Annotated in this window: 411 protein-coding genes, 2 tRNA genes and 2 other RNA genes (2 of these 415 running past the window's edge); 142 read left to right on the top strand and 273 right to left on the bottom strand. The window is 54.8% G+C overall.

Annotated elements, in window-relative coordinates:
* A protein-coding gene (locus QEN58_RS08290; RefSeq protein ID WP_280106633.1) for a CocE/NonD family hydrolase crosses the window boundary here: on the bottom strand, window positions 1-815 show its 5' end (the start). Its footprint begins 1228 nt before the window's first position; 815 of the gene's 2043 nt are visible here — the first part of the coding sequence; the start codon lies at window positions 813-815; its stop codon lies beyond the left edge, outside the window.
* 60 nt (window positions 816-875) lie between these two features.
* Window positions 876-2177, bottom strand: a complete 1302-nt coding sequence (locus QEN58_RS08285; protein WP_280106632.1) for an ATP-grasp domain-containing protein — start codon at window positions 2175-2177, stop codon at window positions 876-878.
* Between the two features lie 301 nt (window positions 2178-2478).
* Between QEN58_RS08285 and QEN58_RS08280 the strand changes: the two genes are divergently transcribed.
* A complete protein-coding gene (locus QEN58_RS08280) occupies window positions 2479-3297 on the top strand; it encodes an amidohydrolase family protein (protein ID WP_280106631.1) in 819 nt (272 codons plus the stop codon).
* Between the two features lie 210 nt (window positions 3298-3507).
* Here the strand turns inward: QEN58_RS08280 and QEN58_RS08275 are convergent, their stop codons facing one another.
* From QEN58_RS08275 to QEN58_RS08255, 5 genes are all read right to left on the bottom strand, one after another.
* Window positions 3508-4164, bottom strand: coding sequence for a DUF2238 domain-containing protein (locus tag QEN58_RS08275; RefSeq protein WP_280106630.1), 657 nt, complete (start codon window positions 4162-4164; stop codon window positions 3508-3510).
* A 1-nt stretch (window position 4165) separates the two neighbouring features.
* On the bottom strand, window positions 4166-6916 hold the full coding sequence (locus QEN58_RS08270; protein ID WP_280106629.1) for an HAD-IC family P-type ATPase: 2751 nt from the start codon (window positions 6914-6916) through the stop codon (window positions 4166-4168).
* Between the two features lie 120 nt (window positions 6917-7036).
* A complete protein-coding gene (locus tag QEN58_RS08265; protein ID WP_280106628.1) occupies window positions 7037-7231 on the bottom strand; it encodes a hypothetical protein in 195 nt (64 codons plus the stop codon).
* Window positions 7232-7302: 71 nt separating this feature from the next.
* Entirely contained in the window at window positions 7303-8289 is a 987-nt protein-coding gene (locus QEN58_RS08260; protein ID WP_280106627.1) for a zinc-dependent alcohol dehydrogenase family protein, read from the bottom strand.
* A 181-nt stretch (window positions 8290-8470) separates the two neighbouring features.
* Entirely contained in the window at window positions 8471-8974 is a 504-nt protein-coding gene (locus QEN58_RS08255) for an Hsp20/alpha crystallin family protein (RefSeq protein WP_280106626.1), read from the bottom strand.
* 754 nt (window positions 8975-9728) lie between these two features.
* Between QEN58_RS08255 and QEN58_RS08250 the strand changes: the two genes are divergently transcribed.
* Window positions 9729-10010, top strand: coding sequence for a PepSY domain-containing protein (locus tag QEN58_RS08250; RefSeq protein ID WP_280106625.1), 282 nt, complete (start codon window positions 9729-9731; stop codon window positions 10008-10010).
* 13 nt (window positions 10011-10023) lie between these two features.
* A complete protein-coding gene (locus tag QEN58_RS08245; protein ID WP_280106624.1) occupies window positions 10024-10593 on the top strand; it encodes a cytochrome b/b6 domain-containing protein in 570 nt (189 codons plus the stop codon).
* A 380-nt stretch (window positions 10594-10973) separates the two neighbouring features.
* Here the strand turns inward: QEN58_RS08245 and QEN58_RS08240 are convergent, their stop codons facing one another.
* A complete protein-coding gene (locus tag QEN58_RS08240; protein ID WP_280106623.1) occupies window positions 10974-12386 on the bottom strand; it encodes an ATP-binding protein in 1413 nt (470 codons plus the stop codon).
* Entirely contained in the window at window positions 12383-13045 is a 663-nt protein-coding gene (locus QEN58_RS08235) for a response regulator (protein WP_280106622.1), read from the bottom strand. Before QEN58_RS08235 ends, QEN58_RS08240 begins: the two co-directional genes overlap by 4 nt.
* A 258-nt stretch (window positions 13046-13303) precedes the next feature.
* Between QEN58_RS08235 and QEN58_RS08230 the strand changes: the two genes are divergently transcribed.
* Together QEN58_RS08230 and QEN58_RS08225 are read left to right on the top strand one after the other, a co-directional pair.
* Window positions 13304-14509 carry a glycosyltransferase family 9 protein gene (locus QEN58_RS08230; RefSeq protein ID WP_280106621.1) on the top strand — a complete coding sequence of 402 codons (1206 nt, stop codon included), beginning with the start codon at window positions 13304-13306 and terminating at the stop codon, window positions 14507-14509.
* A 387-nt stretch (window positions 14510-14896) separates the two neighbouring features.
* On the top strand, window positions 14897-15265 hold the full coding sequence (locus QEN58_RS08225; protein WP_280106620.1) for a hypothetical protein: 369 nt from the start codon (window positions 14897-14899) through the stop codon (window positions 15263-15265).
* Window positions 15266-15529: 264 nt separating this feature from the next.
* Here the strand turns inward: QEN58_RS08225 and ffs are convergent.
* The 3 genes from ffs to QEN58_RS08210 form a co-directional block, all read right to left on the bottom strand.
* An RNA gene (gene ffs, locus QEN58_RS08220) (signal recognition particle sRNA small type) lies at window positions 15530-15626 on the bottom strand.
* Window positions 15627-15678: 52 nt separating this feature from the next.
* Window positions 15679-15755 (bottom strand) — tRNA-Met (locus tag QEN58_RS08215).
* Between the two features lie 88 nt (window positions 15756-15843).
* Entirely contained in the window at window positions 15844-16779 is a 936-nt protein-coding gene (locus QEN58_RS08210) for a choline ABC transporter substrate-binding protein (protein ID WP_425270325.1), read from the bottom strand.
* Window positions 16780-17008: 229 nt separating this feature from the next.
* Here QEN58_RS08210 and betI point away from each other — a divergent pair, with 229 nt between their 5' ends.
* The 11 genes from betI to QEN58_RS08155 all read left to right on the top strand — a co-directional run bounded on the left by betI (window position 17009) and on the right by QEN58_RS08155 (window position 31638).
* Window positions 17009-17629: a transcriptional regulator BetI gene (gene betI / locus QEN58_RS08205; RefSeq protein ID WP_280106618.1), complete on the top strand. Its 621-nt coding sequence runs from the start codon at window positions 17009-17011 to the stop codon at window positions 17627-17629.
* Between the two features lie 28 nt (window positions 17630-17657).
* Window positions 17658-19127 (top strand): betaine-aldehyde dehydrogenase, encoded by a 1470-nt coding sequence (betB, locus tag QEN58_RS08200; RefSeq protein ID WP_280106617.1) that lies wholly within the window; start codon window positions 17658-17660, stop codon window positions 19125-19127.
* A 9-nt stretch (window positions 19128-19136) separates the two neighbouring features.
* The gene (gene betA, locus QEN58_RS08195; protein ID WP_280106616.1) at window positions 19137-20810 is read left to right on the top strand and encodes a choline dehydrogenase; all 1674 of its coding nucleotides are present in this window, start codon (window positions 19137-19139) and stop codon (window positions 20808-20810) included.
* A 228-nt stretch (window positions 20811-21038) separates the two neighbouring features.
* Window positions 21039-23525, top strand: a complete 2487-nt coding sequence (locus QEN58_RS08190; protein WP_280106615.1) for an acyl-CoA dehydrogenase — start codon at window positions 21039-21041, stop codon at window positions 23523-23525.
* A 236-nt stretch (window positions 23526-23761) separates the two neighbouring features.
* Window positions 23762-24859: an ABC transporter ATP-binding protein gene (locus QEN58_RS08185; RefSeq protein ID WP_280106614.1), complete on the top strand. Its 1098-nt coding sequence runs from the start codon at window positions 23762-23764 to the stop codon at window positions 24857-24859.
* A complete protein-coding gene (locus tag QEN58_RS08180; protein WP_280106613.1) occupies window positions 24852-25952 on the top strand; it encodes an ABC transporter ATP-binding protein in 1101 nt (366 codons plus the stop codon). The genes QEN58_RS08185 and QEN58_RS08180 overlap by 8 nt, the downstream gene beginning before the upstream one ends.
* On the top strand, window positions 25945-26829 hold the full coding sequence (locus tag QEN58_RS08175) for a carbohydrate ABC transporter permease (protein ID WP_280106612.1): 885 nt from the start codon (window positions 25945-25947) through the stop codon (window positions 26827-26829). The genes QEN58_RS08180 and QEN58_RS08175 overlap by 8 nt, the downstream gene beginning before the upstream one ends.
* Window position 26830: 1 nt before the next feature.
* Window positions 26831-27727: a carbohydrate ABC transporter permease gene (locus QEN58_RS08170; RefSeq protein ID WP_280106611.1), complete on the top strand. Its 897-nt coding sequence runs from the start codon at window positions 26831-26833 to the stop codon at window positions 27725-27727.
* A 12-nt stretch (window positions 27728-27739) separates the two neighbouring features.
* Window positions 27740-28012: a DUF2160 domain-containing protein gene (locus QEN58_RS08165; protein WP_280106610.1), complete on the top strand. Its 273-nt coding sequence runs from the start codon at window positions 27740-27742 to the stop codon at window positions 28010-28012.
* A gap of 93 nt (window positions 28013-28105) precedes the next feature.
* Window positions 28106-29872, top strand: coding sequence for an ABC transporter substrate-binding protein (locus QEN58_RS08160; protein ID WP_280106609.1), 1767 nt, complete (start codon window positions 28106-28108; stop codon window positions 29870-29872).
* A 122-nt stretch (window positions 29873-29994) separates the two neighbouring features.
* The gene (locus tag QEN58_RS08155; RefSeq protein WP_280106608.1) at window positions 29995-31638 is read left to right on the top strand and encodes a glycerol-3-phosphate dehydrogenase/oxidase; all 1644 of its coding nucleotides are present in this window, start codon (window positions 29995-29997) and stop codon (window positions 31636-31638) included.
* A 72-nt stretch (window positions 31639-31710) separates the two neighbouring features.
* On the opposite strand, the gene glpK is transcribed toward QEN58_RS08155, so the two are convergent.
* The 4 genes from glpK to QEN58_RS08135 all read right to left on the bottom strand — a co-directional run bounded on the left by glpK (window position 31711) and on the right by QEN58_RS08135 (window position 37526).
* Window positions 31711-33195 (bottom strand): glycerol kinase GlpK, encoded by a 1485-nt coding sequence (gene glpK / locus QEN58_RS08150; protein ID WP_280106607.1) that lies wholly within the window; start codon window positions 33193-33195, stop codon window positions 31711-31713.
* A gap of 123 nt (window positions 33196-33318) precedes the next feature.
* The gene (locus tag QEN58_RS08145; RefSeq protein ID WP_280106606.1) at window positions 33319-34077 is read right to left on the bottom strand and encodes a DeoR/GlpR family transcriptional regulator; all 759 of its coding nucleotides are present in this window, start codon (window positions 34075-34077) and stop codon (window positions 33319-33321) included.
* Between the two features lie 125 nt (window positions 34078-34202).
* Entirely contained in the window at window positions 34203-36161 is a 1959-nt protein-coding gene (locus QEN58_RS08140) for an SLC13 family permease (RefSeq protein ID WP_280106605.1), read from the bottom strand.
* Window positions 36162-36548: 387 nt separating this feature from the next.
* The gene (locus QEN58_RS08135) at window positions 36549-37526 is read right to left on the bottom strand and encodes an NADPH:quinone reductase (protein ID WP_280106604.1); all 978 of its coding nucleotides are present in this window, start codon (window positions 37524-37526) and stop codon (window positions 36549-36551) included.
* A gap of 226 nt (window positions 37527-37752) precedes the next feature.
* On the opposite strand from QEN58_RS08135, the gene QEN58_RS08130 reads away from it, so the two are divergent.
* The 3 genes from QEN58_RS08130 (at window position 37753) to QEN58_RS08120 (ending at window position 40922) form a co-directional block, all read left to right on the top strand.
* On the top strand, window positions 37753-38508 hold the full coding sequence (locus tag QEN58_RS08130; RefSeq protein ID WP_280106603.1) for a glycerophosphodiester phosphodiesterase family protein: 756 nt from the start codon (window positions 37753-37755) through the stop codon (window positions 38506-38508).
* Window positions 38509-38551: 43 nt separating this feature from the next.
* Complete coding sequence (gene nfo / locus QEN58_RS08125) at window positions 38552-39394, top strand: deoxyribonuclease IV (protein WP_280106602.1); 843 nt, start codon at window positions 38552-38554, stop codon at window positions 39392-39394.
* Window positions 39395-39506: 112 nt separating this feature from the next.
* On the top strand, window positions 39507-40922 hold the full coding sequence (locus QEN58_RS08120; RefSeq protein ID WP_280106601.1) for an amidase: 1416 nt from the start codon (window positions 39507-39509) through the stop codon (window positions 40920-40922).
* A 68-nt stretch (window positions 40923-40990) separates the two neighbouring features.
* On the opposite strand, the gene QEN58_RS08115 is transcribed toward QEN58_RS08120, so the two are convergent.
* Window positions 40991-41428, bottom strand: a complete 438-nt coding sequence (locus tag QEN58_RS08115) for a hypothetical protein (protein WP_280106600.1) — start codon at window positions 41426-41428, stop codon at window positions 40991-40993.
* A gap of 293 nt (window positions 41429-41721) precedes the next feature.
* Between QEN58_RS08115 and QEN58_RS08110 the strand changes: the two genes are divergently transcribed.
* From QEN58_RS08110 to QEN58_RS08085, 6 genes are all read left to right on the top strand, one after another.
* Window positions 41722-43440: a proline--tRNA ligase gene (locus QEN58_RS08110; protein WP_280106599.1), complete on the top strand. Its 1719-nt coding sequence runs from the start codon at window positions 41722-41724 to the stop codon at window positions 43438-43440.
* Window positions 43441-43486: 46 nt separating this feature from the next.
* Entirely contained in the window at window positions 43487-44017 is a 531-nt protein-coding gene (locus QEN58_RS08105) for a transglycosylase SLT domain-containing protein (RefSeq protein ID WP_280106598.1), read from the top strand.
* A 188-nt stretch (window positions 44018-44205) separates the two neighbouring features.
* Entirely contained in the window at window positions 44206-44895 is a 690-nt protein-coding gene (locus QEN58_RS08100; RefSeq protein ID WP_280106597.1) for a cupredoxin domain-containing protein, read from the top strand.
* 47 nt (window positions 44896-44942) lie between these two features.
* Window positions 44943-47312, top strand: a complete 2370-nt coding sequence (locus QEN58_RS08095; protein ID WP_280106595.1) for a putative bifunctional diguanylate cyclase/phosphodiesterase — start codon at window positions 44943-44945, stop codon at window positions 47310-47312.
* Window positions 47309-48187 (top strand): DUF3034 family protein, encoded by an 879-nt coding sequence (locus QEN58_RS08090; protein WP_280106593.1) that lies wholly within the window; start codon window positions 47309-47311, stop codon window positions 48185-48187. Before QEN58_RS08095 ends, QEN58_RS08090 begins: the two co-directional genes overlap by 4 nt.
* A 10-nt stretch (window positions 48188-48197) precedes the next feature.
* Window positions 48198-48671: a group I truncated hemoglobin gene (locus tag QEN58_RS08085; protein ID WP_280106592.1), complete on the top strand. Its 474-nt coding sequence runs from the start codon at window positions 48198-48200 to the stop codon at window positions 48669-48671.
* A 346-nt stretch (window positions 48672-49017) separates the two neighbouring features.
* Here the strand turns inward: QEN58_RS08085 and ccoM are convergent, their stop codons facing one another.
* Together ccoM and QEN58_RS08075 are read right to left on the bottom strand one after the other, a co-directional pair.
* Window positions 49018-49140, bottom strand: a complete 123-nt coding sequence (ccoM, locus tag QEN58_RS08080; RefSeq protein WP_280106591.1) for a cytochrome c oxidase subunit CcoM — start codon at window positions 49138-49140, stop codon at window positions 49018-49020.
* A 142-nt stretch (window positions 49141-49282) separates the two neighbouring features.
* Window positions 49283-49801: an FKBP-type peptidyl-prolyl cis-trans isomerase gene (locus QEN58_RS08075; RefSeq protein ID WP_088701645.1), complete on the bottom strand. Its 519-nt coding sequence runs from the start codon at window positions 49799-49801 to the stop codon at window positions 49283-49285.
* 114 nt (window positions 49802-49915) lie between these two features.
* Between QEN58_RS08075 and QEN58_RS08070 the strand changes: the two genes are divergently transcribed.
* Window positions 49916-51277 carry an AmpG family muropeptide MFS transporter gene (locus QEN58_RS08070; RefSeq protein ID WP_280106590.1) on the top strand — a complete coding sequence of 454 codons (1362 nt, stop codon included), beginning with the start codon at window positions 49916-49918 and terminating at the stop codon, window positions 51275-51277.
* 35 nt (window positions 51278-51312) lie between these two features.
* On the opposite strand, the gene QEN58_RS08065 is transcribed toward QEN58_RS08070, so the two are convergent.
* The gene (locus QEN58_RS08065) at window positions 51313-53130 is read right to left on the bottom strand and encodes an SEC-C metal-binding domain-containing protein (protein ID WP_280106916.1); all 1818 of its coding nucleotides are present in this window, start codon (window positions 53128-53130) and stop codon (window positions 51313-51315) included.
* Between the two features lie 145 nt (window positions 53131-53275).
* Between QEN58_RS08065 and QEN58_RS08060 the strand changes: the two genes are divergently transcribed.
* Window positions 53276-53869, top strand: a complete 594-nt coding sequence (locus tag QEN58_RS08060; protein WP_280106589.1) for a GNAT family N-acetyltransferase — start codon at window positions 53276-53278, stop codon at window positions 53867-53869.
* A gap of 12 nt (window positions 53870-53881) precedes the next feature.
* On the opposite strand, the gene QEN58_RS08055 is transcribed toward QEN58_RS08060, so the two are convergent.
* On the bottom strand, window positions 53882-55120 hold the full coding sequence (locus tag QEN58_RS08055; RefSeq protein WP_280106588.1) for an ABC1 kinase family protein: 1239 nt from the start codon (window positions 55118-55120) through the stop codon (window positions 53882-53884).
* A gap of 191 nt (window positions 55121-55311) precedes the next feature.
* Between QEN58_RS08055 and QEN58_RS08050 the strand changes: the two genes are divergently transcribed.
* Window positions 55312-57237, top strand: coding sequence for a DNA topoisomerase III (locus QEN58_RS08050; RefSeq protein ID WP_280106587.1), 1926 nt, complete (start codon window positions 55312-55314; stop codon window positions 57235-57237).
* A 105-nt stretch (window positions 57238-57342) separates the two neighbouring features.
* Here QEN58_RS08050 and QEN58_RS08045 read toward each other — a convergent pair whose 3' ends face one another.
* Both QEN58_RS08045 and QEN58_RS08040 read right to left on the bottom strand, forming a co-directional pair.
* Window positions 57343-57858 (bottom strand): MgtC/SapB family protein, encoded by a 516-nt coding sequence (locus QEN58_RS08045; protein WP_280106586.1) that lies wholly within the window; start codon window positions 57856-57858, stop codon window positions 57343-57345.
* Window positions 57859-58031: 173 nt separating this feature from the next.
* Window positions 58032-58937 carry a LysR substrate-binding domain-containing protein gene (locus QEN58_RS08040; protein WP_280106585.1) on the bottom strand — a complete coding sequence of 302 codons (906 nt, stop codon included), beginning with the start codon at window positions 58935-58937 and terminating at the stop codon, window positions 58032-58034.
* A 119-nt stretch (window positions 58938-59056) separates the two neighbouring features.
* Between QEN58_RS08040 and QEN58_RS08035 the strand changes: the two genes are divergently transcribed.
* Complete coding sequence (locus QEN58_RS08035; protein WP_280106584.1) at window positions 59057-59758, top strand: FMN-dependent NADH-azoreductase; 702 nt, start codon at window positions 59057-59059, stop codon at window positions 59756-59758.
* A 53-nt stretch (window positions 59759-59811) separates the two neighbouring features.
* Here the strand turns inward: QEN58_RS08035 and QEN58_RS08030 are convergent, their stop codons facing one another.
* The 7 genes from QEN58_RS08030 to QEN58_RS08000 all read right to left on the bottom strand — a co-directional run bounded on the left by QEN58_RS08030 (window position 59812) and on the right by QEN58_RS08000 (window position 66513).
* On the bottom strand, window positions 59812-60774 hold the full coding sequence (locus QEN58_RS08030; protein WP_280106583.1) for a GGDEF domain-containing protein: 963 nt from the start codon (window positions 60772-60774) through the stop codon (window positions 59812-59814).
* Window positions 60775-61161: 387 nt separating this feature from the next.
* Complete coding sequence (locus QEN58_RS08025; RefSeq protein ID WP_035578737.1) at window positions 61162-61401, bottom strand: hypothetical protein; 240 nt, start codon at window positions 61399-61401, stop codon at window positions 61162-61164.
* 68 nt (window positions 61402-61469) lie between these two features.
* Window positions 61470-62777, bottom strand: a complete 1308-nt coding sequence (locus QEN58_RS08020) for a S8 family serine peptidase (RefSeq protein ID WP_280106582.1) — start codon at window positions 62775-62777, stop codon at window positions 61470-61472.
* A 183-nt stretch (window positions 62778-62960) separates the two neighbouring features.
* Entirely contained in the window at window positions 62961-64337 is a 1377-nt protein-coding gene (locus QEN58_RS08015; protein ID WP_280106581.1) for a CHAD domain-containing protein, read from the bottom strand.
* 52 nt (window positions 64338-64389) lie between these two features.
* Window positions 64390-64791, bottom strand: coding sequence for a DUF2784 domain-containing protein (locus tag QEN58_RS08010; RefSeq protein ID WP_280106580.1), 402 nt, complete (start codon window positions 64789-64791; stop codon window positions 64390-64392).
* A 77-nt stretch (window positions 64792-64868) separates the two neighbouring features.
* Window positions 64869-65666 (bottom strand): M48 family metallopeptidase, encoded by a 798-nt coding sequence (locus tag QEN58_RS08005; RefSeq protein ID WP_280106579.1) that lies wholly within the window; start codon window positions 65664-65666, stop codon window positions 64869-64871.
* 154 nt (window positions 65667-65820) lie between these two features.
* Window positions 65821-66513 (bottom strand): hypothetical protein, encoded by a 693-nt coding sequence (locus QEN58_RS08000; protein WP_280106578.1) that lies wholly within the window; start codon window positions 66511-66513, stop codon window positions 65821-65823.
* A gap of 332 nt (window positions 66514-66845) precedes the next feature.
* Here QEN58_RS08000 and QEN58_RS07995 point away from each other — a divergent pair, with 332 nt between their 5' ends.
* The 3 genes from QEN58_RS07995 (at window position 66846) to QEN58_RS07985 (ending at window position 68962) form a co-directional block, all read left to right on the top strand.
* Window positions 66846-67265 (top strand): hypothetical protein, encoded by a 420-nt coding sequence (locus tag QEN58_RS07995; RefSeq protein ID WP_280106577.1) that lies wholly within the window; start codon window positions 66846-66848, stop codon window positions 67263-67265.
* Between the two features lie 280 nt (window positions 67266-67545).
* Window positions 67546-68301, top strand: a complete 756-nt coding sequence (locus QEN58_RS07990; protein ID WP_280106576.1) for a phosphatase PAP2 family protein — start codon at window positions 67546-67548, stop codon at window positions 68299-68301.
* A gap of 127 nt (window positions 68302-68428) precedes the next feature.
* Window positions 68429-68962 carry an invasion associated locus B family protein gene (locus QEN58_RS07985; protein WP_280106575.1) on the top strand — a complete coding sequence of 178 codons (534 nt, stop codon included), beginning with the start codon at window positions 68429-68431 and terminating at the stop codon, window positions 68960-68962.
* A 287-nt stretch (window positions 68963-69249) separates the two neighbouring features.
* Here QEN58_RS07985 and QEN58_RS07980 read toward each other — a convergent pair whose 3' ends face one another.
* Window positions 69250-70347 carry a hypothetical protein gene (locus tag QEN58_RS07980; protein WP_280106574.1) on the bottom strand — a complete coding sequence of 366 codons (1098 nt, stop codon included), beginning with the start codon at window positions 70345-70347 and terminating at the stop codon, window positions 69250-69252.
* Window positions 70348-71065: 718 nt separating this feature from the next.
* Window positions 71066-71860, bottom strand: a complete 795-nt coding sequence (locus QEN58_RS07975; RefSeq protein ID WP_280106573.1) for a 2OG-Fe dioxygenase family protein — start codon at window positions 71858-71860, stop codon at window positions 71066-71068.
* Between the two features lie 255 nt (window positions 71861-72115).
* On the opposite strand from QEN58_RS07975, the gene QEN58_RS07970 reads away from it, so the two are divergent.
* The 6 genes from QEN58_RS07970 to QEN58_RS19485 all read left to right on the top strand — a co-directional run bounded on the left by QEN58_RS07970 (window position 72116) and on the right by QEN58_RS19485 (window position 79810).
* The gene (locus QEN58_RS07970; protein ID WP_280106572.1) at window positions 72116-73984 is read left to right on the top strand and encodes a putative bifunctional diguanylate cyclase/phosphodiesterase; all 1869 of its coding nucleotides are present in this window, start codon (window positions 72116-72118) and stop codon (window positions 73982-73984) included.
* 645 nt (window positions 73985-74629) lie between these two features.
* Window positions 74630-75454, top strand: coding sequence for an AraC family transcriptional regulator (locus tag QEN58_RS07965; protein WP_280106571.1), 825 nt, complete (start codon window positions 74630-74632; stop codon window positions 75452-75454).
* Window positions 75455-75533: 79 nt separating this feature from the next.
* The gene (locus QEN58_RS07960; RefSeq protein ID WP_280106570.1) at window positions 75534-76523 is read left to right on the top strand and encodes a TAXI family TRAP transporter solute-binding subunit; all 990 of its coding nucleotides are present in this window, start codon (window positions 75534-75536) and stop codon (window positions 76521-76523) included.
* Window positions 76524-76596: 73 nt separating this feature from the next.
* Window positions 76597-78468 (top strand): TRAP transporter permease, encoded by a 1872-nt coding sequence (locus QEN58_RS07955; protein WP_280106569.1) that lies wholly within the window; start codon window positions 76597-76599, stop codon window positions 78466-78468.
* Window positions 78468-79310 carry a PhzF family phenazine biosynthesis protein gene (locus tag QEN58_RS07950; protein ID WP_280106568.1) on the top strand — a complete coding sequence of 281 codons (843 nt, stop codon included), beginning with the start codon at window positions 78468-78470 and terminating at the stop codon, window positions 79308-79310. Before QEN58_RS07955 ends, QEN58_RS07950 begins: the two co-directional genes overlap by 1 nt.
* An 11-nt stretch (window positions 79311-79321) precedes the next feature.
* Complete coding sequence (locus QEN58_RS19485; RefSeq protein ID WP_425270311.1) at window positions 79322-79810, top strand: RidA family protein; 489 nt, start codon at window positions 79322-79324, stop codon at window positions 79808-79810.
* Between the two features lie 541 nt (window positions 79811-80351).
* Here QEN58_RS19485 and QEN58_RS07945 read toward each other — a convergent pair.
* The 4 genes from QEN58_RS07945 to QEN58_RS07930 form a co-directional block, all read right to left on the bottom strand.
* A complete protein-coding gene (locus QEN58_RS07945) occupies window positions 80352-80741 on the bottom strand; it encodes a hypothetical protein (protein ID WP_280106567.1) in 390 nt (129 codons plus the stop codon).
* Between the two features lie 1024 nt (window positions 80742-81765).
* Complete coding sequence (locus QEN58_RS07940) at window positions 81766-82257, bottom strand: arsinothricin resistance N-acetyltransferase ArsN1 family B (RefSeq protein ID WP_280106566.1); 492 nt, start codon at window positions 82255-82257, stop codon at window positions 81766-81768.
* Window positions 82258-82373: 116 nt separating this feature from the next.
* Complete coding sequence (locus tag QEN58_RS07935; RefSeq protein ID WP_280106565.1) at window positions 82374-82964, bottom strand: O-methyltransferase; 591 nt, start codon at window positions 82962-82964, stop codon at window positions 82374-82376.
* 53 nt (window positions 82965-83017) lie between these two features.
* Entirely contained in the window at window positions 83018-83644 is a 627-nt protein-coding gene (locus QEN58_RS07930; protein ID WP_280106564.1) for a LysE family translocator, read from the bottom strand.
* A gap of 999 nt (window positions 83645-84643) precedes the next feature.
* Here QEN58_RS07930 and QEN58_RS07925 point away from each other — a divergent pair.
* The gene (locus QEN58_RS07925) at window positions 84644-85570 is read left to right on the top strand and encodes a ketopantoate reductase family protein (protein ID WP_280106915.1); all 927 of its coding nucleotides are present in this window, start codon (window positions 84644-84646) and stop codon (window positions 85568-85570) included.
* On the opposite strand, the gene QEN58_RS07920 is transcribed toward QEN58_RS07925, so the two are convergent.
* The 9 genes from QEN58_RS07920 to QEN58_RS07880 form a co-directional block, all read right to left on the bottom strand.
* Window positions 85567-86193, bottom strand: a complete 627-nt coding sequence (locus QEN58_RS07920; protein WP_280106563.1) for a glutathione S-transferase family protein — start codon at window positions 86191-86193, stop codon at window positions 85567-85569. The genes QEN58_RS07925 and QEN58_RS07920 overlap by 4 nt on opposite strands.
* Window positions 86194-86342: 149 nt before the next feature.
* Entirely contained in the window at window positions 86343-87245 is a 903-nt protein-coding gene (gene mmsB, locus QEN58_RS07915; protein ID WP_280106914.1) for a 3-hydroxyisobutyrate dehydrogenase, read from the bottom strand.
* A gap of 30 nt (window positions 87246-87275) precedes the next feature.
* Complete coding sequence (locus QEN58_RS07910; protein ID WP_280106562.1) at window positions 87276-88391, bottom strand: enoyl-CoA hydratase/isomerase family protein; 1116 nt, start codon at window positions 88389-88391, stop codon at window positions 87276-87278.
* Window positions 88392-88408: 17 nt separating this feature from the next.
* Window positions 88409-89563, bottom strand: a complete 1155-nt coding sequence (locus tag QEN58_RS07905; RefSeq protein ID WP_280106561.1) for an acyl-CoA dehydrogenase family protein — start codon at window positions 89561-89563, stop codon at window positions 88409-88411.
* A 215-nt stretch (window positions 89564-89778) separates the two neighbouring features.
* A complete protein-coding gene (locus QEN58_RS07900; RefSeq protein WP_280106560.1) occupies window positions 89779-90771 on the bottom strand; it encodes a branched-chain amino acid ABC transporter permease in 993 nt (330 codons plus the stop codon).
* Window positions 90772-90773: 2 nt separating this feature from the next.
* Window positions 90774-91661, bottom strand: coding sequence for a branched-chain amino acid ABC transporter permease (locus QEN58_RS07895; RefSeq protein ID WP_280106559.1), 888 nt, complete (start codon window positions 91659-91661; stop codon window positions 90774-90776).
* 100 nt (window positions 91662-91761) lie between these two features.
* On the bottom strand, window positions 91762-92985 hold the full coding sequence (locus QEN58_RS07890) for an ABC transporter substrate-binding protein (RefSeq protein WP_280106558.1): 1224 nt from the start codon (window positions 92983-92985) through the stop codon (window positions 91762-91764).
* 103 nt (window positions 92986-93088) lie between these two features.
* The gene (locus tag QEN58_RS07885) at window positions 93089-93832 is read right to left on the bottom strand and encodes an ABC transporter ATP-binding protein (protein ID WP_280106557.1); all 744 of its coding nucleotides are present in this window, start codon (window positions 93830-93832) and stop codon (window positions 93089-93091) included.
* Window positions 93829-94635, bottom strand: coding sequence for an ABC transporter ATP-binding protein (locus QEN58_RS07880; protein WP_071692939.1), 807 nt, complete (start codon window positions 94633-94635; stop codon window positions 93829-93831). Before QEN58_RS07880 ends, QEN58_RS07885 begins: the two co-directional genes overlap by 4 nt.
* A gap of 326 nt (window positions 94636-94961) precedes the next feature.
* Here QEN58_RS07880 and QEN58_RS07875 point away from each other — a divergent pair, with 326 nt between their 5' ends.
* The 12 genes from QEN58_RS07875 to QEN58_RS07820 all read left to right on the top strand — a co-directional run bounded on the left by QEN58_RS07875 (window position 94962) and on the right by QEN58_RS07820 (window position 109841).
* The gene (locus tag QEN58_RS07875; RefSeq protein ID WP_280106556.1) at window positions 94962-95429 is read left to right on the top strand and encodes a MerR family transcriptional regulator; all 468 of its coding nucleotides are present in this window, start codon (window positions 94962-94964) and stop codon (window positions 95427-95429) included.
* Window positions 95430-95516: 87 nt separating this feature from the next.
* On the top strand, window positions 95517-96686 hold the full coding sequence (locus tag QEN58_RS07870) for an isovaleryl-CoA dehydrogenase (protein WP_280106555.1): 1170 nt from the start codon (window positions 95517-95519) through the stop codon (window positions 96684-96686).
* 11 nt (window positions 96687-96697) lie between these two features.
* Window positions 96698-98305 carry a carboxyl transferase domain-containing protein gene (locus QEN58_RS07865; protein ID WP_280106554.1) on the top strand — a complete coding sequence of 536 codons (1608 nt, stop codon included), beginning with the start codon at window positions 96698-96700 and terminating at the stop codon, window positions 98303-98305.
* A gap of 13 nt (window positions 98306-98318) precedes the next feature.
* Window positions 98319-99143: an enoyl-CoA hydratase/isomerase family protein gene (locus QEN58_RS07860; RefSeq protein WP_280106553.1), complete on the top strand. Its 825-nt coding sequence runs from the start codon at window positions 98319-98321 to the stop codon at window positions 99141-99143.
* On the top strand, window positions 99140-101194 hold the full coding sequence (locus QEN58_RS07855) for an acetyl/propionyl/methylcrotonyl-CoA carboxylase subunit alpha (protein WP_280106552.1): 2055 nt from the start codon (window positions 99140-99142) through the stop codon (window positions 101192-101194). Before QEN58_RS07860 ends, QEN58_RS07855 begins: the two co-directional genes overlap by 4 nt.
* A 9-nt stretch (window positions 101195-101203) precedes the next feature.
* Window positions 101204-102109 (top strand): hydroxymethylglutaryl-CoA lyase, encoded by a 906-nt coding sequence (locus QEN58_RS07850; protein WP_280106551.1) that lies wholly within the window; start codon window positions 101204-101206, stop codon window positions 102107-102109.
* 85 nt (window positions 102110-102194) lie between these two features.
* Window positions 102195-103898 (top strand): AMP-binding protein, encoded by a 1704-nt coding sequence (locus QEN58_RS07845; protein ID WP_280106550.1) that lies wholly within the window; start codon window positions 102195-102197, stop codon window positions 103896-103898.
* Window positions 103899-103901: 3 nt separating this feature from the next.
* Window positions 103902-104726, top strand: a complete 825-nt coding sequence (locus tag QEN58_RS07840) for a class I SAM-dependent methyltransferase (protein ID WP_280106549.1) — start codon at window positions 103902-103904, stop codon at window positions 104724-104726.
* 76 nt (window positions 104727-104802) lie between these two features.
* Window positions 104803-105366 (top strand): hypothetical protein, encoded by a 564-nt coding sequence (locus QEN58_RS07835; protein ID WP_280106548.1) that lies wholly within the window; start codon window positions 104803-104805, stop codon window positions 105364-105366.
* A 211-nt stretch (window positions 105367-105577) separates the two neighbouring features.
* A complete protein-coding gene (locus QEN58_RS07830) occupies window positions 105578-107722 on the top strand; it encodes a type VI secretion system Vgr family protein (RefSeq protein WP_280106547.1) in 2145 nt (714 codons plus the stop codon).
* Between the two features lie 2 nt (window positions 107723-107724).
* Window positions 107725-108636, top strand: coding sequence for a hypothetical protein (locus QEN58_RS07825; RefSeq protein ID WP_280106546.1), 912 nt, complete (start codon window positions 107725-107727; stop codon window positions 108634-108636).
* Between the two features lie 8 nt (window positions 108637-108644).
* Window positions 108645-109841, top strand: a complete 1197-nt coding sequence (locus QEN58_RS07820; protein ID WP_280106545.1) for a WD40/YVTN/BNR-like repeat-containing protein — start codon at window positions 108645-108647, stop codon at window positions 109839-109841.
* A gap of 212 nt (window positions 109842-110053) precedes the next feature.
* Here the strand turns inward: QEN58_RS07820 and QEN58_RS07815 are convergent, their stop codons facing one another.
* The gene (locus tag QEN58_RS07815) at window positions 110054-111946 is read right to left on the bottom strand and encodes a monovalent cation:proton antiporter-2 (CPA2) family protein (protein ID WP_280106544.1); all 1893 of its coding nucleotides are present in this window, start codon (window positions 111944-111946) and stop codon (window positions 110054-110056) included.
* Between the two features lie 96 nt (window positions 111947-112042).
* Between QEN58_RS07815 and QEN58_RS07810 the strand changes: the two genes are divergently transcribed.
* The 3 genes from QEN58_RS07810 to QEN58_RS07800 are packed head-to-tail and all read left to right on the top strand — an operon-like array spanning window position 112043 to window position 114416.
* Window positions 112043-112315 carry a Trp family transcriptional regulator gene (locus QEN58_RS07810; protein ID WP_280106543.1) on the top strand — a complete coding sequence of 91 codons (273 nt, stop codon included), beginning with the start codon at window positions 112043-112045 and terminating at the stop codon, window positions 112313-112315.
* 2 nt (window positions 112316-112317) lie between these two features.
* Window positions 112318-113739 (top strand): anthranilate synthase component I family protein, encoded by a 1422-nt coding sequence (locus tag QEN58_RS07805; RefSeq protein ID WP_280106542.1) that lies wholly within the window; start codon window positions 112318-112320, stop codon window positions 113737-113739.
* Window positions 113736-114416: an anthranilate synthase component II gene (locus QEN58_RS07800; protein ID WP_280106541.1), complete on the top strand. Its 681-nt coding sequence runs from the start codon at window positions 113736-113738 to the stop codon at window positions 114414-114416. Before QEN58_RS07805 ends, QEN58_RS07800 begins: the two co-directional genes overlap by 4 nt.
* 30 nt (window positions 114417-114446) lie before the next feature.
* On the opposite strand, the gene QEN58_RS07795 is transcribed toward QEN58_RS07800, so the two are convergent.
* The 8 genes from QEN58_RS07795 to cysM all read right to left on the bottom strand — a co-directional run bounded on the left by QEN58_RS07795 (window position 114447) and on the right by cysM (window position 124638).
* Window positions 114447-114722 (bottom strand): DUF1294 domain-containing protein, encoded by a 276-nt coding sequence (locus QEN58_RS07795; protein ID WP_280106540.1) that lies wholly within the window; start codon window positions 114720-114722, stop codon window positions 114447-114449.
* 26 nt (window positions 114723-114748) lie between these two features.
* A complete protein-coding gene (gene rluF / locus QEN58_RS07790; protein ID WP_280106539.1) occupies window positions 114749-115828 on the bottom strand; it encodes a 23S rRNA pseudouridine(2604) synthase RluF in 1080 nt (359 codons plus the stop codon).
* A gap of 36 nt (window positions 115829-115864) precedes the next feature.
* Window positions 115865-116410, bottom strand: a complete 546-nt coding sequence (locus tag QEN58_RS07785) for a DUF924 family protein (protein ID WP_280106538.1) — start codon at window positions 116408-116410, stop codon at window positions 115865-115867.
* 32 nt (window positions 116411-116442) lie between these two features.
* A complete protein-coding gene (gene ppc, locus QEN58_RS07780; RefSeq protein ID WP_280106537.1) occupies window positions 116443-119091 on the bottom strand; it encodes a phosphoenolpyruvate carboxylase in 2649 nt (882 codons plus the stop codon).
* A gap of 38 nt (window positions 119092-119129) precedes the next feature.
* Entirely contained in the window at window positions 119130-119969 is an 840-nt protein-coding gene (gene mazG / locus QEN58_RS07775; RefSeq protein ID WP_280106536.1) for a nucleoside triphosphate pyrophosphohydrolase, read from the bottom strand.
* Window positions 119969-122245, bottom strand: coding sequence for a GTP diphosphokinase (relA, locus tag QEN58_RS07770; RefSeq protein WP_280106535.1), 2277 nt, complete (start codon window positions 122243-122245; stop codon window positions 119969-119971). The genes mazG and relA overlap by 1 nt, the downstream gene beginning before the upstream one ends.
* Window positions 122246-122317: 72 nt before the next feature.
* Window positions 122318-123715 carry a TRAM domain-containing protein gene (locus QEN58_RS07765; protein ID WP_280106534.1) on the bottom strand — a complete coding sequence of 466 codons (1398 nt, stop codon included), beginning with the start codon at window positions 123713-123715 and terminating at the stop codon, window positions 122318-122320.
* Between the two features lie 2 nt (window positions 123716-123717).
* Window positions 123718-124638, bottom strand: coding sequence for a cysteine synthase CysM (gene cysM / locus QEN58_RS07760; protein WP_280106533.1), 921 nt, complete (start codon window positions 124636-124638; stop codon window positions 123718-123720).
* 90 nt (window positions 124639-124728) lie between these two features.
* Here cysM and QEN58_RS07755 point away from each other — a divergent pair, with 90 nt between their 5' ends.
* The gene (locus tag QEN58_RS07755) at window positions 124729-127497 is read left to right on the top strand and encodes an ATP-binding protein (protein ID WP_280106532.1); all 2769 of its coding nucleotides are present in this window, start codon (window positions 124729-124731) and stop codon (window positions 127495-127497) included.
* 29 nt (window positions 127498-127526) lie between these two features.
* Here QEN58_RS07755 and acpS read toward each other — a convergent pair whose 3' ends face one another.
* From acpS to rpoE, 12 genes are all read right to left on the bottom strand, one after another.
* Complete coding sequence (acpS, locus tag QEN58_RS07750; RefSeq protein WP_280106531.1) at window positions 127527-127916, bottom strand: holo-ACP synthase; 390 nt, start codon at window positions 127914-127916, stop codon at window positions 127527-127529.
* Window positions 127917-127949: 33 nt separating this feature from the next.
* Entirely contained in the window at window positions 127950-128774 is an 825-nt protein-coding gene (gene pdxJ / locus QEN58_RS07745; RefSeq protein WP_280106530.1) for a pyridoxine 5'-phosphate synthase, read from the bottom strand.
* Between the two features lie 54 nt (window positions 128775-128828).
* On the bottom strand, window positions 128829-129524 hold the full coding sequence (recO, locus tag QEN58_RS07740; protein WP_280106529.1) for a DNA repair protein RecO: 696 nt from the start codon (window positions 129522-129524) through the stop codon (window positions 128829-128831).
* 8 nt (window positions 129525-129532) lie between these two features.
* Window positions 129533-130432, bottom strand: a complete 900-nt coding sequence (gene era / locus QEN58_RS07735) for a GTPase Era (RefSeq protein ID WP_280106528.1) — start codon at window positions 130430-130432, stop codon at window positions 129533-129535.
* The gene (gene rnc, locus QEN58_RS07730) at window positions 130429-131121 is read right to left on the bottom strand and encodes a ribonuclease III (protein WP_280106527.1); all 693 of its coding nucleotides are present in this window, start codon (window positions 131119-131121) and stop codon (window positions 130429-130431) included. Before rnc ends, era begins: the two co-directional genes overlap by 4 nt.
* A gap of 67 nt (window positions 131122-131188) precedes the next feature.
* Window positions 131189-131992, bottom strand: coding sequence for a signal peptidase I (gene lepB / locus QEN58_RS07725; protein ID WP_280106526.1), 804 nt, complete (start codon window positions 131990-131992; stop codon window positions 131189-131191).
* 15 nt (window positions 131993-132007) lie between these two features.
* On the bottom strand, window positions 132008-133825 hold the full coding sequence (lepA, locus tag QEN58_RS07720) for a translation elongation factor 4 (protein ID WP_280106525.1): 1818 nt from the start codon (window positions 133823-133825) through the stop codon (window positions 132008-132010).
* 195 nt (window positions 133826-134020) lie between these two features.
* Window positions 134021-135433, bottom strand: a complete 1413-nt coding sequence (locus QEN58_RS07715; protein ID WP_280106524.1) for a DegQ family serine endoprotease — start codon at window positions 135431-135433, stop codon at window positions 134021-134023.
* Between the two features lie 72 nt (window positions 135434-135505).
* Window positions 135506-135970 (bottom strand): SoxR reducing system RseC family protein, encoded by a 465-nt coding sequence (locus QEN58_RS07710; protein ID WP_280106523.1) that lies wholly within the window; start codon window positions 135968-135970, stop codon window positions 135506-135508.
* Between the two features lie 34 nt (window positions 135971-136004).
* Window positions 136005-137033 (bottom strand): MucB/RseB C-terminal domain-containing protein, encoded by a 1029-nt coding sequence (locus tag QEN58_RS07705; protein WP_280106522.1) that lies wholly within the window; start codon window positions 137031-137033, stop codon window positions 136005-136007.
* Window positions 137034-137103: 70 nt separating this feature from the next.
* Window positions 137104-137838 carry a sigma-E factor negative regulatory protein gene (locus tag QEN58_RS07700; protein ID WP_280106521.1) on the bottom strand — a complete coding sequence of 245 codons (735 nt, stop codon included), beginning with the start codon at window positions 137836-137838 and terminating at the stop codon, window positions 137104-137106.
* A gap of 315 nt (window positions 137839-138153) precedes the next feature.
* Window positions 138154-138753: an RNA polymerase sigma factor RpoE gene (rpoE, locus tag QEN58_RS07695; RefSeq protein WP_071692906.1), complete on the bottom strand. Its 600-nt coding sequence runs from the start codon at window positions 138751-138753 to the stop codon at window positions 138154-138156.
* A 394-nt stretch (window positions 138754-139147) separates the two neighbouring features.
* On the opposite strand from rpoE, the gene QEN58_RS07690 reads away from it, so the two are divergent.
* Window positions 139148-140224 (top strand): 3-deoxy-7-phosphoheptulonate synthase, encoded by a 1077-nt coding sequence (locus tag QEN58_RS07690; protein WP_280106520.1) that lies wholly within the window; start codon window positions 139148-139150, stop codon window positions 140222-140224.
* Window positions 140225-140262: 38 nt separating this feature from the next.
* On the opposite strand, the gene dinG is transcribed toward QEN58_RS07690, so the two are convergent.
* Together dinG and rhlB are read right to left on the bottom strand one after the other, a co-directional pair.
* The gene (dinG, locus tag QEN58_RS07685) at window positions 140263-142392 is read right to left on the bottom strand and encodes an ATP-dependent DNA helicase DinG (RefSeq protein WP_280106519.1); all 2130 of its coding nucleotides are present in this window, start codon (window positions 142390-142392) and stop codon (window positions 140263-140265) included.
* A gap of 5 nt (window positions 142393-142397) precedes the next feature.
* Window positions 142398-143672: an ATP-dependent RNA helicase RhlB gene (rhlB, locus tag QEN58_RS07680; protein WP_071692903.1), complete on the bottom strand. Its 1275-nt coding sequence runs from the start codon at window positions 143670-143672 to the stop codon at window positions 142398-142400.
* 144 nt (window positions 143673-143816) lie between these two features.
* Between rhlB and QEN58_RS07675 the strand changes: the two genes are divergently transcribed.
* Together QEN58_RS07675 and xthA are read left to right on the top strand one after the other, a co-directional pair.
* Window positions 143817-144074, top strand: coding sequence for a hypothetical protein (locus QEN58_RS07675; RefSeq protein ID WP_071692902.1), 258 nt, complete (start codon window positions 143817-143819; stop codon window positions 144072-144074).
* On the top strand, window positions 144074-144901 hold the full coding sequence (xthA, locus tag QEN58_RS07670) for an exodeoxyribonuclease III (protein WP_280106518.1): 828 nt from the start codon (window positions 144074-144076) through the stop codon (window positions 144899-144901). The genes QEN58_RS07675 and xthA overlap by 1 nt, the downstream gene beginning before the upstream one ends.
* A 147-nt stretch (window positions 144902-145048) precedes the next feature.
* On the opposite strand, the gene QEN58_RS07665 is transcribed toward xthA, so the two are convergent.
* The 14 genes from QEN58_RS07665 to QEN58_RS07600 form a co-directional block, all read right to left on the bottom strand.
* Window positions 145049-146128, bottom strand: coding sequence for a tetratricopeptide repeat protein (locus QEN58_RS07665; protein ID WP_280106517.1), 1080 nt, complete (start codon window positions 146126-146128; stop codon window positions 145049-145051).
* A 4-nt stretch (window positions 146129-146132) separates the two neighbouring features.
* Window positions 146133-146894, bottom strand: a complete 762-nt coding sequence (locus QEN58_RS07660; RefSeq protein ID WP_280106516.1) for an energy transducer TonB — start codon at window positions 146892-146894, stop codon at window positions 146133-146135.
* On the bottom strand, window positions 146891-147298 hold the full coding sequence (locus tag QEN58_RS07655; RefSeq protein WP_022523852.1) for an ExbD/TolR family protein: 408 nt from the start codon (window positions 147296-147298) through the stop codon (window positions 146891-146893). The genes QEN58_RS07660 and QEN58_RS07655 overlap by 4 nt, the downstream gene beginning before the upstream one ends.
* A complete protein-coding gene (locus QEN58_RS07650; RefSeq protein WP_035578586.1) occupies window positions 147291-147833 on the bottom strand; it encodes a MotA/TolQ/ExbB proton channel family protein in 543 nt (180 codons plus the stop codon). The genes QEN58_RS07655 and QEN58_RS07650 overlap by 8 nt, the downstream gene beginning before the upstream one ends.
* Window position 147834: 1 nt before the next feature.
* Window positions 147835-149181, bottom strand: a complete 1347-nt coding sequence (locus QEN58_RS07645; RefSeq protein WP_280106515.1) for a MotA/TolQ/ExbB proton channel family protein — start codon at window positions 149179-149181, stop codon at window positions 147835-147837.
* Window positions 149178-149960, bottom strand: a complete 783-nt coding sequence (locus tag QEN58_RS07640; RefSeq protein ID WP_280106514.1) for a DUF3450 domain-containing protein — start codon at window positions 149958-149960, stop codon at window positions 149178-149180. Before QEN58_RS07640 ends, QEN58_RS07645 begins: the two co-directional genes overlap by 4 nt.
* A gap of 213 nt (window positions 149961-150173) precedes the next feature.
* A complete protein-coding gene (locus tag QEN58_RS07635; protein ID WP_280106513.1) occupies window positions 150174-150575 on the bottom strand; it encodes an NUDIX hydrolase in 402 nt (133 codons plus the stop codon).
* A 63-nt stretch (window positions 150576-150638) separates the two neighbouring features.
* Window positions 150639-151610, bottom strand: a complete 972-nt coding sequence (gene nrdF, locus QEN58_RS07630) for a class 1b ribonucleoside-diphosphate reductase subunit beta (RefSeq protein WP_280106512.1) — start codon at window positions 151608-151610, stop codon at window positions 150639-150641.
* A gap of 134 nt (window positions 151611-151744) precedes the next feature.
* Window positions 151745-153952, bottom strand: coding sequence for a class 1b ribonucleoside-diphosphate reductase subunit alpha (nrdE, locus tag QEN58_RS07625; protein ID WP_280106511.1), 2208 nt, complete (start codon window positions 153950-153952; stop codon window positions 151745-151747).
* Window positions 153934-154368 carry a class Ib ribonucleoside-diphosphate reductase assembly flavoprotein NrdI gene (gene nrdI / locus QEN58_RS07620; RefSeq protein WP_280106510.1) on the bottom strand — a complete coding sequence of 145 codons (435 nt, stop codon included), beginning with the start codon at window positions 154366-154368 and terminating at the stop codon, window positions 153934-153936. Before nrdI ends, nrdE begins: the two co-directional genes overlap by 19 nt.
* A 9-nt stretch (window positions 154369-154377) precedes the next feature.
* A complete protein-coding gene (gene nrdH / locus QEN58_RS07615) occupies window positions 154378-154599 on the bottom strand; it encodes a glutaredoxin-like protein NrdH (RefSeq protein ID WP_008956787.1) in 222 nt (73 codons plus the stop codon).
* Window positions 154600-154849: 250 nt separating this feature from the next.
* Window positions 154850-155461, bottom strand: a complete 612-nt coding sequence (locus tag QEN58_RS07610) for a superoxide dismutase (protein WP_280106509.1) — start codon at window positions 155459-155461, stop codon at window positions 154850-154852.
* A 200-nt stretch (window positions 155462-155661) separates the two neighbouring features.
* Complete coding sequence (locus QEN58_RS07605; RefSeq protein WP_280106508.1) at window positions 155662-156588, bottom strand: electron transfer flavoprotein subunit alpha/FixB family protein; 927 nt, start codon at window positions 156586-156588, stop codon at window positions 155662-155664.
* A 42-nt stretch (window positions 156589-156630) separates the two neighbouring features.
* The gene (locus QEN58_RS07600; protein ID WP_280106507.1) at window positions 156631-157380 is read right to left on the bottom strand and encodes an electron transfer flavoprotein subunit beta/FixA family protein; all 750 of its coding nucleotides are present in this window, start codon (window positions 157378-157380) and stop codon (window positions 156631-156633) included.
* A gap of 490 nt (window positions 157381-157870) precedes the next feature.
* On the opposite strand from QEN58_RS07600, the gene QEN58_RS07595 reads away from it, so the two are divergent.
* Window positions 157871-159535, top strand: a complete 1665-nt coding sequence (locus QEN58_RS07595) for an electron transfer flavoprotein-ubiquinone oxidoreductase (protein ID WP_280106506.1) — start codon at window positions 157871-157873, stop codon at window positions 159533-159535.
* A 71-nt stretch (window positions 159536-159606) separates the two neighbouring features.
* Here QEN58_RS07595 and QEN58_RS07590 read toward each other — a convergent pair whose 3' ends face one another.
* The 18 genes from QEN58_RS07590 to QEN58_RS07505 all read right to left on the bottom strand — a co-directional run bounded on the left by QEN58_RS07590 (window position 159607) and on the right by QEN58_RS07505 (window position 176881).
* On the bottom strand, window positions 159607-161790 hold the full coding sequence (locus QEN58_RS07590; protein WP_280106505.1) for a putative bifunctional diguanylate cyclase/phosphodiesterase: 2184 nt from the start codon (window positions 161788-161790) through the stop codon (window positions 159607-159609).
* Between the two features lie 109 nt (window positions 161791-161899).
* Window positions 161900-162337: a phosphate ABC transporter substrate-binding protein gene (locus QEN58_RS07585; RefSeq protein WP_280106504.1), complete on the bottom strand. Its 438-nt coding sequence runs from the start codon at window positions 162335-162337 to the stop codon at window positions 161900-161902.
* Between the two features lie 11 nt (window positions 162338-162348).
* Window positions 162349-163578, bottom strand: a complete 1230-nt coding sequence (locus tag QEN58_RS07580; protein WP_280106503.1) for a porin — start codon at window positions 163576-163578, stop codon at window positions 162349-162351.
* Between the two features lie 161 nt (window positions 163579-163739).
* Window positions 163740-165950: an ATP-dependent helicase gene (locus QEN58_RS07575; protein ID WP_280106502.1), complete on the bottom strand. Its 2211-nt coding sequence runs from the start codon at window positions 165948-165950 to the stop codon at window positions 163740-163742.
* Complete coding sequence (locus QEN58_RS07570) at window positions 165947-166519, bottom strand: DUF1285 domain-containing protein (protein WP_280106501.1); 573 nt, start codon at window positions 166517-166519, stop codon at window positions 165947-165949. The genes QEN58_RS07575 and QEN58_RS07570 overlap by 4 nt, the downstream gene beginning before the upstream one ends.
* A gap of 38 nt (window positions 166520-166557) precedes the next feature.
* Entirely contained in the window at window positions 166558-167388 is an 831-nt protein-coding gene (locus QEN58_RS07565; protein ID WP_280106500.1) for a TatD family hydrolase, read from the bottom strand.
* Window positions 167389-167458: 70 nt separating this feature from the next.
* The gene (locus QEN58_RS07560; protein WP_280106499.1) at window positions 167459-167794 is read right to left on the bottom strand and encodes a PilZ domain-containing protein; all 336 of its coding nucleotides are present in this window, start codon (window positions 167792-167794) and stop codon (window positions 167459-167461) included.
* 52 nt (window positions 167795-167846) lie between these two features.
* Entirely contained in the window at window positions 167847-168833 is a 987-nt protein-coding gene (locus QEN58_RS07555; RefSeq protein WP_280106498.1) for a DNA polymerase III subunit delta', read from the bottom strand.
* Window positions 168824-169477 (bottom strand): dTMP kinase, encoded by a 654-nt coding sequence (tmk, locus tag QEN58_RS07550; RefSeq protein ID WP_280106497.1) that lies wholly within the window; start codon window positions 169475-169477, stop codon window positions 168824-168826. The genes QEN58_RS07555 and tmk overlap by 10 nt, the downstream gene beginning before the upstream one ends.
* A 34-nt stretch (window positions 169478-169511) precedes the next feature.
* Window positions 169512-170519, bottom strand: coding sequence for an endolytic transglycosylase MltG (gene mltG, locus QEN58_RS07545; protein ID WP_280106496.1), 1008 nt, complete (start codon window positions 170517-170519; stop codon window positions 169512-169514).
* Between the two features lie 48 nt (window positions 170520-170567).
* Entirely contained in the window at window positions 170568-171380 is an 813-nt protein-coding gene (pabC, locus tag QEN58_RS07540) for an aminodeoxychorismate lyase (protein WP_280106495.1), read from the bottom strand.
* A 6-nt stretch (window positions 171381-171386) separates the two neighbouring features.
* Window positions 171387-172625 carry a beta-ketoacyl-ACP synthase II gene (gene fabF, locus QEN58_RS07535; RefSeq protein WP_280106494.1) on the bottom strand — a complete coding sequence of 413 codons (1239 nt, stop codon included), beginning with the start codon at window positions 172623-172625 and terminating at the stop codon, window positions 171387-171389.
* 192 nt (window positions 172626-172817) lie between these two features.
* Window positions 172818-173051, bottom strand: a complete 234-nt coding sequence (gene acpP, locus QEN58_RS07530) for an acyl carrier protein (RefSeq protein WP_040481615.1) — start codon at window positions 173049-173051, stop codon at window positions 172818-172820.
* A 124-nt stretch (window positions 173052-173175) separates the two neighbouring features.
* Entirely contained in the window at window positions 173176-173919 is a 744-nt protein-coding gene (gene fabG, locus QEN58_RS07525) for a 3-oxoacyl-ACP reductase FabG (protein ID WP_280106493.1), read from the bottom strand.
* A 58-nt stretch (window positions 173920-173977) separates the two neighbouring features.
* On the bottom strand, window positions 173978-174937 hold the full coding sequence (fabD, locus tag QEN58_RS07520; RefSeq protein WP_280106492.1) for an ACP S-malonyltransferase: 960 nt from the start codon (window positions 174935-174937) through the stop codon (window positions 173978-173980).
* 113 nt (window positions 174938-175050) lie between these two features.
* On the bottom strand, window positions 175051-176100 hold the full coding sequence (gene plsX / locus QEN58_RS07515) for a phosphate acyltransferase PlsX (protein ID WP_280106491.1): 1050 nt from the start codon (window positions 176098-176100) through the stop codon (window positions 175051-175053).
* A 43-nt stretch (window positions 176101-176143) separates the two neighbouring features.
* Window positions 176144-176314, bottom strand: a complete 171-nt coding sequence (gene rpmF / locus QEN58_RS07510) for a 50S ribosomal protein L32 (protein WP_007114757.1) — start codon at window positions 176312-176314, stop codon at window positions 176144-176146.
* Between the two features lie 36 nt (window positions 176315-176350).
* Complete coding sequence (locus QEN58_RS07505; RefSeq protein WP_071692875.1) at window positions 176351-176881, bottom strand: YceD family protein; 531 nt, start codon at window positions 176879-176881, stop codon at window positions 176351-176353.
* A 257-nt stretch (window positions 176882-177138) separates the two neighbouring features.
* Between QEN58_RS07505 and QEN58_RS07500 the strand changes: the two genes are divergently transcribed.
* Window positions 177139-177714, top strand: coding sequence for a Maf family protein (locus QEN58_RS07500; RefSeq protein WP_280106913.1), 576 nt, complete (start codon window positions 177139-177141; stop codon window positions 177712-177714).
* A 20-nt stretch (window positions 177715-177734) separates the two neighbouring features.
* On the opposite strand, the gene sppA is transcribed toward QEN58_RS07500, so the two are convergent.
* Genes sppA through QEN58_RS07485 form a run of 3 tightly spaced genes read right to left on the bottom strand, consistent with a single transcriptional unit; the run spans window position 177735 to window position 180522 of the window.
* Window positions 177735-178898: a signal peptide peptidase SppA gene (sppA, locus tag QEN58_RS07495; RefSeq protein WP_280106490.1), complete on the bottom strand. Its 1164-nt coding sequence runs from the start codon at window positions 178896-178898 to the stop codon at window positions 177735-177737.
* A 9-nt stretch (window positions 178899-178907) separates the two neighbouring features.
* Window positions 178908-179552 (bottom strand): HAD family hydrolase, encoded by a 645-nt coding sequence (locus tag QEN58_RS07490; protein ID WP_280106489.1) that lies wholly within the window; start codon window positions 179550-179552, stop codon window positions 178908-178910.
* Between the two features lie 28 nt (window positions 179553-179580).
* The gene (locus QEN58_RS07485) at window positions 179581-180522 is read right to left on the bottom strand and encodes an RluA family pseudouridine synthase (RefSeq protein ID WP_280106488.1); all 942 of its coding nucleotides are present in this window, start codon (window positions 180520-180522) and stop codon (window positions 179581-179583) included.
* 708 nt (window positions 180523-181230) lie between these two features.
* Here QEN58_RS07485 and rne point away from each other — a divergent pair.
* The gene (rne, locus tag QEN58_RS07480; protein WP_280106487.1) at window positions 181231-184575 is read left to right on the top strand and encodes a ribonuclease E; all 3345 of its coding nucleotides are present in this window, start codon (window positions 181231-181233) and stop codon (window positions 184573-184575) included.
* A 102-nt stretch (window positions 184576-184677) separates the two neighbouring features.
* Here rne and murB read toward each other — a convergent pair whose 3' ends face one another.
* The 7 genes from murB to QEN58_RS07445 form a co-directional block, all read right to left on the bottom strand.
* A complete protein-coding gene (gene murB / locus QEN58_RS07475; protein WP_280106486.1) occupies window positions 184678-185688 on the bottom strand; it encodes a UDP-N-acetylmuramate dehydrogenase in 1011 nt (336 codons plus the stop codon).
* Window positions 185689-185713: 25 nt separating this feature from the next.
* Window positions 185714-186178, bottom strand: a complete 465-nt coding sequence (locus QEN58_RS07470; RefSeq protein ID WP_280106484.1) for a low molecular weight protein-tyrosine-phosphatase — start codon at window positions 186176-186178, stop codon at window positions 185714-185716.
* 9 nt (window positions 186179-186187) lie between these two features.
* Window positions 186188-187000 (bottom strand): 3-deoxy-manno-octulosonate cytidylyltransferase, encoded by an 813-nt coding sequence (gene kdsB, locus QEN58_RS07465; RefSeq protein WP_280106483.1) that lies wholly within the window; start codon window positions 186998-187000, stop codon window positions 186188-186190.
* Window positions 187000-187245, bottom strand: coding sequence for a Trm112 family protein (locus tag QEN58_RS07460; RefSeq protein WP_280106482.1), 246 nt, complete (start codon window positions 187243-187245; stop codon window positions 187000-187002). Before QEN58_RS07460 ends, kdsB begins: the two co-directional genes overlap by 1 nt.
* A 13-nt stretch (window positions 187246-187258) precedes the next feature.
* Window positions 187259-188287 (bottom strand): tetraacyldisaccharide 4'-kinase, encoded by a 1029-nt coding sequence (lpxK, locus tag QEN58_RS07455; protein WP_280106480.1) that lies wholly within the window; start codon window positions 188285-188287, stop codon window positions 187259-187261.
* A 38-nt stretch (window positions 188288-188325) separates the two neighbouring features.
* Window positions 188326-190062: a lipid A export permease/ATP-binding protein MsbA gene (msbA, locus tag QEN58_RS07450; RefSeq protein WP_280106479.1), complete on the bottom strand. Its 1737-nt coding sequence runs from the start codon at window positions 190060-190062 to the stop codon at window positions 188326-188328.
* A gap of 71 nt (window positions 190063-190133) precedes the next feature.
* Complete coding sequence (locus tag QEN58_RS07445) at window positions 190134-192413, bottom strand: DNA internalization-related competence protein ComEC/Rec2 (RefSeq protein WP_280106478.1); 2280 nt, start codon at window positions 192411-192413, stop codon at window positions 190134-190136.
* 97 nt (window positions 192414-192510) lie between these two features.
* On the opposite strand from QEN58_RS07445, the gene QEN58_RS07440 reads away from it, so the two are divergent.
* The gene (locus QEN58_RS07440) at window positions 192511-193068 is read left to right on the top strand and encodes a DUF2062 domain-containing protein (RefSeq protein WP_280106477.1); all 558 of its coding nucleotides are present in this window, start codon (window positions 192511-192513) and stop codon (window positions 193066-193068) included.
* Between the two features lie 16 nt (window positions 193069-193084).
* On the opposite strand, the gene QEN58_RS07435 is transcribed toward QEN58_RS07440, so the two are convergent.
* A complete protein-coding gene (locus tag QEN58_RS07435) occupies window positions 193085-193837 on the bottom strand; it encodes an ABC transporter ATP-binding protein (RefSeq protein WP_425270324.1) in 753 nt (250 codons plus the stop codon).
* A 31-nt stretch (window positions 193838-193868) separates the two neighbouring features.
* Window positions 193869-195110, bottom strand: a complete 1242-nt coding sequence (locus QEN58_RS07430; protein ID WP_280106476.1) for a lipoprotein-releasing ABC transporter permease subunit — start codon at window positions 195108-195110, stop codon at window positions 193869-193871.
* Between the two features lie 179 nt (window positions 195111-195289).
* Between QEN58_RS07430 and QEN58_RS07425 the strand changes: the two genes are divergently transcribed.
* The gene (locus QEN58_RS07425) at window positions 195290-196342 is read left to right on the top strand and encodes an agmatine deiminase family protein (protein ID WP_280106475.1); all 1053 of its coding nucleotides are present in this window, start codon (window positions 195290-195292) and stop codon (window positions 196340-196342) included.
* Window positions 196343-196352: 10 nt separating this feature from the next.
* Window positions 196353-197255 (top strand): carbon-nitrogen hydrolase, encoded by a 903-nt coding sequence (locus QEN58_RS07420; protein WP_280106474.1) that lies wholly within the window; start codon window positions 196353-196355, stop codon window positions 197253-197255.
* Between the two features lie 104 nt (window positions 197256-197359).
* Here QEN58_RS07420 and QEN58_RS07415 read toward each other — a convergent pair whose 3' ends face one another.
* The 4 genes from QEN58_RS07415 to QEN58_RS07400 form a co-directional block, all read right to left on the bottom strand.
* Complete coding sequence (locus QEN58_RS07415) at window positions 197360-198316, bottom strand: Nudix family hydrolase (protein ID WP_280106473.1); 957 nt, start codon at window positions 198314-198316, stop codon at window positions 197360-197362.
* Between the two features lie 82 nt (window positions 198317-198398).
* The gene (gene argJ, locus QEN58_RS07410) at window positions 198399-199628 is read right to left on the bottom strand and encodes a bifunctional glutamate N-acetyltransferase/amino-acid acetyltransferase ArgJ (protein WP_280106472.1); all 1230 of its coding nucleotides are present in this window, start codon (window positions 199626-199628) and stop codon (window positions 198399-198401) included.
* A 55-nt stretch (window positions 199629-199683) separates the two neighbouring features.
* On the bottom strand, window positions 199684-202416 hold the full coding sequence (gene secA, locus QEN58_RS07405) for a preprotein translocase subunit SecA (protein WP_280106471.1): 2733 nt from the start codon (window positions 202414-202416) through the stop codon (window positions 199684-199686).
* 85 nt (window positions 202417-202501) lie between these two features.
* Window positions 202502-202864: a hypothetical protein gene (locus QEN58_RS07400; RefSeq protein WP_280106470.1), complete on the bottom strand. Its 363-nt coding sequence runs from the start codon at window positions 202862-202864 to the stop codon at window positions 202502-202504.
* Window positions 202865-202976: 112 nt separating this feature from the next.
* Here QEN58_RS07400 and QEN58_RS07395 point away from each other — a divergent pair, with 112 nt between their 5' ends.
* Window positions 202977-203438 (top strand): DUF721 domain-containing protein, encoded by a 462-nt coding sequence (locus tag QEN58_RS07395; RefSeq protein ID WP_280106469.1) that lies wholly within the window; start codon window positions 202977-202979, stop codon window positions 203436-203438.
* 136 nt (window positions 203439-203574) lie between these two features.
* Here the strand turns inward: QEN58_RS07395 and lpxC are convergent, their stop codons facing one another.
* The 17 genes from lpxC to rsmI form a co-directional block, all read right to left on the bottom strand.
* Window positions 203575-204486 carry a UDP-3-O-acyl-N-acetylglucosamine deacetylase gene (gene lpxC, locus QEN58_RS07390; RefSeq protein ID WP_071692854.1) on the bottom strand — a complete coding sequence of 304 codons (912 nt, stop codon included), beginning with the start codon at window positions 204484-204486 and terminating at the stop codon, window positions 203575-203577.
* 134 nt (window positions 204487-204620) lie between these two features.
* Window positions 204621-205796: a cell division protein FtsZ gene (ftsZ, locus tag QEN58_RS07385; RefSeq protein WP_280106468.1), complete on the bottom strand. Its 1176-nt coding sequence runs from the start codon at window positions 205794-205796 to the stop codon at window positions 204621-204623.
* Window positions 205797-205830: 34 nt separating this feature from the next.
* Entirely contained in the window at window positions 205831-207120 is a 1290-nt protein-coding gene (ftsA, locus tag QEN58_RS07380; RefSeq protein ID WP_022523899.1) for a cell division protein FtsA, read from the bottom strand.
* A gap of 313 nt (window positions 207121-207433) precedes the next feature.
* Window positions 207434-208147, bottom strand: a complete 714-nt coding sequence (locus QEN58_RS07375) for a cell division protein FtsQ/DivIB (RefSeq protein ID WP_280106467.1) — start codon at window positions 208145-208147, stop codon at window positions 207434-207436.
* A 40-nt stretch (window positions 208148-208187) separates the two neighbouring features.
* Window positions 208188-209129: a D-alanine--D-alanine ligase gene (locus QEN58_RS07370; RefSeq protein WP_280106466.1), complete on the bottom strand. Its 942-nt coding sequence runs from the start codon at window positions 209127-209129 to the stop codon at window positions 208188-208190.
* Entirely contained in the window at window positions 209126-210538 is a 1413-nt protein-coding gene (gene murC, locus QEN58_RS07365) for a UDP-N-acetylmuramate--L-alanine ligase (protein ID WP_280106911.1), read from the bottom strand. The genes QEN58_RS07370 and murC overlap by 4 nt, the downstream gene beginning before the upstream one ends.
* Window positions 210539-210588: 50 nt before the next feature.
* Window positions 210589-211686, bottom strand: coding sequence for an undecaprenyldiphospho-muramoylpentapeptide beta-N-acetylglucosaminyltransferase (gene murG / locus QEN58_RS07360; RefSeq protein WP_280106465.1), 1098 nt, complete (start codon window positions 211684-211686; stop codon window positions 210589-210591).
* A 33-nt stretch (window positions 211687-211719) separates the two neighbouring features.
* A complete protein-coding gene (ftsW, locus tag QEN58_RS07355; protein WP_280106464.1) occupies window positions 211720-212901 on the bottom strand; it encodes a putative lipid II flippase FtsW in 1182 nt (393 codons plus the stop codon).
* Entirely contained in the window at window positions 212898-214286 is a 1389-nt protein-coding gene (gene murD, locus QEN58_RS07350) for a UDP-N-acetylmuramoyl-L-alanine--D-glutamate ligase (protein ID WP_280106463.1), read from the bottom strand. The genes ftsW and murD overlap by 4 nt, the downstream gene beginning before the upstream one ends.
* Window positions 214287-214358: 72 nt before the next feature.
* On the bottom strand, window positions 214359-215441 hold the full coding sequence (gene mraY, locus QEN58_RS07345) for a phospho-N-acetylmuramoyl-pentapeptide-transferase (protein WP_280106462.1): 1083 nt from the start codon (window positions 215439-215441) through the stop codon (window positions 214359-214361).
* Between the two features lie 14 nt (window positions 215442-215455).
* Window positions 215456-216808 (bottom strand): UDP-N-acetylmuramoyl-tripeptide--D-alanyl-D-alanine ligase, encoded by a 1353-nt coding sequence (locus QEN58_RS07340; RefSeq protein ID WP_280106461.1) that lies wholly within the window; start codon window positions 216806-216808, stop codon window positions 215456-215458.
* Entirely contained in the window at window positions 216808-218301 is a 1494-nt protein-coding gene (locus QEN58_RS07335; protein ID WP_280106460.1) for a UDP-N-acetylmuramoyl-L-alanyl-D-glutamate--2,6-diaminopimelate ligase, read from the bottom strand. The genes QEN58_RS07340 and QEN58_RS07335 overlap by 1 nt, the downstream gene beginning before the upstream one ends.
* A gap of 17 nt (window positions 218302-218318) precedes the next feature.
* The gene (locus QEN58_RS07330; RefSeq protein WP_280106459.1) at window positions 218319-220025 is read right to left on the bottom strand and encodes a peptidoglycan D,D-transpeptidase FtsI family protein; all 1707 of its coding nucleotides are present in this window, start codon (window positions 220023-220025) and stop codon (window positions 218319-218321) included.
* Window positions 220022-220357 carry a cell division protein FtsL gene (gene ftsL, locus QEN58_RS07325; RefSeq protein WP_022523909.1) on the bottom strand — a complete coding sequence of 112 codons (336 nt, stop codon included), beginning with the start codon at window positions 220355-220357 and terminating at the stop codon, window positions 220022-220024. The genes QEN58_RS07330 and ftsL overlap by 4 nt, the downstream gene beginning before the upstream one ends.
* 8 nt (window positions 220358-220365) lie before the next feature.
* The gene (gene rsmH / locus QEN58_RS07320; RefSeq protein ID WP_280106458.1) at window positions 220366-221322 is read right to left on the bottom strand and encodes a 16S rRNA (cytosine(1402)-N(4))-methyltransferase RsmH; all 957 of its coding nucleotides are present in this window, start codon (window positions 221320-221322) and stop codon (window positions 220366-220368) included.
* 67 nt (window positions 221323-221389) lie between these two features.
* An RNA gene (gene rnpB, locus QEN58_RS07315) (RNase P RNA component class A) lies at window positions 221390-221760 on the bottom strand.
* Between the two features lie 32 nt (window positions 221761-221792).
* Window positions 221793-222650 (bottom strand): 16S rRNA (cytidine(1402)-2'-O)-methyltransferase, encoded by an 858-nt coding sequence (gene rsmI / locus QEN58_RS07310; protein WP_280106457.1) that lies wholly within the window; start codon window positions 222648-222650, stop codon window positions 221793-221795.
* A gap of 114 nt (window positions 222651-222764) precedes the next feature.
* Here rsmI and QEN58_RS07305 point away from each other — a divergent pair, with 114 nt between their 5' ends.
* From QEN58_RS07305 to QEN58_RS07290, 4 genes are all read left to right on the top strand, one after another.
* Entirely contained in the window at window positions 222765-224273 is a 1509-nt protein-coding gene (locus tag QEN58_RS07305) for a penicillin-binding protein activator (RefSeq protein ID WP_280106456.1), read from the top strand.
* Window positions 224263-224634, top strand: coding sequence for a YraN family protein (locus tag QEN58_RS07300; RefSeq protein WP_280106455.1), 372 nt, complete (start codon window positions 224263-224265; stop codon window positions 224632-224634). The genes QEN58_RS07305 and QEN58_RS07300 overlap by 11 nt, the downstream gene beginning before the upstream one ends.
* A gap of 48 nt (window positions 224635-224682) precedes the next feature.
* Window positions 224683-225273: a phosphoheptose isomerase gene (locus tag QEN58_RS07295; protein WP_071692837.1), complete on the top strand. Its 591-nt coding sequence runs from the start codon at window positions 224683-224685 to the stop codon at window positions 225271-225273.
* Between the two features lie 90 nt (window positions 225274-225363).
* A complete protein-coding gene (locus tag QEN58_RS07290) occupies window positions 225364-225936 on the top strand; it encodes a BON domain-containing protein (RefSeq protein WP_280106454.1) in 573 nt (190 codons plus the stop codon).
* Between the two features lie 89 nt (window positions 225937-226025).
* On the opposite strand, the gene QEN58_RS07285 is transcribed toward QEN58_RS07290, so the two are convergent.
* The 8 genes from QEN58_RS07285 to zapE all read right to left on the bottom strand — a co-directional run bounded on the left by QEN58_RS07285 (window position 226026) and on the right by zapE (window position 232425).
* A complete protein-coding gene (locus QEN58_RS07285) occupies window positions 226026-226535 on the bottom strand; it encodes a ClpXP protease specificity-enhancing factor (protein WP_280106453.1) in 510 nt (169 codons plus the stop codon).
* Between the two features lie 66 nt (window positions 226536-226601).
* Window positions 226602-227228 (bottom strand): stringent starvation protein SspA, encoded by a 627-nt coding sequence (gene sspA / locus QEN58_RS07280; protein WP_007114711.1) that lies wholly within the window; start codon window positions 227226-227228, stop codon window positions 226602-226604.
* Window positions 227229-227378: 150 nt separating this feature from the next.
* The gene (locus QEN58_RS07275; protein WP_280106452.1) at window positions 227379-228146 is read right to left on the bottom strand and encodes a cytochrome c1; all 768 of its coding nucleotides are present in this window, start codon (window positions 228144-228146) and stop codon (window positions 227379-227381) included.
* Complete coding sequence (locus tag QEN58_RS07270) at window positions 228146-229405, bottom strand: cytochrome b (protein ID WP_280106451.1); 1260 nt, start codon at window positions 229403-229405, stop codon at window positions 228146-228148. Before QEN58_RS07270 ends, QEN58_RS07275 begins: the two co-directional genes overlap by 1 nt.
* On the bottom strand, window positions 229405-230004 hold the full coding sequence (petA, locus tag QEN58_RS07265) for a ubiquinol-cytochrome c reductase iron-sulfur subunit (RefSeq protein WP_280106450.1): 600 nt from the start codon (window positions 230002-230004) through the stop codon (window positions 229405-229407). Before petA ends, QEN58_RS07270 begins: the two co-directional genes overlap by 1 nt.
* Window positions 230005-230212: 208 nt before the next feature.
* Complete coding sequence (rpsI, locus tag QEN58_RS07260; protein ID WP_022523918.1) at window positions 230213-230602, bottom strand: 30S ribosomal protein S9; 390 nt, start codon at window positions 230600-230602, stop codon at window positions 230213-230215.
* A 13-nt stretch (window positions 230603-230615) separates the two neighbouring features.
* Window positions 230616-231044 (bottom strand): 50S ribosomal protein L13, encoded by a 429-nt coding sequence (gene rplM / locus QEN58_RS07255; RefSeq protein WP_022523919.1) that lies wholly within the window; start codon window positions 231042-231044, stop codon window positions 230616-230618.
* A gap of 184 nt (window positions 231045-231228) precedes the next feature.
* Window positions 231229-232425, bottom strand: coding sequence for a cell division protein ZapE (zapE, locus tag QEN58_RS07250; protein WP_280106449.1), 1197 nt, complete (start codon window positions 232423-232425; stop codon window positions 231229-231231).
* Between the two features lie 208 nt (window positions 232426-232633).
* Between zapE and QEN58_RS07245 the strand changes: the two genes are divergently transcribed.
* Window positions 232634-233092, top strand: a complete 459-nt coding sequence (locus QEN58_RS07245; RefSeq protein ID WP_280106448.1) for a Z-ring associated ZapG family protein — start codon at window positions 232634-232636, stop codon at window positions 233090-233092.
* Between the two features lie 56 nt (window positions 233093-233148).
* Here the strand turns inward: QEN58_RS07245 and QEN58_RS07240 are convergent, their stop codons facing one another.
* A complete protein-coding gene (locus QEN58_RS07240) occupies window positions 233149-233910 on the bottom strand; it encodes a Nif3-like dinuclear metal center hexameric protein (RefSeq protein WP_280106447.1) in 762 nt (253 codons plus the stop codon).
* A gap of 128 nt (window positions 233911-234038) precedes the next feature.
* Here QEN58_RS07240 and QEN58_RS07235 point away from each other — a divergent pair, with 128 nt between their 5' ends.
* Complete coding sequence (locus QEN58_RS07235) at window positions 234039-235304, top strand: Do family serine endopeptidase (RefSeq protein WP_280106446.1); 1266 nt, start codon at window positions 234039-234041, stop codon at window positions 235302-235304.
* Between the two features lie 83 nt (window positions 235305-235387).
* Here QEN58_RS07235 and hisD read toward each other — a convergent pair whose 3' ends face one another.
* From hisD to QEN58_RS07190, 9 genes are all read right to left on the bottom strand, one after another.
* Window positions 235388-236704 (bottom strand): histidinol dehydrogenase, encoded by a 1317-nt coding sequence (gene hisD / locus QEN58_RS07230; RefSeq protein ID WP_280106445.1) that lies wholly within the window; start codon window positions 236702-236704, stop codon window positions 235388-235390.
* Window positions 236705-236729: 25 nt separating this feature from the next.
* Complete coding sequence (hisG, locus tag QEN58_RS07225) at window positions 236730-237383, bottom strand: ATP phosphoribosyltransferase (RefSeq protein WP_280106444.1); 654 nt, start codon at window positions 237381-237383, stop codon at window positions 236730-236732.
* Window positions 237384-237430: 47 nt separating this feature from the next.
* Entirely contained in the window at window positions 237431-238693 is a 1263-nt protein-coding gene (murA, locus tag QEN58_RS07220) for a UDP-N-acetylglucosamine 1-carboxyvinyltransferase (RefSeq protein ID WP_280106443.1), read from the bottom strand.
* 10 nt (window positions 238694-238703) lie between these two features.
* Window positions 238704-238955 carry a BolA family protein gene (locus QEN58_RS07215; RefSeq protein WP_007114696.1) on the bottom strand — a complete coding sequence of 84 codons (252 nt, stop codon included), beginning with the start codon at window positions 238953-238955 and terminating at the stop codon, window positions 238704-238706.
* Between the two features lie 93 nt (window positions 238956-239048).
* On the bottom strand, window positions 239049-239387 hold the full coding sequence (locus QEN58_RS07210) for an STAS domain-containing protein (protein WP_280106442.1): 339 nt from the start codon (window positions 239385-239387) through the stop codon (window positions 239049-239051).
* The gene (locus tag QEN58_RS07205) at window positions 239384-240025 is read right to left on the bottom strand and encodes an MlaC/ttg2D family ABC transporter substrate-binding protein (protein WP_425270323.1); all 642 of its coding nucleotides are present in this window, start codon (window positions 240023-240025) and stop codon (window positions 239384-239386) included. The genes QEN58_RS07210 and QEN58_RS07205 overlap by 4 nt, the downstream gene beginning before the upstream one ends.
* 101 nt (window positions 240026-240126) lie before the next feature.
* The gene (mlaD, locus tag QEN58_RS07200; RefSeq protein WP_280106440.1) at window positions 240127-240591 is read right to left on the bottom strand and encodes an outer membrane lipid asymmetry maintenance protein MlaD; all 465 of its coding nucleotides are present in this window, start codon (window positions 240589-240591) and stop codon (window positions 240127-240129) included.
* Between the two features lie 16 nt (window positions 240592-240607).
* Window positions 240608-241408: a lipid asymmetry maintenance ABC transporter permease subunit MlaE gene (mlaE, locus tag QEN58_RS07195; protein WP_280106439.1), complete on the bottom strand. Its 801-nt coding sequence runs from the start codon at window positions 241406-241408 to the stop codon at window positions 240608-240610.
* A gap of 49 nt (window positions 241409-241457) precedes the next feature.
* Window positions 241458-242282, bottom strand: a complete 825-nt coding sequence (locus QEN58_RS07190) for an ABC transporter ATP-binding protein (protein WP_280106438.1) — start codon at window positions 242280-242282, stop codon at window positions 241458-241460.
* 307 nt (window positions 242283-242589) lie between these two features.
* On the opposite strand from QEN58_RS07190, the gene QEN58_RS07185 reads away from it, so the two are divergent.
* From QEN58_RS07185 to QEN58_RS07140, 10 genes are all read left to right on the top strand, one after another.
* Window positions 242590-243576 (top strand): KpsF/GutQ family sugar-phosphate isomerase, encoded by a 987-nt coding sequence (locus QEN58_RS07185; protein ID WP_280106437.1) that lies wholly within the window; start codon window positions 242590-242592, stop codon window positions 243574-243576.
* 43 nt (window positions 243577-243619) lie between these two features.
* A complete protein-coding gene (locus QEN58_RS07180; protein ID WP_280106436.1) occupies window positions 243620-244162 on the top strand; it encodes a KdsC family phosphatase in 543 nt (180 codons plus the stop codon).
* Window positions 244163-244732 (top strand): LPS export ABC transporter periplasmic protein LptC, encoded by a 570-nt coding sequence (gene lptC, locus QEN58_RS07175; RefSeq protein WP_280106435.1) that lies wholly within the window; start codon window positions 244163-244165, stop codon window positions 244730-244732. It begins immediately after the preceding gene.
* A gap of 11 nt (window positions 244733-244743) precedes the next feature.
* On the top strand, window positions 244744-245253 hold the full coding sequence (gene lptA / locus QEN58_RS07170; protein WP_280106434.1) for a lipopolysaccharide transport periplasmic protein LptA: 510 nt from the start codon (window positions 244744-244746) through the stop codon (window positions 245251-245253).
* A gap of 11 nt (window positions 245254-245264) precedes the next feature.
* A complete protein-coding gene (gene lptB / locus QEN58_RS07165; RefSeq protein ID WP_280106433.1) occupies window positions 245265-246014 on the top strand; it encodes an LPS export ABC transporter ATP-binding protein in 750 nt (249 codons plus the stop codon).
* A gap of 129 nt (window positions 246015-246143) precedes the next feature.
* The gene (locus tag QEN58_RS07160; RefSeq protein WP_280106432.1) at window positions 246144-247559 is read left to right on the top strand and encodes an RNA polymerase factor sigma-54; all 1416 of its coding nucleotides are present in this window, start codon (window positions 246144-246146) and stop codon (window positions 247557-247559) included.
* A 98-nt stretch (window positions 247560-247657) separates the two neighbouring features.
* On the top strand, window positions 247658-247966 hold the full coding sequence (gene hpf, locus QEN58_RS07155; RefSeq protein ID WP_007114683.1) for a ribosome hibernation-promoting factor, HPF/YfiA family: 309 nt from the start codon (window positions 247658-247660) through the stop codon (window positions 247964-247966).
* A gap of 4 nt (window positions 247967-247970) precedes the next feature.
* Window positions 247971-248441: a PTS sugar transporter subunit IIA gene (locus QEN58_RS07150; protein ID WP_280106431.1), complete on the top strand. Its 471-nt coding sequence runs from the start codon at window positions 247971-247973 to the stop codon at window positions 248439-248441.
* A gap of 87 nt (window positions 248442-248528) precedes the next feature.
* A complete protein-coding gene (rapZ, locus tag QEN58_RS07145) occupies window positions 248529-249461 on the top strand; it encodes an RNase adapter RapZ (RefSeq protein ID WP_280106430.1) in 933 nt (310 codons plus the stop codon).
* A 45-nt stretch (window positions 249462-249506) separates the two neighbouring features.
* On the top strand, window positions 249507-249776 hold the full coding sequence (locus tag QEN58_RS07140; protein ID WP_280106429.1) for an HPr family phosphocarrier protein: 270 nt from the start codon (window positions 249507-249509) through the stop codon (window positions 249774-249776).
* Between the two features lie 16 nt (window positions 249777-249792).
* On the opposite strand, the gene pmbA is transcribed toward QEN58_RS07140, so the two are convergent.
* Window positions 249793-251133, bottom strand: a complete 1341-nt coding sequence (gene pmbA / locus QEN58_RS07135) for a metalloprotease PmbA (protein WP_280106428.1) — start codon at window positions 251131-251133, stop codon at window positions 249793-249795.
* Between the two features lie 123 nt (window positions 251134-251256).
* Here pmbA and yjgA point away from each other — a divergent pair, with 123 nt between their 5' ends.
* Complete coding sequence (gene yjgA / locus QEN58_RS07130) at window positions 251257-251778, top strand: ribosome biogenesis factor YjgA (protein WP_280106427.1); 522 nt, start codon at window positions 251257-251259, stop codon at window positions 251776-251778.
* Between the two features lie 37 nt (window positions 251779-251815).
* On the opposite strand, the gene tldD is transcribed toward yjgA, so the two are convergent.
* The 7 genes from tldD to QEN58_RS07095 all read right to left on the bottom strand — a co-directional run bounded on the left by tldD (window position 251816) and on the right by QEN58_RS07095 (window position 261713).
* Entirely contained in the window at window positions 251816-253267 is a 1452-nt protein-coding gene (tldD, locus tag QEN58_RS07125) for a metalloprotease TldD (protein ID WP_280106426.1), read from the bottom strand.
* Window positions 253264-257118 (bottom strand): YhdP family phospholipid transporter, encoded by a 3855-nt coding sequence (locus QEN58_RS07120; protein WP_280106425.1) that lies wholly within the window; start codon window positions 257116-257118, stop codon window positions 253264-253266. The genes tldD and QEN58_RS07120 overlap by 4 nt, the downstream gene beginning before the upstream one ends.
* Window positions 257119-257120: 2 nt before the next feature.
* The gene (gene rng / locus QEN58_RS07115) at window positions 257121-258584 is read right to left on the bottom strand and encodes a ribonuclease G (protein WP_280106424.1); all 1464 of its coding nucleotides are present in this window, start codon (window positions 258582-258584) and stop codon (window positions 257121-257123) included.
* A gap of 71 nt (window positions 258585-258655) precedes the next feature.
* Window positions 258656-259237, bottom strand: a complete 582-nt coding sequence (locus QEN58_RS07110) for a Maf family protein (RefSeq protein WP_280106423.1) — start codon at window positions 259235-259237, stop codon at window positions 258656-258658.
* The gene (mreD, locus tag QEN58_RS07105) at window positions 259234-259722 is read right to left on the bottom strand and encodes a rod shape-determining protein MreD (protein ID WP_280106422.1); all 489 of its coding nucleotides are present in this window, start codon (window positions 259720-259722) and stop codon (window positions 259234-259236) included. Before mreD ends, QEN58_RS07110 begins: the two co-directional genes overlap by 4 nt.
* A complete protein-coding gene (mreC, locus tag QEN58_RS07100) occupies window positions 259722-260651 on the bottom strand; it encodes a rod shape-determining protein MreC (protein ID WP_280106421.1) in 930 nt (309 codons plus the stop codon). Before mreC ends, mreD begins: the two co-directional genes overlap by 1 nt.
* Before the next feature lie 24 nt (window positions 260652-260675).
* Window positions 260676-261713, bottom strand: a complete 1038-nt coding sequence (locus QEN58_RS07095; protein ID WP_007114671.1) for a rod shape-determining protein — start codon at window positions 261711-261713, stop codon at window positions 260676-260678.
* Between the two features lie 229 nt (window positions 261714-261942).
* Between QEN58_RS07095 and gatC the strand changes: the two genes are divergently transcribed.
* From gatC to gatB, 3 genes are all read left to right on the top strand, one after another.
* On the top strand, window positions 261943-262230 hold the full coding sequence (gatC, locus tag QEN58_RS07090) for an Asp-tRNA(Asn)/Glu-tRNA(Gln) amidotransferase subunit GatC (RefSeq protein WP_022523948.1): 288 nt from the start codon (window positions 261943-261945) through the stop codon (window positions 262228-262230).
* Window positions 262231-262324: 94 nt separating this feature from the next.
* Window positions 262325-263785: an Asp-tRNA(Asn)/Glu-tRNA(Gln) amidotransferase subunit GatA gene (gene gatA / locus QEN58_RS07085; RefSeq protein ID WP_280106420.1), complete on the top strand. Its 1461-nt coding sequence runs from the start codon at window positions 262325-262327 to the stop codon at window positions 263783-263785.
* The gene (gatB, locus tag QEN58_RS07080) at window positions 263785-265239 is read left to right on the top strand and encodes an Asp-tRNA(Asn)/Glu-tRNA(Gln) amidotransferase subunit GatB (RefSeq protein ID WP_280106419.1); all 1455 of its coding nucleotides are present in this window, start codon (window positions 263785-263787) and stop codon (window positions 265237-265239) included. The genes gatA and gatB overlap by 1 nt, the downstream gene beginning before the upstream one ends.
* 154 nt (window positions 265240-265393) lie before the next feature.
* On the opposite strand, the gene sixA is transcribed toward gatB, so the two are convergent.
* The 4 genes from sixA to QEN58_RS07060 form a co-directional block, all read right to left on the bottom strand.
* Window positions 265394-265873, bottom strand: a complete 480-nt coding sequence (gene sixA / locus QEN58_RS07075; protein WP_280106418.1) for a phosphohistidine phosphatase SixA — start codon at window positions 265871-265873, stop codon at window positions 265394-265396.
* On the bottom strand, window positions 265866-266993 hold the full coding sequence (locus tag QEN58_RS07070; RefSeq protein ID WP_280106417.1) for an NAD(P)H-dependent glycerol-3-phosphate dehydrogenase: 1128 nt from the start codon (window positions 266991-266993) through the stop codon (window positions 265866-265868). Before QEN58_RS07070 ends, sixA begins: the two co-directional genes overlap by 8 nt.
* A 103-nt stretch (window positions 266994-267096) precedes the next feature.
* Window positions 267097-269031 (bottom strand): molecular chaperone HtpG, encoded by a 1935-nt coding sequence (htpG, locus tag QEN58_RS07065; protein ID WP_280106416.1) that lies wholly within the window; start codon window positions 269029-269031, stop codon window positions 267097-267099.
* Window positions 269032-269183: 152 nt separating this feature from the next.
* On the bottom strand, window positions 269184-269516 hold the full coding sequence (locus tag QEN58_RS07060) for a YkvA family protein (protein ID WP_280106415.1): 333 nt from the start codon (window positions 269514-269516) through the stop codon (window positions 269184-269186).
* A 137-nt stretch (window positions 269517-269653) separates the two neighbouring features.
* Here QEN58_RS07060 and QEN58_RS07055 point away from each other — a divergent pair, with 137 nt between their 5' ends.
* Window positions 269654-271603: a transglycosylase SLT domain-containing protein gene (locus tag QEN58_RS07055; protein WP_280106414.1), complete on the top strand. Its 1950-nt coding sequence runs from the start codon at window positions 269654-269656 to the stop codon at window positions 271601-271603.
* Between the two features lie 36 nt (window positions 271604-271639).
* On the opposite strand, the gene QEN58_RS07050 is transcribed toward QEN58_RS07055, so the two are convergent.
* On the bottom strand, window positions 271640-272296 hold the full coding sequence (locus QEN58_RS07050) for a LysE family translocator (protein WP_280106413.1): 657 nt from the start codon (window positions 272294-272296) through the stop codon (window positions 271640-271642).
* A gap of 133 nt (window positions 272297-272429) precedes the next feature.
* Between QEN58_RS07050 and QEN58_RS07045 the strand changes: the two genes are divergently transcribed.
* On the top strand, window positions 272430-272633 hold the full coding sequence (locus QEN58_RS07045; RefSeq protein ID WP_007114660.1) for a cold-shock protein: 204 nt from the start codon (window positions 272430-272432) through the stop codon (window positions 272631-272633).
* Between the two features lie 71 nt (window positions 272634-272704).
* Here QEN58_RS07045 and QEN58_RS07040 read toward each other — a convergent pair whose 3' ends face one another.
* The 4 genes from QEN58_RS07040 to QEN58_RS07025 are packed head-to-tail and all read right to left on the bottom strand — an operon-like array spanning window position 272705 to window position 277672.
* Window positions 272705-273439 (bottom strand): hypothetical protein, encoded by a 735-nt coding sequence (locus tag QEN58_RS07040; RefSeq protein ID WP_280106412.1) that lies wholly within the window; start codon window positions 273437-273439, stop codon window positions 272705-272707.
* A 44-nt stretch (window positions 273440-273483) separates the two neighbouring features.
* Entirely contained in the window at window positions 273484-274443 is a 960-nt protein-coding gene (gene yegS / locus QEN58_RS07035) for a lipid kinase YegS (RefSeq protein WP_280106411.1), read from the bottom strand.
* Between the two features lie 53 nt (window positions 274444-274496).
* The gene (gene pepN / locus QEN58_RS07030) at window positions 274497-277127 is read right to left on the bottom strand and encodes an aminopeptidase N (RefSeq protein ID WP_280106410.1); all 2631 of its coding nucleotides are present in this window, start codon (window positions 277125-277127) and stop codon (window positions 274497-274499) included.
* 59 nt (window positions 277128-277186) lie between these two features.
* A complete protein-coding gene (locus QEN58_RS07025) occupies window positions 277187-277672 on the bottom strand; it encodes a YajQ family cyclic di-GMP-binding protein (protein WP_007114656.1) in 486 nt (161 codons plus the stop codon).
* Window positions 277673-277922: 250 nt separating this feature from the next.
* Between QEN58_RS07025 and cobO the strand changes: the two genes are divergently transcribed.
* Complete coding sequence (gene cobO, locus QEN58_RS07020; RefSeq protein ID WP_280106409.1) at window positions 277923-278522, top strand: cob(I)yrinic acid a,c-diamide adenosyltransferase; 600 nt, start codon at window positions 277923-277925, stop codon at window positions 278520-278522.
* A 68-nt stretch (window positions 278523-278590) separates the two neighbouring features.
* On the opposite strand, the gene QEN58_RS07015 is transcribed toward cobO, so the two are convergent.
* The 11 genes from QEN58_RS07015 to QEN58_RS06965 form a co-directional block, all read right to left on the bottom strand.
* Window positions 278591-279886, bottom strand: coding sequence for an adenylosuccinate synthase (locus QEN58_RS07015; RefSeq protein WP_280106408.1), 1296 nt, complete (start codon window positions 279884-279886; stop codon window positions 278591-278593).
* A complete protein-coding gene (locus tag QEN58_RS07010; protein WP_280106407.1) occupies window positions 279886-281082 on the bottom strand; it encodes an ATP phosphoribosyltransferase regulatory subunit in 1197 nt (398 codons plus the stop codon). The genes QEN58_RS07015 and QEN58_RS07010 overlap by 1 nt, the downstream gene beginning before the upstream one ends.
* 174 nt (window positions 281083-281256) lie before the next feature.
* Window positions 281257-282153 carry a protease modulator HflC gene (gene hflC, locus QEN58_RS07005; protein ID WP_280106406.1) on the bottom strand — a complete coding sequence of 299 codons (897 nt, stop codon included), beginning with the start codon at window positions 282151-282153 and terminating at the stop codon, window positions 281257-281259.
* A complete protein-coding gene (gene hflK / locus QEN58_RS07000; protein ID WP_280106405.1) occupies window positions 282154-283419 on the bottom strand; it encodes an FtsH protease activity modulator HflK in 1266 nt (421 codons plus the stop codon). It abuts the gene before it with no gap.
* 147 nt (window positions 283420-283566) lie between these two features.
* The gene (gene hflX / locus QEN58_RS06995; RefSeq protein WP_280106404.1) at window positions 283567-284877 is read right to left on the bottom strand and encodes a ribosome rescue GTPase HflX; all 1311 of its coding nucleotides are present in this window, start codon (window positions 284875-284877) and stop codon (window positions 283567-283569) included.
* 37 nt (window positions 284878-284914) lie between these two features.
* Window positions 284915-285163 carry an RNA chaperone Hfq gene (hfq, locus tag QEN58_RS06990; RefSeq protein ID WP_280106403.1) on the bottom strand — a complete coding sequence of 83 codons (249 nt, stop codon included), beginning with the start codon at window positions 285161-285163 and terminating at the stop codon, window positions 284915-284917.
* A gap of 193 nt (window positions 285164-285356) precedes the next feature.
* Window positions 285357-286295 (bottom strand): tRNA (adenosine(37)-N6)-dimethylallyltransferase MiaA, encoded by a 939-nt coding sequence (gene miaA, locus QEN58_RS06985; RefSeq protein WP_280106402.1) that lies wholly within the window; start codon window positions 286293-286295, stop codon window positions 285357-285359.
* A 75-nt stretch (window positions 286296-286370) separates the two neighbouring features.
* Window positions 286371-288278 carry a DNA mismatch repair endonuclease MutL gene (gene mutL, locus QEN58_RS06980; protein WP_280106910.1) on the bottom strand — a complete coding sequence of 636 codons (1908 nt, stop codon included), beginning with the start codon at window positions 288276-288278 and terminating at the stop codon, window positions 286371-286373.
* Between the two features lie 32 nt (window positions 288279-288310).
* Entirely contained in the window at window positions 288311-289774 is a 1464-nt protein-coding gene (locus QEN58_RS06975) for an N-acetylmuramoyl-L-alanine amidase (RefSeq protein ID WP_280106401.1), read from the bottom strand.
* Window positions 289765-290271: a tRNA (adenosine(37)-N6)-threonylcarbamoyltransferase complex ATPase subunit type 1 TsaE gene (tsaE, locus tag QEN58_RS06970; protein ID WP_280106400.1), complete on the bottom strand. Its 507-nt coding sequence runs from the start codon at window positions 290269-290271 to the stop codon at window positions 289765-289767. Before tsaE ends, QEN58_RS06975 begins: the two co-directional genes overlap by 10 nt.
* Window positions 290272-290282: 11 nt before the next feature.
* The gene (locus QEN58_RS06965; protein WP_280106909.1) at window positions 290283-291755 is read right to left on the bottom strand and encodes an NAD(P)H-hydrate dehydratase; all 1473 of its coding nucleotides are present in this window, start codon (window positions 291753-291755) and stop codon (window positions 290283-290285) included.
* Between the two features lie 97 nt (window positions 291756-291852).
* Here QEN58_RS06965 and queG point away from each other — a divergent pair, with 97 nt between their 5' ends.
* Window positions 291853-292986, top strand: a complete 1134-nt coding sequence (gene queG, locus QEN58_RS06960; RefSeq protein WP_425270310.1) for a tRNA epoxyqueuosine(34) reductase QueG — start codon at window positions 291853-291855, stop codon at window positions 292984-292986.
* Here queG and orn read toward each other — a convergent pair whose 3' ends face one another.
* Window positions 292987-293592 (bottom strand): oligoribonuclease, encoded by a 606-nt coding sequence (orn, locus tag QEN58_RS06955; protein ID WP_280106399.1) that lies wholly within the window; start codon window positions 293590-293592, stop codon window positions 292987-292989.
* Between the two features lie 156 nt (window positions 293593-293748).
* Here orn and rsgA point away from each other — a divergent pair, with 156 nt between their 5' ends.
* From rsgA to asd, 3 genes are read left to right on the top strand one after another with little or no spacing between them, the layout of a single operon-like run.
* Complete coding sequence (gene rsgA / locus QEN58_RS06950; RefSeq protein WP_280106398.1) at window positions 293749-294768, top strand: small ribosomal subunit biogenesis GTPase RsgA; 1020 nt, start codon at window positions 293749-293751, stop codon at window positions 294766-294768.
* Window positions 294769-294786: 18 nt separating this feature from the next.
* Window positions 294787-295629, top strand: a complete 843-nt coding sequence (locus QEN58_RS06945) for a sulfurtransferase (protein WP_280106397.1) — start codon at window positions 294787-294789, stop codon at window positions 295627-295629.
* Window positions 295630-295639: 10 nt separating this feature from the next.
* On the top strand, window positions 295640-296473 hold the full coding sequence (gene asd / locus QEN58_RS06940; RefSeq protein ID WP_280106396.1) for an archaetidylserine decarboxylase: 834 nt from the start codon (window positions 295640-295642) through the stop codon (window positions 296471-296473).
* A gap of 20 nt (window positions 296474-296493) precedes the next feature.
* On the opposite strand, the gene QEN58_RS06935 is transcribed toward asd, so the two are convergent.
* Window positions 296494-297156: a TetR/AcrR family transcriptional regulator gene (locus QEN58_RS06935; protein ID WP_280106395.1), complete on the bottom strand. Its 663-nt coding sequence runs from the start codon at window positions 297154-297156 to the stop codon at window positions 296494-296496.
* A gap of 183 nt (window positions 297157-297339) precedes the next feature.
* On the opposite strand from QEN58_RS06935, the gene QEN58_RS06930 reads away from it, so the two are divergent.
* Together QEN58_RS06930 and QEN58_RS06925 are read left to right on the top strand one after the other, a co-directional pair.
* A complete protein-coding gene (locus tag QEN58_RS06930) occupies window positions 297340-298515 on the top strand; it encodes an HlyD family secretion protein (RefSeq protein WP_280106394.1) in 1176 nt (391 codons plus the stop codon).
* A 38-nt stretch (window positions 298516-298553) separates the two neighbouring features.
* On the top strand, window positions 298554-300062 hold the full coding sequence (locus QEN58_RS06925) for a DHA2 family efflux MFS transporter permease subunit (RefSeq protein WP_280106393.1): 1509 nt from the start codon (window positions 298554-298556) through the stop codon (window positions 300060-300062).
* 28 nt (window positions 300063-300090) lie between these two features.
* Here QEN58_RS06925 and epmA read toward each other — a convergent pair whose 3' ends face one another.
* Window positions 300091-301071, bottom strand: a complete 981-nt coding sequence (epmA, locus tag QEN58_RS06920; protein ID WP_280106392.1) for an EF-P lysine aminoacylase EpmA — start codon at window positions 301069-301071, stop codon at window positions 300091-300093.
* Window positions 301072-301157: 86 nt separating this feature from the next.
* Window positions 301158-301724 (bottom strand): elongation factor P, encoded by a 567-nt coding sequence (gene efp / locus QEN58_RS06915; RefSeq protein ID WP_280106391.1) that lies wholly within the window; start codon window positions 301722-301724, stop codon window positions 301158-301160.
* Between the two features lie 151 nt (window positions 301725-301875).
* On the opposite strand from efp, the gene epmB reads away from it, so the two are divergent.
* From epmB to QEN58_RS06900, 3 genes are all read left to right on the top strand, one after another.
* The gene (gene epmB / locus QEN58_RS06910; RefSeq protein WP_280106390.1) at window positions 301876-302910 is read left to right on the top strand and encodes an EF-P beta-lysylation protein EpmB; all 1035 of its coding nucleotides are present in this window, start codon (window positions 301876-301878) and stop codon (window positions 302908-302910) included.
* 247 nt (window positions 302911-303157) lie between these two features.
* A complete protein-coding gene (locus QEN58_RS06905; protein ID WP_280106389.1) occupies window positions 303158-303523 on the top strand; it encodes a hypothetical protein in 366 nt (121 codons plus the stop codon).
* Window positions 303524-303533: 10 nt separating this feature from the next.
* Window positions 303534-305558 (top strand): pyrroloquinoline quinone-dependent dehydrogenase, encoded by a 2025-nt coding sequence (locus tag QEN58_RS06900; RefSeq protein WP_425270309.1) that lies wholly within the window; start codon window positions 303534-303536, stop codon window positions 305556-305558.
* Window positions 305559-305640: 82 nt separating this feature from the next.
* Here QEN58_RS06900 and QEN58_RS06895 read toward each other — a convergent pair whose 3' ends face one another.
* Genes QEN58_RS06895 through QEN58_RS06885 form a run of 3 tightly spaced genes read right to left on the bottom strand, consistent with a single transcriptional unit; the run spans window position 305641 to window position 309404 of the window.
* Window positions 305641-306759, bottom strand: a complete 1119-nt coding sequence (locus QEN58_RS06895; protein WP_425270322.1) for a hypothetical protein — start codon at window positions 306757-306759, stop codon at window positions 305641-305643.
* 34 nt (window positions 306760-306793) lie between these two features.
* The gene (leuA, locus tag QEN58_RS06890; protein ID WP_280106387.1) at window positions 306794-308497 is read right to left on the bottom strand and encodes a 2-isopropylmalate synthase; all 1704 of its coding nucleotides are present in this window, start codon (window positions 308495-308497) and stop codon (window positions 306794-306796) included.
* A 19-nt stretch (window positions 308498-308516) separates the two neighbouring features.
* A complete protein-coding gene (locus tag QEN58_RS06885) occupies window positions 308517-309404 on the bottom strand; it encodes an ion transporter (RefSeq protein ID WP_280106386.1) in 888 nt (295 codons plus the stop codon).
* A 174-nt stretch (window positions 309405-309578) separates the two neighbouring features.
* Between QEN58_RS06885 and QEN58_RS06880 the strand changes: the two genes are divergently transcribed.
* The 6 genes from QEN58_RS06880 to QEN58_RS06855 are packed head-to-tail and all read left to right on the top strand — an operon-like array spanning window position 309579 to window position 315434.
* Window positions 309579-312416 (top strand): monovalent cation/H+ antiporter subunit A, encoded by a 2838-nt coding sequence (locus QEN58_RS06880; protein ID WP_280106385.1) that lies wholly within the window; start codon window positions 309579-309581, stop codon window positions 312414-312416.
* Window positions 312416-312748, top strand: a complete 333-nt coding sequence (locus QEN58_RS06875; protein WP_280106384.1) for a Na+/H+ antiporter subunit C — start codon at window positions 312416-312418, stop codon at window positions 312746-312748. Before QEN58_RS06880 ends, QEN58_RS06875 begins: the two co-directional genes overlap by 1 nt.
* A complete protein-coding gene (locus QEN58_RS06870; protein WP_280106383.1) occupies window positions 312745-314256 on the top strand; it encodes a monovalent cation/H+ antiporter subunit D in 1512 nt (503 codons plus the stop codon). The genes QEN58_RS06875 and QEN58_RS06870 overlap by 4 nt, the downstream gene beginning before the upstream one ends.
* Window positions 314253-314750, top strand: coding sequence for a Na+/H+ antiporter subunit E (locus QEN58_RS06865; protein ID WP_280106382.1), 498 nt, complete (start codon window positions 314253-314255; stop codon window positions 314748-314750). Before QEN58_RS06870 ends, QEN58_RS06865 begins: the two co-directional genes overlap by 4 nt.
* On the top strand, window positions 314744-315013 hold the full coding sequence (locus QEN58_RS06860; RefSeq protein ID WP_008958594.1) for a K+/H+ antiporter subunit F: 270 nt from the start codon (window positions 314744-314746) through the stop codon (window positions 315011-315013). The genes QEN58_RS06865 and QEN58_RS06860 overlap by 7 nt, the downstream gene beginning before the upstream one ends.
* Before the next feature lie 34 nt (window positions 315014-315047).
* Complete coding sequence (locus QEN58_RS06855) at window positions 315048-315434, top strand: Na+/H+ antiporter subunit G (protein WP_280106381.1); 387 nt, start codon at window positions 315048-315050, stop codon at window positions 315432-315434.
* Window positions 315435-315569: 135 nt separating this feature from the next.
* Here QEN58_RS06855 and serB read toward each other — a convergent pair whose 3' ends face one another.
* The 4 genes from serB to pgi form a co-directional block, all read right to left on the bottom strand.
* Entirely contained in the window at window positions 315570-316496 is a 927-nt protein-coding gene (gene serB / locus QEN58_RS06850; RefSeq protein WP_280106380.1) for a phosphoserine phosphatase SerB, read from the bottom strand.
* A 3-nt stretch (window positions 316497-316499) separates the two neighbouring features.
* Window positions 316500-318752: a DNA topoisomerase IV subunit A gene (gene parC, locus QEN58_RS06845; protein WP_280106379.1), complete on the bottom strand. Its 2253-nt coding sequence runs from the start codon at window positions 318750-318752 to the stop codon at window positions 316500-316502.
* A 6-nt stretch (window positions 318753-318758) separates the two neighbouring features.
* The gene (gene parE, locus QEN58_RS06840; RefSeq protein ID WP_280106378.1) at window positions 318759-320654 is read right to left on the bottom strand and encodes a DNA topoisomerase IV subunit B; all 1896 of its coding nucleotides are present in this window, start codon (window positions 320652-320654) and stop codon (window positions 318759-318761) included.
* Window positions 320655-320860: 206 nt separating this feature from the next.
* On the bottom strand, window positions 320861-322543 hold the full coding sequence (pgi, locus tag QEN58_RS06835; RefSeq protein ID WP_280106377.1) for a glucose-6-phosphate isomerase: 1683 nt from the start codon (window positions 322541-322543) through the stop codon (window positions 320861-320863).
* Window positions 322544-322702: 159 nt separating this feature from the next.
* Between pgi and cmoA the strand changes: the two genes are divergently transcribed.
* Together cmoA and cmoB are read left to right on the top strand one after the other, a co-directional pair.
* A complete protein-coding gene (gene cmoA / locus QEN58_RS06830) occupies window positions 322703-323446 on the top strand; it encodes a carboxy-S-adenosyl-L-methionine synthase CmoA (protein ID WP_280106376.1) in 744 nt (247 codons plus the stop codon).
* A gap of 1 nt (window position 323447) precedes the next feature.
* A complete protein-coding gene (cmoB, locus tag QEN58_RS06825; RefSeq protein ID WP_280106375.1) occupies window positions 323448-324455 on the top strand; it encodes a tRNA 5-methoxyuridine(34)/uridine 5-oxyacetic acid(34) synthase CmoB in 1008 nt (335 codons plus the stop codon).
* Window positions 324456-324495: 40 nt separating this feature from the next.
* Here cmoB and QEN58_RS06820 read toward each other — a convergent pair whose 3' ends face one another.
* The 8 genes from QEN58_RS06820 to QEN58_RS06785 all read right to left on the bottom strand — a co-directional run bounded on the left by QEN58_RS06820 (window position 324496) and on the right by QEN58_RS06785 (window position 334176).
* On the bottom strand, window positions 324496-325722 hold the full coding sequence (locus QEN58_RS06820; RefSeq protein WP_280106374.1) for a WD40 repeat domain-containing protein: 1227 nt from the start codon (window positions 325720-325722) through the stop codon (window positions 324496-324498).
* Window positions 325715-327610, bottom strand: coding sequence for an alpha/beta hydrolase (locus QEN58_RS06815; protein ID WP_280106373.1), 1896 nt, complete (start codon window positions 327608-327610; stop codon window positions 325715-325717). Before QEN58_RS06815 ends, QEN58_RS06820 begins: the two co-directional genes overlap by 8 nt.
* Window positions 327607-328413 carry a DUF4123 domain-containing protein gene (locus QEN58_RS06810; protein WP_280106372.1) on the bottom strand — a complete coding sequence of 269 codons (807 nt, stop codon included), beginning with the start codon at window positions 328411-328413 and terminating at the stop codon, window positions 327607-327609. Before QEN58_RS06810 ends, QEN58_RS06815 begins: the two co-directional genes overlap by 4 nt.
* Window positions 328404-330503 (bottom strand): type VI secretion system Vgr family protein, encoded by a 2100-nt coding sequence (locus QEN58_RS06805; RefSeq protein ID WP_280106371.1) that lies wholly within the window; start codon window positions 330501-330503, stop codon window positions 328404-328406. Before QEN58_RS06805 ends, QEN58_RS06810 begins: the two co-directional genes overlap by 10 nt.
* Before the next feature lie 206 nt (window positions 330504-330709).
* Window positions 330710-331384 carry a zinc metallopeptidase gene (locus tag QEN58_RS06800; RefSeq protein WP_064236477.1) on the bottom strand — a complete coding sequence of 225 codons (675 nt, stop codon included), beginning with the start codon at window positions 331382-331384 and terminating at the stop codon, window positions 330710-330712.
* A 115-nt stretch (window positions 331385-331499) separates the two neighbouring features.
* On the bottom strand, window positions 331500-332618 hold the full coding sequence (locus QEN58_RS06795; protein WP_280106370.1) for an App1 family protein: 1119 nt from the start codon (window positions 332616-332618) through the stop codon (window positions 331500-331502).
* Window positions 332618-333181, bottom strand: a complete 564-nt coding sequence (locus QEN58_RS06790; protein WP_280106369.1) for a type 1 glutamine amidotransferase domain-containing protein — start codon at window positions 333179-333181, stop codon at window positions 332618-332620. The genes QEN58_RS06795 and QEN58_RS06790 overlap by 1 nt, the downstream gene beginning before the upstream one ends.
* Window positions 333182-333288: 107 nt before the next feature.
* Window positions 333289-334176, bottom strand: a complete 888-nt coding sequence (locus tag QEN58_RS06785) for a substrate-binding domain-containing protein (protein ID WP_280106368.1) — start codon at window positions 334174-334176, stop codon at window positions 333289-333291.
* Window positions 334177-334347: 171 nt separating this feature from the next.
* On the opposite strand from QEN58_RS06785, the gene QEN58_RS06780 reads away from it, so the two are divergent.
* The 3 genes from QEN58_RS06780 to QEN58_RS06770 are packed head-to-tail and all read left to right on the top strand — an operon-like array spanning window position 334348 to window position 336634.
* Complete coding sequence (locus QEN58_RS06780) at window positions 334348-335052, top strand: ABC transporter permease (RefSeq protein ID WP_280106367.1); 705 nt, start codon at window positions 334348-334350, stop codon at window positions 335050-335052.
* Window positions 335049-335780, top strand: coding sequence for an ATP-binding cassette domain-containing protein (locus QEN58_RS06775; protein WP_280106366.1), 732 nt, complete (start codon window positions 335049-335051; stop codon window positions 335778-335780). Before QEN58_RS06780 ends, QEN58_RS06775 begins: the two co-directional genes overlap by 4 nt.
* Before the next feature lie 44 nt (window positions 335781-335824).
* Window positions 335825-336634, top strand: a complete 810-nt coding sequence (locus tag QEN58_RS06770; RefSeq protein WP_280106365.1) for an ABC transporter substrate-binding protein — start codon at window positions 335825-335827, stop codon at window positions 336632-336634.
* Window positions 336635-336716: 82 nt separating this feature from the next.
* On the opposite strand, the gene cysN is transcribed toward QEN58_RS06770, so the two are convergent.
* From cysN to QEN58_RS06740, 6 genes are all read right to left on the bottom strand, one after another.
* Entirely contained in the window at window positions 336717-338159 is a 1443-nt protein-coding gene (gene cysN, locus QEN58_RS06765) for a sulfate adenylyltransferase subunit CysN (protein ID WP_280106364.1), read from the bottom strand.
* Window positions 338159-339157 carry a sulfate adenylyltransferase subunit CysD gene (gene cysD, locus QEN58_RS06760; protein WP_425270308.1) on the bottom strand — a complete coding sequence of 333 codons (999 nt, stop codon included), beginning with the start codon at window positions 339155-339157 and terminating at the stop codon, window positions 338159-338161. Before cysD ends, cysN begins: the two co-directional genes overlap by 1 nt.
* 176 nt (window positions 339158-339333) lie before the next feature.
* Complete coding sequence (locus tag QEN58_RS06755) at window positions 339334-340098, bottom strand: phosphodiesterase (protein WP_280106363.1); 765 nt, start codon at window positions 340096-340098, stop codon at window positions 339334-339336.
* Complete coding sequence (locus QEN58_RS06750; RefSeq protein WP_035566543.1) at window positions 340098-340544, bottom strand: DUF1249 domain-containing protein; 447 nt, start codon at window positions 340542-340544, stop codon at window positions 340098-340100. The genes QEN58_RS06755 and QEN58_RS06750 overlap by 1 nt, the downstream gene beginning before the upstream one ends.
* 2 nt (window positions 340545-340546) lie before the next feature.
* Window positions 340547-341251, bottom strand: coding sequence for an NUDIX domain-containing protein (locus QEN58_RS06745; RefSeq protein WP_280106362.1), 705 nt, complete (start codon window positions 341249-341251; stop codon window positions 340547-340549).
* Window positions 341252-341323: 72 nt separating this feature from the next.
* Entirely contained in the window at window positions 341324-341983 is a 660-nt protein-coding gene (locus tag QEN58_RS06740; RefSeq protein WP_280106361.1) for a tetratricopeptide repeat protein, read from the bottom strand.
* A gap of 172 nt (window positions 341984-342155) precedes the next feature.
* Here QEN58_RS06740 and greB point away from each other — a divergent pair, with 172 nt between their 5' ends.
* Window positions 342156-342686, top strand: a complete 531-nt coding sequence (gene greB, locus QEN58_RS06735) for a transcription elongation factor GreB (RefSeq protein ID WP_083570937.1) — start codon at window positions 342156-342158, stop codon at window positions 342684-342686.
* Window positions 342687-342737: 51 nt separating this feature from the next.
* On the opposite strand, the gene QEN58_RS06730 is transcribed toward greB, so the two are convergent.
* The 3 genes from QEN58_RS06730 to QEN58_RS06720 form a co-directional block, all read right to left on the bottom strand.
* Window positions 342738-343466 carry an SIMPL domain-containing protein gene (locus tag QEN58_RS06730; protein WP_280106360.1) on the bottom strand — a complete coding sequence of 243 codons (729 nt, stop codon included), beginning with the start codon at window positions 343464-343466 and terminating at the stop codon, window positions 342738-342740.
* A 146-nt stretch (window positions 343467-343612) separates the two neighbouring features.
* A complete protein-coding gene (locus QEN58_RS06725) occupies window positions 343613-344632 on the bottom strand; it encodes a methyltransferase (RefSeq protein WP_280106359.1) in 1020 nt (339 codons plus the stop codon).
* On the bottom strand, window positions 344629-345468 hold the full coding sequence (locus QEN58_RS06720; RefSeq protein WP_280106358.1) for a methyltransferase domain-containing protein: 840 nt from the start codon (window positions 345466-345468) through the stop codon (window positions 344629-344631). Before QEN58_RS06720 ends, QEN58_RS06725 begins: the two co-directional genes overlap by 4 nt.
* A gap of 287 nt (window positions 345469-345755) precedes the next feature.
* Here QEN58_RS06720 and QEN58_RS06715 point away from each other — a divergent pair, with 287 nt between their 5' ends.
* The 5 genes from QEN58_RS06715 to QEN58_RS06695 all read left to right on the top strand — a co-directional run bounded on the left by QEN58_RS06715 (window position 345756) and on the right by QEN58_RS06695 (window position 351489).
* Window positions 345756-347495 carry an HD domain-containing phosphohydrolase gene (locus tag QEN58_RS06715; protein ID WP_280106357.1) on the top strand — a complete coding sequence of 580 codons (1740 nt, stop codon included), beginning with the start codon at window positions 345756-345758 and terminating at the stop codon, window positions 347493-347495.
* A gap of 144 nt (window positions 347496-347639) precedes the next feature.
* Window positions 347640-348656: a LacI family DNA-binding transcriptional regulator gene (locus QEN58_RS06710; protein WP_280106356.1), complete on the top strand. Its 1017-nt coding sequence runs from the start codon at window positions 347640-347642 to the stop codon at window positions 348654-348656.
* Window positions 348657-348740: 84 nt separating this feature from the next.
* Window positions 348741-349724, top strand: coding sequence for a sugar kinase (locus tag QEN58_RS06705; protein ID WP_280106905.1), 984 nt, complete (start codon window positions 348741-348743; stop codon window positions 349722-349724).
* Window positions 349725-349801: 77 nt separating this feature from the next.
* Window positions 349802-350776 (top strand): 2-hydroxyacid dehydrogenase, encoded by a 975-nt coding sequence (locus tag QEN58_RS06700; protein ID WP_280106355.1) that lies wholly within the window; start codon window positions 349802-349804, stop codon window positions 350774-350776.
* Entirely contained in the window at window positions 350773-351489 is a 717-nt protein-coding gene (locus QEN58_RS06695) for an HAD family hydrolase (RefSeq protein ID WP_280106354.1), read from the top strand. Before QEN58_RS06700 ends, QEN58_RS06695 begins: the two co-directional genes overlap by 4 nt.
* A gap of 34 nt (window positions 351490-351523) precedes the next feature.
* Here QEN58_RS06695 and QEN58_RS06690 read toward each other — a convergent pair whose 3' ends face one another.
* The gene (locus QEN58_RS06690) at window positions 351524-352732 is read right to left on the bottom strand and encodes an amino acid deaminase (RefSeq protein WP_280106353.1); all 1209 of its coding nucleotides are present in this window, start codon (window positions 352730-352732) and stop codon (window positions 351524-351526) included.
* A 110-nt stretch (window positions 352733-352842) separates the two neighbouring features.
* Between QEN58_RS06690 and QEN58_RS06685 the strand changes: the two genes are divergently transcribed.
* The 4 genes from QEN58_RS06685 (at window position 352843) to QEN58_RS06670 (ending at window position 357241) form a co-directional block, all read left to right on the top strand.
* Complete coding sequence (locus QEN58_RS06685; RefSeq protein WP_280106352.1) at window positions 352843-353706, top strand: MurR/RpiR family transcriptional regulator; 864 nt, start codon at window positions 352843-352845, stop codon at window positions 353704-353706.
* Between the two features lies 1 nt (window position 353707).
* Window positions 353708-355195 (top strand): N-acyl-D-amino-acid deacylase family protein, encoded by a 1488-nt coding sequence (locus QEN58_RS06680; RefSeq protein WP_280106351.1) that lies wholly within the window; start codon window positions 353708-353710, stop codon window positions 355193-355195.
* Entirely contained in the window at window positions 355192-355584 is a 393-nt protein-coding gene (locus QEN58_RS06675; RefSeq protein WP_280106350.1) for a RidA family protein, read from the top strand. Before QEN58_RS06680 ends, QEN58_RS06675 begins: the two co-directional genes overlap by 4 nt.
* A gap of 157 nt (window positions 355585-355741) precedes the next feature.
* Window positions 355742-357241: a sodium:solute symporter family protein gene (locus tag QEN58_RS06670; RefSeq protein WP_280106349.1), complete on the top strand. Its 1500-nt coding sequence runs from the start codon at window positions 355742-355744 to the stop codon at window positions 357239-357241.
* Window positions 357242-357334: 93 nt separating this feature from the next.
* Here the strand turns inward: QEN58_RS06670 and uxuA are convergent, their stop codons facing one another.
* The 8 genes from uxuA to QEN58_RS06630 all read right to left on the bottom strand — a co-directional run bounded on the left by uxuA (window position 357335) and on the right by QEN58_RS06630 (window position 366041).
* Window positions 357335-358513 (bottom strand): mannonate dehydratase, encoded by a 1179-nt coding sequence (gene uxuA / locus QEN58_RS06665; protein WP_280106348.1) that lies wholly within the window; start codon window positions 358511-358513, stop codon window positions 357335-357337.
* A 15-nt stretch (window positions 358514-358528) separates the two neighbouring features.
* Complete coding sequence (locus tag QEN58_RS06660; protein ID WP_280106347.1) at window positions 358529-360001, bottom strand: mannitol dehydrogenase family protein; 1473 nt, start codon at window positions 359999-360001, stop codon at window positions 358529-358531.
* Window positions 360002-360004: 3 nt separating this feature from the next.
* Window positions 360005-361285 carry a TRAP transporter large permease gene (locus tag QEN58_RS06655; RefSeq protein WP_280106346.1) on the bottom strand — a complete coding sequence of 427 codons (1281 nt, stop codon included), beginning with the start codon at window positions 361283-361285 and terminating at the stop codon, window positions 360005-360007.
* Between the two features lie 2 nt (window positions 361286-361287).
* Complete coding sequence (locus QEN58_RS06650; RefSeq protein WP_280106345.1) at window positions 361288-361866, bottom strand: TRAP transporter small permease; 579 nt, start codon at window positions 361864-361866, stop codon at window positions 361288-361290.
* A gap of 102 nt (window positions 361867-361968) precedes the next feature.
* Window positions 361969-362937 (bottom strand): TRAP transporter substrate-binding protein, encoded by a 969-nt coding sequence (locus tag QEN58_RS06645; RefSeq protein ID WP_280106344.1) that lies wholly within the window; start codon window positions 362935-362937, stop codon window positions 361969-361971.
* Between the two features lie 85 nt (window positions 362938-363022).
* A complete protein-coding gene (locus QEN58_RS06640; RefSeq protein WP_280106343.1) occupies window positions 363023-364045 on the bottom strand; it encodes a Zn-dependent oxidoreductase in 1023 nt (340 codons plus the stop codon).
* A 14-nt stretch (window positions 364046-364059) separates the two neighbouring features.
* Window positions 364060-365271, bottom strand: a complete 1212-nt coding sequence (gene manD, locus QEN58_RS06635) for a D-mannonate dehydratase ManD (RefSeq protein ID WP_280106342.1) — start codon at window positions 365269-365271, stop codon at window positions 364060-364062.
* Window positions 365268-366041: a GntR family transcriptional regulator gene (locus tag QEN58_RS06630; RefSeq protein WP_280106341.1), complete on the bottom strand. Its 774-nt coding sequence runs from the start codon at window positions 366039-366041 to the stop codon at window positions 365268-365270. The genes manD and QEN58_RS06630 overlap by 4 nt, the downstream gene beginning before the upstream one ends.
* A 360-nt stretch (window positions 366042-366401) precedes the next feature.
* Here QEN58_RS06630 and QEN58_RS06625 point away from each other — a divergent pair, with 360 nt between their 5' ends.
* From QEN58_RS06625 to QEN58_RS06590, 8 genes are all read left to right on the top strand, one after another.
* Window positions 366402-367964, top strand: a complete 1563-nt coding sequence (locus tag QEN58_RS06625) for a sensor domain-containing diguanylate cyclase (protein ID WP_280106340.1) — start codon at window positions 366402-366404, stop codon at window positions 367962-367964.
* Between the two features lie 44 nt (window positions 367965-368008).
* Window positions 368009-368674: an ABC transporter ATP-binding protein gene (locus QEN58_RS06620; RefSeq protein WP_280106339.1), complete on the top strand. Its 666-nt coding sequence runs from the start codon at window positions 368009-368011 to the stop codon at window positions 368672-368674.
* Window positions 368671-371172, top strand: coding sequence for an ABC transporter permease (locus tag QEN58_RS06615; RefSeq protein ID WP_280106338.1), 2502 nt, complete (start codon window positions 368671-368673; stop codon window positions 371170-371172). The genes QEN58_RS06620 and QEN58_RS06615 overlap by 4 nt, the downstream gene beginning before the upstream one ends.
* Complete coding sequence (locus QEN58_RS06610) at window positions 371169-372368, top strand: lipocalin-like domain-containing protein (RefSeq protein WP_280106337.1); 1200 nt, start codon at window positions 371169-371171, stop codon at window positions 372366-372368. Before QEN58_RS06615 ends, QEN58_RS06610 begins: the two co-directional genes overlap by 4 nt.
* Before the next feature lie 115 nt (window positions 372369-372483).
* Window positions 372484-373404 (top strand): beta-keto acid cleavage family enzyme, encoded by a 921-nt coding sequence (locus tag QEN58_RS06605; RefSeq protein WP_280106336.1) that lies wholly within the window; start codon window positions 372484-372486, stop codon window positions 373402-373404.
* A complete protein-coding gene (locus tag QEN58_RS06600) occupies window positions 373401-374354 on the top strand; it encodes an L-carnitine dehydrogenase (RefSeq protein WP_280106335.1) in 954 nt (317 codons plus the stop codon). The genes QEN58_RS06605 and QEN58_RS06600 overlap by 4 nt, the downstream gene beginning before the upstream one ends.
* Entirely contained in the window at window positions 374354-374809 is a 456-nt protein-coding gene (locus QEN58_RS06595) for a thioesterase family protein (RefSeq protein WP_280106334.1), read from the top strand. Before QEN58_RS06600 ends, QEN58_RS06595 begins: the two co-directional genes overlap by 1 nt.
* A gap of 13 nt (window positions 374810-374822) precedes the next feature.
* Window positions 374823-375641 carry an alpha/beta fold hydrolase gene (locus QEN58_RS06590; RefSeq protein ID WP_280106333.1) on the top strand — a complete coding sequence of 273 codons (819 nt, stop codon included), beginning with the start codon at window positions 374823-374825 and terminating at the stop codon, window positions 375639-375641.
* A gap of 68 nt (window positions 375642-375709) precedes the next feature.
* Here the strand turns inward: QEN58_RS06590 and QEN58_RS06585 are convergent, their stop codons facing one another.
* Together QEN58_RS06585 and QEN58_RS06580 are read right to left on the bottom strand one after the other, a co-directional pair.
* Window positions 375710-376693, bottom strand: coding sequence for an ABC transporter substrate-binding protein (locus QEN58_RS06585; protein ID WP_280106332.1), 984 nt, complete (start codon window positions 376691-376693; stop codon window positions 375710-375712).
* A gap of 107 nt (window positions 376694-376800) precedes the next feature.
* Window positions 376801-377781: a GlxA family transcriptional regulator gene (locus QEN58_RS06580; RefSeq protein ID WP_280106331.1), complete on the bottom strand. Its 981-nt coding sequence runs from the start codon at window positions 377779-377781 to the stop codon at window positions 376801-376803.
* A 253-nt stretch (window positions 377782-378034) separates the two neighbouring features.
* On the opposite strand from QEN58_RS06580, the gene QEN58_RS06575 reads away from it, so the two are divergent.
* Together QEN58_RS06575 and QEN58_RS06570 are read left to right on the top strand one after the other, a co-directional pair.
* The gene (locus QEN58_RS06575; protein WP_280106330.1) at window positions 378035-378523 is read left to right on the top strand and encodes a pyridoxamine 5'-phosphate oxidase family protein; all 489 of its coding nucleotides are present in this window, start codon (window positions 378035-378037) and stop codon (window positions 378521-378523) included.
* Entirely contained in the window at window positions 378516-379076 is a 561-nt protein-coding gene (locus QEN58_RS06570; protein ID WP_341870838.1) for a CAP domain-containing protein, read from the top strand. The genes QEN58_RS06575 and QEN58_RS06570 overlap by 8 nt, the downstream gene beginning before the upstream one ends.
* A 15-nt stretch (window positions 379077-379091) precedes the next feature.
* Here the strand turns inward: QEN58_RS06570 and QEN58_RS06565 are convergent, their stop codons facing one another.
* The 3 genes from QEN58_RS06565 to QEN58_RS06555 form a co-directional block, all read right to left on the bottom strand.
* The gene (locus QEN58_RS06565) at window positions 379092-379580 is read right to left on the bottom strand and encodes a CreA family protein (RefSeq protein WP_280106328.1); all 489 of its coding nucleotides are present in this window, start codon (window positions 379578-379580) and stop codon (window positions 379092-379094) included.
* Between the two features lie 173 nt (window positions 379581-379753).
* Window positions 379754-380125, bottom strand: coding sequence for a hypothetical protein (locus QEN58_RS06560; RefSeq protein ID WP_280106327.1), 372 nt, complete (start codon window positions 380123-380125; stop codon window positions 379754-379756).
* A 114-nt stretch (window positions 380126-380239) separates the two neighbouring features.
* Entirely contained in the window at window positions 380240-381082 is an 843-nt protein-coding gene (locus QEN58_RS06555; RefSeq protein WP_280106326.1) for a 3-oxoadipate:acetyl-CoA acetyltransferase, read from the bottom strand.
* Between the two features lie 395 nt (window positions 381083-381477).
* Here QEN58_RS06555 and QEN58_RS06550 point away from each other — a divergent pair, with 395 nt between their 5' ends.
* The gene (locus tag QEN58_RS06550; protein ID WP_280106325.1) at window positions 381478-382281 is read left to right on the top strand and encodes an SDR family NAD(P)-dependent oxidoreductase; all 804 of its coding nucleotides are present in this window, start codon (window positions 381478-381480) and stop codon (window positions 382279-382281) included.
* Between the two features lie 72 nt (window positions 382282-382353).
* Here QEN58_RS06550 and QEN58_RS06545 read toward each other — a convergent pair whose 3' ends face one another.
* From QEN58_RS06545 to QEN58_RS06460, 17 genes are all read right to left on the bottom strand, one after another.
* Entirely contained in the window at window positions 382354-384135 is a 1782-nt protein-coding gene (locus tag QEN58_RS06545) for an ABC transporter substrate-binding protein (RefSeq protein ID WP_280106324.1), read from the bottom strand.
* A 141-nt stretch (window positions 384136-384276) separates the two neighbouring features.
* Entirely contained in the window at window positions 384277-385014 is a 738-nt protein-coding gene (locus QEN58_RS06540) for a sulfite exporter TauE/SafE family protein (protein WP_280106323.1), read from the bottom strand.
* A 122-nt stretch (window positions 385015-385136) separates the two neighbouring features.
* Window positions 385137-385727, bottom strand: coding sequence for a malonic semialdehyde reductase (locus tag QEN58_RS06535; RefSeq protein ID WP_280106322.1), 591 nt, complete (start codon window positions 385725-385727; stop codon window positions 385137-385139).
* A 59-nt stretch (window positions 385728-385786) separates the two neighbouring features.
* Complete coding sequence (locus tag QEN58_RS06530) at window positions 385787-386650, bottom strand: intradiol ring-cleavage dioxygenase (RefSeq protein ID WP_280106321.1); 864 nt, start codon at window positions 386648-386650, stop codon at window positions 385787-385789.
* Window position 386651: 1 nt separating this feature from the next.
* Window positions 386652-387590 (bottom strand): NAD(P)-dependent oxidoreductase, encoded by a 939-nt coding sequence (locus QEN58_RS06525; RefSeq protein ID WP_280106320.1) that lies wholly within the window; start codon window positions 387588-387590, stop codon window positions 386652-386654.
* The gene (locus QEN58_RS06520) at window positions 387587-388972 is read right to left on the bottom strand and encodes an amidohydrolase family protein (protein ID WP_280106319.1); all 1386 of its coding nucleotides are present in this window, start codon (window positions 388970-388972) and stop codon (window positions 387587-387589) included. Before QEN58_RS06520 ends, QEN58_RS06525 begins: the two co-directional genes overlap by 4 nt.
* A complete protein-coding gene (locus QEN58_RS06515; RefSeq protein ID WP_280106318.1) occupies window positions 388969-390036 on the bottom strand; it encodes a maleylacetate reductase in 1068 nt (355 codons plus the stop codon). The genes QEN58_RS06520 and QEN58_RS06515 overlap by 4 nt, the downstream gene beginning before the upstream one ends.
* Before the next feature lie 72 nt (window positions 390037-390108).
* A complete protein-coding gene (locus tag QEN58_RS06510; protein ID WP_280106317.1) occupies window positions 390109-391665 on the bottom strand; it encodes a sugar ABC transporter ATP-binding protein in 1557 nt (518 codons plus the stop codon).
* A complete protein-coding gene (locus tag QEN58_RS06505) occupies window positions 391662-392621 on the bottom strand; it encodes an ABC transporter permease (protein ID WP_280106316.1) in 960 nt (319 codons plus the stop codon). Before QEN58_RS06505 ends, QEN58_RS06510 begins: the two co-directional genes overlap by 4 nt.
* Before the next feature lie 16 nt (window positions 392622-392637).
* Window positions 392638-393585: an ABC transporter permease gene (locus QEN58_RS06500; RefSeq protein ID WP_280106315.1), complete on the bottom strand. Its 948-nt coding sequence runs from the start codon at window positions 393583-393585 to the stop codon at window positions 392638-392640.
* A gap of 236 nt (window positions 393586-393821) precedes the next feature.
* Window positions 393822-394760, bottom strand: a complete 939-nt coding sequence (locus tag QEN58_RS06495; protein WP_280106314.1) for a sugar ABC transporter substrate-binding protein — start codon at window positions 394758-394760, stop codon at window positions 393822-393824.
* A gap of 1048 nt (window positions 394761-395808) precedes the next feature.
* Entirely contained in the window at window positions 395809-397017 is a 1209-nt protein-coding gene (locus tag QEN58_RS06485; RefSeq protein WP_280106313.1) for a hypothetical protein, read from the bottom strand.
* Between the two features lie 347 nt (window positions 397018-397364).
* Window positions 397365-399404, bottom strand: a complete 2040-nt coding sequence (locus QEN58_RS06480) for an AAA family ATPase (protein ID WP_280106312.1) — start codon at window positions 399402-399404, stop codon at window positions 397365-397367.
* 160 nt (window positions 399405-399564) lie between these two features.
* Window positions 399565-399849: a hypothetical protein gene (locus tag QEN58_RS06475; RefSeq protein WP_280106310.1), complete on the bottom strand. Its 285-nt coding sequence runs from the start codon at window positions 399847-399849 to the stop codon at window positions 399565-399567.
* 1160 nt (window positions 399850-401009) lie between these two features.
* Window positions 401010-401086: transfer RNA gene (locus tag QEN58_RS06470), tRNA-Arg, on the bottom strand.
* 92 nt (window positions 401087-401178) lie between these two features.
* Complete coding sequence (locus QEN58_RS06465; RefSeq protein ID WP_280106309.1) at window positions 401179-402126, bottom strand: AEC family transporter; 948 nt, start codon at window positions 402124-402126, stop codon at window positions 401179-401181.
* Between the two features lie 140 nt (window positions 402127-402266).
* The gene (locus QEN58_RS06460; protein WP_425270307.1) at window positions 402267-404288 is read right to left on the bottom strand and encodes a diguanylate cyclase; all 2022 of its coding nucleotides are present in this window, start codon (window positions 404286-404288) and stop codon (window positions 402267-402269) included.
* A gap of 350 nt (window positions 404289-404638) precedes the next feature.
* Here QEN58_RS06460 and rfaH point away from each other — a divergent pair, with 350 nt between their 5' ends.
* Window positions 404639-405163 (top strand): transcription/translation regulatory transformer protein RfaH, encoded by a 525-nt coding sequence (gene rfaH / locus QEN58_RS06455; RefSeq protein ID WP_280106308.1) that lies wholly within the window; start codon window positions 404639-404641, stop codon window positions 405161-405163.
* Window positions 405164-405190: 27 nt separating this feature from the next.
* On the opposite strand, the gene pgm is transcribed toward rfaH, so the two are convergent.
* The 8 genes from pgm to QEN58_RS06415 all read right to left on the bottom strand — a co-directional run bounded on the left by pgm (window position 405191) and on the right by QEN58_RS06415 (window position 413536).
* Window positions 405191-406786 carry a phosphoglucomutase (alpha-D-glucose-1,6-bisphosphate-dependent) gene (pgm, locus tag QEN58_RS06450; RefSeq protein ID WP_280106307.1) on the bottom strand — a complete coding sequence of 532 codons (1596 nt, stop codon included), beginning with the start codon at window positions 406784-406786 and terminating at the stop codon, window positions 405191-405193.
* A gap of 252 nt (window positions 406787-407038) precedes the next feature.
* Entirely contained in the window at window positions 407039-408163 is a 1125-nt protein-coding gene (locus tag QEN58_RS06445) for a porin (RefSeq protein ID WP_280106306.1), read from the bottom strand.
* 264 nt (window positions 408164-408427) lie between these two features.
* Window positions 408428-409159 (bottom strand): ProQ/FINO family protein, encoded by a 732-nt coding sequence (locus tag QEN58_RS06440; RefSeq protein ID WP_280106305.1) that lies wholly within the window; start codon window positions 409157-409159, stop codon window positions 408428-408430.
* Window positions 409160-409179: 20 nt separating this feature from the next.
* Window positions 409180-409737 (bottom strand): dihydrofolate reductase, encoded by a 558-nt coding sequence (locus QEN58_RS06435; protein ID WP_280106304.1) that lies wholly within the window; start codon window positions 409735-409737, stop codon window positions 409180-409182.
* Complete coding sequence (locus QEN58_RS06430) at window positions 409734-410552, bottom strand: thymidylate synthase (RefSeq protein ID WP_280106303.1); 819 nt, start codon at window positions 410550-410552, stop codon at window positions 409734-409736. The genes QEN58_RS06435 and QEN58_RS06430 overlap by 4 nt, the downstream gene beginning before the upstream one ends.
* A 111-nt stretch (window positions 410553-410663) precedes the next feature.
* Window positions 410664-411461 (bottom strand): prolipoprotein diacylglyceryl transferase, encoded by a 798-nt coding sequence (gene lgt / locus QEN58_RS06425; protein ID WP_280106302.1) that lies wholly within the window; start codon window positions 411459-411461, stop codon window positions 410664-410666.
* A gap of 66 nt (window positions 411462-411527) precedes the next feature.
* Window positions 411528-412313 (bottom strand): sulfite exporter TauE/SafE family protein, encoded by a 786-nt coding sequence (locus tag QEN58_RS06420; RefSeq protein WP_425270306.1) that lies wholly within the window; start codon window positions 412311-412313, stop codon window positions 411528-411530.
* A gap of 8 nt (window positions 412314-412321) precedes the next feature.
* Complete coding sequence (locus QEN58_RS06415) at window positions 412322-413536, bottom strand: response regulator (protein WP_280106300.1); 1215 nt, start codon at window positions 413534-413536, stop codon at window positions 412322-412324.
* A 230-nt stretch (window positions 413537-413766) separates the two neighbouring features.
* Between QEN58_RS06415 and QEN58_RS06410 the strand changes: the two genes are divergently transcribed.
* On the top strand, window positions 413767-414567 hold the full coding sequence (locus tag QEN58_RS06410) for an NRDE family protein (RefSeq protein ID WP_280106299.1): 801 nt from the start codon (window positions 413767-413769) through the stop codon (window positions 414565-414567).
* A gap of 14 nt (window positions 414568-414581) precedes the next feature.
* On the opposite strand, the gene ptsP is transcribed toward QEN58_RS06410, so the two are convergent.
* Entirely contained in the window at window positions 414582-416843 is a 2262-nt protein-coding gene (gene ptsP, locus QEN58_RS06405; protein ID WP_280106903.1) for a phosphoenolpyruvate--protein phosphotransferase, read from the bottom strand.
* Window positions 416844-416931: 88 nt separating this feature from the next.
* Window positions 416932-417423 carry an RNA pyrophosphohydrolase gene (rppH, locus tag QEN58_RS06400; protein ID WP_280106298.1) on the bottom strand — a complete coding sequence of 164 codons (492 nt, stop codon included), beginning with the start codon at window positions 417421-417423 and terminating at the stop codon, window positions 416932-416934.
* A gap of 220 nt (window positions 417424-417643) precedes the next feature.
* On the opposite strand from rppH, the gene QEN58_RS06395 reads away from it, so the two are divergent.
* The gene (locus tag QEN58_RS06395; protein WP_009288657.1) at window positions 417644-418300 is read left to right on the top strand and encodes a histidinol-phosphatase; all 657 of its coding nucleotides are present in this window, start codon (window positions 417644-417646) and stop codon (window positions 418298-418300) included.
* A 100-nt stretch (window positions 418301-418400) separates the two neighbouring features.
* Here QEN58_RS06395 and QEN58_RS06390 read toward each other — a convergent pair whose 3' ends face one another.
* Window positions 418401-419375, bottom strand: coding sequence for a malate dehydrogenase (locus tag QEN58_RS06390; RefSeq protein WP_022519687.1), 975 nt, complete (start codon window positions 419373-419375; stop codon window positions 418401-418403).
* 272 nt (window positions 419376-419647) lie between these two features.
* On the opposite strand from QEN58_RS06390, the gene QEN58_RS06385 reads away from it, so the two are divergent.
* Window positions 419648-420766: an efflux RND transporter periplasmic adaptor subunit gene (locus tag QEN58_RS06385; RefSeq protein ID WP_280106297.1), complete on the top strand. Its 1119-nt coding sequence runs from the start codon at window positions 419648-419650 to the stop codon at window positions 420764-420766.
* Window positions 420750-423821 (top strand): efflux RND transporter permease subunit, encoded by a 3072-nt coding sequence (locus tag QEN58_RS06380; protein WP_280106296.1) that lies wholly within the window; start codon window positions 420750-420752, stop codon window positions 423819-423821. Before QEN58_RS06385 ends, QEN58_RS06380 begins: the two co-directional genes overlap by 17 nt.
* A 177-nt stretch (window positions 423822-423998) precedes the next feature.
* On the opposite strand, the gene rsd is transcribed toward QEN58_RS06380, so the two are convergent.
* Window positions 423999-424487: a sigma D regulator gene (rsd, locus tag QEN58_RS06375; protein ID WP_280106295.1), complete on the bottom strand. Its 489-nt coding sequence runs from the start codon at window positions 424485-424487 to the stop codon at window positions 423999-424001.
* Window positions 424488-424930: 443 nt separating this feature from the next.
* On the opposite strand from rsd, the gene QEN58_RS06370 reads away from it, so the two are divergent.
* The 5 genes from QEN58_RS06370 (at window position 424931) to QEN58_RS06350 (ending at window position 429529) form a co-directional block, all read left to right on the top strand.
* Complete coding sequence (locus tag QEN58_RS06370) at window positions 424931-426073, top strand: ABC transporter substrate-binding protein (RefSeq protein WP_280106294.1); 1143 nt, start codon at window positions 424931-424933, stop codon at window positions 426071-426073.
* A gap of 63 nt (window positions 426074-426136) precedes the next feature.
* Window positions 426137-427057, top strand: coding sequence for a branched-chain amino acid ABC transporter permease (locus QEN58_RS06365; protein WP_280106293.1), 921 nt, complete (start codon window positions 426137-426139; stop codon window positions 427055-427057).
* Window positions 427050-428111 (top strand): branched-chain amino acid ABC transporter permease, encoded by a 1062-nt coding sequence (locus QEN58_RS06360; RefSeq protein ID WP_280106292.1) that lies wholly within the window; start codon window positions 427050-427052, stop codon window positions 428109-428111. The genes QEN58_RS06365 and QEN58_RS06360 overlap by 8 nt, the downstream gene beginning before the upstream one ends.
* Window positions 428104-428856 carry an ABC transporter ATP-binding protein gene (locus QEN58_RS06355; RefSeq protein ID WP_280106291.1) on the top strand — a complete coding sequence of 251 codons (753 nt, stop codon included), beginning with the start codon at window positions 428104-428106 and terminating at the stop codon, window positions 428854-428856. The genes QEN58_RS06360 and QEN58_RS06355 overlap by 8 nt, the downstream gene beginning before the upstream one ends.
* The gene (locus QEN58_RS06350) at window positions 428849-429529 is read left to right on the top strand and encodes an ABC transporter ATP-binding protein (protein WP_280106290.1); all 681 of its coding nucleotides are present in this window, start codon (window positions 428849-428851) and stop codon (window positions 429527-429529) included. The genes QEN58_RS06355 and QEN58_RS06350 overlap by 8 nt, the downstream gene beginning before the upstream one ends.
* A 4-nt stretch (window positions 429530-429533) precedes the next feature.
* Here QEN58_RS06350 and QEN58_RS06345 read toward each other — a convergent pair whose 3' ends face one another.
* The 5 genes from QEN58_RS06345 to QEN58_RS06325 all read right to left on the bottom strand — a co-directional run bounded on the left by QEN58_RS06345 (window position 429534) and on the right by QEN58_RS06325 (window position 435399).
* Window positions 429534-430406 (bottom strand): alpha/beta hydrolase, encoded by an 873-nt coding sequence (locus QEN58_RS06345; RefSeq protein ID WP_280106289.1) that lies wholly within the window; start codon window positions 430404-430406, stop codon window positions 429534-429536.
* 11 nt (window positions 430407-430417) lie between these two features.
* Complete coding sequence (locus QEN58_RS06340) at window positions 430418-430927, bottom strand: disulfide bond formation protein B (RefSeq protein ID WP_280106288.1); 510 nt, start codon at window positions 430925-430927, stop codon at window positions 430418-430420.
* Window positions 430924-432564, bottom strand: coding sequence for a glutamate--cysteine ligase (gene gshA, locus QEN58_RS06335; protein WP_280106287.1), 1641 nt, complete (start codon window positions 432562-432564; stop codon window positions 430924-430926). The genes QEN58_RS06340 and gshA overlap by 4 nt, the downstream gene beginning before the upstream one ends.
* Before the next feature lie 148 nt (window positions 432565-432712).
* On the bottom strand, window positions 432713-435070 hold the full coding sequence (locus QEN58_RS06330; protein ID WP_280106286.1) for a Tex family protein: 2358 nt from the start codon (window positions 435068-435070) through the stop codon (window positions 432713-432715).
* A gap of 98 nt (window positions 435071-435168) precedes the next feature.
* Entirely contained in the window at window positions 435169-435399 is a 231-nt protein-coding gene (locus QEN58_RS06325) for a DUF1127 domain-containing protein (protein ID WP_280106285.1), read from the bottom strand.
* Between the two features lie 122 nt (window positions 435400-435521).
* On the opposite strand from QEN58_RS06325, the gene QEN58_RS06320 reads away from it, so the two are divergent.
* On the top strand, window positions 435522-436385 hold the full coding sequence (locus QEN58_RS06320; RefSeq protein ID WP_280106284.1) for a LysR substrate-binding domain-containing protein: 864 nt from the start codon (window positions 435522-435524) through the stop codon (window positions 436383-436385).
* Here QEN58_RS06320 and QEN58_RS06315 read toward each other — a convergent pair.
* From QEN58_RS06315 to yrfG, 5 genes are all read right to left on the bottom strand, one after another.
* The gene (locus tag QEN58_RS06315) at window positions 436372-437571 is read right to left on the bottom strand and encodes an alpha-hydroxy acid oxidase (protein ID WP_280106283.1); all 1200 of its coding nucleotides are present in this window, start codon (window positions 437569-437571) and stop codon (window positions 436372-436374) included. The genes QEN58_RS06320 and QEN58_RS06315 overlap by 14 nt on opposite strands.
* Before the next feature lie 129 nt (window positions 437572-437700).
* Window positions 437701-439257: a phosphoenolpyruvate carboxykinase gene (locus tag QEN58_RS06310; protein WP_280106282.1), complete on the bottom strand. Its 1557-nt coding sequence runs from the start codon at window positions 439255-439257 to the stop codon at window positions 437701-437703.
* A gap of 301 nt (window positions 439258-439558) precedes the next feature.
* Window positions 439559-440434, bottom strand: a complete 876-nt coding sequence (gene hslO / locus QEN58_RS06305; protein ID WP_280106281.1) for an Hsp33 family molecular chaperone HslO — start codon at window positions 440432-440434, stop codon at window positions 439559-439561.
* A gap of 81 nt (window positions 440435-440515) precedes the next feature.
* The gene (locus QEN58_RS06300; protein WP_280106280.1) at window positions 440516-440905 is read right to left on the bottom strand and encodes an RNA-binding S4 domain-containing protein; all 390 of its coding nucleotides are present in this window, start codon (window positions 440903-440905) and stop codon (window positions 440516-440518) included.
* Window positions 440902-441594 carry a GMP/IMP nucleotidase gene (gene yrfG, locus QEN58_RS06295; protein WP_280106279.1) on the bottom strand — a complete coding sequence of 231 codons (693 nt, stop codon included), beginning with the start codon at window positions 441592-441594 and terminating at the stop codon, window positions 440902-440904. Before yrfG ends, QEN58_RS06300 begins: the two co-directional genes overlap by 4 nt.
* 77 nt (window positions 441595-441671) lie before the next feature.
* Here yrfG and nudE point away from each other — a divergent pair, with 77 nt between their 5' ends.
* A complete protein-coding gene (gene nudE, locus QEN58_RS06290; protein WP_280106278.1) occupies window positions 441672-442313 on the top strand; it encodes an ADP compounds hydrolase NudE in 642 nt (213 codons plus the stop codon).
* A 79-nt stretch (window positions 442314-442392) separates the two neighbouring features.
* Here nudE and QEN58_RS06285 read toward each other — a convergent pair whose 3' ends face one another.
* From QEN58_RS06285 to nrdR, 13 genes are all read right to left on the bottom strand, one after another.
* Window positions 442393-443451, bottom strand: coding sequence for an oxidoreductase (locus QEN58_RS06285; RefSeq protein ID WP_280106277.1), 1059 nt, complete (start codon window positions 443449-443451; stop codon window positions 442393-442395).
* A gap of 56 nt (window positions 443452-443507) precedes the next feature.
* Window positions 443508-445352, bottom strand: a complete 1845-nt coding sequence (gene ilvD / locus QEN58_RS06280; RefSeq protein ID WP_280106276.1) for a dihydroxy-acid dehydratase — start codon at window positions 445350-445352, stop codon at window positions 443508-443510.
* Between the two features lie 224 nt (window positions 445353-445576).
* Window positions 445577-447811, bottom strand: coding sequence for a methyl-accepting chemotaxis protein (locus QEN58_RS06275; RefSeq protein ID WP_280106275.1), 2235 nt, complete (start codon window positions 447809-447811; stop codon window positions 445577-445579).
* A gap of 169 nt (window positions 447812-447980) precedes the next feature.
* Window positions 447981-450143 carry a methyl-accepting chemotaxis protein gene (locus QEN58_RS06270; protein ID WP_280106274.1) on the bottom strand — a complete coding sequence of 721 codons (2163 nt, stop codon included), beginning with the start codon at window positions 450141-450143 and terminating at the stop codon, window positions 447981-447983.
* Window positions 450144-450331: 188 nt separating this feature from the next.
* Window positions 450332-452845, bottom strand: coding sequence for an endopeptidase La (gene lon / locus QEN58_RS06265; RefSeq protein WP_280106273.1), 2514 nt, complete (start codon window positions 452843-452845; stop codon window positions 450332-450334).
* Between the two features lie 115 nt (window positions 452846-452960).
* Window positions 452961-454217, bottom strand: coding sequence for a DUF945 family protein (locus tag QEN58_RS06260; RefSeq protein WP_280106272.1), 1257 nt, complete (start codon window positions 454215-454217; stop codon window positions 452961-452963).
* 78 nt (window positions 454218-454295) lie between these two features.
* Window positions 454296-454769: a phosphatidylglycerophosphatase A family protein gene (locus tag QEN58_RS06255; protein ID WP_280106271.1), complete on the bottom strand. Its 474-nt coding sequence runs from the start codon at window positions 454767-454769 to the stop codon at window positions 454296-454298.
* The gene (thiL, locus tag QEN58_RS06250; RefSeq protein WP_280106270.1) at window positions 454766-455755 is read right to left on the bottom strand and encodes a thiamine-phosphate kinase; all 990 of its coding nucleotides are present in this window, start codon (window positions 455753-455755) and stop codon (window positions 454766-454768) included. The genes QEN58_RS06255 and thiL overlap by 4 nt, the downstream gene beginning before the upstream one ends.
* A gap of 36 nt (window positions 455756-455791) precedes the next feature.
* Window positions 455792-456286 carry a transcription antitermination factor NusB gene (gene nusB / locus QEN58_RS06245; RefSeq protein ID WP_007114491.1) on the bottom strand — a complete coding sequence of 165 codons (495 nt, stop codon included), beginning with the start codon at window positions 456284-456286 and terminating at the stop codon, window positions 455792-455794.
* On the bottom strand, window positions 456283-456771 hold the full coding sequence (gene ribH, locus QEN58_RS06240) for a 6,7-dimethyl-8-ribityllumazine synthase (RefSeq protein WP_007114490.1): 489 nt from the start codon (window positions 456769-456771) through the stop codon (window positions 456283-456285). Before ribH ends, nusB begins: the two co-directional genes overlap by 4 nt.
* Before the next feature lie 4 nt (window positions 456772-456775).
* Complete coding sequence (gene ribBA, locus QEN58_RS06235) at window positions 456776-457942, bottom strand: bifunctional 3,4-dihydroxy-2-butanone-4-phosphate synthase/GTP cyclohydrolase II (RefSeq protein ID WP_280106269.1); 1167 nt, start codon at window positions 457940-457942, stop codon at window positions 456776-456778.
* An 87-nt stretch (window positions 457943-458029) separates the two neighbouring features.
* The gene (ribD, locus tag QEN58_RS06230; RefSeq protein ID WP_280106268.1) at window positions 458030-459205 is read right to left on the bottom strand and encodes a bifunctional diaminohydroxyphosphoribosylaminopyrimidine deaminase/5-amino-6-(5-phosphoribosylamino)uracil reductase RibD; all 1176 of its coding nucleotides are present in this window, start codon (window positions 459203-459205) and stop codon (window positions 458030-458032) included.
* Window positions 459202-459705, bottom strand: a complete 504-nt coding sequence (nrdR, locus tag QEN58_RS06225; RefSeq protein WP_280106267.1) for a transcriptional regulator NrdR — start codon at window positions 459703-459705, stop codon at window positions 459202-459204. The genes ribD and nrdR overlap by 4 nt, the downstream gene beginning before the upstream one ends.
* A 210-nt stretch (window positions 459706-459915) precedes the next feature.
* On the opposite strand from nrdR, the gene QEN58_RS06220 reads away from it, so the two are divergent.
* Window positions 459916-461373, top strand: the 5' portion of a protein-coding gene (locus QEN58_RS06220) for a sugar phosphorylase (RefSeq protein ID WP_280106266.1). Its footprint extends 333 nt past the window's final position; only the first 1458 of its 1791 coding nucleotides appear in the window; its start codon is at window positions 459916-459918; its stop codon lies off the right edge, out of view.

Here is a 461373-nt window from a genome sequence, read left to right as displayed (position 1 = left end):
TTGTGCGCCCAAGGCCCAACCAGACCCTTGCGTGGCACATCAAGCCCTTCAAGCAGCCGGAAAACAGCGTTGCAGTAGCCGTCGGCCCAGCCGCTGACGGCATAGACCGGGCAACGAATGCGCGAGAATTCTTCGCAGACCGAGCCATGCTTCCAGTAGTCGTCGCGGCGCTGGTGCTGGAGCCAGGTCGCCAACCACAGCCCGCTTCCCTCGAGGCGCTCCAGCCACATGTCCCGCCAGCGTTCGCCGACCAACTGCGGGTCGGGCGGACAGGTATTGCCATCGAACATGGTCGAAGCCCATGACAGATTGTCGCCGAGCAGGCAGCCCCCCATGTGGTGAACATCATCGGCGTAGCGATCGTCGGTCGAGCACAGCGTAATGACTGCCTTCAGCTCGGGCGGCTGCAGCGCCGCGATCTGCAGTCCATTGAACCCTCCCCAGGAGATGCCGATCATACCTATATCTCCGGTGCACCAGGGCTGCTGAACTAGCCAGCGCAGAACTTCGACCCCATCGTCCAGTTCCTGCTGCAGGTATTCGTCGGTCAGCACGCCGTCTGACTCGCCGCTGCCGCGGATATCTACCCGTACCCCGGCATAACCATGACCCGCCCAGTAGGCGTGCGTCTGAACATCGCGCATTGCCGTTAGATCGCGCTTGCGATAAGGCAGATATTCAAGAATTGCAGGCACCGGATCGTTCTCAGCATCCACCGGGCGCCAGATACGGATGCCCAGCCGACACCCATCGGATAGGGTGATCCAATCTTCCTCTTCCTGCACCTTGCGGGGCAAATCGCTGACGATATGCATGACCTTCTTTCCTTTTCCGTGACGGGATTTCTTATAATGAGGGCCTGCAAAGAGAGCACGTCAACCGACGATGTCCTCAAACGCGAAATGTAGCTGCTCGGCTAGTCTTGCATAGTTATCTTCCAACGTAATTACGTCGTCTGCGCCCATCCACACATAAGCCAAGGCAAAACTGTAACTGTCTTGCTCAGGCAAAGATGACAGGCGCATGCCTATCTCGACCTGTAGCGTGATCATAGTGCCGGGAAATGCTTGTTGAAGTGCCTCGATCTCCTCAACGCTGGGTACTTGGCTGACGGTGGCATCGGTAAAGAACACACGATAGAAGAATTTGGCTGCGACGTTGAAGTCGCCTTGGCGGTAAGGCATATCTGGCAACTGCCCCAGCGCCAGGTCTACCATTACTTGCTGATGGCTGACCCCATCGACCTTTTCGAACAGATCACAATGCGATTGTGCAACGCGGGTGTTGATCTCAAGTAGCCAAATACGATCTTGCACTTCGTCCCAGAAATATTCGATGTTGAAAGCCGCATTGTCGTAGCCGATGTGGGCCATAATGCTACGCGTCAACGCTTGCATTTTTTCCTGAATATTAGCGGGGAGCAGCGAAGGATAGCGATAACAGAAAAAACTCAGCACTTGTGGATAGCGAAGCGAATCGACGATGCCATAAGGGACAATATCACCTTGGAAGACGTATCCTTCGAGCGTACATTGCCACCCACCAATAATTTCCTCTGCCATACAGTGCCCGCCATCGACCAAGCGTACTTCATCAGGCAAAGTGGCGTGCTCAAGCACGTAATTGAAAGGCTCTGAAATCGTCCCGATGTCTTCGCATAACCGCTCTACAGCCTGGACGAAATCTTCAGGGCTGTCGATGCGAAAGCCCAGCCTAGAGCCTGACGATTTGATGGGTTTGACGAAGAACGGAAAATACAGCCCCGCCTCCCCAATACGTTGAAGTGCTTGGTTATCGAAGGGATCAAAGGCGGTAAAACGGGGAATGTAATCGGCAATCACTTCATGCTGAACGAGCCGACTCCAATACTTGTGCTCGCATTTGAGCAAACTTTCGAGACTGGTGGAGCGCGTACCCAGCCGCTCACAGAGTATCGGCAGCATGGTCGAGACAGGAAAATCCATGTAGCCAACGATGGCATCGACAGGCTCACCAAATGCTATCAGTTGGGTTTCGGCCCGAGCGAGCATGTCCTCGATAGGAAAGATCTCCGTGTCATTGACTTCGGCGGGTTCGATCACGCCGTGGAAACGGTAGTTTTCAGCCCCGCGTAAATGCGCGAGACGTTGGCGATTATGCTCATCCAACCCGACAACAAAAATATTCCGAACACTCATGACCGCCTCCTGGCGTAAGCTCGGCTGTCGCACTACTCGCTGCTGGAGCATTCAGGCTCCAGGCGTGGGAAAGGCTTCATATCGAAGCATAGCGGATTATCGTTGCTGCGCTGGGACAATATGCAAGAGAGTAGAAACGCCACTGCTTCATAGCAGAGACTTGGTCAGCCAAAGGGGTGGTTATTAAGCTGGCTGGGGTGGTTTTCAGCTGTTATAAGTGAAGATGTGGGTTAAATCCTCATGCGTTCCCTAAAAGCGTCGCTGGGCGGCGAATGAAATATGGCGTCACATCACCACACCGTTGCTGGCCAAAGTGCGCGGGCTCAAGGCCGACGGCATATCGGCTTTCATGTATACCGGTGCCTATCGCGTCCCACCCCCCACGTTGACTGGCGACATTCAGCGCGACCTGGCCTGGATTCCTGAAGTCATCGGTCTGGGCGAAATCGCCATTTCGGACCATCGTTCGAGCCAGCCACGGCAGGATGAAATAGAGCGGCTTGTAAGCGATACCAGAGTTGGGGCCATGCTGGCCGGCAAACGAGGAATATGCCATTTCCACGTCGGTGACGTAGAACGGGGGCTGGAGCCGCTGCGTCGATTACTCTCCGAGACCGAGATTCCCGCCGATCAAGTGATCCCCACCCATGTGAACCGCCACCCTGCCCTGCTTGAGGAAGCTGCTGACTACGCATTGACCTATTGCGCCAGTGTCGACGTCACGGCATTCGAAGACGCTGGCGACGGCCTTTCCGGCTTTGATGCCGTGTCACGATTACTCGAGCTAGGCGTACCACCAGAGCGCATCACTATGAGCTCGGATTGCAATGGCAGCTTGCCGGAATTCGATGCCCACGGGGCATATATGGGAATGAAGGTAGCCAAAAACACGACACTGATTGCGGATTGGCAACGTCTCATTCATGAAGGTGTGTTGCCTCTCGAATCAGCATTGGGCCTGATTTCCGCGAAAGTGGCCTGGGTGCTCGGTTTACACACCAGCAAGGGCCGTATAGCTACCGGCTTCGACGCTGATGTGACGTTACTCAATAGCGAACTTCAGCCGCAGCAGACGTTCGTGGCAGGGACATGTATCTATGACACGAGCCGGACGGAATAGCCAAAAAACTCTCTGAAGTGCGATAACTCAGCGCCAGAACCGGGCAAATACGGGGTCAGGCGCTCTAATACAAATCCTTTGCGATGAGCAGGCTGGCTAAGATATTTGGATCAACTCATGAATTCTGGTTTTGCCTTATATAAAAAGAGGGGTTCACCCTCTGACCGATACTTGGCGATTACTTAAGTTAAGGGGTGATTGTTGAATTGATTAGGGCTTTGCAAATTGCCGTTTCATAAAACAAACAACACACGCTATTAGTGCTCCCATAAGTGCCAGTGCCATATCTTTTTGAGCATCCCAGATATCTCCTTGTGCACCCAGATAGGCTTGGCCTAACTCGTCGCCAAATACTTCTACTGAAAGCCATTCAATAAGTTCATAGAGCGATGAATGAGACATAATAATCATCACCGGAATAAGCCATCGCAAGCAGGAATCCAGGGGGAAAAGCCTTTCCATCAGCTCTGCCACAAGTGGCAATATTAATAAACCATAGAGGAAATGCACCCATCGATCATACTGATTACGCTCGAAGCCAAGGCTTTGATCTAAAGAGAAACCAAACAGTTTTTGCCACCATAGATCATATGGCACCTCAGAATAAGTGTAATGTGAACCGATTTCATGGAATACCAAGAAGAGAAAAATACAACTCCACGCTAGACGTGAGATATTTCCCCAATACCAGATCCATCCCAGCACAGGCACTGCTATAAAAACCAATATATTCTCAAGTAACCAATCCGACCGGTAATGGGGCTCAAACGCTAACCATCCCCAGATGAACACGAAGCCAAAGAAGAGCCAAAGAGGATAAGGGTCACGCTTTAAGCACCGAGGATTTATTTGTTCACTCTTCGACAAACTATTCTCTCTCTATTCGATGATCGAACCAACCGCCCTTTCGCACCAGAACCTTCTCGGCCTCCAGCACAAACATCATGGCGATTCCCATGCCGATGACTAATAAACCATCCATAAAATCTAGCGGCCGAGTATCGAATAGGCTATGCATGATCGGCAGATATGTGAACCCCAGCTGAGCAATAAAAACCACAGTGACTGCTATCAACACAGCAGGGGTACCCAGCACACCACGCCAGTTAAATGAGCTCATGTGCAGGTAACGCACGTTAAATAGATAAAAAATCTCTAGTACCACGATGACATTGACCACCAGAGTGCGGGCCAGTGCAAGCTCATCGCCTCGACTAAGCGAGTAAAAGAAAATACCCAGCGCCGCTGCTAAAAACAAAAATGACACCAGCACAACGCGCCAGATTAGAAAAGGGGTCAGCAAACCTTGCTTAGCAGGCCGGGGACGGCGATGCATCACGTTGGGCTCGGCTGGCTCAAACGCCAGAGCCAGACCGAGCGTACCCGCCGTGACAAGATTGACCCATAAAATCTGAACGGCTGACATCGGCATGGCGAAATTGAAAATAATTGCGGTAATGACGGCCAATACCTCGCCACCATTCGTGGGCAGCGTCCAGGCCACTACTTTGCGGATATTATCATAGACCACTCGGCCTTCATGTACGGCCGCCACGATAGAAGCGAAATTGTCGTCCAGCAGAACCATCTGTGACGCTTCTTTCGCTGCGTCGGTACCCTTGTGGCCCATGCCAACCCCGACATTCGCTTGCTTCAACGACGGCGCATCATTAACGCCATCTCCGGTCATCGCCACGATGGCGCCTGTCGATTGCAGCGCTCGAACAATACGCAGCTTGTGTTCCGGATTGGTTCGGGCAAAGACACTGGTTTTGTCAACCATACTCGGCAGGTCACTATCGGCAATGTCGTCGATTTCACACCCTGTGAGTACGCTGGGGTTTTGATCCAGCCCCAATTGGCGGGCAATAGCCGCTGCCGTTTCCGCATGGTCGCCGGTAATCATCTTCACTTCGATACCGGCAGAATGACACTCCTCAATGGCCGCCATGGCCTCCTCCCTAGGCGGGTCAATGAACCCGACTAGGCCAACAAAAACCAATCCGTCCTTGAGATCAACGAAGTCTACTTGATTTACCTCCGTCTGTGCTGACTTGACGGCGAAGCCAAGCACGCGCTCACCCTGATCAGCCGCCGCCGTAATCCGAGCCGTCCAAGCCTCTCGATCCAGCGGCACAGCTGCCTCGCCATTCGCCTGGGTGGAGCATAACAGCAGTATTTCGTCAGGCGCGCCCTTGACGAAAATCTGATACCCACCACTCACATTGAAGTTTAGCGTGGCCATCAAGCGATGTTGGGCATCGAACGGTATCTCATCAAGGCGTGCCCACTCATGCCGTTTGCGCTCCGGATTCAAACCAGCTTTGATGGCCAACGTCACCAGCGCACCCTCCATCGGATCACCGATAACATGCCAATCTCCACCTGCTTCATGCAATTGGGCATCGTTGCACAGCAGCCCTGCCAGAATCAGACTATCGGTTTCCATTAGCCGCTTATCATCAGGGACATTACCGGCTGACTCTATTTCCAACTGCCCTTCCGGTACATAGCCGGATCCGGTCACCATGACTCGGCCACTAGGGATTTCCAGCCTTCTCGCGGTCATTTCGTTGCGCGTCAGCGTGCCGGTCTTGTCGGAACAGATCACCGAGGTAGCCCCCAGCGTTTCCACCGCGGGCAACTGACGGATTGCGGCGTTACGCCGCGCCATGCGCTGCACCCCGATGGCCAGTGTGATAGTGATAACTGCCGGTAACCCTTCAGGAATGGCCCCTACCGCTAACGCCACCACGGCAACTAACGCCTCTGTCCAGATATAGCCGCGTACGAACACTGCAAAAGCGAACAGTAAGGCCGCCACCCCTAACGTGATCCAGGTAAACTGCGTTCCAAAGCGATTGATTTGCTGCAGAAGAGGCGTGGTCAATGGTCGAACTTCGCGCAGCAAGGTACTAATTCGCCCGATTTCGGTATCGCTACCGGTGGCCACCACTACCCCTGTCGCCTGCCCAGTGGCTACTAACGTCCCCGAGTACGCCATTGAGTAACGGTCACCGAGCGCTGCCTCTATCGGCGCTGGCAACGCCTGCTTTTCAGCGGCCATCGATTCACCGGTTATGATGGCCTCCTCAATGCGCAATGAGCTGGTACGGATAAGCCGAAGATCAGCAGGTACTATATCCCCAGCCTCCAGCGATACGATGTCGCCGAGAACGATTTCTTCGACAGGCACTTTGACACGCCGTCCTTCTCTTAAAAGCTGTGCATGGGGCGCTATTAGGCTGCGAATAGTATCCAGTGCCTTTTCTGCCTTACCTTCCTGAACGAAACCAACCACGGCATTGACTAACACCACCGCAACAATGACCGTCGCATCAACAAGATGCCCCAATAACGACGCAGCCACGGCCGCCGCCAAAAGAAAATAGATCAATGCGTTGTGAAAATGAGCGAAAAAGCGAGACAGCGGGTGGCGGCCAACCACTGCCGGTAACTGGTTACGCCCGTAACTAGCCAGACGCTTATTAGCTTCGTCTGCCGTTAGCCCCGTTGGTGACGTCTTCAGAAGCGCAATGACCTCATCGCTATGCCAAGCATGGATATCCTCGAGTGGGATATCTGATGAGAAACCGAAATCGTCAGTGGGTGACTCCATACCTGCTCCTTGGCAGTCGGAATAAGAAGAGAACAACACAGTCGAGTATCTGCTGCATGAGGCGGTAGCCAAGCCCTGTTCCCTTCATACTATCGGCAACCGCAATGGGACAATTCAAGACTAAAATTGCATCCGCTTCGCGCTCATCAAGTAATACGCCAGGTGCGTCTGCATAACGTTGGCGAGGGCAACATTATGGATATCGACGGGGTTAGCATGCGACCACGCCTCTGGCAGCAACTCATCAACCGCCAACACACCCACACCGTTGGTAAGGATAGCCAGCCGGTCACCTTCCGGCTTTAGAACACTCAATCTGTTCGCTGTTTCACCATGATTGCACTAGGGAGCTGGTTCCGAGAAAGTGCCTTTCCTTTACAGTTATTCTAAGACATAACTAATACAGCAGCACCCGTCAGCTTACCCTCACGAAGATGCATGAGTGCTTCATTAGCGGCAGTAAGGGGATAACACTTCACCTTGGTGTTAACTCTCGTCTTGGAAACCAGCTCCAAAAATTCCTTACCGTCTTTACGGGTTAGGTTGGCAACCGTGCGCAGTTGGCGCTCGCCCCAGAGCAACGAATAAGGAAAGGAAGGAATATCGCTCATATGAATGCCGCCGCAGACCACCACGCCGCCTTTCCGCACTGAACGTAGTGCAGCGGGTACAAGTTCACCGACGGGCGCAAAGATAATGGCTGCATCCAACGACACATCAGGAAGCTGGTTGGAGCTTCCTGCCCACGTTGCCCCTAGTTGACGCGCAAACTGCTGGGCTTGCTCGTCTCCCGGACGAGTAAAAGCATATAGCTCGACACCCTGCCCCAGCGCCACTTGAGCGACTATATGAGCGGCAGCGCCAAAGCCGTAGATACCTAGTCGGTGCAGATTATCGCCACACATACGCAAAGAGCGATAACCAATTAATCCTGCACACATAAGAGGTGCTGCTTGCGCTGCACTGTAGGTGGAACTGATAGAAAAGCAAAAACGGTGATCCGCCAGAGTATATTCAGCAAAGCCACCATCTATCTGATAACCCGTAAAGCGAGCCTGATCACATAGGTTTTCCTGCCCTTCTAAGCAATACCTACATACGCCACAGCTATACCCTAACCATGGCACACCCAGACGCATCCCATGCGGTAACGTAACGCCAGGGCCACAATCAACCACACGACCAATGATTTCGTGTCCTGGAACAATGGGGTAATGAGTTTCCGGTAGTTCACCATCAAGTAAATGCAGATCAGTGCGGCATACAGCGCAGGCTTCAACCTTAAGCAATACTTGCCCCGGCCCAGGCATAGGAATAGGCCGTTGCCGCTCTTGCAATGGACCATCTCGGTTTTCAAGCACCATGACCTTCATGCTTTTTTCCTGAACTCTGGTAGTCGTTAGATAAGCTAGCACTAAGCCTTAGCAGGTCGTTAGTCGTCTACTTTCCAGATGAACCATAAATATTGAATAGCCGTCCATGGCAATGACATTGACTAGCGCTATCCATTTTCAAATTGGCGTCGGCATCGTTGTCTTCACCGGCGTCATGTCTCTACTTAACCTCTAGTTTGCGCCGCTGATCCTGTTTCGCCTTTGGCAATGCGATAGTCAATATGCCATCCTTAAACGTAGCATCAGCATGTTTCGTATCGACATCAACAGGTAGGGCAATGGTTCGGGTGAATGAGCCATGCCACATTTCCGAATGGTAGTATTTATCCTTTTCCTCCATAGTTTCGCCGGAGCGGTGCCCTTTGAGCATCAAAGAATGGTCGGATATTTCAATATCTAACTCTTTTCGGTCTACTCCCGGCATTTCTGCGCGTACGATGATTTCTTTATCACGATCAATGATGTCAATTTTGGGGGTAGATTGACCGAAAAAGCCTAAACGCTCCTTTAAAACTTCATCTTTGAAAAAGGGTTTCAACCAACTTCGCTCAAAGAACCCTTCAATCATGCGATCAAATTCTTCAAAAGGTTTCAATGATTGATTTTCCTGCACTGAAGCAGACTTCTCGCTAGTTTTTACAGGATGAGAGGCAGGCTTGTTCATGGCAGCACTCCTTTTCCTCGTATACTTAGGAAGGTTGCAATATGGTTTGAACATCCATATTACCGTGGTGCATATGTCTCAATCGAAACATAGCCTCACGATATTTATAATTATAGCGTGAAGCCTTTCTCTGAAAACCTTTCTGAAGTAAAGAAAAGCACAATGAGAAGAAAAATTGATCCAGCTCAAGTAATTTTCATTCAAAATACATCTTTGTTAATCATTAAAAATTTATTATGAATTATTAACAAACAAAAACGACCAAAACGAACACTTCAGCATGAAGATTTTCATAAAAATCAATCATTCATCGACAGTACTATCAATATTATAACTCTCCATATTTCTACACTAGATTATTTGATAACAATGCGTTTTAACCGCACGGACGATAAATGTGAAATCCTCATTAACCTTTATCACCATTATGAAGCTAAAAAATAAACGTAGTGACGGAGATCAAGAATTTCTCAAGAGATCTTGCATTGCCGATATCAATTCTTGAATGAGTAGCGCTATGTTTAAGCGCCCGCCCCTGCTGGCAAGGATGTTTGACATGAAAAGAACTTGCGTGAAGAAAAGACCACTTGCTTTAGATAAAGTAGAAGTGAGGCGATTCAGTATGACCCAAAGTGCTGCGGCTATTCTATGAGCCCAAGCTTAAGCCTGCCATAAGTTACCTCATTTAAGATGATCCTTGTGCCAGACACAGCTGTCCGGCACAGACACCCATCATCGAAAAGAGGTATCACTTATGCAAACTCACATCACCAGGATTATTACATCGGCGTTGTTACTGACCGCTAGCTCGGCTGTGCTGGCCGAGACCCATTGTACTGATGCCCCCAGTGACGAATGGATCAGCCAAGCTGATATGGAAGAACGTATCCGCGAAATGGGTTACAGGATCAAAGAATTTAAGGTCACAGACGGAAACTGCTACGAGATATACGGCTGGGATGAGCAGGAACGCCGGGTAGAGATCTATTTCAACCCAGTAGATGCCAGCATCGTGAAGCAGGAAGTCGAAGACTGATCAGGGGGTGACCATGACCGATAATACCCGTATCTATGTTTGGGACCCGTTGATCAGGTTGGTACATTGGGCTTTGGTCGCTGGCGTAGCCGTCAACCTATGGCTAACCGAAGAAGGAGGGGATATACACCAGTGGGTCGGTTATTCCTTGGTGGCATTAATCGTCGTGCGCATCCTTTGGGGATTTATCGGCCCGTGGAGTGCACGCTGGCGGAGCTTTTGGCCTACGGTGAGCCGACTTCAATGTGCGCTGCGCGGTCGCTGCAGCAAGACAGAGCAAACCGGCATTACCCATACACCGCTGGGCGCCATCATGATGCTGGTGCTGCTTGGGCTAATACTCGGTCTGGGACTGACTGGCTACATGATGGAAGAAACTGATCGTTTCTGGGGGGTTGACTGGGTTGAAGAAACCCACGAATTCCTGGCCAACGCGATTCTTTTTCTAGTACCAGTGCATGTATTGGGTGCTGTGGTAGAAAGCATCAAGCAAGGCGATAATTTGATCGCTAGCATGTTGCATGGCTATCGCCGCCGCCCTACCTCTAACCCCAACACTAAGGCTCATGATGTTCAGTCTTAATATACTGTTAAGGCAATACCATGATAGTGGCCACTCGTTAATTTTTGCACGAGTGGCCTTTTCAAGACGCTAGTCACCCACCTACACCGTCACAACACTATGCGCAGACTGTGCAAGGCGCTTGAAAAGGGTGCGAAAGCTTGGCTCTATCGACAATTCGCTACTTCAGCTGAGGCCACTACCACACACCCAGCCGCATTGAATGACGTTAAGCGGGCAATAACTTCATTCTCTGCATACAGTTTCTGCTGAATACGTCGCACGGCTAGCTTGATGGTGCTTATAGCTGTTGGCCTTCAAAGCTTCATTTTTGGTGCGTATAACGGTTGAAATGCATTTAGATTCAATTACTTGATCCGAAAACAAAACCAGCAAGCTACTCAATGATCGTGATGTTTTTTTTGCTCCCACACCACACTAACCGCCAAGCCATTGGGCGTACGATTGCTAAGCGTAAGGCGTGCATTCTGGCGCTGGGCCAACTCCGAGACAATTGATAAACCCAACCCACTGCCGGTGGTGCCCTGGCCAGACGCGCGCCTGAAGCGCTCGGTGACTTTATCCAACAGCCCCTCTGGGAGTCCGGGGCCAGTGTCACTCACCGTGAGCTGAGGCAACTCCTCCCAAAGCGCTAACTCTACCTCCACTTGACCGCCTTCCGGCGTATAGCGCAAGGCGTTATCCAGCAGGTTACGAAATAGAATGCCCACCTCGACTTCGTCGGCGCAAACCTCCAGCCGAGTTAAGCCGGTTAGCCTCAAGTGCTGATCTCGCTCTTCCGCGAGTGGCCATAGCTCGGCTACCAATTCAGCAATAATCGGATAAAGATCGATAGTGGTCGGTGGGGTTGTGGCAACTTGATCCAAACGAGCCAAAATGAGCAGTTGTTCAACTACCCGCTGAAGCCGCTCAACCCCGACATAAGCCTTTTGTAATGATTGCTCTCCCCCAGCCTGCGCATTATCTAAGTGGATTCTCAGCGCTGCCAAGGGCGTGCGTAATTCATGGGCCGCATCTGCAGTGAAGCGCCGCTCGCGCTCTAACGTCGCTTTCAAGCGGGCGATAAAGTCGTTTAGCGATTGACGTAATCCATTAAGCTCTTGAGGAACCGTATTCTCGATTTGACGCAGGTCGCGGGCGGAGCGACCTTGTACCTGGCTGGAAAGCGCTTGAATGGGAGCAATACCCCGCAGGATAATTCGGCTCATCAGCCAAAGAAGGAGTGGCAGCAACAGGAGCATCGGCAACAAATTGTTCCAGGTGATGCGCTCTACCACTTTATCGTGAAACGAACCTCGCAGCCCCATGCTGATCCAGATATCGCTGGCAACATCGAACATGCTGAAAACCCGCCAGCGATGGCCATCGTAGCTTTCCCAGCGAAAACCCTCCTCTAAAGGCGCGGGGAAAGGGCCTGCATCACTCCATTTGCCCCCTAACAGCCTGGGTGAGCCATCGGCATTCCAAAAACCAAGGACTAATTTAAGCTCTTCCTCGTGGTAGAGTTTAGGACCTGATTCAGAGCTAATCACGGGCACTGCGTTACCGTCGAGATATAGCTGAGCCGGATGGTCTGGAAGACCCATGCGTGAAGCCAGGCGAGCATAGTCGTCCATAGTAGCGTTTGGATCGAGTTGGCCAGCCACAATCCGGCTGTGCAGACTGAGCTGTGTATCGAGAATTTCTTCTAGCTCGTGATCGGTAATTAAGTAAGCCGCGGTAACCGCCACGCCCCCAGCGACAACCATTGTAATGGCTAGCGTGCGAAGCAGATAACGCCGTATGGATCTCATTGCGCTTGGCTATCCAGCCGGTAGCCAATCCCGCGCACGTTAATGATCAGATGCTTTTCAAGCTTTTTACGCAGATGATGAATGTGAACTTCTACCGCATTGGACTCCACCTCTTCACCCCAGCCATAAAGCAGATTTTCTAAACGAGGGCGTGATAGCACTCTGTCCGGGTGCCTAGCTAGCTCTAACAATAAGGCATACTCGCGTCGGCCCAACTTTACGTCTTTGTCCCGCCAACTCACCGCATGACGGGCCTCATCGATGCTCAGCGCTCCTATCGTCAAAATCTGCGAGGCGCGGCCCTCAGCGCGCCGCATTACGACACGCAAACGGGCGAGTAGCTCCTGCAAATTGAAAGGCTTGAGCACATAGTCGTCCGCCCCCGCATCTAAACCACCAATACGGTCTTCCATCGCATCGCGGGCCGTCAAAATCAGGATAGGCAAAGCGGATTGCTGACGGAGTAAATGCAGTACTTGCATACCGTCCATATCGGGCAGCCCAAGATCCAAAATAATCACACTGAAGGTCTCACTGCCGATAGCGCTGATTGCCTCGCGGCCCTGCATAAACCAATCGACCGCATAGCCCTCGCGCTCTAGCGCCGTCTTGATGCCATCCCCGAGCAAGGGGTCATCTTCTATTAGTAGTGCGCGCATGTTGATCCACTCAATCGACAAACCGCTATCTTGGCGACCAAAACTTAAGCTTTTCTTAAATATGGAAACTTACTTCTCAAAAAGCTTAGTCATCTGAATTCCACCAGTAAGCTGACCACCCTACCTTTACAAACTTCTTACGCAGTTTAACTCTTCTTTAAGTTATTTAGGCTCAAGCTGCCTCTTTCGCCATGGGCAAAGCTAAAGCAGCGCCTTCACTGGCGGTCATTTTCTATTAACTTAACAGAGCGCCAGAGCATGCATTTACTAACCCTTCTTAGAACAAACTATTATTTAAAAATAATGGCCCGTATTTTAGAAAAAAGAATGAAGCAATATTTACTGGGAGGCATACGATATATCCTCAAAGCGCCTGCACCAGAAACCATTGACAGCCTTGTGGGCATAGAAAAAATTCTCATTATTCGTCCCAATTTTCGTATGGGCAACGCGCTAATCAGTACCCCTGTCATCGATGCTTTTCGTGACCGTTTTCCTTCCGCGCGCATAGACTATTTAGCGACTGATAAAACATGGCCACTGTTGCAGCAACGTCCTGTTGATCATTTTCATTTATTGTCGAGAGCCGCCATTCTCCGTCCTTGGCAATGTGTGACACTATTAAGACGTTTACGGGCACAACACTATGATTTAGCGGTACAAGTGAGCGGAGGATCAACGAGCGGTTTTATAGTGACCCGGTTAATAGGGGCGCGGTACAGCATGGGGTCAGGTAAAGGTCACCAGCGCTGGTACAGCATTGAGACGGAAGGTAAGTCATCACATGCCTACGATGGCATCGTTAATCTGACACGTCCGCTCGGTGTTGCTTGCCGTAACCGGCCATTGCTCCAGATAACAGAGCAGGAACGCTATCAGGCAATGAAGGAAATACAACAGCTAGTTAGCCTTCATCGCGAAGATCCATCAAACACTAATTTTATTGCGATCTTCGTTGGCGGGCATCAAAACAAACGTTGGCCGTTGGCATTTTGGTTAATGCTCATCGATGCCATGGAAGCCCGCAAAATACGTTATGTTGTATTTCTTGGACCGGAGGAATTTAGGCTTCTAGCACCAATTCAGCGGCGTTTGCTGTCATCGCTTTATGGCAGCTTATGCCCACCACTTCCTATCCGCCAATTTGCCGCCGTTTTGGAACGTGCGCGGTTACTCGTGACGCCAGACTCAGGGCCTATGCACTTAGCGGCAGCACTCGATGTCGCCACCATTTCCCTAGTACGTCAGAAAAAATCACTCGCTTTTGTACCTCGAGAAGCCTATGACACCATTTTGTGGCGCCCAGAGATCAGGACGGTAATAGAAGCCATACGCGCTAATCTTGACGGACAAAGCTCAACGGCTCCCGCTCATTCGGTCTCGTTAACAAACCAACCAACACAGCGGGCAGCAGCATCGATTCCACCACTACACAGTGCTGATTACTTACATTCTAGTTACTGAATTAACGCACATAGAGGTAATGTTCTGCTTCCTTCTCTACCTGCTTGGGTCAAGTAATTGAGACGTTAAAGCGTCAGGATGACTACGCCATTGCCCCCAGACGAACGGGCGCATGGGCCTATTGTTTGGTGGCTATCCAGCGCATTTTCACAGCAGCAAGGGCTTGATAAGGACTGCTTACGCCAAGTCTCTGATCAAGCCGTCTCGCACGATAATTTATTTCACAGCGTGCTGGGTTTGCTTAACGTAACAACAGACGTTTACCAGCAGTCAAAAGATATTAGCCACACGTGCCGGCACCTCGCCAATTAATAAATACTTAAGTGATCGTTAAGTATTAAATGGCAAGCTGTTCCCCACTCTGCTCAACTATTCTGGTGTATACCCATGGTTTTATCGCATTTATTGGACTCCAGCCAAGGTTTTTGGAGACGGCTTCTATCCAAAAAAATGGCAACTTCGGAGGGCTGGGTAGGAGGCATCAGTACATCCCTTCCTTCTGCTAAATGGCTTTCCTTTAGAGCCAGCGTTGTTTTGATTACTTTGCTAGCGACTCTGCTGTGGTTAACAGGAATAGAAAACATCGAGATCACCATCGCCGTATTAAGTTTAACGTCAAATGGCATATCGCAGTTACTTGGACGCTATTACTCTTTCAATGTATTGAAAATAGTTGAAAATGATTTAATAGATACGCTCGAAGCATTAGGAGCTGCAGGAGTTGGAACATTAATAATTTTATATTTATTGGATTAGTAAACTCAATATTTAATCTAGGGATATAGATCCCTTGTTTATGCAGCTAGGTAAAAACTAAAGAATAAAGATAATGGCGGATGCATAAAATGCCTGCAGCGACTCAGCAGTTATTACTATTATGGGTTTTGCGCTACAAATTTATAGAATTTTTGAAACGGAGGTGACGGAGCTTAAGTCTATACATGACACCATCCCATTTCGTAGGATTACTACAAAAATAGGTTATGTCACAACAGACTCGAAACGCCAAAATGGAGGCGGCCCCAAAAGCCACATCCCGGCACACGCAGCCACCACTACCGTTGCTCCCTTCCGGGCCTGGCGGGGTTCGCAGTTTAGCGTTGCGGGAGGACCTAAGGGGCCACCATAACGGCACACTCTGTTATTAAGTGAGTGTGCTAATGCTGATGTGGTGGCTACGCCCTGATTTGAACAGGGGACCCCATCATTATGAGTGATGTGCTCTAACCAGCTGAGCTACGTAGCCTTTTCCCTCATCAACGGGTGCAGATTATGCCTATCTTGATAACGAAAGGCAAGCCGGATCCCGGCTTGCCACAATCATTGAAACAAGCTTACTGAATAGCGGCGCGCACAGCCTCTAAACCGGGCTCGCCATCACGAGTTGTTACGCCGTCTAACCACTCGTCCAGCACACTATCATTGGCCTTCAAGTAATCACGCGCGGCATCACGGGGATCTTCACCATCATCCATGATCGAGCTCATTAGCTGATTTTCCATCTCCAGCGTAAAGGTCATATTGCGCAGCAAAGTACCTACGTTCGGGCACTCTTCCACGAACCCTGCCCGGGTATTGGTGTGTACGGTCGCGCCACCTAAATCTGGGCCGAAATAGTCATCGGCATCCGACAGATAGGCCATCTCGAAGTTAGAGTTCATGGGGTGCGGCTCCCAGCCTAAAAACACCATCCACTGCTCATTGGGCACTCGAGCGCGCAGTTCCGCCAGCATTCCCGCTTCACTGGAATCAATAACCTGCCAATCGCCTAATCCGTATGCGTCGTCATCGATCATCTGATCGATTAGCTCGTTGCCGTCATTGCCCGCTTCTATGCCGTGTACGCTGCGGTCAAACTGATCAGCATGCTCCGCTAAATCGTTAACCGACGTTACACCCGCATCATAAACATATTGGGGTACTGCAAGAGTGTACTTCGCCCCTTCCAGATTGGTTGCCAAACGCTCAACTTCACCGCGCTCGATGTAGGGGTCACTAATAGAAGCCATCGACGGCATCCAATTACCCAAAAAGACATCGAAGTCATTGTTACGCATACCGGCGTAGGCAATCGGCACAGAAACCGTGTCGACACTGGGCTCATAGCCAAGCCCTTCGAGGACTTCGCTGGCGAGCGCAGTGGTGGCGGTAATATCCGTCCAGCCCACTTCGGCAAAGCGCACGCTGCTGCACTCGTTTGCAAAAGCCGCCGTTGGCAGACCCGCTGCCAACAATAAAGCACCTGCGTAGCGTGAAGAAGTTCTGCTCATCATTGTTGTCCCCTTTATAAGCTTATTGCCAATACGTATTGCTAAACGTATTACCAAAACATGGATACGAACACTCAGTTGTGACGTGGTCGCAGTGCGTAGAAATCATCGGCGTCTTTTTATTGATTGAACGTTCAATAAAAAAATGCCATCATTGTTAGGTAATCATGTCTACGCCTGGGTTTCAAGCAGTGACCCTGTTAGGCATTCAACGAATTAGGAGAGCGCTGTGCCAAAGGTGGGAATGGAACCGATACGCCGCCAGCAGTTAATTAATGCGACCATGGCAGCCATTGATGAGGTCGGCCTGGCTGAAACCACCGTGATGCGCATTGCGCGCCATGCGGGTGTTTCAGCGGGCATTATCAGTCACTACTTTGGCGGCAAGGATGGCCTGCTCGAAGCGACGATGCGGCAAATCCTGACCGACCTTTCTAGAGCCGTTGCGGTTCGTCGCTATGCGTTGGAAGACGACTCTCCCCGCGCCCAGATCGGTGCCATTATTGAGGGCAACTTTGACCGCACCCAAGTCACCGGCCCCGCCGCCAAGACGTGGTTAGCGTTCTGGGCCAGCAGCATGCATAAACCTATGCTGCAGCGGCTGCAAAACGTCAATGATCGCCGGCTTTACAGCAATTTATGTCACCAGTTCCGACGTGTTATGCCCCGCGCAGAAGCCCGCAACGCAGCACGCGGCTTAGCCGCCATGATTGATGGCCTATGGCTGCGCGGCGCGCTAACGCCAGAAGGCCTCGATGCTGCAGAAGCACGCGTTCTTGCTCACACCTATCTCGATCAACTTTTTGCTCACTATGGATGCCCAAAGACTGCATCCAACACTTACAGCTAATTCTATTACCTTACTGGAGGAGACCTACATGGCCGCTCAAGACGTACAGCCACTTTATATTGATGGTCGCCAGGTAGCCGCCACTTCAGGCGATACTTTTACCGTTACCAACCCCTTCGATGGCAGCCTGCTGGCCACTATCGGCCAAGCCAGTCAAGCGGATGTTGACACCGCGGTCGCCGCAGCCCATCGCGGCCAACGCGAGTGGGCCGCGATGAGCGGCATGGAGCGTTCACGCATCATGCTGCGCGCCGTTGCGCTATTAAGAGAGCGCAACGACGAGCTTGCCGAGCTTGAAACCCGCAATACCGGTAAGCCGATCAGCGAAACCGCCAGTGTCGATATCGTTACCGGCGCGGATGCGTTGGAGTACTACGCTGGTTTGGCGCCTGCTATTGAAGGTAGCCAGATTCCCCTGCGCGATAGCTCATTTGTGTACACCCGCCGTGAGCCGTTGGGCGTGATTGGCGCGATTGGCGCCTGGAATTACCCGATTCAAATTGCCTGCTGGAAAGCCGCCCCGGCGCTGGCGGCAGGCAACGCGGTGGTGTTTAAGCCCAGCGAAGTTACCCCACTCACCGTGATGAAACTGGCGGAAATATTCACCGAGGCTGGACTACCTAACGGCGTCTTTAACGTAGTGCAGGGAGACGGCCGTGTAGGCTCCATGCTTACCGGGCACCCCGGCATCGCTAAAGTCTCGTTCACTGGCGAAGCCGGCACCGGCAAAAAAGTCATGGCCGCCGCCGCTAGCTCTACGCTCAAAGACGTCACCATGGAACTGGGCGGCAAATCTCCGCTACTGGTCTTTGCAGATGCTGATCTTGATCGCGCTGCTGATGCCGCCATGATGGCCAACTTCTACTCCAGCGGCCAAATTTGCACCAATGGCACGCGGGTATTTGTTGAACGCAGCGTTAAAGAGGCCTTTGAAGCCAAGCTGGTAGAGCGCGTTAAGCGCATCAAAGCAGGCGACCCAATGGATCCCAGCGTCAACTTTGGCCCCCTGGTCAGCTTTGAGCATCAGGAGAAAGTGCTCTCCTATATTGACCTGGGCAAAGAGCAAGGCGCTCGCCTGCTCGTGGGTGGCGACGACTGGAACACAGGTAGCTTTGCCGATGGCGCCTGGGCCGCCCCCACCGTGTTTACCGACTGCACTGATGAGATGCGTATCGTGCGCGAAGAGATCTTTGGCCCAGTGATGTCGGTACTCGCCTTTGATGACGAAGCAGAAGTCATTCGCCGCGCCAATGACACCACCTACGGCCTGGCCGCCGGTGTCTTCAGCGAAAGCCTGAACCGCGCCCACCGCGTGATTCACCAGCTGGAAGCGGGTATTTGCTGGATCAACACCTGGGGCGAGTCACCTTCCGAAATGCCGGTAGGCGGTTACAAAGAGTCTGGCATTGGTCGTGAAAACGGTATCGAGACACTTAATCACTATACCCAAACCAAGTCCGTACAGATTGAAATGGGCCCGTTTGAGTCGGTGTTTTAAGGAGTTTTTATGCCTCAACCACGCGAATTTGATTACATCATTATCGGCGCAGGCTCGGCGGGCAACGTGCTCGCTACTCGCCTCACCGAAGACAGCAGCGTCAGCGTACTGCTGTTAGAAGCGGGTGGGCCGGATTATCGCTTCGATTTCCGCACCCAAATGCCCGCCGCCTTGGCTTACCCACTACAGGGCAAGCGCTACAACTGGGCGTTTGAAACCGACCCCGAGCCGCATATGGATGGTCGCCGCATGGAGTGTGGCCGCGGTAAAGGCCTTGGCGGCTCCTCATTAATTAACGGCATGTGCTATATCCGCGGCAATGCACTCGATTACGACAACTGGGCCAAACAGCCGGGGCTTGAAGATTGGGATTACTTAAACTGTCTGCCCTACTTCAAAAAGTGCGAAACCCGCGACATCGGCGCCAACAGCTACCATGGCGGCGACGGCCCGGTCAGCGTGGCCACGCCCAAAGCGGATAATAACCCGCTATACCGCACCTTTATTGAAGCCGGTAAGCAGGCTGGCTACCCGGAAACAGAAGACGTTAACGGCTACCAGCAAGAGGGCTTCGGCCCTATGGATCGCTTCGTTACGCCCAAAGGCCGCCGTGCATCAACGGCCCGCGGTTACCTGGACACCGCCAAACAGCGCCACAACCTCACCATCGAAACGCATGCCGTTACCGACGTGATCGAGTTTGAAGGTAAACGGGCGGTGGGCGTTCGCTATGAGCAGAAAGGCGAAAAACAGCAGGCCTATGTGCGCCGCGAAGTAATTCTGTGTGGGGGCGCTATCGCCTCGCCGCAAATTCTGCAGCGCTCTGGCATCGGCAACCCTGAACTGCTGAAGGAACTGGGTATCGAGACGGTGCACGCCCTGCCCGGCGTGGGAGAAAACCTCCAGGATCACCTGGAGATGTACATCCAGTACGAGTGCAAAGAGCCTATTTCACTCTACCCAGCGCTGAAGTGGTATAACCAGCCCAAAATTGGCGCCGAGTGGCTGTTTAATGGTACCGGCGTCGGCGCCAGCAACCAGTTTGAATCCTGTGGCTTTATCCGCAGCCGCGACGAAGAAGAGTGGCCTAATCTGCAGTATCACTTCCTGCCCATCGCCATTAGCTACAACGGCAAGAGTGCGGTACAGGCCCATGGTTTCCAAGCCCACGTTGGTTCCATGCGTTCCGAAAGCCGCGGACGTATCCGCCTGACGTCAAAGGATCCACACGCCGCGCCCAGCATTCTGTTCAACTACATGGCCAAAAACAAAGATTGGCAGGAATTCCGCGACGCCATACGCCTCACCCGCGATATCATCGCCCAACCAGCGTTTGATAAATATCGTGGTCGCGAGATAGCACCAGGGCCCGACGTACAGTCGGATGACGAGCTCGACACCTTCGTCAAACAGCACGCCGAAACTGCCTACCACCCCTGCGGTAGCTGCCGCATGGGAGAGGGTGAAATGGCCGTCACCGACGGCCAGGGTCGCGTGCATGGAATTGAAGGTCTTCGCGTCGTAGACGCTTCACTATTCCCGGTGATTCCTACCGGCAACTTGAATGCGCCCACTATTATGCTGGCCGAAAAAATCGCCGACCGTATCAAAGGTCACGAGCCGCCCCCACGCGCCAGCGTCGACTACTATATAGCTAACGGCGCTCCGGCCAAACGCGCCTGAACATTTACTCGGTTTACCACTCCAAACGCCATGGCCTGCCGCCATGGCGTTTTTTTTATGAGCGCCTCGCATTAGCAGCGTTAAACATGCCTAAATACTTGCACGAGGCGGCTTCCATCTGCCAATATTCAAACAAGTGTTCGATTAACGGTTTTGTTGCCGTTTCTGACTCAGATTTATCTAACAACAGCTGGCCAGCAATAAAGGCCAACAACAGAGAGAGACTCTATGCTCACCCTACTCCTTATCGTGCTCGCCATTGCTGGCTTGCTCGTCGTAATGCGTCGCGAAGCAGGTGCCCCAGCGGCACTAGCGGTGCTTGGCGTATTGGGCCTTGTTGGCCTGCTGTTTGACGCGGAAGTCATTGGTGTTCTGCTGCTGATTGGCGCAGCAGCCGTGGCAGTAGCTGGCTTGCCCGCACTGCGCCGCAAGTGGCTCACGCCGCGCTTATTCGCCACCTTTAAGAAAGTCGCCCCCAAGGTTTCCGCCACCGAGCGCACGGCTCTGGAAGCAGGTAGCGTTTCCTGGGACGGCGAACTATTTTCAGGCAAGCCCCAGTGGGAAAAGCTGCTCGCCTTTAAAGACGATGGTCTACGCGACGATGAAAAAGCCTTCCTAGCCAATCAGTGTGCGAAAGCCGCTGGCATGTGCAACGCCTGGGATATCGCCCAAGAGCGCGCCGACCTGCCCCAGCAGCTGTGGGACTTCCTGAAAACAGAAGGCTTCTTCGGCATGATTATTCCGAAGGAGTACGGCGGCCTTGGCTTCTCAGCTAAAGCGCAGTCCATGGTGCTGCAAAAGCTCTCCGCCAATGAAACCCTGATGGTCACTGTGGGCGTACCCAACTCCCTCGGCCCTGGCGAGCTGCTACTTAAATACGGTACCCAAGAGCAGAAAGACCACTACCTGCCGCGCTTATCCGATGGCCGTGAGATCCCCTGCTTTGGCCTCACCGGCCCTCGTGCAGGGTCTGATGCCACTTCGCTGCCCGATACCGGCGTAGTGTGCAAGCAAACCATTAACGGCGAAGAAGTGCTTGGCCTGCGTCTTAACTTCGAAAAACGCTGGATCACCCTGGCACCTATCGCCACTGTGGTCGGCCTTGCCTTCCGCCTGTTTGACCCGGAAAAATTGCTCGGTGACGAAGAAGATCGCGGTATTACTCTGGCGTTGATCCCACGCGATACCGACGGCATGGAAATTGGCCGACGCCACCACCCCATCGGCAGCCCGTTTATGAACGGCCCGATCATTGGTAAAGATGTCTTTGTGCCGCTGGACACCATCATTGGCGGCCCGGACATGATCGGCCAAGGCTGGCGGATGCTGGTTGAGTGCCTTTCTATTGGTCGCTGCATCACCCTGCCCTCAGGCGCGACTGGCACCGCGCGTTACGCCCTGGGCTGGAGCGGCGGCTTCACCCGCGTTCGTCGCCAGTTCAACGTGCCGGTGGCCGAGATGGAAGGTGTGCAAGAGCCCCTCGCCCGCATGGCAGCGCTTGCCTATATTTCCCAGGCTACCGTTTATCAAACCGCCAATATGATCGACCACGGCGAAAAGCCTGCGGTACCCTCGGCGATTCTGAAAAGCCAGTTGACCGAGTTCCAGCGTGTACTGCTCAGTGACGCCATGGATGTTCACGGCGGCAAGGCGGTTACCCTTGGCCCGCGCAACTACCTCGGTATCGGCTATAGCGCCAATCCGGTGGCGATCACCGTGGAAGGTGCCAACATCATGACCCGCAACCTGATGATCTTCGGTCAGGGCGCGATCCGCTGCCACCCTTACGTACTTGATGAGTTGGCCGCCAAGGATGCCAACGACATGAAGGCGTTCGATAAAGCCTTCTTCGGTCACGCAGGCCTGATCTTTGGCAACGCCGCGCGGGCCTTTACCCTCGGCTTTGGCATCGGTAAAGCCAGCGTACCCTTCGATGGCCCTGCGGCTGTCTATGCCCAGGATATTGCCCACCTTTCCGCTGGCTTTGGCCTATGTGCCGACGCCGCCATGGCAAGCCTTGGCTCAGCGCTGAAGAAACGCGAAATGATCTCTGCGCGGCTGGGTGATGTGCTGTCTAACCTCTACCTGACCTCCATGGTGCTCAAGCAGTGGCAAGCGGGCAGTAAAGTAGAGGGCGAAGAAGCGCTGCTGCATTACAGCTGTCGTTTCCTGCTCCAGCGTGCCGAACAGGCGTTCGTGGAGATTTTTGATAATCTACCCAACCGTGCTTTAGGCAAAACGCTAAACGCCGTAGTGATGCCCACCGGCCGCCGCTGGAACAAACCCCACGACGACCTGGCGCGTGATATCGCTAAGCGCGTTTCTACGCACAGCGCCCTGCGTACCAAGCTACTGGAAAACACCTGGGATGCGGACGACGGTGAACAGCGCAACCCGCTGGCACGCTACAACGCCCTGCTGGTCGATTATGACCGCGCCGAGGCGATCTACCGCACGCTGAACAAGGCTTATGCCAAAGGCGAGCTACCGCAGACGGCACTGCACCCTGAAGCACGCGTTGAGGCTGGCCTGGAAAAAGGCCTGATCAGTGCCGAGGACGCCGAGTTCATGCGCACCTTCGAGGTCGAAGTTCTGGAAATGCTCACCGTGGACGATTTCGCCTACGATGCCTTTGCCAAGGATAAATCCACGCTGATCGATCACAACTCAACACCGGCGCCAGCACCAAAGCAGGCCGAGGAAAACGTTAAGTAATACTTACTTTTCAAAGTGTTAGCTGTAATGACAGCCGACTCCTGGCACGCAGGAGTCGGCTTTTTTGTGTTCACTTTCTACGCCTAAATGCGTAGACCCATGAAGTAAAAACGCGTTGCAAGTTCGCAAACGATCAACTAGCCTTTCGTAAACGAAAGCGATTAACCCTAAAAATCGCATTTAAATAGCACTCTCCAATCGCTATTTCCAAAAACAATGACGCTAGCGAGATCGGCATGTCCTTACATTTGCAAAATATCGATCACATCGTTAACGGTGTGCCGCATATCAGTGAGATCGACTTAGCCCTTGAGCCAGGCTCCTTCAACGTGCTTCTTGGGCGAACGCTCGCCGGAAAAACCACTTTGATGCGCCTAATGGCAGGGCTCGAGCCACCCACTCGCGGCAAAATCATCATGGACGGCAAAGACGTAACAAACGTTTCCGTGCGCAAACGAAACGTTTCCATGGTCTACCAGCAGTTTATCAACTACCCCAGCCTCACTGTTTACGACAACATTGCCTCGCCGCTTAAACTGGCCAAGCAGCCTAAAAGCGAAATTGATAAACGAGTTGGCGAAATTGCTGAAATGCTGCATATCGAACATCTGCTCAAACGCTACCCCCAGGAACTCTCCGGCGGCCAACAGCAGCGTACCGCCATGGGCCGCGCACTGGTTAAGGATGCTGACTTAATTCTGTTTGATGAGCCACTGGTCAACCTGGATTACAAACTGCGTGAAGAGCTGCGCGATGAATTACGTGACCTGTTTAAAGCGCGTAACTGCATCGCGGTATATGCCACCACCGAGCCCAATGAAGCGCTAGCGCTGGGTGGTAACACTGCGGTGCTACATGAAGGGAAATTACTCCAGTACGGTTCCACCGAGCAGGTCTATCGCGAACCCAATGGCCGCTTTAGCGCAGAAATGTTCTCCGAGCCGCCGATCAATATCGTTCCCGGTCAGCTTACCGATACCGAGATCACCTTCGATCAAACGCTACACTTCCCTTGCGATGACAAGCTAAAGCGCCTTGAACCGGGCGATTATGATTTTGGCGTGCGGGCTTCGCACCTCACTCTACAACCCCAGCGGGACGATGACCTGGCGCTAGATGTGCATGTGGATGTAGCAGAAATTAGCGGCTCTGAAACCTTTCTGCATGTTCACCACGAACGTTTCCCCTTAGTGCTGCACTTAGCGGGCATTCACCAGTTTAATGTTAATGAACCCTTGAAAGTTTACTTCCCTACCCACCAACTTTACGCCTTCGATAAACAGGGCCACACAGTACATATTCCTGTGAATCAGGGAGGAGCTGCCCATGGCTGAGATCACTTTAAAAGGCTTGGCGCACTCCTATGAAAAAACACCTAAGGATGCCGCGGATTACGCCATTCGCCATATGGAGCACGTATGGCACCAGGGCGGCGCCTATGCGCTATTGGGTCCATCGGGATGCGGTAAATCGACCCTCCTGAACATTATTTCGGGCCTACTTGAACCCTCAGAGGGAGACGTGCTTTTCGACGGTCAGCGGGTCAATGAGCTACCCCCAGAAGAGCGCAACATTGCCCAGGTGTTTCAGTTTCCGGTGATATACGACACCATGACGGTGTTCGACAACCTCGCCTTCCCCCTGCGCAATATGAACACTCCCGAGTACCGGGTAAAACCCAAGGTGCTTGAAGTCGCTGATATCCTTGAATTGACACCCCTGTTGGATCGCAAAGCCAAAAACTTAACCGCCGATGAGAAGCAGAAAGTCTCCATGGGTCGCGGGCTGGTGCGCGATGACGTCACGGCCATCCTGTTTGATGAACCGCTTACCGTTATCGACCCGCAGCTTAAGTGGAAACTTCGCCGCAAGCTCAAAGAGATTCACGAGCGCTTTAACATCACCATGATTTACGTGACCCACGATCAGCTAGAGGCCTCTACTTTCGCGGATAAAATTGCCGTGATGTATGAGGGGCAAGTGGTTCAATTCGGCACGCCGAGAGAGCTGTTCGAGCGCCCCGCGCATACCTTCGTGGGTTACTTTATTGGCAGCCCGGGCATGAACTTTATGGCCGTGGAACACCGAGACGGTCAAGTGATGTTCGGTTCACAGCCGCTGCCGGTTAGCGATCAGATGAAACACGCAGTCGCCAATGCTAGCTCTAACAACATTAAGCTGGGTATACGCCCCGAGTTTATCGCTATTTCCTCAAGCGAAGTGGCTGATAGCGTGCCGATTCAAGTGACCAGCGTGCAAGACCTGGGCACCTACTCTTTGCTGACGTTCAAACTCGAAGGACAAACCTTTAAAGCACGCCTGCCTGAAGGCCATCCGCCAGCCAGTGAAGCTGCATTTGCGCACTTCGACGATGCTCACGTTGCGCTGTATATCGATGAATACTTGGTGGAGGCTGGCCATGAATAAAGTATATAACAACCGTGCCTGGCTACTTGTGTTGCCAATGCTCATTCTGGTGGCGTTCTCCGCCATCATTCCGCTGATGACCGTAGTCAACTACTCGGTGCAGGACGTGCTCGGCCCCAACGCGAGCTTTTTTACCGGCACTGAGTGGTTTAAAACCATGCTCAATGACGAGGCACTACAGGCGGCGTTTCTGCGCCAGATTTCGTTCTCGCTAATCATTCTCGCCATTCAGATTCCGCTGGGGATTGGCATCGCGTTGATTATGCCCAAACGCGGCTGGCAAGCCTCGGCAGTGTTGATCCTGATTACCCTACCGTTGCTAATCCCTTGGAACGTGGTGGGCAGTATCTGGCAAATCTTTACCCGTGGCGATATCGGCTTGATGGGCTGGGGGCTACGTGAACTGGGTATCGAATACAACATTACTCGTAATGCAGGCGACGCCTGGGTAACGATCATTTTAATGGACGTGTGGCACTGGACGCCGCTGGTGGCCATGCTGTGCTACAGCGGCCTGCGCTCGATTCCCGAGGCCTATTACCAAGCAGCACGTATTGACCGTGCGTCTAAGTGGGCGATTTTCCGCTATATCCAGCTACCTAAGCTAACCAACGTGCTGGTAATCGCTGTGCTTCTGCGCTTTATGCACTCCTTTATGATCTACGCCGAACCCTTTGTACTGACGGGTGGCGGACCGGGCAGCGCCACCACCTTTTTAAGTCAATCGCTGACCACCATGGCAGTCGGCCAACAGGACTTAGGCCCTTCTGCAGCGTTCTCGCTGATCTACTTCCTGGTCATTCTGCTGGTGAGCTGGGTGTTCTACACCACGATCATGAATATGCAGAAAGACAAACCGCCGCATGGAGGTGCTTAACATGAGCTATCAACTCGAAAATACCCAGCGCGGTGAAAAGTACAACACGATTTTTAGCAAGGTTTCACCCGCAAAGCGGCGTAACCGCACTGCCCGTGCGCACTGGCGCTCGCGTCTGCTGCTGGGCCTTTATCTGGCGCTGATGATTTTGCCCATTTACTGGCTGATCAATATGTCGCTCCAGACCAACAGCGAAATTCTCGGCTCTATGACGCTGTGGCCCCAGAACCTTACCTTTGATAACTACATCGGCATTTTTACCGACTCAAGCTGGTACATGGGCTACGTCAACTCGATGCTCTATGTGGCGATGAATATGCTCATCACCATCAGCGTGGCATTACCGGCCGCCTACGCCTTCAGTCGTTACACCTTTATCGGCGACAAGCACCTGTTTTTCTGGCTGTTAACCAACCTAATGGCGCCACCTGCGGTGTTTTTGCTGCCCTACTTCCAGCTCTACTACTCTGTGGGCCTGTTCGATACCCACATCGCCGTAGCGCTGGCTCACTGCCTGTTCAATATCCCGCTGGCTATTTGGATTTTAGAGGGTTTTATGAGCAGTGTGCCCAAGGAGATCGATGAAACCGCCTATATCGACGGTTACAGCTTTCCGCGCTTCTTCGTCAAGATTTTTATCCCCATGATCCGCTCTGGCATTGGCGTCACGCTGTTCTTCTTGTTCATGTTCTCCTGGGTAGAGCTGTTGCTGGCACGCACATTGACCGCCACCGACGCCCAGCCCATTGGCATGATCATGACGCGAACTTCAACGGCCTCGGGGATCGATTGGGGCACCCTGGCCGCCGCCGGTGTACTGACCATTATTCCCGGCATTCTGGTGGTTTACTTCGTTCGTAACCATATCGCCAAGGGCTTTGCCCTGGGCCGTACCTGAGGAGATCTCGCTATGTCTTGGATGGTATGGACAGTGCCCACCGCCATATTCTTTTCATCCATTGCCGCCATGCTGGCCGGTATGACGGTTTGGGAAATTTTGTCACCCACTATTGAGCGCAAAGGGTTTTTACCCATTGCTACCACTCGCGGGGATCGGCTGTTTATCGGCCTGCTCTCGGCTGCCTATATCCACCTGGGTGTGATTGGCTTCACCTCACTATCCATTTGGATTGCACTAGCAGTATCAGCCGTATGGCTGCTGGTTTTAATGCGCTGGGGATAGCCCTTAACAGGTTTTTAAAAAAGCTCGCCAGCGGTTAGTCGGTATCAAGGAAGGCAAAGCCATCAAGGAAGAACACAACAAAACGAGGTCACCATGCAAAAGCACTACAACAAGTCCAGACTGACTAAGTTCAAACTGACAACTCTCGCCGCCGGCTTGTTGCTGGCATCGGGTACGCTGTCAGCGCAGGAAGAGGATACCCGCGCCATCGCTGAACGCTTGGTCGATGAGCACTTCCAAAACTCCACCCTTAGCCGCGAAGAGCAGATCGAAGAGCTGATGTGGTTTGCCAAAGCCGCTGAGCCTTTCCGCGGCATGGATATCCAAACCGTGGCCGAAGGTCTCACGACTCACGTTTATGAAAGCGAGGTGTTGGCCGAAGCCTTCAGTGAGCTCACCGGCATTAACCTGACCCACAACATCATCGGTGAAGGTGATGTGGTGGATACCATGCAGAACCAGATGCAGTCGGGTAACAGCATCTACGACGGCTTCGTCAACGACACTGACTCCATCGGCACGCATATTCGTTATGGCACCACCATCAACCTCACTGAAGCGATGGAGAATGAATGGGCCGACTACACCCTGCCCACCCTGGATCTAGATGACTTTATCGGTTTGCAATACGGCACTGGGCCGGATGGCAGCCTCTATCAACTGCCCACCCAGCAGTTTGCCAACCTCTACTGGTTCCGTCATGACTGGTTCCAACGCGAAGATTTACAGGAGCAGTTCCGGGAGATTTACGGCTATGACTTAGGGGTGCCCACCAACTGGACAGCCTATCAAGACATTGCCGAGTTCTTTTCCGAACACGTTGGTGAAATTGACGGAACCAAGGTGTATGGCCATATGGATTATGGCCGCCGCGACCCGTCATTGGGCTGGCGTTTCCACGACTCCTGGCTCTCGATGGCAGGTATGGGCAGCCCCGGCGTGCCGTCTGGCAACCCGGTGGATGACTGGGGTATCCGCGTCAATGAAGATAGCCAGCCGGTAGGCGCTAGCGTCAGCCGTGGCGGTGCTACCAACTCGCCGGCCTCGGTATTTGCGATGCAAAAAGCCGTCGATTGGCTACGTGACTTTGCCCCACCTGAAGCACAGGGCATGACCTTCGGTGAAGCGGGTCCGGTGCCTGCGCAAGGACACATTGCCCAGCAGATTTTCTGGTATACAGCCTTTACCGCCGACATGACTGACCCCGCGGTTGCGGTAACCGATGACGAGGGCAATCCGCTGTGGCGCATGGCACCTTCCCCAACCGGCCCTTACTGGGAAGAGGGTATGAAGGTCGGCTACCAAGACGTGGGTGCATGGACGTTCTTCGACTCAACACCAGAAGATCGTCGTACCGCGGCATGGCTGTTCGGTCAATTCACCGTGTCTAAAACGGTGTCGCTGGAAAAACTCATGCACGGTTTAACGCCAATTCGTGAATCTGACATCTTCTCTGAGCAGATGACCGAGATGGCGCCGAAGCTGGGCGGCTTAGTTGAGTTTTACCGCAGCCCCAACGAGTCGAATTGGACGCCTACCGGCACCAACGTACCTGACTACCCACGTATGGCGCCGCTATGGTGGCAAAACCTAGCGCCAGTAATGAGTGGTGAAGTTACGCCACAGGAAGGTCTCGATAAGCTGGCGGCGGATATGGACAGCACGATGAACCGCCTGGCTCGGGCCAACGTGTTCGACAGCTATGCGCCAGTACTTAACGAAGAGCAAGATCCTCAGTTCTGGCTCGATCAGGAAGGCGCCCCGAAAGCCAAGCTAGATAATGAAATGCCGCAGGGCACCACCGTTCCTTACGATGAAATGATGGAAGCCTGGATGGCAGCTGGTACACGCCAAGAGTAACGACGCGTAACGCTAGCAGGGCGGGCTCCCGCTCGCCCTGCTAGGAGTTTCATTGGCGGTATGCCAGAGCACAAGAGAACACCCACTTAAACGGGGCTATTTATTGGTTAATTGGATCCGCTATGAAACTGCGAAATCGAAACATTGAAAAACTACCTACCGAGACCTTTGATGCCCTTATTATCGGGGGCGGTATTAATGGCGCAGCCACCGCAGCGGCGCTGGCGGGTAAAGGGGCTAAAGTTGCCCTGATTGATCGCGGCGACTTCGCTGGCAGCACCAGTATGCACTCCTCCAACTTAGTGTGGGGAGGCATTAAATACATGGAAAGCAAGGACTTTGCACTCGTCCGCAAATTGTGCAAAAGCCGTAACCACTTGATAAAGAGTTATCCTTCTACGGTGCAGGAGATTCGCTTCCTGACCACTATTTCAAAAGGTTTCCGCCATTCACCGCGCTACTTGTGGGCGGGCACCTGGCTTTATTGGCTGATGGGCAACGGCTTCACGAAACTACCGCGCCTGCTCTCGCCGAACAAGATTAAGCAGCAAGAACCGATTATTGATGTTGAGGGCTCGGTTGGAGGCTTTGAGTACTCCGACGCCTACCTTCACGATAACGACGCCCGGTTTGTGTTCAACTTTGTCCGCCACGCGCTCAATTATGGGGCGATTGCCGCCAACTACGTCGAGTCACTCGGCGCCGAGCGCGACGGCGACCTATGGGTGACCAAAGCGCGCAACGTGATGGATGGCAACACCTTCGATATCCGTGCCAAGGTGTTGATCAACGCCGCAGGTCCCTGGGTGGACCAGCACAACGAGCTGACCGGCCAAAAAACTACCCATCATCACCTCTACTCCAAGGGCATTCACCTCATCGTTCCGCAGCTAACCGACTCTCAACGGGTGCTGGCATTTTTTGCCGACGATGGAAGACTGTTTTTTGTAATACCGATGGGCAATCGCACCTGTATCGGAACCACCGATACCCATATGGAGCACCCAGAGGTGGACGTTACCGCTGACGATATCGCCTTTGTGCTGGAAAATATCAATAAGCGCCTAACCCTAGCTAAACCGCTTACCCAGGATGACATTATCTCAACGCGTTGCGGCGTACGGCCATTAGCTATCAAAGATGATCAGGGCGATGACCGCGACTTTCTACAGCTCTCTCGCAAGCACGTGGTCGACACCAATATCGAAAGCGCCCATATCAGCATTTTTGGCGGCAAACTGACCGACTGCTTGAACGTTGGCGATGAGATTGCCGAAGAGATGAGCCGACTGGGCGTTTCATTATCTGACCCCAACTTTCAGTGGTACGGCGAACCGCCCAAGCCAGTGAAACAGCAGTTTATGGATCAAGCCAAGCGTATGAACCTGGATGCCATGACCGCTTCTACCTCATCGGAGCTGCTCTCCACTCGCTTGTGGCGGCGCTACGCTGATCAAGCCATCCAGATGCTAGAGAAAATTCGTCAGGATCCCGCTCAGGGCGAAATTTTAATTGAAGGCACTGAATATATCCGCTGTGAGATTGAGCATGCTCGTGATCACGAGATGATCACCCAGCTTGAGGATTTCCTGCGCCGTCGTGCCAAAGTTTCGCTGGTGGTACCTCACGAGCAGTTACGCCAGTCAACAGGGTTAAAAGAGGCGTGTCGCGTGCTGTTTGGCGACGATGCGGACGAGCGTTTTAACTGCTATTTTGAACAAAACCGCGATACCGCGTTGCCGCCTACTTCTTCATCTACGGTTTGACATTATTCAGTGATTAAACTTAAAAAAAGCCCCCTCAACTAATGAGGGGGCACGTTTTTTTCTGATCCTGATCTAGGTAGAACGCACGCGTGAAACGGCATCCAGCCAGCCCTGATACAGCTGCTCACGAGTGGTCTCCTCCATCGCAGGCATAAAGCTTTTCTCGCAGCGCCACAGCTGCTCGATCTCTTCCAGTGTTTGATACCAGCCGAGACGCAGCCCGGCCAAGTACGCAGCTCCCAGCGCGGTGGTTTCCAAGATGGTGGGACGATCTACCTGAACTCCCAGCATATCGGCAAGAAACTGCATTACCCAGCTGTTTTTCACCATGCCGCCGTCGACACGTAAAGTGCCCGGAGGGGCCTCCATATCGTCGTTCATGCAGTGCTGCAGGTCGCGGGTTTGATAGCACACCGCCTGCAGGCCTGCGGCGACTATTTCAGCAATACCGGTATCGCGGGTTAACCCAAAAATAGCGCCGCGTGCTTTGGGGTCCCAGTGCGGGGCGCCTAGGCCGGTAAAGGCGGGCACCAGATAAACGCTGTGGCCGCTACGGGTCTCCTGGGCCAAGGCTTCGGTTTCCGAGGCATCGGCAAACAGGTTCAAGCCGTCACGCAACCACTGCACCGTCGCCCCCGCTACGAAAATACTGCCCTCCATGGCGTAGGTCGGCTTGCCGTTAAGCCGGTAGCCAATGGTGGTCAGCAGACGATTGCGCGACAGAGACGGGGTTTCGCCGGTATTCACAATCATAAAACAGCCGGTACCGTAGGTACTTTTACCCATCCCCGGTTGAAAGCACGCCTGCCCCACTAAAGCAGCCTGCTGGTCCCCCGCTACTCCAGCAATGGGCAGTGCAGCGCCCAGCCAGTGCGTTTCGGTGGTGCCAAAATCATCGCTGGAATCTTTCACGTCCGGCATAAGATTCGCGGGGATATTAAACAGCGTCAGCAGCTCTTCATCCCACTCCTGGGTATGGATATTAAACAGCGCCGTACGGGAAGCGTTGGTGGCATCGGTAACATGCTGCTGCCCACCGGTCAGCCGCCAGATTAAAAAGCTATCTACCGTTCCGAACGCCAGCTCGCCCCGCTCTGCAAGCTGCCGTGCGCCCTCAACGTTGTCCAGTATCCAGGCAAGCTTGGTAGCTGAAAAGTAGGGGTCAATCAACAGGCCCGTTTTAGCCTGAACGACATCGGTGTGACCTTTATCACGCAGCGATTGGCACAAATCTGAGGTGCGACGATCCTGCCAAACGATGGCGTTATAGAGGGGTTTACCCGTTTTCCGATCCCACAGAATAGTGGTTTCCCGCTGGTTGGTAATGCCGATTCCGGCTATTTGGTCGGCGGTAACCTCTGCGTTGTGCATCACATCCCGGCAGGTCGCTACCACTGTGTCCCAAATATCTTCGGGGTTGTGCTCAATCCATCCGTCGTGGGGAAAGTGCTGAGTGAATTCCTGCTGGGCAACAGCGGTCACCTGGCCTTGGCGGTCAAACAGAATGGCGCGGGAACTGGTGGTACCTTGATCAATGGCGAGTATAAAAGAGGACATATCGAGTTCACTTTGTTGTATTGTCTTTCGATTTTGTATACTTACTTTCGCTTTATTATGATTCAAGGCTACTCTAGCCGCCTGAAATGCTCAAGGCTGAAACTGGCTCATTAAGCGATCTCATCAAGCAATGTACAGCGCCACATCGTGTTGCGTCAGCAAGCGCTGAATTGCTTCTGGCGGTTTGCGGTCGGTAAATAGCGCATCCAGCTGTTCCAGATTGCCTTGCCGCACGACCGGATTACGATGAAATTTAGAGTAATCTGCCGCCAAATAAATACGCCGCGAATTGGCAATAATCGCTTGAGCAACGCGAACTTCCTGGTAGTCAAATTCCAGCAGCGAGCCATCCTCGTCGATACCGCTGATACCGATAATGCCGTAGTCCACCTTGAACTGATTTATAAAGTCGATTGTGGCTTCACCGATAATGCCGCCGTCGCGAGAGCGCACCTGCCCACCGGCGATAATCACGGTGAAATCCTCTTTATGCTGCAATATGGCGGCAACGTTAAGGTTATTGGTAATGATCTCAAGGCCCTGGTGCTCTAGCAGCGCTTGAGCAATCACTTCATTGCTGGTGCCGATATTAATAAACAGTGAGGAGTGATTAGGAATGTGCTGGGCTAAGCAGCGGGCAATACGCTCTTTCTCTTCCAGATGCAGTGTCTTGCGCGTGCTGTAGGCGGTATTCACCGTACTCGACTCGATCCCCACCCCGCCATGAACTCGCCGAACCCGACCTTCATCAGCCAGGGTATTCAAATCACGTCGGATGGTTTGCGGTGTCACAGCGAAATGATCGGTGAGCTGCTCGATGCTCATATAGCCGCACTGACGAACCAGCTCGACAATGGCATCCTGACGAAATTGTTGATTCATAAGCCCAGCCTGTTCGATTTTTGTTGATATCTGAACATAATCTAGCAAAATTTTCGAAATCTAATAGCTTTGATCACGCAATTCGGCTGACACCGAACCGACAGACCGAACGGTGATATCGCTTATTATAGAGGCCATACCAATAAAATCATGGGGATAGCAACCACCAGCACGGCTAGCGACAGCGGCAGGCCTAGCTTCCAATAATCGCCAAAGCGGTAGCCACCAGGCCCTAGCACCAGCGTATTGGATTGGTGCCCGATAGGGGTTAAAAATGCACAGGAAGCGCTAACAGCCACTACCATCAAAAACGGGTCGAGTGAGACATCAAAGCCATTGGCTAAGCTCACCGCAATAGGCGCCATCAGCAGCGCAGCCGCCGCATTGTTGACCACGTTAGAGAGCAGCATCGAGAGTAAAAATAGGACAATCATCGTAACGACCACCGGCCAGTCGCTGCCAAAGCCCAACAGGGCGTTGGCAATCAAGTCCGCGCCGCCGCTGGTTTCTAATGCCTCACCCACGGGTATCATCGCGGCTAGCAGCACTATGACGGGGCCATCAATAGCTTGATACCCCTCTCGTAATGGTAATACGCCAATTAGTAGCGAAATCAGTGCAGCAGTGCTCATGGCCACAGCAGCCGGGAGTAGATCAAACAGCATGGCCACGATCGCCAAAGCAAAAATGGCAATGGATATAGCCAGCTTGCGAGGCTGGCCCAGGTGCAATTCGCGGCTCGCTAGTGGCAGACAGCCCAGCGAGGCTAAGCTATCCGCAATTTCATTTTCACTGCCCTGGAGCAGCAAAACATCGCCGTTTTTAAAACGAATATCCCGCAACCGCTGTTTCAGACGTCCACCGTCACGGGCAACCGCTACCAGATGGAGACCAAACTGATGGTTCAAGCGTAGCTGGCGTACGCTGCGGTTAATCATCATCGAGTCATTGCGAACGACGGCTTCGACCAACTGCAGGCCCTCGATATCAACGGACTGTTGATCCTGTGCAGCGTCTTTCTTTTTTGCCTTATCTGCATCTTTGTGCCTAGCTGGATGCTCAGCATCGTTCACTTCTGGATCGCCATCGGATTCCTCCTCCAGTTCAGCGATCGCGCTAAGCCCCACCTTGTCTTCCAGCATCTGGAGCTCATCAGGCCCTGCCTCTAACAACAGAATATCGCCCTCCTCCAAGGCCCCGTGGAAATTATAGCCAGCCCGACGGTTGTCATCGCGCACCACCGCTAAGACGGGGATGGTTTCGTCCAGTTCGTCGCGCAACTGCTGTAATGTTAAGCCTTTAGCTTTCGACTCTTCGCCTACTTTCAACTCGACTAAATAGTTGGCGGTATCGAACATTTCATCCGTGGAAGCTTGGCCGCTACGCTTAGGCGTCAAGCGCCAGCCCACCAGAACGATAAACGCTAACCCCGCCAGTGCTACCGCAATGCCCACGGGCGAAAAGCTAAACATACTAAACGCCTCGCCCGTTACATCCCGGCGATAACTGGAAATAATGATATTCGGTGGGGTGCCAATTAACGTTGTCAGTCCCCCGAGCAAAGAACCAAATGCCAACGGCATCAGCAGTAAAGAAGGCGAAGTATTGTGTTCTCGAGCAAGCCGCATGGCCACTGGTAACAACAGCGCCAGGGCACCCACGTTATTCATAATGCCCGACAGCAAAACAATGGTTCCCACCAGCACCAGAAGTTGGAGCAGCAGGTTCTCCCCCACCTTAAGCACTTGGTTGGCAATAATATCCACCACTCCCGAGCGCTCAAATCCACGGCTAAGCACCAATACAGCGGCCACGGTAATCACCGCCGGATGGCCGAAACCAGCAAAAGCGCTTTCGGCTGGCACAAGCCCAAGCATGACCGACCCCAACAACGCAGCCAGCGCCACTAAGTCATAACGAAAGCGGCCCCAGATAAACGCGGCGAGCGTTAGTCCAAGTACGATAAACACCAGTGTGCTAGGTGTAAGCGTTAACCAGCCAAGATCCAATGCTTCAATACTAACGTTTTCAATACCGGAGCCCTCAGCGCTTGAGCCCTCAACACTTATGTCCTCAGCCGACATCCTTTTCTCACTCCCTTGCTGGCGTTTGAAAGTTCACCCGCGATAGTTGCTCGCCACGCATTAACATGGCAATTTCTTCTGCACATTAGACGTTTACTATACAGAGGTATAGAACCTTAATACGCAAAGCCTATAAACACATAACTAAAAGGTAAAAAAGCTCGGCAAAGCCGAGCTTCATAACGGTAGAAAAACGAAGAGTTAAACGGGCTAATAAAAGCGCCTACCTTACTTTTGGTGCTCAACAATAATACGAGCAATAACCATCTTATAGCGATGCACGCAGCCTTCGAGAAATAGGGCACTGCCTGGCCCTGGCACAAACCACCTCTTCAGGCTGAATCTGTTCCTCCTCTCAACGCTCTACCGTCGGCTAAAACTAACTCACTACGGCAACAGAACGGTAGACCCGGTGGTTTTGCGGCTTTGCAGGGCGTCTTGGGCTTTGCCCGCTTCTGCAAGTGGGTAGCGGTTAGCGATATCGATGTTGACCTTACCGCTTTCAATCATGGCGAAAAACTCTTCGCACATCATTTCCAAACGCTCGCGGGTGTCGGCGTAGCCATTAAGGCTGGGGCGGGTCACGTAGAGCGCCCCCTTCTGGTTAAGAATACCGATATTAACGCCATCCACCGGGCCAGAAGCGTTGCCAAAGCTGACCATCAGCCCACGGGGCTTTAAGCAGTCCAGTGACATTTCCCAGGTGTCTTTGCCCACCGAGTCGTACACTACATCGCACATATCGCCGTTGGTCAGCTCGCGTACGCGCTCCACCACGTTCTCTTCGCTGTAATTAATGGTCGCCCAGGCACCGTTGGCCATGGCTAGATCCGCTTTTTCCTGTGAACTGACTGTGCCGATCAGCTTAACGCCTAGTGACTTCGCCCACTGGCAGGCAATCGAACCAACGCCACCCGCTGCGGCATGAAACAGAATGGTTTCGCCACCTTTCAATTCATAGGTTTGGCGTAGCAGATACTGCACGGTGAGCCCCTTGAGCATACTCGCCGCAGCGGTTTCGAAATCAACGAAGTCGGGGAGCTTAATCACTTTAGCCGCAGGCAGCACATGCAGCTCTGCGTAGGCGCCCAAAGGGCCTTGGGCATAAGCCACGCGATCGCCAACGTTTAAGTGTGTCACCCCTTCGCCAACCGCATCGACTACGCCTGCGCCTTCGGTGCCTAGCCCCGAAGGCATAGAGGGAGCTGGGTAAAGCCCGGTGCGGAAATAGATATCGATAAAATTAAGACCGACAGCCTTATTGGCGATACGCACTTCCCCCTGGCCGGGTTCAGTTGGGGAAACGTCGACCAGTTCAAGCACTTCAGATCCGCCGGTGTGGGCAAATTGAATACGCTGAGACATTAGGACTCCTTATTGTGTAATTTGCTTAATATTCAGTTGATACGCCATCTCCGAACAATGACAGGCATGGCAACAGGTGCTGCTATACAAGCGCGTCGCGGCGTTTAAATCAAGCTAGCACGCTAGCGTATTGTTACCCATTAGAACGCGAGGCAATGCAATCCCGCTGTCATGTGCCCATGCTAGTATTAGTGCTCTTTTATCGTCTAAGGCTTAGAGATTTGTCATGACGCATCCCGCTATTCAACTCCCCGCGCTGATCGCCCACCGCGGCTACTCCGCCGCTGCCCCTGAAAATACCCTAGCGGCGGTGCGCGCCGCTCATCAAGCGGGAGCCACATGGGTAGAGCTGGATGTGCAGCTATTGGGTGACGGCACCCCGGTGATTTGGCACGACGGCGATGTCGCACGCTGTTCAAACGGGCGAGGCAGACTCGCCTCAATGAATTGGGCCAAGGCCCAAACACTGGATGCCGGGGGGTGGTTCGATGATCGCTTTGCGGGTGAGAAGATGCCTAGCCTTAGCGAGATGTTGGCTCTGCTTAACGAGCTGAAAATGGGCGTCAATATGGAAATCAAGGTCAATAAAGGCCGCGACCCCATCGCGCTGGTGGGGCGTGCACTGCCGGAGATGCTCGATACTCTTCCCCCAGAGCGCTTGATTATCTCCTCCTTCAGTGCCGCTGCTCTTGGCCACTGCCGTCAATTTGCCAGCAAGGACCGGCTGGCCCTGGGTGTGCTGTTCAGTAGCGTGCCCAAAAGCTGGCGTGAGCAGTGCGAAGCCATTGAAGCTTTCAGCGTGCACCCTCACTGGCCGCGCTTGAAGCGCGCCCAAGCCGATGCTATGCAGCGCGATGGCTATCAAATATTGTGCTATACCGCCAATGACCCCAGTGCTTTCCATAGCCGCTGGGAGTGGGGTATCGGCAGTGTCATCACCGATGAACCAGCCGCGTTCAAACGTTTTTTAGACAGCCATTGACCAGTAAAGCGTGATACGTTCAAACACTGACAAGGAGTCCACCGTGAAGTACCTAGGAGCCCATGTGAGCGCCGCTGGCGGCGCAGACCAAGCCGTTCACCGGGCGGTGGAAATCGGCGCGGATGCCTTTGCGCTATTCACCAAAAATCAGCGTCAGTGGAAAGGCAAGCCGCTAACCGATGAGGCAATTCAAGCCTTTCGTGATGCCTGCACCGAGCACAACTTCTCTTCAGAGCAGATTTTGCCCCACGACAGCTATCTGATTAATCTCGGCCACCCCGAGCAGGAAGGCCTGCGCAAATCCCGGGATGCGTTTCTAGATGAAATGCAGCGCTGCGAGCAACTGGGACTGACGCTGCTTAATTTCCACCCTGGCAGCCATTTGAACAAAATCAGCGAAAGCGACTGCTTAAAGCGTATCGCTGAGTCCGTTAACGAAGCGTTAACGCATACCCAGGGGGTTACGGCGGTGATTGAAAATACCGCTGGGCAAGGCACTAACCTGGGCTGGCGCTTCGAGCATTTAGCCGAAATCATTGCCCACGTGGACGATAAAACTCGCGTGGGGGTGTGTATTGACACCTGCCACGCCTTCGCGGCGGGCTATGATTTGCGCACGGCAGAGGCCACCCAGGCAACGCTCGATGAGTTAGGTAGCGTGGTGGGCTTTGAGTATCTGCGTGGCATGCATTTAAACGATGCCAAAAGCAACCTTGCCAGCCGCGTAGATCGCCACCATAGCCTGGGCAAAGGCAACATCGGCCTGCCCGCTTTTACCACCATTATGCAGGAACAGCGGATTAACGGCATTCCAATGATCCTGGAGACCATCGAACCCGAGATATGGGCCGATGAAATAGCCTGGCTACGCGCTCAAAACGCCTAAGCGATAATTTCATAGTGTCATCCTGCGGTGCAGCGGTTTTTTGCACGCCCGGCAATGCTTGCCTACGCTTAAACTCCTTTACCCAAGCCCCAGCCTACGTAAGGAGTGTGCAATGAGCGATACCGATCTCGGCAGTTTAGATGCCCAGACACTAGCTCACTTGTTTGAAAGCAGAGAGGCCTCTCCGCTAGAAGCGACCCGTGCCGCCCTTGAGCGAATCGAGCGCTTCAATCCAGATGTTAACGCCTATGTATATGTGGATGCTGAAGGTGCAGAATCGGCGGCCAAAGCCTCGGCACGGCGATGGGGTCAAGGCAAGCAGCTAAGCCCCATTGATGGGGTGCCGGTATCGCTTAAAGACCTGACCCAAGTGGCGGGCATGCCCTGCAGGGAAGGCTCGCTCACCACTTCTGACGCGTTATGCGACACCGATGCGCCTCCAGCGCGCATGCTACGTGAAGCGGGGGCCATCCTGCTAGGCAAAACCAACACACCCGAATTTGGCTGGAAAGCAGTCACCGACAACCGTGTCTTTGGCGCCACGGCTAACCCCTGGGATACACGCTTAACCCCCGGCGGCTCTTCCGGCGGGGCCGCCGCTGCCGCCGCGCTCAATATGGGTGTGCTGCACCAGGGCGGCGATTCAGGCGGCTCCATACGCATCCCGGCGGCGTTCACCGGCGTCTTTGGCTTCAAACCCACCTTTGGCTGGACGCCCCAATGGCCGCCGGCTAAAGAGCCCAGCTTATCGCACTTGGGGCCGCTAACACGTACCGTGCGCGACGCCGTCAGCATGCTCAATGTGATGGGCCGCTACGACTACCGTGACCCTTATGCCACCCGCGGTCAGCCAGAATGCTGGGGCGTAGATTTGGATAAAGGCTTAACCGGGCTGCGGATTGGCTACTCCGCCGATCTTGGCTACGCCAAGGTAGACCCCCAGATTGCCGAACGCGTGCGCGAAGCGGCCGGCAGGCTGGAGGCGTTAGGCGCGGAAGTTGTCGAAGTGCATCCCGGCTTTTCATCACCATTGGATACCTTCCGCAAGCTTTGGTTTACCGCCTCTCTAGAGCAGTGGTCTCAAATGGATAACCATCAGCGTACGCTCCTGGATTCAGGCATGGTGGCCAATGCCCGTGAGGCCGAACCCTGGAAAGCCGTTGAACTGTTTCGTGCCTTGGCAGATCGTGCTGAATTAACCCAGTGCTTGGAGCACTTTAACCAAGAATACCACCTGCTGATGACGCCCTCGGTGGCTATTCCGCCGTTTGAAATTAACCAGGAAGTTCCCCCGGGCAGTGATATGCGGGACTGGGAAGAGTGGGCACCCTTTAGCTACCCGTTCAACCTCAGCCAGCAGCCTGCAGCATCGGTACCCTGCGGTTTTACCGACAACGGGTTGCCGGTAGGTTTTCAGCTTGCGGGGGGTAAATTTGATGATGTGCGGGTTCTGCGCGCCTGCCACGCCTACATGGAAGCACACCCACCACGTTTTCCCAGCGTGCCCAACCCTGCACAATATGCTTAACAGCTGATCAGCATAAAAAAACCCAGCAAAGTTTAGCGCTCGGCTGGGTTTTAGCGGTCGATAGGGCGTTACATCGCCGAAAGCTTTTCTTGGTCTAGCACGCCCGACATGCGCACCATAGCCAACGCTTCATCCAGGCTACTCATCTCTTCAATCATGACCAACTCGCTCTCTAGGCTCACCGGCTGACCGGCTGTTTCAGAGAGCAGTTTTTCCAGAGAGGCTACATCCATAGCGTCGTCTAAGTGGTGAACATCTACTGATGAGGCGTTGTTGCGGCCCGGCAAATAGATGGTGCCATTAGAGAAATCCACGGCATAAGCGATCACTCCGGGTACGATAAAGAACAGCAAGCCAACCCCATTAGCGACAGCAATGACCGGATCAATATCACCGCTCATTTGGCCCTTACGCTCTGGGTGAAAAAGCGTACCGCAACCACTCAGTGACACGATGGAAGCGCCAATGACGGCGCCAGTCAACCAGCGACGAACTGCTTGGTGCATGAAGGTTCCCTCAAACTGAAATAATAACGACAGTCTATATAGCAAACTGCGCTTGTTTTTTTGTACCGACCAATTTTTTTGTACCGACTAATAACGCGCCGTAAAACGTGATCAGTTTAGCACAGCTATCCAAAAGCATAGATCATTTGAACATAAGCACTATTTTGCCGCTTTAACCGCTAGGCCGTACAATGTTCCCATTCAACGCTTCCAAGCACTTACTCAAGAATCCAGTTTTCAAAAAACAGTTTTCAAAACCCCTGTTTTCAAAAACCCAAGGAATGCTCACGCCCATGCGCGCCAGCCAATTACTGATTGCCACTCTCAAAGAAACCCCAGCTGACGCCGAAGTCATTAGTCATCAACTAATGCTCCGCGCTGGCATGATTCGCCGCTTAACCTCTGGGCTATACACTTGGCTGCCACTTGGCCTGCGCACCCTGCGCAAAGTGGAAGCCATTGTGCGCGAAGAGATGAACCGTGCAGGCGCTCAAGAAGTACTGATGCCCGCCGTGCAGCCCGCAGAACTTTGGCAGGAGTCTGGCCGTTGGGAGCAATATGGCCCTGAACTGTTACGCCTGAAAGATCGCCACGAGCGCGACTACTGCGTCGGTCCGACCCATGAAGAAGTCATTACCGATCTGGTCCGCAAAGAGATCGCCAGCTATAAACAGCTGCCGGTCAATTTCTACCAGATTCAGACCAAGTTCCGTGACGAGATTCGCCCACGTTTTGGGGTAATGCGTTCCCGCGAGTTCATCATGAAGGACGCTTACTCTTTTCACCTGGATGAAGCTTCGCTGAAACAGACTTACCAGGATATGTACGATGCCTACACGCGCATTTTCACGCGTTTAGGGCTTAACTTTCGTCCCGTTATTGCTGACAACGGCTCGATCGGTGGCACCGGTTCCCATGAATTCCACGTGCTGGCCGACTCGGGCGAAGACGATATCGTGTTCTCCACCTCCTCCGACTACGCTGCGAACATGGAAAAGGCCGAAGCCCTGCCAGCTCCCCTGGGTAGCGACATACATCGTGAAGCGCCTACCCAAGAGATGCATCTGGTAGATACGCCTAACGCCAAAACCATCGCCGCATTGGTGGAGCAGTTTGGGCTACCAATAGAGAAAACCGTTAAAACGTTGATGGTTCACGCAGCAGAAGGCGGTTTAATCGCGCTGCTGGTTCGCGGTGATCACGAGTTGAACGAGGTAAAAGCAGAAAACCTATCTCAAGTTGCTGCACCGCTGACCATGGGCAGCGAAGAGGAGATTCGCGCTGCGGTGGGAGCTGGGCCCGGTTCGCTCGGCCCGGTGGGCTTGAAAATGCCGGTGATTATTGACCACAGCGTCGCGCTGATGAGCGACTTCGGAGCCGGTGCCAATGTGGATCACAAACACTACTTCGGCATTAACTGGGAGCGCGATGTAGCCCTACCTGAGGTTGCCGATCTACGTAATGTGGTGGAAGGCGATCCGTCTCCCGATGGCCAAGGCACGCTGTCTATCAAACGCGGCATTGAAGTCGGTCACGTCTTCCAGCTTGGCCAAAAATACTCTCAGGCGATGAACGCCAACGTGCTCGGCGACAACGGCAAAACCAGCCACCCGTGGATGGGATGCTACGGCATCGGCGTGACTCGCGTGGTTGCTGCCGCCATTGAGCAGAACCATGACGAATCCGGCATTATTTGGCCCAACGCCATTGCCCCCTTCCAGGTGGCGCTGGTGCCGATGAATGCGCACAAATCCCAACGCGTTCGCGAAGAGTCTGAGCGTCTTTACCAAGCGCTCACGGCCGCAGGCTTAGATGTCTTGCTGGATGACCGCGATACCCGCCCCGGGGTTAAGTTTGCTGATTTGGAACTGATGGGCGTTCCTCATCGCCTGGTAATCGGTGACCGAGGCCTGGACAACGGTGAATTGGAATATAAAGGACGCCGGGATAGCGAAGCCACCATGGTGCCTGCGGAGCAAATTATCGACTTTTTGCGTGAGAAAGCTAGCTAAGGCCGTAACGCTTAGCGGACTATTGCTGAGCGGCGCTGGGCTAGTAATGACCAGCCCAGCTGCGGCTCAGACGCTACCTCAAACGCTGCGGCCTACGCTTGATTCTGCCAATCAGCAGCATCAGACGGCTCAACAGCTGTGGGTAGCGCGTCAGTGGCGTGAACGCATGAACACGCCGCTAGCGCGCTTTATCGATGATGCGGCTCAGCGCCAGACACTGCTAACACGTATCTACCAAGAAGCCAGACTGGCAGGTTTGCCGCCTGACTTGGTGTTAGCACTGATTCAGGTGGAAAGTGCCTTCAAAGCGGATGCTATCTCCTCGGCAGGCGCCGTCGGCCTGATGCAAATCATGCCTTTTTGGGTCAGCGAACTTGGGCTACCGATTGACGACTTAACCTACCCGCCGCGCAACCTGCGCTATGGCTGTACCATTTTGGCGCACTACCTCGCTATCGAGAATGGCGACTTTACCCGCGCGCTAGCGCGCTATAACGGCAGCTTGGGCGAAACCTGGTACCCGGAGCGGGTCATGCACGCCTGGCGGAATACTTGGCGCCAACCAACATTGCGTTAAACAACGCACCCTCTCACCTCATCTCATCGGTACAAGCTAACCTGGTCGCCAGCGCCAGTGCTTGGCTAAGGGTTGAGGAGAAAGTAAAAGTGTTGGCTTACCGTTAAGCCAAACGCATGACTTTCTTGCACAATCCATCCACTATTAAACTTAACAATTTGTCAGCTTAATGCGGGATACCGAACTCGATGCCACAACCAATACGACAACAGCGTCCTTTTATGGGTTTTATCAGTGCATACGCAGCCCCGCTATTGGTACTGGCGATAATAACCCTACTTGGCTCCACTGCTAACGCCGCACAGATAAGCATCCGCAGTGCTGATGGCCAACCGCTTGAGGATGCAGTCGTTGAGGTTTACTACGATTCGGCGGTGAGCAGTCCGCCTCAAAAAGAGAACATCTATCAGCGTGAGGCCGCCTTTCACCCCAAGGTACTAACCGTCCCTACCCACAGCTACGTGGCATTTCCCAACCAAGATACAACCCGTCATCACGTCTACTCTTTTTCACCGGCCAAAACCTTTGATTTAAATCTCTACCGACAAGAAACGCCCCCACCGGTTCAATTCGACCAACCCGGCATTGTCGTTTTAGGGTGTAATATTCACGACCATATGCAGGCATTTATTGTCGTCAGCGACGCCCCTTTCGCAGCAACAACGGGTGTCGATGGCATGCTTAACCTGCCGACGCTACCGGCTGGTCAGCACCGAGTGCGCGTTTGGCACCCGCTTCTGGATAATAGCCAGCAAGTCTGGTGGGAAGGCATGATTACCGATACTGACCAACTGAACGTCAACTTGGAACTCAACGCCCTGCCACCGCCAGCGCCAACCCTTACACCTCTGCAGCAACGCTTTAAAGATGCCACTTAAGTGCCTAACAATCAGGAGATGGCGTTCCGCCACTTAGTGAGGTTGCTATGCGCTTTAGAACGCGCCTGATGCTCGTACTACTGACAGTGGTGATTGTCTCGCAACTCGCCACCGGGGTAGCGTTTCTTCGCGCGACCCAAAACGACGTCATTGCAAAAGGCTCCCAACGTTTAGAAGTGGGCGCCAAGGTATTGGAACAACTGCTGGAGGCGCGCGGTGAGCAGTTAGCCAATAATGTCGCTATCCTCGCTCACGACTTCGGTTTTAAAAGCGCCGTTTCCACCCAGGACACCGAGACGCTCTACTCTGTCCTGGCCAACCATGGTGATCGAGCCAAGGCAGACATCGTGTTACTTAGCGACCTAGATGGCCATATTTTAGCCAGCAGCCATCACGCGCAAAATAGCCCGATGCCTTTCCCGCAGCTATTCGACCGGGCTCGCCAAGAGGGCGAAGCGGTTAGCGTCGTCATCGCCGACGGTCAGCCTTATGTGTTTGCGCTGCTGCCCGTTCGTGCCCCCAATCTAATCGGCTGGGTCGGCATGGGCTTTTTAATTAATGAGTCGGTGACGCAGGAGGTTAACGCATTAACGGGGCTGGATATTAGCATTGTTAACTTTCTTGATAGCAGTGAGATCAGCTACCTTGAAAGCACTCATGATGAGCAGTTAGCTCAAGAGTTAATGAGCGGGCGAGGTAATGAGTTAATCAATGGCGAATACTCCTTACACAGCCAGATGACACCGGATGCGGAGTATCTCTCCTATGCAAGCCAACTCAATTCCGGCGATAGTAATCACACCTATGCACTACTCCAAATATCCCGCAACGAGCTACTCGGCGCTTACCGCTCACTGCAGTGGCAACTGCTGGGAATCATTGCCCTGATTCTGCTATTTACCGTGCTCATCGCCATGTGGAGTGCACGGAGCATGAGCAAACCGTTAATGGAGCTATCGCAGGCGGCGCAGCGCATTGGGCGCGGCGAGCGTTTTACAGAATTACCGATGGGTAGCGAGCGCAGCGAAACCGGCCTTTTGGCGTCGACACTACTCGCCATGCAGGAGGGCATCGCTCAGCGCGAGGCCACACTTCATCATCAGTCCCGTCACGATTTACTCACCGACCTACCCAATCGCATCAGTGCCCAGGAAGATATTAGCCTTTTGATTCAACGCGGCGAGCCATTTACCCTGCTGCGGCTTGCGATTAATAACTTTCGCGACATTAACGACACCTTCGGCTACGCGCTGGGGGATCATGTACTGGTCACACTGGCCAAGCGTTTGCAGCATTTTGATGACACTGGGAGCACTGCCTACCGTCTTGATAGTGACGAGCTGCTACTTCTGGTCAAGCAGTCAAGAAGCGACTTTGCCTGGCGAACCCGTCTGTTCACGACGCTGCACCACCCGATCGATCTTGATAAATCTCCCATCACCCCCTCACTTTCAGCCGGTGAAACCAACTACCCCGACCATGGCGACAGCCCGCAACTGCTGCTGCGGCGATCAGATATAGCACTGGACATGGCGCGCCGCCACCGACACCTACACCAACGCTACCTGGAGGGCCAGGATGAGCACCATCTGCGCCAGCTCACATTGATTCGCGATCTACAGGACGCGGTAGGCAACGGTGAGCTGTGGATGGCCTACCAGCCCAAAGTAGACACACGTAACGGCCGTGTCGATCAGTGCGAAGCGTTAATGCGCTGGCGTCACCCCTCGCTGGGCTTTGTACCACCCGATGAATTTATTAGCCTGGCCGAGCGCTCGGGAAGTATCGGCATGCTTAGCCACTGGATGTTGGCCAATGTCTGCGCTCAACTGCATGCCTGGCAGCAGCGGGGTTACCACCTATCGGTGGCCGTCAATCTCTCCTCCAGTGATGTGATGGATCGCCAATTAGCGACTTATTTGGCTAGTTTACTTGAACGCTATCGCCTTGCCCCTGGCCGGCTGAGTATCGAAGTCACTGAAAGTGCCGTTATGCAGGACGTTGATGCCGCTATGGCCACCCTAACGGAAATCAACCAATTGGGGCTGCGTATCGCAATTGACGATTACGGCACCGGCTACTCCTCCCTGGCGCAAATCAAACGCCTACCCGTGGATGAGCTAAAGATCGATAAGTCTTTTGTGTTGGCAATTGATTCCCAAAAAGATGACTTAACCATTGTCAGCTCGACCATCGAAATGGGCCATAGTCTGGGCCTGCGCTTAGTGGCCGAGGGAGTTGAGAATCGCGCCAGCGCCGAACTGCTGAGCAAGCTCGGCTGCGACTATTTACAGGGGTATTGGATTGCTAAACCGATGCCTGCTGACGAGCTCCCCGCTTGGTTGGATAGTTTTACGTCGCTGTCATTGCCACACCCAATGTCTTCCCTGCTAAAGACTCTCCAGAGAAAGCCATGATGTTATTGCAATTCCTCTTTGCACCGCCCAGCAGGCTCTTTCGGCACGCCCTTTTCACCAGTCTAGCGCTCTGTTTAGCGTTTTCGGCCGCGCCCTCTTTTGCCGGTAGCCGTATTCTAGGAACCGGTGGCGTGAGTGCCATTGAAGGGGCCGCGGGAGGCGGTTTATCGCCTTGGGCTGTGCTTTCAAGCACCGCTAGCGAACAGGAAATTGGCATCACGGCCGCCGCTACCCGTGCATGGGTGGACGATTATCGACTAACGGTGACCGGCGCCAGCCTGAATATTTATGATCGTGTTGAAGTCTCTGTGGCACGTCAAACGCTTGATTTGGATACTCTGGGTGGCGAGCTAGGACAGGATATTTACGGCGCCAAGGTGCGCTTACTCGGCGATGTGCTCTATCACCCGTGGGGCATTTGGAGTGTTGGAATACAACATAAACGGCTGGTTGATGGCACCATTCCCACTGCCCTCGGCGCCAATGAAACAAGCGGCACCGATGTGTACCTAAGCGCCAGCAAACTGCTGTTTAGTGCTTTTGCTGGGCGCAATGTGCTGCTCAACGCCACCCTGCGCAATACAGACGCCAACCAGGGCGGCCTACTCGGTTTTGGCGGCGATAAGGATAGCCGTTCGTGGGTAGCCGAGGGCGGCGTGGGCGTTTTTATTACCCCGCAATGGATTGTCGGCGCCGAGTATCGTCAGAAACCCGATAACCTAAGCGTATCTGAAGAGGATGATTGGCAAAGCTTCTACACTGCCTACTTCTTTAATAAGCACTTATCACTCACAGGCGCTTGGTTAGACTTGGGCGATATTGCCGGTCTACCCTCTCAACGCGGCGGCTATCTTTCACTTCAAGCAGCTTTTTAAGCGGGGCGCCATGAGCTTTTCACGCAAACACGATCGTACACGCCGTTCTTTAATAGCGTTTACCTTTATAGCGGTGGCATTTTCGCTCACAGGCTGCGCTTATCAATCAGTAACTCAATCAACAAATACAACGCTTTACGAACGGCTTGGCGGTCAGAACACTATCGATACCGTGGTCGAGAATCTCTTATACCGGATTGCGGATGACCCCGAGGTAGTGGTGTTTTTTACTAATACAAACATCGATTTATTTGCCGCGTCGCTAGCCAGCCAGCTGTGTGATGTGAGCAACGGCCCCTGCCGCTATGAAGGCCCGCCGATGGATCGTGCTCATCAACATATGGGCCTGACGGATGTGCATTTTAATCGCTTAGTGGAACATCTCGACGCTGCTATGCAGGAGGAAGGTATTGCCCTTGGCGCGCGGAATGAGCTATTGGGCCGACTCGCCCCTATGTACGAAGACGTTATGCGTCTTCAGTAACCTGTCAGCCATCACCACTTCGCCTCTATGCTACGAATCATCCAGATCCAGACGTTGAACTCGCGCAAGTTTTCAACGTCTCGATCGCCATGTCGCGCCCATGGGCGGCGGTGTAAGGCCACTGTGTTGATGGCATAGCTTCCTGGTCTGTTCATTCATCCAGCGGACGTTACCAGGGCAGCCTTGCCTTGCTCCTCAACACAACCTATGTACTTTCAACTCACTCGCTTATTAGATTTCAAAAAAAAGCCAGCCCAAAATGGGCTGGCAACAGGAGGCTTACTAAGCTAGTAAAACTAAGCTAGCAAACCCCCTCCCCTGACAAGGTTTACATGAACTGGGAAAGCTACTTCTTGCGCTTATCTTTACGAAGATGATCGCGAATCACGAAGCCCACCCAACCCACCATAAATGCGATTACTAACGCGACGGTGGCTAAGCCGAAGATAATTGTGTCATCCCAATACATGCTGAATCCTCCCGCCGTGGTGTATGCGCCCATACTAGCTACTCAACGGCGGAAGAATGCTGACCTGGGTCAAGTTACGGCAGGCGGGGGAAAGTGGTTGAAGAGGAAATTGATACCGATCAATTTTTGAATGCTATTAACGCTACAGCACCTTGCGGTCTTCGACTTTGCTGTGTTCGGTGCCCGGTGGCAGCGGGTGGCCTTTGGCTAATTCTGCACGGGTAGCTTCGCGCACGTCTAAAATGGTCACTTTATAGTTAAGCGTGCGCCCCGCCAGGGGGTGGTTGGTATCGACGGTAACACGGTCGCCATCGACTTCCAGAACCGTGACGATTTGCGGCCCGGCTTCACCTTCGGTTTGAAAGCGGCTGCCCGGTTCCAACTCGGCGTTACCAAACGAGCCGCGGCTGACTTCTTGAACCAGGGCTTCATTGCGTACACCGTAGGCATCGGCGGGCATGAGTTGAACGCTCAGCTCGGCCCCAGCCGTTTGACCCGCTAATGCACTCTCCAACCCTGGCACGATATTGTCGTGGCCATGCAAGTACTCGAGCGGCTTATTGCGCGCCTGGGAGTCGTCCAATACCTGCTTGCTGCCATCGTTGAGCACATCGCTAAGAACATAGTGCAAGGTAACGACCTGATGCGCCGTAATCGACATGGAAAACTCCTCTCCGGTAAGCTGTCGGTTTTGTGATAGTACTTTTGTGATAGAACACTGCTTCAGTTTATCACTTGGCCGTTGCCAGCGTCTTTCCACTAGGAGTAGCGTTTAATGTTAAGCCCCACCCCCCAGCGCAGTTGGCTTGCTGCGCTGGCTGTTTATTGTCGTGCGCCCGTTATTACCATGCTGTTTTTGGGGTTTTCCGCAGGCTTACCATTTCTGCTGGTATTCTCAACGCTTTCGGCCTGGCTGCGCAGCGATGGTGTTGAGGTCGCGGCGATTGGCTTTTTTGCCTGGATCGGCATGCTCTACTCGATCAAGTTTTTCTGGGCACCGGTGGTGGACCGGTTGGCACTACCGCTGTTGACCCGCACCTTTGGTCAGCGCCGCGGCTGGATGCTACTAGCCCAAAGCATGATTGCCGCGGGGCTGGTGGGGCTTGCTGGCTTGAGCCCAGTGGGTAACCTCGGCTGGGTGGCTCTCTTTGCACTGCTAGTGGCGTTTGGCTCCGCGACGCAGGATATTGCTATCGACGCCTACCGTATTGAGTCCGCCGATGACGATGTTCAGGCCGCCATGGCCTCCACCTATATTATTGGCTATCGCGGTGGCTTACTTGCCGCCGGTGCCGGCGCGCTGTATATCGCAGCGTCTGCCTCTTGGGATGTGGCGTATATGAGCATGGCGGCACTAATGGGCATTGGCGTACTTACCGTGCTGCTACGCCCCGAGCCAAAGCGCGCCTCGCTCTCTATTCAACTTATCCACGAACCTAAGGTGCGGGCGTTTATTCGTGCCAGCCGGGGCAAACCCAAACTATTACGCCGCCTGGGAGCCTGGAGCATTGGTGCGCTCGTCTGCCCTTTTACCGATTTCTTTAGACGCTATGGGGTGAAGGCGCTGTGGATTTTGATGTTTATTGCCGTATTTAGAATCAGCGATTTAGCCATGGCCTCCATGGCCAATCCGCTGTATATCGACCTGGGCTTTTCGCTCGCAGAGATTGCTAACGTGACCAATATATTTGGCATTGCGATGAGCATTACGGGTGGGATGTTAGGCGGGCTATGCGTAGCACGCTACGGCATCGGCCCACTGCTGATTTTCGGCGCGGGGTTGGTGATGGTGACTAACCTGCTGTTTGCAGTGCTTGCCGTGGTGGGTAATCAGCTGCCCATGCTGGTGATCACGATCATCGGCGATAATCTCGCCAACGGCTTAGCCAGCGCGGTGTTTATCGCCTTTCTCTCCAGCCTAACATCACGCGCCTACACGGCCACGCAGTACGCGCTGTTTTCATCATTAATGACGTTGCCGGGAAAATTTTTAAGCGGGTTTGGCGGGCTGGTAGTTACCGCGCAGGGCTACCCGAGCTTTTTCGTTATCGCCACATTGCTGGGTGTGCCAGCGATTGTTTTAGCGGTCTGGATTAGCCGAGATAAAGAACTAGTGCCAACCCCCAAGCCTGCTTAAACAGGCTTGAAGGATTAGCCGAGTGAAGGTTTAGACTAGCGGTGGGCTTCCAACCACTCCAACGCCCCTGGTGTAGTGCGCCACTGATCGCGCATCAAGGTGCGGTACTGCCACGCTTCCGCCCGGGAGCCAGGGTCAACCTGGCCATCTGGGTGGGGCATGGAGGGTCGGGGATTTTCGGCACAAATCAGCTCTAGCGCATAGCGGTTATGGCCAAGCACATCGCCAAGCGCGGTCTCAGCCGCTTCACGCTGCTCCAATCGATAAAGCGCCAGGGTTTTGCCCATTAGCAGTCCGAGCACCAGCGAGCCGTCGTCGTCACTCTCTTCGGCTAACGCCAGCGCTTCTTCGTTGCGATCATCACGCAGCAGTTGATCAAGCACCAGCTCGCGCAGGCCCAAGCTATCTTCCTGGTCGATCAGCAGTAGCTCTTCGGCGAGCTCCCTGGAGTGCTGACGCGCGCCGCGCTCCATACCGACTACAAGCGCTAGCCCCGTGCGTAGCAGCATGGCGTTGTTGGCATCGTCCCAGCACAGATTGCCGTTGCCTTCTGCTCGGGCTTGTTCCAACCAGCGCGAGAGGCGCAGCGCCAGTGGCTCCAGCAGGGTTGGGGCCATCCACGGCAGGCTGCCAAAGCGGCTGGTGAGCGCCAAGGTTAAGTCTTGCACTACCTGCGGGGCGTCCAACCACTCGGGATGCGCGCAGAGTGCTGACATCCACTCTATGGCGTTGCCCCAGGGGTCATCGCGGAAGCCCAGCGCCACATCTTCATCCACCAGCACCTGAAACTGCTCATGCCAGGCGGCAAACAGCGTCGCTTCACGAGCACTGGTGTTATAGAGCAATCGGCCGCTTTCAGGGTCGGCGCTTACATCGATTTTGGGGGCGGTAGGCAACGCGGCCAGCAGTGCCTGAAGAGACACCAGCGGCGTGGCAAGATCCTCTTCCGCGCTGAGCAGCTGGTCAGCAAGCGTCGCGCCGGGGTTATCCGCCAGCGCGGCTAAGAAATCCAACTGATCTTCATCCAGCTCACCCTGGCGAACCAGGCGGCGATACCAGAAGTTGGCGCGCTCTTTGGCTTCCTGTTCGTGGCCTTCATGCAGTAACAGCATGGCCTCAATGTAGGCCAACGTGGGCGAATCGGGTAGCGCCTGCTGGGCCTTTACAAAGGCACCGCGGGCACTATCCAGGTCATCGTTATCCAGGTGCATCAGGCATAAACGCTCAAGAGCCACGCCGCGTAAGAACAGCGGCCCGCGCTCCATCACATCATCAAGCAGGTCGGCGCGTTTACGGCTAAAGCCGCGCTCTTGGTAAATATCCAGCAGGATTTCAAAGGCGGGTTCGGCCTGTTCGGGCAGCCGTGACCAATCGCTGCCATCGAACAGCGATTCAAGGATTTGCATAGCGCGGCCCGTCTGGCCACTTTCAGCGGCAATCAGCCCGGCTTCCAGGAGCGCTTGAGCTGGTGCCTGTTGGCTTTCCAGTGCGGCCTTCAGGGTGGCGCCCTTCCATTCGCGTAGCGAGAGCATCCACATCATCTGATCGGGAATCTCGGTAGGAAACTCAACCTGGTAGCAGCACTGTTTGAATTTGCGCCCGGAGTCGCACCAGCAAGGTTCATTACGACCCGGCGTGGCGAGAGGCTCACAGGCAAAGTCGAGCCTCTCCAGCGGGGTTTGCGACCAAAGCACCGGCGCCAGCGCCTGGGCCATGGCCACATCGCCTTCAAAGGAATCCGCGCCTTTGGCGCGCACCCAGGTCATAAAATCCGGATAGTGTTCTTGTTGCCTGATTGCCGAGAGTGCCCCGGAGGCAAATCCCAGCAGCTGATCGACCCATACCGCCAGCATTGCCGTCTCCACTGTGTTAAAAGCGGCATAGTTTAGCATGACCCTAAGGGTTCCCGCAGAGAGGATTGGCGACAACCGTAGGGGCTTGCTAAAGTACAGCGATTTGAGCGAACCATGCAGCGTTTGAATCGGCTGGAGCGATGCAATGAGCGAACTGACAGTTATTCTCTGCCAAGGTCAGGCGATATCCCCCCATTTGCCAGCGCTTGCCCGCCTTCGCATTCGGGTATTCCACGATTTCCCCTACCTCTACGATGGCGAACTCAGCTACGAAGCGGATTATTTAGGTCGCTATGCAGAGAACCCGAATAGCTTGTTCGTCCTGGCCTTCGACGGAGAAGAACTGGTGGGGGCCGCCACTGGACAGCCTCTTCAGGATGAAGTAGACGAATTCCGCCAGCCGTTTGAGACCAACGGTATCAAGCCCGAGCGCGTCTTCTATTATGGAGAATCCGTGTTACTCCACAGCTACCGCGGCAGCGGAACGGGTAAACGCTTTTTGGCCGAGCGAGAAGCCCACGCCGAACGAGAGGGGTTTGATTTAGCGGCTTTCTGTGCGGTAGAGCGGCCAGTTGATCATCCATCTAAGCCTGCCGACTACCAATCGCTTCACGGTTTCTGGAACGCCCATGGCTACCAGCGCCACGGCGAGCTAGCCACCACCTTCGCTTGGCGAGATATTGGCGAGCAGACGGAAAGCCATAAGCCAATGGTATTTTGGCTAAAGCCCCTCCGCTAGGCAATTACTCGCTTATGCCCATTTAAGCAAAGGTCGGGTTCGCTCGTGCATGTCCAACCGCGCCCCTATACGCACTAAATTCCAGTAGTGACCGTTCAGCGCCCGGGAGAGCAGCAGCGTATCTGCGGGGGGCTGCAGGCGATCCATCGCTGCCCACACCTTAGGGGTTAGCTCGCGTAAGCGGCGGTGCACCCGTACATCGCTGAAATCCTGCTCCCCCGGTTCAAACAGTGGCGCGATACATTCAGCGGATTCACGATAGAGCGATAGCGGCGCGCCCTGCCCCTGGCGGCCGCCCATTTGCATCAGCGCTTCATCCATCCCCATAGGGTCCTGCTTCAAGGTGGCATCCAGCAGTTGCATCATTGCTTTCAAGCGCGCATCGGGTACTGCTATTACCGCACCTAAATCGTAGATCACCAGCCGGCCTTGGGCATCAGCAGCGAAATTCCCCGCATGGGGGTCGGCGTGCAGCTCGCCATAGGTAAACAGTTCTTGGGTAATCCAGTCCGCTAGCGTCTCGGCAATGCCCTGGCATGTCGCATCATCTGCATCGACTAATTCGCGCATCGGTGTACCTTCCACGTAGCGCATCGCCAGCACGTGAGGGCCTGAAAGCGCTGGCAAAGGCTCGGGAATCACGAGCCGCGGGTCATCCTTATAACGCTCGCGGTAGCGGGCCAGGGCATCGGCTTCGGCGTGGTAATCCAGCTCCCCACGCAGGCTTTCGGCGAGCTCTTCAAACAAGGCATCCAACCGCGCCTGGGGCACTTTAAACCAGCGGCCTAAACGCATAATGCGCCGTACCTGGATCAAATCGCTCTCCAATACCTCGGCAAGGCCGGGGTACTGCACCTTGAGTACGACCGTTTCGCCCTCGTGGGTGGTCGCGCGGTGAACCTGGCCCATAGAGGCGCTGGCAAAGGGTCGCTCCTCGACTGTGCTGAAATAGTGGTCAATGTCGCCATATTGCTGAATCAGCGCTTCGTGAATACGCGGCCAGGGCATCGGCTCTGCTTGCCGCTGCAGGCGGGCAAGTTCCTCAGCGAGATCGGGAGGCAGCAAGTCATCCCACTGGGACATGATTTGGGCAAGCTTCATGGCCGGGCCTTTAAGCTCTGAAAGCCCCTCAAACAAGGCTTCACCCAGGGCACGCCAATCCGCTTGGCCGCCTAAGCGGGTTTTCAGCAGCGCCCCACCGGTGCGCGCACCCAATCCCATTAAACGCCGTGTTCTGCCGCGATCACGCATTTGATGTCTCCCCTGGTTACTCAGCCCACCACTTAACTAAGCAGAATTAATCTATACAAAACATATACAATAAAAATGCTTTGGAAATAGTTAGCATCACTATACACCCCCCTGCGACTCCTTGCTCTATATAGATCAATGTGTCTGCTACCATAGGCGTCATCCAAGGATACGATGAAGGCTTCGCTGCTATGCGCCTGATAATTGCCGAAAAACCCAGCCTCGCCCAAGCCATTGCCGAGGCGTTACCAGGCACTAGCAAACGCCAGGATGGCGCCATGGTGTGTGGCGACACCACTGTCACCTGGTGCCTGGGGCACTTATTAGAGCAAGCGCCGCCGGAAGCTTACGACCCCGCCGACAAACAGTGGCGGCTTGACCGACTGCCTATCGTGCCGCAGCAGTGGAAACTGATGCCGCGCCCCAAGGCACGGGGCCAGTTGGCTGTGATTCGCAAGCTGATCAAACAAGCAACGGATGTGGTTCACGCGGGTGACCCTGACCGCGAGGGCCAACTGCTGGTACAGGAAGTGATCGAGTACATGAAGTATCGCGGCCCGGTACAGCGGCTGCTGATCAGCGACCTTAATAAACCTGCAGTAAGCCGGGCGCTTGCCAAGCTACACTCCAACAACGAATACCAGCCGCTGTTTCAAGCGGCCCAGGCTCGCTCCCGCGCCGACTGGTTGTACGGCATTAACCTAACCCGCGCCTGGACACTCACCGGCCGTCAAGCGGGCCATGACGGCGTGCTTTCTGTCGGCCGTGTGCAAACCCCGGTGCTGGGGCTGATCGTACGCCGCGATAACGCCATTCGGGATTTCAAACCCCATCCATTCTACCCGCTGTGGGTGGATCTCAAGGTTGCCCAGGGCCAACTGCGCGCCTGGTGGGCACCCAAAGAGCACCAACCCCTTGATGATCAAGGCCGCTTGATTGACCACAGGCCCGCCGATGAACTGGCGGCTCAGTTACCCGGCGCATCAGGGCGCCTGACCAAGCTCGACCAGCAGGAAAAACGCCAAGCGCCGCCGCTACCCTACTCGCTATCGGCCCTGCAGGTAGACGCCGCCCGCCGCCACGGGCTTTCCGCGCAGATGGTGTTGGATATTTGCCAACGGCTATATGAGCGCCACAAACTGATCACCTACCCGCGATCGGACTGCCGCTACCTGCCGGAAGAGCACCTTCAGCTTGCTCAACGTAGCTTAACCAGCGCCTGCCAAAACGATGATGCACTTCAGCAGTGGCTAAAGGGCGCGGACTTCACGCTGCGCTCCAAGGCGTGGAACGATAAGCAGGTCGGTGCCCACCACGCCATCGCCCCTACCGGCAAGCCCGCTGATTTCAGCCAGCTCTCCGCAACCGAAGGCCATGTGTTCAGATTGATCGTGCGCAACGTGATGGCGCAGTTTTACCGCCCGCTGCGCACCTTCGAAGTAAAAGCGGAGTTTACTCTGCTCAATGAGGCCTTCCGCGCCCGGGGTCAAAGCATTCTGGACCCCGGCTGGAAACCGCTATTCACAACCCGCGACGAGACACCACCGCTGCCGCCGCTGACCCAAGGCGAGCCCTGCCAGGCGATGGGCGCAGGCGTAGAGGAGAAGGAAACCCGCCCGCCAGAGCCTTTCACCGACGCCAGCCTGATCAAGGCGATGATGAACATTGGACGTTATGTGGATGACCCCAATGTTCGCCGAACTCTACGCGACACCGACGGCCTGGGCACCGAAGCCACCCGCGCAGGCATTATCGAAACCCTGGTACAGCGCGGCTACCTGGTGCGCCAGCAAAAAGCCCTGCGTGCCACCAAGCTGGGAAGCGCACTGATCGCCGCCCTGCCCAGTGCCGTAAGCACGCCTGAACGCACCGCGCTTTGGGAACAGCGCCTGCGAGCGATTTCCGAACAGCAAGACGACCCAGGCGCGTTTCAGCAGGCGCTATTGGATGATTTACACGGCTTGCTCACTCACAGCGATGCAGCCAAGCTCAGGCAGAGCCTGCAAAGCGCCCAGGGTGAGGCCGGCGGCCCGGCCAAGCGTACGAGTAAGACAAGGAAGAGTTATAGCAAGACAAAAAGCAGTGGGGTAAGAAGGAAAAGATCCAGCCAAAAATGAGCGGCTTCCACTTGGCCGCATAACTGTCGCCGAAAAGACCACTTTTACCAGTAAGTCTAACGCTTTACTCAGTCGAGCCAACGAGTGCTTTGTAGCCGGATCTCATCAAATTCTCGGGTTATCTTCCCTAGTTTCTGAACGTACTGACTTTTTCTTACTAATTGAACGTGAAAAGAAAGGCACCACATAAAGTACCACCCAGGCTAACCCTGTACATAATACCGCCGTCTGCTCCCGGCCCAATCCAACAGCTATACCAATGGCAGCCGTAAACCAAATGCCTGCCGCTGTGGTTAGCCCTGTTGCGCCTTGTTTATCATTGCCGGTCATAATGGTACCGGCGCAAAGAAAGCCAATCCCTGCAATGACGCCTTGAATAACCCGGCTCATCTCCGAGTCTGAAATACCGGCTTGTTGAGGAATTAAGATAAATAACGCCGCGCCCATACACACCAGCATATGGGTGCGTATACCGGCAGGTTTACCGCTTTGTTCGCGTTCGAGTCCGAGTAGCCCGCCCAGCAGGGCCGCTATCAATAGCCGAACTACCACAACAACAAATTCGCTCAAGTCATTAAAATCCGAAAACTCGGCGACGATGATATCGCTGATCACTTCCATCGAATCGCTCCTGTAGGTGGCTAATTAAAAGTTACCGCTGACCACAACTGGACAGCTCTCCTTGCTTTGATCACCATTTTGCCAACATTGATTCGCACAGTGTCGGCTAGGAGCACAAGAATACCCAGCCATGATGAATCACAAGATAACGGTATAAAGCTATTTACGCTTTGTTAATGAGATAACGTACATAGCCCGCCAGGCACAGCCAACACCCAATCGCGTATAGCCAGAACTGTCGGATCATGCCGTCGACTTTCGGGGTAGACCAGAAAGAACGGTTTGCCTTCGAGCTCCGGGCCAAAGGGCTGTACCAAACGCCCCTCTTCCAACTCATCCTGAATCAACTGGCGGCTCATCAGCGCCACACCCTGCTCACCTACAGCGGCCGAAATAGCGTGGGTCTCGTCAGAAAATACCAGCCCGGCACTCACGTCCAGCCCAGTCACTTTTGCTTGCCTTTGCCATAAAGCCCAGTTTATGGGTGCAGCTACAGACTCCTGCGGGTGAAAGTGAATCAGTGAGTGTGACGTTAGCTGGCTTACCTCATGCAATCCAAGTTGAGGACTGCAGGTAGGGATGAAGGTGTTATCAAACAGTTTCTCAGCCATTAGCCCCGGCCAGCGGCCATCGCCATAGCGAATGGCAATATCTGCCGTTACCCCGTCCAGCGCTACCGGCTCATGAGAAGCATGAATACGTAGATCAATACCCGGATGAGAGTCACGCAGAATACACACCCAGGGCAGCAACCAGCGTACCGCAACAGCTGGCGTTGTAGAGAGTGTAACGGTTTGGCGAACAGGTACAGCGCTTAGCCGCTCGACGACACTGCTGATGCTATCAAAGGCTGTTTCCAACACCTGTTGTAGCTCCCGGCCCTGAGGTGTCAGCTCCAATTGACGGGGTTTACGCAAAAAAAGCGAGACACCCAGCGCCTCTTCGAGTGCTCGGACTTGGTGGCTAATAGCGGTAGCGGTGACCGACAACTCTTGTGCGGCCTGCTTTGCGCTTTCGTGGCGGGCAGCCGCTTCAAAAGCGCGAAGTGACGAAAGAGAGGGTAATCGGCGATGGTTCATGAATGAGATCTACTCATCTATAGCGGCAAGAAAAGATCGTTTGTTTAGGCTTAAAGGCACAGTCTAAGCTAAGCCTGTTGTTAATCATAGATGAGTTAAACTCATATTAGGAGGTCACCATGACACACATCCTGCATATAGACGCTAGCGCCCGCCCCGGCATTGCTGGCACAGATAACCACGGTTCGCATAGTCGCCATTTAACCTATCAGTTTGTCAGCCAGTGGCAATCAGGCCGGCCGCAAGACACGGTTACCTATCGCGACATAGGTCAAAACCCGCCGTCGATTATCAACCACGACTGGATTGCGTCTGCTTTCACACCCGAGTTGAGCCTAGAACCCTGGATGAAGGACGCGCTTGCAGAAAGCAATCAGCTAGTTGATGAGCTAATTGCTGCTGATATTGTGGTAATCGGAACGCCGCTATACAACTTCGGTATGCCTGCCGCCCTTAAGGCGTGGATCGACCAAGTAGTGCGCGCTGGCCGAACAGTGGATATTGATGAGAGCAACCCGACCGATCCTTTCATTCCAAAACTGGATGATCGGCCAAGGCATGCGATTATTCTTACAGCCAGAGGCGGCATAGGCTTTGACCCCGGTGGAGAGATGGCCCATATGAATCACTTGGAGCCAAATCTGGCCACAGCACTTGGTTTTATCGGCATTACCCGCCTTCACTACATAGCTATCGAAGGCCAAGAAGTGGGCGGCGAGGTATTGGAGACTTCCGTTGTCGAGGCGTTAGGTAAGGTTGAAGCTCTGGTTGCTGACTTACAAGAGGTATTAATGCAGGAGGCAGTAGCCGAATCGGCCTAATAAACGATTCAATAACCTAGATCTAAACTGTCTTTTGTTTAGTGCGGAGATCGCTAGCCCAGGATATCCGCACCTTTATGGCCTTCTGCTAACACCGCTCGGTTACGCCCTTCTTGCTTGGCACGATAAAGCGCCTTATCGGCGCGGCTGATAACTTCGTCAATGCTCTCATTCTGACGGTGAAGCGCCACCCCAAGGCTCACTGTAATCGCCAAGTTACCTGCAGAGGTGGCAAAGACTGGTTCAGCCACTGATCGACGTACCTTTTCTGCTACCGCCAGAGCGCTCGTTGTGGTGGCGTCAGACACTAGCAGCAGGAATTCTTCTCCGCCCCAACGGGCGACCCAATCTCCACCGCGAAGGGTGGCGGTGAACCGGCTGGCAAGGATAGTGAGCACCTCATCACCTATCTCATGGCCATACTGGTCATTAACAGCTTTGAAGTGATCCAGATCGGCCATCAACACAGCAAAGCACCGCTTGTCGCGTTTAGCGCGGCTCCACTCTGCTTGAAGCTGTGTTTGCATGGAGCGGCGGTTAGGCAAGTCGGTCAGCGCGTCAGTCAACGCATTATGCTCAAGCTGCTGGCTGGCCATAAAAGTACGCAGTTGTTCCTGGTGCAGCATAGTCGCAATGACTGCGCCTATGCCCATGGCAGTAGGAATGAAGATTAAATGAATGGGGTTATCGGGAAACGTGCTGCCTGTAAAAGCTAGAAAAATTACTACTGCCAGAAGAGGCAGGCCGTAGATGATAGCCAGATCTCTAGTACCGAAAACAGTGGCCGTCGCTACGGCGATAATACCCATGGTGAGACCCTGGGAAATATAGATAAGATGCACGCCTTGCTCCGAATAGTGTAAAGCGAACATGGTAGCCATCATCCCCACCAGGGAAAGATTCAACGCCATCAGCAGCAGATAAGCCCAGTAGCCCTGGGTTTTATAGTGGTGGAGCACCAGAAAGATGATTGCCAGAATGACGGTGGGCAAGCGTAGGAGAATATGTTTACACACTGACCCCTCGTTTGAATAACTGACTAGTGTCGCGTCGAAAATGGTAAAAACGGGCAATAACACCAGTACAACGCAGGACAACAAGTAGCCAAGTCGACGCGAAAGGGAATATTGATTAAGAAGAAAATTGGCCCGCAATTCAGCAGGTATTGGTACATGCTTTCTCATCATCTGTTTCCGGTACTGGATAGCTTTACGCCACCCACCACCAGAGATATCAGATTTTTTCTGGCGCGGGTAATGGGCACTTACATACTGTAACATATGAGTTGCAGTGCTCATAATGCCCTAGTTAAACCGCCAAATGGTGTTCTTAGCGGGGATCGTCATGTCACTTCTCTATTGAAGCCATGATTCACATAACACCGAGCGAAATATTAATGGTGCTTACCAAGTTTCCTCAGAGCCCGGTGGCCCCATATCGATCTGCATATCAGGCGCTATATCCACTACGCCTTTGATCTTTTTCAGCCGTTCCGCCGTGGCATCGTCAGCCGAGCCGGTAATACAGCCAATCTCCTCCAGCACCTCCTGGATGGTTAACCCTTCAGCGCTGAGGCGCGTTGCCATTTCATTTATTGGTTGATCGCTGGAAATAGTGATCAACCATAGCGCTACCGTTGGCATCTGGCATATCTCCATAGTAAGTGCACGGGGACGCCTGAAATGAGCGCCTGCCCAGCGCGCGTCCAGCATCAGGGAGCTTGCACTAACCCTGCTCCCACGTCGGATTCCGGTGATGGCAGCTCTTGCACCGAAGCCACCAGTTGCTCCCAGAGTTTCCTTCCCCTCAATGAGGCATCAGATTGCGCCCACAGTGCCGCGCAGCCTGCCACATGTGGTGCCGCCATGCTGGTGCCACTAATCGTCTTATGGCGAGTGGGCCGGGGCCATGAGGAGAAAATATCGCGCCCAGGCGCGGCAATCTCAATCTTGCCATGATTGGAAAAGCTGGAGGGGTTCAGGTTCGGATCCAAAGATGCCACCGACATTACGGTAGGCGAGTTGGCAGGCGCCCCTGTATTGGTTGCTGAATTACCTGCCGCAGCGATAACGAGGCACCCATTACGCAGTGCCGCTTCACCAGCATGGGTGTAAGCGGCCTGCACAGGGCTCTGGCTGCCAAGCGACATCGAGATTACTTCACACCGGTTGGCGATGGCCCAGTTCAGGCCAGCGAGCACACCCGCCCCGGTACTGCTGCCCGAGTTGGTCAGTACCTTGCCGACGAAGACCTGCGCTTCATACGCGACCCCGTAACGGGGCGTGTTGCCGCCGGGTGATTGGGGGCCACAGGCCGTGCCGATACAGTGTGTTCCGTGGCCGTTGATATCCTGAACCGGCTCCCCGACGAATGAGCGGGTTACGAGCTCCCTTCCCTCAAAATCCGGGTGACCTAGATCCATCCCGGTATCCAACACGGCAACTTTTATACCCGCACCGCTCCAGCTACTTTGCGGCACTTTGCAGCGGTTTAACCCCCAAGTTGACCGAAGGGCGTCCTTTTCAAGGTTCTCTTCGCCCTCATCCAGCTCAACGCCCAGGTCACGGGCGATAGTGCTGGCTGCCCGCAAAAAACCCCGCAGATATTCAGAATTTTCAGAAAAGGCGAAATACTCTGGCTCAATAATTTCGATGGGGCTATCCGCGGCGACCTTACCCAGCGCACTAAGGCCGTGCTGCTGTAGAGCATCGCCGCCTACCAGGGCCACGCCAAGCTCTGGAAATACCATTGCCTCAGCGTCACCAGAATCCTCCAGGCTAACGGCTTGGTCAGTGAAGTCCCGCGCATCGGCCACGCGAAAGTTCTGAGCTTTAAGGTATTTAATCCCCTCTTCCACTCGCCCCTCACGATAGCTAACCAGAAATCGCCCGGTTTCCAGGCAACTGCCGCCACGCTCTAGGGCTGCCAATAGCAATTTTTCGATGCCACATGAGACAGTGGCGAGTGACTCACCCGCTGGTGTGCTGCCGTTTCCATTACCTATCGGTTTTTTCGCCATCGTAGACTTCCTTTTCGTTTAGCTGTTTAGCGATATGGGATAGCTGAATCATAGACACCATACGAGAGAAAGCATGCCTGACTATGCCACACCCATGATTTCAGCTTAATTCACCTAATGCGCTTCGCCAGATGGATTGCGAACCGTTTAGGCTATTAATCAATACGTGTGACGTCTTAAAGGTTACGTCTTAACATCAGCCAGCGGTGTTAACGCCAATACATCTTCGCGAAGACGCTGCTTCTTCACCTCTATAGAGGCGCGCCATGCCTCGCACTCCTGCTTCTGCTGTGCATCGCTATCGAGGCTTTCAGCGAAGGCCTCAATCCAGGCCTGACGCGTACACAGGTCTTGATAGTTACCAAGCAGGCTCTGGCGACGCTTCAATTCGGATAGAAATAGCGGGGTAGTTGCTGGGTTGAGATCGGCCAGGTAGCGGATGCGTTTTACGCGTTTGCGCAGCGTATGAAAGGGAGTATCACCGGCGTCCAACGAGAGGGCTGCCAGATCGTTATCGTGGCCAGCTATGCGCTCGCTCAACACCGTATTGATACGCTTTGGCGTGAGCTTAGAGAGCGCCTTCCCAAAGTCATTGGAAGCAAGAAAGGTCTGCCAGCCCTGCAACTCTTCGGCGTACTCCGGCGAGTTTAGCTGCTGGCACAGTGCTTTATGCTGCTCCTGCCGACAGCCCTGTAGCCATTGCTTAAGGCCCTGGCGAGCGCGCGCTGAAAGCTGAGGTGGAGACTTGCTCAGGTGTTTCAGAAACACATCAAGGTCGCGGAGGTCACTGGTGGCGTTCGCTCGATGCTTGAGCCGCTTAAGCATCTTCTTAAGGCCAGGGACCTTGGTGGTAGATAGTACCGCTTCGCCAACGGCTCGGCTGCGGCGCAGATTAACGCGGTACTGATGCAAAAATTCAGGATCGACGCCCGCGATGACCCCAGCCTCTAAAGCCCTGACGGTCAGATATTGTTGCTCCAACTGATTACGAATATGGTTGGCCGTCTCAGCGTTGCACTTGTCAGGCGGCTTCGGGGCATCAAGGCGCTGGAAAAATGGATAGCTGGCTTCCTTGGGTGTCAGGCTATCCACTAACTCAGCACAGCCCCGCTCCATGGCTGCCCACGGAGTATTTGGCAGGGAGAAATGCAGCATGCTGCCGGTCGGCAGCGCGTCAGGTGCCTCTTCGCAGAGCCAACGGGCTAGATCGAGCAAGGCGGGATTGTGGCCAATCACCAATACGCTATTGGCCTTGTTGGGCAGAGTTTTGAGCCACGCCAGTAGCGCTTCGCCATCGAAGGTGTAAAGGGCTTTATCGAAGTGAACATGTTTGGCCAAATTAGCTTCAGGTAGCTGCTTTAGGTTCTTATCGAAGGTCTTCCTGGTGCGAACCGCCGTGCTGACGTAAACCTCCCCTTCCAACGCCTGCCAGCGATGAAGTACAGGCGCCATGGCAGCGGCCTGATGCTTACCTCGCTTCCGTAGTGGCCGTTCATGATCGGTCATATCACCGCTGGGCTGTTTGGCCTTGGCGTGGCGCATCAGGTATAGGTGCCGCATGGGTTTGCTCCCAATCACGGTAAGTTATGCCAAGTTTAGTACACACCCTATTCTAGGGAGCGCGCTGACGAGGCTTCACCACAAACCAGCTTGCCAACACTAAGGTGCCGAACAGGGTGTAAACCACGATAAACACCCACTCAGGAGCGCTGTAATAAAGCAGGCTCTGCAGCCAATGCTGAATAAACGAGCCCGAATAGGTAGCGGTTCCCGCCTTAGCCCTTAGCGCCATTTCCCAGTTGGTTAACGGGCAAACCACGCCCAACCAGGCCTGAACCACCACATAGCCAATGGCACACAGGTGCACGATGCGGAACGCTCGATTGCGCACCCACTGCCAGTTCAGGAAATAGCCCACATACACAGCGAATAAGCCCAATACCACGAAGGCCACAAACAGTACGTGGAGAATTAAGAGTGCGTCGGCGAGCAGGATGAGCAGAGATGGGGGCATCGGGAGCGATCACCTACCGTCGGAGCGTGTACCGTGGCAATTCTCGTTATTTTATCAGCAACGAGATGCCACTCACCTCAACATTCCGCAGGCGTTACCGTGCGATAGGTGGTCGTGGCCTTTTCCAACCCTTGCTGTAATGCGCGAATGCGAGAGTCATGGGCGGGGTGCGTAGAGAGAAATTCAGGCGGCTGACTACCACCGGCAGCAGCCATGTTGCGCCACAGGGTCACGCTCTGCTGCGGGTCAAATCCCGCACGGGCCATAATCTCGAGGCCCATCAAATCGGCCTCTTCCTCATGGGTACGGCTGAAAGGCAGGCTAATGCCCAACTGGGCACCAATACCCAAGGCCTGCATCAATTGCTGGTTGCCAAACTCCTCTTCCCCTAATAACCCCACCACCAATAACACGGCTTTAATGCCAAGTTGCTGGGTAAGCCGCTCATTGCCATGGTCCGCCAACACATGCCCCACCTCGTGCCCAATCACCGCCGCTAGCTGGGCTGGCGTCTCAGCCACTCGCAGTAGGCCGCTATGCACCCCGATGCGTCCACCGGGCAGAGCAAACGCATTGGGGGAAGCATCTTCAAATACGACCACTTCCCAGCGCTCGGGGAAAGCGAGCCCTGGGTAACTTTCCTCAGCGCCAGCCACCACTTTTTCGGTCACGCACTGGACCAATTGATTAGCCTGCGTATCGCGATTGAGCGGCTGACTATTGCGTAGCTGATTAAAGGTATCTTCCCCCATGTCAGCCATTAGCGAGTTCGGCACTAATGCCAGCTGGGAGCGCCCGGTGGGCGTTTCCCCGCAGCCAGCCAGCGAGACCAGCAAGCCCAAGAGATAAAGAGGTAACAGAAATCGCCGATGCATCGGATAGTATCGCCTGGATTAAGAAACGTTCAGTAGAGTGTAAGACGCTTCGCAGCCATAGCGCTTGTCGCGCTCATCAACGCTAGCGCCGGTTGTTATCGTAGGCCGCAAACAGGCGATCATCATCCAACTCGGTACGAAGCTCTAGCGAGCCTTAAGGCGTTTGCGCTTCGTCGCGCATCACTCTGAGCGAGTTGATTTCAATGGTGAGCGCATCACGCGTTTCTTCTAAATCACTTACCTGTTCACCCACTGCGGCAAGCTGGGAATTGGCCTCTTCAATCTCGGTGTTGAGCGCTTCAAGGTTTGCTTCAGCCTCACTGCGTGCGTCTTCTGCGTCTTGACGAGACTGTTGAGCAGCATCACGGGCGGCTTCTGCCTCTTCTTTCTCTTTTTCTACCTCGGCGTAGGTCTGATTCAGCTCTTCAAGGCGGCTCTCTCGTTCGTCTATCTGCTCATTGAGGGCTTCCACTTCTTCCTCGCGGGTTTCACTCTCACCGCGTAACGCGGACAAATCCTCTTCAGCATTGGCAATGTCTGCGCGCGTTGAAGCAAGCGCGGCTTCCGCCTCGGCTTGTTCAGCCTCAAGGGCATTCATCCTCTGCTGCAATGTTGCCAAGTCCAGCTCCGCCGCTTCAACCTCGGACATCTGCGCCTGAATCTGCTGATGCTCACGCTCGGTTTCAGCCAGTTGCGTTTCGAGTGCTTCCAAATTGTCTTGACGCGACCCAGCAATGGTCTGTGCCACCACGGCCCAGACCACGGCAATAATCGCGATGACCAAGATCACCTTTACGCGGTTATCGCGTAACAGTCCCAACGTTGATGGCTTATTAGTCCCTGTCATTGGTGCAACCCTCTTGCTTAAGCGCTATCGCTATTATGGTGGCTAACGTATGTATGCCAGCGGGAAGTCATCCGACCCATTGTTAATATGCAGGAAAGTTGCCAATTCGGCTAGGAGGGGTTCAGTCGCACAAATGCAATGTCACTGGCATAACTGGCCTTAGCATGTGCAATAGTCCTTTCAGATCGGTCGATGCAGTGACGTAACCACGACTAGACTTGCGAGTGGAGTAGCAAGCAACGCAGTGTAGCGACAAAGTTCCGTCTAGGGACTACCCTCCTAGGAACGTCTGACCTTGCCGGACCACCCTAAGCTGAATAAAGGTGCGACGCATGACCCAAATAACGTTAAACGCAGACGATAGCCAGTTGTTTGTCCAGGCCGTCGACACGGCCATTGCCGTATATCGTGAAGCGGCAACCCGGATGAATGGAGGGCTGCCCCCGTTAGGGATGGATGATCATCCCCCGACTGACGTTGACTATACGCCGGACCCCATTGTGGTCACTGGGTTGTTGACCACGCTGCGAAGCCTAACGGATTTGCGCGACGCTATTCGCCAGCCCAGCAGCCAACAATCTGCCATCACGGTGGAAGTTGATGTTGATGAGCTTGGACGCGACCTCATTACGTTATTGGTGCCAAGCCCTATCGCCATCAACGACGCCGACAACCTGCTCATGCAAGCGATCTACTATGCCAACGCCAAGACCCAAAACCATGAGGTTTTGCGGCTTATAGAGCGAATGTAATAGCCATCCTGCTTATGGGCTCGCTCTTAATAGTTCAGAAGATGAGGGAGATAATAGCTCATCGATGTAGCTGTTATTGAATTAGACTAGCCGCGCCAATGCCCCGGTTCGGGCAACTTCACGTGCTGGCGTTCTCGGATCACCGGCCCCCTTTTAGGCAGCATCGAGAAGGTCCGACTCACGTGTACCGGGCTCATTCCCAGCGCGTCGCTAATCACTTTGAACCGGCGTTGCGTATCATTTATTAGTTGAATTCAGGATCAAAGCAAAGGAGTTGCCAATGAAGCACGATGGAAAAATTAGACAGGTTGGACGCCATAGCGTTTCCTTGCTGGCTCGGCTCGGCCGCTACGAGCTAGCGATGCTGTTATGCGTCGCGGTACTTTCTGGCGGGGTTTGGGGGTTCGTCGCACTGGCCGACGAAGTCACCGAGGGGGACACCCAGAGCGTCGATGAGAGCCTGCTGCTCGCCCTTCGCAACCCCGCGGATCTTAGCGACCCAATCGGGCCGGGCTGGGTCGAAGAAATGGGGCGGGACTTTACCGCGCTTGGCGGTGTCGGCGTGCTGGTCCTCATCACGCTAGGCGCTCTGGGTTACTTGTTACTTGCCAGACGCTATCGAGCCGCCCTCTTTGCCTCAATTGCAGTGCCCGGCGGCATACTACTCAGTACCGTGTTGAAGATGGGCTTTGATCGCCCTCGCCCGGATCTCGTGCCTCATGAAGCCATGGTCTACACCGCGAGCTTTCCCAGCGGCCACTCAATGATGTCTGCCGTGACCTACCTCACCCTGGCTGCGCTACTCAACCTCGTTCAGCCCGCGCTGAGGCTGAAGGCTTACCTTCTGATACTGGCGATATTGCTGACGCTGTTAGTGGGCATGAGCCGCGTTTATCTTGGCGTCCATTGGCCGACCGATGTACTTGCCGGCTGGACAGCAGGGGCGAGCTGGGCAGCGCTGTGCTGGATCGTGATGCGCTGGATGCAGCGACGCGGACAGGTAGAGATGGAAGAGAGCTTGTCGGATACCGAATAAACCGGTTCAAGCGGAGTTGAGCCGCCCAACTACCCTTTCGTAAACCAAGGGGCTCGACCTCAAGCGAACAAGCAGGCATGGTGAGTGTTATTATCCACCATCAACGAATCAACAGGAGGTTACGCCAATGCCGCACAATCTTACTAAAAACCTATGCAAGATAGGGCTATTATCGATCTTGGTGTTGTCTACCAATGCCTTCAGCCAACAACAACCGGGGGCGGCTTCCGGTAATAATGTCACCACCGAGTCGTTCCAGGACTGGGAGGTTCGTTGCCAGCGTAATGCCGGGGGTCCGACCCCTTGTGCGATGTCGCAACTGATCACTCAACCTGGCAGCAACCAGCCCTTGATGCAGGTGATTCTCGACTATCCGCCCCAGATCGATGACCCCGTGATGAGCTTCTTCGTGCCGTTGGGAGTACGTCTGGCCGCGGGCTTGCAATTGAGTGTGGATAACGGTGAGCCAATACAGTTCCCCTATCAGGTCTGCCAAGAGCAAGGGTGCCGTGCTGACGCGCCCATTCAAGCGTCGATGCTGCAGCAACTCCGCAGTGGCAGTACGGCAACCCTCAGCATGATTGATCCACGCGGTGAACGCATGGACCTGGATATTTCGCTTTCCGGCTTTACCGATGCCAGTACCCGCATAGCTCGCTGATCTTAGGGACCTTCCCCGACACAGCCGGCCCGCAAGGGTCGGCTAGTCTCCCCATCCACTGCACAAACTACCCTTACCACGTAGCATTCCTGCACGATTGTCTGTGCTTTGAACGATACGGTAGATGACGCCTGCAAATGGCAGAACAGACAGAAGTTTGATATTGACAAAAGTCGGCCGATGTTAGTCCGTGTCGAAATCGGCCAAAATCGCACATATCCTGCAAAGCTTATCGAATGTGTGTGTCTCCAAACTCAACACATAGTCATCGCCAATGGAATAAAAGCCTACTGATAGTAACTACATGAGTAGCCTCTATCAGTTTTAGTACATCTGTCATAAGTTCTCTCAACATGCCAACTATCGCCACTGATTCTGAAGGATGTCCAAGTCCAGCCATTAAAAAGAGTACTAGTATTAAACACGGAGGCAATTTGCTGCATCATTCCAGAACCAGTCATTGTTGCATCGGCGCGATATCGACATAAAACGTTACCCTCATCGGCAATCATACAGTGGTCTATCGTGACCGAGGTGACTTCCACATTACCCGTTCTGGAATTCATAGTTCCACCGCCAGAAAATAAACACATCAAAGCAGCAAAAGAATCGTTATCACGCCGATAGGTCTTACATTGTTCGCCCATTGCATCGAGGGTTCTAAATGACTCGTCCATTTGAGCTTGCAGCGCACTCATGATTTTCTCTTCTCTTGAGGGTCGATGCGTATCCCTACGGTGCTGGGCAATCGCATTTTGTGTCTGCAATTCTTCGGCAGCCGCAGTGTATGACGGTAGTGCCGTGTCATAGAACTCCTGAGCTTTGCCGTGCATCCAATTAGGCGTTTCATCTGGTGTTAGCAGAGCGGTAGGTGGTCTGATGCGACTTGGGTCATCTGCCAAGCGGCTGTCGACTCTGAGGGTAAATGGGTCCCCACTGGGTCGGCCTGTATTGGGGTCAAAGTCCCGCATCTTGTTAACAATGGTCAGCCGTAAAGCGGAGAAAAAATGTGTAGGATTGCGATTATTGACGAAATTCTCTAGGTCATCTGAAGACTCAGTATCAAACTCCAAGACGACAATGTTGGGACGTGTACGCAAGTCGCAACCGTCTTTCCTGGGAATCGAATTGTCAAATATTCTTTGCTGCGTAGCTCTACAGCTTTCCATAAAACGTTTAGTGACATAAAGATGAGCTATCCCACATGAGTCTCGCTCTGTTTCAAAGTGATATTCACTTGAGCAGTCAGGCAAAATGTCTGATGAGTCCAAACCAATGGCTAGCGAGTTGGAAGAGAACAAAAAAGCTAACAGAGGCAGTAAGGTAGCGGCGCAGTATGTGGCGAGTCCCTTATTCATCTCAACAAACAAGAGTTTAATTTGCATGGGGCCTCCGCTAGGGTGTAGGCGTTATATCTCCAAAGTATAGAAAGAAAAGCCACTCAAAAAATTGCCAAATCGATGTTTTTAGAAAAACAGTAAAGCTTAACTACGACTATTGCCGTGTTTGATCCCGTACAGTAATGATTAGGATCGTCATAAAACGCGTCAGTCGATTTATGATATTACGCAATGATAAAACCAATCGATGTTTTGCTTTTGAGCTCCCTGAGTGATCAATGTGGAACCTCTGACGGGCCATGATCACAATACTGGCTCGATACGGCGAGCTTTATGCCAATGACGAGTCCATACAATAAAAAGTCCTGTTTGTTAGCTAACTTGTTCTGCGTAATTCCGGCTGTTTTGGAGCCTTGCCCAATACGTTGTATGTGTGCGGCACAATTCAAGTGTTATTGCGTGGCCTCCTCATAGCTCCTCAACGGCAACTTATAGGAGCTGGGACACTCCGCGTTCCGGGCGGGCTAAAGTCACCTATCGGCCAAAAGCGGTCTTTTAGGCGACTCTGACATAATGCGGAGCGGAGCGCTGTGCTGGCCGGAACCCGCTCTTCGAGCTTTCGTCGGATGTTGCGCTCTCTGCAAGCTTGAAGATCTTGCGGACACGCTGTATCAGGCGCTACGCACCATCCCTGGCGCACAACCAAGACGCCCCCGGAGTTCGGGGGCGTGGGTGTTGCTAGGTTCTCAATGTACCGAGAGTGTCAGGAGCTCTCATTGAGGACCGCTTCCGGGAAGTGGCGACGCAACACACGGTTCTGGAAGTCGTCCACGAAGCGGCTGTTGATGATGATAATGAATCGCTCGAAGGGTGCCTCGCTGTCGAGCTGCTCGATCCCGTCGACACTGTGGAATATCCGGTCATCGTTCAGATGAAGGATATCACCTGGATTCAGGGTGATATCGACCAAGGGTTGCGTGCCAGCCTTGTCTGCGTAGAGGTGGTTTTCGCCGCCCGCCACGTTTTCCCGATTGATGACCAGAATGCTTAGGGCCTTGCAGCCATCGGCATGAATTCCCTGTCCCTGAAGAGGGTCGATGCTGCCTTCTCCGCGAACCCCGGTGATCTGCATTAGAATGGGTTCGTGCACACCAATACTCCACAGACTTGCCCAGGCGCGAACAAAGGCCTTCACATCGGGGCGTACCATGAATTCCCGAGTCAGCGGATCATAGTACCGCAGGCGATCCGCCATGCTTTCCGCGTCGTTGAAAGCCCCCCCTTGGGCCATGGGGCATTGGCCCATATCCTCGACATCGCCCTGATCATTCAGGGAGAGCCATGACATCCGCTTCCATCGCTGGTTAACGTAGGGATCGCGCGGCAGGTCAGTGGTAAACCCCTGCCAGGCGGTCAGATCGATGCGTTCCCGAATACTGGTTTTCGCCCAATCCTGATGCCTCAGCGCCTCTGTCACTCCCGGATTCCAATAATCGGCGAGTGAATTGGCAGGCATGGAGGCGAGGTCGAAACCCTGCTTGAGTGTATCCAGTTTCATGTTGGTATTCTCCTGTTAACTGGGCGGATTTGCCCGGTGTTGCCGGTGTAAACACAACGGTCAACAGGAGGAAAATGAAAAGATTTGCAACAATATGTCAAAGAAATGTACTAAAAAAATAGTGATTTTGTTGAAAACGGGATCAGACCTTTGATGACGTATATGTGTAGGTTATCTCCTACAAGGTGTAGGATAATCACAACAAAGTGCCTATTGTTGCCCCTATGATGGCTTTTGATAGTTTAAGTGGACCCCATGGCTGCCAGCGATTTCCGACATCACAGAGATCCGGAACGCCTGAAGAAGAACCGCAGGGAGTTTTCCGGTGCGCTCGTGTTGAAGGCGTCAAAGACACCTTCAACTAATGGCATTGATTCGCATAATGCCAGCAGGGAAGAAGTCGAGTTAGTACGTCGCCAATATCTGGAGAGTGAGCAGCGATTCCGCGCCCTGCTGGAGAGTCTGCCGAAGGTGGCGGTTCAGGGTTATGATCGTGATCGGCGAGTGATTTACTGGAATGAGGGAAGCACTCGTCTCTATGGTTATACCGCTGAGGAAGCCCAGGGACAGTTACTGGAAGATCTGATCATTCCTGCTTTCATGCGTGACGGGGTGATCCAGGCGCATGATGCCTGGATCAAAGATGGGGTCGATATACCCGCCGATGAACTCCAGCTCAAGCACAAAACCGGTGAACTGGTATCGGTCTTTTCGCAGCATCTGATGCTCAATGAGCATACCGACTCCCCCCTGTTGTTCTGCGTGGATGTCGATCTTTCCGACCAAAAGCGCGCCCACCGCGACCTGGAATTCGCCACCCGTTTCGACAGCCTCACCCATCTCCCTAACCGCCAAACATTCGAGGTCGACCTGGACAGTCTGCTGGATTCCTGTCGACGCCTGGGCAATGGCCTGACAACCATCTACCTGGACATTGATCACTTCGTCGAGATCAATGATGCCCTTGGCTATGATCAGGGCGATCACCTACTCATTGAGCTGACTCGGCGACTGAGAGAGTGCCAGCGAGTCACTGACCTGGTGTCCCGTGTCTCTAGCGATGAATTCGTGCTGGCCTTTCCCGGCGTCCACTTAGCCCCCGATGCCAGACGGGTCGTGCGTCATGTCCAGAATGTCTTTCGGGAACCTTTCGTCCTGGATGGCCGGGAGTGTCAGGTCACGGCCTGCCTGGGTGTGGCCCTCTTTCCCGAGAATGGTGAATCGTCACGCGAATTGATCCGTAATGCCGATGTTGCCAAGAATCGTGCCAAACTGGATGGTCGGGGTGCTGTACGTTTCTTCCAACAGAAGCTCCATGATGAGCTGGTTCGCCAGCACTATCTCTCGGCGCGGCTCGAGGAAGCCATGGATAACGGTGAATTCTCCCTCCACTACCAGCCCCAGGTCTCGGCGGCCAGTGGGCGAATAGAGAATCTCGAGGCCTTACTACGCTGGGAGCCTGCCGAAGGCCCGCCAATCTCGCCTGCCGAGTTTATCCCGCTGGCCGAGCGCACCGGTGTGATCCATCGTCTGGGCGACTGGGTCATCGAAGAGGCTTGCCGCCAGCAGGTGGAATGGCGTGCCAAGGGATTTCATGAGCACCGCATCGATATCAATGTATCGGGTCGTCAACTGCTACGGCCCGAAGCCCTCAAGAGCTTCGAGGACACGCTGCAGCGACTCGGCCTAAGTCCGCAGGATATCGGCATCGAATTAACCGAGAATGTCCTGATAGAAGCCGAGGAGACCGTCCTCGAGGATCTGTGGCGCCTCTATCATCGCGGTATTCGCATTGCTATCGACGACTTCGGAACCGGTTACTCCTCCCTGAGCTATCTCAAACACTTTCCAGTCACCGCCCTGAAGATTGATCGCTCCTTCATCCACGACGCTCCCACACAGCCGAAGGATCGGGCGATTTTGGAGGGTGCCATCTTCATCGGTCATCGATTGGGACTCGAAGTGGTGGCAGAGGGCGTCGAGAACGCCGAACAGTTGTCATTGCTTCGCGAAATGCATTGCGACCTCATCCAGGGTTTCTTCTTCTACCGTCCGATGCCTGCCAAAGAAATCGAACGACTGCTGGGCGGTTTCGTGCCTGGTCACGAAGGGCTGTCGAGCTGAGCCTCGTCGTGATTTGACGTACTATCCCCGGGATTGTCATACCCTGGAGACTTTGTGAACACCCAGATGTCCCCCCTATCACTGGGACTGCCCCTGTGGCGCCAAACCTAGCCCATGGCCATCGGTGTGCTCTCCCTCATGGTTTCTTAGTTGGTCGACAGTGCCTTTATCGTACACCTAGGAACGGCACCCTTTGCCACTCAGTCATTCACCTTTCCACTATCGATGGCAGAACAAACAGAAGTTTGATGAGAATAAACGAAGACCTATTTCAGGCCGTCGCTTATCGGCCAGAAGCAGACAATTAGTTAAAGCTGATTTAGGCTTATGATTAGATAAAATTCTTATTTAAACACTTTAATTCACCAATCTGGGGATCCCCTTACACTGCAAACATAAGGCCAGGTGTTGTCTAAAATTTCGGGGCGATTCACGGTGACTTCGAACCTAGTGAAGCAGACTGGTGTATAACTGAGAGATGACGCTTGATTCGCTGTGTATGCAGCCCTGCGTGGCATATTGTCTGAAGGTAAATGTGATCGTTTTACACCCTTACGAGGCTTAGCATACTGCCACTTTTGGCATGAGTATGCGGATAAGCCTAGGTATATAAGTCATATCTGAAATGAATAGTCAGGAGCTCACATGGTCGATCTCAGCAACGTCGAGAGGCTTCACTCGATACTTGAAACCATTCCTAGTTACCAGATGGGACTGCATAGCCATGAGGACCATACGATGCTCCTTTTTCCTACATGGGGCACATTCAAAGTAGCGGCCGACGAGTTTGATACTCACCGTTGGACGATGCAAAGCAACGTTCTTATTATTCCTGCTGGGATCTGCCACAAAACTTTGTCCATTACACAAAAACAACGACATATTGCAATTTATTTGCACAAAGACTTCGAAGAATATCTGTTGAAACACTCGGGTCTAGGAAGCAAACATACGAGAAGCGGAGTTTGGCAACTCAGTAAAGACGCGACAGTACTTCTCGGTGTTCTAGAACGTAACCTGGATAACAAATCCGGTAACCTGGCAAATAAGTGCTCTGATATTGCGGACATCCTGATCCAAGACTGCCTTGCACGCAGCATTATTTCTAGAGATACAGGGACATCGCTTGTTGCTGAGCATGGCCGACATATCGCTCATGCAGTAATTAACTCTTTAACAGAGGACCTCAGCATGGACGTTGATCTAGATCTGCTATCGAGTAAGTTAGGGATTTCACGAAGACACCTTACTCGGCTTTTTCGGGAACACACTGGGTATTCAATCGGAGAAATACATCTTAAATTGCGCTTTAGGGAAGCAAAGCGACTGCTATCGAGCACCGATTTATCAATTCAGTTAATCGCGCTTGAGGTAGGTTTCGAAAACGCGTCGAGTTTCACGCGCGCTTTCAGACGTCATCTCGGCTGCACACCCCGTGAAATTCGAATGGCCCGATCGGCACAAAGTTAAGGCCCGCCGAGCAAATCACAAGCCAAAGTATTTTAGTAAAGTCTTCTCTAAATCAAACAAATAACCGAGAGAACTTTATATGAAATATTTTGCGTTAACAGCGGTCCTGCTTTCCACATCTTTCGCAGTAGATGTCGAGGCACAGAATCTTACTCTGGCCACAGGGTCTTCTGGTGGAACCTACTACCCAGTAGGTGTTGCCTTATCCACGCTTGTATCCGAACAGCTCGCCGATCAGTCGGTGCGGATGTCGCCGATCACTACTGGTGGATCAGCCGAAAATATTGAGTTGATCGCGCGCGACGAAGCACAGGTCGCGATCATGTTCGGCATCTACGGACGAGACGGCTACCGTGGCATAGGCCTGCGCGAAGGGCGACCGCCAGTCGAGGGACTGCGTTCAATCATGTCACTCTGGCCTGATTACGACCAGTTTGTCATCCACAAGGACTACGCTAAAACCGGCACCTTGTCGGATATGGCGGAGCTCGGGGGTGCCTTCTCGATCGGGCCGCGTAACTCGGGCACCGAAGGTACAACCCGACTGTTGTTAGAAGCCGTCGACATAGACCCCGAAAATGCCTTCTCAGTTACTAACATGCAATACAACGCCGCGGCGGAAGCTTTCCAGAACGGGCGAATAGCGGGCATGAGCGCAGCAGGTGGCATTCCTACGCCTGCAGTTTCACAAATCTTTTCCACCTCAGCCAAGGACACCGTCATCCTCGAAGTGACAGATGATCAGGTGGAGCAGATATCGGAGGCTACGGACGGCCTGTTTGCAAGGGTCGAGATCCCGGCGGGGACATATCCGAATCAGAACAAGGCGATCCAAACAATCATGCAACCGAATTTTCTCGCCGTGCATGCCGATGTGCCCGAAGAGGTGGTCTATGCAATGACCAAATCGATATTCGAAAATCTCGACGTGCTTCACGCTGCTAGCAGCGCCGCCAAGGTTATTAGCCTCGATACAGCGCTTGACGGTCTTCCAGTGCCACTGCACCCCGGATCGGAAAGGTTCTACGCAGAACAAGGCATCACGATCCCGGATCGTCTGCAGAACTAAACCTTAAACGACGTCCAAGGCGACCTCTCCATACAGATAGTCGCCCCTCCGAATACCAATAAGAGCTTATCCTATGATATCCCTCACCCAATACGGCCGGAAGGTGTGGACGACCTTAGCCTGCGCCGCGGTGGTCCTGCACCTCACACTCATTATCTTCATCCCAACATCCGATTCCACGATTAATGCCTGGCACCTGTCGACAATCCTCGCGCTAGGTTTTGGCCAGCTCGCGCTGGAAAGCCGCTCCCGTATCGCCGGAATCTTGTTGTTGCTTGCGGCGATCGCGGGAGCTGTGACAGGTGTCTATTTCCTGCTCAATGTCGACCAAGTCTTCGCTAGGTACGGCCTGAACCTAATGGATCAGGTCATGGCCGCTACGGCTGTTGCATCAGTGCTAGCTTTGGCCTATTACCTTGCAGGCTGGGTAATCCCTCTAATCGCCACCGTTACGGGGATCTATGTCTTAGGTCTGGGACGGCTGTTCGATGGGATGTTCTTCTTCAGCGGTCTGACTCCCTACCGAATGAGCTATCGTATGTTCTGGCAGGACGGGGCACTGCTAGGATCAACAACCACTATTTCGGCCACGATCATCTTCATGTTCGTGCTGCTCAGTACCCTGATGCGTTCCGCGGGTGCGACCCAGTTCATCATTTCGGGTGCCATCCGCCTGATGCGGCGCATTCCTGGAGGATCAGCGCATGTAGCTGTGCTCTCCAGCGCAATTATGGGCACTGTTAGCGGAAGCGCCGTCGCCAATGTCGCCGGAACAGGAACGCTGACAATCCCGATTATGAAACGCTCCGGGCTTTCGAAAGAGAGCGCAGGTGCAGTGGAGGCTGCCGCATCGACCGGATCTCAACTCATACCGCCGGTAATGGGTGCTGGCATCTTCATTATGGCGGATTGGACAGGGGTGCCCTACAGCGAACTAGTGATGATCGCGATCATACCTGCACTGCTTTATTTCCTATCGATATCCTTCACAGTCCATCTCGAACTGAAACGCGAAGGCCTGCTGGATCGACAAGCACAGCCTGATGGAGATGCACCTCGAATGAACATTACCGAGGGGTTGTCATTTCTCGGGCCAATACTGCTGCTGATCGGTATGCTGATTGCCAGCTACTCTCCAGTCTATGCGGCCGGATGGGCTTGCGCAGCAGTTGTCGTATGTAGCTGGTTCGGGCCACACCGTATTGGGTTGAAACAGATCCCAAGTATTTGCCGTGAGACGTTTCGAACATTGCTGCCGACTGCCGCTGTCTTGATCTGCGCGGGTATCATCGTAACCTGTGTAGAGACCTCCGGTCTGGTCGTGGCGATGGCACAGTCGCTGAATATGCTCGGGCAGGCCAATTCCCTATTGATTATCGCGCTTCTTGCCGTCATCTCGCTGTTCCTAGGTATGGGATTGCCGGTTACGGCTTCCTACATCATCGTGGCAAGCTTTGGGGCACAGGCGCTAATCTCGCTCGGAGTCTCGCCCGTCGCCGCACATATGGCCATGTTCTGGCTTAGCCAGGATTCGCTGCTGACGCCCCCGGTCTGCCTCGCCGCCTATGCTGCCGCCAGCATATCGGGAGGAAGTCCGTCAAGGACAGGTTTAAAGGCCATGCTTATGGGCAAGGGTCTTTACATTATGCCGCTACTGTTCGTCTACCATGGCTTGCTTTTCGATCAAGGCGCAAACCAAGCGCTCATAGGAACTGCTAGCGGACTGGCTGCCCTAGCCACCATTGCGATGGTCGGAACCGGCCAAGCCTTCGGCCGGTTGGGAGCAACGTCCCGCACTGTTCTAGCGCTGTGCGCCGGCTGCATTCTCTGGCCTGAACCCTCGGCACAGTTGGCCGGTGTTGCTGTCGTTTGTCTCGTGCTAATCCATAACCGCCTGGCACAACGTGACATAACTTCCTTCAACGCAACGAAAAGGATTAAATAATGACCTCGCCCACCATGTATCTGCCGTCCGTTTTTACTGCTGGTTCAGGAGGTGGTAATCCGGCACCGATATGGCTTGATGCAGACTCCATGTCCTCTGCTTTGATGCTTGCAGAGACGAAGGCCCAAGGCTTCGAGAGCGCATATGTCCTACGCCCAGAAAGCTCCGAAAACCATCTTCGCCTGCGCTTCTTTGTTCCTGAACATGAGATGTCCATGTGCGGTCACGCGACTATCGGCGCGCTTTGGATCCTGCGCGAAATTGGACGCCTACCCAGAGTGGAAGTGCTTAGAATCGAGACGCCCTCTGGCTTAGTCACGGCCAAGGTTTCACGCGCTCCAGAAGCAATTTCAATCTCGCAACCTTGGGGAGAGGTTCAAGTTCTGTCTGACACGAACCTACAAGACATAGCCAGAGTGCTACAGATAGCCCCAGGCACCATCGGTTTCGTCGCGAATGCGAAGACCAGTCGCGTGAAAACCGTCGTGGAGCTGAAATCGGTCGCAGACTTGCAGAACCTAAAGCCAGACTGGGCTGCAATTGGACCTCTTTGCCAGAAGCTGGAAACGACGGGGCTCTATCCATTTGCCAAGGGCGATGCTCCATGGCTTTTCCATGCGCGACAGTTTCCCAACAATTCCGGATATCCCGAAGATGCAGCGACCGGTATTGCAGCAGCTGCTCTTGCCTGTGCCCTAAGTCAAAGCAGCAGCTTGCTGGCTGACTCTGGTCTCGTGCGGGTCCGGCAAGGCGAAACGATGGGACGCCCCTCCGAAATAGGGGTATACATAAACGCAAGTGAAAAGACTTGCTGGATCTCAGGGATTTGCACTCTAGACTAGGCGCCGCAAATATGAAAGTGTCACGCGAACAGATGATACAACGACTAAGAGAGCTAGGATACGACATGTGTGTGCCAGTTGCTCAGGGACGCTACATGCCAGCACAAATTTCCGGCGACCTTATCTATACTGCTGGACAGCTGTCGCGATTTGACGGTGGAGTATTGAGCGGACGCCTAGTCGATGATAAAGAAATCGCCAGCGCGATACGGGCAGCAGAATTATGCGCCGGTCGCTGCCTAGTCGCGGCGGCTTCGGTCCTTCCCGAGCGAGGTAGAATCGTAGGGCTATTACAGATGCGAGGTTTTCTGAATGCTTCGGACGCATTTACAGCGCACTCGAGAGCCCTGGATGCTGCTTCGACCCTATGCGAAGAAGTCTTAGGGAGCGATTGCCAGTTCGTTCGTACCGCCATTGGTGTCGCAGGACTGCCTGCAAATGGTACTTGCGAGATGGAGTGCATCTTCCGATACGAAAAATTAGCAAGTGTTTCTCTTTAGTAACGACAAGATTGGTTGTCATTAATATTGCCAACCGAAAGAAAGTACACTTCATCCTAATTTTTGGTTAGTGCCTCAATTAGCTTTGTATAGTCGCAGTGCGCCTGCTTGAAACCTACAGTTCAATCTAGTTTTCAAGCTGACTTCAGCCAAATTGTTTAAGAGGGGCTCGTTTCTACAAGTGGCTTTAAGGATGATCGCATTCAGGGTTTGAGCCGGATGTTTTGAATAAGCTATTTTCGATAAACCTTGAGTATACAATTCCGCCCTCGAATATTCGTACCGGAGTTTCAAAGTCTAGCCGCCGTTTACCTTTGAGAACAGCCCCGCGACATGAAGCCGGGAATCTGAAGCGCCATCCTCAGCGTCTGCGGTTCGTGCACACTCTGCGCGACATGCACCTCAGAGAACCTTCGCCTGTCATCAGCCTACTGCAAACCTAACGCCACATTAAGAGGCAAAAAATTGTTGGCTAAAATTATCGACTAAGGAGCAAAAGCCAACTATTTTTTGTCCTTTTAAACGACTTGTTATATTCACGTTAGCCTAGCCCTCCCAAGAATTGGGGCAACATTGCCAAACTCCTTACATTTTCCACTTCGCGTTGAGTTAAATTACGACACACATAAGGATAAGCTTTAATTAAAATCTCTTTTTCTTGGTCGAATATCTCTTCACTATATTGGATTTTAGGGTCATTCAGTTCGTTACAAAAGGCCATAACCGCTTTCAAATACAAGGTGGGAGTAAAGTAGTCTCTAAGTTCAGCCCAAGCGTCTACATATCCATCAGTGAAAAAACGTTTGGATAAAGTGCGGTCACAATCACCACCACAACACACATATTGATTTCTAATTTTCTTAACTAAACCTTCATCTGTTTCTTCATACTTCCCCCATGAAGTAACAATTCTTCGATTATCAAAATCCAAAACAGAATTACAAAGGTGGCACTTAAATGATTCATGATCTGAAAAAATTTGTGCGGGCTTTGGATTTTCATCTGCCCAACTTTTGAATGATTCGGGAAAATATCTCTTTGCTAAATCGAGACATTTAGGATTCGTCAGTAGAGCTTGCTCTATTTTTGACGAGTCAAAAACTGATGTTCGATTTCTTGAATGCTTTCAACTTTTGTAACTAGACCTGATGATGGTAGCGTAGAGTAAAAGCCTATGAATCCTGTACATTTGTGTGCTCTCAATGAATCAGATATTTCAGGTTCATTAGTTTTTGACACAGATGAACATGGGTGTGCTTTATGCTTACAGCTCACTAACCATCTAACTTCTGTATTATTAGCAATACCTTTTCGAGTCTCGATTAAAAATTAAATCTTTATCTCCGTCAGCACCTCTTCCAGGAGTTGAGTGAATTTCATACCCAATTACTTCAAAAAGTCTCTGGCGAATAATTCAAACTTATTTTGCTCTCCTCCACTTTTATGAGGCATTGGAATCTCTTTAAAATCTAGAATGGACATATATGACTCTGTTTAATGAATATAACCATGATTATACCCCCCTCTACATAACCTGAATGAACCCGCCGGCGCGTTCATTCAGGTTATACAGCCCTTTATTCATGATCTATCCCATTGAAATTAAAATAAATTAAGTATAAAAAGTCAGCATAGCATAGATTATTGTGCTGGCTGTATAACATCTGAAACAGCATGCCGCTTTCGCCGGAAGGGCCGCTTTAGGTCGAAAGCGGGCTCCTAGCAAGGCGCCTCATAGCAGTAATAGACTGCGTTTAGTCTTATTCAATCAGCATGTAATTGGCCAAATTTTCTTAGCCTCAACGCTACCAGACTATGCTGACTGCCGTCATTAGTAATTAGTCGCCCAGAAAACGGCTTTCTCACCATTGCCCCCAACGCACAAGTCGGGCTGGGAACGCGGGGTGTTTTCAGAGCCGATGTTTGAGAGCCCCATAGACAGGCGTGAGTTACGATCAGCTATTCAAGTTTAGCTGCCAGTAGCCTACGTCATGCCACTGGTCGAACTTGAAGCCTACCTTTTCAAAATGGGCTACTTTTCTCATGCCCATTTTTTCATGAAGTGCGACACTGGCGGGATTGGGAAGCGTAATGCCGCCAATCACCGTATGAATCCCGCCCTCTTTGAGCTTGGCAAAGATAGTTTCATACAGTTTTGCGCCTAAGCCCCTACCGCGCATCTGGTTGGAAAGATAAACGCTGGCTTCGACTGAAAATCGGTAGGCGCTTCTCTCCTTCCATTTAGTCGCGTAGGCATAACCCACCACAGCATCATCTTCCATTGCCACCATCCAGGGTAAACCCGCTCCCTGAACACTCTCTAGCCTACGCTCGATATCGCTACCTGATACTGGCGTTTCTTCGAATGAGATAGCGGTATTTTCAATGTAGTTATTATAAATATGCGCTATGGCTTCTGAATCGCCCTTTACGGCATCTCTGATCATGGTTATTTCCGTTTATGTTCTGATGAGTTACGTTTATCGAGCAGCGAATTCAGCCACCGCTTAAGGGGCAGCTAGTGTGCCTTCTGGCTAAGCCAAACCGTGAGGGTGGCAGCCCTTCAATCCCCGGCTCGCGTTGCTAGAAACTCGCCATTACCGACGGGAACGGTGCAGGTGGTGAAATTGGGATCGTCCGATACCAGCGCTATAAAGGCAGCCATTTCATCCGCATGGGAAGTGGCGTTATCCACCACAAGAAGCCCGCCTACCCGTAAAACGCGCTGGATATTCGGCCACCAGTGCACATAATCAGAGCGTTTCGAGTCTAAAAAGACCAGATCAAAACAGGCGTCGTCCAGCCTCTCAAGCAGACCACCCGCCTCCCCTCGATGCTGGGTGATGACATCAGAGAGGCCCGAGCGCTCAAAATTCCACGCGGCCATCTCAAGCTTGTATTCGGAAAGTTCAACCGTAGTAACGTGCCCACCAATCAACTGCGCCGCCTGGGCTAGCAACAAGGTGGAGTAGCCGTTCGAGGTGCCAATTTCCAGCACTCGCTGCGCGTTGGTTGCTTGAACAAGCACCGATAGAAACTCCCCCGTATCACGGGTGATATTCAGCACTCTTCGTGGGCGTTCAGAAATGGCGGCATCGTTTTGTTGGCCAAAGTGCTCCAGTTCCGTCAGCAGCTTTTGAAGGGGTTCACTCACAGTTGTCTCCCGATACGAACAACGTTCTCATAATCAAATTTACCGGCTTTTGCTTACACGGGCCGCTTAGCCAGTAGTGCCCAGACACCCGCTGAAGAGAGTAACGTCCCGCCAACCAAGTTAAAGCGTCGCTGGGCACGCCGCGATGTAAGCATCTTGCGCACCGATGACGCGAACACGGCGTAGAGAGTGGCATTCAGCGTTGCCAAGGCCACGAACGTGACGGCAAGAATCCACAGCTGCTGCCCTGCATCGGCGTTCGGGCTGACGAATTGCGGTAAAAAAGCGACGAAGAAGATAATGCCCTTCGGGTTGAGCGCTGTAACGAGGTAGGTATTGGTGAAGAGCTTCCAGCGAGAACCTGATACGGCCGGTGTGACCGGCTGCACCGACGATATGCCAGCACGCAACAGCTTTATGCCCATATAGAGCAGGTATAAACCGCCTATCCATTTGATAACCGTGAACCAAAAGGCCGAGGTAGCTAACACCGCCCCCAGGCCAAGTAATGAAAAAAGCAGAGCCGTTGAATCACCCAAGGCCACCGCAGCGACAAGCGGAATATTGGCGCGCCTACCCTGGGCAATGGAGTAGCTGACCACGGTTAATATCGTCGGCCCAGGAATCGCGAGCAAGGCCACGGATGCGAGAGCAAAGGCAAACCAGATTTCAATAGACATGGGGCGCTTCCTAGCAAGTGGTTAACGCTAAGTTAGCATAAGCTTTACGAAGGGTGGAGTATTCCACTAGCCGTTTAATAAGGTTTCTATCATTCTGTTTTTTTGCCATCACCAAGATCAAAACGCTCATAATGGCCTCACACTGGATTACCGCCCCTGGCGCCATTGGCCGCTTGCCTGCGTATTCGCTTTCGGCACTACTGCTTACCACGCAAAATATTCGAATTGCTCATACCATGCTCATGAAATAGCTCTAAACCTTATGCACTACTTTTCGGTTGAGATTCACTAACATTTGGCTATGAGAAAAAAGTGATTATTCATTTGGAAAATCAACAACCTACTCTTACTTGAAAGCAATTTATGTCCAGACTTTTTTATGCGCAGAATCGAACTTTATCGATCAGCATTTCTGATGTGGCCGGGTAACTTTCCGGTTCAACAATTTCTTTCATTTATTTTTAGTAGGGTAATCATTATAACAATGCGCAGTGACGATTTGTGCGCTAATATCAACTCTCAAAAGCTGGCTTTATGCAGCTCCATTTTGGTCAATCTGTGGATTAATAAAGGTAAATATCATGAGCAAAGGGCAAGACAGTAAAAAGAATACCAAGAAGAAACCACTTTTAACGGCAAAAGAAAAGAAAGCTGCAAAATCAACAAAGAAAAGCGAGACCAATGTGCTAGGAAATTAATCAACGCCTAGCTAATCAAGTACTACGGTGCCCTGCCAAGCCTAATATCGAAAACTCGACATTGTCTAGGCACCGATGTTAATAAGCGAACAACTTCATCACCTATAGCAACTTTAAACTTTTACTTTCCGCTTTAGCCTTTCAGTTTTAATGCAGGCTCACTTTTAGAAAAAAAGCATACCTCCCTTTTTTGCGAGACAGCAAAGTAGCAAAGCGTTCTACTGGCCTTTGTCATCTTACCCAGCATAAGTGAACACGGTATGCTTGGTGCCAATACCACTGAGGAGTAACGCACTCAATGATGGCTTCCCATTGGATACTCGGCCCTGGTGCCATTGGCCGCCTATTGGCCCATTCGCTCTCACCCCTAGCAGCCACCACGCTAATAGGTCGCCGAGCGCTACCAGAGCGGCAAGCACTCACCACGCCCGAAGGTGAACTGCGGGCGCAGTTTCTTAATATACTTACAGTTGCCCAACTGGCTTCTGAAACGCATGAGCCCCCTGCCTTTTTGCATATCACCACTAAAGCAATGGCCGCTGAGGCGGCGCTTGAAGGTATTGCTAACGCGATTCCCTCCTCTACTCCGCTGGTGCTGTGGCAAAACGGTTTTTTGGCGCAGCCGCGTATTACCCAGACGTGGCCAGGGCCGGTGTTATGCGCAACAACGACTGATGGGGCTTACCTAAGCGGTGATGATAGCGTGGTACATGCCGGGCGCGGACATACCTTTGTCGGCGATTTGAATAACCAGCACGACGAGTTGGCAGAAGCACTGGCGCAGACATTAACCCAAGCTGGGCTTGCCGCCACCCAGGTGGCTGATATTCGCCAACGCCTGTGGCAAAAGCTGGCGGTGAACGCGGCGATTAACCCACTGGTGGCGTTACATGGCGTTCGTAATGGTGAGCTACGCGGTGAAGCTTATGCGGGGCGTGTGATAGCCGTGGTAAAGGAAGTTGCAGCGATTATGCTTGCCGAGGGTATTACGCCACCCAACATCGGTCAGGGAGAAGAAGCATGGCTGGCGTTGGTTTGGCAAGTAGTGGAGAACACCGCGAACAACAAGGCCTCGATGTTGCAGGACGTGGAGGCCAGACGCCCCACCGAGCGCGGGGCGATTTTAGGGCCATTGATTGAGAGCGCCCAGCGCCACGGGTTAGCGTGCGAGGAGCTGCGGGGGCTGGATGATGAGCTAGCGACGTTGGAAGAGAGTTTTAACCGTTAAGTCACCGGGATCATCACGACCTTTTGGAAGCTGGGTATTTCGGTAAGCTGTTGGTACCAGCGTTCCAGGTTGGAATGGGTTTGCCAGGTTAGGCCGCTGTTGAGCATGTTGTAAACGAAAGGCGCGAGGGCGATGTCGGCCAGCCCAAAGGCCTCGCCGGAAAACCAGGCCTGATCTGCCAGCGCGTTATCCATTATTGCAAAGAGTGCTTCGCTCTCTTTAACCGCTGCTTCGATGGCGGCGTTATCGCGCTTTTCGGGCGGTGTTCTGACAAACCCCATCAATATTTTGCGATGATTTGGTGTCAGTGTACTGTTGGCCCACTCCATCCACTTTTCCATTTGCGCGCGCTTGGCGGGTTCTTCAATCCATAGTTTGCTCTGGCCATACTGGGCGGCCAAGTAGCGAATAATGGCGTTGGACTCCCACAATAGACTATCAGTGGCATCGTCTTTAAGTAGCGGCACCAGGCCATTGGGGTTCATGGCCAGGTAGTCCGGAGTGTTGTTAACCCCGTGCTGAAGACCGGCCTGGATTTGCTCAAAAGGCAGTTCCAGCTCTTCTAGCGCCCAGCGCACTTTTTTGACGTTGGTGGAGTTGTTGCGGCCCCAAAGCGTAATCATGGTAATCCTTTTGTTTGCGCACAGAGAGGAAGTTGAGTTTGCCCGCCCTTATAGTCAGAGACAAGCTAGGGCGGCGGAACCGCCCTATCGCGAAACGCATTACCACGCTCTACAAAATCCTTTCAATTCTCTCCATTTACCATTTACGACTAACCCTCTTTATCCTGGTAAAATTGCATCAGGCTTGAGAAGTCGAGTTTACCGTTGCCTTTGGCTTTATGCAGGGTGAACAGTGAGCGAGCGGCTGAGCCCATGGGTACCGCGGAGGCGCTTTGCTGGCTGACATCCATGGCAAGGCCAAGGTCTTTGATCATCAGGTCGACTTGGAAACCACCCTGATAATCTTTGGAGGCCGGTGCATTTTCCATTACGCCTGGGTAGGGGTTGTACACATTCAACGCCCAGTTACCGCCGGAGCTCTGCTTCATGATTTCAGACAGCACCGCGGGGTCCAGGCCATTTTTGACGCCCATATTGATCGCTTCGCAGGTGCCCGCCATCAAAATAGACAGCAGCATGTTGTTGCATACCTTGGCTACCTGCCCCGCGCCGTGGTCACCGGCGTGAAAGATATTTTTGCCCATTACGTCCAGCACCAGCCTGGCCTGTTCGAACTGGGCTTCTGAGCCGCCGACGATAAACGTCAGCGTGCCCGCCTGGGCGCCGCCAACCCCGCCGGAAACCGGTGCATCCACGAAGCCGATACCCAGCTTCTCGCCTTCAGCGGCAACGCTACGCGCGGTGTCGGCATCAATGGTGGAGCAGTCGATCACCAACGCACTTTTTTTGATCACTTCAAAAAGCGGTGTATCACCCTCTACGTAGAGCCCGCGCACGTGCTTACCTGCTGGTAACATGGAGATGACATAATCCGCACCGGTGGCGGCTTCTTGGGCGGAAAAAGCCACTTCGCAGCCATTGGATTTGGCGGTCTCCAGTGCCTCTTCAGAAAGATCAAAGGCGCGAACGTTAAAACCCGCTTTTGCTAAGTTGGCGGCCATTGGGCCACCCATATTACCTAAACCGATAAAAGCTACAGTCGTCATCTTTATTGTCCTTGTTAGCGTGTTTGGAAAATTAAGTTAGCGCAGATCCGAGAGAGGATTTTGCGACCAGGGAGAGGACAACAGTTCGTTGATAAAACTCTCTTCCACCGAGGCCACATCCGGGTAAGTCCACGCTGGCTGACCATCTTTATCAACCAACAGCGCACGTACGCCTTCGGGAAACTCGCGGTGGCGGCAGCACTGTACTGACAGCGCCATTTCGGACTGGAACACTTCCGCCAGCGACATATGTTTAGCGCGCTTTAGCTGCTCATCGATCAATTTGACCGACACCGGGCTGCCGTGGGCGAGCGTTTTCTGCGCTTTGCTAAACCACTTATTGTCGCTTTTTACCGCCGTAATAGCGGCGACAATCTGCTCCACGCTGTCGTGATCCATCAACTCACGAATCAATGGTGAGTGCTGGTAAACGGGCGCTTCCAACTCGGCGAATACAGGCTGCGAAGTTTGCTCAAGCTCACGCATGATGCGATTAACCACACCGTTGGCATCGGTGTTATCACCGGCGCCCCAGTGTGCGTCAGTCAGCTGCTGCAACAGGGCATCACGGTGGTGGCTGGCGATACAGCGGTCAGCCAGGCCAAGGTGTACGGCATCTGGCGCATTGATCTGGCAGCCGGTCATGGCTAAAAAGCGCCCCGCGCCGTTGGGCAGGCGGTTCAAAAACCAGCTGGCGCCCACATCTGGGTAGAGGCCGATAGTGACTTCGGGCATTGCCAGCCGCGAAGTTTCGGTCACAACGCGGTGGCTGCTGGCGCTTAACAGCCCCATGCCGCCGCCCATCACAATGCCATTGCCCCAGCAGATCACCGGCTTGGGGTAGGTGTGCAAGAGGAAATCGAGCCGATACTCGGTTTCGAAAAAGCGCTCCGGAAAGCTGGGGTCGCCCTCGCCGGTAATCGTTTTATACAGATTCACCACGTCGCCACCGGCACAAAAGGCTTTTTCGCCTGCGCTATCCAGCACAACCGCCACCACCCGCTCGTCGGTGGCCCAAGCGCGCAAGCGGGGCAACATCTCTTCACACATTTCAAGCGTCAAGGCGTTGAGCGAGCGCTCGGCATTGAGCTTAACCTCGGCAATAACGTGGCCATCTTGGGTGGGGTGTTCTGTAAACAGTACGCTGCTCATTGGTATTCCTTATTCGCTTACAGCTCGGTGGCGCCATCTGCCAGTACCCGGCGGGAGATGATCAGCCGCATGATTTCATTGGTACCTTCCAGTATCCGGTGTACCCGGGTATCGCGCACATAGCGCTCCATGGGGTACTCCTTGATATAGCCGTTGCCGCCGTAAAGTTGAAGCGCTTCGTCGCACACCTTGAAGCCCACATCGGTTGCAAAGCGTTTGGCCATGGCACAGTAGGTGGGTGCGTCGGCGTGGCCTGCATCCAGCTTGGTTGCGGCCATACGCACCAGCTGCCGTGCAGCGACCAACTCGGTGACCATATCGGCCAAGCGGAATTGCAGCGCCTGAAACTCGGCTAAGCGTTTACCAAACTGTTTACGCTCGAGCATATATTCGCGCGCTTTGTTGATCGCCTGTTGGGCGGTGCCGATAGAGCAGGTAGCAATGTTGATCCGCCCACCGTCGAGGCCCTTCATGGCGATTTTAAAACCGTCGCCCTCGTTGCCTAATAGATGATTGGCGGGTACCCGAACGTCTTCAAAGGTGATCATGCGGGTTGGCTGACTGTTCCAGCCCATCTTCTCTTCCTTACGCCCGTAGCTGATACCGTCACTCTTGGCATCCACTGCAAACGCCGAGACGCCGCTGGCACCCTCTCCACCAGTGCGCGCCATTACCACCAGAAAATCGGTGCTGCCAGCGCCGGATATAAACATTTTGCTGCCATTGATGACATAGTCGTCGCCATCGCGCTTGGCGGTGGTTTTAAGCGAGGCGGCATCAGAGCCCGAGTTGGGTTCGGTTAAACAGTAAGAGCCCAGCAGCTCGCCGGTGGCCAATCTTGCGCCCCACTGCTCTACCGCTTCCGGCGTGCCAAAGTCTGCCAGCATCCAGGTGACCATGTTGTGAATGGTCAGATAGGCGGTAGTAGAGGTGCAGCCCATGGAGAGCTGCTCGAAAATGATGCTGGCATCCAACCGCGAAAGACCCAACCCGCCCACGCTTTCCGGCGCATAAAGCGAACAGAAGCCCAGTTCACCCGCTTTGCGAATCACATCCACAGGGAAAAACGAGGTTTGATCCCACTCGGCGGCGTGGGGCTCTAGCTCATTTTGGGCAAACGCCCGCGCCATATCGGCAAAGGCGACTTGGTCTTCATTGAGCTCAAAATTCATGGCGTATCTCCGCAAATGTGCGTACACACTGGCTGTTGTCGTTGTAATTGACGTTTACGTTAACTTATCTATTTACCCGACCACAAGCAACCAGCTAGTGCTTGCGACCTTAGGTGTAGGTGTTCAACGGTTAGATGGAAAAAAGGGCGCCAAACGGCGCCCAACAGAAAGTATTTATAAGTACGGGACAGAGAGAGTGCTGCTATAGAAAGCGTTTACTTAAAGTTTTTGCGATACATCTTGTCCAGCTCACCGACTATGCCGCTACGGAAACTGATTACACAGACCACAAAAATGATGCCAAGGATAACGCTTACCCAATTCCCCAGCGGCGACTGCGCCAGGATGTGCTGCAGGCTGACGACAATACCTGCGCCCATTAAAGGACCCAGTAAGGTGCCCACGCCGCCCAGCAGGGTCATCAAAATCACCTCACCCGACATGTGCCAATGCGCATCGGTCAGCGAGGCCAGCTGGAAGACCACTGTCTTGGTCGAACCTGCCAAGCCTGCTAAACCTGCAGAGATGACAAACGCCACAAGTTTGTAAGCATCGGCGTTGTAGCCCAGCGATACCGCGCGGGGCTCGTTTTCACGAATCGCTTTTAGCACTTGGCCAAACGGCGAGTGCACCGTGCGCTGGATAAGCGCGAAGCCAAAGATAAAAATCGCGAACACGAAGTAGTACATCGCTAGGTTGCTACTGAGGCTGATAAAACCAAACAGCTCGCCGCGGGGCACGCCATGCAAGCCATCTTCACCGCCGGTAAACGGCGACTGCACAAACATGAAGTAGACCAGTTGGGCGATCGCCAGCGTCACCATGGCAAAATAGATGCCCTGCCGACGAATGGAAAGCACCCCAAACAGCACCCCTAGCAGGGTTGCTAGCAAAGTACCGGCGATAATGCCCAGCTCCGGGGTTAATCCTGGGTAGCTTGCCAACAGGTAGCCGGTGACGTAGCCACCGGTGGCCAAGAATGCCGCATGGCCGAAAGACAACAGACCCGCATAGCCAAGCAGTAGGTTAAACGCACAGGCAAACAGCGCAAAACAGAGCACTTTCATTAGGAATACGGGGTAGGCTAAAAACGGCGCTATCAGCCCCACTACAATCAGCGCCAGATAGAACATGGTGCGGCGAAACTTCGCCCGCTTCTGGCGTTCCAGTACCGCGGATGGTGACGCGATTGTTTGAGATTCCGTCATGCTTATGCCTCCTTACCGAACAGCCCAACGGGGCGCAACATGAGCACGAGGATCATGACAAGAAAGATCACTGTATTAGCGGCTTCCGGATAGTAGACCTTGGTCAGCCCTTCGATAATGCCCATACCGAGACCGGTAATAATAGCGCCTAGAATCGAGCCCATACCGCCAATCACTACCACTGCAAACACCACGATCAGCAAGCTTGAACCCATGGTCGGCGATACCGGATAGAGCGGCGCTGCCAACACACCGGCAAAGGCTGCCAGACCCACCCCAAACCCATAGGTGAGCGTTATCAGCAGCGGCACATTAACGCCAAACGCCTGCATCAGCTGCGAGTTTTCAGTACCCGCGCGCAGGTAAGCCCCCAACCGCGTACGCTCGATCATAAACCAGGTAAACAGGCACATCGCCAGCGCCGCCACCAGCACCCAGGCGCGGTAAGTGGGTAGGAACATAAAGCCCAGGTTCAAACCTCCCTGAAAAATTTCCGGCGTAGCGTAGCGCGCCCCTGAAACACCGAAGAAGTTGACCAGCGTGCCCTCAAAAATCAGCGCTAAACCAAAGGTTAACAACAGCCCGTAGAGGTGGTCTAAATGGGCAATACGGCGCAGCAAGAAGCGCTCCAGCAGCACACCAAAACCACCGACGACTAGCGGCACTAAAAACAGCGCCAGCCAGTAATTAATACCCAAATAACGAAAGCCTAACAGCGCGGCGAAGGCTCCCAGCATGTATTGCGCCCCATGGGCAAAGTTGACGATCTTCAACAGACCGAAGATGACCGCCAGGCCCAGGCTAAGCAGTGCGTAAAAGGCGCCATTCACAAGACCCAGCGTTAGCTGGCCCATGAAGACGGCCATTGGCACGCCGAATATCATCATCATGATACGACTCTCCTCGCCGTCAAACGGTTGGCGGCAACTTGCCGCCAACCGGTTCTACACGTCACTTGAGATTGCCATCGGTTCCAAGCCAGCCTGGAAATCAGTTTTGCACCAATTTGCACTGGCTTTCAGATAGCGGGCGGTAGGCTTCTTCGGCGGGAATGGTGCTGAGGATTTCGTAAAGATCCCACTCGCCGGTGGACTCATCCGGCGTTTTCACCTGGGCGAGGTACATATCGTGGATCATGCGGCCATCTTCACGAATGGAGCCGTTGCGGGCAAAGAAGTCTTCAATAGGCATCTCGGCCATTTGCGCGCGCACCGTTTCCGGGTCGTCGGTGCCAGCGGCTTCAACGGCTTTCAGGTAGTGCATGGTGCTGGAGTAAATGCCCGCTTGAACCATGGTCGGCATGCGGCCAACTTCATCAAAGTAGCGCTGCGCCCATTCGCGGGACTGCTCATCCATATCCCAGTACCAACCGGTAGTTAGCAGCAGGTTCTGGGTGGCTTCCAGACCAAGGGCGTGCACGTCATTCAAGAAAATCAACAGACCTGCTAGCTGCTGGCCGGATTGAGTCAAGCCAAACTGGCTGGCCGTGGTGATCGCGTTAACGGTGTCGGCACCGGCATTCGCCAAGCCTACAATTTTCGCGCCGGAACCTTGCGCCTGGAGAATGTACGACGAGAAGTCGTTAGTCGGGAATGGATGACGAACGCCGCCCACAATTTCACCACCATTAGCTTCGACAACGCTGGTTACATCGGCTTCCAGGGCGTGGCCGAAAGCATAGTCCGCGGTCAGCATAAACCAGCTATCGCCGCCCTGATCTACGACTGCTTTAGCGGTACCGTTAGCGAGCGGATAGGTGTCGTACACCCAGTGAATATGGTTTGGGGTGCAGTGTTCGTTGGTAATACTAGAAGCCGCCGAGCCGGAAACGATACCCAGGCCGTTGTTCTCTTCCAGCACGTTGGTCACCGCAATGGACACGGAAGACGCGACAAGACCGCCCACCATATCGACGTTGTCCTGGTCGATCCAGCCCCGCACGGTATTAGCGCCGACGTCAGCGCTATTGCGATCATCCGCACTGGAAATAACGATGGGCGCGCCATTTACGCTGCCGCCAAAATCGGCTACCGCCATCTCCATGGCGGTCAAGCCGCCTGGGCCAGCGAGGTCGCGATAAGTACCGGACATATCGGCCAGGTAACCAATGCGGACTTCACCATCGCTCATATCCGCCTGGGCGGTGGAAATAGCGAGGCTTGAAGCTGCCGCAACGGCGATACTGGCAGTCAGCGTTTTTTTCATAAAGGTCATGTTCGTCTCCGGGCCCTTGAGGCCTTTGTTGTTGTGTAGTTGTTATATAACGACGTACTAAGCATCGATTGCTTTCTTGCGATGGTGAGCGTCTATCGGTGCGCTATACCCCTAGCATTGAGTTGAGGTGTTCCCGGCGCGATGGTAGCTGCGCGGCGCTGATTTCTTCGACTATCTGACCGTGATCCATCACGAAGTGGCGATCCGCAAGCGGCGCCGCAAAGCGAAAGTTCTGCTCCACAAGCACGATGGTCATACCGCGCTCTTTTAGTTGAACCAGCACTTCGGCAAGTTTCTGCACAATGACGGGGGCAAGCCCCTCAGTGATTTCATCGAGCAGCAGCATTCGCGCTCCTGTGCGCAAGATACGCGCCATGGCTAGCATCTGCTGCTCCCCTCCGGAAAGCCGCGTGCCCTGGCTTCTACGCCGCTCATAGAGGTTTGGAAACATGGCGTAGATTTCGTCGAGACTCATACCGCCGGAGCGAACCGTTGGCGGCAACAAGAGATTTTCATGCACATCCAAGCTGGCAAAAATACCGCGCTCTTCCGGGCAGTAACCCACCCCTAGACGCGGAATATGGTGCGGCTTCATGCGCAGTGTTTCATTACCGTTAATCACAATAGAACCCGTTCTGCGCCCCACCATGTTCATTATCGATTTCAATGTAGTGCTACGCCCGGCGCCGTTGCGCCCCAGCAGCGTTACCAGCTCGCCACGCTTCACATCAAAATTGACGCCGTGCAGGATGTGCGACTCGCCATAAAAGGCGTGTAGATCCTGCACCCGCAGCATTTCCAGGCTTTGCGTGTTTTCAACCGGCGCTTGGGCTTCAGCGATATTCATACGGCAGCTCCCTCTTTTTCAGAACCATCCTCTTCCGCGGCGTCGCTGCCCATATAGGCTTCGCGTACCAATGGGTTCCGAGAGACAGCATCGTAATCGCCCTCGGCCAAGACAGCGCCTCGCGCCAACACGGTGATGCGATCACACAGGCGGCTAACAACGCTTAGGTTATGCTCCACCATTAATACAGTACGTCCTTGGGATACGCGCTTAATCAGCGCCACGATGCGGTCAACGTCTTCCGCGCCCATACCTTGAGTAGGCTCATCCAGCAGCATCATGGTGGGATCAAGCGCTAGCGTGGTGGCCAGTTCAAGCGCTCGTTTACGCCCGTAGGGCATCTCTACCGTTAGCGTATCGGCGTACTCACGCAGCCCCACTTCTTCCAGTAGTTCAAGCGCACGCTCATTGAGGTGGTCCAGGGATTTCTCTGACTTCCAGAAATGAAACGAGGTGCCCAGTTTTCGCTGTAGCGCTACCCGCACATTCTCCAACGCCGTCATATGAGCAAAGACGGCAGAAATCTGAAATGAGCGCACTAATCCTAACTGGGCAATTTCGTTGGATTTTTTACTGGTAATCGACTTGCCGCGGTACAAAATGTCGCCATGGGTAGGCGGCAAAAACTTGGTCAGCAGATTAAACACCGTGGTTTTACCAGCGCCATTGGGGCCAATCAGTGCGTGAATGTGCCCTTCCTGTACCTGAAGATTGACGTCGTCCACAGCAGTAAAGCCGCGAAACTCTTTGGTCAGCCCTCGGGTTTCGAGGACAGGTCCCTGAAGGACATCGTTTGCACTCATAGAGTGGCAAGCCTCTTATTGTTGTTGTGCTAAAGCTTTACAGGTAACGCAGAAACGCCTGCCGCCGCCTTACCTGAACGTAAGGTGTATGTGCAAACTAGCAACTCTAGCTATGGCAATACAATTACAACTTTGGTCTATTGATGATTTTTCCGTGAATTAACAAACGCATCTAAAACATAAATATCAGCTACTTAGATTATTTCAACGCTTTTCAACCGCTAACAACTATTGCTTTACGTTAACGTAAACTTGTTTTAGCCTCGATGGCAGTGTTCCATGGGCGTCATATATTGGGAACAACGACTTTGTGAGAGAACGTCACTATGAGCAAAACTTACTCGATCAGTGAACTGGCCAGCGAGTTTGATTTAACCACCCGCAGCATCCGCTTTTATGAAGATCAGGAGTTGCTTCATCCCACCCGTCGCGGTCAAACCCGGGTATATAGCAGCAAAGATCGTGTGCGGCTCAAGTTAACCATTCGCGGCAAGCGGCTGGGGTTTTCGCTGGCTGAAATTCGCGAGCTATTCGAGCTCTGGGACGAAACCCGCAGTGGCAGTAAAAAGCAGCTGCATCTAATGCTTAGCAAAATAGGCGAGCGCCGTGCAGCGCTAGATCAACAAATGAAAGACATCACCATGGTTCAGCTTGAGCTTGAGAGCGCTGAAATCCGCTGCCGCCAGGCGCTCGAAGAACTACTCGAAAAAGAGCCCCAAGAGAAACAGGACGAAGAGGAGCATGCAGGTTCGTCCGATAAAGCCTCTGCCGCCTCCTCCGCCACCATGCATTGACTCGTCGTGCGATATAGCGCCAGCGCGACTCGCCGCCACAAATAGCTAACACAAGCTAATACAAAAATCTGCAACAGGTGATTGACCATGTTTTCACACTACTCAGAACTTAATTTTGGCCTCGATGACGAGCTCAACATGCTGCGTGAGCAGGTCAACGCCTTTGCGGCCAGCGAGATTGCCCCACGCGCTGCCGAAATCGACCGCAACAACGAGTTCCCTAACGATTTGTGGAAGAAGTTTGGCGATATGGGGCTGCTGGGCATTACCGTTTCTGAAGAGGATGGCGGCAGCGGTATGGGCTACCTCGCTCACTGTATCGCCATGGAAGAGATCTCTCGGGCCAGCGCATCGGTAGCGCTCTCTTACGGCGCCCACTCCAATCTGTGTGTTAACCAGATCAAGATCAACGCCACTTCTGAACAGAAAGCCAAGTATTTGCCTAAGCTGATCAGCGGCGACCACGTGGGCGCTTTAGCGATGTCGGAACCCGGCGCAGGCTCTGATGTGGTCTCAATGCAGCTGCGCGCCAAGCAAAATGGCGACCACTACATCCTTAACGGCAATAAAATGTGGATCACCAACGGTCCCGATGCTGACGTGCTGGTGGTCTACGCCAAGACCGACCCCGAAGCAGGTTCAAAAGGCATTACCGCCTTTATTATCGAAAAGGGTATGCCCGGTTTCTCCACCGCCCAGAAGCTCGACAAGCTGGGCATGCGCGGTTCCAACACCTGTGAATTGGTATTTCAGGACTGCGCGGTTCCCGCTGACAACATTCTCGGTGGGGAAGGCAAAGGCGTACGTGTCCTCATGAGCGGGCTGGACTACGAGCGTACCGTACTGGCCGCTGGCCCGATCGGCATTATGCAGGCCGCTATGGATGTGGTGATGCCCTATATCCATGAGCGCAAGCAGTTCAATCAGTCGATTGGTGAATTCCAACTGGTGCAAGGCAAAGTGGCGGATATGTACACCACCCTGAATGCCTGCCGCGCTTATTTATACGCCGTCGCCGGTGCCTGCGACCGGGGCCAGACCTCGCGCAAAGATGCTGCTGGCGTCATTCTCTACTGTGCCGAAAAGGCCACGCAGGTGGCGCTGGACTCCATTCAACTGCTCGGCGGCAATGGCTACATCAACGAATATCCCACAGGGCGCCTGCTGCGCGATGCCAAGCTGTATGAGATCGGCGCGGGTACCAGCGAGATTCGGCGAATGCTAATTGGCCGCGAACTGTTTACTGAAACCAAATAAAAGGCCGCGCCATGAGCACTGTGAATAGCCAGGTCAATCCGCGCAGCGAGGTGTTTCAAGCCAATGAAGCCTCTATGCTGGGTGAAGTGAACAAACTGCGTGAGCTAACCGCCGCCGTCGCCCAAGGTGGAGGCAGCAAAGCCCGCGAGCGCCACGAAAGCCGGGGCAAGCTGTTTGTCCGCGACCGCATCGATCACTTGATCGATGAAGGTTCGCCGTTTTTAGAGTTCTCCGCCCTGGCGGCGCACAACATATACGATAGCGAGATCCCCGCTGCTGGTGTGGTCACCGGTATCGGTCGGGTTTCCGGAGTGGAGTGCGTGATCGTCGCTAACGACGCCACGGTAAAAGGTGGCACCTACTTCCCGCTCACTGTGAAAAAACATATTCGCGCCCAGGAGATCGCCCGTAAGCATCGCCTGCCGTGCATTTATTTGGTCGATTCCGGCGGTGCTTTCCTGCCCCGCCAGGATGAAGTATTCCCCGACCGCGATCACTTCGGGCGCATCTTCTATAACCAGGCGACCATGTCTGCCGAAGGCATTCCGCAAATTGCCGTGGTGATGGGTTCCTGCACCGCAGGCGGCGCATACGTGCCTGCCATGGCGGATGAGTCGATCATCGTTAAAGAGCAGGGCACGATTTTCCTGGGTGGCCCGCCCTTGGTAAAAGCCGCCACCGGTGAAAGCATTAGCGCAGAAGATTTAGGCGGTGCAGATGTTCACGCCAAAGTCAGCGGCGTGGCCGACCACTACGCGGAAAACGACGCCCACGCGCTGCAGCTTGCCCGCGCCTGTGTGTCGCGGCTGAACTGGCAAAAACGTGGCAAGCTCGCCATGCAGGCGCCCAAGCCACCCAAACTCGACCCTGCGGAGCTGTATGGGATTGTCGGCACCGACCTGAAAAAGCCCTACGACGTGCGCGAAGTCATTGGCCGCATCGTCGACGACTCCGATTTCGACGAGTTCAAGCGCTACTACGGTGAAACCCTGGTCACTGGCTTTGCGCATATCCATGGCTACCCGGTGGGGATCGTGGCCAACAACGGCGTGCTGTTTTCCGAAAGTGCCGTGAAAGGAGCACACTTTATCGAGCTCTGCGCCCAACGCAAGATTCCATTGATTTTTCTCCAGAACATCACCGGCTTTATGGTCGGCTCCAAGTACGAGCACGAAGGCATCGCCAAACACGGCGCCAAGCTGGTCACCGCCGTGGCCTGCGCCAAGGTGCCCAAATACACCGTGCTGATTGGCGGCAGCTTCGGCGCCGGAAACTACGGTATGTGTGGCCGCGCCTACGACCCCAACCTGCTGTTTATGTGGCCCAATGCGCGTATTTCCGTCATGGGCGGCGAACAGGCGGCGGGTGTTCTGGCCCAGGTTAAGCGCGAGCAGCACGAACGCGAAGGCCGCGAGTGGAGCAAAGAGGAAGAAGAGGCCTTCAAGCAGCCCACCCGCGAGCAGTACGAGCATCAAGGCCACCCCTATTACGCCAGCGCTCGCTTGTGGGACGACGGCGTGATCGATCCGCTGCAAACCCGTGATGTGTTGGGGCTTTCATTAGCTGCCGCAATGAATGCAGAAATTGAAGAGACGCGCTTCGGCGTGTTCCGGATGTAAAGGGGCAATCACCATGGCTTACTCAACGCTGATGATAGAAGAGGGTGTCGCGCGCCTGACCTTAAACCGTCCCGAGGTGCATAACGCTTTTGACGACAGCCTGATCGCTGAACTGAACGCACACCTAGAGCAGCTTCACACCCTTGCTGAGGCGGGTGATGTGCGCGTCGTGGTGCTGGGTTCCGAAGGCAAGAGTTTCTCTGCGGGTGCCGATCTGAACTGGATGAAGCGCATGGTCGATTACGACCTGGAAGATAACCTCGCCGATTCCCGTAAGCTTGCCTCGCTGATGCATGGCCTGGATACGCTGCCCTGCCCCACGGTTTGCCGTGTTCAAGGCGCCGCCTTTGGGGGCGCAGTGGGCTTGGCCGCTTGCTGCGATGTGGTGATCGCCTCGGGCAAAGCCAAATTCTGCCTTTCGGAAGTCAAAATCGGCTTATCGCCCGCGGTCATCAGCCCCTACGTGCAGCGGGCCCTGGGCGAGCGCCAGATGCGCCGCTATGCGTTAACCGCCGAAGTAATGGACGCCGAAATAGCGCTCGCGCTGGGTTTAGTCCATTTGGTGGTGGAGCACGATAAGCTAGACGACGAAGTGGACGCCATGCTGGCCACTCTGTTAGCCGGCTCACCCCAAGCCCAGCGCGCCACCAAGGCGCTAATGGCCAAGGTTGCTCAAGCGCCTGACAGTGACGCCACCCGCGAACATACCTGTCAGGTGATCGCCAAGCTGCGAGTAAGCCAAGAAGGGCAAGAGGGTTTATCCAGTTTCTTTGAAAAGCGCCGCCCCGCCTGGGCCGATTCTAATAACACACCCCACGCTTCGGAGCGTCGCTCATGAAAAAACACGAAAAAGCCGCTCGCACGACGCCTTTTGACACTCTGCTGGTCGCCAACCGCGGTGAAATTGCCTGCCGGGTGATGCGTACGGCCCGCCGTATGGGCCTGAAAACCGTCGCGGTTTATTCTGATGCCGATGCCAGCGCACGCCACGTACGTGAAGCCGACGAGGCCGTGCGCCTAGGCCCTGCCGCCGCGCGGGAAAGCTATCTGAATATCGATGCGGTGATCGAAGCCGCCAAGCGTACGGGCACTGGCGCTATTCACCCCGGCTACGGCTTTCTTTCCGAAAACGGCACCTTCGTCAGAGCCCTTGAAGAAGCGGGCATTACCTTTGTCGGCCCGCCTGCCTCGGCGATTGCCGCCATGGGTGACAAATCCGCCGCCAAAGCGCGCATGGCCAATGCGGGCGTGCCGCTGGTGCCGGGCTATCACGGCGATGATCAGGACGACGTCCTGCTGCGCAGTGAAGCCGACAAAATTGGCTACCCGGTGATGCTCAAAGCCAGCGCGGGTGGCGGCGGCAAAGGCATGCGCGTTGTTGAATCAGGCGATGGTTTTCAGGCCGCGCTAGACGGCTGCCGCCGTGAATCAAAAGCCGCCTTCGGCGACGACCGCATGCTGATCGAGAAGTATCTGGTGCAGCCGCGCCATGTGGAAGTCCAGGTATTTTGCGACCGCCACGGCAACGGCGTTTATCTGTTCGAGCGTGATTGCAGCGTTCAGCGCCGCCATCAAAAAGTAATCGAAGAAGCCCCCGCCCCCGGCATGACGTCGGAGCTGCGCAGCGCCATGGGTGATGCCGCCATACGCGCCGCCCAGGAGATTGGCTACGTGGGCGCAGGCACCGTCGAGTTTCTGCTAGACCTTGATGGCTCGTTCTACTTCATGGAGATGAATACCCGTCTTCAGGTCGAGCACCCGGTCACCGAGATGATCACCGGCCAGGATCTGGTCGAGTGGCAGCTACGCGTGGCCATGGGCGAGCCGCTCCCTTGCACCCAAGACGATCTGACGATTACCGGGCATAGCTTTGAAGCGCGTATTTACGCCGAAGACCCGGATCAGGATTTTCTACCCGCCACCGGCCTGCTCACCCGCTTCGCACTCGACTTAGAAGGCGCTGGCCTAAGCGGCGATCAAGTTCGCCTTGATAGCGGTGTAGAGAGCGGCGATACGGTGTCAATGCACTACGACCCCATGCTCGCCAAGCTGATCGTTCACGGTGCCGACCGCGATGCGGCGCTGGCTACGCTTAACCGTGCCTTGGCGGCGCTGGATGTACAGGGCGTGGTGACTAACCGCGCCTTCCTAATGCGCCTGGCAACGCATCCCGGCTTTAAGAACGTGGAGCTGGATACCCGCTTTATCGAGCGCAACGAAGCGACGCTGTTTGCTCCACGTACTCACAGCATGGAGGCCTACGCCAGCGCCGCGCTGATTGGCCTGCATCAACTTGCCCAGGAGTGCGAAAGCGACTCGCCCTGGGATCGACACGACGGCTTCCGCCTCAACGCGCCGCACACCATTCGTATTGCGCTCTGCGACCCGGCAAGTGCGCAAGCGCCCGATAGCGATGAAGCGGTAGTGATCGTTGAAGGTAAACGCAGCGCGGGTGAATCGCTGTGGAACCTCACCATTGGCGATGAAACGCTAACTGCCAGTCTGCAGCCGCTTACTGGCGATGCAGTCGCCGTTACCTTGAATGGTCACCGTCGCCGCCTGCAGGCACGCCGCGATGGCCATGTAGTGGTCATGGCCGACCCAAGCGGCGAAACCCGTTTATTCTGGCGGCGCATTGATGCCATCGACCACGGCCACCACGAAGCGGAGTCGACCCTCACTGCCCCCATGAACGGCACAGTGGTTGCCCTGCTAGTGGAGCCTGGCGCTGTCGTCGAAAAAGGCATGCCGCTGATGGTGATGGAAGCCATGAAAATGGAGCACACCATGAACGCCCCCGCCGATGGCAGCGTGGAGACGTTTCACTTCCAGGCCGGCGACACCGTGAGCCAAGGTGCCATATTGCTCGACTTTTCGGCCAACGAATAGGAGTCTCCGATGCCATTACCTATTTCCGTTAAGCTGTTTGAAATGGCTCCCCGTGACGGCCTGCAGAATGAGCCGGGGGACATCGTGCCCACCGGGACTAAAATTGCTCTGATCGAGCGGCTTGCTAAAGCGGGTATCACGCATATTGAATCCGCCAGCTTTGTGTCACCTAAATGGGTGCCGCAAATGGGCGATGCCATTGAGGTGATGGGTGGCATTAAACGCCAGCCTGGCGTGGTCTATTCGGCACTAACGCCCAATCTAAAGGGGCTTGAAAACGCCCTAACCGTGGGTGTTGAAGAGGTTGCGGTATTTGGTGCCGCTTCTGAAGCCTTCTCGCAAAAAAACATCAACTGTTCGATTGCCGAGTCACTGGCACGCTTCGAGCCGGTGCTAAAGCGCGCGGGGGATGCTGGCGTGCGCGTGCGCGGCTACGTTTCGTGCGTATTGGGCTGCCCCTATGAAGGCGAAATCGCTCCCGCCAAAGTGGCTGAAGTGGCCAAGGCGCTTTATGAAATGGGCTGCTACGAAGTCTCTCTGGGCGACACCATTGGCGTGGGTACGCCGCTGGCGGCTAAGCGCATGATTGAGACGACGCGCCAACAGGTGCCCATTGAGTTTCTGGCCGTCCACTTCCACGACACCTACGGCATGGCGCTAGCCAATCTTTATGCCGTCCTAGAAGAAGGCGTTAGCGTTATCGACGCCGCTACCGCGGGGCTTGGCGGCTGCCCCTATGCCAAAGGTGCCTCCGGCAATGTAGCCACCGAAGACGTGCTCTACCTGCTGGAAGGGCTAGAGATTGAAACGGGCATCGACCTGCAGGCGGTGATAGATACCGGCTACTGGATCACCCACGAGCTAGGCCGCAAGCCCGGCTCCAAGGTGGCCCTGGCAAAAGGCTCTAGACGTTAAATAAAACGTGAATAATAAAAATTAAAAGCAGCGAGTTATCCCCTGCCTTCCCGTTCGGACAAGAAAAATATCGGAGAGATACACCATGGCATCACCTGCTCTTACCCAACCCAGCTACTCCAGCAGCATGGCGAAAAAGCCGCTTCTGGGCATGACGATCGGCGATAAATTTGACCAAATCGCGACGCAATACGCTGATAACGATGCGCTGATTGTATTGCACCAAAACATTCACTGGAGCTATCGCCAGCTCCAGGAAGAGGTCAATCGCTGTGCCCGTGCGCTGCTCTCCATCGGCGTCAATAAAGGCGATCGAGTGGCCATTTGGGCTCCCAACTGCAGCGAATGGACGTTAACGCAGTTTGCTACCGCCAAAATTGGCGCCATTCTGGTCAACATTAATCCCTCTTACCGTACCCATGAACTTGAGTACGCGCTCAACCAATCCGGCGCGCGTTTTCTGGTCACCGCCAATAGCTTCAAAAGCTCCGACTACAGCGCCATGCTGTATGAACTGGCACCCGAATTAAACGCCAGTAACGAAGGTGAGCTGAACTCGCAAAAGCTCCCCGACCTTGAGTGCATTATTAATTTAAGCAGCGAAAAGCTGAGCGGCATGTGGCGCTGGTCTGACCTGATGCAAGAAGCCAGCAAGGTTAGCCAAACCGACGTTGAGGACTTGCAAGCAACGCTGCAGTTTGATGACGCGATCAATATTCAGTACACCTCTGGCACCACGGGCTTCCCTAAAGGCGCGACGCTTTCCCACCATAACATTCTCAACAACGGCTTCTTCGTGGCGGAAAGCATGGGCTTTACCAGCGAAGACCGTTTGGTGATTCCAGTACCGCTTTACCACTGTTTTGGTATGGTCATGGGCAACCTGGGCTGTATGACCCACGGCGCCACCATGATTTACCCGGATGAGGGCTTCGATCCCGGCAAAGTACTTAAAGCGGTGCACGAGCAGAAAGCCACCGCGCTTTACGGCGTGCCCACCATGTTTATCGCCGAGCTTGATCATCCTGATTTCCCCGGCACCGATCTCTCCTCCCTACGCACCGGCATTATGGCGGGCTCTATCTGCCCTGCGGAAATCATGAAACAGGTCATCAGCAAGATGAACATGAAGGGCGTGCAGATCGCCTACGGCATGACGGAAACCAGCCCGGTCTCTACCCAGACGGGCGCCGACGACAGCATTGAGAAGCGTGTTTCCACCGTAGGTCGCACTCAACCGCATCTGGAAAATAAAATCGTCGACCCCGGTAACGGCGGCATTATCCCCCGCGGTGAAATTGGCGAGCTGTGTACCCGTGGCTATAGCGTAATGCTGAAGTACTGGAACAACGATAAAGCCACCGCTGAAGCCATTGATGAAGCGGGCTGGATGCACACCGGCGACCTAGCCACCATGGATGAAGAGGGCTACATCCAGATCGTGGGGCGCATTAAAGACATGGTCATTCGCGGCGGCGAAAACGTTTATCCCAAGGAAATTGAAGAGTTCCTTTATGCCCACCCGTCGATTTCAGAAGTACAGGTCACCGGCGTACCGGATAAGAAGTACGGTGAAGAGCTGATTGCCTGGGTAAAACTCAATAGCACTGCGGACGAAGTCACTGGTGAAGAGCTACGCGAGTACTGCAAAGGCAAAATTACCCACTTCAAAATTCCGCGCTACTTCAAGTTCGTTGACGAATTCCCGATGACCGTCACCGGCAAAATTCAAAAATTCAAAATGCGCGAAATTTCCATTCAGGAGCTAGGTTTGGATCAAGAGTCATAAGCAATGGCTCCCTTTAACCCTTTAATTGACCACTATCAGCGTGCCCTGCGCGCTGATGAGGTACTGGCGCAGATAGATGCCCACTACCCTGCTGGCCCCACGCTGCATCAACTGGCCCCCTTGGATCAGTTGCATATCGGTGGCGTAGCGGCCTCCATTCGGCTGCTTGAACGGCTCAAGCCTGACACCCACCGCAAGGTACTGGATATTGGCGCTGGGCTAGGTGGGCTGATGCGCCAGGGGGCCTCACTTGGCTTTAGGATGACCGGGTTGGACATTACCCACGGTTTCTGTGCGCTAAATAAATCGCTGAGCTCGCGGGTAAACCAGCCTGACTCGATACCTCTAACCTGGGTAACCGGTAACGCGAGCGCGCTGCCCTTTGCCGATAACAGCTTTGATGCTGTGCTGTTTCAACACAGCCTGATGAATATGCCAGATGCCGCCAAAGTCATCGCTGAAAGCCACCGCGTGCTGTGTCCTGGCGGGCAAGTAGTCATGCATGAAGTGGTCAGCGGCCCTAACGTGGCGCAACTTCTCTATCCAGTACCATGGGCAGCCTCTTCCGAGCATTCCCATCTAATGCCCCTTGCCGAGCTGACTGGATTGCTGGAAACAGCCGGTTTTCGACTTGAACACACGGAAGACTGGAGCAAAATAGCCTTGGAGTGGCGCCAGCGACAACGACAAAAAGAGCAGACGACCCGTCAAGCGGTGCTATCTCCCCAGTGGGTATTTGGCGAGCGCTTTATCACAATGGGTATAAATTTAGTCGATAACTTAGCCGAGGGCGCAATTAAAGTGGTGGAAATCCAAGCCAGTTGCTAGTCTGAATGGGATAGCTTTTTTTCTCCCTATCCATGTTCGCCCTATCAATGGGTAGACAACAATAGGTGTACGCAAAATGCCAATCAAACGCTTGGCAAGCACCCTGCTCTGCTGCTCTGTTCCTTGGTTTAGCAGCTACGCCGACGATACCCCGCCGGTAATGGCCTATACCGCACCCAATAGCGAACTCATGCAGCTTGATAACGGCGTTATCTTGGAAGGCAGCGACCTGCAAAGCCTTGATAACTATACCAGCGGCTTTCGAGTCACCGCTGGCTTCAGCCCCTGGCGACTCCCCCAGCTTGATATCGGCGCTGAAATTGCCTACCGGGAAAGCGAAGAAATCCTCACTTCCTCCAGTGTCAATCCGTTGATTATGGATACGCTGAGTTTGGGCGGTGCCGTTGTTGCCGGTGTTCGCATGGGCGCCTTCAGCGTTTATGCGAAGTCCGGCATCACGGAATGGCGTGGTGAAAGCGAACTGGAAGGTGTCGATGAAAGCGGTACAGCGATGCTACAGGGCTTCGGGGCGACCTTAACGATCAACAGGCTTATTAGCCGACTGGAGTACGAGCGCATCGACGCTCCAACGCTCAGCCATCTCAATATGCTAAGCGCCTCTCTGCATCTGCCGTTTTAATTTTCTCTTTTAACTCTCTTCTACACCTAGTTAGGCTATAGTTCTCTTCTCAACTACTCATGCTTGTAAGCCATCTCTTAAAATTTTGTAAGATATGTCTTACAAACGTGTACGAGATCACGGTGACTTCTCCTACCTAGGTTGTGCTCTCCCTCTGTGTCGCTATTCTGATCGTTTCTTATTAGTAGATGACGATCCATGGAGCGCGGCGATGGCAGACAATACTGGGGCAAATGGCTCCGGCCTGCAGTTTACTGTAACGCTATCCGGCATTGACGATATCGCAGTATTAGATTTCACCCACCGTGAAGCGCTCTCCCAGCCCTTTGAGCTGGCGCTTAACCTGGCTAGCCGGAATGGCAGCCTGGATGCCACCGAGCTGCTAGACCGCGACGCCGCCCTGACCATTTGGCAAGATGGCCAACCGCTGCGTCGGATACATGGCATTGTGAGTGAATTTGGCCGGGGAGATCGCGGTCACCGCCGCACTTTCTACTCCCTGGTATTGCGCCCTGCCCTGTGGCGGCTTTCGCTGCGCCAAAACTCGCGTATCTTCCAGAAAGTCGACCCGCTCACCATCATTAATACCCTATGCGACGAGCGGGGCATTACCGATGTGAGTTTTGCGGTTAAGCGTGATTTAGCCGAGCGCGAGTACTGTGTGCAGTACCGCGAGAGCGATCTCGCCTTTATCGAACGCCTGGCCGCAGAAGAGGGCCTGTTCTATTTCCATGAATTTGACGAGAACAGCCACCGGTTGGTCTTCGCCGATGACCCGCAGGTACTTACCAATGTCGGAGAACGGCACTACAACAGTCGCGCTGGTGGCACAGCTCCTACCCGCCACGTACGCAAGCTTAGCCACAAAGCGCGAGTGGCTGCCGCTTCTGCCACACTCAAAGATTACAGCTTTAAAAACCCCGCTTACGCACAGCTACACGAACACCTGGGCCGTGAAGTAGCAGCCCATGGCCAAAATACCGACTACGAACATTACGACTACCCCGGCCGTTATAAGCAGGATGCTTCCGGCGAGCCTTTTACCCGTATTCGTTTAGAGCATCTGCGCCGCGAGGTTATTACCGGCCAAGCGGAAAGCGACCTACCCGAACTCACCCCTGGCCTGCGCTTTACCCTGACCGATCACGATACCGATAGCCTCAACCGGGACTGGCAGGCCATTAGCGTCATCCACCACGGCGAGCAGCCCCAGGCGCTGGAAGAGGATGGAATGACGCAGGTCGATGCCAACGGCATGACCCGCTACTATAACCAGCTCACGCTGATTCCCGGCGACACCCCCTGGCGGGCGACGCCCAACCCTAAGCCTAGAGTAGACGGCCCCCAAGTGGCCTTTGTGGTGGGCCCCGAAGGCGAAGAGATTCACTGCGACGAAAACGGCCGAGTCAAAGTACAGTTTCCCTGGGACCGCTACGCCGAACCCAACGACACGGCCAGTTGCTGGGTACGGGTCGCTCAAGGTTGGGCAGGCGGCGGTTACGGCAGTATCGCCATTCCCCGTATTGGCCATGAAGTGATTATTTCATTTTTAGAAGGCGACCCGGATCAACCGCTAATCACCGGGCGCACCTATCACGCCGTTAATACCGCGCCCTACCCGCTGCCGGAGCACAAAACCAGCACGGTGATCCGCACCCAAAGCCACAAGGCCGAAGGCTTCAACGAGCTACGCTTTGAGGATGAAGCGGGCGAAGAGCAGATTTGGCTCCATGCCCAGAAAGACCTGGAGCTGTTAACCCTTAACGACCGCACCGAAGAGATCCAGCGCGACAGCCACCTCAAGGTACACAACGACCGCATCACCGAGATCGACAACGACGATCATCACACGGTGCATAACAACCGCCATACCCAGGTAGATGGCGACGACCACCTGATCATCGACGGTAGCCGTCATGAGAAAGTCGGCCAGGCGCAATTGCTGGAAGCCGGGCAAGAAGTACATCAAAAATCAGGCGGCAAAACGGTCATCGATGCGGGGGCAGAAATCACCCTCAAAGCCGGCGGAAGCTTCGTTAAGCTCGACCCCAGCGGCATTACGATCGTCGGCGCTCAGGTGAAGATCAACTCTGGCGGTAGCCCTGGTGTGGGAAGTGGGCAAGCCGTACTCGAACCATTAAAGCCTCGAGGTGGCGAAAGTGGTTTGGGTAATTACAACCAATCATTCGTTGCTATGTGGAGCGGCACTCAAATACCCGCTGCCAATATGCGTTACCGCATTACCGATGCACAAGGTGGTGTCGTTAAGGAGGGCCGCACGAACGAACTGGGAGAAACGGGGCTGACCGAAAGCGACGTCCCTGGCCGCTTGCATATCGACATTTTAGGAGACTAAACGTGGCTGCCGACGATATTTTAGGCGCTGCTGATGCAGCTTATACACCCACCGATGACACACAGCCCGTCGCCGTCAACTTACATATTTGCGATAAGGAAGTGCCCTCCGCCAATGCAAGCTTTTTAGGCAACTGCGAGTTCTATTACCGTCCACTACATGATGAATTTATTGATAAAACCGGCGTAGCCACCTGGGAAACCATAAGGGCATGGGCCACACGGTGGAACCCGTTCGATGACGTCGATGTGATGCGCCGATTACTGGCAAATCGTGATGTGCTGATCGCCCCAGATAGTACCCATCAGCATTGGTCGAGACACGCTAACTTCATGATGCGCCACATCGGCTGCGGACATCAGCCCCCCGACTATTACATTAGTTACGGCTATTATTATTGCTATACCTACGGAGAGCGTTTGAGGCCGAGACTCGGTGACCAAGGTGGTGATTGGTTAGATGAAGCTCGCTATCTGTTACAAAGAAACATTGAGCTCGGTCTTAAAGACAATATGAAGGGAGAAGAAATCAATGTGGTATGTCGTCGCTACCCCAACCGCACTGTTCAAATGACGGTTCCCAAACAGGAATTGGAAACCGATAAAGCCACCTTTAAAACCTTTGCCTTTAACACTCATGTTCCGGCCTATTTAGACGCGGGATTAGCCGATCTGCCCATCAACGATTTGATGCGAATTGGGACTCAACCCAATGTGGAAGAGTGGCTGGATGGAGAAACCTGGAACCAAGCGATCGACAGCGGCATTGAAGTGGCACGAGATAAAGCTATTGCCGCGAGAAATGCCATCTCAAGCGGAGCACAAGCAGCGGCAGAAGCCGTGGATGCACGAGTGAATGAAGGCGTCAGTGCTGTAGAGCAAGCGCTCTCACGGTTGATGAATCATCTACGTTAGGAGCGAATATGCGCCGTTTTCGTTGGGCAATGGCGGTACTGGTCATTTCGATAACAGGATACGTAATAGGGAGTGGTGGCATGTGGGAGCGCGTCAGTAACGATTTCATGAAAGAAGATACACCCTATGGCCCAGGGGACTTCCGCATCCGGGGTGAAAAAGTAATTTCTATGAAACTTACGAACCCCGAGACGACCTTCAAACCACGCGAGGAAAGAAGTGATCCTAATAGAGCCGAGCCTACCGAGCCATGGATGGGCGATGTAAGTGAAATAGCGAACCGCCGTACAGTACGTATCCTGGCCGGTGATACCGAAAATGGCGTCGAGCGACGCTTCGAAGAGGGAGCCCAGCAGGCCGACTGGTGGCTCTCCCCTGATTGGAATACCCTCTATCTCTCGACAGGATGGATGGACTATCACATGGAGCCTGCTCCGGGCGAGCGCTACACGCCGCAGCTCACCCAGCTATTTAAATCCACCGACCAAGGGGAATCTTGGGAAAAATTGCGCTGGCCCGAAGATCAGAATATATCGACATTTCGCTTTCTCGACGCCCAGCGAGGCTACCTGATTGGTTGGGGACCACATATATGGCGTACCGAGAATGGTGGTGAGCACTGGGAGGAAATCCCTGTGCCAGCAGAAGCGCGTGATCCGGAAAATGAACGGGAGCGTTTCGATCTAGTTGCCCTAGGTCAGGATAACGTACTGCGCATGGCATTTTTCGATCAGGCTCGTGGCGAAAGCGTTATCTACTCACTACCGTGGGGAGAAACCGAGCCACGCTTCGAGGTCGCGATAGGCGATTACGGTGTTAACGATATTGCCGCGAATGAGCAAGGTGAGGTCTATATACTGGCCCGCAAAGGGCGCCCCATGTCGCTGATGCCCAAGGAACAATTAGCACACCATCCTACGTCTATCTGGCACTGGAATGGAGAGCAACTGGCTGAACTACACGAGTTCGATAGCGATCTAGTGGGCTATGCCTTATACATCACCCCGGAAGAAGGATTGCTGTTTGATGGGGTTAACGAAGGCAGCCTGCTGGGCAAAGACGTTACCGCCGTTAGCTACGATGGCGGTGCTGACTGGCGGATAGAGAATGAAGGTCGTAGCGCCCAAGGGGGTTACTACGACACCCGCACGGGTGAGCGGTGGCGGGTGGCTGGCTATTCACTTTACCGGCGGGAGATTCCCTAAATAAAACGACGCTAATACAGTGGTCAGCTGCACGGCATGAGTGCACCAAGCCTGGATATGGAAATTGCCCTAGAGCGAGGTGCCAAAAGTGCCGTCAGTGAAAAGCAGTACCAATACGACACCCGGGGCCGGAATAAGCTTTCTCATGAATGTGATCTTCACTTAATAAATCAGCGCACCAAAGCAAACCGTCATTATTTACGTCATTCCTATCACTTGGGCCCCTGATCAATTTCAGGCGGTGTCCAGATCGGCACATCTTCCCGTTGTGGTTCGTGCCAATCTTGCTGCATGGCGCTATTCAGCGCTTCCTCTAGCTTCATAAACAGCTCACCGTAGCGGGGGCTGAAGCTAATTCCCCCGTCTATCTCTTTCCAAGCCTCAAACAGCTCATCCTCATGGGCTTCTTCATTCTGCACAAAGGCCCAGGTCATCTGCTTGGCACGCATGGGGTGTACGCCCATAGCCGTCAATGCGTGGCCGCCAAGCTCCAGCGCTGAATGGTAGGTTTCACTGACAACATCATCAGCACCCGCGTCACGTAGCTGATAGCCATGCCCACGGTCAAAGGCACGGGCCAGCACCCAAACATGGGGGTAGTACTGCTTAACATGTTTGACCATTTGTACGGCGCGATCACGGTCGTCCAAAGCAATCACGATCAAACGAGCATGCTCTACACCCGCCGTTTCAAGCAGGTCGGAGCGGCTGGCATCACCAAAGTAGCTTTTGATGTTAATTTTGCGCAGATTTTCGATCTGCTCAATCTCGAGATCCAGCGCCACGATGGGGATATTATTAGCGCGCAACAAGCGGCAGATAATTTGTCCAAACCGCCCCACCCCCGCGACGATAACCGGGGCCTGTTCTTCAATGGTATCGGCCTCTCGGTCATCATTTTTGGCTGTTTGGTAGCGTGGAAGTACTAACCGGTCATAGGCTATAAACAGCAGTGGGGTTAAGAACATCGATAGCGCCACGACTAGCGAAAGCACCTGGGAGATATCGGTAGGAATCACGTTGTTTTGAACGCTGTAGGTCAGCAGCACAAAGCCGAATTCACCGGCTTGGGCAAGGCTTAACGTAAATAGCCAGCCGTTGCTGCCATGCACTCGGAATAGCAGCGCCAAGCCCAGCAAAATAGCACCTTTGACAACGATAACCGCCACGCCTAACGAAAGTACCGTGCCCCACTCCGCCGCCAGAATCGAAAAGTTGATGCCCGCGCCGACGGTAATAAAGAACAGCCCCAGCAGCAGCCCCTTAAAGGGTTCGATATTGGCTTCCAGTTCGTGCTTGAACTCACTATTGGCAAGCACTACCCCCGCCAGGAAGGCACCCAGAGCGGGGGACAGATTGACCAAACTCATCAGCGCAGCAATACCAATCACTAGCATCAAGGCCGTCGCGGTAAATACTTCGCGTAGCCCAGAGCCAATCACATAGCGGAACAGCAGTGGCACTAAATAGTAGCCGCCGACGATGACACTCACGATGGCACCCACGACTACTAAAGCGTGCGCCCAGCCGGGCAAGTGGGCGACCCAGCTTAAGCTGGCATGGCCATCATCGCCGCCCGTGCCCATCAACTCAGGCAGCGCTAGAAGCGGGATTAGCGCCAGCATCGGGATCACCGCAATATCCTGAAATAGAAGCACCGAGAAAGCGCTGCGCCCACCCTCCGTTTTGGCGAGCCCCTTTTCATTGAGTGTTTGTAGCACAATCGCCGTGGAGGAAAGCGCAAAAATCAGCCCCACCGCCAGGGCTGTTTGCCAGACAAGCCCCAACCACCAGGCAATAGCGGCGCCCGCAGCGGCGGTTAACAAAACCTGAAGCCCACCCAAACCCAGCAGACGCACGCGCATGGCCCAGAGTCCCTTGGGGTCAAGCTCCATGCCCACCAAAAACAGCATCATCACCACGCCAAACTCGGCAAAGTGCTGAATAGTCGTGGTCTCCTGACCCACCAGCCCCAGGATTGGACCAATCACTACCCCAGCAACCAGGTAACCCAGCACAGAACCCAGGCCAAAATGCTTGGCAAGCGGTACTGCAATTACCGCGGCTACAAGATAAATAAACGCCTGAATGAAATAACTGGTCATCGGGACTCCTCAAAAAGAAACGCGCTGCTTGACTTCCCAGAGCAATCAGGTAGCGTACTAGTACGCTAGTACAACGCATATTACCTGGTGGCACATATGACAACAGACGATAACTACCAGGCTGAACTCATTCGCCATTTGCTCTCCATTGACTCACCTAAAGCAATGGATGCCGCGCTGGCTAGCCTGTTAACGCCTGCAGAGTACCAAGAAATCAGTAAACGCCTACAAATTTTTAAGCTGCTGCGTGAAGGCGTGCCCCACCGCAAAATTGCCGAAACCCTGGGCGTGGGTATCGCCACGGTTTCACGGGGCTCTCGTGCGCTTACCACGTTACCTTCTTCAAGCCCTTCTTCACGGACTGATTGATCATGACCACTGCTGAAACGCACGCCTCACCAGGCCCGCAGCCTTTTACGCTGCCACGCAAACCACATTACGTGACTTTGGCGGCGGACTGCGACTTCTTTGCCTTGTTTCAGAAGATCGAGCGTCGATTTGATACCTGCTACATGCTGGAGTCTTTGGGCGAAGATAGTCATATGGCGCGCCACTCGATCATCGGCTTCGACCCCGAATACACGCTCTACGCCAACGGCAACACGCTGACCATTGAAGACCGCAACGGGAATGCCAACCACTACCCGAGCGACAACCCCTACGAACTGCTGCGCAGCCTGATCCCGCAGAATATTATTTCCCGCAAGTACGCTGGCGGGCTAAGCGGCTATCTTAGCTATGACGCCATGCAGTACTTCGAGCCATCGCTTACCTTAAAAGCCAGCGATGATTTCGATACCTTCCGCTTTGGGCTCTACAAAGATGGCCTGATCCTCGACAAGATGACCGGGGAAGTCACCTACTTCTATTACGACAACAGCCGCTATGACTTTTTGCAGACGTTGATCAATGCTGACGACGAGCCAGCAGGCCCGCTGCAAATCACCGCGCTGGGCGACACCATGAGCCAGGCAGAGCACGCCGAGGCGGTGGCCAAGGTGAAGCAGGATATTATCGACGGTAAGGTGTTCCAGTGCGAAGTCGGCTTTAAAAAGCGTTTTAGTATCAAAGGCGATACCCTGGCGCTGTACGACCAGTTACGCACCATTAACCCCTCGCCGCAGATGTACTACGTCAAATTTGGTGAACAGAAGCTGATTGGCGCCAGCCCCGAGCTTCTGTTCCGGCTGCGCCAAGGGGAAATGGAAACCTTCCCCCTGGCGGGCACCACGCTGCGTGGCCAAACGCCCCAGGAGGATACCCAGCTCGCCCGGGCTCTGCTCAACGACCCCAAAGAGATCGCCGAGCATAATATGATTGTGGATCTACACCGCAATGATATTGGCCGGGTAGCCCAGTTTGGTACGGTGAAAGTGCGCAGCTTGATGGATATCAAACGCTTTAGCCACGTGCAGCATATCTCCAGCGAGATCGTCGGCATTATCGCCGAAGGCGAAGATATGTTTACCGCGCTGGCCAGCAACTTCCCCGCGGGCACCCTCACCGGCGCACCCAAAATTGAGGCGATGAAAATCATCGATGATCTGGAAACCGACGGTCGCGGTCCCTACGGCGGCGCAGTGGGCCAGTTCTCGTTTAACGGCGACTGCACCTTTGCGATACCCATTCGCACCGTGTTTGTGAACGGCGAGCGCGCTTACGTGCAAACCTGCGGCGGCAACGTGTATGACAGCAACGCCGAAGATGAATATGAAGAGATTCGCCGCAAATTTGCTGGCACTCGCAAGGCCTTGACCCCCTTTATGAGCACGGAAACGGAGAGCCCCACATGAAGGTGCTGATCATCGACAACTACGACTCCTTCACCTATAACCTCTACCAGTTCATAGGTGAGATTCTAACCACGGAGAAGAATCGCGGCGGGCTGGCCAATTTCGAGATACTGGTTAAGCGCAATAATCAGATCGATTTCCAGACTATCGAAGCCATGGCCCCGGATCGCATTATCATCTCACCTGGCCCCGGCTCGCCGGATGACCCACGCTACTTTGGCGTGTGCGCTGAGGTGATCGAAAAACTGGGTAAGACTACCCCGCTGCTGGGTGTGTGCCTGGGCATGCAGGGCATTGTGCATGTATTTGGCGGCAAAGTAGTGAAGGCGCCGTTGCCGATGCATGGCAAGATCAGCCCGATCAACCACAATAACGCCTCGGTGTTTAACGGCGTGCCCGACCAGCTTGAGGTAATGCGCTACCACTCACTAATTGCCGATGCGACCACCCTGCCCGAGTGCCTGGAAGTGACCGCCACCGTGGGCGCACTTGAAGCGAATAACTTTGAGCAGCGCGGCCGCTGGCAGGCACTGGGTGAATTCGAACTGATGGGCGTTAAGCATCGGGAGTACCCGATTCACGGCATCCAGTTCCACCCGGAATCGTTTGCCACCGAAGGCGGCAAAGAGCTGATCGCTAATTTTCTTTTCGCGCCCGGCAATCACACTAGAACGTAGGCACCCAGCATAGGGTGGCTAATCGGGTGGCTAAATGAGGTTCAATGAAACCATTAGCCACCCTACACAGACCAGATTTACGACAACCGTCAGCCAGAACGTCACTTGAAAGGCGGTTTTCTGGGTTTTATGCCGCAGCCGCTGTTGGGCCAGAAGCGCACCCGGCCAGCCCCCCACTACCCCAAGTAGATGTAGCGACTTCTCACTTACCCGACGGCGGTTTTTAATAGCCGCCTTTTTATCGATAGCATAAGTGATATAGGCGATAACGCTAATCACAGCGTAAAAGACGACAATTGGAATCACAGTTGAGACTCTTGAATGGTTAGGAGCTACTTGCGTCGCTGAGAAGCCTTGCCACCCACCGCTGGCTTACCGCGGCCTTTACCAACGGGCTTACCTTTAGCGCCAGGCTTGCTTTTAGCACCGGGCTTACCGGGGGCTTTACCAGCCTTGGGGTGCGGTTTGCCTGGTGCACTGCCTTTCAGGCCGGTACCTGTTTTTCCACTGACTTTTCCGCTGGCGGCTTTCTTACCCTTGACGGGTGGTTTAGCTCCGGCAGCTTTGGCATCAGCCGACTTCGCGCCCGCTTTGGCCGGGCGCCCTTTCGCGGAAGGCGGTTTTGCCTTTCCTGCCCCTGAGCTGTAGTTGGGCCTTTCCAGCTTAGCTTTACTTTTCTTATCGGGTGCCGCCTCTGAGCGTTCAGTCAGGGCGATAATGGTATCGATCTCTTTAGGCGTGAGATCGCGCCAGTCGCCCAGGGCCAAGCCTTTGAGCGGCACATTCATAATGCGCGTGCGAATAAGCTGGGTAACCTCGTAGCCGAAGTATTCGCACATACGGCGAATTTGCCGGTTGAGCCCCTGCACCAAGGTAATAGTGAAAACAAAGGTGGACTCTTTTTGCACCTTGCAGCGCTTGGTCACCTTGCCAAGAATCGGCACACCGCTCTGCATGCCGTCGATAAACTCGTCGGTGATCGGCTTGTTAACCGTCACCTGGTACTCTTTTTCGTGGTTGTTATTGGCGCGCAGAATTTTATTAACCAGATCGCCGTTATTGGTTAAAAAAATCAGCCCCTGGGAGTCTTTATCGAGCCGCCCGATGGGGAAAATACGCACACCATGCTTCACAAACTCAACGATATTGTCCTTTTCGCTGGACTCCGTGGTACTGACAATGCCCACCGGTTTATTCAACGCAATAAGGACTAAATCTTCCTCTTCCTGAGGCTCGATCTCCTGACCGTTTACTTTAACCAAGTCCCCCGCCACCACTTGATCACCGGTGGTGGCACGGCGACCGTTAATCCACACGTTGCCCTGCTCCACAAAGCGGTCGGCTTCACGGCGAGAGCACATCCCGCTCTCGCTAATATATTTATTGATACGGGTAGATTTTCGAAACGACATAAAACGCCACGTGGCTGAAAGAGGATAAGCAAACAGTTAAAAAGAGGAGCCGGGCTCCTTTAAGAAGGCCAACTCCTCGTCGGTAGAGTCCCGCCCCAACAAAGCATTGCGGTGAGGGTAGCGCCCAAAGCGATCAATAATCGCCTTATGGCGCACTTCAAAGTCGTAGTTATTCTCTAACCCCGGCTGGTCAAACAGCTGCATCGCCACTTCATGGATGGCCGCTGACTCGCTATGCATATAGGGCATATACAAAAACGCCCGCTGCTGACTCGTTAACTCAGCGTCGGCACTAACGGACACCGCCTGCTGGGCTAGCACTAGCGCTAAGGCATCGGTGGCAAAGGCGCGGGCGTCATCGCGGTAGATATTGCGCGAGAACTGGTCCAACACAATGATTTCCGCAAGCCGCCCTTGGGCACTTTCACGCCATGCGTAACATTCGCACCGCGCGGCTTGGGCATGCAGTGCGCCAAACCGCTGCGAGATCGTACGATCCATTTCAGGGTCTTTTTTAAACCACTGAGCAGGCGTCAAGGCTTCAAACCAAAAGTCGAGTACCGCTTGAGCATCTGAGGACATCGACGCCTCCTGGTCATTAAATACGGTTATGCCTAGCCGGTATTACGCAATCCTGCCGCAATGCCTGCCATGGTCACCATCAGCGCTCGGGAAAGATCGGCGCTAATCGCCCCGTCGGCGTCGCGATTACGCTGCAATAACTCCGCCTGAAGGCCATGCAGCGGGTCGATGTAGGGGTTGCGCACATCGATCGCCTGGCGAATCAGCGGCGTGTTCTCCAGCAGCTTCTCCTGCTGAAGAATGTCCAGCACGGCTTCTTCCAAGGATGCGAAACGATGGCGTAACTTTTTACCCAGTGCCTTCAGCGAGGGCTCATCGACCAAGCGATGCTCATAGTAAGCGGCAATGGCGACATCGGCTTTGGCCAGCAGCATCTCCAGCATGTCCAGGTAAGTGCCGAAGAAGGGCCACTCATTGCGCATCTCTTGCAGCACATCCCGGCCGCCAGGCTGCTCTAAACGCCGCGAGAAGGCTTCGCCGCTGCCCAGCCAGGCGGGTAGCATCAGGCGAATCTGCGTCCAGGCGAAAATCCATGGAATAGCGCGCAGGGTCTCCACCCCGCCATCCTGACGCCGCTTGGTAGGGCGTGAACCTAACGGCAGCCTACCCAATGCGCCTTCTGGTGTGACCGCGCGGAAATAAGGCACGAAGTCAGGGTCTTCACGGACGACGCCCACATAGGCGCCATGCGCTACTTTGGCGAGCTGATCCATCTCCTCACGCCAGTGCGGTTCTGGCGCACGGGGCGGCAATAACGTGGCTTCCAGCACCGCGCAGGCGTAGATCTCCATGGAGCGCAGAGCAATATCGGGCTGCCCAAACTTGAAGCGAATCATCTCGCCCTGCTCGGTCACCCGCAGGCTGCCGTTTACCGAGCCGGGGGGCTGGGAGAGTATCGCCGCGTGGGCCGGGCCGCCACCACGGCCAACGGTGCCGCCGCGGCCGTGGAACAGGGTTAAATCGACGCTGTGTCGATTACACACATTCACCAGCGACTCCTGGGCTCGGTACTGCGCCCAGGCAGCGGCCAACTGGCCGGCATCTTTTGCCGAGTCAGAGTAGCCAATCATAACCTCCTGACGGTCATCGATCAGCGAACGGTAGCCCGGTATCGACAGCAGTTGATCCACCACATCGCCTGCGTGATCCAGGTCGTTAAGGGTTTCAAACAGCGGTGCGATAGGTAGCGTTACCTGCCCCCCGACCTCTTTCATCAGCAGTGCCACGGTGAGCACGTCGGAAGGCTCAGCGGCCATGGAGATAATATAAGTCCCCAGCGCTTCGGAATGCTCCTGGGCGATGACTCTGAAGGTATCCAGCACTTCGCGAGACTCGGCGGAGCACTCCCAGCGGCGCGGAATCAGCGGGCGACGGGAGGTCAGCTCTTCAAGCAGAAATTCCTGACGTTTGGCTTCGTCCCACTCCTGGTAGTGGCCCAGACCAAGGGCGCTGGTCAGCTCTTCAATGACCTGGGCATGGCGACTGGCTTCCTGACGTAGGTCGAGCTTGGTCAGCGTTACACCAAACACCGCTACCCGACGCAGGGTATCCAGCAGCGCGCCGTTGGCGATGGTGTCAAGGCCCACATCACATAGCGAGCGGTAGCAGGCGAGCAGCGGCGAGTAGAGCTGATCGCGGGTTTCGATAATCGGCCCGCCGTCATAGTTGCGCCCTTCCAGTTCGGCCTTGGCCCAATCGCGGGTCGACTCCATCTTCGCCAGCAGGCGTTTCAATACTTCGCGGTACGGCTCGGCTACGTCACCCGCCTCGGCTTTGAGCGCGCTATTAGCCTTCCACATGGAGAGTTCGGTTTTGAGCTGCTCAAGATCACGCAGATAGAGATCAGCGGCCATCCAGCGGCCAAGCAGCAACACTTCACGGGTCACTCGGGCGGTCACGTTGGGGTTACCGTCGCGGTCGCCGCCCATCCAGGAGGCGTAACGTATCGGCGCGGCATCCAGGGGCAGGCGTTCACCGGCGGTATCCAGCAGCAGGTTATCCAAATCTCTATGAAAATCTGGTACCGCCTGCCACAGCGAATTTTCAATCACCGCAAAGCCCCACTTGGCTTCATCCACCGGGGTGGGCCGCTCGTGGCGAATCTCGTCGGTGTGCCACGCCTGGCTAATCAGCTCTTCCAGGCGACCCTGGGCGCGGGTGCCACGCTCCGGGTAATCCTCGGAGCTCTCAATGGCGGTTAAGCACTCATCGATAGCATCATATTTCTGGATCAGGGTTCGGCGAATAACTTCGGTGGGGTGCGCGGTGAGCACCAGCTCAACGCGCATATTGGCGAGGGTCTCGACCAATTTGCGCGGTGAGTTGCCTGCCTGTTCGGCACGCGCAAGCAGCTCACCCAACACCGGCTGGGAGCCGGGCTTGTAATCTTCTACCCGGCGAAAGCGCGCCCGATAGTGCTGTTCGGCGATATTCGCGAGGTTTAAGAACTGGTTAAACGCTCGGGTGACCGGCAACAGATCCCGCTCGGGCAGCTCACGCAGGTACTCGATCAATTCTCGCTGCTGCAGCGAGTCGCCCTGCCGCCCGCGCTTGGCGTGGGCGCGAATGGTTTCAATTTTATCGACAAATGCTTGGCCCAAATCGTCGGCAATGGTTCGCCCCAGGCTATCGCCCAGAATACGCACGTTATCGCGCAGAGATTCGTGTAGGTCGTGACTCATTGGCATGGCCTCCTTGCAGGGGTCGCGTCATTATTAGATCAGGAATGGGTAGATTGTTTTTCTTCTGCTTTGGCTGCCTGCCAGTGAACTTCCATTTCGTCTAGGGAAGCCTCTGTTAATGGCCGCTGGGCAGCGCTAAGCTCGCGCTCGACAAAACGAAAACGGCGCTCGAACTTGGTATTGGTAGCGCGCAGGCACTGTTCAGGGTCGGCATTAAGCGTGCGGGCAAGATTGGTCACCGCAAACAGCAGGTCGCCGACTTCTTCCTGGGCGTGCTGTTTATCACCGGCGGCGAGCGCCTCTTCTACTTCCGCCAGCTCTTCACGAATTTTAGCCACCACACCGCGCGCATCAGGCCAATCGAAGCCTACCCGAGCCGCGCGCTTGGACAGCTTGGCAGCGCGGCTAAGGGCCGGCAGCGTACGCGGCACATCGTCGAGCACAGAGGGTTTCTCAACGGCTCTCTCGGCACGTTCCTCAGCCTTCAAAGACTCCCAGCGGCTGTTGACCTGCTGGGTTTGCACCTCTTGGGCACTCACTCCTGGTGGGCGGCGGGAAGCCAGGGTGCCCTCCGGAAATACGTGGGGATGGCGGCGCAGCATTTTGGCGGTCAGCGTATCGACGATATCGGCAAAGTCGAAGCGCTGCTCTTCGGCGCCGAACTGGGCGTAGTAGACCACTTGAAAGAGCAGATCGCCCAGCTCACCGGGTAGCTCGTCAAAAGCGCGTCGGTCTATGGCGTCGGCGACCTCGTAGGCCTCTTCCAGGGTGTGGGGCACAATGCTGTCCCAATCCTGCTGGAGATCCCAGGGGCAGCCTTGTTCCCGGTCGCGCAGCACTTGCATCAAGGTCAGCAGGTCGTCGATACCGTGGCGCATTATGCTCCTCCCTTGCGAGCTTGTTGATCTGGGTCAGCATTGCGCAAACGGCGCACTTCGGTAACGTTGGGCAACTGCTGGATGCGCGAGAACAAACGCCCCAGGGATTCAAGCCCGTCGACTTCCAGAGTAATACGCAGCCGGGCAATGCCTTCATCGGTATCGGTGAGCGTGTTCACAGCAAGTACGTTGACTTTTTCATTACCTAGCAGGCCCGTGACATCGCGCAGCAGCCCGGAGCGATCCCAGGCCTGAATTTCAATAGTCACCGGGTAACGGGTCTGGGCGCGTTCGCCCCACTCCACTTCGATAATGCGCTGGGGTTCGTCCAGCTGCAATTGCAGAATATTACTGCAGTCCTGGCGGTGGACGGTGACGCCACGGCCTTGAGTGATAAAGCCGATAATCGGCTCGCCGGGCACCGGACGGCAGCAGTTAGCCATACTGGTTTTCAGATTGCCGACACCGAGCACGGTGATATCGCTTTTGGTGGCTTTACTGGATTGGCGCTTAGGTTTGGCGAGCAGGCGATCGAGCTGCTCTTGGTCATCGGTTTCACCAAACAGCTGCTGAGCCTGGTGCAGCACCTGGCCGATACGCAGGTCACCGGCGCCGATGGCGGCGTACATGTCCTCGGCATTTTGGTAGTTGACCGCCTTGGCCAGCTTGGGCAGATCTAGCCCCTCGACATCCAGGCGGCGCATTTCACGATCAAATAGTACGCGCCCCTCGTCCAGGTTTTGATCCCGCGCCTGGTGCTTGAACCACGCCTGGATTTTGGCCCGCGCCCGAGAAGTACGCACATAGCCTAAGCTGGGATTTAACCAGTCACGGCTAGGCCCACCTTTGGTGGCGGTCAGAATTTCGATCTGCTGGCCGGTTTTCAACTTGTAAGTGAGCGGCACAATGCGCCCATTTATTTTCGCACCCCGGCAGCGGTGGCCAATTTCGGTATGCACCCGGTAGGCAAAATCGATCGGCGTGGCAATGCGCGGTAAATCGATCACGTGACCATCGGGGGTAAACACGTAAATACGGTCAGGGGCAACATCACTGGAGAGCCCTTCGCGCAGATCGCCAAAGCCGCCCACTTCGTCCTGCCACTCCAACACCTGACGCAGCCAGGCAATTTTCTCTTCGTAGCTACGGCTTTTGGCGTTGGTATCATGGCCTTTGTAACGCCAGTGGGCGCAAACGCCCAGCTCCGCTTCGTCGTGCATGGCGAAGGTGCGAATCTGGATTTCGAGCACCTTGTTTTCCGGCCCCATCACGGCGGTATGCAGCGACTGGTAGCCGTTCTTTTTGGGGTTGGCGATATAGTCGTCAAACTCATTCGGCACGTGGTGCCAGCGCGAGTGAATAATCCCCAGCACGGTGTAGCAGTCAGCCACTTCCGGCACCAAAATACGTACCGCACGCACGTCATGAACTTGCGAGAAGTCGATCCGCTTACGCTTCATTTTGCGCCAGATCGAATAGATATGCTTGGCCCGCCCGTCCACGTCATAGCGGTGAATATGCTGGGCTTCCATCAAGCCTTTGATGGTTTCGACCACATCGTGAATATAGCGGTCGCGGTCAAGACGCTTCTCCGCCAATAGCTTGGCAATCGCCTTGTACTCATCTTCATGCAGGTAGCGAAACGATAGATCTTCCAGCTCCCACTTAAGCTGACCGATGCCCAGGCGGTGGGCCAGCGGCGCGTAAATATCGGCGACTTCCCGAGCCACCTGTAAACTTTTTTCCCGGGGAGCGTCTTTTACCTGGCGTAGCGCGCAGGTGCGTTCGGCAATTTTTATCAGCGCCACGCGCACATCGCCGACCATATTGACCAGCATCTTGCGCAGGTTTTCCTGCTGATTGTGTTGGCCCATGCCATGGTCAGGCGCCAGCGGGTAGCTGATAGCGGCCATTTGCAACACGCCATCAATCAGGCTGGCCACTTCTTCGCCAAAGCGCTTTGTTACGGACTCAAGGCTTAGCAGCCCTTCCCGCACCGCGCGGTAGAGAACGGCAGCCTCAAGCGTGGCTTGGTCCAGCTTTAACTCGCCAAGTATATCGGCCATTTCCAGGCCCATGCGAAAGCTAGAACCTGGCGATAGCCATACGCGATGGGTGCGCGGGGCCTCAAGCTCCAACTTCTCGGCGAGTTCACAGGCATCGACTAAACGCTCCGGCTCACGTAGGCGCACATCCTCCTGCAGGCGCGTTAACCATTGTTGTATGTCCACCTTTCCGCTCGCAGTTAGCGGCTGGTCTTCACGCACTTTCACCATGACAATCACTCATCCTTTCAGGGAGACGGTCTCTACACGGCCGTCACCGTGGCTTGATGCGATGGGAAATATCTAGTCCCCGTACTCGAACAGCATCAGCGTTTCCATATGCGCAGTGTGAAGGAACATATCCGCCACTACTACTTGCCTGACCCGGTAGCCCGCATGCACAAGATGTGCCGCATCCCGGGCAAGCGTCGCAGGATCACAGGAAATATAGACCACCCTGGGCACCGGATGATGCGCCAGCGCCTGGCAAATAATTTCAGCGCCACTACGTGGCGGATCGAGCACCAGCGCATCACTGTCACCATGAACAGTTAACAGCTCATTAACGCTGGCAGCGTGGCTTAAATCGGCCTGCTGGCCGCTGACCATCAGCTGGTTACGCTTAGCATTAATGGCAATGCGCGCCACCATGGCGGGGTTACCTTCCACTGCATGAACCTCAGCACCCGCTGCTGCTATGGGTAGGCTAAAATTACCAATACCGGCAAACAGGTCGAGTAGTTTTTGCCCTGATTTAGGCGCTAACCACCGGATGACCTGGTCGACCATTTGCTGGTTAACAGGGGCGTTGACCTGTAAAAAATCTCCCGGTGCAAAACTTAAGTTAAGCGCTGGTTGGCCGGTAACGGTTAACGACTCTTCAAGCGCTGGCGCTGCGCCATGCCAGTGCAATGTGGGTGTTTCACGCCCCAACCAAGTGCCCAGTGCCACTTCCTGCTGTTGTGCAAAGGCTTGCCAGCGTTCGGCGTCCCCGGCGTGCTCTTTTAACTGACGAACCAACACGACCTGCGTGGTCGCTGTTGCCAATAATTCGATGTGCCCTACCTGACGCGGCGCCTCTAACGTACCCAGCAGCTCACGCAGAGGTGTTAAAAGGCGCTGTAAGGGATCGACCAACACCGGGCAGCGTTCAATATCCACCAAGCGGTGGCTATGGGCGGCACGAAAGCCCAGGCGCGTTGTGCCCTGGCTGTCGACTTTGACCCCCAGCCGGGCACGACGCCGATAGCCCTGATCGCTGCCTTGAATCGAGCCGATCTCGCTAAGCGTTATACCCTGGCGAGAAAACAGATCGCGCACCACCTCACGTTTATGGTCGCGCTGGGCGTCAACACTTAGGTGCTGCAGATCACAGCCGCCGCAGTGGCCAAAATGCGGGCAAGGCGGTGTGACGCGCTGCTCCGATGTCGTCAGCAGCGATTTGATATGCGCTTCGTCAAAGCGTTTGCGGGTAGTATGAATCGCCACGTCCACCTGTTCACCGGGCAGCGCCTGATCCACAAAGACCGTTTTACCATTGGCGGAGTGGGCCACGCCACGCCCATCATGAGCCAAACGTTCAATGACCAGCGGCGATGCATCCTCTAAAGCGGTATGCGGAGCCTTACCACCCGGCGTACGCGCTAGCCCAGAGTGACCTGACGCGGGCCTGGGCGGCCGCCGTTTTCCCAACATGGCCATGGTTATACTCCTGGGGCAAATAGGCCAGTGGAAAGGTAGCGGTCACCACGGTCACAGACGATAAACACAATCACCGCATTTTCGGTTTGCTCAGCGATGCGTAACGCGCCGGCTAAGCTGCCCCCCGATGAGACCCCAGCCAGAATGCCCTCTTCACGGGCCAGACGGCGCATATGCTCTTCGGCCTCTTGCTGACCAATATCGAGGGTGACATCTACCCGTGGCGCTTCGAAAATAGCCGGCAAGTACGCTTCGGGCCAACGCCGTATACCGGGAATACTCGCGCCATCAGCGGGCTGTAAACCGACAATTTGAATGGCTGGGTTTTGCTCTTTTAAATAGCGCGACACGCCCATGATGGTACCCGTCGTCCCCATGGAACTGACGAAGTGAGTCACCTCGCCGCCGGTTTGCTTCCACACTTCTGGCCCTGTGGTGCGGTAGTGCGCTAACGGGTTATCTGGGTTGGCGAACTGATTCAGCGGTTTACCCTCCCCACTGGCGATCATGCCATCCGCAATATCCCGCGCCTCCTCCATGCCGCCCGTTTTGCTCGCAGAAATTAACTTAGCGCCATAGGCAGCCATCGCCTGCTTACGCTCTTCCGAGGCGTTTTCGGGCATTACCAGCACCATCTGATAGCCTTTAATCGCCGCCGCCATGGCTAGCGCAATACCGGTATTACCTGAGGTTGCCTCAATCAGCGTATCGCCGGGGGTAATATCACCCCGGGCTTCTGCCTCATTGATCATGGAGAGCGCGGGACGGTCTTTAACCGAGCCAGCGGGGTTATTGCCTTCGAGCTTAGCCAATAGGGTATTGTTACGCCCAGCGCTAATACGCTTCAGGCGTACCAGGGGCGTGTTGCCAACCACATCTTCTAGCGTGGGGTAGCCCTTGAGATTGCCCTTAAGATCTTTCATGAATGTTCCTTATCGTCGCCGTTATGCTGCATTATATCGGTGCTGCCTTGGGCTGGACAGGCAACCTCATTGAATCAACGAGTTCTTTTCATGTCTTTGAACACCCGTCTTCTCTATGCCTTACTCGGTTTTCCGCTGCTGGTATACGCCATGATGGCCGTACTGTTGGTCATACAGAGTGATACGGAAGCTCGCACAGCACAGCAAGCACGCTTAGAAAGTGCCGTTGAGTTATTAGCCCCAAGCCTTGCTACCGCGGTTGCAGAGGCTGATGCTCAGCGCCTGGAGGCCTTGGCTCGCCAACTCCTCAATGTGAAAGGACTGAGATCGGTTGCGCTATTTAATCAACAAGGCGATCGCCTCATATTATTGGGTCATTCCAACTCACCCCTGCTCGATGCCCCAACTGATCACCAACTCATCATGAATGAGGATGTTTGGCGATTGCGTTTGCCGCTAGTTACGCCTCTGTTCAGTACAGGCCAGCTTAATACAAGACAAGTGAGCCCAGACCAGGTTAGAGCAAGCGATAGTAGCGTTGGCTGGTTAGACATCGAAATGGACCCCCGGGCACTTACCCTAGTGCGCTATAAGCTGATTGCCAGTCTCAGTTTAGGCGGCATGCTGCTAGGCCTGCTGCTGTTTTTAGTCGCTTTCGCCATCAGCCGCTATGCCACCCGCCCTATCGAAGAAGCTAACCAAGCTCTTTATCGCCTGTCCCGCGGTGATTACCGATTACGTTTGGCGCCCTCTAATGCGGCAGAACTTCACCACCTGAGTAGCCATATTAACGCCCTGGCCGAGCACTTTCAGCAGGCCCAGCGGGATATGCAAACGCAAATCGAACAGGCCACCAGCGAGCTGCAGGAGTCAATGGAAACCATTGAAGAGCAGAATATCAAGCTCGATTTGGCCCATCGCAGCGCGCTGCGAGCTAACGCAGTGAAGTCTGAATTTTTAGCCAATATGAGCCATGAAATCCGCACGCCGCTAAACGGGATTATCGGCTTCTGCCGATTACTGGGGCGCTCGTCAATGGATACAAGACAGCAGGAATGGCTTCAGCACGTGCACCGCGCTTGCGACAATCTGCTCATGCTGGTTAACGACGTACTCGACTTTTCCAAGCTTGAAGCTAATCGCCTCACCCTGGAAGAAGCAGATATCGATATTGTCGCACTGGTTGACGAGGTTGTTGGGCTGCATGCTCCAGAAGCCCAGCGCAAGCAGCTACATTTGGTGGCTATGGTGTATGACGACGTCCCTACACCGCTGACCGGCGACCCGCTACGTATTCACCAGGTATTGAATAACTTAATTGGCAATGCGCTTAAATTCACCCATGCAGGCGACGTGATCGTTCGCGTCATGCTGGACAACCTTGAAGGCCAGCATGTGGTGCTCAATCTCAGTGTCAGTGACACGGGTATTGGCCTAAGCGACGCTCACCAGGAGGCCCTCTTCAGCGCTTTTTCCCAAGCAGAACCCAGCCATTCGCGGCAATTCGGTGGCAGCGGCCTTGGCCTTACGATCTGCCGACAATTGATTGAGCGCATGGGCGGAGAGATAGAGGTCGAAAGTGAGCTGGGTATAGGCACTACCTTCTCGTTCACGCTGCCCATGCTTGCGCACAAGGCGATCGAACGGCCACCGGAAATCAGTCTGGCCAACCCGACTATTCGCTTATATGAAACTCACGCGCCTACCCGTCATGTACTCGAGCATTTACTGGAACGCTGGGAAGCACAGCCGATTGCGTTTGATGCCCCTGAGCCAGCGAAACTAATGATATTAGGGTTAGAACACGGCGATTTTACCCCAGAACGGCACTCCTACTGGCAAACGGTGATTGATCAAACGCCCTACCCCACATTGATTTTAGCCAATGGCAATAGCTTTGACCTGCCGCCGCTACGCTTAACCCATGGCGGGGAGACACTCTACAAACCCTTTTCCCGCGCTCAGCTGCTGGCATCGCTTAAACAACTGCTACTACCTGAACTTACACCGTATAAAAGCGATGCGGCACTACTAGCGCCACCGGCGTCATCCCAGCCACTCAAACTACTCATTGTCGACGATAATGCGCCGAACCGAGACTTACTCAAAAGCATGCTTGAAGATCCAACACTGCATGTTATTACGGTAGATAGCGGGCATAAGGCGCTCGAATTCGCGCGCACCGATAATGCTGACATGGTGTTAATGGACATTCGTATGCCGGGGATGGATGGCGTGCAGACCACCCAGGCGCTGCGCCGACTCAGCAGCACTTGGGCCCGCTGTCCCATTATTGCTGTTACCGCCCATGTGCTAAGCAGTGAGCGCCAGCAGTGGCTTGCGGAAGGCCTTGATGACGTGCTGACAAAACCGATTGACGAGGTACAGTTAGATCAGTTGCTAAATCGCTTTTTGGGGGTTACCCATCGGCTGACCGCCGCTAGCGCAACGACGTTTTATTCACAGCGCGGCAGTAACACCGTCAATAAGCCACGCTTTAGCCACACGGCACCCGCCACGTTACCCGTCGTTGATCTTGAAATGGGCGCCCGCCTCGCTGGGGGTAAAGAGCATTTAGCTCGGGAGCAGCTAAAACGCCTGATCGACAGTTTCGAGGAGAGTGAACAGCATATGCGCACTGCTTTTGCCCAAAAAAACTTACCCACGCTGCTCGATTGGGTACATGGACTCAATGGCGCCAGCCGCTACTGCGGTGCACCTGAGTTGGCATTGCTGGTAGAGACTCTGGAAACCCGCCTACGCACCAGCGGCTTAGACCATGTTGAGGGGCTATTGGAAGATTTATATCAGGCAATGGCTAGGCTACGTTCGCACCGGCCGCTGCTGCTTAGGCATTAAATTAAATGAGCATTGATCAAAACTTAACGTTAGTCTTGTGCTTCACGCTCTAATACAACAAAAGCCACCGCATACTCGGCTTCATCGCTCAACGTAACGTGGCTGTTGGTGACTCCTGCGGCTTGCAGGAGACGTTCAGCTACCCCGTTAAGCAGGAAATAGGGCTTACCCAAGGCATCGTTCAGCACCTGAATATCACACCACTGCACTCCCTGACGTAGGCCTAACCCCAGCGCTTTAACGAACGCCTCTTTGGCAGCAAAGCGTTTGGCCAGAAACGCGGCGGGCTGGGATTTCTGCTGCCATAGCGCATGCTCTTCAGGGCCTAAAATGCGTAGCGCAAAGCGCGGGCCATGCCGCTGCATGGCCCGTGCAAAGCGCTCTACGCGAGCAATATCCGAGCCAATCCCCACAATCATCGCCTAAATAAACCTCTGAATGGAAACCTTTGATTAGTGCCCGCAGCAGCCATTATGCACATGCTCTGAGTGATCTTCATGATCATGGTCGTGGGCGTCGAGAGCGGCCATTAAACCTGCCTCCTGGCCAGCGATGATCAAGCGCTTCATCTCCTGCACGGCCTCTTTCAGGCCAACAAACAGCGCACGGGCAATAATGGCATGGCCGATATTGAGTTCGTTAACGCCGGGCAGTGCCGCAATCGCCTCAACGTTATGGTAGTGCAGGCCGTGACCGGCGTTGACGACCAGCCCCAGTGAAATAGCGTGGGTAGCGGCGGCGGTTAAGCGGTGATACTCGGCGTTCGCGGCATTGCTGCCGGGGCGAGCTTCTGCGTAAGCGCCCGTATGCAGCTCAATAGTCGGCGCTCCAGCGCGCTGGGCAGCATCAATCTGCTCCACCTCTGGGTCGATAAACAGGGACACATCGCAACCCGCCGCACTTAGCCGCTGGCAGGCGCTGGCAATAGCGTCGAAGCCGCCGACAACATCGAGACCGCCTTCGGTGGTCAGCTCTTCGCGTTTTTCCGGCACTAAACAAACATGGGCGGGGCGTACTTCTTCGGCCAGCGCCAGCATCTCTTCGGTAACCGCCATTTCCAGATTCATGCGTGTATTAAGCACTTCGGCCAGAATGCGAACATCCCGAGGCTGAATATGGCGACGGTCTTCACGCAGATGCACCGTAATGCCATCGGCACCCGCCTCTTCGGCCACAAGGGCGGCTTGCACAGGGTCCGGATAGCGGGTACCTCGGGCTTGGCGAAGTGTCGCAATGTGGTCAATATTGACGCCTAACAGAATCCGAGGGGGGTGCATAATGCCTCCAGCGCAGCGATAAAATAAGAGTGTGTGAACAGAACATTCAAAACATTAAGGGCGATGGCGACGCCGCGCTAAATCGAGCATCAGCTCTCGCGAACGCAAAACAGTGGAGCCAAGATGAGGTGCCAGCGCTGCTCGCATTACCGCCTTCAATGCATTGGCAAGGCCTTCATGCTGCCAATCACCCTGCTCAATGTAGCGCAGCGTTCTGCCGTCGAGCCCTCGCTCAGCTGGCATAAATGCGCGGCTGGCGGCGTCAAAACGGTAGCGGAGCTGGGGATCCAGAACGCCACCCTCCGGCGTCGTAAACTGCGGCGTGGCCTCAAGCGCCTCTAGCAGCGACCACTCATAGCGGCGAAGTGCCAATGCGCGTTCCGCGGGCGCTGGTAGCGCTTCGAGTAGCGCGGTATAAAACGCGAAAACCTCAGGGGCTGGAAGCTCTAACGGTAGCAGCCGGGTGGCGATCTCATTGGCGTAGAGCCCACATAAAAGACCTTCACCGGCTAGCAGCGCCGTCTGCCCGCGCGACTCCATTAGCGTAAGCCGCTTTAAATCACGATTGCCCTGCCAACTCACGAATAGCGGTGTGAACGGCTGGAGCCGCTGGCGCGATTTTGAGCCAGGCCGCTGCCCTCCATGGGCAACGGCGCGCACCCTACCGTAATCAAGCGTTAATAGATCCACCAGCGCACTGGTTTCGCGATATGGCCGACGATGAAGTAAAAAAGCCGGCTCTGGCGTCATCGCTACCTTCAATCGAGGTCGTAACCCAGGCTTTTCAGGGCGCGCTCGTCATCTGACCAACCACGCTTCACTTTCACCCATAAATTGAGCATGACCTTAGTCCCTAGCGCGCGCTCCATATCCAGGCGCGCTTCGCGGCCAATACTCTTGAGTCGATCGCCATTTTCACCAATCAAAATGACCTTTTGTCCCTGGCGTTCAACAAGAATGAGCGCGCTGATATGCGTTACACGTTCGGTCTCGCGGAACTCTTCAATTTCAACGGTCATCTGGTAGGGCAACTCATCGCCCAACTGGCGCATGACTTTTTCACGCACCAGCTCGGCGGCCATAAAGCGCAGGCTTTTATCGGTAATCTGGTCTTCAGGGAAGAAGTGAACGCTCTCAGGCAGGTGTTTGGCCACCTCCTCTTCCAGGGTATCTACCTGGGTGCCGTGCTTGGCTGAAATCGGCACGATGGCGGCGAAGTCCCGGCGAGCGCCAACCTCCGCAAGCCAAGGCAATAAATCGCCCTTTTCGCCTAAACGGTCGACTTTATTCACCGCCAGAATTATCGGCGCTTTAACGTGTTCCAGGCGTTTTAATACCGCCTGGTCCTCTTCCGTCCAGCGAGTGCGGTCGATAATAAACACCACACAGTCGACATCGCGCAGCGCCTGGGTGGCTGCCTGATTCATAAAGCGGTTAATCGCTTTATTGCGATCCTTGGACATGATATGCATGCCTGGGGTATCGACATAGATAAACTGCGTCTCATCGACCGTTTTAATACCCATGACCTTATGGCGCGTGGTTTGTGGGCGCCGTGAGGTAATCGATATTTTCTGCCCCAGAATACGGTTCATGAGGGTCGATTTGCCCACGTTGGGTCGGCCGACAATGGCAACGAATCCGCAGGTTTGGCTCATGATTTATCTCCAGGGCTTTTTTCGAGGTACGACAACGCTTCTTCTGCCGCTTGCTGTTCAGCATGGCGGCGGCTAGGACCTTTACCAGTGGTATGCTCTGCTAAAAGATCAATGTAGCACTCCACGGTAAAGGTCTGGGCATGCGCCTCTCCCTTCACGCAGACAACTTCATATCGCGGCAACGCGGCTTGGCGCGACTGCAAAAATTCCTGTAGCCGCGTTTTGGGGTCTTTCTGAGTATCTTGTAACGAGATGTTATCCAGCCTTTCTGCATACCAATCCAACACACGCTCACGCACCACGTCCATCCCGGCATCCAGATAGATAGCGCCAATAATGGCTTCTACCGCATCCGCCAGAATAGATTCACGCCGATGCCCGCCGCTTTTCATCTCGCCAGAGCCTAACCGCAAGCATTCGCCATACTCCATTTCTCGGGCCAGCTCCGCCAGGGTTTGCCCCTTCACCAGGCGTGCGCGCAGGCGTGAGAGCTGCCCTTCTCGGGCCTGGGGAAAGCGCTGAAACAGCGCTTCGGCGATGACAAAGTTAACGATGGAGTCACCTAGGAACTCCAGGCGCTCATTGTTGCGACCACCGAAGCTACGGTGGGTCAAGGCCAATTCCAATAGCGTATCATCACCAAAGGTATGGCCGATTCGTCGGCAAAAAGCGTTCAAGGAATTACTCACAGCTCTCCTACGTCATTGACGTTAACTAAAGTGACATAACTAACTAAATTCAGCGTAAGCAGCGTCTTCATTCAATGTGACGCACGCTGGTAAAGCTTGGCAACCCGCCATCCCAATGCATCCACACTGCAAACGCTTGGCCGACAATATTTTCTTCCGGCACAAAGCCCCAATAGCGGCTGTCGTTGGAGTGGTCACGGTTGTCACCCATCATGAAATAGTGACCTTCAGGTACTTCCACTTCACGCATTTGTGGGCCAGGGTCGCGCGGATTGTTATAAATAAAGTGCTCGGCGTCGCCAAGGCGCTCTTCTAACAGTCGCTGCTGGGGCGAACCTTCTGGACTCTCTTCGATCAGTTCCTTGGTCACTGGCTCACCGTTAACGTAGAGCTGCTTGCCTTCATAACGGATACGATCACCAGGAATACCAACCACACGCTTAATGAAATTCACCGAGGGCTCTTCAGGAAAGCGAAACACCATTACATCGCCACGCTCTGGGTCATCTACTTCGATAAAGCGGGTATTCACCACCGGCAAGCGTAGGCCATAGGCAAACTTGTTGACCAGGATAAAGTCACCCACTTCAAGCGTAGGCCGCATTGAACCCGAGGGAATCTGAAAGGGTTCAATGATAAAACTACGCACCACCAACACTACCAGTAGAACTGGAAAAAACGAGCGCGCGTAGTCGACCGGCCAAGGTTCTTTAAGTAGTTTTTCGCTGGTAACTGGATCCAGCCCCTCCTGGGTGTTGGCCTCCGCTGCGGCGAAGCGTTGGCGTCGCTTGGGCTTTAATAGCCACACGTCCAACAGGTAAATAACGCCCGAGAGCGCAACGGCAAGTACCAGTAATAATGAAAAATCCATGAGTGGCGTTCTTTCCTAGTCGTTAACCTTGAGCACAGCAAGGAAGGCATCCTGGGGAATTTCCACACGCCCCACTTGTTTCATGCGTTTCTTACCCGCTTTCTGTTTCTCGAGCAGTTTTTTCTTACGGCTGACATCGCCGCCATAACACTTGGCCGTCACGTTCTTGCGCAGCGCTTTCACAGTGGAACGAGCCACCACCTGGCCGCCAATGGCAGCCTGAATCGCCACATCAAACATCTGCCGTGGGATCAACTCTTTCATTTTTTCCACCAGCAAACGGCCGCGCTGGTGAGCATGGTCACGGTGGATAATGACGGCTAATGCATCGACTTTATCGCCGTTAATCAGTACGTCTAAACGCACCAATTTGGCCTCTTCAAAGCGTTCGAAGTTGTACTCAAGCGACGCATACCCCTTCGAGATAGATTTCAGGCGATCAAAGAAGTCCATGACGACTTCCGACATCGGCAGCTCATAGGCCAGTTGAATCTGGTTGCCCAAGAATTGCATATCCCGCTGTGTACCGCGGCGCTGTTCACACTCGGTAATAACGTTACCGACGTACTCCTGGGGGACCAAGATGCTTGCGCGGACAACCGGCTCGCGCATTTCATCTACGTCGGCCATATCGGGCAGCTTTGAAGGATTGGAAACGTACTCAACGTCGCCATTTTTCATCGCTAATTCGTAAACCACCGTTGGCGCAGTGGTAAGCAGATCAATATTATACTCGCGCTCCAGGCGCTCCTGGACAATCTCCATGTGTAGTGTGCCAAGAAAGCCCACACGGAAACCGAAACCAAGGGCGTCGGAATTCTCTGGCACATATTCAAGAGAGGCATCGTTAAGCGCCAGTTTTTCTAGCGCATCGCGGAAGTCTTCGTAATCATCCGCGCTAACCGGGAACATACCGGCATAGACCTGCGGCTTCACTTTTTGGAAACCAGGCAAGCGGGCGACATCAGGGGTTTTAGTATGGGTAATCGTATCGCCCACCGGTGCCCCGTGAATCTCCTTGATGCCAGCGACAATAAAACCGACTTCACCGGCACGCAGGATATTCGTCTGTTTACGCTGGGGGGTAAAAATACCCACTTCCGTGGTGCCCCAATCGCGGCCCGTCGATTTAATACGGATCTTATCGCCTTTGCGCAGCGTTCCATCAAACAGACGAACCAGCGAGACTACGCCGAGATAGTTATCAAACCAGGAGTCGATAATAAGCGCTTGTAAGGGTGCATCCGGATCGCCTTTGGGCGGCGGAATATCGCGCACCAAGCGTTCAAGCAGGGCGTCAATGCCAATACCGCTTTTAGCCGACACACGGCAGGCATCGGTAGCATCAAGGCCGATGATCTCCTCGATTTCCTGAGAAACCTTGTCACAATCGGCCTGGGGTAAATCGATTTTGTTAAGCACCGGCAGAACTTCCAGGCCTTGCTCGATCGCGGTATAGCAGTTGGCCACCGACTGGGCTTCGACGCCTTGCGCTGCATCTACCACCAGCAGCGCACCTTCACAGGCGTAGAGCGAGCGCGACACTTCGTAGGAGAAGTCGACATGGCCAGGCGTATCGATAAAGTTCAACTGGTAAACCTGACCGTCGGCAGCCGTGTAATCCAGCGTCACCGACTGCGCCTTGATGGTAATACCACGCTCGCGTTCTATGTCCATGGAGTCGAGCACTTGCTCTTTAAGCTCACGCTCGGTTAACCCTTCGCAGGTCTGGATCAGGCGATCAGATAGCGTCGATTTACCGTGGTCAATATGTGCGATTATCGAGAAATTGCGTATGTGCTTAAGCTTTCCGTTGGGAACGTCTTGGGACATCGAGTCTGTTCTGCCTTAGTGGTACGCAAGCGGCCGCATTAGCAGGCCGCTTCGAGAGTTCAAAGCTCGAAAACAGCTGCCGTTTACAAATAAGGGCCATTTCCGACAAAAAGATATCCGCTATTGTAGCGATATGCGCAGGCTAGGAACAGCGGTCCGGCGAGAACCGCCGGACCAGGAGTGAAAATAGGTGGGTTATTCCAGACGCAGCGCGACGAATAGTGAATGCCCGTCGCGGAACAGACGTACTGGGATAGCGCGGTCAGTTGGCAACGTCTCAACGATCTCTACCAGTTCGTCGGAAGAGGAAACACTGCGGTGATCGATGCTCACCAACACATCCCCAGTGCGAATACCCGCTTCAGCGGCCACGCTGCCAGACTCTACTTGGCGAACGATTACGCCACCCGGAATATTCAACTGCTCGCGCATGGCCTCATCAAGTTCAGCGACCATCACGCCAAGACGGGATTGATTATTGCTGCTGGCTTGGTCCGTTTGCTCCTCGGCATTTGGCCAACTACCTAACTCGACTGACTCGGTCAGCTCTTCCCCGTCACGCATTAAGGTGAGCTCCACTTCGGTGCCTGGCGCACCTTTGCCAATCAGACGCGGCAGTGAGCTTGAACGCTCAACCTCTTCGCCATTGACTTCAAGAATGACATCGCCAGCCTGAAGTCCTCCTTGGGCTGCGGGGCCTTCGGGATCAAGGTCGGCAATCAAGGCGCCAATCGCATTATCCATCCCAAAAGATTCGGCCAGATCTTCAGAAACGGGCTGAATCATGACGCCTAGCCAGCCGCGATCCACCCGACCGCCTTCACGCAGTTGATCCGCAACATCCATGGCAACATTGATAGGGATGGCAAACGAGACGCCCATAAAGCCGCCACTGCGGGTAAAGATTTGCGAGTTGATGCCTACCACTTCTCCGTCTAGGTTGAAGAGCGGGCCACCGGAATTACCAGGGTTGATTGCCACATCGGTCTGAATAAACGGCACATATGCATCGCGGGGTAAAGTACGGTTAATCGCACTGACAATCCCCGCAGTCACTGAATGATCAAAACCAAAAGGTGAGCCAATGGCGGCTACCCACTCACCTACTTTGAGCTCATCAGAATCACCCAAGGTAAGCGTGGGCAAGTCACTGGCATCGATTTTTAGTAGCGCGACATCGGTTTGAGGATCACTGCCAATCACTTCCGCGCTCAATTCTCGCCGATCATTGAGCCGCACAAGAATCTCATCGGCATCCTGCACGACATGCGCATTGGTCATCACATAGCCATCGTCACTGATGACGAAACCCGAGCCTAATGACTGACGCTCCTCCGTTCGCCCCTGACCATTACTGGGTGGAGCCGGAAAGCTATCACCAAAGAAGTGCCGGAAAATCTCTGGGATTTCCTGACCACCGAACCCGCCAAAACCCGGCGCGCTGCTACGCTGAACCGTTCTGCTGGTCGATATATTCACCACCCCAGGGGCGGCGTCTTCAACCAACTCGGTGAAATCAGGCAAACCCTGCGCACTGGCGGCCTGGCCAAACGTTAGTAATGCCACCACACAAACCCATAGTGTGGAAGGGAGAATCAAGCGCTTCATGCAAGAGCTCCTACTTATCAATGTGATAGTAATCTAAGGCAGGTCAATAACTCACGGCAAAATGCCGGTGAACTAATTGACCAAGCGTGGGCGAAAGCGTTCCCCTCGACCGCGCATTAGGCATTTAATACTTAGCGCACCGCCCACCAAAGCGATAAAAAAGAACAGTGGCGCCAGCCAAATTGTATTACTGACGAGCGAAACAAGGCCGGATAGCAACAGTGCAAGCAGAAGCGGCAACCCATAAACAAAAAAAGCCAGCAGCGTGACTGAGGCGCGCGGCAGGCTGATGGTGACCTGGCTTCCTAGCGGGTAGTTTCGTTCAGAGCTGTGCGTTTTTGAGGAAAGCGTTACGGCAACTCGCTGGTTGCGCTGGCGCGCCAACAACCCGAGCCCGCACCCTCGCCCCTGAGCACACTGCTCGCAGCCCTGTTGGGCTGAAACCTCTACGATAAGCCCCTGCTGGACATGGTCGACAACCTTGCCAGAGCGAAGCAGTGGCATACCAAGTAAGGAGCGATAGGGAGCGGAAGTCATGATTTATTGTCCTTCCATGCACACATATCTAACACTAGCGCTCAATCTCATCGTCATTCTCAAGAACTTGGCCTTCAGGCGAGTCGAAAGTAATTGAGCGAACGATACGTTGCAGCGTGGCTACTGGCAGTTCACCAATGGCCACCAACTGCCAGCGCCCTTCAGCGGTGATGGTGTGTTCAATGGCTACGGCAGACACGCCCAACTGCTTAACACCTTCCTGCAAGGCCGTCGTTTCTCCAGACGCAAGAGGTTCCGCAAAGATACTCACGGTGGCTAAGCCATCGCTATAGACACGTTTATGTAAATCATCACCTGCGAAAGTAACCGGTTGCGCTACAAAACCATCGGGTAGCCAAGTGCTGCGCCAAGGGGTATTGATGATAACGCTGGGCGCATTCCCTCGCACGTTACCGGTGTACTTTTGAGGCGATTGGAGCTGGGTAATTTGGAAGGTTTCAATGATCCTGTCCTGCTGATCAATGAGTACATGCTTAAGCAGCAAACCAGTATCTCGGTCTAACCACCATTCACGAGAAAAACGCCATTGGTCAAGGGGCTCAAAAATCAATTTAACCGCATCGCGACCCGCTACCCGAGCATTATCCTCAAGCTCAAGAGCGTAATATTTCTCAAGATGAGCCGCCCATCTTGCTGGTGAGGGGAGCTCACCGTTGCTGTGTTCTTGAGTCCAGGCCAACCTACCTACCGGCGAACGACGCTCAATGCTGACAGAGGGGCCATCTAAATACTGAACCACCTGCTGCCGAATACCGTCCTGAATGCGGTGTGATAATGCTAGCGTGCGTACATCGACAGCATCGATTGCCACCGCTCTAGCTTGAAACGCATAACAGTGGCTAGCCCATAAACCCCGCTCAAGCCACTGCGTTGCACTATTAGCGGTCGCTTCGAATTCCACCGCACACTCATAGCCTGTCTGTCGATCCGGCTGGCTAACGTCGGAAGAGCTATCGGCGATTTCCGCATGCGCTTGGAACGAGAGCGTAACAACTCCTACCGCCAGCACCCATGCGCACTTCGCTCGCTGGGGACTCATCATGTTACACACCCCCATTCTGAGCTCCCTTCTTACCTAACATGCAGCATCAAAAAAAGAACGACATTATCGTTTAGCGCTTGCCCAATGGCTCTGCGACTGCCGATGAGCGCATTAGTGGCATCCAGCTGTCACCACTGCCGTAAGCGGCGCTCTGAGTATGTTGCTCTAAATAGGACTGCAATAAGCCAATCTGATCAATATCAATATTAGTACCTTGGGAAGCGGTCACTCCCTGGGGTGTCTGGGCCGAAAAGCCAGCTTCGCTAATATTCATCAAGCCACTCTGACCCGACTGACCGCTAAGCCGAAACGGCGTAGGCTCAAACATGGGTATGTCCGCTCGTGTAGCTACTGCAGAAGCAGACTGAGAAGCTAGGCTAACGGGCTCCACTTGAGTAGCTCCGTTAGCACCGGGCGCAGTCGTCGCAACGTCACTGCTGCCCTGGCGAACGGATGAGTCATTGCCGAAGAACTGTACGCCAGAGATCACCATCAGGGACACTGCAGCGGCAACGCCGGCACCGCGGGCAAACGATATGCCACCTGAGCGATGGGCCACAGGTTCGGCACCTTGCACCGCCGGAGCAGGTTCTTCGCGCAGGCGGGCCATAATGCCTGAAGAAAGATCGACACTTACATCGACGCCCTGCTCGCGCTGCATCATGCTGCGGGCAAGATGATATCGACGCCATGTGTCTGCCGCATCTTCATCATTTGGCAGTGCCTTCAACACTCGGCGAAGCTCAAGCTCATCACTCTCGCCATCCATTAACACCGAAAGTGATTCCCGTGTGTTTTGACTCATACTTCACACCCTCACACTGTTTAAAAGAAGTACTGGGATGATGGCATATAGTGATATGCATCCATCATTCCGACGACTTCCAAGGCCAAGGCTCCTTTGCAAGCTAATTAAATTGACGAAGCTAATTAGTTTGCAATGCTAAGCTCTATGGCGCTTCGCACGGTGATATACCACGTAATGACATATCCAACGTGCTCATCAAGATAGTCAGGCTTTATGACGCTTTACATGCCAGACAGTTCACAAAAAAAATAAAACCTTCATTTTTTATGCTGGCACTCTTTAGCGACGATATAGCCTTACCACTACTGACCGCTACTCATCGCGACTGTTCCGCGCCGTCGAAACTAATGGGCGAATATGTTCATCAACCGCCTCGCGAGCACGGAAAATTCGCGATCGAACGGTGCCTACGGGGCACTGCATGACCTGCGCAATATCTTCGTAAGCAAGGCCGTCCAGCTCGCGTAAAGTAATTGCCGTGCGCAGGTCATCGGGCAGGTTTTCAATCGCCTGATAAACCGCGGCCTCGAGCTGGTCTCTGGCAATCGCCGCTTCCGGTGACTCGGAATCTGCTAACCGTCCGCTTTGATCAATAATTTCAGCGTCGACAATATCCATATCGCTTCCCGGCGGGCGCCTTCCCCGCGAGACCAGATAGTTTTTCGCCGTGTTAATCGCGATGCGATACATCCAGGTGTAGAACGCACTTTCTGAGCGAAACTTGCCCAAGGCGCGATACGCCTTGATAAATGCCTCCTGGGCCACATCCTGAACTTCAGAGTGGTCATGAACATAACGACCAATCAGGCCGATAATTTTGTGCTGGTATTTCTTTACCAGCAGATCAAAAGCGCGCGTATCACCTTTTTGGGCACGTTCAACAAGCTGTTGGTCTGTTTCCCGAGTGCCCATTCACACGCTCCTCCAGCTCGTACGGCGCGCGCCGAGCCCCATTCCTATTAGCCCTGACAAGTGGGCGTTCACAGCAAGCAGCATAGCGTCCCTTGGGCATTGATTAATCATAGAGTGAATAAAAGAGCGAAAACCTCGCCCGAATGTGTTGCTGCATTTTATAACGGTACTGAATTTTAACGACCTAAATTTCAACAACACAGGCCCCAGTGTTACGCGTTCCGCGCAGCGCATCAAGCGCTTACCCCCTTTCGCAAAACCCTGCGGCTGACACTTTTAATGTCGCTGTAGTTCCACAACAATTGATTTTTACCTACTCGGCAAGCGATAGTAGGTGCCACTTTTATCGCCCCCGTCACTTTTTCTCACAAATAGTGCAAGCACAGGTAGCAAGATGTCAGAACAGCAGGTTAATAACCTTAACGTCCTCGCTCAAGACGTTCTCACCACGCCAGAAGCGCTCAAGAGCGCCGTGCCGTTAACTGAAGCGGCAGAGCGCACCGTGATCGAAGGTCGTCAAACCATTCAGAATATCCTCGATGGCAACGACCCCCGACTGCTGGTAGTGGTCGGCCCATGCTCAATCCACGATGTGGAAGCCGCCCTCGACTACGCCCGCCGCCTGCGTGCGCTGGCGGACCAAGTCAGCGACAGCCTGTATATCGTGATGCGTGTCTATTTCGAAAAACCGCGCACAACGGTTGGCTGGAAAGGCCTGATCAACGACCCGCACCTCAACGACTCTTTCGAGATCGATGAAGGCCTGCATATCGCCCGTAAATTGCTGGTCGATCTGGCCGAAATGGGCTTACCGCTCGCTACCGAAGCCCTCGACCCTATCTCGCCACAGTACCTGCAAGACTGCATCAGTTGGTCAGCGATTGGCGCCCGCACCACGGAGTCCCAGACCCACCGGGAAATGGCGTCTGGCCTCTCCTGTCCGGTCGGCTTTAAAAACGGTACCGACGGCAGCCTGGACGTGGCGATTAACGCGCTTCAGTCAGTGGCCAGCCCGCACAATTTCCTGGGCATTAACCAGGCGGGTCAGGTAGCGATTATTCGCACTCGCGGCAACGCCTACGGCCACGTCGTTCTACGCGGTGGCAACGGTAAGCCCAACTACGACAGCGTAAGCGTTGCCCTGGCGGAGAAAGAGCTCGAGAAAGCCAAGCTATCGCCCAACATCATGATCGACTGCTCCCACGCCAACTCCAACAAAGACGCCGCGCTACAGCCGTTAGTGCTTGAGAATGTTACCAACCAGATTTTGGAAGGCAACACCTCGATTATCGGCCTGATGGTTGAATCCAACATTGGCTGGGGCAATCAAAAACTGACCCAAGACCTTAGCCAACTGAAGTATGGCGTTTCCATCACCGATGCCTGCATCGACTGGGACACCACGGTGGAAACCTTCAACCGCATGAACGACAAACTTGCCGCCACTCTGGCAAAGCGCATCGCCAAGTAATCCGAGAACCCCGCTGCGGCGGGGTTTTCTATTACCTTCTAGCGACTAATTTCGCGCCGAAATGGCGGCAGTGCGTCCAGCAGTGCTTGCCCGTAGCGGCGGGTAATCACCCGTTTGTCCAGCAAGGTGATCGTCCCACGATCACTCTCTTTGCGAATCAAGCGTCCGCAGGCCTGCACCAGCTTAATAGACGCATCAGGCACGCTAATGCGCATAAACGCATTGCCACCCTGGCTCTCTATCCACTCCGCTAACGTAGCGCCCACCGGGTCATCGGGTACCGCAAAGGGTAGCCGCGTAATCACCACGTGCGTCAAATAGTCGCCGGGAAGATCGATCCCCTCGGCAAAGCTCGCCAAGCCAAAGATGATACTCCCCTCGCCCCTATCCACGGCCGCCCGATGGCGCTCGATAAGCTCACGCTTAGGCAACGCATCCTGAGCGAGCACGCGCTCCTTCACACTGGCGGGCAAGGCTTTATCGACCGCGCGCAGCTGGGCACGGGAAGAGAACAGCACCAGCGCCGCCTCTTTATCGGCCAATTGCGAGACAAAAGTCACAATTGCCCGCTCGTGGGCCTCCCTGTCGCCAGGATCGGTGGCCTCTTTGGGAACACGCAGCACCGCATTGGCGTAATCAAAGGGGCTCGGTAGCGCCTGATAGCGGTAGCGATTCGCCAGACCTGCACGCTCCTGCAGACGCTCAAAGCGCCCTAAAGCGGTCAGGGTTGCCGAAGTAACCACCGCACCGTGACAGCGTCCCCATAAATGCTTGGCCAAGGTATGCGCTGCTGAAACGGGGCTAGCCGAAAACTCAACTTCCGGCTCCCCCGCTACACGGCTTAGGGTAATCCAACGGGCGCTGGGCGCCTCATTAGCAACATCCTGCTCGCTAAACGCCTGCCACAGCGCATGCGCTTCTAGCGCTCGGCCATGAAGCAACGCGACGAGCGGCAGCCAGGTTTCTGCCTGCTCACGATCGAGGCCGGTCTGCTTATCGGGATCAAGACTTTCGCGCAGAATATCACTGATGCTTTCCAAGCAGCGCGACAGTGAAGCAAACATCACCAACAGCTGCTGCGCCTGTTCACGAAGAGCATCGGGCACTTGCCCCTTCTCAAAGCGCGATTGATGGGTGGCCTCTTCATCAGCCAAACCATTTGGCCGCTCCGCCAATTGATGCCCCATGCTAAACACATCGCCCAGCGCGGGTTCCAGGTTATGAATCAGCTCAGGCAAGCTGACTAACAGCCGCGACACCGTTGGCTGAATGGCTAACGCTTGGTGAAGGTCGGTCAAACTGCTTTTCAGCGTTTTCAGCCAGCGCAAGCAGCCGTGCACTGCAAAGCGGTGGGCGAAATGGGAAAGCGCCTTCTCGGGCAGGTGGTGGCCTTCATCGAAGACAAAAATGCAGTCCGCGGGGTCAGGCAGAATAGCGCCACCGCCCAAGGCTAGATCGGCCAGCACAAGGTCATGATTGGCGACGATCACATCGGCGTTTTCAAGCTCACGACGGGAACGAAAAAACGCGCAGGCACCAAAGTGCCCGCAGCGCCTGCCCGTGCATTGGCGATGATCAACCGTCAGCCGCCGCCAGTGGGCATCGTCAATCGCCTCAGGCCAGTTATCACGATCCCCTTCCCATTCGCCCTGACCGTAAGCTTGCGCCATATCGCTGGCAATGACCGTAAAATCACTGCTTTGCGTTTGCAGCGACTGCTCAAACAGCGAGAGCGTCGGGTTGGGTTCAATACCTTCGAGCGCCTGATCCAAACGCGCCACGCACACATAGCGGCCACGCCCTTTGGCTAATGCATAGCGAAAGGCGATACCGCTGTGGCTGGCGAGTGAAGGCAAGTCCTGATTCAGCACCTGCTCTTGGAGGGCGACCGTGGCCGTCGAGATAATCAGCCGCTTGCCACGCGCTTTCGCGATCGGCAAGGCGGCGATCAGATAAGCCAGCGTTTTCCCGGTACCGGTGCCTGCTTCAAGCACACAAACATGGGTATCGCTGGTTCGCCTACCCTCGCCGTCGCTCTCTATATTACCCAGCGTCCGGGCGATTTCAGCGATCATCATGCGCTGGCCGTAGCGTGGGGTCAGCTCAAGAGTGTCCACCACGCGACGGTAAGCGTCTTGAATCTCGCTTTTGAGGGCTGTATCGAGCATGCGGCTTAGAGCATACCTTCCGGCGGATGCACGCAGGGCAGCTTGTCGTTGATATAGCGTTCGATTTCCGGCAGCGAGAAGGCATCCTCTTCACCGACGAAGCTAATCGACACACCCTTGGCACCAGCGCGACCGGTACGACCGATACGGTGTACGTAGTCTTCCGGGTCTTCCGGCAGGGTGTAGTTGATGACGTGACTGACGTCTTCAATGTGGATCCCACGGCCAGCAACGTCGGTTGCGACCAACACCTGAATCTCGCCTTCACGGAAGCTTTCCAGTGTCTTGATGCGCTGATTCTGAGGCACATCCCCCGACAGCATCGCCGCACTGACACCGGCTTTTTTGAGCAGGTCGTCAAGCTTGCGCACTAAGTCACGGCGGTTACCAAAGACCATGACGCGCTCAAAGCTTTCCTGCTGGAGTAGATTAACCAGCAAACGCTGCTTGTCGTCATCAGACACCAAATACACGCGCTGATCGATATCCGCCTGATTCTCGACGGTCACTTCGATCTCAACGTGGGCAGGATCAAGCGTCCACTGACTGGCAAGATTCAAGATGTCGTCAGTAAAGGTGGCCGAGAAGAGGAAGGTTTGACGCTCCTCTTTCTTCGGCGTGTAGCGAATAATTCGCTTCACGTCGGGGATAAAGCCCATCGACAACATACGGTCGGCTTCATCCAACACCAATACTTCGACTTCATTGAGGTCGATATCGCGCTTCTGATGGAAATCCAACAGGCGCCCAGGTGTCGCCACCAGAATATCGATCTTGCTGCCCAGGCTTTCACGCTGCTTCTGGTAGTCCATACCGCCGACCACACTCGCCACGTTGAGCTGGGTGAAGCGCGCTAACGCTTTAGCATCTTTTTCGATCTGCAGTGCCAGCTCGCGGGTGGGCGCAATAATCAAGGCGCGCGGCGCACCTGGTTTTTGACCATTGGGTGTTGGCTCTTCCAGGAAGTAGGCCATCACAGAGATCAAAAAGGCCGCGGTTTTACCGGTTCCCGTTTGCGCTTTGCCGACAATGTCGCCACCCAATAGCGTTTGGCGCAGGGCCTCGGCTTGAATAGGCGTGCAGTACTCAAACCCTTGGGCATGAATAGCGCGCATTAAAGGCAGCGGCAAATCAAAGTCATGAAAGCGCCACTTGCCGGCCACGGCGGGCACCTGAAACTGACGAAGATCCCAGCTCGACTGGCGACGACGCGGTTTACGACGGCGACGTTTTGGCTTGCGATTCTGGGCCGGTGCTGTGGTCTGTTCCGACTCGCTCATAGGCTGTCTATCTGTCCATTGCTGTGGAAGTTGGCATTACGAAGTGCGCATTGTACCAGGGCTTGGCGATAAGAGCGCGTCCTGCTGTCGAAGGAGTCCCAAGGCCTGTTAGAATAGCCGTCAAATCGACGTAAGGAGCGCGACATGACGCGTAAGAAAAAAACTCGTTCACTGGCTGATAAGGTGACAATCCGTACCGGCCGGCGTAAAGATTATAAAAAGTGGCGCCATGACAACCCAGACCAGGTCGCCCCTTCGCGCCGCTTTGTGGCTAAAAAACAGCAGCAGCGCAAGCTTCAGGCGGTGAGAAAACTCGCCCGCCAGCAGAACGGTCAGGATATTGCCATTCATCCTGATAAAACTGATAGCGGCACTAACAAGCCTCAGGGGGACGACTCGTAATGCGCTTGGTTTCGTTCAACATTAATGGCATCCGAGCACGGCTTCACCAGTTACAGGCGTTGATCGACACTCAGCAGCCGGACGTGATTGGGCTTCAGGAAACCAAAGTGCAAGACAGCGAGTTCCCCATCGCCGACGTGGAAGCCATGGGTTACCACGTTTTTTATCACGGCCAAAAAGGCCACTACGGCGTTGCCTTGATGTGCCGCCAGGCGCCCGCTGAAGTTTTTTACGGCTTCCCCGACGATGAGGAAGATGCCCAGCGCCGCATGATTGGCGTCCGCTTGCTGGCGGAAGATGGCGACACAGTAACGGTATGGAACGGCTACTTCCCTCAGGGTGAAAACGTTACTCACCCGACCAAATTCCCCCATAAAGAGCGCTTTTATGGCCAGCTAGCGCGATTGCTCAACGACCAGCACCGTCCTGGCGAGCGATTGGCGATCATGGGCGACTTTAATATTTCACCGGAAGACCAGGACATCGGTATCGGCGACGCTAACCGCAAGCGCTGGCTGCGCGAAGGCAAAACCAGCTTTCAACCCATTGAGCGCGAATGGCTCGAAGGCATCAAAGCCTGGGGGCTTACCGATAGCTATCGCCTCTGCTATCCACAAAGCGATGACCGCTTTAGCTGGTTCGACTACCGCTCAAAAGGGTTTAACCAGGAGCCCAAGCGCGGCCTGCGTATCGACTATATTCTAGTCACCAAGGCGCTAGCCGATCAGGTGACTGCCGCTGGCATCGACTACGACCTGCGCGGCATGGAACGCCCCTCTGATCACGCGCCTACCTGGAGCGACTTCGCTCTCACGCTTAAAATCTAGACCTCCCTGCATACGGCGTTAGGGCGCCGCGAGGGCGCTGTGAACCCATCCATGGGCGCTACTTTTTCCATCCTTGGAAAAAGACCCTCGCTTTACCCTATCGCCGATCCACAGTACTGGACGAACATCTTTTGTACGTGAGATTAACTAGTTAAAGCTGGCCAGCCACTGCTCCGCCTCCTCGTCACCTAGCGACGAGGCGCGGGCAAAGGCTTGTTTCGCTTGCCCATCCTCACCCCAGGCGTAAGCGAGCTGGCCATAGGTCCGCCAGTCGGCGGCAGCTTGCGTATTCAGAGCCAAGGCGTGCCAGGCATTTAGGGCCTTCTCAACGTCTTTCGCCTGCCGCCAGGCGTTGGCAAGCAAACGCAGATGGGATTCATCGCGGACAATATCACCCTCATCAAGCGCCTGTTCTAAATGCTCTGCCGCTCTTGCGGGGGTTCCGCCCGCGACATGGAGCTGTATCAACAGCCAGAAATCTTCCTGCTCGGTTAGCTTGCCTAATTGCCACGCCGTCTCCCACAGGCCAGCGGCTACCCCAGTCTGACCGGCCTGCTGGGCAAGCCCAGCGGCTTGGCGCCAATCGGCGGCGGCGCTTTGCGCGCTCAAGCCATCCAGCAGCCAACCCAATGCCTTATCACCCTGCCCTGCATTGCGAAACACGGCAAGCGCCAGAGCCTGCTGCGTCTCAGTTAGCGCTGGTGTTTCATTAAGTGCCTGCTCAAGCCAATCGGCAGCTTCCTCCCAGCGCTCCTGCTGTGCCAACAGGCGGATTAACTGCCAAACAGCCTCAATGTCTTGTTGACTGGACAACCACTCACTGAATAACTCAATGGCCTGATCACGCTGACCGGCAGCACGGCGCAGTGAGGCCTCCTCACGAAGCCAGCGGGCTGCTTGGGCACTATCGACACCGTTTAAACCACGGGCAATCGCCAGCCGATCCGCTGCCGCAGCGTGCTGATCCTGACGCGCCAAGGCGCCTGCCGCCAACTGCTGATAGAGCGCGCTGGCCCACTGATCCGATTGGTTGCCGGATGCCAACCACTCTGCCTGGGCAGTTGCCCGCTCGACGACTTGAGCCAACGTACCCTCTTGCGACTGGCTCTCTTTTAACTGGCTTTGCAGCGCATGGAGGTCAGCAATCACATCACCTTGTAGCGCTGGACTGGCCTGTGATGAGAGAGGCCAAACGCTTAATAATAAAAGGCATACAAGACGCTTCATTCCGCTACCTCAACTGAAACTCGATCCGCTGGGTGGCATTGCGTAACCGATCACTGGGTTCAAATTGCCACTGGCTAATTGCATCCCGTGCGGCATCGTCAAAAACACGACGCGGCTGTGCATTGGTGACGCGAATAGAGGAAGCCTCAACACTGCCATTGCGGCGAATCGTAAACGCCACCTCCACAAACCCCTCCATACCCCGCCGTTGCGCGCGCGCAGGGTAGCTAGGATTCACCCGACTGGTCGGCGTGGCTTGACCAACGCTAACCGGCTCGTTAGAGAGAGCGGGCTCAGCCGCTGGGGCTGCCTCACGCTCAGCAGGTTCACTCTGCTCAGCCGTCGTAGCGGCGGGCGCTGGCTCGGCAGGCGCTTCTCTCGGCGCTGGTTCTGGAGCAGGTTCAGGCTGTGGCTCAGGTTCCGGCTCAACTTCGGTAAGCTCGGGGAGCTCGCTGTCCATTTCGACAGACTCAACGGGCTCATCCGGCAGTTCTACTTCCGGCAAACTAATCGTGCTTTCCGCCACCGGAGCTGGCTCGGGTGCGGGCATAGGAGGCGGCGCCTGCTGTGGCGCGGCTTCTACAGGTTGAGGCGTAGGCACCTCTTGTTCAGGTGCGACCTCCGGCGCTTCGACCATCGTCATCGCCATGCTCATGGTCAGCTCTTCGGGCTCCCGCTCGGGGGGTGCAACCAGCTGCGCCAGCAGCCAGAACAAGCCCACCGCTAGCACCACGCCTCCCAATAACGACAGCAGGTGGCGCATCATGACCCGCTCCGACTCGCCGCCACCGCCACTTGGTCAACGCCCGCTTCACGCAGGCGATCCATTACCTCGATCAGCAAGCCCGTAGTGGATTCACGGTCCGCCTGGATAACCACCGAGCCATCGTCACTCAGCATATCGGCGACCTGTTGGCCGACCCGGTGGGCATCCACGGGACTGCCATCTACCCACACCGCGCCTTCCGGGGAAATCGCCACGAGCACCTGGGCGTCCGGGCGCGGGGTGGCGGCGCTGGATTCCGGCCGCTCAATCTCGACACCGCTCTCTTTGACAAAGCTGGTGGTGACGATAAAGAAAATCAGCATGATAAATACCACGTCGAGCATGGGGGTGAGATTCACCTCATTACTCTCAGCAGTGGCATCAATGGAACGACGTCTACGCATCACTCTCCTCCAGTGCCCGCGCCAAGCGATCATGCAGCCGCTGGTCTTCACGACGGATGACGTGCTCTAAGCGACTAATAAATAGCAGCCCCACCACGGCAATGGCCATGCCGGTCAAGGTCGGCAGCGTCGCCCTGGCGACCCCGTCTGCCATGGCGCGGGCTTGATGGGTCTCGCTCAGTGAAAGGCTATCGAATACGCTAATCATGCCCGTCACCGTGCCTAATAACCCGAGTAACGGACATAGCGCGACTAATAGTTTTAACCATGGCAAGGGTTTGCGTAGCCTGGCGACTAGCGCCTCCGCCCACACTTGACGCAGTGTGCGGGCACTCCAACTGGTGTGGTCGCTGCGCGCCGCCCAGCGCCGCAGCAACTGACGCCGCGCTATACGCCAGGTAATCCGGTAGTACCACCAACGCTCCATGGCCATGGCAAATACCAATACGGCTACGACGGCCAAAACAACCAGTACAGCGCCTCCCGCCTCCACTAAGCGCTCAACGGGTTCGAGCCAGAGAGGAAGAGTGGACATATTAATTCACCACAGGCGTGTGAGATTCCAGATGATCCGCCAATGTCGCGCTCGCCTGCCCTTCAATCACATGAGTTAGGTAACGGCTGCGGCCTGCCAGAGCGGTCTGCACAAACAGCAGTGGCACGGCGGTAATCAGACCTAGCACGGTGGTCACTAGCGCCTGACTAATACCCCCAGCCATTAGCTGCGGGTCGCCGGTGCCAAACACGGTAATCGCTTGGAAAGTCACGATCATGCCGGTTACCGTGCCCAGCAGGCCGAGCAATGGCGCAATCGCGGCAAGCAACTTCACCATTGGCTGGCTACGCTCCAACCTGGGCAGCTCGGCCAATACCGCTTCATCCAAGCGCGCCTCCAGCGCTTCCGGAGTTTGATGTTTATCCATGCCTTCAAAGCGTAGCAGCACCCGGCCCAGCGGGTTATTGTCCTGCAGTTGATCGAGGGATTGCCGCTGACGTTTTACGCGCAGGCTAACCACCACCAGGTAGAGGTACTGCCCCAGCCCGATGATCATGCCCAGAATACCCAGCGCCACGACAACGTAGCCAACATAGCCGCCCTGCTGGAAACGCTCCCACAGGCTGGGCTGTTGGGCCAAGGCTTCTAGCACGCTGCCCTGGGTAGGGTCAATGGCAAAGACGCTGCTTTCGCCTTGATAGTAATCCGTCAGCAACCCGCCAATGGCATCGGGGGTGCGCGGGAGAACTACGAGGTTGCCGTCATTTTCACCGCGCTCTAATAGCTCATCCTCAGTAAAGGCCGCAAAATCGCCCAACCGCATCAACTCACGTTCAGTGACCTCGCCATTAGCATCGGCGACTGGCATTGAAAGCCGCTCGGCACGACCGGTGCGCGCGGTTAACGTCGCCAAGCGGTCCACCACGTTTTCCAACTGATGGCGCTCAAGTACTTCCACGTCATCCAGACGCGGCGGCAGTGAACTCTCTTCCAGGGTTAATAGGCTCTCTTCGCCAAGCGTGTTGCGAACCTCAGAGCTGTGGCGGGCAAGATTGGCCAACAGACCCGAAAGCGCTGCGCCCTGCTCTGCCTGGCGTTCACTCAGCTCGCTGGCTCGATCTGTTTGCTCTGCCTGCTGCGCCTGAAGTGCTTCATGCTGCTGCTGAGCATTTTCATGCTCGGCGCGCGCCTGCTCCAGGGCAGCTTCCAGTGCTTCCTGGTCATCCAGAAAGCCCATTAAACGCTGCTGGTCACGCGCTTCAGCCGCCTCACGGGCTTCACGCAGAGAAGTCGCGCTTTCGGCTTGCGCCATTGAGACACCACTTACCGCTACCAGCCCCAATACAACGCAGGCATAGCCCAATTGACGAAGTGTTAGCCGACTCATGGTTGCTCTCCCTGCAAGTCATTGGCACTGATCGAGAGCGGCAAGGTTAATAGATCCGGGGCGCGCTGATCTTCCGCCATACGCAGACCACTGCGCACTTCACGCAGGTACTCGTCATCCAGCGGCTGCCATGCGCCGTTCTCAGCGCTCCACACACCGCCCTCACGGCCATCGGGGGTTAGGTAATAAAAGCCGATACGCCCGATACGCAAGAAATCCACTTCGCGCTCGCGGCCATCCTGACTTAAACGCCCTCGCCAGCTATCCATCTCCTGCCCATAGTCGAGCTCAACGCGCCAGGCCTCTAGCAGTCCATTAATACGCTCAATGGTGTTTTGTCCCTGCTCATCGGGTTGACGCTCAACCCGCGCCAACCGCTCCTCACGTAAAAACGGCAGGTCACGCTCAATCCAGCTGCTAAGCTGCTCGGCCATATTCTGTTCGATCACGGGCAGCGCTGCGCGGGTTTCTTCCAGCGTATCCAGCGCCGTCGCCAACCGCTGCTGACGCTCGGCCTCTTCCGCCAAGCGCCCGGTCAGTGAGGCGTTTTCAGCCTTCAACTGCCGGGTTTCACGTTCCAGTCGGCGCAGCTCTTTAAGTTGCTCACGGGTCTGCTCATCGGCAGCATCAATCTGCTCTTGAAGCGCTGCCTGGGTTTGCTGGGCTTCGACACTTTCGGCCGCTTGAGCCACTGCTTGTTTACTTGCCAACAGCGTGCCACTGGCCAGCACTCCCGCTAGCCACCATCCACGCAAGGCAAAGAAAGGCCTGTTCAGCACGTCGACTCTCCGTCACTGAGTAGCGGGCGGCGGGCACCGCCCTACTAGAAACTAATTGGGTATTAGAACGATTTGCGTTTAACTTTTACGCTGCCTAGCCTACCACTAATATAATAAATGACAATATTTATCATTAAGAATCAGCCGATTTCACTTACCTAGCACGCATAAAAAAAGGCGCCCATCGGCGCCCTTTCATCAAAATGTTCAACATCAGTGCTTCACTACTACATACTCTTTCGTCAGCGGCGCCAGCGGAAGTTGCCAAGCCTCTTCACGGGTCACCCATCTTGCTTCGGCGATTTCAGCCGCTGCCTCGACAGGCTCGTCAATCACAATACTAAACAGATGGGCTTTCACCGACATTCCTGGCTCATTGGCAGCTTGAGCGGCATGTACGCCCAACGGAGACAGTTGATCGCTGTTCACACTCAAGCCCAACTCTTCTTTCAGCTCACGGCAAAGCGCCTCTAACGCGCTCTCCCCCGCATCGACCTTACCGCCGGGCTGCATAAAGAAGGACGTATTGTGCTTACGCACCAGTAGCAAACGACCATCGGGATCGCTCACTATTGCTGCGGCAATTTTCAACACGTTAGCGGGGTTGTCTGGCATACCTCCTCCTTTATGCGCCTTTATCTATACCACCAGCTTATCTACTACCCACTCCTACGGCCATTAAAACGCCCAGTCGTCGTCTTCGGTAGCGACGGCTTTGCCGATCACGTAGGAGGAACCGGAGCCTGAGAAGAAGTCGTGGTTCTCGTCGGCGTTGGGTGAAAGTGCGGCCATGATGGTGGGATCCACATCGGTGACGCTGCTGGGGAACAGGGGCTCGAAGCCAAGGTTCATCAGCGCCTTATTGGCGTTGTAGTGAAGGAATTTTTTGACGTCTTCACTTAGGCCTACCTCGTCATAAAGTGACTCGGTGTAGCGCACTTCGTTGTCGTAGAGCTCAAGCAGCAGCTCGTAGGCGTAATCTTTAACTTCCTGCTGACGCGCTGGCGTCGCTTCCGCCATTGCCTGCTGGAATTTGTAGCCAATGTAGTAGCCGTGTACCGCTTCGTCACGAATGATCAGACGAATCAGGTCAGCGGTATTGGTCAACTTGGCATGGCTGGACCAGTACATCGGCAGGTAGAAGCCGGAGTAGAACAGAAACGACTCAAGAAATACGCTGGCGACTTTGCGCATGAGCGGGTCATTCGAGCGGTAGCGCTCTAAAATCAGCTGGGATTTTGCCTGCAGCGTGGGATTCTCTTCACTCCAGCGAAAGGCATCGTCCACATCACAGGTGGTACAGAGCGTCGAGAAAATCGAGCTGTAGGAGCGCGCGTGCACCGATTCCATAAAGGCGATATTGGTATAAACCGCCTCTTCGTGGGGAGTGCGAGCATCTTCCATTAATACCGGTGCCCCAACGCTGCTTTGGATGGTGTCCAGCAGTGTGAGGCCCGTGAATACGCGGATCGTCAGCTGCTTTTCTTTTTCGGTTAGAGTGTTCCAGGACTGAATATCGTTAGACAGCGGGACTTTTTCCGGCAGCCAGAAATTACTGGTCAAGCGGCTCCAAACTTCCAGGTCTTTATCATCCTGAAGCCGGTTCCAGTTAATCGCGTCAACCCGCGATAAACGTTGCATGGTATTCATATCACTCTCTCGAAGCCCGACTATGAGAGCCCGGCTGTGACAGCCGGGCTAGCAAAGCTTGTTTATAAAAAGCTGGGTTATAAAAACGAATGCTCAATAACAGACACAAGGCGAATCGGCAGAAATCAGTGCCATTACAGCGTGCAGGAAACGCAGCCTTCTACCTCGGTACCTTCTAACGCGCTCTGGCGCAGGCGAATGTAGTAAAGCGTTTTGATACCTTTGCGCCAGGCATAAATCTGCGCCTTATTGATATCGCGTGTGCTTGCGGTGTCCGGGAAAAACAGCGTCAGCGATAGGCCTTGATCGACGTGCTGCGAGGCTTCCGCGTAGGTATCGATGATCTTTTCCGGGCCGATTTCGTAGGCGTCCTGGAAGTAGTCAAAATTCGCTTCATCCAGGAAAGGCGCCGGGTAATAAACACGCCCCAACTTGCCCTCTTTACGAATCTCGATTCTCGCCGCCACCGGGTGAATGCTGGAGGTGGAGTTATTGATGTAGGAGATCGACCCCGTCGGCGGTACCGCCTGCAGGTTACGGTTATACAAACCGTGGGCCATCACCGATGCTTTTAGCTCCTGCCAATCGTCCTGGGTCGGCAGCGCGATACCGCTGCGCTCAAACAGCCCACGTACTTTATCGGTGCGTGGTAGCCACGCCTGATCGGTGTACTTATCGAAGAAGGTGCCCGAAGCGTAGGCAGAATCGGCAAAGCCCGCAAACGTATCGTTGTGCTCAATCGCCAAGCGGTTCGAGGCACGGATCGCATGGAAGGCAACGCAGTAGAAGTAGAGATTGGTAAAATCCAAGCCCTCGTCAGAACCGTAGTAGATATGCTCACGCGCCAAATAACCGTGCAGGTTCATCTGACCCAAGCCAATCGCCCGCGACTTGGCATTACCTTCGGCAATAGAGGGCACGCTGCGCAGGTTACTCATTTCAGACACAGCGGTGAGACCACGAATAGCGATTTCCACACTGGTACCGATATCACCTGCGTCCATCACCTTGGCAATGTTCATGGAGCCCAGGTTACAGGAGATGTCCTGACCGATTTGGCGATAACCAAGGTCGTCGTCATACTCGGTAGGCGTATTGACCTGAAGAATTTCAGAGCAAAGGTTACTCATGTTGATACGGCCAGCAATCGGGTTGGCGCGATTAACCGTGTCTTCGAACATGATGTATGGGTAGCCCGACTCAAACTGCAGCTCGGCTAGGGTCTGGAAGAAGGCCCGTGCATTGATCTTATGCTTGCGAATGCGCGCATCCGCAACCATCTCTTGGTACTTCTCGGTAACGCTGATGTCGCCAAAGGGCACGCCGTAAACACGCTCTACATCGTAGGGCGAGAACAGGTACATGTCGTCGTTGCGCTTGGCAAGCTCAAAGGTAATATCCGGAATCGTCACGCCCAGAGAGAGCGTTTTGATACGGATTTTCTCGTCGGCGTTTTCCCGCTTGGTATCCAAAAAGCGCAGAATATCCGGGTGGTGAGCGTTCAGATACACCGCCCCTGCGCCCTGGCGCGCGCCCAGTTGGTTGGCGTAGGAGAAGGCATCTTCCAGCAGCTTCATAATCGGGATGATGCCCGATGACTGGTTCTCGATACGCTTGATGGGCGCACCCGACTCACGAATATTACTGAGCAGAAACGCCACGCCGCCGCCGCGTTTGGAGAGTTGAAGAGCCGAGTTAATCGAACGGCCAATCGACTCCATATTGTCTTCGATACGCAGTAGGAAGCATGACACTAGCTCGCCACGCTGCTGCTTGCCGCAGTTCAAAAAGGTGGGGGTAGCAGGCTGGAAGCGGCCGCTAATGATTTCATCCACCAGTGACTTCGCCAGCGTTTCGTCGCCCCGCGCCAGGGTCAGCGCGACCATGCAGACGCGGTCTTCATAGCGCTCTAAATAACGCTTGCCGTCAAACGTCTTCAGCGTGTAGCTGGTGTAGTACTTAAACGCACCCAAGAAACTAGGAAAGCGAAACTTATACGCATAGGCCTGCTCGAACAGCGCCTTGATAAAGGCGAAGCTGTACTGGGCCAGCATCTCGGCTTCGTAGTACTGCTCTTCGACCAGGTAATCGAGCTTTTCCTCTAACGAGTGGAAAAACACCGTGTTCTGGTTAACGTGTTGCAAAAAGTACTGGCGGGCCGCTTCGCGATCTTTATCCAGCTGTAGCTCGCCATTGGCACCGTACAGGTTGAGCATGGCGTTAAGAGCATGATAATCCAGCGTGCGCGCTTCGGAGGTCGCTGCAGGCCGTTTTGGCTCTACGCTTTTAGCGGCTAAGTCGTTTGAGACTGAGTCTTTCGGCGCTAGGTTTGTCGTTTCCAAAACTCTTCTACTCCTTTGCGGACGTTGGCCACGTCGTCGTCGGTACCAAACAGTTCGAATCGATACAGCAGCGGCACGCTGCACTTTTTCGCGATAATACGGCCAGCAAGGCCATACGCTTCGCCAAAATTGGTATTTCCCGCTGCAATGACCCCCCGCAGGAGGCTTCGATTATGTGTGTCGTTAAGAAAATGGATCACCTGCTTGGGCACCGCACCCTGCTCACTTCCCCCCCCGTAAGTGGGGGTAACTAAAATATACGGCTGGGTGACACGTGGAACAGGCTCTTCTCGATTCAGCGGCAGTCGCTTTGCGGTAAAACCAAGCTTTTCTACAAAACGATGGGTATTACCTGATTTAGTAGAGAAGTACACCAACGTGCCGACTTCGGGTGTAGGTGCGCAACTTGCCAGCATTTGGATGACTTACGCCAGCGCTTGAATGCGGTCTGGGCGGAAACCCGACCAGTGATCCTCGCCGACGACTACGACGGGAAGCTGCCGATAGCCCAGCGCTTCCACTTCTTCTTGGGCGCCGGATTCAGCAGTAATATCAATAACGGTGTAATCGAGCCCTTGCTTGTCTAGCGCACGATAAGTCGCGGTGCACTGTACGCATGCTGGCTTGCTATAAATTTGAATTTCCATGGATGATCCCCTTTTCATAGCGGCATTTTTCGGGTAGAGCACATCTAGTGCTCGCCCCCTCTAGAAGACACAACGCATACTATATATAGACCATGTGAAAATCAATTCAAGCATATGTGGTATTTTTCATCCACAGGATATTGACAGCTAATGCCCTACTCTATCCCAGGCAACAAAAAAACCGCCCACTAAAAAGTGGGCGGTTTTTAACAGCGCCGGGAACCGGCGCGTCTAGCGGGTCATAGCAATTTTAGCTAATCGCAGCTTGGTAACGACGCTCAACGTCTTCCCAGTTTACAACGTTGAAGAACGCAGCAATGTAGTCAGGACGCTTATTTTGGTACTTCAGGTAGTAGGCATGCTCCCAAACATCCAGACCAAGCAACGGCGTATTGCCGTGCATCAACGGGCTGTCTTGGTTCAGGGTATTTTCTACCACCAATTTCTTTTCAGGGGTCATGGATAGCCATGCCCAACCACTGCCGAAACGGCCAACGGCAGCTTTTTTGAACTCTTCTTTAAAGGCTTCCAGACCGCCCAGCTCAGAATCGATCGCTTTTGCAACATCGCCCTGGGGGCTGCCACCGCCGTTAGGTGACATCATTTGCCAAAACATAGAGTGGTTGGCGTGACCGCCACCGTTATTGATAACGGCTTGACGCTTGGCTTCTGGAACGCGATCTAGATTGGCGACCAGCTCTTCAACCGGTACATCTTCAAGCCCTGTGCCTTCAAGCGTGGCGTTCAGGTTATTGATGTAGGTTTGATGGTGACGAGAGTGGTGAATTTCCATCGTCATCGCATCGATGTTTGGTTCGAGAGCATCATATGCGTACGGCAATTCGGGTAATGTATGTGCCATATCATCATCTCCTTGAGTGGCTTTCGTTGCTTTCAATTACCTATGTGCGGTCAGCCCGCAGCTTTTTCAACCACCGGGGTGGTTTTTCTTACCTTTTGCCCCAGTACTTTAGTCAACTATTGGCAGTTTACCTAATAGACCCGGCACAAAAAAGCCGACTTCTGGCGAAGTCGGCTTTTAGGACTTGGTAGTTCAAGCGCTTACAGCTTGCTCTCAAGCTCCGGCAGGATCTCGAACAGATCCCCCACTAAGCCGTAGTCCGCCACCTGAAAAATCGGTGCTTCGTCGTCTTTGTTGATCGCAACGATCACCTTGGAGTCCTTCATACCGGCCAGGTGCTGGATGGCACCAGAGATACCCACGGCAATATACAGATCCGGCGCAACGATTTTGCCCGTCTGGCCAACCTGCATATCGTTGGGTACAAAGCCTGCGTCTACCGCGGCCCGGGAAGCACCGATGGCGGCACCCAACTTGTCGGCAATGCCGTCGAGTAGCTTGAAGTTTTCGCCGTTGCCCATACCACGGCCCCCGGAGACCACCACCTTGGCACCGCCCAACTCGGGGCGATCCGACTGCGCCAGCTCTTCTTTGACAAAGCTGGACTGACTGTTTTCTACCACGGTATCGACCGTTTCAACCGTTGCGCTGCCGCTGGTGCCGACCGCATCAAAGCCGGTGGTGCGCACGGTGATCACCTTCAGCGTATCGTCGCTTTTCACCGTCGCAATGGCGTTTCCGGCGTAGATCGGACGCTTGAAGGTATCGGCGCTGTCCACGGCGATAACGTCCGACAGTTGGCTGACGTCTTTTAGCGCGGCTAAACGCGGCAACACGTTTTTGCCGGTGGTGGAGGCACTGGCCAGCACGTGGGTGTAGCCATCGGCCAGTTCGACCAGCAGTGCGCCCATGGGCTCGGCGAGCTGGTGGGCGTAAACGGCGTTATCCGCGACGCGAACTTTGCTTACGCCGTCGAGTTTGGCGGCGGCTTCGGCGGCGGCTTGAACGCCTTCACCGGCCACCAGAACGTCAATATCGCCACCAATGGCTTGGGCGGCCGCCACGACGTGGGCGGTGGCAGCGGCCAGTTGGCCTTCGTGTAGATCCGCAAGTACCAGAATGCTCATGGCATCAACTCCTTTCAAAGCGCTTGTAGCAAAGTACTTGTCTCAAAGAACTTTGGCTTCGTTTTTCAGTTTGTCGATCAGCTCGTCTACCGAGGCGACTTTGACGCCGCCTTTGCGCTCGGCGGGCGACTCCACTTTGAGCAGACTGACCTTGGAGGCAACCTCGACGCCGAAGTCGGCGGGGGTTTTCACATCCAGCGGCTTTTTCTTGGCCTTCATGATGTCGGGGAGCTTGGCGTAGCGCGGCTCATTCAAGCGCAGGTCGGTAGTGACAATCGCCGGTAGCGTCAGCGCGATGGTTTGCAGGCCGCCGTCGATTTCACGCGTCACGCTCACCTTGTCGCCGTCCACAGCCACTTCAGAGGCGAAGGTGCCTTGGGGCAGGCCGGTCAGCGCGGCGAGCATTTGGCCGGTCTGGTTGTTGTCGGTGTCGATGGCCTGTTTACCCAACACCACCAACCTCGGCTGCTCTTCTTCGACCACTTTGGCCAGCAGCTTGGCCACGGCCAGGGATTCGGCGCGCTCGTCGGTTTCGATATGGATGGCGCGGTCTGCCCCCAGCGCCAGCGCGGTACGCAGCTGTTCTTGGGCGGTTTTGGGCCCTACCGTGACGGCGACGACTTCTGTCGCCACGCCCTTCTCTTTCAGGCGTACCGCCTCTTCCACGGCAATTTCGCAGAAGGGGTTCATGGCCATTTTGACGTTGGTAAGATCAACGTCAGAGTGATCCGCTTTAACGCGGATTTTGACGTTATAGTCGATGACGCGTTTCACCGCGACGAGTACTTTCATAGGTTCCTCGCTTGGCTTGTCGTAAAGCCGTTACCCTGAGACGGCACCCGCCCGGCGGATACCCTTTTTTAAGATGTGTATCGGAGACTTACTGGCAATTTCCCAACAACGATTCGCCTGCCCCAATACGGGCGCTGCCAATAGAAATGGCGGCGCTTTTAAATTCAATCAAGCGTTTGATAGGTGCGCAATTGAAAAACCCTGCCAATTTGCCATAGCCTGCCACAAAGCGACAACACCTTATACTGAATAGTCCTCTACGGCCTTAGTCGTAGCACTGAAAGATGTTTGGCGAAGCAAACTGCCAATAAATGCCCCTTTCACCATCGTAGGCGTGACCTGACACAGGTATTATGCCTATCATGGGGCATAATCAGAAGCAAACGACCGTTTTAACTTAAGGCCGACTTTTTATAAGCTAGTTCCCCGAGGTTACCCTTAGGTTAGCTTTATAAACACTGGCACTTAAAGAGAATAAAGGAGAAACCGGGTGGAAACTGTTGAACGCGATGTAATGGACTTTGATGTCGTCATTGTCGGTGCGGGCCCATCCGGGCTTTCCGCCGCATGCCGACTGATGCAGCAGGCCAACGAGGCTGAGCAAGAGCTAACGGTCTGCGTCGTTGAGAAAGGCTCAGAGGTTGGCGCACATATTTTATCTGGCGCGGTCTTTGAACCTCGCGCACTGGCGGAACTTTTCCCTGATTGGAAAGAGCGCGGCGCGCCGCTCAACACCCCGGCGATTCGCGACGATGTCTATTTGCTCAAAGACGCCGAAAAAGCGCAAAAAGTACCTAACGCCTTAGTACCTAAAAGCATGCATAACACCGACGGCGAACTTACCCGCTATGTGATCAGTGCAGGCAACCTGTGCCGCTGGCTGGCGGAACAGGCAGAGGGCCTAGGGGTAGAAATCTTTCCAGGCTTTGCCGCCCAAGAGGTCATCATTGAAGACGACGCCGTGCGCGGCATTCTGATTGGCGATATGGGTGTCGCCGCCGATGGCACCCCCAAAGATGGCCATATGCCGGGCATGGAACTGCGCGCCAAGTACACCCTGTTTGCCGAAGGCGCGCGGGGGCATTTAGGTAAGCGCTTAATCAAAGACTTCTCACTCGATGCAGGTCGCGACCCGCAACACTACGGTATTGGCCTTAAAGAGCTTTGGGATGTGCCTGCCGACAAGCATGAGCCTGGGCTCGTGTTGCATGGTTCTGGCTGGCCATTAGATAAAAACGCTCACGGCGGCTGGTTCCTTTACCATGCGGAAAACCAGCAGGTGGTGGTGGGTTTGATTATGGATCTGGGTTACCAGAATCCATGGCTCTCGCCCTTCGACGAATTTCAGCGTATGAAGCATCATCCGGTACTTAGTCAGTATCTGGAGGGTGGCAAGCGCGTGGCTTATGGCGCCCGAGCGATTACCAAGGGGGGCTTTAACAGCCTACCCAAAATGACCTTCCCCGGTGGACTATTGATTGGCTGCGATGCGGGCACCCTCAACTTTTCCAAGATCAAAGGCCTGCACACCGCCATGAAATCTGGCTTGGTTGCCGCGGAGAGCGTATTCGAGGCGATAAAAGGTGGTGATGAAGGCGCCCAGGAGCTAACGAGTTTTACCCAGAAATGGGAAGCCAGCTGGGCCTACCAAGAGCTTAAAGAGAGCGCCAGCTTCGGGCCCGCGATCCATAAATATGGCACCGTGGGCGGCGGAGCGTATAATTTTGCTCACCAGTTATTGGGTAACAAGCTGCCTAACGTCCACGACACCACCACTGACTATGGCGCCCTCCAGCCTGCAGCCGAGTTTGAAAAGATTAACTATCCCAAACCGGACGGCAAGCTCTCTTTCGACAAGCCTACCTCGGTGTTTTTGTCGAATACCAACCATGAAGAGGATCAGCCGTGTCATTTGCGCCTGGACGATCCTGAGCTACCCATCCGCGACAATCTGCCCAAATATGCAGAACCGGCGCAGCGCTACTGCCCGGCTGGTGTTTACGAAGTGGTGGAGGATAGCGCGGGGCAGCCACGCTTTCAGATCAATTTCCAAAACTGCGTACACTGCAAAACTTGCGACATCAAAGACCCAGCGCAAAATATCACCTGGGTAGCACCAGAAGGCGGTGGCGGCCCCAACTACCCCAATATGTAAAGAAGTCGGCTAAAACCTGTGCACTGCTTGCCCGGCATTGGCTGTAAAAGGGTAAGCAGTGTCAACCTAAGCTACTTTTCCCTTTCGCAGCTCTGCTCTGCTGACAACGGTCTATTACTATAAAAGCCATGAAAAGAGAGACTGGAGTGTCTGCCTATGAAGCGGGTCTTCTCATGAGAAGCGACCCCTTTCGCGAACACCTGCATACCCAGAGACTTACCCAGCTCAATGACCGATGCCGATAACTGCTGGTCACGACGAGTGCCCGAAAGACGCTTAACTAAAGACGAACTTACTTTTAACGCATCCACAGGCAAAGCGTTTAAGTCAGATAAAGAAGAATACCCTGTACCAAAATCATCAACGACTATCTTAACCCCCAGTTTTTTAATCTCGGCAAAGATACTTGCCGTACGCTGAACATTCTGCAGCAGCATGCTCTCTGTAATTTCCAACTCAAGTAGCTTGGGATTCATTCGGGTAGTGGTTAATGCTTGCTTGATACTCTCTACAAAGCTGTTGTCGTAAAATTGACGTGCAGAAATATTCACCGCCATTGTTAATGCGGGAAACCCTTCGTGTTGCCACAACATGTTTTGCCTACAGGCATTTTCAAGCACCCATTGACCGATAGGCATAGCCAAGCCGCTCTCTTCAGCCAGGGTCATGAATTGGGTGGGTTCCAGTAAGCCAAGCGTTGGATGCTGCCAACGAAGCAATGCCTCCATGCCAAGTGTGTTGCCTGCTTCGATGTCATGCTTTGACTGGAAGAACAATCTAAACTCATGATCTGCAAGCGCACGATGCAGACCAGACTCCAAGGTTAAACGCACATCCATTTCCGCACTTAATTCGTCAGTATAAAACTGGGCATTGTTTTTACCCAGTTGCTTCGCCTGATACATCGCCATATCGGCGCTTTTCAATAATGTTTGCTCGTCAAGCCCGTCGAACGGATACAGCGAGACGCCAATACTTACCGAGACATGACACTCCTGGCCGGCCAGCATAAAGGGCTCCCTAACGGAGGAGAGAATTTTTGTGGCGATGGGTTCAACCTGCTCTCGTCGGCCGACCTTACTCAAAAGGATGACAAATTCATCCCCCCCCAACCGAGCGACGATATCACTTCCACGCACCGAAGAGGTCAGTCGTCTAGCCACTTCTTGCAGAAGATGGTCGCCGGCGTCATGACCCAAGGTGTCATTGATTAACTTAAAGCGGTCAAGGTCCAGGAAAAGCAGCGCGAAGGAGTCACCATGGCGACCGCCAAGCTTCACGGCCTGAGTAATCAGGCGACTCAAAAAGGCTCGATTGGGCAAATCGGTTAGCGTGTCATGAAAAGCTAAGTGCTCAACCTGCTGGGCATGCAACACACGCTCTTCCATTACCCGCTGCCGCGCCCGCTGAAGTTGCCAGCTCAAACGGCCGAGTATCGCCAGAATGATGAGCAGCAGGCCGCTTGTCCATCCTGCCCGCTGCCAATAGTTTCGCGCAAGCTGTTGAGCCGCATCCAAATGCTCCTGGGCAGAGAGCCCTACGACAATCGAGAGGGGAAAATCGTACAGTTTGCGTACCAGTGTGTAGCGCTCAACACCTTGCCAGTGGGTCAGAAAGGGATCGCTAACGGCATCCAGTGTGCTACTTTTCCAAGCTTCTATATCCATCAGTTCGCCTGTATGGATAGTATCTCCTGAACGCCTGACGCGAACGATGCCTTCAGAGCCCACTAGTGCCAGCATCCCCTGCTGGCCCAACGACCGAACTTCATAACTGCTCACAAAGTAATTGGCATCAATAGCGATAACGACCCAGCCCGAGCTTCCCTCTTGCTCAGGCATTAATGGCCGGGTAAAGGTCAGCTGCTTTTCCTGATAAGCATCTACCTCCCCCACTGCTAGGTAATCGTCGCCCAGTGTTCGTTGTGAAGGCGGCATTAGGCGCTGCCCAAGCAGACCCGAATTAGTAGTCTCGATAACCATGCCCTGCTCATCAACAATGCTGATGGTAAATAGCAGTGCTGGCGGCAATAACCGCTGCTCATTTAACACACTGAGGACGCTTGCATGATCGGTACTGTTGGCGGTAAAACGTACTAATTTCAGTGCGGTGTCAATTTCTCTTAAGGCTCTTACCACCAGCGCTTCATAAGTATCGGTAATTTCTCCTACCGACAGCTCTGCCTGACGCTCAATGGCCATACGTTCTTTATTGACTAAAAAGTAAGCACTTCCCCATATAACCAACAACATCATCAAAGCCACTAGGCTAAATAGTACCAGTGGCTCTACAAGATGATGTGACCATCGATTAATGAAGCTTTTGGATGGGATGAAACGGCTAGGGCCTGTTTGATCATTGAGGCTACTCAATTGTCACCACTCTCAGACGCTCATCAAGAAAAGAAGGCTCTATATAGCCCAGTGCTTTTGCATCACCGGCGAGTCGCTCTACTACTGCGCGACTATCAGCCAGCGCTTGGGGCGGCTGACCTCGCCCGGTAAATATCTGTCTAGCCCAGTGTGCCTTGATTTGCGCCGGCGTTTGCCCCGTGTAGTGAATATAGAACTCACTTCTCGCCGCCGTACCTTCAGTCTGATCCAAGGGCACCACTTGTACTCCGTTGGCTATTAGCGTGCGACGTCCTAAATAAATATCCCTTAAATCGCTGCTGGTAAGGCGAGTAAAGGGTGCCTCGGCTGACACAACCACCAACACCTCGGCCGCGGCAGGGTGATTAACCATAGTCAGCGCTGCCCCCAATAGCAGGCTGACCAAGTGTGCAGTAAGTCGTTTAAACATTGCCACTCTCCTTAAAACACAAAGTCGAGCGCAAGGCTGAACAAGTTAATGCGTCCACCTGGGGTAAACTCGGGCTGTTGATTGATCAGCCCCCCCGATGACTCCGAACGCATATCGATATGATCGTACTGGGCCGTAAAAGCCATACCTGGCCTAAAATCCCAGCGAGCCCCAAGCGTAATACTCTCTTGCTGCATTCCGCTGGATATGAACTCATTCAATACGCCATTGAGTAACTGCGCGCCTTCGGCAAAGGGCGATGGATAAAGGGCAGCATTCAACCCCGGCTCTGACGTATTGCTGGTGATTTTTGCTCGCGCCACACCCACATACGGCGTCCACTCGGCTATACGGTAGCCGAAAGTCATGTAAGCCCCTTCATGGTCCCCTAAAAGAGAAGGAGACGAAGAGCGCGCCCACTCTCCCATAACAAACCATGAGCCAGGGTCATAACCCACCCCTAAACTCAGTAGGCTCGTGCGCTTGCCATCAACTTCGTAGCGGCTAGCAAGCTCTTCACCAGATAGGCCAAAGAGACGGTATGCATCGAAGAATTGTGAAAGTTCATCCGCGCTCACTTTCAGCTCGCCGTAGCTGGCAAACAGAGTAGTGTCCCCCCAATGAGTGCGGTGTGAAATTCCCCAAGAGTCGCTGGCGTCGATACTACCCGTTTGGTAATCAGCGCTGCCACCACCAAAATTCAGCTGCAGTTCGTTAGTGCTGCTCCCACTGTGGTATCGATAGCGCACATCAACGCCATCAAAATTAGCCACCGGGATTAAACGGTAAACTTCTTGCGGTGGTCTTATCCAAGGCGTGGCGTAGTTAACTTTACGGTGTTCAGAGGACATAAATGAGCTCTGCACCATACGCCCAACTCTGAAACTAAAATTAGGGGTAATGTCGTATTGAACATTGGCCCATTCAATTTCAGGTGCGAATGAGCCGTCGTATCGCTTTTCGCTGACGACCTGCAAAACGGAGGAGAGCTGAGGCGTCATACGTAACGTAGCTTGAAGGCCTAAGCGGCTATCAACTTCAGCGCTCCAATCATGACTATACCCTGCACCTTCTGAAGCGAAGGGGTCAGCCACGAAGTCAGCGTTCTGCTCGTCAGAGTGAACAACTCCAAGAGTGCCAAAACCATTAAATCCTAGGCTAGGCAGCGTGCTGTCAGCAAGCAAGGTGCCGCTTTGGGTGAAGATCAAAATGGCGCAGAGCCAGGTGGCTTGCCTTACCATGCCCGTTCCCTATTTCATAAGTAATTATGTTATGAGCTGCTGAGTATTAGTTAGGTGGGAGTGTAGGTATTAAATCGGCAGGACCAAGCTAAGTCAAACTGTCCTAAAGCTTAACTCGACGTCAAATGTAAAAAAGTGTGTCATATTGGCTCACCCTCGACTTACCCAGCAAGCGTTGAACCATTTTCGAGTAGCTCAATGGGTGCGCGGCGGGCAATAAGCCGCCTGCGCCCTGCCTGATCAAAGCGCACATCAATGACCGGGTCGCTGGCACTCCCCTCTACCGCCGCCACTTCACCCTCACCAAACACTGCATGGTGAAGGCGCTGACCAGGGTAAAAACGAGTATCTGTCGAATAACCTGCCTTGGCTTCTTCAACCTGAGTCGCAGCCAGCACAATATCATCGCGCCCCAGCCGCGCTAGATAGCGCTCAACCAGCCGCACAGATGCCACTTGCAGCGAAGCCGCTGGCGGACTTTGACTGGCTAAGCAAGAGGCTACCCGCATACTATCCTGCCAGGCGCTTTCGGCAATAAAGCGACTAGGGCGGTGCACGCCCCCATCATGGAGCACTAATAGCTGCTCTTGGGCGCGAGTGATGGCCACGTAGAAGAGCCGCCGCTCCTCTTCAAGGCGTTCATCACTGAGCGGGTTATCGCGACTGTAGTGGGGAAAGTCTTCTTCGTTAACCCCAGCCACCGCAACCAGCGGCCACTCAAGCCCTTTGGCACCGTGCACGGTGCTAATCAGCACGCCGCTCGCCTGGTTTTCTACCGGGCGCTCAAGCAGCTCGATAAACGCATCTGGGTCCTGCACGCTTTGCGCTTGTTCAATCAGCACGTCGAGTAAGCGAACATCTTCTTCGCCTTTGTCCCGCCTTGCTGCCGCACGCTTAAGCGTTTTTTCCGCCTCTATGCTTTCCACCACATGCCTGAGTAGCTTGGCGGGTGGCCACGCACTTAGCTGTGGAAGCTCACAAAGCAGCACCCAGCGTTTTTTAAGTGTGCGCCGTTGGATCGGCTTTAACGTCGTTAATATGGGGTCATGCCGCTCAGGCCACTGCTGGGTAGTGGCCAGCTGCTGGGCTAAACGCTGTAGTCGCTCGCGGGCAACGAAGGGGGTCGGCTGTGAAAGCAGCAGCAGTAGTTGCTGCGGGTCGCGCAGAAGGTCAGGACGACGCGACAGCTTTAAATACCCCGCCAAGGCCTGCACCAGCGGCAGACGAAAAACAAAACGATCCTCGCGCTGAAGCCGAAACGGTATCCCGGCCTGTAGCAGCGCCAATTGGAACGGTACCGAAAGCGCCCAGCTGCGCACCAGCAAGCTGGCTTCGTTAAACGCCCGCCCCTGGGCCTGCCAGTCCATCAACGCGTCAAGTAGCAAACGACTCCCCTGGCCAACTGAAACGCGGGTCTCCGGGTTATTAGCCGCGGCAAGGCACAGCTGATTAGGACGGCGCTGATTAGCGGCAATGGCATGATTCGCGGCCAGCGCCAACGCATGGCCGTGCCGAAAGGTGGTCGATAGCGGGTAATCGGTTGCCTCGCCAAAGGTAGCGGTAAAATTTTCCAGCATGGTGTCGGGTTTGGCACCGCGCCACTCATAAATACACTGGTTGGCATCGCCGACTGCCATTACTTCGGCACGAGTACCCACCAACACGGATAAAAGTCGCTGCTGTGCGGCGTTAATATCCTGATACTCGTCAATAATGACATGGTCGAGAAATCCCTCAACGCGGCCACGTAAGGCACTATCCGCTTCTAGCGCCAACAGTGGACGATAAAGCAGATCGGCATAGGTCATCACGCCTTCCGCCTCCAATAGCCTTTCTGCTTCGGCAAACGCCGCTGGAAAGTAGTCGGTATCGGGGTCAAAATTCAGCCGCTCATAGAGCGCTTCCGGAGTGATCATTTCTGCTTTAACCAAGCCGCAGAAGTGAGCTAAGGTTTCTAGCCGATCCCCTTCCAGAGCTGCATCCCGGCGCTCAACTGTATCACGCAGTACATTAAGACTCGCCTGGCGAAGCAGCCTTTCCAGCTGCCAATCGGCGGACAATAGCTGGCGCGGCGCAAGCGCGCCCCAGCGGCATAAGCTTTGAGTTAAGCGGTGCCCCAGGGAGTGAAAGGTGCGGACATCGGGCAATACCTGCCCGTTAGATGACATTGCGGCTAAACGACGCTGAAAATCATCCTTCGCAGAGCGGTTAAACATCAGCACCAGGATACGTTTTGGCGCCACGCCACTGGCCAATAGATGTAGCACTCGGGCGGCCATGGTGGTGGTTTTACCTGCCCCGGCCACTGCCGCCACCCTTGCATGCCCCGCCGGGTGATTGACAACGGCTTGCTGCTCAGCGGTTAACTTCACGGCGCCTCGCCAATCAGCTCATTATCAATCTGCCCCAGCACAAACCACTGCCCGGCACTCTCTAGGCCTAGTTCACTCTTACCGTTTCCTATCTCTCGGGCTTCCGCGGCCTCAACCAGTTGGTAATAGACATTGCGGTGCAGCCTAGCCGCCAGCCCAAAACGCACCGGCAACTGCGGGACCGCCTCGTCTTGAGGGGTTAAGGTGATAGAGAGCGGATGCTTGGCGTCTAAACGAACAACATCGTCAAACTGAGTGATAAACCACCAGGCACCGTCACGGAAGTCAGCTTCGACTGCCACCAGCGGCAGGTCTTCGACCTTTATCCGCCAGCGTTCCATCGGCGTGACCAGGCAGTAGCCCTCGTCATCAAGGCGCAGCAGCGTTGCCAATAGGCGTGCTACCTTGGGGCGGGCAAACGGCTGGCCTTCGTGCGACCAGCTACCGTCGGCGTGAATAACGATATTCATATCGCCAGAGAGCGCTGGGTGCCAGTCATCGAGCGGTGGAATAGTTCCAGCGCGCTCCTCGTCTCCGCTACCTTGCTGCAGCAATCGATCAATATTCATCTCGCCCACCTCGCTTGAGCGTATTCAGGGCGCATCGGTTACAGAAGCCCAGAGTGCGCCAGCGCCTCTTTGACGTGTTCCGGTGCATCGGGAGCCGCGGCACGAAAGAGCTGATAAAAATTGGCGGTCGTCTGCATGGCCACTTCATCGACACTGATGCCCCGCTCCTGGGCGATGCATTCAGCCACTTGCACCACCCAAGCAGGCTCGTTGGGCTTGCCGCGATGAGGAACGGGTGCTAGATAAGGGCTATCTGTCTCAATCAGCAGGCGATCCAGCGGAAGCTGACGGGCAAGTTCACGCAGCGGAGCAGCATTGCGAAACGTGATAATCCCCGATAGCGAGATATAAAAACCCAGTCTCACCGCCTCACGGGCCATCGCCATATCTTCAGTAAAACAGTGTAATACACCACCCACGCGCGGGTCGCTATATTCACGCAGCAAGGCCAAGGTTTCCTCTTTGGCTTCGCGGGTATGAATAATCACCGGCAGCTCTAACTCACGCGCAGCGATTAAGTGACGCTTGAAGCGCTCGTGCTGAATCTCGATAGGCACGCTGTCTTGGTAGTGGTAATCCAGGCCTGTTTCACCGATAGCCACCGCCCCATACTGCTCCGCGGCCTCTTTAATATCCGCAACGCTGGGTTCGCTCTCACTGTGGTGCAAGGGGTGTAATCCAGCGGAAATTGCCACATCGTGATGGGCGCGGGCAATGGCCGCCAGTTGCGGCATATCTTCTAACGTAACCGCTACAGCAAGAAATTGACTGACGTGGGCAGCACGAGCGGCTGCCAGGGTGGCGGCTATATCGCCCCCATGGGTCTGGTCGGATAAACGATCTAAATGACAGTGTGAATCAACAAACATACAGGTCTCGACAACGGCTAAGCCATAAACACAATGATCATTGCATTCAAAGCGTAAGCGACGGTTTGATTCAGAGCGTGAACGATGGAGCTGCTTTATCTAACTGACCGGCAAGCAGCGTCTCGATTCGGTCACGCACAGGATAGTCTTGCTGGCTGAAATGCAGGCCGATGCCCGGCATACGGCGGCCACTCACCCCTTCCGGCGATACCCACACCACTTGACCGGTCACAGACAGGCGCTCGCTTTCACCCGGCAGTGTGAGCAGCAAAAACACTTGTTGACCAAGCGCGTAAGGGGTCTGAGTAGGTACAAAAATCCCTCCACGATCCAGAAAAGGCATGTACGCGGAAAGCAAAGTCGACACGTCCGGTACCGTTAGAGAGAGCGCTTTCTGAGCTGCCATGACGACCTCGCTGCACTGTTTTGAACAGCCGTGGGAGATTGAACAAATACCGCTATGAGCGAAGCAGTGCCGCCCATCGCACCAACCATGCTTCAAGCACTAACTGAGGATTGGGGTTTGCCCCCACTGCCAACAATCGCCGCTGTTCGCGGGCATAGTCGAGCAGGCGAAACCAGTCCTGAACGCGGCCATTTTTAACTGCTTGACGATAGAGCGGCTCTAGATCGGGGTTATGCAACACAGCCCCTTCCCCAGATAAACCGAGACGGATCAGGTCTTCCAGCCAGGCGATACCGTACCACAAGATGGCATCAATCGCCTGGCGATCCAGGCGTGCAGCCTCTGAAACAGGCTCGGCTCCGCGCACCAACTGCTCAAAACTGTCGTGAATTTGATGGCGCAAGGCGCGCTCTTCGGGTGCCGCAAGCTCTAAGGCGAGCAGCGGCAGGCCACCCGCTACCTGCCACCAGAAGTAGGCTTCGTCGGCGCTACCCAACTGCTCAATTAACCATCCACGACACGCCTCAAAGTCAACGCTGGGCAGTGACCACTGCTGACAGCGGGAACGAATCGTCGCCAGCATCCGCGAAGGCACGTCTGAGAGCAGAATAAACAGGGTTTTATCACCGGGCTCTTCAAGGCTTTTGAGTAGCGCATTGGCGGCGGCAACGTTCATTGCCTCGGCGGGCGAAACCACAATTACCCGGTAACCGCCCTGCTGAGCCGTTTGCGAAACAAAGCGATTAACCTCGCGAATCGGGTCGATGCGGATTTGGCGCTTACCCTCTTCAGGCGAGACCCGCAGCAGATCTGGGTGATAGCCCGATGCGAGCATCGCGCAGCTATGGCAGTGGCCGCAGGCTTGGTCCGCAGGCGAGGCGCATAGCGTTCGCGCAATTAACGCTTCTGCCAACTGCTGCTTACCCACGCCGTGGGCGCCGTGAATTAACAGCGCATGAGGCATACGCCCACTATCAGCCAAGCGGGTCAAATGCTGCCACGTGGCTTGATGCCATGGCATTACGCCGGTTAACGCCATGCAGCAACCTTCGTTAATAGGACTTGTCGGATTTGGCTTTGTACCTCATCCAGTGCGTATTGTGCATCGATCACCGCAAAGCGCTCCGGCGCTTCTTCCGCTCGTGCCAGGTAGCCATCCCGCACTGCCTGGAAAAAGTCAGCCTGCTCCTGCTCGAATCTATCCCGCTGCTCGCGGCGATCATGCAGGCGCGACTCTAAGCGCTGTTTTGCAGCCTCTTTGGGCATATCGAGCAGCAGGGTTAAATCGGGCGACAGCCCCTGCTGAACAAAATCTTCCAGCACGGCGATACGCTCCTTGGCAATGCCTCGCCCACCGCCCTGATAGGCAAAGGTGGCATCGGTAAAGCGATCACAGACTACCCACGCCCCTCTCGCCAAGGCGGGGAGTATTTTTTCGGCCAAGTGCTGCGCTCGCGCGGCAAACATTAGCAGCAGCTCAGCGTCGACGTGCAGCGGCTCTTGGGGTGCAGGATCCAGCAGCAGTGCGCGAATAGCTTCGCCACGTTCGGTACCGCCTGGCTCGCGGGTACGCACCACTTCCAGACCCTCGGCTTCCAAACACTCGGCGACAAAGCCCACATTGGTGGATTTACCCACGCCTTCGCCGCCTTCCAGCGTAATGAAGCGTCCACGCTTACTCATCATGCTCCCTTAATGTGGTGATCAGTCATGGCTATTATCGGTTGCGGATATAGCGATTAACGGCATTGTTATGCTCCCGCAGCGTACGCGAGAAGTGGTGTGTACCATCCCCACGAGCAACGAAATAGAGCGTCTCGCCAGGTAATGGATTCACCGCCGCCTCTAAGGAGGCGCGCCCCGGCATGGCAATCGGCGTGGGCGGTATTCCGTCAATCACATAAGTGTTATACGGCGTGGCCTCGCGGATATCGGCGTGGGTAATGCGCCCTTCATAACGCTCACCCATCCCATAAATAATCGTCGGGTCAGTTTGCAGCCGCATGCCCCGCTCCATGCGGCGCTTGAAAACTCCGGCAATTTCGCGCCGCTCCTCGGGCGCACCGGTTTCCCGCTCAATTAACGAGGCCATGATCAGCGCCTCGTAGGGAGTCTCAATGGTTAGGTCGTCCGCGCGCTCTTCCCAAACGTCTTCAAGAATTCGCTCCATCCGCTCCAATGATTGGCGCAGGATATCAACATCGCTCATACCCAGGTGATAACGATAGGTATCGGGAAAGAACCAGCCTTCGGGGAAGGTGTCTTCTCGGTCGAGTAGCGTCATCACCTCTGCATCGCTCAACGCCGCAGTGCGATGGTCGAGTTTCGGCGCAGCATCGAGCAACTCGCGCATCTGTCGAAAAGACCAGCCCTCTGGAATGGTCAGCGAGTAGGTAACCACCTTATTGCTACCCAACAGTGCCATCATTTCCAGACCGCTCATATCCGGCAAGAGTTGGTACTCACCGGTACGCAGCTGCGGCACGCGCTCCGGTTCGACCCGCGCTAGCAAGCGAAACGCCCAGGCGTCTTCCAGCACGCCCTGCTCTTCCAATTGCGCCACTACCCGATTAAAGCCCGCACCAGACGGCACTTGGTAAAGCATTGGCTCATCAATCGTTAGCGGTGCCTCTAGTCGGCTCTGCCAATAGAAATAACCGCCTGCTGCAGCTGCAGCGCCAACCAACACTAACACCACTAAAGCGGTTAATAACCGTTTCACCATGACACCTCTGAGAAAATTACAGGCCGATATCTAAACAAACATTGCTGTTTAAGTAACACCCAATAGCTGATGCGCCAAGCGCTGGAACGGGTCTGGCTGACTCAAGGGCCAGGACTGTAGCAGCGAGCCATCCGCTGCGAATAGTTTAGTAACTTGCCATACACCCTGGACAGAGTTTGCCACCCAGAGTCGTTCGACATTAGCGAGTTGATGAAGCGAAAGCGAAGCCAGAGCGATAGCACCGTGTTCAAGCAATGCAGCGCGCAGCGTGCCAGCCACGCCGCACTGATCAAGCTGAGGCGTTAACACCTCCCCCGCCCGCTGCCAAAAAACATTCATGCTAGTGGCTTCTACGACAAGACCTTCACTATCGGCCAGCACACCTTCGGCAATAGTGGCATCGCTCCACTCTTGGCGGGCCAGCACGTTTTCCAGTCGATTTAAGTGCTTGATACCCGCCAACCGGGGCTGACGGGCAAGCTGCAAGTCGCAAAGACGTACCGCCACCCCCTTCTGCCAGCGCTCAACCGATGGTTGAAACGGCGTTCGACGGCTAAGCAGATGCGGCGTTACCTGATCGGGCTGGGCATAGCCACGGCCGCCACTGCCCCGCGTCAGAATGAGCTTTAGCACTTCGAATTCAGCGGTGGGGCCGCCCTGCCAAGTGGCGTCAAGCGCTTGCTGGCAAGGTAACGGTATCCCTAGGCGATGACAGCCCTTCGCCAGACGTGCAGTGTGATAGCGCCACAGTACTGGCTTTCCCGCGCGCAACAGTACCGTTTCAAAGAGGCCATCCCCGTACGCCAGCCCACGATCATCAAACGGCACAGATTGATCATCCGATAACGTAGGCGGCAGCATCGCTAGCTACACCTTCTTAAACAGCAGCGAGCCGTTGGTACCACCAAAGCCGAAGGAGTTTGAGAGCGCCATATCAATGCGCATATCCCGTGCGGTATGCGGCACGTAGTCGAGGTTGCAGCCTTCCTGCGGATTATCCAAATTAATCGTGGGAGGTGCGACCTGATCACGAATCGCCAGGATGCTGAACACCGCCTCTACCGCCCCGGCGGCACCCAACAGATGACCAATCATCGACTTGGTGGAGCTCACGGCCACGCTGTTGGCAGCGCCACCCAGGACGTTCTCAATGGCACGGCTTTCTGCCAAATCGCCTGCAGCAGTGGAGGTGCCGTGGGCATTGATGTAATGAACTGAAGCAACATCAACCTGGGCATCTTTGATCGCATTGCGCATGGAGAGCGCTGCGCCACGCCCATCTTCCGGCGGTGAGGTCATGTGATAAGCGTCGTCGCTCATACCAAAGCCCACCAGCTCGGCGTAGATGTTGGCACCCCTCGCCTTGGCGTGTTCATACTCTTCCAGCACCAGCACACCGGCACCGTCGGATAACACAAAGCCATCGCGATCAGCATCCCACGGTCGGCTTGCCGCTTCTGGATCGTCATTACGTGTAGAGAGCGCGCGAGCTGCCGAGAAACCGCCCAGACCTAGCGGCGTAGTGGCCATTTCAGCGCCACCGCAGATCATCACGTCCGCATCGCCATAGGCAATGGTGCGTGCGCTGTAACCAATATTATGGGTACCCGTTGTGCAGGCGGTGGTAATGGCAATGTTCGGGCCTCTGAAGCCGTGCTGAATCGCCATATTGCCCGAAATCATATTAATGATAGAGCCCGGCACGAAGAATGGCGACACCTTGCGAGCACCACCTTTGTTTAGTGCGTTGTGGTTATGCTCAATCATGGGTAGACCCCCGATGCCTGAGCCGATAGCCACACCGATACGGTCGGCATTCTCTTCGGTGCACTCAATACCGGAATCTTCTACTGCTTGAGCCCCCGCCGCCATGCCGTACTGAATAAACAGATCCATCTTGCGGGCATCTTTAGGATTCAGATACGGACTAATATCAAAGTTTTTGATCGATCCACCAAAGCGGGTGTTAAAACCGCTGGTGTCGAAATGCTCAATAGGCGTAATACCGCTTTTACCGGCCACAATGTTGGCCCACGACTCATCAACGCTATTACCCACTGGGGTCACCAGGCCTAACCCAGTTACCACTACCCTTTTCCGTGCCATCAGCTTTCCTCCAGGCATCCATGGTGACGCGACCCACTTGGGTCATTTGCTGCTTAAATTTGGTCAACAGTATAACGGAGATTGAACGTTATAAGCATTGTGGCTGCAAAGCAAAAAAGCCGCCCTGGGAAAGGACGGCTCTTAAGGCGGGTAATTAGCACCCCACCCTGGTTCGATGCATCGACGCAGCCCTTACTGGTGGGCGTTCACGTAATTGATGGCTTCTTGAACCGTGGTGATCTTCTCAGCTTCTTCGTCGGGAATTTCTGTATCGAATTCCTCTTCCAAAGCCATTACCAGCTCAACGGTGTCGAGCGAATCAGCACCCAAGTCTTCTGTAAAAGAAGAGCTGTTTTGGATGTCTTCTTCTTTAACGTTCAGGCGCTCTGCTACAACTTTCTTAACGCGCTCTTCAATAGTACTCATTAACGTACTCCAGTCGTTCACATTAGCCGTTTTTGATAACCAGCTATTTGGAAACCGCAAGCCAAAAGCTGCGGGGTAGTTTATAGACGCCCTTGGGTAGACGCAACCGCGAAGCCCAAGGCCATCAACGCATATTCATGCCGCCATTCACGTGAAGCGTCTCACCAGTGATATAACCGGCTGCATCACTGGTCAAAAAGCCCACTGCTGCGGCGATCTCTTCCGGCGCCCCTAAACGGGCCAACGGAATTTGTTTAAGCAACATTTCGTGCTGTGCTTCCGGTAGTGCCTCGGTCATGTCGGTGGCAATAAAGCCCGGCGCCACTGCATTGACCGTAATTGCACGGGAGGAGACCTCACGTGCCAAAGCGCGGCTAAAGCCTTCCATGCCAGCCTTAGCTGCAGCATAGTTAGTTTGGCCTAGGTTGCCCATGGTTGCCACTACAGAACTGATCGACACAATACGCCCAAAGCGCGCCTTAGTCATACCCCGCAAACACGCCTTACTAACACGATAGACAGATTTTAAGTTGGTATCCATGACGGAGTCCCACTCGTCTTCTTTCATACGCATCAGCAAATTGTCACGGGTGATACCCGCGTTGTTGACCAAAATAGTTGGCGCACCAAAGCGCTCAGTAATGGTTTTCAACACGCTATCGATACTGGTTTGATCGGTCACATTAAGGCATAGACCGGCCCCTTGAAAACCGTGCTCTTTCAAATCGGCATCAATTTTCTCAGCACCAGACTCGCTTGTCGCAGTACCAATCACAATACGCCCCTGGCGACCCAGCTCGCGAGCAATGGCCTGCCCAATACCGCGACTCGCCCCTGTTACCAGGGCAACTCTACTCTCTTGCGTCATAACGTTCTGCCTCTAACCGTATAATCAAGCGAGGATAGCGAAATAAAACACCCCTTGGTCACGCTTTATCAGCCAACGTTTCACGCGCTAGCTCAAGCGCTGCCTCGAGGCTATCGGGATCATTGACCGCCAACCCTTTGCTACCCTTCACGATACGCTTATTGAGACCAGTCAACACCTTTCCTGGCCCGCACTCAATAAATATCTCCACGCCCTGGCCCGCCATTGCTTCCACGCAGGCGCTCCAGCGCACTGGCTGATAGAGCTGCTCGATGAGTCGCGCGCTCAGTGTCGCGGTATCGGCATGAGCTTGCGCATCGACATTTTGGATCACTGTATAGCGCGGCGCTCGCAGCTCAATCGTTTGTATAGCCGCGGACAGGCGCTCAGCCGCAGGACGCATCAGCGCGCAGTGCGAGGGCACGGAAACCGGCAATGCCATGGCGCGCCTGGCACCGGCCTCTTGGCAGGCAACCATCGCCCGCTCAACGGCCGCTTTAGCACCGGCTATCACCACTTGCCCTGGGGAATTGTAGTTAACCGCTGAAACAACATCGCCCTGGGCCGCCTTAGCACAGGCGGCTTCAACCGCGTCGTCCGCCAGACCCAGGATCGCCGCCATGCCGCCTTCACCTGCCGGCACCGCTTCCTGCATGGCTTCTCCGCGCAGGCGCACTAAATTGACACCTTCGGCAAAGCTCATGACACCTGCGCACACCATAGCGCTGTATTCGCCTAGGCTATGCCCCGCCATGACAGTTGGTCGAGGGCCTTCTAGCTCTTGCCACACTCGCCAAATAGCGACGCTTGCAGAGAGCAGTGCAGGCTGGGTGCAGGCAGTTGCATTAAGCGATTCTTCGGGGCCTTCTTGCACGATTTTCCACAAATCGTAGCCCAAAGCATCCGACGCTTCCTCAAATGTCGTTCCCACCACACTATAACGCTCGGCAAGCTCTCGCAGCATTCCAAGCTGCTGAGAGCCTTGCCCGGGGAAAATGAGGGCAAGGGGTTGAGACATGTCGTTCACCTTTGCTCTTGTAGGCATTTGCTCATATGAGCGATATTCGAGATTATTGGCACATCCTGATGCCACCTATAACCCCGCAAAAAAACTAGCTATTTATTATCTAATCATGGCTGATTGGCGCCATCGCTTGCACTTGATGGCGCACCCCAGCGGCCTGCGATCCGCGCAGGTAAATTATGTTCTACTTCCTGCAAGGCACGCCTGATAGCGTAGTAAAACCCATCGGCATGAGTACTGCCGTGACTTTTCACTACGATACCGCGCAACCCCAACAAACTGGCCCCGTTGTAACGCACGGGATCAAGCTCTTGTTTTAAGCGCTTTAACACAGGCTTGGCCAGTAGGCTTGCTAAACGACCGCTTAGGCGCGATTCAAATGCCATCTGCACGCGTTCAACCAACATACTCGTCAATCCTTCGCTTGCCTTGAGGACAGCGTTGCCCACAAAACCATCACACACCACCACATCTAGCTGACCTTTGAAAAGATCACCACCTTCAGCATAGCCCTGATAGTCAAAAGCACTACCACTGGCACGCTCGCGCAGCTGACGGTCAGCCTCACGTACGCTAATGCTCCCTTTGGTGGCTTCTGCACCAACATTGAGTAGCGCCACACGCGGAGTCACCGTGCCATCGACACACTGCGCCATCGCCGCCCCCATCAGCGCAAAATCGACCAGCTGATGAGCCGGGGAATCAACGTTGGCACCTAGGTCCAGCAGATAACAGCGGCGCCCTTGGCGTGCTGGAATCGCCGTACTGATCGCTGGCCGGGAGATGCCCTCGACCATGCCCAGCTCGCGCCTTGCCAAGGCAACAAGCGCCGCTGTATTGCCTGCGCTGACACCGGCAGCCGCTTCACCATCGGCGACACATTGCAGCATGTGCGCCATGCTCGTCGCATGACCTCTGCGCAATGCCCAGGCAGCCGTTGATCCCGCCATCACACTTTCGGGCGCATCACGCGCCACCAAACGTGACGCTGCCGCAGCCAGAGGCTGCGGCAAGCGCGAAAGCTCAGCAATAATCTGCTGACGCGGGCCAAACAAAATCAGCTCAAGACCGGGGAATTCCACCACCGCCTTTGCGGAGCCTGCGATAATCGCACAAGGGCCTTGGTCACCCCCCATAACATCAATCGCTAAGCGCATACCGCACTGAATCCGTTTAGCCGCTTATTAAGGTAGTTGAGGCTTATACCTCAACCACTTTACGACCACGATAGAAACCGTCTGGAGAAACGTGGTGACGCAGGTGAGTCGTACCTGTTTCTTTGTCCTGAGACAGCGTCGGAGCGGTCAGCGCATCGTGGCTGCGACGCATGCCGCGCTTGGAACGAGTTTTTCGGTTCTGTTGAACTGCCATGGGGGTTTACTCCAAGGTATTTAAGGTAAAGGGTGCTTATTTTTTGCCTTTCAAGACATTCAGCACCGCGAAAGGGTTCGTCGCTGGCGTTGTTTCTGACGCCGCGCCTTCTGTTTTGCTGACCAGCTGCTCCGCCGAGACATGACATTCGGCTTCATCGTGATAGACCACCTGGGGCAGGCTGAGAATTAACTCATCCTCAACCACCGTCAGAAGATCCAGCTGTTCCTTTTCCACCAGCACCGGTTCATGACTAGCGGGCAACTCGGCCGCTAAGGCTTCATCAGTGACCATTCCAAGCAGAAAGTCACTGCTCACCTCTTGAGGCAGCGGCACTAGGCAGCGTCGGCAGGCAAGCGCCAACGTCGCTTGCAAGTGGCCACGAATTTCACGACGGCCTTGAGAATCGACGCCAAACTCAAGCACGACATGACAGTCGCCGGTTTGGACACCCGCTTCTTCGGCAAGACGTGGCAGCTTATCAAGCGCTACCAAGCCTTCGATTCGTTCGTGGCGGGCTGCGAGCTTATAAGGCTCCACCCGACTGGGGAGTTGTGAGGTCAACATAGGCGCGCAATGATAGGCACTCCCCCTGCTGGTGTCAAAGCTGCCGGTATATTTTTCATAGTTTCCTCAATAAATAAACAACGCTGGCCTCTATAAACAGCCAACATAGGCACGTTTAGCAGCTTTCGCTACACTCTACTGCTTTGACGTTGCACTAGCGCCACCATGTAGCCAGGAGTTTTACTGTGACCTTATCACCCAAGACCGAGCCATCGAGCACTCAGTCATCAACTGCTCAGTCCTCAACTGCAGAGCTGGTGCTTGCCTCAAGTTCACGCTGGCGGCGCGAGTTGCTGGATCGCCTGCAAATCCCCTACCAGTGCCACTCACCGGATATTGATGAAACGCCCCGCAGTGGCGAAACGCCCCATGCTCTGGTGCATCGACTAGCGCTCAGCAAAGCCAACGCCGTGGCGGCTCGTTTCCCTCATCACTGCATTATAGGCTCTGATCAAGTGGCGGTGTTTGAAGGCGACATTCTTGGCAAACCACACACAGCTGAAAAAGCCTGCGCCAACCTTGCCCGCTTTTCCGGTCAGCGCGTCACCTTCCTAACCGGTTTAGCACTGCTGGATACACGCAGCCAGCGCCACCAAGTGCATGTCGAGCCATTCGAGGTCGTGTTTCGCACTCTTAGCACGCAAGAGATCGAACACTATGTTGCCAAAGAGCAGCCGCTAGACAGCGCAGGCAGCTTTCGAATGGAAGGCCTAGGTATTGCGCTGTTTGAAAAACTGGAAGGCCGAGATCCCAACGCCTTAATTGGACTGCCGCTGATTGCGCTCTGCAACATGTTGCGCCAAGCGGACCTAGACCCGCTTGGCGCACGCTAACCACAAGAGGCTAAGAGAATCTAGAAGCGCAGCGGGGTATTGGGTGCACTAACACCCAATACCTCGGCGACAACCTGGGTAAAGCGCCGAGTAAAGCGCTCAAATGGATCAAGACTCGGTGTATAGTCCACCCAGTCAGTGTTACCCACTTGATCGCGAGACAACTGCTCGAGACTGCCCAACCGGTCGACCAAACCCAGCTCGACACTCTGCTCACCGCTCCAGATAAGGCCTGAGAAAATATCCGAGCTATCGCTGAGCCTCTCGCCGCGCCCTGCGCGGACATCATCGATAAACTGCCGATGGGTTTCACTCAACACCCCTTGCCAAAACGCCTCGGCATCATCATCCAGCGGCTGAAAAGGATCTAAAAACGCTTTATTCTCCCCCGCCGTGAGCACCCGGCGCTCAACGCCAATGCGCTCTATCGCCTCCTCAAAGCCAAAACCAGCGTAAATCACGCCAATTGAGCCCACTAGGCTCACCGGCGATGCAACAATCTCATCTGCCGCTGCGGCAATGTAATAAGCACCGCTGGCACCGATATCCTCAATCACTGCAATAATCGGTTTATCGCCCTGCTCGCGCAGGCGCATGATTTCCGCATAGATACGCTGAGACTGCACGGGGCTACCACCAGGACTATTAATGTGCAGCACCACGGCAGCAGCGCTTTCCGCCTCCCAGGCACGATTTAATCCTTGGATGATGCGCTCCGCATTGGCCGGCGAATCGCTAGCAATCACCCCATTAACTTCAACAATACCCAAGTGGCGCTGGGTGGGCGCGGTGGCACTTGGCGAATCCCAGAACAGGCTATAAAGCACGGCAGACAGCGCCACCAGCACAACAGCGAGAAACATGAGACGGAAAAACAGCTTCCAACGGCGGGTACGCCGCTGTTCGGTCAATACGCCGCCTATCCAGTGATCCATCATTTCCAGCTGCGCTAATCGCTGGCGTTCGCGTAGCGTTTCCGCATCGTCGCCTGTCGCCCCAGACATCTGATTAGCCCCTTTCCCCGACGCAACCTCGGGCCCTTCAGTCCAAGGATCTTCCTTGAACTCGTTGGGCTGGTCGCTATCAACTGAGTCTTTTCGGTCATCGTCGTTCCGGCGATAGCCATTAGCCGGGCCGTCATGGCCACCTTGCGCACCGTCTTGGCGGGTTGGATCGTCACTCATAAAATGTCCTTATAACCGATCAAAAAGCTCGTCGACGCTATGGGCAATCCACTTGGGCTCGCTCATTGCCAGGCGCTCGGGCGTATGCACCCCATAGCTTACACCCACCCGATCCATTCCCAGTGCCCTAGCCATTTCCAAGTCATACTCGGTATCGCCGACCATCACCGCCCGCTCGACGGGCACCGCGAGCTCTGCCAGCAGCTCTGAGAGCATTTGCGGGTGCGGTTTGGAACGCGTTTCATCCGCGGTGCGGCTGGCATGAAACCACGCGCCGCTGCCGGTCTCTGCAAAAATACGGTCAAGACCGCGACGACTTTTACCTGTCGCCACCGCCAAACGCTGCTGCTCATGCCCACGCAGACGAGAGATATGTGCTTCGACACCGTTAAAAAACGCCATCGGCGTGGCATCAGCCTGCACAAAGTGGTGCGCATAACGCTCGCGAAGCCGCTCGGCCTGGGCAGGCAATATACCCGGGCAGAGTTTGGCAATTGCCTCGGGCAGCCCCAGGCCAATAATATCTTCCACCTCAGCCGCGGTAAGCGCTCCCCACTCGGCTTCTAAGGCGGCCGCCTGCATACACGACACAATACGCGGCACCGAGTCCATCAAGGTGCCATCCCAATCAAAGATAATTAACTCGTACTGCATGGCAGCTCCTTGTAAAAGGTAATAGGAGTTATTGACGGGCACGCTTAAGCGTTTCTTCCAGAGCTTCTGGCAGCGGCGCTTTGACGGTTACCGGGCGGCCGTTAGTGGGCTCTGGAAAGGTCAACGCCCGCGCATGAAGAAACAGACGCCCCAACCCTAATTGCTTGGTGAGAAAACCGCTTTCGCGGGTAGCGTACTTATCGTCGCCTAATAACGCATGGCCCGCATGGGCGGCATGTACGCGAATCTGGTGGGTGCGGCCCGTTACTGGCTCTGCCTCTATCAGCGTTACTTTCTCGAAGGTTTCGACCACCGAAAAATGGGTGCGCGACACTTTGCCGTTGGGATCCACCCTTACCCTCCGCTCGCCGTTACCGGCATCAAAGCGGTCTAGCCGAGCGCTCTCATAGGTTTTCCGCGCTGGCCAACGCCCACTGACCAGGGCCAGATACCGCTTGTCCATGCCATGCTTTTTCAGCGACTCGTTCAGCGTCACCAGCGCATCGCGTGACTTGGCCAGCAGCAAACAGCCGGACGTATCGCGATCCAAGCGGTGAACCAGTTCCAGAAAACTCAGATCATCACGTACCTGGCGCAGCGCTTCTATTAAACCGATCTTAACCCCGCTGCCGCCGTGCACTGCTAAACCAGAAGGTTTGTTGAGCACCATCCAATCGGGGCCTTCCATGATAACGCTGCCTACCAGCAGGTCGCGCAAATTATCACTGACTTCTTTCACCGCCTCGCGAGGTGCCAAACGCAGCGGCGGAACGCGTACTAAATCGCCGGCCTGCAAACGGTAATCGACCTTCACTCGCTTTTTATTAACGCGCACTTCTCCTTTTCGCACGATGCGATAGATAAGCGCGCGAGGCGCACCTTTAAGACGCGTCATGAGAAAATTATCAATCCGCTGCCCTGCTTGCTCCGGGGCGATATCCACCCACTGCACTTCACGCCCTTCGGACATTACTACTTACTCCTGCTTAAAAGCGGCATTCTAGCGTAGACCCAAAGGCATTGCGTCAATTGCTGGTCGTTGTCTTTACTGTTATATTCGAAATCGTTCACCAGCTGAGCGCGGAAAGCTGTCTTGTCTAGCGCTAGTGACTAGCTGATCGATAGCTAATCGATTAAATTTGTTAGCAGAGAGCATCACCGCTGAGTTTGGTTAATGCGCCTGCCCGTCTAACACGCAGGCCTGAACATAAAAGCGGCACCAGTGTACGCATTGCCCGTTTTCCAGTATTAAAAACTGATCTTAAAAATGCAGTAACTCTGCCGCCCGTTTTTTATGCCGGCAGAGGAAAGTAAGCCTAGCCCTCAACGGCAGGCAGTAACTAAACAACGCCACGCCCTGAGTAGCTCCGTCTTATTCGTCACAAGGCGCAGACTGACTCCGGGCGACAAGTTCAACGCTGTGCCGGTGGCCGGCGTTGGTGAATCGATGAATGCCAGGTGTTGGCGGTGTCAGCAGGGCCGGATGGACGTGACAGCCACCGGAACACGTCCTGCCTCCGCCACGTACTCAACGCCCTATTGGCCGGGTTGGCGATGACGCCTTCCCGGCTTGACGCGTCAGCATTGCAATGCGCCGAGCACAAGCACGCAGCACCCAGCGATTCGCCTACGTCACCCAATAGGCAGTTCGCCGGCACGCAACGCTATGCGAGACACTATGAAACGGATGCTTATTAATGCGACCCAGCCAGAAGAGCTGCGTGTCGCTTTAGTTGATGGACAACGCCTTTACGATTTAGATATCGAATCCGGCGCAAGAGAACAGAAAAAAGCCAATATCTATCGCGGCAAAATCACCCGCGTAGAGCCCTCCCTTGAAGCGGCCTTTGTTGACTACGGCGCTGATCGTCACGGCTTTTTGCCTTTAAAAGAGATCTCTCGCGAGTACTTTGTCAAAGACGTTTCCGGACGTCCGAGCATTAAAGAAGTGCTTAAAGAGGGCCAAGAGGTCATCGTCCAGGTCGATAAAGAGGAGCGTGGCAATAAAGGCGCCGCGCTGACCACTTTTGTTAGCCTGGCTGGCCGCTTTTTGGTATTGATGCCCAATAATCCGCGTGCTGGCGGCATTTCTCGCCGTATAGAAGGCGATGAACGCAGCCAGCTCAAAGATGCCATGGGTCAGCTGACCGTACCGGATAAAATGGGCCTGATCGTGCGCACTGCTGGCATCGGCCGCAACCCGGAAGAGCTGCAGTGGGACTTGGATTATTTGGTTCAGGTGTGGGAATCCATCACTACCGAAGCCGCCAAGCGCCCTGCTCCGTTCCTGATTTACCGTGAATCCAACGTCATCATTCGCGCCATGCGCGATTACCTACGCCAGGATATTGGCGAAGTGTTGATCGACAGCCCCGAGATTCATGCCGAAGCGCTGGCTTTTATCCGTCAAGTAATGCCTTCGTATCAGCAAAAGATCAAACTCTACGCGGACGAAGTACCCCTGTTCTCGCGCTTCCAGATCGAATCGCAAATCGAAACCGCCTATCAGCGCGAAGTGAAGTTACCTTCTGGCGGCTCGATTGTGATCGACCACACCGAAGCGCTGGTCTCTATCGATATCAACTCCGCCCGCGCCACCCGCGGCAGCGATATCGAAGAGACTGCACTACAGACCAACTCTGAAGCCGCCGATGAAATCGCCCGCCAGCTGCGCCTGCGCGATATCGGCGGTTTGGTGGTTATCGACTTTATCGACATGGGGCCGGCGCGCAATCAGCGTGAAGTTGAAAACCGCATGCGCGACGCTCTAAAGCTGGATCGCGCCCGCGTGCAAATTGGCCGCATTTCACGCTTTGGCCTGATGGAAATGTCCCGCCAGCGTCTGCGCCCCTCGCTGGGTGAAACCAGCGGCGTGGTCTGCCCGCGCTGTAATGGCCAGGGCACCATTCGCGATGTGCGCTCACTCTCTCTCTCCATCATGCGTCTGATTGAAGAAGAGGCGATGAAAGAGAATAGCGCGCAGATTCGCGCCATTCTGCCGGTCCCCGTGGCGACTTACCTGCTCAATGAAAAACGTAGCGTACTGGCGGACCTTGAGTCTCGTCAGAATGTGCGCGTAGTGCTGCTGCCCAATCCTGAAATGGATACGCCCCACTACGACGTACAGCGGTTGCGCGATGATCATCTGGACGAGGACGACACACAAAGCCTATCGAGCTTTGAGCTCTCCACCGATACCGAAGTAGGCAAAGAGCCGGCACCCAGCTTCGTACCGCCCGCGCTAAGGGCCGAAGCTGCTGTTAAGAGTGTTACGCACAACGCTCCCGCTCCGGCATCGCTGCAAACTGAAGAGAAAGCGCCTGCCGCATCTCCAGCCTCGGCGACTAAAGCAGCCCCCGTGACCAGCGAGCAACCTAGCGTTATTGGCCGCTTTATGCGCGGTTTCGCCAAACTGCTCGGTAGCGACGAAAGCAGTTCAGAAGCCACGCCAGAGCCCAAGGTTGAAACCCCGGCGCCGCGCAAGCCAAGCGAGCGTAAAACCCATCAGCGCAGCAACGAGTCGCGGCAAAAGTCGTCACGTGGCGAGCGCGGTGACAACGCAAGCCGTAATGAGTCGCGCAGCGAAAGTAGCGCCCGCCCCGAGCCCAAAGCTGAACAGAAAGCTGACACAAAAGCCGAGCAGCGCAGCAGTACGCCGCGCCCTGCCAGTGACGATAATAGCGATAAGCGCAGCGGCCCCAGCCGCACCCGCAACCGCCGTCGTCACCCTCAGCAAGACGATACTAGCGGGCAAGAATCAGCTAACAAAGCACCTCGTAAAGAGACCCAGGCTGATAGCTCCTCTTCCAAAGACAGCGCTGCAAAAGACGGCTCTAAAGAGAGCAACAACGGTAAAAGTGCAGCACAGAAAGAATCGCGTCGCGATACCGGTGGTGATAAAAACCGCAACAATCAGCGCGATGAAGCGGCCAATGGCTCAGAGACAAAGCCCCCTGAGACTCCGCAAGACGACGGCAAGCCGAAGCGTACGCGTAATAATCCGCGCAACCGCACACGCACTCAGGCAATCAATCCCCAGGCCGAAGCAGAGCAGTTAAAACTGCAGGCTGAAGTTCAGGATGAAGCGCCAGCAGCAACTCAAGAGCCGAGCGAAGCTCCTGCTAAAGAAGAACAGGCGCCGGTAGCTAAAGCAGCGACAAGTGACGCACCGACTACCACAGAGTCGGCATCGGAGAGTCATACCGCTGCGCCAGCAGACGATACCGCTCAGCAAGAAGTGGCAGCAGCCGATGCGCCTGAGTCCAATGCTAAGCCCGAGACTAAGCCGGAGCCTGAGCAAGCGGACGACGCAACGACCGCCGACCGGCCTGTGGCAGAGAACGCTAAAGCGCGCAAATCGACTCACCAGCGCCGTCAGCCTAAAGCGGTGTCAGCGTCGGAACAGACGCCAGCTGACAATACCGTTGAGCAGGATGAGGCCGTTGCCAAGCCGAGCCAACCGGAGACCGCAGCCAACGCTGAGCAGGTAGCACCATCAGAGGTGAACTCAACAGAAGCCGAGGCCAGCGCAGAGCCATCTGTGAGTGAGAAAACCGACGATAGTCAGCCAAGCGTTAGCGAACCGGTAACGCCTAAAGCCATCGAACCGCCTGCGGGTAACGTTGTAGATCCAGCGGCAACTATTGAAGAAGCCGCCGCCCCTACTCCTTTGAGTAGTGATACGGATCAAAGCAGCGAGCCGAAACAAGACACCGCAGCAAAAGCTGATGAGCCTCAGAATGTTAAAGACGGAAACGTTGAAGACCCAGGTGTTGAAGCCACGGGCGTTGAACTGAATAGCGCTGAAGATAATAGCCCTGAAAAGAGTGGCGACGAACGAGGAACGACTGAAGCTCCTGTCACTGAAGCAGAGCCTCAGCCTGCTCAGCCGGTCGCCAGTGAAACACCCGTTGAAAACGCAGCAACTGAAGAAGCGGCTAAACCACGCCGTCGTCGCACCCGGGCTCACAATGACCCGCGTGAGAAGCGCAAACAGGCCCAGCAAGACACCCGCTCCGAATAAATCGGGCGCGTGTTGCACTAACAAAAATCCCCGCTTCGGCGGGGATTTTTGCGTTAGGTGCACCTTAGAAGCAGGGCATAGAAATTAACTAATAGACGTGAACTAACAGGGATTAACCAACCGCGGCTCGGGCTCTAAACGCACCCCAAAGCGTGCCTCGACTTGGTCAGCGATATAGCTAGCTGTTTTCATTAGGCCCTGCCGATCACCGCCGCCAAAGTGCACCAGCACCAGTGCTTGATACTGATGCACACCAAAGGCACCATCACGCATCCCTTTCAAACCACACTGGTCGATTAACCACCCCGCCGCCAGCTTTGTTTGCCCCGCCTGTTGGGGAAAATGGGGCATTGCGGGAAACTGCTGTAATAACTGCGCTGCCTTCGCTCCAGCCACCAATGGGTTTTTAAAGAAGCTCCCCGCATTGGCCAGCACCTGTGGATCGGGCAGTTTCTCGCGCCGAATGGCGCATACCGTTTCGGCTACCGCAAACGGCGTGGGAGAGCCCGTTAACCTCTTAGCCAGGTCGCCATACCCAAGCTGCGGGGCTGGCGTCCGCGATAAACGTAAGACCAATTGAGTAATGACAACCCTACCCGCCAACTCGCTTTTAAAGATACTTTCACGGTAACCAAAAGCGCACTGCTGGGCGTCCAACCAATCAACCCGTCCAGTGGCAAGCTCCATTACCTGTACCGCTTGCAGCGTGTCGGCAAGCTCAACGCCGTAGGCGCCAATGTTCTGCACCGGCGCGGCACCACAACTGCCAGGAATCAGCGCCAGATTTTCAATACCCCAGAGACCTCGTGCGGCAGTCGTCATCACCAGCGCATGCCAATTAACCCCCGCCCCTACGTGGGCAAGCACGTGCCCTTGACGCTGACTAAACCAGCACTGTTGCAAATCAGGCCGCACGACCAAACCCGGCAACTTTTCAGGAAGCAGAACATTGCTGCCGCCACCGAGAAGCGTGACGGGCCAGCCTTCATGGTGAGCCTTGGCTAACGTTTGACCTAGTGCTGTTAGTGTCGATGGTGCCGCGAAGCGCTCTGCCTGGCAGGGCAACCTAAGCGTATTAGCGGCGGACAAATCCACATTGCTGAGAATATTCATCTGCGCAGCCACACCTTCAGACCCATTACAGCTCTCGCTTAAGGTGTCGAATCAGCCCTTCTGATGCAGCTTCAATCATATCTAGAACCTTCTCAAACCCCTCATCACCGCCATAATAGGGGTCTGGCACTTCGGCACCGGGGGTACCGGCAAAATCTAAAAACAGCCCAACATGCGCCTGGCTATTGGCAGGCTTCAGCTCGCGCATGGCGCGTAAATTGTCCTGATCCATGCCGAGCACGTAGTCGAATCGGGTAAAGTCGTGCTTGCTTAGCTGGCGGGCACGCAGGCTACTTAAATCAATACCGCGCAGTAGCGCTGCCTGCTGGGCGCGGGCGTCCGGCGCTTTGCCTACATGCCAACTGCCGACGCCGCAGGAGTCTATCTCGACCTCATCGGCCATTCCCGCTCGCTCAAGGGCACGACGAAAAACACCTTCGGCGGTCGGTGAACGGCAAATATTGCCTAAACATACAAATAATACTTTCACGATAGCTCCTTAAAAACTGAGCTGCTCAAGCAGCGCCCGAACACGCGCAAGATCCTCGGCCGTATCAACACCGGCAGGATTTATTTCACAGGCCAGTGCCACTTGAATAGCGTGGCCATTCTGCAGTGCACGTAGCTGCTCGAGCTGTTCGAGCTGCTCAAGGCTTGAGGCGGGCCAGTCCCGGTAGGCAGCTAGAAAACCGGCACGATACGCATACAAGCCGATATGGCGCAGCCATGCATCGGTTGCCAGCATGGTCGGTGGTGCTTTGAACTGCTCACGATCCCAGGGGATCGGTGCCCGTGAGAAATACAGCGCGCGGCCTTGCAGTGTGCGCACTACTTTAACCACGTTGGGATTAAACAACGTGCCCACGTCATTGATAGGCTCTGCCAGCGTGGCTATCGACGCTTCAGGATCATCGGCTAGGCGCAGCGCCACCTGGTTGATCAGCGCGGGGGGAATCAGCGGCTCGTCGCCCTGCACATTCACCAGCAGCGCATCATCCGTCAATGCCAATATATCAGCCACCTCGGCTAAGCGGTCGGTGCCCGAGGGATGATCGTCGCGGGTCATGATCACTTCGGCGCCGTAGGGCAGCATGGCATCACGAATACGGCTATCGTCTGTTGCCACGACCACCCGACTGGCGTGGCTTTGGCAAGCACGGCGCCATACGTGAGCGACCATCGGTTCGCCGGCAATATCAAGCAGTGGCTTGCCCGGCAGCCGAGAAGAGCCGTAGCGAGCAGGTACGACAACGGTAAAATCAGGCACCTTGAAATCGACCATTTCATCAGCCATGTCATCAAAGACAGCCATTAAGCGTCTCCTAAACGCTCTTGGGGACGCCCTGGAGAACCACCAGGGGAACGCCCTTGTGAAGTGTGCAGCTTTTCATTGGCATCCATCACGCGAGCCTCTTCCGGCAGCATTACCGGAATCCCCTCTTTGATCGGATAGGCCAGGCCATCGTAGTGGCAGCGCAGCTCTTGAGCGTCACGGTCATACTTCAGTTTACCGTTACACATCGGGCAGACCAGCATTGCCAGCAGTTCCTTATCCATGCGCGTATCTCCTTCAAGAAAGTGCCGACAGCCGCGCTGCCAGCCAGTGCTCAAATTCGGGTGGAAGGGTTGCCTCCACATCTAATACCCAACTGTTAGGCGGGGCCAGGGCGTAACACTTCACGGCGTCTTTAGCGGTCATAATTACTGGGCGGGTATCTGTAAAGCTTAGCGCGTCCGCACTAAAGTGCTGGTGATCGGCTAACGGGTGCCACTCGCCCTTAACACCCAACGCGGAGAGCGTACGAAAAAAGCGCTCGGGATGTCCGATACCTGCCATCGCGTGCACCGGCAGCGTAAACGGCAGTGGCTCAAGCGGAAAACGGGCGCCGTCATCAAGGCGGCGCCAGCACAACGGCGCCAGCTGCATAGTGGTGGCTGACTGCATAATAGTCGGGGCAACCGACAGCGACGACTGTAAGTCACCGTTGATGACCACCGCATCAACTCGCTGCAACCGGCTGGGCGACTCGCGCAGAGGCCCGGCGGGCAGGCAGCGCCCGTTGCCCAATCCACGGGCACCATCCACAACCACCACCTCAATATCTCGATCCAGCGCCAAGTGCTGCAAACCGTCATCGCTCAAAATAATATCGCAGCCCGTCTCTACCAGTGCCTGAACTCCGCGCACGCGATTGGGGTCTGCGACCACGGGCAGCCCCGTCTGCTGTGCCAGCATCAGCGGCTCATCGCCGCTTTCGGCCACGTTAGTGTCGGCGGTGACCGGTAGCGGGTAACTGGACGCTTTTCCGCCGTAGCCGCGGCTAACGATGCCTGGCGACCAGCCTTGAGCCACCAGCCAGCCAGCCAGCCACGCCACCAGCGGCGATTTACCCGTTCCCCCCAAGGTAATATTACCGACCACAATAACCGGCACCGGCGCCTTCCAAGTGGCTTTCTTGCCGCTAGAGTACCCACGCTCACGCCGCGCCATGGCCCACTGGTACAGCGCCCCTAACGGCCTCAGCGGCAATAGCCAACGACTGCCCTGATAAGCGCCTTGCAGCCAGCGCTCTGACAACATTCTCTTGGCAGAGCTCATCACAATAGGCTCATATCAAAATGCTCATATTGATAGTCTCATGGCGCTTCTTGGAACTGTAGCTGATGGAGTGCTGCATAGGCGCCATCGGCTTCCAGCAATGCCTGGTGCGCCCCCTCTTCGATAATGCGCCCCTGATCCATCACCACAATGCGGTCAGCCCGCTCAATGGTGGAAAGGCGGTGGGCGATGACCAGCGTGGTGCGCCCTTCACAGACGCGCTCAAGGGCTTTCTGAATATAGCGCTCAGATTCCGTATCCAACGCGGAAGTGGCCTCATCCAGCACCAGTAGCGGCGCATCCTTGAAAATCGCCCGGGCTATCGCCAGCCGCTGGCGTTGGCCGCCCGAGAGCATCACGCCATTTTCACCCACCGTGGTGGCATAACCATTGGGCAGTTTATCGATAAATTCATGGGCATAGGCGGCTTCAGCCGCAGCCTGTATAGCCTGGGGATCAGGGTTGGCCACCCCGTAAGCAATATTATCGGCAATCGAAGCGTTAAACAGTGTCACCTGCTGTGACACCAGGGCGATCTGCTGGCGCAGTGGGCCAAGCGCATAGTCATCAACATTGATGCCATCGATCGTAATGCTCCCCTGGCTGGGACGATAAAAACGCGGCAGCAGGCTGATCAGAGTGGACTTACCGCTTCCCGAACGCCCAACTATTGCCACCAGCTCGCCCGGCGCTATGCGCAGATTGATATCGTGCAGAATCTCGGGCTGGTCATCGGCGTAGCGGAAGCTAACATGATCAATCACGACATCGCCGCTTAAACGGCTGGCGATATGTTTGCCACTATCCTCTTCAGGGGTCATATCCAGCAAGCCGAAAAGCTCTGATGCGGCCGCCAGGCCTTTCTGAATTTCACCGTTAATCTCAGTCAGTTGGCGCACGGGCTTGATCATCAAAGCCGCCGCAGTAATAAAGGCCACAAACTCACCGGGCGTCATGTTCGCCATCAGCGAGGGTGCCATGGCCAGCCAGACCAGTAGCGCCATGGAGATAGCCACCAGCATCAGAATCACCGGGGAACTGACCGCACGGGTCATGGCTTCTTTCATACTCTGACGGCGATTCTCTTCGCTTACCCGCTCAAAGCGCTGCTTTTCATACTGCTCGGCGCCGTGGGTGCGTACTACCCGATAGCCCGACAGCGCTTCTGAGGCAATATGGGTAACATCCCCCATGGAGTGCTGAATACGTTTTGAAATACGCCTGAAACGCTTGCTGACGTAGCTCACCACCACGGCAATGATCGGCGTAACACCCAAAAACAGCAGCGTTAGCATCCAGTTAGTCCAGAGTAGGTAGAGCACCAGACCGACGACGAACAGCCCTTCACGGAGAATAATCGTCACCGCCTTGGTAGCCGCCCCCGCGACTTGCTCAACATGGTAGGTCACCCGCGATACCAGTTGACCACTGGAGTGATGATCAAAAAACCAGCCGGGAAGATGAAGTAGATGAGCAAACACATCGCAACGCAGGGTATGAATCACGTAGCGGCCCACATAGGCCATGAAGTAGGTGCTTAGAAAAGTACCGACCCCCCGAGCGGAAAACATAATAATCACGAACAGCGGTAGAAATAGCCGAAACGCCGCATCTGGGTTTTGAATACCATCAATCAAGCGCTTCATCATTTCCGCCAGCGCGGTACTCGACGCGGCGTAAACCACAAAGCCCACTATCGCTAGCGCAAAAGCCCGCCAATGCGGCTTCACATAGCCCAACAACCGCTTATAGATACCCCAACCTGAATCAGTCACACTCGCTCCTAGCTTAGACCTTAGGGCCTATAGTATGCAGTGCGGGGAATTCTACCTGATGGCGACCCGCTTCAACACTGGTTGCGTCGTCTTGGCACTGGTCGCGTCGTTTCAACTTGAACGGGATGGGCCGCGTTTAACCAAAATAGCAGGGCTCCATCATGAGCAGTACTCCATAGACAACTTCCCTGCTGGCGAAAACGGCGCACGACGGAATCTACCGGATGCTGAAAAGCATTACTCCGCCCGGCGCTAAATATCACATGCTCTGGTGCGGTATGACGCACAAACTGAATCCCCGAGCTGGTGCCACTGCCATGGTGCCCTGCCACCAATACACTAACGGGCAGCTCTACCTCACGCAGAAAGCGTCGCTCTACCTCTGTGCTCACATCCCCAGTAATCAGCAGTCGTTGCTCACCAACGCTCACCTCAAGTACACAGGAGCGGTCGTTGGCAGATAAATCGTTATCACCCGCGGGCGGCCAGAGAATGCGGGAACTCACTCCATCGCGCTGCCATGTTTGACCACGCTGACAATCAATACTGGAAACTGGCAGTTCCTCACCTGCCGGAGCCATCCACTGACTGACCCGATGATCGACCAGCAATGCGCCGATACCACCCGCATGGTCATTATCAGCGTGGCTGACTATTACTTGATCAAACTGCTGTCCCGGCGACCACAGCGTTTCCAGCGGCATAAAGCCACTACGAAAGCGCGGCCCGGTGTCGTAAAGCAGGCGAAAATGTTCGCTACGCAGCTCTATCACCTGCCCCTGCCCAACGTCGTAGACACTAACTTTAAGCGTATTTTGGGGAATCGATGATGAAAGCGACCACCACGGGAGCGCTAAGGCCAACGCCGTGGCAGCCAGCCGTAAACCTGGCAGCACGGCGGGTAGTCCCCAGCATAACGAGAGCAGTAGCAGTGCGGTGGCGAGCGGATAGGTTAACGTCCGATCAGGTTCCCATAGTGGCCAATGCTGCACAGTAAGCGTCAGCAACAGGTGGAAAACACTCAGCGCCTGCTCAAACAGCCACCACACCGTCTCTCCTACCAAGGGAATAGGTGACAGCAGCCACCCCAAAAGTGCCGTTGGCACCATTACCGAGCTCACCCAGGGCACGGCGACTAAATTGATCAATGGTGCGGCTGGCGCCACTCGACCAAAGGCCACCAAGACGGCGGCAGCCATTAGCGGAGCTAGCAGCAGTTGCGATCTCACAAGCGCCCAACACCAGCCCTTTAACCCCTGAGGACGCCGCCGTCCCTGCCAAATAATAATCAGCCACGCGACTGCCACAAACGAAAGCCACATGCCCGGCCGCCATAACGCGAGCGGATCAACCATCAGTACCAGCGCAAGCGCCAGCCACCACGCTTGCCAAGCCCCCGGTGCATGCCGACCACTGAGCACCCACAGCCCGATCAATGTCATCACCATCGCCCGCATGGCCGGTGGAGCCATCCCTGCAAGGGTGGTGTAACTGACACAGGCTAGCGCTGCCACCCACCATGGCCAGGTGCGCATACGCCAGTTGGTGGGCGTTGTAAAACGAGCGCCTAACTTGGCCAACAGCAGCACAAACGACGCCACTAGCCCCACATGCAAGCCTGAAATAACCACCAGATGCGTGGTGCCGGTGGCATTCAGCAGCGACCAGTCGTCTTGGGTAAGCTGTTCGCTATCGCCTAACGTCAATGCTGCCAGCCAGCGCTTGGTTTGATCGTCGAGCGGCTGACGGGCTAAAAAATCCAGCGCTAACTGGCGCAGCGAGGGGCCAGCAGAAGAGAGCCGAACTGGCGTTGGCTCCTGGCGCAGGTAGCCTGTCGCGTGGATCCCCTCGCGCCACAACCACTGCTCATAATTGAAGGTATCAGGATTGGCAAAGCCACTGGGAGGTCGCAAACGCAACGTCATTTGCCACTGCTCACCGGGCTTAAATCGCTCATCGCTATAAGCGGTTATGCGCACCTTGGCGAGCGAAGAGCAGCTGGGGCGTTTTACCGGACTATTTGCAGAGCTTCGACACTGGTCAAGGCTTAACAGCAGGCGTGTCGCGTTACCCAGCGGCTGGGCGGTCAACACGGTTGCCTCAACGGCAATATCTTCTCCGCTTAGCCCCGCCAGCAAGCGACTACCCCATTCACCTTGTACGCTAATAAAGACCCACGCGCCGATTAGCAGCCATATACCTATGCGTGGGCGCCATCCCATTGCCAGCAACGCAACTACCAACCCCCAGCTAAATGCGTTTGGAATCACCCCTGCCGTGTGGCAATACCAAGCAAAAATCCCCCCTGCGAGTGCCGCAAACGCCGCTGGCATGGCAACACCTAACCGCATAGAACCCTCCCTGGCGACGCTTCATTGATGGCCTAGCATAGCCGAAAGGCAGCTCGATATGGATAATGAGCCACATCGATAGGTAAGAGTATCCGTCATGCCGCGCAGATTCCTGCAGCGCTACATGCCCAAACCCGACACTATCAAGAAACAGCGCTCGCTACGCTTTATGGCACCGCTGATTGCAGATCCGGGTTTGTGGCTTTTAACTCGCCGAAGCGTTGCCAACGCGTTTAGCGTGGGCGTGTTCTGCGCGATGCTGCCCATCCCCTTTCAGATGGTCATTGCCGCGCTGGGCGCGCGCCTAACACGCTGCAATTTAGCCCTCTCTGTGGGCTTGGTATGGATTACCAACCCCTTAACGATGCCGTTGATTTTTTACGGCAACTATTGGATTGGCACCTTTATCCTTGGCGCGCCCGTGCGGGAGGCCCCTTCGCGTATTTCAACGCGCTGGATCGCCGAACAGATGCACGACATTATGCCGCCACTGATCGTCGGCTCGTTGGTAACAGCGATCATATTAGCCATCGTGGTCAACATTGGCATTCGCTTGATCTGGCGCTGGCACGTCTCCCATAACTGGAAACGCCGCCGCCTGATACGTCGGCAGCGGCGTGCACAGATAAAAGCAGAATTTGACGATAAGATTTAAGGATTGAACTCGACGGTTAAAGCGTTGGTGCCTGCTCGACCAATTTACCCGCATCCAGTTTAAGCACGCGGTCTTGATGGGCGGCTAAGCTAACGTCATGGGTCACAATCACGAACGCACAGGCGCTCTCTTTTGCCAGTTCGTCCATCAGCGCCAAAATCGTGGCTGCTGTGGTTTGATCCAGATTGCCCGTTGGCTCATCCATCAGCACCAGGCTAGGATCGGTGACCAGCGCTCGGGCAATCGCCACGCGCTGGCGCTCCCCACCGGAAAGTTCCCCCGGCTTATGATCTGCCCGCGGCTGCATGCCTACCCGCTCGAGTATCTGCATGGCCCGCTTCTCGGCTACCTTTTTCGACTGGCCGCGAATAATTAGCGGTAACGCCGCATTTTCGACGGCGGTAAATTCCGCCAACAGATGGTGGAACTGGTAGACAAAGCCGATGTAGCGATTACGAAAGCTGCCAAGCGCCGCCTCATTCAAACCTGATAGCGGCTCACCAGCGATAACAACGCTGCCTTTACTGGGACGATCAAGGCCGCCCAGCAGGTTTAGCAGCGTTGTCTTACCCGAGCCAGAGCTGCCCACAATGGCTACCCGCTCCCCGGCACGCACCTGCAAATTGAGATTATCCAGTACCGTCAGATCCTGGGGCCCTTCGCTGTAGGTGCGTGTCAACGACTGACAATCGAGCATTACCGCCGCCTCTTGCCCAGTATTGATGGGCCCAGTATTGATGGGCTGAGAATTTATAGCCGTCGAATTCATAGACATCGTGTCATCCTGGTTCCTGAAGCCATTATTCATAGCGCAGCACATCCGCCGGCTGAACTCTTGCCGCTCGCCAGGCGGGATAGAGTGTCGACAGGAACGTCAGTCCAAAGGCGGCCAATACGATATTGATCACATCGCCCCACTGCAGACGAGAAGGCAGGTTACTAATAAAGTAGACCCCAGCATCCAAGAACTTAATGCCAAGCGTTCCTTCCACCCAGCCAATCAGATCCGCTACGGTCAGCGCCAGCAGTACACCCACGGCCACCCCCATGGCGATACCAATCAGCCCAATGGCCATGCCCTGAACAATAAAAATCCCCATAATCGAGCTCGGTTTAGCACCGATCGTCCGCAGAATGGCGATATCCGCGCTTTTGTCGGTGACTACCATGACCAGCGTCGAGACGATATTAAACGCTGCCACGGCGATAATCACGGTTAACAGCAGCGCGATCATGCGCTTTTCCATCTGTATCGCCTGGAAGAGACTGCCTTGTGAGAGCGTCCAATCACTGCCGCGATACTCCGGGCCAAGCTCATTGAGAATCGCCTGGGTTTCGCTACTGGCAGCAAACAGATCATCCAACTGTAGACGAAGCCCGCCCACCGCATCACCCAGGCGGGCAAGGGTCTGCATATCTTCAATATTGGCATAGGCCAAATTAGCGTCCAGCTCAGCACCGACGCTAAAAATACCGCTGACGGTAAAGCGCTTTAAGCGCGGAAAGACCCCCGCTGGGGTAATCGATGCTTCAGGCACCAGCAGCGTCACTCGATCGCCCACGCCAACGCCCAGGTTGCGCGCCAGCATTGAGCCCAGCACCACGTGCCACTCACCTGGCACCAGATCAGTCAATTCGCCTTGGCGCATATGCTCACCAATGATCGACACTCGATCTTCCCATTCCGGGTTGATGCCGTTGACCATGGCCCCCTGGTTACGCCCACCCACGGAGAACATGCCCTGCTGCTCAACGTAAGGTGCCGCACCAATCACCCGCTCGCGCTGCATCAACTCTTCGGCTAACGTCTCCCACTCCACCATGCCTGCCCGGGACTCAATTTTAGCGTGGGGCACCATGCCTAAAATACGTGTGCGCAGCTCATGGTCGAAGCCGTTCATCACCGACAGCACCAGAATAAGTACGGCGACCCCCAGCATTAGCCCCAACATCGAGGTGAGCGAAATAAACGAAATAAAGTGGTTCCGGCGTTTAGCGCGCACGTAGCGCAGCCCCACCAGAAAAGGCAAACGATCAAGCATGGCGTCATTCCTTATCAATAAGCGCTCATGGTACGGTTTTTTTAGTCTCTCTGCATGTTCAAACGGCCATTAGAGCGGTCTGCGCCGTGAGCGTTCAGATTAATAACGTTACGCTTGCAACTTACCCCGCCACGCCCTACATTGCGCCGATTTACTGCTGACCTTGGGGCTGCGCTTTTATGACGTATCGTTTGCTACCCGAATGGTATCCCCAAGATGGGATACAACTGACCTGGCCACGCCCAGATGGCGATTGGGCGCCTCTGCTTGCGCGCATCGAAGCCACCCTCGAACGCATCGTCATTGCCACCGCGCGCTATCAGCACGTGCTTATTTGCGTACCCGACGAGCTCACTAAACAGCGCTTGGTCGATACTTTTCATGCCTACGGCGTGCCCGCTGAATGCCTGCAGCTTATTGTCGCACCCACCGATGATACCTGGGCGCGGGATCATGGTCCGATCATCGTGGTCGATGAGGATGGCCAATTATTGCTGCTTGATTACACGTTCACCGGCTGGGGTGGCAAATTTCCCGCCGAGCGCGACAACCTTCTCACACAATGGCTTGCCGATGCGGGCGCCTGGGCCTGCCCGGTGTCATCGCGTGATCTTGTACTGGAAGGCGGCGGTATAGAAACTGACGGTGAAGGCACGCTGCTCACCACCGAAGCATGCCTGCTTAACCCCAACCGCAATCCCAGCCTATCTCGTGAAGACGTAGAAGCGCGGCTTGGCGAAGACTTCGGCGTTGACCGTGTTCTATGGCTGGCCAACGGCCATTTAGAGGGTGACGATACCGACAGCCATATTGATACCCTGGCACGCTTCTGCAACCCATCCACCATCGCCTATGTGCGTTGTGACGACCCCAACGACCCCCACTTCCCGGCCTTGGCGGCGATGGAGAAAGAGCTGCAGGCTTTCCGGCAACGCAATGGTGAACCCTACCAGCTTATTCCACTGCCCTGGCCACAAGCCTGCTTTGATCCGGAAGATGGCCACCGCCTACCGGCCACCTACGCGAATTTCCTGATCATCAATCAGGCCGTACTGGTGCCTACCTACGGCGACCCGGCGGATATCACTGCACTGCACGCGCTAGCGGTTGCTTTTCCCGAGCACACGCTAATTCCGATTGAGTGTGTAAGCGTTATTCGCCAACATGGCAGTCTGCACTGTTTAACCATGCAGCTTCCACAAGGCACGCTTGCCGCGACCGCTATTTGCTAGAGGAGTCACCATGTCGACAACCCTAACCGTCGCTGTTGTGCAGCAGCCCGCGTGGCCGGACAAAGCCCAAAGCCTGTCAGCAAGCGAAGAAGGCATTCGTAGCGCCGCCACACAAGGCGCGCAGTTAGTACTGCTGCAAGAACTGCACGCTACCCACTACTTCTGCCAATTCGAAGACCCTGCCCTGTTTGATCTGGCGGAGCCCCTAGACGGCCCTACCGGTCAGCGTCTGGCGGCGCTCGCTAAAGAGTTGGACATTGTCCTGGTCGGCTCGCTATTTGAGCGCCGTGCTCCAGGGCTCTATCACAATACCGCCGTGGTCTATGACCGTGCCAAAGGTCGCGTTGGCCAGTATCGGAAGATGCACATTCCCGATGATCCTGGATTTTACGAGAAGTTTTACTTCACGCCGGGTGATCACGACAGCGCTCGCGGAGAAGGCTTTACTCCGATCGAAACATCCGTGGGTCGCCTCGGCGTGTTGGTCTGCTGGGATCAGTGGTATCCCGAAGCCGCCCGGCTTATGGCGTTAGCCGGTGCCGATCTGCTGCTCTACCCCACGGCGATCGGCTGGGCCCCCAACGACGACAGCGAAGAAAAGAGCCGCCAAAAAGATGCCTGGACAGTGATTCAGCGCGCCCACGGCGTGGCCAACGGCTTGCCCGTTCTAGTCGCCAACCGGGTTGGTTTTGAAGCGGATCATTCCGGAGTCGGCGATGGCATTCAGTTCTGGGGTGGTAGTTTTGTCTGTGGGCCGCAAGGTGAGCTATTGGCCCATGCGGGAGAAGAGACCGAGCAGTTAGTCGTTGAGCTAGATATGGCGCGCAGTGAAAATACCCGCCGCATCTGGCCCTACCTGCGGGATCGTCGCGTAGATGCTTATGGGGATTTAACTCGCCGCTACCGCGACTAACCCCTCTCAAAACCCTTACAAAAACCTAAGAAAACAAAACGCCTGCCTGGGAGAAATACCCAGGCAGGCGTTTTTGATAACACACGGCGGGCTAGCGCGGCCGATTACTTCCAGAAGTCACGAATTGAGGCGATACCTTGGGCGCCGACGGCACGGGCATGATTGGCATCAAAGCGTGTCATGCCCCCCAGTGCGAATACCGGCATACCAGCGCGCTCCACCAACTGCTGGAAGTCATGCCAGCCGAGCGGGAATACTTCCGGGTGCGACGGCGTTGTGCGCAGAGGCGAAAGGCTAACAAAGTCGCAGCCTAACACCGCTGCCTGAGTCAACTGCGCTTGATTGTGCGTCGATGCCGACAACCACTTGCTTTCGGCAATCGGACGGCGCCCAAGCTGCATCAAACGCTCGCTGGTCAAATGTATGCCATCGGCGTCAATGTGATCAAGCAGCGTCGGCTCACCATTGAGAAGCAGTCGTGCACCGTGCTCACGGCACAGGCTCAAGGCACGCTGGGCACGGGCCAGATAAGTCGCCTCATCCAACTGCTTGGCACGTAGCTGCACCAGGCGAATCTTGTCTTCACGCAGTGCGCGCTCCAAATATGCATCGAAACGCGCTTCGTCAGCCTCTTCACCGGTGATCAAATACTCGGTAGGCAACCTTACCGCTCGCAGAATCGGCAAATTAGCCGCTGGGAAGGGGTAGTTGGAGAGCTCGCTCATGGGCACCCAGCGCACCGCCTGCCCTTCACGACCAAAGGGCTCGCCAGCAAACTCATGCACCTGCCATACATCAAGCAGGATATGCTTGTCTGGATACTCATGGTGGACGCGAATCAACGGCTGGGCACAAACAATCTCAACGCCTAGCTCTTCGTGCAGCTCACGCTTTAACCCTTCAAGACCGGTTTCATAGGGAGCCAGCTTCCCACCCGGAAACTCCCAAAGCCCGCCATGATCTACGTTTGATGGCCGACGAGCGATCAATACTTGCTGTTGATCGGCGCTGATAATCGCTGCCGCCGCGACGTGAACCCGTCGTTTTACCTTTATGCTCATAGACTCATATACTCGTTACGTCTTTGTTCACTGCGTGTGCCCACTACCCCTGCCAACCAACGCCCCATTCAGGGCCGACTGACTAGCTGCGGTAATCCGCGTTAATAGACACATAGTCATGGGAGAGGTCGGAAGTCCATACCGTGGCACTTTCCTCGCCCCGCCCCAAGTTAATGCGAATGGTAATTTCTGACTCGGCCATGACGGCGCTTCCTGCCGCTTCGGTATAGCCTTCAGCACGCCCGCCATTTTCAACTAGCCGCACATCGCCTAAATCAATCACCACACGATTGACGTCAAAGTCATTCACAGGCGCTCGCCCAACCGCAGCCAAAATACGCCCCCAATTAGCGTCTGAGGCGTAAAGCGCGGTTTTGACTAGCGGTGAATGCGCAACGGTGAAGGCCACATCAAGCGCCTCTTGACGGCTTTTCGCCTCATCGACCTGAAGGGTAACGAATTTGGTTGCACCCTCGCCGTCGCGAATAATCGCCTGCGCCAGTTCGGTCATCACCCGCTGTAGGGCGTTGCTGAAAACAGCAATCTGCTCATCATCGGCGATGCGAGGACCTATGCCGGTCGCCGCCAGCATACAGGCGTCATTGGTTGAGGTATCGCTGTCCACCGTGATGCAGTTAAACGAGCGATCGACGGTTTCACGCAGTAGCCGATCAAGTAGCGGCGCTTCGATAGTTGCATCGGTCACCACAAAGCCCAGCATGGTCGCCATATTGGGCTTGATCATGCCTGACCCTTTAGTGATGCCGTTAATCCTTACCTGCTGATTGCCTATTTCAACCGCGACGCTAGCGCCTTTAGCACGGGTATCGGTGGTTAAAATGCCTTGACCCGCGTGTTCCCAGGCAACACTGTCGCTGGCCAAGCTTTCAAGCGCCGGTGCCAATCCCGCTAGCAGACGCTCCATTGGCAGCGGCTCGCCAATTACGCCAGTTGAAAACGGCAGTACGTCCTGTTCAGACACGCCTGCCTGTTTAGCCAGCTCAGCACAGCTAGCTCGCGCATCGCGCAAACCTGCTTCGCCCGTACCTGCGTTGGCATTGCCGGTATTGATTAGCCAAAAGCGAGGCGAACGGTTGTCTGCCCGGCACTGTTCGAGGTGTTGCTTAGCCACCAATACGGGCGCTGCGCAGAACGCATTACGGGTAAAGACCCCTGACACCGTCGCGGTCTCGGGCAGTTCTATCACCACCACATCACGGCGATCTGGCTTCTTGATACCCGCCATTGCAACCCCCAGGCGCACCCCTTCTAGGGGTGGCAACTCTGGAAAGGGAGTGTTTCCAACCGCCATGATTTTCTCCTTAAGGCAAAGGCCGTTTCACAGACCGTCTCAACAACGGGCGCCGTTAGTTTAGTTTCCCACAGCACTGCTTATACTTTTTACCCGAGCCACAAAAACAGGGGTCGTTGCGACCCACTTTCGGGCCTTCGCGACGCACAGGGCGTCCATCTACGCCAGGTACTTCCTGCTCGGTTTCTGACTGCTCTGGAACCGGGGCGTCATGACGGTTTGCCGCCGTGGCGGTTTCCCGGGCCAGCGCTTCGCGGCGCTGCTGCTCAAGGGCGTCTACTTCCTCGGGCTGACGAACCTGCACGTGGCTCAGAATGCGTGCCACATCGGCTTTAATGTGCTCTAGCAGGTGCTGGAAAAGCTCAAAGGACTCACGCTTGTACTCTTGCTTGGGATTTTTCTGGGCATACCCGCGTAGGTGGATACCGCGACGTAGATGATCCATCGACTGAAGGTGTTCTTTCCAGCGCGTGTCCAGCACTTGCAGCATGACCTGCTTCTCAAAGCGACGTATCAGTTTCTCACCCGCCGCCTCAACTTTGGCGGCATAGGCTTCGCGATGCATCGTCTGCAGTCTTTCACGTAGCTGTTCTTCACTGAAGCGATCATCCTCGGCGGCCCATTTAACCACCGGCGCGTCAAGATTGAACTCGGTTTTGAGGTGCGCTTCCAAACCGGGTAGATCCCACTGCTCGGGCAGACTTTGGGGCGGCACGTAGTCACTGATGGCCGTCTCCATCACCTCTTCGCGGATACCGATAACGGCATCAGCGACATCGTCAGCGGCAAGAATCTCATTGCGCTGGTCGTAGATCACACGGCGCTGATCGTTGGCAACGTCGTCGTACTCAAGCAGCTGCTTACGAATGTCGAAGTTACGCCCTTCGACTTTCTTCTGGGCACGCTCAACGGCGTTAGAGACCATCTTATGCTCAATGGCTTCGCCATGCTCGAGGCCCAATGCCTGCATCAAGCGTTTGACGCGGTCGGAGCCAAACAGGCGCATCAGGCTATCTTCAAGCGACAAGAAGAACCGTGTCGAGCCCGGGTCGCCCTGACGCCCGGCCCGGCCACGCAGCTGGTTGTCGATACGCCGGGACTCATGGCGCTCAGAACCCACCACATGCAGGCCGCCAGCGGCGAGTACACCATCGTGACGCGCTTGCCACTCGACTTTTAACGCTTCAACCTGTTCTTGAGTGGGGTTTTGCAGCTTGGCAACTTCGGCCTCCCAATTACCGCCTAGCACGATATCGGTGCCACGACCGGCCATGTTGGTGGCAATCGTAATCGCCCCTGGGCGGCCTGCCTGAGCAATAATTTCGGCTTCGCTCTGGTGCTGCTTGGCGTTAAGCACGCTGAACGTCAGCCCTGCCTCGCGCATCAACTTGGCAAGGTACTCGGACGTTTCAATCGAAGCCGTACCGACCAGTACCGGACGCCCGGCTTCGGTTTCGGTTTTGACATCCTTGATGATCGCTTCGTACTTCTCTTCAGCGCTCAAATAAACCAAATCGTTCAGGTCTTTACGGGCCAATGGCCGATTGGTGGGAATCACCACCACATCTAGGCCGTAAATCTGACGAAATTCAAAGGCTTCAGTATCCGCCGTACCGGTCATCCCGGCTAATTTCTCATACAGACGGAAATAGTTCTGGAAAGTCGTTGAGGCTAGCGTCTGGCTTTCGCGCTGCACCGTAACGCCCTCTTTGGCCTCAACAGCTTGGTGCAACCCTTCCGACCAGCGGCGCCCTGGCATGGAGCGGCCGGTGTGCTCGTCGACAATCACCACCTGACCTTCAGAGACGATGTAGTCGACATCACGATGATAGAGATGGCGGGCGCGCAGCGCTGAGTGCATATGCTGAAGCAAGTTAAGGTTTTGCGCGGCATACAGCGACTCTTCATCGCCCAATAAGCCTTCAGCGCGCATCAGCTCTTCAACTTTATTATGCCCCTGCTCCGTTAACTCTACCTGCTTCTGCTTCTCATCGACCAAGAAGTCACCAACAACCTCGGCCTCTTCATCTTCAATCTCTTCGCCTTTCTCAAGCTGTTGGGCAAGTTGATTAACGACTTTATAAAGATCGGTATTTTCATCTACCGCGCCGGAAATAATCAGCGGCGTGCGTGCTTCATCGATAAGAATCGAGTCAACTTCATCGACAATCGCATAATGTAGGCCACGCTGGACTTTATCTTCTAACGAAAACGCCATGTTATCGCGAAGATAATCGAAGCCGAACTCGTTGTTGGTACCGTAGGTAATATCGCAGTGATACGCATGACGCTTCTCTTCGCCAGTCTGACCAGAAAAGATAACGCCAATGGTAAGGCCCAGAAATTCATACAGCGGACGCATCCACTCGGCATCACGCCGAGCCAGGTAGTCGTTCACCGTGACCACGTGCACGCCTTTACCCGGCAGTGCATTCAGATACACCGCCAGGGTCGCTACTAGCGTTTTACCCTCACCGGTTTTCATTTCAGCGATTCGACCACGGTGCAGGGTCATGCCACCCACCATCTGCACATCAAAGTGGCGCATACCCATAACGCGCTTACTGGCCTCTCGAACGGTTGCAAAGGCGGGCGCTAGCAGCGCATCAAGAGACTCACCAGCTTCTAACCGTTGGCGTAGCTCAGCCGTTTTGCCTTGCAACTCAGCATCGCTAATCGCCTCGAGCTCTGCTTCTAAGGCATTAATCTGCGGCACATTCTTGTGCATGCGTTTAACATCGCGGTCATTTTTAGAACCAACGACTTTACGTAATAAATTATTAAGCATGAAATATCCAAGTATTCACGAGCGTCCCATCGGACTTTGCCCTTTCTCAGCATGCTCTTTATCTAGAGCATACACAGTAGGTGTTTTAACGGCAGACTCGTCGGAAAGGTGGGCCGCGCTGGGTCAAAACATCCTGAGCGGCGACCAGCATAGCCATCGGGGCTAGCCAGTGACATAGGCGCCGCACAGGAGCAAAATGCTGGGGACTTTGTGCCCAACGCTGTAGAGCCCTCCGGCGCTTAGCAATCCAGTGGGACTGCGCGCGCAAAATCGCAGGCACCCATAAACAGATAGTGATGCTACGCTCGCCATTACGGAACGCATCCGTGGGGCCTAAACTGGCGGGCAAAAGGCAGCTCACTAGAAGACCGGCCAGCCACCAACGCGCTAAACCGTAACGGCGGTGGCGCCGCGGCAAAGCTGATTGAACATCAAGCGTAGGTGACATGCTGTAGACAGGCTCCTGGGCGTGGTAAAATCGACTAAAATGAAATCAGCTAATACTTGCGACCTCATCATTAGCGGTACCCTAGGTTAGCGGTACCCTAGGAATTAAGCGTATGAGTATAAAGGTTAAGCGTTCTCGCGCACAGCCCATCGCCCGCCTGCTCTCAAAGTCGGGCGATATTAATAAGTTAATGCGCCTGTCTCGCTTAATCGATCAGGCCCAGCGACACCTGCGCGCGCACCTACCTGAAGAGATGCGTGAGCATATTTTTGTTGGTGGCTTTAGCGAAGGTCGCTTAACCCTAATTAGTGGTCAGGCGGGCTGGCTGACATGGTTGCGCTTTGAACAACGGCGCTTACTAGAACTGCTTCATCAGTTGCCCGGCTTTGAAGGGGTAAGCGGATTTACCTTTAAAGTACGCCCGGTGCGCCCTATTGTGGCACCGCCGCGCAATACACGTAGCCTTTCGGCCGATGCAGGTAAAACGCTAGCCGAGTGCGCTGAAGACACTACCAATCCTGCGTTAAAACGCGCCCTGGAACGGCTTGCCTCTCATGCTCGGCCAGCCAAGTAACGCTCACACCGTTTTGTCTACCAATCAGGCTTAGCGCCCTAGTGCCACACTCTTAAAAGCATAAAGCACCGCCTAAGCGATGCTTTATGAATCAAAAGTAAAAAAGCGCTAATGTAAAAAGCTAAGCCTAGCTATATCAGGCCATTGCGGGCGCGGCATAGGAAATCGGTGCCACCGCCTTGTCTTCTTCAAAGGTGACAATTTCATAGGCATCGGGCTGCGCCATCAATTCACGACACAACTGGTTGTTCAGCGCGTGACCGGACTTCACCCCACGGAACTCACCGATCAGGCTATAACCCAACTGGTACAGATCGCCGATAGCATCTAACACTTTATGCTTAACGAACTCATCTTCGTAGCGCAAACCACCTTCATTAACAATGCGATAGTCATCAACCACGATAGCGTTATCTAAACTTCCACCTAACGCTAGGTTATTAGAGCGTAAAAACTCTAAATCGCGCATAAATCCGAAGGTACGCGCGCGCGAGACCTCTTTGACGAAAGACGTGGTCGAGAAATCGATTAACGCGGTCTGCTTTTGCTGCTCAAACACCGGGTGATCGAAGTCAATGGCAAACGAGACCTTGAACCCTTGATGGGGTAAGAAAACCGCTTCTTTGTCGCCATCAGTCACTGCCACACGATGCTTGATGCGAATAAACTTCTTGGCAGCATCCTGCTCCAAAATACCCGCTGACTGAATCAAGAAAACAAACGGACTCGCACTACCATCCATAATGGGCACTTCAGGTTCGCTAACATCCACGTAGGCATTGTCGATACCCAGGCCAGCAAAGGCTGACATCAAGTGCTCAACGGTAGCTACCTTGACTCCATTAAAGACAAGAGCGGTGCATAACTTGGTATCTTCGACCAATTCCGCCCGCGCAGGTACGTGCACGACGGGATCCAGATCGGTTCTAACAAACACAATCCCAGTATTGGCCGGCGCCGGACGCAGAGCTAGATGGACTTTTTTACCTGAATGCAGGCCCACTCCGGTGGCGCGAATGACGTTTTGTAGGGTGCGTTGTCTGATCATGGATAGTAGCCGAGCTCTTATGACGGTAATAACCGCAGGGAAAAAGTTATCAAACAGTGTTCACTTTAACAGCAAACGAGCGTTTTAGCCAATAAAACGCTCGCTCGCTGTTGCAATGAGCCTGATTTCGAGAATCAATCCGCCTGGCGGCGTAGAAACGCGGGGATGTCCAGATAATCATCGGCTTCAGAAGCGCGACGCTTTTCAGGACGAGGTTTAGCGGCTGCTTCGGGTGCTTCAGCGCGTGCGGTTGCCTGCTGACGCATCACTGTTGGCTGCTGCAACTTGCGGTAATCAGAGGATTCCGTAGCAGAACGACGCGCCGGCTCGCGCGCAGCCGCTTTAGGTTTTTGCCCATCTAAGCCAGCAGCAACGACGGTGACACGCAGTTCGTCAGACATTTCCATATCAATGGAGGTGCCCACGACGATGGTAGCGTCTGGAGAAGCAAACTCTTGAACTGTAGCGCCCACATCATTGAACTCGCCGATCGACAAATCAGGGCCAGCAGTGATGTTGACCAAGATACCGCGTGCGCCGTGAAGATCGATATCTTCCAGCAGCGGGCTGCGGATCGCTTTCTCGGCAGCTTCGCGAGCGCGATTTTCGCCCGTGGCACCACCGGTACCCATCATCGCCATGCCCATTTCAGACATAACGGTGCGCACATCAGCAAAATCGACGTTGATAATACCCGGACTAGTGATCAGCTCTGCAATACCTTGAACGGCACCCAGCAACACATCGTTAGCCGCACTGAAGGCCGTCAGTAACGTGGCGTTCTTGCCCAGCACGGAAAGCAGCTTTTCGTTGGGGATAGTGATCAACGAATCAACGTGCTCAGAGAGCTCTTTCATGCCCTCTTCAGCAGCGCGCATACGCTTAGGCCCTTCAAAGGGGAAAGGGCGCGTCACCACGGCAACGGTAAGAATCCCCAACTCTTTGGCGACCTGAGCGACCACCGGTGCACCTCCGGTACCCGTACCACCGCCCATACCGGCAGTGATGAAGACCATATCAGCACCAACCAACAATTCCGCAATGCGCTCGCGGTCTTCCATTGCGGCTTGGCGGCCCACATCAGGATTGGCGCCAGCACCTAATCCTTTAGTGATTTCGCTACCCAGTTGCAATACGGTTTTTGCTGCACAGCGCTTGAGCGCCTGGGCATCCGTGTTGGCGCAGATAAACTCAACGCCTTCAATATTGCTTTCGACCATGTGGTTAACAGCATTGCCACCACCGCCGCCAACGCCAACCACTTTGATGACCGCACTGCTCGAGGGTGCGTTATCTACCAATTCGAACATAAGCCCCGTCTCCTGAACCGCGCTTGCGGCCCTGTCAGAAATTTCCTTTGAACCAGCCTTTAATTCTTGCCAGCGCCGAATGGTCTTCCTTGATATCACGCCGGGCAAGCTCGTTGCGACCCTTATGGGCTGCAACCACTCCCCCGTGGCTTCTTAGACCTTGCCCATGACGCGTTTCCTGCAAGGCATAATGCAGCAGACCAACGCCCGTCGCATAAATGGGGTTACACACAACGTCCGCCAAACCTCTTACATTCTGCGGACATGCGATGCGAACGGGCATATGGAAAATCTCTTCCGCCAATTCGCTAACTCCTTCCATGCGCGAGGTACCACCGGTAAGTACTATCCCAGCAGCCACCATGTCTTCATAGCCACTACGGCGCAATTCGTCTCTCACTAGCGTAAATAGCTCTTCGTAGCGTGGTTCTACCACTTCAGCGAGCGCTTGACGCGATAGATCACGCGCAGGACGATCCCCTACGCTAGGTACTTTAATCATTTCATCGCTTGCGGCTAAATGGGTTAGCGCGCAAGCGTATTTAACTTTGATCTCTTCCGCGTGCTGCGTGGGTGTTCGCAGCGCCATGGCGATATCGTTAGTGACTTGGTCACCCGCGATAGGAATCACCGCCGTGTGGCGTATGGCGCCTTCGCTAAAAATAGCCATGTCGGTGGTTCCACCACCAATATCGACCATACAGACGCCCAGTTCACGCTCATCTTCAGTTAGCACAGCCATACTAGAGGCGAGCTGCTCTAAGATAATAGCATCAACTTCAAGACCACAGCGGCGCACACACTTCTCGATATTTTGCACCGCGTTTAAAGCGGCTGTCACTAAGTGCACCTGCGCTTCCAATCGCACACCGGACATGCCAAGCGGTTCACGGATGCCACCTTGGGCATCAATCGAGAACTCTTGGGGCAGCACATGCAGCACCCGCTGACCTTCTGAGATAGCGCGCGCCCGTGCGGAGTCAATCACTCGTTCAATATCTGAGGGTGTCACCTCACGCTCTTTAATGGCGACAACACCATCCGAGTTCATTGAACTAATGTGGCTGCCTGCCACGCCAACGTATACCGAGTGAATATCACAACCGGCCATTAACTCTGCTTCTTCAACGGCGCGCTGGATTGACTGTACCGTTGATTCAATATTGATCACCACGCCACGCTTCATTCCACGCGAAGGATGCGAACCAATACCTGCAATTTCAATTCCGCCATCATCGGTAGGTTGACCGACTATCGCGACGACCTTGGACGTTCCAATGTCCAGCCCGACCACCATATTGGATGCGTTGGGTGAGCCTGCCATGAGTCGGGAAATCTCCTTGCGTCATTGTTAAAAATAAATATAAATAGGGTGTCGCTTAATCCAACGCTTAACATCGAAAGCGTGCTACCCAAAATAATCAGTGATATTTTTCAGGCAATCGCTAACTGCCAATAGTCGAAATTAAAAACTATTTAAACCGTAGATGGACCATAGTATAGAAACAATAGTCGCAATACGACTAGTACAAACCCACAATAATAGGCTTGGGTATCAATTTAAAGCCGATTATTGACTTTTTCAACGATGGCAACCACTCACTTTTACACCTTATTTGCATCAAGTAATAGAAGAGTTACTCATCTTGCACAGTAAATTCACTTTCTCCATGCCACGCAACAGCAACACCGTTAGGATAGCGCAGATCAATATAGCGAATCTGCTCACCAAGAGACGACAACTCACGCTGCCAAGAAGCCGATAACCGTGCTAAGCGTACTTCATGCTGCCGCCGACCTAACATCACCCAAGCACCATCGTTTAATTGCAGCCGCCAAGCACCTCGCGGCTCTAAACGAAGTTGCGTAAGATTCAGCGATAGTTGTTCAAAGTGCAGTTTTAATCGGTCGTAATAGTCCAACACTTCTTCACTGCTGCCAGCAGGGCCTGCTAGATCGGGCAAACCTGTGGGTGGTGATAATGGCGCAAAAGCGAAAGGTTCGCCTTCAGGGTTAAGTAAGAAGTCATCATTCCAACGGGAAACGGGCTCCTGCTCAACCAGTTCGAAGACCAGTGCATTCGGCCACTCACGGGAAATGCGCACTTCGTTTAACCAGCCCACTTGCAGCGCACGGTCGCGCAACTCACCCAAATCAGCAGATAGCCAAGTGGCATCAACCACCAGAGGTGCCAACTGAGTACGCAGGTAGTCGGCGCTGACATACTCCCATTCGCCGCGAATAGACACACGCTCAATCGGACGATCTAGCCACAGCCAGAGCGCCCGCCCGCCTGCTCCCATCAGCAGCGCCAGCAGGAGAACTCCCAACCAAGCGTTACGCCTTTTCATAAGGCACTTTTTAAAAAGCCGTTTTTAAATAAGTTTTTAGTCATTCTGAGGACTGCTCACCTGCGTTATTGAGTATTTGCAGCACCAGATCATCAAAGCTTATGCCCGCATGAGCCGCCGCTTGAGGTACCAAACTATGATCGGTCATGCCAGGCACCGTATTGACTTCCAACAGCCAAAAACGCCCTTCGCTATCGCGCATGACATCGACCCGTCCCCAGCCTACGCCACCGATAGCAGCAAACGCCTGCTGACAGAGCAGTGCAAGCTCATCCTCGTCCTGCGCCGACAAGCCACAAGGCAAATGGTACTGGGTAGTATTAGCGATATATTTGGCTTCGTAGTCGTAGAAACCTCCGGGCACTTCAACTCGAATCGCTGGCAACACCTGATCACCTAGCAGCGCAACGGTATATTCGTCGCCCACTATAAAGCGCTCTGCCATCACGCGGGCATCGAACTGGGCGGCCTCATGATAGGCCGCCTCAAGCGCTGCCTGGCTTTTCACGATGCTAATGCCCAGCGTCGAACCCTCATGAACAGGCTTAACAATCAGCGGCAGGCCAAGTTGTTCGACCACGGCTGACCACTCCGCCGTCGCCTCCAACATAATGCTTTCGGGGGTGGGAAGACCAACCGCGCTCCATACCTGCTTGGTGCGCTGTTTATCCATCCCCAGGGCCGAAGCGAGCACCCCGCTGCCGGTATAAGGAATACCCAGCAGCTCCAAAGCTCCCTGCAAGGTGCCATCTTCGCCGCCGCGACCATGCAGAGCCACAAAGACTAGCGAGGGAGCCAGTTGCTCCAATCCCACTAGGCCGTTGTCGCGGGGATCATAGCCGCAGGCATTGACACCTTTTCGCTGCAGTGCTTCAAGCACCGCCGCACCGCTTTTCAACGACACCTCGCGTTCAGCGGAGGTACCCCCATAAACGACAACAACTTTTTCAAGAGACTGGGGGGTTGTTACGTCAACACTCACAGATCCACCTCGTTCATCGCTAGCTGTGCCTGTGCCAAACGCAGGGAAATCCCCCCCACATCACCGGCGCCCTGGGTTATTAAAATATCGCCTGGGCGCAATACATTGGTTAACAGCGCAGGCAGTTCATGTTTGTGCTCGACAAATAGCGGGTCAACGTCACCTCGCTGACGAATAGAGCCCGCCAAGGTTTTTCCTTCGGCACCAGGAATAACCGCTTCACCGGCACTGTAAACATCAAGTAGCACCAGCGTATCCACTTGAGAAAGCACTCTGACAAAATCTTCATATAAGTCGCGGGTACGGCTATAGCGATGGGGCTGATAAAGCATAACCAGGCGGCGATCCGGCCACCCTGCACGAATGGCCTGAATAACCATATCAACTTCCCGAGGATGGTGACCATAGTCATCCACCAGCATGATATCGCCGCCACCGTGGGGCGCAGGAAAATGACCATGCACCTGGAAACGGCGACCAACCCCGGCGAAACCAGCCAGACCGCTCAGAATAGCGCTATCACTCACGCCTGCATCGGTAGCCACCACAATCGCCGCCATGGCGTTTAGGGCATTGTGGCGCCCCGGCATAGCCAAACGTACGTCTAATGGCGCAGCGCCGCCAGGGCGTAAAGCTGTGAACGACACTTCACCACCAAGCTGAGCAAAATCAACAATCCGGTAATCGGCATCGCTATCAAACCCATAGGTCACGAACTGGCGCTTTACCTGCTCGCAAAGCACACGCACATGGGGGTCATCGATACACAGCACAGCCAAGCCATAAAACGGCAAGTTGTGTAGAAATTCGATAAAGGTACTTTTTAGCCGCTCAAAATCGCCGCCATAGGTCGCCATATGGTCAGCATCGATATTGGTGACAATCGACACCATCGGCTGTAAGTGCAAAAAAGAGGCGTCGGACTCATCGGCCTCGGCAACGAGATAGTCGCCCTCGCCTAAGCGGGCATTGGCGCCGGCACTGGTTAATTTCCCGCCAATCACAAAGGTGGGATCAAGCCCCCCTTCCGCCAGCAGTGTCGCCGTCAAACTGGTCGTGGTGGTTTTGCCATGGGTGCCCGCCACGGCGATGCCATGACGAAAACGCATTAGCTCAGCGAGCATTTCAGCCCGACGCACCACCGGCACGCGGTGCTCATGGGCCCAGCGTATTTCTGGATTGGTTTCATCAATGGCACTCGACACCACCACCACATCAGCGCCCTCGACATTGGCCTCGGCATGCCCGATCGCGACACTAACACCGCATTGACGCAGCCGTTCCACGACCGAAGAGGTTTTCGCATCACTACCGCTCACGGTATAGCCTTGATTGGCTAGCACCTCGGCAATACCACACATCCCTGCGCCACCAATGCCGACAAAATGGAGTCGCCGAATGCGGCGCATGCCGGGGCCAGCGGCAGAACGTGAGGGTGCTACGGTTTTGTCTGAATCGATCACGCGGAGTCTCCTAACGGCACCATCGCCAAGCACCCTTCAGCCAACCGCTTCGTGGCGTCTAAATGGGCAGCCTGGCGAGCATTGGCCGCCATCGCTGCCAGGGTGTTTGGGATGAGCAATTGATTTAAAAATTCACTTAACCGCTCAACGGTGAGCTCAGACTGAACCACGCACTTTGCCGCTCCTGCCTTGACTAACACCTGGGCATTGATTCGCTGGTGGTCATCGACGGCAAAGGGGAACGGCACCAGCAGCGCTGGCTTAGCCGCAGCGGCCAATTCCGCGACTGTCAGCGCGCCTGAGCGGCACACCACTAAGTCGGCCCACTCATAGGCGGCGGCCATATCGTCAATAAAGGGGCTAACCTCAGCGCTCACGCCGTGCTGTTGATAATTTTCAGTAGTGGCCTCGTCACGATTCTTACCCGCCTGATGGCGCACGTGAGGACGCCGCTCAATGGGCAGTGCAGCCAGTGCAGGAGCCAAGCGTTCATTAAGCGCGACAGCGCCGAGCGAACCGCCCACTACCAACAACCGTAGAGGCCGGGATGAGAGCGTTTCCTCATCTCGCGGCGAGTTCCCCAAGGCAGCAATATCATCACGCACCGGGTTACCGATGACGTCGGCACGCTCCCCAAAAGCCTCCGGAAAGGCGGCATAGGTGCGCTTAGCCAACCGCGATAGCACCCGATTAGTCAGGCCTGCAACGGCGTTCTGCTCATGAATCACCAATGGAACGCGCGTCAGCCAAGCAGCTAACCCGCCAGGACCACTGGCAAAACCACCCAAACCGACCACCACGTGAGGCTTAAAGTCGCGAATAACTGCACGCGCCTGCAGTACCGCACGGCTAAGGTTTAGCGGTGCTTTTAGCCAGCCCGTCAAGCCATTGCCACGCAGCCCGCTAACCGCAATTGTATGTAATTTAATGCCCGACTCGGGCACAAGCCGGTTTTCAATCCCTCTAGGACTGCCCAACCACTCAACGTCGACCTGCTGCGCCTGCAAAGCGTTGGCGAGTGACAGGGCGGGAAAAACGTGGCCGCCAGTGCCCCCCGCCATAATCAGTACTCGTCGGCTAACGTTAGTCGTCACATCAAACTCCTGATAGCATCAAGCGGCATAGCGTTACGATAAACGCGGTTCATGGCGCGATTTATAGGGGGTGGACGCGCGTCGGGGACGATGACGTGTTTCAGCATCCGTGCGCAGCAGTAGCCCCACCATTATGCCTGTCACTAGCAGGCTAGAGCCGCCATAGCTCATCAGCGGCAGCGTTAGCCCTTTGGTCGGCAGCAGCCCGGAACTTACCGCCATGTTGATAAACGCCTGGGCGGCTACGACAAAGCCGATTCCGTAGCTTAGATAAGCGCCAAATAGATGCCCTGCTAACTCAGCTTTGCGCCCTATCCACATGGCGCGGGCAATAAACAACGTGAACAACATCACGACGATAATCGCGCCGATCATTCCCAGCTCCTCGGCGATCACCGCAAATATAAAGTCGGTATGCGCTTCGGGCAGGTAGTGCAGCTTCTGAACGCTGTTACCCAGACCAGTGCCTGTTACATGACCCCGCCCAAAGGCAATTAACGCCTGGGTTAACTGATAGCCGGTCGCAAACTGATCGGCCCAGGGGTCTAAAAAACTGGTCCAGCGGGCCAGCCGGTAGGGTTCTATAAGCACCATGACAACCGCCCCAGAGCCGAGCAGCAGCCCGCTACCAACCAGCAGCACCAGCGAGGCACCGCACATCATCAGCATGCCAATCACGCAGACGGTAAACACCACCATCCCGCCGAAATCAGGCGCTAAAAATAGCAGTCCAATCGGCACGGCCAGCACGGCCAGTGGGCGCCACATACTGAACGCTCGGCGACGCAAATCGTAGGTAAAACGCGACATAAATGCCGCCATGTAGAAAATCAGCCCAACTTTGGCAAATTCGGAAACCTGTAAACTCGGCAATGGCCCTGGCAATGCTATCCAGCGCTTACTACCATTGATCTCCTGGCCAACAATCAGCACCAAAACCAATAGAAAAATAGCAGCGAGCAGAATCAGCGCTGCGTTTTGGCGCCAGACTTCAAGCGGCACGCAGAGCATGAAGACGCAGGCCATGATGGCCAGCACCAGAAAAATACCGTGCTGGCGTGAGTAGTGATAGGTATCCTCCAACAAACCAATCGACGCCGAACTGACCATGACCCAGCCCAACCCCGCCAAGGCAACCGCCGCTATGATCAGCCAAATATCACAGGGCAGATCGCGCGTGGTAAGCACTGCACGCAGACGCTGAACTCGACTCATAGCGCCTCCCCGGCGGCAGGTGATACCTTGCCCTGCACCCAACGGCGAAATACTTCGCCGCGCTGTTGGTAGTTGGCAAACTGATCCAGGCTCGCGCAGGCGGGCGAGAGCAGCACGCAGTCTCCCGGCTGGGCAAGCTCAAAGGCTGCCTGCATCGCCTGGGTTAAATTCTCAACCTGCTGAATGCTGACGTGTTCAATCAATGCGTCGGCTAGCCGCGGAGCATCTAAACCGAAAAGCAGCACGTGTCGCGCGCACTTAGAAAGAGGCTCGGCCAAAGGAGAAAAATCAGCGCCCTTACCTACGCCACCCGCGAGTAAAATCAAACGCCCTTCTAGCGTTGCACCAATGCCATTAATGGCCGCTAAAGTAGCGCCGACGTTGGTACCCTTGGTGTCGTTGACCCATGTGACGCCGTTAATTTGCGCAATGACTTCACTGCGGTGTTCCAAGCCTTTAAATTCGCGCAGCGCGCTGCACATGGGCGCAGCCGCAAAGCCTAACGCCTGGCCCATAGCCAGAGCGGCCAATGCATTGAGGTAGTTGTGCTGACCTGCCATTTTTAACTCATTGATAGCCAGCCAAGGACTGGAGCCTTGCATTAACGTCGACTTCTCATGGTGAAGTGCCAGCCCCCACTCTTCTCCCTTAGGGGCTGCTTGAGTAAAGTAAGCCACCTGGTCAACGGGATGTTCTGGCCACGTGCGGGGTTCATCGGCATTCACCACGGCGTGCTCGGCACCAATAAAAATACGCTGTTTGGCGGCTCGATAGCCATGCATATCCCCATGGCGGTCGAGGTGATCTTCGGATAAGTTCAGGAAAGCAGCGCAGCGCGCACCAAGATAGGGAGTCGTCTCGAGCTGAAAACTTGAAAGCTCAAGAATGTAGAGTGCCGCATCGGGGTGGCTAGCCAACAGATCCAACGCGGGAGTACCAAGATTACCCCCCACCGCCGCATTCACACCGGCGGCGGCAGCCATCTCTCCCAGCAGCGTAGTAACCGTTGATTTGGCATTAGAGCCGGTGATAGCGGCAATGGGCGCATTAGCGGCGCGAACAAAGAGGGCTATCTCACCCACCACCATCGGTTCACCTGTGCGCGGGTTTAGCTGGTCAGCCAGCTCTTTTAAGCCCGGCATTCTCGGATCAAGCCCAGGGCTAACCACTACCTCTTCAACATCACGCAGATCCAGCGAGGTTAACGGGCCGCAGTGAATTTCAATACCAGGATGAGCGGTTTGAAAGTCATCCAATCCTGGTGGTTCGGCACGCGTATCCGCTGCCATATAAGGCACATTTAAGCGGCTTAAATGGCGGCATATCGCTCTTCCCGACAGCCCCAGCCCCACCACCAGCGTTAAACCTCTAGCAACTCGAACCATCACCGGCTTCCTCTCGCCTCCTGCTCTCGACCCGTCAATCCACTCTTGGCCATTTGCATTAATGAACGTTCATTAACGAACCTTGAGCGTTGCGAGACCAAGCAGCACCAGCACCACGGTAATGATCCAAAAGCGCACGATGACCCGCGGCTCAGGCCAACCTTTCAACTCATAGTGGTGATGCAATGGCGCCATGCGGAAGATGCGTCGCCCGGTGAGTTTATAAGAGCCCACCTGAAGAATGACCGACACTGTCTCCATAACAAAAATACCGCCCATAATAAACAGCACGATTTCCTGACGCACGATCACCGCCACCACGCCCAATGCAGCCCCTAGCGCCAAGGCACCTACGTCGCCCATAAAGACCTGGGCGGGATAAGTGTTGAACCATAAGAAGCCAAGCCCAGCGCCAGCAATGGTGGCACAAAAAACCGCCAGCTCGCCGGTACCGACAATAAACGGAATATGTAAATACTCGGCAAACACGGTATTGCCACTGGCATAAGCAAACACCGACAGGCCCATGGCCACCAGCACCGTAGGCATAATCGCCAAGCCATCGAGACCATCGGTTAAATTAACCGCGTTGGAGCTGCCCACAATCACAAAGTAGCTAAGCACGATGTAAAACAGACCCAGTGGCAGTGCAACCTCTTTGAACATTGGCACCAACAAGCTGGTTTCGACCGGCGTTGAGGCGGTCAAATAGAGCAGCACTGCCGCCCCAAGCCCCACCACCGACTGCCAGAAATACTTCCATCGGGCGGGTAGACCACGCGGATTTTTCTCGACTACTTTGCGGTAATCATCGACCCAACCAATCGCACCAAAACCTAGCGTGACGCCTAATACCACCCAGATATAAAGGTTGGTTAAATCACCCCAAAGTAACGTACTGATGGCGATGGCCAATATAATCATCGCCCCCCCCATGGTGGGGGTGCCCGCCTTGGAAAGGTGGGACTGCGGGCCATCGTCACGCACGGATTGACCGATTTGTCCTTCTACCAGCTTGCGGATCATCCATGGCCCAAGCCATAAGCAGAGCATTAATGAAGTGAGAGCGCCTAAAATCACGCGTAGGGTTAAATAATTGACTACCTGAAAATCAGATTGGTACTGCGACAGAAAATTCGCCAAGTGAAGTAACATGAACGGCGTTTACCTTATTTATCCGAACGCAGTGCATTAACGACATGTTCCATGCCCGCACTGCGCGACCCTTTCACCAGTAAAGTGGTGTCCGGCGGCAAAGTATTAGTGACATGACGCGTTAGCGCCTCGTAATCGTTAAAATGCAGCCCACGACCAAAGGCTTCACTGGCAGCGCGCGCGGCGTCGCCCAGCGTCAGCAGCTCATCAATGCCAAGTTCAGCGGCATAGCGGCCAATATCTGCGTGTAGCGCCGCTGAATCCTGCCCCAGCTCGCCCATGGCGCCTAGCGCGCACCAGCGCGGGGCCGGGAAACTGGCCAGCGTATCCAGGGCCGCTTTGACCGCCCCCGGGTTTGCATTGTAAGTGTCATCCAGCAGCTTGGCACCCCGCAAACCGGGCACCACGGCTAGCCTACCCGCTAGCGCTTGCAGCGACTCTAAGCGCGCAATGATCTGCTCTGGAGACACGCCTAGCGCCAATGCCGCAGCGGCGGCAGCTAAAGCGTTGCTGACATTATGCTTGCCGAGCAGCGGCAAACGCACTTGGCCCAGTGCCTGACCTTGCTGCATCAGCGTGAAAGCATACCGCCCTTGAGGATCACAGGAAAGCGCTGAGGCGCTGACATCAGCCTGGGGGTGAAAGCCGAAGCTAACGACTCGCCTTGGGGCCGCTCGAGAAGCCCAGAAGGAGTAGTAGTCATCATCGCGGTTCAATATGGCCGTACCCTGCTCACCTAGCCCGGCTAGCAGCTCACTTTTCGCCTGGGCTATCTGGCCCATACCGCCAAACTCGCCGACATGGGCGCCGGTCACATTGGTAATAATCGCAATATCGGGCTGTGCAAGCGGCGCAGTCCAGGCAATCTCACCCAAATGATTCGCGCCTAGCTCTATCACAGCGGCTTTATGCTGCTGGCGCAGTCGCAATAGGGTTAGCGGCGCACCGAAATCGTTATTCAAATTCCCCTCGGTCGCTAACACCTCGCCTAAAGGCGTCAGCAATGAAGCGCACATCTCCTTCACTGTGGTTTTACCGCTATTGCCAGTGATTGCCACCAAGGGGCCATGCCACGCGCGGCGATGCGCGTTGGCCAGCAGCCCTAAGGCTAGCCTAGTATCGGGGCAAACCAACTGGGGTAAATCGCTGGTAACGGGAGCCTCTACGAGAGCCGCCGCAGCGCCCAACTCCCTGGCACTCTCAACAAAATCATGGGCGTCAAAATTGACCCCTTTCAAGGCAACAAACAGACACCCAGGCTCAATTTTACGGCTGTCGGTAACGACTGAATTGACGGTAAGCTGAGCACTTCCTGGCGGCGTTTCGATGCCGAGCGCCGCGGCTACTTGACCAAGAGTCCAGTGCATTACTGTGCTCTCCGCAGGGCAAAGGCGCGCTGAATCTCTTCGCTATCGGCGTAAGGATGGCGTATGCCCTGGATCTCCTGATACGCCTCATGCCCTTTTCCGGCGATCAGCACCACATCCTGAGCGGCCGCCTGCTGAATAGCCGCTGCGACGGCTTCGCGGCGATCAGCGATCTCAATCGGCTGCGCTGCCGGTGAGAACCCGGTCAAAATCTGCTCACGGATTTGCGCGGCGGGTTCATTCCGTGGGTTATCGTCGGTGACGACGATGTGATCGGCCAACTGCTCGGCGGCTCGAGCCATTTCGGCTCGCTTACCGGTATCGCGCTCCCCTCCGCAGCCAAACACGCACCACAATTTACCCGCGTTGCCCAAGTGAGCGCGAAGGGCCTGAAGAGCACTATTCAGCGCATCCGGCGTGTGGGCATAATCCACTACCACGCTGGGGGAGCCCTCATCGCCATAGCGCTCCATACGCCCTGGCACCGGTGATAGCAATGTCGCTGCATCGAATAGCGCATCGAGGGATTCACCCAACCCATACAGCGCGGCCATCGCCAACAGCACGTTATCTAAATTAAAGCGCCCCATTAACGTTAAGCGCAGCATTTTTTCGCCGTCTGGGGTCGCAATCATCGCTTGCTGCCCCTGCTCAACCGCCTGCCAATCCAGCACCCGCAGCGTAACGGCCTCATCTTGCCCGGTGGCCAGCACACGTACCCGGCTACTAGCACCAGCCAGCATTAAGCGCGCCAAGGGATCGTCCCCATTCACCACCGCCAAACTGAGCTCAGAACGGCGAAACAGCTTGGCTTTCGAAGCCGCATAGGCCGCCATGCTGCCGTGGTAGTCCAAATGGTCACGAGTCAGATTGGTAAACACCCCCACGCTGACGTTGACCGCTTCCAACCGGTACTGATCCAGAGCGTGGGATGAAGCTTCCAAGGCAACACGCCTAACGCCCTGCTGGGCCAGCTCACCCAGCGTCGCCTGCAGCGCCAAAGGGCCTGGCGTGGTTAAGCCACTATCGCTCAGCTCGCCTGGACGCCCCACACCTAAGGTACCGACAAGACCCGCAGGCGTTCCCAACGCTTCGCTGAGGGCCGCAATATAGTGAGTGACAGAGCTTTTACCATTAGTGCCGGTCACCGCAATCACTTCCAGGTCGCTGGGCACCTTATACAGTGCTCGCCCCAATTCGCCTAAACGCGATGACAGATGGGGCAGCTTCAGCACCTGCCCCTCAAGCTGTACATCGCCGTGAGCCCCCTGCGCTAAAATAAGCGAAGCCCCAGCCTCAAGGGCTTGCTCAATATAGTCGCGCCCGTCACGCTGGCTGCCAGGAACGGCTACAAAAATGTCGCCCTTGGCGAGCGTGCGCGTATTCATCTCAATACGCACCTGATCCGGCAGCTTAGGCAGGTCGGCGGGCAGAGGGGACGTGGGCCATACTTTTGCGAGCGCCGTTAATATTTCGCCTGGACTCAGCGTCATGCCATCTCCTTAAAAAGCTATTCCGCCTCGTGATCCGGCGGGACGTCCAACAAGCGTAAAGCATTCCCCGTCACACTGGAAAAAACCGGTGCGGCGACAGCGCCGCCATAAAATTCGCCGGCTTTGGGGTGATCAATCATTACCACAGTGACAATACGCGGGTCAGAAATAGGGGCAATACCGGCAAAGACGCTACGGTATGCATCGGTGGTATAGCCCTGCTGGCCTATTTTGCGCACGGTGCCCGTCTTACCCCCGACGCGATAGCCCTCGACACGAGCTCGCCGCCCACCGGTATAGGCCGCAACGGAAGTTTCCAGTATCTGCAACAGGTCATTGGCGACCGAAGGCGCTATCGCAGGGATACCTTGCGGCGGCTCAGAAAGGCGTAGCAGCGAGGGTGGCAAACGCACGCCATCATTGGCTAGCGCCGTGTAAGCACTTGCCAACTGTACAGCTGACACGGACAGCCCGTAACCGTAGGAGAGCGTCGCCCGCTCGCTGCGCGACCAGCGAACCGGTGCCGGCAAGCTGCCAGTAGATTCGCCAGGAAAACCGGTTCCAGGTGCCTGCCCCAGTCCTAGCTGATTATACTTTTCCCAGATGGCCGTATCGCTCAACCGCAGTGCCAGTCGAGACATCCCCACATTCGAAGAATGTTCCAGAATGCCAGCTAAATCCAGCTCGCCGTAATTACGGAAATCGCGAATAGTGAACTGATCCAATCGCATCCAACCGGGCGAGGTATCAACCACTGCGTCGCGATCCACCACGCCACTCTCTAATACGGCAGCCATGGCCAGCGGTTTCATCACCGAGCCGGGCTCAAACACATCGACCAACGCCTGGTTACGTAACCCACGCGGATCAAGCCCTGCGCGGTTGTTAGGGTTGTAGGAGGGCAAGTTAGCCATAGCCAACACCTCTCCCGTGCGGGCATCCATCATCACCAGCACGCCACCATCAGCCTCATTCTCAGCCACTGCAGCGCGTAGCTCCCGGTAAGCCATATATTGAATGCGTTGATCAATAGAGAGGGTGAGTCCCCCCCCCGGCTGGGCTTCGTCAATAACACCCAGCTCGCGCACCAGGCGCCCACGGCGATCTTTAATGACCCGGCGCTGGCCTGGTCGACCTGCTAGGTAAGGCTGATAAGAAAGCTCCAGGCCTTCCTGGCCGACGTCATCAACGTTGGTCACTCCCAGCAGTTGAGCAGCGACCTCGCCAGCGGGATAGTAGCGTTTATATTCGCGTTGCGGGTAAACACCAGGCGTGCGCAGGTTAAGAACCTGCTGGGCCGCCGCGGGGGTCATCTGGCGGCGCAAATACATGAACTCATGCTCGCTAAAGCGTGCCACCCGCGCCTCGAAGTCACCCAGCGACATGCCTAGCGCCTGGGCCAGCATTACACGCTGAATAGCATCGTCGGGAAGTTCTTGCGGATTGGCCCAAAGAGTCACCACCGGCGTGGAAATCGCCAACGGTTCGCCATTGCGGTCTGTAATCATGCCGCGGTGAGCAGGGATTGTTTCGTGACGGAGAGTGCGCGCGTCGCCCTGGCTTTGCAGAAAGGGACGGTCAATGACCTGTAGCAAAGTAATCCGACCAATCAAAATAGCCGATGCCAAGCCAATCGCGAGCAGAATAAACATGAAACGCCCACCGCCGAGCGGGGGCGCAATCGGCGTCTGACGCGAGGTACCGCCGCGACGTTCACTTCTCATGGTCGAATCACCTCAACATCATGGACATCGGGGATTCGCATGCCCAGGCGATCAGTGGCAATTTGTTCAATACGGGCAGGTGTTGACCATGCACCCTCCTCGAGCAGCAGCTGTCCCCACTCCGTTTGCAGCTGGTTCTCTTCTTGCTCCAGCTGTTGCAGCTGGGCAAATTGAACCCGCGTCATATGGGTAGTAACAACCACGCCCAGCCCGGAGGCCATGCAGAGTAGAAAGAGTAGCGTAATAGCTACCGGCCAGGCGCGCAAACGCAGCCTGAAAGGCCATTCGGTGCGTAGCGTGGTTGCCCACTGCTCAATCCGATCCATGCTCATGATGACATTTACATCCGTTTGCGTGCAGCCCGCATGACGGCACTACGTGCGCGAGGATTGGCATCCACTTCCGCCTCACTTGGCCGCACACCTTTGCCTAGCGCTTCAAGACGCCGATTCATTTGATCGTCGCGAATCGGCACCCCTCGCGGCAAGTCAGTATCGCCGCGTACATGGTGGCGAATAAAGCGCTTCACGCGACGATCTTCCAACGAGTGAAAGCTGATAACCACTAAGTGACCACCAGGGGCCAGCGCCTCTAGCGCGGCGTCTAATGCGCTGTCTAGCTGCTCCAGCTCGCCGTTGACGAAAATACGCAGGCCTTGAAACGCTTTAGTGGCGGGGTGACGCCCCTTCTCCCAGGCGGGGTGGGCTACTTTTAACACCTCGGCCAGATCCACCGTGTGGGTAAACGGCTTCTCAACCCGACGAGTGACCACGGCGCGTGCCAAACGTTTGGCATAACGTTCTTCGCCATAGGTTTTAAATACGTAGGCGATGTCGGACTCACTGGCCCGGGCCAGGAAATCAGCCACACTTTGCCCTTGAGTAGGATCCATTCGCATATCTAGTGGGCCGTCGCGCATAAAGCTGAAGCCGCGCTCTGGGTCATCTAGCTGAGGCGATGACACGCCAACATCGAGTAACACGCCAGAAAGCTTACCGAATACGCCCTGCTCACGGGCAAACTCGGCCAGCTGAGCAAATTCTCGCTGGGCGATCTGGAAGCGTGAATCGTCAATTTCAGCGGCCGCGGCAATCGCTTGGGGATCGCGATCCATCGCAAGCAGTTGGCCCTGGGCATCCAGACGATCAAGGATCAAACGTGAGTGACCACCTCTCCCGAAAGTGCCGTCTAAATAGACGCCTCGCGCATCGTGCACCAGTGCATCGACAGCACCTTCCAGTAGTACGCTGGTATGGCGAAAGCAGTTAGCAACCTGTTCAGCGTCAGGAGAAGGCATGTTTTTCTCACACAAAATGATAGTGACAGCGTAATAAAGAGCGTGCGCACACGCTCTGGTACGTAAGTGGGGGAGTCGGCCGATAAGCCGGGTTCTGTCGTGGACAGCCATTCCTCTAGGCGCTGCGTTACCACAGCGCTCAAGCAACCTACCCGGATCCAGCGCGGGCCACGCCATTGGATCCCTATTTGGTCTTGCTCCGAGTGGGGTTTACCATGCCACGCACTGTTACCAGGCGCGCGGTGCGCTCTTACCGCACCCTTTCACCCTTACCGGCCCCAGAGGTTTATTTCAGGAGCTTAGGCGGTCTACTCTCTGCTGCACTTTCCGTCGGCTCGCGCCGCCCAGGCGTTACCTGGCACTCTGCCCTATGGAGCCCGGACTTTCCTCCCCCAACACCTTTTAAGGGGTATTAGCGGCGACTGTCTGGCCAACTCCGGCGGCAAGCATACCAGCGCCCTCGACTTGCCTCAATGCTCACCTTTAATTGCTTGCAAACGCGCGTACCAGACTTGCTTACGACCACCGAGCATTCTCGCGGCAATCGCAGCACCCTGTTTCACGCCAACCCCCTCTGCCAGCAGCGCCTCCAGCAAGGCATCGGCTGATATATCTTGATGCTCACTCTGCTCAACCGGCGGGGCACCGGCAACAATCACCACGAACTCGCCGCGGGCTTGATTAGGGTCGGCAGTTAATTGCTCCAACAAAGATGCAGGCGTACCGTGCAGAAACGTCTCGAAGGTCTTGGTTAACTCACGTGCCAGCACCACATCGCGATCTGCCATTTGCTCCTGCAACGCTTCAAGGGTGTGCACGATACGGTGGGGAGACTCATAAAACACCAGCGTCTCTTCACGTTTTTTCCAACCCTCCAATGCTTGGCGCCTTGCGCCTGGCTTGGCAGGCAGAAAACCGGCAAATACAAAGCGGTCTGTTGGCAGGCCCGCCCCTGACAGCGCAGTAATAAGGGCACAGGGGCCGGGAATTGGCACAATATGGCGATTGCGTGCTCGCAACTCACGTACCAGCACAAAGCCGGGATCGCTAATCAACGGCGTTCCAGCGTCACTGATCAGGGCAATATCTTCACCCGCAGCAAGATAACTATCCAAAGTATCTACCCGGCGCGCCTCATTGTGCTCGTGTAAAGAGAGCATGGGCTTGTTTAGCCCCAAGTGCGCCAACAAGCGCCCACTATGGCGAGTATCTTCAGCAGCAACTCGTGTCACCTGGCCCAACACCCGAGCGGCACGCGCGGTTAAGTCATCCAAATTCCCAATTGGCGTGGCAACCACGTACAATGTGCCCGGATTATCGTCTGTCATTGTTGACTCTCAATTCGTTGATGGCTTGCCCTGCTGGTGCGCTATGCTTGTGCAGTGGCTTGGTCAATCGCTAACAAGCAGCGACAGCGCAAATGGAAACTTAAGGAAGGATACATGAAACAGTCATTACGTGGCTTACTCGCCGCTGCCCTTGTGGCATTTCTCGTTGCTGGCTGTGCGATGCAATCGCCTAGCGTGGTAGATCGAGTGCCCGATGAAGACCCTGGCCAGTTACTCAGCCAAGCGGAACAGCAAGCGCCAGAGCAAGCCGCGAAAACACGTCTGGAAGCGGCTAACATTCTGGCCCGCCAAGGTGAGCGCGACAGAGCGTTCGAAACCGCCGATGGGATCGATGAAAACTTGCTCTCCGAACCCGACCGGGTACGCTGGGCGCTGCTATTTTCCGAGCTTGCCCGTGCGCTGAATGAACCCCGTGCCGTGCTGCGCGCCACTCAGGTACTCGACGACGAACTGCCGATGCAGGCTAACCAGCAGAAACGACTTGAAGAGCGTCAGCGCTGGGCCCGCGAGGCGCTTGATCAGTCCAGTGGTGCGGTGAGCGTTGCACTGCCAGAGCTTGAAGGTCAGGACATACGCCGCATCGTAGTAGCACTACCCGAATCAGGACCGCTTAGCAGCGTCGCCAATACTATCGCTTCGGCTATGCGGCAGCACCATGGCGTCAAGGGCAGTAACGTCGAACTAAGCTTCCTAGACGCCTCGCGCTACTCGATGGATGAAATTTATGACCGCGCACAGCAAATGAATGCGCAACTAATTATTGGCCCGCTGGATAAGGATCAAGTGACCCAGCTAGAACAGCGCGATAGTGTGCCGCTTCCGACGCTGGCACTCAACTATGGCAGCGGTGATCACAACCAAGCCCAGCGACTCTTTCAGTACGGCCTTTCAGCCGAAGATGAAGCGCGTCAAGCTGCCCGTCGTGCCTGGCAGGATGGGCGCCGCCAAATGTCCATGATGGTTCCGGATAACGACTGGGGCCGGCGGGTAGGGGAAGCGTTCTGGAATGAATGGCATAGCCAGGGTGGCGAAATCACCAATGCCGTACGCTACAACCCGAATAGTTCGGTCGCCAATGCCGTGCAAACCGCGCTCAATGTCAGCGGTGATCGCGCGCGCCTAAGCAATATTGACGCCCTATTTCTGCTCGCGCTACCCGAGTATGCGCGTCAGGTACCGCCGACTATGGATTACTACTACGCCCCCGATCTGCCGATCTATGCTACTTCACACTTGCATGAAGGACGCCTGCAGACACGCCTAGACCAAGATCTTAACGATGTCATGTTCGTGGATATCCCCTGGCAGATCCCTGACGCCGCCGTCGGCGGCGAAGAGGCGCTCCCCTTTGCATCTACCTACCAAAGCCTGCGGGACGAATCGGATGCCTCCATGTTCCGCCTGATGGCAATGGGCATAGATGCTTACGAGTTAGCTATCCGCTTTTCCAACCTAGGCGAGCTAGACGGCTTTAATGGCAGCACTGGCACCCTGTACTTAAGCGATGACGGACGCATCAACCGCGAACTGCCCTGGGCCAGATTCCAGAACGGTGTGCCCTCACCCATTCTAATCCCTAACCTGGATGAAAGTGACGACTAACGCCCACACTGCCCGTGCCCGCGGCGCAGCCATCGAGCAGCTTGCCGCTCAATGGCTGCGCCAACAGGGGCTCATTCTCGTCACGCAGAATCATTACGTGAAAGGGGGTGAGCTTGACTTGGTAATGCGAGATGGCGATATTCTCGTCTTTATTGAGGTCAAACACCGCACGACGACGCGCTACGGACATCCGCTGGAAACGGTCGCTTACCAGAAACAGCAACGCTTGGTGCGTGCGGCAAGGCTCTATATCGCCCGCAGCGGGCTTTCATCACCCTGCCGCTTTGATATCCTAGCGATAACGGGCAAGCAGCCCAACCTCGAATTCGATTGGGTGAAAGCTGCTTTTGATGCCTTTTGACCGTCTTTAAAAACGGTCTTTACACTTTAATTTAACCAGGAAGCCCTGATGGACTTTCAATCTAGGATACTCGGCCACTTCAACGCTAGCATCGACACCAAAACTTACGCCAGCGAAGTACTTCCGCCGTTTATTGAAGTGGCCAGCCAAATGATGGTGCAGTGCCTTGTTAGCGAGGGAAAAATTCTTGCTTGCGGTAATGGTGGCAGCGCTGGCGATAGCCAGCACTTCTCATCTGAGCTACTCAACCGCTTCGAGCGCGAACGACCCAGCCTACCTGCACTGGCGCTTACCACCGACACGTCTACGCTTACCTCAATTGCTAACGACTATAGCTATAATGAGGTTTTCTCAAAACAGATTCGCGCCCTAGGTCAGCCGGGGGATGTGCTTCTGGCCATATCCACCAGCGGTAACTCAGGCAATATTGTTCAAGCGATTCAAGCGGCCCATGATCGTGAAATGACGGTGGTCGCCCTCACTGGTCGCGACGGCGGCGACATGGCGTCCCTCTTAGGCCAGGATGACTGTGAAATTCGCGTCCCGGCAACGTCGACGGCCCGCATCCAGGAGGTTCATCTGCTGGTAATTCACTGTTTATGCGATCTTATCGACGAACAGCTGTTTGGCAGCGCCTAGATAGAACTTATTTTAGCGTCACTTAGCGAATGGTTTTAAATCAAACCGTTTAAACAATGCTTTAACTGCTAGCACCAAGGAGTCATACCGATGGCCCAACGCCTCTCCCCTCGCGGCTTAATAGCCGTTGCGCTTTGCGCGGCTCTTTTTATTACCGGCTGCGCCAATAACTCAGCCTCCAACCAGTCCAATTATGCTCAGCGTAGCGACGATGTTGAAGCCATCGATGCCACCATCGAGCGTGAAGTTGATGACGCGCTAGAGCGCGCAGACGCACGGCTAGGCGATGCCCGCATTCGTGCCCACAGCTATAACGGCGTCGTACTTCTGGTGGGCCAAGTACCCAGTGAAGAGCTTCGCGATATGGCTGGTGAAGTTACCAGCAACCTACGAGGCGTTACTGACGTCCATAACGAACTCACCGTTGCCGCCCGCCTCCCTGCCAGCCAGCGCCTGACCGATACCTGGCTAACTACCAATGTAATCAGCCATCTGGCAACCAATGACCGCATTGACTCCGCGAAAATAAAAGTCACTACTGAAAATGCCAGCGTTTATCTGATGGGCCGCGTTACCCGCGAAGAGGCTGACCGCATCGTCAATGCAGCTTCCTCAGTTGGCGGCGTACAGCGAATCGTAAAAGTATTTGATTACTTAGACTAACCCAATATTTCCCCATGGCGTTTTAATCGCCATAAAAAAGCCTCGCTCAATTCAAATGAGCGAGGCTTTTTTACAAGCAACCCAGGGCGTTATTTTACGACCCGTAGGGTAGGCTTTTTCTTCGTTTTGCTCTTCGCTTGAGCCTGTTTATCAGCCTCTTCGCTCGAAGGTTTAGACTCACCATCGCCACTCTTTTCAGGAACGGGCTCTGTAACCGACAACTCAGGTTTGGTAGAGGGCTTCTCTTCGTTCTCAATATCACCAAAGGACTCGGCCCCATCACCTAGCTCAGGCTCGTGACCAAAGACCATACCTGCACCGTTCTCACGGGCGTAAATCGCGATCAAAGCCGGAGTCGGTATCATTACCTGCATGGGCTGTCCGCCAAAGCGCGCATTAAAACTTATCGCCTGGTTCTCCATAAAAAGATCACGCACGGCGGTCGGCGCCACGTTCAAAACGATCTGACCGTTCTGAACAAACTGACGGGGAACTTCCACGTCTGGCAAGGTAGCGTCAACCACCAGATAAGGCGTTAGCTCATTATCCAACAACCACTCATAGAGGGCTCGGGCGAGATAGGGGCGACTCGATTTCATTTAGACTCCCTCCTCCTTACAAGAAAAGCTCCCGGCCCTTATCGAGCGCAAAGGAGCCAAATGAATTCAAGCGCGCATCTCTTTTTCACGCTCACTTAAAGATGCCTTAAACGCCTCACGCTCGAATACTCGCGACATGTATGAAAGTAGCGGTTTGACCTGCTTTTCAGGCAACTCGATATTGAGTTCCGGCAAACGCCACAATACAGGTGCCAAGCAGCAATCCACCAGCGTAAACTCTTCGCTCATGAAGTAAGGCATATCCTCGAAAATCGGCGATATGCCGATCAGACTTTCACGCAACTCTTTACGCGCTTTATCTGCCTCTTTTTTTCCACCGCTGCGAATCAAGTCGACCATTGGGCACCACTCGCGCTCAATGCGGTGCATCCATAGGCGGCTTTGCGCACGCGCTACTGGATAAACAGGCAACAGCGGAGGATGCGGGAAACGCTCATCCAAGTACTCCATCATGACTTTGGACTCATACAGCACCAAGTCACGATCTAACAGCGTCGGTACACTGTTGTACGGGTTGAGGTCTGCCAGCTCTTCCGGCGGTTTTTCGTCGAGCACATCGACGATATCGACGGCAACCCCCTTTTCGGCCAGCACAATGCGCACACGATGACTGAAATGATCATCACTACCTGAGTAAAAGATCATCGACGACCGCTTGGCCACAACACCCATGAAAGCATCCTCACATCAAAACAATCTTGGATAATAACACGCCAGCACTACCTTAGGGGAAGCTAGCTTGCTTTGCTTTATTGCCCTGCTGGCAAGCAAAAGGCGCACGGCTTACGCCGTGCGCCCCTACTGACCATCAGCTACGGCTAATTAGTGGACGTCTCGCCAGTACTCACGTTTGAGCAAGTAAGCAATCACACCAAAAATAAAAATAAAGATCAGTACTTTAGGTGCCAGTGCCTGGGCCTGAAGCTTAGAAGGCTCGCCGACATAAGCCAGGAAATTAGTGAGGTCGTACATCGCCTCCTCAAACTCTTCAGGCTCGAGTTGCCCTGGCTCGGTCACTTGCAGCACGTCACAAGACTGGTACTTGCCCGATAAAGCATCCGGCTCCTGGCCTTCTACCGGGTGGTCTGTTTCAGCACACACAAGTTCCTGCACGCCCTGAAGGGGTTCCAACACGTTAGGCATAGCCACTAAGTCAAACACCGTGTTGTTAACGCCCGTTGGACGGCTAGGATCTTTGTAGAAGCTAAGCAGGTAAGAGTAGATCCAATCCGTTCCGCGTAAACGCGCCTCTAGGGTTAAATCCGGTGGCGCCGCGCCAAACCAGTTTTCTGCATCAGCACTGCCCATAGCGTTATGCATCTGATCGTTATAGCCTAATTCTGGCGAGAAAATCAGATTCTCTTGAACTAGCTCCTGGGGTATACCCAGGTCGTCAGCTGCTCGGGCAAAGCGCTGGTGCTCTAGCGAATGACACCCCATGCAGTAGTTAACGTAGAGCTTCATGCCATTTTGCAGCGAGGCCTGATCCTGCAGATCAGGATCCATTGAGTGCGGCACACTTGCGCCCCCTGCTGCCATCGCGGTTACTGGCACTAAGGCGAAAAGGACTCCAAATAGATACTTTTTCATTAGCCAGTCACCCTTTCCGGAACGGGTTTAGTCTTCTCCAACTTGGTATAGAACGGCATCAAGACAAAGAAGGCAAAATACACCACGGTGCACACCTGTGCCAAAATGGTTCGCCCAGTGGTTGATGGTAATACACCTAAAACACCCAGAATAACAAAGCTGATAGCGAACAGCAGCAGCATAACTTTCGACAACCAGCCTTTGTACCGCATCGAGCGTACCGGACTACGATCCAGCCAGGGCAGTACGAACAGCACCGCGATCGCGCCCCCCATAAACATAACGCCCAGGAATTTAGCGTCTAAGCCAAACACAGAGAAGGTGATCGCGCGGAGAATGGCGTAGAACGGCGTAAAGTACCAGACAGGCGCAATGTGATCAGGCGTCTTCAGCGGGTTTGCGGGCTCAAAGTTAGGCTTTTCAATAAGGTAGCCACCACCCTCGGGGAAGTAAAACACCACCACGCAGAAAACAAACAGGAAGACCGCAACGCCCACTAGGTCTTTCACCGTATAGTAAGGGTGAAAAGGAATTCCATCCAACGGCTTACCAGCCTCATCTTTCTTCTGCTTGATATCAATGCCGTCAGGATTGTTAGAACCCACCTCGTGTAGAGCAATGATGTGCAATACAACGAGTGCCAAAATGACAATTGGCAGAGCTACCACATGTAGCGCGAAGAAACGGTTAAGGGTAATACCCGAAATCAGGAAATCACCACGCACCCACTGTGCAAGATCAGGGCCTATTGCCGGGATGGCGGAGAACAGCGATATAATAACCTGCGCTCCCCAGTAGGACATCTGACCCCATGGCAGCAGGTAGCCCATAAAGGCTTCAGCCATCAGCGCCAAATAGATAGTCATGCCAAAAATCCACACCAATTCACGCGGCGCCTTATACGATCCATACAGAAGGCCACGGAACATATGCAGATAAACGACAACAAAAAAGGCAGAGGCGCCGGTGGTGTGCATATAGCGAATCAGCCACCCCCACTCAACATCGCGCATAATGTATTCTACGGAAGCAAAAGCACCTTCCGAAGTGGGGTTGAAACTCATTGTGAGCCAAACCCCAGTAAGGATTTGGTTTACCAGTGCCAGTAACGCTAGTGAGCCAAAAAAATACCAGAAGTTAAAGTTTTTGGGGGCGTAATACTTGGCCATGTGCTCTTGCCACATTTGTGTGGCAGGAAAACGGTCGTCCACCCAGCGCATGACACCCTTTTCCGCTTTGGCTTTATTCGGATTACCCATTAGGCAGCCTCCTCATCTTCGCCGATGACAATGATATCGTCATTCTCAAAGCGGTAGGGTGGAACCTCAAGATTGGTCGGCGCGGGAACGTTGTTAAAGACACGACCTGCCAAATCAAAGCGAGAGCCGTGGCATGGACAGAAGAAACCGCCTGGCCAATTCTCAACGCCTACGCCCTCTGCGTCGGGCTCAGGTCGGAATAACGGCGAACAGCCTAAGTGAGTGCAAATACCAATGAGCACCCCAATCTCGGGCTTGATAGAGCGCAACCCGCCATCAATATACGCGGGCTGTTGTGGTTCCTCCGAATCTGGATCGGCTAATTGCTCACCGCTCAGCGATTCAGTGCGCTCGATCATTTCCGGCGTGCGGTTAATGATCCATATCGGCCGACCACGCCACTCAACGGTCATACGTTGCCCAGGCTCAAGCTTTGATATATCTGCTTGAACGGGAGCACCCGCCGCTCTTGCCCTGGCACTAGGCTGCCAAGAAGCCACAAAGGGTACCGCTACCCCGACAGCACCTACCGCACCTACAACGGAGGTGGCGCCTACGAGGAAACGGCGTCGGCCTTTGTTTACGCCGTTATCTGCCATTTCAGGTTTCTCCCATCAGCTTACCCGTTCCGCCGCAAAGGCGTCTTGCGACGACGAATATTAATTACGCTCTATGGTAAAAAAACAAAGCGCTATGCACAAGAACAACCGCTCGTGACCATAGTGGTACGAGCAATATAATTTTTTGATATTCCAATAAAAAACGCCCAGGTCGATGACCCGGGCGTTTTGCCGCATAGCGTAAAAATTAACGCTTGGAGAACTGCGGACGACGACGTGCTTTGCGCAGGCCGACCTTCTTACGCTCAACTTGACGTGCGTCACGCGTTACGTAGCCAGCGGCACGTAGCGAAGGACGCAGGTCTTCGTTGTAGTTCATCAGGGCACGTGTAATGCCGTGACGAATGGCGCCAGCTTGAGAAGAGCCACCGCCACCAGCGACAGTCACGAAGATGTCAAACTGGTTCAGGGTTTCAGTCAATTCAAGCGGCTGGCGAACAACCATACGACCGGTAACACGACCAAAATAAAGGTCTAGGTCTTGGTTATTGACAGTAATTTTGCCAGAGCCCGGCTTCATAAACACGCGAGCGGTGGAAGTCTTGCGGCGCCCGGTACCGTAATACTGCTGTGTCATGGCGAAGATTTCCTCAGAGGTTCAGTTCAAGCGGCTGTTGGGCAGCATGCGGATGCTCGTCGCCAGCATACACTTTCAATTTAGTGTACATGGCACGGCCCAAGGGACCTTTCGGCAACATGCCTTTAACGGCAGACTCAATGATACGCTCGGGCGCATGATCGAGCATTTTGTCGAATGTCATAGAGCGCAGACCGCCCGGGTAACCAGTGTGGCGGTAATAGGTTTTTGCCTTCGCCTTATTACCGGTTACGTGGACTTTCTCTGCGTTGATGACGACGATATAGTCGCCAGTATCAACGTGAGGAGTAAATTCGGGCTTATGCTTGCCACGTAGGCGGCGAGCAATCTCGGTTGCCAGACGACCGAGCGTTTTGTCCGTAGCGTCGACTACATACCAGTCGCGCTGGACGGACTGCGGCTTAGCACTGAACGTCTTCATGGATGAAATCACCAGATTAAATGTATTGGGTGACTTACACCGTTATACGGCGAAGCACCATCCCTATTCTTTTTGGTTGCTGGCTTAACCCAGCAACATGCAGCGAGGCGGCATTCTACAGTAAGGCTACTGACAAGTTAAGCCGTATTCTGACTTTTTTACTTAGCCGACGCCGCGTAAAACCCTAGGGCTTGTGTGCCAGCGCCAAGTACTCCTTGGACTGCATCTCTTGCAGACGAGAGAGCGTCCGCTGGAACTCGAACGTTAGCTTGCCATCGCGATACAGCTCTTCAATTGGCGCTTCCGCGGACATCAGTAGCTTGACGCCACGATCATAAAACTCATCGACCATATTGATGAAGCGGCGCGCCTGATCATCCTGTTTGGCATCCATACATGCCACATTGGAAACCAGCACTGTATGGAACTCCCGGGCTAGCTCAATATAGTCGTTTTGACTCCTAGGCCCATCGCAGAGCTCAACAAACTCAAACCAAGCGACGTCATCATGCAGCCTGCGGGGTTTCAACACACGATGGTTTATCTCTAGCGACGCCTCTGCCTCCCCCTCATGCCCGGCTATTTCCCGAAAGCTGCGCGCTAGTTCGCGTTCAGCCGCCTCATTCAGCGGCGAGTAAAAGATGGCCGCTCGCTCTAATGCGCGCAGTCGATAATCAACCCCAGAGTCGACGTTAACCACCTCACAATGGCGGTTCACAAGCTCAATGGCTGGCAAAAAGCGCGCCCGCTGAAGGCCATCTTTGTACAAATCATCAGGCACGATGTTAGAAGTCGCCACCAACACTACTCCGCGCTCAAATAGCGCCTCCAGCAGGTTGGCAAGAATCATTGCATCGGTAATATCTTTGACAAAAAACTCATCAAAACAGATAACCCGTGCTTCGGTGGCAAATTTACCCGCGATTAGGGTCAACGGATTCTTTTCACCTTTGTAGTGGGTCAGCTCGTTATGGACGCGCTGCATAAAACGGTGAAAATGGGTACGCATTTTATCAGGAAAGGGTAAGGCCTCATAAAAGGTATCGACCAAGTAAGTCTTACCACGCCCTACCCCGCCCCAAAAATAGAGCCCCTTAACTTGAGGCAAGACAGGCTCATCAGGTGACGAGGATTTCTTACCCATCAACCCCGCCATTTTGGCTTTTAACCCTTTATGCAGCCCTTTATTAGCGACCAGCGCTTTGGGGGCGGTCGTTGGCGCCGCGACGAGCTCCTCATAGAGGCGCTGCAGATGCTTTACCGCCAACTCCTGGGCTGCATCATATTGAAAATCATCGCGCTCCAAGTCCGCTCGATAGCGCTCTATTGGCGATGCAAGGCGCGTTTTTGACGCTGCCCTACCCGCAGATGTTGATGACATGCACTTGCCTCCCACAGCATTTAAGGCAGCAGCCAGTACAACCACTGGCAACCTTAAGAAGGCTGTGATTATACCTGCAGAGACATCTAAGCGCATGAGCGGATTGACCCAACCGGCTGACTGACGCCTATAATGGCAGCCTGTTCGATTCTTAAGCTGCTAGCGAATGCAGCCTAACTGTTATATTCAAGGCGCCAGGGAGAACACTGTGGACGCGAGCTCACCATTAACGTTTGCCATAATCGGCTTTATCGTCGGCTTGATCGTTGGAGCGATTGCTTATCGCCTCTTCAGCAAAAGCCAGCGCGAGGCGGCTTCCATGCGCCAAAAACTACTCGAACGCGAGCACCAGATTGCCGAGATGAAGAGCAGCGTGGGCAGCCATTTAACAGGCATTTATCAACGCCTAAGCAATATCCGCGATGAAGCCAACCAGTTAGAGCTTCAACTCAAAGAGGACGCAGAGGAGTGGAATATACGCGACGCAGCCATTCAGCCTAGCCTTGACCTCTCGGGCATCGATTCAATGCAAGAGCCGCAGGCAGCTTTGGACGCGACCACTCCCGCCACACCCCGCGACTATGCCGATGGCAAGGGCGGCACGTTATCTGAAGATTTTGGTTTGAGAGGCAATGAGGTGGCGACACCCCAGCCACCGCGCTACTAATATAATGACTGTTTTGCCCCGGCGTCGGACATCAGCGATCCGGGGCATTTAATGTGTCAAGCAGGATTATCAATATCCACAAAGCGGTGTTCGACATCGTACTCATCGCTTAGCCATTCACCCAGTGCCTGAATCCCATAACGTTCGGTAGCATGGTGTCCCGCGGCGATATAGTGAATACCCATTTCCCTCGCCAGGTGGGTAGTTCGTTCAGATATTTCACCTGAAACGAAGGCTTGAGCGCCGGCCTCAAAGGCGGCTGTGATCATGTCCTGGGCACCACCGGTACACCAGGCGACACGCTCAATAGCCCCCACCTGTGGGGCTTCAATGACCAACGGTTCGCGCAGTAAGGCTTGCCCTATTTGCGCTGCCAGTTCGCTGACCGAATGTGGCTGCGGCAAACGACCTGACCATAAAAGCCCCTCTCCCAATTCGCCATCAATACACCCCTCTACTTTCCACCCCAGGCGTCGGGCCAGCTCAGCATTATTACCGATCTCTGCATGCGCATCCAGGGGCAGATGATACACTAACAGGCTAATATCATGATCAAGCAGGGTTTTAATCCGTCGCTGCTTCATGCCGGTAATCGCCACCGGCTCGTTTTTCCAAAAATAGCCGTGATGTACCAGCACCATATCCGCCCGCCAAGCCACGGCTTCATCCAGCAGCGCTTGGCAGGCAGTCACGCCCGTCATGATACGCTTGACTTGCTCGCCTCCCGCCACCTGTAAACCGTTAATCGTAAAATCTTTAAATTCAGACGCACGTAACTGATGGTCACAGGCCGCCACTAACTGGTCACGATGAATCATATTGAGTCCTTTATTGATTAAACTGCACCCGTGAGGTACTGACTAAGAAAGTGTTACCATAAAACTATTGTAAAACTCGCTGTTTTTTATCGCGAACAGTGAGACTGACCCGTTAAGGAATTGATTGCATGCGACGCTACGTGCTGCCTTACCTATGGCCTGTTATCACTGGCGTGCTGCTCGCTTTGGTGATCCTATTTGCGCTCCCCGAGCAGTTGCCCAACCCATTTCGTGAGCCATCACCACAAGCCCCTCAACCTCCTGTTCCGGTTATTTCTTCGATTCCTACAGTAGTAGAACCGAATGCCAATCGCCCTGCTCCGGAAATTCACCAGGCAGCGCCACTATCCCGCAATGAGGGGCCCGTCAGTTACGCACAGGCAGTGGAACAAGCCGCGCCTGCGGTGGTTAATATTTACTCTTCGCGCATTGTTGAGCGCGACCAACACCCGCTGATGTCAGATCCTTTTTTTCAGCAATTTTTTGACAACCAGGGTGATGACGCAACGACCCACCAGCGCATGCTCTCAAGCTTGGGCTCTGGCGTTATTGTCAGCGAGGATGGCTACGTGCTGACCAATCACCATGTCATCAACGGCGCCGATGAAATCCAGGTCGCTCTGCGTGACGGACGCGAAACCCTTGCCGAGGTGATCGGCACAGACCCTGAAAGTGATTTAGCTGTGTTGAGAATTAACCTGGACGATTTGCCGGTAATTGAACTGACAGACTCTGCCGACGTAGCGGTGGGCGACGTAGCGCTTGCCATCGGCAATCCTTTCGGCGTGGGCCAGACAGTCACCATGGGCATCATTAGCGCCACAGGGCGAAACCATTTAGGGCTAAACGCCTACGAAGACTTTATTCAAACAGACGCAGCCATCAATCCCGGCAATTCAGGCGGTGCACTAGTCAACCCCGAAGGCGCAATGGTTGGCATCAATACGGCGATATTCTCGCGCTCTGGAGGCTCTCAGGGTATTGGTTTTGCCATTCCCGCCAACCTTGCCCATAGCATTTTGGACGAACTAGTCACCCAAGGGCGAGTAATTCGTGGCTGGCTGGGCATTGAAGCACAGGCACTATCAAGGGAACTGGCGGCCTCCTTTGGACTGCAAACACCCCAAGGGGTGATAGTAGCCGGCGTAGTTAGCGGAGGGCCCGCCGCTAAAGCAGGGCTTGAGCCAGGCGATGTACTCCTCTCTGTTGACGGTCAGCCTATTCTAGATGCCCGCACCACGATGAGCGACATTGCCTCTATCCCACCCGGCACCTCGCTACCGTTAACCATCGTACGTAGCGGTGAGCGCATGGAAATGACGCTGGAAGTGGGAGAGCGCCCGCTACCCACCATCCCGATTAATCAAGAGACGCCCGGCCAACGCGACTCATAGCATGCCTACAATCACATAGTAACTAATCGTCCAGTGACTAATACACGGCTAGTGATATGAGCGCGCTGGCCGTAGCGGGAGCATCAATCGCTAATCCGGTACTCCGCTGAGCGGGCGTGGGCGGTCAACGACTCACCCCGCGCCAATACCGAGGCGATTTTACCCAGCTCAGAAGCGCCGTCTGCGGAGCAGTGAATAATCGAAGAGCGCTTCTGGAAATCGTAAACACCCAGAGGTGAAGAGAAGCGCGCCGTGCCAGAGGTAGGCAGCACGTGATTTGGTCCAGCACAGTAATCACCCAGCGCCTCTGCGGTGTAACGTCCCATAAAGATGGCACCAGCATGACGAATATCGTCTAACCACGTTTCTGGGGCAGCGATCGAAAGCTCCAGGTGTTCAGGGGCGATCCGGTTAATCAGCGTAATCGCCTCCTGGGCGTCCCGGCAGAGCACCAACGCTCCTCGCTTACGCAGCGACTCACGCACGATTTCTTCACGCTCTAAGGTCGGCAGCAGCCGCTCAATGGCCGCTTCGACGGCATCTAAGTGCCCAACATCCCAGCTCACCAAGATCGCCTGGGCATCCTCGTCGTGCTCGGCTTGAGAAAATAGGTCCATCGCCAGCCAATCAGGATCGGTCTGACCATCGGAAACCACCATAATTTCCGAAGGCCCTGCAATCATATCGATTCCCACTTGACCAAATACTGCACGCTTAGCCGTGGCCACATAAATATTGCCCGGCCCAACTATTTTATCGACTCGAGGGACACTTTCCGTGCCGTAAGCAAGCGCTGCGACCGCTTGGGCGCCACCGATGGTAAACACATAATCGACACCTGCCAGGTGGGCCGCAGCCAGCACCAGTTCATTGAGTACGCCATCAGGGGTAGGCACGACCATAACAATTTCGCGCACGCCGGCCACATGGGCAGGAATGGCATTCATCAGCACCGACGAGGGATAAGCCGCTTTTCCGCCAGGAACATAAATACCGGCGCGATCAAGCGGGGTGACTTTCTGCCCCAGCACCGTGCCGTCTGCCTCTTCGTATTGCCAGGAGTTGGGCTTTTGGCGCTCGTGGTAGCGTTTAATCCGCTCGGCAGCGCTGGAGAGCGCCTCACGCTGCTCGGTGGGCAAGTTGTCAAATGCTCTTTTCAACTGCTCCGGCGTTAATTGCAGCTCGTCCATAGAGGTAGCAGAAAGCCGGTCAAAACGGTTCGTGGCTTCCACCACCGCCACATCGCCGCGCTGCTTTACGCTGGCAAGAATTTCTTCGACCCGCGCCTGAACCGCTTTGTCAGACACCCCTTCCCAATCTAACAGTTCATCAAGTCGCGGGTTAAAGGCAGCATCACTTGTCGATAGCCTTGAAATCGTCGCAGTTGTCTGTTTGCTCATGGGTTCACTCATGGGTCACCTCACATCATTCGGCAAGCTGGGCCTGACGCTTTTTGACCGCAGTACCCAAGCGCTCTAGTAACGGCTTAATACGCTCGTGCTTCATAGTCATAGCGGCCTTATTCACCACTAGCCGGGTGCTGATATGGGCAATAAGCTCACGCGGCTCCATACCGTTTGCCCGCAACGTATTGCCAGTATCGACGATATCGACAATTTCATCGGCGAGGTTCATTAACGGCGCCAGTTCCATAGCGCCATAAAGTTTAATCACCTCGGCCTGAATTCCCTGCTCGGCATAGTAGCGTCGGGCCACATTAACAAATTTCGTTGCCACCCGACGCCGGGCATGGGCTGGTAATTGACCGGTCACACCCGCTGTCATCAACTTACAGCGGGCAATCTCCAAATCCAGCGGCTCATAAAGCCCTTCGGCACCGTGTTCAAGCAGCACATCTTTACCGGCAATGCCGACATCGGCTGCCCCTAGCTGAACGTAGGTGGGCACATCGGTGGCGCGGATAATCACCAGTTTTACGTCGGGCAAGTTGGTATCAAATAGCAGCTTACGACTTTTGCTTAAATCCTCTGCGGGCGTAATACCCGCATCGGCTAGCAGTGGCAGCGTCTCTTCCAGAATACGACCCTTCGAGAGGGCTAAAATCAGTTGCTTACTCATCGTGTCGCCCAGTGTTTATTAGCATGCAGGGGCTCAGCAGAAATGGTCTAACCAGGAATACGGCGAATGCGCGCACCCAGTAGCTGCAATTTCTCTTCGATACACTCGTAGCCGCGGTCAATGTGGTAGATACGGTCTACAAGAGTTTCACCCTCGGCCATCATGGCCGCAATCACCAGCGAAGCCGACGCGCGCAAATCGGTTGCCATTACCGGTGCACCGGAAAGCTTCTCGACCCCTTCAATCAAGGCGGTGTTGCCTTCCAGCACAATATTGGCGCCCATTCGGTTTAGCTCTTGCACGTGCATAAAGCGGTTCTCGAAGATGGTCTCAACCACCCGAGAGTGCCCCACGGCCACGGCATTCATGGCGACGAACTGTGCCTGCATGTCGGTAGGGAAAGCAGGATAAGGCGCCGTACGAATATTCACCGCTTTGGGGCGCTTGCCGTGCATATCCAGGGCGATCCAGTCGTCGCCACTGGTGACTTCGGCACCCGCCTCTTCCAGCTTGGCGATGACCGCATCCAAGATGTCGGCCCGAGTGCGCTTGACCTTCACCCGCCCGCCAGTCATGGCGGCAGCCACTAAAAACGTGCCGGTCTCGATACGGTCGGGCATGACATCGTGTTCGCAGCCGTGCAGTTTTTCGACGCCTTCGATAGTAATGGTATCAGTGCCTTGGCCGCTGATTTTAGCGCCCATTTTGATCAAGCACTCTGCCAAGTCGACGATTTCAGGCTCGCGGGCAGCGTTTTCTAGAATGGTTTTGCCATCGGCAAGCGTCGCCGCCATCAGCAGGTTTTCAGTACCGGTCACAGTCACGGTATCAAAGTAGATAGTCGCCCCTTTTAGGCGACCGTCGACCCGCGCGCGGATATAGCCCGCCTCAACCCGAATCTCCGCCCCCATGGCTTCTAAACCGCGGATGTGTAAATCCACCGGGCGCGAGCCAATGGCGCAACCGCCGGGTAGAGACACATCGGCTTTACCGAAGTGGGCAAGTAAAGGGCCCAGCACCAGGATGGAGGCACGCATTTTCTTCACGAGTTCATATGGCGCGTGACACTGGGTCACCTGGGAGCCATCCAACTGAATACTCAGCTTTTCGCCCATCACCGGCTCAACGCCCATGCGGCCAAGTAGCTCTAGCGTAGTGGTAATATCCTGCAAGTGCGGCAAATTACCGATTACCACAGGGCCATCGGCCAACAAGCTGGCACACAGAATAGGCAGCGCCGCATTTTTAGCGCCGCTCACCCACACTTCACCGTCTACCGATCCGTTGCCGGTAATAATTAATTTATCCATGGGGCGACCGTTATTGGACGTTTTCCGGTGCAGTTTGCCACTGCGCCGGAGTAAACGTTTTAATGCTAATAGCGTGGAGCGCGCCCGAGGCTATCTCATCGCTCAGCGCAGCATAAACAAGCTGCTGACGTTTAACCGGAGAGAGACCTTCAAAGGCATCGCCAACCGCAATCACCTGAAAGTTACAGCCTTCACCCTGGATATGGAACTGGCATCCGTCAATACGGGATTCAAGCAGTGCTTTTACCTCGTTGGGTTGCATGGCGCAGAAAACTCCTTTGGGGTCGTCGTTATTAATGAACGTAATTAGATCGACATAATAAAGAAAAGCAGTACGCTTGGCGATGCCGAGGCGTTAAACGGCCAGAGTAGTTGCCGGCTGATCGATCAAAGCATCCAACTCAGCCAAGGAGGCAAGTCGGCGTAGCGGAGCTGAAAAAAGAATGGCTTGGATCTGAATACCGCGCTGCCGACAAATTCGAAGCCATTCAAACAGCACGCTAATGGCGGCACTACTGGCTTTTTCAACGCGACTAAAATCTAAACTTATCGAGGTTAGCTCGGTGTGCTTGAGCCATTTAACACCACTGGCGGCCAAATCGGCCGCCAACGTTACCTCCACATCACCTGCTACAATCAAGGTAGCGTTTTCTGCGCTAACCGTGACATTGGGGTGTGAAAACAGCGCTGTCACGCATCGCCTCCCTGCTCAAGCTCGTCAACACCCACTTCAGGCGACCAACCGTCAATAACCGCGTCATAATCCCGGTTGTTATCGCGCATGGCTTGATCAAACTGATTGCGGAATGTCAGGCCCAGGTTAATACCATTAACGATCACATTAACTACCCGCCATTCGCCGTCGGAGAGCCGCAGACTATAGCTTACGGGGTACACTTCTCCGTTACTGGCCACCACTTCCATGGCAACGCTGGCCTGGTCGTCATAGCGCTGAGCCTGCTGGGCATCCAATACCCGCAGCTCATCATAATCAAACGTCACCAGCCCGCGGGTGTAGGTATCAATCAGCGTTTGGCGAAATACGTCAACAAAACGGCTACGCTGTTCAGGCGTAGCGTTGCGGAAATAGTTGCCCATCACGCTAGCACCGATGTAGCGGAAGTCAGCCACTTGATCCAGATTGCTATCCACCAGCTCTTCGAGCTCGCCAAGGTTGTTGGCGTAGTAATCTTTGCGGCCATCAAGATCAGCCATCAGTGACTCAACGTTATCGCGAATCATCGCTTCTGGTGTCTGAGACTGCGCCTGTGACTGTAGCGGCACCATTAGCAAAGCCATCATCATTACCACCAAAAACAAACGACCCATCATCAAGTTCGCTCCGTTCATAACCATTATCTCCCTACCCTTTATTGCATTGTGCCCGTTATTGCACTGGGTTAGTGCCTGTTTAGTGCCTGTCATTTGAAACACTAGCTACTTGCCATATTGGACACAAACTGCTGGATAAGCTCTTCCAGCACCAGCGCCGACTGTGTGTCGCGAATGGTGTCGCCATCTTCAAGCATCTCTGGGTCGCCGCCCACACTAAGACCAATGTACTGCTCACCTAACAAGCCTGCAGTCAGGATAGAGGCAATCGAATCTTTTGACAGCTGGCCTTCAAGCTCGCTATCCAAACTTAGCACTACCCGCGCATCGAACCATTCCGTATCCAGCTCAATGGCCTCTACCCGACCTACCGTTACGCCAGCCATAGTGACCCTGGCGCGCGGCTTTAAGCTGCCAATATTGGCAAAGTTAGCCTCTAGCTGGAACGACTGCGTGGGCGCAGAGAGCGTCAATCCACTAACACGCAAGCCGAGGAACACAAGCCCTAGGATGCCTGCCACCATAAACAGGCCAACACCGAACTCCATGGTTTTACTGCGTTTCATGAAACTGCTCCAGCCATTAAAGGCCGCCAAACATGATGGCGGTCAACACAAAATCAAGCCCCAATACTGCAAGCGACGAATACACTACCGTGCGTGTAGTAGCACGGGAGATACCTTCAGAAGTGGGCACCAAATCATAACCTTGGAACACCGCAATCCAGGTCACCACTAACGCAAACACGGCGCTTTTGATCATGCCGTTACCAATATCATTGATAAAGGTCACGTTGGCCTGCATGTTGCTCCAGTAGGAACCTTCAAAGACGCCTAGCCATTCAACGCCCACCAGGTAGCCCCCCCAGATACCCACCACGCTAAACCCCACCGTAAGGATAGGCAGCGAAACGAACCCTGCCCATAAGCGGGGAGCCACCACGCGACGCAGCGGATCAACACCAATCATCTCCATGCTGGTGAGCTGCTCTGTCGCTTTCATCAAACCGATCTCGGCGGTAAGCGCGGAGCCTGCCCGCCCGGCAAATAGCAGCGCCGCCACAACCGGCGCTAGCTCACGCAATAGCGAAAGCGCCACCATTTGGCCCAGCGCCTGCTCAGCCCCGAAATCGACCAGAATGGTATAGCCTTGCAACGCCAGCACCATGCCGATAAACAGCCCCGAGACCAGCACAATGGCTAGCGAAAGCACGCCGACAAAGTGCATCTGGTGCAACCATAATCGCCAACCTTCTCGGGAAGGCACACCAATCGCCGACTGGAATAGAAACACGCCAGCTCGACCTACTGCTTCCGTCAAGTCGCACCCTCGGCGTCCCAGTCGGGTAATCCGCGCGGCGCTGTTAGAGAATTTTGACTGCATTAACCCTGCCCTTTATTTACCCTGCATTTGTGCATTTAAGCTAAATTTGTCAACTGCCTATCTGTTTCGCAGGAGCTTCACCCAAAACATCTTGATAAAACGCCTCAGCAGGATAGTGGAACGGCACTGGGCCATCGGGTTCGCCATGAATAAACTGACTAACCCGCGGATCTTGATTAGCGTCCAAAGTTTGCGGCGTACCATGAGCCACCACTTGGCCATCAGCAATCAAATAGAGGTAGTCCGCAATACTCAAGGTCTCCTTGATATCATGAGAGACCACTACAGAGGTGAGCTGCAGCGCTTGATTAAGGCGCTTAATTAGCTGCACCAACACGCCCATTGAAATAGGATCCTGGCCAACAAACGGTTCATCATACAGAATCAACTCGGGATCCAGCGCCACCGCACGCGCCAACGCCACCCGGCGCGCCATCCCTCCGGAAAGCTCTGCAGGTGTTAAGTGTCGCGCTCCGCGCAACCCGACGGCCTGTAGCTTGAGCAACACCAGATCACGCACCATAGTATCAGGCAAATCCGTATGCACTCGCAGCGGAAAGGCCACGTTCTCGAACACATCCAAATCGGAAAACAGCGCACCACTCTGAAACAGCATTCCCATGCGCTTGCGTAGCGTGAATAGCGCCTTCCGGGAGAGTTTATGAACATCCTGCCCATCAATGAGTATCCGCCCGCTCTCCGGGGTCAACTGTCCACCGATCAGCTTCAGCAACGTCGTTTTACCGGTGCCGCTTGGCCCCATGATCGCCGTCACTTTACCCCGTGGTATGGTCATATTCACGCCACGGAAAATTTCGTGATCGCCACGTGAGAAATAAAGGTTTTCAACTTCTATAAAGGGTACATCGGTCATTGATCAGTTGACTCTTAACGAGGCGTAGCTAGGGCTAAATATCATACCCTACTTGCTACTACCGTAGTTAGAAAACAGTGTTTCCAAAACATTATCGAACATTGTACTATAACCTCATACACCATTACTGAGCGAATGAGCTTTACAGTTAATTAATAAAACCGCTGGCAAGCAAATCCCTAGCTCAGGCCCACTTATCACCCAAGCCACCTGGGGTATTGAGCCCAATTACTGCCTATAAGCGGTGTCGAGATGTTATTCTTGGCGGTTACTACTTTTATATTTTCAATCGTTAAGAGAAAACGCTATGCGCCAGCCTCTCGCTTCATCCAGCCTACTACGCGAAAGCGCACTGCGTACGCTGCAAATTGAGCAGGCAGCGATTGGAGGCCTCCAGGCTAAACTAGACGAAAGCTTTGACCGCGCCTGCGAGCTAATACTCGCCTGCCAAGGCCGTGTGGTGGTGACGGGCATGGGCAAGTCGGGGCATATTGCGGGCAAGCTGGCGGCAACGCTTGCCAGCACAGGCACACCGGCTTTTTTCGTTCACCCAGGTGAAGCCAGCCACGGCGATCTGGGCATGATTACCCGTGCTGATGTAGTGCTGGCGCTATCTAACTCCGGTGAAACTGCCGAAGTCACTGCCCTGCTACCACTACTTAAACGCCTGGGCATACCGCTGGTCAGCATGACGGGTCGGCCAAACTCCACGCTTGCCAAACACGCTGACGCGCACTTAAACAGTGGCGTTGAGCGTGAGGCTTGCCCGCTGGACCTCGCCCCTACTAGCTCCACCACCGCCGCTCTCGCTCTGGGTGATGCCCTGGCCGTGGCGTTACTGGAGGCACGCGGATTTACCGCTGAAGATTTTGCGCTATCTCACCCTGGCGGCAGCTTAGGCAAGCGCTTACTGCTACGCGTTAGAGACCTGATGCACGACGGCAAGCGCTTGCCCCAGGTCGCATTGGGCAGCCCGTTGCGCGACGCCTTACTGGAGATTACCCGGCAAGGGCTTGGTTTTACCTGCGTAGTGGATAGCGAAGGGCGATTGGCCGGGGTTTACACCGATGGCGACCTACGCCGCACGTTAGATCAGTTCCATAATCTGCGCGATGTACTCGTTGATGATGTCATGACCCGACCAGGCAAACGTATTGGCCCCGACATCCTGGCGGCCGAAGCGGTACGAATCATGGAAGAGAGCCGTATTACCGCGCTAGCGGTGGTTGATGAACAACATCGCCCTATTGGGGCTCTACACATGCACGACCTGCTCGCCAGTGGTGTTATTTAATTATATCCGTCTGACTTTAAGAATTTACTAACATGGAGGCTCTATGACCCTATCTGCTGCGCTACTTGATCGACTTCGTCGCGTACGTCTATTGACGCTGGATGTTGACGGTGTACTCACCGACGGCCGCCTCTACTTTCAGGCCGATGGTATCGAAATCAAAGCGTTTCATACCCAGGATGGCCATGGGCTAAAACTTCTCAAGCGTGTGGGCGTACATGTTGCGCTGATTACCGGACGAGACTCCCCAATGGTAAGCCATCGCGCCGCCGCCCTGGGTATCGATCATGTCCATCAAGGCTGTGAAGACAAGCTCGCCACCCTAAGGGGGCTCTGTCAGCGCCTCGATATCGAGCTTGATCAAGTGGCCTATTGTGGCGACGACCTCCCCGATCTAGCGGCGATTAAGCGTTGCGGCGTTGGCATTACCGTACCTAACGCACCGGATTATATGCACACCCACGCCGACTGGACCACCGAACGCCTGGGTGGCCACGGTGCCGTGCGCGAAATCTGCGATACCCTGCTTGAAGCTCAAGGGCACTGGGGCGCGGTGCTCGACACCTACTTGCACGGCCGCAGTTAAATGGTTAAACGCATTAAAGTACGCATCTGGCTAACCGGACTGGTTATTGCCTTAGGGGCTCTATTGGTATGGATTGACCCCCGCGGGCCTCAAGACATTAGCATCGATCCCGACGCGCAGGCCCAAGAGCCAGGGCACGTACTGAAAAATGCTGAAATTACCCTGTTCGGCGATAACGGCAACGTTTTGCAGTCGCTAAAAACGCCGCGACTTATCCATACGCCGCAGCGAAGCGAAACCTGGGCGGAAGAGCCCCAAGCGGTACTTTACGATAGTGAAAATCGTCAGTGGTTGGCGAGCGCCGATGTAGGCACGCTCAACACTGCTACCCAGGCCCTGCTGATGTCGGGCTCGGCCAGACTGATCGCACCGGATGAAGGCTGGCAGCTTGATACCGAGCTATTGCATTATGATGGCCTTAATCAACATGCCTGGAGTGAAACACCTGTATTATTGCAGCAACCGCCCCAGCAAATGAGCGCTTCACGTATGGACGCGTGGCTTAATACCAGCCAGGTCCGCCTAAATGATAATGTGCGCGGCACACACCCCCCTGCCACGCAACCTTAAGAGGAGCCGCCATGAAAGGTATTATTTATACAGCCCTTTTCTACACCACTCTTTTTGCCCTCGCGATGCCTTTATCGGCACTAGCCCAAACTTCACAACAAGCCCCTGTAGAAGTGGAAGCCGACCGCCTAGATCTCGACCAACGGGCGGGCACTGCCGTCTACACCGGGGATGTAGATATTCGTCAAGGCGAAATGCAGTTGCGAGGCGAGCGTGTAGAGATCGAACGCAACGAAGCTGGCGAACTATCGAAAGCGACATCCACCGGCGAACGTGCCTACCTTCGTCATCAAGTGGAAGGCCAGGATGGCCCCACTGAAGGCTGGGCACGACGGATTATTTATCACGTCGCTGAGCGCCGCGTAGAGCTGATTGACCAAGCCGAACTGATCCAGCAACAGGATACGTTCACTGGCGGGCGCCTTGAGTACTTTATTGACCGTGAAGTGATTCAAGCACGCTCCGACGTTGAAGGCAGCGAGCCCCAGCGCATACGTATGACCCTTCAGCCTGAACAATAGGGAGCAAAGCTGTGGCAACTGCTGACACCGCGCCGATCAAAACCCTTTATGCTCACCATTTGGCTAAAAGCTACAAACGCCGCCGAGTGGTTAAAGACATTAATTTGGAGATCTGCCAAGGCAGCATTGTTGGCCTACTGGGTCCCAACGGTGCCGGCAAAACCACCTCGTTCTATATGATAGTCGGGCTGGTCAAATCCGACGCCGGCAAGGTGGGTATCGACGATGTGGATTTAACCCGCGCCCCCATGCACGAGCGTGCAGCGGCGGGGATAGGCTACCTACCTCAAGAGGCGTCTATTTTTCGCAAGCTCTCGGTTGCGGATAATATTATGGCGATACTTGAGACCCGCAAAGAGCTTAACCGTAGCGACCGCGAACAGCGCCTGGAAGCGCTACTAGAAGACTTCCACATTACCCATATCCGCGACAACCTCGGCATGAGTCTTTCAGGTGGCGAGCGCAGGCGAGTAGAAATAGCCCGTTCGCTAGCCACAGAGCCCGCTTTCATTTTGCTCGATGAGCCTTTTGCGGGCGTTGACCCCATCTCGGTAGGTGAAATCAAAACCATTATTCGCGCGTTAAAGCAGCGCCATATTGGCGTACTGATCACTGACCACAACGTGCGTGAAACCCTGGACATTTGCGACATCGCTTATATTGTCGGCGATGGACAAATCATCGCCAACGGCTCGCCAGCCTCGATTCTCACCAACCAAAAAGTAAGGGATGTTTATTTGGGCGCCGATTTTCGCCTATAACGTTTTAGCCTTAACTGCCCCTAAATAGCGCTTTAAAACAACTTTACTACCAATGGCATGCTTATTGCACTTGCGCCAGGCAGTCACTCGCACTAGGGTGGAGCATTCTGATTAACGAGTGGTTCTCAGATGGCCATGAAAGCTTCTCTCCAACTGCGTATCGGCACACAGCTGACCATGACGCCACAGTTGCAGCAGGCCATTGCGCTGCTGCAACTCTCTACGCTGGACCTTCGTCAAGAAATTCAGCAGGCCCTCGATGCCAATCCCATGCTGGAGCAGGAAGATGAATTTAGTGAACAGACTGTCAGCGAGCCTAAGGAAGAAGAGTGGTCAGAGAGCATTCCTACTGAGCTCTCGGTAGATAGTGACTGGTCAGATACCTATCAAGATATGGGTAGTCAGGGCGGTAGCAGCAGTGAAGGCCCCGATTTTGAACGACAGGCAGCCGGGCAGAGCCTCCATGGACACTTGCTATGGCAGCTTGCCATGACCGATTTTAGCGCCCGCGAGCAGCTTGTCGCCGAGAGTTTAATCGACGCGCTCGACGCCAACGGCTACTTGACCCAGCCGCTCAACGACATTCGTGAAGGCCTACGTGCTCAGGGCATTGATGGGCTTAGCCAGCGCGAAGTGGAAACCATTCTGCTCAAGCTCCAGCAGTTTGAGCCGACCGGCATATTTGCCCGCGACCTGCGCGAATGCCTGATGCTGCAGCTAGCCGCCCTCCCCGATGATACGCCACTACTGGTCCCCGCTCGCCGCCTAGTGCGGCAGTTTCTCGAAGCGCTTGGCAAGGACGACATGCGTCTGTTGAAACGTCGCCTAGGGCTCGATGACCAACAGCTTGCCGATGTTATCCTATTAATTCGCAGCCTTGACCCACGGCCAGGCAGCGCTTATGGCGACACTGACGACAGCTATGTAACGCCTGATCTGGTCGTACGCCACGATCACGAAGGTTGGCATTTAGAGCTCAACCCAGAGGCCCTGCCACGGCTGCGTATTCAGCCCGACTACGCCAGTTTGATTAAGAGGGCGGACAAAAGTCAGGACAACCAGTTTCTCAAAGAACACCTGCAGGAAGCCCGGTGGCTGATCAAGAGTCTCTCCAGTCGAAACGATACGCTGCTGCGAGTTGGACGCGAAATCATTACCCGTCAGATTGGCTTCTTGGAGCACGGCGAAGAAGCCATGAAACCACTGATACTGGCCGATATTGCCGAAGCGGTGGAGATGCACGAGTCGACTATTTCACGGGTAACCACGCAAAAATATATCCATACTCCCCGCGGCGTGTTTGAACTCAAATACTTTTTTTCAAGCCAAGTGAGCAGCCAGGATGGCGACAGCCACTCCAGCACCGCCATCCGTGCGCGACTCAAGAAGCTAATTCAAGAGGAGCCACCCGGCAAACCGCTTTCCGACAGCCGCTTAGTGACGCTATTAGGCGAAGGGGGGATTCAAGTGGCGCGTCGTACGGTGGCGAAATATCGTGAAGCCATGGGCATTCCCTCATCTAGTGAACGGCGTCGTTTGCGCTAACCTTTGTTAACGTTTCAGGGAAACTCTCGACAAGGGCTTTGCAACGCGGCAAAAAGGGTTACAATCGAAGTACAGTCCGATGGATAAGGAGCACGTCAATGCAAGTAAATATCACTGGTCATCACGTAGAACTGACTGACGCCTTGCGTGACTATGTCAACGAAAAGCTTGAGCGTGTAGAGCGCCATTACGACAATATAACCACGGTGCAAGTCACCTTATCAGTGGAGAAAGAGCGCCAGCAGGCCGCTTGTACACTGCACGCCGCAGGTGCTGATTTACATGCGGAAGCCCTAGACAGTGATATGTACGCCGCTATTGACGCGCTGGCGGACAAAATTGATCGTCAACTCGTTAAACATAAGGAAAAAGCACAAGCTCGCGCCCAAGGCGCTGGTGTGCGCTAATTCAATGACGTTGGAAACCATACTCCCCCCGGAACGCGTTCTGTTTGACGTGCCCGGGGGCAGCAAAAAAAGGGTGCTGGAATTTTACAGCACCTTTATCGCCCAAAATATTCCCAGCCTGGACAGCCAAGAAGTGTTTAGCCGTTTAATCGGCCGCGAGCGCTTAGGCAGTACGGGTATCGGTAACGGCGTGGCTATTCCTCATGCGCGTAGCCCACACTGCACCGCGCCTATCGCCGGGTTTTTAAAACTGGCTGAAGCGATCGATTTTGACGCTATTGATGGTGATCCGGTTGATCTGGTGTTCGTGCTATTGGTTCCCGAAGAAGCAGACGACACGCATCTCTCATTACTGGGCCAAGTAGCGACCATCATGAATGATGCGGACACACGTCATCAACTGCGTAAAGCATCCAGCCAGCGCGAACTGCTTGAGCTGATTACCGCTAAAATTCGCGAGCAATCAGCGGCCTAAGAACCTGAGACCCTCTTCAGGGCACAGCACAGCAGATTATTCGCTCACCTCCCTCAACGCAGCTTGATCAAAGCAAAGAGAGACTCTATGCAACTGGTGATTATTAGCGGCCGCTCCGGGTCAGGTAAATCTATCGCCTTGCAAGCGCTGGAAGATCTTGGCTACTACGCGATTGATAACCTCCCCGCTATGCTGCTGGGGTCGTTGGTGGATGAATTACGCGACCAGGGCGCCCGGGCTCATTTGGCGGTCAGCATTGATGCCCGTAATTTACCAGGGGCGCTGGAACGACTGCCTTCGTTGTTAGAAGAGTTGCGCCAGCGTAATATCGACTTTCAAGTCATCTACCTGACGACCGATGCACGCATACTGCTTGAGCGTTACTCCGCAACGCGGCGCCGTCATCCGCTGACCCGTGACAGTGAGATGACCTTAGAAGAAGCGATCGATAAAGAAGAGAAAACGCTGGAGGATATTCGCGACCTAGCCGACCTTTTGATCGATACTTCACGGTTATCGGTACACGATTTACGCCGTCGTATTACCGACCAAGTAGCACATCAGCAGCATGATAAGTTAACGCTGACGCTCGAGTCGTTTGGTTACAAACGCGGTGTGCCCTTAGACGCTGATTTAGTGTTCGATGTGCGCTGTCTGCCGAACCCTTATTGGGATCCAACGCTGCGCCAGCTCAATGGCCGCGACGCCGACATTGTGGCCTTTTTGAGCAGCTACCCAATCGTTGATGCCATGAGCAACGATATTCTGGCCTGGCTAGAGCGTTGGTTACCCGCTTACCAGAATAGCCAGCGCAGCTACATGACTATCGCGATTGGCTGTACCGGTGGCCAGCATCGCTCGGTCTATATGGTCGAGAAGTTAGCGGAAAAATTGGCGCCTAGCATGGGCGACGTTCAACTCCGCCACCGCGAACTGGGGCTGCACTACACCTTAAGCGAACAGTCGACCGCTCCCCTCGTCAGCACTTCTACCACTAACGAGCGGCCAGAGACCTCTTAAGCGCATCTATCCATTAATGACACCACTCGGCGAAAAGGAACCAGGGTGCCAGAACGCAAACTTACACTTACCAATCAACGCGGACTACACGCTCGCGCGGCGACCAAACTGGTCAAATGCGGCCAACAGTTCACGGCTAAAATCCGTGTTTACAAACAGCAACAGGTGGCTGATGCCGCCAACATCATGTCACTGCTGATGCTCGCCGCGCCTTACGGTACTGAGCTTACCATCACCGCCGAAGGTGAAGACGCCGACCAAGCGCTTGAAGCTATCCAAGCGCTGTTCGACGCCCGCTTTGAGGAAGATCAGTAGCCGTCGCTTGTACCTGTTAGTCACCCGCCACGGTCATGGCATCAATCAACCAGCTACCCGTGTGAACACTGCCGCGGGTATCGGTGTCATCGCCAATACCCACTAAGCCAGCAAACATCCGCTCCAGGTTCCCAGCAATGGTGAACTCCTCGACCGGGTACTGCACCTTCCCGTTTTCGACCCAAAAACCTGCCGCACCGCGGGAGTAGTCACCGGTCACCCCGTTCACGCCCTGCCCCATCAACTCGGTCACCCAAATACCCCGCCCCATCTCTTGCAGCAGGCTTTCGCGCGATTGCAGCGGCGCCGCTAATCGGACGTTTCGCGCCCCACCGGCATTGCCCGTGGTTTGCATATCGAGACGACGAGCGCTGTAGGAGGAGAGCATATAGCTGGCAATGCTGCCCTGGTCGATAAATCGATTGTTGCGCGTTTGTACGCCTTCCCCATCAAAAGGCGAGCTAGCCGTGGCGCCGATCTCCATCGGCCGCTCTTCGAGACTAAACCAGTCGGGAAACAGCGTCGTACCGAGCCGGTCGCACAAAAAAGAGGACTGACGGTAGAGCGCGCCACCGGCTAAACCACCGAGCAGGTGGCCAATTAAGCCACTGGCCAACGACGGGTCAAACAGCACAGGAAAGGTGCCCGTGGGTGGGCGTTTAGCGCCGAGCCTGCGCAGCGTTCGCGCGGCGGCTTCTCGGCCCACATCGGCAGGGTCGCGCAGCGCCTTGGGGTCACGGGCAGACGTGTAGTCGTAATCGCGCTGCATACCGCTCGCATCTTGGGCAATCAGCATGCACGAAAGAGAGTGGCTGCTGCCCTTTTGGGTGCCTAAAAAGCCGTGGCTATTGGCGTAAACGCGTACTCCTTCACCACTCGAGAGTGACGCGCCATCCGACTGGGAGATGCCTTCAACGTCTCGCCCCGCCTGCTCGCAGGCAAGCGCCAGCTCAATCGCCTCATCCGTTGTGAGCGCCCAGGGGTAGTGCACTTTTAAATCGGGCAATTCAGTAGCCATGAGCGATGCATCGGCCAGTCCAGCGGCCGGGTCTTCGCCGGTATAGCGGGCAATCGCCAGGGCTTTCTCGACGGCGGCCTGGATCGAGGCACTGCTGGCGTCTGTGGATGAAGCGCTGCCTTTTCGCTGGCCTACGTAAAGCGTGACGGCAATGCCTTGGTCACGAGACAACTCAACCGTTTCAACTTCGCCCAGGCGTACACTAACGCCGATTCCCTGATCGACGCTTGCGCCCACTTCAGCAGCATCCGCGCCCAAGCGTTTCGCCAGCGCTAGCGCCTCCTCGGCGCGCGCGGTCAATAGCGACTGCTGCGCGGATGCATCAAATGCTTGTGCCATATGGCCTCCTTTTTCAACCGAATGTCTCTCAAGCAAAGTCTTTCAAGAGAGTGTCATTGGCGAATCAATGTTGTACTCGCAGCTGGTATAATGCCGCCACGAATCTTGTCTGTGAGTCACACTATGCGTAAGCAACGTCCCGATCCCATTGAAGTAGAAGACCAGGAAGAACGCCCTAGCAAGTCGCAACTCAAACGCGAAATGCATGCCTTACAGGCACTTGGGGAAACCTTAATCGCCATGCGACCGGCGGAACGCGCCCGTTTCCCCCTCTCTGACGATATGCTGCGCGCTATCGAGGAAACCTCGCGCATTCGTTCCCATGAGGGTCGCCGCCGCCACATGCAGTATGTCGGCAAGTTAATCCGTAAAGAGGATCTCACCGCCATTCAAGCCGTGTTCGACTCCATCGACCAAGAGCAGGAGCAGCGCGACCACGCGTTTCATCGGCTCGAAAAATGGCGGGAACGCTTAATTGACGAGGGCGACGCAGCGGTTGATCTGTTTATGGCGGAGCACCCCGATGCTGACCGCCAGCCGCTTCGTCAATTGATTCGCAATGCCCAGCGGGAACGCGAGCAGGGCAAACCCCCGACCAGCTCACGCAAGCTCTTCAAACACCTGCGCGAAACCTTAGCTCTTTAAAAACCGCCTTTTTAAGACCGTTTTTCAAGACCGCCAGTCAAGACTGTGTCCCGCCGACGGTTAGCTCATCCAATTTCAGGGTGGGCTGGCCGACACCGACCGGTACGCCCTGCCCCTCTTTACCACACACGCCAATACCAGTATCCAGCGCCATATCGTGGCCAATCATGGACACCCGCTGCATCGCTTCCGGACCGTTACCAATTAACGTGGCCCCTTTTACCGGCGCCGTCACTTTACCGTCTTCAATCAGGTAGGCTTCACTGGCGGAGAACACAAATTTGCCCGAGGTGATATCTACCTGCCCACCGCCAAAGCTCACCGCATAGATGCCGCGCTTAACGCTTTTAATAATATCGCCAGGCTCATCTTGGCCTGCGAGCATGACGGTGTTGGTCATGCGTGGCATTGGCAAATGGGCAAAGGATTCACGTCGCGCGTTGCCTGTAGGGGCCATACCCATTAAGCGGGCATTGAGTTTGTCCTGCATATAGCCGGTCAAAATGCCGTCTTCGATAAGCGGCGTGTATTGGCCCGGCGTGCCCTCGTCATCCATGCTCATAGAGCCTCGGCAATCCGACAGTGTCGCATCATCGACAATGGTCACGCCTTTAGCGGCCACGCGCTCGCCCATCTTACCCGCAAAGGCGGAACTGCCTTTACGGTTGAAATCGCCTTCCAGGCCGTGACCGACGGCTTCATGAAGTAAAATTCCCGGCCACCCTGATGCCAGCACTACGGGCATTTGTCCAGCGGGCGCATCGACGGCTTCTAGATTGACCAGCGCCTGACGCACCGCCTCTTTAGCGTACTGCTCGGCCACTTGGTCATCGCGCAGTTTGGCCATGGAGTAACGGCCACCGCCGCCCGCACTGCCACGTTCCCGACGACCATTTTTAACCGCGATAACGCTGACGTTAAAGCGCACCAGCGGACGAATATCCGCCGCCAGGGTGCCATCACTGGCCCGCACCAGCACCACTTCGTAGGTACCTGATAGGGAAGCACTCACTTGACTGATGCTCGGGTCTGCAGCACGAGCGACTTTGTCAGCCTGTTTTAGCATGGCGACTTTGTCTTCGGCGCTTAGCCCTGCTAAGGGGTCAATCCCCGCATAGCGCGACGTGGCGGAAACCGGACGCACCAACTGCCCAGGCAAGCGTTGACCACTGCGCACGATACCTGCCGCCGTGCGGCCGGTATCCATTAGCGCATCGGCCGTAATTTGGTTGGAGTAGGCAAAGCCGGTTTTTTCACCGGCCAGTGAGCGCACGCCGACGCCACCGTCAATATTGTAACTAGCTTCTTTCACCTCACCATCTTCCAGCACCCAGCCCTCTTGCCAGGTACGCTGAAAATAGAGATCCGCGTAGTCAATGCCCGCGCCCATAGCGTAGCCCAGCCCCGTTTCCAAGGCGTCTAAATCAAGCCCTCCAGGGGTCAACAGGATGGCAGCAGCCGTATCTACATCACTTTTATATGCGATCATTGGGGGCCTTCTAAAGTAACCTGCGGCGAGGTCCAAGGACCTCGCACGCGATAATGGAGTGTCGTGGCGCGATCTAAGGCGTCGCCAAACAGCTGGTCAGCAAGGAACAGCGCGCCGCCCACGATGGGCGCGCCAACGGCAATCGCCGCGATGGGTAAACTTTGCGTCACTGGGAGTGTGACGCCAAGCCGCTGGTCAAGTTCACGCGTCACCAGGTCGACACTGCCGGTAAACGCTAGGGTGGCGGCCGGGGCATCAATTTGCAATGGGCCGCGAAGTCTCAGCAGCCCACTGGTCACATCGGCCGTGCCTTGAACACGATCAAATGCTGTGCCTTGGCCGGTTACGTCAGAAAAATCCAAGCGCAGGCGACGTAAAATATTATCGAAATTGAGCAAGCCAATTAAACGCGCAGGCGCCGAATCCAGAGTGACAAAGCTGCCATCACGAATATCGGTGCTGATATAGCCGTCTGAGCGGCTTAACTCCAACTGCCAGGGCGCCCCCGGCCAGTCAAGCGAGGCAACCACATCGGTACTACGGCTGCGCATAGCGACCGGTTGGTCAAGGCGCTCAAGGGCAGTACCGATATCCCCGCCCTGAATCGTAACGTCCGCACGGGTATGACTGGACACAGCATCCCCTTCCCAATACAGCTCGCCGCGTGCCGAAATCTGACCCAGGGTCAAGCCAACGGGGGTAAGCGAAAAACGCTCGCCGTCGGTTTTCCAGTAGGCGGTCAAAGGGCCGAAGCGGCGTGACCCCATGGCAATTTCGGCTAAGCGTAGTCGCCCGTTAGGTACATCGGCTAGCCAATCAGGTATGGCCACAGGTTCCTGGCGCTGGGTTTCGACCGATTCCATCCAGGAGTCTGGCATCGGCGCATCGCTGTCATGCTCGACATTGGCTAACGCCAGCAAACGGTCTAGCGCCAGCGCTTCAATCGTCACATCTAACGGTTGAAGTGATTGGGCATCGTACGCTAACCGCCCGGTAACCAGGTTACCGCTGAGCCCTACATCAACCAGGCCAGCATTCATGCCTCCCGATGCGTTAAGACTGCCTAAACACTCACCTTGGTAAACCACACACGGCGTGGACAATGACAGTGTCAGCGGCTGCTGAGCACCACTGCTCGCACCCGTAGACGCTCCGCTTGTCATCAACGGTGCAATCGCCTGTTGCCATGCCAGTGGATCAATGCGCGGCACAGTGGCATCTAGACGAAAACCTGGCTGGGAGGGCCAGCCGGGCAAGCGATCGGCTTGACGACCTACGTTGAGTGTCCCGGCAAGCGCACCGTTACGCAGTTGAAGTCGCGCTGCAGCGATATCGGCCAACTGTGTCTCGACGCGCTTTGCATCTAAATAGGCGGTCAATGTCCAGGGCCAAGCCTGCTGTGGCGATTTGGCAAAGGGTTCGGGCAGATGGCTGGTGACACCGACTAAACGACTCTCCATGCGCAGGGTGGGCGTTGGCGTTAAAGCAACACTGCCCTGCCACTCTAACGGTCCCTCTAGCGGCATGCGCCCTTGACTGTTATCTAGCCCAGCAAGTCCAAAAAGCGCCGAGGTAGCGACTCTTCCCTGTAGCTGTATGTCGTCGCTTTGAGTATCAATATCCGCGTTGATAGGGCCCCCAAGCAACTGACCACCGGCCTCACCGACGAGACCGGAGCTCTCACCATCCTGAAGCCAGGCTAGATTACCCTCCACCGATTGAAGCCGTAGATCAAGCGGTTGATATACCACTTCCGAGAAACGCGGCCGGGCATTAATTTCCAGTTGGAGTGTCTCGGGATTTTCTAACGGCAACGAGAGCGCGATATCGCCATCAACCTTCCCAGTTACGCGCAAATCATTAAGTTGGGTAAGATCAATCTCGGGCATCGCCTGTAAAAATGACACAAGTGCTGGCCCATCCGCCTGTAGCTGCCCCGAAAGGTTGAGCGTCTCATCCTCCATCACCACTTCGCCTTCTGAAGCAGTGATGCCATGGCTCTGAGCATTATCGATTTCAGCTTCTAACACCCTATTTTGCCATTTAAGGCGGCCCTCGACGTCATCAATACGCGGCCAGCCTGGCGCGATCGGCAGATGCCCCTGGGTAACCGCCAGCGCGAGCGTCGCGGTAAAATCCTTGGCGGTCGCCCTTTCGCCCAACGGCTGACTTAGCTGCAGAGAGCCTTTGCTTACGTAGCCACCTATATCATTGAGCAGCCACTCCTGCAGCTCGTCATCCATCACGCTTAGCGGCAGCCACTGAGCCAATGGTCGTTCCAGGGCGTCCACGTCACTAAAATTAATATCCAAACCAAAATGGCCGCGCTGATTACCCGTTACCAACCCGAAGTCACCCGCTATCTGTGCCCCGTCCCAGTCAACGCTAAGGTTCTTACCGCTCACCATGGTGTTAGGTCCATCGTATACCCACTCGACTTCCCCTTCAGCACGTCGAAGCTGCATGGGAGCGGCAAAAAACTCTGGGAAATAGAGAGTACTATCGCCACTACTACTAAACAGAACGCGACCGCGAAAATCACGCGCCTGTACCCAGGCGTCCAGCGGACCGCCACCTGGCGCCTGCTGCCACGGCGACACTTCCACACCCGAGAGCGCTGCGTCCACTCCCCAGCGGCCATCCTGCTGCCCAATATGTAACCCCTCGACTTGCCCTCGGGGGGCGAGGGTTTGCAATACTCGCGTAACGGATTCGGGGAGCAATACATAGTCGCGCCAAGCGGTCAGCGAGGCGAGCTCAAAGGCACTGGTGCGAACTTCCCAGAGCCCAGGCTGATGGGTAGCGTGCCAGTAGCGAGGCAAGGCCGGCCCAACGCTGCCACCGGGAGGCTGGGCCCACTCCACGCTCTCAGCGTCGCCGCTTAGCCACGCCTCACCCCCTTCGCCGTCGCGCTGCCACAGACCATTGGCCTTAATGTCTCTTAACACGGCGTACTGAACTTGATGGCGTAGCGTTAACTGTGGGACGTCGACGGCGACACGAGCTTCCTCAAGGCGTCCGGAGCTCCAGCGCCCCCATAGCCGAGCACTGCCCCCGGCCTGCTCGAGATAAGCGGCATGATCAGGTCGGAACATATCCGCCAGCGCAACTAATTGATCAAGCTGAATATCCAACTGCAGCGCTGCCGAAAAATCGCTAAAACCGCGTCGGCCGGGCTGCATTTCGACCTTAATTTCAGCGGCAGGTAGGGCAATATCGCGAGCCTGCTCTAGCGTTTCCGCGATATTGATAGCACCTTCTAGCCTTGTGCGCCGCTCATCACCGGTCAGTAACAGCGTCTGAGCATGCAGCATGACAGTGTCGTGCTTGCCATGCAGCACCACGCGGGTGTCATCCACCCACACACGTTGACGCAAAATCAAGCCTGCCCAGCTATCAATGGTGGCCAGGTCCACGTCGGGTTCTGCCGCTATCAATAGCGGTAATTCAGCGGGCTCGGGCCACTCCAAAGATACCCCCGAACCTTGATAGAGGTGAAACTGTATACCGCTGATGCGCGCATCGCTAAAAATCGGCGCCATATTGGCAAGCGACGCCCAGGTATCCAAGCGCAGTCCCGCATGCTCAAGGGAAAACAGCGCTTGTCCATCGGGGGTTTCGGCGTTAACCCCATCAAGTCGTAGCAGCAGGTCATTTCGGGCGAGAGAAAGTGATAGGCGTTCGATGGTTACCGGCACGCCAATGCGCGCCTCAAGAAGCGCTTCGATGCGGGGAGTAAGGGCATCGGATTGGCTGATTGCCAGACGGAGCAGCAGCAGCAGCACGGCCGTGCTGCCCAAAAGCCAGGCCGCTATTAGCAAACTCCAACGCGCCAGCGAACGAATCAGCATGATTACATCAGCACAATATCGTACTGTTCTTGGGAGTAGTGCTGCTCTACCTGAAAGCGAATCGTTTTATTGATAAACGTCTCCAGATCGGCCACTGCCGCTGACTCTTCATCTAATAGACGGTCAACGACGGGCTGCGATGCCAGCACCATGTAGGTTTCAGCGCTATAAGCACGCTCTTCGCGCAAAATTTCCCGAAAGATCTCATAGCAGATAGTTTCAGGGGTTTTAAGCGTACCGCGGCCACTGCAGGTGGGACAGGCTTCACAGAGCGTCTGCTCCAGGCTCTCCCGGGTCCGTTTACGGGTAAGCTGAACCAAGCCAAGCTCAGTGACGCCGGTACACTTGGTTTTAGCATGGTCGCGCTCTAAGGCTTTTTCCAATACGCGCAACACTTGACGCTGATGCTCAACATCGCTCATATCGATAAAGTCGATAATGATGATGCCGCCCAGGTTGCGCAACCGAAGCTGGCGGGCAATCGCCGTGGCCGCCTCAAGGTTGGTTTTGAAAATAGTCTCTTCAAGGTTGCGATGACCAACATAACCACCGGTATTCACATCAATGGTGGTCATCGCCTCGGTGGGGTCAATCACCAGATAGCCGCCGGACTTCAACTGCACCTTACGCCCCAAGGCTTTCTGGATCTCGTCTTCGACACTGTATAGGTCAAAGATAGGCCGCTCGCCAGGGTAGTATTCAATCCGCTCAACCGCATCGGGCATAAACTCTTCGGCAAACTCGACCAGTTTGACGAAGTTTTCCCGCGAATCGATACGCACTTTTTCAATATCGTCTCGCATTACGTCGCGCAGAGTGCGCATAAAGAGCGGCAAATCATCATAAATCACGCTTTGTGGCGTCGCGGTGACCTTACGCTCACTCACCTTACGCCACAGCCGCAGCAAAAAATGCATATCGCCTTTAAGCTCTTCGTCACCGACACCTTCCGCGGCCGTACGGACAATAAAGCCGCCCGTCACTTCCAGCGTCTGCTCCGCTATACTGCTATCCAGCAAGGCTTTTAAACGCTCGCGTTCGCGCTCATCTTCAATGCGCTGCGAAACGCCGTGATTCGGCGAATCGGGCATATACACCAGGTAGCGTGAGGGAACCGACAGGTGTGTGGTTAAGCGCGCACCTTTGCTACCAATAGGGTCTTTAGTGGCTTGCACCACCAGCGCCTGGCCTTCATGAAGCAATTGGCCAATGGTCTGCTGCTCATCGAGCGGTGTGCCGGGTGGCATCACTTCATGGGCATGAATAAACGCCGCCCGCTCTAGGCCAATATCAACAAAGGCAGCCTGCATTCCAGGCAGTACACGCACTACTTTGCCTTTGTAGATATTGCCCACGATGCCACGCCGACGGGAACGCTCGATCAGTGCCTCTTGCAAAACGCCATTTTCAACCAGCGCGACGCGGGTCTCCATTGGCGTTAAATTGATGAGAACTTCACCGCTCATGCAAAATTCCTTGTTGGTTGACGTATTCCTTGCCAGTGATACAAGCGGCGACGCCCTCTATTATAAGGGAATTACACGCGCTGCCAGATAGGAACTCCCTGTCGGCATAGCAAGTGCGTCGTTTCAAACAGCGGTAGCCCTACCACTGCTGAGTGACTGCCTTGAATGTGTTTTACAAATATGGCGGCTAATCCCTGTATTGCGTAGCCGCCAGCTTTATCAGCGGGCTCACCGGTACGCCAATAGGCAGCGATTTCATTGGCGCTTATCTCACGCATCGTAACCTGGGTGGCCACGCAACAGGAGAGCATCCCCTCTGGCCCACTCACCGCCACGGCGGTAAGTACCTCGTGACACCGCCCCGAAAGTAGCCGCAGCATCTCGGCGGCCGCATCAAAATCCACCGGTTTACCTAGAATACGCCCATCGATCACCACGGCGGTATCTGAACCGAGGGTCGGCAAATCAGTTAGAGAGGCCGCCGCCTCGGCTTTGGCAACCGCTAAGCGCGGCACATACGCTTGAGCCGTCTCACCAGCCAGCGGCGTCTCATCGATATCACAGGGGTGAACCGTGACCGGTACACCAATGGATGCCAGTAAATCCCGGCGGCGTGGAGAGGCTGATGCTAGGCATAAAACAGGCGTAGTCATGAAGCGGCCAAACGACGTTCAATTGCTTGAAACATCGTCGCTAGCCACGGCCATAGCAAGCCACTGATAAGCGCAGGGATCAAAAAGGCTAAGTGAATTGAAAAATCACCGATGATAGTGCGCAGCCACTGGGCGACTAACTGCATCAAGCCTAACAGCACCAGCACCAGTGCCGACTGCTGTACCAGCGAATAGGCCCGAAAACGGGGATAGACCAGGGCGCAGAGAAACGCCAAAAGTGCATAGATTAGCGCGTGCTGTCCTAGATCAGTGCCTTCAATTAAATCCATCAAAATGCCCAGCACAAAGCCATGAAAAACGCCAACTCTGTCGGGAGTGCGCATACACCAGTAGATCAGCATCAGGCCCAACCATTCGGGGCGATATACCTGCCAACCATCGGCTAGCGGCATCACTTGCAAACATAATGCTAGAAGCAGACTTAGCCAAATAACTAAAATAGGCACAACCGGTGCACGCGGCATCAGGGCACCTCTTGGTCGGGATTAGCCAGTTGAAGCGAAGAGCGTAAAGCTTCTGATGAGATATCCAGCGTCTCATCCCATGCGTGCTCATCCACTTCCGCTCGCGGAGGTGGAAAAAGCAGCAAGAAGTGTCGCGAACGCTGCAACTGCGCCATTGGTTCGGCCGTTACACGGGCAAAAGGCTGACCAGGGTCGTGATAGACCTCGCTAACACGGGCTACCGGATAACCGGGAGGGAAACGTCCAGCCAGACCCGATGTAGTCAGTAAATCACCTTCACGGATGTCCGCCGTATCGGGCACGTACATCACATTGACGCTACTGTAACGCCCCGCCCCTTGGACAATAAAGCGTAACCCATTGCGGTTTAACTGGACCGGCAACGCATGACTGGCATCAGCTAACAGCAATACACGACTGGAGTAAGCAGAGACCGCGGTAATTTGACCCACCAAACCCGAGGCATCAATCACCGGCTGACCTACATAGGCACCATTGCGATGGCCGCGATTAACCACCATCTGGTGGCTGAAGGGATCGTTATCCAGCGAAAGTAGCTCAGCCGTGATATAGGGAATATCACGTCGCTTTGCCGCTTTGAGCAAATCTCGCAGCTCGCTGTTTTCCGCAGTCAAATTCGCCATCCGTTGCCCGCGATGGGAAAGGGTAAGAATCTGCTCGCGCAGTCGGCGGTTCTCATCTACCAGCGCCTGTTGATCGGAGAGCGCCAGTGCCCCCCAATTCAACAGGTCGCTAGGCAAACTAACGACCCACTGAATTGGGGCAACGACCATCGACATTTGCGCACGCACATGCTCCATACGCGTAAAATTATGGTCGACAAACATCAATGCACTGGCAGCCAAGACGCAAAAAAACAGCCGGTAACCCGGCAGTGGCCCGTGCGAAAACAGCGGTTTAATAGGCAATCCCCCCGCAATTAACCGCTGCGATCAGTCGCTCGACAGCAACTCAAAGGTGTGCTGATCAATCATCTCCAGCGCTTTACCACCGCCGCGAGCAACGCAGGTCAACGGATCTTCGGCAACGATCACCGGCAACCCGGTCTCTTCAGCAATCAGCTTATCCAGATCGCGCAACAGCGCACCACCGCCTGTTAGCACCAAGCCTCGCTCAGCGATGTCAGATGCCAATTCAGGCGGTGACTGCTCAAGGGCGCTCTTAATCGCGGCCACGATAGAACCCAGCGTTTCTTGCAGCGCTTCCAGTGTTTCGTGGGAATTGAGCGTAAAGCTGCGCGGAATGCCTTCAGCCAGATTACGACCGCGTACGTCAATTTCACGCAGTTCGCCACCGGGGTAGGCGCAACCTATCTCTTCTTTGATGCGTTCGGCTGTCGCTTCGCCTATCAGGCTGCCGTAGTGACGACGTACGTATGCGGTAATGGCTTCATCAAAACGGTCGCCGCCCACCCGAATTGATTCGGAGTAGACCACACCGTTGAGTGAGATAATCGCGATTTCAGTGGTACCACCACCGATATCTACCACCATTGACCCCTGCGCTTCATCAACCGGTAGCCCTGCGCCAATCGCCGCCGCCATGGGCTCTTCAATCAAGAACACCTCGCGGGCACCGGCACCTTCTGCTGACTCACGAATCGCCCGACGTTCCACTTGCGTTGACATGCAAGGAACGCAAACCAGCACACGCGGACTGGGGGTTAAAAAGGTGCTTTGATGAACTTTACGGATAAAGTGCTGAAGCATCTGTTCGGTGACGGTGAAGTCGGCAATAACGCCATCTTTCATCGGCCGAATCGCGGTAATATTGCCGGGCGTACGCCCCAGCATTCGCTTGGCATCTGTACCGACTGCCGCGACGCTGCGCATATTGCCAGACTGGCGGATAGCAACCACGGACGGCTCATCAAGCACGATACCGCGACCGCGAACATAAATCAGTGTGTTGGCCGTACCCAAGTCGATCGATAGATCGCTGGAAAACAGCCCCCTTAAACGTTTAAACATGGATGTTGTTACCTAGTGCAGACCGGGAACCCTGTGCGGATGCAAACGGTATCACCGCAACCCTTTGGCAGCAAGCACGAGTCGCGCCTAACACTGCCCGTCAAGGTCAAGATGTGGTACCTTTTGCGGCTATTTTCCACGTCTGCAACACAAGACGTTTTTTTGATATCGGTATGTATACCGCTTAAAGCGGATTATGTTCCATCACGTTTACGAGGAAATATCGATCATGGCGCTTGAAGAATCTCATGTGCGCCGGGCCGCTCACTTGGCCCGACTCGCCGTCAGCGATGACCAAGCCAGCGGCTTTGTAGACGACCTAAGCCGGATTCTGGACATGGTCGATCAGCTACAAAGCCTCGACACCGAAGGCGTTACGCCGCTCGCTCATCCGCTGGATGCGACCCAGCGACTGCGCGCCGATGAAGTGACGGAAACCAACCAGCGCGACACGTTTCAGCGCTGTGCTCCGGCAGTGGAAAATGGCCTGTATCTCGTGCCCCGGGTCGTTGAATAACATCGGCTAAGCAGGATGAGTAACGGCGCACGAATATTTACCTGGGCCACCACTATTGCCCCTTTTTTTCTCCCCTGAACGGAGCTTCTGGGTCATGTACGAGAAAACCTTAACGCAACTCGCCGCCGCGCTAAAAAGCGGTGAGTTCTCAAGCCGCGAGCTGACTGCTCACTATCTGCAGCGTATCGAAAAGGCTGACGGCAAGCTGAACAGTTTTATCAGCGTGACCGCTGAGCAGGCGCTGAAACAGGCGGAAGTAGCTGACAAAGCGCGGGCGGCTGGCACTGCCGGGCCTCTTGCGGGCATTCCCCTGGCACTGAAAGATATTTTTTGCACCCAAGGTGTGAAAACCAGCTGCGGTTCAAAAATGCTGGATAACTTTATCGCCCCCTACAGCGCTACCGTGGTGGAAAAACTAACTGCGGCGGGCACTATCAGCCTGGGTAAAACCAATATGGATGAGTTCGCCATGGGCTCCTCCAACGAAAACAGCTACTACGGCCCGGTCAAAAACCCCTGGGACCTGACGGCGGTGCCCGGCGGCAGCTCCGGCGGTAGCGCGGCAGCAGTCGCGGCTGGTTTGGTGCCCGCTGCCATGGGTACCGACACCGGCGGCTCGATTCGTCAGCCAGCGGCGTTTTGTGGCATTACCGGTTTAAAACCGACCTATGGCCGTGTGTCTCGCTTTGGCATCATTGCCTACGCTTCAAGCCTTGATCAGGCTGGCCCCATGGCGCGCAGCGCCGAGGACTGCGCCCACCTGCTAGGTGTTATTGCGGGCCATGACGGCCGCGACTCCACCAGCGTTGCCCGTGGCGTACCCGACTATGTGGAAGGCCTTAACGCCCCTCTCTCGGGCCTCAAGATCGGGCTCCCCAAAGAGTATTTCGGCGATGGTTTAGACCCTGATGTCGAAAAAGCCGTTCGTGAGGCGGTAAACGTTTACGAATCCCTAGGCGCCACGGTGCGCGAGGTCAGCCTACCGCATACCCACTATGCGATTCCGGCCTACTACGTGATCGCCCCAGCGGAAGCCTCTTCCAACCTGTCCCGTTACGACGGTGTACGTTTTGGTCACCGCTGTGACAATCCCAGCGATTTGATCGATCTCTACACACGTTCGCGGGCTGAAGGCTTCGGTGAAGAAGTTAAACGTCGTATCCTGATCGGCACTCATACGCTCTCCGAAGGCTTTTTTGACGCCTACTACACCAAAGCCCAACAGGTGCGCCGTTTAATCCGTCAGGACTTCCTGGACGCCTTTGAAGACGTCGATGTACTGATGGGCCCCGCCTCACCTACCCCGGCCTTTGATCTGGGTGCCAAAAAAGATCCAGTGTCGATGTATCTGCAGGATATCTACACCATCGCGGTAAACTTGGCGGGCATTCCCGGCATCAGCGTGCCGGCGGGTTTTGCCGGTGGCCGCCCCGTCGGTCTCCAGATTCTGGGCACCCACTTTGCCGAAGCGCAGTTGCTTAACGTCGCTCACCAGTTTCAGCAAGCGACCGACTGGCACTTACAACGTCCTGCCTTTGCCGAGGAGTACGCCTAATGCAATGGGAAACCGTGATTGGGCTTGAAGTCCACGTTCAGCTCGCAACACGCTCTAAAATCTTTTCAGGTGCTTCAACGGCGTTTGGCGCTGAGCCAAACACCCAGGCCTGCGCGGTGGATTTAGGCCTACCCGGCGTGCTGCCAGTGCTCAATGAGCAGGCCGTGGCCATGGCCGTGCAGTTTGGCCTGGCGGTGCATGCGGATATTGCTGAAGTATCTATCTTTGACCGCAAAAACTACTTCTATCCCGATCTGCCCAAGGGCTATCAAACAAGCCAGATGTATCACCCGATTGTGGGCCCTGGCGACGTTGAGATCACCCTGGAGGATGGCAGTACCAAGCGTATCCGCATTCACCATGCCCATCTCGAAGAAGATGCCGGTAAATCACTGCATGAAGATTTTCACGGCATGACCGGTATTGACCTGAACCGGGCGGGCACGCCGCTGCTGGAAATCGTCTCCGAGCCGGATATGCGTAACGCCAAAGAGGCCGCAGCGTACCTCAAGGCGATTCACTCGATCGTTACTTACCTGGGCATTTCCGACGGCAATATGGCGGAAGGCTCCATGCGTTGCGACGTTAACGTCTCGGTACGCCCCAAAGGTCAGGAAGCCTTTGGCACCCGTGCAGAGATTAAAAACGTTAACTCCTTCCGTTTTGTCGAGCGTGCGATTGCCTTTGAGGTTGAGCGGCAGATTGAGCTGATCGAAGATGGCGGCAAGGTGGTTCAAGAAACCCGCCTATTTGACCCTGATCGTGATGAAACCCGCAGCATGCGCACCAAGGAGGAGGCCAACGACTACCGTTACTTCCCCTGCCCCGACCTGCTGCCGGTGGTGCTTGACCAGGCCTACCTGGACCACCTGCGTGGTCAGTTGCCAGAGCTGCCTGCGGATAAGCGCGAGCGCTTCCAGAACGAGCTGGGGCTGTCTGCTTATGATGCCAACGTCATCTCCGCCAGCCGCGATATGGCTGAATTTTTTGAAGCGGTGCATAACGAGTGCGGCGATGCCAAGCAGGCGGCCAACTGGGTTCAGGGTGAGCTTTCCGGGGCGCTTAACCGCGAAAACCTAAGCATTGCCAATAGCCCGATCTCAGCGCGCCAGCTAGGCGAGCTGATCAGCCGCGTACTGGATGACACCATTAACGGCAAAGCCGCTAAAGAGGTTTTCCAGGCGTTGTGGAATGGTCAGGGCGATTCCGCCGACGCGGTGATTGACGCAAAAGGCCTCAAGCAGGTGACCGACACTGGCGCTATCGAGGCAATGATCGATCAAGTGATTGCCGATAGCCCCGCCCAGGTCGCCCAGTACCGTGACTCGGAGCCGGAAAAACGTGGCAAAATGATCGGCTACTTTGTTGGTCAGGTGATGAAGGCCTCACGCGGCACCGCCAACCCACAGCAGGTGAACGGCTTGCTAAAAGAGAAGCTCGACGCGCTGTTGTAATACCAAATAGACGGGGGCTATCTCAATTCTTTGCTGACGAGATTGGAGCAACCCGTAGCGGGGGTCTTTTGTCAGGGATGACAAAAGTAGCGCCCATGGATGGGTTAACAGCGCTCCCGCGTAGGGTTGTTTCGATCTCAGCGGCATCTAGCTCTTAAAGCTGGCTGGGCTGGGTAAAGCGCTTCAACTGTGCACAGCCTGCTGCCCACACCTCGGCCTCGAGCTCGGCGATAGCGGCGGTAGGAAAGCCAATACCCTGGGCAGGGCTGCCCTCTACTAACAACCCCGCCAGATCGCCCACCAGCGGCATATGGCTGACCAGCATAATCGGCGCACTTTCTGGCTGTTCAAGCAACCAGTCGCTTACCGCCTGGGGCGAATCATCCGGGGTGATAAAGTCCAACGTTTCAAGCGACGCTCCCAGCGCATCGCATAGCGTTTGCGCTGTTTGCTGCGCCCGCGCAAAGGGGCTGGCATAAATTCTCGGCGTAAATAGCTCGCCCGCAGCCACGCGCTTAGCCAGCCAACGCGCCATTTTTTCGGCCTCACGCTCGCCGTGGGATGTTAGTCGGCGCGCCTGGTCGGGATACCCCGGCGCGGCCTCACCGTGGCGCATAATCAGCACATCAGGCATTCCCACCTCCATTGTTCTTAGAAACCTGATCCTTAGAAACCTGGTTCTTAGAAGTTTGGTTGTGAGGAGCTTGATCTCGATGGGCCTGCTGTACTGCTTCGCGAGGCAAGATAAACTCCACATCGCTACTCTGCTCACCCATCATAAGGGTACGCGCCATCTCCTGGGCAGGTACGCCATCAAACAATACGTGATTAAGACCTTCCGCCAGCGGCATATAAACGTCCATCTCGCTCGCTTTAGCGCATACCAGCTTAACGGTATTTACCCCTTCTGCGACTTGGCCCAGGGCATCTACCGCCTCTTCAAGCGTGCGTCCTTCGCCCATGGCGTAGCCAACCCGGTAATTGCGCGACAGGTTAGACGAGCAGGTAACGATCAAATCACCTACTCCTGCCAGCCCTAAAAAAGTCATCGGGTTAGCCCCCTGCGCGACGGCAAAGCGGCTCATCTCGGCCAAGGCGCGGGTCATCAGCATACTGCGGGTGTTTTCGCCCATCCCCAGCGCTGCCGCCATACCGGCGGCAATCGCATAAATATTTTTCAGTGCACCGCCCAGCTCAACACCATGGCGGTCATCGCTGGCGTAGACCCGAAAGTAACGGCAGCCCAATACCTGCTGTACGCGGGTACGCGTAAGCGAGTCAGCGCTGGCAATCACGGTCGCGGTTAACTGCTTATCGGCAATTTCAGAGGCCAGATTGGGACCCGCAATCACGCCAATGTGACTAAAGCCCGTTTCCTGCTCAAGCACTTGGCTCATCAGCAAAAAGCCTTCCTGCTCGATCCCCTTGGTGGTGCTGACCAGTATCTGCTCGGGTCTCAACCACGCTTTCGCCGCCTGCACTACGCTGCGAAAGGCCTTTGAGGGAATCGCGATGAGCACTAGCTCCGCGTCAGCCAGCACCGTCTGAATATCCGCCGACGCCTCCACGGCGGGGTTCATCGCGTAATTCGGCAAGTAGCGCCCGTTACGGTGCTCTTGGTTGATTTGCTTGACCAGCGTTTCGTCACGCATCCACTGGCGAACGCGAGCGCCATTATCGGCGGCAATACTCGCTAGCGCCGTACCAAAACTACCGCCCCCCAGTACCGCTACGTTGGTTTGCTGCTCAGCCATGATGATGTCCTAGTAAGTCCTGCAGAACGTATATCCCTACTCTACCAAAACAGACGGCCCGCTGGGGTAACCAAGCGGGCCGTCATTAACGTAGCGTATCCTGTTAAGCAGTCAGTACACTATTCAGACGCTTCACGTAGGCAGCCGGATCATCCAAGTGGCCACCCTCTGCGATGATAGCTTGATCCAACAGGATATAAGCTAGCTGGGTAAAGAGATCGCCCTCAGCACCTTCCAAGCGTGCTACCAGCGCATGGCTTGGGTTAAGCTCAAGAATCGGCTTCACCTCGGGCAGCGGCTGACCGGCAGCTTCCATAATGCGGCGCATCTGGTAGCCCATCTCATGTTCAGGAAGCACGACGCAGGCCGGTGAATCAGTGAGACGGTGGGTCACTTTTACTTCTTGAACCCCATCGCCCAGCGCCTCTTTAACGCGCTTAACCAGATCCTCTTTAGATTTAGCAGTCTCTTCCTGAGCTTTCTTCTCTGCTTCGTCTTCCACATCGCCAAGATCAAGCTCACCCTTGGCCACATCGGCAAAGGTTTTACCATCGAACTCAGTCAGGTGGCTCATCAGCCAGTCATCGATACGGTCAGACAGCAGCAGAACTTCGATGCCTTTTTTGCGGAAGATCTCCAGATGCGGGCTGTTCTTGGCCGCATTGAAGCTATCAGCCACCACGTAGTAAATCTTCTGCTGACCCTCTTTCATACGCTCTACGTAGTCCGCAAGCGCGTGCTCTTGGGTAGCGGTATCGGTGTGGGTTGAGGCAAAGCGCAGCAAGCCAGCGATTTTTTCACGGTTAGACGGATCTTCACCCGGCCCTTCTTTCAATACGCTGCCGAAAGTATTCCAGAAGGTTTGATACTGCTCTTTATCCTTGGCGAGCTTTTTCAGCATGTCCAAACCGCGCTTGGTGAGCGCTGCTTTGATCTTATCGACGTTGGGATCTTGCTGGAGCAGTTCGCGGGATACGTTTAGCGACAGCTCTCGGGTATCCAGCACGCCTTTGATAAAGCGCAGGTAGAGCGGCAGGAACTGTTCAGCGTCGTCCATAATGAAGACGCGCTGCACATAGAGCTTAACGCCCCGGGCGCCGTCGCGGTCAAACATATCAAACGGCGCGCGGCCCGGCACATAGAGCAGGCTGGTGTACTCAAGCTTGCCTTCGACCTTGTTGTGACTCCAGGTCAGTGGGTCAGAGAAATCGTGAGAAACGTGCTTGTAGAACGCCTTGTACTCGTCGTCGGAAACCTCACTCTTGGGACGCGACCATAGCGCCGTCGCCTCGTTAACGGTTTCCCAGGTAGTCACTTCACTACCTTCGATGCTGTTGCCCTCATCGTCCTTGGCCGTTTCAGTCTTCGGCATGCGCACGGGCACTTCGATATGATCCGAGTATTTACGAACCAAGCCCTGCAGGCGATAGTCGTCGGCAAACTCTTTGGCGTCCTCTTTCAGATGCAGCGTGATTTCCGTACCGTGCTGAGCACGTTCGATATCGGCAACGGTAAATTCGCCTTCGCCTTTTGAGCGCCACTCAACGCCTTCGGCAGCATCCGTGCCCGCTTTGCGGGTGCGCACCGAAATTTCATCAGCAACGATAAAGCCCGAGTAGAAACCAACGCCAAACTGACCGATCAGATTGGCGTCTTTCTGCTGCTCACCGGAAAGCTGTTTAAGAAACTCGGCGGTGCCGGAGCGGGCGATGGTACCCAAGTTGGCGATCACGTCTTCGCGGTTCATGCCAACACCGTTATCACGTAGGGTGATAGTGTTGGCATCGCGGTCGTGTTCGATTTCAATACGTAGCTCGCTATCGCCTTCGTAGAGCGCATCGTTATCTAGGGCTGCGTAGCGTAGCTTATCGCAGGCGTCGGCAGCGTTTGAGATAAGCTCCCGTAAGAAGATCTCCCGGTTGGAGTACAGGGAGTGAATCATCAAATTAAGCAGTTGCTTAACTTCCGTCTGGAAACCGAGCGTTTCTTCGTGGTTAGCCGATTTATCAGTTGCTTGTTCGTGGGTAGCTGTAGTCATGCGCTTAGCCCTTATTCAATCACGTTGAGTCACATCCCTCTGCGTTTACATGCAGCGGAATAAAATGGTTTCGTGAGATAGATATGGGGATAGGCAGCGATTTTTCAAGCAACCTTGGTCAACAAGCCACTGGGGGTAACAAGCTGCGAGGGTCAAGAAGGTGTCATATCAGGATCGGGATATTTCCAGGCCCGATAGCCTTCCAGGCGCTGATCGATACGATTAAGTAGCCAGCCGACAATCAGCACGTCATCCACCACGCCGATTAGCATCAAAAAATCGGGAATCAGGTCGAATGGCATTACCAAATAGCCCAGCGCTAACGCCATCATGCCGAAGGCCGACCAGGGAATAGGCCGAAAGTCGCCACGAATCACATCACGCGTCATAGGGATAAATAACTTTAAAGCGCGCACAATACGTTTTGTCGCCCAAACGCGGGATTTGAGTCGACGCAGCAACCACCAAGTGGATAATGGAGCCATTAAGATTAAATCCTTTGAGTATCTGGGTTGTCAGATCATGATTGCGACTATTCGTTCAGTATAGCGGGTACCCCGCAAACTAAATGGGCTGACGTGACCCCAGACTAAGTGACATCGATTTATAGAGAGAGAGCACCATGTTGGTTTCGCCATTTCGCCATACTGCCCGTGTGCTGTGTACAGCACTACTGGCGGGATTGCCTGCGCTTTCGTGGGCCGCATCCGATAGTGAATTACGCGATGCGCTAGCTGCCGCAAGGGAGCAGCAGTGGTCCCAGGTTGATGAACGCTCAATTGAAAACCATCCGCTGCGCGGCTACGTGGAATACCACCGTTTAAGGGGGCAATTACCTAACGTTTCCCCTAACCGGGTACATCAATTTATCGACCAGCACGCAGACTCCCCCCTAGCCGGGTGGCTGCGTGGTCAAGCGATTGCAAAGTATGGTCACGCAGGGCGCTATAACGACCTGCTCGCGGTGGCCGATGGCGAGCCAGCAGGCACCGCTCGCCAGTGCTATTACTACACGGCACTGCTCGCGACTCAACCCCAGCTGGCAAGCGAGGCAGGATTAGATTTATGGCGTGTAGGCAGCTCGCAGCCCAACGCTTGCGACCCGCTATTTGAACGCCTGCGGGCCAACGGCACTATCGATGCCACGGCTATTTGGGAGCGTAAAATGCTCGCCTGGCAGGCGGGAGAAACGCGGCTATCGAGCTATCTTGGCGGGCTATTAGGCGGCCAGTGGCAAACAGCTCTAGACACTGTGGATAGTGTTACCGCCCGCAGTAGCGCCATTACCCAGGCGCCCACCTGCCTAGGGCCGGAGTGTGCTGCCACGGCAAGCTTCTACCGGGCCGCCATGCAGCGCTTTACCCGCGAAGACACCCCGGCAGCGCTCGCCGCTTGGCAGACGCTCTCGCCGCGTTTAAACCTGCTGCCCAGTGACCGTGCAGCCATTGAGGAAGAACTGGCGTTTTATACCCTGGTGCGCGATGTCCCAGGCACGCTTAGCTGGGTAGATAGCGTACTACCCACCCTTGAGAGTGAGCGTGTCCTAGAGTTGCGTGTCCGCCATGCACTGGCCAACCGGGACTGGAACGGGGTGATCCACTGGATTGCGGGAATGCCTGCAAGTCAGCAGGAAAATAGCCGCTGGCAATATTGGCTGGGCCGCGCCAATGGGCAGCTTGGCTATCAGGCGGCCGCCGAAGCCCGCTACCAGCAGGCTGCACAGGACCGCAGCTTTTACGGCTTTGCGGCAGCAGAAAAGCTCGGCCAACCCTATCAGTTGAATCTTGAGCGCAATCATTTTGACGAAATGTCGCGTCAACGTATTGCCCAACTCCCCGCCGTCCAGCGCACCGAGGCATTGCTACGCATTGGGGAAGATGGCCTCGCCAACAGCGAGTGGCTACACGCAGTGCAGAGCGGTTCTCCGCAACAGGCACGAGCGCTAGCCGACTATGCCGCTCAGCAGCAGTGGCATGCACGCCTGGTGCAAACCACCATTGCCGCTGAAATGTGGGACGCCCTGGATTGGCGTTTCCCCCAGGCCTACCACGACAGCTTTCAGCACTGGGGCCGTCTCACCGGCGTAGATCCATACTTATTGATGGCCATTACCCGGCGTGAAAGTGCATACAACCCTAACGCTCTTTCGCCCGCAGGGGCGCGTGGATTGATGCAGCTCATGCCTGGCACCGCCAGCCAAGTCAGCCGCGAGCTAGGCATTAGTGATCCTGGCCCTTACGGAGTCCTCGACCCAGAGCTCAATATTCGCCTGGGCAGCACCTACCTACGCGACAAGCTGCAACGCTACCAGGGTAATCGGCTGGCCGCCGCTGCGGCTTATAATGCTGGCCCAGGTCGCGTCGATCAGTGGCTGGGCGATGGCGTAGAGGCCTTTGATCTCTTTGTGGAGAGCATCCCATTTCGCGAAACCCGCGACTACGTGCAGGCAGTGCTTAGCTATCGAGTGATTTTTGAGAGTCTCGCCAACGGCGGCAGTAGCGAAGGCGTTTCACTGCTTAACGATAACGAGCAGCAGGTACGCTACGACCGAGCCCTGCTCGCCCGCCGCTAACCCCTTCTTCTCCTTACCATATTACCAGCGCCCGGTTTATACCGGGCGCTGTGTTAATGCCAGTCGAATCCCAAACACCACCAATACACTGCCCGTAGCGGCATTTAAAACTTGCGCAAAACGTGCGTTAGCCAACCACTTACCGGCACTTCCCACCATCATAACCACGCTGATTTGCCAAATATTGGCGATGATAAAGTGCACCCCCGCCAGCCATAGCGACTTCAGTAGCGCAGGGTCCCCAGGGGCGATGAATTGGGGCAAAAAGGCCATATAGAACACCACGGTTTTGGGATTCAACACATTGGACAAAAAACCCTCTTTAACCGGCTGCCAACGCGAAACGGCAGGCACGCCTTCCATTACCCCATTAACCGGCAGTGGCTGTCCTCGCCGTGCTGCTAACAAGCTGGTAATGCCCAGCCAAATTAGATAGCCCGCCCCCACCAGTTTCAGCATATGAAACGCCCAGGACGATTGCAGCAGGATCAATGAAATACCCAACGCAGAAATCGTGGCATGCACAAACAAGCCGCAGCAGATAGCCACACTCGTGGTAATGCCATCGCGGATACCACCGCGCGCCGTATTGCGAATCACCAGCAGCGTGTCAACGCCGGGGCTAATCGTTAGCAGCGTGATCGCCACCAGGAAGGAAATAAACTGTGTATCTATTAAACCTAACTGCATCATATGTGCTTGCTCGCAACCAAGTAAAAAATCTTAGGAATGTCGCTGGACGACAGCCGTGTTTACATCTAGAGTAATTGTAGCGGGTGGACAATTGAGTTGCCCGTGATTACTAAGCACGTTAAGGAAATAGAAAATGGCAACTGGCACTGTTAAGTGGTTCAACGACACTAAAGGCTTCGGCTTCATCTCTCCTGATGACGGCGGAGACGATCTGTTCGCCCACTTCTCCGAAATTCAAGCTGAAGGCTTCAAGACCCTGCAAGACGGTCAAAAAGTCAGCTTTGAAGTGACTCAGGGTAAAAAAGGCCTTCAGGCTTCCAACATCCGCCCAGCTTAATTGCTAACGGATGGACAAAGGCCCGCAACAGCGGGCCTTTTTTATTGCCTATCGAAAAATCACTGCAGCGATTACCTCTCACTCTGAGACTCATTGGTAGTGTCGGATTCCTGGGTATCTTCAGTGCTATCAAGCTCGCTTGACGACTCAACTACCGCTCCACTCTCGGCCTCTCGACTTTCCAACTCCTGAAACTGCTCTTCAAGACGTTGCTGTGCTTCTTCAAAACGGCGTTCGGTGTCTTCAATCAAAGCATCAACATCAGACGCCTCGCGATCATCTTGCAAAGGCGTCCGCTCTGGCAGACTACTCTCGGTGTCCCAGCTAGGCGAGGCACCATCGCTCTCCATCGGCTCTAAGGTCGGCGCCTGCTGCTCTACCTCCTGAAACTGCTCCTCTAAACGTTTCTCGGCCTCTTCGAAACGGCGCTCAGTTTCAGCAATAATCTCATCCACATCAGAGCGTGTGGCTTCACCCGGCATTGCGCTCTCTTCATCAAGCGCATCCTCAGGATCAGCCGCCAGGGTGTCTTCACCAGCCTCAACCTCGTCACCTTCTCCAGCCCCAGCGCTACCATTAGACTGAGTGTCGTCATCCTCTACTGCTTCGGGACTAGACATACCTGTATCGCTTTCAGCAGCGGACGGTGCCTGTGCCTCCCCTGCCCCCTCATCACGAGTCGTTGCTTCATCCGTCACCGCAGAATTATCATCGGGTGTCACGGTGGTATCTTCCTGGGAGTCACCGCAGGCACTAAGCAGCAGTGCCACAGCGGCGAGTGCGGGTATCCACACGCGATTTGCCATTGGGTTCTTCTCCTTTATAACGTTAAAAAGCTTAGCCAAGAGGGTTAAGGTCGATTGTTCGAGGAGAGCAACGGACACGCCTCTGGTAGTAATACACGCAGCGCGAGTGGCACCACTTCTGCACAGAACTGATCATAGTAGCGAGCCTCGCCATCTAGCGTGAGTGGCCAAGGTGAATCATTCGCTTGAGTGGTCACTGTCAGTTGGGTAGTGGTGAAATAGCGCACGAACCGCCCGTCAAAGGGAAAGTTTTGCAGCTCACTGATGAGTTTGGTCAACTCTGTTACCGACCGAAAGTCTTTCACCAGCAACACGTCCAAACGGCCATCATCCAATTTGGCACGCGGCGCCAGCACTTGGCCGCCGCCTGATTGACGGCCATTTCCCAGCGCCAGGAGCAGTAGCGAGGCGCTCTCCTCTTTTTCGTCCCAATGTAGCGTGCCGCGATAGCAACGGTGGCGCCAAGCTTTTAGCGCCCCCATTAGTGAGTAGGCCCCGCCCCCGAGCAACCGCTTTAAGGTTTTTGGTGTCGATGACGTCACTTCAGCGCCAAACCCACCGGTGGTCATGTTGATATAGTAGCTGGTGGCCGATTCACCCCCTGAGCTTGCTGTCACGCGTACAACATCAATTGGATAGGCACTTAATTCCCTTGCAGCGGCCAAAGCGGCGCCTGGCTCCAACGGTAAACCGACGGAGGTTGCAAAGTCATTGGCACTGCCTAACGGCACAATGCCCAACGCAGGACGTCGATCATGGGGCAAACGCATCAATCCGTTCATTACTTCGCTGACAGTGCCATCACCACCACAGGCAATCACGTGAGTCATGCCCATGGCGTGAGACTGCTCTGCAATATCCTCAGCGTCGCCACCTTCCCAGGTAGCGCGGACAGTAATCAGCATCCCTGCCTGACGTTGTTCATTGACTGCTTCACGCAATGCCGGATTACCGGCGGATTTACCATTGATAATCAGTAAATAGTGTTGCTGTGAGTCTGCCACTGTTGTTATTCCTTTCCTTGGTTTAACTGCGTGTTCACGACTGCGCTAAAAGCTTATGCCAGTGCTTTCTCGACCACCTCGTACACATTTGAAGATAGCGGCTGTTGCTTAATCCGCTCAAGCTCAGACCGCATAAGTGCTTGGCGCGTTTCATCAAAGCGCTGCCAGCGTGTCAGCGGAGTGATAAGTCGTGCAGCAATCTCTGGGTTAAGCCGATTAAGTTCAATGACCACATCGGCGAGCAGTTGGTAGCCTTGGCCATCCAAACGGTGGAAATTGACTCGGTTCTGAGCGAAGGCCCCCACCAGCGCACGGACTCTGTTGGGATTTTTAAGTGAAAAGGCGGGATGCTGCATCAGATACTTCACACGCTCAAGCACATCTGGCTGGGGACGCGATACCTGAACGGTGAACCATTGATCCATCACAAGCGGGTCATGTGCCCACTTTTCACCGAAGGCTTTGAGTGCTGGTGAGGCCAAGTCGTCACGATCACTGTGCACCAGCAGAGTCAAAGCTTGACGCACATCGGTCATATTATGGTCGGCAGCAAATTGTGCTTCACACAGCGCCAGGCCCTGCTCATCTTCAATCGACATAAGATAAGCGAGCGCGACGTTTTTCAGGCTACGCTGAGCTATTTGCTCCGGTGTGGGCGCGTACGCCTCCTCCGTCACATTGGCATCATAAATGGCGATAAATTCATCGCGCAGCGCCACGGCTAATGACTGGCGCACAAATTCGCGCGCTGCGTGAATGGCATCAACATCTACGATGGGCTGCTGCTCGGCGATATAGGCTTCTGAGGGCAGCGTCAGCATCTCAGCCAATACCGCCTTATCGCTCATTGGACTGTTCAGCAGTGATTTGAAGGCATCTACGACGCGACTGTCCATGACCTTCTCGACGCCATTTCGGTGGGCGGCAATTAAGTCATCCAAGGCTAAAAGCGCCAAGCGCTGGCCCGCATCCCAGCGGTTGAAGCCATCGCTGTCGTGGGTTAGCAAAAAGGCGAGTTCTTCCCGTGAATAGGGGTAATGCAGCTTCACCGGCGCGGAAAATTCGCGTAGCAAAGAGGGTACCGGTGCTTCAGCGACATCGGTAAACACAAACGTTTGTTCATCGTCACGCAGGTGAATAACCGTATCTTTACCTTGTTTCTCGCCATTGAGCGTCAGAGTGAGGTCTTGGCCCGACTTGGTTCCCACTAAGCCCATCCGCACCGGTATATGCAGCGGTAGCTTATCCGGCTGGCCTGGCGTCGCAGGGGTGCGCTGACGCAGCGTTAGGTGGTACTCGGCCTGCACATAATCATACTCGCCATGGGCGTCAATATCCGGCGTTCCCGCCTGGGAGTACCAGCGCATAAATTGGCTGAAGTCTTCACCGGAGGCTTCCGACATACAGCCGACAAAGTCTTCAATGGTCACCGCTTGACCGTCGAAACGCTCAAAGTAAAGGTCTGAACCGCGCCGGAAATTCTCCTCCCCCACTAAATTACGCAACATGCGTACGACTTCCGCGCCCTTTTCATAAATCGTCAGGGTGTAGAAGTTGGTAATTTCAATAAAGTGGTCGGGACGAATCGGATGCGCCGTAGGACCAGCATCTTCGGCAAACTGGGCCGTGCGGAAAAAAGAGACATCCTGAATGCGCTTAACCGGCGCAGAGTTGGTATCCGCTGAAAAGCACTGATCACGAAAAACCGTAAAGCCCTCTTTTAGAGAGAGCTGGAACCAGTCGCGGCAGGTGACGCGATTGCCCGACCAGTTGTGGAAGTATTCGTGGGCAACAATACCTTCGACGTTTTGGAACGCTGCATCGGTGGCCGTTTGGGGGTGGGTCAATACCGCGGCGGAGTTAAAGATATTGAGGCCTTTGTTTTCCATCGCCCCCATATTGAAGTCATTGACGGCCACAATCATAAACAGATCCAGATCGTACTCGCGACCGTATGCCTGCTCGTCCCACGCCATGGCACGCTTTAACGAGGCCATGGCATGCTCGGTCTTATCCAGGTTCTCTTTTTCGACCCAAATCTGCAGCGTGACATCACGCCCGTTCATGGTGGTGAAGTGTTCCTCTACGCTATGCAGGTTGCCTGCCACCAGGGCAAACAAGTAACAAGGCTTGGGGTGCGGATCTTCCCAGGTGACAAAATGACGATCGCCTTCCAGTTCGCCGCGCTCTATCGGGTTACCGTTAGCGAGTAAAATCGGTTCGTGCTGCTGATTGCCGATCACCGTTACCTTAAAAGTCGCCATGACGTCCGGACGGTCGGGGTAAAAGGTAATCCGCCGAAAACCTTCAGCCTCGCATTGGGTGCAGTACATGCCGTTGGATTGGTACAGCCCTTCTAACGCCGTATTTTCCTGCGGGGCGATCTCCACCTCGCTCTCCAATACAAACCGCCCGGGCACCTGGGCAATGCGCAGGTTTTCTTCATCTAGTTCATAAGCAGAAGCATCCAGCGGCGTTGCATCAATCGCCAGGGAGATAAGCTTTAGGTGCTCGCCATTTAGAACGAGCGGTGCATTCGCGTCGGCCTCTGGATGTCGCTCCATCAACAGTCGCGCCTTCACACGTGTCGCGGCGGGGTCAAGATCAAACGTCAGCTCGGTATGAGTTACCCGGTAGGCGGGCGGCTGGTAGTCGCTTAAATAAACCGGCTGCGGATCAGACATAGTGCGTGACTCCTGTATAAAACGAATATTACATAATTAGGAATGTTCAATATCACCGCTTAGTCGCGGAAGTTATCGAACTGGAGCGGCAAGTCCGGCCCCTCTTCGCCGCGTAGCAAAGCCATAACAGCTTGTAAATCGTCGCGCTTTTTACCCGTGACACGTACTTTCTCACCCTGGATTTGCGCCTGCACTTTGAGCTTGCTGGCCTTTATACGCTTGACCACATCTTTGGCTTCCGCCGCATCGAGCCCCTCCTTGAGGGCAACTTCCTGGCGCGCTTTAACGCCGGAGAGCACCGGGTCTTGCACATCCATACAGCGGGCATCGATACCCCGGGCGATGAGACGGGCACGCAGCACATCGAGCATCTGCTTGAGCTGGAAGTCTACTTCCGCTTCAAGCTGCACTTTGTCGCCTTCTAGGGTGAAGCTTGCATCGACGCCTTTAAAATCAAACCGCGACTGTACCTCTCGGTTGGCCTGATCAACGGCGTTCGCACCTTCGTGCTTATCGAACTCTGAGACAATATCAAATGAGGGCATGATGTAATTCCTGACAAGACATGACCACCTATTCTAGAGCAGCCAGCACCCTAGGGGCCAATTCTGTTGCTTATTGTTGGTTTTAAGGGGGCATTATTAAGACAAATATTCACAACAGCTGGAAAATATTTGTACAAAAACTGTCTTTAAGTAGATCTATGGTGATGTTCAACCCACTGCGGATAGCTTAGGCTAGCGGTTTATAAAATTGACGATTGTTCAGCCTACTCTTTTTTACCCAGGAGATACTATGAGTGACCGCGACACCCGCCACAAAGCCTCCATGGAGAAGCTTAAAGCGCGCGTAGAGGAGAAAGTCGCCGGTGCCAACGAGCAGCGCGGCCTAATCATTATTAATACCGGTAACGGCAAAGGCAAAACGACGGCCGCCTGGGGCACGGTCACCCGCGCCTTGGGTTATGGCTATAAGGTAGGCGTAGTGCAGTTCATTAAGGGACTGTGGGAGTGCGGTGAACGCAATCGCTTGGAAGAGGATGCCAATCTAGAGGTCGCGATAATGGCCACTGGCTTCACCTGGGATACCCAAAATCGCCAAGCGGATACCGACGCCTGCCACGCAGTATGGAAAGAAGCTGAACGCATGCTCGCGGATCCAGAGACCTATCTGGTAGTGCTTGACGAAATCACCTATATGCTCAAGTTTGGCTACTTGGAGATCGATGCCGTTAAACGAGCGCTGGAGAATCGCCCTCAAGAACAAACGGTGATTATTACCGGCCGTAATGCCCACCGCGAGCTCGTCGCCATGGCCGATACGGTGACCGAGATGCAGGAAGTGCGTCATGCCTTCAATAACGGCCTACAGGCACGCCGCGGTATCGACTTTTAAATAGCAAAAGGGGCAACTAAGTTGCCCCTTTTGCTCGTCTGATAACCAATGGTCAGCTTAAAGCGTGCTTAGCCATCAAATGGGTTACGCAGCACGATGGTTTCCATGCGATCAGGGCCGGTGGAGATAATATCAATGCTAGTACCTACCTGCTCTTCAAGGTAGCTGATATAAGCGCGAGCATTGGCGGGTAAATCCTCTACCTTTTTAGCGCCCAAGGTCGACTCTTTCCAGCCAGGCAGATCTTCATAAAGCGGCTCGACCGCTTCATAGCCTTCTGAATCTACGGGAGTTTCCAGCACATCGCCATCTTTACTACGATAACCAACACAGACGCGGATATTTTCCAGCCCATCCAGTACGTCCAGCTTGGTCAGGCAGATACCGGAGACCGAGTTGATCTGCACGGCGTGACGCAGCGCCACGGCGTCAAACCAGCCACAGCGGCGGGCACGGCCAGTGGTAGCACCAAACTCGTGGCCACGCTCGGCCAGGTGGCGACCATCAACATCGAATAGCTCAGTGGGGAACGGGCCTGAACCAACGCGAGTAGTATACGCTTTGGTAATGCCCAGCACGTAGTCTAAATAGAGCGGTCCGACGCCAGAACCAGTGGCCGTGCCGCCTGCGGTGGTGTTCGAACTGGTCACATAAGGGTAGGTACCGTGGTCGATATCCAGCAGCGAGCCTTGAGCACCTTCAAATAGGATGTTCTCACCGGCTTTACGCAGGTCGTGCACCATGCTGACGGTATCGCACACCATGGGACGCAGTTCTTCGGCCATCTGCATCGCCGTGTCCAGTACTTCCTGGAAGTCGACCGCCGGTTCGCCGTGGTAATTCACCAGTACGAAGTTGTGGTAGTCGAGCACTTCGCCCAGCTTGGAAGCAAAACGTTCGCGATGCAGCATATCGCCCAAGCGTAGGCCGCGACGGGCGACCTTGTCTTCATAGGCAGGACCGATGCCCCGACCAGTGGTGCCAATTTTGGCAATGCCACGGGCCTTTTCACGAGCCTGATCCAGACGCACATGGTAAGGCAAAATCAGCGGGCAGGCAGGCGACAGGCGCAGGCGTTCGCGTACCGGCACACCTTTGGCTTCCAGCTCACGGATCTCTTTGATCAGCGCTTCAGGTGAAAGCACCACACCATTTCCAATCACGCAGGTTTTGCCTGGACGCAAAACGCCGGAAGGAATTAGGTGGAGAACCGTCTTTTCACCGTCAATGACCAGCGTATGGCCCGCGTTATGACCGCCTTGAAAACGCACCACGGCGGATGCTGATTCGGTGAGCAGGTCAACGATTTTACCCTTGCCCTCGTCACCCCATTGGGTGCCCAGCACTACGACATTCTTACCCATTATGATGCACTCGTCTCTTGTGTCAGGGCCGTTGGCTGCCAACGACCATCGATAAGCTCAAGACGGCGGTCACAGTCATGCTCCGCCGGCCCAGTACGCTGCCCTGGCAGCGCTTGAATCACGCGTTCCCCCTGCTCACGCAGCGCGACAATGGCAGCGTTGAGCGACTCATCCTGCGCAGCGGGCGACCAAATAGCCCCACGACTCGGGGATGCCAGCGCCAGCGACGCCAGCTGCTTCAGATCCATCGAGAAGCCGGTGGCCGGACGCGCACGGCCAAAGGCCCGCCCCGTATCATCATAACGCCCGCCTTTAGCCAGCGCATGCCCATAGCCAGGTACATAAGCAGCAAACATCATGCCCGTGTGATACTGATAGCCGCGCAGCTCCGCCAAGTCAAAGTAGAGCGACACATCAAAGCGCGCCAACACCCCTTGATAAAGAGCGTCCAATTGATCCAGTGCCGCCATGACAGATGCTGGTGCGCCGGCAAAGCGCTCCCGCGCCTGGCGTAAAATATCCGCCCCACCGTGCAACTCTCCCAGGGCTAACAGCATGTCCGCCAATGCAGGGTCGCTGACGCTGGCGTCTACAAGCTGCGCCAGTTGACTGGGTGATTTTAGCGCTAATGCCTCAAATAGCGCACGCTCTTGCTCGTCGCTGAGCGCCGCAGCTTCGGCAAGGCTTCGATAGATACCGATATGCCCTAACGCCAGGTGAATCTCCTCTGCACCCGCAGCTTTCATGCTGGCCAGGGCCAAGTGAATAATTTCACTGTCCGCTTCAAGCCCTGCATGGCCAAACAACTCAGCGCCCACCTGCACCGGGCTACGGCCACCCTGATGCTGGTCTGCATTAGCACGCAATACGTTAGTGCAGTAGCAAAGACGTACAGGCCCCTGACGCTTTAGCGAGTGGGCATCCATGCGCGCCACTTGCGGCGTAACGTCTGCCGAGGCGCCCATCATGCGTCCCGTTAACTGATCGGTCAGCTTGAAGGTTTGAAGATCAAGATCCGTGCCGGTGCCGGTTAACAGGGAGTCCAAAAATTCCACTGGTGGCGGCATGACCTGGTCATAGCCCCAGCAGTGGTAAAGATCGAGCAGCGCACGGCGCAGCTCTTCCATGCGGCTTGCCTGAGGCGGAAGCACCTCATCCATGCCGTCGGGCAGCAGCCAGCGGTCAGCGATGGTCATGTGAACAATCCTGCAAGACGATGAAGGCCCAACAAATTCAAACAGTAACAACCTAAGGTCATCGACAATAATCGCCTTGAACTTGAAGAATAAGGGCCACAAAAAAACCGGGCGACGCCCGGTTAATAAATTCTATCACGTTTATTGGCCGGGTGAACCCCGCACGACAGCGGCTTAACCGCCGTTGTCTTCACCGCTTTCTGGTTCAGCGTTGCGCAAATAGCGGAAGAAATCGCTATTCGGCTCCAGCACCATCAGGTTGCCATCGTCGGAAAAGCTTTCACGGTAAGCTTCAAGACTCCGCCAGAAAGAGAAGAACTCCTGATCCTGGCCATACGCTTCAGAGAAAATCGCAGCGGCCTGGGCATCACCTTCACCGCGCAGTGTCTCTGAACGCTCATTGGCCTGGGCAAGCAGTACCTGGCGACGGCGATCCGCATTGGCACGAATACGCTCGGCCTCTTCCTGACCCTGCGCACGCCATTCGCGGGCTTCACGCTCACGCTCGGAACGCATCCGCTCAAACACTGCCGCCGAAACATCTTCCGGCAAGTCGATGCGCTTAATACGGATATCACGTATGGCTACACCAAGCTCTTCGCGCATTATCTCGTCGAGCTCTTCCGTCGGCCCAGTCATCAGGTCATCACGCCTCTCGGCGATAATTTCCTGAAGGTTCAAGCGGCCAAATTCATTACGCAGGCTCTCATCCACCCGCGGCTGAATCAGGCGAATAGCCATCAGCTCATCACCGGCCGTTGCCTCGTAGTAGCGGGTAGGGTTGACCACCTGCCACTTAACGTAGGAGTCGACGATAACCGCTTTCTGCTCGAGCGTCAGGTAACGGCTAGTATCAGTGTCCAGCGTCAGCAAGCGCGTATCAAACTTCCTGATTGTTTGCGCGATCGGCACTTTTGCGTGCAAGCCAGGCTGAATATTCTCTTCGATGACCTCACCAAAACGCAGCTTAACGGCGCGTTCGGTTTCGTCTACCACGTACAGAGTGTTGCTCGCCAGCCACGCAACGGCAGCCAGACCACCAACAATCAGCAGGGATCGATTATTAATCATTTACCGGCCCTCCCTGCGGATGGAGCTACTATTCGTATTTGATGAAGAGCTAGAGCTGCCCTGAGTGTTGCGTAAACGCTCAAGCACGTTAGGGTCTAACTGCTCATCGCTGCTATCACTTGATGATGAGCGACCTTGATTGCCACTCCTGCCTCTCATTTGATCCAGCGGCAGGTACATCAACGGAGCATTTTCGCTCACATCCAGCAACACCTTCGGCGAGTTACCCAGCACATCTTCCATTGTGTCTAGGTACATACGCTCGCGCATGATGTCTGGTGCATTTGTGTACTCGGTCAATAGCGAGTTAAAGCGGTTGGCTTGACCTTGCGCTTCAGCGACGACCGATTCACGGTAACCCTGCCCTTGCTCAACAATACGCTGCGCTTGACCTTGCGCTTCGGGAATAATCGCGTTGGCGTAAGCAATACCCTGGTTGATCGTACGCTGGCGATCTTCACGGGCACGGATAACGTCATCGAAGGCGTCAATCACTGGCTCAGGCGCCGAAGTGGACTCAATGTTAATGGTCTGTAGACGGATACCGGCACCATAATTGTCGAGATAGGACTGCAGACGACTGGCGACCGAGCTACCCAGAATTTCACGACCTGAGGTAAGGATATCAATCATATCGGTACCACCCACTACGTGACGTAGTGCTGAATCAAGCGCATTCTCAATCGAGATAGCCGGATCACGGACGTTGAGTACGAAGTCGCGTGGATTAGCCACTTGGTACTGGGCAGAAATTTCCACTTCGACAATGTTTTCGTCACGAGTCAGCATCGACTGTGTCTGCGACAGCGAGCGCACGCGGGTCACGTTAACCATACGCACATCGTCGATCAACGGCGGATTCCACTGAAGACCAGGATTGACGGTGTCTTGGTATTCACCAAAGCGGAGAACAACACCACGCTCGGATTGGTCTACTAAGTAGAAACCCATAGCGGCCCAGATCGCCAGTGCAACGACAACCAGCAAGCCTGGCAGCGCAAAGGGGTTGCGGTTTTTATCACTACCACCACCCGTTTTCTTGCCGCCGCCTTTTTTGCCGCCACCCAACATGCTGTTGAGCTTGTCCTGAAACTTTTTCAGCGCTTCATCCAAGTCAGGCGGACCTTGGTTGTTGCCCCCTTTATTGCCGTTGTTGCCGCCGCCATTATTACTGCCACGGTTTCCATCGCCGTCGTTTCCACCGCGTCGGCCGCCACTGCTCCAAGGGTCGTGCTGGTTGCCACCACCAGGCTCATTCCAGGCCATACTTCTTCTCCACTAAGGTGTTCGCTAACGCTAGTGACATCATTTTCATAAACACCACCGCGTTTTGATATTATTGCTCTATCAACCTTGTACCATTTTTATACAAAACAGAATACATATAGCGTTCTAAAATGGGTAATACGCCGCCTACCACTCATCGAGTTCACGCAACGCTTCAGGTAAATAGGTGTTGGCTCGCTCGCCCAGTTGTGCCATCAACTGATTAAAATCACGCCGTGGCAAACGCACATCAAGCACTGAATGCCCCTGTTCATCAAAGGATTCCTCACGAACAGCATTCAGCTCATGAAGACCTGCGCGCAGCTTACCTTGCTCGGGAGTCAGTGTCAGCGAAAAGCCAATGACATCGTTGGCTAAACGCTCGGTAAGCGCTTCATGGAGCAGCTCAAGGCCCTGCCCCTGCTGAGCCGAGAGCCAAACAACTTCGGGCACTCCGTGGCCATCGCGCTCTATACGCGGGGCACTATCAAGCTTATCAATTTTATTCATGACTTTGAGTACCGGTACGCCATCCGCACCAATCTCTTTGAGCACCAGTTCCACCTGCTCAACGTTTAACTCACGGTCAGGGTCTGCTGCATCAATCACATGTACCAGCAGCGACGCTTCTGATGCTTCTTGAAGCGTCGCTTGAAATGCCTCAACTAATTTGTGCGGCAAGTGGCGAATAAAGCCCACCGTATCGGCCATTACGACGGGGCCTACATCTTCAATCTCAAGCCGTCGCAGCGTGGGGTCAAGTGTTGCAAACAACTGGTCAGCTGCATACACCTCGGAATTGGTCAAAGCGTTAAACAACGTTGACTTACCGGCGTTAGTGTAACCCACCAGCGACACGCTATGAATTTCAGCACGGGCACGTGCACGTCGATTCTGATCGCGCTGACTGCGTACTTTATCAAGCCGCTTGTGAATCGATTTAATCCGCCCACGCAGCAGGCGACGGTCAGTCTCAAGCTGCGTCTCACCAGGGCCGCGCAGGCCAATCCCACCTTTTTGCCGCTCTAGGTGTGTCCAACCACGCACAAGGCGAGTCGACATATATTCAAGTTGAGCAAGCTCTACCTGCAGCTTACCCTCATGGGTTCTTGCCCGTTGCGCAAAGATATCGAGAATCAAACCCGTACGGTCAAGCACTCGACACTTGAGTTCTTGCTCAACATTGCGCTCTTGAGAGGGACTTAAGCTATGGTTGAAGATCACCAATTCTGCCGAATGAGCCGCGAGCAGTGCTCGCAACTCTTCCAACTTACCTGACCCAATAAAGGTGCGTGAGTCAGGACGGTGGCGGCTAGCAGTGAGTAGAGTCGCAGGCTCTGCACCAGCAGAGCGTACGAGCTCTAAAAACTCACCCGGGTCTTCACGTTTTTGTTCATCATGAAAATCGACGTGAACAAGAACTGCCGTTTCACCGGCGTCTGGGCGTTCGAAAAACAATCAATACCTCGTGGACTCTCTTGCTTATCCAGCGGTGTTAAATCTCCGCATCCTGGTCTGCCGGATCTTGCGCAGGCAAGCGTACGTTACGAGATGGAACAACCGTAGAAATAGCGTGTTTATAAACCATCTGACTGACGGTATTGCGTAGCAGGATAACAAACTGGTCAAACGATTCGATCTGGCCCTGCAGCTTAATGCCATTGACCAAAAAGATAGAGACCGGAATGCGCTCCTTGCGCAGAATGTTCAAGTACGGGTCTTGAAGGGACTGCCCTTTGGACATGTTGATCTCCCTAAAACTGTCGTTGGGGTTAATTATCAAATGGCGTGCCCTACTGGTGCTACGCCGCACTATTATCTACTGCCCGAAAGGCCAAGTGATGCCCGAAGAGCCTAGTGGTAGTCGAAAGGCTCAATCACTCGGCCAATCGAAAACATACACTTGCTAAATTACTATCTTAGAGGACTATCTTACGCTAAGCACCGCTTTCACGCACGAGTTTCAGCACCTGATCCAGCGCATCTGAACGCTGTGAATCCACCCAATTAAGCTCTGGCCAGCTTCTTAACCAGGTTAATTGACGCTTGGCTAGCTGACGAGTAGCTATCACGCCTCGCTCAACGAGATAGGCATAATCGTAATCGCCTTCTAGGTACTCCCACACTTGGCGATAACCCACACTCTTCATCGCAGGAAGGCCTAAATGCAAGTCATTACGCTTTTTGAGGGCGGCGACTTCATTTATCAAGCCCTCACCCAACATTACTTCGAAACGCTGGGCAATGCGTCGATGCAGCAAGCTGCGATCACTTGGCGCCAAACCTATCGACAACACACGCCAGGGAAAGGTTTCCGGCTGCTGCTCCGCCCACAGCTCACTCATTGGCCGCCCACTGGCGTAGTACACTTCTAGCGCACGCATCAGGCGTTGAGGATCATTAGGATGAATACGCTGCGCGGATACCGCATCCACCTCTGCCAATCGTTTATGCAACGACGAAAGCCCTTCGGCTTGCCACTGCGCTTCGAGCTGCTGGCGAATGACGGGATTGGAGGAAGGCATATTAGCCACGCCCTCAATCAATCGCTTGTAATAAAGCATGGTACCGCCGACCAAGAGCGGAACCCTCCCCGCCGCGCTGATTTGTCGCATAAGCGAAAGTGCATCTACACGAAAATCGGCGGCCGAATAGGGCTCAGCGGGGTCGTGGATATCGATCAAGTGGTGGGGCGCACGAGCTAGCTCAGCCGCGCTGGGTTTGGCGCTGCCAATATCCATACCGCGATACACCATCGCCGAGTCAACGCTGATGAGCTCATGTCCCAGGCGTTCATGCAGCGCCATCGCCGTATCGGTTTTCCCGGCAGCCGTCGGGCCCATTAAAAAAATCGCCCAAGGGCGGGTATCAGCCATGCGCGGTTCCATCAGGTAAGAAAATGGTAATTGCTTTGTGCGCCGCTATGGTCAACGTAGCTATTGTCCGAGCAGCTATTGCCCTCGCAAGAACAGTCGATCAAGCGCTTTGAGACCCATTTGGGTCCATGTAGGGCGCCCGTGATTGCATTGGTCGCTGCGCTCGGTGCGCTCCATATCGCGCAGTAGCGCATTCATTTCGTCGATGGTGAGTCGTCGATTGGCACGCACGCTACCATGGCAGGCCATGGTGGAGAGTAGTTCATGCAGTCGCGCCTCGACCTGATGGGTACGCCCATAGCGCGCCAGCTCTTCCAGCATCTGACGAACCAGCGCCTCCGGATCAGCCTGAGCAAGTAAAGCGGGCAATTGGCGCACCAGCAGCGTCTCTGGCCCGGCGATATCCAGCTCAATACCCAGCTTGGCAATCGCCGCCTGCTCGCTCTCTGCCGTGGCCACTTCAGCCCGACTAGCGGCAATCGAGACGGGCACCAGCAGCGGCTGTGCATCCAACCCTTTGGCGGCGGCCAGCTGTGTTTTCATGCGCTCATAGACGATTCGCTCATGGGCGGCATGCATATCCACCAGCACCAAACCCTCTGCGTTCTGAGCCAGAATATAAATGCCGTGCAACTGCCCCAGCGCAAATCCCAGCGGCGGTGGCGCAGTGGGATCGTTGTCAGGCATTGCCAGGGGCGCTTCACGCACCTCATTGACTCGCTCTTCGAGAGCGCTCGACTGGGGCGTTAACAGCGTTTCTTCGTGATTGGGATGGAGCGCCTGATAACCCTGCATAAAGCGGCGAACACGCTCTGCGCCAGGGTGGCGATCCGGCGAGTGGGTCAGCGCAATTCCTTGCTGCTGCCAACGGGGCTGTTCAGCGTTCGCTTCAGCAGCCGCGCCCTGTGCCAATGCGTCTGAGGTATCAGCCACCTCGGCACCCTCCTCGCCCGAGCTCTCGGCAGGTTTAGCGGACGCCAGAGAGTGATGGAGGCTTGAATAGAGAAAATCGTGCACCATGCGGCCATCACGAAAGCGCACTTCGTGCTTGGTGGGGTGAACGTTAACGTCTACTACGTCGGGATCAAGCTCCAGATAGAGCACAAATACCGGATGACGGCCGTTAAACAGCACATCGCGATAGGCTTGGCGCACCGCGTGGGCGACCAAGCGATCACGCACTACGCGTCCATTGACAAAAAAGTATTGCTGGTCGGCCTGGGAACGCGAGTGCGTGGGCAGCCCTACCCAGCCGCTTAGCCGCAAACCGCCCGCTTCACGTTCGATATAGCGGGCGTGCTCGATAAAGTTTTTGCCCAGCAGCGAGGCAATACGCCGCTCGCGGGCCGCCGCAGAGTGACCGGCAGGCAGTTGATGAATGACTTTTTGGTTATGGCGCAATACCCAGGCGATGTCGTAACGCGATAGCGCCTGGCGGCGAAACGCCTCTTCAACATGGGCAAATTCGGTCTTTTCAGTGCGCAGAAACTTGCGCCTGGCGGGGGTATTAAAAAATAGATCGCGCACGCCGACGCTAGTACCACGGGGGTGTGGCGCAGGGGTAACCCGTGCTTCCATTCCGCGCCCTTCCGCGACCACCCGCCAGCCATGGCGGGGGTCATCTGCGGCATTAGAAATCAGCTCCAGCCGTGAGACTGAGCTGATCGATGCCAACGCCTCACCGCGAAAGCCTAGCGAGCTAACGCCTTCCAAGTCCTCCAGGCTTCCGATCTTACTGGTGGCATGGCGGGCCAGTGCCAGCGGTAAATCCTCTTCGCCAATCCCAATGCCATCATCGCGCACCTTAATCAGTCGCGCGCCACCCTGCTCAATCTCCACTTCGATACGTTGGCTACCTGCATCAATGGCATTTTCGATGAGTTCTTTGGTCACCGACGAAGGGCGCTCGACCACCTCACCAGCGGCAATCTGGTTGGCCAACCGTGGGTCAAGCACATGAATACGCGGCGCGGTAGCGGTCATATCAGTCAACATGAAACCTCATGAACGATTACTCATGAACGGGGGATCTGTAACACTTGGCCAACGCGAATCACGTCACCATTCAATTCATTGGCCTGCCTCAACTGATTAACCGGCACACCATGACGTACGGCAATCGCGGAGAGAGTATCGCCCGACTGAATACGGTATTCGTTGCCCGAAGGGCGACGCTGATTATCACGCTGCCAAGCAAGCAGGCTGGCCGGTGGCGGGTAGCGTTCAAAATGCTCACGCAAACCGCTGAAAATAGCCTGAGAAAGCCCCGATTGATGGACTGGGTCACGCAGACGACGCTCTTCATCCGGGTTGGAAATAAAACCAACCTCAATGAGCAGCGAGGGTATATCGGGGGATTTCAGTACCATAAACCCAGCCTGTTCAACGCGGGACTTATGCAGCCGATTAATCCGACCTAGTTTCTCTAACACCTGCCCGCCGATAGACAGGGAATCGTTTAAGGTAGCAGTCATGGTCAAGTCCAGGAGCACGCCGCGCAGCACCTGGTCTTTATCGCGCAAAGAGAGGCTGCCATCGACACCGCCGATCAGATCGGAGCGGTTCTCGCTATCGGCCAACCACTGGGCGGTTTCCGAGGTGGCCCCCCTCTGGGAGAGCGCATAGACCGAACTACCTTGTGGCCTTGGACTGGTGAAGGCGTCGGCGTGTATGGAGACAAAGAAGTCGGCCTTCTGTTCACGGGCCAACGAGGTGCGCTGACGAAGTCCCAAATAATAGTCTCCATCCCGCACCAGCACGGCTTTAAAGCCTTCGGTGCCGTTCACCTGCGCGGCTAAGTTCCGGGCAATTTCCAGCACTACGTCCTTTTCACGAGTACCTGATGGGCCAATCGCCCCAGGGTCTTCGCCGCCATGACCGGCATCCACAGCAATAATAATATCGCGCCTTGGGTGCGGTTTGGCTTCCTGGACTTCTGCCGGGGCTGCGTCACTAGGCGACGCGACACTGCTGGGTAGTTGGCCTTGAGTAGATGCCCGCAGGGCCTGAGTTTCTTGATCCCGAATCATCGCCTCGATAGGGTCGATCGGGTTCTCGACGGCGCTCTCACCAGGATACTCAAGATCGACAACCAGCCGGTGGCCGTACTGGTCGTTAGGCGTCAGGGTAAAGTGACGCGGCTCAATTTCTCGATTGAGCTCAAGCACTACCCGTAGACCGCCGCCTTCTCGCGCGCCGGTGCGGACCGAGGTGATCGCACTGTCATGCAAAGGCAGCGTACTGGGATCGGTGTCCATTTGAGTATCATCTAAATCAATCACCAACCGCGCAGGGTTCTCTAGTGAAAACACGTTGGCATTCGTGGCAGAGGACAGATCAAATACCAGCCGGGCATGATCCGGCGCCGCCCAAAGACGCATACTCTCCACGCTGGAAGCTTGAACATTAACTGCCGCCAGGGCAAAAAAACTGGCGGCTAATAGACAATATACTCGTGCCGCTATGCCCTTTATTTCCATTGAATCACACCGTTGCCCAAATGGTCGGAACTTACCTTGCTTGCCTTACTTTCCAATAATGCCAGCATTCGCCTGCCCCGATCACTGATCGCTGTTAATGAGGCTAAGCGACCATGAGCGACCACTTCCAGCGCCAGCGCGATATCAGGCGCTGGCAGCCACCCCTCCCCTCGGCTGGGCCATTCAACAATACTGAGCGCATCGTCGGCCAGCACGTCTCGACCACCGATAAATTCAAGCTCTTCTGGATCTGACAAGCGGTACAAATCTAGATGATAAACCCGTTGAGCACCCAGCTCGTAAGGCTCGACCAGCGTATAAGTGGGGCTTTTAACTGTCCCTCGATGGCCATAAGCACGCAGGATACCGCGGGTTAGCGTAGTTTTACCGGCTCCCAGTTCACCTTCCAGATACACCAGCCCGCGTCCTTGCAACACCTGCCCGAGTGCTTCGCCAAAGGCGACCTGGGCTTCTTCGTTGTCTAATTGCACCTGCATGTGGGCTGCCTTCACGGATTAATCAATTTTCGCGCATAGGATGCCAGATCGCTGGCTAGCAGGCCACGCTCGCCTTCTTGCTCTGCCGCTCGATCAGCCGCTAACGCGTGCACCATCGTGGCTAGCCAGGCGCTGAACTCTACATCTCCGCGCTGCGCGACCAGCGCTCCCAGCATGCCGCTAAGCACATCGCCCATTCCGCCGCTGGCCATGCCCGGGTTGCCGTAGGGGCACACTACCAAACCACTGGGGCCAGCAATTAAACTGCCCGCGCCTTTTAGAATCACCACGCCTCCCCGGGCGCGTTGCAGTGCTTGAGCTGCAGCAGGCCGATCTGACTGAATATCGGCCACTTCACAGCCCAGCAATCGTGCGGCTTCACCAGGGTGCGGGGTCAATATCCAGTTATCGCGGCGAACATCCGGCCATTGACGCGCCAACAGATTAAGCCCGTCAGCATCCACCACCAGCGGCGCATCTGACTGAAGCGCACTCTGAAGCACCGCCTGCCCCCAGGCAGCCTGGCCTAGCCCGGGCCCTACTACCACCACGTCAGCGTTATTAGGCAGCTCTGCGGCCTCAGCGCCACCGCGTACGCCATGGGCCATCACCTCCGGGCAACGCACTAAACTGGCAGTGATATGCTCTGGGGCCGTCGCCAGGCTTACTTTCCCAGCCCCCATGCGCGCGGCAGCTTGGCAGGCCATCAGCGCAGCACCACCGAAACCAGGGGCGCCACCCATCACCAGCACGTGCCCCATGTCACCTTTATGGCTGGTGCGCAGGCGTGGTGCAAAGGCATCTGCCAGTAGCGAATCATCCAGACGCCAAGCCGTGGGGGGAATGTCGAAATAGGCTTGGGCTTTGACGCCCAGGGGGCGAAAATCGATCTCGCCGGTATAAGCTGGCGCCTCCCCTGTATGCAAGCCCACCTTATCGCCGATAAAGGTCACCGTGCAGGCGGCTTTAACAGCAATACCCAGCACAGCACCGGTGTCTGCGACTAATCCTGAGGGAATATCAATAGCCAGTACCGACCGATGCGCGGCATTGATCATTTCGATAGCCCGCTTGAAGCGTCCCTCTACCTCACCGGTCAGGCCGGTACCCAACAGCGCATCGACAATCACTTCGCCGGTGAGCTCAATGCCAGCGTGCCACTCCTCGCAGCCCACCCCCGCGGATGTTGCCAGTTCTGCTGCACGGGCCGCATCACCGCTTAGCTCGACGAGGGGCTTCAGCGTAATTCGCTGCACCTTAAGACCGGACTGCATGGCCAGCGCCGCCAGCACGTGACCATCGCCACCGTTGTTACCACTCCCACACATCACGGTTAAACTGCGCACTTGTGGCCAGCGGGAGCGAAAACTGTGCCAGGCACTTGAAGCAGCGCGTTGCATTAGCGCAAAACCATCAATGCCGCCAGCAATGGTGCGGCGATCCAGTTCCCGCACCTGGGCGGATTTATATAGAGGGCGTAGCATGGAAGTACTCGGGACCGTCACGATCGCTCCTTTCACATGTTTTGATGGCTGCCAATGCGTTAGCATAGCGCGCTTAATACCTTGCTGTTGATTGACTATGTCGAATTCCACTGCCTTTGCACGTTCTGATGGTGCAATGACTGACCAGAAACTTGCTCGCCTTGCCGATCTGATTAAAACCTGGGGGCGAGAGCTGGGCTTTCAGCAGGTGGGCATCACCGATACCGAGCTGTCGACACATGAAGCCCACCTTGATGAGTGGCTGGAAAAGGGCTACCACGGCGAAATGGGCTTTATGGCCAAGCATGGCACCAAGCGCACTCGCCCTGCGGAACTCGAACCCGGCACTCAACGCATTATCAGCGTACGCATGGATTATCTACCCGCCGAGGCGGAGAGCACCAAGGTGCTCGGTCAGCCCAGCCGCGCCTACGTATCGCGCTACGCCTTAGGGCGTGATTATCACAAGCTAATACGCAAACGGTTAGCCCTATTAGCAAAAAAAATTGAGCAAGAAGTCGGCGACTTTGGTTACCGCGCTTTTGTCGACTCTGCACCGGTCATGGAGCGCGCCCTGGCCCAAAAAGCGGGGCTCGGCTGGTTTGGCAAAAACGCCATGCTGCTCAACCCCAAAGCGGGCTCGCTGTTTTTTCTGGGCGAACTTTATACCGACCTACCGCTTCCCATTGACGCACCGTTTGAGCACGAACACTGCGGTAGCTGTAGCGCTTGCCGCACCGCCTGCCCTACCGGCGCCATCGTTGACGATAAAGTGGTCGACTCTCGCAAGTGCATTTCGTACCTCACCATTGAGCTGCACGGGGCGATTCCGGTTGAGTTTCGTCGCGCCATGGGCAACCGTATTTACGGCTGCGACGACTGCCAACTGGTCTGCCCTTTCACCCGTTTTACCCATATCACCCAGGAAGATGACTTTGCCCCACGCCATGACCTAGACCGCGCATCGCTTATTAGCCTGTTTGGCTGGGGCGAAGCGGAGTTTCTGGACAAAACCGCTGGCAGCCCCATTCGGCGCATTGGCTACCAGCGCTGGCTGCGCAATATCGCCATTGGACTGGGCAACGCGCCCTGGAGCGAGACCGTGGAAGCCGCGTTATGGGTACGCCGGGCCTACCCAAGCGCGCTGGTGCGTGAACATGTCGCCTGGGCGCTTGAGGAGCAGCGCAGGAAGCGCGGCGAGCGTATTGCTACAGATACCGGCTCTTCTTAGCTACTCTTCCTCGTCGCTGCTCTGCTCAACGCGCAAAAACGTACTCCGGTAGTGGGTCAGCTCAGCAATCGACTCTTTAATATCGTCCATCGCCAAGTGCACATTCTGCTTACTAAAGCCCGCCAACGCACCGGGATTCCAGCGTTTGGCCACTTCTTTTATGGTAGACACATCAAGATTGCGGTAGTGGAAAAAGTTGAGCAACGCAGGCATCTCACGCTCGAGAAAACGCCGATCCTGATGGATGCTGTTGCCGCACATGGGAGACGAGCCCGCCACCGCATACTGCTGAAGAAATGCCAGGGTTTGCTGCTCAGCTTCGGTAGTTTCCACTTGGCTGGCTTTCACCCGTGCGACTAAGCCTGATTCACCGTGGGTTTTCTGGTTCCAGTCATCCATCTGCGCCAGCAGGCTGTCGGGCTGCTTCACCGCAATGACTGGCCCCTCAGCCACCACATTCAAATCCGCATCCGTAATGAGTGTGGCTACTTCAATAATGCGCTCTTTATTTGGATCGAGACCGGTCATCTCGAGATCAATCCACACCAGCAGATCATCCCGTGGCGCCGTTTTTCCTTCCGTTGCACCCGTCGTTTCGTTGCTCATTACCATTATTCCTTTGCCTAAATGCGTATAACATCGCGCAAGTGTGCCTTAAATTGGCCCGTCAAGCAGCTATACAGGCCTACTTGGCGACTAGATAAATACAATGACACCTTTGCTAGGTACAATGGAGCTTATTGTACCTAGCATCGGGTAGACATGAGCAAACGTAAATTAAGTCGCCAGCAGCAGTGGCGAGTCGACAAAGTCCAGGCAGAACGTGCCCAGCGTGCTGAAAAGCGCGATGTGCAAGACGCTGAAAAACTCGCCGCTGGCGAATACGGTGCCGAACAACCGGGCCGTGTCGTTGCTCACTTTGGACGTACCCTAGAGGTACGCAATAGCGATAATGAACCTGTGCGCTGCCATCTACGCGCCAATCTGGACGGCCTGGTCACCGGCGATCGGGTGATATGGCGCGCAGGTCAGGAAGGCTCCGGCGTGGTGGTAGCCCGTGAAGAGCGCGATAGCGTACTTAAGCGCCCCGACGCTCGCGGCCTGCTCAAACCGGTGGCCGCCAATATTGATCAGCTATTGATCGTATTTGCGGTCGAACCCGCGCCTCACGCTAACCTTATCGACCGCTATCTGGTTGCCGCCGAAGCCACCGGTATAGCGCCAGTGCTGGTGCTCAACAAAACCGACCTGCTGCCAGAAGACGGTGGCGAGTTAGGCAAATTGTTGGAACGCTATCGCGATTTGGGCTATCCCGTCGTGCGCACCACCACCGCTACCGAAACCGGACTGGATGCTCTGCGCAGCCAGCTTGAAGGCCGCACCTCGGTGTTTGTCGGTCAAAGCGGCGTGGGCAAGTCTTCGCTAATCGATCTGCTGCTACCTGATGAGACTTTGCGCATTGGCGCGCTCTCGGAAGACTCCCGCAAAGGCACCCACACCACGACCACGGCCCGCCTCTACACCATGAGCCGGGCGGAAGTGGCCGACGGCGACCTCATCGACTCACCGGGTATTCGTGAGTTTGGCCTGGTGCACCTCAACGAGCAGGAAGTCACCGACGGCTTTATTGAGTTTCACGACTATATTGGTCACTGCCGCTTTCGTGACTGCCGCCACCGTAATGAGCCAGGCTGCGCTTTACTCGCAGCGGTCGAGGCAGGCAAGATTCATCCAGCACGCTTTACCAGCTACCGGCGCATACTTGATAGCTTGGATAGCTAGGATTTAGAGGAGTTACTCATGAGCACCGAAAGCCAATCGTCGGAATCCAACCTACTGCCGCTAATCGTTGAACCCGAACAGTTGCAGGAACATTTGGATGATCCACAGCTGCTGATTATCGATGTGCCGGTTAATGGCGATAGCTATCGCCAGGGCCATGTGCCTGGGGCTATTTTCCTCGATTTTCGCTATTTGATGCGTGGCGAAGGGCCTGTACCCAGCGACGTTCCTAGCGTCGAGGCACTATCAAGGCTATTTAGTGCATTAGGCCTTACCCGCGACACCCACGTAGTAGCCTACGACGATGAAGGCGGCGGATGGGCGGCGCGGTTACTGTGGACGCTAGACCTGATCGGCCACACTCGCTACTCCTATTTGAACGGCGGCATTCACGCCTGGCGCGATGCAGGCCTGGAAGAGAGCACAGAACCGACCGCCCCAACCCCCAGCGAATACCACGCCGAGTTTCTCAATCCCCAAGCCCTGATTACCTACGACGAAATCAAGGAGAAGCTCGACGATAAGCAGTTTGCGGTATGGGATGCGCGCTCCAAAGATGAGTACGATGGCGTACGCGGTAACAACAAGCACATGGGCCATATTCCAGGGGCGGTCAATATGGATTGGCTCCATGCCATGGATCGCAACCGCGCGCTGCGCATACGCGATTACGCCGAACTCATCACTGAGCTAGGCGCCCTGGGCCTAACTCCGGACATGGAAATTGCCACCCACTGCCAAAGCCACCACCGCAGTAGTTTTACCTGGCTGGTGGGCAAGGCGCTAGGCTTTAATATGCGCGGCTATGCGGGTTCCTGGGGTGAATGGGGCAACCGCGACGACACACCCATCGAGAAGTGAAAATATTACTGTGACTCTTTCCCAAAAAGCTTTTTCGCTACTCCAGTACCCGCTGCCTCACCACGCGCTCTCACGTCTAACCGGCAAGTTCGCTCAGTGCGACAACCCATGGGTGAAAGACACCTTGATTAAAGCGTTTATCAAGCGCTTTAACGTCGACATGAGCCAAGCGCTGGAACCAGACCCCACCGCCTACGCTACGTTCAACGACTTCTTCACCCGTGCGCTCAAAGCCGATGCTCGCCCACTAGGCGATGGCATCCTCAGCCCCGCCGATGGCACGCTTTCCCAATATGGTCGTTTACAGGCAGGACAGTTGGTGCAGGCCAAAGGGCACACCTACTCCGCACAGACCCTACTGGGCGGGGATACGGCACTGGCAGAGGAGTTTTTAGGCGGCAGTTTTGCCACCGTGTATCTCTCCCCACGGGACTACCACCGGGTGCACATGCCGGTAACCGGCACCCTGCGCGAGATGGTCTACGTGCCTGGGCGGCTCTTCTCGGTCAACCAAGCCACTGCTAACTATGTGCCGGGCCTGTTCGCTCGCAACGAGCGTTTAGTATGTATTTTTGATACCGAGCACGGCCCCATGGCGATGGTATTGGTCGGCGCGATGATTGTCGCTGCTATCGAGACTGTGTGGTCAGGGCAGGTAACGCCACTGGCGGGGCATCCTCAGCGCATGCAGTTTGGCCAACCCATTACTCTAGAAAAAGGCGCAGAGATGGGCCGCTTCAAGCTCGGCTCTACCGTGGTGATGTGCTTTGCCAAGCCGCCTAGTTTCGCAAACAATCCGCTGCGCAGCATGGTGCAGATGGGGCAAACGCTGGGAGCGTATTAATAACCTTCCCCCTGAATGACCTAGGTCGAAGCACTAGACGCACCTGAGAGGAAGAGCTCGACACAGCGTCGAGCTCGAGCGTTGCAACGCGCCTGGTCAAGACGCACATGACGACCAAGCAGAGCGTCAATGTGCCATTCACCAAGCAACATGCCCACAAACATACCGGCCGCTTCACGCGGATCGTCGAGGTCAAGACGGCCACTATCCACCTGTTCGCTTAAGTAAGCAGCTAACGCCTGACGGGTCTGGTCGGGACCGCGTGTGAGAAACAGCTCACCGAGCTCCGGAGCCCGTTCGGCCTCAAAAGCTAAGCCGCGAACTAAACGGATCACGCCAGGCTCGAACACCAACGTCAGCATTCGGCGGCCTAGCTCGTACAGCACCTGCTCGAGGGCTTGGTGATCCCGTCGCCCCTCCTCCAGCACTGCCCAGGCGGTGGCGATATGACGCTCCATCGCCGCGGTGAATAATCCCTCCTTGTTACCAAACTGCTTATACAGCGTCGCCAACGATCCGCCTGCGCGGGCAACCACGTCGTTAACGCTGGCACCGGCATAGCCCTGTTCAAGAAAAACATCCCGGGCAGCGTCCAACAGACGTTCACGGCGCGCCACGCCGCGCGACGTTACGGCATCAGTTATGTTGCGACCGAGCATATCTGGCGCGGTTGAGCGTGGCATTGACACTCCTATAGAGGTATATAAATAAGGATTAAGTATAAAGATGCGGCACACAGAAGTAATATTTTTTGCCCTGGAAATGTAATGTAGCATTCATTACACTATTTGTCTTTTTCCCCATGGGAGGTGTCTTTGCCTCACAGGGAGCCCTAGCAGGGGGCGCTACTGCCTTAAGGAGTGGTCATGACATCGAATACTAAGCCGGGCGAGCCACCGGATGAGCGACAAAGCAGCCATACCGTCTCGGGTCAAGATGTACGCTCCAGCAGCAAAACTAGCCGCAAGTTACTCGCTATGGTGGCGGGGCTAATCGTCCTGGCGGCGCTATCCTGGTGGGGCGTGGGCTGGTGGCAAACCGGGCGCTTCATGGAAGAGACCGACAATGCCTACGTGCGCACCGACAGTGTCGCGGTACGCGCTGAGCTATCAGCGCGGGTCACCGAGGTGGCAGTAGACGATAACCAAACGGTCAAACAAGGCGATCTGCTAATTCGCCTCAACGCCGAGAGCTACCGCGATCAGGTTACCCAGGCCGAAGCCCGGCAGGCAGTGGCCGCTGCCTCAATCGCCCAGTCCCACCGTCAGGTAGACTTGCAGCAGGCGGCTATCGATCAGGCCAGGGCTCAGCAGCAGGCGGCCCAGGCTAATCTTGACCAGGCGCGCCAGCACCTGGAGCGCTCCTCGTCGCTTGCCGCCAACAACTACGGCTCCCGCCAGCAGCGCGAAGACGACCAGGCCGCGCTGAGTGTCGCCCAGGCAAAGCTTGCCGAAAGCCAAGCCGCCGTTGTTTCGGCCAGGCGGCAGCTGGCCGTGGCCGAGAGCGGCGTGACCCGCGCTGAAGCCAATCTGGACGCCGCCAGCGCCGATCTTGACTATGCTCGCCACCAGTTGGACAAGACCCGCATCGTCGCGCCCCGGGACGGCGTGGTTGGCAATTTGCGCGTTGAGGTCGGCACTTTAGCGCAGCCGTCGCTGACGCTTTTGCAGTTGGTACCCATCGAGTCGGCCTACGTAGCGGCCAACTTTAAGGAGACCCAGCTTGAGCGTATTCGCGTCGGCCAGCCGGTTGAAGTGCATCTGGATGCCTACCCGAATACCACCTACGAAGGCGTCGTCGATAGCCTGTCACCGGCCACCGGCACCGAGTTCAGCCTACTGCCCCAGGACAATGCCACCGGCAACTTCAACAAAATCGTCCAGCGGGTGCCGGTCAAAATCCGCATCACCGGCCCCACCGAGGCGCTGAGCCAACTCCGCGCCGGACTCTCGGCCGTACCCGAGATCGATACCCGTGACCTTGATCTGCAAAATGATACTCGACCTGCCAAACAGTTAGCGGCAGAGCAGCCCGAGTCATGAGCGAGACGGTCGCCGGCCCAGCGGCGGGCGTCAACGACATGCCAACCTGGCCGCAGCGCATTGGTTTTATCGCTGCGGTGTTCGGCATGTTCATGGCAATTCTGGATATTCAGATCGTCGCCAGCTCGCTCAACGAAATCCAGGCGGGGCTCTCGGCCAGCGAGGATCAGATCTCCTGGGTGCAGACCGCCTACCTGATCGCCGAGATTGTAATGATTCCGCTGTCAGGCATGCTGATGCGCATCCTCTCAACCCGGGTGGCCTTCACCCTGTCCTGCGCCGGTTTCACTCTGGCCAGTCTCGGCTGCGCGCTGGCCACCTCGATCGAGCAACTGATTGTGCTGCGCGCCATTCAGGGCTTTATGGGTGGGGCGATGATTCCCATTACCCAGGCAGTTAGCTTTTCGATCTTTCCTCGACGGGTAATGGGCAGTGTGCAGGCGGTGATCGGCATGGTTGTCACCATGGCACCCTCGGTGGGTCCCACCGTGGGCGGCTACATTACCGAGACGCTCAGCTGGCACTGGCTGTTCCTGGCCAACGTGATTCCCGGCGTTCTAGTCTGCTGGGCCGCCTGGACATTTCTCGATATCGACAAGCCCAACCACGCGGTCGCGCGCCGCCTGGACTTGATCGGCCTGGTATTGATCGCGGTATTTTTGGGCTCGCTAGAGTTTGTGCTTGAAGAAGGGCCCGGCGATGACTGGTTTGCCAGCCAGCGGATCTTGCTGTTCAGCCTGACCTGTCTGGTGGCAGGAGCCTGGTTCTTCATCCGCACCCTGCGCAGCGACCACCCCATCGTCGATCTGCGCGCCTTTGCCAACCGTAACTTTGCCATCGGCGCCGGGATGGGCTTTATCATCGGCATCGCGCTCTACGGGCTGGTCTACATCATGCCGCTGTTTTTTGGCTATGTGCGCGGCTATTCAAGCCTGCAAATTGGCCAGGTGATGTTCGTCACCGGGCTGACGATGTTTCTGTGCGCGCCGGTTGCCGGTCAGTTATCCAACCGCCTCGATCTGCGCATGATGCTATTTATGGGCCTGCTGCTGGTCGGCGTGGGCACCATAATGAACGCCAATCTTACCGTGGAGTCGGGCTTTTGGCAGTTCTGCGTGCCGCAGATCGTGCGCGGCATGGGGCTGATCTTGTGTATCATTCCAGCCTCGCGTATTGCCCTGGGCACCCTGCCGCCGAGCGAAGTAGGCAACGCCAGCGGGCTTTTTAACGTTATGCGCAACCTGGGGGGAGCCATGGGACTGGCGCTGCTCGATACGGTGCGCGACATCCGCGAGGACTTTCACTGGAATCAGCTCATCCCTGCTATCGATACCAGCCGCGAGGTCGTGGTAGCGGAGATCGCCAAATACCAGGCGATGCTCGCCGGCTCGGTGCCCGATACCTATCACGCCGCCGTCGCCATGCTGGCGCAACGAGTCTCTCAGCAGGCCCAAGTGTTGGCCTTTAACGACATCTTTACTTGGATGGGGCTGATCTACATTGCCAGCGTACCACTGGTATTCCTACTGCGAAGGCTTTCAGCTTGACAGCTTGCAGCCTATTAGCGACTAACCGCTAACAGCTGGGGGTTGAGAATGTAAGCACGTCTTCCAGGCGTGCTTTGCCGAGTGCTAATTGAATCAAACGATCTATCCCCAACGCCACACCGGCGCCTTCAGGCATTCCGTGGTCAAGTGCGGCCAACAGGCGCTCATCCACATCCACTTCCGGCAGGCCCAAGCGGCGGCGCTCAGCGTTGTCTTCAGCAAACCGGGAGCGCTGTTCAGCCGCATCAATCAGCTCATCGTAGCCGTTGGCCAACTCAATACCGTTTAGATAAACCTCAAAGCGGGAAGCCACCCACTGACCGTCTGCATCTTGATGGCGTCGCGCCAGTGCCGCCTGGCTGGCCGGATAATCTACCACCACGCTTAGCTCACGCTGGCCTAGCTGCGGCTCAATCACCACGCTCATCAACAGGTCAAGGCAGGTATCACGGCCTTCAGCGGCTAAGGATTGGGCAGGCATTTGTGCCCGTTTCGCGGCTAACGAACGCAGCTTTTCCAGGGGCGTGGTAAACGGATCAACTTCTAAATGGGTATGAAACAGTTCCCGGTAGCGATAATGCACAAGTGGGCCGGGAAAACTGGGCAGCAGCGACATGATGAGCGTCGCGGTCTCATCAATCAGCTGATCCAGCGTAAACTGCGGTCGATACCACTCCAGCATAGTGAACTCGATATTATGGCGGCCACCTATTTCACCGTCACGAAAACTTCGTGCGAGCTGAAATATCGGCCCACTACCCGCTGCGAGCAAACGTTTCATATGGAATTCAGGGGAGGTTTGCAGCCATAGGCGGCGCTGTCCTTTGTCCGTGCGTGCCAAGGTGTGCAGCGACACCAAGTGCACATCCGTACTGCCTCCCTGCCCCAGCACTGGCGTTTCCACTTCCAACACGTCGCGCTGGGCAAAAAAAGTGCGCACTTTGGCCATTAACTGCGCCCGTTCACGCAGCGTTTCAAGAGATGCGGAGGGTTGCCAATCAATGGCCATAAGGACTCCTTGGAGAAACCGCCTTAAACAATAATGGCCACGCACATAGCGTGGCCATTAAGACATACAAGCGCCCAGAAAAGCGATTAAGCGCGGGAGACGTAGTCACCACTGCGCGTATCAATTTTCAGCACTTCGCCCTGATTGATAAACAGCGGCACGCGAACAACAGCGCCGGACGATAACGTCGCAGGCTTAGAGCCACCTTGAGCAGTATCGCCTTTCAAGCCTGGATCGGTTTCAACGACTTCCAACTCAATGAAATTCGGCGGTGTGACGGAGATCGCCTTGTCATTCCAGAGCGTAATGACATAAGGCACCTGTTCCTTAAGCCATTTTTCAGTATCACCCAAGGCTTTCTTCTCCACAGCGTACTGCTCGAAGGAGCCATCGGTCTTCATAAAGTGCCACATATCACCGTCGTTATAGAGATATTCCATCTCTAAATCCATGACATCGGCACCTTCCAACGAGTCACCGGATTTGAAAGTCTTCTCACCTACGCGGCCAGTCATTAGATTCCGCAGCTTAACGCGGTTAAACGCCTGCCCCTTACCGGGCTTGACCAGCTCGTTCTCAACGATCGAACAAGGATCGCCATCGAGCATTACTTTCAGACCGGCCTTGAATTCGTTGGTAGAATAGTTCGCCATAATGTTTCTCAATCATCCATTTCAGTTATTTGTTTCAACAGGTGGTGCGCGAAGCCATACTTTGCCGCCGTCAACTTGTTTTATATGCCAGCAGCGTTGCAAATGGCGTCGTTAAATAAGTGCGCGCATGATAACCCGAAGGAGGGCTTTTTTGCAGGAGAACATCATTATTGCCGCGTCAGAAACGCAAAGCCATTGCTATTCAATGGTGCAATCGAGTTGGCAGCAACAGCTCTCCCACGCCATTCGCGACCCGCAAGCACTATGCGAACGGCTGGGACTAAGCAGCGACTGGTTGGCAGGCGCTCAAGCAGGCCACGATCTATTTGAAGTATGTGTGCCAGAGGCGTATCTCAATAGAATAGCCTATGCCGACATAGACGACCCACTTCTGCGCCAGGTGCTGCCGCTGGGCGAAGAAGCGCTCACGCCGCATGGATACGTCGTTGATCCGCTCGAAGAAGCCGACCATCGGCCCGCTAAAGGGCTGATTCATAAGTATGCTGGTCGAGTGCTGCTCATCGCCAGTCCTAACTGTGCCATTAACTGCCGCTACTGCTTTCGCCGCCATTTTCCCTATAGCGATAACTCACCCTCCAGAGCGCAGTGGCAGGAAGCACTCGACTACTTACGAGGCGATACGACTATTCACGAGGCGATTCTCTCAGGCGGCGATCCGCTGGCTGCCAACGATCGCCAGCTAGCATGGCTGGTGGAACAGCTAGAAAGCATCCCGCATCTTAAACGGCTGCGCATCCATACCCGCCTACCGGTGGTAATTCCCGACCGGGTTGATGACGCCCTTCTTGGTTGGCTAGCGTCGACGCGTTTACAAAAAGTGGTGGTGCTGCATATTAACCACGCCAATGAAATCGACCAAGCCGTAGTAGATGCCTGTACACGCCTCAAACAAGCCGGTGCGACACTGCTCAACCAGAGTGTACTGCTGCGCGATGTGAACGACACCGCCACTACCCTGGCCGCGCTTTCTGAACGGCTCTTCGAAGCGGGCATTCTGCCTTACTATCTGCACGTACTGGACCCGGTTCAGGGTGCTGCGCACTTCGATGTGCCCGATTGTGAAGCGCGCGAGCTGGCAGCTCAGCTACGCGATCATCTTCCTGGGTTCTTAATGCCACGCTTGGTGCGGGAAATTCCTGGAAAGGGAAGTAAAACGCCGCTGTGAAGGATGTTGAAGAAACTGCGGCACTGAGACGTTGCATCAATTTAAATCAAAGCAAAACTAGAGATATGCGCTTTTGCAATGTTTGCCAATCACTAAAAAGTGAGGGCTGCGCTTTCTATATTTGATCACGTTGGGGTGCTCAAAATCGTAAAAGTATCGTTTTCTGCTAAAGTTATAGTGCTAATGATTTCCGACGTTGAATTAGTCTCAACGTTGGGCACCTCACTCAGCAGAAGGCCATAGCGCTATGCCATCATCTCTCTCGTCCAGACCGGGCGCGCTCGTACTTTTAACAGCCTCGCTTGCCGGGCTTGCCATCGCTTTATACGCCTATCTCACGCCTCTGACCGGGATCACAGGGACGCTCGGTGCACTGGTTGCCATTGTGGCTTGCCTCGCCCTTGCGGTGATGGCGCTACTACTTTTTAAAGTAACAAGCCGCGGTGCAGCCATCACCCTTCGGATACTTATACTGATAGGGCTTGCCGGTACATTTTTCGCCGGCATTCTGTTGCACCAGTGGTGGATCGGCGCCGCCATGGTGGTTGGTCTGGTCGGTTTGATTGTTGATATGGTTCGGCCAGCCCAGCATACCCGCCTCACCCACTCCTAAGGAGCCACCCATGACAGCGCTATCAACCGCTACACGTACTCCGTTTAAATCCGTCATGTTTGGTTGTGGTGCAGTTACCGCCCTGGCGATTTGTCTTACACCACTGCCGCTATGGGCTCAGGATCAACCAACTGAGGAGAGTGCTGCGCCCGAAGGGGCGCCTGCCCGCGCGCCTGTACCGTTAGTGCCTGGTGAACCAACCTGGGACAGTTTCCACGGCCAGCTTAATGCCCAAAAATATAGTCCGCTTGATCAAATCACTGCCGATAACGTCGGCGAGCTAGAGAAGGTATGGGAAGTGCATACCGGCGATGTCGCGGATGGCTCGGGTGATTTACCCGCCACCGTTTGGTCAGCGACTCCAGTGTTTGCTAACGATACCCTTTATATTGGCACCCCCTTCTATCGCATCCTCGCGTTAGACCCAGGCAGTGGCGAAGAGAAATGGAGCTTTGATACCCAGTCCTCCCTGGAAGCGCTGACCCAGCCCGCCTTGAAAAACCGCGGTGTCGCTTATTGGGAAGCCGACGACCCGGTAGCAGGTGAGCCCTGCCAGAAAATCATCTATATGGGCACTATGGATGCACAACTATTTGCGGTCGATGCCGATAGCGGCGAACAGTGTGCCGACTTTGCCGATAATGGTGTGCTCAACGTCAACCAGTGGAATGACACCAACGACCATTGGCCGCTTTCGCTACTGCAACCGCCCACCGTGGTGGGCGAGCATCTGATTCTCGGTTGGGCGGGGATGGACTGGGCCTACGAGCAGGCTCCTCCCGGCACCGTTTACTCAATTAATGCCCGCACCGGAGAGCGTGAATGGACGTTCCAGGCATTGAGCGATCAGATGCGTGAGCAGAGCGGCACCGCCAATGTCTGGACACATATGTCCGCCGACGAGGAGCTTGGTTTAGTCTACCTTCCAGTCTCCTCCCCTTCCCCTAACTATTGGGGCGGCAACCGCACCGAAGAGGTGCCCCTGGGCACATCCACCACCGCGCTGGATATCGAGACCGGCGAAGTCGTCTGGTCGCGCCAGTGGGTGCATCACGATATCTGGGATTACGATATCAATGCCGCCCCAACGCTAATGGATATTACCGTCAATGGCGAGGAGATACCGGCACTCATCCAATCAACCAAAATGGGCTTTCTGTTCGTGGTGAATCGCAAAACCGGGGAGGATGTCTGGCCCATAGAAGAGCGCTCTGTTCCCGGTGGGGATGGCAGCGTTGAAGGCGAAGTCTACGCGCCGACTCAACCCTTCCCAACTAAACCGGCACCGCTGCTAGATCAGTCTGAGAAACCAAAAGTATGGGCACTGGCCGATGCGGTGAGTTTTGGTGAGTGTTCAGCCCTGTGGGACGACCTTCACTATGAAGGTATGTACACGCCCCCCACTACCCAAGGCGAAGGCACACTCGGCTACCCGATCAGCGCAGGGGGCGTGCAGTGGGGAGGCGTAGCCTTCGACCCTGAGAGCCAGACGGCGATCGTCAACACCTCGCACATTGTGCAGTACATTAAGCTCTATAATCGCGATGATTATGAGCTGGCGGATAGCGGGTCCGGCAACGAAAGCGGCTTCGCCCCTCAAGAAGGCGCGCCCTATGGAATGCGCCTCGAGGTCGCACTGAACCGGTTAGGTATGCCCTGCTGGGAACCGCCCTTCGGTGAGCTTGTCGCCTTAGACATGACTACGGGTGATGTCAAATGGCGTCGCCCGGTGGGTGCATCGCAGCAGTATGGCTTCTTTATGCCCGAGAGCTGGGGCTCGCCCACCATCGGTGGCCCGGCGGTCACCGCAGGCGATATTATTTTTATCGGCGCTTCGATGGATGCCAAGGTGCGTGCCTACTCCCTTGAAACCGGCGAGGAGCTGTGGTCGGATCAGACCGAAGCGCCCTCCGTCTCAAATCCGGCCGTCTACGAGTATAACGGTCGCCAATATGTCGCCTTTGTTTCAGGTGGCAATACCATCCTGAAAGATCAGGTAGGTGATCAGATCGCAGTTTATGCGCTGCCCGAATAACGCTAGCACAATGGGCAAGTAACAATCGGGGCGGCCTCCAAGGCCGCCCCGATTGTGTCAGTAGCTTCTTATTTACACTGCTTCAGCCAAGATCACTGGTCTGCGCCTTGGTACGCTTGGCTAACTGTTTATTTGCCGCCCCAAAACACACCCGAATGACTGGCACCAGCAGCCACAAAAGTGGCGTGAGTAACCAGCGGTAGATAAAGCGAGCAATGAATAGAATCGGCAGTAGTACGATCAGCCAGATAAGAAACTGACCAAGCCAAATCGGCCAGCCAAGCCAAGAAGAGAGATTGGCACCGAGTGCGCTCACTAAGCTTGGGTGGCGCACCACCACATAGGCGGTACCCGCTACTGCAGCGACTTTGGCCATGCGCGGTAACGTCGCAAAGCGTCCGCCGGACGCTAGCACCCCTTGGCGCAGCCCCGTCCGAGCACCATGGGCTTCCACACTGCCCACGCGGGCAGCGCGAGCGGCCCGGCCTGCCCGCAGCACCTTAACGGTGCTAGCCATTACCAGCAGATCTACCCCAGCCCAGCCTAGATCGGCGGCACCAATATCGTCGCCCCGTCGCCACTGGCTTTCCAAATCGCGTAGCCCGCCGGTAAAGAAATCGCCTAGGCCCGCAACCAGACGCTCACCCTGTAGCCACTCCACTTCGCCTTCTTCGCTGACCACAAACTGGTTAAGCAGCGCATGGCCGTTGGCATCCAGCAGCGCAATGCCCATCTGCCCGCGAAGATAAGGAGTGAACGCTGAATCTGACTCACCCTCTTCATCACTCCACCAACGGCTAACCTGCTGGTAGAGTTCGCCGACCCAGTGTTGTGCCCTGAGCGTGGCTACATCGTGGCTGCGAAAAAAGCTGATGGGCAGTACGGCGTCGGCCCCATAGCGCACCAATACTCGCTGAAAATCGGGCAGTAAGCCGTACTCCACAAGGACATCGCGGGCTATATCACCGTGGCGCAACATTGCCAAAGAGGCGCTCATCCACAGCGCCTGATCGTCAGCATAGCTAAGAAACAGCGCATTGAGCTCCGGTGTTTCCTGCTGTAGCGACGCCTCCAGCGAAGGCAGCGCCCGCTGAGCTTCCAACCGAACCAGTTTGGACTCAAACGGCTCATGAGAGGCCAAAGTCGATGCTAGCCCGGCGACCACTATCGCGGTTACTACCACTATCTGCCAGGGCCGCATCGCCATTCACCTCACTCAATTAGTAACCGCAGGATTACCCTAACGTCTCCGCCGTCACGTTGGCCGCCGCAGGCTGGGTAGAATGGTGGCGATTGATGGCGCTCAATACGCCCTTCATCGACGCACTGGTAATGCTTTCATCGTTGCCTACACCGAACACCGCTTTGCCGTCGATACGCACTTCCACATAGGCGATCGCTTCAGCGTCAGCGCCCTGGCCACGGGAGTGCTCGTGGTAGTCGATAATCTCGACATCGTGCCCTGCGGCTGCCAGCGCTTTAACAAAGGCAGCTAACGGGCCGTTACCCTCGCCCTTTAACGTTTGCCGTGTGCCGTTCTCCTCAATCACGGCGTCCAGCGTGACTTTGGGGCTGTCGGGCTCAGACGACAAACGGTGGTTAATTAATGCAAAGGGCGCTCGCTGCTCTAAATACTCATCCGCGAATGCCTGATAGATCATCTGCGAGGTGATCTCACGCCCGGTACGCTCTGCCACTTCCTGCACCACCTGGCTGAATTCAATAGAGAGCCGACGCGGTAGCTCAATACCGTGTTCCTGCTCAAGCAGGTAGGAGACACCGCCTTTACCCGACTGGCTATTAACACGAATTACCGCTTCATAGCTGCGGCCAACATCCAGCGGGTCGATAGGTAGATAGGGCACATCCCAAACGGCATCTGGATTAGCGCGACGATCCGCCATGCCTTTTTTGATCGCATCCTGGTGGGAGCCAGAGAACGCGGTAAATACCAAATCGCCGACGTAGGGGTGGCGCGGATGCACTGGTAACTGGTTGCAGTACTCCACTTCGCGCATGATGGGCGTGATATTAGAGAAATCGAGCTGCGGGTGAACGCCTTGGGTATACATATTCATCGCCAACGTGACGATATCGACATTGCCGGTGCGCTCGCCGTTGCCAAACAGCGTGCCCTCAACGCGATCAGCCCCGGCCATCAGCGTCAGTTCTGCCGCCGCTACGCCGGTACCGCGGTCATTGTGGGGGTGAACGCTAACAATCAAGTGGTCGCGATTGTTAACGTGTCGGCAGAACCACTCAATCTGGTCGGCATAGTTGTTGGGCGTGGCGACTTCCACTGTAGCTGGCAGGTTAACAATCATCGGGTTATCGGCGCTAGCACCGTAAGCGTCCATAACCGCTTCGACAATCTCAACAGCGAAATCCATCTCGGTGGTAGTAAACAGCTCCGGCGAGTACTGAAACGTCCAGTTGGTTTCTGGCGCGGCGTCCATCTGGGCGCGGATCTGCTGGGTGGCTTCCACGGCGATTTGCACGCACTCGGTTTTATCGACGTTGAACACCACCCGGCGAAACATCGGATCGGTGGCGTTATAGACGTGGACAATGACGTTTTTGGCACCCTGCAGCGCTTCGAAAGTGCGTTCAATCAAGTGTGGCCGTGCCTGGGTAAGCACCTGAATGGTCACATCGTCAGGAATTTTATCCTGCTCAATCAGCGAGCGCACAAAATCGAAGTCAGTTTGGGAGGCTGATGGAAAGCCCACTTCGATCTGTTTAAAGCCAACACTTAGCAGCATGTCGAATAAGCGCTGCTTGCGTTCCTGATCCATCGGGTCAATTAGCGACTGATTGCCGTCACGCAAGTCAACGCTGCACCAGGTAGGTGCCGTTTCGATACGCTTGCTCGGCCACTGGCGATCAGGCAGATCAACGGCCACAAAGGGGCGGTACTTTTTGGCTGGATCAGTCAACATAAGGTCGGCTCTCCTAAAATCAGTCAGTTGTAGGCTTGTCAGTGTGCTTGCCGTCAGCGTCATACTGGTGTGTGGGGGCTGTCGAGTTCGTTTGAGAGAGGGCGGATTCCATGCGATCAAGCTGCGCTTTCAGCCCGCGAACATCGTTGCGCAGCGACTGTAGCTCGGCTTCTTCGCCTTCGCCGCTGTCCAGCGCCATTTGGGCGCTCTCTTTCTGCATCACATCCAGCACAATACCAATCATCATATTGAGGAAAATAAACGCGGTCAGAAATATAAACGTTAAATAATAGACCCAGCTCCAAGCATAGTCCTCTTGGGTGGCGTACATAACGTCTGTCCAGTCTTCAAAGGTAGCGATACGAAAAAGCGTAAGCATCGCGACGGAAATATTCCCCCACAAAAATTCATCGACGTTGTGAAACAAAAAGCTGCCAACGGCGGCGTATATATAGAAAATGATAAACATCAGCAAGACCACGTAGCCCATCCGTGGCACCGACTTCACAAGAGCGCTGAGCAGCATCTGCAGCTCAGGAATCATCGACACCAGGCGTAGTACTCGGAAAATACGCAGTAGCCTGGCTAGCAGTACCATTTCCGAGTCATCCATGGGGATGAGGCTGGCGGTCACAATCAGAAAGTCAAAAACGTTCCAGCCCTTTTTAAAGAAGTCGAGCAGGCTGCGCTCTGCGGCCATTCTGATTAAAATTTCAATCAGGAAAAATATCGTTACCGCAATATCGAGATAGAGCAGCCACTGCTCAACCCGAGTGGTTTCGTCGTAGGTTTTGGCCCCTATCACCAGGGCGGAAATGACGATAATGGCGATCACTACCGCTTCAAAAAACTTGTTTGACCGCAGCTTTTCAAATCGGGACTGCCAGGTAGTAAAGGGCTCGCTCATGTAACAAAAAATCTCTCAACGGTTAATCCGCACACTTTATACTAAAATTACACGCCTGCTACACAAGTGATATCCTGTTGTTTCACTTGATGTATCCTACGCCACCAGAACGCCTCTTTAGACGCCCTGTTGGTAGTCTTTTGACTTTTTTTACTTTATCCGCTGGATGATCCCATGACACTGCTTTGGATAGCCTTATTGCCTCTGCTAGGCGTACTGGTGCCGGCACTTACCGCACGGCGCGGGCGCGGTTTCTGTTCCCTTGCAACGGCGGTGCTGCCCGCTACCGCCCTAGTAATGACGCTACTCAATGTGCCAGCTCTTTTAGATGGCGAGCAGCTGCGTTTTTCGGCCACCTGGATGCCGGAGCTGGCATTGAACCTGGCGTTCCGCCTTGATGGGCTATCGCTGCTGTTCAACCTATTGATACTCGGCATCGGCCTGCTGATCATTCTTTATGCGCACTACTATTTAGCCAAAGACGAACCCTATGGCCGATTCTACGCCTTCCTGATGCTTTTTATGGCGTCAATGGTAGGTATTTCAATGTCGGACAACCTGATTCTGCTCTGGCTGTTCTGGGAGTTAACCAGCCTCTCTTCGTTTTTGCTGATCGGTTACTGGTCGCACCAATCGGATGCCCGTAAAGGCGCGCGCATGGCGCTCACTGTCACCGGCGCGGGCGGCCTTGCGCTATTGGCGGGCTTACTGCTGCTGGGCGACATGGCAGGCAGCTTCAACATGGGCGATGTGCTGGCCAGCGGCGACGTGATTCTGGCGGATTCACGGTACCCGCTAATGCTCGGTTTGGTACTGCTGGGGGCGTTTACCAAATCGGCGCAGTTTCCGTTCCATTTTTGGTTACCCCACGCCATGGCAGCGCCTACGCCAGTGTCGGCCTACCTGCACTCTGCCACCATGGTTAAAGCGGGCATTTTTCTCATGGCGCGGCTGCACCCCGCTATTGCGGGTAGCGAGCTGTGGAGCGTGGTGGTCTCCCTAGTGGGCATCGTGACGATGCTGTATGGCGCCTGGTTTGCACTGATGAAGACCGACCTAAAGGGTATTCTGGCGTTCTCCACCGTTAGTCATCTAGGCTTGATCACCGTGCTGCTGGGTATCGGCAGCCCCATGGCGATTTTAGCTGCCCTGTTTCACATTCTGAATCACGCCACCTTTAAAGCCGCACTGTTTATGAGTTCCGGCATTATTGATCACGAGGCAGGCACCCGTGAATTGAAAAGGCTAGGTGGTCTGAAAAAAGCCATGCCAGTGACGGCGCTCTTGACCACGCTAGCGGCAGCGGCCATGGCAGGCGTACCCCTGCTTAACGGTTTCTTATCCAAAGAGATGTTCTTCACCGAGGCGCTAGAGACACCCGTGCTAGGTGGCCTAAGCTGGTTATTACCCGCATTAGCGGCGGTTGGCGGCATTCTTTCCGTGGCCTATTCACTGCGTTTAGTACACGCCGTTTTCTTTAAACCGGCCCGTGAAGCCCCTCCGAAATCGCCCCATGAGCCGCCACACCTCATGCGTTTGCCAGTGGAAATATTGGTAGCCCTGTGTGTGATAGTGGGACTTTTCCCGGCCTTTATGGCAACGGGCTTACTTGAACTCGCCAGCCAAGCGGTGATCGGTAGTCCGCTCGATTTCCACCTGGCTATCTGGCACGGCGTGAATCTACCGCTCATCATGAGCGTGATCGCCTTCGTGGTGGGTATTGCACTCTATTGGCGCCATGACGAGGTGCGTCGATTTACCCAGCAGTTTGCCGGGGTGGATGCCCGGCGGGTGTTCGAGCGTATTCTTGTCGCTATGGGCTATCGCGCCGAACAGTTTATTGCCGCGCTGGAAGGCAATTCACTACAGCGCTACGTAGGCTGGCTCTGGCTAGGCGCATTAGTCATGGGGGGGATCGGCCTGGTTCAGATCACCGACTTAACGGGTGCTGCTGGCAATCAGGAACTGGACGGTATCCTTATACTCGGGGCGGGAATGCTGATGTTTGGTGGCGTGGCCACCGCTGCCACCCACCGCTACCGTCTGATTTCTCTGCTAATGCTATCGGTCGTCGGGCTATTTGTGGCACTCACCTTTGCCCGCTTCTCGGCGCCCGATCTAGCCCTCACACAGCTTTCAGTGGAAGTGGTGACTATGATTCTGCTGATGCTGGCGCTATTTTTCTTGCCACAGAAGACACCACGGGAATCCAGTCCACTACGCAACGTTCGCGATATGTTGCTAGCCGGCACCTTGGGTTTGGTGATTGCCAGCCTTAACTATGCGGTCATGACACGCGAGACGCTGTCGATTTCCAGCTTCTTTGTGGAGAACAGCAAGCCCGGCGGTGGCGGCTACAACGTGGTCAACGTGATTCTGGTCGACTTTCGGGGTTTCGATACCTTGGGCGAAATCACCGTACTGGCCATCGCAGGTCTGGCGATCTTTAAGCTGCTAAACCGCTTGCGCCTGTTTATGCCGCACAGTGACGGCGAAGGCCGGGTATGGTCACCTGACCGCTACCCAGCGGTACTCACGTCAATTTCCATGACCCTGCTGCCGCTGGCGCTGTTGGTATCAGCGTTTATCTTCCTGCGCGGCCACAATCAGCCGGGTGGTGGCTTTATCGCCGGGCTGATTACCGCAGTCGCCTTGATCCTAGTGTATATGGCCCGGGGCGTAGCATGGGCACAAGAACGTTTAGATTTCCCGTTTCAGCCGGTGGCCGTCATTGGTGTGGCGATTGCCACCCTAACCGGGCTGGGCAGCTGGCTGTTTGGCCATCCGTTCTTAACTTCCTCTTTCGGTTATTTCAGCCTGCCGCTCATTGGTAAGTTCGAGCTGGCTACCGCGTTGCTCTTTGATCTGGGTGTCTATTTAGCGGTAGTGGGCGCCACGCTGATGATTCTTGCCAACCTGGGTAAAGTCACCACTGCTCACCGCCCGGTGACCGAAGCCAGCGAACAGGATGCTGACAACAGTGCCGCCACCTCTGCCAAGGAGCCTCGTTAATGGAACTGCTTTATGCGATGACCACCGGCGTATTAACCGCTTCGGGTCTCTATCTAACGTTACGAGGCCGCACCTTCCCAGTGGTGGTGGGCCTTACGCTGCTCTCTTACGCAGTGAATTTGTTCCTGTTTTCGATGGGGGGATTAACTACTGATGGTGCTGCCATTGTGTCAGAGGGTACGGGTTATGCCGACCCGCTGCCCCAGGCGCTAGTGCTCACAGCCATCGTGATCGGCTTTGCGATGACAGCATTTGTGGTGATCCTGGCCATGCGGGCGCGGAGTGAAATGGGGAACGACCACGTAGACGGTAAAAAGGAAGACCGAGAATGATGCAGCATCTAATTGTTTTCCCTGTCGTTCTACCGCTAGTCGCGGGCATATTGCTACTCTATCAGCGCCAAGGATTGGTGCGCTATAAGCGGACTGTTAGCGTTACTGCCACGGTGCTACTGCTGCTGGTTGCGATAGGCCTATTACGGCAAGCCGCCGGTGGTGAAATCACCTACTACGCGCTGGGTGACTGGCAAGCCCCGTTCGGCATTGTGCTAGTGCTGGATCGCCTCTCGGCGTTGATGCTGCTGCTTACGGCCGTGCTGGCCGTTGGCGCGGTGGTTTTTGCCTGCGCCGGTGACGACGAAAAAGGCAGCAACTTCCACGGCCTTTTTCAGTGGCAACTGCTGGGCATTAACGGTGCTTTTTTAACCGGTGATTTATTTAACCTCTTCGTCTTTTTTGAAGTACTTCTGCTAGCATCCTACGCCCTTTTACTTCACGGCGGTGGTAAAGCGCGGATTCAGGCCAGCGTGCACTATGTAGTGCTCAATCTGGCGGGCTCTTCGCTGTTTCTGATTGCGGTGGGAATCCTGTATGGCGCTACGGGTACACTCAACATGGCCGATATGGCAATTCGGGTCGCCGAACTACCCGCTGAGCGTGAAGGTCTAGTGACCGCTGGCGCACTGATGCTACTGGTGGTGTTTGGACTAAAAGCGGCCATTCTGCCGCTCTACTTCTGGCTACCCAAAGCTTACGCCTCGGCCCCCGCGCCTGTAGCAGCGCTGTTTGCCATTATGACCAAAGTGGGTATTTACGCCATTCTGCGCGTCTACTCGCTTATTTTTGGCGATAGCGCTGGCGGTTTGGAAGCGCTGGAACAGCCCTGGGTGTGGTGGCTATCACTCGCTACCCTGGCTGCCGCAGGCATTGGGGTACTGGCAGCGCGAGATTTGCGCTTACTGGTTGCGTACCTAGTGCTGGTGTCGGTGGGCACGCTGCTGGCGGGTATCGGCATGCGCTCGCCCCAGGCGGTCTCTGCGCTTCTATACTACCTGATCCACACAACGTTAATCACCGGTGGTCTGTTCCTGCTAGCGGAAATGATTGGCCTCCAGCGCGGCAAAGCGGGTACACGCATCGTCAAGGGCCGTCCAATGGTGCAGGGCACAGCACTCGCCATGCTGTTTTTTGTCGGCGCTATCGCCGTCGCAGGCATCCCGCCGTTCTCCGGCGCTTTCGGCAAGGCATTGATGCTCAATGCTGCCGAAGGCAACCAACGACTATGGCTATGGCCGCTGCTACTGCTAACCAGTTTAGCCTCGCTGATCGCCCTCTCCCGGGCAGGCTCTACGCTGTTTTGGCGTAGCCACCGGGGCACGATCAGCGGTACACCGCTTTCCCGTTGCCAGTGGTTTGGGGTTATTTGGCTGCTAAGTGCAGCCCCTCTGCTAGTCGCCATGGCCGGGCCAGTGAGCAGCTACACTCAAGCCACGGCTGAGCAATTAGCCACCCCCCAGGTGCTGATTCGCACGCTACTACCTGATGCTGGAGATGCCCAATGATTACTCCGCGCTCCTGGCTACCCACGCCTGTTTTATCGATACTACTGCTCGTCGTTTGGCTGCTGCTGGTGCGCAGCTACGCCTTTGGCCAATTCGTACTCGGTGGCTCCTTAGCTATCTTGATCCCTCTACTGACCTACCGTTTTTGGGACGCACGCCCACGGATCGCTAAGCCTTTCGCCCTACTGCGCTTTTTACTGCGAGTACTAGGCGATATCGTAGTGGCCAATTTTGAAGTTGCCTATTTGATTGCCAACCCCTGGCGGAAGATGAAGCCTCATTTTGTTGAATATCCATTAATGCTGGAGGATCGATTTACTATCACGCTGCTGGCTAGCACCATTAGCCTGACTCCCGGCACTGTCTCCGCCAATCTGCGCCTGGATGGTAAGTCACTACTGATTCATGCCTTAGATGTAGACGACGAAGAGGCGCTGATTTGCCAGATTCGTGAGCGCTACGAACGCCCGCTCAAGGAGATATACGAATGCTGAGCATTGCGCTTTATATCACCTTAGCCTTGGTGGTGATGGCACTATTGATGAACCTCTACCGGCTTACCATCGGCCCCAGCCTGCCCGACCGGGTACTCGCGCTGGACACTATGTACGTCAACTCGATTGCGCTGATTGTGCTGTTGGGGCTGTGGCTGAACAGCAAAACCTATTTCGAGTCGGCGCTGCTGATCGCCATGCTAGGTTTCATCAGTACCGTTGCGGTGTGCAAATATATTCTGCGCGGAGACATTATCGAATGATTAACATGAGCTATCGAATGATTCAGGGGGAGCTATGTCAGTAATCATTGAAGCGCTTATATCACTGCTACTGGTGGCTGGCGGGATCTTTGTGTTTATCGGCTCACTGGGAATGGCCCACTTGCGCGATTTCTATATGCGCCTGCACGGCCCGACTAAGGCCACCACTTTGGGTATTGGCTGCATGCTCATCGCTTCGATGCTGTATTTCTGGAGTCTGGACGGCAAACCCGATATTCAAGAGCTGTTAATCACGCTCTTTCTGTTTATTACCGCCCCCGTCAGCGCCCACTTGCTGGCCAAGTCCGGCTTACACCTGCATTTAAAGCACGTCGATAAAACCCAGGGTAAACCGGTAGAGCTGCGTCCAGAAGAGGTGGGCGATAAACCTGTTCCGCACCCCGATAAAGGCCATGGATGAAGGCGAAGCACCCTCACTTTGCTAATTGCGAGCGAAGCGCGGCCATCTTGGGTTGAACTGCGCCTGCGCAGTTTGAGATTGCCGCGTTGCACGCTCCTCGCAACGACACTTTTCTCGACGGTGCCACAGCTGGTTTTACGGGGTTAAATCCTGCTGGTGATAGCCCAGCAGATAGAGAACACCATCAAGGCCGGAGGTAGAAATCGCCTGACGTGCCTGGGCACGCACCAGTGGCTTGGCCCGAAAAGCGATTCCCATGCCTGCCTTGGCGAGCATTTTTAGATCGTTAGCACCATCGCCTACCGCAATTGTTTGATCCGGAGTAAACCCTTCTCGTAATGCAATGGACTCTAACAGTTCGGCTTTGCGCTCGGCATCGACGATCGGTTCGCTTACTTCGCCGGTCACCTTGCCATTTTCGATGACCAGTTCATTGGCGTGGATCTCATCAAAGCCAAGCTTCTCCTGCAAGTGGCGAGCAAAGTAGGTGAAGCCGCCAGAGAGAATAGCAGTGCGAAAGCCTAGTCGTTTCAGGTTGTCCATCAAGCGCTCTACGCCTTCCATCAGTGGCAGCTCTTCCGCGATTTCCGCCAGTACGGACTCATCCAAACCGGCCAGCTTGCTCATCCGCTCACGAAAGCTCGCTTTGAAATCCAACTCGCCACGCATGGCACGTTCAGTGACTTCTGCGACTTCATCACCCACGCCATGGCGGCGAGCCAGCTCATCAATCACTTCGGCTTTGATCAGCGTGGAGTCCATATCGAAACACACCAAACGGGGCTGAACGTGATCGCGGGTATCCGCTTGGACAACAATATCAACCGTCAGAGTCTCGCTCAGTACCCGTGCGGCATTACGGATAGCTTCAATATCCACCTCACCTACCAGACGATGCTCGATACAGTCGATGCACTTGCTTTGCTGTAACGAGACGTCGGCAAGACGCTGGGTGCTTCTTTTCTGCAGGCCAAATTGCACAATCAGTGCGTCTACCTGGGATTGAATATCCGCGGATAAACGCGCCGCTAATACGGTTAGGATCAAATCACCGCGTGCCATTACTTATTCCCCTGCCTCTAGTCGATCTACTTTTTGGAAGCCGCGGGGCAACTTGCTGCCGCGGCGGCCACGCTCGCCGCGATAATAAGCTAAATCGTCAGCTTTTAGTGTTAGCTTGCGCTTACCGGCATGAATCAACAGCGCGTCACTGGAGGCTAGCACCACAATACCGGTAACAAACTCCTCCCGGCGGGCGGCTCGTGGGCCTGGGATATCGAGCATTTTATTGCCCTTACCTTTAGACATCTCGGGTAACTGCTCCAAGGGGAACAGCAGCAGTCTGCCCTCATTTGAAACAGAAGCCACCCACAGCTCGTCGCCCTCTGGCACTTCCACTGGCGCCATGACGTTGCAGCCCTTAGGCAGGCTAAGTACCGCTTTACCGGCTTTGTTTTTACCGGTGAGCGTATCGAGCCGCGCCACAAAGCCATAGCCACCGTCAGTGGCAAGTACGAAGCGTCGCTCCGGTGGCGCAAACATCAGCCCCGCCATTTTCGCTCCGGCGGCAACATTAGCGCGCCCGGTAACCGGTTCACCTTGCCCCCGCGCACTGGGTAGGTTATGCGCAGACAGCGTGTAGGCACGACCGGTGTCATCCAGCAGCACCAGCGGCTGATTGGTTTTACCTTTCGCCGCCAGTTGAAAGCTATCTCCGGCTTTATAAGAGAGCCCCTCGGGGTCGATATCGTGCCCTTTCGCCGCGCGAATCCAGCCTTTATCGGAAAGCACTACGGTAATCGGGTCAGCGCCTAGCAGTTCGACTTCTGAAAGCGCCTTGGACTCTTCGCGTTCGACCAGCGGCGAGCGTCGTTCGTCGCCATGCTCTTTACCCGACGCGCGGATCTCTTTTTCGATCAGCGTGGTGAGCTTGGCTTCGCTGCCTAACAGCCCTTCTAAATATTTGCGCTCTTTTTCCAGTTCATCCTGCTCGCCGCGTATTTTCATCTCTTCGAGCTTGGCAAGGTGACGCAAGCGCAGCTCTAAAATGGCTTCCGCTTGGCGCTCGGAGAGACTAAACGTCGCCATCAGCGAGGCTTTCGGATCATCCTCTTCACGAATAATGCGGATTACTTCGTCCAGATCGAGGTAGGCGATTAACAGGCCTGCCAGGATATGCAGGCGATCTTCAACCTTGCCCAGGCGATGCTCTAAACGACGGCGTACCGTGCTGCGCCGGAACTGCAGCCATTCGCCCAGCATTTCCGGCAGCGGCATGACCCGTGGGCGGCCGTCCAGACCGATCACGTTCATGTTCACACGCACGTTCTTTTCCAAGTCGGTGGTGGCGAACAGGTGCGCCATCAACGACTCGACGTCAATGCGGTTGGAGCGCGGCTCAATCACTAAACGGGTTGGCTCTTCATGAGTCGACTCATCGCGCAGGTCGGCCACCATGGGCAGCTTTTTGGCCTGCATTTGCGCGGCAATCTGCTCAAGTACCTTGGCGCCACTCACCTGGTACGGCACCGAAGTGATCACGATATTGGCCTCTTCGCGCTCATAGCGAGCGCGCAGCTTGACCGAGCCACGCCCCGATTCGTACAGCTTTCGCAGATCAGCAGGCGGAGTAATAATTTCCGCATCGGTGGGAAAATCCGGCGCAGGGACGAACTCCATTAAATCGGCAGTAGTCGCCTTAGGGTTGCGCAGCAAATGGCATGTGGCTTCGACGACTTCTGACACATTATGCGGCGGAATATCGGTCGCCATGCCAACCGCAATCCCTGTACCGCCATTGAGCAGCACATGGGGTAACTTGGCCGGCAGTACCAGTGGCTCCTGCATGGTGCCATCAAAGTTGGGTGCCCAATCGACGGTGCCTTGACCCAGTTCACCCAGCAGCACTTCGGCAAACTTGGAAAGCTTGGCCTCGGTGTAGCGCATGGCAGCGAAAGATTTGGGGTCGTCGGGACTACCCCAGTTGCCTTGGCCGTCTACCAGCGGGTATCGGTAGCTAAACGGCTGAGCCATCAGCACCATAGCTTCGTAGCAGGCGCTGTCGCCATGGGGGTGGAATTTACCCAACACGTCACCGACGGTACGCGCCGACTTTTTATACTTGGCGTTAGCGTGCAGCGCCAGCTCGCGCATGGCGTAAATAATCCGCCGCTGCACAGGTTTCATACCGTCGCCGATATTGGGCAAGGCGCGGTCGAGAATGACGTACATCGAGTAGTCGAGGTACGCTTTTTCGGTGTAGTCACGCAGGGATAGACGTTCGACGTCCCCCTCAGCTACTTGAATATCCATGGTCATCTGGGGTTATACCTCAATGTCTGCGAGGTTGCCGTAATCTTCCAGCCACTTTTTGCGGTCACCGGCACGTTTTTTGGCCAGCAGCATATCCATCATTTCCATGGTGCCGTCGCCCTCCGTCAGGGTGAGCTGCACTAAGCGCCGGGTTTCCGTCGACATGGTGGTTTCCCGCAGCTGCAACGGGCTCATTTCACCCAGGCCTTTAAAGCGCTGTACGTTAGGTGTGCCGCGCTTGTTGGCCAATTGCTTGAGAATGGCGGCTTTTTCGCTCTCATCCAGGGCGTAGTGCACTTCTTTACCCAGATCGATACGGTAGAGCGGCGGCATCGCTACATAGACATGCCCTGCGTCGACCAAACTCGGAAAATGGCGTACAAACAGCGCACAGAGCAGTGTGGCGATGTGCAGGCCGTCGGAGTCGGCGTCGGCGAGAATACAGATTTTGTGGTAACGCAGTTTTTCTAAATCGGCGCTGCCAGGATCGGCGCCAATGGCGACCGCGATATCGTGAACCTCTTGGGAGCCGTAAATATCGTGGGTCTCCACCTCCCAGGTATTCAGGATTTTACCGCGCAGGGGCAGAATGGCCTGGGTTTCGCGGTTACGCGCCTGCTTAGCACTGCCGCCGGCCGAGTCCCCTTCAACCAAAAACAGCTCGCTCTGGGCGGGATCCTGGCCGGAGCAGTCCGCCAGTTTACCGGGCAGCGCCGGGCCGGACGTGACCTTTTTACGGGCGACCTTTTTGGCTTTTTTCTGACGATTTTGCGCCGCGCTGATCACCAGCTCGGCAATCGCTTCGGCCTGATCCACGTGGTGATTCAGCCAAAGCGAGAAAGCGTCCTTAACGACGCCGGAAACAAAACCGGCAATGGTTCGTGACGAGAGCCGCTCTTTGGTTTGCCCGGCAAACTGTGGGTCGAGCATTTTTACCGAGAGCACAAAGGAGGTGCGCTCCCAAAGATCGTCGGCGGTGAGTTTTATGCCCCGGGGCAACAGGTTGCGGTATTCGCAGAATTCGCGCAGCGCATCCAGCAGCCCGGAACGAAAGCCGTTCACGTGGGTGCCGCCCTGCGGGGTGGGAATCAGGTTAACGTAGCTCTCCAGCAACACTTCGCCACCTTCGGGTAGCCACTGGATCGCCCAATCCACGCCGTGCTCGTCGTCATTGAAGTGGCCGACAAACGGCTCCGCCGGCAGCACTTCGTAGCCGTCGGTGGCTTCGACCAGGTAGTCGCGCAAACCATCGGCAAATTCCCACTCGGTGGCGGTACCGTCTGGTTCTAGCAACGTGACTTTTAAGCCGGGACACAGCACCGCTTTGGCACGTAACAGGTGTTTAAGCCGCGTTAACGCAAGCTTGGGGCTATCGAAGTAGCTCTCATCCGGCCAGAAGCGCACCAGCGTGCCGCTCGCCCGCTTCGGGGCTTTGCCAATCTCATGTAACTCTTCGACTTTCTCGCCAAATTCGAAGGCCATGGCATGGCGCGCGCCGTCGCGGGTGACTTCAACATCTAACCGGCGCGATAGCGCGTTAACCACCGACACCCCTACCCCATGCAGGCCGCCTGAGAAGCGATAGCTAGTAGAGGAGAATTTGCCACCTGAGTGCAATTTGGTAAATATCAGTTCAACGCCTGAAACACCGTGCTCAGGGTGCAGATCGATCGGCATACCCCGGCCGTTGTCCTGCACTTCGATCCCGCCGTCGCTATGCAGCACGACGTTGATCATGGTGGCGTGACCCGCCAGCGCTTCATCGACGCTGTTATCTATGACTTCCTGGGCTAAGTGATTGGGGCGTGTGGTGTCGGTATACATACCGGGACGCTTACGTACCGGCTCGAGCCCGGACAGGACTTCGATGGAACTCGCGCCGTACTGAGAGGCATCAAACTGGGTCATGTAACGTCGATTCCTGAAAAATAGTGCTGGCAGCCTCGCTGGGCGTTTAGTCAGTTGTTAGAAACGGTGGTTAAAAAAGGGATCGGCAGCTTACTAAAGGGCCACAGGATAGCGGAAAACGAAAAAGCTGTATATCTAGCCATGCTTGCGAACAGGGGCCGGAGATAGGTCGTAGAGTTAACCCCGGCTCAAATCACAACTATGTATCACTCATGCTCGGCGGCCCAAAATGCTTCTATCAATCCACGGCTGGAAGCATCCATCCGCGATAGATCGCCCTCATGGTCGATAATCTTTTGGGTATCCGTGGCAATCTGTTTTCCCAGCTCAACGCCCCACTGGTCGAACGGGTTGATATCCCAAATCACCGCTTGAACAAACACCTTGTGCTCGTAAAGCGCGATAAGCGAACCGAGGGTAGCGGGCGTAAGCTGGTCAAGTAGCACCGTCGTCGAGGGCTGGTTGCCACGGTAACGCTTGTGCTCTGGCCTCGGGCCGTCATCTTCCAAAGCGTCGTCGCCAAGCATAAGAACGCGGGACTGAGCAAAGCAGTTAGCCAGTGCCAGGCGGTGCTGGGTTTTTAGGTGGCGTCGGGTATCCGGATCTTCCACCTCGTCGTAACGTTTAAGCGGCGCGATAAAGTCACACACCACCGGCTGAGTGCCTTGGTGTAGCAATTGGTAAAACGCATGCTGGGCGTTGGGGCCAAGTTGGCCCCAGAGCACAGGGCAAGTCGAGTAGTTGACCGGCTGGCCTTGGCGGGTGACCGACTTGCCGTTGGATTCCATCTCAAGCTGTTCAAGGTAAGCGGCGAAATACTCCAAACGGCCATCGTAGGGCAGAATGGAGTGGGCACGGATATCTAGAAAATTGACGTTCCAGATTCCCGCCAACCCCAGTAGCACAGGCAGGTTTTCTGCCATATCTGCCTCAGCGAAATGGCGATCCATGGCGTGCGCACCGGCTAAAAACTCCCGGAAATTCGCCATCCCCACCACCAGAACAATGGGTAAGCCAATAGTGCCCCATAGCGAGTAGCGCCCGCCAACCCACTCCCAGAAGGTTAACTGGTGATCCTCTGCAATGCCCCACTCGGTCATTTTCTCGGGGCTCGCCGAAACACCAATGAAGTGCTGACGCACTACCAGCTCAGCGCTAATCGGCGTTGCGCCATGCTGGGTTAAGCGGCCCAATAGCCACTCACGCGCAGTGTTAGCGTTGGAGAGCGTATCAATGGTGGTAAACGACTTGGACGACAGCACAAAGATGGTGGTTTCAGGATTCAACCGGCTCAGATAATCCGCTAACTGCGAGCCATCCATGGTGGAGGCAAAATGCACTTCGACTGGATGAATATCTTTGGGCCGAAAATCTGCCAACGCATGGGTGACCATTAACGGACCCAGATCTGAACCGCCGACGCCTAGATTAACCACATGCCGAATCGGCTTGCCGGTGGCTCCGCGCCACTGCCCTGCGTGCAACCGGCTGACCAAGCGCTCCATTTGGCTAAGGCTTTCATGCACGGCGGCGACGATATCTTCACCCTCAACCTCAAGGGTGGCATCGGCGGGCAAACGCAGCGCCGTATGTAACGCCGGGCGGTTTTCACTGACGTTCACTCGCTTACCATTTAGCAACGCCTCAATGGCAGAGGGCACGCCTGCTTCGCTGGCCAGTGTAAACAGATGCTCGAGCGTATCGTCATCCCAGCGCTGCTTGGAGAGATCCAGCGTCAAGCCAGCCACCTGGCGAGTAAAGCTTTCCCAACGGGAGGGCTCGGTGCCAAATAGCGTTTTCAAGTGAACGTGCTGCAGTGTTTCAGCATGATGCTTTAACGTCTGCCACGCAGGTAGCGTATCGGGGGTAGCGCTTGATGCTGAGGCCATGTAGCTTCTCCAGTGGCGTCGATCCTTGCAGCGGGGCTTTTTAAGCAGGTTAATAAACTTAAACAGGGCTGTTCTATGTGAGTCTGTTCTAGACAGGCCTGTTCTCGTCAATTAAGGGCGCGTAAACTAGCACGCCTTTTCCATGATCCCGGCTTGCCCATGAGTAATGCATCTTACCGTGACGCTATCTTTTCGACACCCCTTGACCGAGTAGCGCGGTTCTCTTTCGATGAAAAGGTAGTCGCGTGCTTTCCTGACATGATCCGTCGATCGGTACCTGGCTACGGACAAATCCTTGGCATGTTGAGCTTAATTGCCCAGCGCCATCTGCGTCACGGCGCCCATGTATATGACCTTGGCTGTTCACTGGGCGCTTCCGGTCTTGCGCTGGCAGGGGCGCTGGCACCTGATGCCTTTCGCTACACGGGCGTCGATCTCTCTCCCGCCATGGTGGCACAGGCACGGCAAACTTTTGCTGACGAGTGCCCAGCACACGCTATGCAGGTAGAAGAAGCCGACATTCGTACCCTGGAGTATGCGCCTTCGGGCATGATCATTCTCAACTTTACCCTACAGTTTCTACCCGCCGCCGACCGTGATGCGCTATTGGCGCGGCTTTATGCAGCGCTGGAACCCGGTGGTGTGCTGATTCTCTCTGAGAAAACCGTGGATGCCGACGAGCGCGACAACGCTTGGCGGGTTGAACGCTATCACGATTTCAAGCGCGCCAATGGCTACAGCGATTTAGAGATTAGCCAGAAACGTACTGCCCTTGAGAATGTGCTGGTGCCCGACACGTTGGACGCACTGCACGGGCGTCTAAAGCAGGCGGGCTTCCCCCGTTCGATGACCTGGTTTCAGTATTTAAATTTCGCGTCCATCATTGCTTTTAAGGAGGGGTGAGGTGCCACTACCCGACGACCACCGCGCCCTCTATCAAGCATTTCTGGATCAAGCAGTTCTTGACTCATCGCTCACCGCTTGGCTGGCGAAGCTTCCCGAGCAATTAGCCCATGGGCTTGACCGTAACCGCCACGGTGACCTATCCGCTTGGGAAAAAGCCGTCGCCAAATTGCCCGCGCTGCCCGCAGAGCGACGCGTGAACTTAAACAGCGACACCGTCACGGTTGATCTCGACCTTAGCGATAGCCAGCAGCGCCAGTGTTTTAACCTGCTAAGAAAGCTCGCCCCCTGGCGTAAAGGTCCTTTTCAACTGGGCGGCATTCATATTGACACCGAATGGCGCTCGGACTGGAAATGGCAGAGAGTGGCGCCACACCTAGCGCCGCTAAAATATCGTAAGGTGCTCGACGTGGGCGGTGGTAGTGGTTATCACGCTTGGCGAATGGCCGGAGCGGGGGCTGCTTTTGTGCTGGTGATCGACCCTTCGCCGCGCTTCTACTGGCAGTTTCAGGCGGTACGCCACTTCGTCGGCAATGCCGATGGCGGTAGAACACAGTTTTTACCGGTGGGTATAGAAGATGTACCGGAGAATCTCGGCTTTTTCGATACGGTTTTCTCCATGGGCGTGCTCTACCATCGCCCTGCCCCCCTTGAGCATCTTCAGCAGCTAAAAGCAGCGTTAGCGCCAGGTGGCGAGCTGGTGCTGGAAACGCTGGTAGTCGAAGGCGACGAACAGACCGTATTTGTGCCCGGCGAACGTTACGCCGCGATGCCCAACGTCTACTTCCTGCCTTCTTCCAAAGCGCTATGCCACTGGCTAGAACGCTGCGGTTTTACCAACGTGCGCGTGGTGGATGAAGCTGTAACCACACTTGACGAGCAGCGCTCAACCGAGTGGATGACCTACCAATCGCTAGCCGATTTTCTTGACCCCGAAGATCGCACGCGCACTATCGAAGGCTACTCCGCACCTCGGCGGGCGGTGATATTGGCGAATAAGCCGGGGTAACGAGTTTTCGTAAAAAGTTGTTTACCTTCTAACTGGAACCTCAACGCCCCACCCACTCCTTGGCTAGCGTGCGCTCTTCAGGGTCATAACGGTACACGGTGATGCCGCCATCGAAGGCATGCCCGGTGACCAGCAGGTTAGCGTCCGGGGCTGAATCGATGCTTAAATTGCGGGAGTAGTTATTGACCGAAGGAAAAGGATCAGTGCCCAGATCAAGGTACGCCTGAGGCCAGGGGTTGCCAGCTTCGAACAGTGCTGCATAGGTGCGACTCATGTCCTCGCCTTCGTATTGGGCATGGCCAATACGTAAAAACTCTTCGCTACCATTGATAAAAGCCAAGGCGATTGTTGTAGGAGTAGCCAAGGAGCGGATACTTCCCCATTTGTCCGGCTTGGTAGACTCTGGTACGGGGATCAGCTCACTTTTATCCCTATATTGGTTCTCAGGTAAGCCCTCTGGTAGATCTTGGAGAAAAACACCATGATCATAATCCGCTAGACGCATGCGATTTTCTGGCGAATTCGTGTCCCAGAAAAGTCCAATACCATTCTCGTCGCCACTAACCACCCAATCCCCGTCAGGGCTGATGGTGGCATAGGTTTTCGAAGAGTTACCCGGCAGTTTAGCCACGGGTTCCAAGGTATCAATATCCCATAACGTCACCCCGCCATAGCTGGAGGAAAAACGAAACTCGCCTTCTTCTCTCACCGGCGGGGAGTCTGTAAGCTCTCCCCCTGGGCTTCCCGAGCCACCGGAGACAAAAAAGTCGCCGCCCATCGACAAATTCAAGACTTGCCCGGTGCCGGTAAAGCTGGGACTGTGGCTATCGAGTAACACGGGACGTAAAGCATCGCCATGCCCATGATAAATGTTCCAGGTTTTGTTGCTGGAAAGGTAATGTTGCCTATCGACGGACATTACATGCCCGTAAGTGGGGAAGTGCTCAAATTCCTCAACCACATCTCCATTGACGCGCTGTACATAAACCACATCATCTTGATCCTGCCAGAGAAAAACGTCGCCTTCGGGAATAAAGTAAGCACTATAAAGGTTCGCATTATCGGCCAGTTGCTCCTTTTGCTGATCTTCTATATCCCACAGCACCAAAGCCCCATCTTCGTGGGCAGAGATCACATAGCGACCATCGCTGGACATGCTTAGCGAGGTAGCTGGCTCAAGCCCAGTGAGTGCCCGTACTCCGTAATAGGCCAAGGCTAATACGGTGCCAACAACGAGTATCAAAGCAGCAAATTTTTGCTTATTCATAGCGACCAAAGCGTGATGTCTCCTTTATCCGATCAACGATCCCTTCCTGATAGCTCTTCCCAAACACCTCATCGCTAGGGACTTTCATTCCCGAGTGGTCAAAGAGCCATAGTGTCTGGTCAACAAAATCAAAAACCTTTCTATCAAGCCTATTTCGAATAAAATCTTTTTCGGTTCTCACCTCACCAAACCCAATACTTCCAAGCGCTGGACGAGGGCTTTTTCCTGCGCGCCAGTTTCTGCCTACTAGCCACTGCAGGGTATCGATATACGCAGCTGCTCGCTCTTCGCTCACCACGGCGTGGTGGGCTAGCGGTGCTAACAGGTCATAAGTGGGTAGCGGGTTGGCACTAGCAAGTGCCTCTCGCGCTTCCTCAATCGCCAGCGCTCTGAATTCCTGCCAAGCACGTGCGGCGCGTTCTCTGCCATAAGGGTCAGGGCCGACCGGTATGGGCTGAGGCACAGGAGGACTCACCGTATCGGCTGGTGCCTTATTGCTGTAGTACCGGATGAAGGGGGTCGACAGGCCGGCGGGGAATGTCCACCACTTTTTGCCGTAAGCACCTCCAAATGAGCCGATTAGCTCATCCAACATATCATCGGCACTGAATAACTCGTGTGCCCACACTGCTGCGGGACTGATGATTTCAGCTACCTGTTGCCAGAAGGAAGGGCTGTCCTGCGGTGGCGGACCGAGAATGCCATCTTCCTCGGAGTGCAACACCACCACTTTTTTCACCGCTTTGTGTGCGTCGGGGAAAACACCCATGCCCAGCGGGTGGCTGTCCTGCGAGGCATCGTTGACTAGCGCGTTATCGGCAACCGCTGGTTCCCATAAATAAATATTGTCGATCCATTGATGGCGCTCTTGCTCTCCGAGGATATTGAGGGCCGTCAGTACCACGCGTGCGCCCAGCGAGTGGCTAATGATATTGATAGCGATGCCCGCGTCGTTAAGCTGCTCCAACAAGGCAACCAAACGCCGTCCTGCCGCCATAGCATTGAGTTCAGCCTGGAAAAAATCGACGCTCCCGGTATCGCCCAACCACGCGATCCCAACCATACGGGTATAGGGTCGCCAATCCTCCTCATTCATTCCAGCAGCAAGATTGAGCCGATGCTCCATGTGAACGAACCAGTTATACGCTCCACTGCCGTTACAATACGCATCACGGTACTCGTCCGATCCATTTTCTGTCGGCGTATGATATAAATTGCTTGCTACATATCCTCTATTAACAGGCACTTGGATATCGACCTTGTCGATATCTTGAAGAATTGTGGCACTACTTGCCATATGGGCAGTGGTTAATAAGGGTTCAGCACTGATATCGGTGCGCTTATCCCAAGAAGCAAAAACGCCATGCTGGCCTAGCGGGACATTGTAGCCATGCAAAAACAGCGTGGCGTTGTTGCCCGCCAAACGCAGCTGTTCCAGTTGCTCATCACTCAGTAAATCGGCCTCAGTCGACGTTACTTCGTCACGCAGATTGAGGCTGATCGGCGGGGGCAGATAGGTCGCCTGGATTGTCGTTTCATCCATGGCTACATCGATTTCAGGCGGCGCTGCCGCCGCTCGACACGGATCCAGCGGCTCATCATCAACGGCTACTAGGTGCTGTCCATGAGTATTTACTAATTGCCAAGCGACCTTTCCTGGCGCCACGCCTTCGTGACGGCTAATGCCTTCGGCATCAATGATCGCGCTGTAAGTCTTACCCGCAGAATCGACCAACCTAACCATCGTGCCTTCGGGCAAATAGCGGCCCAATGTATCGCTATGCACGATCAATACGATAACCCCCACGCTGCAGTGGGCAGGTACGCTGACGCCGGTATCGCTTGTTCGGCTGGGCTGTAATGGCGGTTGTGATAATGTTTCGGTCATCTGTCGTCACCATCAGTGTCTACTAAAGGGGCTTGCTCGCTGGTCAACATCTTTAACTCACCCAGCAACGCTTGCCAGGAGCCGCCATAGGACGACAGTTGCTGCATATGGCGTGACGAAAGCGGCTCAGGGTAGTCTGATGCAGCAAGAATCTGGCACCCTTCCCAACGCGCATATTCCGTCGTGAGGGGTAGCGCTTTCATTTGCTGTAACCATTGCTGCGCTTGTGATAATGCAACGCCATGATCACTGGCCAACTGCTGGCAAAACGTTTGCTCACGCTTGCGCTGAAATGCCTGCTCATGGTCAGCCGTCAATTTGAACTTGCCCGGCGGCTCATCATCAGGGGCTGGTGATTCGAGCTGCCATGCTTCACCGTTGGCCACGCCATTCATTACGTTGATAGGCCCCAGCAATGCGTGCGTTTCGCCCTCGGTCAAACCACTGACTAGACCGACATATATCCGCGAATCGGCATAACGAAACAAGGCGGGAGGGCCCGTTTGGCGTTCGACATGGGTGAGTTGCCGGTAATGCTTGGCAACTTCTGAAAGCGTTGCACGTGTGTGCAGTGCGATAGCGGCTCCCTGCTGCACCCAACGTGCAGCGGCAACATGGGCACTGCCATTTGAAGGGCTGAACAGAATCGGGCCTTGTTGCGCATAACGTGCGTAGGCCGTTTGCAGATACAACCGTTCATAGACAGGGCTTTCATCTATAGCAAATAGCTGTTGCGACAGCTGCGGATAAAGGGCCAAGTCGATCAAATAAAAGACCGACATTGGGGGTGTTCTTAGCGACATGGGCACTGATCTCCCAAGGCACAGCGATCAACATTATCGTTATTGCCGTCCTTCAGCCGTTGGCATATTTCTACCACGGCAGCGCCTTGCATCGCTGCTGTCAGTAGTTGGTCTTGCTGTAAAGGATCAATTCGTTCGTGCCGCTCAGTGGCAACATGGCCAGGTAATAAGGCACCTATTACCGATTGCCCACTACCGGTGCCGGGGCTCCCCCCAGAGTTGATCTTGACCTGGGCGCCTACAATCGTAATGCCGCTAGGGTCGAGTTTTATAAAGCTGCCCCCGGCTTTGAGGGTGATCTCTGCCCCGGCATCAATGACGGTTTTGGCGCCGGATTTTTGATGAATTTCTCGTCCTGCTTCCATCAGCTGCGCCTGACCAACTTTCTCGTGGCGCGTGCCGTTCACGATGAGGTAGTCGTCGCCGTCTACCTGCGTGTGGCGGTTGCTGTGCACCGTATGGTGGTTATCGTTATCAATCTCGCTGATGCGGTCGTTGTGCACCTTGAGGTGGCTGTCGTTGCGAATCTCTTCGGTGCGGTCGTTAAGCGTTAACAGCTCCAGGTCTTTCTGGGCGTGGAGCCAAATCTGTTCTTCGCCTGCTTCGTCTTCGAAGCGCAGTTCGTTGAAGCCTTCAGCCTTGTGGCTTTGGGTGCGCAGCACCGTGCGGGTTTTGTGTTCCGGCAGCGGATAAGGTGCGGTATTCACCGCGTGGTAGGTACGCCCGGTGATCAGTGGCTGATCCGGGTCGCCTTCTAAAAAAGAAATAATCACTTCATGGCCAATACGCGGAATGGCGATACTGCCGTAGCCACCGCCTGCCCAGCCTTGGGCGACGCGTACCCAGCAGCTCGCCGTGTCATTTGGCTCTGCGTAGCGGTCCCAGGGGAACTGGACTTTGACTCGGCCGTGTTCGTCGCAGTGAATCTCTTCGCCTTCGGGGCCCACCACAAAGGCCACTTGGGGGCCATCGACGCGGGGTTTGGGATTCGGCGTTGCTCGCCAGGGGGCATCACCGGGGATCAGCGTGACCTGGTTGTGGTAGCGGGTCATGCCGTCCACGTCGCCCTGCGTCATCCCGTCTTCTTCCAGCGCCTGGGGCTGTTCGCCGAAGTGGCTTACTTCAATGGCCTGCCAGTCGCGGTTGAGGCTTTCGGTGTCGTGGTCGGTCAGCGTGAAGCGCAGGCCAGGGGCGAATTCGGGCAGGTCACTTTCGGCGTTGGCGGTGAGCGCTTCACGGCGTAGCTGTTCTAAACGGATGCGGGTAAAGGGCTTGCCAGAGGCATCCTGCTTATAGCGGCCGGGGTAGTCGTAGTGCTCGTAGTCAGCGTTTTGGCCGTGTTGCTCAACATCACGGCCCAGGTGTTCATGCAGCTGCGCATACGCTGGATTTTTAAAGCTGTAATCCTTCAGCGTGGCGGAAGCGGCGGCGACTCTAGCGGTGTGGCTGAGTTTGCGTACATGGCGCATGGGGGCGGTGCCTCCCGCCCGGCTGTGGTAGGAGCGTTCGCCAACGCTTACCAGCACTTGGGGATCGTCGGCGAAGATCAGCCGGTGGGCGCCGCCGTCACGCGCTTCAAATTCATGGAAGTAGAAGAGACCTTCTTCGGCGGCCAGGCGTTCGATAAAGGCGAGGTCGGTTTCGCGATACTGAACGCAATACTCCCGCTGCTCCGGCTCGCGGGTGACCGCAAAGGACACGTCGGTAATGCCGCGTTCATCGCAGAGGGTATTAATGATGGTGAGCGGGTCGGCTTTTTGGAAAATACGCGAGTTCTGGCGCAGCGAGAGCCGCCATAGCGCGGGGCGCAGCACCAGGGAGTAGAAGGTGCGGCGGTGTCCTCGGTCACCCCGGCCAAATTCGCTAACGATACCGTGTACTCGACGCAGCGGTTCGCCGTCCTGCCAGATGGTCAGGGTGGCTTCGCGATCCAGCAGTTCAGCAGCATCAAGACTGCCGTCCCGGCTCGCCAGGTTCAGCACCAGCTCAAAGGGCTGGGAGAGCGCCTCGCGATGGGTGAAATCGATCACCGCGATATCATCAATACCGGGGAGCATTAGGGTAAATTGTAAGCCAGTGCCGCCTGCCATCAAACTGCCCCTTGGATCGTCAAACACTAATAAAAAAAGATTAGGTTAGCGATACCAGTTAGCAGAACAACCCATTAACGGCACGAAACGTCAATGTCTTACAACATTTTAAGCAATATCTTACAAATGAGCAGTTAAGCAGGTACGAGACAAATATTCTAGGTGCGTTTGGCTAGGTAAAACGAGGGCAGGCATGTCCATTTATTTCAGCGCCGCAAAATCACCAGCCAGCGGCCTAGGTTCATCACGCTGGCGAGTGAGGCGGCCACGTAGGTAAAAGCGCAGGCGGTGAGTACGTGCCGGGCGCCAGGCATATCGTAGGGGGGCACATACTCTTTCAATAGCGGCAGCGCGCGGTTGAAACTAGCATCGAACTCTACCGGCAAAGTCACTAAATGAACCAATGCCGCGGTGCCAAAGCTAATCACTGCCATGGCAATCACTATCGCTAGGCCACCTGGCAAGCGCGTCAATAGAAAGAGAAAAGGCGCAGCCATCATCAGCAGGGCGCCGAGTTTTTCGGCTTTTTGGGCGACGCCTACTAATCGGCTTCGGGCCAGTAGCGGCGCGTAACCCTGATGATGCTGAATAGCGTGCCCTACTTCATGGGCAGCCACCGTGACGGCCGTTAGCGAACGGCCATCGTAATTATCCGGAGAAAGTCGCACACAGCGCGTTTCAGGATCGTAATGGTCACCGAACTCGGTGCGCTCAACGCTCGCGCCCTCAATGCCCAATCGACGCAACAAGTGATCGGCTAGTTCTGCCCCTGTGCCCGGATAATCGTCACGGCCGCGGGTATGCCGCTTAAGCACCCACTTGGCCCAAACGTTGGGAAGCACAAATACCGCCAGCGCAAAAATGATCAGCAAAACAACCATGGCAGCCCCTATCTACATAAAACCGCCAGTAAGCGATCAGCGGCAAACGACCTTCTTGTCAGCTTAGCTTTTTACCATGGGGGCTGATTTGGCAACAGCGTTATGCGGGATTCGGTTAATCAGGATTGTTGCGATGCTCCTCAACATCGCGCTGTACTGCCGCTAAGCCGTGAGCAGAGATATCACCCAGGGCGTGGGCGTGTTCGGCAATCAGTACGCTATCGGCGGCAAGCACCAACTCACACTGGGTGCCCAGCAACTCATCACGCAGGCGCTGAATCGCCTCTTCGCGTTTGGGGTCTTTGTCTACACGGCGAATATAAATAGCTTTAATTCGGTCAGGGTACGCTTTAACTATCTCGATATACACTTCAGGGTCGTGCTGACCACTGTCGCCAATTAATATGCACGGCATGCCGTCATACAGGGTAAGCATGCGGTCAATCAAATCACGTTTATGCTCTTCCGCGCGGCGTGGCCACGGACGGCGCCAAGAGATGCCCCACTCACGTAAGAAAATGATGGGGCCTACGGGAATGCGATTGATCTGAAAAAAGGTTTCGAGCATTTCGTAAATGGCCCACGGCCCCCGCGAGACATACAAAATGGGCCGTTCAGCGCGTTCACTAACGCCACGATGAAGCGCCTGATAAAGGGATGCAACGCCAGGAAAAGCCGTGCGGCGATGGGGCTTTTTAACAAACAGGCGGTAAAGCATTTTGAGCTTCTCCGCCACCCCGGTAAACATCACGGTGTCGTCGATATCACTGATGACCAGTAAGTCAGCCTCCGGTGGCGGCACATATACCTCGACGTGAGTACGTACCGGCTTTTGGCCCACGCAATGCACCAAAATATCAGCGCGGTGCCAGGAGACATCTATCGGTAGGGTGTGGCTGATCGGCAAATGCACATCGAAATAGCCGTCTCGATCCGTGCCGACGCAGAGCTGATTTTCACCGATGTGAATTTCTACCTGCGCCTCGGCCAGCCCCCGGCGTAAAACGCGTCGGGCAACGTCTGCGGTATCGCGCAGCATGCCATGGCGAGGAATTGCCCGGCCTAGAGCGGCCTGGCGAAACACCCGGCCCATGACAAATACTTCATGCTGGGAGCCATAGCCGCGGTAGGGATGAACCACCATCCCACCGCGGCCACTGTCTCCTTTGATGGGTTTGGCAATTACGTGGACAAGCCTTTTGACGAAGCTTGCCCACTGGCGCAATACGCTCATCAAGCGTGTTGACCGGAGTGACGCCCTTCTTGCAGCTCTTCAAGCAACTTGGCGTTAAAGGCATCCAAGTCTTTCGGCGTGCGGCTGGTGACGAGTCCGCTGTCCACAACCACCGGCTCATCAACCCACTCCACGCCTGCATTGCGTAAATCTTGTGCGACACTGGGTACCGACGTCATACGACGGCCTTCGACCACGCCTGCATTAATTAAAATCCATGGCGCGTGACAGATAGCCGCGACAGGCTTACCGGCCTGGAAAAAACCCTTCACGAAACTCAACGCATCGTCGTTGGTGCGCAGTTCGTCGGGGTTGAACAAACCACCTGGCAATACCAAGGCGTGGTAATCAGACTCACTGACATCGGCAAGGGCTTTATCAGCTTCATAGGTATCGCCCCAGTCGGTTTCTGCCCAGGCGCGAATTCCTTTACCGTCGGGGGTGACCAAGTGAACCTCAACACCCTCTTTCTGTAAGGCGGCCCGCGGCACGCTCAGCTCAGACTCTTCAAAACCATCTGCGGCTAGAATAGCGACGCGTTTACCGTTTAGTCCTTGTTTCATCATGCTCTCCTTTTCGTGATGATAGGCGTTAATAACGCCTCACTAGTGTGGCGCATATTGAATCAGGGTCAAGCCCTCCTGCTGATGACGCCTTATCGAATAGAGCACTAGGCGTTATGCACAATTCTGCCTGTCTCGGCGAGATTGTAACCACCCAACTGTGTTGCTCGCTCGGCAAAACGCGCTTGATGCACAAACGCCAGAAGCCGCTGTACTGAAGGCTCGAAATAGCTGCGCCGCTGCATAATTAAATCAAACGGCTCCTCGCACAGTGGAATAAAGCCCAGTTGCTGGCGATGGGCGGCGGCTTCCACGCCCAAACCTACATCCGCTTCGCTCTGACCAATGCTGAGAGCCAAGTCATCTTCACTTAAGGAAGCGTGTGGCGCCCAGTTAAGCGTCGAGCTCTCTATTCCCACTTGCTGTAGTAAACAGCCCAGCAGCCTTGCTGCCCCCGCGTCGGGTTGGCGATGCGCTACGCGGACATCGGCTCGTTTCAAATCACCCAGCCCGGTAATTCTCAGCGGGTTGTCGACCGGCAATAGCAGCCCCTGGCGGCGCTTTGCCCAGTGCACTATCAACAGATCACGCATGCCGCTTAAACCGAGTGCGCCGGGTTCGTTGTAGCGCTGAGTGGTGGCATCCAGCAGATGAATACCCGCCAGCATTGCCTTGCCGTCGAGCAACCGCCGAACACCGTCGCCACTGCCTTGGCACAGCATCGCCAAATCAGAGCCGCTTTCCCGAATGGCCCACTCAAGCAGCGGATCCTGACTACCCGCGACCACTAGCGGCACTGATAAACGCTGCGCCTGATCACCTTCCAAGTGGTTCAGCACCCATAGGTCTATTTGCTGGCGGGGAAACAACAGCTTTCCCGTTACCCGGCTACAGGGGATCTGGCCTTGGCGCACCAAGTCATACACCTTGCGCTCTTTTAGGCGCAAATAGTCGGCGACCTCTGCAGTGGTCAGGTAAGCATATCGTTCAGACATTAACAGAAACCTCACTGCATAAATACAAACAGCAATTTTCGTAGTTTAACTGCATATAACTGCACCTATTCCAGCACAGAGTGCATTAAGTCACTTTTCGATACATCATGCCAATTCTCCTACAGCCGTTTTCCCCACAACAGTTCACATACAAAATGATACCAACGCTCAATGCTGACCAGTGACAACGCCTTTAGTACCGCTCTTACCCTGATCCTGAGTATGGATAGCGCGCTAATCGACATCGTGATGCTTTCATTAAAGGTGTCGCTTATGGCGGTGATGATTGCCAGCCTGATAGCCCTGCCCTTAGGTGCCGCTCTGGCGCTATGGCGCTTTCCTGGACGTAACGTCGTCATTGTCGCCCTTAATGCGCTCATGGGCTTGCCGCCAGTGGTCGCAGGGCTTTGCGTCTACCTGCTGCTTTCACGCGCAGGCCCACTCGGCGAATGGGGGCTGCTGTTTACCCCCACGGCCATGGTGATCGCTCAAGTGATTTTGGTGCTACCGATCATCGCCGCCCTTACCCGCCAGCAGGTGGAGGCGCTTCACGGTGAGTATGCCGAGCAGTTGAACTCACTAGGACTAACCCGCCTACGCATGATCCCCACCTTGCTTTGGGATGCGCGCTTCGGGCTGTTAACAGTGATCCTGGCGGGCTTTGGTCGCGCTAGCGCCGAGGTGGGCGCGGTAATGATTGTGGGTGGCAATATCGATGGCGTCACCCGGGTGATGACCACCAGCATTGTGCTGGAAACCAGCAAGGGCAACCTCCCCATGGCGCTGGGCTTAGGGATCATTCTGCTTGCCCTGGTCACCATGATTAATGCGATTGCCCACATGATCGGCGAAACGGCGAAAAGGCGGTTGGGATGAACGCTCATCACACTCCCCCCGTCGCTACTCATGAGCTCGACAACGTGAGCTTTATCCATCGCGGTCATACGCTGCTTAAGCCGACGTCGCTGCGCCTAGCAGGCTGCCAGCGTACGCTAATTATGGGCCCTAATGGTGCGGGCAAAAGCCTGCTAATGCGCTTGGCCCATGGCCTGTTAACGCCGACTACCGGCTCAGTTCGCTGGCAAGGTACCCAGCCTGCGCAAGCCATGGTTTTCCAGCGCCCCGTGCTGCTGCGTCGCTCAGCGCTGGATAACCTGACCTATGTGTTAGCGATCAACAAAGCGGCACGACCCGAACTTAAAGCATTACCCCGAAAAGCTCAGGCGATGAGTGCCCTTGAGAAGTTTGGTTTAGCGCACCTCGCCAAGCGGCCTGCGCGGGTGCTTTCCGGCGGTGAGCAGCAGCGCTTAGCGCTGGCGCGAGCATGGCTGCTCAACCCCCAAGTACTGTTTTTAGATGAGCCTACCTCGGCGCTCGACCCCGCCGCGATAAACGCCGTTGAAGATGCCGTACTGGAATTTCATCACAGCGGTACACGTATCGTTATGACCACTCACGACTTGCACCAAGCGCGCCGCTTAGCCAATGACGTCGTTTTTTTGCATAACGGTGAATTACTTGAACACACCCCTGTTAGCGACTTTTTTAGCGCTCCCACCTCACGCGAGGCGGGGGCGTTTATTCGAGGCGAACTGGTTTGGTAACACTGAATTAGCCGTGGAATTAACTATCATCAAGGAGCACTACCATGAATAAGACTACCGCGATTATCACTGCAGGAGCGCTAGGGCTAACCTTCAGCGGTACGCTGATGGCAGCCGATGACTACATTACGCTGGCCTCAACCACCTCTACCGAAAACTCAGGCTTGTTTGACGCTATCCTCCCCGCATTCACCGAAGAGACGGGGATTGATGTGCACGTAGTCGCCGTAGGCACCGGCCAGGCGTTCGAAATTGGCCGCCGTGGCGATGCGGATAGCTTGCTGGTTCACGATACTGTGGGGGAAGAAAAATTTGTGGCCGAGGGCTATGCCACTGAACGCCTGAATGTAATGTACAACGATTTTGTGATCGTTGGACCCAGCGACGACCCTGCGGGCATCAGCGATAGCGAAACTGTTATCGATGCCATGCAACGTATTGCCGAGAGTGAATCCCCCTTCGCCTCACGCGGGGACGATAGCGGCACGAACCGCGCCGAGCTGCGTTTATGGGAAGATGCTGGGGTCACGCCACAGGGTGAGTGGTATCGCGAGCTAGGCAGTGGCATGGGGCCCACGCTAAACACCGCCGCGGGTATGGATGCCTACGCAATGACCGATCGCGCAACTTGGGTCGCTTTTGACAATCCGCAAAACCTTACCTTGCTGTTTGAAGGCGATGAAGCGCTATTCAACCAGTATGGCAGCCTACTGCTATCGGCAGAGCGTCATCCTCACTTGAAGCACGACCTCGCCGCCCAGTGGCACGAGTGGCTGGTTTCTGAACAGGGCCAGCAAGCGATTGCGGATTTTGAGGTCGATGGTCAGCAGCTGTTTTTCCCTAACGCTGAGTGATATTTCAACTCATCCAAAAAAAACGGCACGCCTTCAAGGCGTGCCGTTGTGCTTTGTGCTGCGGTGCGTGCGCCCAAGCTTTTTAGCGGTTGAATAAACCACTTATATCTTTCGCTTCCCAGTGAGGAAAGTGCTTACGCACTAGGGCATTTAGATCGCGCTCGAAGGCAGCCCAATCGGTGGTACTTGAAACACTATCTGGAGCGCTTGCAGTGCCGCGGATCATACCGGCGCCTACAGTCACGTTGGTCAACCGATCAATGATGATAAAGCTGCCTGTGCCCGGGCTAGTGCGGTAATTATCCACCGGTATAGCGGCGGTCAGCTCTACGTCGCAGCGGGCTATCGCATTTAGACCCAGCGAGTGAGTAGCATGCTTCTCCAGGGTATTGACGTCGATTTGGTAATCGATCGCACTGACCTGACCGGAAAGATCGCGGGTCGCCAATTTGAAATCGTAGAGCTTACCTGGCGTTAACGCCTCTTCCTGCATCCAGACAATATCAGCTTTAAAGGTGTTGGATAGCGGCAGTTCGCTATCCGCTGCCACCAGCCAGTCGCCCCGGGAGATATCGATTTCATCTTCCAGGGTGACGGTAATTGCCTGGCCTGGATAAGCCGCCGCAAGGTCTCCATCAAAAGTAACAACCCGTGCAACCCGCGAGGTTTTACCCGAGGGAAGTGCCTTAACGGCTTGCCCAGGGCGTAATACACCCGCGGCTAAGGTGCCGCAATAACCGCGGAAGTCCAGGTTCGGACGATTGACGTACTGAACCGGCAAACGCAGATCGCTAAGGTTCTGGTCGCGTGTGATCTCGACACTTTCCAGCAGTTCAATCAACGTTTGCCCCTGATAGCCGTCGCTAAAGTACCAGGGTGTTTGTTCGCTGCGATTGACCACGTTGTCGCCATTCAGGGCCGACATCGGTACAAAGCGAATATCCGGCGCTTGCAGGTTAGTGGCAAAGGCGCGGTACTCATCGACGATCTCGTTAAAGCGCTGCTCGGAAAAGTCCACCAGATCCATCTTATTAACCGCAATCACTAGGTGCTGAATACCCAGCAGGTCGGCAATAAAGCTATGGCGGCGGGTCTGGGTCTGCACGCCGTAGCGGGCATCGATTAGGATAATCGCCAAACTTGCGGTTGAAGCGCCCGTGGCCATATTGCGGGTGTACTGCTCATGCCCAGGCGTATCGGCGATAATAAACTTGCGCTTATCGGTAGAGAAAAAGCGGTACGCCACATCTATGGTAATGCCCTGCTCACGCTCTGACTGCAGCCCATCAACCAATAGCGCCAGATCAACGGTATCACCGGTAGTACCACTGGTTTTAGAAGCCTGAGTGATCGCCGCCAGTTGATCTTCAAAGATCATTTTCGAGTCGTGAAGCAGACGGCCAATCAGCGTCGATTTGCCGTCGTCGACGCTGCCGCAGGTAATAAAACGCAGCAGGTCTTTGTTTTCGTGCTCGTGCAGGTACTGCTCGATATTATCGGCGATTAAAGTAGATTGGTGAGACATCAGAAGTACCCCTCGCGCTTTTTCTTCTCCATGGAACCCACCTGATCGCGATCGATGGCGCGGCCACTGCGTTCACTGGTTCGGGTCAGCAGCATCTCTTGAATAATTTCCGGAAGCGTCGCGGCTTCGGACTCCACCGCGCCGGTTAGCGGGTAGCAGCCAAGCGTTCGAAACCGTACCGACTTCATTTCCGGCACTTCGCCAGGTGCTAATGGCATGCGGTCGTCATCGACCATAACTTGCATACCGTCGCGCTCGACGATGGGCCGCTTGGCCGAGTAGTAGAGCGGCACGATGGGAATCGACTCTAAGTAGATGTACTGCCAGATATCCAGCTCGGTCCAGTTAGAAAGCGGGAAAACGCGGATCGATTCGCCTTTATTGACCTTGGCGTTATACACGTTCCACAGTTCAGGGCGCTGGTTTTTAGGATCCCAGCGGTGATACTTATCGCGGAACGAGTAGACGCGCTCTTTAGCACGCGACGCTTCTTCATCACGACGAGCTCCACCAAAGGCGGCATCAAACCCGTACTTATCCAGCGCCTGCTTGAGCGCCTGGGTTTTCATGATATCGGTGTATTTGGCGCTGCCGTGATCGAACGGGTTGATATTGGCAGCCCGCCCCTCTTCATTGGTGTGCACAATCAGTTCCATACCCGCCTCTTCGGCCATGCGGTTACGGAACTCAATCATTTCGCGAAACTTCCACGTGGTGTCCACGTGCATCAGCGGGAATGGCGGTGTACCGGGGTAAAAAGCTTTGCGCGCCAAGTGCAGCATTACCGACGAGTCTTTACCGATGGAGTACATCATCACCGGGTTGGCGAACTCGGCGGCGACTTCACGAATAATATGGATAGACTCGGCTTCTAATTGCTTGAGGTGGGTCAAGCGCGCGGCATCAGGGGCATTGATAGCCTCCCCCTGCGTCGCTGAAGATGAAGAACGCGTCTCTGGCGACCGCTCTTTTGACGACAATGTAGACAATTGGGTCATGGCCCCTTACCTCACAAGAACAAGCTCGTCACACAAGCTAAAATCAGCGTACGTTATAAATAATTGTACGTTCGAATGTGAGTAGGGTAACGCCGAGCCGGTAATAACCCAAAAGAATTAATAACTATCTTTTTATTCCTAAAAAACCTATCTAGAAATAAGAGAGCAATAAACGTCTAGTCAATGCGCTCTATCCAACTCTGCCACTCGCTTCCCTGGGCATCGCTATACGCCAAATCGATAACCCGATAGCCAGGGCGGGAAGCTTCATCAATGGCAAACTGCTCGGCACCGGGCAGAAACTGATCGGCCATCGCCGGGCAGCCATAAACATCTATAGTCGCATCACCTATGCCTCTACCTGCGCCTAACATATGATGCTCGGCGTAGGCTTGGTGCGCGTGACCAAATAGGATGATCTTAACCTGCGGGTGTTTACTTAACAGTTGCCAAAATGCGTCGCGATCTTGTAGGCCAATAGCATCCATCCACACCGCACCCACGTTAACCGGTGGATGGTGCATGGCAATCAGCGTGGGGCGATCATCGTTCTCTAACTGTTCAGCAAGCTTAGCTAGCCGTTCGCTTCCCAGTTCGCCGCGGGGCTTGCCCTCCACCTGGGTATTGAGCAGCAGTATGCGCCACGAATCCAAGTCCACTTGATCGACCATCGGACGCTCGGCAGCCATGAACTCGGGTTGATCGTGATTGCCCGGCAGCCAGTACCAGGGGCAAGGCAACTGCTCCAGCGCCTGCACTGCCAAGGCGTAGGAAGCAGCCGATTCATCCTGGCTAATATCACCGGTAAACAGCACGATATCGGGCTTTTCGGCGACAACAGCACTCAACACCTGCTGAAACTGTCGCCAGGGTATTCCCGCACGGGAACGAGCTTCGATATCCGCATAGAGATGGGCATCGGTAATTTGAACCACACGCATTAGGGTGTCTCCGGCACGTCAACGCTGTGGCCGTGGGCAAGGCCATGAGCCAGCCACTCGCCTAAGAAGCGGTTGAGCTGAAGTTTCTCATCCGGCTGATGCATACGGGCATTAGGATAGCGGTAGCGGCCACTAAAGTGACGCTCGCGCTGAAAGTCAGTCACTTCCGCCATGCGTACATCGTGATAGAGGTGTACGCGCATACGCGGCCCTTCCATGACGGTATCTAACGGGCCAGTTTGAGAAACATTCACCATGGTGGTGTAAGGCGCCTGCTCTTGAATATACAGATGCAGATCGCCGAAATGCTGTTTATCGCCGCGCAGGGCAATATCACGACGCTGGCCGGCCTCCATATCGCCCACCAGGCGCACCAAACGTAAATAGTTGGCGCTGCACTCCCCTTGGAGCGATTTTAAATCGGTGACATAGGCCGTTCTCGCCATGTTCACTCCTCGTCGGTTTCGCTTTGCGTCAACGCGCGCTGAGAGGCAGCACGCAGTGAGGCTCGCTGGCTATTAAGCCAATGTAGACCAATTAAACACATGGCGTTGTCGAGTCGCCCTTGCTCTAAGAGTTCCCAAGCGTTCGCAAAAGGCATGACGTGAACACGAATATCTTCATGCTCTTCATCTAAGCCATGAATCCCGCCTAATCCATGGGTATCTACCAAACCACAAAATAGTGTGACTTGCTCGTTGCAGGCGCCTGGACTGGGATAATAAGTGTGAAGTTTGGTTAATTGGGCCACTTTACAACCGGCCTCCTCCCATGCCTCACGACGCGCCACATTTTCCAGCGATTCATCTTTTTCGACCAAACCGGCCACGAGTTCGAGCTTCCAGGGAGAGATGGCATCATCAATGGCGCCGGCACGAAACTGCTCAATAAGCACCAGTGAGTCTCGCTCGGGGTCGTAGAGCAGCACACCCACAGCATCAAAGCGATTGTGCACTTCTCGACGCATGGGTTCGCTACACCCACCTTCAAATAGCCGGTGGCGAAGCTCTAAGGCTTCCAGGCGGAAAAAACCCTGGTGTAGCGTCTCCCGCTTAATCAGCTCAACATCGTCGCGCTTAAAGTCTGGAACGCTAAGAACCGTGTTTTTGAAAGGAGGATTCTGAACAGAATCGTGCTTGGAGTTGGACGCCATGGGGCACTCCCGGTGGTGATAATCGATCTATTATCATTGCTTGCCACCGGGAATGCCAATTCAGAGGGTGGATTACAGCTGATTAAGCAACGCCTCGGCATCACGGCGAAGCGCTTCATCGGAGACTTGTCGGTTATCGCGAGCGGTGCCGTTAACCGCACGCTGGGCGTGCTCGCGAGCGGCCTGCTCGTTGCCCTCTTCTTTCAAAAAGGCAGCGTAGTAGTAGTTCACATCGATGCCGTCTGGACGGATCTCCAAGGCACGCTGGAACATGCGTTCAGCGGTATCGCTATCGCCAAAACCAATCAGTCCGCCGGGCACCCGGTCGTATAACGCACCGAGGGTTACATAGGCGGAACCGTTCAGCCCTTGAGGATCTATGGCCACAGCCTCCTCTAACGCATCGCGCGCATCTTCCGCCGTGCCCAATGCGCCTAAGCCGCCACGCTCGCGGGCATAGGATGCCAAAATGATGCCCTCCCAGACAAGAACGTCAGCTTGGGTGCTGTACTGCTCGGCCAACTGCTCCGCTTCACCTGCCAACGCCTTTAACGTCCGCTCCCGCTCGTTGGCGGGGAGTTCCGTTACGGTATGCTCCCATCTGTTTTTAAGCGAGAAGACCTCGTCTTCAAACGCAGAAGCGGTTAGCGGAGACAGCATCAGGGCACTACCAATGGCGGCGGCGATTACTGAACGTGAAAAAGAGTTGCGTAAAAAAGAGTGCGTTCGCATACATGCTCCTAACATTATTGTTGTCCTGGTTAGACCCACCAATAGCGGGCCTCTCGATCAATATAGCAAAAAATGTAACAAACGTTTGAATGATTCGCCAATAGTATGTGCTTGGTATGCTTCGCGCAATTAACGTAAGGTAGGTAGCTCGAAACACAATGGGGAATAGGTAATGAAAGGCCGCAACATGACCCGCTGGCGCGATCCAGCCAAAGACCCGCGTCAAGCCCCTAAGAGCAACCTGATTACCCCAGAAGGGGCGGCTCGCTTGCGCGCTATTTTGGATCATCTGTCGCGGGTTAAACGTCCCGCTATTTCTGAGAAAGTCGGCGAAGCGGCAGCCCAGGGTGATCGCAGTGAAAATGCCGATTACACCTATAACAAGAAAGAGTTAAACCGCGTTATTGCCCGGATTACTTACCTGACGAAACGTTTGGACGAACTGCAAATCGTAGACCGCCTGCCAGCCGATACCAGCAAGGTGTTTTTCGGCGCCTACGTAAGTCTGGAAGATGAAAATGGCGCTCAAGTGCATCTCAGAATCGTTGGCCACGACGAAATTGACACTAAAAAGCGCTGGATCAGTATCGATGCGCCCATGGCCAAAGCACTGCTCAGCAAACAGGTGGGGGATGAAGCCAAAGTGCTGACGCCTAACGGTGATACGTTTTATACCATCACCGCCATTGATTACACTGGCTGACCCTTGCGCCATTAACGCTGCCTAGTCCTGTAAGGCCTGATCCTATAAAGGTTAGTCTTGTAAGGAATAGTCCACCGTGGTGACAACGCGAACACGTTTGGTTTGCGGCGTGTAGCTGTCCAAATCCTCAATGGAGAAGTAGCCCTGGGTCGCCTGACGAATCTGGCCCACTTGGCTACCGGAATCTTCGGCAAACTGCTGTGCGGCATTGCGCGCATCTGCAGTGGCCTCTGCGATCATTTCGGGTTTGATCGCATCAAGACCGGTAAATAAAAACTCCGTGCGGTATTCGTAGCTGGGAGAGAGCAACACGCCCTCTCGAACCAGTGAAGTCGCACTGGGGATTGCCTCGATTACACCCTCAACATCAGGAGAGCGCAGTAGCAGCGTCGCTTCGGCGCGGTAGCGCTCATCCGGGCGCTGTCCACCGTACTGATTGCTAAATTGGTCGGTAATCCTCGGCGGAGTAGAGCTAACATGCTCCGATGCAAACCCTTGCGCCTGCAGAAAATCGCGAATCGACTGCTCGTCGCTGGAAAGCTGCTGCTCAAGGTCACCCAAGCTATTAGCGCTGACACTGTAATTGAACGGCCACAGCACCAAATCCGCCGGCACTTCGCGCTCGGCTAAGCCGCGCACCGTAACGCTTCGTGACGACTGCTGCCATACCTCCGCGGCGCCCTTGATATAACTACCACTCCATACCAGCCCGAGTGCCAACAGCCCGCCCAGCAAAACGGCACTTCCCAGTATCGCTGTATTTCGAATGTTTCCCGCCATTGCCGCCACTCCTGCTCACTACCGTTAGATTAACGACTACTTATTTGCATCATAGCTCTTAACGATAGCCTTTAACGATAGACCTTAACGGTAAATTTGAGGACAGCTGAATGTGGCAAGTTTGAGGAAAAGCGCATGGATAAGGCCTAGGAGTGTGATTTAATCGCGCCGTAAACCTTGAAGCGGCGATTATCCGCCAGGGTCTGGAAGTCCTGAAACGCCCGCTGCAAGTGGTCTGGATAGGGCAAAAAGCCATTTGCCACCAGGATTAACCGCCCGTCCACATTGAGATGCTCCGGCGCTGCGCTGATTAAACGCTGACTGGGGCCATAGCTAATGTCGCGCTCTTTATGAAAAGGCGGATTGCTAACAATACAGTCAAAATGCTCGCCTTCAAGCGCGCTGTAAACATCACTGCAAAGCACCCGCCCCTCTAGTCCATTCGCCGCTAAGGTGCGCTTACACGCCTCTACCGCAAAGGCACTGACGTCCACGGCTGTCACATAGTGACCACGCTGAGCCAACCAGGCGCTAATGATGCCGTCGCCACAGCCCATATCCAGCACTTTGAGCGGTTTTTTCGGCAAGCTATTCTCAATGCTCTGCAACAGTAACAGCGTACCTTCATCGACTTTGCCGTGACCAAATACACCTGGGTGACTGACCAGCGTTAATCCGGCCGTCTCGAATTGCTGCCAAGCGCTATCGCTAGCCCCGTTCCCACTGGCTAGGTCTAACGCAACAGTCTGGGTGGCAAACAACGAGCAGCGCCGGGCGTTGTCGCGTTTGTCCCAAGGCATGCCCAGCTCTTCCAGCATCTTGGGTACGCGTTTAATTCCGCCTTGATGCTCACCGACAATTTCAATAGGTGTCCCTTCGGGTAGCTGCTCGCATAACCACTTGAGCCACCAAATACCTAACTGATGTGCCTTCGGCCAAAACAGCACAATCTCTTTACCGAATGGCTCGCCCGCCGCTAAGGCAAAAGGCGTTCGGGCCTGCTTGCCTTTCGCCTGCCATTCCCCTAGTACGTCAAAATCACCACTAATCACACCCGTCGTTTGCTCAATAAGCCAGCTATCGACTGGCGGGCCAACGACCCACAGTGCTGCATAGTTATCTTTTTGGCGCTCTAACAGCTGGCACGCTGGGGCTTGGGCACTCATTCAGGCGTCTCCGATTTAGTAAGGGTGTACAGCAGGTAGCGGCCAAGCCGCCAGTGGGGGTCATGGCGACAGTACTGTTTTTCCAACGCCAACAGCGTTTCAGCTTCTTCTGGCGTGGCAGGGGGTTGGCGCAAGTAATCTTGAAAGACGCGAATACCAGCGACTGCGTCTATCATTAAGCCGTTATCCGCACCCCACTGCTCAATCTCGGCGTGGCTAACGGGCGAAATAGGCGTCAATCGTTGGCGCTTGCCCTTCCCCGCTAAGCGGTCGCTCAACGCCTTCTCAAGATTGCCTTTGACCGCGTTAGAAAAGCGCAGAGCATCGCGATTAAACACCATCAAGCTAAGCTGGCCACCCGGTGCTAATAAATTACTCAAGGCAGCCAACGCCGCTTGCGGGTCACCTAACCATTCCAACACTGCATGGCAGGTAATGAGGGGCCACGGGCCAGGCGCATGCTGCGTTAACAGTTGCAGTGGCGTCTGCAGATACGTGATGGCCCCTTCCGGTAACGATTTAACGTCTCGGTGCCAGTTTTTTGCGTAGTTCAACATATCCGCTGAGGGCTCAGTCATCGATACGCAGTGCCCACGTTCAGCGAACCATGCCGCCTGCTGACCCAGGCCACCGCCCACATCCAGCACTCGCTGCCCCTCTAGGCTCAACATTTCAGGTAGCAGATAGTCGAGCATGGCTAGGCGCAGCTCCCCCCTCGGCGCCTGATAGAGCGAACGGGAAAACTTCTCTGCCAAGCCGTCGAAATAGCGATCGCCAGCCTGAGTCAATGCATAGCTGTTCGATTGAGAATTGATTGATTGAGGGTTTGAAGACATGCCGCGGGCATCGCTGTAAAAGAAAACGCGCAGTTTACCTGATTCTTGCTGCTCAACCGAATGACATTCCGGCTCACATCAAATATAAGCAAAAATTATCAAATAACTACAAATGACACCTAAAATAAATATAAATAGGTTTGCAAATTGACGCAAAATAATAGCTAATCTACCCAGGGTTAGGCGTCCTAACATGTCGGGAATAACCAATAAACTAAAAAATTCAACACAATACAGCCTAGTCAAACTCATATAAGCCATGACAATATAATAACGGTAGGTTTGATATGATTATCGATACAACCAACCAAAATACTACTGGGCAAATAATAAGATCTTTGCTAAAAAAAGAGCATACTATTTCCATTTTTTCAAAAGAAGCGGCCTATGCCATTGAGGCGAAAGCTATTAAAATGGAATTGGACAGCGGTAAAATAACGTTAGCTATACACTACACGGGTAGCTCGCTTTCTCCTTATTTACAAAACGATACTATTTGCTTTGACATAGAAGCCTCGCACCCTACGCCGGGTATAGAAGAAGAAATTTATAATATTGAACATGTGCCGGCACACGTCATTAAAATAGATACCTGCACTTACCATTTACATTGCCAACTCCCTAGCTCTATCTTTTCCACCGATAATCGAAGAGCTTTACGTGTGCCTTTTATCCTCGGCATGCATGCACGTGTGCATTTGGAAGTCTTTGCCAATGAACTGAACGTGGAAGGTAAAGTGCGCAACCTTTCAGTAGGCGGATGCATGGTGTATGTCAGACTGGAAGATAGCATGGCTTTTACCGTTAATCAGGTGCTGCCAGAGGTAACACTCGAGTTTCCAAACGGAGAAACGTTTAACACTCAAGGGCGTATTTGTCATATGCGGCCTTTTGGTAGCCACGACTATGCTGCTATCGGTATTGAATTTATTAATATGACAGCCACGATGACCGAGACACTTTTCCATTATGTATCGGAATCTGAGTTCGAAGCTGCCTTTCGCTCGGGTGTACAGGATAGTTCTTCACGAGCTAAATCACGGCTATTTATAGCAGATGCGAAAGAGAAGAAAATGCAGCAAAAAGAAGAGCGTGATCAAACTCAAAACAACCAACGATCCCCTCTGTTACGCGGTGCATTAGAAGTCGCCCACCAGCTACAAGTCATGTTAATGTTCGCCAAAAACAAAGACTTATTTCCAGAAGAAAGTCTCTACGAGTGTGTAGACAGCCTTCTTTACATGGTCAATCAAGATCGAAAGGGTCTTCAATATGCGCTGGCTTTTTTGCATGATGAACCCGAGTGGGTTCGCCATGCCATACAAGTGAGTAGCCAGCTAGCAATGATCCTGATCAGTCGAGACCCCTACGCGTCACAGACACGCGAAGCGGTGGCGGGTGCTCTATTGCACACTATGGGCAAACCACTGCTGATTAGCGAACAGCTGCCCTCACTTAAAATTCGCATGTCTCCATCGCAAGCCGAGCTACTTAAAGAGCATGTTGTTGCACTGAACAACAGATTAACCACACTGGGCTGGACTGCCAGCCCAGCTTGCCATGATATTATACTCAATGCCAACGAACGGCTTGATGGTAGCGGCTATCCAGAAGGAAAGCAGGCAGCAGAGTTGAGCGAACACGTTAGACTAATCAGCATTATTAAAATAATCAATAAATTAACCCATGAGCGAAATGGGCAACAACCGCGGCAACCTCTTGATGCTTACCGTTGGGTTAACGACTGCCCGACTATTTATGAAAAGTCGTTGCTCGTAGAGTATATTCAACACTTTGGCTTATACCCCATTGGTAGCTTAGCCAAATTCTCAAGCGGTTTTTTAGCATGGATAATGGATGTGGACGCAAAAGGAATGCCGTGTAAAGTTAATGTTATTAAAAACCTTTCCTTCAAGGATACGTCTATAGATACTGTTCTTGAAAATAGTGACTTTACTCAAATTGGACAGCTTGAGGGTACGGTAAACCCCACAGACTACAACATCCATATGGTAAATCACGCTTAACGTGAACCATGGTTTTTGGCCTCACAAAAGCCCAAAATCGAGCGGTTCTCATTCCGCTAATTACAATGTAGCGGAAGATGCTTTAACGAAAGCTACCTTAACGAACGACACTACTCATTTGAGTACACTACTTTTAAGCACTCTATGCCACCGACACCACGCCGTTCCACCATCCTTGAAGTAGCCCGACTCGCTGGAGCCTCTAAAACCAGCGTGTCACGCTATTTTGGCGCAGAGCGTGAGCGGCTCTCACCTTCACTTCAGACGCGTATCGCCCATGCGGCAGGCACCCTTGGCTACCAGCCAAATCAAATGGCACGTGGTCTAAAAGGTGGTCGCTCTAAGTTGCTAGGCATGCTGGTCGCCGATATCCGTAATCCATTTTCAGTGGCCATCACTCACGGTGTCGAGCAAGCGTGCCGCCAATACGGCTTCTCCCTGATCGTGTGCAATACCGACAATGACCCGGAACAGGAGCGCCAGCATTTAGATCTGCTTGGCGCCTATCAAGTAGAAGGTCTCGTGGTGAATGCGTCCGGTAACCCCGAACGCCAACTGCATAACTTTATCAGCCTGGGCACACCCATCGTGTTACTAGACCGCGAAGTCGACCATGTGGAGGCGGAAGTGGTCGGGCTCGATAATCACCAAGCGATTGATATGGCGCTCGAACACTTAGCTGATCAGGGTTACCAAGCCGTGCTATATGTCAGCGAAGCTCCAGAGCAGTCAAGCACGCGGCAGAAACGGTTATTGCGTTTTAGCCAAACGGCCGAGCAACATGGGCTGAATTACACAACGTCACTGCTCACTGACATGAATGGCGCTGCAACGCTTCAAGCACTAAGCGACTTTTTAACCACCCATCAACGGCACGCCTGCGCCGTCTTGTGTGGTAACGGAAATGCCACCCTAATCGTGACACGCCTGTTTCAGCAGTTGGGCTTACCTCTTGGAACGGTAGGCTTGATGGGGATTGACGAGCTCGATTGGTGCGCCTTAGTGCCTCCCGGCATCACTACGCTTGCTCAACCCACTGAAGCAATTGGCAAAACGGCTGTTCAATGCTTGATGCATCGTATTGAGCCCCACGCAGCATTAATGCCGAAAGAGCTGAGTTTTGCACCTACCCTGATTGAACGAGGTTCTACCCAACGCTAATTTTATATGGCAGTGCTAAAAAATTGTCGCAAAAATGGTATCGTTCCCATTGAATGATAATAAACAAACGAAGAGATTATGACCATGCCTCACTCCTTCACTAGCCCGCTAGCCATTCTCACCTTCGGCGAAGCCATGGCTATGTTTGTGGCTGATACACCGGGGGAATTATCCGGCATTGAGCGTTTCCACCGCCGCCTGGCCGGTGCTGATAACAACGTCGCTATCGGCCTTTCCAGGCTGGGTTTTCATGTCGGTTGGTTAAGCCGAGTGGGCACCGATAGCTTTGGGGAATTTATTCAGGCGGCTTTAACCGCTGAAGGTATCGATGAACGCTATATTCATACAGATGCACAGCACCCCACCGGGCTGCTCTTTAAAGAGCGTGCCCAGGGCGGCGCCGACCCGCGAGTCGAATATTTCAGACGTGGCAGTGCCGCTAGCTACCTTGCTATTGACGACGCCCGGAGTGTCGACTTTCAGGCGCTTAACCACCTTCACGCAACAGGCATTACCCCGGCGCTATCTGAAAGCGCCTGCCAGCTTAGCCATCATTTGATGGAACAGGCACGCGCCCAAGGCGCTACTATTTCCTTTGACCCCAATTTGCGACCGTCTCTTTGGCCCAACGAAAACGTAATGCGGTCAACCCTCAATGAACTCGCTGGCCGCGCCGATTGGATATTGCCTGGGCTTTCAGAGGGCCAACTCCTGACCGGACAGAAAACGCCTTACGACGTAGCAGGCTACTATCTGGATCAAGGTGCCTCGGCAGTGATCATCAAACTAGGGCCGGAAGGTAGCTATTACCGTGGCAACCTCGATGGGCAGGAAGAGAGCTTTACCGTAGACGGTTGCCACGTAGCTGAAGTCGTGGATACCGTAGGCGCAGGCGATGGCTTTGCCGTCGGCGTAATTAGCGCCCTGCTGGACGGAAGAACGGCGCGCCAAGCCGCCCAACGTGGCAACCTCATTGGCGCCCAGGCCATTCAGGTCGTCGGTGATATGGAAGGTCTGCCTAATCGCGAGCAACTGCTAGCGCTTGAAGCCGACCAGCCAATTGGCTAATCGCCACCCACTGTTTTTAAATAACAGGTGTTAAATAACAGGTTTTAGATAACAGGCTTTTCACCATGGAGAGAACAATGAAAAAACGTCTAGTGATTCAAGGACGACTCAGCGACGCTCAACAGGCTGAACTTAGCGATGTGTTTGAGGTTGATGTGCTGCCGAAAACCACTGCGCTTGATGCCCCTGAAAATCGCGCTCTATTAGCGGAGGCGCACGGTATTATCGGTTCTGGCTTGGCCATTACCCCCCAGTTACTCGATGCTGCGCCCAACTTGCAAGTCATCGCGACCATCTCTGTTGGCTACGACAACATCCCCGTTGATGAACTTACTAAGCGCGGCATTATGCTGTGCAATACGCCTGATGTACTTACCGAAACCACCGCGGACACCGGTTTTGCATTGATTATGGCTGCGGCGCGCCGGGTGGTTGAACTCGCCGAATGGGTCAAAGCCGACAAATGGCAAGCCAGCATTGGACCCGCACTGTTTGGCAGCGATGTACATGGCAAAACCTTGGGCATGGTGGGGTTTGGACGCATTGGCCAAGCCGTTGCAAGACGCGGAGCCCTGGGATTCGGTATGCAGGTACTCTACTCCAACGCTTCACCTAAGCCCGATTTAGAGAGTGAATTAGGCGCGCAGCGCCGCGAACTCAACGAGCTGTTGGCCGATGCCGATTTCGTCTGTGTCACTGTGCCGCTTACCGCTGAAACCGAACGTTTGATAGGCGCCGATGAGTTCGCGCAAATGAAGCCAACGGGCATTTTCATCAATATCGCCCGCGGTAAAGTCGTCGATGAAACCGCGTTGATACACGCCCTGGAGAATAGCGTGATTCAAGCCGCCGGGCTGGATGTATTCGAGAAGGAGCCACTACCCGATTCGTCCCCACTGCCGAAGATGCCGAATGTGGTCGCCCTGCCGCATATCGGTTCTGCTACCCATGAAACCCGCGACGCCATGGCCCAGCGGGCGGTGGATAATATTCGACTAGCACTCCAGGGCGAGCGACCTATCAGCTTAGTCAATGAGGAAACCTATCGATGAAGCACACCGGCACGCCCCCTTCTACACCCCTGTGCTTACTGTTCGACTGCGATGGCACCCTGGTGGATAGCGAAATACTGCTTGCCGAGGTGATGGCCGAAATCCTTCCCGAGTTCGGCTTACCTTTCACAGCACGGCAGTATATGGACGAATTTCGCGGGGTACGCTTCCAGACGATCGTCCAAACGCTGGAAAAGCGTTTCCAGGCGTTGGCAGCAGACCAGTTCTCCCAGCTTGAGGCTGGTATGCGGGCGCGCATGGAAGCCCGTATGCGGGCGCGCATGGAAGCCCGTATGCGGGCCGAGCTCGTGGCAATACCGGGCATGTCTGCTGCTCTAGACCACTTAAGTAGCCATCCCAAGGCCGTGGTGTCTAATGGCCCCGAGCGCAAAATTCGCTGTGCGCTGGAAAGCACCGAGTTGGGCCACCACTTTACCGATAAGCTCTTTAGCGCCTATACCCTCAACGTCTGGAAACCCGACCCAGAGCTGTATCGCAAGGCGGCTGCCGCTATGGGCCATGCTCCTCAGCAGTGCGTAGTGATCGATGACGCGGCGGTGGGTGTTGAAGCGGGTCTAGCGGCGGGCATGCACGTGATTCACCTCAATCACTTCCCCACTGAAGAAACCACCCCGGAAGGTGCCATTGGCATCCATCACGCCGATGAACTACCCGCCGCTATTGCGCGCTTAAGCGTACAAGAGACGGCGTAATGTTGCGCCGCGACGGGCAATACTGCAGACACCTCTAAAAGTAGGTCGCCATACGCTCTTTAATGTTTAGTTGATCATCTACTAACAGTATCTGGCGCCATTTATCGAAGGTTAAACAAGGATGAGAGGCGCCAAAGGCGACAATATCACCGACCTCGACATCTTGAGCTCCGTCTGGAAGGCGTACAAAGGTGTGCTGATCCATAATTTTTGTCACCTCCCAGCCAGCAACTGACATTGACTGGGAGGGCTTACCGGCTTCCCGGAATCGACGCAGGGCCATGGGTAGCTGGTCATGACCGATATCACGCTTACCTAACGCCACAATTGCAAGCCCATGCTCAGGGAGTGACTGCACCTGTGCAAAGACTTCCAAAGCAGGTTCAAGGCCCTGCTGCAAATCCGGCCGACGCGCCATCACCGCAGACTGCGCTTCGCGATATAGCCCATGGTCATGAACCACGTAGCAACCAGGGCGTAGCACAGGGGTAAATTTGCCGTACAGCGGTGCGCCGTCAAAGGCTTCTGCGATCACGTCATACCAGGCGGAACCTGACGCGGTGACAATCGGATTCTCTTCAGCAAAGCGTCCAGCAGCTTCGAGCTCTACGGCAACATCCACCAGGTATTTAGCATAGGTACGAATAGCGGATTCGGGGTTATCCCCGTGAACCACACCTTCATAGCCCTCTAACCCCACAAGGGAGAGTGCTGGCTCATTGGCTACTGCCTCCGCCAACGAAAGAATTTGCTGCTGATTGCGGCAGCCGCAGCGACCACCTTCTACGCCTACCTCAATAAGTACTGATAACGCCAAGCCCCGTTCAGTGAAGAATCGTCCAAGCTGGCGTACGTTCTCATGGCTATCGACCACACAGTAAAACGTAGCGCCCTGTTCGATGAGACTGGCGATAATGGCCATATTGGCCTGGCCGACCAGTTGGTTAGCCATCAATATTCGGGTAATGCCATTGGCGAAAGCCGCTCGACACTGAGGCGCGGTGGCAAGAGTGATACCCCACGCGCCTGCCTGGAGCTGTCGATGGAAAAGCGCAGGCGTCATGGTGGTTTTACCATGAGGCGCCAAGCGAGCACCGTGAGCTTCTGCGAAGCGCTGCATCCACTCTACGTTATGAGCCAGTGGGCCTTCATGCACCACGGCGGCGGGCAAGCTGACACCGGACAACACATTGGGCCCCACTTCGATACCACCTTTATCAACCGCTAACGCACTGGTCTGCATTCGCCCACTTCCTCTCTCGTAAAGAACATATGTTAGATATTTTCATAACTATTGACTTCAAGTTAGAAACTAACATACTTTTTAGGTAAGGCAACCATTAGGAGTCCACGGTGAGCCAAGAAATTGACATTTTGTCACGTATTACCACTGACTTTGCTGCCCTGCGTGACGCTGAAAAGAAAGTCGCCGAGCTGATATTTGCTGACATAGAGTTTGTCACCGAAGCAAGCATCGGTGACATTGCCAAGCGCGCCGGGGTAAGTGATGCCAGTGTCACCCGATTTGCACGCGCTATCGGCTGCACTAATGTGCGCGACTTAAAAACACGCTTAACACGCGCTTTAGCGGCAGGCCGCCGTTTTATACAAGAAGCGACACCCGAAGACAGTTCAAGCGTGGTGTATGACATTGCCACGCAAACCCTTGCGCTAAACCGTGACCTACTCGCCCAGGCCGATGTGGCTGGCGCGGTCGAACAGCTGGATAAAGCACGCCAGATATTGGTTTTTGGCGCGGGGGGCGGTTCCAGCATTCTCTGCCAAGAGTTTCAGTTCCGCTTAGTGAGGCTCGGCTACGCGATCTGCGCTTACCCTCAAGCACTCTTACCCCGTATGGTAGCGTCAACCCTTGAGCCGAATGACGTCGTGGTCGTGCTATCAGTGACTGGCTACACCCCGGAGATGGTGGAGTCTGCACAAATTGCCAGGCAGTACGGCGCAAAAGTGATTGCCATCACCGCCATGAATTCTCCCTTAGCCGACACCTCCGACATTGTGCTCCCGGTCACCTCGCGGGAGACCGACTTTATCTACCACCCTTCGGCTTCCCGCTACGCCATGCTAGCGGTCATCGACGTGTTAGCACTTGAACTTGCCATGCGCCACCGCGAGCGTTCACGGACAAAATTGCGTCGTCTCAAGCTTAGCCTCGATGACCATCGCGGTGGCGACAACCGCCAGCCACTAGGAGATTAAGATGGTTTACGACCTGCTGATTCGTAATGCCAACGTACTGGATGGCTCTGGCGCCGCTCATTTTCGTGCCGATGTGGCTATCCAGGGTGAACGTATTTGCGCCATCGGCTCTATGCCCTATGCCAGCGCGACGACGATCATTGACGCCGAAGAGCGCTATCTAGCCCCCGGTTTTATCGATGTCCACACCCACGACGACACCAATGTTATTCGTACCCCCGAGATGCTGCCGAAGCTCACTCAAGGCATAACAACGGTGGTGGTGGGTAACTGTGGTATCAGCGCAAGCCCGGTGACACTCACCAGCGGCGTCCCCGACCCCATGAATTTACTGGGCAAACCCGAAGACTTCCGCTACCCAAGCTTCAGCGCCTATGCCAACGCCGTGGATGCTGCCGCGCCAAGTATTAACGTTGCGGCCTTGGTGGGACACACCAGCCTGCGTAGTCAGGTAATGGAGAGCTTTGCCCGGCCTGCCAGCGGCGATGAAATTGCCTCCATGGAGGTGCTGCTTCGCCAAGCGCTGGATGAGGGAGCCCTAGGGCTTAGTTCAGGGCTTGCCTATCGCAACGCGATACATGCACCGACCACGGAAATGGCACCATTAGTCGCCGCCGTTGGGCAATCAGGCGGCGTATATACCACCCATCTTCGCGATGAGTTTGCGGGCCTGCTGGATGCCATGGACGAAGCGTTTACCACCGCACGTAATGGCCAAGTGCCGCTGGTGATCTCGCATCTTAAGTGCGCAGGTGCGGGCAACTGGGGAGGTGCTGGCAAGGCGCTCAGCAAATTAGCGTCAGCCGCACAGCATCAGCATGCTCACTGCGACTGCTACCCCTACACCGCGGGCTCCTCCACCCTCGATTTGGGCCAAGTCACGGACGAAATTGAAATAACGATCACCTGGTCGACACCCCACCCAGAGCAGGCGCGCCGCCCACTTAAAGAGATCGCCACCGAGTGGGGAGTATCGCTGCTAGATGCGGCCAAACAGCTACAGCCTGCCGGGGCGGTGTACCACAACATGAGTGAAGCGGATATGCAGCAAGTATTAGCGCATCCGCTCTCCATGGTCGGTTCCGATGGATTACCCAACGACCCCCATCCTCACCCGCGCCTGTGGGGGGCTTTTCCACGTGTTTTGGCCCACTACAGCCGCGATTTAAAGCTAATGCCTCTGGCAGAAGCAGTGCGCAAGATGACCAGCCTTTCAGCAGCCAATTTCGGCTTAACGGATCGCGGCGTGATCCGCATAGGCGCCTATGCAGACCTCACCCTGTTTGATCTCGCGGTGTTGGAAGATACGGCGAATTACGAAGTCCCTATTGCGGCGGCTAAAGGCATCGACCTGGTCGTAGTGAACGGCAAGATCGCCTACCACCAAGGCGCAATTTCAGACCAACGCTCGGGCCGGATGCTACGCAGAACAGAGCGAATTTCTCAAATTATCCCTTCCTTACAAACCAACCAGGAGCAAATCCCATGAGCATTATTCGATACGGCACCGAAGGCGGCGTAGGCACCGGCGGCCAAAAACTACCTTTTGCCCGTGCCGTTGAAGCAGGCGGCTGGCTATACGTTTCAGGCCAAACGCCAATGACCGATGGCGAAGTCGTTGAAGGCGGCATTGTGGAGCAGACGCGCCTCGCCTTCGACAACTGCTTGGCCATTATGCAAGAAGCCGGCTACGGCGTTGAGGATGTAGTGCATGTCACTACCGTGCTGACCGATGCGCGCTACTTCACCTCTTTCAACAAAGTGTTTAAGGAGATATTTGGCGATAACCCACCGGCACGTATTTGCAGCGTTCAAGACTTGGTGGTGGATTGCAAAGTAGAAGTTGACGTGAAGTGCTACCGCGCTGACCGCGTATAGACACCCAACGTTAAGTACCAAAAAAAAGCGCCGCACCCCGGCAAGGGCGCAGCGCCAGATTACCGCGTGATTAGGATAAAAAAGCCCCGCGGTAATCGCTTCCATTGCCTACCTTCGGCCGCGGCAACGGCCGGATAAACAACGATAAGAGGTTAACATGAACAGTCAAATATTCCTTATCACCTTTGTGCTCTACATCATCGCCATGATCGCGTTTGGCGGGTGGGTTTCAAGGCATAAACGCGGCAGCGGCGACGACTTCCTACTCGGTGGCCGAAGCGTGCCGCTATTTCTTACCGTGGGCACCACGGTGGCGACCATGGTGGGAACCGGCTCCAGCATGGGCGCCGTTGGGTTCGGTTACGCCAACGGTTGGGCCGGTGCTTTATACGGGCTGGGCGGGGCCGTGGGCATTTTACTGCTCGCGGTCTGTTTTGCCCCGGTACGTAAGTTTCGTTTTATGACCATGAGTGAGGAACTCGCCTACTACGTCGGCGCGAATCGGCTGGTACGTAATGTGGTCGCGCTGCTTATCTATATTGCCTGTATAGGCTGGCTGGGCGCGCATATCCTTGGCGGTGGTCTCTATCTCTCCTGGATGGCGGGCATTGATCTAACCACTGCGCGCATTCTGGTAGCGTTAGGCTTCGGCATTTACTGCGTGGTGGGGGGATATTTTGCAGTCATCTGGACCGACACCATTCAAGCGGTCGTGCTGTTCGCAGGCTTTATTTTGATGGCGATCCTGGCGCTAGTGGAAGTTGGCGGCTTCTCTGGCCTTACCGCAGGCATGGATGCGGGCGCCACTAGCTTTCTAGGTATTGGTCAAATTGGCGCGTTACCAGCGCTATCATTGGCAGCGGTTATTGCCATTGGCGTACTTGCAACACCTTCTTTCCGACAACGGATTTACTCTGGTGCATCGGTTGGTTCGGTACGCCGTTCATTCTTAATCACCGGCGTTCTCTATCTCGGCTTCTCGATCATTCCCGCCATTATTGGTATGGCCACCCATGCTCTTAATCCTGGGCTCGATAATAGCAACTACGCCTTCCCCTTTCTGGCCACTGAGATCATGCCACTTGGGTTGGGATTATTGCTATTAGTCGCGGGCCTCTCCGCCACGATGTCGAGCGCCAGTTCCGATGCCATTGCCGGGGTTTCCACGCTGATTCGCGATCTGTATGTGCTGGCCACGGGCCACACGCCCTCAGCGCGAAATGTAGTGCGCTTCTCGCGTATTGCACTAGTGGCAACCATTGGCCTGGCGCTGCTGTTCGCGCTGGCCTCGGATAATGTCATCACTTACATCACCCGTATGATCTCGACGATTCTTTCAGGCCTGTTTGTGAGCGCCATGCTGGGCCGCTTCTGGCCCCGCTACAACTGGCAGGGCGCTATTGCGACGCTAATTTGCGCATCGGTGACCTCATTAACCATTATCGCCAATAGCGATTGGACCGCCTTCTGGGGCAACCCAAGCATTCCTGCCGTATTAGTAGCCCTGGTAGCGGGTGTGGTTGTTAGTCTAGTAACGCCTGCCTCACGCGTGACGTCTGCCCAGGCACTGGCGATTCTCGATCAAGAGCGCCAGCGCATGGAGCAAGTACCCGAACCGACGCTCACCGGCGCTGAATCGACCTCGACTGCTCGCTAATCGTTAGCCACTAGCGCCAAAAAAAGCCCTGCTGATGCCTTAATCAGCGGGGCTTTTCTATATTGAGGAGTAATGTAGGTTGAAGGGTAATGGTTATCGAGCAGTGAGCTGCCGCACCGCAAGCTCCACACCGCGTAGTTCGGCAAGTCCGCGCATACGGCCGTAAAGCGGATAGCCAGGTGCCGTATTGCGCTGTTGATCATCAAGAAGCTGGTGGCCGTGATCAGGGCGCAGCGGTAAACGTGCCCCTCCCTCTCTTTGGCGTCTCCGCTCCTCTTCAACCAGCACTTTAATAACACCTACCATGTCCACATCACCTGCCAAGTGAGGCGCCTCGTGAAACGAGAGCACATCCGCTTCACGCTGGGTGGCGCGCAAATGAATAAAGTGAATATGCGGGGCAAAGTGGCGAGTCATAGCCACCAAATCATTGTCTTCACGAACACCGTAAGAGCCCGTGCAAAGCGTTAATCCATTGGCTGGGCTGGATACGCGATTAACAATCCACTGAGCATCCTCGCGCGTCGAGACAACCCGGGGCAGACCCAGTAGCGGTCGCGGAGGATCATCCGGGTGGATGGCCATACGGATGCCCACTTCTTCCGCCACCGGAATCACCGCCTGCAGAAAGTAGCCAAGGTTTTCTCGCAGCCGAGCGGCATCAATATCAGCGTACTCTGCCAATACAGCGCGAAACTGCTCAAGAGTGTAGTGCTCTTCGGCACCCGGTAGCCCAGCAATCAGCGTATTGACTAATTTGTCGCGTTCTGCGCTATCTAACGCGTCCAGATAGCGGCACGCCTGGGCCTTCTCCTCGGCGCTGTACTCTTTCTCAGCCTCTGGCCGCTGAAGCAGATAAAGATCAAAGGCGGCAAACGCCACCTGATCAAAGCGCAGCGCCAAGGCGCCATCAGGCAGCTCGTAGGTCAGATCAGTACGCGTCCAGTCCAGCACCGGCATAAAGTTGTAGCAAACGGTGTCGATACCGCAGGCCGCTAGGTTGCGCAGTGTCTGGCAGTAGGTGGCAATCAGCGAATCCCGTTCGGGCAAACCTTTTTTGATCGACTCATGTACCGGCACACTTTCCACCACCGACCATTTTAGACCAGCCGCTTCGATCATCTGCTGGCGCTCACGGATCGCCTCAACCGGCCAAACCTGATCATTAGGCACCTCATGCAGGGCCGTGACGATACCGGTGGCGCCTGTCTGGCGAATTTCTTCCAGGCGAATAGCATCATTAGGGCCGAACCAGCGCCAGGTATGCTCCATGGTGATCTCCTTTTATTAGTGGCGCTCAAGCGCAGCAAGCGCCCCATCCAATCCGTCTTGGGTCAACGTCTGATACGCGGCCAGCACGTCCTGGACAAATTTCTTATCCGCTGCCAGTTCACTCGGCACCACATCGGCCATGGCTATATAGGCCGCTACTAGCGCGCTGGGATCGCTACCATACACTTGGTTTAATTCTGCAAAGCGCTTGGCTAGCGGATCATCCACAGGGTAACTATTGCCTTGTAGGTCTTGACCAGCGGTATAGCGAATCCAAGCCGCCATCCCCAACGCCACACAGGGCGATGATTGACCAGCGGCGCTGCGTTCCAGCGCACCAGAAAGCCAGCGTTGCGGGAGTTTTTGGCTGCCATCCATCGCGATTTGCTGCAGGCGATGGCGCAAGCTGTCATTGGCAAAGCGTGCCAGCAGCGAGTCAGCATAAGCGTCTAAATCGATTCCCTCGGGCATCTCAAGTGTAGGAGCCGCCTCTTCAAGCATATAGCGGCGCAATAGCTCACGAAGTTCGTCGTGATTGACACCTTCAAAAACCGTTTCGATACCGGCAAGAGCGCCAAGATAGGCAAGCAAGGAGTGGCTGCCATTGAGCATACGCAGTTTCATGGTTTCAAATGGCGCCACATCGGCAACCATCTCAACGCCCTCGGCTTCCCAGTCGGGTCGCCCCATTGGGAAATTATCTTCGACCACCCACTGCGTGAACGCTTCGCATACCACGGCGTTTGGATCGGTAACGCCCAGCGCCGCCAAGCGCTCAAAGTCGGCGTCGGTCATCGCAGGCACAATGCGGTCAACCATACTACTGGGGAAAGCCACCTTACTGGAGATCCAACTGGCCAATTCTGCATTTTGATGCTCGGCCAGTTGCACCACCGCTTGACGTGTTCGCTTACCGTTTTCCGGCATATTGTCGCAAGAGAGCACGGTAAAGGGGGCAATGCCAGCCTCGCGCCGCCGTGCTAACGCTTCCACCAATAGCCCTGGGGCGGTACGCGGCTGTTGGGGCGATGCAATATCGCCGATAATCATCGTATGATCGTCTCTTAACTCGCCGCTGGCAGGGTTTAAAAAGTAACCCTTCTCGGTAACTGTTAACGTAACGATATGGGTATCCTCAGACGCCATTCGTTTCAGTAATGCCTCTCGATCTCGGCTCCAATTACCAGCACCATCACGCCCCGAGAATAGCGTCTCCTCAATAACACCAATTTCACGTAGCGTTATGCTTTCGCGATCGGCGTACTCCGCTACATGGTAACGATGCCCAGCCGCTCTTAAGCCGTCGACTAAGCCAACGCTAGAGCGTAAATTCGCGCTGCAGACGCCCCACTCACCATCGCCACTGCGTTGGCGATATCGCTCTAAATAGACCGCTTGGTGAGCGCGGTGAAAAGCGCCTAATCCCAGATGGACAACCCCGATCCGACCGCTTTTTGGCATTGCTTCAATACACTGTGGAGCTATCATTAATTACTCTCCCATTAGCAAGTTAGGCAGCCAAAGCGAAATCGCGGGGACATAGGTCACCAACAACAGCACCGCCAAGTTGCACAGCAAAAAAGGCACGATGGCTTTAGCCACCGTCAACATGGGTAGTTTGCCTATCCCTGCCACTACGAATAGGCACACCCCCACCGGTGGTGTTGTCAGCCCAATCATCAGGTTCAACACCGCGATGACCGCAAAGTGAACCGGATCGACACCCACGCCAGTCGCCACTCCCACCAAGGCGGGGAAAAGAATAATCAGCGCGGCGATAGTTTCCATAAAAGCGCCGACAAATAGCAGAATCAGGTTAAGAATAAGTAAAACAATTAGCGGGTTATCGCTGATGGAGAGAATAAGCGCAGCGATCATCTGGGGAATTTGTTCGCTGGTGAGTATCCAGCCAAACAGGTTGGCTAACCCTACCATCAGCAGCAGTGCTGAAGAGGTTAATACAGTGTCTGACAAAATCGCCGGGAGTTTTTTCCACGACAGGCCTTTATACACATACATGCCGACAACCAAGGCATAGAGACAAGCCACAATAGACGCTTCGGTGGGGGTAAAGAACCCGCCAATAATGCCGTAGAGAATAATCACGGTCATCAGCAGTGCCCAGAAGGCCGTTTTGGCTTCGCGAAGCAACTGAAAAAAAGGTACCCGCTGCTCTTTGGGATAACCACGCCTAACGGCCAGAATATACACCGTAATCATCATGGCGAGGCCCATTAGTAGCCCCGGGACTGCGCCGGCCAGAAACATACGCCCAACCGAAATACCGCTAAGCGAACCGGCGATAATCATCGGCACGCTGGGCGGTATAATTGGCCCAACAGTCGACGAGGCAGCGGTGACCGCCGCGGCAAACGGCTTGTCATAACCCGAGCGCGCCATCCCCGGAATCATCACCGAACCGATGCTGGCTGAATCAGCAACGGCCGTGCCGGAGATACCACCGAAAATCATCGATCCTGCCACATTGGCCAAGCCAAGACCGCCGCGAATGTGGCCTAACAGAGCGTTTGAGAAACGCACAATATGATCAGTGATATTGCCTACGTTCATTAAATTGCCGGCCAACACAAAGCCGGGAATACATAGCAGCACAAAGGTGTCGATACCGGCATACATGCGCTGCGGCACGATGGTTAATGAAATGCCTTCAAGCAGAAGATAAGAGAGCGAGGCTAACCCCAATGCGAACGCAATGGGCATACCCACCGTGAGCAGTATTAAAAAAACGCCAAACAGGATAATAACTTCCATGCTTACGACTCCTGAAGGGAGGCAGAGGAGCGACACATTGCGATAATTCCCTCAAGACACCCCAGCAAGCTGTAAACCAGAATAAGCGCAAAGGTGACTACCGTTGAGAAAAAGATATACAGCATGGGAACATGCAGCGTTGGCGAGGTTTGCCAAGTGCCGTTTTGCGCATACTGCCAAGCATAAGGCAGCACCAAAAAGGCAAATAAGCCAATTAGCGCACAAAGCAACGCTTGAACCGCCGCCTGTACGCGCGGCCCCAGCAGGTGATGGAAAAGCTCAACGCTGATGTTGCGGTTCTGACGCAACACCACTCCAACGGAGAGCGCTACCATATAAATAAATAGATAACGCGAGAGTTCTTCCGTCCAGGCTATCGAAAACGGCAAGAAAAGCCGCGAACAAATTTGCAGCAGGACCGTCGCGGCAATCGCCACCAGCGCTACCACGGCCAAGGTTAGAAAGCACTTATCCACCCAGCCAATCATGCGCCCGATGGGGCCTTCTATTTTTGGCACCGCCGACATTGAAGCCAGACTCTCTAACGCTTCCTTTTCAAGCGTTTTTTGATCCGAGCTCATAACCGTATCCTCATGGGCAAGCCGCTATTGCAGCAGAGATTGGGCCAGCATTTCGCCAGCCCAATGTCATCAGCCATTCACTCAAAATTCGCTTCCAAGAACTTACAAGTCTTGGATAGCATCAAAGAGCTCGCGCTGCTCATCGGTTAAAGCCTCGAGCACGGCGGGGCGAGCTTTCTCTGCGAACGCATCGACGTCAACTTCCACAAATTCCATACCACGTTCCTGAAGCGCTTGCTCAAGACGTGCTTGGTCATCAACGAAAAGCTCGGCCTGATACTCTTGCATTGTTTGAGCGGCATCTCGCACCACCTGCTGAAGTTCGTCAGGCATACTTTCCAACTGATTACGGCCAATCACCACATAGATCCAGCTGCGCACATGGCCGGTCATGTTGACGTAGTCCTGCACCTCATTGAAGCTGGCGCTTTCTATCAGGCTAAGCGGGTTCTCCTGACCTTCCAGAGTATTTTGCTGAAGCGCGGTAAACACTTCGCTAAACGCCATTGGGGTTGGACGTGCCCCCAGGGCCTGCCATGTATCAACGAAAAGCGGCACATTGGGCACGCGAAGACGCAGCCCATCCAGCTCATCAGGCGTACGGATAGGACGATTGGAAGTCAGCTCACGGGGACCACGCTCAAACCATGCCAGGGGCACCAGATTAGTGCGTTCAGTGATTTGCGCTTCAATCTCTGCACCAATATCACCATTCACGACTGCATGGAGATGTTCGGAATCACGAAAGGCGTAAGGTACGGCCATCATCGCTGCTTTCGGCGCCCAGTTCTGTAAGCTTTCACCGGTGATCGTCATATCTGCCGTACCTAACTGGATACTGTTGATCACGTCCATTTCATTGCCAAGCTGCTCACTGGGGTAGAGGCGTACCTCGATCTTTCCGTCAGAGTTTGCTTCGACCTCCTCTTTGAATTTCTCTGCAGCCTGGTGCCAAATGTTCTGCTCATTGGCTAAATGGCCAAAACGCAGAGTAAAATCGGCCGCCATTAGTGAGTGACTACCTAGCATGGCAGCCCCAAGAACAGCGCTGGCGATAAATCGTTTAATCATTGTCTTTCTCCTGCATCCGGAAGTTGTTAATTGTTAATTGCAGCCATTAATTGCGCATGGGTTGGCGTGGGTTGGTTTAGCCTTCTTAAGCACTGATTTGAATCAGCACCTTGCGGGCCTCTTCTGGTCGGTGATCAAGCATGTCGATGGCGCTGGGCATATCGCTTAGCGGCAACCGATGGCTGACTAACGCCAACGGATCTAACTGCCCATTTGCCATTAGCTTTAGCACCTCCGGAAACTTACGGTTGTTGAGTCGCGACCCGACCAGGGTCAGCTCTTTCTTAATCACCTCTAACTGCACTAGCTCGCTGGGCTGAACGCTAAAGCCCAGTAGACCAATGCGCCCTGCTGGCGACGCTAAACGCAGCATTTGTGGTAACAGCGCTGGCACGCAGGCGGCATCAGCAATCAGCGGTACGCCTTCCCCCTGGGTTAAGGCCAGCACCTGTTTTTCCACATTCTGCTCGCGGCTATTAAATACCTGTGTTGCCCCAAGCTGTTTTGCAGCGACTAATCGCTCGTTAATAACGTCAGTGACGATGACCTCTTCAATCCCCTTGGCCAGGGCCATCTGCAGGATCGTCAGACCAATAACGCCGGCGCCCAGAATCATTAGTCGATCACCCGGGTGCGGCTGCATACGATCAAGCACGTTGGCAGCGATGGTGTAAGGCTCAACTAAGGCAGCAGCGTCTAGACCAATATGCTTGGGTAGGTGGTGCACGTTAGCGGCGGGTACGGCAACAAACTCTTCAAAACCGCCATCGCGATGCACGCCGATCACTTCAAGCGAACTGCACACGTTGGGACGGCCAATACGGCAGGGATAGCACTCACCACAGCTGATAACAGGATCAATGCACACGCGATCCCCGACGGCAACGCCAAACACGCATTCCCCCACGGCCTCCACCACCCCGGCGAACTCATGACCAGTGATGCGCGGAAAACGGACAAAGGCGTTGTCGCCATGGATAATATGCATATCCGAGCCGCAGATACCGGCAAATGCCACGCGCACCAATGCTTCACCAGCGGCAACCTTGGGCGTCTCAACATCCGCTACCTGAAAGTCGTGAGGTGCCTTCACCTGGAATGCTTTCATTGACGTAAAACTCCTTACCAGTGCCAAAGAGTGCCATCTTCCAACCGGTTAACCGGCAGACTGGCGCGCTTATAGGGGTATTGTTTGGCTAAATCCTCATCGATATCGACGCCGTGCCCCGGAGTCTCACCGACGACAAAGTGACCATCCTCAAAGCGATAATCATGGGGGAACACCTTGTCAGTAGCGCTGGTATGCGGCATGTACTCCTGGATGCCGAAATTGGGTACCCAAGTGTCAAAGTGAATCGCCGCACCCAGGCAAACCGGCGAAAGATCCGTTGGGCCGTGGAAGCCGGTACGCACGTGGTAAAGCCCCGCCAAATCGGCGATGCGGCGCATATGGGTAATACCACCAGCGTGGGTTAAGGTGGCGCGGATATAGTCGATCCACTGATTTTCAATTAGCGCTTTGGCGTCATACAGACTGTTAAAGACTTCGCCTACCGCCAACGGCGTGGTGGTGTGCTGGCGAATAAGCCCAAACGCCTCCTGATTCTCAGCCGGTACGCAGTCTTCGAGCCAAAATAGATGGTAGGGCTCAACTTCTTTGCCTAAACGGGCAGCCTCAATGGGCGTCAGACGGTGATGAACATCGTGTAGCACGTGCAAATCATCACCAAAGCGTTCACGCACGGCGGCAAACAGTTTGGGCACATGGTTTAAGTATTTGCTGGTACTCCAAACGTGCTCGGCGGGCAGCTCGGCATCAGCTGGCTCATACGGCTCGCCATCTTTTTTGGCGACGCCATAAATACTGGCAATGCCTGGCACACCCGCCTGAACGCGCACGGCTTTATAGCCCTCCTCCACATGACGGGCGACCTCTTCCAGGCACGTTTCAATATCGCGACCCGTTGCGTGGCCATACACCATCACTCGGTCACGGCTCTTACCACCTAACAATTGGTACAGCGGCATGCCAGCAAGTTTCGCTTTGATGTCCCAAAGTGCCATGTCTACGGCGGCAATCGCGCTCATGGTGACAGGCCCACGCCGCCAGTAAGCGCCGCGGTATAGGTAGTGCCAGATATCTTCGATGCGCTGGGGGTCGCGCCCGATTAACGTCGGGATCACATGCTCCTCCAGGTAGGCCACTACGGCCATTTCACGCCCATTGAGCGTTGCATCGCCAATGCCGTACTCACCCTGATCGGTCACAATCTTCAGTGTCACAAAATTGCGCCCCGGCGAGGTTACAATGGTATAAGCCTGCTCAATTTTCATTGGAGCGCCTCCTTCCCCAGAGCTGGGTTTTCTGGTTCTTCGAACGTTGTTTGCCCTTCAAATACTGCTTTTCCTTCAAACATCGCAGGGAAACGACGAACCAAGTCGGGCATAGAGACCAAAATTTCACGCAAATGCAGCGACATCGCTTCTTCAGCTTGCTGGGTGTCTCGCGCCTCAATGGCAGCAACGATGCTGGCATGCTGACTCACCAGCCGTTCAAGCGGGGTGCTATGGGGCACACTGAGATAGCGTACCCGGTCAAGTTGAGCACGGACTTCTTCAATGACTTTCCAGGCGGCGTGCTGCTCTACCCCCAGTGAAAGCGTGCGGTGGAAGGCTTCATCAAGGCGGTAAAAGCGATCGTTATCATTAGGCTCAATACAGCGACCCTGCCGCGCTAACAAATCATGCAAATCTGTCAGCACGGCTGGATCAAGGCCTTTATCAGCCGCCAGCCTTACAACAGCAACCTCAACCGCCTCACGGACAAAGCGCGCCTCAAGCACCGCCTGCTGGGATATCTTGACGACATAGGTGCCGCGCTGAGGCTTTACCTCCACCAGCCCAGCCTCGGAGAGCCTTATGAAAGCTTCCCGCACCGGCTGACGGCTCACCGAAAAGGTATCGGCAAGCTCCTTTTCCGATAACGCCTGACCTGGCGCCAGCACCATCTGGATAATCGACTGCCGCAGCACGTGAAATAGCCGTTGGCGTACTGATTCTCCATCGTGTGTTTCCTGCCATAGCGTTTGTAATGTCGTGTGCATTGCACTTAATCCTAATAAAGAAGCCCGTGGTGGTTAGTGACCATCACTGATATGACTAGTATGGTAGTTGATTGAGAATAAAAAAAGCCCAGGATATTACTCTTTAGTCGAACACCATGCCTTATACCCTATGGCCCATTTATTAATGCGTGTAAGAAATATTTTACATAACAAACCGGTTTAGCGTATTTTTTGAACATTACTCTGTAAAAACAACTGCATTTATAGGTAAGTATTTCGCAAGCTAATCGCCTAAGATGGTTTAATACAAACGATCGAATACCACGACCACTGCCCAATACGGCAATTGCCATGGACAGCTGAGGGCGGCTGCAAGCCAATACGAGTAAGGAGAGAGTAATGCAGGCTATCCAGGAAAGGGATAATTCGAAAGAGCTGGTTTTAAAAACTGAATTACCGTCATTTTTGGTAGCTGATCTACTCAAGTGCCCAGACTTACCCACCCTGCCCGCTGTTGCTGTCAATGTCTTGAAAATGGCACGTACCGAGCATCCGTCGGTTAGTGACTATGCGAATGCTATCGAGCGTGATCCTGCCTTAACCATGCGCATTATTACCCTTGCCAACAGCGCTTTTTTCTCGCGTAGCCATATAAAGGTGCATGCGTGTCATGAGGCGACAGCTCGTCTGGGGCTGGACACCACGTTGGCAGTGGTGATGAGCTTCAGCCTGCTTCAAAACAGGGGAATTGACGTCCATTACCAGCGGGTATGGATGCGCTCCATCATTGCCTCGTTAGCAGCACGGCACCTTGCCATCCACCTCTGCCCCGATATGGCGGGACCTTTGTTTACGGCAGCGTTACTTCAAGACATTGGCATCATGGCATTACGTGGGATATACCCGAAAGAAAGCAATGATTTATATGCTGAAGCGGTATTATCTCATCGGCAGTTATCGGTATCCGAACAGCGGCTTTTTGGCTGCGATCATTCTCAGGTAGGCGCGTGGCTTGCTGCTAAATGGGGGGTTCCTGCACCGCTTGCTCAGCGTATCTGTGATAGTCACGGCGACTACGATATTACCGCCCCCGATAGGCTATGCATTCAGCTATCAGGCCCCATCGCCGATGGCTTGCTCTCGTCTCACCCAGCGAAATCACTCGTCGCCGTGGTACGAGAATTTGAAACCTATCAGGGTGCCCACGTGATCTCGTTACGGCATTTGTTAGAGAATATTCAGGAACAGATACCAGCGCTAACGGACATGCTGCAGATGACGGCTCCCCCTTTGCAAGATAACGAATCGCTGCTTGCTGAAGCCCAGCAACTGCTGTTTCAACAAAATCTTCAGCTCAAAGCGCGCCTTGATACTCACCAAGCGGAAATCGCCTCCCTGCGCCAGCGGCAAGATGAGTTAGAAGAGCGCTCACGAACAGACATGCTTACCGGTCTTGCCAACCGATCGTGGCTTGAAGACCAGATGCATAAACGCTTCATTTTGTGCCAGCAACAATCTCGCACCATGTCCGCGGTATTTATTGACCTTGACCACTTTAAGAAGTTAAACGATCAATACGGGCACCAGATGGGCGACCGTGTGCTACAAAAATTCGGTAAAACGCTACAGGCGCTCATTCGTGATGGTGACCTTGCAGGCCGCTGGGGCGGCGAAGAGTTTCTGGTCATTTTGCCGGATGAAGATGCGCAGGCAGCCCAAGTATTCGCTAAACGAATTGCCGAGCGGTTAGAAAAAACGCCCATGGCTTATGACGGTCAACACCCTATCCATGTGTCTGTCTCGATTGGTATTGCCTGCTTAGATGATGGCGGATTCGGTGATGCGGGTGAGCTTATTGATGCCGCGGATAAGAGCATGTATTTCATTAAACGCACGGGTAGGGGCGGGATAGCGGTGTATGGTGAACGCGGCGCGCCGGGAGCAACTACTAGCATCGACTAGCCTATGTCTATTGTTTAGCCTCTCAGTTGACAACAAGAGCCGCCATGCTGGAACTTAACCAGGTACATAAAACCTACGCGACGCCACAAGGCCCGTTGAAGGTGCTCGAAGATGTATCCCTACGCTTGGCCGCCGGGCAAAGTCTAGGGCTAATGGGCGAATCTGGGAGCGGCAAATCCACTCTACTTCACCTTGCCGCCGGCTTAGATCTACCCGACCATGGGGTAATTACCCTCAAAGGGCAGAACGTCGCCTCTTTACCCGAGCCCACCCGCGCCAGACTTCGCCGCGAGCAATTGGGTTTAGTCTTTCAGCAGTTCCATTTAGTACCCAGCTTAACGGTTATCGACAACTTGCGCTTGCAGGCGCGGCTAGCCAACCGCGACGACGCTGATTGGGCAGGCTACTTAATTAAGCGGCTCGGCCTGACGGGCATGGAAAAACGTTACCCGGAGCAGCTCTCTGGCGGGCAGCAGCAGCGCTTAGCCATTGGTCGTGCTCTGGCACCTCGCCCGCCACTGCTGCTTGCCGATGAACCCACGGGCAATTTGGATGAAACCACCGCAGGCGAAGTGCTTGAGCTGCTATTGAGCCTGGTTCGGGAAACGCATTGCGCCCTACTCATCGTCACCCACAGCCTGCAAGTGGCGGCGCCGCTTGATCGCTGCCTACGCCTGCGCCACGGTCGTCTACTAGACGCGGCACCATGACACGGGTTCTAGCCACCTTACTTAGCCACTATCGGCGCCATCCCAGCCAACTGATCATGCTGCTACTCGGCCTATGGGTGGCCAGTGCCCTATGGAGTGGGATCCAAGCGATCAATGCCACCGCGCGAGACAGCTATGACCGCGCCGATGCAATGTTTGACACCCAAATGGATCAACTTGAGCGGCGCGATGGCACGCCATTCAGTCGTGCCGAGTATCACGCCCTGCGCCAAGCAGGCTTGCCCGTTTCGCCCATGCTAGAGGGTGAAGTCGTTACTCAAGATGGCACGCGACTAGCCCTGATCGGTATTGACCCCCTTACCCTTTCCAGCGATAACGCGCTGGCTCAAGCCAACACGTCTACTTCGCTACGCGACTTTTTAATTCCCCCGTGGCAAACACGCGTAGCGCCTGACGCCTTGGCAGCCCTGGGAATAGAGCGCGAGAATGCCTCGGGTGCCACCCCGCCCCTGGAAGACGGGAAGGCACTTCCGCCGCTCGTTTTAGCCCCAGCGCTACCGCCGGACACGCTGATCATGGATATTGCCGCCGCATCACGGTTACTTGAAAGCGGTGACGAGATTACCCGCATCGTGGCCGCACCGGTAGCACTATCAGAAGCGCCCGCCGGATTAACACTCACCCGCGCCACCACGCTCGCCTCTCCCGGTCAACTGACTGAAAGCTTTCACCTAAACCTTACCGCGTTAGGGCTACTTGCCTGGGTCGTAGGGCTCTTCATTGTTCAGGCAGCGCTAGGCCTGGCTTTAGAGCAACGCCTGGGCATGCTGCGCACCCTGCGGGTGCTAGGTGTATCAGGGCGCAGTATTGTTCTAGCGCTCAGCTTAGAGCTAATTCTGCTCGGCCTTTTCGGAGCGCTAGCCGGTATAGCCAGCGGTGTATGGCTGGCACGTTTGTTACTGCCCGATGTCGCTGCCACCCTGGGCTCACTATATGGTGCAGGTGTCGGACAAGAGCTCAACCTACCCTGGCAATACTGGGTTGGTGGGCTGGCAGTTAGTCTTGGTGGGCTACTGCTGGCAGGCAGCGGCGTGTTATGGCGCGCTTCCCGCTTAAACATGCTGGAATTAGGCCAGATGCAGCCCTGGCGTAGTGGTTACCGTCGGCAATTAACGCTGATGAGCATCGGTGGTGCGATCGCCTTGAGTATGGCGCTAGCGCTGTATGCCTGGTTACGTTTTCAGCCCCCTGGCGATGGCTTAGTGGCAGGTTTTGGGGTGATTGCAGCGCTGCTGCTGGCCAGCGCCCTGTGGCTACCGCCCCTTTTAGCGCTGGTACTGAAAGCGCTGACACACCTTGCCCGGCGTCGCCCGCTTATTCACTGGGCAATGGCGGATATGCAGCTTCAGCTACCCAGGCTGTCACTGGCCATGATGGCACTCCTCATCGCCCTAGCGACCAATCTGGGGGTCGGTAGCATGGTCGGCGGCTTTCGCGTCACGTTTTTAGACTGGCTTGATCAGCGCCTAGTGGCCCCGCTTTATTTGAATGCCCCCACCGAACAATATGCGGATATTGATGCTTGGCTGGCTGACCGCCCGGAGGTCTTCGAGCGTCTGCTCACTCGGCGCAGTGATGCCACCTTACAAGCCGCCACTACGCCAGAGGGTAGTCGCTCTTTAGGCACACCTATCGAGCTTTACGGCATCACCCCAGGCAAATCATTAACCCCGCACTGGCCATTGCTGGCGACCCAACAAGACCGCGCAACCGCCTGGGCAGCCTTTGACGATGGCGCGATTTTCGTTAACGAGCAACTCGCCACCGTAGAGAACCTTTTCCCCGGCGACCGTCTAACCCTGAGCGCGCCGGGCGCTAATGAAACGCTAACCATCGCCGCTATTTATCCTGACTACGGCAACCCCAGCGGGCAGGTGCTGATGGCATCACCCCAGCTTGCCGCACGTTTTAATGCGCCGCCGCGTTCCATGGGGTTAGTGTTGAATGATGACGCCAATATTGATGCTCTGCGTGCTGCTCTGCGCGAACGCTTTGACCTCGGCAGCGATGCGCTGAGCGATCAAGCCGAGATCAAGCGTATCGCCACCGAGATTTTCGAGCGCACCTTTACCATTACCCGAGCACTGAATGTACTCACCCTCGCGGTAGCGGCTCTCGCGCTGTTCGCCAGCCTTCTGGCCCAGGCGCGCAGCCGACGCCAACAATTAGCACCGCTATGGGCGCTGGGGGTTCCTCGAGCACAGCTGGCACGCTTAAATCTGGCGCAACTGGGGGGTGCTGCATTAATCACCGGCCTGCTGGCCCTTCCACTGGGTATCGCGATTACCTGGGGATTAGTGGCCATTATCAATGTAGCCGCCTTCGGCTGGCGACTGCCGCTCTATCTGTTTCCCTGGGAAATGGCCATTACCCTGGCCACCGCCGTCGCTGTGGCACTATTGGCAGCGGGCCTGCCCACACTGCGTTTCTGGCGCGCCTCACCGCGGGCCTTACTGGCAGAAGAGGCTAATCAATGAGCTTATTGCGGCTGCGCAACGTGCGTCTTCTGCTAATCGCCACTGTGACGCTGATGCTTTATGGCTGTAGCGGCGAAGATCCAGCGCCTACCAGTAGTTCAGGCTTTGCCGGTTTAGCAGAAGACGTAGATGGTTTTGAACATGCCCGGCCTAATCAGCCGCTCATTTTTCCACAAGAGCACGCCGCCCATCCGGACTACCGCATCGAATGGTGGTATCTCACTGCTAATTTGAAAGATGCCGCGGGTGAATCCCTCGGCCTGCAGTGGACGCTCTTTCGCCAAGCGCTGATGCCACCCAGCGAACGCCCTGCGCCTACGCCTTGGGCGGCTGATCAACTCTGGATGGCGCATATGGCGATCTCCCATGGCAAGCGACACCAAGTGGCTGAACGTTTCGGACGCAGCCATTCACAGGCTCAGTTAAGTACTCCCCAAAACAACCAAGCAGGCGTTGTGGCTAGCCCTTTTCATGCCTGGCTGGATGATTGGCAGCTTAAAGAGAACGAAGAAGTCGCCAGCACCGATTTCAACCATCTAACGCTCACTGCCTACAGCGACGAAGGTGAATCGCGTTTTGGCTACCGCTTAGAACTGACCGCTGAAGGGCCGCTGGTACTGCACGGAGAAGAGGGCTTTAGTCAGAAAGCCGCTAATGGCCAGGGCTCAATGTACTACAGCCAGCCCTTCTGGCGGATAAATGGCGACGTCACCCTCAACGGCGAGACCAAAACAGTCAGCGGGCGCGGCTGGCTGGATCGTGAGTGGAGCAGCCAACTGCTTGATGCCCGCCAATCCGGCTGGGACTGGTTCTCGATCCACCTTGATGATGGCCACAAGCTGATGGCGTTTCAGCTACGCGGTGCTGGTGATGGCAGTGGTGGCAGCGCAGACATAGAACGCGGCGCAGACTACCGTTCCGGCACCTGGATTACCCCCCAAGGCGACGCCACACCCTTAGCAACAGATGATATTACGCTGACGCCGTTGGAATCGTCAGTTGTCGCCGGACGCGATATACCCACCCGTTGGCGGCTGGAAATACCATCAGTAGGGATCGACATCAACATCGAAGCGCCCCACGCCAACCGCTGGATGACCACCAGCGTGCCTTACTGGGAGGGCGAAGTGGTGGTCAATGACCGCACCAGCGGCGACTCGCTTGGAGTGGGCTACCTGGAAATGACCGGGTATTAATTAGCCGAGATCAAAAACTGCATTTTGTGTATGGCGAATGTCGCTTTATGACAACTAATGTCTGCCCATCGCGACACACTAGTAAGCGAATAAACTGCTGACTAGAGAGCACGCCATGAACCGCAATGTCATCCTCACCTGTGCCGTCACTGGCGCAGGTGATACCACCGCCAAAAATCCCAATGTGCCTGTTACGCCCAAGGCTATCGCCGCGTCATGTATTGAAGCGGCGCGTGCCGGAGCCAGCATCGCGCATATCCATGTTCGCGACCCGGAAACCGGCGGCATCAGCCACTCGACCGACCAATTCCGCGAAGTGATGGAGCGCGTTCGCGAAGCCGATGTGGATATCGTGATGAACATCACCGCTGGCGGCGGCGGCGACTGGATACCAGATACCACCGACCCCACTCGCGGCGGCCCAGGCACCGATATCCAAACACCCGCCGAACGCCATGCGCCGGTAGGCGAGCTGCTCCCCGAGCTGTGCACACTGGATTGCGGTAGCCTTAATTTTGGCGACATGGTGTACGTAAACCCTGCAGATTGGCTGCGCGAACACGCCCGCCTAGTTCAGGCCGCAGGCGTTAAGCCAGAATTGGAGTGCTTTGATTTAGGCCATGTCTGGTTTGCCCGCCAGCTTCAGCAAGAGGGCTTGATCGACGGCGACCCGCTCTTTCAGCTCTGCCTGGGCATCCCCTGGGGCGCCGAAGCCGACACCGAAACCATGCTGGCCATGCGCAACAAATTACCTGCCAACGCTAACTGGGCCGCCTTCGGGATTGGCCGCCATCAGATGCCCATGGTCGCCCAAGCGGTGCTGTTAGGTGGCCACGCTCGGGTCGGGTTGGAAGATAACCTGTTTTTAGAGAAAGGTGTGCTGGCTAACAACGGCCAACTGGTCGAAAAAGCGTCAACCATTATTGAGAACCTCGGCGCCCGAGTAATGACGCCTGCAGAAACCCGCGCCCATCTCAAACTACGCGACCCGGTGACCGGACGTACTGTGGGTAACACAGTAGGAGGTGACAAATGAGCCGCTTAGCCGTTATCGGTACCGGCGTCATCGGCAACGGTTGGATTGCCCGCGCCCTCGCCCAAGGCTGGGACGTCGTCGCCTTCGACCCAGACCCCAGCGCGCCTGCGCGCACCCAATCGTTTATCGACAACGCTTGGCCCTCGTTAACCCAGCTAGGCTTAGCGCCCGATGCTAGCCCAGAGCGGTTAACCTTTACAGATACGATTGAAAAAGCCGTGGATGGCGCTGACCTGATTCAGGAAAACGTTCCTGAGCGCCTCGAACTGAAACAAGAGATCTTGGCTGCCATTGACGCCGCTGCCGCATCGGACGTCATCATTGGCTCGTCTACCTCGGGCTTTAAGCCCACCGACCTGCAGCAGCAGTGCCAACAAGCGCCTGGGCGAGTGGTCGTCGCTCACCCCTTCAACCCGGTGTATTTACTGCCCTTGGTAGAGATTGTTGGCGGTGAGGCAACCCAGCCCGCACAGATCGCCAGCGCCCAAGGGCTGTATCAGTCGCTCGCCATGCGTCCACTGGTGGTTCGCCGTGAAATTGAAGGCCACATCGCCGACCGCTTAATGGAAGCCCTGTGGCGGGAAGCCCTGCATCTGGTCAACGATGGCGTGGCGACCACTGAAGAGATCGACGCGGCGGTGGTTTACGGCTGTGGACTTCGCTGGCCACTGATGGGCACGTTCTTAACCTTCCACCTAGCGGGCGGCGAGCCAGGCATGCGCCATATGCTTGAGCAGTTCGGCCCAGCGCTTAAACTGCCCTGGACCAAACTGGAAGCCCCAGAACTCACCGACGAACTAATCGACAAAGTGGTCGAAGGCTGTGAGCATCAGGCCGCGGGCCGTTCAGTGGCCACGTTGGACCGTCGCCGGGATGACTTTTTAGTCGAGCTGCTGGAAGTAGTGCAAAAATACTGGCCGGAAGCCGAAGGCCTAAAGGGACGCATTTAATGATCATCCATGAAACCCAGGTCGCCCCGGAGTGGGTCGACTACAACGGGCACATGAACGACGCGGAGTATGCCCGCGTCTTTTCCCAAGCCTGCGAAGCGCTGATTGACCAGATAGGCTTAGATGAAGCGGGCCGTGAACACTACGGCTACACGATCTATACCCTGGAAACCCATCTCTGCTACCGCCGCGAGGCGCACCAAGGCCAAGCGCTCAATGTGAACCTGACGCTACTGGATAGCGACACAAAGCGCCTGCACGTGTTTTTCGCCATGTTCGATGACGAAAGCAACCTGCTAGCGACCAGCGAACAGATGCTGATGGGTATGGAGCAAGCGTCTGGGCGTCCCGCCCCGTTTCCAGAACCGATTGCGAGTCGCGTGGCGGAACTACCTCAAGACAATAAAGACGTTTGGCCCGAGCTTGCCGGCCGCACCATTGGCATTCGACGCTAAGGGTGCAGTAGCAATGAACGTAGACGACTTTATCGAACGCTATAGCGCAGGGCTGGCTGTGATGGAGGATCTGCCATTGCCACAAGCACGACGCGCCTACGACCAGCTTTGTCGAATGTTCGCCTTGCCCGACCCAGTCGGTATGCGGGTTAAAAATAGTGCTATTAAGAGTGTTAGGTTGCGCCGCTTTACTCCCCAGCAGCGAACGCCCGGCTGCGTGCTGTTTATCCATGGCGGCGGTTTTACCATCGGTTCTACAGAGAGCCACCATGGCCCCGCCGCCAGCTTGGCTAAAGCGTTAGAGCGTGAAGTAGTAAGCGTTAACTATCGGCTGGTACCGGAGGTAGATTACACCGCCATGTTGGCAGACTGCCAAGCGGTGCTAGAAGCGGTTCAACCTGTCGCGCTGGTGGGTGACAGTGCGGGCGGGCGATTGGCCATTGACCTTGCACATCAGCTTAGTGAAGCGCCGCCACTAGGACTGATCTACCCAACCGTGGGCGCGCTTTCCCTTGAATGCTTGGGAGAAGATGCACCGCTGCTTTCACGCGACGAAGTGCTCAGCATTCGTCAACAGTGTCCTGACATCATTGCAACTCAGCGTGATCGTCGCCCTCCTGCCGCAAGCATTGAAATGCTGACCGTAGAGAGAGATCCACTGACACGACCCATCGAGGCCGCCATAGCCCATTGGCGTAAGGAAGGTGCCTCGGTAGGCTATCGCTGCGCCCCAAACATGGTACATGCCGCGCTTCACGCCCACGCGCTGCTACCCGATATGAATGCCGCTTGGCAGGACTTTTGCCAAAAACTAAAACAGCGCCTTAATTAATAAGGCGCTGTTTGGCGTTATCGCTGCTTAGGCTATACGAGCCTGCGATTAAGAACCGAGCTTAACTATTAAGAACCGTATTGGGCCCGCACCTGCTCAATGGCGGATTCACCATTGCGGGTTTTAACACCCTCCAGCCAATCAGCAACAGTATCAAGGTTATTGCCAATCCACTCGTTTGCCACTTCCTCCGCCGGGCGCTCTTCGTAGCTGTACTCATGCACCCAATCGTTTTGATCTTCGATATCGATCACGTACTGCGACAGGAAGCGATGAACCTCAGGCGCTTCGTCCGCCAGGCTGGCAGGCGTAATCGTCCATACCGTGCTTTCAATGGAGGCGACGCCCGCGTCATCGCTATCGGCTAAATAGGCCAAATCGAAGCTCACGTTCATCCAGTGAGGCTCCCAGCCGACAAAGGTCACCCACTCTTCATCGGCCATTTTTTGCTCAGCCTGGGCCAGCATCGCCGAAGTGGAGCTTTCGCGGAGCTGCCAATCGCCAAGGCCCGCAAGGTCGTTATCGATGGCGTTGAGAATCGCGTCGTTAATGCCGGTGCCCGCTTCAATACCCTGAATTTCGCCATCGAAGCGATCATAGTGCTCCGCTAATTCAGCGACCGTGGTGACGCCGGCATCGTAAACATACTGGGGAACCACTAACCCGGAATTGGCCCCACTGATATTGGAAACCACTTTTTCGACTTTTCCGTCAGCCACCAAGGGCTCGACCATATCGGTCTGTACGGGATACCAGCCACCTAGATAAATTTCCAGGTCGTTACGCGATAAGCCTTCGAGAATCACGCTCACGGCTAAATCTTGCTGGCGGGTCTCGTACCCCATGGTCTGAAGCAGCTGGGCTGCCACTTCAGACTTTACCGTGACCCCAGGCCACGGCGGCACCCCAAAGCGCAGCTCATCAAGCTCTGCCATGGCAGGTGTGGCAGCCAACGCAGCAAGTAAAAAGCCCGCTGTCAACGACAACGTCTTGGTAGTGGTAGCGTTGGTGGTGGCAGAGCGGGTAGTGTTAGAAATAGCAGTGACCGACATTTAGTTAAACCTCTTTATTAGGTGGGTTTAACTAGTATGCGCGGCTGCCCTCCCACTACTAGACACTATGCGACGCTTATCAGGCATCAAGCGACACGCATTGCGCTTTAAAGATCTTTTTCCACTATGGCAGAACGCACCTGCCGGGGCGAGTAACCGTAATGCGCTCGAAACGCACGCGCAAAACTCGACGACGAACTAAACCCACAGGCCACGCCAACCGCCAACACCGCTAAGTCGGTCTCAGCCAGCAGCCGCTGGGCGCGCTTAACGCGCAGCTGCAAGTACCATTGACGCGGAGTCACGTTGAGCTCTTGCTCAAACAAACGCTGCAACTGGCGCACCGACACCTCTATACGGCTGGCTATCTCGTCAAGAGGGAGCGGTTCCTCAAGGTTCTGCTCCATGAGCGCAACCGCCTCCACAACGCGCCGATTATGCGTGCCCAAACGTTTCACCAACGCCATACGCTGCTGATCGCTGCGGGTGCGAATTCGGTCATGGATCAGTTGCTCAGAGACATCAATGGCCAACTTTGCGCCATGCCGCCGGGCAATCACTTCCAGCGCCATATCCATCGCCGCTGCCCCACCCGCACAAGAGAAGCGTCGTTCGCCCAACTCATAAAGCTCATCAGTCGTATCAATGCCTGGAAAGCGCTCACGAAAGGCAGGCAGGCTCTCCCAGTGCAGCGCCACCCGCTCGCGCTTTAACAACCCGGTGGCGGCGAGCAGAAATGCCCCGGTATCAATCCCACCCAAACAGCAGCCCCCCTGATCCAACTGATGAAGCCAGGCCATTAACGGCCGGGTAAGATGCGCTTCGGGGGTAAAGCCACTACATACCGCCAGCGACGGCAGATGGTGCACTTCTGCCGTCGCTTGATCTGCCATCAGGGTCATACCGTTAGACGCGGTTACCGGACCGCCATCAGCGCTTATCAACGTCCAGTCGAACAGCGGTCGATGGGCAATACGATTGGCAATTCGCAGTGGCTCTACCGCCGCAAAGAAAGCCATCATCGAATACTGCGGCAGTAGTAAAAATCCCACCATTTCAGGCAGCGGGCCCTGGTAACTAAGACGCATCACAATACCTAAGCGTATAAAAGTAATTTAAAAAAGGCGCTTCTACAGTATTCAGCAGCGTATTGCGTCATCTTGATCCTGCCCAGTAACCGCTGACACATCAAGTTGGATGTTACCTGGCAAGATGCAGGTTTATTCAAAAGTGCATTTGCTGATGACGAAAATGGTAGCTAAGCTGTAGCTAGTCATTAACACTGTACAAGCATTGTCTATGGCTATTTTTCGGTACCCAAATCATAAGGAGAGTGAAGCTATGTCCAGCCCGGAACATAAGCAAAAGATCTGGAAGATGATCAAAGATATCAAAGTTGGCATGCTCGTGACGTTGGATAACGATACTCCCCGCGCACGGCCAATGCACTTGGTGCAAGATGAGTACGACGGCACCCTGTGGTTCTTCACCCGCCGCAGTGCCGAAAAGGTATTTGAGACTGAAAGCGATCACGACGTGTGCTTGAGTTTCTCCGACCAGGAAGATGGCGTCTACGTATCGCTATCGGGCAAAGCCAACCTGATCGACAACCGTGAACTGATCGAAAAATACTGGAACCCATTCATCGCCGCCTGGTTCCCCGAAGGTAAAGACGATCCAGACGTCGCCCTGCTAGAAATTAAAGTGGAGATGGGTGAGCACTGGAAAGCCAAAGAGAGTAAGACGTTCCAGCTTTACGAAATAGCCAAAGCTAACCTCAAAAAGGACGCTACCCCGAACCTTGGCGAGAATGAAAAATTCGGTGGATAACTTCATTCCAAAGCGCCCCGCTCTCGGGGCGCTTTCCAGCCTTATGGTCGTCATACTCATGGGTTCAGCCAGCTCTTGGGCCAGTGATGAGTCCAAAAGTGATAATGCTGCTCTCCAGGGCAAATGCGAACTCAACGATCAGCAGCAGGCAATGCTGTCGCTGGTTAACGAAGCGCGCAGCCAAGCGCGACAATGCGGCGACCAACGGTTTGAGGCCGTGGAAGCATTGGTGTGGAGCTGCAAGCTGGAAGCAGCGGCTGAAAGCCACTCCCAGGACATGGCCGCAAATGACTACTTTAGCCACACTGGCCCCGATGGTGCAGGTATCGAGCAGCGTGTGGATAATCAGGATTACGTTTGGCAAGCCGTGGGTGAAAATATCGCCGCTGGCCACACCTCGGTTTCCGCTGCAGTGGAAGGCTGGCTAGACAGTCCCGGTCACTGCCGCAACATCATGAGTGACGCTTTCACCGAGATGGGCATGGCGAAAGCCAGCAATTCTGAATCGCGCTATTCAACCTACTGGACACAAACATTCGGCAATCCACGCTAACCGCCCACGACTCGTTTACTGGTCGTCCCCTATCGCACCATAGTTGACGGCGGTGATCGCATTTTTAGGCGAACCATCTACTAGCTTGGTGCTGTAGGTCAGATACACAAAGGTCTGGGTTTCAGCGTCGTGCATGCGAACGACGCGCATATTTTTGAAAAGCGCCGAACGACGCTGAGTAAAAATCACCTCCTGCTCCTCTACTTCAGCAGGGTCGAAGATGATCTCGCCTGTCTGCCGACAGGCCACACTCGCCTCACTGGCTTCCTCAGCAAGCCCCACCGCACCAGTGATCCCGCCAATCTGTGAGTAGGAGAGATAACAGGAGATACCCTGAACGTCGGGGTCGTCGAAGCGCTCCACTTCAATAGTATTGTTCGGGCCCAGCAGTTTGAACTCAGTACGCACGCTGCCGATGTGAGCATCCTGAGCCAATAGCGCGGGCGGCAGCAGCGCAAACATAGCAATGAGCGACGTGAAGGCAACGCGTTTTGGGAAAAACATGGGTAACTTCCTTGGCAATGGTTAGCCGCGTGAGGCAAGCGAAGAGCATCATTACTCAATCAGGGGGGAGACGTCGGACCAAATTTATGTCTTCAGATAACCTCTAAGAGCAGTCTATAAAATAGTACCAGAACGTCCTTGTAATGTTACAAAGATGCGTCAATATTGAATAGTTAGGATATAGGCCAAATGGTAAGACGCATATACACCTCTGAAAAGGAACCAGGAGGTTCGCATGAAAAAGTGGATAATGATGGCAGCAGCAAACTGGCTGCGTAAGCCAGAAAACCAACAGAAAGCCAAATCCGCCTGGAGTAAGTTTCGGGATCGTAATTCTGGAAAACGGCCACCTCAACACCAACAGGACACATCGCGTCATACCACACAGCGGCGGCCTGACGATAACTGTGATAATCGTGCTTAAAGCCCAAGGCACTAAGTTGCATGAGCGTAGAACAATTAAAACTCGTGCATGCTAAACCATTGATACAGAAATGCCCTGCCGTATTACCGGCAGGTTGCATCACTTCAGCGAACTGGCTCAAAGCACTATTCACCCTTCAATTTGTAATTTTCTGACTCCGCTGGGATTAATAGTGCGTCTTGGTCTACTGGTTTACTGACAAATAGCAAGGTGCACCTCCAAGTATTAGTACTGTTTACCTTTGGCTACCCGTCATTTGAAGCCCCAGTATTTCACGCGCTTGTTTCCACGTAGCTACCGTGCGGCTGTACTTTTCGCACATCGCAACGGTACGCTCAACTAATGCAGCGTTCGAGGACGCCAGAGTATTGCTGTCCAGGCGCACGTTATCTTCAAGCCCGGTGCGCGTATGACCGCCCGCCGCAATCGACCACTCGTTAAGCAGGTATTGATTGGCACCAATGCCTGCACCGCACCATTGAGCATCCGGCGCTAGTCGCTTGAGGGTCTCGATATAGAAATCAAAGGTGGGTTTGTCCGCGGGCATAGAATTTTTAACACCCATGACAAACTGCACATAGAGCGGAGTTTTTAACTTGCCTTGCTTCGAAAGATTCACCGCTTGGTGAATATGCGACAGATCAAACGCCTCAATCTCAGGCTTAATGTCGTACTTAAGCATCTCATCGGCAAGCCACTCCACCAACGCAGGAGGGTTCTCGTAAACACGATTGGGGAAGTTGTTTGAGCCTACCGACAAACTGGCCATGTCGGGTTTAAGCGACAGCATCCCGCCACGCGCTTCACCTGCGCCAGAGCGGCCGCCGGTTGAGAGCTGAATAATCATGCCGGGACAGTGTTTCTTGAGCCCTTCCATCAAGCGGCCAAACTTTTCCGGGTCTGAAGAGGGTGTTTGATCATCGTTGCGCACATGGCAATGAGCGATAGTCGCTCCCGCTTCAAAAGCAGCCTGGGTACTTTCAATCTGTTCTTCCACCGTAATCGGCACGGCGGGATTGTTCTCTTTGCGCGGCAGGCTGCCGGTGATAGCGACACAAATAATACAGGGCTTAGACATAGACACCTCTCTTTGTTCTTATTGCGAATAGATAGGCTTGAAATTTTTAGCATCAAATCCACTTTCAGGAACTTTCATTGGGCGAGAACCTGAAAATAATAAAACGCTGTTATTTAAACTAAAGCTATAAAGCTGATATTAAACACTAGCTATATCCCTTCTCATAACCCAGTGCCCTTAGAAACGTCCAATCTGGTCATATTAACGACTGACCAACCTGTCATTGCCTGTGTTACATACCGAGAATATGCCATCACAAGGTTATAAAACTGTCATTAGCAATGCAGGATAAACGACGGATGCCCTTGTTAACGCAGACTCCCTACGACCAACAACAAAGACGATTTATCTTGGTGGCGTGGAGAGACCCACAACAAGATTTCTAAGGTGACCTCATGGACAACACTCGACTCAAAGGTAAAAACTGCTTAATTACAGGCGCCGCACGTGGCATGGGTGCCGCCGTTGCCGAACACTATGCGGCTCAAGGCGCCAAGGTGTGCGTAGCAGATATCAATATTGAAGGGTGCGAGGAAGTCGCTGCTCGCATCAAGGCAAACGGCGGCGACGCCATTGCGGTCAAACTCAACGTCACCGACCGTGCCGAAATGCAGGCCGCGGTTAAAGCAACGGTTGATGCCTTTGGCAGCTTGAACGTGATGGTCAATAATGCGGGCATTAACAAGCCATTGATGTTCCTTGATATTACTGAGGAAAACTGGCATCAGATTATGGATGTTAACGCATTAGGGTGCCTACTCGGCATGCAGGAAGCCGCTAAGCAGATGATCAATCAGGGCAAAGATAACGGGCCTTACAAAATCATTAACGTTGGCTCAATTCTGTCGCGACAGGCTTTTGATGACGTGGTCCCGTATTCCTGCAGCAAGCACGCCGTGCTCGCCATGATTAATGGTGGCGCCAAGGCCTTGGTAGATCACAACATTACCGTTAATGGCTATGGCCCTGGCGTCGTACGCACTGAGCTTTGGGAGCAGCTCGACAAAGACTTGGTCAGCATCGGCAAGTTCGATAAGCAGGGGCAGTCAATGGATGAGCTGGCGGAGAAGATGATTCTTATGAAGCGTTACTCCTACCCTGAAGATGTGGTCGGTACCGCGTCTTTCTTGGCCAGCGCAGAATCCGATTATATGACGGGCCAACTACTGATGATCGATGGCGGCATGATCATGCAGTAACAGGCACTCCCCACCCCATGCCTGCCTTTCAGGCATGGGGTTATGCCTCACTCCTTACTATTCACGCCTTACTCAATAATGCCCGTTGTGTCGCATCACTTTGTCCGCGCGTTCCAGGGCGATCGACAAAGCTCTCTTAATCGAGCGCCTGCCATCTAGCACCTCGAATATCTCATTGCCTGCAATACTAATAAGGTCGGTAATTCCCGGCACGGGCGGGCGTGGCCAGGCCTGTAAAATATCCTTTTGTGCCATATCGTCGACAATTTTTATGAGTGGGGATAATGCAGATACTTCAGGATCTTGGCTAACACTGAAACGGGGCGTCACCAGGCTGCCATTCATAATGTAGAGTTTGGACATGTTTGCAGAGGTCAGATGCCGTAAAGCCGTCCACACTGCCTCAACCCGCTCTGATGCTAAGTTAGCGGGAATGGCGAGTGCATAACCTCCTATTGGGGTTATGGCACGGCCATGATTTCCAACAGGATGGGGAAGATAGCAAGTATTGCCATAAGCAGGTGAGTGTCGATTCAACTCAAACAGCGGGGCGAGTAGCGTGTAGCAGTAGGCCATACTGGTTTCACCCGATGCATACGACTGCGCACGCTCGTACCAAGACATACTGAGGATATTAGGCGGTGAATATTTCAGTATATCTAGCATATATTCGCAGGCCCTATAAGCGGCATCTGATTGAAACATAGGACGTAGCTGCTCGCCTCTGGCTTGTTGAAAGTCATAACCTCCCTGGAAACTCGGTAGATTAAGGAGCGGCTGACCGAACTTCGCCATAAGAAAACTAAAGGTATGCCCGAGTGGCGTGCCTCTCGCTGCATTCCAAGCGATGCCGTAACGCCCTTTGGCAGGCTCATGTAGCTGTCTAGCGACTTTGATAAGCGCTTCTGTTGTGGTTGGAGGCGTCAACTGCAACGTCTCGAAAACATCCTGGCGATAGCAGAGCAATTCTGGTGTTGTTTGAACAGGTATACCGTACTGACTGCCCGCATACCCTGAGCTCTGTATAGACATTGGGTGGAAATCAGAGAGATCATAATCATCGCGTATAATTAATGCATCAAGTGGCATCAGAACACCACCCGCCGCTAACTCACCAAACCAGGGTAAGTCACAGGCCACTATGTCATATCGCGACTTAGCTAAACGCGCATTGTCTAGAATCTCATCTAACAGATTATCGATTGACCTTGCCTTGTTACGAATTTCCAGCCCAAAGATCGACTCCAACTGACGCTTAAGGTTGTGCATGGCCATGAACGTTGGGTCAGCATGCGCTAACACACGTAACCCACCCTTCAGTTCAAGCCGCGCAGACAGTACTGCCGGAGTCGATATCACCCGCTCTGATGACGACATACCCAGAAAGATCTTACTGGCTGAATCTGATGTTGGATCTATACCGAACAACGTCCCAAGAAGTCCTTTAATACGCTCGACATAGCTTTCCCACTCCTGGATCATTTGAGGGGAAGGATGCAACGAAACCGTCTTACCCGACTTAGTTCGTGGGCGTGAGATAAGCAAACCGCGCTGCATGATACTCTCAATGCCGCGCTTTGCTGTGCCGTAGGTGAGGCCAGACGCATCGGCAAGAGACGTGGGGGTGGTTAACCTACCCGCAAGGTGGTTACGCATGACGTGCAGCAACATACGCATCTCACGATAGCCAAGCGCCATAGAGAGCGAACTTTCAGTTTCATCTTCAAATTTTTCAATGAAGTCGATAAATCGTGCGAACTCTGTATTCGAAATTTTGGAGGAGGGCATTTGCGATAGTTTATCGTAAGGCCCTTCTGGGTTTGTTTCGTTTATCTCAGCACGACCTTCTCTCATAACAACTCCAACACATCGCCAAACCATCAGGCCGCCAACGTGGTGGTATTGATGAGTCATGGCGATAGCTTACCCAGTGAGTCAGGTGTTGCACTTGGTTATTGAGACCGCCCAGCTATAAAAAAAGTTTACCATTAAGTCTCAGCCTATGCCGTCCATGATTAAGCGGATACCCAGCAAAATAAGCAGGCAAAGAATCACCCGGAAAAACAGCTCGCCATTGATGCGTTTTTGAATAACCAGTCCTAACCGAACCCCCAGCCATGCAACAGGCATCAGCAGCAGCGCTATGGTCAGGTTATCAATGTTAACCAAGCCCAGCAGGATGTAGGGAACCAGCTTCACGAGGTTAATAATGGCCAGAAAAACCACTGCCGTCCCTAGGAATTGCTGTTTGGTCAGTTGGCATTGCAGCAGGTAAAAATTCAGGGGAGGGCCGCCTGCATGGGCAATAAAACTGGTAAATCCTGCTATGCCGCCACACAGGCGCCCTACCCAGCCAGGCATTAATTTGCCACGTAGCGGTTTGAATAAACCCCACAGGCCAAACAGTACCGAAAACACCCCCAACAGCAATGTCAAAAGCGCTTCATCAAACCAGCCATAGGTGAGGTAACCCAACCCCACCCCTAGCACCGCGGGCGGAAACATGAGCCACAATAGACGGCCTACCCGCTGGTGCCACCACGCCTTGAGACTAAACACGTCCATTACAATCAGTAGCGGCAGCATAACTGCGACCGCAAACGTTGGGCTTGCCTTTAACGAGATTAATGGCACGGCCACCACCCCTACCCCACCGGCAAATCCTGACTTGGAAATACCAGTCAGCAGCACAGCAACTACCATTAACGCCACGAATACCCAGTCAACAACCATCTCAACGCCTCATTAGTTTTGCGCTGAGGCTACCCTTGCTGCGTTGCAAGCGAAAAAGGGGGGCCATGACAGTCACGGCCCCCTTACGTTTAGGCATACAAGCAAGCGTTAGCCATAAATTTTTACATCACTTTGCACACTTCATCAAAGGAGAAGCGGTCGCCACGAGGGAACAACGCGCTCGTATCGCCATAGCCTAAGTTACACAGAAAATTGCTCTTCACTTTGCCATCTGGAAAGAACTCTTCATCCACGGCCGCATTGTTGAAGCCAGACATAGGGCCAGCGTCCAACCCTAGCGCGCGAGCCGCTAAAATGAAGTAGCCGCCTTGAATAGAGCTATTACGGAATGCAGTGGAATGAATAAAGTCCGGTTTTCCTTCGAACAGTGATTTTGCGTCTTTATTATGGGCGAACATGCGTGGCAGATGCTCATAGAACTCTGTGTCGAAACCAAGCACGGCGACCACCGGTGCCTTCATGGTTTTTTCCTGATTGCCTGGCATTAAAGCGGGTTTCAGGCGCCCTTTGGCCTCATCTGTGGTCAGAAACAGAATCCGCGCTGGCTGGCAATTCATCGAGGTGGGGCCGAAATGCATTAGGTTATACAGCTCGCGCAGCGTTTCCTCGTTAACGTCACGATCCTGCCAAACGTTGTGGGTACGTGCTTCAGTAAATAGCGTTGCGATAGCATTTTGATCGATCGTTGTCATGTCGTTTCCTCTTTCGGTTTAACCAGCTCAGTTCGAGCCGGACGTTTAGGCTGTGACGCTCAGGCCGTCTTTAAGCCGAAGTCGTAATGAAAATAGCGGTAAGGCGTTTCCATCTGCCGACCATCGGGCGCTTGCCCTGGTGGCTGCAGAGCAAACGTCTTCACCAGTGAATCCTTCACACCAAATACCGCATCCGAATCAAGGTAGGGATCGTCTTCGGCGAAGATTTGGGTGACCAAAGTTTCGTACCCCGGCGCCATCAGCATGAAATGCACATGCGCCGGGCGATAAGGATGCCGCCCGGTAATATCGAGCATTTTGCCGACTGGCCCGTCTGTTGGGATCGGATAAGGGGAAGGAGTGACTGTCCAGAAGGCGTAACGGCCTTGGCTATCGGTATGGAAGCGAGCACGCAATGATGCACTTTCAAGTTCAGGCTTTTGGACGTCGTAAAAACCTTCACTGTCCGACTGCCACACATCAATAGTGACATTTGCCAATGTCTTCCCCTGGGCATCGTGCACGTGGCCTTCAACGAATAGCGGCTCGCCTTCAACCCCCCAGTTAATGGCATCACCCTGATTCGCTTGGGGAGGGTCCGCCACATAAAAAGGCCCCAAAACGGTACTTTCGGTAATGTTCGGGTCACTGTTTGAGTGGTTAATGGCGTCCACTAACATGGTCACACCAAGAGTGTCAGAAAGCAGAATGAACTCTTGGCGTTCGTCATCGCACATCTGCCCCGTGCGGGTCAGAAACTCAATCGCCTGGGTCCACTCTTGCTCAGTGGGTTGCACTTCACGCAGATAAGCGTGCAGGTGTTTAACCAAGCCATTGAGCAGCGTCTTTAGCCGTGTGTCTTCACAGCTAGAGAACTCTTCAATTACCGCCGCGGTGATATTGTCGGTCGTCAGGTTGCGCATCTTATTGCCCCCTATGCGGTGCGGGTGTCGGCTCACCTAGCCCCGAAAGTCGCTCGGTGTGGTGCACGGTAGCGATATAGTCATCATCGCCATGGCCCGTGGCGATAAGCGCGGTATAGGCTTCGCGCATTTGGGCGGCCAGTGGCGTTGTGACCCCGGAGGTGTGGGCGCAATCAAGAATCAGATCGAGATCTTTGGCCATTTGGGCAGCGGAAAATGTCGACGTAAAATCGCGCTGGGAAAGTGGCGGCACCTTGTACTTAACCATCGGGGAACCTACCGCGCTGTCGGAAATAAGCGTCAACATGGCGTCCCATTCAATGTTGCCTTTGCGCGCCAGAGTCAGCGCTTCACTCATCATTCCGGCACTGACGGCAATCATCAGGTTAATCGCCAGCTTGGCGACCCGAGCCTGCTCTTCATCGCCAAGCCAATATTGTGCTTTGGTAAAGGCTTCAAACACCGGCTTGGCGGTTGCCAGTGCATCGCGTGGGCCAGATACCATCGCCGACAGCGTGCCAGCCTCAGCCGCCACAGGGTTGCCCGACACGGGGCTACGCAAATACGAGATGCCATGAGCCTTGGCCGCTTCGGCCACTCGGGCAGACGCTTCAACACTCACCGTACTGGTCTCGACCAAGATACTCCCGGGCATCATGTGACGAACCAGCTCGCCCGTTTCAAGGCAAAGCGCGATTAAAGCGCGGTCGTCGGGAATCGAGACAAAGACCAGGTCACAATCAGCCACCGCACTGGCAAGCTGCTGATGGGGCGTGACCCCTAACGCTGCGGCCAACGCGAGGCGCTCGCTGGAAAGGTCGAATCCTTGTACCGCGGTTCCTGCCTGGATAATTCTGGCGGCCATGGGCAAGCCCAGCTTACCCAAGCCCACCCAAGCCACCTTAAGTGGCGAAGAGCGCGTCGTGGAAACGGTTGTCATTGGTTTGCCTCCTGTGTCGAGTGGGCTTCACGCGCCAGTAGTTCGGTGTGAATACGGTGGCCAGACTTGGCAAGCTCTGCGATACCTTGCTCGGTATTAATCAACAGGCGGCCGCTGCGCTTTTTGAACTGCCCTGCCACCATGACGCTGTCGATGTTAGCTAGGCTTGTCTGCATCACCACCGTCGACACCGGGTCATTGACCGGCTGCATATTGAGCTTGTTGCTGTCGATCAGCACCAAGTCGGCCTGCTTGCCTGGCGTAAGGCTGCCAATGCGGGCCTCGAGCCCAAGCGCTTTCGCCCCATCCAGCGTGATCCAGCCAAGCGCTTCTCGGGTAGTAATGGTCGAGGTGTCCGGTATCTTGCCTTGCTCCCGACGTGAAGCATCGTTATCAAGGGAGCGCTGCATGCCCAGTGCGGCACGAGCAACACTGAACATGTCACCCGAAATTACAGACTCAAGATCCACTCCCAGAGACACCACCCCGCCGTGCTGGCGTACCAGACCAGTGACTGGAAAGCCGTGGCCTTGGGTCATCTCGTTTTCCGGTGCAATCGAGAACGTCACGCCACTGGCGCAGAACCTTGCCATCTGGCCGTCATCCAGGCTCTGGCCATGCACAATGTTGATATCGGGCCCCAGCAAACCCCGGCTTTCTACTTCATCCCAGGCGCCCGGCGCTACCGCCGCGCCGCCGCCCTGATGCATCGAAGCCACAAGGCCAAACTCTTTCGCCAGGGCAAAGTCTTTCAGGGTAACGTCAAGGGTTGAATAGTGAGGACCAAGGATGGCCATGCCTAAGGTGACAAGCCCCTTTGGATTCGCCAGCTCGCCTTTTAACAGGCGTTCGATTTCATGGCGCGGGTGGGGGATCTCACTAAAATGCGGGTGGCCAGGCTGTGGGTCGGGTTTCGGTGAGCCGTGCATAAACAGCGCCCGTATTCCGGACTCTTTTAACCCACTCACAGCGGCATCAGTGTGGTCTGGGGTCGGGTTGTTATGACACCAGTCACCTAATGTGGTGGTGCCACAGTTAAGCTGATTAATCGCGCCCATACGGGTCGCAATATAAATGTCATTGGGCGTGAACAGCGCCGCCAGACCGCGGTGGACGTGGCGAAAATACTCAAGCAGCGTCCAGTTGGCGGCAACGCCACGCAACCCGGTCTGCCAGGTATGCATATGTGCATTCACCAACCCAGGAATGAGAATACCGCCAGCACAGTCGATTACCTCTGCGCCCTGCGCTTTGGGGTCATCGACCAGACCATGGCCCACGGCGGCAAGTCGGTCATCTTCAACCAGCACCTGACCATTGCTTAACTCGCCCAACTGCGAGTCCATGGTAATCACGGTAGCGTTAATGAAGAGCACTTTCATTGCGCACCCCCAGGGCGACGGCCCGCCTGGGCATCGCTGAGCAACTGCTGAATGCCCGTGGCTTCTATTTCGCGCGGGTTCCAATAGGGGTTCTGAGTAGCGATCTCCGTGGCGCGCTCAACATCGGCGAGGGTAAAGCCAAGTTCAGCAAGCCCACTGGGCGCGCCAACTGCACGGCCTAAGTCATAAAGCCCAGCGGCGGCATCCGAACAGCCCAGCGCACGGCCAATGCGAGCCATTGCGTCAGGCACGGCAGAGGCGTTATAAGCCAGCGCATGGGGTAACACAATGGTGTGAGTTTCCGCATGGGGCAAGTTAAAAGAGCCGCCCAAGGTATGGCACAACTTATGGTGTAACGACATCCCCACCGAGCCAAGGCACGTGCCGCACAACCAAGCGCCGTACAGCGCATCAGAGCGCGCTTCTACATTGCTGGGGTCGTTAGCAATCACGGGCAAGCTTCTCGCCAGCGCCGCGATCCCCTCCTCTGCCATTAGCGCGATGACTGGGTTGCAGTCACGGGCATATAGCGCCTCTACAGCATGAGCAATCGCGTTAATGCCACTGGTTCCGGACATCTCAGCGGGTAGCGTCAAGGTGAGATCAACGTCATAGATGACGGTTTCCGGCAGTACATCTAAAGTGCGCTGCGTCGTCTTGATACCGTCGCGGGTCTCCCCCAGGATCGGGGTCATTTCTGAGCCTGCATAGGTGGTGGGAATGGCGATTTGCGGCAAGCCGGTGCGCAGCGCGATCGCCTTGCCCAAACCAATCGTCGAGCCACCACCCATGGCAATAGTGCAATCCACGTTCAGCTCTTTCACCACCTGCAAGGCATTGTCGGTCACATCGACTGGCGTGTGCATGGCGGCGTCAGCGTAAACGCCAATGCCCTTCTCACCCAACTGCTCTAGTACGCGGCTTGCCTGCTCGTGCTGTTGAGGTGTGGACAACACCAGGGCGCGTGAACAGCTAAGGTGGCCAAGCTCCTCACTTAGACGCGACAAGGTGCCTCGTCCAAACACCACGCGGGATGGCAGGCCATCATAAACAAAAGGTTGCATAAAACATTCCTTATACGTTTGAGTTGGTCTGTATGTGCTCTTTGCAGAGCACATCAGTCGCAAAACGGCGAGCTAGCTCGCCTGCGCCTGCATGCCCATTCCGGTAATCGCTTGAACAAGCTCGTCCTCGCTGACGTTGTCACCATCAAACTCTGCGGTAACGCGACCGTCATACATAGCGATAATGCGGTTACTCAGGCCAAGAATCTCGGGCATCTCGGAAGAGATCACCAGCACCGCATAGCCAGATTTGGCCAGATCTTTAACCAAGGTGTGGATTTCCGACTTGGATCCCACATCAATGCCCCGGGTTGGCTCATCAAGAATCAATAGTTTGGGGTGGGTATGCAGCCATTTACCGATGACGATTTTCTGCTGGTTACCGCCGCTCAGATTGCCCACTTTTTGGCGCCAACTGGGGGTTTTTATTTTCATCGCCTGATGGTATTTGTCGTACACCTCTCGCTCTTTGGCACTCGTCATAAAGCCCAACGACGACACGCTAGAAAGGCTTGCCAGGGTCATGTTGTCTCGGCAGTTCATGCCCAGAATCAGTCCCTGATCCTTACGGTCTTCTGGCACCAAAGCAACGCCATGGACCACGGCATCATGGGAGTTACGGAAGGACACTGCCTTGCCGTCTAACACCACCTCGCCAGTGGAAGGTGTGCGCAGTCCGAAGATGGTTTCTGCGACCTCAGAGCGTCCCGCGCCTACCAGTCCGTACATGCCAACAATTTCACCCTTGCGAACATTAAAGCTGACGTTATCGAATACGCGCTTCACCGAGAGGTTGCACACTTCCAACAAGTTGTCGCCGAAGTTACTCGGTTTGCTGGCATGATCGAGCTCCAAACTACGGCCGATCATCATTCGAGTGATCTCGTCCTCGTTGGTATCCGCCGTATTGACGGTTCCGGTGTATTCACCATCCCGAAGCACGGAAATACGCTGTGATAAGTGAAAAATTTCATCCATGCGGTGGGAGATATAAACAATCCCCACGCCTTGCTCACACAGCGAATTGATCACGTCATAGAGCACTGGTTTTTCATGGTCAGTGAGCGATGCCGTCGGTTCATCGAAGACCACTACGCGCGGGGTAAACGCTAACGCTCGGCCAATTTCGACCATCTGTTTCTTGGCAATCGACAGCGATCCCACTATGTCATCGTGTTGAAAACCACACTTAAGCGTCTCAAGAATCTTATTGGTATCCTCGCGCAGCTTGCGCCAGTCAACGCGATTGAACGGCTTTCTTGGCAGGCTGCCGAGAAAGATGTTTTCGGCGACCGTCATTTCAGGTACCAGCGACTGCTCTTGGTGGATCAGCACGACGCCTGCCCGCTTGGCATGCTTGGGATTTTCGAAGGCCATTTCCTGGCCAGCAAGAATGATCTTTCCTTCATTCGCTTGGTGCTTACCCGCTAGCACTTTCATTAGTGTCGACTTACCTGCCCCATTTTCGCCAAGCAGGGCATGCACTTCCCCAGGCCGCACGTCAAAGTCCACACTATTGAGGGCAACAACCCCAGGAAAACGCTTCGTGATACCTTCAAGCCGCAGTATCGGTTCAGCGTTAAGCGGCTGTCGTTTGTTAGATGAAAAGTCGTGTTGAGAAGGGCTCATATCCGCACCTCCTTAGCCGAGGGTGCATTAAGCTTCTTGTCGATAATCAGCACCGAGATGAGGATAGCGCCGAGAATGACCAGCACATAAAACGCGGGCACCTGCATTAAATTCATGCCGTTACGCAGAATACCGATAGCCAGTACCCCGCCGAGGGTGCCAACGATGCTGCCGTAACCACCCGTCAACTTGGTACCACCTAATACGACGGCCGTAATCACCCAGAGCTCGTAGTCACGCCCCAGATTTGGTGTCGCCGCGCCCATCTGGCTGGCCAACAGCACCCCTGCCAGTGCAGCAAAGAAGCCAACGATAATGAAATTGATCATCATGTGGCGCCCCAGCCGAATCCCCGCATCAATCGATGCTTCCGGGTTGCCGCCCACTGCGAAGGTATTACGTCCGTGACCGGTTCGCGTTAGCACTAGATGCATGATCAATGTGCAAATCAGGAAGATAATTGCTAAGACTGGAAAAGGTCCGATGGTGCTGGTACCAAAGTCAGAGAAGGCAAAATTCAACGCATAAAACGACTGCTCACCGGTGTATAGAAAGATTAAACCCCTGATACCCAGCATGGCACCTAACGTCACGATGAACGCATTTACGCCCGTTTTCCAAACAATTAGGCCGTTAATAGCGCCCAGCAACACACCTGAACCGAGTGCTGCAAGAATCGCCAGCGTCATGCTCGTCTCTTGCAACCCAACTGCCAGCGAAGCAGCAAGCCCCAATATTGCCCCTACTGATAAATCGATATTGCCGTTGATCATGACAAACGTCATTCCAAGGGCGATCAGGCCAATGGTGGAGGTTTGCACCAGAATATTGCTGATATTGCCAAATGACAGGAAGTACTCCGACATAAAGCTGAAGAAAATAAAGATGACAAGAACAAACACCCAGATCGGTTGGATAGACGTTCTGCCACGGAAGAACCCTTTTAAACTTGTCATGTGTTTCTCCTCCGCGTTATGAGTGGGTCGTTAGCAAGCGCTTACGCTTGTTAGCGAGGTCCAGCCATACGGCCAAGATGATGATGCCCCAGGTCACGATCCACTGGATGTAATAGGGGTAGCCCATCAACAGCAGGCCATTCTGAATAAAACCCAGGATCAACACGCCAATCACTGTTTTCCAGATGCTGCCAGCGCCCCCCAGCAGGCTAGTACCACCAAGGATGATCCCGGCCAGTACCAGCAGCTCATAACCTTGGCCAACATTGTTTTGTGAGCCCATCACTCGCGAGCCAAGAACAAGTGCCGCACATGCCACACAGAACGCTGAGATTAGATAGGTGCTGAAAACGCACCAGTTCTTGCGAATACCCGAATAAACGGCAGCCATAGGATTGCCACCGACAGCAAAGATGCGTCGGCCATAGCTTGTGTAGCTCATCACCACTTGAACCAGAATGGCCAGCAAACCAAACAGCAAGATAGGGACAGCAATACCCGCCAAATAGCCACGTCCAAAGAACGCAAACCACGTGCCGCCCTGATTCGCGATATCAACGTTTTGGCCACCACTGTAAATCAGCACGAAGCCTTGAATGGCAGACAACATCGCCAGCGTGACAATCAGTGAGTTAAGGCGCAAAAAACCGATTAGAATGCCATTGACGGCACCCAGCATCAGCGTTAATGCAAACATCATAAGAATGGCCATGGTAGGGCCAACCTTATCGTGCAGGTCCACCACTAACACCGTCGAGAAGGACAACATCGACCCTACGGAAAGGTCCAGATTGCCACCAATAATTACCACCGTGACACCCACGGCGATGATGCCAATAATCGAGGCTTGGCGGACCACGGTCATGATGTTTGACTGGGAGAGAAACTGCTCAGAGAAGAACGAAAAAACGAACATACCGAGCAGGAAAAAGATGAGAATTCCTTGGGCCGATAGAAAACTCATGACGCTTGCTTTGCTAAGTTTTCCTGTCGGCAGCCTGGATTTTGATTGTTCTGCAGAAGCCATGCTAATCACCTATATAAAATCACCTCGGAAAGCACCGGTTAGCGCAATGGAAAAGCACGTCATCCATTGACGCTTACCGTACACTCCAGTTGAGGAACCCTGCTTTCAGGCGCATGCTGATTCCCGGGGACGATGCACTTGACGCAGCGCTCTGGGCAGCAGCATGCCTCGCTTCAGAAAACGGGACGATCAAACTCGCTCAGGTTTTCAGCAGTGATCTTGGGTGTCTCGAAGAAGTTCATCTTCGGCACTTCTTCACCGGCTAATACATCCAAGGCCGTTTGTAGAGCGGCTTCCGCATCATCGACCGGAGACTGATAGATAGAACCGTAATACTCGCCACGCTCAATCGCGTCGTAACCAACGGCGAAATTCGTGGCACCAATGAAGACAATCTCATCGGCACGACCAGCACCTTTCGCGGCATTCAGTGCGCCGACCCCCATGTTGTCATCACCGGAATAAACGCCATCAATACGGTCATATTTAGTCAGGAAATCTTCCATCACCCGCTGAGCTCGCTCACGGTTCCAGTTACCAGGCTGCGTCTCAAGCAGCTCTACACCCGGGCACATCTCAGCAAGACGCTCCTCGAAACCGGTCGAACGTTCCATGGCGGTGGTGTAGCCTGGCTGGCCAGCAATCTGCACGATTTGCCCTTCACCCCCGAGGGCATCACACATCATTTCCGCAGAGGAAATGCCTTGCTGAACATTATCTGGGCCTGAAAAAGCAGCGATGAATTCAAGACCCGCTTCAGCAATTTTGGAGTTAGTAACGACGACAGGAATGCCCGCCTGATGAGCCTGACGAATAGCAGGAATTACGGCCTGCCCATTGGTTGGCCAGATGATAATGGCGTCGACTTGCTGCTGAATAAGATCCTGCATTTGGCCAATCTGACGAGCGACATCACCACCGGCATCTAGCACCACAATATCAACGTTGCCTGCCTCTTCAGCAGCAGCTTCAAACGCACTTTCATAGGTCGTTTGATAGCTATCCACACCCACGTTGTTTTGAGTAATGCCGATGCGATAAGGGCCTTCAGCCTGCGCTGCTGTGATGGACATCATGATGACAGAGGCGGCAAGAGTGGTTTTCTTGAACATTGCGTTTCTCCTAGCGTTTTTAGTAATTGTTTTTTAGCCTGCAAGGCAAGCTTGAATTGGAGCTTACTGCCGCGCTTCGTTTGCAGACAACGTGATCACCATATAGAAATGACCAAACTGGTTTTTTTAAGCTTTACGTTCCGAATCAAGCTGGAAATTGATGAATCAGCAATCCTTCCGGAAATTCGGAGCAGCTATAAACCTGGATTCAAGCAATATGAGCATGGTTAGGTGCTGACTAACGGTCGATGCACGCCGGGCATTACATCGACTGAAAATTAGTTGCCCACTTTTAATAGCGTGTGGCGATGCGGCGTAATTCTTTAAGCCAGCAAAAGCAGCGACCTACCACATGCCGTGCCATCACAGTCATGGAGCAGCTCATCGCTGTTCTATTCTTTATCAGCGAAGGACGCCTGACGCTATGTGGCAGAGAGATTCTCTCCAGCGCAGACACGAAGTGTTGAAAAGCTACTTGTTGGCTGGCGGGCTGTGTGAACGGCAGTGAACAACCATGGCGATCACAAACAAAAGGAATTGGGAGTTAAACCGAAACGGATACGGCCAAGGGCCTGGTCTAGCGGTTCTTTCGAGCCCCTTTTGCCGCCTCCAGCGGCAGCGCGTGCGGTCGCACTGAAGTGGCATCAATCATCCACGTGTAAAGGGCCATAAGCCCATCCTCACGAAACTTGGGCTACAAGCGAGAAAAAACCGCTTCAACGCAGTGCTTTTAAAACTAGGGGGGACTAAAGGTTTGAGTAAGAAAGGCACTAAAGAATTACGTCATTAGGATATTGATTTAAATGGCGTCCTGGCAGGAGCTTAAAATATCGCATAAGATCATGATTTAAATGAAATTAATATAAAATCAAAAAACACAATATACCAATATGTATACCAGCGCCTTAACCTGCATCGGATATCAGCAAGCACTGATATTCCTATTTGTGGCTCCTCCATCTTCTATTATTAGAAGCGGCCGTGGCTAGAGTCAAAAATAACTTTTCCTTAGTAAGGCTGGCATATCAACTCGGTCATCAGCGATAATTTATTGATTATTCGAAGCTATTTCAACCAAGGTAACCCACTCTGGACGAGTGCGCTTTTTACTAGCATTGGTAATGTTTTCAGGAAGCCTTGCTAGGACGTCATCTGGAATACTACCCTCCTTAAACTTCACAACAACATTAACTCTAACTCCAAATGGAATTGTGTTAGCCTCTTCTTTGAATTCCCTTTCAATTTCTCGATATAATCTCCACCGACCTTTTTTAGATTCAAGCTGCCTACTTTTTGCCTCAAAGATGTATTCAACTCCATCTTTTGGATAGTCAGAGTAACGTTTAAAAGAACCAAGCTCTGGCGACCTTGCCGTCATTCTAAGAAACTCTCTCCTCATATTTTTAGATAGAGACTCTACGCGAAAGGGCAGACGCCATTTTACTGCATCCGTAATAAATACTTCACGTGCGTACGGCTCCTTAATACGTGACAAAATCAATCTAGCCTTTGATTTTGAAAGTTTTGAACTATGCAATTCCTTCGGATCAAGAACATTAGAAAGCACTAGCAAAGAAAGCTCAACTAAATGCAATCTATCCCAATGAGCATTACCAAACTCATCATTAGCTGAAGTTATAAAATCATTCAAATAAACTAGCCATTTTTGAAATTCTGCATCATTTTCAACTTTTTTACAAAATTCCGAAAAACCTAAACATTCTTTCTCGTCCTGGCCGTTCTTAACAATCACCATCTCTCCTAAAGCCTTACATATTAATTTTGGGAGCTCTCCGGTATCTTGCTTACGATGATTATAAGCACCGTAACGAAAATAGATGAAGTTATTAAAAGATTTTTCCACAAGTATAACTGCTCTAAATATTTTCCGTGATCTTTTGGTATCAGAAAGCCGTAACTGGAGAAGCTTACCATTCAAGATCTCAACCCACGCAAAATATGAGCAGAAAATATATAATGTACTTAAATAATAATAGTTGGAGGTTTCAAACCATTTATGATCTTCTGTGGATACAAGATTACCAATGCGAGCTGCGAGAGCGTCAGATGCGGAGACCAATGGAACTTTATATTGTTGAAGTAAATTTTCAACATCGCGCCGATGAGCAATTTTTCCTCCCAACACAACTTCAAAAAGCAGTTTGAAGGAAGCACCTATTAGCCCGCCAATGGTGGAGGCCACCAAAAGGTAGATGGCACTATTTTTAGACAATTCAGAATCAAGAAACTCAAGCATATATAATCGCATATTTGGTGATTATAAAAACAGGAATCTTTTTACGAAAATCCCGGCGCATTTAATAATATTGCAATGTCACTAGCTACTAAATCATGTAAAACTCATGTGTGTAAAACTTACGCCAATCATCTAGCATAGCATAAAGCAACTAATGGTTTTCGTGACACTGGGCTGCACTCTTAGCAACAGTCACTAACGTTCTTTCTTTATGCGGCTATAAGCGGGCATTAATAACTTACTGCTACAATACCCACTCACAAATACTACAATGCAATGATTTATCACAGTCTATATAAACCTTAAAAAACCCAAGGTTATCCTTATACCTGCGCCTCAATTAAAGTTTAATTACTCTCTTTAGGAATCAATTTAGTCCCACCAAGCTCATTAATCTGTCTAAACCGGGCGTTGATAACCTCAAATAGTTTTTCAAATCTTTGTGCAGTATCCTCAGTCACAACCGCCTCCGCATTTTTCGACATTTTGGTAAGTAATAATCGCGTCGGTCTTGTTTTATGAAACTCGATTCCTAGGTCAGCCAGCGCTAACTCCACTCGCTTAGCTATTCTCGGGACATTCTTATTTAGTTCTAGCTTTTTACCTTTAAGCTCCCTCATGTAACACTCGCGCACAAGCCCTTCATAGAAATCAGGATCTAACAAATCTTCTATATCAGCTTCGGCTGGAGGGGAATCGCTTAAAGCTTCCGTAACAAATACAATATTTTTATCGTTGATTAACCTAGACTTTATAAGATCGTCACGTGTGGTTCTAGAATCTTTCTCCTCATCCAATAAAACTACAACATTTAGTTCTTCGGAAGATAGCAACGCTACCATGTAGGAAACCTTTTGGGCTCCACCTGCGGGTGTCATAGTAACTTCTGGGTTTAATCCATTTTTACCTTGATCTGCAAGGTATTCCGAAACAGAGGAAAGCATCCAGTAATCCGTAATCCCCTCAACTATTAAGTTATTCGGCCCAACAAATAAAGATTGTGCGAGACTATATCCAAGTGCTGCCTGAAGAGGGAAGAGTGTTCTAGAATCTCCGCTCGGATCGTTAGTTACTGTGGTACCATCCTCCTCGTCAATATTAACAGTGCGAATTGAATCCAATTGCCCCGCTGGCACCATGAAAGGTGAATGCGTAGAGTAAAGTATTTGATTTACAAAATCGCTATGGAAATGAGTCAACAAATCTGATTGAGATTTAGCGTGCAAATACAACCCAGGCTCGTCTAACAAAAGTATAGCGTTTTCTGCGACATCACCATCAGTATCTGCGGAGAATGTAATATAGAAAGCGAAAAACCACTGAAAACCTCGACTACGCTCATTTAGGTTTACCTCAACATCGTACACTGATGTAGGATCTGAAATTAGCGTATCCATGAAATTTCCGTCAAGGTTAAACCTTACTTTTAAACTGCGATCACTCCAAAGACGTCGAATTTCTTTTGTAACTACCGCACTTGCACGATTTACAAGTTGATTACGTGTTTCTGGGTCTTGAGCCAAGTCTTGAAGGTTCTTTGGATCCATACCCGCAACTTTACAAAGCTTAGAAAAATATCGATCTTCATTAGTGGGAGTGCTTTTTTGCTGACGCTGATTATATTCTTCTAAATCTTGATGCCCTTCTAATTGAGGATAATCATCCAGGTAGATAAATTTAGGCATTCGCTCTATGACCCACCCCCGGGCTGCCACGTGGGCATCATCGTCTCCCGCGACTTTCTTGGCCACAGCATCTATTTCAGTAACTAAATTATCTATTGCCTCTGGTAGTTCCTTTGAGGCTGCAACCAAAGCTTTTTCAAGCGAGGCAATCGAGCTTTTACAATTATCAGCCCATTCTTTCAGATCAGCAATTTGAGCAAGTGCACTATCGAAATGCAAAGCCAATTTTTTTAATGCTTCGGAATGAGGTTCTTCACAATCTTCAGAAATTGTGTCAAGAGCTGCAAGTATTTTACGGACCTTAGGCTTTAGCCATTTTTCATCTATCTCCAATGGGGGTATATTATCGAAAGTAACCCAACGAACATTACTATAACGACGCCCAATTCTGATAGTTGATACACCTGCGGCTCGGGGAAACAACTTTTCAAGTTGCTGCTGTTCATTTATTGTTAGTTCCCAGCTTGATTCAACAACAGGGGTTATGTCGCGACATTCCTCAAGCTTTCTGTCTCGGGGAAAATCTTTAATGGGGCTTAAAGCTTGAAAACCCTCGACTGGATTTAAACTATGCAAAGCCTTCAGAAGGTTAGATTTTCCACTTTCGTTGCGTCCAAGTAGAGAAGTTATTCTCGATACATCCACTTCACCGCTATCATTTATTGAACGAAAATTTTTTGCCCTGAAATGTTTAAGCTCCACAACATACTCCTTTTTATTTAATCTAGATTTTTCTTATACTAAAAAATCAACCCTCTTAATTTATCAGCCAGAGCCATAACACTCATCTTTAAAGTAGATCTGTAGCCACATAGTAGTGGCAAAGCCTTGCCAACTCTACAGGGAGCACACTTCTCATTTTTTAAGTATTATCGACTTCGCGAAGAATAATACTGGTTTTTGCTTTGTTAATAATCCAATTTTCTGCCCAATCAATGGCTTCCTGCTCCGTCCTAAAGAGATTGTTCTCCACATCGAAGCTCATTGCTATCCCTTCAGGGCTATTGAACTCACCTGTTCGAGATGATACGTAAAGAATCACCACTGCTTGATATCCGCTATAACCTCTGCTCGGGCCTACGTAAACGTTGCAAGGGTGAATATCTGCAGGTGTATCAAAATCTACTGCAAATTTTTTGTTTTTCATTGAACCTCCGAGGAGAAACATTTAAGGAGCATTGCACAGGCCGCTATGATATTAGTCTTCACCAGCATGGCCGCTTTGGACAGAATAAAGTCGGACATAAGTACAGAGGCTAGTAGTGAATAGAAACACTTATACGCACTTGTGATGAAGCACTAACCTGGTCTATAGATGCATTCAACGATGGCTGGCGATTTGCAGGTCAATGATTGCAAGCTAATTAGCACCTATCGGCCACTACAACCCCCACTTCAATATATTTAAGCAGTATTCATCATTTTCCTAAGTCTGTACAACCAAAAACACTGAGATTTTAGACCACCCTGCGTCGCTACTCACTGGAACGCCCCGGTACTGCAAGGCCTTATCAGGAATGTCCTTATAAGCTATCGGCCAGTTGGTGGCCTGGCTTTCGGATCTTCCACTCTCTCTTGCCTGTTGAAAGTGCATAACTTCGCATGAATTCGCGTGATTTTCATGCACCAAAAACCCTTCTACAGCCCAGCAACAGAGGGATTTTACCCATTTTGCAAGGTGCATGAAGAAATACCCCACAAGCGAACACCGCAGGCGAGTGGGGGACAACGCGCCGTAGGGTGCGGCGGCCTGGGGGCGTATCCCTTGGCAACCATCCCATATAGCCGCTGTGTGCCGCTGTAAGCCGTGTCTATGCTTTGCCTACCCTATAACGAGAAAGCCCCGCACAGGGGCGGGGCTTTCTCATATCACGTATGTTCACCTATCCATCACAAGCACACCCTCTAGGTTGACGACAGGTGTAATTACGACTGATACATGAGTCTCCACATGCTTTTCCGCGAGAGCATCTACGACAGCATCCACCCTGTGCCAAGAACAGCTCTTCAGGAATCGCATCGAAAAGCAGATCGCATTCGGCGGTTTCTTCGCTTACCAGAAGCTCGGCTTGCGTTACCCAATTGCCAGGGGCATCAATCGGCTGCTCGGCACTAGCCATACCTGCCCAGCATAGCGCCAGCATCAACATCACTGCTTTAATAAGCACGGCTATTCCATTTAGTTATTATTTTCAAACTTAGTGTGCGGATGCTGAATAGAAATTAACAGCTACCCATTAGCACTTGGGCACCAAGCCACTATTGCGAGGGGTTCAGGTTAACGCTGAGGAGGCTTTGCGATGGGAATGGCGTCCCTGGCAGGAGTCGAACCTGCGACCTGCCGCTTAGGAGGCGGCTGCTCTATCCTACTGAGCTACAGGGACTTAATCGCTCTAACTTATTCGTTCTAAACTGGCGGGCGCGTAGTATAACGCGTCGGCTTAGGCAGGGCCAATCGCGTTGGCGCTATTCAACCCTATATCCAACCGAGTAAGCGCAGAGCAAAGACGCCCAGTGTAACGGTAATGCTCGCCATCAGCGTGGTGATGGCGATGATATTGGCCGCTAGTGGTACATTGCCGCCTATCGCTTTCACCATCACAAAGCTGGCGGCGGCGGTGGGACTGGCAAAGAAGAGGAACAGCAAGCCCAGCTGTTCGCCTGAAAAACCCATCATCCAGGCCGCCAATGTAGAGAGTATCGGTAGCGTTACCATCTTCATCAAGCTAGCGCCTAGTGCCACTTGGCTGCTGTTGCGCATGCTTGAAACGGAGAGCGTCGCGCCAATACAGATCAACGCCAGAGGGAGTGTTAACGAGGCAAAATAGTCCCCCGAGGTAATCACCCAACTGGGCAGCGGAATCGAGAGCGCGGTGAAGGGTAATGCCGCAAATACGGAAATAATTAGCGGATTTTTTGCTACATGCTTGAGCAGGCTACGCCAATCGGTGGCCTGGCCAGGTTGGTAGAATGCCAGTACGACAACCGAAAGCGCGTTGTACATCACAATCACCACGCCCAGCAGAAGGCTGCCCGCCGACAGGCCATAGTTACCGTACATCCCCGCCGCTAATGCTAAGCCCACTACCCCGCAATTACCGCGAAACGCGCCCTGAACGTAAATACCGCGATCCTGGCGAGCAACACGGTAGTGCGCCCATGCCCAACTGAGCAGGAACTGGCCGAGCGTAGCAGCAGCAAAAAACACCATCAGCGAAACGTCCAGCGCGACGCTTAAGTCGGCTTTTATCAGACTGAGGAAAATCAAGGTAGGGAGTGTTGCTCTAAATACCAGTGCCGAAGCGGTCGAGACAAAAGCGCTATCGATCCATTTCAAGCGCTTTAGGGCTAGGCCTAAAAATACCATCGTGAATACAGGCAGCGTGACATCAAGCGTGCGGGCAAACAGTTCAAGTAGGTTCACAACAGTTTCTCGGTCAGCCTTGATTTAATAACGGCTTCAAACAACAAATTAGTTCCCGCTTATACTCTACTGCTGAGCAAGTTTTGTCGACCAAAAAGCGCTCTAGGCTTAATACAGCAATTTTGAACGTTTTTAAGAGATTATTTCTGCGAGTCGAAAAGCTCCATGACATCATCATGGGGCATATTAACCACAACCCCATCGCGCCCGTGCTCTTTGGCTTTGTAGCTACCGGCATCGGCGCGCGCCAAAACATCGACCACACTAGAGTCAACTTCATCGAAGGTCGTCACGCCGATACTTAAAGTGACTATGTACTCTTTGCCTGCATGAGTGACGGAGATTTCGCTGACCGATTGACGCAATGACTCTGCGATCCTCATCGCCTGCGCCAGGGTGCAGCTGGGGAGCAGCACGCCAAACTCGTCCCCCCCTTGGCGAGCCACATGGTCACTACGACGCACTTCCCAAGCCACCACCTGCGCAATACGGCGTAACATTTCGTCGCCTAGGGCATGGCCGCCTTCGTCATTGATAGGTTTGAAGTGGTCTAAATCAAACAGCAGAAGAGCTGACGGCGTACTGGTTTTTTGGAAATCGGCAAAGGCTTCTTCCAAGCGGCGCTCGAAGCCACGGCGATTCAACAGCCCGGTTAACGGATCGTGCTCCGCCTCCCAACGCTGAATAGCTTCCTGCTCGCGGCGCTCGGTAATGTCTTTTACAACGCCGACTAAACCAAGGGTATGGCCATCTTGAGAAAGCGTGACCACGCGGGCATGAATATCCAGCCACAGCAGCTCTTTATCGCTGCGTAAAAACCTCAATTGACGAACAAAATCATTACCAGTGCGCAGGCTATGCAGCCACAAATCCTTGGCACCGACGATATCATCATTATGGATCTGCGTTAGCCATGTCTCCATGGGTGCGTCAGCGGAAACCCCCAGCATTTCTAATAACGCGGGGTTCATATAGGTAATGTCGCCGTTCATATTGGCGACAAACATGCCTTGAGGCGCGGCATTGAGCACCGAGTCTAGAAACGCCTCACGTTCTTGAAGATTACCAAGTAAAAGCTGACGCTCTTCTTCTACTCGGTTGAAGGTGCTCGCTACCTGCTGCAACTCTTGCATATTGGTAGCAAGGCTGACGTTCTCTCGGTAGCCGAGCCCCACTTCACCAATCTGCTTTTCCAAATGTCTCAAGGGCGAAAGCTCTCGGCCCAACATCCACCACAGGAGGGGCAACATGGAAAGCGCAAAAAGTACCCATAACCACCACAATTGCTGGATAAAGCCAGCCAAGGGCAGTTGCGCTTGCTGTACCGGCATGTAGAGACCCACCACCCAGTTGGCAGGCCATATCTGGGCATAGGACTGTAGCGCCATTTGACCATTTAATAATTGACCAATGCTGTCTCCTTCCCAGCCGTCCCGGGCCAGATCCAACCCAGGGTTGAATGACTTGTCAGGGACGGGCGCATTAATTAACGAGCGATCTGGGTGATACAAGATTTTTCCCGACGCAGTAGCAATGCCCGCATAGCCATTTTCGCCCAAGCGCACCTTGGCTAAACGACTAAAGACCCCCCCTGAATCAAGGCTAAGAATGCCTGCCACAAAGCCATCAAACTCACCTTGTTCCGTAAGGCGAGGAACACTAACCAGGACCATGGGCACCCCACTAGCTCGCCCTTCAAACGGCTCACTTACATAGGGTCGAAGCGTACCGCGCAGCATATGAAAGTACTCAAGCTCTGTGGTGTCGAGCCCCACTCTTCCAACGATCGCGGGCCAATCGGCCACGACCGTACCCTCGCGATTAACAACGACAATTCCCTCGAACCAGGCCAGCAGACTATCGTTTTGCTGCAATTGATAGCTGATCCAACCCTCATCATTGGTTGCACCAATGCTTCCACGCAGGCGCTCCAATGCCTGAAAACGTAGCTCAATCTGTTGGGTGACTTCATCTGCCAAAAGAGTGGCTTCATAACGCAGGTGCGACATATTGGTTTCTTGCACCATGGTTTTACCCAATTGCCAGGACATGCCCAAAAGTAGGGTAACGACCAAAAACCAGGTAGCCGCAAGGCCCAGCAGTAGCCGGCCTCTTAAGGAGCGGGAGATATGCATGCGTTTCAGCGGGGCAGCGAGACGCACTGACTGCCCCAAAATTTATAGATTAACTGCAGAATGTATATCCATTTGCTGTTACTACGGGTGGTGGTAATAGAGGCCAAACTTTTATCAGACAATTTTACCAACATTATAATCTAGCATACGTTGACAGGTATCAACCCTGCGCGATCTTTACATGACCGCCACATTGAAGTAAGGAGCTAAACATTAACGCAAGCGCCTAACAAGCCCCCTAAACTACAGGTTTCAAAGCGCTTGGAAGACTGCGAGAAAAAAATTGATAGAACGGTACATGCATAAGACAAGATGCTACCGTAGCCAGCTCGTTGAAGTACACACAGTAAATAAGCGCTATGCCAAAGGACGAACGGATGGATTCTTTCAGCGACGCAGAGGATACGATACCTTCTTGGTACGTTATTCAATGCAAAGGCGGTGAATCGTTTCGCGCCGCCGAACATCTCACCAACCAAGGTTATGAAGTGTTTCACCCTGTGCTGAGTAGCCAACGAAAACGCCAGGGTAAGCTCACTGTCGTGACCGAACCGCTATTCCCCTACTACCTGTTTATCTGTTTAGATCAGGTAGCCAGCAACTGGGGGCCCATTCGCTCCACCCGCGGCGTTCTGCGTCTGATTACCTTCGGCAACAGGCCTGTCGCAGTACCCTCACAGCTCGTTGAAACCCTCCGTGCTCAGCCACACCACCAGGAAGGCATCCACACCTACTTCAGCGCTGGTGAGAAAGTCACCATCACCGACGGCCCCTTCAAAGACCTCGAAGCTATCTTTACACGCTGCAAAGGGGAAGAGCGAGCCATCGTCTTGCTTAATGTGCTTAACAGGCCTCAGCACCTTGATATAGCAGTGAATAGCCTACAAAAAAATGAGCAGTGAATGGGCGCTCTAACGACGGATAAAGAACTACCCTTTCAACACCTTGGCTAACAGCGTTTTGGCGTTTTCAATCAACTCATCTAAGTGCTGCTCGCCTTTGAAACTTTCGGCATAGACTTTATAAAGCGATTCCGTGCCGCTGGGGCGGGCGGCAAACCAACCGTTCTCGGTGGTGACCTTGATACCACCAATAGCAGCGCCATTACCGGGCGCGTTGACAAGCACGGCAGTAATCGGATCACCCGCAAGTTGCTGCTCGGTCACGCTCTCGGCAGTCAGGTTTTTAAACGCCGCTTTCTCTTCGGGTGAACAGGTAGTATCTACACGCTTATAGAAAGGCTCGCCGAAACGCTCGGTGAGCGTGCGGTAATACTCGCTGGGTGTTTTACCGGTGACCGACATGATTTCTGCCGCCAGCAAACACAGCACAATTCCGTCTTTATCGGTGGACCACGCCTTGCCGTCGCGGGTTAGCAAACTAGCGCCGGCGCTCTCTTCGCCGCCAAAGGCCAGCCAGCCTTCGTGCAGACCTTCCACAAACCACTTAAAGCCCACGGGCACTTCATACAACTCGCGCTGGTGAGAAGCTACGACTCGATCAATCATTGAAGACGATACCAGCGTCTTGCCGACTTTTAAGCTAGCAGTCCATTCGGGGCGGTGGGTCATTAGGTAATCGATGCACACCGCCAAAAAGTGGTTCGGGTTCATCAGGCCGTTGGCATCGACAATACCGTGGCGGTCAGCATCGGGGTCGTTACCGAAAGCAATATCGAAGCGGTCTTTAATCTTGAGCAGATTGGCCATCGCCGCAGGGCTTGAACAATCCATGCGGATTTTGCCGTCATGATCCGGTGGCATAAATGCAAACTCAGCATCCACCGTCGTGTTTACCACTTCAAGGTTTAGGCGGTAATGCGCCGCTACCGCCTGCCATACCGGCAACGCCGTACCGCCCATAGGGTCGGCGCCTAAAGCTAAGTTCGCATCCTGAATCGCGGCAATATCGACCACGCTACCGAGCTTGGCGACGTAATGTGCGGTGAAATCATACTCTTGAGCATGGGCAAGCGCCTCGTCAACGGGCACGGTGGGCACGTCTTCTAATTGGCGCAGCAGATAAGCGTTGGCGCGCTGCTCAATCCAACCGGTGGCATCGGTATCCGCTGGGCCACCGTGGTGCGGGTTGTACTTTATGCCGCCATCTTCCGGCGGGTTATGCGAAGGCGTAATGATTAAGCCATCCGCTAGTGCCATATTGGGCACCGCCTGCCCTTGAGGGCGGTTGTGGTGCAGAATCGCCTGGCTAATTAGCGGCGTAGCAGTATAGCCGTGATCTTTCTCGACAAATACCGGTACCCGATTGGCGGCCAACACCTGCAGCGCGCACTCCCAGGCAGGGCGCGAAAGCGCGTGGGTATCGAAACCTAAAAACAGCGGCCCCTGATAGCCTTCCTCAAGGCGATAATCGACTACCGCCTGGGTGATCGCGTAAATATGCGAGGCGTTAAAGGTGCACTCGAGGGAACGTCCGCGATGACCGGAGGTTCCAAACGCCACACGCTGATTAGAAACGCTGGCATTCGGCTGTTGTTCATAAAACGCTTTTAAAACGGCTTCCATTACTCACTTCCTCAAAGTAAATGCGCGGTCTCATCAATACTTCTGTATCGGTGTCCGTATCTTTTACTGAAAAATAATAGCAATTAATAAGCTGAATAACGCCCGCAATATGGAGAGCACCCTCGAATTATGCCATCCAACCGACTATTTCTCCGAAGTAATATACGTAAACAAAAAAACCGGCCTCGAAAGAGGCCGGTTCTATGGGTTCTGCTAAGCAGTTACCCTTTAAGCGAGGTGTTTAAACCTAGCTTAGAAGTCGTAACGTACGCCGACAGTAGTCAGGATTTCGTCGTCGAGGTTACGGATGTTATCACGTACGGAATTGTCTAAGTCAGTACCGTCGTCTTGCTGGTAGACTTCGGCAAAGACGTACATCGGCTGGCTGAAGCGGTAGTTACCGCCAAGCATCCAGCGATCCTTGTCGTCTGCATCATCAGCTGCCATACCAATACGTGCGTACTGGCCGTAGATTTCACCCATGCCGTAGTCGTAGGTCGCACCCAAACCGGCAATGCTTTCTTCAGCGTCAAACCTTCCGCGAGCGGCCAGTTCTTCATCGCTGAGAGTGTCAGTGATCTGCTCGTACTTGAAGCGCATGCTGAAGGCATCGGTGAAGTCATAGTTAGCGAAGAAGCCGAACAGATCTTCACCAGCCGCATAAGGAACGTCGTCCGCATAAGGGTCGCCGCCATCGTAGCTAGCACCACGATCAGATACATCCTTGCCTTGGCTGTAGCCCAATGACATGTAAAGGTCGTTAATGGTGTAGTCGACAGCCGCTGCAGTCGTCCAGGTAGAGCTGTTATCTTGACCAGCTACAACGTCACCGTTACCGGAGAGGTGCTTAGCTTGAACGTGAGCACGGAAGCCAGAAAGATCCGGTGTGGAGTAAGAAATCGCATCACCGCGGCTGTCGGCTGCAATAGCACCCAGTTGTTCCCAGCCTGCATTTTCCGGCACATCGAAAATCACGTCGCCAGAACGGTAGTAAACGCTGTCGAAGTTACCGGCCTGAACCGAACCCCAAGAGTTACTTTTAACACCCAGATAGGTGTTACGAACGGTATCGAAACCATTGGCGTTCTGGGCGTCAGCATCACCACGGAATTCCATGCGAGCAAAAACGCTCATGTCGCGGGTAACTTCGTGGTTGGCAATAAAGCCAAAACGAGAACCCAGATCAACAAACTCGGAGCCGTCTGTCTTCTCGCCAGCGCCCGGAGCGTCTTCAGGGCCACCAGTGGTGATGCCATAAACGACACGGCCGTAAAGATCCAGCTTGGTGCCGTCTTGGTCATAAACGGTGCCAGCTTGGGCTGCTGCAGAGGCACCCATGGCGCCGACGATAGCAGTCGCTAAAAGTGTTTTTTTCATGATGTAAGTTCCTTAACTCGTAAACTGTTTCGATCGTTAGTGCTCAGCTCTTAAAGAGCTGGCAGTTGGCTTTTGCGGGCCATGCTCTTTTCCCATCCTCCGGTTTTTCCCGGGGGTATGCGGCATGTCCTCAACAAAGCCTTGTTATAGTCCAATGCTCGCAAGACGAACTCTATACCGGGATTCCAGTGAACGCAATAGAAAAAAACAGTGTTTCTTTACTATTTTCACTTTTTAATGGAACCCTTGGCTCCATGCCTGGTCTCAGCGGCCTTTAAATTTCTGCTGTAAGCCTAGTAGTTTGTCTTCCATGCTAAGCTGCTTACGCGTCTCACTTTTTTCACTCTCGGCCTGTTTTACCGCCTCTTTGGGTGGCTTTGGAGCGACAGGCTTCGATTTGAGTTGCGCTTTTTTGGGCTGCTTAGTCTCTTTCTGATCACCACGTTTTTCTGATGCATGCAGTGCTGCTTCTTTATCGACCTTGCCAGCAGGCTGACCATCCAAATCTACCCTTTCTGCCCCCTCTCGCACAGCTTTTATATAGCGCGGAAGATTCACATAGTTGGCTAAGGCGCGACGAATCAACTTGTTGGGCCACTCTTCACGCTCTGCAAGCTCTTGGTGAATGCCGACTTTTAGCGGTTTGGTGTGCCCCTTAAAAAACGCTTTGGGGTAGCGCTCGTACCATTGATTAAGCAAGGCATGCGGCGAAGGTGTGTCAGGCGTTTCAGCGGCAGCTGGTGAGTCGGCTTGTTTTTCAGAAGCCTCTTCATCGAGCGCTGGCGAATCAAGGTCGGGAGTGGCTTCGCTATGCTTCTCTGGCTCTATTACAGCCGCGGTTTCCGGGCTTGGCACGCATTGCACTTGGCCGTCGTCTTTCAGCGCCAATTGCTGCTTTAGCCACTGGTTTTCTTCGCGCAGGGCCTGTAGCTCAGCTTGTGTGCGTTCTAGACGCGTTTCTAAGTCATCAAACATGTTCATTAAGCTGGCGGCCATAGCCTTCTCCTTTACCCTTTTCAGTCGGCGATGCGCTCGTAGACCACAAAATCATAGCTTGGCTGCCCTTCTGCTGGTTGCCCTGCTACGCGCTGTACTTCCTGCCACTCGCTGGGGTCGACGTCAGGAAACGTTGCGTCGCCTTCAACATCTATGTCCACTTCCGTTATGTAAAGCCGCTGGGCAAAGGGTAACGCCTGGCGATAAATCTCTCCGCCCCCCATGACCATGATCTCTTCTGCCGCCTCAATGGTGGCGTGCTGGTCGGCGAGTTCTAGCGCTGCGGGTAGGTCGTGACACACGCGTACGCCTTCGTGGGAAAACTCGGCGTTGCGGGTGACCACTACATTAAGCCGATTCGGCAGCGGCTTGCCAATGGAAGCGTAGGTTTTACGCCCCATCACCAGCGGTTTTGCCTGGGTGATGCGCTTAAAGAACTTTAAATCTTCAGGCAGGTACCAAGGCAACTTGCCCTCTACGCCGATCACGCGGTTTTTTGCCATGGCAACAATCATTGCCACGGGCACCAAGGAGTCGAAGCTATCGTTTTGCTTAACCATATCGTTTTGCTGGCTCATACCGCCACCTCGGCTTTGATGTGCGGATGCGCCTCGTAAGCGTCAATGTAGATGTCTTCAAAACGGAATGCGAACAGGTCATCAATCTCTGGATTAAGCACCAGCTTAGGTGCTGCATGGGGCGTACGCGACAGCTGTTCTTTGGCTTGTTCAAGGTGGTTACTGTACAGGTGCGCATCGCCCAGGGTGTGGATAAACTCACCGGGTTGCAGACCGGTCACTTGGGCGACCATAGTCAGCAGCAAGGCGTAGCTGGCGATATTAAACGGCACACCGAGAAAAATGTCGGCGCTGCGCTGATAGAGCTGGCACGACAGCTTGCCGTTGGCGACGTAGAACTGGAACAGGCAGTGGCAAGGCGGAAGCTGCATTTCATCGACCTGGGCCGGGTTCCAGGCAGAAACAATCAGACGGCGCGACTGGGGCGAGGTGCGAATTTGCCCAAGCACCTTGGCAATTTGGTCAACGCTGCCGCCTTTAGGGTCAGGCCAACTGCGCCACTGGTAGCCGTAAACGGGGCCTAGGTCGCCGTTTTCATCAGCCCACTCGTCCCAAATCCGCACTCCGTTCTCTTTCAGGTAGGCGATGTTGGTGTCGCCTTTCAGGAACCATAGGAGTTCGTGAATAATAGAACGCAGGTGGAGTTTTTTGGTGGTCAGTAGCGGAAAACCACGCGATAAATCGAAGCGCATTTGATGGCCAAACACGGAGCGCGTACCCACGCCTGTACGGTCGTGGCGGTCAACGCCATGCTCCAGAACGGTTTGCATCAAGTCTAAATAGGGTTGTTCAAGCGCAGGCGTTGTAGCAGTCACAGAATTTCCAAATTAACAGGCGATGTAGCGGTTTATTCTAGGTGGTGAGGTCATAAGGGGCAATGCGAAGATTACCCCTCTTTTCGACCAGCTAGTTAACCACCTTTCCCTTTATGCATTTTGGATTTTTACGTCCACTGGCTGGGAGCGCGACCAGGTGATGATAACCAGGCCCAGCGCAATCATTGGGAGCGTGAGCAGCATACCCATAGTGACCCAGCCGAAAGCGATAAAGCCGATGTGGGCGTCGGGCATACGGACAAACTCGACCATAAAGCGGAATACGCCGTAGCCAACTAGAAATAGCCCGGATAAAAAGCCCCGCGAGGTTGGTTTGGCGGAGGCCCACCAGAGAATGGCAAACAGTACGACGCCTTCTAACAGCGCCTCATACAGCGCTGAAGGGTGGCGCGGTTCAGGCCCCATGCCGGGAAACGGCATACCCCACGGTAGCGAGGTCAGGCGGCCCGGCAGCTCGTGGTTGATAAAGTTACCAATACGCCCGGCGCCTAAGCCAATGGGTACTAGCGGGGCGATAAAATCGGTCAGCGTTATGAAGGCCAGCTGCTTACGCCGAGCGAATATCCAGGCAGCGAGCAGTACGCCGAGGAGGCCGCCGTGGAAACTCATGCCGCCGTCCCATACGCGGAAGATCCACAGCGGATCGGCTGTCCACTGCCCTAGTCCGTAGAACAGCGCATACCCTAAGCGCCCACCGGCAACGACACCGACCGCACAGTAGAAAAGCAAATCACCGATATCGTCATTATTGAGGCCGATACGCGATGCGCGCCGGCAACCGAGCCACCAGGCGGCAACAAAACCCACTACGTACATTAGGCCATACCAATGGACTTGCAGCGGCCCCAAGGAAATAGCCACTGGGTCAATCGTTGGGTAATTAATCATTTACACTCTCTAATCTGACCAAAGGAAGTATTTGAAGCGCCCAGTCGCAAGCCGAATAGTCACAGGCTAGGAGAGCAGGAAGCGAACCCCTACCACTGCCAGCAGTAACGCGAAGGAGAGCCGTAGCACATGGGCAGGCAAAACGTGGGCCAGTTTAACGCCTAAGCGGGCAAATGGAACGCTGGTGACCACAATACTGAAGAATGCTGGCCACATTACAAAGCCAGTCGCCCAGGCAGGCAATAAAGAATTCCCCCACCCCACCACGATAAACGTCAGCGCTCCCACTAGCGCGATAGGCAGGCCAACCGCTGCTGCCGTACCCACTGCCTGTGTCATGCTAGCGCCACAGCGTGACAGAAGCGGCACCGTCATCGCGCCGCCGCCAATCCCAAACAGCGCTGAAACAACACCAATCGCCCCACCGGCCAGGGCCATTACCCAGTTGCGTGGCGCGACACTGCCGGGCTTGGGCGTTAAACCAAACACCATTTTGGTAGCAATGAGTAGAACAAAGATGCCAAACATAGTTCCCAGTGACGAGCCGGAGAGATTATCAGCAATAAACACCCCGGCGACGGCACCTAATACCAACCCTGGCAGCAGTGCTTTAAGCCAAGCACCGTGAATGCTGCCCCGCCGGAAATGGCCCAGGGTTGACGACGAACCAGTGACTAGAATAGTGGCGAGTGAGGTACCAATGGCTAAATGCATAGTGATTTCTGAGGCGATGTTTTGCAGCTCAAATGCAAATACCAGCACGGGAACAATAATAAGCCCGCCCCCCACGCCAAACACACCGGCCATGGTGCCTGCGACGGCTCCTAGGGTTAAGTAAATCGATAACGCCATAATGATAGTCATTCAGGCAAAGTCGTTTTAATCGTACCTGGAAACCAGTAAGCAATCATATTAAGGAGGGTTTCGGGTTGATACGGTTTGGCGAGCAGGTCATCCATGCCTGCAGCCAGACAGGCGTCGTGCCCCGCATTGTCGACGTTGGCCGTCAGCGCGACCAGCACGCTTTGAGTGCTGCCGCGGCTGCGCTCGAACTCGCGCCAGCGTCGGGTGGTTTCAAGACCGTCCAGGGTGGGCATGAAAATGTCCATAAAGACCAAATCAAAGCGACCACTTTGTTGACGCTCCAGCGCCTGCTCTCCGCTGCTGACGCCTTCCACCTGCAGACCTTGGGCTTCAAGCATTTGCCGCGCCAACATCAAATTTACCGGCCCATCGTCGACGACCAGTACACGCAAACTGTGCTGCGTCACGACACGCTCGTTATCGACTCCCTTTGCCTCATCGCCTAAAGCGCTATATCCATCCTCTTGTTCAGAATCTTGCTGAACGAGATTGGCTAATAGGGCGCGAATATCCGACACGTGCTCGTATACTTCCAAGACATTTTGCCGACAATTATCAGTAATCTCTTTTTCAGCCATGGCATTCAAATGGTCTAACAAGTTATTCGTTTCATTCTGCAGGAGCGTTAAATAGCCGGATTTCAACCGCGACTCCTCCCGCGCTCTTTCTCGCCCAGCCTTCAAGTGTTTAAGCTGTCGTTGCTGGTACTGAAAGTCGTCCAACAACGTTTGCTCATGCTCTTGCTGAGTGTTCTTAGTAGCCGAGCTGACCACTTGCGAGCAGCGTATAGAGCGCTCAAGATCCAATAGCGCTTCATTAACACTGGCCAACCGCTTGAGGGGGGAATGAAATTCGTCGGCGGCATCCGACGGTGAACATTGATATTCAGGTAGCGAACGCACTGCGGTGGTACACAATGCCTGACTATGCCGTTCAAGTTCGGTGAGTTCGTGCATAAAACGAGCATCGTTGCGCCGGGCATGCGCTTTAACCAGCATAAGAAAGGCGCCAACATTCAGACTACTGCCAATGAGCAGAGCCGCCATTAACCACAGCATGGTGCTCCAGGAGGTATAGCTTGGGGACATCCACCACATCATGACGCCAACTACCAGGCAAAGAACAACGAGGGACGCCTGCACAAGCAGCAAGGGCCACAGCAGAGGCCAAATAATGGCGTTCCAAAAGTGTTCCCGTTGATAGCGTTGCATGATCCCGCCTTCCTATTGGCCGCAAGGCCGCAGGTTACGCGACCACTGATTAAACCTTGGACTATTTGCCGAAACAGACACCCTTCAGCGTGACGATTTATGCTACAAACATAAAACTGATCTAATAGTACTGATGTAACCGTACTGAGGTCAGTGTACGTCTGCGCTTCATTACTGTCATGCTGCTCTTGCGTTGAACGCTTTCCACCCTAATCGCCTACGAGTTTGTTATGTGCTTAATATCGTTTGCTTGGCAACCCGGCACGCCCATGCCTTTGCGGCTGATGGGTAACCGGGATGAGTTCCATGCGCGCCCCACCGCGCCGCTTGGGGTGTGGAAAGATAACCCCAAGCTTTTTGGTGGGCGTGATTTAGAGGCTGGTGGCTCGTGGCTGGCGGCCAGACGCGGCGGTATCGTGGCAACCCTAACCAACGTACGTGACCTACAACTAAGCATGCCTCCTGGCGCCCCAAGCCGGGGTGAGCTGGTCGCCAATGCCTTGCAGTGTGGCGATATTGAAGCGTGGCTAATCACACTCAGCGAGGGCGAAGCACTGCGCTATGCAGGGTTCAATTTGTTAGTGGCGACGCCAACGCGGCTTTGGCATCTACACCGGGGCAGAAATCATTTGGCCCTCAACGAGGTAGCCCCCGGCGTGCACGGCCTATCCAATGCCAACCTCAACTCGCCCTGGCCGAAGCTTTTACATGTGCGTAGTGCGCTTGAGCACACGCTTTCACAACCAGACCCCACCCAGACATGGCCTACCGCTCTTCAGCGTGCAATGCAGAACCCGCAAGAAGCGGCTGTTGAGGAGCTTCCGGATACGGGTGTGGGGCTTGAGCTGGAGCGTCAACTCTCAGCGGCGTTTATAGTCGGCGAGCGCTATGGCACCCGCGCCACCTCGTGGCTAACCCTGGATAGCCACGGGCACATTGAAATCACCGAGCAGCGCTTTGGGCCATTGGGTCGCTTTGAGGGTGAAACTACCCTGGCATTGCCCAGCGATTCGCTAGAATCAACGTCCTAAGATTTGCATAAAAATCAGTCACGGGGCGGCATAAGGTGCGATAGCTGCCACTCATCCATACATCCCTCTAGATGAGTGTGCACCTGAGCAGGCGTATCCAGCTCCATGACTTCTTTGAGCAGTTGCTGGGCATCGCTAAGCGGTACTCGGCGAATGGCCGCGCGCACTTTAGGCAGGCTTGGTGCATTCATGGAGAGACTGGTAAAGCCCATGGCCATGAGTAGCAGCGCCCCGGCTGGGTCGCCGGCCAATTCACCGCATAGCGAAATGGGCTTATTGAGCCGCGTGGCATCAGTGGCAAGTTCCAACAAGGCACCGAGCAACGCCGGATGCAGCGCATCGTAAAGACTCGATACCCGTGGGTTGTTGCGATCCACCGCCAGTAAGTACTGGGTTAAATCGTTGCTGCCCACAGAGAAGAAGTCGACTCGCTTCGCCAGCGCGTCCATTTGGTAAATAGTGGCGGGCACTTCAATCATCACGCCGACCTTGGGCCTGACGACGGTAATGCCCTCTTCGCCCAGCTCTAGAATGGCACGATCCAGCAGCCGCAACGCTTCGTCTACTTCTTCGACGTTGGTGATCATCGGGAAGAGGACGTAGAGGTTATCCAGGTCGATGGAGGCTTTAAGCATCGCACGCAGTTGCACCATCAGCACTTCGGGGTGATCCAGCGTCACGCGCATACCGCGCCATCCAAGGAACGGGTTGGCCTCTTCAATCGGGAAATAAGGCAGATCTTTGTCGCCACCAATATCCAGAGTTCGCATCACCACCGGCAGCGGCGCAAAGCCTTCAAGCTGGTCGCGATAGAGCTTGGTTTGCTCTTTTTCGCCGGGGAAGCGTTCGGTAATCATAAACGGCACTTCTGTACGATAGAGCCCCACCCCACCGATACGGCTTTTAAGCAGCGCGGTGGCATCGACCGCCAACCCGGTATTCACCATTAGCGGCATGGCGTGGCCGTCGGGGGTGGCGCTGGGTAGATCTTGTTCGTGCTCTAACAACTCGCTCAGCGCAATCTCTTCAGCAATCAAACTTTCATAGCGTGCTTTCAGTTCAGGCGCTGGGCGTACAAACAGGCGGCCACGGTGACCATCCAGCACCACCGGTGCACCACCTAGGCGCGGCAGCGGTAAATCCACCATGCCCAGCACCGTAGGAATGCCCATGGCGCGGGCGACAATCGCCACGTGAGAAGTGCTGGAACCGCGTACCGAGACCAGCCCTTTGAGCTTCTCGCGGGGGACCTCACCCAGCATGGCCACGCTAATTTCGTCGCCGACCAAGATCGCGTTATCGGGGTAGGTTTCCGGCGTGGACGGCGTGTCTTCCTGCAAGTGTGCCAACACGCGGCGGCCCAGATCGCGAATATCGGCGGCGCGCTCACGCAGGTAGTTATCGTCAACGCGCTCTAAGTACTGCACGTGGCGTCGCACTACGTCAGCCAGGGCGCCAGGCGCCCACTGCCCTTCGCGAATGCGCTTTTCCACTTCGTCGGCCAGCGCTGCTTCGCCAAGCATTTGCTGATAAACATCAAACAGCGCCAGCTCCTGTGCAGAGATACGACTTGCCAAGCGCTCGGCCGCCGCACGAATTTCGCTGCGGGTTTTACCGATCGCCTCCTTCAAGCGCTCGACCTCATAGTCCTGATCGCTTGGAATGAGATCCGGCACGCTATTGAGATCGGAAGGCGGGGTAATCACCACCGCTTCTCCCATGGCCATACCCGGCGAGGCAGCCACACCTTTAAACATTGCCTGCCCACCGGCAAGTGCCGGGCGCAGCAGGTTACCTGTCGCTAAGGCGTGCGCTAATACGCCTGCCAGTTGCGCAGCCATGGTGACCAGGAAGGCTTCATCTTCATCGTCGTAGCGGCGTTTTTCGGCTTGCTGAACAACCAGCACGCCGAGCATCAGCCGCTGGTGGATAATAGGCACGCCTAAAAAGCTGGAGTAGCGCTCTTCTCCAGTGGCTTCAAAATAGCGGAATTGCGGGTGGGTCTGGGCATCCTCGAGGTTAAGCGGCTCGCTGCGTTTAGCTACCAAACCCACCAGGCCTTCGCCTAACGGAAGCACTACGCGCCCTACTGCTTGGGTACGCAAGCCAATAGTTTCCATCAATACCAGCGACTCAAGCTCCTTGTCGTAGAGATAGAAGGAGCACACATCGGTCTGCATCGCTTTACGAATTCGGCGTACCATCGTGGACAGCGCGGCGTCGAGGTTGCGCGCGCCATTCACTTCCTGAATCACTCGGCGCAGCACCTCAAGCATGGACGTTTTACTTTTCACTATTATTTGCCTCGCTGAGGAATTTCCTGGCAAACTGCCGCGGCCCTAATTGGGGCAGCGGTCCATCGCCCTAATCTTCATCCTGTGCCAGGCGCTGAACGCGCGGAGACAACTCTCGCAGCGCGCGCCGATACACCTCTCGCTTAAAAGGCACTACCTGCCCTAGCGGGTACCAGTAGCTTACCCACCGCCACCCATCAAACTCAGGTGTTGGGGTTGCCGTCATACATATTTGGCTTTCCAGGCAACGGATTTTAAGTAAAAACCACTTTTGCTTCTGGCCTATACAGACCGGACGCGAATGCGTGCGAATCATACGTCGTGGCAGACGGTAGCGTAGCCAGCCCCGGGTGCAGGCAACAATATCAACATCCTCGGCGGTTAGGCCGATCTCTTCGTAAAGCTCACGAAAAAGTGCTTGTTGTGGCGTCTCGCTTGCATTGATGCCCCCCTGGGGAAATTGCCACGCATTTTGTCCTACCCGACGCGCCCAAAGCAGCTGCCCCTGGCTATTGGCAATGATAATGCCAACATTGGGGCGAAAGCCGTCAGCGTCGATCACGGACATCACCTTATAAATTTTCAGTTGTCCCCATTTTTCCACAAGGGTGACAAGCGTATCAATACAATATAACGCTAAGTGGTGAATGCTTACTTCGTATTACCCGTATCGCTGGTGGGAATGGCAGTGCGACTCTGCGATAATCCGCGTCCGCTATTTGCCTTAACAACGGCTTTTACACACTAACCACTTACTATCACTGACTAAAAAGGGGAGCGCCGTGAGTCTGGCCATTTTCGATTTGGATAATACGCTGCTATCCATCGACAGCGATCATGCCTGGGGCGAGTTTTTACTCGAACAAGGGGCAGTCGATCCGGTTGCCTACCGGGAAGCCAATGAGCGCTTCATGGCCGATTACAATGCGGGCACCCTAGATATGGCCGCCTTTTTGGAAATGGCGCTTAAGCCCTTGGCCGACAACTCCCCTGAACAGCTTTCGGCATGGCACCAGCAGTTTATGGCCAGCAAAATCGAGCCAAACATCCTGCCCAAAGCGGAAGAGCTGCTGGCGCGCCACCGCACCAAAGGCGATACGCTGCTGATTATTACCGCCACCAACCGCTTTATTACTGCACCGATTGCCGAGCGCTTGGGTGTCGATCACTTAATCGCGGTGAACCCGGAGGTCAAAGAGGGCCGCTACACGGGTCGCGTTTCGGGCATTCCCAGCTACCGCGAAGGCAAAGTCACCCGCTTAGAAAAGTGGCTGGAAGATCAAGACCTGACCATGGAAGGCGCATGGTTCTATAGCGACTCGCACAATGATTTGCCGCTGTTAGAAATAGTCGAGCACCCCGTCGCCGTCGACCCCGACGACACCCTCCGCGAAATCGCCAAAGAACGCCAGTGGCGGATCATGAGTTTGCGGGATTGAGGCTTGTGAGTGTTGAGGAATAAACCATAATAAAAAACCCCGCAAGCCAAGCTTGCGGGGTTTTGCGTTTATCGCCGCGCATATAAACCGGCAGGCGCGTTTAGCCGAGCAGATGCTCGACGGCTGCACGCTCTTCGCGCAACTCTTTCTCGGTGGCTTTCATCTTCTCTTGGCTGAATTCGTCAATTTCGAAGCCTTGAACGATTTCATATTTGCCACCCTGACAACGCACTGGGTAGGAGTAGATGATGCCCTCGTCGATGCCGTAGCTGCCGTCGGACGGAATCGCCATGCTGACGATGCCTTTGGAACCCAGCGCCCAGTCGTGCATATGGTCGATGGCGGAAGAGGCAGCAGAAGCGGCAGAGGAAGCGCCACGTGCTTTGATGATCGCCGCGCCGCGCTGCTGCACGGTGGGGATAAAGTCGTTTTCGTACCAGTCGCGTTCAACCAGATCGAACGCTGCCTTGCCGTCGACTTTGCACTGGGCCAGATCCGGATACTGGGTGGCACTGTGGTTGCCCCAGATGATCATGTTTTCAACGTCAGTGACGTGCTTGCCGGTTTTCTGAGCCAGCTGGGTCAGGGCGCGGTTGTGATCCAAACGCGTCATGGCAGTGAACTGGCCTGCATCCAGGTCCGGTGCGTTGCAGGAAGCAATCAGCGCGTTGGTGTTGGCCGGGTTACCGACAACCAGCACTTTCACATCACGGCTGGCGTGATCGTTCAGCGCTTTACCTTGCACGGAGAAGATCGCTGCGTTGGCTTCCAGCAGGTCTTTACGCTCCATGCCTGGGCCACGCGGACGAGCGCCGACCAGCAGGGCGAAATCAGCGTCTTTGAACGCGACGTTCGGGTCGTCGGTGGCAACAATGTCTTGTACCAGCGGGAAGGCACAGTCGTTGACTTCCATAACCACGCCGTTCAGGGCGTCCATTGCCTGGGGAATTTCCAGAAGCTGGAGAATGACAGGCTGATCCGGCCCCAACATGTCGCCAGCGGCGATGCGGAAAATAAGAGAGTAGCTGATCTGACCGGCGCCGCCGGTAATCGCAATACGTACTGGATCTTTCATCATTGCTCCTTGATTGGTTCGCCTAGGGATGGTTCTCGCCTGAGGAGTGGCTTAACAGAACTCAAGACGCAAAGATGGTATGCCCAGCCGGACAAAAACTCAATCAGACATGAGACTACTATCTATAGACATACTATCTATCGACATGCCGGCGATTTGTCATACTTGCCATCCACTCAGCGGCTTGCTACTCGCTGAAAAGGTTGAGTTGCGCTATGGTATCTTCGGCTTTATACCCTCCTTTCTTGTTTTGCTAAGGACATGGATGCTCCATGCGAAAAATCCCGTTTTCTTATGCCTTGGCTAGTCTACTAGTTCTGGCATTAGTGATATGGCTCGCGTTTGGTAATTTTCAGCGCTTTCAAACCACACCCCCAGACGCCCCGGCACCCAGCGAAGAAGGTACGCGTGTCGAAATTGTCGTGCAGCAGAGCACCGCCTTTATTCCCGAGCAAATTGTTCAGGGCCAATTGACGGCAGAGCGCGAAACCACCCTGCGTGCCAACATCGCGGGCTTTGTGGCTGAGAAGCCAGTCGCGCAAGGCAGTCGTGTAAATGCGGGCGATACGCTACTGGTGCTGGATAACGATGCCCTGCCCGAGCAGCTAAAGCAGGCCCGGGACGAGCTAGCGGTAGCCGAAGCGGAGTATGCCGGGGCGCGCAATCTGCGCCAACGAGAGCTGATTTCGCAGCCAGAACTGCTCCGCCTGCAGAGCGCACTAAGCGCCAGCGCCGCCTCGGTGGCGCAACTGCAGAAGCAGCTGGATGACAGCCGTCCCACCGCGCCGTTTGATGGCGTGCTCAATCGGGTTCAGGTGGAACTAGGCGACCTGCTCCAACCCGGCGAAGAGTGGGGGCAGTTAGTCGATGACCGCCGCTTGAAAGGGGCCGCCTGGGTTTCGCAGCAGCAGGTTGGTGATTTAAGCGTAGGGCTGCCGGTGACCGCCCGGCTGCTTAATGGCGATCACTTAGAAGGCGAGCTGACCTTTATCAGCCACCGCGCCGAAGAGGCCACGCGTAGCTTTTATATCGAAGCCACACTGGACAACCCAGCCGGCAAACGCCTGGCAGGCGGCAGTGCAGAGCTGACGATTACGCTGCCTCCCCGCCAAGTGCACACCCTTTCGCCTGCGCTGTTGAGCTTGAATAGCGAAGGCCAACTGGCGGTCAAGCATCTGGATGACAACGATCAGGTGCAGCAAACCGCCGTGGAACTGGTGAGTGCCGATATACAGCGCGCCTATGTGACTGGCCTTCCCGACCCGCTGCGCCTGATTACATTAGGCGCAGGCATGGTGGAGACCGGCGAAACGGTCACCCCGGTGCCTGCTGATGAGGCAATTATTTCACAGCCAGCGGAACAGGATAGCGTCCATGCGCCAGTTGATTGATGCGGCGCTAGCCCATACCCGAACGACGATGCTGCTGTTAGTAAGTCTGCTGCTGGCGGGCATCACTGCCTGGCAGATGATCCCTAAAGAAGCCAACCCCGACGTCACCATCCCGATGATTTATGTCTCGCTGTCACTGGAGGGGGTTAGCCCCGAGGATGGCGAGCGGCTGTTAATTCGTCCCATGGAGCAGGAGCTGCGTGGCATTGAGGGATTGCGCAAGTTCACCGCCCAGTCCAGCGAGGGGCATGGCTCGATTACGCTGGAGTTCGACCCCGGTTTTGATCCCGACACCGCGCTGACCGACGTGCGTGATCGCGTGGATATTGCCCGTAGCGAGTTGCCTGACGAGGCCGATGAGCCTCGCGTGATGGAAGTCAATGTGTCGGAGTTTCCGGTGTTGACCATTGGCCTCTCCGGGCAACTGGATACCCGGGAACGCATGACGATTGCCCGGCGCCTGCAGGAAGAGATCGAGGGCATCGCCGACGTGCTGGAAGTCGACATTGCCGGTGAGCGGGAAGACCTGCTGGAAATAGTCGTTGATCCGCTGGTATTGGAGAGCTATGGGGTCGATTTTGATGCGCTGTTTAATCAGGTGTCGCGCAATAACCGCTTGGTAGCAGCGGGCAGCTTGGATACCGGCGCGGGCCGCTTGGCGTTGAAAGTCCCCGGCATTATCGAGTCCCTCGAGGATGTCATGAATATGCCGGTCAAGGTCGACGAGGATCGCGTGGTCACCTTTGGCGATGTGGCATGGATTAACCCCACCTATAAAGAGCCGGAAGGCTTTGCCCGCATTGACAGCCAGCCCGCAGTGGTACTGGAGGTTTCCAAGCGCGCCGGGGCGAATATCATCGCTACCATTGGTGCAGTCCGTGACCGCTTAGCCGAAGCGGATGATTTGCTTCCCGAGCAACTGCGTTTCACCACTATTCTGGATGAGTCGACCACCGTTGAGAATATGCTCTCCGAGCTGCTCAACAATGTACTGACCGCCGTAGTGCTGGTGCTGATTGTGGTGGTCGCGGTGATGGGCTGGCGCATGGCGCTCCTGGTGGGTCTTACCATTCCCGGCGCCTTCTTAACCGGCATTCTGCTGGTCTGGGCGTTTGGTTTTACGCTTAATATCGTGGTGCTGTTCGCGCTGATTCTGGTGGCGGGCATGCTGGTCGACGGGGCTATCGTCGTCAGTGAACTTGCCGACCGCCACTTGCGCGATGGGCAAACGCCACATCAAGCGTGGCTTAACGCCGCTTCGCGCATGAGCTGGCCGGTGATTGCCTCGACGGCCACTACGCTTGCCGTATTTATTCCCTTGCTGTTCTGGCCCGGCGTGGTCGGTCAGTTTATGAAGTACCTACCCGCCACAGTGATTTTATGCCTACTGGCATCGCTGGCCATGGCGCTGGTGTTCTTACCGACTCTTGGGCGCCTGTTTACGCGTACTACCGCAACGACGGCAGGCGCTGATCAGGATGAGGCGACGACCGCCTTTGGGCGCGGCTATCGCCACCTGCTGGCAAGGCTACTTATGCACCCTGCCTGGGTACTGCTGGTGACTGTACTGCTTATGGCGCTGCTGTATACCGGCTATGCGCGCTTTAACCACGGTGTCGACTTCTTCCCAGCCGTAGAGCCCGACAGCGCTCAGGTACTGGTGCGCGCCCGAGGCGACTTCTCTGCCCTGGAAACCGACGCCATTGTGCAGCGGGTAGAAGCCAAACTATCCGGCATGAGTGAAGTGCGGGCGCTATATGCCCGCTCTTTTGCGGTGCCTAACGAGCAGATGGGCAACGACGTGATTGGCATGCTGCAGTTCCAGTTTATCGACTGGAATGAGCGTCGCCCTGCCCAGGCCATTTTGGATGACATGGCCGAGCGCACCCGGGATATTCCCGGTATTACGCTGGAATTTCAGGAGCAGGAGATGGGCCCCGGCGGTGGCAAGCCGATCGTACTTGAAGTGAGCGCCACTAATCCCGATGTCGCCGATGCGGGCGTGAACCAGCTAACCCAACTAATGCGCGAGCTGGGAGGCTTTACCGATATTCAGGATAACCGCAGTCTACCTGGTGTGGAATGGCGGGTTAATGTGGATCGTGAAGCCGCGGCGCGCATGGGTACCGATGTGACAACTATTGGTAGCGCAGTACAGCTGCTGACGACCGGCCTTCAGGTGGCTAGTTATCGCCCGCCCGAAGTCAGCGATGAAGTGGATATCCGGGTGCGCCTGCCGCAGAACTGGCGCTCGCTGGATCAGTTGGAGCGATTGACGATCAATACCCAGCGGGGCCAAGTACCGATCTCGCATTTTGTGACCCTGGAACCGGCACCGAAGGTCGGCACCCTGAATCGCATCGATGGCCGACGTGCCATTACGATAGACGCCGACCTTGCCCCTGGCTATCTCGCCGATGAACGCCTGAACGCCCTGCTAGCGGCAGGCAGCGACCGCTTGCCTGACGGCCTGATGGTCAACGTGGCGGGCGAGCAGGAGGATCAGCAGGAGTCGATGCAATTCTTAGCCAGCGCGTTCATGATTGCTATCGGTTTGATGGCGCTGATTCTGGTTACTCAATTCAATAGCTTTTATCAGGCGGGGCTGGTGCTGTCAGCGATTGTGTTCTCCACCGCAGGTGTGCTCATGGGCCTGCTGATTACCGGGCAGGCCTTCGGCATTGTCATGGTGGGGATGGGTGTCATTGCCTTGGCGGGTATCGTGGTCAATAACAACATTGTCTTGATCGATACCTACAACGAACTGCGTGGCCAAGGCTTGACACCCGGCGAAGCCGCGCTCGAAGCAGGCTGTTTACGCTTGCGCCCGGTGCTGTTAACGGCGATTACCACAGTGCTGGGACTCATGCCGATGGTGCTGGGGGTCAATGTTGATCTATTCACCCCGGCCCTAGGCTTTAACGCCCCTTCCGCACAGTGGTGGACGCAAATGTCTAGCGCCATTGCCGGGGGACTCACGTTCGGCACCGCGCTTACCCTGCTACTTACCCCCTGCATGCTGGTGATTGGGGGTAAGCTGCGTAAACACCAGTAATGGCGGATAAACGTGTCATTGCCAGCATCGCCATGTCATCGCGAGCCCCGCCATGTCATTGCGAGCGAAGCGAAGCGAAGCAATCTTGGGGTTGTGCTACCGCTAAAGAGATTGCCGCGTCGCTGAGCTCCTCACAATCACAGGTGATGTGTCGTTGCGAAGCGAAGCAATCTCAGGTTAAGCGGGTGCTTTGGTGTGCTGCGGGCTGTGAACGGCGTGTAAGCGCGCGATCAACTGGTCTTCCAGCGCGAAGCGTTCGGTAAGGCCGCGAGCTAAGCGATCGATCCAGGCCGGTAGGCGGGCGATATTTTGCTCGCAGTGAAGCGTGGAGCCAAAGTCGGTATCGAACTCCAATACCATTTCAGTGGACATGTCTAAACGCTCGAGCAACTTCTCCGCGATGACCAGGGCGCCCTCATCGCCGAAGGCCCGTGCCTCTTCTGAGAGCTGAGGGTAAATCTCAAAGTGGCCAGCGCTGATGTAATCCATTAGCTTTTCACTAAACGTATCGATAGGTGCTTTGCTCACTGCTTCCAGTTCAGCATCACACGCTTCTTTCAGCTCGATAAAGCTGACCAATAGCTGACGGCGCTGATCCAGCCAGCGGTCAATCAGGGTATGCACGCCTCCCCAGCGCTCCAGGGCATTTTTGCAATCTTCGAGCATGGGGCTTTCTCCTTAAACTCACCTTTAACTACTATTAACCGCTTAGAATAACGAACAGGCTTAGAGTCGCGCCTCCAACTACCTCTGTCAATCCCAGCAAGTACGGTTTCCTTGGTACTAAAAGTTCACTGCCCATAACGCTTTCTTCTATGGCTGATGACCAGCGTTTTCAAGCGGCTGGCCTTGCCATATTCCTGCGTCTATTGATGCTCTCATCTTCCGGCCACCATTGCGAGCACAGCCGCAGGCAGGGTATGCCATATAGAAAACACGCATAGATTTAGCTTAAGACGACACCGCTCTCTGGATAGGCTATAACATGGCGTGCTCTAACCTAACAGCGACACAATAGTCGCAGCTTTTGTTGTTCTAAACGATAGATTTCAGCAAGATGAAGTACGTCAGGAAATGCGGCAAGGGTTAATTAAAACAAGGAACATACCATGAAACAGATAACGCGCTTGGGTCTTGGCCTACTGCTCTCATCAAGCCTGGTCACCGCTCACGCCGATGACGTCAAAATTGGCATGATCACCACCCTTTCTGGAGGCGGTTCGCATTTGGGTGTCGACGTTCGCGATGGCTTTATGCTGGCGCTCGAGCAGTCGGGCCGGGACGATGTGGAAGTTCTGATCCAGGATGACGCTAGACGGCCAGATCTGGCTCGCAGCTTGTCTAATGAGTTTATGCAGCGAGATAAGGTCGATATTCTGACCGGGATTATCTGGTCGAACCTGGCGATGGCTGTCGTACCGTCAGTGGTGCGTCAGGGGACCTTCTATCTCTCGCCCAATGCAGGGCCTTCCGATTTAGCCGGAAGGATGTGCCACGAGAACTACTTCAATGTGGCTTACCAGAACGACAACCTACATGGTGCGATGGGTGCTTATATGCGTAAAGAGGGGTATGAGCGTCCGATCATTATGGCGCCCAACTACCCCGCCGGCACCGACGCCTTAGCAGGTTTCAAACACCTTTATGAAGGCGAAGTGGTCGGCGAGCTTTACACCCAAATGGGCCAGACCGATTACGCCGCTGAAATTGCCCAGATTCGCGATAGCGATGCCGACAGCCTGTTCTTCTTCTTGCCCGGTGGTATGGGTATTTCGTTTATGAAGCAGTGGGAGAGTTCCGGGGTTGATATGCCGATCTTTGGCGCCGCCTTCTCCTTCGATGAAATTCTTATCAAAGCCGTAGGCAGTGCAGCAATTGGCGCACGCAATACCTCGCTATGGGCATACGACCTGGAAAACGAAGCCAACGAACGCTTTGTTGAGAGCTTCCAGGCCACCTATGACCGCATGCCAACGCTATACGCGGCGCAAGGTTACGACACCGCTAACTTGATCCTTAGTGCACTTGAAACCGCTCATCCTGATGACAAGGACGCCTTTCGCGAAGCGCTGCGGGCCGCCGACTTTGACAGCGTGCGCGGCGAGTTCCGTTTTGGCCCCAACCAGCACCCCATCCAGGATATCTACGTGCGTGAAGTCGTAGAAGGCGACGATGGTGAGCCCACCAATCGCCTGATGGGTATCGCTGTTGAGGATATTCAAGACATCTACTTTGAGCAGTGCCAGATGTAAGCTCGCCCCGGCTGGGTGTATTCACCCAGCCTTTATTCTCTTACTGCGCTAAGGATACCTACCGTGTCGGTTACTCTGCTGATTGAGCAATTACTTAACGGCGTGCAGCTGGGTACGATGCTGTTTCTGATGGCCAGCGGCCTTACGCTGGTGTTTGGGGTCATGGGGCTGATCAATCTTGCCCATGGCTCCTTTTATATGGTGGGAGCCTACGCCACGGCGACCGTGACGGCTTCGACAGGCTCTTTTTTGCTGGGATTGGGCGCTGGTATAGCGGCGGCGGCCCTGGTAGGCGCATTAGTGGAACTACTAGTGATACGCCGGCTTTATCACCGCCCTCACCTTGACCAGGTTCTGGCCACTTTTGCGCTTATTTTAATTTTTTCAGAAGGTACACGCTGGATCTTCGGCTCATCACCTTTATGGCTGAGCCCACCCTCTTGGCTAACCGGGTTTGTTACTCTGCCGGGAGATACCCGCTACCCTATCTACCGACTGGTGCTGATTGGCGTGGGTATCGCTATTTCGATTGCCCTCTACCTGCTTATCTCGCGAACGCGGTTAGGCATGCGCATTCGGGCAGGAGAAAGCGACCGCGAAATGATTGGGGCACTGGGGGTCAATATTTCAAAACTCTATACGTTGGTGTTTGCCTTAGGTGCAGGACTTGCCGGCTTAGCTGGGGCTTTAGTGGGGGCGCTGCAATCGGTGCAGGTGGGTATGGGGGAGCCGGTGCTGATTCTGGCCTTTGTCGTCATCGTGATTGGCGGTATTGGCTCGATTAAAGGCGCTCTGCTGGGTGCGCTACTGGTGGGGATTGTCGATACCTTGGGCAGGGTCTACTTACCCATCTTTTTCCAAGCGTTCATGCCGCCTTCTGAGGCAACCGGGGTCGGTTCAGCGCTGGCCGCGATGCTGATCTATATCCTTATGGCCATCATCCTTGCGTTTAAGCCTAAAGGGCTGTTCTCTGCTCATGACTAATAACACCTCCACGTCTAATGGCGCTTCCCTGTCTAATGGCGCTTCGCATTCCACCACTAAGGCGGATAGCCACTTTGACCGTAAAGGCCTGGTTCAGATTGCCCTACTCGGGCTGCTGTTACTGCTACCAGTGGCGGCTTACCTATCAGGCCAAATTTATTACGTCAATTTGGCCTCGCGTATCACCATTATTGCCATGGCGGCCGTTGGCCTTAATTTAGCAATTGGCTATGGCGGTATGGTGAGTTTTGGCCACGCCGCCTATTTTGGTCTGGGCGGCTACGTGGCAGGCATTAGCGCCTTCCACGCCTTCAATTTAACACCGTTTATGAGCTGGCCGTTTACCGTGCCGGGCAGCGATAGCATGCCAGTGGTCTGGCTGGTCTCTGTCCTGCTGTGTGCGCTGCTGGCGCTGGCCATTGGCGCTATTTCACTACGCACTACGGGGGTCTATTTTATTATGATAACCCTCGCCTTCGCGCAGATGATTTACTACTTTGCCAACTCCTGGCCGACTTATGGTGGTCAGGATGGCCTGCCCATTTATATTCGCAACACGCTACCGCTAATCGATAGCAGTAATGCGCTTACTTATTTTCTAATCTGCTTCACGGGGCTTGTGTTGGCGATGGCCATCACCTCACGACTGATGAAATCGCGTTTTGGTGCCGCCTTGACCATGGCGCGGCTCAACGATGTACGCTTGGCGACAGCGGGGATCAACCCCTACCCTATTCGCCTAGTAACGTTTGTTATTTCGGCAGCAATTACCGGGCTGGCAGGCGCGCTCTATGCTGATTTGAATGGTTTTGTTAGCCCCGCAACGCTCAGTTGGCACTTCTCTGGTGAACTCATGGTGATCGTCATTTTAGGCGGCGTCGGGCGGCTATATGGCCCCCTGGCCGGCGCGGTGCTGTTTGTGATGATGGAGACACTGCTAGGTGGCATCACCGAGTACTGGCAGCTTTTCCTGGGGTTAGTGTTGCTTGGGGTGGTGCTGTTTGCCAAGCACGGTGTGCTGGGGTGGCTCGCCGGGAGGGAACGCCATGAGTGAGAGCGTCCTTTCACTGCAAAACCTGCATAAGCACTTTGGCGCACTTCAGGCGACCAACGATGTCTCAATGGATCTTCGGCAAGGGGAAATTCATGCCCTGATTGGCCCCAACGGCGCGGGAAAGTCGACCCTGATCGGCCAAATCGCCGGCAATATACGCCCTGATAAAGGGAGTGTTTACTTAGCAGGCCAGGAGATCACCGGCATGAGTATCGCCCAGCGGGCGCGGTTAGGGTTGGGACGCAGCTTTCAGGTCTCCTCATTGGCCGAGCCGCTGTCGGTAATGCGCAATGTGATGATGGGGATTCAAGCGCTGCAGAGTCACAGCTTTCGCTTCTGGAAGCCCGTCGCCCACGACCAGCACCTGCTTGAGCCTGCTTATCAGGCGCTAGAGCGTATGCAGCTTAGCCACCGCGCCTGGACACCTGTGTGTGAGCTTTCTCACGGCGAGCGCCGTCAGGTAGAAGTAGCCTGCGCCCTGGCACTTAAGCCCAGCGCCCTGCTGCTGGACGAACCCATGGCAGGCTTGGGCCCGGAGGGCTCGGCAAAACTGACCGAGCTACTTGAAGCGCTAAAACGGGAAGTGCCCATTCTACTCATTGAGCACGACATGGAAGCGGTGTTTCGTCTCGCCGATCGTATTTCAGTGCTGGTATCCGGTAGCGTTATCGCCCATGGCGATAGTCACGCGATCAAGCAGGATCCGCGCGTTCGCGAAGTCTATCTGGGGGATTCAGATGCTTAAAGTGACCGATATTGAAACCTTTTATGGCCCCTCCCAGGCGCTATTTGGTGTCAACCTTGACGTCAACACCGGAGAGTTGGTCGCCCTAATGGGACGTAACGGCATGGGCAAAACCACCACCATTCGCTCGATATTTGGCCTTACCCCGGCCAGCCGGGGCCGCATTGAGTTTGAATCCCACAACCTGCGCCGACTGCCTGCTTATCGGATCGCTAAAGCGGGGTTGGGCTTGGTACCCGAGGGCCGCCGCTGCTTTCCCAACTTGTCGGTGCGTGAAAACCTGCTGGTGACGGCACGCTCGGGGGAGTGGACACTGCAAAAAGTAGAAACGCTATTCCCGCGCTTAGCGGAGCGCCACGCGCAAATGGCTAACACCCTCTCCGGTGGTGAGCAGCAGATGCTGGCCATTGGTCGTGCACTAATGACCAATCCTCGTCTGCTGGTACTGGATGAAGCCACCGAAGGCTTGGCACCGGTTATCCGTCAGGAGATATGGCGAGCGATTCGCCTGTTCAAAGAGCAAGGTCAGGCAACGCTACTGGTGGATAAGTCGTTAAGCGAAATCCTGCCTATCGCTGACCGTTGCACTATCTTGGAGAAGGGCCGCAGCGTGTGGGAGGGTAAGCCAGACGCGCTGGATCACACTATTAGAGACCGCTATCTGGGCGTTTAGGGGGTTAGGCGTGAAACGCCTCAATCCATTCAACAAAGCAGCCATCATTAAGATAGTGCTCAAGAATCGAGAAATGATCTGCATCGGGAAGAAGCTGCTGGGTCACATTCTGGCCAGACTCTTTTAAATGCCCGGTCAAATGCTCAGCATAGCGACTCATCTGCCGTTCGAACTCCTCAGACTCCAGGCCCCCTGCTACCAGTTTCACCGGCGCAGGCACTCGGCACGGCAGCCATAAGGGGCTGAACTCCTGCACATCGCGCCCGCTAAGCTGGAGCTTGGGTTGCAGCCACGACCAGGGAAAAGGCCGAAGATCGTAAAGACCACTGATACACAGCGCGCCGCGAATCAGTTGGTTGGGTAAACCGAAAGTGTCTTCCCAGTCCGTCGACATTAGCATCGCGCATAGATGCCCGCCTGCCGAATGCCCAGAAATACTCAGCTGCCCAGGATCAACACCTAATTCAGCGGCATGGCGATAAACGTAGGCCACTGCGGCTTGGCTCTGCCGCACAATCTCACTAAAGTGCACCTGTGGGCAGAGCGCGTAGTTGACCACTGCAACGGTAATACCGGCTTTCACCAAGTCATCAACGATAAAGCTAAATTCACGATGGCTTAGCGAGCGCCAGTACCCGCCGTGGAAAAACACATGCATCGGTGCGTTAGGCGTATCGGCATGAAAGATATCCATGCGCTCGGCAAGCGTTGGGCCATAAGGCAAATCAAGACTTACTTTGTGATTGGCACGGTGGCGCGCCCGTGACCCTTCACTGCGCTGACGCCACGCCTTTACCAACACCATGGGATCTCGACCGAGCATTGGGTCGTAGGCACGGTCGATCTCTTCTTGGGTCGCAAAGTGTTGATAAAGCACGCCACATTCCTTTAAAGCGACTGCTTGCGTATTGCTAACCAGAGCATACGCAGCGGAGCAAGCGCCAAGATAGCGAAACCGATCAGCGTCCAAGCGGGTAGTGAGAGGCCAAGGAGGGAGAAATCGATATTAGCGCACTCGCCTGATCCGGTTAACACCATGGCCACCACATCCTGCATGGGGAGAATATCCATCATGTAATCAAGCCCGGGGCCACAGGAAGGTACTTCATCGGCAGGTAAGCCTTGCAGCCAAACGTGACGACCGGCGATAAAGGCGCCGGTGCCCACTGCGGCCAGCGACAGCAGTCCGTAAATGACTTTACCCACTCGCCCAGCAGGGCTGTGGATAGCAGCAATAGCGAACACAATGCCAGCAGAGATCACCGCTACGCGCTGAAAAATACACAGCGGGCAGGGTTCATAACCGCCGATATGCTCTAGCCCCAGGGCTACCGCCATCATTAAAACGCAGAAGGCTAAACCGACCAGGGCAACCGAGCGAAAGGAGTACTGAATCATTGATGAACCTCGGATGGCAGCGCCGATAGGGCGCGTGACTCACGTGCTTTGGTGAAGTAAACCTCTAAGAACTCCTCAAAGGTCTCTTTGTCAGCGGCTTCAATATCGTGCTGCTGTTGGTGCGAGGTCTCTATCAACTGGGCTAACAGTGCTTCGCGGCTACGCTGCATAGGCTCGGCTTTTAATTGCTCCGCCTGCTCTTTGGCCAAGCTGAGCATCAGATCGCTAAGTGATCCACCGTTCGCTTTTAGCCGTTCGAGCACCTGTGCAGACGGGGTTAGCGAAGGATCCGCTAGGCGTGGCGCGAGGCTTGCCAGGGCGTCAGCATGCGGGTTCCCCTCTTCGACGGCATCTAGCAGGCGGGCGACTTCTTCCATCTCGGCAAAAATTTGCTCGCCCCATTCACGCACCGACGTGGTTTCACCATGGTTGAATAACGTGAGCTCTGGATCACGACCGCGCTCTACCACCCAGCGGCGGTTGTCGTCTAAGCGGTCACACTCTTCGTCAGAGATCCACGGGCTGTCGCTGAGCAGGCACCACATCAAAAAGGTATCCACAAAGCGCATCTGTTCTTCAGTGACACCAAGGGGGTCGAAGGGGTTTAAATCCAAACAGCGAACTTCGATGTACTCCACACCCCGGGCTTCAAGCGCTTGGCTGGGCGTTTCGTTATGCTTGGCGACCCGTTTGGGGCGAATGTCGCTGTAGTACTCGTTTTCGATCTGGAGAATATTAGCGTTCAGTTGGCGCCACTCTCCATCCACGTTAACGCCCATTTTTTCATAGTCGGGCCACGGTGAAGAGATGGCGTGACGCAGGGTATTAACGTAGTTAGAGAGCGAGTTAAAACAGATTTTAAGCTGCGACTGTACTTTGTTTTGATAGCCCAGGTCGGACATCCGCAGGGTCGTCGCATAAGGAGCAAAGTAAGTATCGTCGCTGAGTGACTGAAGCTTTTCGGGCACTTTACCCTCGGGCAAAAAGCTCTTATCAATCGCCGGTGAAGCACCAAACAAGTACAGCAGTAACCAGCTATGGCGGCGGAAGTGGCGGATCATGCCGAAATAGCGGGTGGAGCGGTAATCGTTGAAGGGAATATTGGTGGCTTTTTCTAACTCGCGCAGGGCGTGCCACATATCATCGGGCAGGGATACGTTGTAATGAACGCCTGCAATCGCCTGCATAATGCGGCCATAACGCATGTCCAACCCTTTGCGGTAAACATGCTTCATGATCCCCACATTGGAGCTGCCATAATCGGCAATCGGCACACTGTCGTTGCCGGATAGCCTAGAGGGCATGCTGCCGGGCCAGATCCATTCGTCTTGCAGGTGATGATAGGTAAAGGTATGCAGGTCGGATAAAAAGCACAGCGCTTCACCAGGATCGGAGTAAACCGGCGTGATGTACTCTAACAGCGACTCTGAGTAGTCGGTGGTGATATGTGGGTGCGTCAGTTTAGAGCCCAGCGCGTGCGGGTGCGGCGTTTGCGCAATGTGGCCATTGGCATCAACCCGTAGCCCCTCTTTTTCAAGGCCACGGCGCAGGCGGCCCAACCGACCAAGGCGCGCACTGGGGATCAGGCGCTCGACTTGCGCGGTCAGCGCGGATGGCACAGTGAGTGGTTCAGGCAAGGTGAACACTCCTTGTCAGTAAAGCCCGCTGTGAGCGGGCCTTGGTGTAGTCAGGTGGCATCGCCATCGTCGCTATTTCAAAAATAGAAAACAGGATATGGCGGCAACCATGCTTATTTCAAGACACGTTCGCTTTCAAGGCACGCGACTATTTGCCACCGCGTGCTTTTAGCAACGCAGCGCCCAACGCGCCCATGGGCTCTGGCGCATCAGTTGGCTTAGCGCTGTTACGCTGGCCTCGGGACGGCTTGCGGGTCGAATTATGCTGATTTGTAGGCGAGCCACTGTTCATCTCAGCACCGCTATCAGCCTCCGGCTGGTCATCCAGCCGCATCGATAGCCCTACCCGCTTGCGGGGAATATCGACACTCATCACTTTGACGCTGACAATATCCCCCGCCTTCACCACGCTGCGCGGGTCGTCGATAAAGCGATCAGATAGCGCCGAGATATGCACCAAGCCATCCTGATGGACGCCGATATCCACAAAAGCGCCGAAGTGCGTGACATTAGTTACGGTACCTTCGAGTACCATGCCGAGCTTGAGATCGTTTAGTGTTTCGACCCCTTCGCGGAACTCAGCGGCTTTAAATTCGGGACGCGGGTCGCGGCCAGGCTTATCCAGCTCTTTGAGGATATCGCTGACGGTGGGCACGCCAAAGCGCTCATCGGCAAAGTCGGCGGGCTTTAAGGCTTTCAGCGCAGTGCTATCGCCAATCAAGCCGCGCACTTCACGACCGCTCTGCTTGGCGATACGCTCTACCAATGGGTAGGCCTCTGGGTGAACGGCACTGGCATCCAAGGGGTTGTCGGCATTGTGAATACGCAGGAAACCCGCGCACTGCTCGAAGGTTTTGGCGCCTAAACGGCTGACTTCTAAAAGCTCTTTACGGCTTTTGAAGGCGCCTTTGACATTGCGCTGGGCAACGATATTTTCGGCCAGCGCAGCACTCAGCCCGGCTACCCGAGAAAGCAGTGCGCTGGAGGCGGTATTGAGGTCGACGCCCACGGCGTTAACACAGTCCTCTATCACCACTTCCAGGCTGCGCGACAGCTGCACTTGGGAGACGTCGTGCTGGTACTGGCCCACGCCAATCGACTTGGGTTCGATTTTAACCAGTTCGGCCAGCGGGTCTTGTAAGCGGCGGCCAATAGAGACCGCGCCGCGGACCGTGACGTCGAGATCCGGCATTTCCCGTGAGGCGTACTCAGAAGCGGAATAGACCGAGGCGCCCGCTTCCGACACCATCACTTTGCTTAATCGATGCGCTGGCGCCAGCGCTTTAAGTAGCTCGCCAACCAACTTATCGGTTTCGCGGCTGGCGGTGCCGTTGCCAACTGCAATTAGCTCAACGCCGTGCTGTTTGACTAGCTTGGCAAGCACAGCCAATGACTCATCCCAGCGGTTTTGTGGCGCGTGGGGGTAAATAGCGGTGTGATCGACAAACTGCCCGGTAGCATCGATCACCGCGACTTTACAGCCGGTGCGCTGGCCGGGGTCGATAGCAAGGGTGACTTTCTGCCCCGCCGGTGCCGCCAGCAGCAGGTCTTTCAGGTTGGCCGCAAACACCTCAATCGCCGTCAGTTCAGCCTGTTCGCGTAGCCGGCCCAGCAGCTCGGTCTCAAGAGCGGTGTAAAGCTTCACGCGCCAGGTCCAGCGCACCACTTCGGCCAACCACTTATCCGCCGCACGGCCCTGGTCGCTGATGCCAAACTGCTTGGCAATTGCCAGCTGGGCGGGGTGAATGGGGGCTTCCTCTTCGCCGGGCAGGCGAATTGAAAGACTTAACACGCCTTCGTTGCGCGCCCTGAACATTGCTAAGGCACGGTGTGACGGCGCTTTGGCGAGTTTCTCATCGTGCTCGAAATAGTCGGAAAACTTGGCGCCCTCCTGCTGTTTACCTTCCAGCACACGGGCGCTGAGTTCGCCCTCTTGCCACAGCCGTTCACGCAGTTGACCAATTAACTCGGGGTCTTCAGCGAAGCGCTCCATCAAGATCTGCTTGGCGCCATCCAGAGCGGCCTTGGCGTCTTCGATGGCGGGAATATCGCCTTCTGCTGGGCGTAAATAGTTTTCTGCTTCTCTTTCTGGGCTAAGCGTTGGGTCGGCAAGCAGCGCATCCGCTAACGGCTCTAGCCCTGCTTCACGAGCAATCTGCGCTTTGGTGCGGCGCTTTTTCTTAAACGGCAGGTATAAATCTTCCAGCCGCTGCTTAGTCTCTGCGGCCTCAATGCTGGCTTTCAGCAGGCCGTCCAGCTTGCCCTGCTCATCAATGGCGGCCAGCACTGCGACGCGACGTTCTTCCAGTTCGCGCAAATAACGCAGGCGCTCATCAAGCTGGCGCAGCTGGATATCGTCCAGCGCGCCAGTGACTTCTTTACGGTAACGGGCAATAAACGGCACGGTAGCGCCGCCATCCAGCAGCTCCACCGTGGCGGATACTTGCTCGGAACGCACACCAAGCTCAGTGGCCAGGCGGGAAATAATACGCTGATTGACATCCATAAATTGCAACTAACTCATGCAGCATTTTTTAGTGCCAACAAGGTATCACAAACGCGCCACGGCTGGCATGGCCTTGAGAATAGACCCGAGATTGCTTGCTAGCGGCGCCAGCCTCGGTCATCCCAAAAAGGCCGGTGCGATTCGCGCCGAACGGCTTCACGGCTAACGCCGATATCTTTCAACATATCGTCGCTCAAGTGGCGCAACGCATAGCGTTCGCGACGCAGCTGCCGCCAGCGATAGAGCCTTTCCCGCCAGGTGACTGTGTTTGCACGCTGCTCCGCCTGCTGGCGCTGTGCGTTTTGGTGACGGATGACTGAGCTCTCCATTTCAACCTCCTTATTGCCGCTCAAAACGGCATATCAAATAGGCGTTGAAGGAAGTATTGAACAGCGTCTACAATCAAGCCAACGAATAATCTTTATATACAACATCAATAAGACTGATACCCATGGCGACACTACCTACTATTGATCATGAGCTTTTGCGTACCTTTGTCGCCATTGTTGACCAAGGAGGCTTCACTCGTGCGGCACAGACGGTGAACCGCACGCAGTCCGCTGTGAGTATGCAAATTAAACGACTGGAAGAGGACGTCATTCAACGTCCACTATTTGTGCGCCAAAGTAAGCCACTGCAATTGACCAGCGAAGGCCATACGCTGCTGGGCTATGCGCGCAAAATTCTATCGCTACAGGGTGAGGCGCTAACGCTTTTGCGTCAGCCTGATATGGTGGGCCGGGTACGCCTGGGCGTACCAGATGACTATGTGATGCGTTTCCTACCCGGTATTCTTAAAACCTTTTCACAGACTTGGCCGCTGGTGGATGTCGATGTGCACTGCGCCCCCTCTTCGGTGCTCTCCCAGCAGCCGCAAGGGAGCCTGGACCTGATCATTATGACGCGGGAAATTGGCGATGAGATCGGCACCATTTTGAGGCGGGAAAGCACCGTATGGGTCTCGGCAGAGAGTCACAGCGCCCATTTACAGACGCCGGTACCCCTCGCCTTGTTTGAAGCGCCCTGCTTTTGTCGTCGTCATGCCTGCAATGCATTAGACCGGGCAGGCCGGGCTTATCGAGTCGCTTATAGCAGCCCCAGCTTGGCGACGTTACAGGCGGTTGTGGGTGCGGGGTTGGCAGTGTCTGCTTGGATGCGCAGCTTAGTCACCGCCGACATGCAGATATTGGGTGAAAAGGAGGGCTTTCCCGCCTTGCCTGAGGCATCAATCGTTTTGCAGCGCACCCCCTCCACCCAATCACCGATTATCGATAGCTTAGCCGAGCATATTGTTGAAGGGTTTAGGTTGCAATAGAGCGAGGCTCTTCACCGGCTGTTGCTTGGTAAAGGCAAGAACGGTCTAGCTGAGCGAGGCTAGTCAGCCCGAGCAGCGCCATGTTGCGCTCAATTTCACGCTGCAAGAGATCGGCAACATGCTCTACCCCGGCTTGCCCCGCTACGGCGGCGGCGTAGTTGAAGGGGCGCCCCACAAAGACAAAATCAGCCCCCAGCGCCAGCGCCTTGATAACGTCGGTGCCACGCCGGAAGCCGCTGTCGATCATAATGGGAATATCACTCACACGACGCTTGATCTCGGGCAGCACCTGGAGGGGCGAGATGGTGCAGTCCAACTGACGAGCGCCGTGGTTAGAAAGAATAATGCCATCTACTCCCGCCTGCTGAGCACGTACCGCATCATCAGGGTTGAGCACCCCTTTAACGATCAATGTATCGGGCCATAGGCGCCGCACAAGATCGAGATAGCCCCAGTCAAAATGGCGCCGCCCCGAAAAATCCCGTGCTGCTTGGCGGGATATAACAGGCGCCCCTCGCTCGGCATGGTTATTTTCAAAATGCGGCATGCCGTGGTTCCACAAGGTGCGCAGGAAGGTATTGCACAGCCAGCCTGGGCGCAGCAAGCCATCGAAGGCGAGTCGCAGGCTTGGCTCCAGCGGCGATGTAAACCCAGAACGACGAAAATTATCGGGATTGGGGGGTACCGGGTAGTCGAGCGTGACGACGAGTTTTTTGAAACCGGCCCGCTGAATGCGCGCCAGTAGCGCTTCGATACCTTCTGGCGTTCCCGGTAGATACGCCTGGAACCAGTCGGCGCCCTCCACCTTGGCCACCTCTTCCATAGGTACCAGCGATGAACCACTCATGATCATTGGCAGGTTGCGCCTCGCCGCTGCCCGCGCCAGCACTAAGTCCCCCTGGTAAGTCGAGAGCGCGCTGATCCCCATAGGGGCGATGCCGAACGGAACGGCATAGCGTTTGCCATAGAGCTCGGTGTGCAGATCTATCTGCGAAACATTAACAAACGCCTTGGGCAAAAAGAGGTACTCGTCGAACGCGGATAAATTTGCGCGCTGGGTTCGCCCATCCTCGGCGACATGGTCTATATAGCCAAAAATGGGCCTGGGCAGCTTGCGCCGCGCCAGCCGCTCAACATCGTGTAGATTATGAATGCTGGCGAGCTTTTTATGCGTCCAGAAATTCACGTTAGGCTCCTTAGCTTTTTCAACTGCACACCAGCGCTAGCCAAAAAACGCCGTCAATAAAAATGGGGCAGTGCCGTAGCGCTGCCCCATTCTATACACTTATTTTTATAAGCCTAGCTCAATTGAGCCTTAGCCTAGCTGAGGACCCGCCTTGATGATCGCTTCGTTGACGCCTTCGAATTTTTTGAAGTTATCGACGAATTTAGTCGCCAAATCTTTGAGGTGACGATCATAGGCCTCACGGTCTTGCCAGTTTTCACGCGGGTCGAGCAGGCTGGAGTCGACGCCCGGAACGGCAAGCGGCACTTGCAGATTGAGGCCATCGATGTGCTTGGTCTCGATGTCGCGCAGCACGCCTGACTGAATCGCGCTAATGATGGCCCGAGTGGTCGGAATGGAGAAACGTGCGCCGCCCTCGCCGTAAGCGCCGCCGGTCCAGCCGGTATTGACCAAGTAAACCTGGGCATCCTGCTTATCGACACGTTTGATCAGCAGGTCTGCGTACTCACGGGCAGGACGCGGGAAAAACGGTGCGCCAAAGCAGGTCGAGAATGTAGCGGCCAAGCCTTCCGAGGAGCCCATTTCAGTAGAGCCCACTTTAGCGGTGTAGCCGGATAAGAAGTGATACGCCGCGGCTTCTTTGGAAAGAATGGATACTGGGGGCAGTACGCCGGACATATCGCAGGTCAGGAACACGATGGCATTCGGCTCGCCAGCCAGATTCTCCGCTACGCGCTTCTCAACGTGCTCTAGCGGGTAAGCGGCGCGGGAGTTCTGGGTCAAGCTATCGTCGGCGTAGTCAGGCTCACGGCGGTCGTCCAGCACCACGTTTTCCAGTACGGTGCCAAACTTGATGGCGTTCCAGATGACCGGCTCGTTCTTCTCGGAAAGATCGATACATTTAGCGTAGCAGCCGCCTTCCATATTGAAGACAATGCCGTCGCCCCAAGCGTGCTCGTCGTCACCGATCAAGAAGCGCGCCGGGTCAGCCGAGAGCGTTGTTTTACCGGTACCGGAGAGGCCAAAGAAGAGACAGGTTTCACCATCTTCACCGACATTCGCCGAGCAGTGCATGGGCAGTACGTCAGCAGCCGGCAGCAGGAAGTTCTGAACCGAGAACATGGCTTTTTTCATTTCCCCGGCGTAGCGCATGCCCGCGATAAGCACTTTTTTCTCGGCGAAGTTGATGATCACACAACCATCAGAGTTTGTACCATCGCGAGAAGGGTCGCACTCAAAGCTTGCGGCGTTAAGAATCGTCCACTCGTCTTTGATCGCTTGATTGTAGGCCAGCGGGCGTACAAACATGGTACGGCCAAATAGGTTTTGCCAAGCTGTTTCCGTAGTGACTCGCACCGGCAGATAGTGAGTGGAATCACTGCCCACGTGCAGTTCAGAGACAAAATGCTCTTGGCTGATCAGGTGATCATTCACTCGATCCCACAGGGCATTGAATTTGTCGTCATCGAAGGGCTGGTTAACGCTACCCCAATCGATTTGGCTGCTAGTGGAGGGTTCGTCAACGATATAGCGGTCTTTCGGTGAGCGGCCGGTACGCAGGCCGGTATTGACTACCAAGGCACCGTTGGCTGAGAGGCGGCCTTCGCCACGTGCCACGGCGCGCTCGACTAATTCGGCGCTGCTGAGATTAACGTGGGATTGGGGAGCGGCTTGAGTCGTGGTCATGTCGATTCCTGGGCTTCTCTCGATTTACCGGGCGTCACCGACGCCTTGATGTTCATCCCAACCACAGTAAAACCGGCTGGGCGCGCTTAAGTTGGGCGCATTATGGCAAAAAGAAAGCCCCCAGGAAACGGGGGCGAAGATCAAATATCTTGTAGTTAAACTACTACAAAGGCACTACATTTTGTGTTGCAGCGCAGTAAATATTCAAACAGCCGTTTGCACGAAACGCCAAGTTCATTGAATCCACTGGCGCTCCTAGCACTACTGGAAAACATCCTTGCTCACACTTTCGACTACATACTTAGTGAATCGTGGGCGATGGCGCTTCGGGGTCGTCCAACAAAGTTTCAATATCCGCTGCTGTGTAGTGATATTTCGTGTGGCAAAAGTGGCATTGGGTATCGATAGCCCCCTGCTCGTGCAAAATATCGCGCAGTTCCTCCTTGCCCAGAGAGTGTAACGCGTAGCTCATACGCTCCCGGGAGCAGGTGCACCCAAAGCGCAGCGCTTTGGGTTCAAAAACGCGCACGGTCTCTTCGTGGTAGAGACGATGCAGGACTTCGCGCTGCTCAAGGCCGAGCAGTTCTTCTGTTTTGATCGTGTCGGCAAGCTGTACGCTGCGATCCCAGGCATCCACATCCTGGTTTTGTGACTCTTCCGGCAGCCGCTGCAGCAGTAACCCGCCCGCGCGCTTCTCATCGGCGGCCAGCCAGAGGCGGGTTGGCAACTGCTCGGATTGGCTGAAATAGGCCTCCAAACAGCCGCCCAGGGACTCTTGATCCAGCGCCACAATGCCTTGATAGCGGTGACCTTCACGAGGATCAAGGGTTATCACGATCTGCCCTTCGCCCACCAGTTCGCGGAAGCTGGCGTGTTCGCTGGGCAGTGCGGCGTCTTCTGCTATACGGGCAATCGCACGCAGTTCGCCACCGGGGTTGGATTCAGCCATTAACAACGACAACACGCCGCGTCCGCGCACTTCGATACTCAAGGTGCCATCTAATTTCACGGTATCAGTTAGCAGCGCCACGGCGGCTAACAGCTCGCCCAGCAGCTCATTCACCGCTGGTGGATAGGCGTGGCGATCCAACACTTCGTGGTAGGCGCCCGCCAGGGTGACGATCTCGCCGCGGACATTGGTGTGATCGAACATAAAGCGTTGAATTTGATCGGACATAATTTGGCAACCTACTATTTAAGTGCAGCGATTATTTAAGGACGATGAGGGTGTAATGGAGGCTAGTTTAACGGTAAGGAGTTAATCGCCCTGGTGGCGCTGGAAGCGCTGGATATCGCGGCGCTGCTTTTTGTCAGGGCGTTTGAGCGGATGCTGCATCGCCTCGTTAGTGAGGCGCCTTGCTTCGGCCTCTTTAGCACGACGCTGCACGCTCTCTTCGGTTTCCGCATAGAGTGTGCGCGCTTCTGGTGCCCCGCGGCGTTGATCCGAAAGCGATAAGACCTCTACCTCTAATATCTCCCAGCCCTGAGGCACACGAATAAGCGCACCGATTTCCACCTGCTTGCTGGTTTTAGCGCGACCGCCGTCGTAATTCACTTTCCCTCCCTCGATGGCTTTCTTGGCCAGTGCGCGGGTTTTAAAAAAACGTGCGGCCCACAGCCATTTATCCAAGCGTACGCTCTCGCTCATTTAGGCACTCCTTGGGTTTCTGACACCTGTTCAGAAAGCTGTTCGGGTAGCAAGTGGGCAAAGCGATCAAGAGCAATAAATTCTTGCAGCTCTTTTTCAGGTCGCTGGCTGTCGGGCTGTTTAATGCCCAGCAAATGCTTAATGCCAAACTCACGAGCGCTCTCGAGCACGCGGGCGTTATCATCGATAAACAGCGTGCGCGCGGGATCAAAGGCTTCGATCTCTTGTAGCGCAAACCAAAACGCCTGTTCCTCTTTGGCGGCCCCCACATCCTCGGAAGAGACGATCGCATCTAGATAGCTTTCCAAGCCGGTGAGCGGCAGCTTCAGAGCAAGACTCGCACGATCGGCATTAGTGGCGAGCACGACCCTCGGATGGGCCTGTTTTAGCCATTTAAGGAAATCCAGGGCGTCGCTACGCAGGCCTATCAAGTGCTGAACTTCGCGCTTCAGAGCGACGATATCCACGCCCAGTTCACGGCTCCAGTACGCCAGGCTGTACCAGTTTAAAGTGCCCTGTTCACCGATAATGCGCGCGCGCAGCGCTTCCTGGGAGGCTTCATCCAGTTGGTGCAGTTCACGGTAGCGCCGCGGCAGATGGTCGAGCCAAAAGTGGCTGTCGAAGTGTAAATCCAGCAGAGTGCCGTCCATATCCAAGAGGACGGTGTCTATCTCGCGCCAATCAATCATTGCCGCTCCAGTCACGTTAGGAGTAAGCGTGCTATTGTAGCTTAACCGCCTTTTTCCAGCCATGGAGGCCCACTTTTATGTCTACGCCCCCCTCAACGCACGACACCTTCAATGACACTGAAGGTGACAGTGCTAAGCGCTCGGGCTACCAGCAAAAGCCGCAAATTTTGGCTCGCAAGAGCGTGGCACAGAGCCGTTTATTCCAGATTGAGTCGCTTGATTTGCGTTTTTCAAACGGAGAAGAGCGCCAATTTGAGCGTTTAACCGGCGCTGATCGTGGTGCGGTGATGATGGTGGCGATGCCCGACCCCGACCATGTATTGCTGATACGTGAATACGCCGCTGGGTTTGAAGATTACGTTCTTACTCTGCCAAAGGGATTGGTCGACCCCGGGGAAGATATCATTACCGCGGCTAACCGCGAGTTAATGGAGGAGTGTGGCGTTGGCGCTCACAGCATTGAACCGCTGGTCGAGCTTTCGTTGGCGCCGAACTATATGCGTCACCGTATGCAGGTACTCCTCGCCACCGACCTGTACCCCAAGCGCCTACCAGGAGATGAGCCCGAGCCTTTGATTGTGGAAACCCACGCCATTGAGGAACTGCCCGCCCTGCTACTGCGCGAGGATTTTCACGAAGCCCGCGCCATCGCCGCACTCTATATCGCCAGGGATAGGCTGCGGGAAGATAAGCGCAATAGTGAGACGGATTTGCTTTGAAGTAACTTAGTGGGAAGTAGCTTCGCTCGAGGTGGGTCGAGGTCATCGCGAGCGAAGCTACCAATACCATTGACTGCCTCTAAAGGTGATTTTTCAATGCGATCCAGCGCCGCTGGCGGTGGCTATCCAGCCCTGCTTCCAGCAAAACCATTGAGCGTAGAGCATCGTCTACGCTTACCGGGAGTGGCTCCTTATCGCGGATAGCGGCGGCGATGCCTTGGTAATAGGCAAGGTAGTCACCCGCCAGGGTTGGAAGTTCACGACGCGTTAGTGGCGCGTTTTCACCCTCCCCTTCACGTAGCGTCAGGGTGCCATGCTGGCTATCTTCGCCCCACTGGGATGTGGGCACTTCGCCTGATTTTAAGCGATCCTCTTGAGGGTCTAAGCCATATTTTATGAAGCTGCCTTGGGTACCATTAATCCTAAAGCGCGGCGTTGGTTCGGCCACCAGCGTGCCTGCCGCCAAGGTAACGCGAAAGCTTTCGTAATCGAGCAACGCCAGGAAGTCATCATCGGCCTGGGCGTCATCTCGGCGCGCTGCCAATTCCAGCAGAATAGCGTAGGGCATGCCAAACAGCTCACAGGCTTGGTCCAACAAATGCGGTCCCAGGTCATACCAGATACCGCCACCTAAGTTGGCTTTTTCCCGCCAGCGGTCGCGCACTTCCGGGCGAAAACGGTCAAAGTGCGACTCAAAGTTGACGACACGCCCTAACGTACCTGCTTCTAGCAATGCCTTAACGGTCAGAAAATCGCTGTCCCAGCGACGGTTATGAAACACCGACAGCAAACACTCATTATTATCCGCCAACTTTTTGAGCAGCTTTGCTTCTGACAGGGTCACCGTGAAGGGTTTATCGATCACTACGTGCTTGCCCGCGGAGAGCGCGGCTTTGGCGAGGGGAAAGTGGGTATCGTTAGGCGTGGGGATAACGATTAGGTCTATATCGCTGCGCTGGCAAAGTGCTAATGCCTGAGCCTCTACCTCAACACCGGGTAGTGACGCCTGCACCTTGGCGGCATCGCTTGACGATACTGCAACCAAATCCAGGCCTTCCGTGGCCTGGATCAGCGGTGCATGGAAGGTTTGGCTAGCGAAACCGTAGCCGATCAATCCAACATTTATAATTGCCTTCATTTGATACCTTACTCGGGCTTATTGCATGTTGCAGCTGTATGTTTTAGCTGCGTATATCAGTCGAGCTTGCTTAAATCCCGAACAGCCCCTTTGTCAGCAGAGGTCGCCAACAGCGCATAGGCTTTAAGCGCCGGCGTGATCTTGCGGGGCCGTTGCTCAGTGGGTTTCCAGGCGGCGGGGCCTTTGGCGTCCATCACTTCGCGGCGGGCCGCCAGCTCGGCATCGGTCAGTTTGACGTTAATCGCCCGGTTGGGGATATCGATGCGGATCAGGTCGCCCTGCTCGATCAATCCAATCGCGCCACCCGCCGCTGCTTCAGGGGATACATGACCAATAGAGAGCCCGGAGGTACCGCCAGAAAAACGCCCATCGGTCAGCAGCGCGCAGGCCTTGCCTAACCCTTTGGACTTGAGATAGGAGGTCGGGTAGAGCATCTCCTGCATGCCGGGGCCGCCTTTCGGGCCTTCGTAGCGAATCACCACTACATCGCCCTCTTTGACCTTATCCGCCAACACATCGGCAACCGCCTGATCCTGGGACTCCACCACATGGGCGGGACCTTCAAAGACCAGGATCGAGTCGTCGACACCGGCGGTTTTGACCACACAGCCATCCAGCGCGATATTGCCATACAGCACGGCTAAGCCACCCTGCTGGGAGAAAGCGTGCTCAAGATCGCGAATACAGCCTGTGGCGCGGTCGCCATCCAGACTTGGCCAGCGGGCACTTTGGGAAAACGCCACTTGGGTAGGCACGCCGCCCGGGCCGGCTTTAAAGAATTCGATCACCTCCGCACTGGGGGAACGCATGATATCCCACTCATCCAGTGCAGCTTTCAGGCTGTCGCCATACACGGTGGGCACCGAGGTATCCAGCACACCGGCACGATCCAGCTCCCCCAGAATAGCCATAATGCCGCCTGCACGGTGGACGTCCTCGATATGGTACTTCTGGGTATTGGGCGCCACTTTGCAGAGTTGGGGCACTTCACGAGAGAGGCGGTCGATATCCGACATTGTGAAGTCCACCTCGGCTTCCTGGGCCGCCGCCAGGAAGTGCAAAATGGTGTTTGTCGAACCACCCATGGCGATATCCAGGGTCATAGCGTTTTTGAACGCCGCCTTGGAGGCAATGGCACGGGGCAGCAGGTGCGCCTCATCACCTTCGTAGTAACGCTTAGCCAGCTCGACAATGCGATGACCAGCGGTTTCAAATAGGCGGCGGCGGTCTGAGTGAGTCGCCAGCACGGTGCCGTTGCCGGGCAATGCCAGGCCCAGTGCTTCGGTTAAGCAGTTCATTGAGTTGGCGGTAAACATACCCGAGCAACTACCACAGGTAGGGCAAGCACTACGCTCGACTTCAGCAAGCGTTGCATCGTCTACGCTATCGTCGGCGGCCATTACCATCGCATCGACGAGATCCAGCCCGTGGTTGAGAAGCTTGGTTTTACCCGCTTCCATGGGGCCGCCGGAAACGAAGATCACCGGAATATTGAGGCGCAGAGCGGCCATCAGCATTCCTGGGGTGATTTTGTCGCAGTTGGAAATACATACCAGCGCATCGGCACAGTGGGCGTTGCACATATATTCGACGCTGTCGGCGATCAGGTCACGGCTGGGCAGCGAATAGAGCATGCCATCGTGGCCCATGGCGATACCATCGTCCACCGCAATAGTATTGAACTCTTTGGCAACGCCCCCGGCTTTCTCGATCTCCCGCGCCACCAGTTGGCCCATGTCTTTTAAATGCACATGGCCCGGCACAAACTGGGTAAACGAGTTAGCTACCGCAATAATCGGCTTTTGAAAGTCGCCGTCCTGCATACCAGTGGCGCGCCACAGCGCGCGGGCACCGGCCATATTGCGGCCAGCGGTGGTGGTACGTGAGCGATACTCTGGCATGGTGTCCTCTACTCTCTAATAAATCGCTAGGCTCTATTTTTTTATTAGCCCACAGCACGCGAAGCTGCGGGCTAGGCTTATTCTGAAAAGAATATCTGTAGGTTTTCTGATTGTGGCATGAGCACTGCGCAGAGACTAGATATAGAGGCTAGATATAGAAGCTGGATTTGGCGGCTAAATAGAGATCCGATAGCGAGTAAAGCGCCCTCCATGGCGCCGGCTCATCAGAAGGTTGCCCACGCCTCTTCGTCTGACGTGGCTTGGCCTGTACGCTGGGCCGAGGAGCTCTGCGGTGGGGCTAATGCGGGTGTTGCCGCTGATGAAAGCGTGGAGCCAAGCCCTGCTTGTTTAAGCAAGCGCTCTCGGGCAGTCTCGCTGCTCTCCTCGGCAGCGCCCTCTAAACGGAAGGCAGCGATCACATTGGCCAAGCTTAGGGCTTCGCGGGTGAGGTCTTGAGCGGCGCTGGAAATTGACTGCATCTTGGAGGCGTTCTGCTGAGTGACATGATCCATCTCCGCGACGGCGGTATTAATTTGCGCGATACCGCTGCTCTGTTCATCGGATGCAGTGCTGATCTCTTCCATAATATCGCTGACTTTCATTACCTGTGTGACGACCTGTTCAATGGCAGCTTCGGCCTCTCTCACCGCCTGGGCGCCGCCGCTGATCTCCTGGGAGGAGGTGTTGATCAAGCGGCGAATTTCACCCGCAGCATCGGCGCTGCGCCCGGCCAAGTTGCGCACTTCGTTAGCCACCACGGCAAAGCCACGCCCCTGCTCGCCAGCACGGGCGGCTTCTACCGACGCATTCAGCGCCAGAATATTAGTTTGAAAAGCGATGCCATCGATGACGCTAATGATATCAGTCATCTTATCGGCACTGGCGGCAATGCGCTCCATGCGTTCGACTAGCGCCTGCATACGCTCACCGGTTTCGCGGCTGGTGGTGGCATTTTGCATGGCCAGTTGATTGGCTTGGCGGGCGTTTTCAGTGTTTTGCTGCACGGTCGCGGTCATTTGATCCATACTAGAGGCGGTTTGCTGCAGCGAGGACGCCTGTTGCTCGGTGCGCGACGCCAGCTCTTCATTCTGCTGTTTGATATGTTCAGACGCAGGGGTTACCACCTCGACTTTATTACCCACCTCGGTGATCAGCCCCGACAAGCTAGCGCGCATTGTTTCCAACGAACTCAGCAGCTCGCCCAACTCATCATTACGCTTTAAGGTTACCCGATTGGCCAGATTACCCGCAGCAATCTGGAACGTCACTCGGCGAGCCTCGTTGAGCGATTTAATCAGCGATTTGAGGACCGCCATGCTCAGTCCGATCATCAACACAATACCCAGCAGCAGGACGCCTAACTGGCCGTAAAGCAACACCTGTTGTTGCTGTTCAGCATTTTCCATCAGCATCTGCGCGGCGGCTCGTTCCTGTTCCACCAATACGTTGATAGTGGCACTAATACTTTCAGAGGTGGGTTGAACAATGTCATTAAAGGCTTCAAACGCAGCAAAGCCGTTGCCATCTTGGATAGCGGTCAGGGTAGTATCGGCACTTTCGGTAAAGGTAATGAGGTGTGCCGCTAGCCCATCCTGCACACTCCCCGTTTCGCGTTGCGCATTATAGTCTTGCCACGACTGCTCAATGTTAGCGCTCATAGTGGTTAATTGTGTGTCCAGCACTTCAATATCTGCACGCCGCGGGTTGCGCACGGCAGGCTCTAGCGCCTGAATTGCTTGACTAACACGCTGATCAATTTGCTGAAGATTGGTGATACCTGCGAGGCCGGTTTGATTGAGAGTGCGTAGCCGTTCAGCTGAACTGGTTAGTCCATACACCCCCGCTGCCCCCGCGATCACTAATAGGGCCACAGAAGCCAGTACCATGCCCATTAATTTGGCCTGCATACTACTGAAACTAAAACGCTTTACCCATCCGCGCACGCCTGTGGGACGTATTGCACCATAATGGAGCTTGAAGCCGCGTGTTTTGCCCTGTTGCATAGCAGCGTATACCCGCTCTGCTCGGGCAATCGCCCTAGCCGTGGCTTTACGCCGAATAGAGGTATAGCCAGCCACGCGCTCACCATCGAGCAGCGGCGCGACGGTGGTATGCATCCAATACGCCTCACCAGTTTGGCGGCGATTCTTAATCAGCCCCTGCCAGGTCTTTCCGGCTTCAATGGTTGTCCATAGGTTCTGAAAAACCGCTTTGGGCATACTGGGATGGCGGAACAGGCTATGGGGTTCACCCATGATCTCTTCCAGGGTGTAGCCACTCACCTCCACAAAGGTTTGGTTGGCGTAGGTGATTCTGCCCTGCAGATCCGAGCGTGATATCAGCACTTCATCATCGGCTAACTCGTACAAGCCGGGTGTTGTTTGCCTAGAGTCTGACTGCCTAGATTCTGACTGCCTAGCCACTGTCTGACTAGACATTGCCTGTTTCGCACTGCGCATTTTGAACCCCTACTTTTTATTGACGGCTTGCGCCACCATTAGAATTAAATTAGAGGCAATGCATAAAACATGCCACCGCGAAGGGTGGCATGGGGTAAAACGAATTGAGGGAAATCAGCCACCTATCTTTGAGCAGCTCTCCCCTGCCTAATGGCAATAAGCTGAAGTGTTAAAACTCCTCCCACTGGTCAGCGCGAGACTGCGTCGAGGGTGGTGCAGCACGCTTGGAAGGCGCGGGTAAACTTTGGGCAGCTTTGCTGAGTGCTTGGTTAGCGCGTTGCAACTTATCCCGCGCCTCTGTGATGTTCTCATCTTGAGCGCCTTCCAAACGAAACGCGTCGACCACGTTGGCGAGTTCAAAGGCTTCAAGGGAAAGGTTATCGGCTGACGCTGCAATCGACTGCACTTTGGAGGCGTTCTGCTGGGTAACAAGATCCATTTCGGCAATCGCCGAGTTAATTTGACCAATCCCACTGCTCTGCTCGCTGGAAGCTGTGCTGATCGACTCCATTAGTTCACTGACCCGGCTGACCTGCTGAGAGACCTCTTCAATCGCTCGCTCCGCCTGCTCGACAGCGCTGCGTCCTCCGCTGACTTCCTGGGTGGTGCTATCAATCATCTTGCGGATTTCCTGGGCAGCGTCCGCGCTGCGTCCGGCTAGATTGCGCACTTCGCTGGCGACGACCGCAAAGCCACGGCCATGTTCACCCGCGCGCGCAGCTTCTACCGAGGCGTTGAGTGCCAAAATATTGGTTTGAAAAGCAATACCGTCAATCACACCGATCATCTCGGTCATCTTTTCAGCACTCTGGGCGATACGTTGCATACGCTCCACAAGCTTCTGCATTTGCTGCCCGGTTTCCCGAGTGCTAGCCGTATTTTGCACCGCCAGGTCGGTGGCTTGGCGGGCATTCTCGGTGTTTTGCTGAACCGTCGAGGTCATCTCCTCCATACTCGACGCCGTTTGCTGAAGCGACGACGCCTGCTGCTCAGTACGCGAAGAGAGCTCTTCGTTTTCAGCGGCTATCTGCTGAATCGCCGGAGTAACCACCGAGACACGGCTCTCTACATCGCCCACGATGCTGGACAAACTAAAGCGCATGGTGTCCAAAGAGTAGAGTAGCTCGCCCAATTCATCGTTGGTTTGACGACGTTCACGGGCGGCCAAGTTACCGGCCGCAATTTGGAAAGTGATATACCTTGCGCCCGACAAGCTGCGAAACAAGGATTTTAGAATCATCACGCTCAGGCCAATCATGACTAAAAAGCCAACGGCCAGTAGCACCAGCTGCGCCATTAGCAACTGTTGACGCCCGCTTTGCGCCTGAGTGACCACCGTTTCTGCATCGGCGCGCACCTGCTCTACCAGTGTGCTATTCATCTCGCGCAGTGATCCAGTGGTGGGCACCACGACGTCATTAAAGGCTTCAAAGGCCGCGAACCCGTTACCCTCCTGAATCGCCACAAGGGCGGTTTTCACTGCAGCGTCCCAGGTGCTCAGCGCACTATCAAAGGCCTGGGCGGCTTCAGCAGTGACAGCATCATCAGCATAGTAGTCTGCCCATAGCGTTTGCATGGCATCAGCATACTGGCCAATATCAGCGTTGACAGCATCCAGATCAGCCCCACGGGGATTACGCACCGCGGGTTCCAGGGTCTCCACCGTTTGACCAATGTAGCGCTCGATATGCTGCAACGTGGCGACATCGTCCAACCCTGAGCGATTGAGCGTTTCCAGCCGTTCGCCGGAGACCATTACCGCATATACGCCCAACCCGCCCGAAAGGCAAAGCAGCAGCAGTGATGCCACCACCATACTGATGAGTTTGGCTTTCAGGCTGGTGAATTGAAAGCGCGAAAGCATACCGGTCAAACCTTTACGCCGCAGCGTGCCATTGGCTAGCGCATAGTGGCGGGATTTGCCCTTTTCGCGAATTTCAGCGTAGATTTTTTCTGCCCGGGCAACGGCGTTCCCAGAGGCTTTGCGGCGCACAGAGGTGTAACCCACGATGCGCTCACCGTCCCGCAGTGGTGCCACGGTGGCGTGCACCCAGTAGTGATCACCATTTTTACGCCGGTTTTTGACCACGCCTTGCCAAGTTGCTCCGGCTTGGATGGTTTTCCAGAAATCTGCGTAAGCTGCTTCGGGCATATCAGGGTGGCGCAAGAGATTGTGGGGAGAGCCAATGAGCTCTTCGCGGCTATAGCCACTGACCTCAACAAAGGTTGGGTTGGCATAGGTAACATTGCCTTTTAAATCTGAGCGCGAAATGAGTACTGCTTCCTCACTCAGGACATACTCTCGCTGCGTCACGGGCTGATTATTGCGCATTAGTTCTCCAAGAATTAGATATTCTTAATTTTTATAAATATGAGCACTATTATCGCTGTGGTTTTTGTCAGCAAACCAGTGAACAAGTGTAAAAAAAGCGCCTTACTTTCGTAAGGCGCTTTAAAGGCATTAAATAAATGCTTAAGAGAGCTATAAAACTCTTGCAATAGCGCTAGATAATTAGGTTATCAGCGACCAAACACCACATTCGCCACATCACGGTAGCGTTTAGCAAAATGCACCGTCATGCCCTCTTTCAGGTAGTCCGGCAACTCTTCGTAATCACGCTTATTGGCATCGGGCAGAATTAATTCAAAAATATCGCTGCGGCGCGCGGCAATGACTTTTTCACGAATACCGCCAACGGGGAGAACTTGACCGGTTAAGGTTAGTTCGCCAGTCATCGCCAAGGGCCGATCAATTGCATGATGCTTGGCCAGCGAGAGTAGCGCGGTGGTCATGGTAACGCCGGCCGAAGGGCCATCTTTGGGCGTCGCCCCCTCGGGTACGTGCAGGTGCACAAACGCTGAGTCAAAGAAGTCGGCATCGGCACCATACTCCTGTAGGTGACCCAGGGTATAGCTGTAAGCAATATTAGCCGACTCCTGCATGACTTCGCCCAGCTTGCCGGTCAGCTTAAAGCCACGATCCAGCGAGTGTACTTTGCCCGCTTCTATGGGCAGCGTTGCGCCGCCCATGGAAGTCCACGCCAAGCCGGTCACCACCCCTTCGCCGGTGAGCACTTTTTCCTTACGGAAAATCGGTGCGCCCAGGAACTCCTCCAGGTTTTTGACCGATATCTTGACCGTTTCGGGCTCCTCTTCGAGCAGCTTAACGGCTGATTTACGCACAATGCGGTGCAGCTGTTTCTCCAACTGACGCACACCGGCTTCCCGGGCGTAGCCTTCAATTACCTGTTTTAAGGCCGCATCGGACAGACTGATACGCTTTTTCGTCAGGTTGTCGCGTTTGAGCAGCTTCGGCCAAAGATGGTTCTTGGCAATTGCCAGTTTCTCTTCGGCGATATAGCCGGAAAGACGGATCTGCTCCATACGGTCAAGCAGAGGCCCAGGAATCGAATCCAGAGTGTTGGCGGTGCATATAAACAGCACCTTGGAGAGATCCATACGCACATCGAGATAGTGATCGAGGAAGTCGACGTTCTGCTCGGGGTCGAGTACTTCCAAAAGAGCCGAAGCAGGGTCGCCCTGGAAGGACTGCCCTAGCTTGTCGATCTCATCCAGCATGATAACGGGGTTTTCGACCTCGACCTCTTTAAAGGCCTGCACCAGCTTGCCGGGCATCGCGCCCACATAGGTGCGCCGATGACCTTTGATTTCCGCTTCGTCGCGCATACCACCCACAGAGAAGCGGTAAAACTCACGCCCCAGGGCTTCAGCGATCGAACGCCCAATGGAGGTTTTACCTACCCCCGGCGGGCCGACCAACAGCACAATCGAGCCGCCTACGTCGCCCTTAAACGTGCCCTCGGCCAGAAATTCGATAATACGCTCTTTAACGTCTTTCAAACCGTCGTGATCGCGATCCAGCACTTGTCGCGCGTGGGGTAGATCGAGCTGATCCTGGCTGGTCACACCCCAAGGCAGCGAGGTCAGCCAGTCCAGGTAGTTACGCGTGGTGCCATACTCCGGCGAGCCGGTTTCCAACACACTGAGTTTATTGAGCTCATCGTCGATACGCGATTGAACGCGCTCTGGCACGACCAGCGATTCCAGCCGTGCTCGGAAGGTATCCACGTCGTTTTCACGATCATCTTTGGAGATACCCAATTCACGCTGGATAACCTTGAGCTGCTCACGCAGGAAGAACTCGCGCTGGCGGTCCTGCATTTGCGCGTTCACCTGCTCGCTGATCTCGCCCTGCAGCAGTGCCACATCGATCTCTTTACGCAGCAGCGGCAGCACTTTCTGCATCCGCTCTTCCACCGACAGGGTGGCCAGCACATCCTGAAGTTCGGGGCCTTTAGCGGAGGTAATCGCGGCGGCAAAGTCGGTCAACGGGCCCGGCTGATGCGGACTAAAGCGGTTAAGGTAGTGCTTGAGCTCTTCGCCATACAGCGGATTAATCGGCAACAGCTCTTTAATGCCGTTGATAATCGCCATGGCGTAAGCGCGGGTCTCTTCGTTCTCTGCGTCAACCGGCTCTTTAGGGTAGGTGACTTCGACTAAGTAAGGCGGCTCTTTAGAGAGCCAGCGAGTAATTTTGAAGCGCTGAAGACCCTGGGCGATAAACTGGATCTGATCGTCTTCGCCCTTGAGTTTGTGCACTTTGACCGCGGTACCGATCTCTGGAAAGCCTTCATGATCCAGGGAGGTAACGCCCTGCTCGCCTACAAAGGCAACGCCTAGGGTGTGGTGCGGCGTGTTGCCCACGCGGCGCATGGTCTCTTCCCAGCGCTCGCGATTTACTACCAGCGGCTGTACCTGGGCGGGGAAGAAAGGCCGATTATGGATAGGCAGGAGGTAAATGCGTTCGGGCAGCATCTCGCTGGCAGGCACCAGGGAGTTTACCCGTTCACCGTCTGAGCGATATTCTTTGCTGCCCTGCTCTTCACTGCTTTCTTCATGACTTTCTTTACTACTTTCTTCACTACTACGGGTGTCATCAGTTGCTGATGACTGTTCATCGTCAATTTGCCAATCAAGATGTTCAGCGTCGCGTTCGTAATCCTGGTCGCTCATGCGTCCTCCAATGAACCGGTACCGGCGATAAGAACCGCCTAGCGTTGTTCATGGAATGCGGGCAGTGGGCCAAAACTTCAACCCTTCGCGAGTAGAACAGTCGGGGGAACAGCGCTTATTCAGGCCAAAGCTCAGGCATCGGACGACCATTCACACGCCAGACGCCGCGCACCACATCAAACTGCAGTTCGCGAGTACCAAGCGGCAGCCCTAACCATAGCGCGGCGACGGTGGGCGCTTCGTGCCAAGTGAAGTCGCCATCAATGCGCTCGAGCCATTTCGCCTGCTCTTTCTTTTGGTCCAGATTAACCACGCTAAGCTCATCCAACTGGCGGGCATCAAAAAACAGCGCGCCATCCGCATCTAAACGAATACCTAATAGCGGACTTTCGATAGCAACGGTCATGACATCTAAACGGGGCGAGTCGCTAAGCATTTTGCGCAAATCCGGTTCAAGACGTGCCAGCAAGCCTTCAGCCATGGGTAGACTAGCGTCTCCCCAGGAGGCTTCCTGACGCAAACGGCGAATCATATGGCGAACCGCATCGGCATTTAGGCGGGAGAGCTCCATCTCTATGCGGCCACTAAGCAGCGGCATGTCCGGCGCTTCAGAAGGCACCATCACATCGCCTACCTCCAGGTCGCCTTTAATACTCAGCTCCCTCTCATCCAGCACCATATGGCTGTTTAGATCGAGAGGCGAAAGCTGAATATCGTAGGAGGGGTAGCTAAGCGTCAGCATATCGATATGCAGATGGTCACGCTGGGCAAAGTGGTAGGCACCTTCAGTATAGGTGTAACGGCTTTCGAGCACCGTGGCACCTATTTCAAGCTGGGCCATGCCATCGGTCAGGGTAAGCTGGTCAAGCAGCGCGCGTAGCCGCCAATCACCAAACACTCCCTCCAAGCGCAGTCGACCACCGCGTACAGCTAATTCACGGCCATTTTGTTGAATAACAAAGGGAGCAAGGGCAAGGCGCAGGTCAGTGTGGCCGCTCAGGGTATGATAGCGCCCTTGCCAGCGGGGCACAGAAGGCGCGGTAACTTCGCCCACGGCTTGCTGGAGCACGGTATCCAGGCGGGGTAACACAGTGCCTTCGACATCCGTGCTTAAAATACCGTGACGTGCGTTATAGGTCAGCTCGAGGCGCCAGGGGCGACTCAGCAGTGGTGACAGAATCAACCTGCCTTGAGAACTTAGCCAGCCCTGGCGACTCTCTGTTCGGTTGACGCGCCATTCACCACGCGCCTCCAGATCTTCGAGCGCTTGGCGCAGGCTGCGCTCAAAAAGCACGCTTGAGAGAAGCTGCGCTGCCATCCATGCCACAGCGATGATCGCCAGAATGGGGACAATTAGACGTTCCTTGCGCATGCCACCTCCTTGAAGCTCACGCCTTGCAGCCAACGCACTAGAAAAGCTATCAACTGCTCCTACTTATTACTTACACGGTTAGTGTAGCCAGAACCACAGGTGCATAGTACTCCAGGCATAGGCCCCTGCCATCACATCATCGATCATAATGCCAAAACCGCCCGCTACGCGGCGATCTGCCCAGCGTATCGGCCAAGGTTTAAAGACATCGAAGATGCGGAATACAATAAAGCCCCACAAGGCGGCTTCCCACGAAAAAGGCACTGCCGCCATGGTCAGCCAGTAACCCACAAACTCATCCCACACGATGCCTGAATGGTCGTGTACGCCTAAGTCGTGGGACGTTTTATCGCATAGCCAAACGCCGATAACAAAGGCGACAAAACAAATACTCAAGTACCAGCCAAGGGGCAATTCCGCCATCATCCAGTAGAACGGAATGGCCGCTAGCGTACCAAAGGTCCCCGGTGCCCAAGGTACGGTACCGCTACCTAAGCCGAAAGCAAAAAAATGTGTTGGGCGACGCCAGACACTTTTCGGTGCACGATTCATGGCGCATCCCCACTAAAATGCTGCCAGCCGGCATAGCCACTGAGATCACTCTGGTCAGAGGCACTAACGCCCAATGCTTCACAACAATGGCCGACGACAGTCAGCGTCAAGCCTAGAGACGCAAGACGCTGCTGCGCTGTGGCTAAGTCGTTAGCACTTAACGTCACCAGCAGCTCGTAATCATCGCCGCCGGAAAGCGCAGCCCGCAAGGCGGCCTCCCGGCCAAGGGTGCTTTCCAGCTCGTCGGCGAGTGGCAGCGCATCTAACGCGATGACAGCCCCTACCAGCGATGCCTCGCGAAGATGCGCCAAATCGGACAGTAGCCCGTCGGAAATATCCAGCGCAGCGGTGGCTAAGCCACGCAGCGCCAGGCCCGCCGCCAAGCGCGGTTGCGGCAATAGGTAGCGACTTAACAGCGGATGCGCCAGGTCACGCTCGCCCTGCTGCCAAAGCGCCAGCCCTCCCGCCCCGCCGCCTAATGCGCCGGTGACGGCAATCAGGTCGCCCACCTGGGCACCGCTACGGGTGAACGCTTCGCCCACCGGCACCTCCCCCATCACGGTAACGCCGATGGAAAGCGCACCGGAAGTAACGTCGCCCCCCACCAGCGTTGTAGCGTGCTGCTGGCTAAGGGTGTGAAAGCCACGGGCGTAGTCGGCCAGCCAGGCATGGGTGGCTTCATCATCGGCAAATTGGCGCTGATCCAGGGTTAACGCCATTAAGCACCAGCGTGAAGCCGCCCCCATGGCCGCCAGATCGCTTAGCGCAACGGCCAAGGCACGATGGCCCACCGCGAATGCCGGGGCTTCGCGGGGAAAGTGTACATCCACCACCGAGGTATCAACGCTCACGGCCAACTGTTGGCCTGCTGGGGGTATCAGTAGCGTGGCGTCGTCTCCACATCCCAGTGTGACGCCATTTGACGCAGTCGACGCCTCCTGCGACGACATAAAGTAGCGTCGAATCAAATCAAATTCGGCAAGCACAAAGGCCCCTTAAACGCAGTGTCAGACCGCTCGCATTCAAAGACGACGAGCGCTGACCTCGGCACTACGCAAGCGAATCGCCAGCTTGTCGAGAATGCCGTTCACGTATTTATGGCCGTCGGTGGCGCCAAATGACTTAGCCAGCTCAACGCCTTCGTTAATGACTACACGATAGGGTACTTCCATGCGGCGTGAAAGCTCGTAAGCGCCCAACCGCAGGATTGCCAGCTCTACCGCATCTAGATCTTCCAGACGGCGGTCTAGCAGGGGAGAAATTTCACGATCCAGTTCCGCTTTGAAACGCACGGTGTTGTGGAGTAGCTCGTGAAACAGCGCCTTGTCGGCGATCTCCATCACTTTCACCCAGTTTTCATGGTCCTCAAGGTCATCATCGGCGACCTGGCTACGAAACTCGGCTTCAATGGTGGTGATGGATTTGCCCGTCATGTGCCATTGATAAAGCCCCTGCACCGTTAACTCGCGTGCCGCGTGGCGGCCCTGCTGAGCAGCAGAGGGTTTGCGCTCGCTCATTGGGTATCTCCTGACGGCAGCGCGCGTAACAGAGAGACCATTTCCATGGCGGCCATGGCAGCTTCGGTGCCTTTGTTACCGGCTTTGGTGCCCGCACGCTCAATCGCCTGCTCGATGGTTTCAACGGTTAACACGCCGTTAGCGACCGGGGTATCAAACTCAAGCTGCAGGTGATTAATCGCTGTATTGCAGCCGCCCGCAACGTACTCAAAGTGAGGCGTTCCACCGCGAATGACCGCGCCCAGGGCAATGACTGCATCAGGTTTCATCACCTTCAACACACGCTTAACCGCCAGCGGCAATTCCCAGGCGCCCGGCACGTGAACAATATGAATATGCTCGGCGTCTACGCCGTGACGGGTCAAGCTGTCGACGGCGCCTTCCACCAGGCTATCCACCACGTGATGGTTAAAACGGCCGACCACGATGACATAGCGGCCATCGACGTCAACAAAAGTACCTTCAACTTGAGTGAGGGAGTGCATCAAATTATTCCTGCTGAGAAGTTGGCTCATACGCCGTGTCATTTGGGCCCAAACGCTCTACGACTTCGAGATCAAAGCCGGACAGCGCGGAAAACTTCCACGGTGAACTAAGTAATCGCATTTTACCCACGCCTAAATAGCGCAGAATCTGCGAACCGGTGCCGATGGTTAAGTAGTTACCTGCACCGTCGGAATCGCTGGTACGCGGCTGGCGTACGCGATCCAAAAAGATATCGAGCTGATCTTTTAAATCCTGATGCGGGCGACCGTCATCAATCAGCACAAACACACCCGCTGCGGAACCGGCAATTTCTTCCAGTGCGCGATGGGCATCCCAGCGGCACTGCTCGCCTTTCATCAAACCCAATACATCGCGCAGCGTGTCGGTAAGATGCACGCGCACCGTGGTAGCCTGTTCTGGTGTTGGTTGTCCATTCACCAGCGCCAAATGATGAGCGCCCTGGATACGATCACGGAAAACGTGCAGCGTCAGCTCGCCGTGGGAAGTCATCACCGTTGACGCTTCAAGATGATCGATGGTCTGCTCGTTAACGATACGGTAGTGAATCAGATCCGCGATGGTGCCGATTTTAATGCCGTGCTCGTGGGCAAAGGCTTCAAGCTCCGGACGACGCGCCATGCTGCCATCGTCGTTCATAATTTCACAGATAACACCGCTAGGGTCGCAGCCCGCCAGTGCCGCCAAATCACACGCCGCTTCGGTATGCCCGGCACGGCGCAACACGCCACCCGGCTCTGCCATCAGGGGAAAGATGTGGCCTGGCTGAACGATATCGGAAGGCTTGGCATGAGGCGCCACCGCCGCCTGAACCGTGCGTGCTCGATCCGCAGCAGAAATACCCGTCGTGACGCCTTCGGTTGCTTCAATGGAGAGGGTGAATTTGGTGCCAAAGCCAGAGCCATTATCGCGCACCATTAGCGGCAGATTAAGCTGCTCACAGCGGGCGCGGGTCATCGGCATACAGATCAAGCCACGGGCGAAACGGGCCATAAAGTTGATATGCTCGGCCTGCACTTTTTCGGCGGCCATGATGATATCACCTTCATTTTCGCGATCCTCATCGTCCATGAGAATCACCATTTTGCCCTGGCGGATATCGTCCACCAGCTCGGCGATAGGGGCTAAACCTCTAGATGAGGGGTGCGCCATGGAATCTCCAATAAGTATTGTCACGATAGCTTGTCACGATGGGTTATCGCGAAAGAGTGTCGCGCCAGTTAGTCACGATTTTGCGCGTCAGGGTACCTTGCTCTCGCTAAATTCGCTAGATGCGCTAGTCGCCTGAGGGGAAGCGATAATGCGCCAATCGCGCCCCACCGCTCGCATATCGTGAATAGTTAACCGCCGCTGATCAGCCATACGTGAGAGCCCTGGCAGCGCGAAAAGTGGCCGCGCTTCGCCGCCTAACAGCGTGGGCGCGACAAATAGCTGCAGCTCATCGATCAGCGCCGCGTCGAGCATAGCACCCGCCAGCGTCGCACCGGTTTCCACCAGCAGCTCGTTAACCTGCTCATTTTCGGCTAGCCACTGCAGCATTGCCACTAGATCGATGCGGCCATCGCTACCAGCGGGCAACACATGCACTTCAGCGCCCGCTGCCGTTAGCCGCTCGCTTTTCTCTTCCAGGTGGTCTGGCGTAGTGATTACTAGCGTACGCCCAGGCTCGCTTAAACAGGCGGCCGCCAGGGGCAAGCGCAAGTGGGTATCTAAAATTACTCGCAGCGGCTGGCGGCGAACCACTTCGTCAGCGTTTTCGAGCTGGAGCTGGTCTGTCCGTAGCGTCAGCCGGGAGTCGTCCATAATGAGCGACTCTACGCCGCTCAATATCGCACTGGAACGCGCCCGTAGCCGCTGCACCTGGGAGCGCGCCTCTGGGCCAGTGATCCACTGGGATTCGCCCGACCCCATGGCGGTACGACCATCTAAACTCATCGCCATTTTCAGCCGCACAAAGGGACGCTTGGTGGTCATGCGAGCAATAAAGCCCGGGTTCAGCGCGCGGGCATCGCTCTCTAGCAACCCCACCGCGACGTCAATGCCCGCTTCTTCAAGCAGGCGAATGCCGCGGCCACTCACTTGAGGGTTGGGATCCACCATCGCTATCACCACTCGGGCCACTTTGGCTTCCTTTAACGCCACTGCGCAGGGCCCAGTGCGGCCAATGTGGGAGCAGGGCTCCAGAGTGACGTACGCGGTCGCGCCCTGGGCTTGCTCAGCCGCGTCTTTCAAGGCGTGGATTTCGGCGTGGGGTTCACCGGCACGCAGGTGAAAGCCTTCGCCGACAATTTGCTCATCACGCACAATCACGCAGCCGACCCGCGGGTTCGGGTCAGTGGTATATAAGCCTTTTTGCGCCAGCTGCAGCGCTCGCGCCATATAGCGGTGGTCGGCTTGGCTAAAATCAGCACTCATTTTGACGGCTCGCTGCCAGGGCCCGATCGGAAAGAGGGCCCTTGAGACGGCTCTTGAGAAAGCCGGTCAATTTCGGCGCGAAACTCATCCAAGTCCTGAAACTTACGATACACCGACGCAAAGCGGATATAGGCCACATGATCAAGGGTTTTAAGCGCTTGCATGACCGACTCGCCAATATCGCGGGCGTTGATCTCACGATCGCCTCGGGCGCGCAGCGTTTGACGAATGCGCTCCACTGCCGCTTCAATGGCTTCAGCGCTGACCGGACGCTTTTCCAGCGCGCGCAGCATGCCTGCCCGCAGTTTGGCTTCATTAAAGCTCTCACGGGAGCCGTCGGACTTCACCACCCGCGGCATGACCAATTCAGCGGTTTCGTAGGTGGTAAAGCGCTCTTGACAGCTCGCACACTGACGGCGACGGCGTACCTGGTCGCCATCGGCTACCAGTCGCGAATCAGTCACTCGAGTATCGTTTGCACCACAAAAAGGGCAATGCATGGCGGTCAACCTGTTGTCAGCTCGTGTCGGCGTGCCGCACGAGTTAGCGTGTTATAACCTGTCAATGTGTATGCTATTCATGGCGTTTAGCAGCAGCAACTGCCATAAGCTAATGTATCTTAGCGTTTAAACGCGGTATCAACCCCGCATTGTAACGATTTGGCACACAAGCTGCAGTGTTTGTGGCAGATTGTTTATCAGGAGTCACCCATGCCCCCTTTCGAGCAGACCGTTCACGACACATTTTCAAATACCGTTCATGACTACCTTAGCCACCTCTATGGGCCGCGGGCAGGAGAAGTACAGCGACGCTTAAACCAGCGCCTAGAGCATTTCCAGTCGCTTGCTCCGTTTTCACCCAACTCCGTCGAAGCCAGTACTAAAAACGCACCGTCATGGAGCGAAAAAGATCAGTGGGTGATCAGCTATGGCGACTCCATTATTGAGGATAGTGCGCCGCCGTTGGCGGTGCTTAGTGATTTTCTGCAAGCGCGGTTAGGTGATCGTATCAGCGGTGTACACGTGCTGCCCTTCTTTCCGTGGAGCAGCGACGACGGTTTTTCGGTGATCCACTACCGCGAAGTGAATAGCGATCTTGGTGATTGGTCCCACATCCGCGAACTCGCCCGCCATTACGACTTGATGGCTGACCTGGTGCTCAACCACGTTTCACGGGAATCGCTCTGGTTTGTGGATTACTTAAGCGGCAGCCTGCCCGGCCGCGACTATTTTATCGAAGTCGATCCAGAAACCGATGTCTCCCAGGTGGTGCGCCCGCGCAGCAGCCCGCTGCTGGTGCCCGTTTCAACACGGCGCGGCACCCGCTACCTGTGGGCGACGTTCTCCGAAGACCAGCTTGACCTAAACTTTGAACATCCCGACGTGCTGCTCGAGTTCATAGGTATTTTGCTGTACTACCTGGAGCAAGGCACGCGGATAGTGCGCTTGGATGCGGTGGCCTTTCTGTGGAAGCGGTTGGGCACCTCCTGCATTCATCTGCCGGAAACCCATACCGTGGTGCGGCTGCTAAGGGCAATTGTGGATCATGTGGCCCCCGGCACGCTGCTGATTACCGAAACCAATGTGCCACACCAGGAAAACATCAGTTATTTTGGTTTAAATCGGCTACCCGCGGGGGCGCCCGACGAAGCCCATATGGTGTATCAGTTTGCCCTTCCCCCATTGCTGCTGCACACCCTCACTCGGGGTGAAACGAGCACTCTGCAAACCTGGCTTGCCAGCCTTCCTGTACTGCCCAACCAATGCACCTACCTCAATTTTACTGCCAGCCACGACGGCATTGGCGTGCGCCCGCTGGAAGGTTTATTGCCCGATCACGAGCGCGATGCGCTGCTTGAGCTGATGCACCGTTTCGGGGGCTTTGTCAGCATGCGTAGCAACCCAGACGGTAGCGACACACCCTATGAGATCAATATCACCTGGTTTGAAGCCATGCGAGGCACCCGTCGTGGCCCCGACCCATGGCAGATTGCGCGCTTTATATGCAGCCAGGCGATTATGCTGAGTTTGCAAGGCATACCCGCGCTGTATATTCACACGCTAACGGGTACGCTCAACGACGTTGAGGGGGTTGAGCGCAGCGGACGGCTACGCTCGATCAACCGTCGGCGCTGGCAGCGTAGCGAGCTAGACCTGCTGTTAGACAGC

It is taken from the genome of Halomonas alkaliantarctica (assembly GCF_029854215.1).
In the GTDB taxonomy this organism is placed as follows: Bacteria; Pseudomonadota; Gammaproteobacteria; order Pseudomonadales; family Halomonadaceae; genus Vreelandella; species Vreelandella alkaliantarctica_A.
The sequence above is the reverse complement of the archived record's forward strand: the minus strand, read 5'-3'. Positions and strand labels throughout refer to the sequence as shown.

Coding starts and splice junctions, on each gene's coding strand:
- QEN58_RS08285 (WP_280106632.1), bottom strand. CDS start 2,177: ATGAGTGTTCGGAATATTTTTGTTGTCGGGTTGGATGAGCATAATCGC.
- QEN58_RS08270 (WP_280106629.1), bottom strand. CDS start 6,916: ATGGAGTCACCCACTGACGATTTCGGTTTCTCATCAGATATCCCACTC.
- QEN58_RS08260 (WP_280106627.1), bottom strand. CDS start 8,289: ATGAAGGTCATGGTGCTTGAAAACCGAGATGGTCCATTGCAAGAGCGG.
- QEN58_RS08255 (WP_280106626.1), bottom strand. CDS start 8,974: ATGAACAAGCCTGCCTCTCATCCTGTAAAAACTAGCGAGAAGTCTGCT.
- QEN58_RS08250 (WP_280106625.1), top strand. CDS start 9,729: ATGCAAACTCACATCACCAGGATTATTACATCGGCGTTGTTACTGACC.
- QEN58_RS08245 (WP_280106624.1), top strand. CDS start 10,024: ATGACCGATAATACCCGTATCTATGTTTGGGACCCGTTGATCAGGTTG.
- QEN58_RS08240 (WP_280106623.1), bottom strand. CDS start 12,386: ATGAGATCCATACGGCGTTATCTGCTTCGCACGCTAGCCATTACAATG.
- QEN58_RS08235 (WP_280106622.1), bottom strand. CDS start 13,045: ATGCGCGCACTACTAATAGAAGATGACCCCTTGCTCGGGGATGGCATC.
- QEN58_RS08230 (WP_280106621.1), top strand. CDS start 13,304: ATGCATTTACTAACCCTTCTTAGAACAAACTATTATTTAAAAATAATG.
- QEN58_RS08225 (WP_280106620.1), top strand. CDS start 14,897: ATGGTTTTATCGCATTTATTGGACTCCAGCCAAGGTTTTTGGAGACGG.
- QEN58_RS08210 (WP_425270325.1), bottom strand. CDS start 16,779: ATGAGCAGAACTTCTTCACGCTACGCAGGTGCTTTATTGTTGGCAGCG.
- betB (WP_280106617.1), top strand. CDS start 17,658: ATGGCCGCTCAAGACGTACAGCCACTTTATATTGATGGTCGCCAGGTA.
- betA (WP_280106616.1), top strand. CDS start 19,137: ATGCCTCAACCACGCGAATTTGATTACATCATTATCGGCGCAGGCTCG.
- QEN58_RS08190 (WP_280106615.1), top strand. CDS start 21,039: ATGCTCACCCTACTCCTTATCGTGCTCGCCATTGCTGGCTTGCTCGTC.
- QEN58_RS08185 (WP_280106614.1), top strand. CDS start 23,762: ATGTCCTTACATTTGCAAAATATCGATCACATCGTTAACGGTGTGCCG.
- QEN58_RS08180 (WP_280106613.1), top strand. CDS start 24,852: ATGGCTGAGATCACTTTAAAAGGCTTGGCGCACTCCTATGAAAAAACA.
- QEN58_RS08175 (WP_280106612.1), top strand. CDS start 25,945: ATGAATAAAGTATATAACAACCGTGCCTGGCTACTTGTGTTGCCAATG.
- QEN58_RS08170 (WP_280106611.1), top strand. CDS start 26,831: ATGAGCTATCAACTCGAAAATACCCAGCGCGGTGAAAAGTACAACACG.
- QEN58_RS08165 (WP_280106610.1), top strand. CDS start 27,740: ATGTCTTGGATGGTATGGACAGTGCCCACCGCCATATTCTTTTCATCC.
- QEN58_RS08160 (WP_280106609.1), top strand. CDS start 28,106: ATGCAAAAGCACTACAACAAGTCCAGACTGACTAAGTTCAAACTGACA.
- QEN58_RS08155 (WP_280106608.1), top strand. CDS start 29,995: ATGAAACTGCGAAATCGAAACATTGAAAAACTACCTACCGAGACCTTT.
- glpK (WP_280106607.1), bottom strand. CDS start 33,195: ATGTCCTCTTTTATACTCGCCATTGATCAAGGTACCACCAGTTCCCGC.
- QEN58_RS08145 (WP_280106606.1), bottom strand. CDS start 34,077: ATGAATCAACAATTTCGTCAGGATGCCATTGTCGAGCTGGTTCGTCAG.
- QEN58_RS08140 (WP_280106605.1), bottom strand. CDS start 36,161: ATGTCGGCTGAGGACATAAGTGTTGAGGGCTCAAGCGCTGAGGGCTCC.
- QEN58_RS08135 (WP_280106604.1), bottom strand. CDS start 37,526: ATGTCTCAGCGTATTCAATTTGCCCACACCGGCGGATCTGAAGTGCTT.
- QEN58_RS08130 (WP_280106603.1), top strand. CDS start 37,753: ATGACGCATCCCGCTATTCAACTCCCCGCGCTGATCGCCCACCGCGGC.
- QEN58_RS08120 (WP_280106601.1), top strand. CDS start 39,507: ATGAGCGATACCGATCTCGGCAGTTTAGATGCCCAGACACTAGCTCAC.
- QEN58_RS08115 (WP_280106600.1), bottom strand. CDS start 41,428: ATGCACCAAGCAGTTCGTCGCTGGTTGACTGGCGCCGTCATTGGCGCT.
- QEN58_RS08110 (WP_280106599.1), top strand. CDS start 41,722: ATGCGCGCCAGCCAATTACTGATTGCCACTCTCAAAGAAACCCCAGCT.
- QEN58_RS08105 (WP_280106598.1), top strand. CDS start 43,487: ATGACCAGCCCAGCTGCGGCTCAGACGCTACCTCAAACGCTGCGGCCT.
- QEN58_RS08100 (WP_280106597.1), top strand. CDS start 44,206: ATGCCACAACCAATACGACAACAGCGTCCTTTTATGGGTTTTATCAGT.
- QEN58_RS08095 (WP_280106595.1), top strand. CDS start 44,943: ATGCGCTTTAGAACGCGCCTGATGCTCGTACTACTGACAGTGGTGATT.
- QEN58_RS08090 (WP_280106593.1), top strand. CDS start 47,309: ATGATGTTATTGCAATTCCTCTTTGCACCGCCCAGCAGGCTCTTTCGG.
- QEN58_RS08085 (WP_280106592.1), top strand. CDS start 48,198: ATGAGCTTTTCACGCAAACACGATCGTACACGCCGTTCTTTAATAGCG.
- ccoM (WP_280106591.1), bottom strand. CDS start 49,140: ATGTATTGGGATGACACAATTATCTTCGGCTTAGCCACCGTCGCGTTA.
- QEN58_RS08075 (WP_088701645.1), bottom strand. CDS start 49,801: ATGTCGATTACGGCGCATCAGGTCGTTACCTTGCACTATGTTCTTAGC.
- QEN58_RS08070 (WP_280106590.1), top strand. CDS start 49,916: ATGTTAAGCCCCACCCCCCAGCGCAGTTGGCTTGCTGCGCTGGCTGTT.
- QEN58_RS08065 (WP_280106916.1), bottom strand. CDS start 53,130: ATGCTGGCGGTATGGGTCGATCAGCTGCTGGGATTTGCCTCCGGGGCA.
- QEN58_RS08060 (WP_280106589.1), top strand. CDS start 53,276: ATGAGCGAACTGACAGTTATTCTCTGCCAAGGTCAGGCGATATCCCCC.
- QEN58_RS08055 (WP_280106588.1), bottom strand. CDS start 55,120: ATGCGTGATCGCGGCAGAACACGGCGTTTAATGGGATTGGGTGCGCGC.
- QEN58_RS08050 (WP_280106587.1), top strand. CDS start 55,312: ATGCGCCTGATAATTGCCGAAAAACCCAGCCTCGCCCAAGCCATTGCC.
- QEN58_RS08045 (WP_280106586.1), bottom strand. CDS start 57,858: ATGGAAGTGATCAGCGATATCATCGTCGCCGAGTTTTCGGATTTTAAT.
- QEN58_RS08040 (WP_280106585.1), bottom strand. CDS start 58,937: ATGAACCATCGCCGATTACCCTCTCTTTCGTCACTTCGCGCTTTTGAA.
- QEN58_RS08035 (WP_280106584.1), top strand. CDS start 59,057: ATGACACACATCCTGCATATAGACGCTAGCGCCCGCCCCGGCATTGCT.
- QEN58_RS08025 (WP_035578737.1), bottom strand. CDS start 61,401: ATGCCAACGGTAGCGCTATGGTTGATCACTATTTCCAGCGATCAACCA.
- QEN58_RS08020 (WP_280106582.1), bottom strand. CDS start 62,777: ATGGCGAAAAAACCGATAGGTAATGGAAACGGCAGCACACCAGCGGGT.
- QEN58_RS08015 (WP_280106581.1), bottom strand. CDS start 64,337: ATGCGGCACCTATACCTGATGCGCCACGCCAAGGCCAAACAGCCCAGC.
- QEN58_RS08010 (WP_280106580.1), bottom strand. CDS start 64,791: ATGCCCCCATCTCTGCTCATCCTGCTCGCCGACGCACTCTTAATTCTC.
- QEN58_RS08005 (WP_280106579.1), bottom strand. CDS start 65,666: ATGCATCGGCGATTTCTGTTACCTCTTTATCTCTTGGGCTTGCTGGTC.
- QEN58_RS08000 (WP_280106578.1), bottom strand. CDS start 66,513: ATGACAGGGACTAATAAGCCATCAACGTTGGGACTGTTACGCGATAAC.
- QEN58_RS07995 (WP_280106577.1), top strand. CDS start 66,846: ATGACCCAAATAACGTTAAACGCAGACGATAGCCAGTTGTTTGTCCAG.
- QEN58_RS07990 (WP_280106576.1), top strand. CDS start 67,546: ATGAAGCACGATGGAAAAATTAGACAGGTTGGACGCCATAGCGTTTCC.
- QEN58_RS07985 (WP_280106575.1), top strand. CDS start 68,429: ATGCCGCACAATCTTACTAAAAACCTATGCAAGATAGGGCTATTATCG.
- QEN58_RS07980 (WP_280106574.1), bottom strand. CDS start 70,347: ATGCAAATTAAACTCTTGTTTGTTGAGATGAATAAGGGACTCGCCACA.
- QEN58_RS07975 (WP_280106573.1), bottom strand. CDS start 71,860: ATGAAACTGGATACACTCAAGCAGGGTTTCGACCTCGCCTCCATGCCT.
- QEN58_RS07970 (WP_280106572.1), top strand. CDS start 72,116: ATGGCTGCCAGCGATTTCCGACATCACAGAGATCCGGAACGCCTGAAG.
- QEN58_RS07965 (WP_280106571.1), top strand. CDS start 74,630: ATGGTCGATCTCAGCAACGTCGAGAGGCTTCACTCGATACTTGAAACC.
- QEN58_RS07960 (WP_280106570.1), top strand. CDS start 75,534: ATGAAATATTTTGCGTTAACAGCGGTCCTGCTTTCCACATCTTTCGCA.
- QEN58_RS07955 (WP_280106569.1), top strand. CDS start 76,597: ATGATATCCCTCACCCAATACGGCCGGAAGGTGTGGACGACCTTAGCC.
- QEN58_RS07950 (WP_280106568.1), top strand. CDS start 78,468: ATGACCTCGCCCACCATGTATCTGCCGTCCGTTTTTACTGCTGGTTCA.
- QEN58_RS19485 (WP_425270311.1), top strand. CDS start 79,322: ATGAAAGTGTCACGCGAACAGATGATACAACGACTAAGAGAGCTAGGA.
- QEN58_RS07940 (WP_280106566.1), bottom strand. CDS start 82,257: ATGATCAGAGATGCCGTAAAGGGCGATTCAGAAGCCATAGCGCATATT.
- QEN58_RS07930 (WP_280106564.1), bottom strand. CDS start 83,644: ATGTCTATTGAAATCTGGTTTGCCTTTGCTCTCGCATCCGTGGCCTTG.
- QEN58_RS07925 (WP_280106915.1), top strand. CDS start 84,644: ATGGCTTCCCATTGGATACTCGGCCCTGGTGCCATTGGCCGCCTATTG.
- QEN58_RS07920 (WP_280106563.1), bottom strand. CDS start 86,193: ATGATTACGCTTTGGGGCCGCAACAACTCCACCAACGTCAAAAAAGTG.
- QEN58_RS07910 (WP_280106562.1), bottom strand. CDS start 88,391: ATGAGCAGCGTACTGTTTACAGAACACCCCACCCAAGATGGCCACGTT.
- QEN58_RS07905 (WP_280106561.1), bottom strand. CDS start 89,563: ATGAATTTTGAGCTCAATGAAGACCAAGTCGCCTTTGCCGATATGGCG.
- QEN58_RS07900 (WP_280106560.1), bottom strand. CDS start 90,771: ATGACGGAATCTCAAACAATCGCGTCACCATCCGCGGTACTGGAACGC.
- QEN58_RS07895 (WP_280106559.1), bottom strand. CDS start 91,661: ATGATGATGATATTCGGCGTGCCAATGGCCGTCTTCATGGGCCAGCTA.
- QEN58_RS07890 (WP_280106558.1), bottom strand. CDS start 92,985: ATGACCTTTATGAAAAAAACGCTGACTGCCAGTATCGCCGTTGCGGCA.
- QEN58_RS07885 (WP_280106557.1), bottom strand. CDS start 93,832: ATGAATATCGCTGAAGCCCAAGCGCCGGTTGAAAACACGCAAAGCCTG.
- QEN58_RS07880 (WP_071692939.1), bottom strand. CDS start 94,635: ATGAGTGCAAACGATGTCCTTCAGGGACCTGTCCTCGAAACCCGAGGG.
- QEN58_RS07875 (WP_280106556.1), top strand. CDS start 94,962: ATGAGCAAAACTTACTCGATCAGTGAACTGGCCAGCGAGTTTGATTTA.
- QEN58_RS07870 (WP_280106555.1), top strand. CDS start 95,517: ATGTTTTCACACTACTCAGAACTTAATTTTGGCCTCGATGACGAGCTC.
- QEN58_RS07865 (WP_280106554.1), top strand. CDS start 96,698: ATGAGCACTGTGAATAGCCAGGTCAATCCGCGCAGCGAGGTGTTTCAA.
- QEN58_RS07860 (WP_280106553.1), top strand. CDS start 98,319: ATGGCTTACTCAACGCTGATGATAGAAGAGGGTGTCGCGCGCCTGACC.
- QEN58_RS07855 (WP_280106552.1), top strand. CDS start 99,140: ATGAAAAAACACGAAAAAGCCGCTCGCACGACGCCTTTTGACACTCTG.
- QEN58_RS07850 (WP_280106551.1), top strand. CDS start 101,204: ATGCCATTACCTATTTCCGTTAAGCTGTTTGAAATGGCTCCCCGTGAC.
- QEN58_RS07845 (WP_280106550.1), top strand. CDS start 102,195: ATGGCATCACCTGCTCTTACCCAACCCAGCTACTCCAGCAGCATGGCG.
- QEN58_RS07840 (WP_280106549.1), top strand. CDS start 103,902: ATGGCTCCCTTTAACCCTTTAATTGACCACTATCAGCGTGCCCTGCGC.
- QEN58_RS07835 (WP_280106548.1), top strand. CDS start 104,803: ATGCCAATCAAACGCTTGGCAAGCACCCTGCTCTGCTGCTCTGTTCCT.
- QEN58_RS07830 (WP_280106547.1), top strand. CDS start 105,578: ATGGCAGACAATACTGGGGCAAATGGCTCCGGCCTGCAGTTTACTGTA.
- QEN58_RS07820 (WP_280106545.1), top strand. CDS start 108,645: ATGCGCCGTTTTCGTTGGGCAATGGCGGTACTGGTCATTTCGATAACA.
- QEN58_RS07815 (WP_280106544.1), bottom strand. CDS start 111,946: ATGACCAGTTATTTCATTCAGGCGTTTATTTATCTTGTAGCCGCGGTA.
- QEN58_RS07810 (WP_280106543.1), top strand. CDS start 112,043: ATGACAACAGACGATAACTACCAGGCTGAACTCATTCGCCATTTGCTC.
- QEN58_RS07805 (WP_280106542.1), top strand. CDS start 112,318: ATGACCACTGCTGAAACGCACGCCTCACCAGGCCCGCAGCCTTTTACG.
- QEN58_RS07800 (WP_280106541.1), top strand. CDS start 113,736: ATGAAGGTGCTGATCATCGACAACTACGACTCCTTCACCTATAACCTC.
- rluF (WP_280106539.1), bottom strand. CDS start 115,828: ATGTCGTTTCGAAAATCTACCCGTATCAATAAATATATTAGCGAGAGC.
- QEN58_RS07785 (WP_280106538.1), bottom strand. CDS start 116,410: ATGTCCTCAGATGCTCAAGCGGTACTCGACTTTTGGTTTGAAGCCTTG.
- ppc (WP_280106537.1), bottom strand. CDS start 119,091: ATGAGTCACGACCTACACGAATCTCTGCGCGATAACGTGCGTATTCTG.
- mazG (WP_280106536.1), bottom strand. CDS start 119,969: ATGCGCCACGGTATCGACGACCTGCTGACCTTGATGCAAGTGCTGCGC.
- relA (WP_280106535.1), bottom strand. CDS start 122,245: ATGGTGAAAGTGCGTGAAGACCAGCCGCTAACTGCGAGCGGAAAGGTG.
- QEN58_RS07765 (WP_280106534.1), bottom strand. CDS start 123,715: ATGGCCATGTTGGGAAAACGGCGGCCGCCCAGGCCCGCGTCAGGTCAC.
- cysM (WP_280106533.1), bottom strand. CDS start 124,638: ATGAAAGATCTTAAGGGCAATCTCAAGGGCTACCCCACGCTAGAAGAT.
- QEN58_RS07755 (WP_280106532.1), top strand. CDS start 124,729: ATGTCTTTGAACACCCGTCTTCTCTATGCCTTACTCGGTTTTCCGCTG.
- acpS (WP_280106531.1), bottom strand. CDS start 127,916: ATGATTGTGGGGATTGGCTCGGATATTGCTCGCGTAGAGCGCTTTGCA.
- pdxJ (WP_280106530.1), bottom strand. CDS start 128,774: ATGCACCCCCCTCGGATTCTGTTAGGCGTCAATATTGACCACATTGCG.
- recO (WP_280106529.1), bottom strand. CDS start 129,524: ATGACGCCAGAGCCGGCTTTTTTACTTCATCGTCGGCCATATCGCGAA.
- era (WP_280106528.1), bottom strand. CDS start 130,432: ATGAGCCAAACCTGCGGATTCGTTGCCATTGTCGGCCGACCCAACGTG.
- lepB (WP_280106526.1), bottom strand. CDS start 131,992: ATGGATTTTTCATTATTACTGGTACTTGCCGTTGCGCTCTCGGGCGTT.
- lepA (WP_280106525.1), bottom strand. CDS start 133,825: ATGTCCCAAGACGTTCCCAACGGAAAGCTTAAGCACATACGCAATTTC.
- QEN58_RS07715 (WP_280106524.1), bottom strand. CDS start 135,433: ATGAAGCGCTTGATTCTCCCTTCCACACTATGGGTTTGTGTGGTGGCA.
- QEN58_RS07710 (WP_280106523.1), bottom strand. CDS start 135,970: ATGACTTCCGCTCCCTATCGCTCCTTACTTGGTATGCCACTGCTTCGC.
- QEN58_RS07705 (WP_280106522.1), bottom strand. CDS start 137,033: ATGATGAGTCCCCAGCGAGCGAAGTGCGCATGGGTGCTGGCGGTAGGA.
- QEN58_RS07700 (WP_280106521.1), bottom strand. CDS start 137,838: ATGAGTCAAAACACACGGGAATCACTTTCGGTGTTAATGGATGGCGAG.
- rpoE (WP_071692906.1), bottom strand. CDS start 138,753: ATGGGCACTCGGGAAACAGACCAACAGCTTGTTGAACGTGCCCAAAAA.
- QEN58_RS07690 (WP_280106520.1), top strand. CDS start 139,148: ATGTCAGAACAGCAGGTTAATAACCTTAACGTCCTCGCTCAAGACGTT.
- dinG (WP_280106519.1), bottom strand. CDS start 142,392: ATGCTCGATACAGCCCTCAAAAGCGAGATTCAAGACGCTTACCGTCGC.
- rhlB (WP_071692903.1), bottom strand. CDS start 143,672: ATGAGCGAGTCGGAACAGACCACAGCACCGGCCCAGAATCGCAAGCCA.
- QEN58_RS07675 (WP_071692902.1), top strand. CDS start 143,817: ATGACGCGTAAGAAAAAAACTCGTTCACTGGCTGATAAGGTGACAATC.
- xthA (WP_280106518.1), top strand. CDS start 144,074: ATGCGCTTGGTTTCGTTCAACATTAATGGCATCCGAGCACGGCTTCAC.
- QEN58_RS07665 (WP_280106517.1), bottom strand. CDS start 146,128: ATGAAGCGTCTTGTATGCCTTTTATTATTAAGCGTTTGGCCTCTCTCA.
- QEN58_RS07660 (WP_280106516.1), bottom strand. CDS start 146,894: ATGATGCGCCACCTGCTGTCGTTATTGGGAGGCGTGGTGCTAGCGGTG.
- QEN58_RS07655 (WP_022523852.1), bottom strand. CDS start 147,298: ATGCGTAGACGTCGTTCCATTGATGCCACTGCTGAGAGTAATGAGGTG.
- QEN58_RS07650 (WP_035578586.1), bottom strand. CDS start 147,833: ATGTCCACTCTTCCTCTCTGGCTCGAACCCGTTGAGCGCTTAGTGGAG.
- QEN58_RS07645 (WP_280106515.1), bottom strand. CDS start 149,181: ATGAGTCGGCTAACACTTCGTCAATTGGGCTATGCCTGCGTTGTATTG.
- QEN58_RS07635 (WP_280106513.1), bottom strand. CDS start 150,575: ATGCCAGACAACCCCGCTAACGTGTTGAAAATTGCCGCAGCAATAGTG.
- nrdF (WP_280106512.1), bottom strand. CDS start 151,610: ATGAATACCATGCAACGTTTATCGCGGGTTGACGCGATTAACTGGAAC.
- nrdI (WP_280106510.1), bottom strand. CDS start 154,368: ATGCTGGCAAGTTGCGCACCTACACCCGAAGTCGGCACGTTGGTGTAC.
- nrdH (WP_008956787.1), bottom strand. CDS start 154,599: ATGGAAATTCAAATTTATAGCAAGCCAGCATGCGTACAGTGCACCGCG.
- QEN58_RS07610 (WP_280106509.1), bottom strand. CDS start 155,461: ATGGCACATACATTACCCGAATTGCCGTACGCATATGATGCTCTCGAA.
- QEN58_RS07605 (WP_280106508.1), bottom strand. CDS start 156,588: ATGAGCATTCTGGTACTTGCGGATCTACACGAAGGCCAACTGGCCGCT.
- QEN58_RS07600 (WP_280106507.1), bottom strand. CDS start 157,380: ATGAAAGTACTCGTCGCGGTGAAACGCGTCATCGACTATAACGTCAAA.
- QEN58_RS07590 (WP_280106505.1), bottom strand. CDS start 161,790: ATGATGTTGTTGGTTATATGGGGAAGTGCTTACTTTTTAGTCAATAAA.
- QEN58_RS07585 (WP_280106504.1), bottom strand. CDS start 162,337: ATGTTTAAACGACTTACTGCACACTTGGTCAGCCTGCTATTGGGGGCA.
- QEN58_RS07580 (WP_280106503.1), bottom strand. CDS start 163,578: ATGGTAAGGCAAGCCACCTGGCTCTGCGCCATTTTGATCTTCACCCAA.
- QEN58_RS07570 (WP_280106501.1), bottom strand. CDS start 166,519: ATGAATATTGATCGATTGCTGCAGCAAGGTAGCGGAGACGAGGAGCGC.
- QEN58_RS07565 (WP_280106500.1), bottom strand. CDS start 167,388: ATGTTTGTTGATTCACACTGTCATTTAGATCGTTTATCCGACCAGACC.
- QEN58_RS07560 (WP_280106499.1), bottom strand. CDS start 167,794: ATGGCAGCTCAGAAAGCGCTCTCTCTAACGGTACCGGACGTGTCGACT.
- QEN58_RS07555 (WP_280106498.1), bottom strand. CDS start 168,833: ATGGCGTTAACCGGCGTAATGCCATGGCATCAAGCCACGTGGCAGCAT.
- tmk (WP_280106497.1), bottom strand. CDS start 169,477: ATGAGTAAGCGTGGACGCTTCATTACGCTGGAAGGCGGCGAAGGCGTG.
- mltG (WP_280106496.1), bottom strand. CDS start 170,519: ATGGTGAAACGGTTATTAACCGCTTTAGTGGTGTTAGTGTTGGTTGGC.
- pabC (WP_280106495.1), bottom strand. CDS start 171,380: ATGCTGCCGCCTACGTTATCGGATGATCAATCTGTGCCGTTTGATGAT.
- fabF (WP_280106494.1), bottom strand. CDS start 172,625: ATGGCACGGAAAAGGGTAGTGGTAACTGGGTTAGGCCTGGTGACCCCA.
- acpP (WP_040481615.1), bottom strand. CDS start 173,051: ATGAGTACTATTGAAGAGCGCGTTAAGAAAGTTGTAGCAGAGCGCCTG.
- fabG (WP_280106493.1), bottom strand. CDS start 173,919: ATGACGCAAGAGAGTAGAGTTGCCCTGGTAACAGGGGCGAGTCGCGGT.
- fabD (WP_280106492.1), bottom strand. CDS start 174,937: ATGTCTCAACCCCTTGCCCTCATTTTCCCCGGGCAAGGCTCTCAGCAG.
- plsX (WP_280106491.1), bottom strand. CDS start 176,100: ATGCGCTTAGCGATTGATGTTATGGGGGGTGACCAAGGCCCTTGTGCG.
- rpmF (WP_007114757.1), bottom strand. CDS start 176,314: ATGGCAGTTCAACAGAACCGAAAAACTCGTTCCAAGCGCGGCATGCGT.
- QEN58_RS07505 (WP_071692875.1), bottom strand. CDS start 176,881: ATGTTGACCTCACAACTCCCCAGTCGGGTGGAGCCTTATAAGCTCGCA.
- sppA (WP_280106490.1), bottom strand. CDS start 178,898: ATGAGTGACGATCCAACCCGCCAAGACGGTGCGCAAGGTGGCCATGAC.
- QEN58_RS07490 (WP_280106489.1), bottom strand. CDS start 179,552: ATGCAGTACGAGTTAATTATCTTTGATTGGGATGGCACCTTGATGGAC.
- QEN58_RS07485 (WP_280106488.1), bottom strand. CDS start 180,522: ATGTCCGAAGGGCGTGAAGTGCAGTGGGTGGATATCGCCCCGGAGCAA.
- rne (WP_280106487.1), top strand. CDS start 181,231: ATGAAACGGATGCTTATTAATGCGACCCAGCCAGAAGAGCTGCGTGTC.
- murB (WP_280106486.1), bottom strand. CDS start 185,688: ATGAATATTCTCAGCAATGTGGATTTGTCCGCCGCTAATACGCTTAGG.
- kdsB (WP_280106483.1), bottom strand. CDS start 187,000: ATGGCTGTCTTTGATGACATGGCTGATGAAATGGTCGATTTCAAGGTG.
- QEN58_RS07460 (WP_280106482.1), bottom strand. CDS start 187,245: ATGGATAAGGAACTGCTGGCAATGCTGGTCTGCCCGATGTGTAACGGT.
- lpxK (WP_280106480.1), bottom strand. CDS start 188,287: ATGAGCTCTGCCAAGAGAATGTTGTCAGAGCGCTGGCTGCAAGGCGCT.
- QEN58_RS07445 (WP_280106478.1), bottom strand. CDS start 192,413: ATGCGGTTAGGTGTTGCCATGCCAGCGGCGTTTGCGGCACTCGCAGGG.
- QEN58_RS07440 (WP_280106477.1), top strand. CDS start 192,511: ATGCCGCGCAGATTCCTGCAGCGCTACATGCCCAAACCCGACACTATC.
- QEN58_RS07435 (WP_425270324.1), bottom strand. CDS start 193,837: ATGAATTCGACGGCTATAAATTCTCAGCCCATCAATACTGGGCCCATC.
- QEN58_RS07430 (WP_280106476.1), bottom strand. CDS start 195,110: ATGCTTGATCGTTTGCCTTTTCTGGTGGGGCTGCGCTACGTGCGCGCT.
- QEN58_RS07425 (WP_280106475.1), top strand. CDS start 195,290: ATGACGTATCGTTTGCTACCCGAATGGTATCCCCAAGATGGGATACAA.
- QEN58_RS07420 (WP_280106474.1), top strand. CDS start 196,353: ATGTCGACAACCCTAACCGTCGCTGTTGTGCAGCAGCCCGCGTGGCCG.
- QEN58_RS07415 (WP_280106473.1), bottom strand. CDS start 198,316: ATGAGCATAAAGGTAAAACGACGGGTTCACGTCGCGGCGGCAGCGATT.
- argJ (WP_280106472.1), bottom strand. CDS start 199,628: ATGGCGGTTGGAAACACTCCCTTTCCAGAGTTGCCACCCCTAGAAGGG.
- secA (WP_280106471.1), bottom strand. CDS start 202,416: ATGCTTAATAATTTATTACGTAAAGTCGTTGGTTCTAAAAATGACCGC.
- QEN58_RS07400 (WP_280106470.1), bottom strand. CDS start 202,864: ATGTCACCTACGCTTGATGTTCAATCAGCTTTGCCGCGGCGCCACCGC.
- QEN58_RS07395 (WP_280106469.1), top strand. CDS start 202,977: ATGAGTATAAAGGTTAAGCGTTCTCGCGCACAGCCCATCGCCCGCCTG.
- lpxC (WP_071692854.1), bottom strand. CDS start 204,486: ATGATCAGACAACGCACCCTACAAAACGTCATTCGCGCCACCGGAGTG.
- ftsZ (WP_280106468.1), bottom strand. CDS start 205,796: ATGTTCGAATTGGTAGATAACGCACCCTCGAGCAGTGCGGTCATCAAA.
- ftsA (WP_022523899.1), bottom strand. CDS start 207,120: ATGGCAGGCTCACCCAACGCATCCAATATGGTGGTCGGGCTGGACATT.
- QEN58_RS07375 (WP_280106467.1), bottom strand. CDS start 208,147: ATGAAAAGGCGTAACGCTTGGTTGGGAGTTCTCCTGCTGGCGCTGCTG.
- murC (WP_280106911.1), bottom strand. CDS start 210,538: ATGCGCCGCATTCGGCGACTCCATTTTGTCGGCATTGGTGGCGCAGGG.
- ftsW (WP_280106464.1), bottom strand. CDS start 212,901: ATGAGTCGAGTTCAGCGTCTGCGTGCAGTGCTTACCACGCGCGATCTG.
- murD (WP_280106463.1), bottom strand. CDS start 214,286: ATGGTTCGAGTTGCTAGAGGTTTAACGCTGGTGGTGGGGCTGGGGCTG.
- mraY (WP_280106462.1), bottom strand. CDS start 215,441: ATGTTACTTCACTTGGCGAATTTTCTGTCGCAGTACCAATCTGATTTT.
- QEN58_RS07340 (WP_280106461.1), bottom strand. CDS start 216,808: ATGCACTGGACTCTTGGTCAAGTAGCCGCGGCGCTCGGCATCGAAACG.
- QEN58_RS07335 (WP_280106460.1), bottom strand. CDS start 218,301: ATGACGCTGAGTCCAGGCGAAATATTAACGGCGCTCGCAAAAGTATGG.
- QEN58_RS07330 (WP_280106459.1), bottom strand. CDS start 220,025: ATGAGAAGTGAACGTCGCGGCGGTACCTCGCGTCAGACGCCGATTGCG.
- ftsL (WP_022523909.1), bottom strand. CDS start 220,357: ATGAGCATGGATCGGATTGAGCAGTGGGCAACCACGCTACGCACCGAA.
- rsmH (WP_280106458.1), bottom strand. CDS start 221,322: ATGCCTTCTCCTGACGCTGAACAGGTTGCTAACTGCTTTCGCCATACC.
- rsmI (WP_280106457.1), bottom strand. CDS start 222,650: ATGACAGACGATAATCCGGGCACATTGTACGTGGTTGCCACGCCAATT.
- QEN58_RS07305 (WP_280106456.1), top strand. CDS start 222,765: ATGAAACAGTCATTACGTGGCTTACTCGCCGCTGCCCTTGTGGCATTT.
- QEN58_RS07295 (WP_071692837.1), top strand. CDS start 224,683: ATGGACTTTCAATCTAGGATACTCGGCCACTTCAACGCTAGCATCGAC.
- QEN58_RS07290 (WP_280106454.1), top strand. CDS start 225,364: ATGGCCCAACGCCTCTCCCCTCGCGGCTTAATAGCCGTTGCGCTTTGC.
- QEN58_RS07285 (WP_280106453.1), bottom strand. CDS start 226,535: ATGAAATCGAGTCGCCCCTATCTCGCCCGAGCCCTCTATGAGTGGTTG.
- sspA (WP_007114711.1), bottom strand. CDS start 227,228: ATGGGTGTTGTGGCCAAGCGGTCGTCGATGATCTTTTACTCAGGTAGT.
- QEN58_RS07275 (WP_280106452.1), bottom strand. CDS start 228,146: ATGAAAAAGTATCTATTTGGAGTCCTTTTCGCCTTAGTGCCAGTAACC.
- QEN58_RS07270 (WP_280106451.1), bottom strand. CDS start 229,405: ATGGGTAATCCGAATAAAGCCAAAGCGGAAAAGGGTGTCATGCGCTGG.
- petA (WP_280106450.1), bottom strand. CDS start 230,004: ATGGCAGATAACGGCGTAAACAAAGGCCGACGCCGTTTCCTCGTAGGC.
- rpsI (WP_022523918.1), bottom strand. CDS start 230,602: ATGACACAGCAGTATTACGGTACCGGGCGCCGCAAGACTTCCACCGCT.
- rplM (WP_022523919.1), bottom strand. CDS start 231,044: ATGAAGACGTTCAGTGCTAAGCCGCAGTCCGTCCAGCGCGACTGGTAT.
- zapE (WP_280106449.1), bottom strand. CDS start 232,425: ATGTCATCAACATCTGCGGGTAGGGCAGCGTCAAAAACGCGCCTTGCA.
- QEN58_RS07240 (WP_280106447.1), bottom strand. CDS start 233,910: ATGATTCATCGTGACCAGTTAGTGGCGGCCTGTGACCATCAGTTACGT.
- QEN58_RS07235 (WP_280106446.1), top strand. CDS start 234,039: ATGCGACGCTACGTGCTGCCTTACCTATGGCCTGTTATCACTGGCGTG.
- hisD (WP_280106445.1), bottom strand. CDS start 236,704: ATGAGCAAACAGACAACTGCGACGATTTCAAGGCTATCGACAAGTGAT.
- hisG (WP_280106444.1), bottom strand. CDS start 237,383: ATGAGTAAGCAACTGATTTTAGCCCTCTCGAAGGGTCGTATTCTGGAA.
- murA (WP_280106443.1), bottom strand. CDS start 238,693: ATGGATAAATTAATTATTACCGGCAACGGATCGGTAGACGGTGAAGTG.
- QEN58_RS07215 (WP_007114696.1), bottom strand. CDS start 238,955: ATGCAACCCAACGAGGTAAAAGCACTGCTTGAATCCCGTATTGACGGA.
- QEN58_RS07205 (WP_425270323.1), bottom strand. CDS start 240,025: ATGATGGGTCGTTTGTTTTTGGTGGTAATGATGATGGCTTTGCTAATG.
- mlaD (WP_280106440.1), bottom strand. CDS start 240,591: ATGAAACGCAGTAAAACCATGGAGTTCGGTGTTGGCCTGTTTATGGTG.
- mlaE (WP_280106439.1), bottom strand. CDS start 241,408: ATGCAGTCAAAATTCTCTAACAGCGCCGCGCGGATTACCCGACTGGGA.
- QEN58_RS07190 (WP_280106438.1), bottom strand. CDS start 242,282: ATGACCGATGTACCCTTTATAGAAGTTGAAAACCTTTATTTCTCACGT.
- QEN58_RS07185 (WP_280106437.1), top strand. CDS start 242,590: ATGCGCCAGCCTCTCGCTTCATCCAGCCTACTACGCGAAAGCGCACTG.
- QEN58_RS07180 (WP_280106436.1), top strand. CDS start 243,620: ATGACCCTATCTGCTGCGCTACTTGATCGACTTCGTCGCGTACGTCTA.
- lptC (WP_280106435.1), top strand. CDS start 244,163: ATGGTTAAACGCATTAAAGTACGCATCTGGCTAACCGGACTGGTTATT.
- lptA (WP_280106434.1), top strand. CDS start 244,744: ATGAAAGGTATTATTTATACAGCCCTTTTCTACACCACTCTTTTTGCC.
- QEN58_RS07160 (WP_280106432.1), top strand. CDS start 246,144: ATGGCCATGAAAGCTTCTCTCCAACTGCGTATCGGCACACAGCTGACC.
- hpf (WP_007114683.1), top strand. CDS start 247,658: ATGCAAGTAAATATCACTGGTCATCACGTAGAACTGACTGACGCCTTG.
- QEN58_RS07150 (WP_280106431.1), top strand. CDS start 247,971: ATGACGTTGGAAACCATACTCCCCCCGGAACGCGTTCTGTTTGACGTG.
- rapZ (WP_280106430.1), top strand. CDS start 248,529: ATGCAACTGGTGATTATTAGCGGCCGCTCCGGGTCAGGTAAATCTATC.
- pmbA (WP_280106428.1), bottom strand. CDS start 251,133: ATGGCACAAGCATTTGATGCATCCGCGCAGCAGTCGCTATTGACCGCG.
- yjgA (WP_280106427.1), top strand. CDS start 251,257: ATGCGTAAGCAACGTCCCGATCCCATTGAAGTAGAAGACCAGGAAGAA.
- tldD (WP_280106426.1), bottom strand. CDS start 253,267: ATGATCGCATATAAAAGTGATGTAGATACGGCTGCTGCCATCCTGTTG.
- QEN58_RS07120 (WP_280106425.1), bottom strand. CDS start 257,118: ATGCTGATTCGTTCGCTGGCGCGTTGGAGTTTGCTAATAGCGGCCTGG.
- rng (WP_280106424.1), bottom strand. CDS start 258,584: ATGAGCGGTGAAGTTCTCATCAATTTAACGCCAATGGAGACCCGCGTC.
- QEN58_RS07110 (WP_280106423.1), bottom strand. CDS start 259,237: ATGACTACGCCTGTTTTATGCCTAGCATCAGCCTCTCCACGCCGCCGG.
- mreD (WP_280106422.1), bottom strand. CDS start 259,722: ATGCCGCGTGCACCGGTTGTGCCTATTTTAGTTATTTGGCTAAGTCTG.
- QEN58_RS07095 (WP_007114671.1), bottom strand. CDS start 261,713: ATGTTTAAACGTTTAAGGGGGCTGTTTTCCAGCGATCTATCGATCGAC.
- gatC (WP_022523948.1), top strand. CDS start 261,943: ATGGCGCTTGAAGAATCTCATGTGCGCCGGGCCGCTCACTTGGCCCGA.
- gatA (WP_280106420.1), top strand. CDS start 262,325: ATGTACGAGAAAACCTTAACGCAACTCGCCGCCGCGCTAAAAAGCGGT.
- gatB (WP_280106419.1), top strand. CDS start 263,785: ATGCAATGGGAAACCGTGATTGGGCTTGAAGTCCACGTTCAGCTCGCA.
- sixA (WP_280106418.1), bottom strand. CDS start 265,873: ATGCCTGATGTGCTGATTATGCGCCACGGTGAGGCCGCGCCGGGGTAT.
- QEN58_RS07070 (WP_280106417.1), bottom strand. CDS start 266,993: ATGGCTGAGCAGCAAACCAACGTAGCGGTACTGGGGGGCGGTAGTTTT.
- htpG (WP_280106416.1), bottom strand. CDS start 269,031: ATGACTACAGCTACCCACGAACAAGCAACTGATAAATCGGCTAACCAC.
- QEN58_RS07060 (WP_280106415.1), bottom strand. CDS start 269,516: ATGGCTCCATTATCCACTTGGTGGTTGCTGCGTCGACTCAAATCCCGC.
- QEN58_RS07055 (WP_280106414.1), top strand. CDS start 269,654: ATGTTGGTTTCGCCATTTCGCCATACTGCCCGTGTGCTGTGTACAGCA.
- QEN58_RS07050 (WP_280106413.1), bottom strand. CDS start 272,296: ATGATGCAGTTAGGTTTAATAGATACACAGTTTATTTCCTTCCTGGTG.
- QEN58_RS07045 (WP_007114660.1), top strand. CDS start 272,430: ATGGCAACTGGCACTGTTAAGTGGTTCAACGACACTAAAGGCTTCGGC.
- QEN58_RS07040 (WP_280106412.1), bottom strand. CDS start 273,439: ATGGCAAATCGCGTGTGGATACCCGCACTCGCCGCTGTGGCACTGCTG.
- pepN (WP_280106410.1), bottom strand. CDS start 277,127: ATGTCTGATCCGCAGCCGGTTTATTTAAGCGACTACCAGCCGCCCGCC.
- QEN58_RS07025 (WP_007114656.1), bottom strand. CDS start 277,672: ATGCCCTCATTTGATATTGTCTCAGAGTTCGATAAGCACGAAGGTGCG.
- cobO (WP_280106409.1), top strand. CDS start 277,923: ATGAGTGACCGCGACACCCGCCACAAAGCCTCCATGGAGAAGCTTAAA.
- QEN58_RS07015 (WP_280106408.1), bottom strand. CDS start 279,886: ATGGGTAAGAATGTCGTAGTGCTGGGCACCCAATGGGGTGACGAGGGC.
- QEN58_RS07010 (WP_280106407.1), bottom strand. CDS start 281,082: ATGACCATCGCTGACCGCTGGCTGCTGCCCGACGGCATGGATGAGGTG.
- hflC (WP_280106406.1), bottom strand. CDS start 282,153: ATGATTAATAATCGATCCCTGCTGATTGTTGGTGGTCTGGCTGCCGTT.
- hflK (WP_280106405.1), bottom strand. CDS start 283,419: ATGGCCTGGAATGAGCCTGGTGGTGGCAACCAGCACGACCCTTGGAGC.
- hfq (WP_280106403.1), bottom strand. CDS start 285,163: ATGTCCAAAGGGCAGTCCCTTCAAGACCCGTACTTGAACATTCTGCGC.
- miaA (WP_280106402.1), bottom strand. CDS start 286,295: ATGGCTGATACCCGCCCTTGGGCGATTTTTTTAATGGGCCCGACGGCT.
- mutL (WP_280106910.1), bottom strand. CDS start 288,278: ATGACCGCTACCGCGCCGCGTATTCATGTGCTTGACCCACGGTTGGCC.
- QEN58_RS06975 (WP_280106401.1), bottom strand. CDS start 289,774: ATGGAAATAAAGGGCATAGCGGCACGAGTATATTGTCTATTAGCCGCC.
- tsaE (WP_280106400.1), bottom strand. CDS start 290,271: ATGCAGGTGCAATTAGACAACGAAGAAGCCCAGGTCGCCTTTGGCGAA.
- QEN58_RS06965 (WP_280106909.1), bottom strand. CDS start 291,755: ATGCTACGCCCTCTATATAAATCCGCCCAGGTGCGGGAACTGGATCGC.
- queG (WP_425270310.1), top strand. CDS start 291,853: ATGTCGAATTCCACTGCCTTTGCACGTTCTGATGGTGCAATGACTGAC.
- orn (WP_280106399.1), bottom strand. CDS start 293,592: ATGAGCAACGAAACGACGGGTGCAACGGAAGGAAAAACGGCGCCACGG.
- rsgA (WP_280106398.1), top strand. CDS start 293,749: ATGAGCAAACGTAAATTAAGTCGCCAGCAGCAGTGGCGAGTCGACAAA.
- QEN58_RS06945 (WP_280106397.1), top strand. CDS start 294,787: ATGAGCACCGAAAGCCAATCGTCGGAATCCAACCTACTGCCGCTAATC.
- QEN58_RS06935 (WP_280106395.1), bottom strand. CDS start 297,156: ATGCCACGCTCAACCGCGCCAGATATGCTCGGTCGCAACATAACTGAT.
- QEN58_RS06930 (WP_280106394.1), top strand. CDS start 297,340: ATGACATCGAATACTAAGCCGGGCGAGCCACCGGATGAGCGACAAAGC.
- QEN58_RS06925 (WP_280106393.1), top strand. CDS start 298,554: ATGCCAACCTGGCCGCAGCGCATTGGTTTTATCGCTGCGGTGTTCGGC.
- epmA (WP_280106392.1), bottom strand. CDS start 301,071: ATGGCCATTGATTGGCAACCCTCCGCATCTCTTGAAACGCTGCGTGAA.
- efp (WP_280106391.1), bottom strand. CDS start 301,724: ATGGCGAACTATTCTACCAACGAATTCAAGGCCGGTCTGAAAGTAATG.
- QEN58_RS06905 (WP_280106389.1), top strand. CDS start 303,158: ATGCCATCATCTCTCTCGTCCAGACCGGGCGCGCTCGTACTTTTAACA.
- QEN58_RS06900 (WP_425270309.1), top strand. CDS start 303,534: ATGACAGCGCTATCAACCGCTACACGTACTCCGTTTAAATCCGTCATG.
- QEN58_RS06895 (WP_425270322.1), bottom strand. CDS start 306,759: ATGCGGCCCTGGCAGATAGTGGTAGTAACCGCGATAGTGGTCGCCGGG.
- leuA (WP_280106387.1), bottom strand. CDS start 308,497: ATGTTGACTGATCCAGCCAAAAAGTACCGCCCCTTTGTGGCCGTTGAT.
- QEN58_RS06885 (WP_280106386.1), bottom strand. CDS start 309,404: ATGAGCGAGCCCTTTACTACCTGGCAGTCCCGATTTGAAAAGCTGCGG.
- QEN58_RS06880 (WP_280106385.1), top strand. CDS start 309,579: ATGACACTGCTTTGGATAGCCTTATTGCCTCTGCTAGGCGTACTGGTG.
- QEN58_RS06875 (WP_280106384.1), top strand. CDS start 312,416: ATGGAACTGCTTTATGCGATGACCACCGGCGTATTAACCGCTTCGGGT.
- QEN58_RS06870 (WP_280106383.1), top strand. CDS start 312,745: ATGATGCAGCATCTAATTGTTTTCCCTGTCGTTCTACCGCTAGTCGCG.
- QEN58_RS06865 (WP_280106382.1), top strand. CDS start 314,253: ATGATTACTCCGCGCTCCTGGCTACCCACGCCTGTTTTATCGATACTA.
- QEN58_RS06860 (WP_008958594.1), top strand. CDS start 314,744: ATGCTGAGCATTGCGCTTTATATCACCTTAGCCTTGGTGGTGATGGCA.
- QEN58_RS06855 (WP_280106381.1), top strand. CDS start 315,048: ATGTCAGTAATCATTGAAGCGCTTATATCACTGCTACTGGTGGCTGGC.
- serB (WP_280106380.1), bottom strand. CDS start 316,496: ATGGCACGCGGTGATTTGATCCTAACCGTATTAGCGGCGCGTTTATCC.
- parC (WP_280106379.1), bottom strand. CDS start 318,752: ATGACCATGGATATTCAAGTAGCTGAGGGGGACGTCGAACGTCTATCC.
- parE (WP_280106378.1), bottom strand. CDS start 320,654: ATGACCCAGTTTGATGCCTCTCAGTACGGCGCGAGTTCCATCGAAGTC.
- pgi (WP_280106377.1), bottom strand. CDS start 322,543: ATGGCCTCAGCATCAAGCGCTACCCCCGATACGCTACCTGCGTGGCAG.
- cmoA (WP_280106376.1), top strand. CDS start 322,703: ATGAGTAATGCATCTTACCGTGACGCTATCTTTTCGACACCCCTTGAC.
- QEN58_RS06820 (WP_280106374.1), bottom strand. CDS start 325,722: ATGAATAAGCAAAAATTTGCTGCTTTGATACTCGTTGTTGGCACCGTA.
- QEN58_RS06815 (WP_280106373.1), bottom strand. CDS start 327,610: ATGACCGAAACATTATCACAACCGCCATTACAGCCCAGCCGAACAAGC.
- QEN58_RS06810 (WP_280106372.1), bottom strand. CDS start 328,413: ATGTCGCTAAGAACACCCCCAATGTCGGTCTTTTATTTGATCGACTTG.
- QEN58_RS06805 (WP_280106371.1), bottom strand. CDS start 330,503: ATGGCAGGCGGCACTGGCTTACAATTTACCCTAATGCTCCCCGGTATT.
- QEN58_RS06800 (WP_064236477.1), bottom strand. CDS start 331,384: ATGGTTGTTTTGCTGATCATTTTTGCGCTGGCGGTATTTGTGCTTCCC.
- QEN58_RS06795 (WP_280106370.1), bottom strand. CDS start 332,618: ATGAGCGTATTGCGCCAGTGGGCAAGCTTCGTCAAAAGGCTTGTCCAC.
- QEN58_RS06790 (WP_280106369.1), bottom strand. CDS start 333,181: ATGAAACAAGGACTAAACGGTAAACGCGTCGCTATTCTAGCCGCAGAT.
- QEN58_RS06785 (WP_280106368.1), bottom strand. CDS start 334,176: ATGTCTGAACGATATGCTTACCTGACCACTGCAGAGGTCGCCGACTAT.
- QEN58_RS06780 (WP_280106367.1), top strand. CDS start 334,348: ATGCTGACCAGTGACAACGCCTTTAGTACCGCTCTTACCCTGATCCTG.
- QEN58_RS06775 (WP_280106366.1), top strand. CDS start 335,049: ATGAACGCTCATCACACTCCCCCCGTCGCTACTCATGAGCTCGACAAC.
- QEN58_RS06770 (WP_280106365.1), top strand. CDS start 335,825: ATGAATAAGACTACCGCGATTATCACTGCAGGAGCGCTAGGGCTAACC.
- cysN (WP_280106364.1), bottom strand. CDS start 338,159: ATGTCTCACCAATCTACTTTAATCGCCGATAATATCGAGCAGTACCTG.
- cysD (WP_425270308.1), bottom strand. CDS start 339,157: ATGACCCAATTGTCTACATTGTCGTCAAAAGAGCGGTCGCCAGAGACG.
- QEN58_RS06755 (WP_280106363.1), bottom strand. CDS start 340,098: ATGCGTGTGGTTCAAATTACCGATGCCCATCTCTATGCGGATATCGAA.
- QEN58_RS06750 (WP_035566543.1), bottom strand. CDS start 340,544: ATGGCGAGAACGGCCTATGTCACCGATTTAAAATCGCTCCAAGGGGAG.
- QEN58_RS06745 (WP_280106362.1), bottom strand. CDS start 341,251: ATGGCGTCCAACTCCAAGCACGATTCTGTTCAGAATCCTCCTTTCAAA.
- QEN58_RS06740 (WP_280106361.1), bottom strand. CDS start 341,983: ATGCGAACGCACTCTTTTTTACGCAACTCTTTTTCACGTTCAGTAATC.
- greB (WP_083570937.1), top strand. CDS start 342,156: ATGAAAGGCCGCAACATGACCCGCTGGCGCGATCCAGCCAAAGACCCG.
- QEN58_RS06730 (WP_280106360.1), bottom strand. CDS start 343,466: ATGGCGGGAAACATTCGAAATACAGCGATACTGGGAAGTGCCGTTTTG.
- QEN58_RS06725 (WP_280106359.1), bottom strand. CDS start 344,632: ATGAGTGCCCAAGCCCCAGCGTGCCAGCTGTTAGAGCGCCAAAAAGAT.
- QEN58_RS06720 (WP_280106358.1), bottom strand. CDS start 345,468: ATGTCTTCAAACCCTCAATCAATCAATTCTCAATCGAACAGCTATGCA.
- QEN58_RS06715 (WP_280106357.1), top strand. CDS start 345,756: ATGATTATCGATACAACCAACCAAAATACTACTGGGCAAATAATAAGA.
- QEN58_RS06710 (WP_280106356.1), top strand. CDS start 347,640: ATGCCACCGACACCACGCCGTTCCACCATCCTTGAAGTAGCCCGACTC.
- QEN58_RS06705 (WP_280106905.1), top strand. CDS start 348,741: ATGCCTCACTCCTTCACTAGCCCGCTAGCCATTCTCACCTTCGGCGAA.
- QEN58_RS06700 (WP_280106355.1), top strand. CDS start 349,802: ATGAAAAAACGTCTAGTGATTCAAGGACGACTCAGCGACGCTCAACAG.
- QEN58_RS06695 (WP_280106354.1), top strand. CDS start 350,773: ATGAAGCACACCGGCACGCCCCCTTCTACACCCCTGTGCTTACTGTTC.
- QEN58_RS06690 (WP_280106353.1), bottom strand. CDS start 352,732: ATGCAGACCAGTGCGTTAGCGGTTGATAAAGGTGGTATCGAAGTGGGG.
- QEN58_RS06680 (WP_280106351.1), top strand. CDS start 353,708: ATGGTTTACGACCTGCTGATTCGTAATGCCAACGTACTGGATGGCTCT.
- QEN58_RS06675 (WP_280106350.1), top strand. CDS start 355,192: ATGAGCATTATTCGATACGGCACCGAAGGCGGCGTAGGCACCGGCGGC.
- QEN58_RS06670 (WP_280106349.1), top strand. CDS start 355,742: ATGAACAGTCAAATATTCCTTATCACCTTTGTGCTCTACATCATCGCC.
- uxuA (WP_280106348.1), bottom strand. CDS start 358,513: ATGGAGCATACCTGGCGCTGGTTCGGCCCTAATGATGCTATTCGCCTG.
- QEN58_RS06660 (WP_280106347.1), bottom strand. CDS start 360,001: ATGATAGCTCCACAGTGTATTGAAGCAATGCCAAAAAGCGGTCGGATC.
- QEN58_RS06655 (WP_280106346.1), bottom strand. CDS start 361,285: ATGGAAGTTATTATCCTGTTTGGCGTTTTTTTAATACTGCTCACGGTG.
- QEN58_RS06650 (WP_280106345.1), bottom strand. CDS start 361,866: ATGAGCTCGGATCAAAAAACGCTTGAAAAGGAAGCGTTAGAGAGTCTG.
- QEN58_RS06645 (WP_280106344.1), bottom strand. CDS start 362,937: ATGATTAAACGATTTATCGCCAGCGCTGTTCTTGGGGCTGCCATGCTA.
- QEN58_RS06640 (WP_280106343.1), bottom strand. CDS start 364,045: ATGAAAGCATTCCAGGTGAAGGCACCTCACGACTTTCAGGTAGCGGAT.
- manD (WP_280106342.1), bottom strand. CDS start 365,271: ATGAAAATTGAGCAGGCTTATACCATTGTAACCTCGCCGGGGCGCAAT.
- QEN58_RS06630 (WP_280106341.1), bottom strand. CDS start 366,041: ATGCACACGACATTACAAACGCTATGGCAGGAAACACACGATGGAGAA.
- QEN58_RS06625 (WP_280106340.1), top strand. CDS start 366,402: ATGCAGGCTATCCAGGAAAGGGATAATTCGAAAGAGCTGGTTTTAAAA.
- QEN58_RS06620 (WP_280106339.1), top strand. CDS start 368,009: ATGCTGGAACTTAACCAGGTACATAAAACCTACGCGACGCCACAAGGC.
- QEN58_RS06615 (WP_280106338.1), top strand. CDS start 368,671: ATGACACGGGTTCTAGCCACCTTACTTAGCCACTATCGGCGCCATCCC.
- QEN58_RS06610 (WP_280106337.1), top strand. CDS start 371,169: ATGAGCTTATTGCGGCTGCGCAACGTGCGTCTTCTGCTAATCGCCACT.
- QEN58_RS06605 (WP_280106336.1), top strand. CDS start 372,484: ATGAACCGCAATGTCATCCTCACCTGTGCCGTCACTGGCGCAGGTGAT.
- QEN58_RS06600 (WP_280106335.1), top strand. CDS start 373,401: ATGAGCCGCTTAGCCGTTATCGGTACCGGCGTCATCGGCAACGGTTGG.
- QEN58_RS06595 (WP_280106334.1), top strand. CDS start 374,354: ATGATCATCCATGAAACCCAGGTCGCCCCGGAGTGGGTCGACTACAAC.
- QEN58_RS06590 (WP_280106333.1), top strand. CDS start 374,823: ATGAACGTAGACGACTTTATCGAACGCTATAGCGCAGGGCTGGCTGTG.
- QEN58_RS06585 (WP_280106332.1), bottom strand. CDS start 376,693: ATGTCGGTCACTGCTATTTCTAACACTACCCGCTCTGCCACCACCAAC.
- QEN58_RS06580 (WP_280106331.1), bottom strand. CDS start 377,781: ATGCGTCTTAGTTACCAGGGCCCGCTGCCTGAAATGGTGGGATTTTTA.
- QEN58_RS06575 (WP_280106330.1), top strand. CDS start 378,035: ATGTCCAGCCCGGAACATAAGCAAAAGATCTGGAAGATGATCAAAGAT.
- QEN58_RS06565 (WP_280106328.1), bottom strand. CDS start 379,580: ATGTTTTTCCCAAAACGCGTTGCCTTCACGTCGCTCATTGCTATGTTT.
- QEN58_RS06555 (WP_280106326.1), bottom strand. CDS start 381,082: ATGTCTAAGCCCTGTATTATTTGTGTCGCTATCACCGGCAGCCTGCCG.
- QEN58_RS06550 (WP_280106325.1), top strand. CDS start 381,478: ATGGACAACACTCGACTCAAAGGTAAAAACTGCTTAATTACAGGCGCC.
- QEN58_RS06545 (WP_280106324.1), bottom strand. CDS start 384,135: ATGAGAGAAGGTCGTGCTGAGATAAACGAAACAAACCCAGAAGGGCCT.
- QEN58_RS06540 (WP_280106323.1), bottom strand. CDS start 385,014: ATGGTTGTTGACTGGGTATTCGTGGCGTTAATGGTAGTTGCTGTGCTG.
- QEN58_RS06535 (WP_280106322.1), bottom strand. CDS start 385,727: ATGACAACGATCGATCAAAATGCTATCGCAACGCTATTTACTGAAGCA.
- QEN58_RS06530 (WP_280106321.1), bottom strand. CDS start 386,650: ATGCGCAACCTGACGACCGACAATATCACCGCGGCGGTAATTGAAGAG.
- QEN58_RS06525 (WP_280106320.1), bottom strand. CDS start 387,590: ATGACAACCGTTTCCACGACGCGCTCTTCGCCACTTAAGGTGGCTTGG.
- QEN58_RS06520 (WP_280106319.1), bottom strand. CDS start 388,972: ATGAAAGTGCTCTTCATTAACGCTACCGTGATTACCATGGACTCGCAG.
- QEN58_RS06515 (WP_280106318.1), bottom strand. CDS start 390,036: ATGCAACCTTTTGTTTATGATGGCCTGCCATCCCGCGTGGTGTTTGGA.
- QEN58_RS06510 (WP_280106317.1), bottom strand. CDS start 391,665: ATGAGCCCTTCTCAACACGACTTTTCATCTAACAAACGACAGCCGCTT.
- QEN58_RS06505 (WP_280106316.1), bottom strand. CDS start 392,621: ATGACAAGTTTAAAAGGGTTCTTCCGTGGCAGAACGTCTATCCAACCG.
- QEN58_RS06500 (WP_280106315.1), bottom strand. CDS start 393,585: ATGAGTTTTCTATCGGCCCAAGGAATTCTCATCTTTTTCCTGCTCGGT.
- QEN58_RS06495 (WP_280106314.1), bottom strand. CDS start 394,760: ATGTTCAAGAAAACCACTCTTGCCGCCTCTGTCATCATGATGTCCATC.
- QEN58_RS06485 (WP_280106313.1), bottom strand. CDS start 397,017: ATGCTTGAGTTTCTTGATTCTGAATTGTCTAAAAATAGTGCCATCTAC.
- QEN58_RS06475 (WP_280106310.1), bottom strand. CDS start 399,849: ATGAAAAACAAAAAATTTGCAGTAGATTTTGATACACCTGCAGATATT.
- rfaH (WP_280106308.1), top strand. CDS start 404,639: ATGGATTCTTTCAGCGACGCAGAGGATACGATACCTTCTTGGTACGTT.
- pgm (WP_280106307.1), bottom strand. CDS start 406,786: ATGGAAGCCGTTTTAAAAGCGTTTTATGAACAACAGCCGAATGCCAGC.
- QEN58_RS06445 (WP_280106306.1), bottom strand. CDS start 408,163: ATGAAAAAAACACTTTTAGCGACTGCTATCGTCGGCGCCATGGGTGCC.
- QEN58_RS06440 (WP_280106305.1), bottom strand. CDS start 409,159: ATGGCCGCCAGCTTAATGAACATGTTTGATGACTTAGAAACGCGTCTA.
- QEN58_RS06435 (WP_280106304.1), bottom strand. CDS start 409,737: ATGAGCCAGCAAAACGATATGGTTAAGCAAAACGATAGCTTCGACTCC.
- lgt (WP_280106302.1), bottom strand. CDS start 411,461: ATGATTAATTACCCAACGATTGACCCAGTGGCTATTTCCTTGGGGCCG.
- QEN58_RS06420 (WP_425270306.1), bottom strand. CDS start 412,313: ATGGCGTTATCGATTTACTTAACCCTAGGAGCCGTCGCAGGCACCATG.
- QEN58_RS06415 (WP_280106300.1), bottom strand. CDS start 413,536: ATGCAACGCTATCAACGGGAACACTTTTGGAACGCCATTATTTGGCCT.
- QEN58_RS06410 (WP_280106299.1), top strand. CDS start 413,767: ATGTGCTTAATATCGTTTGCTTGGCAACCCGGCACGCCCATGCCTTTG.
- ptsP (WP_280106903.1), bottom strand. CDS start 416,843: ATGCTTGAGGTGCTGCGCCGAGTGATTCAGGAAGTGAATGGCGCGCGC.
- QEN58_RS06390 (WP_022519687.1), bottom strand. CDS start 419,375: ATGAAAGATCCAGTACGTATTGCGATTACCGGCGGCGCCGGTCAGATC.
- QEN58_RS06385 (WP_280106297.1), top strand. CDS start 419,648: ATGCGAAAAATCCCGTTTTCTTATGCCTTGGCTAGTCTACTAGTTCTG.
- QEN58_RS06380 (WP_280106296.1), top strand. CDS start 420,750: ATGCGCCAGTTGATTGATGCGGCGCTAGCCCATACCCGAACGACGATG.
- rsd (WP_280106295.1), bottom strand. CDS start 424,487: ATGCTCGAAGATTGCAAAAATGCCCTGGAGCGCTGGGGAGGCGTGCAT.
- QEN58_RS06370 (WP_280106294.1), top strand. CDS start 424,931: ATGAAACAGATAACGCGCTTGGGTCTTGGCCTACTGCTCTCATCAAGC.
- QEN58_RS06360 (WP_280106292.1), top strand. CDS start 427,050: ATGACTAATAACACCTCCACGTCTAATGGCGCTTCCCTGTCTAATGGC.
- QEN58_RS06355 (WP_280106291.1), top strand. CDS start 428,104: ATGAGTGAGAGCGTCCTTTCACTGCAAAACCTGCATAAGCACTTTGGC.
- QEN58_RS06350 (WP_280106290.1), top strand. CDS start 428,849: ATGCTTAAAGTGACCGATATTGAAACCTTTTATGGCCCCTCCCAGGCG.
- QEN58_RS06340 (WP_280106288.1), bottom strand. CDS start 430,927: ATGATTCAGTACTCCTTTCGCTCGGTTGCCCTGGTCGGTTTAGCCTTC.
- QEN58_RS06330 (WP_280106286.1), bottom strand. CDS start 435,070: ATGGATGTCAATCAGCGTATTATTTCCCGCCTGGCCACTGAGCTTGGT.
- QEN58_RS06325 (WP_280106285.1), bottom strand. CDS start 435,399: ATGGAGAGCTCAGTCATCCGTCACCAAAACGCACAGCGCCAGCAGGCG.
- QEN58_RS06320 (WP_280106284.1), top strand. CDS start 435,522: ATGGCGACACTACCTACTATTGATCATGAGCTTTTGCGTACCTTTGTC.
- QEN58_RS06310 (WP_280106282.1), bottom strand. CDS start 439,257: ATGACCACGACTCAAGCCGCTCCCCAATCCCACGTTAATCTCAGCAGC.
- hslO (WP_280106281.1), bottom strand. CDS start 440,434: ATGTCCGATCAAATTCAACGCTTTATGTTCGATCACACCAATGTCCGC.
- QEN58_RS06300 (WP_280106280.1), bottom strand. CDS start 440,905: ATGAGCGAGAGCGTACGCTTGGATAAATGGCTGTGGGCCGCACGTTTT.
- yrfG (WP_280106279.1), bottom strand. CDS start 441,594: ATGATTGATTGGCGCGAGATAGACACCGTCCTCTTGGATATGGACGGC.
- nudE (WP_280106278.1), top strand. CDS start 441,672: ATGTCTACGCCCCCCTCAACGCACGACACCTTCAATGACACTGAAGGT.
- QEN58_RS06285 (WP_280106277.1), bottom strand. CDS start 443,451: ATGAAGGCAATTATAAATGTTGGATTGATCGGCTACGGTTTCGCTAGC.
- ilvD (WP_280106276.1), bottom strand. CDS start 445,352: ATGCCAGAGTATCGCTCACGTACCACCACCGCTGGCCGCAATATGGCC.
- QEN58_RS06275 (WP_280106275.1), bottom strand. CDS start 447,811: ATGCGCAGTGCGAAACAGGCAATGTCTAGTCAGACAGTGGCTAGGCAG.
- QEN58_RS06270 (WP_280106274.1), bottom strand. CDS start 450,143: ATGCGCAATAATCAGCCCGTGACGCAGCGAGAGTATGTCCTGAGTGAG.
- lon (WP_280106273.1), bottom strand. CDS start 452,845: ATGAGCGACCAGGATTACGAACGCGACGCTGAACATCTTGATTGGCAA.
- QEN58_RS06260 (WP_280106272.1), bottom strand. CDS start 454,217: ATGCGCAAGGAACGTCTAATTGTCCCCATTCTGGCGATCATCGCTGTG.
- QEN58_RS06255 (WP_280106271.1), bottom strand. CDS start 454,769: ATGAATCGTGCACCGAAAAGTGTCTGGCGTCGCCCAACACATTTTTTT.
- nusB (WP_007114491.1), bottom strand. CDS start 456,286: ATGAGCGAGCGCAAACCCTCTGCTGCTCAGCAGGGCCGCCACGCGGCA.
- ribH (WP_007114490.1), bottom strand. CDS start 456,771: ATGCACTCCCTCACTCAAGTTGAAGGTACTTTTGTTGACGTCGATGGC.
- ribBA (WP_280106269.1), bottom strand. CDS start 457,942: ATGGCGCACCCCTCATCTAGAGGTTTAGCCCCTATCGCCGAGCTGGTG.
- ribD (WP_280106268.1), bottom strand. CDS start 459,205: ATGAGTGCTGATTTTAGCCAAGCCGACCACCGCTATATGGCGCGAGCG.
- nrdR (WP_280106267.1), bottom strand. CDS start 459,705: ATGCATTGCCCTTTTTGTGGTGCAAACGATACTCGAGTGACTGATTCG.